Below are 461,373 nucleotides of genomic sequence, written 5' to 3' on the forward strand. Positions count from 1 at the left end.
AGGCAAGCCAATGTGAGAGCCACACCAACGACGACGGTGGGCAGCCGAATGAGAGAGCACCCCCACCGGGCACCTGAACCGAATCCTGGCCGGGATCCGATCTACACACCAGTCTCTAACTAGCCGATGAGCGTGCGTCAGACCGATCGGAGACGGCCCACAGCGCTGCTGGGTGGTCATGTCGTCGGACTGGTCGCTGGCGCCCCACGCCCTGGGCTCTGCGTGGTGAACGGATGTGACTTGCAAAGCCAGCATTTGTCACCAGCTGCGGCACCCGTACCGGTCACTCCAGCTGGAATTGGATCGTGGCAGCCTGCGCGAGGATGGGTAGGAAGCATTCCTCGGCGATGGCTTGGTGTGCTGGGTGGTCGCGGTAGGCGAGGTAGGACTGTTGGTTGGCAAAGTCTTGGACGATGGCGAAGTCGTAGTTCGGTGGGGGTGCGTGCCTGCGTGGACCACTGCGGTTGGGAGTCGATACCGGGCATCGGGACCGAATTCGATGTTTTTGATCTCCGGGATGAACTGGGGCATCTGGGGTCAGTCGCTCGCCGACGAGCTGGATCTGCTCCTGTGTGGTGCCCGGTTTCCAGGTGCACAGCATGACTTGACGAAGGGTGCTCATGTGTTCCTCCTCGGGTTGTTGATCACCGGGCGGGTCAGGCATTGAGCGGCTGTGTCCGTGGGTTGGGCGGGGGCCCGAGGCTGCGGATCGTGGGCTTCGAGTAACGGTGCGGCTCAGCGGGTTTCGATCTTCATGCCGCCCAAGATGCGGCTGCGGGCCAGCTTCTGGTGGGGATAGCCGAGGTCGATCGCGCTGGCGTCGTTCAGGCGGGCCAGCTGGGCGGGGGCGAATTCAACGTCGAGGGCGCCCAGATTGTCCTCCAGCTGAGCCGGGGTGCGGGCGCCGATGATCGGTGCCGTCACGCCGGGGTTCTGCAGGGTCCAGGCGAGCGCGACCTGCGCGGGCGTTCTACCCATGTCGGTCGCAATGTCTTTCACGACGTCCGCGATCGCCAGTCCGCGCTCGGTGAGCGTGCCCTGGGTGCGGGCGACGTTCTTCCGCGAGGCCTCGCGTGAGCCGACGCCCTGCTCGGCCAGGTCGGCGCGACTGTATTTGCCGGTGAGCACTCCGCTGCCCAGTGGCGACCACGGGATCACACCGAGCCCCATCGTGCGCGCCATCGGAATCATGTCGCGTTCGCCGGTTCGTTCGATCAGGCTGTACTCGATCTGCAGCGCCACCAGCGGCGACCACCCACGCAGCTCGGCAATGGCCTGCATGTACGAGACCTCCCAGGCCGGCGCGTTCGAGATCCCCACGTACAGAACCTTGCCCTGACGGACCAGATCGTCCATACCGCGCAGAATCTCCTCCGCCGGGGTCGTAAAGTCCCACACGTGCAGGTAGAACAGGTCGATGTAATCGGTATTCATCCGCCGCAGACTCGATTCCACCGACGCGACCATGCTCTTGCGATGATTGCCACCAGAATTCGGATCGCCCGGTCGCCGCAACTGCGTGTACTTCGTGGCCAGCACCAGGCTTTCGCGATTGTTCCGGGTGAACTCGCCCAGCAGACGCTCGGAGCTGCCGTTGGTGTACCCGCTGGCCGTGTCGACGAAGTTGCCGCCACGCTCGACATAGAGGTCGAACAGCTTGCGCGCGTCGGCGGTGTCGGCGCCCCAGCCCCAATCGGCGCCGAAGGTCATAGCGCCCAGCGCCAGCGGCGAGACCCGCAGCCCGGAGCGGCCCAGCAGCCGGTACGTGTCGAGTGCCAGAGCCATCGTGTCCTCCTGTGTCGTGATCCGTGTGTCGGGAAATCGGTCTGGATCGGAAAGCGACGAGTGCACAGTGGATGCGCCCCTCTGCGTGCGAGGATCTCCTGTCAGGGAGCGACCCCGGAGAACAGGACCGAACCCTGGCCCCTCAGCTGCCAGATACTGGCTATCGGCGCTGTCCAGGTGAGTGCCGTGGTCCGACGCGCAAGCACCGGCGGATCTCTGCGACACTGGCGCCAAACTCCTCCCTCAGTGTCCACCCGAGCCGTACTCCACATACCGATAACCAGTATGTTGCCGCACTCAGGTCCTGGGGAAGGGAGAGTTTTTCCTGGTAACGCCAGTCCCATCCTTGCCGTATGACCAGAGAAATGACGAGCGGCACGATGGGCGCGACCCAGGAATTCGCCGCGCTCCTGCGGGCCCGTCGCGAATATCGCAAATACGGGTGGTCTTGCGTCAATGCCTTGGCGGCATGTCGAAGGCCCGTAACCTGGATGCCAGACTGGCTGCTCGGCCACGGCTCGGTGCGACGCGCGGTAATGCCGCATACCGCGCGATCCGAAGCGGCCATCGCGGACTGTGGACGATCTACGAACAGCGGGAGGCACGGGCCCGACCGGGTAGTTTCGGCGAACGTGGACGCTGAACAGCAGGTCGAACCAGTCCGGTGAGTGCAGTTCGCAAGTGAGGTCCTCGCCGGAGTGTCAGTGCTTCATGGCGCCTGCGGCACAACCACTTCCGACACGCCGCAAACGAACCACAACGACGTGAGACGCCGTCTCAGAGCGTGCCTCGCGGCACAATTTGCAGTCCATTGACGAAGGTATCGAAATCGGATTGATAGGTGTCCCGTTCGGCGGCGGGGGCCTGGGCGGACATCATGATCGGGTAGTTCATTTCGCCTATATCGTAAGAAAACCCGAGAAGCTCCTTGTGAAGGTCCCCATCCGAGGCGGGGGAAATCCCGGTAGTCCTGTAGGCCTCCAGACCGCACACCGAAATGGTCTCAGATCCCGACTCGCGCCATCCGTCGCCCATACTGACACTCATAATGGATGTGGTCCCGCGATCGCGAGCGGGGAGTACGCGGACGGTGACGGTCGCATTGCCTTTACCCAGGGCGATACGTAACACCGAATCGCCGCCTTCTACTGGCGTCTGCTGCCAGGCCGGCAGTTGCGGAACCTGGATTGTGAACGGCACATCAGGGCGCTGTTCGGTGGCGAGCACAGTCCCGGTTGGGGCGCTGGCGTTGCAGGCTGGGTGCGTCGGTGAGTCCGGCTCCGCTCCACCGCAGGCGGTCACACTCGTTGCCACGACGATGGCTAGAACTAGATGCCGAATCTCGATCACGGTTGGCCAGCCTATCCAGTTGAAACCTGGGGCCACACTCACCTGCTGCAAGAGGCTCGCGAAAGCGAACACGTGAAAATGCCCTGAAGGAGTTCCGCCAACCTGCGGCTCGACTCCGGCAGTTCAAGAAGTAATGACATGTCCGCTCATGCCGCCGGTCGGGCGTTCGGGAAGGCGGCATCCGCCAATCAGAAGCACGGGTGTGGGCGGAGTTCTACTTCAAGCTCGAACACGGTTGCATCGCACCGGTATTCACCACATCAGAAAGATCGCCGCTTGACCCACGACGTAGCCGATGACCACCGCGGCCACACCACCGAGCACCACTACCGGCCAGGACTTGCCGCGCCACCGAAGTGTCACCACGACGAGGGTGGTGAGCACGAGAATTCCGACGAGCAAAGCTATGGCAGGTGCGTAATTGGACTCCACGATGGTCGAATCGGCTCGTCGCGAGTCGATGTTTCACCGAGGTTTCGGCTGCCATGAGCATGGGTTCTGGCGCACAAGCGTGATCATTTCGCCGGGGTTTGCAGGTCGACGGCCGAGATCGCCGCCGTGCGACCGGATATCGTCACCGACCCTGCCCACGTGGACACCCTCGCCGCCACCATCGTCCGACTGGTGCAGTCACTGATACTCACTCCCGACGCACCCCCGGTCCTGCCCACCGATGACCAACTCCACGACTACGCCCGCTGGCTGCTACGAACCCTCGCCGCAAACCAATCCTGAACACCACCCACACCCACCGGCCGATGCCTTCGAACGCCCGCTCATGCTGCCTATCGCGTGTTTCGAGTGGGTTGCTGGGGATTGCCATGCCATCGCCGCTCGTGGTCCCGCCCTCGGTCATACCGCCCTCCTCATTTCTGGTATCAGTATCGACATCCGCCCCGTCGGGCTGCGATGAGCCGTCGAGGCCAAGGGAATCCACAGCCTCGATACCGGCCGATCGCGATCAGCTTCCCCATTCGGCGGCCAGTGCGAGCGCCGCCGCTTCCGGGGTATCGAAGTAAGGGCCTCGCGTGCGGCCGGTGCGCGCGCTGACCTTGCGCCACCCATATTCCAGCCGCGCCACGTGCCCGCACGGCCACCCGTTCATCCGCACCTCGCACCAGCGGCCCGCCGACGCCCATGTCGACAACCTCGACCGTGACACGAATATCGGCAGCGGGCTTCTCGTCGCCGGATTCACTCGTGCACATCAGGATTCGTCTCCAGGTAGCGGGTCAGCGCGGCGACGGCGGCCAGTCGAGCCATCACCCGGTCGTAGCTGACCCACCAGTCGGCGGCGGCGATGTGCGGCCACCAGCGGTCGGCGGGCCGCTGCGCCGACCCGTCCGCGTCTCCGGCTGTGCGGTACGCGCCGCCGGTGCGTCCGAGGGCGACCAGCAGCTTGCGGGCGGTCGAGCCCCCGATCCCGGCGCTGGCGGCCAGCTCCTTCGACGTCGTCCCGGGCGCTTGCTGCAGAGCCGCCCACAGCTTGTCGGCGGTCGAGGTCGTCATGGTGGCCGTGTCGGTCATGGTGTCTCCTGCTGCGAGTTCGGTTGGTAGCGCCCCCTTCCGGGGCGTAGCCCCCGGTGTGCTACCGGCGTTTTCGGCTACGACACCATGGACGCTCTTGCGGCCCATGAAGTCAAGCCGAAGGAAACACCAACATCGTTGTGAGAAAACCATTTCCAGTCAGTAGTCGGGTTGACTGTCCGGCTAATCCGAGGGTTCATGGTGTGGCCCAACGCAATCCAGAAACGGAGACGCGATGACCACCAACGACCACACCCACGATCAGCCGCGCGAGAAGGCCCACCCGCGCATGCCTCGAATACCGCAGGGCACCACGCGGATCGACATCGACTAGGGCCCCTGCTACGACCGTGAACGCTACTACGACGCCCATGGGCATTTGATCGAGTCCCGCTACATCGATCCCGAAACCGGCGAACTCGCCGTCTGGAACATCCAGCACGGCAGGTAGTCCGCTGCCGAACGGATCGGCGGACCGGTGGCCGCCCAGCAACTTCCTTCGGTTTGCAAACCAATACGACTCGCAGGTGCCTACCATGTGCGGTACCCAGCTGCCGACGGGCGAGAGCCCGGAAGAAGTGCTCGATGACCAGTTTTGCGGAGGCGACCGCGGCCCGGCGAATCGGCCCGGGACTCTACGGTGTCTCGGTGGACACCGACTACGTTCTCGAGGTGTCGCAGTCTGCTCACGGCGGTTACCTGTTGGCCATCCTGTTGCGCGCCGCACTCGACGCCGTGCCCTTCCCTCACCCGGTGGCGACCAGCGCGCATTTCCTGCGTCCCGGGGTCGCCGGACCGGCACAGGTGCGGGTGGAGACGGTCCGCCAGGGACGGTCCTCGGCCACCCTGCGGGCCGCGTTGATCCAGGCGGACCAGACGATCGTCGAGGCACTGGTCACGACAGCCGCGCTGCCTGCCGACGCGCAGGCCGCATGGACGGTCAGGCCGCCTCGGCTGCCGCCACCGGACGAATGCGTTCCCTTCGATCCGGGTCATCGGCTCAGCCCGGGCCGACGAGTCATGGAGAAACTGGATGCGCGTTTCGACCCCACGACGGTCGGCTGGCTCGACGGAGGGCCGCCGGGAACGCCGGAGATTCGCGCCTACTTCCGGCTCCGAGAGGACTACCCGCCGGACGCGTGCATGATGGCGCTGGCTGTCGACGCCAAGCCCCCCGTAGCGCTGGGCGTGGGGCTCTACGGGCTCATGGTGACCGTCGAACTGACTCTGCATGTCCGGGGCACTCCCGCCCCGGGTTGGCTCACCCTGCGGGCCAGGGGGCAGCAGATCAGCAATCAGTGGTTCGACGAAGACGTGGAGCTGTGGGACTCCACCGATACCCTGGTAGCGCAGAGCCGTCAGCTCATCCGCTTCAAGGGCACCGCGGTGCCACTCAGCCAGTCCTCCTCGCCCTGATACCGGAGGCGGCCAGCGTCCGCCTGGTGGGCCGGATCGGCGGAGAGGGGCCCGCCTCGCTGGCACCGTGCGTCCGGGGGTGTACCGATCTCTCCCCTCCTACAGTTCAGATCGGTACACCCCCGGACATGCTGTGCCGCCCCAGGAGCCCTGTCCGGCGCTCGCACCGGCCGAGCACTGCATGCCACAGCCGTCGACCCCCGGCCCGGAACGACCCCTCGTCACTCGTCCCGTCACCAACGACCGCCCGCCCCTGAACCAAGTCCTCCCGGACTCTGCTCCGCACGGCGGTCCCGCGCGCCCCACCCAGCCTTCACGAAGGAGCACCATTCAGTCGATTGTCTTCACAAGCGTGAACGTTCACGGGTGTGAAGTGTAGCGCCTGAAGTGTTCTTGTGTGCAAATGAGCCGTAGGATCGGTATCACAGCGCACCCGGCCCGGCCAGGATCGGTGGCGCTGAGCACGTCGTGGGTGGTGGGGTTGGGGTAGGGGACGTGGACCAGAAAGGCTCTGAGGATGAGCGAGGGCAAGCAGCCCGCGACCGGCGAGGCGAGGCAGGAGATCACGTTCGCGCAGAAGCTCAACAAGCTTCTGGAGGTGTTGGCCCGCGAAGACGGCCGGGCGATGTCGGCGGCCCGGTTCCTGGAGGACTTCACCGCCAAGACCGGGATGAAGCTCAGCGCCGGGTATCTGTCCGAGTTGCGCAACGGCCGGGTGACGGCGCCGCGCATGGATCTGATCGAGGCGCTGGCGTCGTACTTCCGGGTCAATCCCGCCTACTTCTTCCCCGGCCCGACCGACGAGGAGAATCAGGCGCGGCTGGACCTGCTGGCGTCGATGCGCGACAACCAGGCACAGAACCTGGCCATCCGCGCGTCCGGACTCAGTGCGCCGACGCTGCGGCGGCTGGCAACGATCATCGAGAGCGCGCGGGTCCTGGAGAACCTTCCGGCCACTCCCGGTGGCGAAGAGTTCGGAGAACCCTCGTGAGAGCGGCCCGGCGCGCCCGCAAGCTCTACCGGCAGCTCGTCCGCGAGGACGTGATTCCGCAGCCGTGGGATCTGGACGAGTTCCGCCGCCGGGTCGACGAGTACCGGGGCCGGAGGGTGCAGATCATCGGCCAGCCCGCGGACTTCTGGGTCGACGACGCCGGGTGCGCCGGGGTGTACGCGATGACCTTCGCCGTCGGCGACACCGACATCATGATCGTCCGCGACGACGGGCCAGCGGAGTGGACGGCCCAATGCATCGGCCACGAATACGCTCACCTGCTGCTGAACCACGACCCGCGCGGCGTGATCAGCGTCGAGGAGATCTCACGGCTGTTCGGTGACGATCTGTTCACCGATCCCGAGCACATCCGCAGCCTGCTCGGTGCCCATAAGCGCGCGGACTTGTCCATTCCTATCGAACGAGAAGCCGAGGCGTTCGCCGAACTACTCGCCTTCAGCCCCGCCTACTCTCCCGGTGACCGGCGCACACTCGCGCGGATGCGCTACGGGCTCACCCCACCCCCGGCCCCCCATCAGCGGCCGACAGACTAATCGGGTCGGCGGCCCACCACGGTCACGATCACCTGCGGCACGTCATACACATCCCGATCCGCACACAGCGCGAAGAACCTGTCGAGCGTGCCCGCATCCAGGCCGGCACCGACGAGATCATCGGCCACCCGGCGAATGAGCGGATCCCACCGATCGACGCCAGGACCGCCACCCAACCGGCCCGCGGACGTCCGCACATCCACCACCCGCGCACCGCTCTGCTGCATCACGGCGGGCACGCGCCGCGCCCAGGACAGGTCGAACCCTGTTGTCTGGCAATAGTGTTCGTAGGCACCCAAGACCTCGTTGACCGCCGGATACAGGCTGCAAGTTCCCAACGAGAAGGGCTCGGTGACCACGAAGTAGCCGCCCGGGCGCAGCCATTGCACCACCGTGGCGCAGATGCGGTCGCGGTCGGCCAGATGCGACAGCACGAACCTCGCGTGAACGAGGTCGAAAGTATCAGGGTCACACGCGTATTCGGCGATGTCGGCACGGACGACAGCGCAGTTGCCCGGCAGCGGTTCGGCCTCCAGCAATGTCGTATCGGTATCCAGCGCGACGACCTGCCCGCCGGGAAAGGCGTCAGCAGCCATCCACCAGGCGACAGACCCGTTCCCTGCGCCGATATCGAGCACCCTCGACGCGGTCGGCAGTTCCAGGGCGCTGATCACCGCCCGCGTCGGCTGATCGGCGGCACCGCTGATCACGCGCAGACGCGCCGCGTCGTCCACCCCGCCTGCGCTCAATTTCGAATTCGGCATTCTCACTTCTCTCCGGATCGGCTGATCGCATGATCGGCCTGAGCAACTCGAACGCGATACGCGGCCTTGGCGGGCGACAGATACCAGCCCCGCAACGACTGCGCCCACAACTCCTGCCGCTCGGCCTGCGACCATCCCCGTGCCGCGAGGCCTCGGTAGGCGCGCCAGAACTCCACCACCGCACGACCGTAATGCATCGCCCGTCCACCCACGATCCACCAGACAGCCCCGGTGAGAGTCATCACCGTGGCCGGAAACCAGCCACCGTTGGCCACGGTGGTCAACACCGGGTAGCGGCGTTCGGTCACCAGCACCCCCACGAGTGTGAGCCAATACGCGCCCGACGCGGAGAATCCCACCACGTACCACCACACACCGATCCGCTCCCACCGCGCGGTGGAAGGAACCATCGACAGGTCACGAAACACCGCGACCAGCACCGTAGCGTGCGCGATCAGATGCCAGCTGATCAGCACCCACCAGTACACCGAGGTCGCGGGCACATCGAGCGAGGTCACGCAGCCAGCCGGAGACGGCACGAACGTGACCGCCATCCACCACACCCCCGACGCGACGACAATCCCCACTGCCGCCGCGCTCGCGGCCGACCGGACCCCACGCGGAGCCGCCACCGCGAAGATCATCAGCCCCGAGGTGACCACGTTCCACACATTCAGGAAGACGTTGCACGGCCGGTCCGAACCGATCAGCTCAGCGACCCGGACCGCGACCGGGGGCAGGAACAGGGTGGCGACCAGGGCATAGGCAGCCGTCGCGAACAACACCTCCCGATGCGGCTCACCACGGCGCACCACCAACTGGATCACGATCCCGATCCACAACAGGACCGCGGAGACCACCGTCGCCGACACCACCGCCGACTGCATCAACCGCACCTTCCACTTCCCGAACACCCCCATATGCCGCAACATCCGAACACGACCCTCCCCAGCCTCGCAACGCGAGCGTGACCGGCCCGCCAACAACCCCTATCCCCCACGATCACCACTCGACCAGCCAGGGAACGAGCCCGGGTGCCCACCACAACGCCCAGCCCCCGGAGACCTGGCGACACCTACCGGTTGCCCGGTGCCGCCTCCGTCGCCCTCACAGTGCCGGGCGCTCGCTGCGCCTCGCCGCGCGCCGAACCGCCCGCGCCTCCACCAGATTCCAGCGCGGTGCACCCGCATCCCGCCCGTGCCGCGCTCGCAACAGCCAGAGCCCACGCCAACTCCGCCTTTTCCACCCACGGGGGAGCACCCGAAAACCGGGCAAACCGCCCGCGGTCAACACGCGGTCAACAAATATGCCGATCGGCACGAAACGAAAAACCGCTGGTAGAAGCCCATATCCGGGCACCACCAGCGGTTTTGGCCGCGGAGGATAGGGGATTTGAACCCCTGAGGGCGTTAACCCAACCCGCGTTCCAGGCGAGCGCCATAGGCCACTAGGCGAATCCTCCGCCGAGCAGCATACAGTCTGCTGGGTACCGGTGTAAAAACGGCCCCCAACCTGCGGCTCTGCACAGCTGTCGTGACTCACGCCACTACACCTCGCAGCGCCGTCGTCGAGTCATCTTGGTCTACAGTCAATGCGTCACCGACCATTCAGCTCGCGCTAGTAGCTCATCGAAGGTCAGCACCTCTGGATCGACTTGGTTGCGGCGATACAGTTCGAACGATCGGATCTTGTCTCTGTGATGTCCTCCGTCCTTGCCCAGAAACTCGTCGAGCTGCCCAATGACCAGGTACGAGCGGGGACGCAGCAGGTAGGTGTAGTCTCCAGGGATTTCGCTCCCGTCAGATGCATTGCTTTGCAGGCGCTCGTCAATCTTGTTCACCGCCAAGTGAACTGTGCTCACCGCCTGAGCTACACCGCGCGACAGGTCGGTGGACGGCGGCCAGCATCCTGACCTGTACTCCTTTGACAGAAGGTTCGCCTTGTGAGTCTTGATTTCGGCGAACACCAGCGACCTGATTCGCCCAGATGTCCGGAGCAGCGCGTCGGTTCGTTTGCCGACCCCAGAGATCGATGCTCCGGTGACCACCTGTTCCAATTTCTCGTCGCTCCAGGAGGTTAGCAGCTGTCCAGCTAGCGATACGCCGAAGATCCAGGGGTTGTCTTCGAAGAAGCGTTGCCATACTCGCTCCGGCCCACAGCCACCTACTCTGGCCTCCTCCTCGTCGAAGTAGTCGTCGTCGGCCAACAAGCGCCGGAATCGTTCGACCTGACGTCTGCGATGTGCCATCGCAACAACATCGCGTGCAGCCTCATCGTCAGCAATAAGTTGACGAAACCGCTCCGGATCGGCCCTATAAGCGGCAACCAGCCGATCTTCCTCATCAGTGGTCATACCCACCGCATGTTCCGCCGAAGAGCCGGTGCCCGTTGGATCCTCGATCTTGTCGTACTCGTCGCTGTCCCTGGCATGCTCGGTTGTTGAACGGAGGGCCAGATGGATTCGCGGAGCAGAGTCGAACGGATCGGGCTCCCCGGCGAACAGGCGTATTCCGTTCAATTGACGTAGCCGCAGCACCGGGACGGTCTGGTTTTGAGTTCTCGCCGTGTCAGGGTGTGGTTCGACATCTGGGACAACTGGCTTACGACGGAGCCTGTCCCGCGCGGTATGGCCAATTTTCCTTGTGCCAGCCCTGGCCAATCGATCGACAGGTTTGCCCTGGTCCACGGCAAATTCACCTATATAAAGGCAGTCGCTCTCACGGAGCTCAAAGACACGCAGCGGTAGCCCTCTGTTGATGTGGCCGATAAGAGCGTGATTCTCGTGAGCGATTCCATACCCCTCATCGGCGGGATGGCCAGGCACAAGGAGAGTCTCGTCGACCCAGGTGGGTGTGAGATAAGCGAACTCACCAATTCTCTTGATGAACAGGAAGATGTTGGGGGTTCGAGCGCATACGGCGATTGGCCCCGGCGTGCCGCCGTAGACGCGATGCAACTCGGACCGTCCGAGGACCGTGCCCGGAGCGATGTCCCACGCAAGCGGCCATTCGGAAGGCGGCTGCGAACCTTCAGCTAACCGCTTGAGTGTGAGCCATCGGTCGTCTGTAAGTTCCAGCGCATCAATAGAAGAACCGTATCGACGGGCAAGAGCCCGCGCTTGCTTGACCAACCCGGACAGGGATGCGGTCCGTAACGTCTCCTCCAACAGTGGTTTTCCGAGGAGTAGCACGTCGAAATTGACTCTGATGTTGGACCTGTCCGGCTTCGGCGCGGGCTCAGTACTGCTTCCTGACGCACCTGACCGTGATGGCAGTGCCTCCCAGACCGCCGCTTTCAACGGCTCAACCGCTGGTGTCGCCATCGTGATACGACCGATGGCGGCGATCCCGCTCGCGGTAGCTTTTCCACTTCGCCATAGGATTACGTCATCGCCCACCGCAGCGGACAGCGGGGCCGTAAGTGAAGAACAGTGTGCGTCATCCCAGTTGCCGGATGCGTCACTGACATAGCTTCCGACCTTATCGCTCGCTATCACCAGCCATCGATTCGTCATCCGCGCCCCTCATCCCAACCCGACAAAAGGGACTGGACTGTCGTTGCACTGGCGGTCGGTGCTGTGCCTGCACGCGCTGCGGTCTGAGTGGTCATGGCCACCCGGAGCACCGACAGCTGGAACATCTCGCCGGCCTTCAACGCGAGGGTAGTCACACTGATTGAGCTGCATCGTATTCCTGAACAGTCGAGAGCTGACTCTGCCATGAGGATTACACCTAATGATGCAGAAGGGTACCGACAAGTTCGCCGTTCCCGCCCCACTCGCGCCGCCGTCGTTGCTTTGCTGTCGACCGTCAGGTTTCTTGCGACGCAAACAATCCGACCGGTCGTGCGATTTCAGCGGTCTGAAAGCCGTTGACAGAAAGGCTTTTGTCGGTGCCCGATGCCACCATGCAGTGGTGCCGCATCAGGTGGCTCAACGACGGGGGTGCGGCTGATCGCCGAAACGTCTTGATAGCAAAGGAGTTTATTACCATGGGTTACATCTATTGCTTCCGTATGGGGCCGTGGCGATCTGTTCAAGATCGGAAAACAGTGAACGGCCTCGACCTACGACGCGGACAATTGCAGGTTGGCTGCCCTAAGACGCTCACCCTGTTCGATCATATCGAGACCAAGTATGCCCTTGAGGGGGAGCAATTCATCAAGCGTCGGTACGCAGCCAGACTGGTGCGTCCCCGCAGTGAGATCTTCCGGCTCACCCAGGACGAGGCGCGAGACGTGATGGCAGCGGCGCGGCTGTACCTCAAAAGCGAGTTGCCCAGGCGGCGCGATGAGGACACGCGCGTGTCCGAATCGGCGTCTGCTGGAGTTGGCTGCAGAGAAGGCGCGGCTCGAAGGGCAGGTCAAGGATCTCGATGCTCAGATCGCGCGATCGGAAGCAACGGTGAAGATCGCTATCGGCACCGCACAGGGAATTGCTGGCATCGCCACATGGACGATGGGCGAGGGGCGAGGGGCGACGACGATTCAACGCCGAACTGGTCAAGGCCGCCGATCCGGACTGTACGACAGTTATGTGGAACCGCAATTCGACGCCGGGAAATTCAAAGCCGATCGTGGCGCCAAAGAGTACAACCTCTATATGGAATCCGAGATTATCCGCAAATTCCAGCTGATCGACGACACTAATCAGGAGAACTAACGGCCGGTGGCCGTGGGCTCCCCCGCGGCCACCCCATACCTACCCGGACAACACCGACTTCACGGTCTGTCAGTAGGACGGAATCCGGTGCTCGCCTGAGTCTTCGGCATCACCAGATCAGCGACCTCCGGCTCGTCGACCTCGCGCACGTCCAGGTGTCGGGTACACCAGTTGCAAACGTTCCGCTGGTGGTTTGTTCAGATAGTCCGCCCACCGGCACCCGGACACGTGCAGACAGGAATCCACGCCGTTATTACAGCGTCGACAGAGCAATCCACGAACAAACCCCGTCTGGTGATCGTGGTCGACGACCATCGCCGGGGCGTAGCGGCACGCGTGGCAGGTCCGGCCGAACTCGTTGCTCAGCTGCCGGAATAGCTGTCCGATCGGGCCGGACGGGTCCTTGTGCTCCGGCCACCACACTCGTGACTCCGCGGTCGAGCATCGCTGTACCCACGGCACGTCCCCAGGCCGGCAGACCGTCGTGGTCAGCTCCACCGGCCAGTCGTAGCACTCCCACCACTGCACCTTGTCGTGGTCATACGTACCATCCGGTAGCCGAGGTGCCCATTCCTGGAAGCGGGTGCCATCGGTCCACCAGTGGTAGTCCTCCCGGTGTGTGGTCAGGCCCGTGATAGCCGGTTCGTCGCGACCTCGCACATATCGTTCGGCGCAGACGAGTCGTTCACCGAGCCGAAGGTGATACCGGCCATCGGTACCCAAAACCGCTTCAAGCTCCTGATCGGTCGTGGTGACATGCCACCAGGCACATGTCTTTTCGGCCATGGCCACGACAAAATCCTGCACCGTCGTGTAGCGGGCCGGAATCGACGCCCTATTGGCCAACGTCGCCAGCCAGTGAACCTGTCTATGGGATGGAAGATCATTGAGGCTCTTCGGTTTGACGGGATTGCCATCGGAGATCTGAGGCGTTGTGCGACGGAGCATTTCGTCGATGATCTGGTTTCGGGCGGTACGGATGAGGTAGTCGCGCCGCCGCTGCGCCGCTTCACGCAGGGGTTGCTCGGCTGCCTCAATAGTCCGATGAACAGGGACGACCACCTGTCCGTCGGCGGGTATAGGCCGATCGGGGCGGCTGACAATCCGCTTGAGATGCCACTCCTCCCCGACGTACTCACCCACATACCGCCGCTCGAACATCGCCCAGGTCCTGGTGCCCCATTCCTTTCCCTGACGACTGTGGATCCGTCCGTCCGGCCCCACGACATACGGATGAGTACAACCGCTGGGGTCCACCAGCAACTCCTTGTGGATTCGCGCGAGTTCCTGCTCCAGCCACCGGTCGGGCTCATCCGACACGCAGATCCAGTCTCGTTGAGCAGCCTCCATTCCCATGCGACGCAGTATGCCCCAGGGCACTGACAACGAGAGCTACGTCGCGGGGCGTCCCTATCCGAAGCCCGGGACAGGCGAGGTCATTTAGGCAGCAGGGGAGCAGAAGATGTAGCGAGAAGCCAAGAGATCCCACTCCGAACCACCTCACCTGAAGGTGTTGACCAAGTCAACACCTCGCCTAACGTTTGTGTCGCCCATCGCGCCGAATGGTCGTGAAGTGCTGCGAAAACAACAAAAGTGATGTTTCACCTGCGGTTGAACAGGGGTTCAAATCCCCTATCCTCCGCCACGGCAAACGCCTCTGACCTGAGCCTAGCGGCCTGGTCAGAGGCGTTTTTCGCATCGCGGGACAACCCGTCCGCGTCATGCGGGTGTGGCCGTGGCTTGTTCGGTGATTTCGAGTACGGCGCAGGTGAAGCGGAAGCCCAGGCCCGTGCCGAAAACCAGAATGGAGTCTCCGGGCCGAAGTGACTGTTCGCGGATGACGTGGTCGAGTCCGAGTAGCTGGTCGCAGGAACCGACGTGGCCGAGCTGACGTTGCAGTGACCATGTGGTCCGGTCGACCGGGATGCCCAACGGTTCCAGAACGAGCGCGGACAGCGGAGCGAGCCCCAATCCCGTGATGACAACGCGGGTCAGATCTTCGGGTTTGATTTCGGCTGCTTTCAGGGCTCGGGAAATGATGTCCTGCATTGCCCCTCCGAGAGTTTCCTGGTGGGGTTCGAGATTTTCCTCCATGACAAGTATCGGCCCGCTCGACTTGCCGTGTTTGGTTACGGTAGCCAGGTTTTCGAGTTCGGGAACCGAACGGTGGACGGTAGAAATGAGACGGGCAAATCCGCCATCTTTGGTTAGAACAACGGCTGCGGCGCCATCGGCAAGGAACAAGCCCATGGCGGGACATACTGCCTATCCACCAAAGTCCGGTGGGCCGATCAGTGCGCGAGGTCGATGCCCGAGCCCGGTGCGTTGATGCCGGGGATGTCGGCACCCAGGGACATGATTTGGTCGAGTGGATTGGCGAACTGTGTTACGCGGGCGATTTTGCCGTGGTGGAAGTGGATTTCTCCGCGAAATCGGGCGCGGTAGGGGCGGCCGCTCAGGCGGGCCGAAAGATCACCCTCGGCGTCGGCGAGCCAGGTGTGCGGGGTGGCGAGCGGGCGAATTCTGATGTGCGCCAGCCCGCCCGGGCTCCACAGTTCGGCGAAGCCGTTCAATGCCCGGGCGCGCAGCTCGTCTCGGCCGGCGATCCGATCGGGTAGGCCGGGCATATGGCAGGGCCAGCTGTATTCGACGTCGTTGGTGACCATATCCAGCATCGAGGCGTGATCGTGGGCGAACAACAGATCGTAGTAGCGTTCGACCGCATCGTGCTCCCACCTCGTATCGTCGATATCGTCGGGCGATATCCAGTCGTACGACGCGAGCTGGACCAGCGGATTGTGCAGCACGGTGAGGTGGGCTATTTTGCCGTCTTCCATGCGGAAATTGGCGAGGTACCGGTTTCGATAGGTGCGCTGCGTCGCGCGCACCACCATGCAACCTTCGAGGTGCGCCAGCCATCTGCCGTGCTGCGGCAGCTTTTTCACGGTGTCGACGCGCATGGAGAACGGCGCGGGTTCATAGATCGCCAAGAGCGCCAAAGCTTCTCGGATCTGCGCACGCCCGACCATCGCGGTTGGGAAGCCCGGCGGCTGAAAGGGAACCACCACGGCCGAGTCCTCGGCGAACAGCGCCATGACGCCCTCGACGTCGCGGCCCGACAGCCGTGCGGCGAACTCATCGATGACGGCACTGTCCTCGAGCGGGAACACCGATGAATCAGCCATGCCCGCTTCCTTCCTTCGAAGCATTGAGGTTGAAGCCATAATGCAATGGCAAATCAACAGCAAACAATGCTTCGAGATCTCCGTCACATGTTCGGGCGTCGCGGCCTACACCTCGATTCCGACTCGCGGATAGCGGTCGGTGTTCAAGGGCTGGCCGGGCTCGAGGTCCGGGACGTGGTCCTGGTATCCGGAGCCCTGCCTGGGGCGGAAGACGGCGTCGGCGTCCATGTAGACCGATGTCAGGGAGATGCGGTCGACGTCGGTCTCATTGGTACCGGCCAGATGGATGAGGCGGGCATGGTGGAACGTGCAGTCACCCGCCCGCAGCGGGACCGTGACCCGCGGTCGCCACCGCAGCCCCGGACGCCGCTCGAACGGGTCGTCGAAGGTCGGTTCCTCGCCGTCGGGCCAGTGGTGGGAGCCGGGGATGAAGGTCAGGCAGCCGCGCTCCACCGGGACATCCACCAGGGCGACCCACGCCGTCAGGGTCACCGGCGCCCCGCCGATCGGAAAGGCCGGCTCATCGAGGTGCAACGGCGTCGGCGCCCCGCCGGTGCGGCGCTTGCGCAGCAGTTCGGACTTGAACATGCGCAGCGGCCGCCCGGCCAGCCGTTCCGCGATCCCGGTGATGCCCGGATGCAGCGCGAGCCGCCGCATGAGTTCACTCTTGCGTTCCGGCTCGACCACCCAATCCATCACCTTCCCACCGTCGGGATGGTCCCAGTACGCGTTGTCGTTCGCCCGGTCGAGCTGTTCGCGGGCGTCGGCCAGGAATTCCCCCACCTCCTCCTCGGTCAACACATTCTGAACGTGCAGATACCCCTCCGTGCGGTACCGCGCCACGGCCTCATCGGAAAACGTCTGGACCGTAATGGTTTCGGTGGTCGTAGCCGACACCGAATGCTCTCGCATCTCATTCACGCCACCCACGGTAGGCACCGGTTGGGCCACTTGGTGTCCTAAGCCACGACTACTCCCGCAGTCGCTCCACGACCTCGGTGAGAGAAGCGTCGAGTAAGGCGGCGTAATGGTCCGGGTCGGGGACGACCGCTGGGTCGGCATGTACCGAGACCGTGATCGTGTGGCCCAGGCCGTGGATGCCGTGGGTCAGGTGCATGACGGTGCCGAGGGCGGGAAAACCGGCGGTGAAGCGAACCGGGCCGTCGGCGAAGGTGAGGTCGGCGGGGCCGCGGTTGACGCTGGAGACGACCGTGTGGCCGGTGAGGGTCGTCGGCGGCCGATCGAGGGGGTAGGTCGCGACATCGCGCCGCAGCAGTGGGGCCGGGAGGGTCGCGGTGACGCGGTCCTGGGCGGACAGGAGCGGGTGGTGGGCGCGGGTGCGGCGGGCGGCGAGGGTGGCCGCGATGTGGTCGGCGCGGCGGCGGTGGTCCGGCTCCGCGGTGTGCAGTTCGACGGCGAGATCACGATAATTGTTGCGGGCGTGGCCATCCGGGTTCGGCCGCGCCATGGAGACCTGAGCCGCGAGGTCTGCGCTCGGCGCCGCGCGGGATTCGAGATAGCGCGACAGGGCCGCACCGATCGCCGTCAATGCCACGACGGTGATCGTGTATCCGGGCACTCGGAGATCGTCACGAACCAGCATTCGGACCGCGTGCGCCCGCGGTGGCGGCCCGAGGTTGAGCAGGGTCGCGGCCACCTCCGGCGCCGGTGCCGGTACCTCTCCGCGAGAGGTACTCTCGGCCAAGGCCCTTCGCGCTCGTTCCGCAGCTAGGCCACGAACCACCGTGTGTCCCAACTTCAATGGAAACCGGGCCAGAGCGATAGCCTCTGCCGCGGTGTCTTCCAGCGCAGTGCGAACCCCGGCACGAGTACCGGCCACCCGATCGCCCGGATCGGAGTCGGTGAACAAGCTGCGCGCAATCGCGGCCGCATGCCGGCCATCGGCAAGGGCATGCGAAAGCTGAAGCACAGCGACGAGTGCGTCTCCCTCACCAGCGGGCGCGCCGGTGACATGGCGAAACAAATGCAATCGCCACGCACGGTCCTCGGCGGCCAGTGAATCTCCCAGCAAGTCCCCCAGCGCGGCAACGATATTCGGCCATACCGGATTCGATACGGCATGCTCGACCACCTGATCCTCGGCGAATTCACAAGGCACCCAGTCGGGATAGGCGAAGCGCCGCTCCCGCACCCGCACCCGCAGATCCGGAATGCGCGCACTGCGAGCGGCCACCAGGGCGCGCAATCGTTCGGTCGATCGCTCCGACTCCTCGAAGCAGTACAGCAGGAACAGATCATTACCGGACCGGCGGGACAGCCAGTACCTGGTCGCATCCTGCGGAGTCAGCGCGGGCATCGCACGACCCTATCCGCCCCGACCCCGGGCGCCACCGCTAACCCATAGCGAATCTCGGAAGCCGCTGCCGCCCAAGGAAATCGATCTTGTATCCGCCGACCGGGACGATAACGAGAAGATCTCGAAACCATCGTTCGACCGGGGCCGCGGTGCTACCGTCTGTAGTAGAAGATCGACCAGTCCTCAACCCGGGCGGGGTGACTGCCATGGCAGCTCGAGACGGTGTGAGAAGCCGCAAACTGGCGGAGCGGGCCGATGCGGCCGACGCCCGATATCAGGCCGCGGGGTTCCTCAAAAGGTCCATCAACAAGGTCTTTCCGACCCACTGGTCGTTCCTGCTCGGCGAGATCGCCCTGTTCAGCTTCGTCGTGTTGCTGCTGTCGGGGGTCTATCTGACCCTGTTCTTCGACCCGTCCATGACCGAGGTCGCCTACAACGGCGTCTACCAGCCGCTGCGCGGCGTGACCATGTCGCGCGCCTACGAGTCGGCGCTGGAGATCAGCTTCGAAGTGCGGGGCGGCCTGTTCGTACGGCAGGTACACCATTGGGCCGCATTGCTTTTCGCCGCCTCGATCATCGTGCACCTGTGCCGGGTCTTCTTCACCGGCGCGTTTCGCCGCCCGCGCGAGGCGAACTGGGTGATCGGCTCGATCCTGCTGATCCTCGCGATGTTCGAGGGCTTCTTCGGTTACTCGCTGCCCGACGACCTGCTGTCGGGTACCGGCCTGCGGGCCGCGTTCTCCGGAATCACCTTGGGCATGCCGGTGATCGGCACCTGGCTGCACTGGCTGATGTTCGACGGCGACTTCCCCGGCAATATCATCATCCCGCGCCTGTACATCGCCCACGTGCTGTTGCTTCCGGGCATCATGCTGGCACTGATCGGCGCGCACATCGCCCTGGTCTGGTACCAGAAGCACACCCAGTTCCCCGGCCCGGCACGCACCGAGCGCAATGTGATCGGCGACCGGATCGTGCCGGTGTTCTCCATCGACCAGACCGCGTTCTTCATGTTCACACTGGGCGTGCTGGCGATCATGGGCGGGGTGTTGCAGATCAATCCCATCTGGAACCTCGGTCCCTACAACCCGGCACAGGTTTCGGCGGGCACCCAGCCCGACTTCTACATGATGTGGACCGATGGTTGGCTACGCCTGTTCCCGCCCTGGGAAGGCTATGTATTCGGGCACACCATTCCGGGCTCGGTCTCGGTCGCGATCATGATGCCGATCATCTTCGCGCTGCTGATCGCCTACCCCTGGATCGAGAGACGGCTCACCAAGGACGACGCGCATCACAACCTGCTGCAACGGCCCCGGGATGTGCCGGTGCGGACCGCGATCGGCGCCATGTCGCTGACGTTCTACGTGGTGCTGACGCTGGCCTGCGTCAACGACATCATCGCGTTCAAGTTCGACATCTCGCTCAACGCGACGACCTGGGCCTTCCGCATCGCCCTGCTGCTCGCGCCGCCGCTGGCCTACTTCCTCGCCTACCGGCTGTGCATCGCTTTGCAGCGCAGCGATCGCGCGGTGCTGGAGCACGGTATCGAAACCGGCATCGTGCGCCGGCTGCCGCACGGGGAATACATCGAGATCCACCAGCCGCTGGGGCCGGTCGACAGCCACGGTCACCCGATCCCGCTCGAATACCAGGGCGCCGCGATTCCGAAGAAATTGAACCAGCTGGGCCTGTCCGGCAAACCGGGCACCGGCAGTTTCCTGCGCCCTGATCCGCCCGCCGAGAACGAACAGTTGCGTGCCATCGAACGCGCGCAGGAGCACGAACAGCTGGCTGTGTTGCGGAATTACCAGCGTACCGACGAGTAGTTTCTCACCGAATCGCGAAGGCCCCGAGTCGCTTCGACTCGGGGCCCGATTTGCCTGACTCGCGCGACCGATCAGGCCCGCCCGAGTCCCCCTCGAGTCACCCCCGAGACGAACGCATCCCACTCCCCTGGGGTGAATGCCAACACCGGACCGGTTCCACGGTCCTTGGTATCGCGTACTGCGACATTGCCGTCCCCGAGAAACGCCACCTCCACGCAGTTCCCGTCGGGACCGCTGTGTCTACTCTTACGCCACACGGCACCGCTGTAATCAATCTTCACGGCACTAGCTCCTTTGCTGCGTCGAGAGCGAGATATTCCTGGCATGGTTGGTACTGGCGATGAGATGGACGAAGAGCGTCCAATCTCGCAATGCGCCCGTTGCTCCTGCGCACTGTGCATTCGCTGTGCACGTCCACTTAGTGCACTTGGTGGGGGTTTGTCCCCGATCTGCACACTAGCAGGTTTCCGCAATCGGGCGCTGTGATGTTTTCGTTTTCAATCATGCGAATCCCATAAGTCCCGTAACGGACAATTGTTTGCGGAACTATTGCGGACCGCAAGTACCGGTACGGCGGCAAACTGTTTCGCGCGAAACAATTGCGTACGGTCGTACTACCCCACCGGATCCGGCATTTCACCTCTCCCGGCGGACAGGGATCATGGTGTCGTGGTCGAACGTGATCGAGACGAGGCCGGACGCGCCCGAAATGCCCGACCCAGGGACCGCCTGGGACGCCCGCTTCCGCCAGGAAGCGCGGGCGTCGAGCGGATTCCCGAGGATCTGGACCTGCCGCCGGAGCAGACCCTGGACTACGCCCAGCGGCTGCTCGACGACGGCCTCGCCTTCCATGCCCACGAGGTGCTCGAGGCGGCATGGAAGAACGGGCCGTTCGCCGAAAGGATGCTGTGGCAGGGGCTGGCGCAGTATGCCGTCGGCCTCACGCATGTGCAGCGCGGTAATCCGAAGGGGGCCCGCATCCTGCTGGAACGCGCGGCAGGCCGCCTCAGCGCCGCCGGTCCGACCCCGTACGGCATTGATGGCCCAGGTCTGGTGGCACATGCGGAGAAGCTGCTGGACGATCTCGCCGCCGGGCACGACATTCCGGAGGAGCGGCTACGGCCACGTCTACGGGGCTGAACAGGATGATCCGTACGATGGGCGGATATGCCTCACGATGTTGCCCCGAAACAGCCACCGGTGCGTCCGGTCGGCGCGGGTCGCTTCGCCCCCAGCCCCTCGGGTGATCTGCATCTGGGTAATCTGCGCACCGCCCTGCTGGCGTGGCTGTTCGCCCGCTCGACCGGACGCGCCTTCCTGATGCGGATCGAGGACCTCGACCGGGTCCGCGCAGGGGCCGCGGAACGGCAGCTGGCCGATCTGGCCGCGATCGGCCTGGACTGGGACGGCCCGGTCGCGCGGCAATCGGAGCGCCAGGCCCTGCATCATGCCGCCATCGACCGGCTGACCGCGGCCGGCGCGACCTACGAGTGCTATTGCACTCGAAGGGAAATTCAGCAGGCCGCGACGGCGCCGCACGGACCGATGGGCGCCTACCCGGGCACGTGTCGCGATCTCACCGACGCCGAGCGTGCCGCCCGCCGCGCCGAGGGACGGCCCGCCGCGCTGCGATTACGGTCGCAGACAACCGAATTCGAGATCGTCGACGAACTCCACGGGCGCTATCGGGGCGTGGTGGACGATTTCGTGCTGCGCCGCGGCGACGGCATTCCCGCCTACAACCTCGCGGTCGTGGTCGACGACGCCGATCAGGGCATCGACCAGGTGGTCCGCGGTGACGACCTGCTGCCGTCCACACCGCGGCAGGCCTATCTGGCGACCTTGCTCGGCCTGCCGGCGCCGCGATACGCGCACGTCCCCCTTGTGCTCAACCGGGAGAACAAGCGGCTGGCCAAGCGGGACGGCGCCGTCACCCTCGCCGATCGGCTGGCCATGGGCGAGGCGCCGCGGCAGGTGTTCGCGATGCTGGCCGGATCGCTAGGCTACACCGCGACCGATCCCGCCGAGCTGCTGGCCGAGTTCCGGCCGGAGGATCTGCCGCGCGAGCCCTGGATCTTCGATGCCGTCGACGTGGTGCAATTCACCGGAAATCCGTAAGGTACGCAGGCGTCGCGACACCTACGAGCATTTCACGAGGACAGTAGATGACCAGTGGTGGGTACGACCCCAACCAGTATCCGCAGGGCGGGCAAACATACGGCCAGCCGTATCCGCAAGGCGGCCAGCCGTATCCGGGCCCGGGGCAGTACGCCCAGCAGCCCTACGGACAGCAACCATACGGGCAGCAGTACCCACCCGGCGGACAGCCCTACGGCCAGCAGACCGCCTACGGGCAGCAGCCTGGATACGGCCAGCAACCGTACGGGCAACCGCAGGACGCCTACGGACAGCAGCAATTCGGGCAGCAGCAGTACGGACAGCCTTACGGGCAGCCGCACTTCGGGCAGCCGAACGTTCCGCCCGGCACCGCGCCGGGTGATCTGGGCAGCCGGTTCGGGGCGCGCCTGATCGACGGCCTCATCGTGAGCGTTCCGATGATGATCGTGATCATGATCCTCACCGTGGTCTTCGGCGGCAGCTTCTGGTTCTTCTACGGCATCGCGATGCCGCTGCTGGGCCTGGCCTACGCCGGGTACTTCGTGGCGATGGAGACCTCCCGGGGAACGACCATCGGGAAGAAGATGGTCGGTCTGCGCGTGGTCGCGCCGGGCGGGGCGGCGAAGCTGACCCCCGAGGTCTCGCTGCGGCGCAATCTGTATGCGGCCCTGTACATCATCCCGTGCCTCGGTCCGGTCGCCGGATTCGTCATGGCAATCGTCAACGGCGTCACCATCTCCCAAGACCCGAACAAGCAGGGCTGGCACGACAAGTTCGCGGGCGGCACCCAGGTCGTCAAGATGTGATCCCGGCCAAGAACAGGCCGGGATGACGGGTAGTGGGGGCTGCCGGGATGACGGGTAGCGGGGCTGCCGGGATGACGGGTAGCGGGGCTGCCGGGACGGCGGGGTGCGAAATGTCGGGATGGTCAGGGGCGCACTCGGATGGAGTGCGCCCCTTGCTGTTTGTCCGGGTCAGCTGGTGGTGGTGCCGATGGCGAGCATGACGATGAACCAGAGGATGGACAGGCCGATGGCGATGGCGCTGATCCAGATGCCGGCGAGGGCCATGCCGCGGCCGTCCTGGCCGGTCTGCTTGATCTGGTTCAACGCGATCGGTCCGAGGATGAGCGCGACGACCATGCCGGCGCCGCAGGTGAAGAAGCCCGCCACGGCCGCGATCAGCGCGCCGATCGCAAGGCCGTTGGTGCCCTGTTGCTGGGGGTAGCCGTACGGCTGATACGGCGTCGCACCGGGATACGGGTACGCCGGTTGGCCGTAGGGCTGGGCCGGTGGCTGCGGATAGCCCGGATACTGCTGCTGCGGAGGCGGCGTGACCGGCTGCGCCTGATAGTTCGGCGTGGAGGAGTAGCCCGCGGGCGGCGCCGACGGCGGCGGGGGCGGTACCGACGCGTGGCCGCCGGACTCGGAGGACACCCCTTCACCGCCGTATTGCTTCCACCACTCGTCGGAATCGCCGGGATTCGTCATTGCCTCAGCCTATTCCACATCGGGCGGGTGCCGGTATCGTCCAGACCTCGTGAGTAAGACCAAGCAATCGGCACGGTCCGGGGAGTCTGGGCGCCCCGCGGCCGAACATGCAGCATTCGCACGGGCCGCGGGGGGACCGTTCACCTTGATCGTGACGTTGTTCACGGCCACCCTGATGATTTCCAACATCTGCGCCACCAAGGGCGTTCAATTTTTCCGCGGCGAGCACCTCTCGCTCGGACCGATCGACATCCTGCCGATCACCACGGACGGCGCATTCTTCCTATTCCCCCTCGCCTATGTCATCGGCGATGTGTTGAGCGAGGTTTACGGCTTCCGCGCGGCCCGGCGCACCATCTACTACGGCTTCGGCATGCTGGCATTGATGGTGGTCTGTTTCTGGATCGCCATCGAACTGCCGGCCGCCGACTTCTATGAAAATCAGGCCGCCTTCCGCACGGTGGTCGGCACCACCCCGCAGCTGGTGGCCGCCGGGCTCGCCGGGTACGTCATCGGCCAGTTCCTCAATTCCATGACCCTGGTGCTGATCAAGGAACGCACCAAGGAGAAGCACCTGTGGGCCCGCCTGCTCGGCTCGACCGTCGCCGGGGAATTCGGTGACACCCTGGTGTTCTGTTCGATCGCGGCGACCGCCATCGGGATCGACACCTGGGGCGCGTTCATCAACTACGTGATCGTGGGCTTCCTCTGGAAGACCCTGGTCGAGGTCTTCGTCCTGCCGATCAGCTACCGGGTGATCGGGTACCTGAAGAAGCGCGAGACCAGCTACGCACCGCTGGACCGGCCGGCGATCTACAGCTGATTCCGGCCGAAAGCACGCCGGAAAAGAAGGAGATGCTCAGGGGCTCTGGATGCGTCCCTTCCACCTGCCGAGGAATTCGGCCTTGAACTCGTCGAAGTAGCCGCCCTCGATGCTGGCGCGGATGTCGTCGACCAGGCGGACGGTGAAACGCTCGTTGTGGATGGTGCACAGGGTGGAGGCGAGCATCTCCTTGGCCTTGAACAGGTGGTGGATGTAGGCGCGGGTGTAGTGGGCGCAGGTGTAGCAGTCGCAGGTCTCGTCGATCGGGGTGAAGTCGCGGCGGAAGCGGCTGGTGTTGATGTTGAACCGGCCCTCGGCCACATAGATGGCGGCGTTGCGGGCGACCCGCGACGGGTTGACGCAGTCGAAAGTGTCCGCGCCGTTCTCCACCGCGACGAACATGTCCTCGGGTTCGCTGATGCCCAGCAGATGCCGCGGCTTGTCCTCGGGCAGCTCATCGCAGCACCAGCCGACGATGGTGCCCAGGTTGTGCTTCTCGAGGGCACCGCCGATGCCGTATCCGTCGAATCCCGTTCCGCCGCGCCCGCGCATCGCGTCCAGGTCGCGACATGCCTTGCGGCGCAGGTCCTCGTACTGGGCGCCCTGGATCACCGCGAACAGCGCCTGATACGGGCGGTGCGCGCGCTCGCCGGTCAGCCGCTCGTGCTCGTCGATGCAGCGCTGCGCCCACTCGTGCGTGCGCTGCAACGATTTCTCCTGGTAGCCACGGGTGTTCAGCAGGGTGGTCAGCTCGTCGAAGGCGAACATGATGTCGGCGCCCAGCCGATGCTGGATGCCCATCGACACCTCCGGAGTGAACCGGTGCGGAGAACCGTCGAGGTGGGACCGGAAGGTGACACCGTCGTCGTCGACGACGGCCAGGCGCTCCTTACCCTTGGCGATCACGTCGTCGCTCTGCACGCCGACGGCCTCCATTGCCAGCACCTTCTTGAAGCCGACGCCCAGCGACATCACCTGGAAGCCGCCGCTGTCGGTGAAGGTCGGGCCCGGCCAGTTCATGAACCTGCCCAGGCCACCCGCCTCGTCCACGATGTCGGGCCCCGGCTGCAGATACAGGTGATAGGCATTGGCCAGCAGCGCCTGCGCACCGAGTTCGGCCATCGTTTCGGGCAGCACCGCCTTGACCGTCGCCTTGGTGCCGACGGGGATGAATGCGGGGGTCTCGATGATGCCGTGCGGGGTGGTGATCACCCCTGATCGACCGTGCCGTCCTTCGAGGCGGGTGGTGACTTCGAACTGGAACGACGACGGATCAGGCACCCCGCAATATTGCCAGGCCAGGGCTACACCGCGTCGACCGGTTCCTCGTCGACCAGGTCCTGGTCCACGGCCGCTCCGGCGAATTGGGACCGGTAGAGGCGGTGGTAGGGGCCGTGGGCGGCTAGGAGTTGGTCGTGGGTGCCGGTTTCCACGATGTGGCCGGATTCCATGACCACGATCAGGTCGGCGTCGCGGATCGTCGAGAGACGGTGGGCGATGACGAAACTGGTGCGGTCGCGGCGCAGGGCGGCCATGGCCTGTTGGACCAGCAGTTCGGTGCGGGTGTCGACCGAGCTGGTGGCCTCGTCGAGAATCAGGATCGACGGCTTGGCCAGGAACGCTCGGGCAATGGTGATCAGCTGCTTCTCACCGGCGCTGACCCCGGCGCCCTCCTCGTCGATGACCGTGTCGTAGCCGTGCGGCAGCGCGTGCACGAACCGGTCGACGTAGGCGGCGCGGGCCGCGGCCACGATCTCCTCCTCGGAGGCGTTCGGGTCGCCGTAGGCGATGTTGTCGCGGATGGTGCCGCCGAACAGCCAGGTGTCCTGCAGCACCATGCCGATGCGGGACCGCAGGTGGTCGCGGGAGATGCGGGTGATGTCGACACCATCGATGCTGATACGCCCGGAATCCAGCTCGTAGAACCGTTCCAGCAGATTCACCAGCGTGGTCTTGCCCGCACCGGTCGGCCCGACGATCGCCACCACATGACCGGGCTCGGCGACCAGCGACAGCTCCTCGATCACCGGCTTGTCCGGCTCGTAGCGGAACGACACAGAGTCGAATTCGACCCGGCCCCGATCGACCGGCCGCGAATCCTCCACCTCCGGATCGGGCAGTTGCTCCTCGGCGTCGAGGATCTCGAAGATCCGCTCGGCCGAGGCGACGCCGGACTGCAGCAGATTGATCATCGAGCCGACCTGGGTCAGCGGCTGGGTGAACTGGCGCGAGTACTGGATGAACGCCTGCACCTCGCCCAGCGACAGATTGCCCGAGGCCACCCGCACACCGCCGACCACCGCGATCAGCACGTAGTTCAGGTTCCCGACGAACATGATCACCGGCATGATCAACCCGGAGATGAACTGCGCCCGGAAGCCGGCCTCGTAGAGCCGATCGTTGCGCTTGTCGAATTCGCGGCCCACCTCGCGGTTGCGGCCGAACGCGGTGATCACCTCGTGGCCGGTGCAGGCCTCCTCCACCTGGGCATTGACCAGGCCGGTGTACTTCCACTGATCGACGAAGTGCGGTTTGGACCGCGTGGCGATGACCGCGGTCATGACCACCACCACCGGAACCGTGAGCAGTGCGATGATCGCCAGCAGCCACGAGATCCAGAACATCATGACCAGGATGCCGACCACGGTCAGCACCGATACCACCAGCTGACTCAGCGTCTGCTGCATGGTCTGGGCCACGTTGTCGACATCATTGGTGACGCGCGAGAGCACATCGCCGCGTGGTGTGGAGTCGAAATAGCTCAGCGGCAGCCGGTGGATCTTGTCCTCGATCTCGCCGCGCAGCCGCTTCATCGCGCGGTTGATGACCGAGATCAGCAGATACCCCTGCAGCCAGCTGAACAGCGCCGCACACAGATACAGCACCAGCGCGAGCACCAGCACCCGCCCGACGGCGGCGAAATCCACACCCACGCCGGGGATGACATGCATCCCGCCGAGCATGTCGGCCAGCCGGTCCTGCCCCTGCTCCCGCAGCGCCGCGACGGCCTGGTCCTTGGTCACGCCCGGGGGGAGCTGCTTGCCGACGACACCGTCGAAGATCAGGTTGGTGGCCCTGCCGAGGATCTGCGGGCCCAGCACGGTCAGCACGACGGACGTGACGGCGAGCACGAAAATCGCTATGAGATAGGGCTTTTCGGGCGCGAATCGGCGCAGCAGCCGCTTCAGTGAGGGTCCGAACGACTTGGCCTTGGTGCCGGGCGCACCCGCCGGCGGCATACCCTGTGTCATCGGGCCGCCTCCTCGGGGCTGAACTGGGATTCCACGATCTCCCGATACTCGGTGCAGTCGCGCAGCAGTTGCTCGTGAGTGCCGAGGCCGACCATCTCCCCGTCCTCGAGCACGACGATCTGATCGGCATCGCGAATCGTCGAAATCCGCTGTGCCACCGTGATCACCGAGGCTTGTGCGACTTCCGGGCGCAATGCCTCGCGTACCCGGGCGTCGGTGGCGACGTCGAGTGCGGAGAAGCAGTCGTCGAACAGGTAGATCTTGGGCTTGCGCACCAGGGCCCGCGCAATGGCCAAGCGCTGGCGCTGACCGCCCGACACCGTCGTACCGCCCTGTGCCACTTCGGTATCCAATCCGTTCGGCATATCCCGCACGAAGTCGGCGGCCTGGGCGATCTCGAGGCAGCGCCACAATTCCTCGTCGGTGGCCTCCGGATTGCCGTAGCGCAGGTTGGAGGCGACCGTGCCCGAGAACAGATACGCCTTCTGCGGTACCAGGCCGATCTGGTTGCGCAGCAGTTCCAGATCGAGATGGCGCACATTGGTGCCGCCGACATACACCGCGCCGTCGGTGGCATCGATCAGCCGCGGGATCAAATTGATCAGGGTGGTCTTACCCGACCCGGTGGAACCGACGATCGCGGTGGTCGTGCCCGGTTCGGCACGGAACCGAATCCCCCGCAGCACCGGCTTTTCCGCGCCCGGAAATTTGAACTCGGCGAAGGCCACCTCCACCTCGCCGGGATCGGATTCGAACGGCTGCGGCAGCGGCGGCGGAGTCACCGACGATTCGGTCGCCAGCACATCGCCGATGCGCTCGGCCGACACCGCCGCGCGCGGCGCCAGCATGGCCAGCATCGAGGCCATCATGACGGCCATCAGGATCTGCATGATGTAGGCCAGCAGCGCGGTCAGCGAGCCGATCTGCATCGAGCCGTCGTCGATGGCGTGGCCACCGAACCAGATCACCGCCACGGTGGTGAGGTTGCTGATCAACATGACCGCGGGCAGCATCAGGACCGTCAGTCGCCACACATACAGCGACGCCTCGGTGAGTTCGGAGTTGGCGACGCCGAAGCGCCAGGTCTCCTGCCGTTCCCGCACGAACGCCCGGACCACTCGGATACCGGTGATCTGTTCGCGCAGCACCCGGTTCACCGCGTCGATGCGCTCCTGCATGCGGCGGAATCCGGGCACCATCCGGGAGATGATCACTCCCATGGCCAGCGCCAGCACCGGCACCGCGATCAGCAGGATCCACGACAATCCGGCATGCTCCCGCAACGCCATGACGACGCCGCCGATACACATGATCGGCGCCATGACCAGGATGGTCACGCTCATCACCACCAGCATCTGCACCTGTTGCACATCGTTGGTGTTGCGCGTGATCAGCGAGGGCGCCCCGAAGATGCCCACCTCGCGAGCGGAGAAGGTGCCGACGCGATGCAGCAGGGCCGCGCGCATATCGCGGCCCGCACCCATTGCCGCCTGGGCGCCGAGATACACCGAGAAGAACGACGCGAGGATCTGGACACCGGACACCAGCAGCATCCACCCACCGGTAGCCCAGATGTAGCCGACATCGCCCTTGGTCACGCCGTTGTCGATGATGTCGGCATTCAGGCTCGGTAGGTACAGCATCGCGATGACCGAGATCAGCTGTAGCACAACCACGCCCGCCAGCTGAGTGCGATAGGGGGCGAGAAAGGTTCGCAGCAGTCGGATCAGCATGATGCGTGCAGGCTACCGGCTAACCGTGACGGGCGCCGCCACCATTTCCGTCGGCCTGTCGCGATCAGGAGCCGTCGGGAGCCGGTCGTCGGGCCCACGCACCCGGGTCGGTGGTCAACGCCTCGACGAATTCCGGCAGCTCGTCCGCGGCGATATCGGCGATCGACACCTGCTCGAGGACCGAGCGGATATTGACCCGCAGCGCGATCCACACCCGCTGCAGCGGCTGCGCCGCGCCCGCGTAGGTCACGTCCTCGGGCCGCTGTCCCCGCACCGACGCCAGCGGCCCCTCCACCGCGCGGATCACGTCGGCCACGCTGATCGCGGCGGCCGGTCGGGCCAGCCGGTAGCCGCCGTCGGGTCCGCGACGGCTGGTCACCAGGCCCGCGCGGCGCAGTTCGGCCGCCGCCGATTCCAGGATCTTGGGCGGGATGGCCTGCGCGGTGGCGATGGTGTCGGCCTTCACCGAATTCGGTTCCGCGCGCGCGATTTCCAGCAGAATCCGGACCGCGTAATCGACCTTAGCCGTGATGTGCACAGCCGCTCCCCGCCGCCAGTTCGGCGCCACCGCCGATGGCCAGCACACCGAGCGCGGTGTCCAGCAGCACCCGCTCGATCAGCTCGTCATCGGCGGCGGGCACGATTTCGTTCGACCACAGCACGGTGCCCAGCACTTCGACGGCGGCACTGGCGCGCAGCAGCGCCTCGTACGAAGCGTCCGGACCGGCCAGCCAGTGGCACAGCCGCCGATGCATATCGCTGATGTCCGGATAGCGGCTGTTGCCGATGGCGTTGACGATGGCCACGGCGTCGCGCACGCACATCGCACCGGCGGTGCGGTGCCGCAGCAGGACCCGCAGCTGGCCGGTGAGCACCTCCCGGGCGGTGTCGGGTCCGTAGGTCCTCTGCTCGGCGTCGTGGACCACGGCCTGCAGATCGTCGAAGATCGGCTCGATGATCGCCAGCAGCAGATCCAGTTTCGAGGCGTAGTGATAGTAGAGCGAGGCTTTTGTGATTCCGACCGCATCTGCGACCTCGCGCAGGCTCGTCTGATCGAATCCTTTACTGGAAAATAACCGAACCGCAGCCTCCCGGATCGCCTCCTTGGTGCCTCCACCTGCGGCAACGGTTCCGGAAGTACTTCGGACGCTCATTCGACGATCCTCTCATCACCCTGCGGCCGGGCCGCCGAGGGCCCGAGAACAGAGGTTGTTCCTCCGCTTACCCGTCGGTAGTCTACCTACCGCACGGTAGGCAGAAAGCGTGATGTGGAGGCGGTTCGCGTGCAGGGCGGCCGCAAAGTGCTGTCTCCGAGGCCTGAATTCAGCACACGAACCAGCTATCGCTAGGAGATCCCCTCGTGTCCGTATACCTCTACCGGTGGGGCAAATTCGCCTTCCGCCGGAAATGGATAGTGCTACCGGTCTGGTTGTTGATATTCCTGGTGGTCGGCGGGCTCGGCGTCAGCATGAAGAAGCCGACAACCGACGACTTCTCGATGCCCAACCTGCCGTCGCAGCGGGCCACCGACATCCTCGACAAGCAGTTCCCGGGCGCCTCGGCCGCCTTCAAATTCGACGCCGTCACCGGCACCTACGTGATCGGCGCGCCCGCCGGGCAGAAGCTCACCGATCCGGGGAACAAGGCCGCCGTCGACGCTCTGGTCCAGAAGCTGAATTCCCTCGATATCGTCGACCACAGCAAGCCGCCGGTGGTGAGCCCGATCGATGCGACGGTCCAGATGGGCTGCCTCACCGGCGATCGCAACGATCCCGGCTTCCCCGCGCGCTGCAGCCTTGCGCCGCTGAACGTGCTCGGTAAGGGCACCGCCCCGGCGGATACCGTGGCATTCGTCCAGGTGCCGTTCAAGATCGCGAAATTCACCGACGTCACCGACGCCGATCGCGACCTCGCCCACAACGTCGCCGACGATGCGCGCAAGGCCGGACTGACGGTCGAGCTGAGCGGCACCATCGCCATGCAGCAGATGGCCTCGAGCGGTAAGGCCGAGATGATCGGCTACATCGTCGCGTTCATCGTCATGATGATCGCCTTCGGCGCGCTCATCGCCGCCTTCGTGCCCATCCTCACCGGCATCGTCGGCGTGGGCTCGGCGTCGGCGCTGATCATGATGGGCACCGCGGCCATCGATATCCCGAGCTTCACCATGATTCTGGCGTCGATGATCGGCATCGCGCTGTCCATCGACTACGCGCTGTTCATCGTCTCGCGGTACAAACACGAACTGGCCGTGCAGGATTCGCCCGAGGAGGCGGCCGGTATCGCCATCGGCACCGCCGGGTCGGCGGTGGTGTTCGCGGGCATGACCGTGATCATCGCGCTGTGCGGCCTGAGCATCGTGCGCATCAACTTCCTCACCTGGATGGGTCTGGGCGGCGCGATCGCCGCGGCCTTCGCCATCCTGGTGGCGCTGACGCTGCTGCCCGCGCTGATGGGCGCCTTCGGCCGGTTCCTGTTCAAGCCGAAGCTGCCGCTGGTGGCCAAGCACGATCCCGAGGATCCGAAGTCGGTCACGGGCGGCATGCGGTTCGGCCGCCTGATCGGCCGGTTCCCCGCGGTGACGCTGGTGCTGAGCATCCTGGTGCTCGGCGTGCTCGCCGCGCCGGCGGCCAAACTGTCGCTCGGCCTGCCCGGCGACGACAGCCAGCCCACGACCTCGACCATCCGCAAGGCCTACGACCTGCGCACGGCCGGGTTCGGTGAGGGCAGCAACGGCATCCTGACCGTCGTCGCCGACCTCACCAATGTGCCCGCCAAACAGCGCCAGGCCGCGGTCACCGAACTGCGCGACAAGCTGGGCTCCTACGACGGCATGGACTACGTCACCGCGGCACTGACCAACGTCGTGGACCCGCAGACCCACGCCGACGATTTCGAGCACAGCACCGGCGCGCGGCTGATGGCGGTGCCCAAATCGGGTCCGAACAACACCGCGACCCAGGACCTGGTGCAGCACGCCCGCGACGCCGAGGGCGAGTTCAAGGCCAAATACGGCATGGAGTACGGCATCACCGGCACCACCGCCATCTACGCCGACGTCTCCCATGCGCTGCTGAGCAAGATCGCTCCGTATATGGCGATCGTGGCGGCGGCCGCCTTCATCCTGCTGGTGCTGGTGTTCCGCTCGATTCTGGTGCCGCTGACGGCGGCGCTGGGCTTCCTGCTGTCCATGGCGGCGACCTTCGGCGCCACCGTGCTGATCTTCCAGCAGGGCAAGCTCGGCCTGATCCAGGATCCGCATCCGCTGGTCAGCTTCCTGCCGATCATGTTGATCGGCCTGGTGTTCGGCCTGGCCATGGACTACCAGGTGTTCCTGGTGACCCGCATGCGCGAGGAGTACATGCACGGCAAGTCGCCGACCGAGGCGGTGGTCAGCGGCTACCACCACGGCGCCCGCGTGGTCACCTCCGCCGCGATCATCATGATCTCGGTCTTCGGCGGCTTCATCCTGGAAACCGATGTCACCGCGAAGTCGATGGGCTTCGCGCTGGCGGCCGGTGTGCTGCTGGATGCCTTCGTGGTCCGGATGGTGCTGATTCCGTCGCTGCTGGTGCTGATGGGCAAGTGGTCGTGGTGGATCCCGAAGTGGCTCGACCGCATCCTGCCCGATATCGACGTCGAGGGCAGCAAGCTGCGCGAGCTGCAGCAACGCGACCGCGACGCGGCCGCGGACAAGGACCCGATGCCCGTCGGCTAATTCCGTTCGGAACGAAAATGCTGGACCCCACCCGTTCTCGGGTGGGGTCCAGCCCGTTTTCGGTCGGTCCGTGGCATGACCTCTTGATCTTGTAGCAACTAGACAGCAGACTCGAAGTGTTGCTCTCCAGGCTCGATCCCGCGACCGCTAGGAGATGCTCGTGTCCGTCTATCTGTACAGGTGGGGGAAGTTCGCCTTTCGCCGGAAGTGGATCGTCCTGCCCGTGTGGATCGTGCTGTTCCTGGTGCTCGGCGGCCTCGGGGCCCAGCTGAAGAAGCCGATGACCAACGACTTCTCCATCCCGAACCTGCCGTCGCAGCGGGCCACCGACATCCTCGACCGGCACTTCCCGGGCATGTCCCAGTCACTGCAGTTCGGCGCGGTCACCGGCACCTACGTGATCGCCGCGCCCGCCGGGCAGCGGCTGACCGACCCGGCGAACCATGCGGCGATCCAGGGGCTGATCGGCAAACTGGACGGGCTGGGGATCGTCGACCACGGCAAGCCGCTGGCCGACCCGATCGCCGCGACCGAACAGCTGGGCTGCCTGGCACCGGATCGCACCGCGAGCGAGTTCGTCTCCCGTTGCAGCAACGCACCATTGAACGTGCTGAACAAGACCGAGCCGGATACGGTTGCGGTGCTGACGGTTCCGTTCACGATCAAGGAGATCACCGACGTCACCGCCGACGATCGCAAGGCCGCCTACGACGTCGCCGACGAGGCCCGCCACGCCGGACTCACCGTCGAGGTGAGCGGCACCATCGCCATGGAACAGCAGCAGCCCAGCGGTAAGGCCGAGATGATCGGCATGGGCGTGGCGCTGGTGGTGATGATCGTGGCGTTCGGCGCGATCGTGGCCGCCTTCGTGCCGATCATCACCGCGCTGTTCGGGCTGAGCGCGGCGATGTCGGTGATCTTCCTGGGCACCTCGTTCCTGTCGGTGCCCAGCTTCACGACCTTCCTCGCCTCGATGATCGGTATCGCGCTGTCCATCGACTACGCGCTGTTCATCGTCTCGCGGTACAAACACGAACTGGCCGTGCAGGATTCACCCGAGGAGGCGGCCGGAACCGCACTGGGGACCGCGGGTTCGGCCGTCGTCTTCGCCGGGGCCACCGTGATCATCGCACTGGTGGGGCTGGCGATCGTGAATATTCGCTTCCTCACCTTCATGGGCCTGGGCGGTGCCATTGCGGCGGCATTCGCGGTGCTGACGGCGATCACGCTGATGCCCGCGCTGCTCGGCGCGTTCGGGCGGTGGCTGTTCAAGCCGAAGCTTCCGGTGATCGCGCAGCACGATCCGGAGGACGACAACTCGGTCACCAACGGCATGCGGGTGGCGCGGGTGATCGGCCGGGTGCCGGTGTTGACGCTGGTGTTGAGCATCGTGGTGCTCGGGCTGCTCGCCGCGCCCGCGCTGCATCTGCACCTGGGGCTGCCGGGCGAGGACAGTCAGCCGAAGTCGACCACGATCCGCAAGGCCTACGACCTGCAGACCGCGGGCTTCGGCGAGGGTTTCAACGGCAAGTTGCAGGTGGTTGCCGACCTCACGAAAGTGGATCCGTCTCAGCGGCAGGCCGCGATGACAACGCTGCACGACAAGCTGGCCGGATATTCGGGCATGGATTACGTGACCGCACCGCAGTTCAGCCAGGACGGGGAGGGTGCGCTGCTGATCGCGGTGCCCAAGACCGGGCCGAACGACCAGGCCACCAAGGATCTGGTCCGCAATGCTCGCGACGCTGAGAGCGGACTGCGGCAGCAATTCGGAATGACCTACGGCATCACGGGTCTCACCGCGATCTATGCCGATGTCGATCATGCGTTGCTCAGCAAGATCCTGCCGTATCTGGCGATCGTGGCGGGTGCGGCCTTCCTGCTGTTGATCGCGGTGTTCCGGTCGGTGCTGGTGCCGCTGACCGCGGCGCTGGGCTTCCTGCTCTCGATGGCGGCCACCTTCGGCGCGACCGTGCTGATCTTCCAGGAGGGCAAGTTCGGGCTCGTGGACGAGCCGCGCCCGATCGTCAGCTTCCTGCCGATCATGTTGATCGGCTTGGTCTTCGGGCTCGCCATGGACTACCAGGTGTTCCTGGTGACCCGCATGCGGGAGGAGTTCGTGCACGGCGAGCCGCCGACCGAGGCCATGATCAAGGGCTACCACCACGGTGCCCGCGTGGTCACCTCCGCGGCGATCATCATGATCTCGGTGTTCGGCTCGTTCCTGCTGGAATCCGACGTCACCGCCAAATCCATGGGCTTCGCGCTGGCCGCCGGTGTGCTGTTCGACGCCTTCCTCGTGCGCATGGTGCTGATCCCGTCGCTGCTGGTCCTGATGGGCAGGGCGGCGTGGTGGATTCCGGGATGGCTGAGCAGGATCGTGCCCGATATCGACGTGGAGGGGGCCAGGCTGCGGGAGCTCCGGGAGGAGCGTCGGCAGGAACCGGTGTCGGTCGGGTGATTCCGGCGAAAGCAGCCGGAATGACGACGCGCTCACCGCTCGTCATCCCGGCGCGCTCACCGCTCGTCATCCCGGCGCGCTCGCCCTCGTCATCCCGGCGCCCTCGCCCTCGTCATCCCGGCGCCCTCGCCCTCGTCATCCCGGCGCGCTTTTTGCGCCGGGATCACCCCAGCTTCGGCGCAACCTCCGCCGCGACCAGTTCCAGGTGATCCAGGTCGGCCAGGTCCAGGACCTGCAGGTACAGGCGGGTGATGCCGGTCTCCTCGCGGTAGCGGCCGATCTTGTCGACGACCTCGGCGGGGGTACCGGCCAAGCCGTTCTGCTTCAGCTCGTCGACCTCGCGGCCGATGGCGGCGGCGCGGCGGGCCACCTCGGCATCGTCGCGGCCCACGCACAGCACCTGGGCGGCCGAACGGATGATCTCGTTCGGGTCGCGGCCGATCTCCCGGGCGGCCGCGGCGACCCGCTCGAATTGTGCTGCGGCGGTGGCGGGATCGACGAACGGCAGGTTGAACTCCTGGGCGAAGCGGGCGGCCAGCGCGGGCGTGCGCTTCTTCCCGGCACCGCCGATGATCACCGGCGGCCGGGGGCTCTGGGCAGGCTTGGGCAGGGCGGGTGAGTCGGTCAGCCTGTAGTGCTTACCCGCGAAGTCGAAGGTCTCGCCCTCCTTCGTCTCCCACAGGCCGGTGATGATCTCCAACTGCTCGGCGTAACGGTCGAACCGCTCCTTCACCTCCGGCAGCGGAATGCCATAGGCGGTGTGTTCGTCGTCGTACCAGCCCGCGCCGAAGCCGAAGTCGACCCGGCCGCCGGACATCTGATCCACCTGCGCCACCGAGATGGCCAGCACCGACGGGTGCCGGAAGGTGGCGGCGGTGACCAGCGTGCCCAGCCGGATCCGAGAGGTCTCCCGGGCCAGACCGGCCAGGGTGATCCAGGCGTCGGTGGGGCCGGGCAGGCCGGACACCCCGCCCATCTTCAGATAGTGGTCGGAACGGAAGAACGCGTCGAAGCCCGCGTCCTCGGTCGTCTTCGCGACCCGCAGGAGGTCGTCGTAGGTTGCGCCTTGCTGAGGTTCGGTGAAGATCCTTAGTTCCACAAAAGACCACGGTAGACGGGTCAGCCGATGTCGAAGAGGTTGGGCTGGCCCGCACGGTGGCGAGCGGCGTCCATTTGGCGGAACGGTTCCAGGGCGGCGATCGTCTCGCGCTTGAACAACTGCGCGCGCTGGGCCGGGGAACCGGAGGCATCCAGGATGGCGTTGACGGCGCGGCGGCCCGCCTCGTTGGCGCCCTCCATCGTGGCCAGGTCGAAGTCGGTCTGCACGTAGTCGGCAGCCAGGAAGAAGTTGGGGATCCGGGTGGTCGCGGTCGGCCGCTTGTCCCAGGAACCGATGGTGTTGACCAGTAGCGGCTCGTCATTGTGGTTCCGGCCGCCGGACCAGGTGATCCCGGGGTCGAGCATCCACTTCGCCACGATGCCGTCGGGGAGCTGGGTGGCGCCGTCGTCGTTGAGCGCCGCGGTCAGCTGCGCCCAGGTCTCCTGGTAGATCTCGTCGCGAGTGCAGTATTTGGCGGGCTTGCCGAACAGGATGCCGGGGGTATCCCAATCGGACAGATCGATGGTCAGCCCGTCGACGATCGTGCCGTCGCCGTATGTGGACCGGTAATCGCCGGGCCAGAAGGCCTTCTGCGTATAGGAGGTCAGCCGCCACGGCGAATCGAGGTAGATGTTGTAGCCGTTGCCCAGGTTCAGCTCCTGGGTGACGAACATCTGCAGGCCGCTCATCCAGTCCATGTACAGACCGTCCATCGCGGCCAGGGCGGGGTCCTGCTGTCGCATCTGTTCCGACCACAGTCCCCGCGCCCGATCGGTCGGCACCGCGCACACATACCAGTCCGCCTCGACCGTGGCGACCGAACCGTTCGGCCGCCGTATCCGCGCGCCGGTGATCCGGCCGCCCTCGAGGTCGAAACCCTGCACCTCGTGCCCGGTATGGAACTGCACGCCGAGGTTGCGCAACAGGGCGACCCAATGATCGAGCCACACCTCGTTGGTGGGGCCGTTGAGCACCTCGTACACCTTCGGTCCGCCGGTGGCCTCGCCGAGCAGCGCGATCAGGAACGCCTCGGCCATATTGCCGATCGTCCGCGTACTGGCGACGGTCTCCTTGGCGGCCACCAGTGCCCGGGTCAGGCCGGTGGCCGCCAGGCTGCGGTACTCGGCCGACCGGGTCTCGGCACCGACGAAGTCCCACCAGGCCATGTGCTCCCACTGGCCGAAACGCCGCTCCTCGCACGAGGTCAGGTAGGCGACGAACCGGCCGGCCAGATACATGGCCTCGGGTATCGGCACGGCATGGTTCTTGGTGAACATCTCGACCAGCACGCGCTGCCAGCCCTGCGGGGTGAGCAGTTCCTTGGGGTCGAAGTAGAACCCGAACATGAGCGGGAATCCGTCGGGCAGATTGTGGGCGCGCGGATAGCGCGGATCGCCGACCGAGAACGGCACCAGATTGTCGTAGACGCCATTGGCGTTGCCCGGCACCGGGATTCGGCGCATGGTGTCGTGCACGTGGTGGTAGAAGGCGGTGAAGCCGCGGGCGCCGTGCTCACCCGGCAGAGGGGCGCGCCCGCCGGTGGCACTGCCGGGCAGTCCGATGGTTCGGGACTTGCCGCCCAGCTCCTTGCGATCGAAAACGGTGACCTCGAAACCGCGTTCGGCCAATTCGTGGGCGGTGGTCAGGCCACCGATGCCCGCGCCCAGCACGGCGACCTTGTTGCGAGCCGGTCCGCTGCGTCGCCGCCCGCCCGACAGCGGGGTGGCCTGTGCCACGGAACCGCCTGCGCCACTTGCCAAACCGATAGCTCCGGCAGCCGCCGCGCCGCGCAGCAGTGTGCGCCGTGACAGCGGTTGTCCCCCATGCTCGTTCGTCACCCCGACAGCCCTCTCGCAAATCTGACGATTACGATCGTCATATTTACCAGAGGTAAGCATTCGCCGCGCGATAATGGGAAACCTGCTGGACACCAACGTGACCGAACGGAGGATCGGGTGCCCGAACCCACAGGCGAGGGCGGTGCGCGGCGTCGGCCGAGCCGCCGCTACGGCGGCATCGACGCCGACAGCCGTGTCGCCGCGCGGCGCGAGCAATTGCTGCGGGCCGGGTATGAACTGCTCGGCACCAAGGGTTTCGCAGCCACCGGAGTCAAGGACATCTGCCGGGAGGCCAGGCTCACCGACCGCTACTTCTACGAATCCTTCGGCGGCACTCGGGAATTGTTCGTATCGGTCTTCGATGCGGTGGTCGAGGAGTTGTTCGATGCGGTCGCGGCGGCGGTGGCGGCGGAACCGCCCGCGGGTGACCGGAAACTGCGGGCCGGGATCGGCACCTTCCTGGAGGCGCTGGCCGACGATCGCCGCAAGCTCCGCATCGTCTTCGCCGAACCCGCCAGCGCGGGACCACAGGCCGAACAGCGCATGCAGGAGACACTGCGCCGATTCGCCGCGCTGGTCGCCGACACCGCCCGACGCGCGCGGCCGGCCGCGGTGCCCGACAACGTCATCGAGGTTTACGCGCACTCCGTGGTCGGCATGCTGCAGCGGGTCATCACCGAAAAACAGGAGGGCCACCTCCGCTTGCCGATGACCGATCTCATCGACCTCTGCACCACCCTGGCGGCCGCCGGCCTGCGCGCTCTCTACCTCGCCGACACTCGCGAGTGATTCGGCTCGCGTTGCGCCGCATGGGCGTTCCCGCACTGGGTATCCGGCGGGCGTATATCCCCCATAGGAGGTGTCTTCAATGACTAGTTGGCTTACTCGCTTTGCGGTGTCCGCGGTCGTGGCCGGAGCGGCAGCGGTTGCCTCGGCAGGGCAGGCGGCAGCGGGGCCGGGCAGCGTGTGGATCAACGGCAATATGCAGGTGCTGGGCATGAATGTCCTGCACGTCGAGGCGCAGGGAACGGGGGACGGCCCGGCCACAGGCACTTATATGGCCAACGCCCAACTCGGGAATATGCCGCTGCCGGTGCGGGTCACCGGTCCGGTCACCTGCCTGCGGATCCAGGGCAACACGGTGTCACTGGTCTACCCGATCACCACCGCCCAGCCGATCATGGTGTTCGCACCCGACTCGATGGCCATCCAGATCACCGTCCGCAAGGGTCAGGCCGGTCAGCCGAACATGATCGGTTACGGCGTGCCCATGCCGACGAACATGTTCCGAGACTGCATGCCGGGTCCGACGCCGATGGTGTTCGATGGGACTATCAACATCAGCTAGCCGAAATACTCGAACTGATGTTCGAATTCCGGTAACGTCGGTGCATGCCTCTCGACCACCACATCCAGTTCGCACAACTGTGGCTGGAGCAGGTGCGCGACCGCCTCGCCGCCGCAGCAGCCACCAGCGACCCCCTCGGCCCGGAACAACTCAACATCCTCTCCGGCAAGGTAGCCGAGGGCCTCCGCATCTTCACCGAACTCACCCGCGAAACCAGGCAGGACGAAACAGCAGCCTGACCGACTGCCTCCGGATATGAAAAAGCCCCTGACCATCGGTCAGGGGCTGAGGCGGTGGCGGAGGGATTTGAACCCTATCCGCCACCCCAGGTCAGGGGCGGAAATTCCGCCTGAGCTGCAAAATCACAGCACTGTCATTCACACTCGATCACCCCCGATCTGGGGCCGTTGTTGGGAAATCGTTAGGAATGAACGGCAAGGTTCCCGCAGGTCAAACCGCACGACAATCGGTCAGTGCGCACGCCCAGAATCAGGCGTGATCCGACCCGCCTTCGCGCGTCATCTACCTGCGCCTCGTCTTCAGCCAAACACTCGATCACGCTGAAACCGTGCCGCAAAGCGTGCACAGATCCGACCGGATTACCGACGCTGACCAGCCCCGACGACGTTGACCCGAGGTCACTGACGCAGCAACCGCTTAGCGCGCCAGGACCTTCGGGTGTACGTAGGGCCGATTCGGTCGTAGCCTCGGGTATATGGGCGATATCCCGCCGAACGAGGTAGGTCGCAGGTTGCGCGAGATCCGGGCGTGGCGTGGGCTCACCCTGGAAGCGGCAGCGGGACTTGCGGGCCTCTCCTTCGGCTATCTCGGCCGCCTCGAACGCGGCGAGCAGGCGCTGACGAACCGTCGCACCCTCGAGGCGCTGGCCCACGCCTTGCGCGTGGCACCTTCGGAGTTCACCGGTCGTCCGTGGGAAACGCCGGACGGTCCCGGAACGGAAGCTTATGCAGGCGTCATCGCGATAGAAAACGCGCTCGACGTGTGCCAGCTCGGAGACGATCCCGGTACGCCGGTTCGGGAGTGGGCGGAAGTGCGTGCCGATCTCGCTCGGCTGGAAAGCGTGCGTGCGGCGGCCGACTACCAGGCGGTTGGCGACCAGTCCCCCGGGCTCCTAATGGAGCTGCACGCCCTGTACGTCCGGCGGCCGGAACTACGCAAAGAGATCCTTGTCGGAATGATCGGCTGCTACTTCGCAATGATGATGACCGCGAAGCGCCTAGGTGTTCGCGGGCTCCCGCTGCTGGCGGCCAGTTACGCCCAAAACTGCGCGGAGGAACTCGATTCCCCCGCGTGGCGAGGGGCAACGACATGGATGCGCGGCAACGTCGCTGGCTCGCTGTCGCGGCCTCAGCAATACCGTCGCGCAGTCACCTTGGCGGATGAGCTGACCGACAGCTTGAATGACCCCAACGTTGTTCAGGCGTATGGAATGCTGCACCTCTCGGCAGCATTCGCGTCCGCCGTGCAGGCCGATCGGGACACCGCCGAGACCCACCTTAACGAAGCGGCGGCCATAGCTGGGCGTATGGATACGGACGTGGGAAAGTTCGGGCGCATGTGGTTCGGCAGGGTCAACGTAGCCTTGTGGCGAGCAACTATTGGCATGGAACTTGGCGACGGACCGAAAGCCGTCGAAGCTACACGCGGGATCGCTATCGAGTCCATACCCTCCACTGCTCGTCTCGCCAGCTTCTACGCCGATTCCGGGCGCGTGATGCTCGCGGAACCGAAAACGCGGGACCAGGGATTGGCGACGCTACTGAAGGCCGAACAGCTTGCACCGCAACGGGTTCGGAGTGACTTCTTCGTCCGTGAGGCAGTGGCCGATCAGTTGCGTGCTGCACGCCGGGATGCGGGCGGGCGGGAGCTGCGCGGCCTGGCCTGGCGGCTGGGTATCGCGCCGGAACCCGGCTCACGACCGAACTGAGAGTCGCCTCTGTCCTTTCAGGACAAACCTGAGGTGGTCTCGGTCATAGCGTTGGTTCTGGGCCTCGACGCCGGGATGAATGCGACCGTATGAGACCCCCGGTTCCGGCCACACCTTAGCGTCGAGTGCCCTTCCAACGATCGGGAGGGCGGTGCGATGGGCGAGAACGGCGGGCTTCCGCAACGGGTGGTGCGCGTCGATGTCGGCGGGGGGAGATATCCCACGCTGATGTACATGGCACCGCCTGATGTCATTGTGCGATTCCTTACCGCGCTGCGGCTGTGGAATCCCGGCTACGAGGTGGAGATCGAACCCCTCGAGGATGACGAGCATGTGCCGCCGTGGCCGGTGTGGTGCTTGCGCGCGTGGGAGAACTGACCGTGAGCACCGGTGAGGTTGTCCATCTCGGTCCGATCCGGCCCGAGCACGTCAGCGACGGGTGGCGACTCGAGGGCGACGAGAGCGGCGGGTGGTGGCTGTCCAAGCGGCTCGGTGACAGGGTGGCCACGATCAGGGGAACGACGCCGACAACGTGCGCGTGGAGCGTCTACCGGGCAGGCGGCCGGTTACTGCGTGAAGCGTCGTCCTATGACGTGGAGGAAGCGAAAGCGCTGGCCGACGAGTGGATTCGGGAGTACCGGTGACCGGCTGCCAGCTGCTCGGCCTGACGATGGCGGTCGGCCTGCCGCTGGCGGTGCTCGTCGGCGCGCTGTTCTGGCCGCAACGGATACCGAAGGACAAGACCGTGGAGGCGATCCGGCGACGCATCGAAGACGAAGACGAGTGGGACACCTACGGCGAATAGTGGATGTCATTGCGCCCGTTTCCGGTACCGGTTGAGGACGTAGGTTTCGGCGAGTGACCAGCCGGTGAACGCGCTGCTGAACTGGCGGGTGAACGGTCCGACAGTGTCGGTGTGCTGAAGTTGTTCGGGATTGGCGGCGGTTCGCGCGGTTGCGGTGATGAGCACCGCAGCAAGGTCGTCGGCAACGTCGATTCCGCCGAGTGGCGGTGTCGGCTGCACGGCAGCGAATCCTCTGTTGCGGGTGTAGGCGCGCGCCAGCGCGGCGACGACGGTCAGGTGTTTGCCGCACAGGGTGACGAATGCCGCGTCCCCCGACTTGCCGAGGAACGCGGCGATGTCGGCACCTTCGACGATCACGGCACGTCCGTGAGGACGATGACCCCTTGGGGGTGCAGCAGGCCGAGGTCGTATCGGGTGACCACGCGGATGGCTTGTTCGTCGTACTCGGCGTAGCGCTCGGACAGCAGTGTCACGCTGGGGGCGAGGTCGCGGGCAACGGCTACCTGGGACATGTCGATCAGCACGGCCTTGCCGACGGAGAGCTTGTTGGTCACGGTGACCGGGATGCCGAATAGCCGGTAGGTCACGTCCTTGGTGATGTCGCTTTCGAGGATGTAGCGGCCGGTGGTGTCTTTGAGCTTGCGGAGCGCGATGAAGTCTTGGCCGTTGAGGAACCACCTGTTCGGGGTGACTTCGGCGGCGGAGGCGAGCGCGATGGCGTCCAGCAGCGAGTTCGGGTTGGCCACGTCCAGGACACCGGTTTGGACGCCGGTCTGGTTGATGATGCCCTTGACGGTGTTCGCGGCCCCGTCACCGATCAGCAGCGCAGTGTCGAGCTTGTTGCCCACATCCTTGACCAGTCGGGCCTTCAGCGTGGCGTCCAGGCCGATAACCGACTGTCGCACAAGCTCATTGGAGAATCGGATCAACGTCTTGATGCTCTTGAGCGTCGAGGGCAGCAGGGTGACTTCACCGAACTGAACGTCCGCCTCGGGGATCAGGCCGGACTCGGCCACCCAACCAGGGTTGCTACCGGCGGTCAGCTTCGGGATGCGCAGGGTGCTGTTGGTGTCGAAGATCCTCGGTCCGGCGGCCAGTACGACGCTGGCCGCTTCGAGCGGCTGCACGAGTAGTCCGGCGATTTGGGATTGAAGCAATGTGGGGTTGGCGGCGGTCGTTTCGACCATGGGAATGTCCTTACAGGCGTAGGGGTTTCGGGCTCCCACTGCCACCAGGACAAGCGAAGGGGCCGCGCGCCAGGCGCGACCCCTTCACCATACCGGACAGACCATTTTGCGCGATCCCGCAAAATTCGCAGCATGAGGGACTAGTCATCCTCGGCCCACGGGTGCCCTCGCGGAGTCACCTTCGGTGCAGGAGCGGCGGCGACGACGAGCGCGTAGGCGCGGGCCAGTGATTCGAGGCTGGGTGTATTGGCCGAAGCTGCGTTGTCCTTGATCGCGGTCAGCAGTGCCTCGGCGGTCTGTGCCTTCAGGTCGTCCATGGTGTTCACCGTGCCCGTTCCCGCAACAGGCTCGCGAGGTCGACTGTAGAGGTCGACGGGGCCGCGCCCTGCCCGATGTCGCCGACCGGTGTGCGGGTGGCCAGGTGGGGTTTTCTCGCCAGCAGCGCGTCTATCGCGGTGGTCATCTTCTCCGTGTCGGTCAGGTGGTCCGGATCGAACGGGAGGTCTGTCGGATCGGCCAGTCTTCCGGTGGCGCGGACTAGTTCGGCGTGGAGACGCTGTGCGTATTCGTCGGCTCGCCCGGCGCGCTGACGATACTTGGCGTTCTCGTCGCGGAGCTTCTCCACGTACGAGCGCGGGAACATGTCCGTAGGCACGGTGTCGTCGGTCGGCGCGGTGTCGGCGGTCTCGGTCGTGTCGGAGGGGGTGGAGGCGTCGTTGTCGTCAGGCATGGGTGGGCTCCGTTCTGGTGTCGAGGATTTCGGTGCGGCGGGCGTGTTGGATGGCGGTGATTTCGTCGTCGGTGTAGCCGAGGCGGGACAGCGCGGTGGAGGCGGGCAGCAGTCCGGCACCGTAGAGCTTTACGATGGCGTCGGCTTGTTGGGCGACAGATCGGGTTGCGGCGTCGGCCCAGCCGATTCGCACGTCGACCTGTTGCGGGTCGGCACCATCGCGGACGGCGACGATGAGCCGGGCCACGTCTTCCCATGAGCGGCCGAACATGGCTTGGCGTGCTTCGGCGCGGGCGGTCAGGCTCGCCTCCGACGCGCGCAATGCGTCGGCGCTGGCGGGGTTGTCGGTGAACACGCCGACGTAGTGGGCGGGCAGCGCGGACACGGCCATGATCTGACCGAGCAGCACCCGCACCGACGCCTCGTACCCGGCAAGGTCCGCTGACGGGAGCTGTCCGAACTTGCTGTCCGGCGATTCGCTGATCATCGCCCGGTCCCCTTCGGGGATCGGGTTCACCGCGTTGCCGACATCGTCTTCTTCGAGTTCGATCCCGGTGGCCCAGCGGCGCGGCCGGCCGACGTACTCGGAAGTGACCATCATGTCGGCCAGCGACTTGTTCAGCGCGTCCACCAACGGTTTCAGGTCCTCGATCTCCGAGACCCCGTCCTCGAGGAGGCGGTCACCGTTGCGCAGCTGGACCACGGGCACCACACCGAGCGGGTTGGCCAGTTCTTCCACGGTCGTGAATCCCTGTGTGGTTGCGCCGGTCTGGGGAGCGCGCAGGCGCACGATCCGGTCGGGCAGGTACATCACCGCTTCGGTCGTGGTGTCGGTTTCCCAGCGTTTGACCGCCGCCGTGATGTGGCGGGTGCCGGGATCGGTGAGCACGGCAACCTGTTTCGCCGATTCCACGGTCACCTTTGGTCGTCCGTATCGGTCGGCCCACACGATGACATACGCGCTACCCAGCAACAGGGCTTCCCGGTGTGCGATGGCGCTGGTCTGGTCCAGGTCGTTGCGTAGCCAGTCGGCCCACACGTCGGCACCGGTGAATCCGGTGACCCGTAGCCGTTCCGCGAGAGCGGTCACCGCGAGGCGGGGAATGTTGGAGGCCATGCGCCCGAACCGGTTGCCGAGCGCGGTCTTCGCTTCCGGCGACAGGAAGGCGAGGGGTTGCCGACCGGTGTAGTAACGGTCCAGTTCGGCGTAGCGGGCGGCCGGTTCATCCAGCCGCTGTAACAGCGTGGTCAGTAGCTCGGTCACGCAAAACTCCTCACTCGTTTTCTCGTGGATTTCGTGGAATGCCATGCGGCCCTGTCGAATGCGACGATCGCCGCGACAGCGGCGTCGATCTTGCGGGGTGACCCGCGCTTGTCCTTGGACACCAGGTCACCCATCGGGGTTCGTTTCGCAACGCAGTGCGCGACGTGCGCGGCGAGACGCGGGTCTCCGTCGTGGGTCACGGTGTTCGTGACGACGGCCTGATACAAGCGGTCGGTGGCCGGGGCCATCCGCGCGGCGTGCGCGGTGTTCCATTCCAGCACGCGCCGCTCACCGTGCCGTTTCGCCCATGCCTCGATCTCGCTGCGCCACCCCCACGGATCACACGCCAGCTCGAGCACGTCGTAGGTGTCGAACGCGACCGCGACGGCGTTGTCGACGTTCTCGCGCGGCACCCGCCAACGGGGATCGTTCGGGTTCTCCCACAGCCCCTCGACCCACAGGTGCCCGTCGAGAGTGCAGCCGATCAACGCGGTCGAGTCACCCGACGCCGAACCGTCGAACGCGAGCACCACCCGTGTCTTGTCGGTGCGCACGGTGTTCAACTCCATGCACGCCTCCCACGCACCCCACGGCAACCACGACTCCGCACCGGTCACCCACTGCCCAAGACGGAGTTGGCGGAACACCGGTTCGCGGATCGTGCGCCGTGCCGCCTCGATACCGTCCTCGAACAGGAACGGATCACGGCACGCCAGCGCCGGATTCGCGACCCGCCACGCGGCGCGGTCGGCGGTGTTGCAGCCCTCGGGCGCGCGGAACTCGCGCAGGAAGAACGCCGGATCGTCCCCAGCGCGTCCGTGCTCCACCAGCCGCCACATCACGCTGTCCGGGGACGCGGCCGGAGTACTGATCGCCAGCGTCAGCGATTCCGGGCGCTTGCCCGCCACCGAGGTGACCGCCTCCCACACGCCTTCGGTCACCACGTGCAACTCGTCCACGATCTGAAGCGACGGATCATGCCCGTGCAACGCGCCCGCTTCGGCGGGCAGCGGCAGCAAGGTCGCGTCGTTCTCCGGCACATACAACCGGTCCGCGAACACCTGCACCCGTTCGGCCAGAACAGGATTCAACTCCACCATGCGCTTGGCGTAGCGCAGCGTGATGTTGGCCTGCCGCTGATCACTTGCGACCACCAGCGCCTCCGCCGAGGGCGGGCCCACGAACAACTCCGCCACCGCCAGCGCGGCGGCCAACATCGTCTTCCCATTCGCCCGCGGGATCGACACCAACGCCGTACGGATATCTGCCGCGTACGCGCCGCGCACGATATCGACCTGAAACTCGCGTAGCCGCAACGGCTTTCCTGCACCATGCCCACGCGGAGTCACGATGTATTCACGAATGAAACGCTCCCGCCGACGCGCCCGGTCACGTGGCCACCCCGTGAACGACAATGGCGGGACCTTGATCTGCCCCTTCGGCCCCGCCTTCACCGGTAGCCCCCGGAGTGAATCTCGAACTCTGCCTCACCGTGGGGCGGAAGACCACCCCGACCGGGGGCTATCCCCCTGCCGCCCTTGCGACTGTTACACCGCCCGCACAGCACCTGAAGGTTGTTCACCTCGTACGCCAGGTCGGGCCGCTCACTGACGGGCGTGATGTGGTCGACGGTCAGCCGGTCCGTGGCACCGCACGACGAACACCACGGTTGCATCCGCCGCAGCCGCGCCGACAGCCGCTTCCACCGCGCACCGTTCCAATGCACATGGTTCCGGTCACGAACACGGTCATCCTTCCGCGCGTGCTCGGGGCAACGGGCGGCGTCGCTCGGTTCGCCACAGTCCAGGCACGGACGCAAGGTCATGGTCACTCTCCTCCTATGCGGTGTTGCTGTCGTCGATGAAGACGCGGCGACGAGACGACGGGAGCTTCGGCCTCGACTTCTGCCGTCCACGCAAGATCTCCCAACGCACGCTCGTGTAGTGGGTGCCCGCATCGAGCAGCTCCCGGGCCTTCGCCCGTTCCCCGCACAGGAACCCGGTAGGCAGCGAATTATCAAGCCACGCAAGTGGATTCATCAAAGGGTCCGGCGCTATCTCAGCAACCGGACACACCTCGACCGGGGCGCTGACGACCGGCGCGGTAGCGCCTCGGTCGAAGGCCAGGTCGAGGCCCAGCGCCTCCGCCAGTTCGATGTAGGTCTCGGGGGGTGGCTCTTCCCCCTCCTCGCGCGCGCCCGCGTCACCCAACGCAACGGGGGCCGCCCCCTGGTGGAATGCATTGATAGAAGGACTTGGTTCTATGACCTGGTGGGGGGCAACTGGCTTACCCCCTTCACCGGGTGCCGATTTACCCCCTTCCGAAACTGAGCTACCCCCTTGCGAAAATGGCTTACCCCCTTGCGAACTCGAAGGGGGCAAGCCATTTGCCCCCTTCGGCACGGTCAGCGAATACACGTTCGCCTTGCCCTTCCAATACTGGTTTCCACCCCGCTCGACCAGCACCACCCACCCCTTCTCGGTCAGACTCCGCAGCGCCTTCTTCAGCGTCGGCATCGACACCCCCGCCGCCTCGGCCAGCGCCTCCTTCCCCGGATACGCATTGGTCAGGTCGCCGTTAGCCCACGTACTCAGATTCACCGCGACGCGATACTCGGCGTGCGTTAGATCCACACCCCGCAGCGCCTCGAGCCACGCGAACTTGTTCAACGGCCGACCCGCCACCGTCAGACCCCTGTCGGCTCGTCGGTGCGCTGCTTGGTCCGCGAATCCACCCACGCCTCGATGTCTTCCCAGCGGTAGCGCACCTGCCGACCGGTGACCTTGACGAACCTCGGCCCAGTGCCCAGATAGCGGAGCTGGGCGCTCTGCCCGCGCGTGAGCCCGGTGTACTCACAGAACTCGGCATCCGTGGCCAGCGCCCGCCGCACCGTGCTGTCCTTCATCAGCATCTCCCGTCTTCCGCGCTCGCCGTGATTGAGCGCGACTTACTAGAAGTGTGGGTAGTTTTGTGGGAAGCTGTCCACTATGCAGGCCGGTACGGAGGAAGAAGTTCGCAAACGTGTTCGATACGGCGACGACTCGGAGATGTCCTCGGAAGGGGTCACGATCCGCCTATCCGGTGAAGCCGAAATCATGGCGGACGGCCACGGCGGGCTCCTGTACATGCCGACCTGGCTCGAACTCCGGTTGCACGGCTACGACGAGCCGGACACTTTCGCCAGGGTCGAACTCCGCGACGGCATACCGCGACTGGTAGAACTCAGCTGGAAGGCAGGCAGCGGACAAAGCGAGGTCCGGCAGAAGCATCTGCGCGAGACCGACGTGTCCATCGTCGTGGAAGACCTATACCCAGGGTTCGTGTTCTACGTGGACCCCGAAGCACAGACCGTCTACTCTCCAGCGCCTCCGCCCGACGGCGGGGAATCGCTGGTCTACCTCGTCAATCGCAAGCTCATCGAACAGCGACGCACCGGAAACAGGCGCATCACTACCGCGCTGCTAGAGCAGGTTGCCGAGGTTTATCGCAGCAACATCGACCACGCACCGACAGCGGCCGTCGCCCGCGTATTCGGGGTGAAATCCAGCATGGCCTCGAGATACGTGGCGGAAGCCCGCAAACGCGGATTTCTCCCCCCGACCAAACAAGGCAAGAAGAACGCATGATCCAAGTGACCCCCGCCGGGAGTCCCGTAGTTGGCGCTGCGGGCGACGGGGGCCACGACGCCACTACCCCAACCCTCCAAGGAAGGAAATAGCAGCATGAACAAGCGTAGCTACAGAGGCGGGGGTCGGTAGACGTGACGACGGCCCGACCGAAGTACAACAAGACCAAGCATCCCGGAATCTTCTGGTACGACACGAAGACCAAGGGTCGCCGGTACGTCGTCATGCACCGAGCACCCGGTAAGCCTCACCCCGGCCCGAGTAAGCCGTTCGCCACCTTGCGGGACGCGAAGGCGTTCCAGCACAACCTGGAAGTCCAGAAACTCAAGGGCGAGTACGTAAATCCAGCGTTGGGGCGCATTCCGATCTCCGAGCTTGCCGCTGGCCCAGATGAAGATCCGGCGTCCGCAGGCTGGCTGAGGCGGAAGAAGGCGGAGACCGCCCCATCGCATTACCGAACTCTCGAAACGGCGTGGCGGGTACACGTGAAGCCTCGGTGGGGGAACACCCAGATCGGCGACCAGGCCGCCCTCAACGTCGACACCGTGGAGACCTGGATAGCCGAACTGGTCGAGAAGGGATACAGCGCGACCGTGGTCATCCGGGCATATGGCGTCCTCGCGGGAATCCTCGATTCAGCAGTGAAGGCGAAGCGGCTGAGAACCAACCCCGTACGGGGCGTGGAGAACCTACCGAAGAAGACCGGGAAACGGCACGTGTACCTCACGAGCGCGGACGTGGTGCGGCTGGCGAAGGAATCCAAGCGTCATCGTGTTCTCGTCCTGGTGCTGGCCTACTGCGGCCTGCGCTGGGGTGAGGCCATCGCCTTGCGGGTTCGGGATATCGAGTTCCTACGGCGGCGTCTGACCGTTGCCGACAACGCCGTACAGCTGGGCTCCGATCACGCGGTGGGCGAGACGAAGGGGAAGCGAGTCCGCTCGGTGCCGGTACCTCAATTCGTACTGAATGAGCTGTCGGCGCTCTGTAAGGGCAGAGACCGTGACGATCTGGTGTTTCCGCATCCGGACGATCCGGAGAAGTTCTTACCGCGCCCCAAGTCCGAGGACGGGTGGTTCACCAACGCTGTGAAGCGCGCGAAGGTTCAGGACATCACTCCGCACGATCTTCGGCACACCTGCGCGTCGCTAGCGATCTCGGCAGGCGTCAACGTGCTGGCGTTGGCCAGGATGCTCGGACACACCGATCCGGCGGTCACCCTGCGCGTGTACGCCGACCTGTTCGATACCGATCTCGACAAGGCCGCATCGCTCATGCACGACGCCTACGCGGCATGATCACAATGTTGGGAATTCGTTGGGAAAACCGGCTCTGACGAGCCGTTGGGGGAATGAAAAAGCCCCTGACCTGCGCTCGCAGGCCAAGGGCTCTGGCGGTGGCGGAGGGATTTGAACCCTCGGTGGGGGGTTACCCCACACACGCTTTCGAGGCGTGCTCCTTAGGCCGCTCGGACACGCCACCGCAGGTGACTTTACCGGACCACCCCGGGGATCTCGAAATCGGCTGCCCGCGGGTGGTCAGGGGCGGTGGAAGCGGAAGAAGGCGTCCAGGGTTGCGGCGCAGGTGGATTCGAGGACGCCGCCGCGGACCTGGGGGCGGTGGTTGAGACGTCGGTCACGGACCACGTCCCAGAGGGAGCCGACGGCGCCGGTCTTCGGTTCCCACGCGCCGAAGACCAGGCGCTCGACCCGGGCCAGGACCAGGGCGCCCGCGCACATCGTGCAGGGCTCCAAGGTGACGGCGAGGGTCGTGCCTTCCAGGCGCCAGCCGTCGCCGACCACCTCGGCGGCGCGACGCAGGGCCAGGATCTCCGCGTGGGCGGTGGGATCGCCGGTGGCCTCGCGGGCGTTGGCCGCGCGTGCCAGTTCGCGGCCGGTGGCATCGATCACCACCGCGCCCACGGGGACATCGCGCGGATCGGCGGCCGCGGCCGCGGCCAGGGCCGCGCGGATCAGGTCCTCGTCGGTCGGCACCGGTCAGCGCGGGAGTTTGTCCAGCACCGCGGAGAATTCGTTGGCGAAGCCGAGTCGCTGGGCGATCATGCCGAGCTGCTCGTCCGGATACAGGTCGGTTTCGGCGAGGATCACGCTCAGCACCGGTTCGGGCAGGCCCAGGTCGGCCAGGACGCCGAGATCGCCTTCCTCCCACGGCTCGATGTCGTCGAGTTCGTCGGGATCGATATCGGGGATCTCGACGTTCAACGCCTCGAGCACCTCGGCGGCGATCTCGTAATCGATCGCGGCGGTGGCGTCCGAAAGCAGCATGCGGCTACCGGTCGGGGCCGGGCGCAGCACGATGAAGAATTCGTCGTCCACATCGAGCAGCCCGAACACCGCCCCGGTGCTGCGCAGCGCGCGCAGCTCGTGTTCGGCCGCCGAGAGACTGGTCAGGGCGGCGTTACTGAGCGGGGAGCATCGCCATTTACTTTCTTCGCGGACAACCGCCACGGCGAACCCTTCCACGTCGTCGTAATCATCCGACGCCGCCCTGTTGGTGCTCGAGCGCTGTGCCATGGCCGCAACGGTAGTCCGCTTGGGCGGAAATGTTGAAGTCGTATGCCAATCTGGTCCGGTGACGGGTCATCGGAAATCGACGGTGTGCGTGCTGGGGACGGGTTTGATCGGTGGGTCGGTGCTGCGTGCGGCCACCGCGGCGGGATATGAAGCCTGGGGATACAACCGTTCGGCGGCCGGTGCCGACGCCGCACGTGCCGATGGATTCGATGTCGGCGACAGCATCGAAGGGGCGCTCACCCGGGCGGCGGCGGCCGATGCGCTGATCGTGCTCGCCGTGCCGATGCCCGCCATCGATGCGGTGCTGTCCGCCGTCGAGGAGTTCGCGCCCGAATGCCCGCTCACCGACGTGGTGAGCGTGAAGGCGCCGGTGGCCGAGGCGGTGCGCAAACATGAACTGGGCGCCCGGTACGTGGGCGGGCATCCGATGGCCGGCACCGCCGAATCGGGCTGGGCGGCATCCCATCCGGACCTGTTCCGCGATGCCGTGTGGACGGTGGGTGTGGACCCCGGCACCCGGGTCGAGCCGTGGACCCGGGTGGTCCGGCTGGCGCTGGACTGCGGTGCGGTCGTGGTCCCGGTCGTCTCCGCCGAGCACGACCGCGCGGTGGCCCGCATCTCGCATCTGCCGCATGTGTTCGCCGAGGCTCTGGCGGTCGTCGGCGCGGGCGGCGGCGATCTGGCGCTCGGCCTGGCGGCCGGGTCGTTCCGGGACGGCACGCGGGTCGCGGCCACCGCACCCGATCTGGTCCGGGCCATCTGTGAGCCGAACGCCACGGCCCTGCTGGACGCCCTCGACGACGCGCTGCGCCTGCTCGGCGACGCCCGCGACCACCTGGCCGACAACGGCACCCTCGGCGAGCTGATCGACGCCGGATACAGCGAACGCGACCGCTACGACACCCTGCGGCGCTGGGACATCACCGATATCCGCCCCGGCGACCACGACTGGCTGGAGAAGCTGCGCGAGGCCGGACAGCGCGGCGGGGTGATCCGCAGCCTGGACGGTTAGCGCTCAGATGCGTTCGGCCAGGCCGGGGTAGTCCAGGATGAAGCCGTCCGGGTCGACCTTCACGGTGGCGGTGGATACCGGGGACAGGACGTGGATGCCGTCGGGGCCGCTCGAATAGGTGAGGGTGGCTTCCTGGACCAGGAGGTCGGGGAGGCGGACGTAGACGACGGGAACCTGCGCGTCCTCGGTGGCGTGGGCGAGGCCGTAGCGCCGGATCGGCAGGGTGTTGAAGAACGGGCTCAGCACCACGTCGACATCCAGGGCGCCGCCGAAGGTGGAGCGCACGTGGGTGCCGCCGGCGTCGATCAGCCAGTAGTTCTCCTGGTCACGTGCGATCGAGGCGTGCCGCTCGCCCGCGGCGACCGTGCTGCGCACCGACAGCCGCTTGGTCACCCCGGTCTCGTCGGTGACCAGATCGTAGGAGGCGCTGAAGGCCGGGTGGTCCTCGCATTCACCGGCGATGATCCGGCCGGAGGCACGAATCCGGTTGCCGGTGAGGGTCACTCGCACCGATTCCATGCGGGAGGCGTTGTGCGCCCGCCAGGTGAGAATCGCGGGCCAGCGCGACGCCTCCGGTGCCGTGTCCACGCCTCCGCCGCTGTCCTGGGCGGCCGCCGAATTGCCCTGGGCTGGATTGCTCACCCCTCTACCGTAAGTGACGCGGGGCCTCGCTTCGGCGTGCCGGTTGCGGCGACATACCCGGTGACCGCCCCGACCGCCGACTCGCGGCCGCCGCCAGCAAACGTTCCGAACACGCGCCGCGGACCCGAACGCCGCCCGCCGCCCGCGGCGGCCGATGCCCTGTCCGGCTGCTCGCCCCGGCTCCGGCGGAAACGGGCACGCGTGCACGGACACCGGCACGACTCGATCGCCCACTGTGTGCGGGGCGCACCATCGCGGTGTGCACGACGTCACGACGAGCCGCGGGCCGCGGGTTGCTCACAGTTGCCTATACGAGCGATTCCCGCCAAGCCGTATGCAGCGTGGCGAAACGGCCGGTGGCCGCGATCAATTCGGCCGGGCTGCCGTCCTCGACGATGCGTCCCGCCTCGAGCACCAGGACGCGATCGGCGATGGCGACGGTCGAGAGCCGGTGGGCGATGATCACCGCCGTGCGTTCGCGCAGCACCGTCTCCAAGGCGTGCTGCACCTGCCGCTCGCCCGGGATATCGAGGCTGGAGGTGGCCTCGTCCAGCACGATCACCGCCGGATCGGCCAGGAATACCCGGGCGAAGGCGACCAGTTGCCGCTGACCGGCCGACAGCCGCCCGCCGCGTCTGCGCACATCGGTTTCGAAACCCTCCGGCAGCGACATCGCGAAGTCGTAGAGCCCGACCGCCCGGGCCGCGGCGTGGATCTCGGCGTCGGTCGCATCGGGTTTGCCGAGCCGGATATTGTCGGCCACCGAACCGGAGAACAGATAGGCCTCCTGCGTCACCATGGCGATATTGCGGCGCAGTTCCACATCGGAAATATCGCGCAGGTCGACACCGTCGAGACGGACCGCCCCACCGGACGGATCGTAGAAACGCGCGATCAGCTTGGCCAGCGTCGATTTGCCCGCACCGGTCGCACCGACCAGCGCGACCACCTGCCCGGCCGGAATCGTCAGCGAAAACTCCGGTAGCACCGGCGCTTTCCCGCGATTGTCCGCTATTTCGCCGTCGCCCTGACCTTTCCGCGACGGATATTCGAAATACACATTCTCCAGCCGCAGTTCACCGCGAGCCCGGCCCACCCGACGCGGCGCGGCCGGCTCGGCCACCGTCGGCTCCTCCTCCAGCACCCCGGAGATCCGCTCCAGGGCCGCGGCGGCGGACTGGTAGGAGTTGAATACCTGCGCGAGTTCGTCCAACGGCCCGTAGAACTGCCGCATATACAGCAGGAACGCCGCCAGCACACCGATCTCGGTGTGGCCGTGGATGACTCGCCACGCACCGACCACCAGGATGACCACGGTGGTGGCGTTATTGATCAGCCGGACCAGCCCGATGTAGGTGGCCATGCCGCGCAGAGCGGCGGTATTGGCGGCACGGTATTCGGAGTCCTCGTCGGCCAGGATGGTCTCGTTGCGACTCTCGCGGCGGAAGGCCTGCACCGCCCGGATACCGCCCATGGTCTCCACGAAGTGCACGACCACCTTCGCGATCGCGCCGCGGGTGCGCCGGTATCCGGCCCGCTGCCGCCGCTGCGCCCAGCGGGTGACATAGACCAGCGGCACGAAGCCCGCCAGCACCACCAGCGCCAGCGGAATGTCCAGCCACAGCAGGATGATCGCGATCGTGCCCACCGACAGCACCGCGCTCAGGGCGTCGTTGAGCGCACGGTCGAGCAGATCCTCGAGCGACTCCAGATCGCTGGTGAGCCGGGCGACGATCTTGCCGGAGGTGTAGTTCTCGTGGAAGGCCACCGACAGCCGCTGCACATGGGTGAACACGCGCATCCGCAGGTCGAACAGCACATTCTGGCTCAGTCGCCCGGCGACGCGCACGAACAGGTACGTGGTGACCCCGCCCAGCAGCGTGCAGCCGGTGATCCCCGCGATCGCGACGATCAGCGGCATCCAGTCACCGGCCATGGCCCGTCCCACACCGGAATCGAGGCCGTGCGCGACGAACAGCGGTGTCGCGACCATGGTGGCGTTATCGATCACGATCAGCACGAGGGCGGTGAGCGCCGACAGCCGATACGGGCGAACCAGCGACCACAGCAGCCGTCGTGACCGTGCCGCCAGGGCGAGGTTCACCGCCTCGGTGGCCTCGGTCTCCTCGGCCGCAACGCCCCGCCAGCCATCGTCGGTATCGGGGGCCGCGGGACCGCCGGTCGTTGGATGTTGTTGTGTAGCCGTGGTTTCCGTCATCGAACTCACCTCCTTTCCATCGGTGTCCGCGCCGCGCGCCGGGCCGTCGGGTCAGTGCGTCGAAGCGGGCGCATCGACGTCACCTCCCATCAGTTCGCGGTAGCGGGGGCAGGTTTCCAGCAGCTGCTCGTGCGGGCCGTCGGCGATGATGCGGCCGCCGTCCAGCACGGCGACCCGATCGGCCCAGGCGGCCGTGGAGGGTCGGTGTGCGACCAGCAGGACGGTGGCCCCGGCGAGGGCGGCGTGCAGGCGGGTCTGGACCTGTTCCTCGGTGTCCACGTCCAGTGCCGACAGCGGGTCGTCCAGGATGACGATGTGGCCGCCCGGATGCTTCTGGCGGGCCAGCACCGCACGGGCCAGGGCCAATCGCTGGCGCTGCCCGCCGGACAGGCTGAGGCCCTGTTCACCGATCCGGGTACGCAAACCCCATGGCAGGTCGTCGACGAATTCGGTGGCGCGGGCGACGTCCAGGGCGGCGCGGATCTGCTCGGTCGCGGCGTCGGGATAGCCGAGGGTGATGTTCTCGCGCACGCTGGCGGAGAACAGCACCGGATCCTCGAAGGCCACCGACACGATGGAGCGCAGGTCCGCCAGCCGCAGCGTGCGAATGTCGACGCCGTCGATGGTCACCGTGCCCGCGGACACGTCGTAGAGCCGCGGCACCAGACCCAGCAGCGCGGATTTGCCGCTTCCGGTGGCGCCGACCACCGCGACCGTCTCGCCGGGACGAATGCGCAGCGAAATATCGTGCAGCAGATCGCGTTCGGCATCCGGGAAGCGGAAACGCACGCTGTCGAACAGCAATTCGCCCCGTACCGAGGTCGGCAGCGAGGCGGGCCGCTCGGAATCGGTGATGGTCACCGGGGTGTCGATGATCTCCCAGTAGCGTTCGGCGGCGGTGCGTGCTTGGTTCAGTTCCGCCAGCAGGAATCCGAAGCCCATGATCGGCCACTGCAGGAAGGTCGCGAGGGTGATCCCGGCGACCAGGGTGCCCAGCGTCATCGCGTCGTGGACGAGCAGATATCCGCCGATGGCCAGCGCCGCCGCAATGCCGAGACCGGACAGGGTGTTCAGCGCCGTCCACAGGCGAGCGGCCAACCGGACCTTATCCATTTCGAGGGCCTGCAGCTCACGGGACTGCCGCCGGAATCGGCGGCCGAACCACGGCCCGCGCCCGAACGCCTTGAGCACCCGGATGCCCTGCGCCGATTCCTCGACCGTGGTGGCCAGGTCGCCGGACTGGTCCTGGGCGCGACGGGAGGCGCGGCCGTACTCCTGCTCGAAGCGCAAACTCGACAGCACCAACGGAATCGCGATCAGCAGCTGTACCAGGCCGATCTGCCAGCTGAAGACGAACAGGACGGCCACACCGACCGCCAGCCCGGTGGTGAGCGACAGCAGCGACGGCGCGACGAAGGCGAAAAACCTTCGCAGCGTGGCCATGTCGGTGATTGCGCGGGAGGTGAGCTGGCCGGATTCCATGCCGTCGTGCGCACCCACCGACAGAATCTGCAGCCGCTGGAACAGGGTGGCGCGCAACGTCACCTCGAGCTCGCTGGCCGGGCGGGCGATGATCCACCGGCGGGACCAGGCCGTGCATGTGCTGATCACGCTCAGCCCGATCACCAGCAGCACCGGATGCCAGATGGCGTCGAAATCGTGGCGCGCCACCGGACCGTCCACGATCCGGGCGGTCATCACCGGCAACAGGATGTCGCACAGCATGCCCACGAGGGACAGCACCGCGCTGCCGAACAGCGGAATGCGGTACCAGCGGATATCAGGCCACAGCCGACGTAACGGGCTCGAGCGCGCGGCGGCGCCGGGTTCCGCCGATTTCGTACTGTCGGCCTCCGCATCGGCCGAGGCTCCCGCTAGGGCGACGGACAAGACGGTTCCCCCTTCGTCGTTCGCAGGATGAGGTCCCAGCCACCGCACAGAACACGGTCGTGCAGCTCACACCGGGGGTACGAACTTCCAGGCTGCCAGCTCTTCGCGCTCGGGCCAACCGATTTTCCGCCGCCGCGACCGGCCCCGGCCTAGAGTGCGAGGCGTGTTGATCGTCGCCGGTTATCTCCGGGTCACCGATCGTGACCGTTATCTCGATGCCTGCCGCAAGGTGGTCGTCGCGGCCCGCGCCGCCGACGGCTGCCTCGACTACAGCCTCGGCGCCGACCTGGTCGAGCCCGACCGGGTCAACGTCTACGAGCGCTGGACCACCCGCGCGGCCGTCGAAGCCTTCCGCGGCGAGGGGCCGGGCGAAGACCTGTCGGACCGGATCGTCGACGCCGACGTCCGCGAGTTCACCTGCGACACCGAGCAGCAGTTGTAGTCGTCCCGCTCCGCGGTGGGGGCCGTCACAGCCACGCGGGCAGCGTGGGCAGGTCGCCGATGAGATCCGAGCCGTCGGAGCGCCCGATCAGCCAGGCCACGACGCTGTGTGCCGAGCCGGTGACAGTAGTGGTCGGAGTGGAACCGATCGTGGTGGTGTAGCCGGTGTCGGTGGTTTCGATCGTGAAGCTCGGCGGGGGCGGCTGGGACGGGTCGGAGGTCATGGGTTTGGCGTCGGCGGGACGATTGGTGGCCGCCGCACGGTCCAGGCCCGCCACCACCTCCGGAAGCAGGCGGGCGACGAACTCGGCGGGCCAATCCGAGGGCTGGTAGCCGACTTTCAGATCGACATGGTGAATCTCGATCTCGCGCAACCGAAGCCACGGCACCACCGTCGCGGGCAGCTCCTTGCCGGTGCGCGTGCGGATCAGCCGCGGCCAGCGGTCGGCGGGCATGGTGCGCGCCAACGCCAGCCAGCGATCGGAGGCGGCGCGCAGATCGATCAGCTGCTCGGCGATCGGGCGCGGGGCACCGGCCTCGATATCGGAGTCACGCAGGAATTGGCTTGCGTACTGCGGGGTTTCGATGCCGGTGCGGGCCCACAGCAACAGATTCAGCAGACCGTCGGCATTGCGGGCGAGGTGCGCCAGCACATGCCCGCGCGTCCAGCCCGGCAGCAGGGAGGGCTCGGGCACATCGCTGTCGCGCAGTTCGGCCACGGCGCCGAGGAGGCGCTGAGTAGCCTCGTCGACGGTATCGAGCAGGGACAGGTGCTCGGTGAGCTCCGGCGCGTCGCTGGTCACGATTCTCGAGATTACTCACCGCGACGCCCGAACGCCTCCCCCGATTCTCAGGTTTTCCTGATATTGCGCACGGACCCCTTACAGGCGGCGCTGCCACGGTGGAAGCATGAGCATCGTTATCGAAGCAATAGTCGTGGCCATGGGCCTGGCCGTCTTCACCGCCATGGCCGCCTCCGGGGCGCTCGCCTCCTCGGCTCCGCGGTCACTGGTGGCCGTGCGGGCCCGTCGTCGCTGACCGTGCGACCGGCCACCCAGATCTGGACCGCCAGCATCACCAGCCACAGCGACATCGCGCCGACCTGGATGCGCTGGGCGATGCCGAGCGCATAGTTGCCGGGCAGGTTGTCGGCGATCAGCATCCAGGCCGTCACGGCCGCCCCGAGAACGAGAATCCACAGGCCGGAATGCCGCAGGATCGGCCAGCGCCGATAGCGGAACGCGGCCGCACTGAATGCGATCATCGCCACGAATATCGAGGTCACCGCCAACGTGCTGGTCAGCGCGTGAACCTGATGCAGTTGCGGGAACAGCCCACCGCAGGTTCGAGATGTGCACGGCCGTATCGGCCACTGGGCGTCGGCGATGGTCGCGGCCCCGAAACAGCCCAGCGCCACCCAGCCGACGGTCGAGAGCGGGCGCCGCGGGAATGCGAACAGCCCCGCCACCGCGGCGATCAATGCCAGCGTGCCGGTCACGGTGTCGGCGGTGGAGAACACCCAGCCGTACGGGCGGCCCTCGGCATCGAGTTCGCTGAGGAAGGACGTGACCGGGTTCAGGCCGACCGGCAACACGAACTCCAGCACCCAGGACGAATAGCAGAGACCGGCGACGGCGATAACCGTCGCGATACACCAGCGCAGGGCCCTGAAACGCCTGCGCCCGGGCGGCGTCGGCGGTTCGAGCACGGCCACCGCCTCGGGGGTGGGTTCGGTCGGCGTCATCGCCCTTCCGTCTCGGGAAATCGGTCGGCTGGTCGCCTCGGTCCCCCTCCATCATGAACTATGGGCCCGACAACGCGGCCTGCACGCGATCGGCCGCGTCGGCCGCGCTCTCGTGCTCCCAGACCCGCACGACCTGCCATCCGGCCGCGATCAACCGGGCGTCGGTGTCGCGGTCGCGGGCCACGTTCCCGGCCAGCTTGTCCGCCCACCACTGGGCGTTGTTCTTCGGATAGGTGGCGTGTTGCGGGCAGCAGTGCCAGAAACAGCCGTCCACGTAGACGGCCACCTTGCGCCGTGGAAATACCAGATCGGCGCGCCTGCGCAGACCGGGCAGCGGGGCGCGATCGACGAAGAACCGGCAACCGCGCCTGTGTAATTCCTTGCGCAGCGCGGTCTCGGGTGCGGTGCCGGCACGGCGTTGGCGTGCCATCCGAGCACTGGTCACCGCATCGGTGCCGGGTCGTTCAGTCACGCTGCCTCCTGGGGAAAGCCTCCCATTCGGGCCAGATGGTTCTCCATATCCTGCAGAAATCCGGGCGGGAATCGCAGGCTGCCGCGGCCCGCGCGGCGGAGGAATCCGGCGGTGGCGCGGGCCGACAGCAGCCGCGCGTCCTCGAGGAACCAGCGCAGATCCTCATACGGCTCGTGCACCGGCCAGGTCGACACCGGCATGCGGTAGGCCACTCCGGCACGGCCCCAGGCCGCCGTGGGCCAGCGATGACCGCTCAGCGGAACCTCGTCCGGCAGGCACTCCGCGCTCGGCGCGGTCAACCGGGCACCCACCCAGGAGGCCATCCGCACGCTCACCGCGTTGCCGACCAGCTTCCAGCGATGGCCCTGGCGCACGTCGGGCGCGGTCAGCGCCGGGGCCGTCCAATTGCGGGAGAATCCTTGCAGCCGTTCGGCATCGGTGATGCCCGGCGTGACGATCTCACCCGACGGCAGACGCACCGCCGGGGGGCTGGCGATGCCCAGGCCCGACCCGCCCTTGAGGGTGGGCACGGCGTTGACCGCCCAGCCCAGTCCGCGCACGCCCTCGGTCCAGTAGAAGCCGCAGGGGTCGGTGGCCGGATCGCCGATGATGCGTGGCCCGGCGTCGGTGCCGAACAGCACCGGCCGCGGATCCTCGGTGCGTGAGGCCAGCATCAGCACGCGCTGGCGGCGCTGTGGCAGCCCGAAGGCGCGCGCATCCACCACCCGGTACGCCCAGGTGTAGCCGAGCTCCTCCAGGGCGGTGGTGATGTGGCGCATCGCCTGCCCGCGGCCCAGCTGCAGCATGAACGGGACATTCTCGATCAGCAGCCAGCGCGGGCCGCGCCGGCGCCGCACCAGCCGGAACACCTCGTCCACCAATCCCGAACGGGCGCCGGTGATTCCGGCGGTCCGCCCGGCCTGCGACAGGTCCTGGCAGGGAAATCCGGCGGCAACCAGATCGGTGCCGGACGGCAGGGCCCGCAGCCGCGTCACATCCGCATGCAGTTCGACCTCGGGGAAACGCGCGGACAGCACCGCCCGCGCCCCATGGTCGATCTCACACAGCAGCTCGGTCTGCCATCCGTGCGCGCCGAGCCCGAGCTCGAGTCCGCCGATACCGGCGAACAGCCCGACCATCCGCGCGCCCGTCACACCTGTCCTTTCGCCCGAGTACCGTGCGGGCACCGCCGACCAGCGCACCGGGCCCGGGCAAGCACGTTACTCGAGCCATTCGGCGCAGTCAGCGATCGACACCGCGACACCCGCGCGAAAGCAACTGTCCCCCATCGGTTTCAACCGATGGGGGACAGTTTTTCGAGCGCGCCCGGAGAGACTCGAACTCCCAACCTTCTGATCCGTAGTCAGATGCTCTATCCGTTGAGCTACGGGCGCAGGGGTCTTGCGTATTCAGTTGTGCAGCCCGGCTTGCCGGGCTTGGCGGAGGCGAGAGGATTTGAACCTCCGGTCCCCGTGAAGGGACAACTCATTAGCAGTGAGTCCCATTCGGCCGCTCTGGCACGCCTCCTGGAGCCTTCTCGTCGAGGGCCCGGTCCTTTCGAACCGCCGAGAGGCAAGAGTACAGATCGTCCGCTCTGGACGCAAAACGGCTGGTCAGCGCAGGTGGCTGTCGAACCAGTCGAAGATGCGGGTCTGCGCGTCGACCACCGTCTCCGGATCCTCGACGGTGGGGTCGAAGCCGGGATGGTCGGCGCGGTGATGCAGGCCGGGATAGGTGACGAGCAGGGTGGCGACGGCGGCGTGGGCGGCGGCCTCGCGGAGCTGCTCGACCTCCTCGGCCGGGGTGACCGGATCGTCGGCGCCGTAGAGGCCCAGCCACGGCGCCTGTAGTCGGGGTGCGGCGTGGACGAGCGCGTCCGCGCGTTCGGCGATCGGTTCGGTGATGCCGGGGGCCGCCACGCTGATCGCGGCACCGATCCGCCGATTGGTGGCGACCAGCAGAGCGGCCGTCCCGGCGGAGTCGAAGCCGAGTACGCCGATGCAGTCGGCATGCACCCCGCGCTCGAGCAGCCAGGCGAAGCAGGCATCGGAATCGGTGAACAGGTCGTCGCCGAACACCGTCTCCTCGCTGGCACCATTGCGATGGAACAGGTTGGGCGCCACGACGATCCAGCCCTCCCCCGCCAGCGATTTCATGAACTCCAGCAGGGAATCGGCGAACTCGCGTGATTCGTGCAGCACGACGATCCCGCCGCGGGCGTTGCCCTCGGGTTCGATCACGGTGATGGGCACCCGGACCCGCACCACCGGCTGCTGCTGATCTTCCGCCGCCGGATCGGTCGCGCGCAGCAGTGCGTGATCTCGATAGACGCCCGACATGCGACTAGGGTAGTTCGCCTCGAGAAAGTTCGGGAGAACCCGCACGTAGGGGGCCGTCGACCAGAAATTTTCCGGCCGCGGCGACACTCGAGATCACGATCGTCCGGCACGTTCTAGGGTGGTTGATGTGACCGCTCGCATTCGCCCGGACCTGGAGTCCATCCCCGCTTACGTCCCCGGCCGCAGCCATCCGGGTGCGGTGAAGCTGGCCAGTAACGAGACCACCCTCGGCCCGCTGCCGACCGTCGCCAAGGCCATCGCCGAGGCGGCCGAGCTCGCCCACCGGTATCCGGACAATATGGCCGGCGAGCTGCGCGCGGCCATTGCGGAGTTCCACGGCATCGAGGTGGAGCACGTGGCCGTCGGCTGCGGCAGCGTCGCGCTGTGCCAGGAACTGGTCCAGATCACCTGCGGCGCACCGACGGACGAGGTGCTGTTCGCCTGGCGGTCGTTCGAGGCGTATCCGATCGTCACGCAGGTGGGTAAGGCGCGGGCCGTGCAGGTGCCGCTGACCGCGGACCACGCGCACGATTTCGAGGCGATGGCCGCCGCGATCACCGACAACACCAAGCTGATCTTCGTCTGCAACCCGAACAACCCGACCGGAACCGCCTACGGGCGTGCCGACCTGATCCGCTTCCTCGACGCGGTGCCCGAGCACATCCTGGTGGTGCTCGACGAGGCCTATTACGAATACGTGCGGCTCGCGGATCGTCCCAACGGTGTGGAGATCGGGCGGGATCGGCCGAATGTGGTGGTGCTGCGCACCTTCTCGAAGGCCTACGGGCTGGCGGGGCTGCGGGTCGGCTACGCCGTCGGCGATCCGGAGGTGATCACGGCGCTGTCGAAGGTGCACATCCCGTTCAGCGTGAACCGGGTCGCGCAGGCGGCCGCCATCGCCTCGCTGGATGCCCGCGACGAATTGCTGGAGCGCACCGACCGCGTGATCGCCGAGCGGGACCGGATGCGCGCGGCGCTGATCGCCGCGGGCTACCCCGTGCCGCCGAGCGAGGCGAATTTCGTCTGGCTGCCGCTGGGCGAGCGCAGCGCCGCCTGCGGCGATGCCAGCGCCGACGCCGGCGTGCTGGTGCGGCCGTACGGCACCGACGGCGTGCGGGTGACCGTCGGCGATCCGCACGAGAACGACCAGTTCCTGGCCTTCGCAACCGATCCGGAGGTCGTCGAGCGGTTCCTCGGCTGAGGCGTCCGGCTCAGCGGACGCCCAGCGCCGCCGCGAGGGTGGGCCATGCGCGCGGCAGTTCGTCGGCCCAGTACGGCCACGAGTGCGTGCCGACCGGGCGCAGGTCCACCGTCGCGGGGATCTGCATCCGCTCCAGCCGGTCCTCCAATGCCAGGGTGCAGGCGTAGGCGGCGGCCTCCAGCGGGCCGCCGAAGACGACCGAACTGGTCGAATCGGGATTGCCCGGACCGTCGAAGGGGCCGGGCAGTCCCGTGGCCGCGGACAGGAAGATCGCCGTGCCCCGCAGGTCGTCGGCGTGGGCCATCACATCGTGGGCGAGCCAGTCGGGGTCGTCCGGTTTGCCGAACATGTTGTCCGGGTCGCCGCCGTAGGTCCGCACGACCGCACGCGCCTGCGCCTGGCCCACATCCGAGCCCATGGCGTAGCAGCCGCTGTGCGCGGCGAGCGCGCGATAGGTCCCCGGGTTGCGCATCACCAGCATTGCCGCCGCCTCGGCGCCCATCGAGGTGCCTTCGACGGCGTTGCGGCCGTTGCCCTCGAACTTCGCATCGATGAGCGGGGGCAGTTCCCGGGCGAGGAAGGTCTCCCATTTGTTGGTGCCCAGCACCGGATCCGGCCGCTGCCAGTCGGTGTAGTACCCGGCCGGGCCGCCGACGGTGAGGACCACGTTGACGTTCTTGTCGGCGAAGAACTCGACGGCGCCGCCCTTCTCGGCCCAGTTGTTGCTGTCCTTGGGGGCACTGCGGCCGTCGAGCATGTACAGGGTGGGGCGCGGACGGCTGCGGTCGGCAGGCAGCAGCACCTGCACCTCCACGGTGCGATGCATCGCCGGGGATTTCACGAACACACGCAGCCAGCGGTCGGTGATCGGCTCGATGTGGTCGATGGATGCCAGCTCCGGGCGCTGATCGTCCACCGCCGGGGGCGGACCGTCGGCGCTGCCGGAGTTGAACTGTGGGGGCGGGGCGGCGCTGATCGGCGGTGCGGCATACCACGCCGCACCGAGCAGCAGTGCGGCACAGGCGAAGGCGCCGGACAGCCGACGCCGCAACCGGCGACGAACCATGGCCGCCATCCTGCCAGAGGCCATCGACAACGGTGGTGGGGCGCATCTACAAGTCGCGGCGAAAGTGATCCGCGACACATGCCGGAATGACGGATGGCTCAGTCCGACAGGTACTGCCCGCCCCACCGCCGCTCGACACCGGCGAACCTCCAGACCGCCGCGGCCACCGCCCATGTCGCCGCGAACAGTCCGACGATGATGAATCCGAGAGCACCGAGATCGAGATTGCCGACCCAGCCGACGACCCCGGTTTCGACGCCGAGCTTCTCGGCCACCAGCGACACCAATTCCTGGCCGCCGACCAGCAGTGCCACCGCGACCGACAGTCCGGTGACCACCAGGTTGTAGTAGATCTTGCGGATCGGCCGGACGAACGCCCAGCCGTAGGCATGGCTCATGAACGAACCGTCCAGCGAGTCGAACAGCGACATACCGGCCGAGAACAACACGGGCAGTACGAGAATCGCGTACCACGGCAGGCCGGTCGCGGCCGCGCCACCGGCAATCACCAGCAGGCCCACCTCGGTGACGGTGTCGAAACCGAGCCCGAACAACAGCCCCACCGGATACATGTGCCAGGGCCGGCGCACCATTCGCATGGCCGGGCGCAGTGCCCGCGCGAGTACACCGCGGGGTTCGAGCGCGCGTTCCAGCTCGCTCTCGGCGACGGCACCGTGACGCATGCGGCGGAATACCTGCCAGATCCCGATCAGCGAGGCCAGATTCAGCAGTCCGATCAGGATCAGGAACAGACCCGAGACGCTGGTGCCCCACAGTCCGGTCCAGCGTTGCAGCGCCGAATCGTCGTCCTGCAGGTTGGCCGCCAGCGCCCGCACGCCCAGCGCGAGCAGGCCCACCAGAATGAAGACCACCGACGAGTGGCCCAGGGAGAACCAGAACCCGACCGACTGCGATTTCGCTTTCCCGTTCTCGGCCACCAATTTTCGGGTGATGTTATCGATGGCGACGATATGGTCGGCATCGAAGGCGTGCCGCATCCCCAGGGTGTAGGCGGTCACGCCCAACCCGACCCCGTACACCGCCCCGTTCACCAGATGATGTTCGGGCACCACCACCAACAGCAGCGTCGCCCACCCGACTACATGCAAGACCACGACGGCGACCGCCATACCGACCACGCTGCGCACTGCGAAACCCCGTTTCCCGATCCGAGCCGGTCAATCGTACAACTCCGCCCCGCCCGCCCCACCGATTGCGCACATCCCCCACCCCGCCACTAGGCTGGGAGCGCTCCGGCACACGGAGCAGGGTGGGTTGCCCGAGCGGCCTAAGGGAACGGTCTTGAAAACCGTCGTGGTTCACGCCACCGTGGGTTCAAATCCCACACCCACCGCTAGCGTGACCTGCACCTATCCGGCAGGATGGGATCGGCCGTCAACGCGCGGTCAACATTTGGGCATCTGAGGGGATGTCGGCAACCACGCCAGTAGTTGCTCCCTGGGAGGGAGCCCTCGATGTCGAGTGTCAGAGTCAGTTTCGCTCAGGGTACGGTCAGCGGGTTTCGATCTCTAGATCGCCGAGAACGTTGTACGCGGCCAGGAACTCGTGGGGGAAGCCGAGGTCGATGGCGCTGGCCTCGTTCAGGTGGGCGAGGTGGGCGGTGTCGAATTCGACGTCGAGAGCGCCGAGGTTGTCCTCCAGCTGGGCCGGGGTCCGCGCGCCGATGATCGGTGCCGTCACGTCGGGGTTCTGCAGGGTCCAGGCGAGCGCGACCTGTGAGGGCGTCTTACCCAGTTCGGCCGCAACCTGTTTCACCACCTCGGCGATCGCCAACTTGCGCTCGGTGAGGCTGCCGCGCGCGAGGAGCACGTTCTTGCGGGTGTCCTCGCCCGAGGCGGCGGGCTGCCCGCCCTGCCCGGCCAGGTCGGCGCGGCTGTATTTGCCGGTGAGGATCCCGGCGGCCAGTGGCGACCACGGGATCACGCCCAGCCCCATCTTGCGTGCCATCGGAATCAGGTCGCGCTCGCCCGTGCGTTCGATCAGGCTGTATTCGATCTGCAGCGCCACCAGGGGTGACCACCCGCGCAGGTCGGCGATGGTCTGCAGGTGCGCGACCTGCCAGGCAGGGGTATCCGAGATCGCTACATACAGCACTTTGCCCTGGCGGACTAAATCGTCCAGGCCGCGCAGAATCTCCTCGGCCGGGGTCAGAAAGTCCCAGATATGCAGGTAGAACAGGTCGATGTAATCGGTATTCAGGTGTCGCAGGCTTGCTTCCAGCGACGCGAACATGCTCTTGCGTTGGTTACCAGCGGCGTTCGGGTCACCCGGTCGGCGCGGTTGGGTGTATTTGGTTGCCAGCACCAGGCTTTCGCGGTTGTCGCGGGTGAACTCGCCCAGCAGCTTTTCGGAGCTGCCGTTGGTGTACATGCTGGCGGTGTCGATGAAGTTGCCGCCGCGTTCGACGTAGGTGTCGAACAGCTTGCGGGCCTCGGCGGTGTCGGCGCCCCAGCCCCAGTCTGCGCCGAAGGTCATCGCTCCCAGCGCCAGCGGCGAGACCCGCAGCCCGGAGCGCCCGAGCAGCCGGTAGGTGTCGAGAGTGAGCGACATCGTGTCCTCCTGCGTCGTACTCCTCCTGATTCGTACACCGTGTCCGCCACCAGCTTGCTGCGGCGCCGAGCCGGGGGGAAGGGACAGTTCTTCCTGGGAACGCCAGTACTACCTCCACCGGATGATCAGAGAAATTGCGAGCGACATGCGCAACCGTGCTGGTCACTGCTTGGATCAGGCAAAGAAAAGCGCGGCTGCCGGTCGACCATGGCTGACAAGGCCCGGCGCTCATGCGAAGGTCCCATGATTATGATCCATGTCATAGTTTGAGTAAGCGATCAGTTCGCTCTCCGGCTCCATGTGCTACCAGGTGGTGTGTTGGGGCGTGACCTCCCAGTGCTGGAGTTCGCGGTCGAGATGGGGGCCGAGTGGGGTTTTCCAGCGGGGTGTGAGCTGGAAGGTGAGGTAGGTGGTTTCCGGGCTGTGGACGGCGTAAACCAGAATGGCTTCATCCTCGGCGCCAACGATGCCGAGGAACGGCGGCGGGATGACAGCGCGGGCGGCGAATGCCCGGGCGGACCCGACCGCGTCGATGACCTCGGGGGAGACGAGTCCGACGTTGGAGATCAGGACGTCGAAACGCTGGCCCGCGGTTCCCGACGGTATCTCCGCTGCGGCGTAGGCGGCTTTGCTGCGGCGGCGGATCTCTGCGAGGTCGGTGTAGCGCGTGCCCGCGGGCAGGTCGAGCTCGTAGTCGGCTCTCGCGGCTTGGTTGTCGGCAGAGGTGTCGCCGGCTTCGCGGAGGCTGACCGGCACCATGATTCGCAGCGTCCGGACGCGGTAGTCGTTGACGGAGTGAGCGACGTTGACGGCGATCGCGGTGATCAGCCCGGTCATGGTGCCACCGTGCGCCGCGGCGACGTCACGGAGCTGATCAGTGCTGATCCCGACGACCACCGGCAGCGGACCCGCATCTCCGGCGCCTCTGCCGGTCCCCGATACGAGTTTGCTCAGTATCAGCGAATTTTTGGTCGCCTGTGCGCGGACCAGGGCGGTGGGGAGTGCGGCCCGCAGATATGCGCGCGCACCCACGGTGAACGCATCGACCAGATCATCGCGCAGCGTGGGTCGTTGGTGATCCGGCAGCGCCTGGGACAGGTCGGCGCGGGCAGCCAAATCGAGGGCGGCCAGGCCACCCTGACCGTCGGTGATGGCGTGCGAGACGACGGCAGAGACGATGGAGCCGCCGTCGTCGAGATTCGCCGCGGACAGCGCCCATCCACGCCCGGCTCTCACGTCCAAGGATGCCGCGGCGACCTGGTGGTCGGCCCACCGCATCGCCTCGGTGGCGGGCACCGGGTCCGGGTCGATGGTGACCGGATAGCTGTAGGTGCTGCGTGTCCAATACGGGCGAGCCAGCGGTATCCGCGCCGGGACCAGGCTGCGGGAAAGGGGACCGTTGATCAGGCTGTGCCGCAAGTCATTCAGCCGCGAGACGTCGACCGGATTATCCACCCACCACAACAGCTGCATCATCGGTGCGTGCTTGCGGAGGATGACCGCTGCGACGTCGTCGACACTGATGCGTTCAGCCTTACCGGGAGCCGTGGGGTGCGTCGGCAGGGTACCCGTTTCCATCGAGTCGATCACCTTTCCTTGCGGGTGCTGCTGGAATTCGGCGGCAACCACAGGTCGTGGAGCAGACTCGGTTTCGAGCGAGGAAGCCGAGATCGTTGGCCGGTCTCGGCGGCGCCGAAGGTCGCGGTACCCAGCGCCAGCGGTGAGACCCGCAGCCCGGAGCGACCCAGCATCCGGTAGGTGTCGACGGTGAGAGCCATCGTGTCCTCCTGTGTCGTGACCGTGTCGGGACATCCGTCTGCGGCGGTGAGGATCCGGGGGGAGGAAAGGCCCCTGACAACGCCGGTCCACCTCACCGCAGGATCGGAAAGCGACGAGTAGCACAGTGGATGCGGCACGAAACTCCTCCCTCAGTGTCCACCCGATCTCTACTCCACATACCGATAACCAGAATGTTGCCACGCCCGGGCCAGGGGAAGGGAGAGCTTTTCCTGGGAACGCCAGTCCCACCCTCGTCCTATGACCAGAAAAATGACAAGCGGCCCGATGGGCGCGACCCACGAATTCGCCGCGCTCCTGCGGGCACGTCGCGAATGACACAATACGATTGATCTTGCGTCAAGGCCCTTGGCAGCATGTCGAGGTCCGCAACCCGGATGCCGAACTGGCGGCCCGACCACGGCTCAGTGCGACGCGCGGTAATAGCTGCATATCGCGTGTTCTGCAGGGGGTGCTGAGGGTTGCTCGACTGTGGTCTGCCGACATGGTCACGGATGGGCGAGATCGGATCTGTCCGCTCCAACGCGGGCATCGAATACCTCATCGGCGCGTACATTGCCTGCAACCACAATGGGTCCGATCAGAAGCCGAACCTTGGGGCGGGCCCGGCGGTTTCGACTCCGGATCGGTGTTGATCGCGTCAACACCTGGCCCTAGTGTGTTGGTTGCAAACCAGCCGAAATCACCTGAGATGCACCGAATTACGCTGGTCGCGCGGTCGGCCTGGGAGAAGCGACAGGTTCAAATCCCACACCCACCGCAGGGGAGCAGGCGAAGGCTGGTCACGCACCGACGGCTTGCGCGCAGACCCGTTGCATCACCGAGAATCCCAGGGTGACGTCCTGGTTGTCGTTGAGTACCTCGCCGTACAGCTCCGTCCACGAGTGGAATGAGTAGCGGGGGTTGGTGCAGATGCGCGCCCGCGCCACGATGACCTCGGCCGGCAGGCCGATGGCCGAGAGATAGGTTCCCAGCGACAGGGAACGGGGCAGGCACGGCCCGTTGGGGTGTACCACTCGCAGGACCAGCTGACTGAACAAAATCTCGCGGCGGGCAAGCCGGATCGCCACCGGCGGTTCCAGCTCGGCGGGCATCCGCCAGCCAGGTCCGGGACGCAGATCCAGCAGGTAGCCGTGTGCGGGGCCCCAGCCCTGCTCGCCGAGCAGGCGCAGTGCCGTCCAGGTGCATCGCAGCGCGTAACCGCGGAGCCGGTAGGGCAGGCGGGGCGGTGGTGGTACGCCGTCGATATCGGACAGCATGGATTCGAGTTGGTGTGCCAGATCGGTCATCGTGGCGCATCCGTTCGTGCGAGGAGCCGGTGTCGGTCGAGTTGGTCGATCAGCTTGCCCAGACCGGTGCGCAGCGTCTCCGGGCTCGCATGGATGCGTTGCTCGAGCTCTCGCACCGCTTCCTCGACGGTCTCGGAGCTCATCGCGGCCTGCACCATCAGCGTGGCCACGGGATTCAGTTCGAAGTAGACACCCTGCCGGGAGTCCATAATGATGCCGACACCATCGGTGGTGTCCAGGACGGCGTCGGCGCCGAGTTGCAACAGTGACATACCGATCAGCTCCTCACCGGGTGCGATGTCCGGCTTTCCAGACTGCGGAGGAAAAGCTCCGTCATGGCCGCGTAGATCAGGCTTTGCGCGTTACGGCGGATCGACAGCGAGTGACCGAGCACGGCGGTCAACCGCTGCGGGTCCACGATGTTCATTCGCGCCAGCAGGGAGTCGGGCCCGAGCAGTTCGGCGAGCTGCTGCGGGTGATTCAGGCAGAAGTTCTCGTGCGGAGAGCTCAACCACAGCCGACCATGCCGGCGCCAGATCATCGGTGGCAGCCGATCTTCGAGCATCAACCGCAGTACCGGCTTGTTGATGATGCGTCCGCCATAGGGAATGCAGCGGTAGGCCACCGGCATGCCGGTCATCAGCTCATACAGTTCTCGATTGGCCATCGGAGAGCAGAACTGGAGGCCGTGCGGCCAGGCGAGGGCGAGATCGGTGGTCTGTTCCTCGGGAAAGAATTCCAGATCGGGCAACTCGAGCGGCACGCCCGGCATCGGGACGAGAAAGTCGGGGTGCCGCATGCTGTCGTCGACCACTGCGGCCTCCGTCGCCAGTGGGTACGACCGACGGACGCTCTTGCGCAAGTCGTTCAGCCCCCAGCGCGAGCAGAGCAGGCCCCGCAGCATCAGGCGTTTCTCCGGCCAACTCAGCCGACCCCACAGCACATGGTGCAGGCCGTAGTCGGGGGCGGGGCTGAACAGCAGGTCACCGTCTCGACCCCAGGTGAGCAGCGCCACGCCGTCCTGCCGGAGACGCCGCACGGTCTGCTCCAACCAGCGATATCCGGTGTGGTTGTAGGGGTGGGAGAACCGCCAATCCTTGTTCACATGCCCAGCACCGATGTCGGTCATGATCGGTACGAAGGGGATGGACAGATGCCGACACACCTCGCGGGCGTAGCCGGACTCATCGGCCAGCGGATCGTCGGTGCCCAGGTGATAGGCGGTGACCTCAGCACCGTTGGCCGCCAGCGCGGCGGCTACGGCGGAGGAATCCAGGCCGCCGCTCAGCAGCAGGCCGATGCGACCCCCATGAGCGTACGGCCGAGTCGCGGCCAGGAGAAGTTCCCAGGCCCGGTCCGCATAATCGCGCGGCGTGCTACCCCGCGGCAGCGGCTTCGGCTCGATCCGGTCGTACTGGACGACCCTGGTCGACAGGCCGTCGAACACCATCAGGTGGCCCGGGCGGAGCAACGCCAATTCGGGATAGGCGACGATGCTGTCGCCACGGCAGATTCGCCAGATGGTCTTCCGGTCCAGACGGTCGAGGGCGTCGGGGACGAGGTCGGCGGGATCGCTGGACCATTCGACCGTGGCACCGGACTGCTTGTAGAACAAGGTGTTTCGGGCGAACATGCTGCGAAACAGGAAGACCCGATCGTCGGCGACCAGGCAGCCGACGAGATCGCCCGGCAGCCCGGCCAGATCCGGATAACGTCCGCTTCGGAGCGTCGCGGTGATCCGGACGACGAGGGCATCGTCCAGGGATCCGACGAGGGTGCCGCCCAGTGCGAGATGGGCTCGCTCGACCGGACGCGCGGGCTGGACAGCCCGGACCATCCCCGGTCTGGTCCACTGCCGCAGAAACTCCGGGCTCGCGGGGGCGGTACGTTCGGGGAAGGCTGTGAAGGGAACGCACGCGTAATCGACGGGAGCCCCGTCGCGTGGCAAGGTCACTCGGCCGGCGCAACCGAGGTAGTCCACGGTAAGTGGAGAATGGTCCATGATGGACGGAACCTCTCATCCGCCAAGAACTTTGGCTGAGGTGGCCCCCTCCCCCGGCGGATTCCCAGTCACGAACCGACGGGAGGGGACCACGGATCGATCACTTCATACGGCTAGAGAATGTTGCCGTGGCTGAGAAGATCGGGCACGCCCTTGAACACAAGAGCGGTGAGCTCCTCGACCGTACCCAGGCGGATCACCTCGGGCTCGCTGTAGGAAATCTTCGTCATTTGTTGTCACCTCCTTTCTCCAATTTCGTTCTACCGTGGACGAAACCGTGGTCGCCCACGCCTACGATCCGGTCTGCAGCACGTGATGCAGACCGGCACACGGCCTTTACCAGGCCGCATTCCAGGAAATTCCAGTGGTAACGAGATCAGATGGCGCCCGGGGGGGCGAATCATTCGTACCGATCCGGCGCGGTATTACAATCCATGCCGGGTGGTCTCCAATTCGCAAGGGAGACAATTTCTTGCAGAGACCGGGGAGATTGGGCAAGTTGTAGCATGATGCCCACCTAATGCGGAGGTGATCGGAAAACATGCAGCGGACTCCGCTGTACCGCAATGCATCTCGGCATCGAGACAGATCCGACCCGATGTCTGGTAAGGAATAACCGTAGCCTCCCCAGGCCTTTTCGTCGACCCCTACCGATCACCTAAATCTGGCCAATAATCGTTAGCATGCCGAGCGAATCATATTGCTTGCGCCGACGTTACTTCCAAGTGCGAAATTTGTCGCCGCACAATTTACATGCAGATGGAGGTTTTCGATCAGCTTTCCGACCGCCACGGAAGCCCGGACTCGTCCGAACGTTGAGAAAAGATGATCCGGAAATCAACTATGAACGGTTGGTGATTTCCTTGTCGACGCGTTCGAAGACCTCGCCGATGGTGGCGAGTTGGTCGGGGGTCAGCAGGTCGATGAAGTCGCGGCGGACGGCTTCCACATGGCCGGGGGCGGCGGCGCGCAGTCGGCGGATGCCCTCGTCGGTCAGGTGGGCGCGGACGCCGCGGCCGTCCTCTTCACAGCTGGTGCGGCGGACCATGCCCTGGGCTTCCATGCGGCGGATCTGATGGGTGAGGCGGCTGCGCGAGGACAGGACGCCGTCGGCGAGGTCGCTCATGCGCAGGGACAGGTCCGGTGATTCCGACAGCAGCACCAGGATGCGGTATTCGGCCAGGCTCAGGTCGCTGTCGCGCTGCAACTGCCGGTTCAGCTCCGACATCAGGCGCTGATGACCGTCCATGTAGGCGCGCCAGGCACGCTGCTGGGCCGAACTGAGCCACCTCGGCTCCGGTGCCGTGCGACCGCTCGGTTCGTAAGCCATAAAATCATTCTATTGGTTGCAAAAAGGTCACAGCACGCACTGGTCAGCGAGCCGTCGACAACAGCGCGCGATTCAGGTCGGCCACCGTGGCACAGCCCGAAAGCCCCATGGTGGCATCGAGATCGGCCAGCAGCAACCGCAACGCATGCCGCACCCCGTCGGCCCCCGCGAGGCCCAGCCCGTAGGCCCACGGGCGCCCGTACAGTACGGCCTTCGCACCCATCGACAGCGCGACCATCACGTCGGAGCCGGTACGCACCCCGGAATCGAACAGCACGTCGGCGCGGTCACCGATGGTGGCGACCACCGCCGGCAGCGCGTCGAGTGCGGCAATGGCGCCGTCGACCTGGCGTCCGCCGTGATTGCTCACCACCACCCCGTCCGCACCGGCGTCGACCACCTGCCGGGCGTCGTCGGGATGCAGGATGCCCTTCACCGCGATCGGCAGATCCGTCCACTCCCGCAGCCGGGCGATATCGGCCGGGCGCAGGCCGTGATTGCTGAACAGCCCGGCCCAGGTGAGGATCGCGGTCTGCAGCGCCTCCTGGCTCTGTTCGGGCGGGGCGGCCAGTTTCGCGCGAAAGACCGGATCGGACAGGTAGTTTGCGATGCCCTTGCCCTGCAGGAACGGCAGGTGCGCCAATTCCAGATCGCGCGGGCGCCAGCCGATCGCCGGCGTATCGGCGGTGACCACGATCGCCCGGGCACCCGCCTTCACCGCGCGGTCGACCAGCGAGCGGGCCAGCTCGTGATCACCCGGCCAGTACAGCTGATACCACCACGACCCGGCCACGGCGCCGACATCCTCGATTCTCGACGAGGCAGCCGTCGACAGCACCATGCCGACACCCAGCTCGCGGGTGACCTCGGCGACCACGATTTCGCCGTGCTCGTGCAGCAGTTCCAGGACGCCGATCGGTGCGGTCAGCACCGGCACGGCGAGCGTGGTGCCCAGCACCTCGACCGACAGGTCGCGAGCATCGGGTCCGCTGGCGCCGCGCCACATCCGCGGGATCAGCCGATGCCGCTCGAAGGCGGCGAGATTGGCCGCCGCGGTGCGTTCGGCCGAGGCGCTGCCCGCCACGTAGGCGAAGGCCGCCGGTTCCAGGACCTCCCGGGCGCGCTGCTCCAATCCCTGCGCCGTCATCGGCAATTCGGGCCGGGCACCGCTGAGTCCGGCCAGGTAGATCTCGTTCTGGAAGTCGGCGAAACTGCTCACCCGGCACACGCTAGTACCCGAATTTCGACCATGGGCACGAATTCCGCTGCCGCCGAATGTGCTCGCATCCACCGGGTAACCGGAACGCGGCAGGTATCGGACGAGCAGACGCGGAAGGAGGTGCATCATGGCCGAGCAGGACACGCTGACCGAGCTGCGCCGCCGTGGCCACGAGGCCGGGATCCAGGGCAGCTCCAAGATGAGCGAGGACCAGCTGCGCGAGGCCCTGTCCAAGGTGGACAGGGGGGAAGACCCGATTCAGGCCAAGCGCGAAGCCAAAGGCTGGCAATGATTTTCACGCGCGCCCGGAGATTTCGGCTCCGGGCGCGATCGTGTCGCCGGGCGTGGTGGTCGGCGGTCGGTGGGAGCCGCGTCGTAAGGTCGCGGTATGCATGCGGTGACGCTCGACGAGTTCGGTGGGCCCGAGGTGATGCGATGGGCGCAGGTGCCCGATGTGGGGGCGCCCGGGCCCGGTGAGGTGTCGATCGATGTCACGGCCGCCGGGGTGAATCGGGCGGATCTGCTGCAGCGGCAAGGGCTTTACCCACCGCCGCCCGGGGCGAGCGACATTCTCGGACTGGAATGTTCCGGCGTGATCGCCGAGGTCGGATCCGGCGTCCAGGAGTGGCAGCCGGGGGACCGGGTCTGCGCGCTGCTGTCCGGGGGCGGATACGCCGAGCGGGTCGTGGTGCCCGCGACCCAGGTGCTGCCCGTGCCGGAGGCATTGGACCCGGCCGCCGCGGCGGCGCTGCCGGAGGTGGCCGCCACGGTCTGGTCGAATCTGGTCATGCGGGCGGGGCTGCACGCCGGACAACTGCTGCTGATTCACGGCGGCGGCAGCGGCATCGGCACCCACGCCATCCAGGTGGCGGTGAGCCGGGGCGCGCGCGTGGCGGTCACCGCCGGATCGCAGTACAAACTGGACCGCTGCGAGGAACTCGGTGCGAGCATCCTGATCAACTATCGCGACCAGGATTTCGTCGCGGTGCTGGGCGAATCGGGCGGCGCCGACATCATTCTCGACAATATGGGCGCGGCCTATCTGACCCGCAATGTGGAGGCGCTCGCCGAGGACGGCCAACTGTGCATCATCGGCATGCAGGGCGGGGTCCGCGGCGAGCTGAATCTGTCGGCGCTGCTCGGCAAGCGCGGCACCGTGCACGCCACCAACCTGCGCCGTCGTCCCGCCACCGGCCGCTCGAGTAAGGGCGAGATCATCGCCGACCTGCGCCGCCACCTCTGGCCGCTGATCGCCGACGGCACGGTCGTGCCCGTCGTCCACGCCGAACTACCGATCACCGAGGTCGCCGAGGCTCACCGCCTCTTGGATTCGTCCGACACGGTCGGCAAGGTCATTCTGCGAGTGCGCTGACCCGGAGTTCAGTCCAGCGCGGCCAGGGCCCGCCCCAGCTGGTCGATCTCGAATTTGGTTGTGTACGGGGCCAAACCGATGGTCACCGCGCCGCCCTCGTCGTTGACGCCGAGGGCGTCGAGCAGGCGGCTGCCGCCGTGCACGCCGCTGAGCGTGCCGATGCGGTGGTCGGCCAGGCGCGCGGACACCTTCTCGGCCTGCATCCCGGCGATGGTGAAACTTACGGTGGGGATTCGCGTGGAGGCGCGGCCGATCACCGTCAGATTCGGAATGCGGTCCAGCACCTCCATCAGGTGCTCGAACAGGTGGTCGTGATAGTCCTGCAGCGAGGTGATCGAGATTTCCAACCGCTCCCGGCGGGTGCCCGCGGCCTGCTCGTCGAGCCCGGCGAGATAGTCGATGGAGGTGGTCAGCCCGGCCAGCAGGGCATATTGATGGCCGCCGACCTCGAGCCGCTCGGCGCCCTTGGCATAGGGATTCAACGACATCGAGGGAATGCGATCGAGGAAGGCGGGATCGCGGAACACCAGCGCGCCGATCTGCGGGCCGCCCCACGCCGGGGCCGACAGCGCCACCACGTCGGCATTGAGCTCATCGATATCGATCAGCGCATAGGGCGCGGCACCGAAGCAGTCGGCGACCAGCAAACCGCCCACCTCGTGCACGCGATCGGCGGCCACCCGCACGGCGGGCGCGGATCCCACGATCGGCGAGGCGGCCGTCAAGGCGACCAGACGCGCAGTGGGACCGATCAACTCCTCGAATTGCCACGCCGGCATTTCACATGTCTCGATTTCCACCTCGGCCCAACGCACGTGCGCCCCATATCGGTTGGCGATGCGCAGCCACGGCGCCACATTCGCCTCGTCGTCCAGGCGCGACAGCACGATCCCGGTGCCCAGCCCCAGCCGCGAACTCAACGACTCGGCCAGCCAGGCCAGCAGCACCGCCCGATCCGGGCCGAGCACCACACCCGCCGGGTCGCCGCCGACCAGATCCGCGACCGCCTCCCGGGCCGCGTCCAGAATGGCGGCGCTGCGCCGGGCGGCGCCGTGCCGATTCGAATGGGAAAATGCGGAGGTACGGAAACCTGTTGATACGGCGCGAGATACCGAATCCGGGACCAGCATGCCCGCCTGCGGATCGAGGTGGATCCAGCCGTCGCCCAGGGACGGTATCAGGCCCCGAACCCTCGCGACGTCGTAAGTCATGTTGGCCACTCTAAGGGCAGCGGGCAAGTCGGCGTAACCGTGTCGCCGGCAACTGTCCGGTTGTCGGTACCTGCGCGCCGGGCGGACGATCCGCTACCGCGCGGGCAACCGGGTGTGACATCACGCAGCATGGCAACCGACTTTCAGCGAAACCGAACCACGAGGCGGACAAGACCGCAACAGGATACTTGCGGTCACGAACGCCCATACCCCCGATGGGCACCCCCGCCCCCACTTAGCGCGCATCGACCGGACGCGACATGATGGGGATCATGACGCAATCGGACGGAGCACCGGATTCCATTGTGGTGATCGGACCCGAGGGCCGCCCGCTGGTCATTCCGGCGGGGGCCCAGGGTGACGCGCCCGTCACCGGTCAGGTCGTCGGCGAGAATGCCGAAGGGGCGGATTCCGACGGCAAGGACGAATCGCTGGCCGACATGGTCGAACAGCCGGCCAAGGTGATGCGCATCGGCACCATGATCAAACAGCTGCTCGAGGAGGTGCGGGCCGCGCCCCTCGACGAAGCCAGCCGCAATCGCCTGAAGGAGATCCACAAGACCTCCATCCGCGAGCTGGAACAGGGCCTGTCGCCGGATCTGCGCGACGAGCTGGAGCGGCTGGCGCTGCCGTTCAACGAGGACTCCGTTCCCTCCGACGCGGAGCTGCGGATCGCCCAGGCCCAGCTGGTCGGCTGGCTCGAGGGCCTGTTCCACGGCATCCAGACGGCGCTGTTCGCCCAGCAGATGGCGGCCCGGGCGCAGTTGGAGCAGATGCGCCACGCGCTGCCGCCGGGCGCGCAGGTGCAGCGTGAGGGCGGTCAGCACGGCGGGTCGTCCCCCGGCCAGTATCTGTAGGGCCGGGCAGTCGCTGTATGCAGGCGTAGCGCTGCTCAGCCGTCGGTTCCGCTACAGTCGAGCACTGTGCCTGCAGCAGCTCCAGCCGAGTCGGCAACCGCCGAACAGAGCCCGGTCGACGCCCCGGTACCGCTAGTGTCGGATTCACAGTCTTTCGGACGTGCGTTCAAGGACCTGCGCGGTGGATTCGCGCAGCGTGAGCTGTGGCTGTCGCTGGGGTGGCAGGACATCAAGCAGCGGTATCGGCGGTCGGTGCTGGGGCCGTTCTGGATCACCATCTCGACCGCCGTGCAGGCCGCTGCGATCGGGCTGCTCTACGCCACCCTGCTCGGCCAGCCGCTGTCGAAGTACCTGCCGTACGTGACGGTCGGCATCATCGTCTGGAACGTGATCGAGGCCAGCATTCTCGAGGGCTCGGACGTCTTCATCGCCAACGAGGGCCTGATCAAACAGCTGCCATCGGCGTTGAGCGTGCACGTGTACCGGCTGGTGTGGCGGCAGTTCCTGTTCTTCGCGCACAACCTGGTCATCTACGCGGTGATGCTGGGCGCGTTCAGCATCTGGCGCGATCTGCGCTGGACCGTGCTGCTGTCGATTCCGGCGATCGTGCTGATATTCCTCAACGCCATGTGGGTGTCGATCGCGTTCGGCATCTTCAGCACCCGCTACCGGGACATCGGCCCGATCCTGGGCAGCCTCACCCGCATGCTGTTCGTGCTGACTCCGGTCATGTGGTCGACGAACGTCCTGCACGATCAGGGTGGTTCGGTGAGTGAGCGGGCCCGATTGGTCGAGCTCGTCCCGACCTATCACTACCTCGAGATCGTGCGCGCCCCGCTGCTCGGCGAGCCGATCGTGCTCCGGCACTGGATCGTCGTCGGAGTGTTCACCGTGGTGGGCTGGGTGGCGGCGATATTGGCCATAAAGCGATTCCGTTCCCGTGTCCCCTACTGGGTGTGAAGGCTCAATGACCGACCACGTGAGTATCGAAACCCGCAATGCCTGGGTCGAATTCCCGATCTTCGACGCCAAGTCGCGGTCGCTGAAAAAGGCCTTTCTAGGGAAAGCGGGCGGCTCGATCGGGCGCAATCAGTCCGATGTGGTGGTCGTCGAGGCGCTGCGCGACATCACGCTGTCGCTGAAGGAGGGCGACCGGATCGGTCTGGTCGGCCACAATGGCGCGGGCAAATCGACGCTGCTGCGCCTGCTGTCGGGTATCTACGAGCCCACCCGAGGCAGCGCGCGCATTCGCGGACGGGTGGCGCCGGTATTCGATCTCGGCGTCGGCATGGATCCGGAGATCTCGGGCTACGAGAACATCATCATCCGCGGCCTGTTCCTCGGGCAGACCCGCAAGCAGATGCTGGCCAAGGTCGACGAGATCGCCGAATTCACCGAATTGGGCGAGTATCTGAACATGCCGCTGCGCACCTATTCGACCGGTATGCGGGTGCGCCTGGCGATGGGCGTGGTGACCTCGATCGACCCGGAGATCCTGCTGCTGGACGAGGGCATCGGCGCGGTGGATGCGGAATTCATGAAGAAGGCGCGGCACCGGCTGCGCGACCTGGTCGCCCGCTCCGGCATTCTCGTGTTCTGCAGTCACTCCAACGAATTCCTCGCGCAACTGTGTGACACTGCAATCTGGATCGACCACGGACAGATGAAGATGCAGGGTGACATCGTGGACGTGGTGCGGGCCTACGAGGGTCCGGAGGCCGGCGACCACGTCGCCCAGATTCAGCGCGAGCTGGAAAAAGAACGGGAACTGGAGCGTAATTCCGCATGATCGATCAGGCGGCTTCGCCCGCACCCGGCGGTTCGGCCCGCATCATTGCGGTGGTCGTCACGCACAAGCGGCGGGAACTGCTGGCCGAATCGCTGAAGGTGATCTGCGCGCAGACGCGCCCGGTCGATCATCTCATCGTGGTCGACAACGCCAACGAGCCCGAGGTGGGTGAGCTGGTGCGGCAGCAGCCGGTGGAGTCGACCTATCTGGGATCGGAGCATAATCTCGGCGGCGCGGGCGGTTTCGCGCTCGGCATCCTGCATGCGCTGACGCTCGGCGCGGGCTGGGTGTGGCTGGCCGACGACGACGGCCGCCCCGAGGGCCCGGAAGTACTGGAGACGCTGGCGAATTGTGCTCAGCGGCACGGGCTTTCGGAGGTGTCGCCGGTCGTGGCCGATATCGACGATCCGAACCGGCTGGCCTTCCCGCTGCGGCGCGGGGTGGTGTGGCGGCGGCTGCGCTCCGAACTGGGCGAGGAGGACTTCCTGCCCGGGATCGCCTCACTGTTCAACGGCGCCTTGATCTCCGCCGAGGCGATCGACGTGATCGGGGTTCCGGATCTGCGGCTGTTCGTGCGCGGCGACGAGGTGGAGGTCCATCGCCGGCTGGTGCGCTCGGGCCTGCCGTTCGGCACCTGCCTGCAGACGGCCTATCTGCATCCCAACGGGTCGGCCGAATTCAAGCCGATCCTGGGCGGGCGCATGCACACCCAGTACCCGGACGATCCGGTCAAGCGCTACTTCACCTATCGCAATCGCGGCTATCTGATGGCCCAGCCCGGCATGCGCAAACTGCTGCCGCAGGAGTGGGCCCGGTTCTCCTGGTTCTTCCTGGTGCAGCAGCGCGATCCGGCCGGGCTGCGGGAGTGGTTGCGGCTGCGGCGCCTGGGTCGGCGCGAGCAGTTCCACAAGCCCGACCAGCCCTCGAAATAAATGGATTGCGGCCCACCGGGCCGTGCTGTCATCGTTGTACCCACACAGACGAGAACTCGTCGGAAGGCGAAGGAGGTGGAATACGTGAAAGCGAACGTTCGGGTTGTCGCGCGCGTGCAGCGGCTCGGAGACGAAAGCCGCGCTGCCGCACGTACTTCCGCCCTCTGCCTGATTCACTGAGCCCGGCGTCGGGCTCGGTGCCCGACGAAGGATGACTCCTCATCATGGTCGATTACGACCTTCTCGTACCTTACGGCTGGACTGCAGCCGTTTCCGCTGCGTACGCAGGGCTGCTCGACACCGGCTGGGTCCCGGCCCGCGTAATCCGGATGGACCGCAGCGAATGCGACGTCGCGATGCCGACCGGCCTCGCACGCGCTCGCTGCCCGCGGGCGGATACCAACGTCAACGGCCTGTGTACCGGCGATTGGGTGGCATTGGATGCCGACCTCACCGTGCGACGGATGTTGCCGCGGCGCTCCGCCATCGTGCGCGCCGCGGTCTCCGGACGCTCGGAGGCACAGGTATTGGCCGCGAATGTCGATACCGTCCTGGTGTGCACCGCCGCCGACGGCGATGTCGACCTGGGCCGCATCGAGCGAATGTTGGCGCTGGCCTGGGAATCCGGTGCGCAACCGGTGGTGGTGTTGACGAAAGCCGATCTGGCCGTGGACATTCCGGTCGACGAGGTGCGCGCGATCGCGCCCGGCGCCACGACGCTGGCGGTCAGTGCGACCACCGGCTGGGGTATGGACGTGCTCGCCGCCGTGCTCGATGGCACCGTCGTGCTGCTCGGACCGTCCGGCGCGGGCAAGTCGACGCTGGCCAACGCCCTGCTCGGCGAGGAAGTGTTCGCCACCGACGAGGTGCGCGCCGCGGATAAGCGCGGCCGGCACACCACGGTGCATCGCGAGCTACGGCCGCTGCCCGCCGGCGGCACTCTCATCGATACGCCCGGCCTGCGGTCGGTGGGTCTGTGGGACGCCACCGAGGGATTGAGCCGGACGTTCAGCGATATCGAAACCCTTGCCGCCGAATGCCGTTTCGCCGATTGCGCGCATCAATCCGAACCGGGCTGTGCGGTACTCGCCGCGCTCGAATCCGGCGAACTGCCGCAGCGCCGCTTCGACAGCTACCGCAAACTGCAGCGCGAGAACGAATGGCTCGCCGCCCGCACCGACGCCCGCCTGCGCGCCGAGCGCCTGCGGGTGTGGAAGAACATCGAGAAGTCCCAGCGGTCGGTGTACCGAGAGAGGCAGTCGCGGCGGCGATAGATCCCGAGATCCCGGCAACCTCCGCGGCTATGCAACTTGTTGCATAGCCGCGGAGGTTTAGCCTAGGGTGCGAATCGGGCGGATATGACGCCGGGAGGCCGTCGGCTCGGGATCATCGAGTCGGGGGCTGTCGCACGAGATGGGAGCGAGCTATGACGGAAGCAGGCAGGGCGCTGGCGGGCCGGACCATGATCATGTCGGGTGGTAGCCGGGGTATCGGGCTCGAGATCGCCAAGCGTGCGGCGGCCGACGGGGCCAACATCACGCTGATCGCCAAGACCGACCAGCCGCATCCGAAATTGCCCGGCACCATCCACACCGCCGCGGCCGAACTCGAGCAGGCCGGTGGCACCGTCCACAAATTCGTCGGCGATGTGCGCGACGACGAGGCGGTGGCGACGGCGGTGCGGGAGACCGTGGAGCGGTTCGGCGGGATCGACATCGTCGTGAACAACGCCTCGGCGATCGATCTGTCGCCCACCGAGCTGCTGCCCATGAAGAAGTACGACCTGATGCAGGACATCAACTGCCGCGGCAGCTTCCTGCTGTCCAAGCTGTGCATCCCCGCGCTGAAGGATTCCGCCCAGGCCGGCCGCAACCCGCACATCCTGACCCTGTCGCCGCCGCTGAACCTGGACCCGAAATGGGCCGGGCAGTCCCTCGGCTACACCATCGCCAAATACGGCATGTCGCTGACCACGCTCGGACTTGCCGAGGAGCTGCGCAAGTACGGCATCGGGGTGAACTCGCTGTGGCCGCGCACGACCATCGCCACCGCCGCGGTGCGCAATCTGCTCGGCGGCGAGGAGATGGTCTCCACCTCCCGCACGCCCGACATCTATGCCGACGCCGCCTATCTGGTGATCACCTCTCCGGCCAAGGACACCACCGGGAACTTCTTCATCGACGAGGATGTCCTTGCGGCTCACGGTATTACGGATCTGGACAAGTACCGCGTGACTCCCGGCGACGGCCCACTCACCACAGATCTGTTCCTCTGACCATCGCCGAGACCCGGCGCAAGACACGATAATTCGGGGCTCACTCAACCGTAACGAGACCTGTTGGTCGGACGACCAATTATTGGCATATCTGTGTGCGCAACAGCGAAATGTGTTGCCGCACAGTGGTACTCGTGCTAACACGCATGACTGACATCACGTACCGACCGTCCGTTTCGCCGGTAGCGTGGATTTCGGGTCGGGGCTACGGATTAGGAGTGATAAAGATGGGTCAGCGGTTGAAGTTCGGCCTCGGCACCGCCGCCGTGCTGGCGGCCACGGTCGGCGTGCTCGCACCGCAGGCGACCGCCGAGGAGTTGGCACCCGGCCTGTCCTGCGAGAAGAACACCTGCCGCAACGACACCGATGACATGTACCGGGTGGAGGTCGCGGTGACGTGCTGGAACGGCACGTATACGACCACCCGTTACGTCGCGGAGCACAGCACTCGATTCCTGGACGACTTCGGGTGCGCCCCCCGCCAGGAGCCGGGCCACTGGGAACATCGGCCGGACCGGATGGGACCCGACGGCAAGTGGGAACATCAGCCGTCCGAATTCGAACCGGGCCGGTTCATCCCACAGCACCCTACGAAGATCGAGTATCTCAGCGCGGTCGTCGACAACGACCCGCAACCGGCGCCGTCGTCGGGTTCGGCCGGATCCTGATCCGAGCACACCGATGCGGGACAATGCCTGAGGCGTTGTCCCGCAGCCGTTTTCAATCACGAACCGATGTTCCAGCGGATTCCCGCGCCTCGCGTTCGGCCAGTTCCTTCAAGGTCAGCAACTGCTTGCGCATCATGATGAAATCGCCGAACACCAGCGGTGCGAGCAGCAATGGGCGGCCACGGAAACGCACCCGGACATGCAACCTGCTGCCGGCGCCGTCCGGGTGCACGGCATAGGTCACCTCGACTATCGGCGAATGGAGCGTGACGTGCCGCGGCGAAGCGAACGAGACGAGCCGGAACTGGCCCATGAAATCTTGTCCCACAGCGAGATTCGTCAGCTCGGGCGAGCGCTGCCGGGGACTGCGGCGGCCGAAATTGTCCAGCAGATCATAGCTGTACGGCGCGGCCCGCAGCTGGCACACCCAGGCGAAGACCAGCTCCGGTGGGGCGGCTATCGAGATCGCACGGTCACAGACCGTCACCGGGCCGGAAAATTCGCTGTCACAGGGTAATTCGGCGGCGATCTCGTCCGGCCTGGTACCCCATACCTGGCCCGGAACGACACCGCGGCGCCCTTCGACCCCGGCCGCAAGACGCCACAGAATGCCGCGCATGATCGTGGCGTGCCCGCCGCTCCCGATGACCAGCGCCCGATAGATTCGTCCCGGCAGACCCGGAAATTCGGCCCTCGTCTCGGCGGCGAGGCGGGTCCGTCCGGGTGACAGCTCGTCGAGGGTGAGTATCAGCGCATACCGCGAGAATCGGTGGGACCCCTCCAGCACCAATCGCCGGGGCGGGTCCTGCTCGGTCGGGGCGAAGGTGCTCGACCTGGGCCGCCCCGCGGAATCCTCGCCCATGGAGCGCCACAGCGCGTCCCATACTCGTTCCGGATCCGCTGCGATTACTCTGGTATGCCGGTCAATATAGGGCAAGCGCTCCATATAGAAGGAACGTACTAGTATATGGCTCCGCCTCGCAAGCACGACACCGATGTGATCCTCGACGCCGCGCGCACGCTGGTGCTGCGCGACGGCCCCCGCGCGGCCGGCGTCGCCGCCATCGCCGCCGCGAGCGGCGCCCCGGTCGGCACGCTGTATCACCGCTTCGGCAACCGAAACGGCGTCCTCGTCGCCACCTGGATCCGCGCCCTCGAGCGATTCCAACAGCGGGCAATGACGGCCGGCGACCACACCGACCCCATGGAGGCCGCCGTAGCCATGGCCGTCGCCACCATCGAGTTCGCCCGAGACCTCCCCGACGACGCCAGCTTGCTCCTCCAACTGCGCCCCCGCGACCTCCTCGACGGCGAACCCGACACCGACCTCCGCGAACGCCTGGACCGCATGAACGCCCCCTTGATAGAGCGCCTCCACGTCCTGACCGAACAGCTCTACGGCACCGACGACGAACGCACCATCAACCACCTGGCCCTAGCCGTAGTAGACCTCCCCTACGCCGCCCTCCGCCGCCACGCCCGCACCGGCGTCCCCCCCTGGCTCCCCACCGAAATAGCCGAAGCCACCCGCACCCTCCTCACCAACCACCCCTGATTCCGAGACGTACCGGGGTCAGATGCCGTAGAGGCGTTCCCAGTTTTCTCGGCTGGTGAGGGTGGGCATGGCGGAGCGGTATTGGTGGGTGAGGGTGGGGAGGTCGCGGCGGAGGCGACGGAGGGCGCGGTAGGTGCGCAGGAGGAGGGCGCGGGCCCTGGCCTTGTCGCGCTTGCGGATTCGGACGCCGGATTGGGAGGCGTCGGTGACGACGACGTGGTCGAACAGGGAGACGTGCCACCAGTAGGCGTCCTCGCGGGTGACCGCGACCGTGCCGGGCTGGACGCGGCCGGTCCACTGCTGGATCGCGCGCTTGATCAGCACCAGCAGCGGACGGCTGGGCTCACCGCTGGCGCGGCGCACCTGCACCTCGGCATTGGTGATCGGCGCGGTCGCGGCCGGATGTTTGATCGTCTCCGGATAGTCGGCCCGGGTGGACCGGGCGGCCGCGAGCGCCGCCACACCACCGTCCTGTAGCACCTGCGGACCCTTCAGGAAGTCTTCGATGCCCTGCAGCGTGGTGTGGGCCAGGCCGTACTGCATGGCGACCAGCATCTCGCTGATCTCCCGGAACAGCTGGCGGGTAACCTTTTTCGGATCCAGCTCGGTGTGCAGAGCGGAGACGATGAGCGAATTGCGCGAGGAGAAGTAGCGCGCCCAGTCGTCGTAATCCTTCCAGTAGAAGTCGGCATGCCACACCGCCGCATTCGGCAGGGTCACGGTGACGAAGCCGTGTTCGCGGGCGCGCAAGCCGAATTCGACATCGTCCCACTGGAAGAACAGCGGAATCGGCAGCCCGATTCGCGCCACCACCTCGGCGGGGATGAGACACGTCCACCACGCGTTGTAGCCGGCGTCGACCCGCCGCTCCTGATGCTTCTTGAGCATGCTGGTGTTGCGCAACGCCTTCGACACCTTCTGGCCGTGCCGCAGGATCGCCAGATTCGTCTCCTCGGCACCGACATTCAGATAGTCGGGGTTGAGCAGGAACAGCATCTGCGCGCCGACCAGGGTCGGCTCCACCGTCATATTCGCGAAGGCGTTGAGCCGCACGACGGTTTCCGGCTCACACAGAATGTCGTCGTCCATCAGGATCACATCGGCATGCTCGTTGGCCGCCGACACCTCGTACAGTCCGCGCGTGAAACCGCCCGCACCACCGAGATTGGGCTGGCGCAGATACCGCAGCTTGTCACCGAACTTCGGCGCGGTCTCCCGATACAGCGGCCGGTTCTCGACCAGATCGGTGCCCTGGTCGACGACGTACACCGCATCGATCGCGGCCAGCACGGTCGGATCCGAGGCCAGCGCCGCCACGGTGTGCGCACAATCCTCGGCGCGGTTGAAGGTGCAGATCGCAATGGCAACGGGGCGAACATGATCCGGCGCGGTCGCGGTCCAGGTCAGTTCGCCGATCGCGAGTTCGCCGCCGACGGCATCGAATTCCAGCCACAGCGCGCCACCGTCGACGTACTGATCCAGCGGCGCCCGCAGCACCACGCGACCGTCGGCATGCACATCCGCGCTATCGATGATGCGGCGATGCCCGGCGATATCGGAGGCGGCCAGCCGAACTCGGGCCCGATCGCCCACCTCGAGGGTCATACCGACCTCGACCTCGGTCACCGTCGTCCAGCGCTGCCAGTAGCTGGCCGCGAACCGGCCGAAGTAGGTGTTGGTGTGCAGCCGACCGCCCTTGTCCAGCCGCAACGCCAGCCGCTCCCGGTGCGCCTTGCCCTTGACCACGGCGTACAGCTCGTCGCTGATCTTCGGTGAGGGCCCGGTGAAGACGCCGCGCTGCAGCACGAGCCGGTCGGGAGCCTGGTGGTCGGCCCGCAGAGCCGCGGGCGCGGGGTCGGCGATTCGCCGGTCGTTCTCTGTTGCGGTCACGGCCTGGCCAGCCGACTGGTCCATATGGATTTCCCTCGACATCCTCGACGTTCGAAAGCCCGACATTTCTGGACGCACCGGTCACGGGCGCGGCGGGCTGAAGAATATCAATCTGCTCTCAGACCGGCATTGCGAGAGGTGCGCAACTCACTCGACCACCACGGCCCGCTTCGAGGCCCCGGTGAACACGAACTTGTCGTAGGCCCAGTAGCGGAACAGCACGGCCACGATCTGGCCGATCAGCGTGCCCGAGATGTTGTCCGACAGCGGCGACGACAGCTCCAGCACATAGCGGGAGAACCCCAGGCAGCCCAGCTGCAGGCCGATGGCGATCACATTGAACAGCGCGTAGAGCAGGTATTCGCGGGCGGGGCTGCCGCCCTTCTTGTGCGCGAAGGTCCACCATTTGTTGCCGAAGTAGGTGACCACCGTGGCCACCCCGATCGCAATGATCTTGGCCGGGAGCGGCGCGTGATACAGCACCCCTTCCCCACCGGCGAAGACCAGCAGGTTGTAGGTCCCGGCATCGACCAGGAAACCGACCGCGCCGACGACCAGGAAAGCCCCGCCTTTGCGGATCGCGGCCGCCACCTCGGCGAGCGGGGACACGCCGGTCGACTCCCCCTGCTCGGTCACGATCTCACCTCTCGACACCCGGCCGACGGTACCGCATGGGCAGGACGGGTATCTCAATACAGTGAGGGTTACCGGGCGGGCCCAGGCGACTGCCCTGTACCCTCCCGGTGTTCGTATTTCACCGTCCGGTTTCGAAATCAATGAGGGATTGACGGGGTGGACCCCACCGAGCTTCGTATCGCCGCAGTGGTGCCCTGCCACAACGAGGAGGCCGCGGTCGCCAAGGTCGTCACGGACCTCAAGGCCGCCGTGCCGGGCATCGTCGTGTATGTCTACGACAACCTCAGTACCGACGCGACCGCCGAGCGGGCCCGCGAGGCCGGGGCGATCGTGCGCACCGAAACCACCAAGGGCAAGGGCAATGTGGTGCGCCGGGCCTTCGCCGACATCGAGGCCGACGTCTATCTGATGATCGATGGCGACGACACCTACGACGCGTTCGCGGCGCCGCTGATGATCAAGACCCTGCTGGAGGGTCCCTACGACCACGTGCTGGGCGTGCGCAAACAGGACGAGGGCGCGCAGGCCTACCGGACCGGCCACGAAACCGGCAACAAGGTGCTCAACGGCGTGGTCGGCAAGGTGTTCGGCGAGAACGTCGAGGACATGCTGTCGGGCTACCGGGTGTTCTCCCGCCGATTCGTCAAGAGCTTCCCGGCGGTGTCGCGCGAATTCGAGATCGAGACCGAGCTGACCGTGCATTCGCTGCACCTGCGGGTGCCGCAGACCCAGGTGCCGGTCGGTTTCCGGGATCGCCCGGCGGGCAGCGAGAGCAAGCTGCGCACCTATCACGACGGTTTCAAGATTCTGGCGCTGATCATCGGACTGGCCCGGCACGAGCGACCGGTCGCGTTCTACGGCCTGTTCGGCACGCTGGCCTGGCTGCTGTCGGTGATCCTGATCGTGCCGATCGTCGTGGAGTTCTACCAGATTCACGAGGTGCCGCGGTTCCCGACGCTGTTCCTCGGCTTCACCCTGCTGCTGCTGGGCAGCCTGGCGTGGACGGCGGGCCTGATCCTCGACGGCATCCGCCGGTCCCGGCACGAGGCCGCGCGCCTGATGTATCTGCGCTATGCCGCGGTCGGCGCCCAGGCGCCGGACCACGCGGAACAGGCCCCCCGATGACCACCCAGGCCGAGCGGGAAACGACGAGCGACCCGACGCCTGTTCTCGATCAGCGACCCACCGCACCGGCCTCCGCCACGGCGGTACTGAGCCGGGCGGTGCACTGGGTGCAGCGGCACATCGGCCTGGGCGCGGCCGCGTTCGTCGTCGTGGCCGCTGCCTTCGGCGTGATCTTCTCCGTCGTCACCCCGCCGTTCTGGGGCCACGACGAGATCACCCAGTTCGGCCGGGCCTACCAGGTGGCGCACGGCGGTTTCACGCCGCATCGGATCGCCGACGACCGCGGTGTCGCCTACGGCGGCGATATCCCGGCGAGCATCGACGGCCTGATGAGCTACGCCTTCGACGACTACAACCACAATCCGGGCGAGCCGGATCCGATGGTCGCCGACCCCGTCGCCTACGACCTGCTCGGTTCGGGACCGGTGACCACCACGGTGGCCACGCCGGTCTGGTTCACCAATACCGCCGCATACTCCCCCGTCCCGTATGTGCCTGCGGCGGTGGGCATTCGGCTGGCGCAGGCCCTCGACCTGAGCGTGGGCGCGACGGTGGAGCTGACCCGGTTGGCCGGGCTGGTCGCCTATCTGGCCGTCGTCGCCTTCGCGCTGCGCGCCCTGCGCGGCTATCGGGTGCAGTGGCTGGCGTTCACCGTCGCCGTGCTGCCGATCGCGCTGTTCCAGGCCGGGACGGTCACGGCGGACACCCTGACCAACGCACTGGCGATCCTGGTGTCGTGCCTGCTGGTGAAGGGCCTGTTCCTGCGGGCGGAGCTGACGCGGTGGGAGACCGCCGCGGCGCTGGCCGCGACGATCGCCCTGCCGCTGAGCAAGCCGACCTATGTCCTGCTGGCCATGCTCGTGGTGTTGATTCCGGCCCGGCAGTACCGATTCGGGAACTGGTTGCGCTGGCTGCCGTGGTGCGGTGCGGCACTGGGCGCCGCACTGTTCGCGGTGTGGATGAAGATCGCCGCGCCCACGACCGACGGCATGGGCCTGATGCGGCCACCGGCGCAATGGCATTCGGTGCGCCCGAGTGATCAGCTGGACGGAATCTTCAGCCACCCCGGGCATTTCCTGAGCACCTTCGTCGACAGCGTCTGGTATCGGGATCAGCGCTGGTTCACCCAGTTCTTCGGGGAACTCGGCTTCGCCTACATCGATGTTCCGGCCTTGACGATCCTGGCCTGCCTGCTGGCCTTCGCGGTGAGTGTCGGGATCGCCGAGCGGTTCTCGGCGCCGCGGCTGCGGACGGTGATCGTGGCGCTCACGGTGGCGGCCAGTGTCGCGATGATCTACGTGACGTTGTACATGTCGTTCTCGCCCGTCGACTACTACCTGGTCGATGGGGTGCAGGGGCGGTACTTCGTGCCGTTGGCCGTCGCGGGCGTCGCGGTGTTGCTGCAGTGGATTCCGTTGCGGCTGACCAATGCTCGCGGGGTGACGCCGATGCGTGGGCCCGCGATCACGATCGTGGTGGCGACGGTCGTCGCGTTGATCGCGGCGGTGCTGAAGTACAACTTCCTCGTCTGGGGATAAGGTCTACAGCACCTTTTCGCCCGCGGCGGCGTAGGCGCGTTCGGTGGCTTCCTTCTGCGGGCGCCACCAGGCCTCGTTCTCGCGATACCAGGCGATGGTCGCGGCCAGGCCCGAGCGGAAATCGGGATACCGTGGCTCCCAGCCGAGTTCGCTGCGCAGCAGGCTCGCATCGATGGCGTAGCGCTGATCATGGCCGCGCCGGTCGGTGACGTGGTCGAAATCGTCGGGGTCGCGGCCGAATTCGGCCAGGAGCAGTTGCACCACGGACTTGTTGTCGAGTTCGCCGTCCGCACCGATCAGGTACGTCTGCCCGATGCGCCCGCGCTCCAGGATCAGCCAGACCGCGCGGTTGTGGTCGTCGACGTGGATCCAATCGCGCACCTGATGTCCGGCACCGTACAGCCGCGGCCGCACCCCGTCGATCAGGTTGGTGATCTGGCGCGGAATGAACTTCTCCACGTGTTGATAGGGCCCGTAGTTGTTGCTGCAGTTGGAGATGGTCGCCCGCACTCCGAACGAGCGCACCCATGCGCGCACCAGCAGATCACTGGACGCCTTCGTCGCCGAATACGGACTGGACGGGTTGTACGGGGTGGTCTCGTCGAAGGCGGGATCGTCGGCGTCGAGGTCGCCGTACACCTCGTCGGTGGAGATGTGGTGGTAGCGCACGTCGTGGCGGCGCACCGCCTCGAGCAGCGAATAGGTGCCGACGATGTTGGTCTGCACGAACGGCCACGGCCGGGCCAGCGAGTTGTCGTTGTGCGATTCGGCGGCGAAATGCACCACCGCGTCCACACCGGAGACGAGTCTGTCGACCAGCTCCAGATCGGCGATATCGCCCTGGACGAACTCGATCCGGTCGGCGATGGGCGCGAGCGAGGCCCGGTTACCGGCATAGGTGAGGGCGTCGAGCACCACCACCTCGGTGCCGGGCCGTTCCGCGACGGTCTGATGGACGAAGTTGGCGCCGATGAACCCCGCGCCCCCGGTTACGAGCAGTCGCACGATCGTCAACCTTAACGTGTCCGTCGGGGCCGCCACGACAGCCCGGAGGGGCGAAAACCCGGACGGGCAAAAGCAGAAATTATCACCAGTTGGAAGTAATTTCTCCAGATATCTCACTATCGGTATTCGCTATCGACAGAAGCGAGATCATTTTCGATCGGCAATAATCGGCCAACTTGTGACCTTCGCCACTGATCCCCTAGTGGCTCTTACGGACTCACGGCCGGTGGCAGCGCCCCAACCCCCTACGCGTACTGGATGTTTCGCGCGGCTAACCGGCCGCAAGGAGCCAATGGTGAACAAAATTTGAATGTGCGGACACAGTGGGTTCACCGCGCGTTAGCTGAGCTGGATTTCGATTCTCATGTCCCCCTGAACCACTCTCTACCGAGGTTCCAACAAAATGCTGATGAGGAAATTCGCCGCGACGTCGGCCATGCTGATCGCCGCGCTGGGCGTCGCCGCAGGCACCGTCCACGCCGCGCCGGCGCAGAAGGCCCCCGCGGGCGTCAACGTCTCCTACAAGATCGATGAGCAGAAGAAGAGCATCTCCCTGACCGCCGATGCCGGTTCGGTGGCCGTGGAGGACCACGCGCTGAAGATCAAGGCCGCCGACGGCACCGTGATGGCCGGAACTCCGCTCGAGTTCCGCGTCGACGACTATGTCTTCCCGGTGGCGGCCGAGATCAAGGACAAGACCGCCACCCTGACCCCGAAGCTCGATGTCGAGCACGCGGTCTACAAGCCGGTCGCGCTGCCGTTCGAAGACCAGGCCCAGTGGAAGACCCCCTACGACCGTGAGAAGGATGCCTTCAACCGGATGAAGGACACCATCGGTCTGGGTGCCACCGCCTCGTCGATCATCTCCGGCGTCATCGGCGGCATCATCGGCTGTGGTCTCGGCGCCATCGCCGGCACCGCCCTCACCGGCCCGCTGGCCACCCTGCTGGGCGCGGGCCCGCTCGCCGGCTGCCTCATCGGCGGCGCCGCCCTGGCCGGTGCCTTCGCACTGGTCGGCACCATCCTGATCACCACCCCGGTCGCCATCGCCGCGGTGATCCAGTACTTCACCACCATCAACCAGCCGTTCACTCCCCCGGCCAAGTAATTCCATCCCGGCAACGGCCCCCTGCCCGGACTTCGTCCGGGCAGGGGATTCGTCGTTGGCGCCGTGCGGGACTCGTTGGTCTCCCCGTAGAGGATTCGCCCATTCGCCACGTGGGATTCGCCGCCACATGGGGATCATCGTTCGCCACGCGGGATCATCGTTTGCGATGTGGGGTTCGCCGTTGCATGCAGCGCAGGGGGATTCGTAGTTCTGGCAGAGCAGCACCCCCGCCCAGCATCCGCTGCACGGGGGTGCTTCATTCAGGCTGCGGGGTCAGGCTGTGCGGGCTATGGGGGTGGGCTCGATGCGGGCCCGGACGAAGCGGGCTGCTCGGGCCAGGGCGGCCCGGCTTTCCGGGAGGTTCGGGAGGATGCTCATGAAGGCGTGGACCTGGCCGCGCCACAGTTCGAGGGAGTGCGGCACGCCCGCCGCGGTGAGGCGTTCGGACATCAGTTCGCAGTCGTAGCGGAGCAATTCGTCCTCGCCGACGATCAGCAGCGCGGGCGGCAGCCCGGACAGGGCGCCGTTCACCGGCGACAGCATCGGGTCCACCCGGCCGTCCACCTCGGCGCCGTACCGAATCATCCGCCGCACCGCCGACATCGGAATGTAGGCGTCGCGAGCGACATTCACATAGCCCCGCTTGGCCTTGTGGTCCAGATCCAGCAGCGGCGAGAGCCCCACCAGACCCGCCGGTGCCGGTAATCCGGCCTCGATCGCCCGCAGCGCCGTGGCAAAGGTCAGGTAGCCACCGGCCGAATCACCGGCGAATACGATCCGCGCCGGATCGACACCGCGGCGCAGTAACCAGCGGTAGGCGGTCAGGCAGTCCTCGATGGACCCGGCGATGGAGGTGGCGGGCACCTGGCGATATTCGACGTTCACGACCGGAAGTCCGGTGCGCCGGGCCAGACTCGCCGCGATCGGGCGATGCGAATCCAGGCCGCACAGGAAGAAGCCGCCGCCGTGCATGTACATCACCACGCCGTCCCGCAGTGCCCGGCGCGCTCCACCCGGCCGGATGATCTCCATCCGGAATCCGCGCAGCCGCACCTGTTCCCGTTCCACCCCGCGCGGCTGCGGCCGCAGCACCGACAGCCGGTCGATCAGCTGACGAGCCAGCGGCATGGTGTGCGGATAGATGGGATAGCGGCGCACGACCGGACCGACCACACCGCGGCAGGCCAGCAGCAACGCCTGCGAGTGCAGGCTGATTCGATCCGGATTCACCACCACGCCGGGACCGGTCTCACGCACCGCTTCACCGATCGGGATCGCCACCATCGTGCACCTACCTCGTTCCCGGCGCGCCGATCACCGGCAGCCGGAATCCCGGCGGTGCTGTCGGCGCTGACGCAAAGTGACCTACCTAACATTTATCGTCCGATCCGCGGCCGCACAAACCTTCGTGATCGTTTCGCGGTCGAGTCGGAACCTCGTCGAGCCCCACCGCGGCGCGGCTGGCAGACTTGCGTGACATGCGCGGAATCATCCTGGCCGGAGGCACCGGATCCCGGTTACACCCGATCACGCGCGGGGTGAGCAAACAGCTGGTCCCGGTCTACGACAAGCCGATGGTGTACTACCCGCTGTCGACTCTCATGCTGGCCGACATCCGGGACATCCTGGTGATCACCACCCCGGAGGACGCGGAGTCGTTCCGGCGGCTGCTGGGCGACGGATCGCAGTACGGCGTGGCGCTCAGCTACGTCGTGCAGCCCGAACCGGACGGGTTGGCCCGGGCGTTCGTGCTGGGCGCGGACCACATCGGCACCGACTCCGCCGCACTCGTGCTGGGCGACAATATCTTTCACGGGCCAGGACTGGGCACCCGGTTGCGCCGGTTCCAGGGGCTGGACGGCGGCGCGGTGTTCGCCTACTGGGTCTCGGACCCCAGTGCCTACGGCGTGGTCGAATTCTCCGGCGGTAAGGCCATTTCCATCGAGGAGAAACCGAAGCTGCCGCGCTCCAACTACGCCATTCCGGGGCTGTATTTCTACGACAACGACGTGGTCGAGATCGCGCGCGGCCTGCAACCCTCGGCGCGGGGCGAATACGAGATCACCGATATCAACCGCACCTACCTGGAGCAGGGCCGACTGCAGGTCGATGTATTGGCTCGCGGCACCGCCTGGCTGGACACCGGCACCTTCGATTCGCTGCTGGACGCGTCCAACTACGTGCGGACCATCGAGGAGCGGCAGGGCCTGAAGATCGGGGTGCCCGAGGAGGTCGCCTGGCGGATGGGCTTCATCGACGACGAACAGCTCTGCCGGCTGGCCGAACCGCTCGTCCGGTCCGGTTACGGCAGCTATCTGCTCGGATTGCTGGAACGTGGACGGGATTGGTGAGTATGCAGATTCGGGAACTCGCGGTACCGGGTGCGTGGGAGTTCACCCCGACCCTGCGCGGCGACGAGCGCGGCATCTTCGCCGAGACGTTCAAGGCCTCGGAATTCGAGAAGGTGGTCGGCCGCCCGTTCGACCTGTTGCAGGTCAACACCTCCACCTCGGCCGCGGGCGTCCTGCGCGGCATCCACTACACCGAGGATCCCCCCGGACAGGCCAAGTACGTGACCTGCCCGCGCGGAGCATTCGTGGACGTCGTAGTGGACCTGCGCCCCGGCTCACCAACCTTCGGCGCCTGGGACAGCGTGGTGATCGACGACGTCCACCGCCGCTCCGTATTCCTGTCCGAGGGCCTGGGCCATGCCCTGCTGTCCCTCGAGGACGAGTCCACGGTCATCTACCTGTGCTCACTCGAGTACTCCCCCGAATTCGACCACGACCTCGACGCTTTCGATCCGGATCTGGGTATCGACTGGCCGACCATCGGGCGTGGCGGCCAACCCCTGACCTTCATCCGCTCCGCGAAGGATGCCGCCGCACCTCCACTGAGGGCTCTGTTTCCGGACAAGGAGCCGGAATAACGCGCTGTCTCGCCACAGCCCCACCACTTTCACCCGTATCAGCGCTTTTCTTCAACCAAACGTTCGTTGAGCGCGCGGCTCAGCTGTCACTGCAACAGGTCGGCGATGTCGACTGCGGCAGTCATCAGGACCAATATCGGAACGACTTTGGATGCGGGTATGTGATAGGTGCCGCGGCCGTGCTGTTCGACGATCTTTGCCGACGATAGCGCGCGCATGTGGTGATAGAGCTGGCCGGTGGAGGTGAGGCCGACGGCTTCCGCCAGCTCGGTACTCGTGCGCGGACCGTCTAGGAGCGTCTGGACCAGTGCCTGCCGGACTGGATGTCCGAGCGCGGCGAGCACTTCGACCCGAGCGTTGGCGGGCAGTTGGAGTACCGATGCCGCGCTGTAGCGGATGGTCCAGTCGAGTTCGCCGTTGAAGTCGACGCTGCCGTGGTATTCGATGAATCCGCGCGCGGAGTCGTCGGTGCGGGGGCGCCCCTCCAGGGCTTCAATCCGCGCCTCCAACTCGGCGAGCTTGGCCTCGACATCGGTCATACGGCACACGTTAACCGGAACAACATATCCGGCTCTGCCATGGCGCGGATGAGCAGTTCCTGCCAGCTGTAACTTTCCAGCGCGGTGAAATACTCGGTCTCCGACATATGGCGATTGAGCAGAACCGCGGTCGCGACGGTGCCGTCAGCGCGGCGCAGGTAGAACGCATCGGTCAGGATGCCGGGATACGAACCGCCCTTGAAGCCCATCGCAACGAACCCGTCCGGCGCCGGTTGCCATTCCAGTTGTGCGCGCGCGATATCCGCGCCGGGACCGAAGCTGCCGGTGGCGATCGCACGGTGCATCGACGCAAGTTGGCGTGCCGATCCTGTCGGTGTCGTGTGGGCCCACGACGCTAAATAATCGTAGGACGGCGGCAGTGGTTTCGATTGCATCGCAGCGCGATACGCCTGGTCGTTGGCATAGCGTCGCGCCGCGGTCCACGCGTCGCCGACCCCTGGCTCGAGCAAGCGAATCACGTCGCCGAGTTTCGAGGACGGCAGGTAATCGTGCCACCCGCCCGCGTCGGCGGCGTCGATCAGCGCACGGTCGCCGAGGCGGTCGCGCAGGTAATCCGGAACAGCGTTGTCACTTTCGCGGATCATCGCGCTGACCATCTGGTCGAGGGTGACCGTGTCTCCGGGCAGCCGGGTCCGTGCGTGTTCGTGCGCCGCCCCGTCGGTGCCCGGGAAGTACCAGCGCTCCCATTCGGTGACGGGGATGCGTTCCTGCGGGTCGAGTGTTCCCGCCGCGACCGCGCGGGCGTAGGCCGCCAGCGGGACGACCTTCACAGCCGAGGCGATGGGCTGCTGGTCGTCGACGCGACGTCCTACGGTGCGACCGTGCCCGTCGTCGACGGCGATCGAGATGTTGTCCGGATCCTGGTGGATCTGGCCCAGCCACCCCTCGGCCGAGGTCACGCCCGCGGCCGGGATCGGTGCGCACGCCTTGTCCGTGGTCGGATGGTTCGAGCACCCCGCGAGCGTGGGCAGCGACGCGGCGACGACGATTGCGAGCTTGCGCAGCATTCCCACTCCCGTAAATCCGTAATTCCGTAATAGCGGACAATCAGACGGTAGTCGTCGCAACGGTCGATGTCGAGGCGTCTCAGGGGTATCGGTTCGTAGACGAAAGCCGCGGTAGGCGAATCTGGTTCGCGTACCGCGGCTTTCGCGTTTCGTTACTCAGGCGGCTGCCAGTTCTGGCTCCTCCTCGGGGGTGAGCACCGACCCGGGGGCCTTGCGCTTGGGGAGGAAGTGGGTCAGGGCTACCAGGGCGCCGATGATGCTGACTGCGCCTGCGAACAGGAGGCCCGGCTTGTAGGTGTCGAGCATTGCGGACGGGGAGGTGTCGGTGTGGGTGCCCGAGGTGACGATCGCGGTGCTGATCGCCAGCACGATGGCGGCGCCGACCTGCATCGAGGTCTGCAGCACACCGGCGGCCAGGCCCTGCTCGTCGTCATCGATACCGTTGGTGGCCTGGATGTTGATGGCCGGGAAGCCGATCCAGCCGATGCCGATCAGCAGCACCGCGGGCAGGATGATCGTGAGGTAGGAGGGCTCGGTGTTCAGTCGCAGGAACAGCAGGTAGCCGATGCTCATCACGACCGTGGTGACCGCGATGATCGGGCCGGTGCCGAACCGGTCGACCAGCTTGTCGGAGAAGACCGAGGACAGCGCCACCAGCAGACCCACCGGCAGCAGCGCCATGGCCAGCTTCAGCGGCGACCAGCCCAGGGTGTCCTGCATGAACAGGGTCACGATGAACTGCCAGCTGAAGTAGGAGCCCGCCACGGCGATGATCACCAGGCTGGCCCGCACCAGCGACGCCTTGCGCAGGATGCCGAGGCGAATCAGCGGATGCCGCACCCGATTCTCGACCGCGACGAAGGCCACGAACAGCGCGATCACCGCGGCGAACGAACCGACCGTTCGAGCCGAACCCCAGCCGGCCTCCGGCGCGGAGACGACGGTGTAGACCAGCAGCAGCATGGCGGCGGTGGAGAACAGCGCACCCAGCAGATCGTGTCCACCCTCCTCGGCGGGCTTGTCCTTGGGGACGAGGAATGCGGCGGCGACCAAGGCGGCCAAGGCGATCGGCACGGGGAGCAGGAAGGTCCAGCGCCAGCCGAGTCCGGTCATCAGACCGCCGAACACCAGGCCCATCGAATAGCCGCCCGCACCGAACACGGTGTAGATGGACAGGGCCTTGTTGCGCGCCGGGCCCTCGGCGAAGTTGGTGGTGATGATCGACAGGCCGGTCGGGGCGGTGAACGCCGCGGCCAGGCCCTTGATGAAGCGGGTCAGGATCAGCAGCGGGCCGGAGCTGACCAGACCGCCGGCCAGCGAGGCCACCGCGAACACCGCGAGCGCGATCAGGAAGACCTTGCGGCGGCCGAGCAGATCGGCGGTGCGGCCGCCGAGCAGCAGGAGGCCGCCGTACCCCAGGACGTAGCCGCTGACCAGCCACTGCAGGGTCGAGGTGCCCAGGCCGAGTTCGCCGCCGATGGACGGCAGGGCGACGCCGACCATCGACACGTCGAGGCCGTCGAGGAACAGAACGATGCACAGGGTGATCAATAGGCCCCAGAGTCGGGCCGGCCACCGGGTGGCGGCCGCGGCGGCGGCCTGAAGTGTTGCCGTAGAAGTCACGAGCGGGAACGTTACATGCACGTGCATTAAATGCGCAAGCATTAAATGCGGTTGCATAGGACTGCTGTGGCCACTAAGATGGCCGCATGCCCAAGCCGTCGACAGCGTCCGTCGACCGGCCCGGAACCGCCGAACAGGCTGCTCATTCCGGACTGGTGAGTGAGTGGCGCGATCTCTTGGCCAAGCACGCCGCCGTCACGTGCGCCCTGGAGAAGGAGCTGCAGAGCCGGCACCACATCGGGCTCAGCGAATTCGAAACCCTGGACCGCTTGGTGGACGCCTCCTGCGAGACCTACCGCATGAGCGAATTGGCCTGCGATATCTATCTGAGCCAGAGCGCGCTCTCGCGCGCGGTCGGCCGGCTGGAACGCGAGGGCCTGGTCGACCGCACGATGTGCACCGACGACCGCCGCTCCATCTATGTCTGCCTCACCGACAAGGGGCGGGCGCTCCATGCCGCGGCAGCCCCCACCCATCGGCAGGTGCTCGCGCGCACGCTGGGGTGACGGTCAGAGGGTGGTCAAGGCGCGATCTATCGCCTCGCGCGCGTCGACGGCCACCGACTTGATGCTGGCGAAAGCCGCACGGTAGCGGTCGATTTCGTGTTCCTTGTCGAAATAGGCCGAGCCGGTGAAGGTTTCGACGTAGACCACGGGGGGTTCCGGGAGATCGCCTGCCTCGGTATCGAATTCGAGCAGGACGAACCGGCCCGAATTCAGCCCGTCGTGATACCCGGAATCGTCGGGCACCAACCGGATTTCGACCGTGGGCAGATCGCACATGCGGCGCAGATGCTCGAGCTGGCCGATGGTGACCTCGCGGTCGCCGATCCGCCGGCGCAGCATCGATTCGGTGATCACGGCGTCCAACCGCACCGGCGCCTCGGCGCGGGCGAGCAGGGCCTGACGCGCGACACGGACCGCGATGCGACGGTCCATTTCGGTCGCCGACATGTCCGGCCGCGCGGCGGACAACATTGCCCGCGTATAGGACTCGGTCTGCAGCAGACCCGGCACCAGCTCGTTTTCATAGGTGCACAGCCGGCTCGCCGCCTCCTCCAGCCCGATGTACACCTCGAAACCTTCCGCGATCACATCGCCGTATTCGGCCCACCAGCCGCGCGCCTTGGTTTCGCGGGCCAATGCGGTCAGCGGCTCCACCACATCGGCCGGGGCGCCGTAGATCTTGCACATGGCCTCGACGTCGAGGCCGCGCAGGGAGGTCTGTCCCGTCTCGATGCGCCAGATCTTGGCCTCCGACCATTCCAGCCGCTGCGCCGCCACCCGCGTCGTCATGCGGGCGCGATTGCGCAGGTCACGGAGGCGGCGGCCCAACTGCCGCCGCGGCATCGTCGAACCGGTGATCCCCTGAGATACAGCCATATTTCCCCCTGCGTCCGTGCGCCGATCGTACTCGCTCGCACAGCCCGCCGAACGGCAAAAACCTTACGCCGTACCCGGATTCGATCATCCGGATACGCGAACGGATTGTCGCACAACAACAATGCCCGCCGGACGCTGTCGACCGGACACCGGACGCGATGGCACATGTGCGCCAAAAAGTTTTACTTACGGGTGGAGCGCTTGCGGAACCGCCAGAACTGGACCGCCCGCACATCCTCGGAGAGTTGGTTGACCGGCTCGGCCACATCCGACAGCGCCTGGAACAGATCGTCGGCGAGGGCATTGATGTGCTCCACCCGATTCGCCAGTCGTGAGGCGTTGACCAGGAATTCCAGGGCCAGCCGCACCGACGCCGCGATGGTCAGCCCCAGCGGCACCGCCACCACCACCGCGAAGACGAGGCCGAGCAGCATCGACACCTGCCACAGCAACGCGATCGACACGATCGGCACGGCGAAGGCGAAGGCCAGACCGAGAATGTAGGCCAGCGGCAGCAGGGTGCGCGTCGCGGGACGGCGGAACTGGATATCGAACAGGGCGCGCACGGCCGCCAGCACCCACGCGCCGAAGGCGCCAGGACTGCGGAACGGCTCGGCGGGCCTGTCCTGCTCGTCCTCTTCCACTTGCCGCGACAACCGCCGCGTCGCCGACTCCCGCCACGCGATGCCGAGTCCGATTTCGTCGCGGGCGGGGCCCTCCGTGGATACGCGGGCTGCCGCCTCCGGGCCTGACCTCCCGCGCCGACGGGGCTCGGCCTCGTAGTCGCCCTCATCCGGCACCGGTGCGGCGGGCTCATCAGTCATATGCCAAATCCTCTCCCGGTCACGCGGGACCGGCAACGCCGGCCGCTCCCGGACTGCCCCGGGCTTCCGAGGGGAAACTTTCAGCGACAACGCATTTGATTCACAGGTCCGAAGCCGACCGTGGTTGTCGTGCAAAGTTCACAAACCACCCATCCCCGAGTCATAGCCGGGGCGAATCAATTTGGCGATCTTGTGACGAATGCGACGTTGAGCAAGAAAGTTTCGTGAACCTGTAACACCGCCGATGGCCGGGGTCGATTAGTCCCATGAACACCGAAGCAGGACCTGATTTATCCGGGGAATGGAGAAGACAGTGCGTACGACGTTTCCGACTTCCGTCCCGGCGGCTGCCCTGGCCGCCAGCGCGCAGGACTACATCCGGCGCGGCTGGACGGTCGCCGAAACGGCCAACGGCGTCTGCCTCATCACCGACGAGAACGTAGCGGGCATCGAGGTCACCGGCGAACTCGCCGCCACCGCGCGCCGCTTCCTGCGGGCCAACACCCTGTCCGGGCCGGTGATCGAGATTCCGGGGCCGGAGCGCCGCGAGATCCACCTGGTCACCGGTGTCGGCAAGGCCGCGATGGCGCTGGAGGCGCTGCGCAAGGCCGGCATCACCGTCTACACCGACGGCGACGGCATCCCGCTGCCCCCGACCCAGCTGTCCGCCGGCTCTGCGTGCTGGGGCGTGGCCCCGAACGAGGCCCGCTGGGTGCCGCCGGTGGTCGCCGTCGCCGCCGCGGTGCGTGCAGCCGTTTCCGGCCGTAAGCCCCAACTGGCCTCCATCGCCAGCTGAGGGATCAGCCGCACAGAACCGAACAGCCGGGAGGCCGTGGACCGCGGGGTCCGCGGTCTCCTCGGTGTTTGCGGAGATTTCCGTTTCACATCTCGGCAAACCGGTAGATGATTGGTGCTATGACGAGCGTCACGGACGGCACCCGGACAATGCTGCGTACCTGCCCGCTGTGTGAGGCGGTCTGCGGGCTGCAGATCAGCCTCGACGCGCACGGTCATGTGGTGGGGGTGCGCGGAGATCGGGAGGATCCGTTCAGCCGGGGGTTCATCTGCCCGAAGGGCGCCAGCCTGGGGCGGTTGGACGAGGATCCGGATCGGCTGAGCGAGCCGATGATTCGTGACCGGGCCACCGACACCTGGCGCACGGCCTCCTGGGAGGAGGCGTTCGACCTGATCGCCGAGCGGTTCCCGGCGGTGGTCACCGAACACGGGAGGCAGGCCGGGGCGCTGTATGTGGGCAATCCCAATGCCCACACCATCGCGGGCGCGATGTACCTGCCGGTGCTGATCCGCGCGCTGAGCACCCGCAACTTCTATTCCGCCAGCACCGCCGATCAGATGCCCAAGCAGGTGGCCGCGGGACTGATGTTCGGTGATCCGCTCACCGTCCCGGTCCCGGATCTGGACCGTACCGACTATCTGCTGATGCTCGGCGCCAATCCGGTGGAGTCCAACGGCTCGCTGTGCACCGCACCCGATTTCCCGGGGCGGCTGAAGGCGCTGCGCGCGCGTGGCGGCCGGCTCGTGGTGGTGGACCCACGGCGCACCCGGACGGCGAAACTGGCCGACGAGCATCTGTTCATCCGGCCCGGCAGCGATGCCTATCTGCTGTTCGGCATCGTGCACACGCTGTTCGCCGAGAATCTCACCGACGTGCGGATCGAGGCGAACGGCATCGACGAGATTCGCGCGGCAGCACGAGAATTCACCCCGGACGCGGTCGCCGAACGGACCGGGATACCGGCCGAGACCGTCGTGCGGCTGGCCCGCGAACTGGCCGCCGCACCGACCGCGGCCGTCTACGCCCGCATCGGCACCTGCACCGCCGAATTCGGCACCCTGACCCAGTGGCTGGTGGACGTGATCAACGTGCTCACCGGCAATCTCGACCGGCCGGGCGGCGCCATGTTCGCCACCGCCGCCGCGCTCGGCATCGTCCGCACTCGCCCGTTCCGCACCGGGCGCTGGACCAGCCGGGTGCGCGGATTGCCCGAGGCCATGGGCGAATTCCCGGTCGCGACGCTGGCCGATGAGATCCTGACGCCCGGCGAGGGCCAGGTGCGGGCGTTGATCACGGTCGCGGGCAATCCGGTGCTGTCGGCGCCCAGCGGTGCGCGGCTGGATGTGGCCCTGGCCGAATTGGACTTCATGGTCAGTGTCGACCGCTATCTCAACGAGACCACCCGGCATGCCGATGTCATTCTGCCGCCGCCGCGCACGCTGCAGTCGCCGCACTACGACTTCGCCCTGCTGCAGTTCGCGGTGCACAACTACGCCCGATATTCACGGCCGCTACTGCCCCCGGGCGACGGCCCCTCGGAGCCGGAGATTCTGGCGCGGCTGGCGGTCGCGATATCGGGACAGGCTCCGGAACCCGATCGCGATCCGCTGGAATCGGTCGACGAGCTGATCATCGCGGGCACCCTGCACAAGGCGGGGCTGCTGGATCGGCGCGGCGAACTGCTGGGCGACAACAGCACCGAACAGCGCATCGACATGATGCTGCGGCTCGGCCCGTATGGGGAGTGGAATGGCGGCACGCTGAATTTGCAGGTGTTGCTGGACAATCCGCACGGTATCGATCTCGGCCCCCTGCAGCCGCGACTGCCCGGTGTGCTGCTGACGGCCTCGAAGAAGGTGGAGCTCGCCCCGCAACAGCTGCTCGACGATGTCGCCCGGCTGCGCGACAAACTCGCCGAGACGGCACCGCCGGTGGTGCTGATCGGCCGACGGCAGTTGCGCTCCAACAACAGCTGGATGCACAACGTGTCCACACTGGTCGGCGGGTCCAACACCTGCACCCTGCACATCCATCCGGACGATATTTCCCGGCTGGGCCTCGGCGAGCAGGCGGTGATCAAATCCGCGGCGGGCAGTCTCACCGTGCCGCTGGAGCCGACCGAGGAGATCATGCCCGGCGTGGTGAGCCTGCCACACGGGTGGGGCCACGCCGACAGCGCGCAGACGGTGGCGCGGGAGCATGCGGGCGTGAACGCCAATGTGCTCACCGACGATTCGATGGTCGACGTGCCGTCGGGGAATGCGGTGTTCAACGGGGTTCCGGTGACGTTGACCCCCGCCTAGGAGCATGGCGGGACCGATAGGCAACCGATATTGCCGACCGGTCTGCATGTGTAAGGGGGATGACGGACCGGTCGGCCTGGACAAGATCGGGCAAACCGCGCAACCAAGACAATGCAGGATTGCGAAAATCCCACTATTCCAATCGAACTCGGCCTCGCGACTGCTTCGTGAGCGTTAGCATCTACTCGGCAACTCGCAAAACAAGCTCTTGCCGCGGCTCTCGCGGCAGGGCATCCTCACTCGAACAACGTTCGGTCCTACAGGATTTCGCATGCGTGCGGAGCCTTGCGCGCGCGGATCCCGGCTACCCGAGGGGACGTGAAATGCCCGGTACGAGATGTGGCAGCGACGGCGAGCGGGAACTCCAGGAGCGCTTCGGGACCCAGGACCGGGCCGAACGTTTCTATGCGGAACAGGTGCTGGATCGGTTGAACCCGCAGATGATCGACTTCGTTCGACAGATGGATATGGCCTTCATCGCCACCTCCGACAAGCACGGCGAATGCGATGCGAGCTTCCGGGCCGGCAAACCCGGCTTCCTCCATATCATCGACGAACGCACTCTTGCGTATCCAGAGTATCGGGGCAACGGGGTGATGGCGAGCCTCGGCAACATTCTGGAGAACCCGCATGTCGGCATCCTGATGGTCGATTTCGTGCGCGATCTGATCGGCCTGCACATCAACGGCTCGGCCCGCATCGTCGACGACAACGCGCTGCGCCGCTGCGTCCCCGACCTGCCGCCCGCCGAGCGCGGCCGCATCCCCGACCGCTGGGTGGTGGTCGATGTCGAGGAGGCCTACATCCACTGCCGCAAGCACATCCCGCACCTGGTTCCCGCCGCCCGGGAGGAGCGGCAGTGGGGTACGGACAACGTCCGCGCCAAGGGAGGCGATTTCTTCGGGGCGAAGGGCGAGTCGCGGGTTCCGGCGGAAACCATGCCGGGATGACGGACGGCGCTAGTTGATCTTGAAGATCACGGCGCGCTGGACGATGAAGTTGATCACGGTGGCGGTGCCCTGGGCGATGACGAAGGCCAGCGGCTTGTGCCACCAGGAGTCGGGCAGCGCGTAGAACAGGACCTGGTTGATGCCCACCTGGACCGCGAAAGTGACCGCATACAGCGCGACGACGGCCAGGAAGCGCTTGCGGCTCGGGGCGGCCTGGAACGTCCAGCGCCGGTTGATCAGGTAGGCGGTCGTCGTCCCCGCGATGAAGCTGATCGACTTGGCGACCGCCACCGGGAACCCGACCGCCTCCAGCAGCAGCATGTACAGGCCGAAGTCGATGATCGCCGAGAAACCGCCGGACAGCACGAAGCGGATGATCTGCGTCTTCAGGTCTACGTCCGTGCCGCCCGGCTCATCGACCAGGGGCAGCTCGGGCGGCAGAGGAAGATGGGGTTCCGCAGTCACGGGCACGAGCCTAACGGCGTGCCCTGGTCACTGCCGCCTCTGGAGTGACGCTTGCGACAAACGGCCCAAGATTCAGCCATACCTGTAGCCTCTATGCCGATGTCCACGAAAGCTCAGACCTCCACCGCCGCGGGTTCTGCCGAAAAGGCGGCAGATGGCGCGTACGCGCTTCCGACGCGCACCCGCAGGCTGACCGGATGGGGTCGCACCGCACCAACCTCCGCCGAAGTGCTTTCGACCAGCGATCCGGAGCTGATCGTCAAAGCCGTCACCATGGTCGCGGAGGACAACGAATCCAAGCCGGCGCACCTGTGCCGCGGTGTCATCGCCCGCGGGCTGGGCCGCTCCTACGGGGACCATGCGCAGAATGCGGGCGGGCTCGTCATCGATATGACGGCGCTCAACCGCATCCATCGCATCGATGCCGATACCCGGGTCGTCGATGTCGACGGCGGCGTGAGCCTGGACCAGCTGATGAAGGCCGCCCTGCCGTTCGGGCTGTGGGTACCGGTGCTGCCCGGCACCCGGCAGGTGACCATCGGCGGCGCGATCGCCTCCGATATCCACGGCAAGAACCATCACAGCGAGGGCAGCTTCGGCAACCATGTGCGCTCGATCGATCTGCTCACCGCGGATGGTCAGGTGCAGCACATCAGCCCCAAGCGCAATGCCAAGCTGTTCTGGGCGACCGTGGGCGGTAACGGCCTGACCGGCATCATCCTGCGCGCGCAGATCGAGATGACGCCGACCGAGACGGCGTATTTCATCAACGACGGCGTCAAGACGCACAGCCTCGACGAGACCATCGCCGCGCACAGCGACGGCAGCGAGGCGAACTACACGTACTCGAGTGCGTGGTTCGACGTGATGAATCCGCCGCCGAAACTGGGGCGTGCCACCATCACCCGCGGTCGGCTGGCGAAGGTGGACGAACTGCCCAAGCGGCTGCGCAAGCATCCGCTGAAATTCGATGCGCCACAGTTGATGACGGTCCCCAACATCTTCCCGAGCTGGACCGCAAACAAGCTCACCCTGGGTGCGGTCGGCGAGGCGTACTACGCGCTCGGCGGCAACTACACCGGCAAGGTCCAGAACCTCACGCAGTTCTACCACCCGCTCGACATGATTGCGGAGTGGAACCGTGCGTACGGTCCGGCCGGATTCCTGCAGTACCAGTTCGTGGTTCCGCCCGAGGCCGTCGACGAGTTCAAGAAGATCATCATCGACATCCAGGCCAGCGGGCACTATTCGGCGCTGAACGTTTTCAAGCTGTTCGGGCCGGGTAATCAAGCGCCGCTGAGCTTCCCGATGCCGGGGTGGAACATCTGCTGCGACTTCCCGATCCGGCCGGGCCTGGGCCGGCTCGTCACCGAACTCGACCGGCGCGTCATGGAATTCGGCGGGCGGCTCTACACCGCGAAGGACTCCCGTACCACCGCGGAGACCTTCCACAAGATGTATCCGCGGATCGACGAGTGGATCAAGGTCCGCCGAAGTGTCGATCCCACAGGTGTTTTCATGTCCGATATGGCGAGAAGGCTGGAGCTGCACTAGTGATCAACGCGGTAGGGAACCCGCAGGCGATTCTGCTCCTGGGTGGCACCTCGGAGATCGGTCTCGCGATCTGCGCCGAGTACCTGAAGAAGGGCCCGGCCCGCATCGTTCTCGCGGCGCTGCCCAACGATCCGCTGCGCGCGGATGCCGTGGCGAAGATGGAGGCCGCCGGGGCGTCGAAGGTCGAGGTGATCGACTTCGACGCGCTGGATGCCGAGAGCCATCCCAAGGTGATCGAGGCCGCCTGGGCCGACGGTGACATCGACGTCGCGATCGTGGCCTTCGCCCTCGACGGCGATCCGGAAGAGCTGTGGCAGAACCAGCAGAAGGCGGTTCGCGTCGCCGAGATCAACTACACCGCATCGGTTTCCGTCGGTGTGCTGCTCGGGGAGAAGATGAAGGCGCAGGGCTTCGGCCGCATCATCGTGATGTCGTCGGTGGCCGGTGAGCGAGTGCGCCGCTCGAATTTCGTCTACGGCTCGACCAAGGCCGGCCTGGACGGCTTCTACCTCGGCCTCGGTGAGGCGCTGCGCCCGTACGGCCCGCGCGTCACCGTGATCCGCCCCGGCATGGTCCGCACCCGCTTCTCGGCCCACGTCGACGAGGCCCCCCTCACCGTCGACAAGGAAGACGTGGCGGCCCTCGCCGTCACCGCCTCGGACAAGGGCAAGGAAATCGCCTGGGCCCCCGGCACCTTCCGCTGGGTAATGATGATCCTCCGCCACATCCCCCGCCCCCTCTTCCGCCGCCTCCCCATCTAGGCCTCACAAGAACCCCGCGCCGGCGCCCTAGTGGGCGCCGGCGCGGGTTATGTGAGGGGACCGGGGCGTTCGTTTGTTCCTTGGCCTACAGATGTCAGGAAGCACCCACCTCTGCCGAAATAGCGACCCCTCCTGGGCGCGACGGCAGCATCGCCCACCCTGCAAGACGGCGACTCACCCCTGAGCGCGACGACAGCATCGCCCACCCGCAAGACGACGACTCACCCCTGAGCGCGACAGCACACATTGCCCGCCCCAGTGAGACGGCGGGCCGTTCTCAGGTGCAACGGCAGCATCGCCCACCCTGCAACACGACGGCCAGCCCTCGGGCGCAACGGCAGCATCGCCCGCCCTGCAAGGCGGCGACTCGCTCCTGGGTGCGGCGGCATACCTTGCCTGCACCTGTGAGACGGCGGCTCAATTCCTGGGGGTGGTGGCTACACATTCCCCCGCTTCGGCGCCCTCTGGGGCGCCGGAGCGGGGGTTGCGGGTCTGGGTGGGGTGGCGTGGTTAGGCTGGCGCTCGGCTGATCGCGGGCGAGACGGGAATTCGGAGGCGGCGTGCGGGCACTTGGGCGGCAGGTGGGTAGTGGGCTGGGGGAGGCCGTGCTTGCGGGGGTGGTTGCGGTTGTGGTGGGGGGTGTGGGGTTGTATGCGTTTTCGACCGTGCAGTGGCCTGCGTTCAATTCGTCCAATGTGACGCGGGCCTTGACCACCGTGGGGCAGGTGGGGGCTGCGGTGGTGTTGGTTGCCTCGGTGGTGTTGATTCGGGTGCGGCGGTGGCCGTGGGTGGCGAAAGTGCTGTCCTGGGTGGGGGTTTCGGGGTTCGTGACCGTGACTCTCGGGATGCCGTTGGCGGCCACCAAGTTGTATCTGCTGGGTATTTCGGTGGATCAGGAGTTCCGTACCGAATATCTGACTCGGCTGACCGACAGTGCGGCGCTGCACGATATGACCTATGCGGACCTGCCGCCGTTCTATCCGGCCGGGTGGTTCTGGATCGGCGGGCGGGTGGCGAATCTGCTCGGGTTGTCGGGGTGGGAGACCTTCAAGCCGTATGCGATCGTCTCGCTGGCCGTGGCGTCGGTGCTGGCAACGGTATTGTGGTCCAAGCTGATTCGCGCCGATTGGGCCGTAGCCGTGGGCGCGGCGACCACGGCCGTGATGGTGGCGTTCGCCTCCCCGGAGGCATACAGCGCGGTGTTGGTGATCCTGTTCGCACCCGCGATGGTGCTGGCGTGGGGTGCGCTGCACCGGCCTGCCGAGTATTCGAGCGATGACCACAGCGCGACCGCGCACGGCTGGGGGGCGGTGCTCGGCACCGGACTGTTCCTCGGCGTGTCAGCGATGTTCTACACGCTGTTCTTCGCGATCGCGGTGTTCACGGTGGTGCTGATGGCCGTGGTGGCCTGGGGTGCGCTGCTCTGGCAGCGTCGTGCCGCTGCCATCCACCGCCACGACGTGCCACGGGCCGGGGCGCTGCGGCTGCTGTGGCCGATTCTGGCCCGACTGGTCGTCGTGGGTGTGATCGCCGGGGTGCTGGCGCTGATCACCTGGGGGCCCTATCTGCTGAAGATGGTGACGGAGCGGCCGTCGATGTCCGGCGGGACGGCGTTCCACTATCTCCCCGATTCCGGGGCACGGCTGGCCTTCCCGATGGCCGACTTCTCCCATCCGCTGCTCGCGGCGCTGTGCCTGCTCGGCACGGTCTGGCTGGTGCTGCGGGCGGGGAGTTCGCGACGGGCGCAGGCGCTGGGGATCTCGGTGGTCGCGATCTACCTGTGGTGGCTGGCGTCTATGGCGGTGACGGCGGCCGGGACGACGCTGCTGGCGTTCCGGCTCGAGCCCATCCTGCAGGTGCTGCTGGCCGCGGCCGGTGTCTTCGGATTCGCGGAGGGGGCGCGGGCGATCTTCCAGGCCGTCAACGAGCCGCCGCGGTTCCGCAGCGTGGCTGCCGCAGTCGCGGTGCTGGGTGCGCTGGCCTTCACCCAGGGCATCCCGACCGTCCTGGCCACCGAGATCACCACCGCCTACACCGACACCGACGGCAACGGGGAACGCGCCGATCAGCGCAATCCGTCCGCGGTCTCCTACTACCGGGAGATCGACGCCGCCCTCACCGCGCAGACCGGGCGGCCGCGGCACGACACCGTGGTCCTGACCGCCGACACCAGCTTCCTGTCCTACTACCCGTACTACGGCTTCCAGGCGCTCACCTCGCACTACGCCAATCCGCTGGCCGACTTCGCCGGGCGCGCCGCCGAGATCAAGCGCTGGAGCGAGCTGAAGTCGCCCGGCGAACTGCGCGAGGCGCTGAACCACAGCCCGTGGCGGGCCCCCGACGCCTTCCTGTTCCGAAGCAGCGGCGACGAGTACACCCTGCGCCTCGCGCAGGACGTCTACCCGAACGATCCCAATGTGCGCCGCTACACGGTCACCTTCCCCAAGGCGCTGTTCGAGGACCCGCACTTCCAGGTCACCGTCATCGGGCCGTTCACTCTGGTGGTGCGGCGATAGCCCGGTGTGGTGTTGTGCACAACCGATCCCTCCTGTGCATAACACTGTGGAGAACAGCATTTTCTTGTGGATAACTCCGGCTTCGGTCAGCGGGCTCACAGTAAGTCGAGGTAGCGTGGGCCGCTGATCGTTCGTCAGGAGGAGTTTCACCAGTGGTATCGGGGCGGGAAGCTGACCCAATCGCACAGGCGGAAACGGACGGCCCGATCGCGGTCGCCGAGCGGCCGACGGCCGGGCCGAAAGAACGCTGGGACTCCGAGAAGGCAGCGAGACCCTGGGGAGCCGAGAGGGCGAGTCGAGGGCGGGATCGCTTTCGTCCGGTAACCGCCCGGCTCCGCGCGGCCCGCCCCGACCTGCTCGTCGGCAGCATCTATATGGCCTTGGCCGTATTCGTGCTGTCGGGTCAGTGGCGCGACACCGAACACGGCTACCTGTTCAAGAGCGGTCAGGACCAGACCATGTGGGAATGGTTCTTCGCCGAGACCGCGCATGCCGTCGCGCATCTGGACAATCCGCTGGGCACCCGGCTGCAGAACTTCCCCGACGGCGTGAACATGATGGCCAATACCGCCATGTTCGGCGTCGGGGTGCCGCTCACGCCCGTCACGCTGCTGTTCGGGCCGACCGTCACCTTCGTGCTGGTCCTCACCGTCGGCCTGGCCGCGACGGCCTTCGCCTGGTATTGGCTGTTCTCCCGCGAACTGGTGCGCTCCCGTTTCGCCGCGGCCGTCGGCGGCCTGTTCTGCGGCTTCGCTCCCGCGATGATCTCGCACGCCAACGCGCACCCGAACTTCGTCCTGCTGGCCGCGCTCCCGGTGATCGCCGGGCTGCTGATCCGGATGGGGCGCCGGGTGACGGAGGGGGCTCCGACACGGCGGGTGCGCGATGCGACGGTGCTGGGCGTACTGGTGGCGCTGCAAATCGCGCTGGGTGAAGAGCCGCTGCTGATCTTCGCGCTGGCCTTCGGTGTGTTCGCAGTCGTCTACTACCTGCATCGGCCGCGCACCGGGCTGGCCGTCGCGCGCGGCCTGGCGCCGACGGTCGGGCTGGCCGCGCTGATCACCCTGGGGCTCACCGAGATTCCGCTGTATTGGCAGTTCTTCGGCCCGCAGAGCTATCGCTCCATCGATCACGGCCCGATGGGGAACGATCTGAAAGCCCTGGTGCAGTTCCCGTCGGAATCGCTGGGCGGGCTGTTCGCGCCGGGTCAGTATGTGGCGATCAATCCCACCGAGGAGAACGCCTATTTCGGTTGGCCGCTGCTGGTGCTGGTGGCCGTGACGACCGTCCTGCTCTGGCGCAACAACGGCGGAGCACGCAGCCCGCATCGGATCGTGAGGGCGGCGGCGAGCGTGATCGTGGTGTTCGGGGTGCTGTCACTGGGTCAGATGGCCACCCTCGGCAAGCAGCCGCTCGGGGTGAGCCTGCCCTGGAAGTGGTTGGACCGAGTGCCGCTGCTGAATACGGTTCTCGAGACCCGCTTCAGCATGGCCGCCATCCCCGCTATCGCCATCATCCTCGCGTTGGCCACCGAGCGCGCCCTCGGCTACTGGAACCTCTCGCTCACCGACTGGCGCCCGCTGGCCTGGTTCGCCGCGTTGGTGCTGGCCCTGGCGCCGCTGACGCCGACCGTGCTGCCCGTGATCCACCGCGAGTCCACCCCCGGGTTCTTCACCGACGGCACGGTGAACCGGTACGTGCGCGACGGTTCGGTGGTGATCGCGCCGCCGCCGATGCGCCTGGACGCCCGCGCGTTGCGCTGGCAGGTCGACGCGAACTTCGAATTCCCGCTCGCCGGTGGCTATTTCGTCGGTCCCACGGCGGGCAAGAAGGGCCGCTACGGTCCCGATGATCGACCGACAGCCGCGCTGCTGATGGCGGCCCGGGATACGGGGCAGGTCCCGGCCATCGACGACGCCGTGCGCGACCAGGCCCTCGCCGACCTGCGCTACTGGCAGGCCGATGTCGTGGTGCTGCCGCCCACGATCCACGGCGACGTCCTGCACACCATCCTCGACCAGCTGTTCGGCTTCCCCGGGCAGTACGTGGAGGGCATGTGGGTCTGGGACGTGCGCGAGTTGCGCTGACCCCGAGCCAGGGCCGCCGCACGACTCGGCGGTGAACTGCGCGGCACGATTCGGCGGTGGCCCGGGGATGTCGGACGGCATCTCGCGTGACGGTGGCTAGCATCGTCGATCGTGCGCGCAGACTCTCCAGCGTTGTCCCGTATTCGGCTGATCGCCCTCGTGTCGGGGGTGCTCGCGATCCTGGCGGCGGTGGTGACACCACTGCTGCCGGTGCGGCAGGACCGCGCCGCGCTGGATTGGCCGCAGCCGCAGTCGGTGAACGTCGACGCGCCGCTGGTGTCGTATGTGCCGCTGGATGTGAACCTGTCGCTGCCGTGCACGGCGATCCGGGATCTGCCCAGCGGCACCCTGATCTCGACGGTGCCGACGCAGGCGTCCGGGGCGACGTCGAAGGGCCTGGTGGCCAGGGTGACCGACGACCCCGGCGCCGGGCCGACGCTGTCGGTGCTGCTGCGCGATATCCCGCTGCTGTCCGCGCCGATCGCCGAGATCGGTGACTGCGGTGCGTTCACCGTCGCGTCGACCGCGACGGCCACCACCGCCGAGCTCAGCGGTGTTCTCCGCGCGGACGGCACGCCGTTCCGGTCGACGGTCACCGGTGACGTGCGGCCCCAGATCGTCGGCGTGTTCACCGATCTGGATCGGGCGCAGCTCGGCGGGGCGCACCTGCACGCGAATATCGACTCGCGGTTCTCCTCCAGCCCGTCGTGGCTGAAGCTGAGCGCCATCGTCGCCGCCGTGGTGTTCACGATCATCTCGCTGATCTGCCTGCACCTCATCGATACCGTCGACGGCCGGCGCCCGCGCCGGTTCCTGCCCGCGCACTGGTGGCGGTTCACCGTTACCGATGCCGTCGTGCTCGGCACGCTGGTGGTGTGGCACATCATCGGCGCCAACACCTCCGACGACGGCTACATCCTGAATATGGCTCGGGCGTCGAAACATTCGGGCTACATGTCCAACTACTACCGCTGGTTCGGGGTGGCCGAGGCCCCGTTCGGCTGGCCCTACGAGGTGCTGGCCTGGATGACCCGGGTCAGTGACTCCAGCCCGTGGATGCGGTTGCCCGCGCTGCTGGCCGGGGTGCTGTGCTGGCTGGTGATCAGCCGGGAAGTCCTGCCGCGCTTGGGCGCTCGCGTGCGCAGGGACGGAATCGTGCGCTGGACAGCGGGATTGGTGTTCCTCGTCGCCTGGCTGCCCTACGACAACGGCCTGCGGCCGGAGCCGCTGATCGCCCTGGGTGCGCTGCTCACCTGGTGCTCCATCGAGCGCGCCATCGCGACCGGCCGCCTGCTGCCCGCCGCGATCGGGGTGCTCATCGCGGCGTTCTCGCTGGCCGCGGGGCCGACGGGGCTGATCTGCGTTGCCGCGCTGATCGCGGGGTCGCGGCCGGTGCTGATGCACGTCATCAAGCGGGCGCGCTTGGGTTCCGGCGGAAACCTCCTGCGGTACGGGGCTCTGCTGGCGCCCGGTGCCGCCGCCGGGACCTTGGTGCTGGTGGTGGTTTTCGCGGATCAGACGCTGGCGTCGGTGCTGGAGGCCACTCGGGTGCGCAAGATCATCGGGCCCAATGTGGCCTGGTTCGACGAACGCACCCGGTGGGATTCGCTGCTCATGCTGTCGCCCGACGGGTCGCTGGCCCGCCGCTTCGGCATCCTGGGCATGCTGCTGTGCCTGGGTGTCTGTGTCCTGGTGATGCTGCGCAAGGGCGGCCGGGTGCCGGGCACCTCGCGGGGGCCGTCGGCGCGCATTCTCGGCATCGTATTCATGGCACTGCTGTTGATGATGTTCACGCCCACCAAGTGGACCCATCATTTCGGTGTCTACGCCGGGCTGGCCGGATCGTTGGCCGCACTGACCGCGGTTGCGGTGGGCGTCAACGGAATTCGCGCGCCGTACAACCGGTCGCTGTTCGCGGCGGCCGTATTCTTCCTGCTGGCGATCACCTTCACCGGATCCAACGGCTGGTGGTACGTGTCCAGCTACGGCGTGCCCTGGTGGGACAAGGCGCCGATGATCGCCGGGAAGGGGTTCTCCACACTGTTCCTCGGGCTGGCCGTGCTGTGCCTACTGCTGGCGGCCTGGCAGTACTATCGCGAGCCTTACCGAAAGGGCCAGCCCCGCAAGCGTTTCGACAAATTCGCCATCGAACCGCTCACCATCGCCGCCGCGGCCATGGTGCTGTTCGAGGTGGCGTCGCTGGTTAAGGCCGCCGCCACGCAGTACCCGGCATATTCGATCGCCGAGTCGAATCTGCGTGCGCTGGGCGGTAATTCGTGTGCCCTCGCCGAGGAGGTGCTGGCCGAGACCGATACCGCGGACTCGTTGCTGCAGCCCTACACCGGATCCGCGGCCGACGGCCTCGCCGCCGAGAATGCCGGATTCACCCCGAACGGCGTCGCGAGCGATCTCACCGCCGATGCGGAGGAAACCGTCAGCGGCGGCGCCAATTCGGTGGACTCCGATTCCGAGAACAAGACCACCCGCACGACCCAGGCGGGCACGGGCGGCGGCACCACCGCACAGCCCGGCATCAACGGCAGCACCGTCGCGCTGCCGTTCGGCCTGGACCCGGCCCGCACTCCCGTGATGGGCAGCTACACCACCGGCGACAAGCAGCAGGCGCACCTCACGTCGCAGTGGTACCGGCTCGACCTCGCGGGCGCCCGCACCGATCCCGCCTACCAGGTGCTGGTGGTCACCGCGGCGGGCCGGATCAAATCGGTGAACAAGGACGGCGTCGTGACCTACGGGCAGGATCTTCGCGTCGAATTCGGTCACCGCGGCGACGACGGCACCGTAGAGTCGCTCGGATCGTTCGTGCCCTTGGATATCGGCGGCGCCCCGTCCTGGCGCAATATGCGGGTGCCGCTGGACCGGATGCCGGAGCAGACCAATGCGGTTCGCATCGTCGCCGTCGCTAACGACCTCACCCCGCGGCAGTGGCTGGCGGTGACACCCCCGCGCCTGCCGAAGCTCGCCACGCTGAACTCCGTGGTCGGGCGCACCGCCCCGGTTCTGGAGGACTGGCACGTGGGCCTGGCGTTCCCGTGCCAGCGCCCGTTCGACCACAAGGACGGCGTGGCCGAGGTCCCGGCCTGGCGCATCCTCCCCGACCGGGTCGGCTCGGATGCCTCCAACGCCTGGCAGGACGATATCGGCGGCGGCCCCCTCGGCTGGACCGGCCTGCTGCTCGAGGCCCGGACCGTGCCCGCCTACCTCGACCACGACTGGGGCCGCGACTGGGGATCGCTGGAAAAGTTCACCCCGTACGTCCCCACGGCCCAACCGGCCACCATCGGCGTCACGGTCGAAAGTCATTGGGGCTGGGCCAAGGATGTGCCGATCAAGGCACGGTAGTGAAGGGACGGACAGCGAAGTGGGCGCGGGCGCGGGTGTGAGTTTCGAGTGAACAGCGTCACTCGGGGCGCGGGCAGATAACATCTGCATCCGTGCCCGACGCCGCTACTGCTGTCTTGACCGAACCTACGGCCGCCGCTCCCGCGGCGACGCCGCGCGATTTCCGCACCGCCCGATTGATCGCGATGGTCGCGGGCCTGTTGGGGGCGCTGTTCGCGCTCGCCACGCCGTTTCTGCCGGTCGAGCAGACCACGGCGGAGGTGAACTGGCCGCAGGGTGGGAGTATCGGCAATGTCGAGGCGCCGCTGATGTCGCAGGTGCCGGTGGACCTGCGGGCGAGCATTCCGTGTTCGCTGGTCGACCAGCTGCCGCAGGGCGGCATTCTGCTCAATACGGCTCCGCAGCAAGGCGATCGGGCGGCGTTGGAGGGCATGTTCGTCCGCGTCACACCGGATTCGGTGGACGTCATGGACCGCAATGCCATCGTGGCATCGGCGAAGCGGTCGCAGCTCGGCGAGTGCACCTCGATCACCATCACCTCCGACATCAATCGCACCTACGCCAAGTTCGAGGGGATGTCCACCCAGGTCGAGCGGCCGGTGCCGGGCGGCCCGGCGGGCGCGACCGAGACGGTCACGGTGCCGGTCGAGGGCACGCTGAACGGCGATCTACGGCCGCAGGTGGTCGGCATCTTCTCCGATCTGCAGGGCCCCGCCCCGGCCGGCCTGTCGTTCCACATGACCGTCGACACCCGATTCACCTCCACACCCACGTGGATCAAGCTGGTGGCGATGATCGCGGCCGTGCTGTGCACGCTGATCGCGCTGGCCGCGCTGGGACGGCTGGACACCGGCGACGGCCGCGGCCACCGGCGCATCCTGCCCGCGAACTGGCTGAAGCCGACCTGGGCCGACGGCGCCATCGTCGGCACCCTGCTGGTGTGGCACTTCCTCGGCGCCAACACCTCCGACGACGGCTACATCCTGGGCATGGTGCGGGTGGCCCCGCACGCCAGCTATATGGCCAACTACTTCCGCTGGTACGGCGTGCCCGAGGCGCCGTTCGGCTGGTACTACTACGTGATCCAGGCCTTCGCGCAGATCTCCACGGCCAGCGTGTGGGTCCGAATTCCCGCGCTGCTGTGCGGAATTCTGTGCTGGATGGTGATCAGCCGCGAGGTGGTCCCCCGGCTGGGCCGGGGCGTGCGCACCTCCAAGGTGGCGCTGTGGACCGGTGGGCTGGTGTTCCTGGCCTTCTGGCTGCCCTACGACAACGGCCTGCGCTCCGAGCCCATCGTGGCGCTGGGCGCGCTGCTGACCTGGGTCTCGATCGAACGTGCCATCGCCACCGGGCGGCTGCTGCCCGCCGCGGTCGCGGTCCTGATCGCGGCGTTCACCCTGGCCGCCGCGCCGACCGGTCTGATGTGTGTGGCCGCCCTGCTGGCCGGTATCCGGCCGCTGGTGCGGATCGTGGTGCGCAGGCATAGGGAGCTGGCCGCCCGCAGCGGAAAGGGCTTCGGCGCCACCCTCTGGGGTTCGACGCTGCCCCTGCTGGCACCCGTCGCGGCGGCCGGATTCCTGGTGCTCACCGTCGTCTACAGCGATCAGACCTTCGCCGCCATCCAGGAGGCCGACCGGGTACGCAAGGTCACCGGGCCGAATCTGGCCTGGTACGAGGACTATCTGCGCTACTACTACCTGTTCGTGCAGACCGTCGACGGCTCGCTGTCGCGTCGGTTCGCCTTCCTCGTGATGATCCTGTGCCTGGTCACCACCGCGCTGGTGCTGCTGCGGCGGCGCCGGGTGCCGGGCATCTCCAGCGGCCCGACGTGGCGGTTGATCGGCGTGGTGTTCGGGACGATCTTCTTCATGATGTTCAACCCGACGAAGTGGACCCACCACTTCGGCGCCTATGCGGGCATTGCGGGTTCGCTGGCCGCGGTGACCGCGGTGGCGGTATCGGCGACGGCGCTGCGCTCGCGCAAGAACCGCACCGTGTTCCTGGCCGCGCTGCTGTTCATGCTGGCTGTGACGTTCTCGGGCATCAACGGCTACTGGTATGTGTCCAGCTTCGGAGTGCCGTGGTTCGACAAGACCGTCTCCCTGCAGGGCCACCAGTCCAACACCCTGGTACTGATCCTGTTCGGGCTGGCGCTGGCGCTGGTCGGCTGGCAGGCGTTGCGGGAGGACTACACCAAACCTCCGGCGAGCCCGAAGACCGCGCGCGGCAGGCGCATTCGCAAGTTCGCCGCGATTCCGCTGACCGTCGTGGCGGCGCTGATGGTGGCCTTCGAGGTGCTGTCGCTGGTGAAGGGTGCGGCGGCGCAGTATCCGGCGTACTCGCTGGCACGCGCGAATTTCGATGCAATACGCGGCAATTCGTGCGGCCTGGCCAATGACGTTCTGGTGGAGTCGAATCCGAATGCCGGGCGGTTGAATCCGATCATCGATCCGGCCAACCCGCCGAAGAACGACGATCCGCTGGCCGGTGCCGATCCGACCGGCTTCGATCCCAATGGCGTGCCGACCGATCTGAAGGCCGATTCGGTCGAGGTGAAGCCGGGTACCGGCAACACCTCCAACCAGTCGGTGGGCGCCAACTTCGCGGAGGGCCAGAACGCGGGCACCGGCGGCGGCCGCATCGCCGAGCCGGGTATCAACGGCAGCACCGTGGCGCTGCCGTTCGGTCTGGACCCGAAGACCACGCCGGTGATGGGCAGCTACCAGCAGGGCATGCAGCAGACCGCGCACCTGACCTCCAGCTGGTACGAGCTGCCGCCGCGGTCGGACGATTCGCCGCTGGTGGTCATCACCGCCGCCGGGCGCATCCTGTCGTTCGATCAGACCGGGTCGCTGCAGTACGGGCAGGATCTGCAACTGGAGTACGGCAAGCGCCAGCCCGACGGCAGCGTGCTGGCCGAGGGTAAATACGTGCCGCGTGATATCGGCCCGGCCCCGTCGTGGCGCAACCTGCGGGTGCCGCTGTCGGAGATCTCGCCCGATGCCGATGCGGTGCGCATCGTCGCCAACCGGAACGTGCTGATCGGCGATCAGTGGCTGGCATTCACGCCGCCGCGTGTGCCGAAGCTGCAGACGCTCAACACCTTCCTCGGCTCGAAGCAGCCGATCCTGGAGGACTGGGCGGTGGGCCTGCAGTTCCCGTGCCAGCAGCCGTTCCTGCATCGCAACGGGGTCGCCGATATGCCGAACTACCGGATCAAGCCGGACCGGCCGCTGGCGGTGAGCTCCACCGACACCTGGCAGGCCGAGGAGTTCGGCGGGCCGCTCGGTTTCGCGAATATGCTGGCCGGGGCCACCACGATCCCGACCTATCTGAAGGACGACTGGGCCCGCGACTGGGGTTCGCTCGAGCGCTACGACCGGTACTACACCGACGCCCGGCCCGCCGAGGTCGTCACCGGCACCGCGACCCGCTCCGGCTTCTGGTCGCCGGGGCAGATGCGGGTGTTCTGATTTCCGGCAGGATGACTGCATGACTTATGTACGGCTCGGTGCGGTGAATACGTGGTACGACGTGTACGGGGAGGGCGAGCCGCTGCTGCTGTTGCACGGAGGGTTTGCCGATTCGCGGTCGTTCGAACCGGCGATCCCCCTGCTCACCAAGCATTTTCGGGTATTCACCGTGGATCGGCGCGGGCACGGGCGCACACCGGACGTCGACGGGCCGTTCAGCTACGAGATCATGGCCCAGGACATGATCGCGTTCCTGGAGCAGGTGGTCGGCGGTCCCGCGCATCTGGTCGGCTACAGCGACGGAGCCAACGTGGCGCTGCTGATGGCCCTGAAACGGCCGGATCTGGTGCGGAAATATGTGTCGGTCAGCGGCAACTTCCATCACAACGGACTGGTGCCCGGGTCGATGGACTTCGACGATGCCGTCCTCGCACGGTTCGCACCCCACTACGGCGAGGCGTCACCGGACGGTATCGAGCACTTTCCGGTCGTGGCCCGCAAGGGACTCGAGATGGGAAAGACCCAGCCGGAACTCACCGCGGCCGACCTGGCGGGGGTGTCGGCGCGCACGCTCGTGCTGGCCTCGGACGACGATATGGTCACGCTGGAGCACACGATCGAGTTCTACCGGGCGATTCCGGATTCCGAGTTGGCTATCGTGCCCGGCACCTCCCACGTCCTGATACTCGAGAAGCCGACCCAGGTCTACAACACGGTTCTGGACTTCCTGACCTCGGATCCGGTGCGGCCCCTGTTTCCGCTCCGGCGGGCACAGCGCGAACCCGGCGGGCAGGATGCTTGACCGCCGGGCGACGGACGGATGGCCTCACCGTTCGATACGTTCGCACCACTCGTAGACCGGGAGGCTGCCCTCGGCGGTGTCCTGCCAGCGCGGCGTCACCTTGAAACGCTCGTAGCCGCCGTTGAACTGCACCCGCAGTTCCACACCCGGAGGTGTGATCGGCACAATCCGTTGTGGCAGGTCGGCAGGCCCGCCCTCTAGTACGGCCTTCGGTGAGCTACCCATAGCTGAAGGCTCTCATACCCGGGCGGATCGACCGACCGATTCCGAGAAAGACACGCCTTGTGTGGTGGGAGGTCCCGGCCAAAAGCACGCCGGGACACGAAGAGCGGGAATGCCGGGACACGTAGAGCGGGAATGCCGGGACACGAAGAGCGGGATGCCGGGCCCCGGTGTGTGGGCGATGACGGGCCCCCGCTCGGCGACCTCTGGGCGCGCAGTCCTCTCCTGGTATGGGGCCGATACCGCGACGCGGAGGGCGGCACCGACCCCTCGTTGTTCCGGCGTGCTTTTCGCCGGAACTACAGCGGGAGGAGGTGGTGTTTGCGGGGGTTGCGGTTGAGTTTCTTGTCGCGCAGCAGGTGTAGGGCTCGGCGGATCTCTAGTCGGGTGGTGGCCGGTTCGATGACGGCGTCGATGTAGCCGCGTTCGGCGGCGACCCAGGGGGTGGCGACCGTGGCGTTGTAGAAGTCGATCATCTGCTTGCGGATCGCGGCGCGCTGCTCCTCCGGCGCGGCCTCGATCTGCTTGCGGCCCACCACGCTGACCGCGCTCTCCGCGCCCATGACCGCGATCCGCGCGGTCGGCCAGGCCAGATTCACGTCGGCGCCGAGCTGCTTGGAGCCCATCACCGCGTAGCCACCGCCGTAGGACTTGCGGATGACCACGGTCACCTTCGGCACGGTGGCCTCGACGAACGAGAACAGGAAGCGGCCGCCGCGCTTGATGACGCCGATCTTCTCCTGCTCCACACCCGGGAGGAAGCCCGGCGTGTCCACCACGAACACCAGCGGCACTTCGAAGGCATCGCACATGCGCACGAAATGCGCCGCCTTGTCCGAGGCACGGGCATCCAGCGCACCCGCGTACACCATCGGCTGGTTGGCGACCACGCCGACGCTGCGGCCGTCGACCCGCGCGAATCCGGTGATGATGTTCTGCCCCGACTGGGCGCCGATCTCGTGGAAGTCGCCGTCGTCGAAGATGCGCAGCAGGATCTCGTGCATGTCGTATCCGGCGTTGTCGGAATCCGGCACGATCGAGTTCAGTTCCCGGTCGCTGTCGGTCATCTCGGGCTCCATGCCCGGATTCACGATGGGCGCCTGCTCCTGGCAGCTGGACGGCAGGTAGCTCAGGTACTGCCGCACCCACTCGAAGGCCGCCTTCTCGTCCTTGGCGACATGGTGGATATTGCCGTACTCGGCCTGACTGTAGGCCCCGCCCAGTTCTTCCAGGCTGACGTCCTCGCCGGTGACCTCGCGAATCACCTTGGGACCGGTGACGAACATGTACGCCTCTTCGGTGGCCACCACGACGTCGGTGTTGATCGGCGCGTACACCGCACCACCGGCACAGCTGCCCAGAATCATCGAGATCTGCGGCACCATGCCCGACAGCGGCTCCTGGCGACGGCCCATCTCCGCGTACCACGCCAGCGAGGTGACCGCCTCCTGGACGCGGGCGCCGCCGGAGTCGTTGATACCCACCACCGGACAGCCGACCTTGCCCGCGAATTCCATGACCGCGGCCACCTTGCGACCGAACATCTCACCGACCGAACCGCCGTACACGGTCTGATCGTGCGAGAACACCGCCACGGGGCGGCCGTCGACCATGCCGTGCCCGGTGACCACGCCGTCGCCGTAGAGAGCGTTCTTGTCGCCCGGATTGCGCACGAGCGCACCGATTTCCACGAAGGTGCCCGGATCCAGCAGCATATTGATCCGGTCGCGGGCCGAGGGGATACCCTTGCGGGCCCGCTTGGCCACCCCCGCTTCACCCGCCGGCTCCTGCGCGAGTTCTAGCTTTTTTCGCAGGTCGGCAAGCTTCTCGGCGGTCGTGCTCACTGGTCTCCCTTCGCAATAGCGGCCAGTTTCTTGGTGAGGTCGGCACCGATCGTGGCGATGCGCGGCTCGTCGACGATCTGGAGGTGGTCGCCCGGGATGTGGATGATCTCGAGGTTGGGGATGTACTCGTCCCAGCCGCCGTTGGGTCGGCGTTCGGCGTAGCGCGGCTCCAGCTCGATGGCGCCGTCGTGGTACCGATCCGCAAGGTAGAGAACGACATCGCCGTCGTAGCGGGACGGCTGCACCTTCGCCAGCTCGCGGTGCTCGATCCACGAGGTCCGCTGGTGTTCGAGCACCCCGCCGGGGATCTTCGCACCGGAGAACTTGACCAATTCGAGGACGATCTGCAACTGCTCTTCGTCGCTCGCGGCCGCCAGCTCCTCCAGCTGCTCCCGATCGAGTTCACCCTGGATGTTGAAGGTCTTCTTCGCGAATGCCTGGTACCGCTCGATGCGGCGTACCCGCGCCTCGGGGCTGTCGTCCTCCGGCTCGGCCGGAATCGCCAGATCGAGCAGGCCGATCCAGCGCACATCCGCGCCCTCCTCGCGCAGCAACTGGCCGACCTGCAGGGCCAGCACCGCACCCAGCGACCAGCCGTACAGCACGTACGGCCCTTCCGGCTGGATCTTGCGGATCTCCGGAAGGTACTGGCGCGCACGCTCTTCGATCGATCCCTCGACCCGTTCGAAGCCGTACATCGGGGTGTCCGCGGGAAGTCGCTTCAGCAGCGGCTCGTACACCAGTGTGTTGCCGCCCGCCGGGTGGAATACGAGAACCGGCACCGCATCCGAGCCCTCCGGCCGCGGGCGCAGGGTACGCACGAAGCCATCGATGGCCAGGGCATCGTCCTGATGCCGGCGCACGATATCCGACAGCTGCTCGATCGTCTCGCAGTCGAGCACTTCCTCGACGTCGATCTCCGCACCCACCCTCTCGGACAACCGTTCCGCAAGCTTCTGCGAGGTCTCCTGGTCCAGGATCGGCAGGGTGTTGAAGATGCCGCCCGCCGACTTGCCCGTCACCATGGCCCAGGTGCCGAAGGTCAGGCGCTCGGCCGCATCGCGCGGCGGCACGTTGTCCTCGGTCGGAGCGACCGCCGAATCCTCCTGTGCGACAGCGGCTTGCGCGGGCGCAGCCGGTTCGGCCGCGGCCTCGGGCTTCTCGGCGGCAGCGGGGGCTTGCGTGCCGAGCTTGTCCCGCAGCAGGGCAACCGGATCCTGTCCCGACTCGACGGCGGCGCGGGCCGCCTCGACGAAGTTCTCGTCGATCGTCAGCTGCCCGCCCGCGGCGGCCTGCTGCTGGGCCATTTCGTCGATCAGCTCGCGATGCTCGACCGCGTAGCGCAGGACCTTGGAGATCTCGTGCAGGCTGGCGTCACGCACCGCCTGGACCTGCAGCTGCGGGATGTCGAATTCGTATTCGACCCGGTTCTTGATGCGCATGGCCATCAGCGAGTCCAGGCCCAGCTCCATGAGCGGGATCTCCATGGGCAGATCCTCGACCGCATAGCCCATGGACTCGGCGACGATGATCGCCAGCCGCTCCTCGACGGTCTGGCTGCTGTTGGGATCCCAACGCTCACCGAAGGATTCGACCACGGCGACATCCGTCGACGGCTCTGCCGCCGGCTGCTCGGCCGGGACAGGCTGCGCCACCGCGGATTCCGGCAACGGCGCACCGGAGGTCACCACCGCGTCGAACAGCAGGCGGAACGCACCGCCCTCCTTGACGTGCACCTGCACCGACGCACCACCCGGATGCGGGGTGAGCGTAGTGGTCAGCGTGCCGGAGGCGGGCACCGGCGAATGTGCGATCGACGCACCCAGCGAGACGTCCGAAAGCACCTGGGCCGCAGCGGCATTCACCAGGGCGGCGAGATCGGTGACGGCACCCGCCGACACCTCCCAGGCGTGGCGGCCGTCGGGCAGCGCCACATGCGAACCGGGCACCCGGCCGCTGCCGGAACCGGCGGCGATGCCGACCTTGGGCCAATACTCCTTGCGCAGGAACGCGGTTCGTGGAACGTCGGCGTAGTCACCCTCGGGCAGCAGCGACGACAGGTTCACCGGATGACCCTGCACGTAGAGCTGCGCCAGCGCGGAGATGACGTTCGCGGAGTCGTCCTCCTTGCGCTTGAGCGTCGGAATCAGCGCCGCATCGTGCACACCCGCCGCGAATGTGGTGCCCAGCACCTGCATCAGCGCAACCGAATGCGGTGCGATCTCCAGGTAGGTGGTGATGCCGTTGTCCACCGCCGCCCGGATCGCGTAGCTGAAGCACACCGGCTGGCGCATATTCGCGACCCAGTAGTCGACATCGTGCACCGGATCCGAACCCGCGCGGTACACCGCAGATTTGCGCACGGTCGAGTAAAGATCGACCTTCGGGCGGCTCGGCTCGATACCGGCCAGCTCCGCGGCCAATTCGCCCAGCAGCGGATCCATCTGGGAGGTGTGCCCCGCGCCGCGGGTCTGCAGCACGCGCGCGAACTTGCCCTCCGCCTCGGCCCGCGCGACGACAGCCTGCACCTGATCCGGCGGACCGCCGATCACCGTGTTGGTCGGCGCGGCATACACCGCCACCTCGAGATCGGGATAGTCCGCGATGACCTTCTCGATGTCCTCGGCGCTGTACTCCACCAGCGCCATATTGCGGACCTCGTCGTCGGGGATCATCTGCTCGCCCTCGCCCATGAGACGCGAGCGCGCGCAGATCACCCGGACGGCATCCTCGAGGTTCATGCCGCCACAGACATAGGACGCCGCGGCCTCACCCTGCGAATGTCCCACCACGGCCTCGGGATTCGCACCGTGCGCCCGCAGCAGTGCTGCCAGACCGACCTGAATGGTGAACACGCCGACCTGCGAGGTGCCCACATCCCAATCCTGGGCGTCGTCGAGGATCATCTCCTTGACCGAATACCCGGCCTCGTCCTGGACCAGCTCGTCGACCTGGTCGACGGTGCGGGCGAAGATCGAATTCTCCAGGTAGAGCTTCTTACCCATCTTGCGGTGATGCGAACCGAAGCCGCCGAAAACCCACATCGGGCCGCGGGCGGCCGGGGCATCCGCGGTGAACACGCCCTGGCCGGGCTTACCGGCGGCAATGGCGCGCAGACCGGTGATCGCCTCCTCGTGCGTGGTGGCCAGCACCACGCCCCGCGACCGACCGTGGTTGCGCTTGGCCAGCGACCGCGCCACATCCTCCAGTGGAGTCGCCTGTCCCGCTTCGGATTCCAGCCAGTCGGCCAGATCGGCGGCGGCGCGGCGGCGGCGCGAGGGCAGATACGCCGAGACCGGCAGGATCACCGGCAGCGGCTCGGTGCGGGCATCGGTCCACTCCGCCACCGGCGCTTCGGTTTCCGCGAGAATCGCCTCGGCATCGGCGACCGCATCGGTGGTTTCGTCGTCCAGATTTGCTTCGGTGGTCCCGGCATTCGCCGGGGAGACGGAAGAGGGATCGGTGGGGACGTATTCCTGGATGACCAGGTGGGCGTTGGTGCCGCCGAAACCGAATCCGGAGACACCGATGGTGGCCTTACCGCTGTAGCGGGGGAACTCGGTCGGCTCGTCGACGACCTTCAGATGGGCCTGATCGAACGGAATGTACGGGCTCGGACCCGCATAGTTGATATTCGGCGGAATGACGTTGTGCTGCAACGACATGATCACCTTGGCGAGGCTGGCCGCACCGGCGCCCGACTCCAAGTGACCGAAATTGGTCTTCGCCGAACCCAGCAGCGCGGGCTTGTCGGCATCGCGCCCGCGGCCGACGATGCGACCGAGCGCGTTGGCCTCGATCGGGTCACCGATCGGGGTGCCGGTGCCGTGCGCCTCGATGTAGTCGACCGAAGACGGATGAATTCCGGCGTCGCGGTAGGCGCGGCGCAGCACGTCGGCCTGCGCATCCGGATTCGGAGCCAGCAGACCGTTCGACCGGCCGTCGTTGTTGACCGCGGAACCCTTGATGACGGCCAGGATCCGGTCGCCGTCACGCTCGGCGTCGGCCAGGCGCTTGAGCACCACCATGCCGCCACCCTCGGAGCGGACCATGCCGTCCGCGTCGGAGGAGAACGCCTTGATGTGGCCGTCCTTCGCGACCCCGCCGCCCCCGTCGAAACCGAGGGTCGTGAACGGGGCCAGCAGCATGTTCACGCCACCGGCGAGGGCGACATCGGCATTGCCGCTGCGCAGCGCCTGCACCCCCTCGTGCACCGCGACCAGGGTCGACGAGCATGCGGTGTCGACGGAGACCGACGGGCCGCGGAAGTCGAAGAAGTAGGACACCCGGTTGGGAATGATGGACGAGGCACTGCCCATGATTCCGTACGCCGCGGCCGTCGCCGGTGTGTTCTCATCGCGTTGCGTACCCGCCGCCATGGCGGCGAGAAACATGAAGTCATTGCCCGAGGAGCCGATGAAAACTCCGACCGGCCGGCCCTTCAGGTCGCTGGCAGGAATGCGGGCATGCTCCAGCGCTTCCCAGGTCAGCTCCATCATCAGCCGCTGCTGCGGGTCGACCCGCTCCACCTCGATCGGAGACATGGCGAAGAACTCCGCGTCGAAGCCCCTGACCACCTCCTCATCGAGGTAACCACCCAGGGTGTTCGCCTTCTCGACGACCTCGGCCATCTGGGGTTCGGCGAGGAACTCCGCCCATCGCCCTTCGGGCCGCTCCCGAATGCCGTCCCCGCGCTTGATCAGGAACTCCCACGTCGACTCCGGCGTATCCCCCGCACCCGGCAGTCGCGTCGACAGACCCACGATCGCGATATCGTGCGCCTCCCCCGGCTGGAATCCGGCCGTGTAGAACTCGTCGTCAACGGATTCCTCCGGAACGTCCGGCTCCCCGTTGATGATTCGCTCCGCCAGCGAGGCGATGGTCGGATGCTGATACACGATGGTGGCGTTCAGCATCACGCCGGTGAGCTCTTCGATATCCCCGCCGAGGGCGATGGCGTCGCGCGAGGCCAGGCCGAACTCCTCCATCGGCCGGTCCACGGTGATCTGTTCGATCGGCTGGCCGGTCGCGTCGGCGACCCAGCGCCGCAACCATTCCCGCAGCTCGGCCACGGACATGTCGGTGCCCGGTGTCACCTCGGCCGATGCTGCGGCCGGAACCTGCGCGGCGTCGGTGACCGCGGCGTCGCCGGCGGTCTCTGTCGTCTGGGTGCCCTCGTTGTCAGCCATCAATTCCTCAAGCTACCTGGGTGCGGGGGTTGAGCGGCGGGGATTGACAGCCAGTGTCCCCGTGTGCCTCACTCTTCGTTGGGTGCATCCGGGAAGGCCTGCTGCTGATAACCACCGCGCAGCGTGCCTTCCAGATATGCGGCCTTGCAGGCGCGGCGGGCGATCTTGCCGCTGGAGGTGCGTGGGATCGAGCCGGCCGGCACCAGCAGCACATCGCGCGCCGTCACACCGTGACGCTGCGAGATGGCCGCGCGCACCGCGTCGGCGATCGGTCCCGGATCGGCCTTGTGGGCGCCGGGCCCACGTTCGGCCACGATCACCAGCTGTTCGGAGGAGTCGTCCGGGTCGAACTTCAGGCCCGAATGGCTGTCCTGGGCGAACACCTCGGCCGGCAGCTGGTTGGCCGGGACCGAGAAGGCGGCGATGAAGCCGGCGCGCAGCAGCTTGCTGGCCTCCTGCGCCGAGTATTCGAGGTCCTGCGGGTAGTGGTTGCGGCCGTCCACAATGACCAGGTCCTTCACCCGGCCGGTGATGTACAGCTCACCGTCGACGTACACACCGTAGTCGCCGGTGCGCATCCAGACGGCGTCGGCGTCGGTGCCCTCGGCCTTGCTGTCGGTGGGCAGCCGGCGCACCAGCCTGTTCTTGAAGGTCTTGTGGGTCTCCTCGTCGCGACCCCAGTACCCGATGCCGATGTTGTTGCCGTGCAACCAGATCTCGCCGACCTGGTTCTCGGGCAGCTCGCGCGGGCCCTCCGGGCTGTCGATGGTGTCGGGATCGACGATCGCGGCCCACTGCGACAGCGCCACGTAACCGCAGCTGACCTGGGCGATGGAGTTAGGCGTGCCCTGCTCGACCTTGACCACGCGCCCGGCATTGAGCTCGTTGCGGTCGACGTAGATGACCTTCGCCTCGTCCTCGTGCCGGGTCGCCGACACGAACAGGGTCGCCTCGGCCATGCCGTAGCAGGGCTTGATGGCGGTCTTGGGCAGCCCGTACGGGGCGAAGGCCTCGTTGAACTTCTTCATCGAGGAGGTGGTCACCGGCTCCGAACCGTTGATCAGGCCGATGACATTGGATAGGTCCAGCGTCTCGCCGTTCTTCGGCAGGCCGCGGGCGGCCGCGTGCTCGAAGGCGAAATTCGGCGCCGCGGCGAAGGTTCCGGCGCCGTCGGAGACCGCGGCCAGCTCCTTGATCCAGCGGTAGGGCCGTCGCACGAAGGCACTGGGCGACATGATGGTGATGTATTTGCCACCGATCGCGGGCAGGATCACACACAGCAGGCCCATGTCGTGGAACAGCGGTAGCCAGGTGACGCCGCGGGAGTTCCAGTCCAGATTGATGGCGTGCACCATCTGCAGCAGGTTGGTGCCGACGGCGCGGTGGGTGATCTCCACACCGGCGGGCGTGCGGGTAGAACCCGAGGTGTACTGCAGGTAGGCGATGTCGTCGACGGTGATCTCCGGATAGACCCAGGCGTCGCCGAGGGTGTCCGGCACGGCGTCGACGGCGATGATGCGCGGACGCTGGGCGGCGGGCAGGGGACGGAAGAACTGGCGCACGCCCGCGGCGGAGGAGCTCGCCGTGAGAATGGCCGAGGGCTTGCAGTCGCCGAGCACCGCGTGCAACCGGTCGGTGTGGCCGGGCTCGTCGGGGTCGAACAGCGGCACCGCGATGGTGCCCGCGTAGATGGCGGCGAAGAAGGAGACCACGTAGTCCAGGCCCTGGGGAGCGAGAATCGCCACTCGGTCCCCGGGCTTGGTCACCTGCTGGAGGCGAGCGGCCACCGCGCGCAGCCGAATGCCGAATTCCTTCCAGGTCAGGTCCTGGTACTCCCCGTCGCGCTCGCGGGAGTAGTCGATGTAGCGGTAGGCCAGCGTGTTGGCGTCGTTGCGGGTGTGCTTCTCGACGTAATCGACCAGGGTCCGCCCCTCGGGAATTCTGATGTTCCCGGTTTCGTCCAGGTAATCGTCGAAAGTCTCGTCCGTCATTCCTTCTCCTCCGAGGCACACGCAGCACGGCGACATGGCCGCTGTTACCTGTGAGGCCCCGACTCGCTATCGCCCGCGGGCGCTCTGTGGTGCAAGAGCATGCCTGCAGCTTTTCCGGCGGTCTGCGCGGTGACCACCTATCGGCTAGATGTACTCAAACCAGAGACATGTTACAGAGCAGGCCCCGAAGCAGTCTCCGGAGCGCGGCCTACATGTCCCTGTTACTTCTACTTCTCCCGCAACAACGGGATCACCGGCGCGAAGGCGTCCATCTGGGTCGGAAACACTCCGACATAGGACATCGAGGTCAGTGCTCGCACGTTACGGATCTGCTCGGCGATCTCCTCGAATGTGCCGATCGCCACATAGGGGGACGCCAGAATGTCGTCCACCGTGAGCCGGACGTCGACCTCGAGATCGGGGTGCAGGCCCTTATCGATCGCGGACAGTGCCATCTCCGCCGTGCGCTCGCGGTCGTCGGTGATCAGAATTGCGGTAATTGTCCAGTTCAGCTCGATGTCGGCGAAACGATCACCGGCCGCCTCCTTGATCAGATTCACTTTCTCGATGGTCTTGTCGAGGGTGATTCCCGACAGCAGCCCTTTACCGTTTCGGGTGGTCTGCGGGACTACGGAGATGATGTCGGCGTGCTTGGCGGCCAGGCGCAGCATCCTCGGACCGCCGCCGCCGGTCACCAGCGGCGGGCGCGGGCCCTGCCGCGGCCGGGGCGTCCCCTTGATGCCGCGCACCTGGTAGTGCTTGCCCTCGAAGTGACATTCCTGACCGCGCAGCAGCACATCCAGGATGGTCAACGCCTCGTCCAGCTTCTCCAGGCGCACCCCGGGTGACTCATAAGGGATGCCCGCGGCCTCGAACTCCCCCTTGATCCAGCCCGCCCCGATGCCCAGCTCCAGCCGCCCCCTCGACAGCACATCGATGGTGGCGGCGTCCTTGGCCAGCACGACCGGATGGCGAAACCCGTTGGCCAGCACGGAGGTTCCGATGCGGATCCGCTCGGTCGCCACCGCCAGCGCACCCAGGGCGGCGATCGGGCCGACCTGCGGGCCCAGGTGATCGGGCACCGCGAACGAGTCGTAGCCCAACTCCTCGGCCTGCTGTGCGAGCTTGACGAACTTGCGCGCGCCGCCTTCCTGCTGATTGCCCTCGCCCGCCGCAGCGAAGCGGAACGGCCGCAGCGGGGTGCCCAGCGCCGACAACGCCGGTGCGGCGGCTTCTGTCATGAACACATGCTCCCTGGCTGTCGGAAATCGCGGCGACGCCGGATCGGTCCGGTGGACCGGCTCCGGCGTCGCAGTCATCGCAGCACTTTACAGCCTGCAGAAGAAACCGACGGGTCTTGGCCGGGATCAGGAGTGCGGCGGATGTGGAGCGTTGTTGATAAGGCCCGCCGCCCAATTCACCGTCCAGTCGACGGCGCTGGTGCCGTTGTCGTCGATCGTGTTGGAGGCGTAGAGAGCGTGCACGGGATTGCCGACCGCGCGGACCAGCGTGGTCAGGCTCGGGAGGATGTTGACCGGGTTCAGGGCCTTGGGCGGGGCGTCGCAGATGAGATCACCGGGGGCGCAGATGGTGAAGGTGCGGTCGGCGAGCGTGCCGAAGCCGCCCGGCCGCGGGCCGGTCATGGTGATGCCGGGGACGCTCAGGCCACGCAGCGCCACCTCGGCGCCGACACCCGGTGTGTCCGAGCCGATCACGATGCCCTGCCCGGGCCCGTGGTCGCGGCGGCCGTCGGCGATCACGGTCACACCCAGGACCTTGTCCGCCGGGACCGGTCCCTTGCCCGCGCCGATCTGCGCGGCAACATCCCCCGCGATCACCGCGCCCTGGGAGAATCCGGCGATCACATAGGTGGTGAGCGGACACTGCTTGTGCATCGAGGTCAACTCGTCGACCGCCCGCTTGGTGCCCTCCGAACGGCTGTTGTTATAGGACTGCTGGCCGTCCGGCGGCAGCGCGATGGGGTTGGAGAACTGCGCGACGTACGGGACGGTGTAGACGTCCAACCGGTCCTGCGGGAACTGCTGGCGCACCTGATCGGTGATGTGCAGCATGAGCGAGTTCGGATTGGCCGTCGGGTTGTGCGGATCGTCGTTGCTGGCCGACTCCCACGTGCCCGGAATCGACAGCAACTGCACGTCCGGGCAGCTGGCCGGCTGCGAGGTGGGCGGGCCCGGCTTGGGCAGTGTCGGCTTGGGTATCCGCAGCACCCCCGCCAGCAGGTACCACAGCAGCAGCACCAGCACGACGACCGCCGCGATGATCGCGAGGATCAGCAGACAGCCCGGTCGGCGGCGCCTGCCGGCGCCGCCCCGAAGTCCCGTCCGTCGTGAGGTCACTTGCAGTAGGTCGCGGTCGCGACGTCGATGTAGATCTTGCCGGCCTGCTCGACCGGCATCTTGTTCGGATCGAAGGCCGGGTCGGAACCGGCCATCGCGTTGACGTAGGTCGAGATCTCCTGGTCGGAGGCGCCCGCCGACTTACCCTGACAGACGTAGTTGGCCGCCGTGAGCGCGATATCCGGGCTGGACGGGGTGACGCCGCGCTTGCGCAGCTCGTCCAGGAATGCCTGATCCTTACCCGACAGCGGCGGGGTATTGGCCCCGGTCGTCGGCTCGACCGGCTGCGGCCGCTCCGGCGCGACGGTGGTGGTCGGGGCGGGCTGCTCCGGCGCGGGCTCCTCGCTGTCGGGGGGTACCTGGACCGAGGGAAGCGTGACGGTCGGGGAGGCGGTCGTGGTCGAGGTCTTCAGCGTGGGCGTGCTCGACGCCGTCGAATCGTTGTTGCCGCAGGCGGCGAGCAAACCGGTGGCCGCGATCGCGACAACCACACCGGCCACCTTTCCACGGGTCCGAAGCATGTATTCGTTTCCTCGATCTTGTTCACAAGGGTCAGCGGTCGCCGTCCAGGCTAATGGCTACCCCCGCGTCCGGGGGATACGCACAACAAACCTCATGCAACTCTCAAGGACGGCCTTAAATACCGTGCACCTCGGGTTTGCCGTCCTTGATCACGATGAAGCCGGTCTGGAAGTTCTGCTGGACTCCGCCGGGAACGGGGAACTCGTCGCTGATCGGGTAGCCGAGCTTGCCGTTCTCGAAGCCCTGCTGACCCCAGGCGTCCATGATCGGGCCGTTGCGGACCGCCCAGGCGCCCGACAGCGGACTCCAGTAGATATTGCCGCCCTCGAACGTCGAATACCGCCCGGCGTCGCGCAGCGGCTGCTCCTCGGTGAGGGGGAAGCCGAGCGGGCTGTTCTCGAAACCGAGCTGTGCGTACTTGCCCAGGATCATCCCCTGCACCCGATGCGCGCCGGTCTTGGTGCTGAAGTACAGGGGCCCGTTCTCGAAGCCCTGCACCACACCGTCCCGGTTCGGCGTCTTCTGCTCCGGCGCGGTCGGATACCCGGCGGGCCCGCGCTCGTAGCCCTGCCGGGCCCATTCAGCGAGGATCGCGCCCCGCACCACCTGGGCGCCGGTCTGCGGCGTCCAGTAGACCGAGCCGTCCTGGAAGGTCTGGTATCGGCCGCGCCCGTCCGGCAGCGGCCGTTCGTCGCCGGTCGGCATGCCCAGCGGTCCTGCCGGGCCCATGGCCCCCGCGTAGGTGCCGCCGATCATGCCGCCCACCGGATGCGCTCCGGTGCCCGGTGACCACACCACCCGCCCGCCGCGGAAGTCCTGTGCGGCGCCGTCGGTCACCTGGTACTCGCCGGTGACGCAGCCGCCCAGCCACGGATTCGCCTGTGCCGCAGCGGCGATCGCGCCGCCCACCGTGCACTCCGGCGCGGTCGGCTCGACCCCGAGCGCGGCCGCGGCCTGCGGCCAGGACTGACGCATCTCGAAATCCCAGTACGGCCAGGAGTGGGTGCCGGAGGGCCGGAAGTTCACGGTGACGGGGATCGCCAGCTTGTTCAGCTTGTTCACGAAGTTCTGGCTGGTCAGCCGGGCCAGGATTTCCAGCCCCATCCCGGCGTAGTTGGTGCTGATGCCGGGGATGTCGGAGGGCCTGTCGTAGGCGCCGGTGGTGCCGCTACCGGCCGAGACGTACAGGCTGACGCCCTTGAGCTTGTCGGCCAGCGCATACGGGTCGTGCGCCTCCCACTCCGGGCTCGTCGGCGGTCCCCACATGGCATTGGCGTCGAAACCGCCCGCATCGCGCATGGCGAACATGATGGCCTGCGGCATGCCCAGGCTCGTGGTGCTGAGCGCCCCCGAATACGAGGCCGCGAACCTCACCCAGCCCGGATTGCGCCCGGCCAGGAACATCGCGGCCGTCCCACCCATCGACAGCCCCTCCACGCCGCGCACCTCGGTGGCGCGCCACTGGTTCTGCAGCAGCGGGGGCAGTTCCTTGGTCAGGAAGGTCTCCCACTTGTAGTTCTTGCCGTTGTTCGGCTGCAGCCAGTCGGCATAGAAGCTGGACTGGCCGCCGATCGGCAGCACCACGGTGACGTTCTTGTCGGCGTAGAAGTCCACCGCGCCGGCGTCCTTGGTCCAGCCGCTCTCGTCGTCCTGGGCGCGCAGGCCGTCGAGCATGAACAGCAGCGGAAACCGGGCCTCGGGGCGGGTGTTCCAGTCGCGCGCCAGTAGCAACTGGACCTGCACGGGCGAGCCCATACTCGGCGAATTCACCCACAGCGCGACGCGGCGGTCGGTCAGCCACACCACCTTCTGCACGGTGGCACCGACGGCCGCGGCCGGGGTGGCGACCGGCTGGGCGGCGGCGGGTGCGATGGTGGCAGATCCTGCGGCGAGCGGTAGCACGACGACCGCGGCCACCGCCGCCAGTCGCCCACGAGCCGTACGAGCGCGGCGCGCTCTCCCCCATCTGACGGTTGCCTCACCTACCACAGAAGTTTTCTACCGCGCTGCGGGGCATAAGCCGGGGAGGACGCGCGGACAGCAAACGACCTGTCTCACAGCAAAAGTGACGAGTACCCCCGAATCGGGCGCCTGAAACACCCGACGCCGTGCAGAGTGCTGCACGGCGTCGGGCAATGTGCTCGAGAACTACCCGGCGTTCAGCGCCGCCAGGATGCCCGGGCGGGCCTTACCGAGCTCTTCCTCCCAGTACTTCCAGGAGTGTGTGCCGTTGATCGGGAAGTCGTACTGGGCCGGGATGCCCAGCGAGGACAGCCGCGCCTGGAACGACTTGGTGCTGATGAACGAGATCGCCTCGATACCCATCGCGTTGGCGGTGTTGAACACGCCGACCGCGGAGTTCGGGTGGTCGTGCGGGCCCGGGATGCCGTTGGCCGAGGAGATGAACATCGGCAGGCCGCGCAGCTGGGGCGCGAACACCATCGGATCCGACCGCAGCCACTGCGGGCTCCACGGCGCGGCCATCGAGTCCACGTTGAACCGACCCGCGTCGAGCATCATCACGCGGATGGCCTCACGCATGCCCGGGGCGTTCCAGTTCATCGGGCCGGAGAACGAGGCCGCGTACTTGAACTGGTCGCGGTGGAAGGCGGCCAGCCGCAGGGCGGCCGGGCCGCTCATGGACAGGCCCGCCACGCCGTAGTTGTTGCGCGCGACGCCGTAGTTGGCGAGGAAGTCCGGCAGCTCCTTGGTCAGGAAGGTCTCCCACTTGTAGGTGAACTTCTGACCGTTGGTGTTGCTCGGGGCCTGCCAGTCCGCATACCAGCTGGACTGACCGCCGACCGGCATCACGAGGGTGACGTTGTCATTGGCGAACATGCCCTGCGCGTTGGTCTCGAACGACCAGGCGTTGCGGTCATCGCGCGCCCGCAGGCCGTCGAGCAGGATCAGCGCCGCATTACCTCCGCCCCGGGCCCACTGCACCTGAACCTTCACCGGACCCATGGAGGACGGGACCATCAGCTCCTCGTAACCGCCCGCTGGGGTGTGGTGCACCGGAGCACTGAGGGGGGACGCCAGCGCGACCGTCGGGGTCGCCACACCCGCCGCGATCGGGAGGGCCAGTGCGGCTGCGCTCACAGCGAGAAGGCGTGTGCGCCAACCGAGCTTTGCATTTCGCCGTCCTGACTGGATTCCCTCCGGCGCGGCGGACCTGCCGAAACGCATTGATACTGCTCTCTTTCTGCTGCTGTAGTCTGCTGTTGTAGCCATGCCGCGCGACGGTGTGTCGCCGTCACCGGCACGATCAGCACTCACTCCGGACCCCGACTTCCGAGGTGAGTGGCTGCGCGTCTACGAACTGGTCACACTTGCGCTCGCTGGACGATATGCGACCGCCCTTTCGTTAGCAAGATGGGACGAACCATGTGACCGAAATCCGCCCGTGCAGCTTTCGTAATCGTGCGGTGACCCTATCGCGTCCGGCCGGTGATGTCGCGCGAACCCGAAATCTCTTCCGAGATCCCGGCTTTCGCCGGGAACAGGAAGAACGCCCGGATGCCCGGAAGGGAACGGGAAGAACGCCCGGATGCCCGGAAGGGAACGGGAAGAACGCCCGGGATGTGGCTGTCTAGCCGAGATTCGCGCTCAGATCGGGCAGCATCTTGTGGACCTGGTCGATCCAGTAACGCCAGAAGTGAACGCCTATCGGCGTGTAATCGAACGTCGCGTTACCACCGCCGAGACTGTTCCAGCGGGCCTGGAATGCCCGGGTATTGCCCAGCGCGATCGACTCCAGCACCGCGGCATTGGTCAGGTGATACGCGTCGACGGGACCGCGCAGCGGATCGCGCGGGCCGGGTATGCCGTTGCCGGAGGAGATCCACAGCCGCGTGCCGTGCTCGTGCAACAGCTTGGCGGCGAGGGTCGGATCGTGGCGCTGCCAGCGCGGATCCCCCGGCAGACCCCACATGGAGTCGATGTTGTAGCCGCCGGCATCCATCATCGCCGCCCGCAACGCCTCCGGCATCCCGGGGGCGGTCGGATTCAGATATCCCGAATAGGATGCGGCATAACGGAATTGATCGGGATGATAAGCCGCCAGGGTGAGGGCGGCCCCGCCGCCCATGGACAATCCGAATACCCCGTTGCCATTCGGATTGAAGCCGAGCCGATCGCGCAGCGCATTGCGCAGATCCCGGGTCAGGAATGTCTCCCATTCGTAGCGGTAGCTCTTACCCGGACCGCCCGACAGCGCCTGCGTCCCACCCGATCCTGAGGCCAGACCGACTGGCGAGCCTATCGGTGGCAACCCCAGGAACGAGCTGGGCGAGACCCAGTCGGAGTAGAAGCTGGACTGGCCGCCGATCGGCATGACCACATTGATGTTCCACTGGGTCAGCGTGCGCGAGATGTCGGTGTCGATCTCCCAGCCGGACAGGTCGTTGCGGGCGCGCAGCCCGTCCAGCGCGTACACAACACGCTGGGTATTGCCGTCGGCGGCGCGGAAGACCCGGGTTTTGACCGGACCCATGCCCGAGTCGACCCAGAAGTCGAAACCCGCCGGATCGTACGACGCGGCGGCCGGACCGGCCGCACCGACGGTGGCCGTCAGCGGCACCGAGAGGGCCACCGCCAGTCCGGCAATCGTGCGGCGCAACCGGCCCACGGGGCCGCCACCGGCGCCGCTCCGGCACCTACTGCCTTGCCTAGCAACCTTCTCGCACACCACATCCGACCGCATCGACTCGACCTTTCGCCTGTGCAATCACCGTTGACCGCATTACGAGCGCCCGCCGATCGGCACTCGGATGCCGAACGCCCGCGCGTCCGAGTGCGCGTTCGGCATTATTTCCGCCTCTTCTATAGGCGGACAGACGAAATGAAACCCACGGGAAAACACCCGCGAGACCGAATCGTGATAGAACGCGGTCAGCCGATATTGGCCGACATGTCCGGAATCATCCGATATGCCTCGGCCTGCCAGTTGAACCAGTCGTGCACACCGACGGCAGGGAATGAATACACCGCATTCTGCGCGCCCAGGGTCATCATGCGCACCTGGAAGGCACGGGTATTGGCCAGCGCCAAGGCCTCCAGGGGCGCGCCGCGAATGATGTGATCGGCGGCGGCCAACGGTGGCAGCCCCAGATCCTCCGGTGCGGGGACGCCGCTGCCGGCGGCTATCCACAGCCGCGTGTTGTTCGCGATCAGCCGGGGCGCGAAGACGAACGGGTCCATCCGCAACCACTGCGGGCCCCAGGGCGGCGCCATCGAATCGACGTTGTAGCCGCCCGCGTCGACCATGGCCGCGCGGATGGCCTCGCGCATACCGGGTGCGGAGATGTTGAGGTAACCGGAGAACGATCCGGCGAAGCTGAACTGGTCCGGGTGGTAGGCCGCCAGCGTCAGCGCCGCGCTGCCGCCCATGGACAGGCCGAACACCCCGTTGCGATCGACGCGAAAGCCCAGCCGGTCGCGCAGGGCGTCGCGCAGCTGGACGGTCAGGAAGGTTTCCCAGTCGTAGCGGTAGCTCTTGCCCGGCCCGCCCAGGAATGTCTCCGTCGCCCCGGAACCGGAGACCGAGCCGAAGCCGGTCGGTCCGATGCCGAAGTACGAGCTCGGCGCGTTCCAGTCGGCGTAGAAGCTGGACTCACCCCCGATCGGCATCACCGCATTGATATTCCAGCTGGCCAGCACCTCGGCGACATTGGTCTCGTGCTCCCAGCCACTGATGTCCTCGGTGGCCCGCATACCGTCGAGCACATAGGCGACGCGGTCGGTGTTGCCGTCGGCGGCGCGCAGGATGCGGGTCTTGATCGGGCCCATGACCGGGGAGTCGACCCAGAAGTCGAAGGCGGCGGGGTTGAAGGCGGCATGTGCCGGTGCGCCGCCGAGAACCGAGACCGTCAGGGGCAGCGTCAGCGTTATCGCCACCACCAGCATCGCTCGTCGTAGCCACGAGTCCTCGGTGGGACCCTCCTTACCGCGCGCACCTCGCATCGATTCGACCTTTCGCCCGGCGACCGGCGCGCATACCGCTCATTGCACGGTCGGCCGCTCGATCCGGATACCCAGATGAAGTTCTGCCACTCCGTGGTACTGCAGCTTCTCGCTCGACACGAGTATTACGGATGTCCGGTTGGTTCGCGGCAAGGCAGACCGGAATAAAACCGAAAAGTGATCTAGGACATTGGCAATCCGGCAGCGAAAAGCCCGTGACGGCGGCCCTGGGGGCCGCCGTCACGGGCATGAGAAGTGGGGGCCCCGGCCGCCGTCACGGGCATGAGAAGTGGGGGCCCCGGCCGCCGTCACGGGCATGAGAAGCGGGGGGACAGAGCCTGGGGCTGCCCTGGTCAGCCGATGTTGGCGGACAGGTCGGGGAGCATGCGGTAGAGCTCGCTCTCCCAGTAGCGCCAGTTGTGGACGCCTACGTTGGGGAAGTCGTAGGTGACGTTGTTGGCGCCGAGGGACATCATGCGGACCTGGAAGGCGCGGGTGTTGATCATCGCCAGGGTTTCCAGGCCCATCGCGTTGAGGGTGTTGAAGTTCGGGCCGTCGACCGGGCCGGGCAGGCCGCTGCCGGAGGAGATCCACAACCGGGTGTTGTTGGCCTTGAGCCGCGGCGCGAAGACGAACGGGTCCATCCGCAACCACTGCGGGCCCCACGGCGGAGCCATCGAGTCGATGTTGTACCCACCGGCATCAATCATCGCGACGCGCAGCGCCTCACGCATACCCGGCGCGGACACGTTCAGGTAGCCCGAGTAGGAACCGGCGTAGCTGAACTGGTCCGGGTGGTAGGCGGCCAGCGTCAGCGCGGCGCTGCCGCCCATGGACAGGCCGAACACGCCGTTGCGGGTCGGGTTGAAGCCCAGCCGGTCGCGCAGCGCGTTGCGCAGGTCGCGGGTCAGGAAGGTTTCCCAGTCGTAGCGGTAGCTCTTACCCGGGCCGGCGGCCAGCACCATGGTCGCGCCCGAGCCCGAGGCGGATCCCGACGACGAGCCGGAGATCGGCGGCAGGCCGAAGAAGGAGCTCGGCGCATTCCAGTCGGCGTAGAAGCTGGACTGCCCGCCGATCGGCATCACCACATTGATATTGGCCTTGGTGAGCGCATCGGCGATGTTGGTGTCGTGCTCCCAGCCGCTGATGTCCTGGGTGGCGCGCATGCCGTCGAGGGCGTAGACGACCCGGCTGGTGTTGCCGTCGGCGGCGCGGAAGATCCGCGACTTGATCGGGCCCATGACGGGCGAATCGACCCAGAAGTCCATGCCACTGGGATTGAATGCGGCCGAGGCGGTCCCGGCCCCGACCGCTGTCGCGCCGAACGGCACCAGCGTCGCCAGCGCCACGCCGAGCACCGACCGCTTGAGCCAGCCGGCCCGGCGATGTCTTCTCTGCGCCCCTCGCACAGTCACGCCTCGCATATTCTGTTCGGCCTTTCCTTTGTGCGGCCGGGCTCGGCCGCTTCTTGCGGGTGATCGCCACAACGCATGGCCACAACGCATGACGGCATGCGCCCCCGACGGACGTACTCATGGGAGCTTATCGCGTCGGCGATGGCCCAGCGTTACCGAATCGAGACAAAGTGGCGAAGAACGCAAGAGCACAGCACTAATTCGGAGCCACCGGCGCGGTCGGATCGACCAGGTGGCACCGCTGGATCTCGTACTTTGGCACCCGGTCGATGCGGTACTTCGCGAAGTGGAAGGCCTGGACGATGTTGTGCCGGAACCGGTCCCAGGTCAGCGGGGCCCGCGAGGAGGCCAGCAGGTCCTGGGTGGCCGGGCAGCTCAGCGCCGTGCGGGCCTGGTTCACCCACTTCTCGTCGAGGAACCACGGCATCCACGGATGCCGATCGACCATGCCGGCGTCCACCAGCACCCAGTCCGGGTACAGGTTCTTGTCGTGGCCGATCCGGCCGTCGGCGAGCCGGTCGGTGTGCGCGGCCAGCGGATAGGCCAGGCCCTCCTGATCGATGACCCGCACGTTCAGGGGAACGTTCATGCTGGTCATGCCCAGATTCAGGAAGTAGACGGTATGGCCGTACCCACCCTCCGGAATCGGCAGCGGGGGCGGGGCGACGAACCACATCATGTACGACGGCGAACTGAGCAGCAGACCGCCGTTGGGGTTGTGCTCGATATCGCGCACCATGGCCCGCATGCGCGGATAGTCCAGATAGTCCTCGGCCAGCACCGGATGGTCGTGCCCGCTGTTGAGGACGTAGTAGATGCGCTCGTCGACGATCCCGGTGTCGCTGATGGAGGCACCCGAGGTGTTGGCGGTGGTGTTCGCCGCGAACAGCGCCCACCCGATCGCCCCTGCCCAGACGACCAAGGGCAGGACGAGATCCCGGCCGAAAGCACGCCGGGATGAGGAGGAGGGGGCGGCCTGCCGGGATGAGGCGGAAGGGGCGGCCTGCCGGGATGACGAGCGGTCGGGCAGGCGCACCGGAATCACCGCGACCGGCAGCAGCAGGATGAACAGCTGCGGGAGCAGCATCCGGCCGTGCATGAAGTCGCCGCCGACGCGGATGTTGAAGACGACGAGCAGCAGCCCGGCGAGGAGCATCATGGCGACGACCGCGCTCGGCGAATGCAGCCGCGTCCGCAGCCGGAACCACTTCGTGATTCCGGCACGCTCTCCGCCGGAGACCTCGGTGTCCGTCGCGGCGGCGGTACGACGCGAACGCGTCATGAGAACCAGCCCGGCCACGACGAGCAGCAGCAGCGGCACCCAGAGGTAATACGGGCCGACCAGATCCCACAGGTAGGTGAAGCCCTGCTTCCACTTGGCGCCGCCCGCCTCCTTGGCGACCGCGGTGTTCGGATAGGGCAGGCCGTAGTAGCCCATGCGCCAGATCTGATAGCCGACCGGAACCAGCCCGGCGACCGCGACGATCATCGCGCGCAGGACGATCGGCCGCACCCGCGTCCGCGGCATCGGGGCGCAGAAGACCAGCAGCAGGGCCAGACCGCCGACGACGGTCATCTCCGGCCGGATCACCCAGCACAGCCCGGCCCAGAACACCAGGCCGAAAAGGCTTGGCAGGCGGACCCTCTCGGCCTGGCTCCAGCGCATGAGCAGCCACCACAGCACGCCCAGCCAGAAGATGACCAGGCAGTTCTCCAGTCCGGAGGTGGCATAGTCGCGGGCGGGCGGCACCGCGATGTAGACCAGCGCGCCCGCGGGCAGCAACAACTGCCCGGCGCTACCGCCCCACAACCGTGCGGAGCCGAGCATCGCGAATACGACGGCCAGCAGCGACAGCGTCAACGCCACCGCCAACGCCACGTACTCCAGCCGCACCTGGGTGAGCCATCCGAAGAACCAGATGACGTAGGTCCACGCCGCACTGGTGTTGGTCTCCACCCGCTCACCCGCGTTGAAGACCGGTCCGTTCCCGGCCAGCAGATTGCGCACGGTGCGCAACACGATCAGGCCGTCGTCGGCGATCCAGCGCCGCTCCCAGGCGCCGGCCCCGAACAGGACCACGGTGAGCGTCATCCCACCGACGAATGTGGCGCGGGTGAGTAGCGAGAAGCGCCGCTCGGCTAGCGCCCGACGCAGCGCAGCACCGACCGGCAGTGCCGTCGTCGGTGCATCGTCTTCCCGCTTGTCTCCCGCTACCACCATCTCGTCAGGTGAGATAGACAGCGACAACTACCGCTCCGATCCACGCTATGGCCAGGAGTTGCAGAACACGATCCCCCAGCGCGATCTCTTCGGGTTCACCGGCCTCGCCACCATCGACGTCGACCGCGTAGCGCAGGATCGCGATCGTAATAGGAATCATCGAGATCGCGAACCACGGGCTGTTCTTGTGATCAGCTTCGAACGCCCACAGTCCGTAGAAGACGACTACGGCAGTGCCGGACAGAGTCCAGATGAAACGCAGATAGGTGGGCGTGTAGTACTGCAGCGACTTGCGAATCTTCGCGCCGGTGTCGAGCGCGATCTTGAGCTCGGCATAGCGCTTGCCCGCGGCCATGAACAGCGAGCCGAAGGCCATGATCAGCAGGAACCATTGCGACAGATGGATATCGGCGGCCGCGCCACCGGCAACCGCACGCAGCAGGAAGCCCGACGACACGATACAGACGTCGAGCACCGCCTGATGCTTGAGCCCGAAACAGTAGGCGAGCTGGATGCCGATGTAGATCGCCATCACCACGGCCAGCTGCCACGCCGCCGCGAACGAGAGCAGGATCGAGCCGATGAGCAGCACTACCGACAGCGAATAGGCCAGATTCACCGGCACCACACCGGCGGCGATCGGCCGGAAGCGCTTGGTCGGATGCGCCCGATCGGCCTCCACGTCCAGAGCGTCATTGATCAGGTAGATGCCGGAGGCGGCCATGCAGAAGACCACGAAGGCGATCGCGATGTGCCAGTCCCGGGTGAAGTCCGCCAGGTAGTAGGTGTCGGTGCCGGGAATCTTGCCCGCCACCATCGGTGCGGCCAGCACCAGGACGTTCTTCACCCACTGCCGCGGCCGCACGGCCTTGAGCACGCCGCCGACCAGGGTCTTGGGCGGACCCTTGATAACGGCCTCGTCCAGATCGACGCTGGTCGGCTCTTCACTCATATCAACGAGGGTTCTTTCCTGTGCGGTCACTGGCGAATCTCTTTTCGGCGGCAAGCACTGCTGCTGCGGACGCGGCGCCCAGCGCGGAGCCGGCCAGCACGTCGGAGGGGTAGTGCACCCCGAGAACGACCCGGGAGAGCAGCATCGGCGGTACGAGTACCGCAGGCAAGGGTAGCCCGGTCAGTCGGCCGAGCAACACGGCCGCCGCCGTCGTCGAGGTCGCATGCGAGGACGGGAAGCTCAGCTTGCTCGGTGTCGACACGTTGACCTGCACCGACGGATCGTTCGGGCGGGGACGGCGCACGACGCGCTTGATCACCACCGAGGCGGCATGAGCACCGAAGGCGCCCACCGCCACTCCCGCCCACTGCCGGCGGCGCGGCTTGTCGACCAGGGCACCCAGCGCGCCGATGCCCATCCATCCGAGCGCATGCTCGCCGAAGTGCGACATGCCGCGAGCGGCCTTGATCACCTGCGGATTTCGGCCGATGGTGCCCTGCACCGCGTTGATGATCTTGACCTCGGCGGGTGCCGGTGCCGCAGGCTCGGGCACAACGTGCAGATGCGGCGAATCGGCCGATTCCGCTGCGGTGGCGGTCATTTGCTCTTCCCCTCACTCCCGAGCTGCCCGCCACCCGTGTGGATGCCGAAGGCATTCTCCCAAGCGGCCGTGCTGGTCAAATACGGATGTGTGGCACGATACTGCTCGCGGATTTCACCGAACCGGGCGGCCAGTTCCTTGCGCAGCCGCATGGCCTCCTTGAACAGCGCCAACGCCTGTCGCGGATCGCGCTTACGGTAGACGACCCCGCGGCCGTCGGCCGTGGTGACGGTGACGCCGTCGACCTGTGACAGCAGGAACCAGCGGGCGTCCAGGGTCGGCACGTTGAGCTGCGGGCGCTCATGGTGTTCGGACTTGGCCGGGCGCAGATTGTGCAGCACGCCCTTGCCGAGCCGGGCGATCTTGGCGATCGGATTCGGCGGTTCGCCCACCGCGCCCACATCCGCACCACTGGCCAGCGGCAGTTCCGTCGACGACGGCAGGACCACCGCATCCGGGAATTCCTTGCGCATCCGCGCCACCGAGCCCAGCGCCGTGGGCAGCAGCTGGAACAGCCGGTCCGGGCCGGCCATGAAGTCGCGGATCGCCTGATTCTGGATGGCGACCGTCGAATACTCCAGGCACAGCAGATGTTTCAGCGTCGCCTTGATCGTGTTGATGACCATCGGGCGACCGTCGTTCGGCAGGTGCAGCGCGGCGACGACCAAGCGGTTGCGCAGGTGGAAGTACGCCTGCCAGTCGATGGCGTCGTCCTTGTCGCTCCACGCCATATGCCAGACCGCCGCGCCCGGCAGGGTCACCGTCGAATAGCCGTGCTGCTTGGCGCGCAGACCGTATTCGACGTCGTCCCACTTCAGGAACAGCGGCAGCGGCTGGCCGATCTCCTCGGCCACCACCCGCGGGATCACGCAGGTCCACCAGCCGTTGAAGTCCACGTCGATGCGCCGGTGCAGCAGCTTGGAATTGTCCCTGTCGCGCAACGGATACTTCGAGAAGTCGTGGTCGTACTCCACATTCGGCGCGGCGGTCCACATCCAGATGCCGCGGTCGACCACCTCGCCCATGGTGTGCAGATGCGAGCGCTCCTGCAGATTCAGCATCTGCCCACCGACCAGGGTGGGCGTGCGGGCGAATCGAGCGAAGGCCAGCGCACGCAGAATGCAGTCCGGCTCGATCTCGATATCGTCGTCCATGTACACGATGTACTGGGCGTCGGTGGTTTTCAGCGCCTCGTACATGACGCGGCTGTAGCCGCCGGAGCCACCGAGATTCGGCTGATCGTGAATGGCCAGGCGGTCTCCGAGCACGGCCGCGGCCTCGCCGAAACCGGGCTCGTCGCGCACCTTGCGGGTGCCCTGGTCCGGGATGATGACGGCCTTGATCTTCTCCAGCACCAGCGGGTCCGACCCCAGTGCCGCAAGGGTTTTCACGCAGTCGGTGGGGCGGTTGAAGGTGGGCATGCCCACCGCGATGCTGCCCTCACCGGGCGCCTCGATCGGCGCATACCAGCCGCCGCTGCGCAATTCGACCTGCGAGTCGGTGGTGATGTCGAACCAGATCCACCCGCCGTCCTCGAAGGGGCCGAGGTCGACCTCGAATTCGACGGTGATTCCGTCCGGGCTGCTGAATTCCTGTCCCTGCACATGGATTCGCGACCCGTCGGCCTTCGACCGGTAGACGTCGACTCGGCCGTGTCCGGACAGATCCAGGCGCAGCACAACGGATTTCAGAACCGTCCAGCGCCGCCAGTAGCTGGCGGGAACGGCATTGAAATAGGTGCAGAACGACACCTCGGATTCGGCGCCGATCGAGAGCGAGGTGCGGGAGGTGGCATGGGCGCGACGGGCGTTGGTCGCCGACTCCTCCAGATAGAGGGTGCGCACGTCCAACGGCTCGCCCGGGCGGGGCAGGATGATCCGCTGCAGAAGCGCTTTCGCGCGGGTGTGGGTGGTCATCTCTTCCAGCGTCGCTCGCGTTGTCATTCGTTGTCGTCCCGATCCACCAGCGGTGCACCGGATTCCAGATGGGGTCGCAGTACGTTGTCGAACATGCTCAGCGCGCTGCCGATCGCCATATGCATGTCGAGGTACTTGTAGGTACCGAGGCGGCCACCGAAAAGCACCTTGGCCGCAGCGGTTTCGGCCTTGGCGCGCTCGCGGTAGGCGAGCAGCTTGGCCCGGTCCTCAGGGGTGTTGATCGGGTAGTACGGTTCGTCGCCGGTCTGGGCGAAACGCGAGAATTCGCGCTGGATCACCGTCTTGTCGTTCGGATACCAGTCCCGCTCCGGGTGGAAGTGGCGCGGTTCGATGATGCGGGTGAAGGGCACGTCCGCATCGTTGTAGTTCATCACCGAGGTGCCCTGGAAGTCGCCGGTCGGCAGCACCTCGGTCTCGAAATCGATGGTGCGCCAGCCCAATTCACCTTCGGCGTAGTCGAAGTAGCGGTCCAGCGGGCCGGTGTAGACGACGGGGGCGTCCGGATTCTGGGCGCGGATCTCCTCGCGCACCTGGAACCAGTCGGTGTTCAGCCGGACCTCGATCAGATCGGATTCGGCCATCTTCGACAGCCACGCGGTGTAGCCGTCGCGAGGCAGGCCCTCGTAGGTGTCGTTGAAGTACCGGTTGTCGAAGGTGAAACGCATCGGCAGACGGGTGATGTTGCCCGCGGGCAGTTCCTTCGGGTCGGTCTGCCACTGCTTGGCGGTGTAGTCGCGGAAAAACGCCTCGTACAGCGGGCGACCCATCAACGAGATCGCCTTCTCCTCGAAGTTGGCGGCATTCTTGCCGTCGACCTCGGCGGACTGCTCGGCGATCAGCTTGCGGGCCTCGTCGGGGGTGAAGTAGCGCCCGAAGAACTGTGACAACAGCCCCAGGCCCAACGGCAGCGGATACGCCTGCCCCTTGTGCATCCCGAACACCCGGTGCTGATACCCGGTGAATTCGGTGAACTGGTTCACATAGTCCCAAACCCGCTTGTTCGAGGTGTGGAACAGGTGCGCCCCATATTTGTGCACCTCGATGCCGGTCTCCGGATCCGCCTCCGAATATGCGTTGCCGCCCAGGTGGTGGCGGCGCTCGATCACCAGGACCCGCTTGCCGAGCAGGTTTGCGGTGCGTTCTGCGATGGTCAGCCCGTAGAAGCCGGAGCCGACGACGATGAGATCGAAGGGGGATGCGACGGTCACGGATGCCCAGCGTAGCGGGACCGCCTCTCCGCGTCTTCAGGCCATTGCAATCCACCCGCCGCCCCACTGTGCCGTAGATCACATCCACTGGCCGTCACGCCGCCCGAGGGCGCCTCGTCCGAAGGGCATATCAGCGTTTCCGGCCCGACAGGAGGCATCCGATGAATCGCTTCGTCACAATCGCCACGCTCATCGCGGCGGCATCAATGGTGGGTATCGGCGCCTGGTGCCGCATCGATCCCGGCAACTTCGCCCGGTGGGCCAACTGGACCGACCACGAACATTTCCTGCACGACGCCGGGGTCTTCCAGATCGGCATCGGCCTGATGATGATCGCGGCGCTGCTGTGGCGCGATGTCGTCGCCGTCGTGCTGGGCGGATTCCTGATCGCCAACACCCTGCACGCGTTCAACCACGCGGTCGATCACGGCGGCGGGCACAGCTCCGATCCCTGGTCGCTGCTGGCGTTCTCCGTCCTGGCCGCCCTCGCCCTCGTCGTCCGTCTGCGCGTCCTGCGCCGCCGGACCGCTCCCGCCGCCGTCCCGGAGGCCTGACAGTCATGCGCATCCTGCTCGCCGGTGCCACCGGCACCATCGGCTCGGCCCTTGTCCCCCAACTGCTTTCGGCCGGTCACAGCGTGCTCGGCCTGACCCGCAATCCCGCCGGGGCCGAACGTCTCGCCGGACTCGGCGTGCGGCCGGTGATCGCGGACATGATGAACGCCGATGCCCTGCTCGCCGCCGTCGCCGGGCTGCGCGCGGACGCGGTGGTGCATCAGGCCACCGCCCTGACCCGCACCCCTACCCGGCACCGCGACCTGTACGCCACCGATGCGCTGCGCGACGAAGGCACCCGTAATCTGCTGCGGGCGGCGCGGATCGTCGGCGCCGAACGGTTCGTGACGCAGTCGTTCTTCCTCGGCTACGGCTGGAAGGACCACGGCTCGACCCCGCTCACCGAGGACCGGCCGTTCGCGCAGCTCGGTCGGGGCCCGTATGACCGGCATCTGCGGTCGCTGCGGTCCAATGAGGATCAGGTGCTCGGCTTCGGCGGCATCGCCCTGCGCTACGGGCTGTTCTACGGACCCGAACAGTCGACCTTCGGACTGATGGACAGCCTCCGGCGCCGGAAGCTTCCGGTGCCGCGCCACGCGTCGAACCTGCATCCCATCCACATCGCCGACGCCGCGGCCGCCACCGTCGCGGCACTGGAGCGCGGACGCCCGGGGCAGGCGTACAACATCGCCGACGACGAGCCCGTCGATATGGGGGACTACCTCGACGCCCTCGCCGCCATCGCGGGCGCGCCCGCCCCGCGCCGGGTGCCCGGCTGGCTGTTGCGCGCGACCCCCTACCTGCACGGCCTGCTGGTCGGCACGCACATCCGCCTCGACACGACCGAGGCCAGGCGAGAACTCGGCTGGACCCCGCAGTATCCGACCTACCGGGACGGCTTCGCCGCGCTGGACACCACCTCGGCGCCCGCGCACCGAACTCAGTAATACGGGTATTGCAACTGCTGCCGAGCCGCTATCCACCGGCCGGTGGACCGGGCCGCGGCCAGACAGAGGGTGATGACGTGAAAGGTGAATCCGATCGTCAGGAAAACGGCCATGAAGGCCACATCGGATTTCTCGAACGGTTCGGTCGCGGCGACGAACACCGCCCATCCGGCCAGCCCGAGCATGACCAGCACGGCGGCCATGATCACCAGGACGCGGCCCACGCCGCGCCGGGCCAGCAGCAGAACCGACCCCGACAGGAACAGCGCGGCCACCACGCCGAGCAGGATGAGCAGGACGAAGTCGATGACGAGGTGGCCCGCCCCGCTCCGCACATCACTGCGCGTCCCGAATGCTCCGCCGACGGCCGCGGCACTCCACAGCAGGCCCTGCAGCAGAGCCAGGATTCCCCCCGTGATCGCGGTGCCGCCACCGGCCTTCGGCGGGGCGGGGTAGCCGTAGACGGGATAGCCCGGCGGGCCGTACGGATAGTTCATTCGGGTTCTCCCCCTTACTTACTCGGGCGCGAACTCTACCGCGCGAGGGGTCGGCTCGCCGCCCGCCTCGAGGGGGTATGACGCGAGGGTGCCCCGCTGCATCCGGCGGGGCACCGTCTCTCGTTGTGTTCGGCCGGGACCGAATCTCGGCTACTGCAGCCGGGTTTCGGCATAGACCCGCATGGCGTCGCGCACGAGTTCGGCCGTGCCGGTGCCGTACTTGTCGTAGTTCTGGCCGTAACGCGGGTCGGCAACGTACATTTCGCCGAGACCGGTGAAGGCTTCGGCCGTCGGGCGCCTGCCCTGCCAGCCCACCACGATCCAGTCGTAGTGGCGCCGCGTGATGGCCTGCACCTCGTCGCTGTCGGGCGAGAGACCTTCGTTGAAGGCCCGGCCGTAGTCCGCGGCGATATCGAGGGCGGTCTGGCCGAACTGTTGCTTCTCCTCCTCGCTCAGCGAACGCCACCAGCGGTCGCCGCTCTCGTAGGCCTCGCGGCCCCAGCGCTCGATCACCTCGTCCTTGTACTGGGTGTGGTCGAATCCGTCGAATACTTCGTCAGCCATGAGTGGCTCACCTGCTTCCGTCTTGCGCAATGTGGTGTGCACCGACGCGATCTGGCGAGCGATCCGATCCTGTTCCTGCCGAAGCAGATTCAGATGTGTGCGCAGCGCGGCCGCCGCATCCTGTTCGCCCGCGAGCACTTCGGCGATGACCGGCAGGCCGAGGCCGAGTTCCCGCAGCAGCAGGATGCGTTGTAACCGCACGAGGGAGTCCTGGTCGTAGTACCGGTACCCGTTGGCGCCGATCCGGCTCGGCGGTAACAATCCGAGCTGGCCGTAGTGGCGCAGGGTGCGGCTGGTGGTCCCGGCCGCCTTGGCCAGCTCCTGGATGGACCATTCGGTCGGGGATTTCACCACCGTTCACTCCTCTCGTCGCGTCGACACATCCAGCGTGCAAGTTGACGCTACGTCAACGTCAATCCTTATTTTCAGTATCCGACGGTGAACCGGGTCCGGTGGTGTTTCGGCCGTTCCGCCTCGTCGAGCAGGGCGACGGCCAGATCCTCCATCGAGAGGAACGAGGCACCCTCGTCGTCGACGAGCAGTTCGTCGGTGCCGACCCGATAGACGCCCCGGCGTCGGCCCGGCTCGAGCAGCGGGGGCGGGCTCACATAGGCCCAGTCGACGGGCCCGCCGTCGGCGACGGTGCGGAACAACTCCAGTTGCGCACGGCAGGCCAGGGCGATCGGGAGCAAGTCGGCCGGGAAGTCGGGCAGCTCGGCCACGGTCCGGCCGTCGGCCCCGGGCACGGTCAGCGTGCCCGCACCGCCGACGACCAGCAGCCGCACCTCGGTGCGGGCCAGACCGGACAGCAGCCCCTCGGCGACGACGGCGAGTTCGTACTCCCGGCCCGGCGCCGGGCGGGTCGCGCTGATGACCAGATCCCGGCCCGTGCTCAGCTCGGCGACCTGGTCGGGATCGGTGGCGTCACCGGTGCGGACCTCGACCTCGGCGGGCAGATCTCGCAGACGGTCGAGGCTGCGCGAGACGGCCGTGACCCGATGACCCCGCGACAGCGCCTCGGTCACCACCCGGCGACCGACCGCGCCTGCTGCTCCGAAAACGGTGATATGCATGATGTTCGAACTCCTTGTGACGGAAGGGCAAGGGGGCGAGAGGTTCCGCGCCGAGGACGATCAGGCGGCGCGAGCGGCGACCGGAGTCACCGGCATGCTGTGTGGCGCAACGTCGTTCGGCTGCGGTTCGGACTGCTTCCGGAGACCTCCCACCTGCCCCAGAAGCGTGCCGCCCAGGGCGATGGCCATGCCCAGCACCTGCAGCGGAGACAGCGCCTGACCGAGCCACGCCCACCCCAGCACGGCGGCGGCCAGCGGGCTGAGCAGGCTGAGGAACGACACCGAGGTCGCGGGCATCCGGCCCAATCCGCGGAACCAGACGAAGTAGGCGGCGGCAGTGCCGAGCAGACCGATGTAGAGGTAACCGCCGAGCGCCCGGCCGTCCAGAGCCGGCGGTGCGCCCTCGGCGAGCAGGGCCAGCGGCAGCAGCACCAGCCCACCGGCGGCCAGCTGCCATCCGGTGAACGCGAGCGGACCCACACCGTCGGGGCGACCCCAGCGGCCGACCAGCACGGTCCCCGCGGCTATCGACGCCGCCCCACCCAGACCGGCCACCACGCCGACCGCATCGAGTGCGGCATTGGCGCGCAGCACAACCAGTGCCACACCGAAGATTCCGATGACTCCCGCGAGCAGCTTGCGGGCCGCCGGCCGTTCGCGCAGCAGCAGGGCGGCGAATCCGAGAGCGAACATGGGCGCGGCGGCGCCGAGGACCGCCGCGACACCACCCGGCAGCCGATAGGCGGCCAGGAACAACAGCGGGAAGAAGGCGCCGATATTCAGCACGCCGAGCACGCCCGCGCGCCAGATCCATTGGCCGCGAGGCAACACCCGAGTGACGACCAGCAGCACCAGACCGGCGGGAAGGGCGCGCATGAGGGCGGTGAACATCGGCCGTTCCGGCGGCAGGAATTCCGAGGTGACGGCGTAGGTGGTGCCCCAGACCAGGGGCGCAAGTCCGGTGAGAGCCAGGGTTGCGACCCGCGAACTCGCCACGGCGGAGGTGGTTGTCATGTCGGTCTCTCCTGATTGATAATCTCAATGTTGAGATAACACACCAGAACTCATCTTCATGTCAAGTATCTGAATGTTGAGATTCATACTCCTGAGAGGACAGCATGAGCGACGCGGTGGATCAGGCCATAGCCGACTGGGGCAAGGTGCGACCGGACCTCGACGTCTGGCCGATGCACGTGACCGGCCGGATCAAACGCCTGGGGCCGCTGCTCGACCGTGAGATGAAGAAGGTCTTCTCCCAATTCGGCCTGGAGTACTGGGAATTCGACGTGCTCACCACGCTGCGCCGATCCGGCGGTCCCGACGGGCTCACCGCGGGTGGGCTGATCAAGGCCACGATGGTCACCTCGGGTGCCATCACCAACCGCATCGACCGCTTGGAGGCCAAGGGGCTGGTTCGGCGCACCCAGGATCCGAAGGACCGCCGCACGGTCCGCATCCAGCTCACCGAGGCGGGCCGCGCACTGGTCGACGAAATCATGCCCGTGCATGTCGACAACCAGGTCCGGTTCCTCGGCGGTCTGGAGCGCAAGGAACTGGCTCAGCTGAGCGATCTGCTGCGTGCCCTGGCGGAATGCCTGGGCGACACCTCGCTGGACTGAGCCCGGCTCACTCGCCGACGGATTCGATGATCATCGGCTCCACTGCACCCGGCGGTGCGGGCGGAGAGCTCACCGCAGGCTCACCGGATTCGGCGGGCGCATCCGAGGGAGCATCGGCTTCGGGTCCGGCGGCGCTCGGAACGGGTGCCGGCAGAGGTGGCGCCGGCAGGGGGAGAGGCTTTGTGGTCCAAGGATCTTCCGGCAGGTACTGCGGCAGCGGCGGCGGTGTGGGTGTCGCCGCGGTGCCGGGCTGAATCGTGCCGCCCGGTCGCGCCGCGAGGGCGCGGGGGGCGATGCGCAGCAGGGTGGCGACGTCGACGACGCGGGCGCCGAGTCCGGGAGTGGCAACGATAGCCCCGCCCTGGAATAGCCGGAATGTTCCGGCCCGGCCGGGCAGTGGCGACTCCTGTCCGAGCGGCTCACCGAGTGGCCCGGCGGGACCTCCGGTCACGGCGTATGTCGCGGCGACAGCGCTCGTGACATCCGGTGCCGCGGGTGGCCGGGCGGGAGAGGGCGCGAGTTCGGCGAGGGTGGGGCCGACCTCGAGGGTGTCGATATCGATCGGGCTGCCGCCGCCGGGCGCCGACGAATATTCGGTCCGCAGGATGCGGCCGTTGCGCAGCAGCACCTGCCCGGTCGTGGTGCGCACTGCCGAGGTTGCCCGGGGGTCTTCCTTTTCCGTGCCCGGATAGACCTGACAGTCGGTGGTGTCGCAGGTCTGGGCATAGGCGTAGCGGTGTTCGGCCAGCGCATAGGACCGGGCGGCGACGGCCTGGGCGCGCAGTGCCTCGGCCCCGCCGCGGTCGGCCCAGTTGGCCTGCATCTCTGCCGGGACCACACCGAGCAGATAGTCCTCGACATCGAGTTCGTTCACGGTGCGGGCCGCGCCGTTCTCGAGCACGACACCGAGCACACCCCGGAACGTGCCGCCGTCGCACACCTTCAGATGTTCGGTGGCGGGACGGTCGGGCCCCGGATCGACCGGGTATGCCCGGGGGTCGTCGGTGCTCCCCCGCCACAGCACCTCGCCCGTACAGCCGGAGGTCACCGTGACGTCGGCGCCCTCGGGCGTCGGCGTCAGATGGGCCACTTGGCCCCGGACGACACGGCGACCCGCGACTGCCAGACCGGCATCGGAGTACACGTCGAGAGTCTGTCCGTCGTACACGGTCAGCCGGACCCGCACGGTGGCCGGGCCGACGGTGGCCGAGACGGCTCCCGGGTAGTAGGTGCCGAGAATGCGCTCGGCCGTCGCACCCGATGCCGCCTGCTCGAGGGCTCCGAACTGGCTCATCCCCCGGCCGTGCCCGGTGGAGAGGGGCCGGTACGCGGCATCGGTCCGGGGCGGCAGGGGCCCGTTCACCGCGATCACGATGGAGCCACCGGCCACGGTGGCCGTGACCAGTCCCGCGGCGAGGGCCCGGCGTCGTCGCCGACGCCCGCGTAGCTCGCCCGTTTTCCCCTGCCGGTTCATGCCTGCCATGTCGACTCCCAGGGATCTCGCGGATCGGCGGCCCGGTCCGTTTCCGAACGCCGTGCCGATCGACCAATACCGACCGGCATGTCCTCCCAAATGGACGGCTATCGGAAAGTTACATTTCAGCTATCGATAGTCTTAGCCTCAACCAAAGCTTTAGATTTTGTGACATTTGTGACTAGTGTGACTATTGATCCGTCAGGAATCAACCCGCATCGCTGCTGACGGTCGACGGTTCTACCGAATGGGAGATGCTCGTGCCGTACCGCAGACCACCACGTTCCTATCTGCTCCCGGTCGTCACGACCCTGGCGGTCGCCGCCCCGCTGGCGACCTGCGCTCTGTACCACTCGGCAAACTATCGAACGGCCACCGACAGCAATCCGGCCGCGATACCCGCGCAACTGGCCGAGGTGGCGCTCGCCTCGGCCCCGGACGTGATACTCCCGCTCCGCGAGCTGACCGGCCTGGATCTACCCGACCTACACCTGTCCGACCTACGCAAACTGCCCCTTCCCCGCGCGATCCAAGTCCCACCCGGCCTGCCGACACCGCCCGGCGTGCAGCTGCCCAGCGAGATCCCCCTCCCCCAGTTCTCCGCGGCGCCGAAGACCACCCCGCTGGCAACCACCCCGCCCGCACCCGCGGCTCCCGCGTTCCAGTTCGCCGCGGATGATTCGGCGCCCGTGCCCGGCGCGAATCCCGACACCCCTGCTCTGGCGCCGGGCGCGGTGGCTCCTGAACTCGCCGATCAGGTCGGCGCCGAGGTCAAGGAACTCTCCCGCGACACCCCGTTCAGCATGGTCGCGCTCACCGCGAAGGATCTCGCCGGCACCAAGGCGCTGGTGCGAGCCCGCGGCTCCGACGGCACCTGGGGTCCCTGGTTCGATACCGAACAGGTCGACACCCGCCGCAACGATCACACCCGCGCCGACCGGACCGGCACCGAACCGATCTACGTGGGCACCACCAAATCGGTGCAGGTGCTGGTGACACATAAGGCGGGACAACAGGTTCCGCACGCCGCCAGGTCCGACGATCCCGCGCAGCTGGCGGCGGAGAGCTTGGCGGCGATCCTGATCGATCCGGGCCGGGGTGCGGCGGATATGAATCTGTCGGCGGTGGCGGCGCCGCTGCCCGGCGGCGGGCCGAAGGTGATCAGCCGCGCCCAGTGGGGCGCCGACGAGTCGCTGCGCTGCGAGGAACCGACCTACGACGACGGCCTCGGCGGAGTCACCGTGCACCACACCGCCGGTCGCAACGACTACAGCCCCGAGGATTCGGCGGGCATCGTCCGCGCGATCTACGCCTACCACGCCAAAACGCTCGGCTGGTGCGATATCGGCTACAACGCCCTGGTCGACAAGTACGGGCAGATCTTCGAGGGCCGCTTCGGCGGGCTGGACAAGCCGGTCCAGGGCGCACACGCGGGCGGCTTCAACGAGAACACCTCCGGCGTGGCCATCATGGGCGACTTCCAGTCCGAACCGCCCACCGATGCCGCGATCCAGGCGGCCGGGCAGTTCATCGGGTGGCGCACCAAGATCGCGGGGCTGGACCCGAAGGGGCAGACGACCATGTGGTCCGAAGGCACCGAATTCACCCCGTATGCGCTGGGCGAGGCGGTGCAGCTGCCGATCGTGTTCGCCCACCGCGACGTCGGCAACACCACCTGCCCCGGCGACGCCGCCTACGCGCTCATGGACCGCATCCGCGATATCGCCGCCTCCTCCGCCGCCCCGTCGTCGAACAGCAACGACGTGCGTGCCGATGCGGGCGATCCCGCGCAGCGGACGCGGCAGAGCCAACGCAGCCAAACCGATCTGGCGGCCCTGGCGACCTTGACCACGAAACTGCTGAACATGATCGACCGGAACCTGATCGCCAAATACTGGTCGGCACAGGGCGGTCCGAACGGCCGCCTCGGCGCGGCGGCGTCCGAACCGGTGCCCACCAGGGACGGCGGGCAGTACGTGAAATTCGTCAACGGCTACGTCTACGCCGGACAGGACGGCAGCATCATCGAGTTGGCCGGCCGGATCCTGGACCGCTTCGTCCAACTCGGCGCCGAGAGCGGCATCCTCGGCCTGCCGCTGAAGAATGCCTATCCGGTGCCGGACGGCATGCGTGCCGACTTCCAGTACGGGTCGTTGATCATGAATACGGCGACCGGCCTCGTCACCACCTTGCTGAAGGCCTACAGCGACAACCGCAATCCCGCCGAGGCACCCGCGCCCCCGGCCCCCGAGGCCGCCGCCCGGCCGGCACCGAGTGGCCCCGGCTCCGACCATCCGGCCGCACCGATTCCCGCAGCGCCGGATCAGGCGGCACCCGCACCCGACACACCTGCACCCGCACCCGAAGCTCCCGCGCCCGTCGCCGAGGCACCCGCCCCGGCTGTACCGGCCGAACCGGATCCCGCAGCAGCCACGCCGTAACCAGGGCGTCGCACCGAATGCGGCCTAGGCCCACCAGCGTTCGAGCACCTGGGCCACGCCGTCGGCGGTGTTGGCGGCGGTGATCTCGTCGGCGGCGGCCTGGGCCTCGGGGTGGCCGTTGGCCATGGCGACGCCGTGCCCGGCCATGCGCAGCATCGGCACATCGTTGGGCATATCGCCGAAGGCGAGGATCGTCGCATGCTGCACGCCGAGGCGTTCGGCGACGACGGTCAGGCCCGCCGCCTTCGTGATGCCCGGCGCGGACAGCTCGATGAGGCCGTTGTTGGTGGAGTAGGTGATATCGGCGCGCCCCTGCAGCTTCGGCTCGAGCGCGGCCCGCATATCCGCACTGGCGGCGCCGCGCAACCGGATCAGCATCTTGATGGCCGGCGCCGCGATCACCTCCCGACGCGCCACCTGCGTGTCGTCCGGATTGAGCCAGGCGTGCTCGTATTCGGGCGAGCTCACGAACTGCGGTGTCGCCGCGTCGTGCGCGGTGGCCCCGACCCGCTCGGCGGCCAGGCCACAGCCGGGCAGCACGCGTTCGGCGAGGTCGGCGATCCAGGCCAGGCTCGCCACATCGAGGGAGCTGGTATGCAGGATGCGGTCGGCCGCGGCGTCGTAGATCACCGCACCGTTGCCGCACACGCTCAACGGCGCATGTCCGAGATCGTCGACCACGGGCGCGATCCAGCGTGGCGGGCGACCGGTGGCGAGCACGAACGGCACCCCGTCGGCCACCAGCGCGGCGACCGCGGCCCGGGTGCGGGGAGTCACCCGCTCCTGCTCGTCGATCAGCGTGCCGTCGACGTCGGTGGCCACCATCTTCGGTTTCGGCAGGTGCAGACGTGTCACCCATTCCATCCTGCCGGAAACGGCAGCCGGACCGTAATCACGATTCGGGTCCGTGCCAGGGCTGATCGTAGGTGGTAGGGGGTGCGGACCGCGGCGGGAAGGACTGCCCCTGCGGCGGGTAGTAGGGCGCGGGCTGATACGGCACACCCGATCCCGGCGTGTGGTTCAGCCAGCGCGAGGTGGCCGGCAGCAGCGTGAACACCATGGTCAGAATCGGAAATGCCATGTTCAGCGGCCCGCTCACAGCGCCGAGGAACGCGTCCGAACCACCCGCCGCGCTCAGGACCACCCACCCCGCCACGCTGACACCGATCGCCATGCCGCACCCGGTGACGATCAACAATCGACCGATCGGTCTGCGACGGAACAGGGCGACCGAGCCCGGCCCGAGCAGAGCCGCGAGCACCAGTGCCAGCACCCCCGTCGCCACCAGATACGCCGGCCACCAGCTCCGTGACGTCACGCCGGTGACCTCGAGATCGAGGCCGAAGCCCGTGGCGCCCAGGACGATATTCACCACTCCACCGACGAACTGGGCGACCGCGCCCAGCGCCGCCAGCACACCTGCAGTTATTGCCGTCCCATTACCGGGCGCCGGACCCATCGCCGAGGGATACGGGTAGTAGTCACCCGAGTAGTGCGGTTGGGTCATCATCCATCCCCCTGATCTTCTGCGCCGATCCCGTCGCGGTAACGCTCGGCCTAATGCACGATATCTCCGATTCGTGCAAGTCACTCGCCGTGCATGACACGCTTCGAACCCCACCTGTCCCTATGATCAGGGGCTAGTAAACCGACCCGAGGGGACCGATGACCGGCTTTCTGCTGCGACGTGCGCTCAACTATGTCGTGCTGCTGGTGCTGGCGACGTTCCTGGCGTTCACCTTGGCAGCGTTCAACTTCCATCCGCTGGACAGCCTGGAACAACGCAATCCCCGGCCCCCGCAGTCGGTGATCGACGCCAAGGCCCACGAGTTGCATCTGGACCAGCCCGTGCCGCAGCGCTATCTGACGTGGGCGAGCGGTGTGGTGCACGGCGACTTCGGCAAGACGTTGGCCGGGCAACCGGTCAGCCAGGAACTGCCCCGCCGCGTCGGCGTCAGCCTGCGCCTGGTGATCATCGGCTCGATCGTCGGGACCGTGCTCGGCGTGCTGATCGGCGCCGCGGGGGCCATCCGCCAATATCGGTTCAGCGATTACTTCACAACGGTAATTTCTCTGATCGTTTTGAGCACCCCGATCTTCCTCATCGCCACCCTGCTGAAATTCGGGGCCCTGCAGATCAATACGGCAACCGGGCAGCAGATCTTCCTCTACACCGGTGAGACATCGGCGACGGCGGTGCACGGCCTGTGGAATCAGATCGTCGACCGCGCCCAGCACATGGTGCTGCCCACCCTGACCCTGGCCCTCAGCTCGCTGGCCAGCTACAGCCGCTATCAGCGCAATGCCATGTTGGACGTCCTCCAGAGCGATTTCATCCGCACCGCCCGCGCCAAAGGCCTGACCCGGCGGCGGGCACTGTACAAACACGGACTGCGCACGGCGCTCATCCCCATGGCGACCCTGTTCGCCTACGGATTCGGCGCGCTGGTCACCGGTGCGGTGTTCACCGAGAAGGTGTTCGGCTGGCACGGCATGGGTGAATGGCTGGTGGATTCCATCAACGCACAGGATGTGTACGTGGTGGTGACCATCACCGGATTCTCCGGGCTGGTCGTCCTGATATCCGGGCTGCTGTCCGACATCGTCTATGCCGTTCTCGACCCCCGGGTGCGTATCTGATGACCGAGATGGAAATCATCAACCAGGGCGCGCCGGAGCCGGCGGCGTCCGGTCGGCGCAAGCTGGTGTGGCGCCGATTCCTGCGCAACAAGCCCGCCGTCATCGCCGTCTTCGTGTTGATCGCGCTGGCCCTGGCCGCCTACGTGCTGCCCGACTTCCTGCCCTACACCTACCTGGACACCGATCCGCCGAAGTACCTGCAGCCGCCCAGCCCGCAACATCCGTTCGGCACCGACCAGAACGCCGCGGACGTGCTGGCGCTCACCCTGCGCGGCATGCAGAAATCGCTGCTCATCGGCTTCTGCGTCGCGATTTTGAGCACGATCGTCGCCGCCCTCGCCGGTTCGGTGGCCGGACTGCTCGGCGGCTGGACCGATCGCGCGATCATGTGGGTGGTCGATCTGCTGCTGGTCGTGCCGAGCTTCATCATGCTGATGCTGTTCGCGCCGCGGACCAAGGGCAGCGGCTCGATCCTGCTGCTGATCCTGCTGCTGGCCGGATTCGGCTGGATGATCAGCGCCCGCGTGGTCCGCGGCCTCACCCTCAGCCTGCGCGAGCGCGAATTCCTGCGGGCCGCCAAATATATGGGCGCCTCGACCTGGCGGACCATCATCACCCACGTGGTACCGAATGTGGCCTCGTATCTGATCATCGACACCGCCTTGGCGGTCGGTGCGGCGATCATGGCCGAAACCAGCCTGAGCTTCCTCGGCTTCGGCATCCAGCCGCCCGAGGTCTCCCTCGGCACGCTCATCCAGTTCGGTGCGGGGCAGGCCACGGCCTTCCCCTGGACGTTCCTGCCCGCCGGCGGCGTGCTGATCGCGATCGTGCTGTGCGCCAACCTGATCGGCGACGGACTGCGCGACGCCTTCGATCCGAGTTCCGCCCGGGCGCGCGGACGACGCAAGAAGAAGTCGGCACAGGACGGCTCCGCCGCCGACGCCGCAGGAAAGGCCGCGGTATGACGGACAGGACCGCCACCGACGTGGAGGAGCAGACCCGCCGGGCCACCACCGCGCCGCTGCTCGAGGTTTCGGACCTGCACGTGTCGTTCCCCGGCGAGGAGGGCCGCATCGATGCGGTGCGCGGGGTGAACTACACCGTCTCCGACGGCGAGGTGCTGGCCATCGTCGGCGAATCCGGATCGGGCAAGTCGGTGTCCTCGCTGGCGGTCATCGGACTGCTGCCCGAACAGGCCCGGGTGCGCGGCTCGATTCGCCTGCGCGGCAGGGAACTTCTCGGCATGGGCGACAAACAGCTCTCGGCGCTGCGCGGCACCCGCATCAGCATGGTCTTCCAGGACCCACTGTCGGCGCTGACGCCGGTGTACCGGGTCGGTGATCAGATCGCCGAGGCCCTGCTGGCGCACAAGAAGATGACCAAGGAGCAGGCCGCCGAGCGGGCTGTCGAACTGCTGGATCTGGTCGGCATCCCCGATCCGGCCGTGCGCGCCAAGGCCTTTCCGCACGAGTTCTCCGGCGGGATGCGCCAGCGCGTGGTGATCGCGATGGCGATCGCCAACGATCCGGAACTGATCATCTGCGACGAGCCGACCACCGCGCTGGATGTGACGGTGCAGAAACAGATTCTGGGCCTGCTGCGCAAGGCGCGCGACATCACCGGCGCGGGCGTCGTCATGATCACCCATGACATGGGTATCGCCGCCACGCTGGCCGATCGCGTCGCGGTCATGTACGCGGGCCGTATCGTCGAAACGGCCGGAACGGCAGAGCTGTTCAACTCCCCGCGCATGCCGTACACCGTCGGCCTGCTCGGCTCCATCCCGCGGATGGACGGCCCGGCCCGCACGCCGCTGATCCCGATCGTCGGCGCACCGCCCGCCATGCACGATCTGCCGCCGGGCTGCCCGTTCGCGCCGCGCTGCCCGGTCTCGATCGACGACTGCCGGGCCGCCGAACCTCCGCTGCAGGATACGAATCCCGGGCACCGGGCCGCGTGCATCCGCACCGCCGAGGTCGATACCGACGCGCTGTTCACCGCCTTCCGCAAGGACGTGACCGTCCCGTCGGTCGAGCAGGACACCGATGCCCATGTGGTGCTTCGTGTTTCGGAGCTGACCAAGACCTTCCCGATCACCTCGGGGGTGGTGTTCAAGCGCCGCAAGGGTGAGGTGCGCGCGGTCGACGGCATCAGCTTCGAGGTGCGCGCCGGGCGGACGTTGGCGCTGGTCGGCGAGTCCGGCTCGGGCAAATCGACCACGCTCACCCAGATCATGGAGCTGGCCCGTCCGGAGGGTGGCACCATCGAGGTGCTCGGCAACGACGTGGCCGCCCTGACCAAGGCGCGCCGCCGGGAATTGCGCCGGAAGATGCAGATCGTCTTCCAGGACCCCTCGGCCTCTCTGGATCCGCGGCTGCCGATCTCCGACGCCCTGGCCGAACCGCTGCAGATCGATGGCCGGTCCAAAGAGGAGATCCGCAGGCGCGTACCGGAACTGCTGAAGCAGGTCGGCCTGCGCCCCGAACATGCCGACCGCTACCCGGCCGACTTCTCCGGTGGCCAGAAGCAGCGCATCAATATCGCCCGGGCGCTGGCGCTGGATCCGGAGCTGCTGATCCTCGACGAACCGGTCTCCTCCCTGGACGTCTCGATCCAGGCCGGCGTGCTGAATCTGCTGCGCAATCTGCAGATCGAGCGGGGGCTGTCGTATCTGTTCGTCTCCCACGACCTTTCGGTGGTGCGCAACCTGGCCCACGACATCGCGGTGATGTACCGCGGCAAGATCGTCGAATCCGGGCCCGCCGAACAGATTCTGGAGAATCCGCAACACGAGTACACCCGCGCCCTCATCGACGCGGTCCCCGTTCCGGTCGTCGCACGATAGGAGAAGGTCGTGGGAATTCGTTCGGCACCCCTGCGTTTGGCCGCCGTCGCGGTGGCGGCCGGTCTAGGACTGGCGGGATGCGCGAGCGGTGGCGAGACACCGCACGGTCCCGCGGCGCTGGGCACCAGTAACGACATCAATGCCAAGCCGCGCGAGGAGGTTCGCGACGGCGGCAATCTCCGGCTGGCCGTCACGGCGTTTCCGTCGAATTGGAATACGTTGTCCGCCGACGGTAACAACGGGGAGATCGCCGGGATCGAGTTCCCGATGATGCCACGGGCGTTCACGCTCGATGCCGCCGGGAATCCGACCGTCGACAAGAACTATTTCACCGATGTCCGGATGACCGGCACCGAACCGCAGCGCGTCGTCTACACCATCAATCCGAAGGCGGTGTGGAGCGACGGCTCGCCGATCACCTGGGAGGACATCGCCTCGCAAGCCCATGCGATGAGCGGTGCCGACAAACGGTTCCTGGTCGCGTGGAACAACGGTTTCGACCGGGTGGACAAGGTCGAACGCGGCGTCGACGACCGCCAGGCCGTCATCACCTTCAAACAGCACTTCGCGGACTGGAAGGGCCAGTTCGCCGGCAATTCCATGCTGTACCCGAAGTCGGTGACCTCGGATCCGGAGACGTTCAACAAGGGTCTCGTCGACCGGATGGGCCTGACCGCCGGACCGTTCCAGGTGCAGTCGATCGACCGCACGCAGGGGCGGATCGTGTTGGCGCGCAGTCCGAAATGGTGGGGCGACAAGCCCAAGCTGGACACCATCACCTTCAGTGTGCTCGATCGCTCGGCATGGGTGCCCGCGCTGCAGAACAACGAACTCGATGCTGCGATTCTGGCCACGCTCAGCGATCTCCGGAGCGTCCAGGGAATCCAGGGGCTCGAGATCCGGCACACCCCCGGAAATCGCTGGCGCCATATCACCTTCAATGGCGCTCCCGGATCCATCCTGGCCGATCAGGCTGTGCGAGTGGCGATTTCGAAGGCGATCGACAGGCAGGGCATTGCGGCGGCCGTCATGAACGGGCTGGTGCCCGATCCGCATCCGCTGAACAATCACGTCTTCCTCGAGGGTCAGCAGGGCTACCAGGACAACAGCCTGCCCTACGATCCGGATGCGGCGGCGCGCGAACTCGACGCCGCGGGCTGGACATTGCAGGGAGATGTGCGGGTCAAGGACGGCCGCCCACTGGAGATCCGCGACGTCATGTACAACGACGAGACCTGGATCTCGATCGCGAAGATCGTCCAGCAGAATCTCGCCAAGATCGGCGTCAAGCTGATCATCGATGCCAAGCCGGGGCAGAACTACTTCACCAACTGGATCATCCCGGGCGACTTCGACATCGCCCAGTTCGTCTACGTCGGCGACGCCTTCCCGCTCGCCAGCATTCCCCAGACCTACGGCTATCGGGCGGGCGACGTGCAGAACAACTTCGGCCGCATCGGCTCGTCGGAGCTGAACGACCTGATCGATCGGACGCTGTCGGAACTGGATCCGAAGAAGACGATCGAGCTGGCGAATCAGGTGGACCGCAAGGTCTTCGAAGAGGGCCATTCGCTGCCGCTGACCCAGGATCCGGGCAATTGGGCCGTGCGCTCGAATATCGCGAATTACGGCGCGCCCGGGCTGGCCTCCTACGACTACACCAAGATCGGCTTCGTGAAGTAGCCGACATCCCGACGAAAGGAAGCGATCCATGCGGATTCGTTCGACCCTGTGCCGCATCGCGATCCCCGCGGTCGCCTTCGGGCTGATTGTGTCGGGATGTGGTTCCGGCGCCGATACCGGCGGCACCGCCGATATCGGGACCACCAACGACATCAATCCGAAGGATCCCAGTGAGCTGCGGGACGGTGGCAACCTGCGGTTGGAGTTGACCTCATTCCCGGCCAACTTCAACCAACTGCATGTCGACGGAAACGTCCAGGACGTCGACTATGTCGTCACACCCCTGATGCCCAGGGCCTTCGTCAGCGACGCCGCCGGTGAATTGTCGATAGACCACAACTACTTCACCGACATTCAACTCACCAATACCAACCCGCAGACGGTCGTCTACACCATCAACCCCAAGGCGGTGTGGTCCGACGGCACCCCGATCACCTGGGAGGATCTGCGGTCCCAGGCGGAGGCGCTGGGTCACCCGGAGAGGGGCTTCCAGATCGCCGGATCGGGCGGGTTCGATCGGGTCGCGAAGGTCGAACGCGGTGTGGACGACCGGCAGGCCATCGTCACCTTCGACAAGCACTATGCGGAATGGAAGGGTCAGTTCACTCCCCTCTATCCGAAGTCCGTGACCGAATCGCCCGAGGCCTTCGACAATGCGAACCGCGACGGGATCACGCTGAGCGCGGGCCCGTTCATCATCACGAATATCGACCGCACTCAGAACCGCATCACGCTCGGCCGTAATCCGAAGTGGTGGGGGCCGACGCCGAAGCTGGACACCATCACCTACAGCGTGCTCGACAACAGTGCGGTGCTGGGCGCTGTCCAGAACGACGAGATCGACTGGGCATATATGTCGGGCCTGGCGAATGTGACGGGGGCGCGCAACACTCCCGGCGTGGTGGTTCGCCGTGCCGCCGAGCCGACGTTCAACGTCATCACGTTCAACGGTGCGCCGGGATCCATCCTGTCCGATCCGAAACTCCGGGTCGCGATTTCGAAGGCGATCGACCGGCAGGCGATCGTCGATCAGAGCCAACACGGCATCGTGGACAAGCCCAAGGTGCTGAACAACCATATCTTCGTGGCGGGTCAGAAAGGCTACCAGGACAATTCCGCGCCGGTGGCATTCGATCCCGACGCGGCCGCGCGCGAACTCGACGCGCTCGGCTGGAAGCTCAACGGCGACGTCCGTGAGAAGGACGGCCGCAGGCTCGAACTGCGCGATGTGATGTACCAGCAGGATCAGTGGGTGGACACCGCCAAGATCGTCCAGCAGAATCTCGCCCGCGTCGGCGTGAAGCTGAACATCCAAACCGTGCCCGGTACCGCCCTGTTCACCGACTACATCAACCCGGGCAATTTCGATCTCGCGCAGAGCGGCTGGGTCGGCAGCTCCCTGCCACTCGTGGCCCTCCCGCAGATCTACTACTACGACCCGAATAATCCGCAGGGCAACCACGGCCGAATCGGTTCGCCGGAATTGAATGCCCTGATCGAACAGACCATTTCTGAACTCGACCCGCAGAAGGCGATCGAACTCGCCAACCAATGCGACAAGATGATCTGGGAGTCGGGTTTCTCGCTGCCGCTGAACCAGGCCTCCGGCACTTACGCGGTGCGCGCGAATCTGGCGAATATCGGCGCATTCGGACTGGCCGACCCGGACTGGACGAAGGTCGGCTTCCTGAAGTGATCCCCGGTGCGGGCCACCCCCTGGCCTACCCGGTCCTGACGACGATCGGCGCCCTGGCGGTCTGCCTCGCCTGGGCGCCGTTCGTCGATCTGGACCAGTTGAGCGTCCTGGCCACCGTGGCCTTGGTCGTGCTGTGCTACACCGCCTTTCGTCTAGCGGTGGCGTTCGGCGTGCTACGAGTGCGCACGGTGCGCCCCGGCACCGCCGAATGCAAGCGGGTCCGCCAGCAATACCGGCTGCTCAGCCGGTCCTGGCTGGAGCTCACCGATGGCGGCCGAACCCGTTGGCTGCCGGTGTATTTCGACTCCATCCTGGTCACCCTCGTGGAATCGACGGCCGAATCAGGCCGGGGGACGGTCCATCTCGGGGGTCACCGCCTCTACCCCGCGGGCCCACTGCGCGATTCCGAGCCGATCGGCCGCCTCGTCGACAACCCGACGCGCCCGGATCCGGACGGCCCCGCCCATGCCGCCCATGCGTCCCGGCTGCGCCGCCGCCTGCTGCTGGACGCCCAATACGCCGTGGCCGCACCGTTCGTCGCCCTGTTCTGGGTCTACGTGGTCGGCGGCGGCCTTCCCGCATTCCTCTGCGCCATCACGGTCGCCGCGGTGGTCGCGATCTGGTTCGCGGCGATTCGCGGCTCCGATCCCAGCTGATTCACACCAGCGGCTGCTGCTGGGTCGAGCAGTGGATTCCACCGCCGCCCTCGGCGACCGCGTTGTACTCCACACGGACCACGTCCCGGCCCGGGAACAGGTCGGCGAGAATGCCCGCCGCCCGGTCGTCGCCGCGGCGGTCGCCGTAGGCGGGCAGGTAGACGGCGTCGTTGCCGACGTAGAAGTTGACGTAGGAGTAGAGGAACTCGGAGCCGCGCGTGCCCGGCATCGCGGCCGGATCCGGCTGGGGGAGTTCGACGATGTCGAAGCGGCGACCGGCGGCGTCGGTGGCCTCCATCAGGATGGCGCGGGCCTGGGCGGCGGCGCGGACGAAGACATCGGCCGGATCCGGGTCGACCGGCCAATCCAGCAGCACCACACCGGGTTCGGCGAAACGGGCCACGGCGTCGACATGACAGTCGGTCACATCCTCGTCCGCGACGCCCTGCAGCCACACCACCTTCGTGATGCCGAGCAGGTCGGCCATGGCCTTCTCGATATCGTCGTGCCCCAGCCCCGGATTGCGGTTGGGGTTGATCAGCGAGCTCTCCGTCGCCAGCAGCGTGCCCGCGCCGTCGACCTCCAGGGCGCCGGCCTCGGCGACGATCGGGGCGATCACCCGCGGAATCCCGACCAGTTCCAACACCTTTCGCGCCACCTTGGCGTCGAGATGACATTCGGCCTTCTGACCCCAGCCGTTGAAGTTGAAGTCGATCCCGGCGAGCGTGCCGTCGGGTGCGGTCACGAACACCGGTCCGGTATCGCGCATCCAGAGGTCGTCCAGCGGTGCCGCGACCACCTCCACGGCCGGGCCGCACGCCCGCTGTGCCTCCTCGACGTGCTCGCGCCGGGCGGCCATCGTCACCGGCTCGTGCTCGGCGATCGCCCGCGCCAGCCCCGCCACCTCCGCGCGCACCCGCGGTAGCAGCTCCTCCCACACCGACTCCTTGGCCGGCCACGCCAGCCAGGTCCGGGCATGCGGGGCGGACTCCGCCGGCATCACATAGCGCGTCATGATTCCGAACGGTATCGAGGCTGCGGCCCGGATGTCAGCAGGTCGGCGTGTCGTACGGCCGAGCCTGGCGCGCCGACCCGCGTGTCGCCGAAAACGGTCGTATGACCAGATAATTCAGCGTTTCTCACACGGTCCCAGCACTCCATCGAGCAGTCGTCGCAGCGACCACTCGAACTCCGCGGCCGGATCGGCGGCGAGCAGGTGGGGACGGGCGGCGGTGAGGGCCGGGTAAGCGGCGGGATCTATCTCGAAGCCCGGGTGGCCGAGCGGGTGTTCGTTCACGACCTGGCCGATGAGCAGATGCCAGGCGGCGCGGTAGGTGCGGGCGGCGGTCGCGGCATCCAGACCCGCCTCGAGCAGCGCCGACATGGCCGATTCGGTGAAGGGCAGGGCCGTCGGGGTGACCGAGGCGGCGTCGATGACGACCCTGGCCGCCCATGGATGCTCCAGCAGAATCCGATGCGCCGCGCACCACTGCCGGATCAGCCGCTCGCGCGCGGATCCGTTGTGCGCCACCGGGAACGAGCGGGCGAGGTCGTCGTTGAGCAGGGCCAGCAGTTCGCGGCGGTCGGCGATGTGCCGGTACAGCGACGCCTGGCCGGTATCCAGTTCCTGTGCCACGCGCCGCAGGGTGAGCGCGGCCAGACCCTCCGCGTCGGCGATGCGCCGGGCGGCGGCGACGATCGCGTCGCGGCTCAGCGGTTGTGCGCGCACGTGTCTCCCTTCTGCCGTGGCGTACCGAGCCTAATCAATCCCGTTCCGGCCTCTTGCGAACATCGTTCGCACCAAGTTAGGGTCGCCTAATGCGAACGGTGTTCGCAGGAGTAGAGGAGGGTTCATGACCACCGCAATCCCGCCCGCTCGCCGGATCGGGGCGATGACCGCCCTGGCGCTCGGCGTGCTGTCCTACGGCCTGATGCAAACCATGCTGGTCCCGGCCATCGGTGTGCTGCAGCAGGCCATGCACACCGGCGCGACCGGTGCGGCATGGGCGGTGCTGAGCGCGCCGCTGCTGGCCAGCGCGATCCTCACCCCGCTGGTGGGACGGCTCGGCGACCACTACGGCCGCCGCCGCATGCTGCTGGTGGTGCTGACGCTGTATCTGGGCGCCACCCTCGTGGCGCTGGCCGCCCCGAATATCGGCGTGCTCATCGCGGCCCGGGCCGGGCAGGGCATCAGCCTGGCGGTGCTGCCGCTGGCCTTCGGTTCGGTGCCGAATGTCCTGCCGCACGATCGCGTGCATGCGGGGCTGGGACTGCTGTCCGGGCTGGTCGGCGGGGCGGCCGGGATCGCGCTGGTCTGCGGCGGGCTGATCGTCGATCACGCCTCGTGGCGGTGGTTGTTCGTGGCCGGGGCCGGATTGATCGCCGTCACACTGGTTCTCACCTATGTGTTCGTGCCCGAGGGGCCCGCGCGCGCCACGGGCGGTTTCGATCCTGCCGGTACCGTGCTGCTGGCCGGTGGGCTGTCGGGAATCTTGCTGGCACTGACCCTGGGACCGGGCAGCGGGTGGTTCTCGGTGCCGGTGCTCGCGACGGCCGCGGCCGGTGTGGCCATGCTCGCCGGATTCCTGGGGATCGAACGACGATTGCGCTACCCGCTGATCGATATGGATCTGGTCCTGCACCCGCGGGTCGGCACGGCGCATCTGGCGATCTTCGTGTTGGGCACGATCCAGTTCCTGTACTACGTGCTGGTGCCGAAACTGGCCGAACTCCCGAGTGCGGCGGGTGGTTTCGGCGCCTCGGTCACCACCGCGGGGCTGGTCATGCTGCCCGCGACAGTGGTGATCCTGCCCGCCGGAACCCTCGCGGGGCGCCTGACCACGCGGCACGGACCGCAGCTGCCGCTCATCTCGGGACTACTGGTGACGGCCTCCGGCGCGGCCCTGCTGGCACTCGCCCATGATCACCTGTGGCAGTTGGCCGTCTGCGCCCTCCCGATCGGAATCGGCACCGGGTTGGTGATGACCGCCGCCCCCGCCCAACTCCACCGCACGGTCGACACGGCCCATGCCGCCACGGCCAACGGCATCAACACCGTCGCCCGCACGGTGGGCGGCGCGCTCGGCAGCCAACTCGCCGCGGCCCTCATCGTCGCCTCGGTCCCCACCGGCTTCCCCACCGCCTTCTGGACCGCCACGGTCATCGGAATCGTGGGCGCCGCAGTCACCTTCGCCGGTTCCCGGCCGCAAAGCAAAGCCGCCTCCGATCCCACCCCGACCTCGACGGCCAAGGCGCCCGCCCTCTCGGAGTGACGCACCAGCGGTGACTCACCCGCCCGACCGCCCATCAAGATTCCGGCGCACTTTTGGCCGGAGTCTCGCGAGGGAACACCGGGGACGACAGTTACTCGTTGGCAGCGCGGCGGTGTTCACGTGCGGCGCGGCGTTGGGCGGCGGCGCGGCGGCGGGCGAGTTCTTCCTTTTCGATGACGGCGGCTTGTTCGAGGGTGGGGGCGGTGCCGCCGAGGCGGGCGGGGACCCAGCGGGCGCCCGGGGGCATCTCGTAGCCCTGCTGGGCGCGGGCGAGCAAATGCTCCATCCGGGAACGTAATTCGGCGGTCAGCGCCTCGGCGGGCTCATGCGGCGGAAGCGGTTCGCCGATCCGGATGTTGATCGGGAAGTTGTGCCGGCCCAATTGTTTCGGGATGTCCTTGGTCCACACCCGCTGGGCGCCCCAGATGATCATGGGGACGATCGGGACCCCGGACGCGATCGACATCCGGGCGGCGCCGGATTTGAATTCCTTCAGTTCGAAACTGCGGCTGATGGTGGCCTCCGGATAGACCACCACGATCTCCCCGTCGCGCAGGGCGGTCACGGCGCGCTGGAAGGATTCGGCTCCGGCGGTGCGATCCACGCCGATCGCCTTGCAGTGCTTCATCAGCCAGCCCACGATGCCGTGCTCGAGTTCGGCCTTCATCATGTAGCGGACGTTGCGGCCCGACTTGCGGCCCACCAGGCCCACTTCCATGAAATCCAGGTAGGCGGTGTGGTTCACGGCGAGTACGGCCCCACCGGCGCGCGGAATGTGTTCCTGTCCTTCGATATCGATCCGCAATCCCTGCGCCCAGAACAGCGTCCGGACCAATCCGGTGAGGACGTCGAAAACGGGTTCTCGCGCCATGCTCTCGAAACTCCTGTACTACCCGCCGAACTACTCGCCCGCGTCCGACTTCCGCTTCGCCGCCTTGGCCTCGGCCTCGGCGGCATCCATCGCGTCGGCCTCCTCCAGTGTCGGGGCACTACCGCCCAACCGGGCGGGAACCCAGTATGCGCCGGGCTCGTGAACATAGTCCTTCTGCAACTCCAACAGCAGGTCCTGCATGGTGGAGCGCAGCCGGCGGGTCAGTTCGGCCGCCGGTTCGGCAATAGTGCCGTCGGTGACCGCGGGCGGCGCGATGGGCTCGCCGACAGCGATCGAGATGGGCGTGTTGGTGCGCCCCAATCGCTTCGGATATCCCTTCGTCCACACCCGCTGCGCGCCCCAGATCACCATCGGAATGATCGGCACCCCGGCCTCGATGGCCATCCGTGCCGCGCCCGACTTGAATTCCTTGATCTCGAAGCTGCGGCTGATGGTGGCCTCCGGATACACGCCCACCAGCTCGCCCCGGCGCAGATATTCCACCGCCGCCTGGTACGAGTCGGCGCCCGCCGACCGATCCACCGGGATGTGCTTGAGCGCCCGCATGATCGGCCCGGAGATCTTGTCGTCGAAAACCTCCTTCTTGGCCATGAACCGGATATAGCGCTTCGGCGTCCGGGCAGGCAGCCCGGCATAGGTGAAGTCCATATATCCGGTGTGGTTGATGGCGATGACCGCGCCACCTTCGGCAGGGATGTTCTCATCCCCCTTGACGTCGAACTTCAGGCCCTGGACAAAGAAGACGGTCCGGGCCAGGCCGATGATCGTCCGGTAGACGGGTTCCACAATTCCGCTAGCGTAGTCGCTGTCACACCCGGTACCGAGTACTGCATACGAAAGAGGTTGACAGCAGTGGGACGTCCCCGACCAGCAGCGCGGGAATCTGATCGGCGCAGTACAGGATTCGCGATCCGCGGGGCCCTGCTGGGGGGCATCGCCCTGCTGGCAGCCGGTCTCGTCACCGCCTGCGACTCGCGGGTCGGGATCGAGGGGACCGATTACGACACCGGGAGCACGTCTTCGGCGGTGCCCAGGACCGCCTCCTCCATCGCGGCGCCGCTGCTTCCGCCGGAGACGTCGGCCGGGGAGGTCGGCGTGACCGTCTCGTTGGCCTCGCCGGATCCGAAGGCCGCGGATGCGCTCACGCGCTGGGCGAGGGATCTGCAGCAACTGCCGTTGGCCGCGGTCGAGCGGCGCTGCTGGACCATGGCGCCGCGCAATGTCGAGGCCATGTACTCCGACAAGCAGGCCATTCTGGATGCGCTGGCGCAGCCGGGGGTCGACAACGGGTCGGCGATCGTGTGGAAGAACCAGCGCGACGGGGTCACCGTCGCCGCCCAGCGTGCCGAGATCGCCACCGGGTACGCCTGCCCGCGCGTCTTCCCCACCGGCTCCGACACGGGCTTCAACGACGCCGACGCCCGCCACACGGTGCGCCGCTATCTAGCTCGGCTGACCGGCAACCCGCTGGATCCGGCCGATACCGACAGCGCCTTCCCGCTCGTCTGCGCGGCACGCCCGGCCGCCTGGGATCCCACCGGCACCGGACGGTCGGCCCCGGCACCCCTGGCCACGACCCCGGGCAAGCTGTCGGGGGTCAAGTCCTTCGTCGACGATTCGATCACCTCCCAGCCGCTGCGCGGCGACTACCTCACGGTGTCGGTTCCGGTCACCGGCGCGGCCGGGGTCCAGCAGGAGCGGACGTTCACCCTGAAGGCCGGTGAGCGGGGTTACTGCATCGGCGACGTTTCCTCGTAGCGGCTACCCTGGGTGGCTGGCAAACGGTTCAGGAGGGACTTCTTCGTGCAGATCACCAGCGTCGGACACGCCGGTTTCCACATCCGCACCGCGGCCGGGACGATCCTCTGCGATCCGTGGGTCAACCCGGCGTACTTCGGCTCGTGGTTCCCGTTTCCGGACAACACCCGGCTGGACTGGGACGAGCTGGGCAACTGCGACTTCCTCTACGTCTCGCACCTGCACCGCGACCACTTCGACGCGAAGAACCTCGCCGAGCACGTCAACAAGGACGCCACCGTCCTGCTGCCCGACTACCCGGTGCCGGACCTGAAGCGGGAGCTGGAGAAGCTCGGCTTCCACAAATTCTTCGAGACCGAGGATTCGGTCAAGCACACCGTCACCGGGCCCGGCGGTGATCTGGACATCATGATCATCGCCCTGCGGGCCCCGGCCGACGGCCCGATCGGCGACTCCGGACTGGTCGTCTCCGACGGCGAGACCGTCTGCTTCAACATGAACGACGCGCGGCCGGTCGATATGGACGTGCTGCACGAGGCGTTCGGCCACGTCGACATCCACCTGCTGCAGTATTCGGGCGCCATCTGGTACCCGATGGTCTACGACATCCCCTCCCGGACGAAGGCCAACTTCGGCAAGCAGAAGCGGCAGCGCGGCATGGACCGGGCGCGCAGCTACATCGATCAGGTCGGGGCGACCTGGGTAGTGCCCTCGGCCGGGCCGCCGGTCTTCCTGGATCCGGAGCTGCGCTACCTCAACGACACCGGTGACGGCGCCGAGACCGGCAACATCTTCCCGGACCAGATGGTGTTCCTGGAGGAGATGCGCAAGAACGGCCACGACGGCGGCGTGCTGATGATCCCGGGTTCGGTCGCCGATGTCCGCGGACGCGAACTCGACCTCACCCATCCCTTCGATCCGGCCGAGATCTGGAACGACAAGGCGGGCTACATCGAGCGGATGGCCGAGCGCATGGCGCCGGTGCTGGCCGCGGAGAAAGCGTCCTGGGCCACCGGCGAGGGACCGCTGCTGCCGCAGCTGAAGGAGCTGTTCGAGCCGATCATGGTGCAGAGCGATCTGATCTGCGACGGCATCGGCTATCCGGTCGGCCTGGTGCTGGGCGAGGAGACCGTGGTCCTGGACTTCCCCAAGCGGGTGGTGCGCGGGCCGATCGATGGAGAAGGCAAGTACCGCTACGGTTTCCGCATCGATCCCCAGCTGGTGCGCACGGTCTTGCGCGACAACGAACCCGACTGGGTCAACACCATCTTCCTGTCCACCCGCTTCCAGGCGTGGCGCATCGGCGGTTACAACGAATTCCTCTACACGTTCTTCAAATGCCTGACCGATGAGCGCATCGCCTATGCCGACGGCTGGTTCGCCGAGGCACACGACGATTCGGCCTCCACCGAAATCGCGGGCTGGGAAGTACAGCGGCGCTGTCCGCACCTGAAGGCCGATCTATCGAAATTCGGTGTGGTGGAAGGAACTACTCTCACCTGCAATCTGCACGGCTGGCAATGGGATCTGGAATCCGGGCGATGCAAGACCTCCAAGGGACACGAACTGCGGGCGCGCAAGCTTTGATCCCGGCATTCGCCGGGAAGCGGGATGGTTTCAGGCGGTGAGTTCCCTGGTCAGTCTGGATGACCAGGGGCACCAGAAGCAGCCCGGGAGGAAGGCGCCGCAGGCCTCGTCGAGGTGGTCCTCGGTGTAGGTGATACTGGCGTCGCAGACCTCGATGGCCACGGTGAAGAACGTGATCGTGTCGGGGTCCAGATGGAAACTCCACCCCGGGTTGTATTCGACCTGCTGTTTGCGGATGCGGCCCATGACGTGGACCGACATGGTCTCTTCCCCGGACAGAATGCGGCGGGCCTCGGCGATGCGTTGCTCGTTGGTCAACCGGATCACGAATTCCTTGCCGGAGTAATCGGTGAATGCGAAGTCCGCCATGATATTCCACCTCGATAGTTGATTTCGGCGGGAAGAACTCTTGCCCATCGATTTTACGGCGGCCCGACCCGGCAAACCGGTGAATCGATTGCGTGGCAATATATTTGAAGGACCGGGCTGTATCTGTGTCGTAAACACGGTCGTCCGGTGGGCAATCGCGTCCCATCCGTACCGACGCCCCGAACTGCCGCGTGATTACTGCCGGGCAACAGCTTTCGCCCGGCCGATCAGATCCCGGATGGCCATCGCGCCGCGCGCCACCGGTGCGGCGATCCGGCCGTCGGCGCCGATCAGGACCCCCGACGGAGTGCCGCGCACCCGGTACCGCAACGCCGCCTCGTTACCCTGCTGGACCAGCACCGGGATATCGCCCAGCCCTTGGTCGCGGCCCCAGGCCGCATGTTCATCGACGTCACCGTTGCCGATCACCGCGATGCTGAGGGCATCGGCGGTCCGGGCCCGCCAGCGCGGCAGTTCCCGAGCCAGTGCCGCGCACAGCTCGCACGCCGGATGCACGAAGACCAACAGCACCTGGCGCCCGCCCCGCTGTAACGCCTCGAGACCGGCCCGCCCACCCCGGGTGTCCAGCAACTCGAATTCCGGCGCCACCGCGCCGACGGGCAACCCCTCCGCCCCGAGGGACGACAGGGCCTGCTCGTCCACCCGCCGCCGCAGCGCCCGAACGGCACCGATCAGCCAGATCAGCACTGCCACCAGGACCGCGACCACCGTCGTACCCACGATCCGATCGACCGAAAGTCCCAGCGGCACACGCGGATACACGAACGAGCCGACCGCCGCACCGACCGCCACCAGTATCAACACGCCGTTGCGCGCCACCGTGCGCCACCCGATAGGAGTCGTGCTCATCGCCCCGAAGCACGAACAGACCGGCCGCTTTCCGCGCCTCAGCAACCGGACCACCGCGACGGTGAACGCCATCAGCACGACCACTGCCGCCGAGGCCGCCACCGCCGCCGTCCACGGTGGCAATACGCCGACTGCGATCACCACCTCCACTACCGGCAGCGCCCCCGCGACTACAGGCGCCCATCGCAACGGAATCCCGAAGTCGGTCACCGCCTGTTGCGCCGAGTTCCGATCCACCCACTTCCCCCACGCCGACAGCCCGAACACCACGGCCACCGCCAATCGCGCCACCCACACCCCGTATTCGATCAGCATGACCGCACGATGACATATCCGCGTGTAACCGAAAGCCCTATCACAGGAACCTGTTTCGCGATCGCTACCCCCGCGCCCCGGCCCGAGAGTCGGGACGTCAGCTGGGCTGGGCTCGCTTGCGTGCCAGCTCGAGGATTTGCAGGGTCGCCACGGCGTCTGTGGGATCGACCGGTACCGGGGTGCCGTCCAGGAGGGTATCGGCCATGGCGGCGTAGAAGGCCGGGTAGTTGCCGGGTTCGCTGGGGATTGGGCGGATGTCGCCTTCGGCGCCGAGTAGGCCCCAGCGGTCAGGATCGACTGTGCCCCAGGGTTTTCCGTCATCGGGGCGGCTACCGGAACGGAGGGCGTCCTCCTGCGGGTCCAGACCGTATGAGACGTAACCGCTTTCGGAACCGAGCACTCGGAACCGCGGGCCGAGTTGCGGTGCGACAGCGCTCATCCACAGGTGCGAGCGAACACCGCAGGCGTGGGTGAGGGCCACGAAGGCGTCGTCGTCGGCCTGCACGTCGGCGCGGCGCGAGTCCAGCTCGCAGTAGACGTCGGCGACCGGGCCGAACAGGTGCAGCGCCTGGTCGACGAGATGGCTGCCCAGGTCGTAGAGGATGCCCGCACCGTCGTCGACGCCGCCGACCTCGCGCCAGCCGCCCTTGCTCACCGGGCGCCACCGTTCGAAGCGGGACTCGAAGCGCCGGATCTCACCGAGACTGCCGTCGGAGATCAGGCGGCGGATCGTGCGGAAGTCGCTGTCCCAGCGCCGGTTCTGGAACACGCTCAACGCCAGACCGGCCCGCTCGGCGGCGGCGATCACCTCCTCGCCCTCGGCGGCGGTCAAGGCGAACGGTTTGTCCACCACCACGGGCAGTCCCGCCGCGAGCGCCTGCCGGGCCAGGGGTGCGTGCGTCCGGTTCGGCGTCGCGATCACCGCCAGGTCGATTCCGGCGGTGTCGGCGAATAGCTCCTCGACCGCGCCGACGACGCGGACACCCGGATGTTCGCGCCGGGCCTGTTCGGCTCGCTCCGCCGAGGAGGTCACGACCGCCGCCACCCGCATTCGTGGTTCGGCGGCGATCAGCGGTGCATGGAAGACCGATCCGGCCAGCCCGTAACCCACGACGGCGACGTTGAGTGTCTGCATGAGGTCATTGTGATCCGGCAGGATTCGTGCGCGTCGCCACCCCGACCGCGACGAGAGTCAGGGCACACCCGATGACCGCCGTCGCCGACAGCCCGGCACCGGTGGGCGCCACGATATCCAGGACGACGGCGGCGATCAGCTGCCCGGCCACCGAGGTGAGACCGAGCAGCAGCACCCCGATCCAGCGGACCACCAGCGCGGCCAGCGCAATGAACAGCACTCCGATGGCCCCGCCGAGGTAGAGCCCCGGCTCACTGGGGAACCGCGACGGCCAACCGACCTTCGCGACCACGGCGGCCTCCACCAGCAGCAGCGCCACGGTCCCGGCGGCGAAGTTCACCAGGGTCGCGGGGACCGGTCCCCCGATCGCGCCGACACGACCGTTGACGGCCTGCTGCCAGGCCAATCCGATACCCGCGAGTGCGGGCAGCAGAACCAGCACGGTCACGGGCACGCCGCGCAGCGTCATCACCGAGGTGCCGTGCCCGGCCGCCGAACCGTGCAGGGCCGACACCGCCACCGCGATCAGGGCCAATACCGCCCCGACGATCCGCAGGCCGGTCACCGGTGTCCGCCCGCCCGGACCCAACCCCAGTCGATCCACCACCAGGCTGCTCACCAACTGCCCGGCCACCACGGCCACCGTGAACGCCGCCACGCCCACCACAGCCACCGTAAGCCCTTGGCTTGCAACGAAGAACGCCCCGCACAACCCCCCGAACAACTCCCACCACCGCAACTTCCCTGCCCACACGGCCCCGCGGACCTGCCCCACCCCCTCCCGCAACCGACCACTCACCGCAACCGCGGCGACGAGCAGCACCAACCCCGACCCGAAACTCACCACCGCCGCCGCCACCCCGTCCTGCAGCCGCTCCCCCAACGCCCCGTTGATCCGCGCCTGCACCGCCACCCCACCCCCGATACAGAACCCGAACGCCACACCCAACCGCCGCCACCTCGTCACCCGCCCGATTCTGCGCCCCCACCTTCCACCCCGACCACCCGGTCTGTCCGTCGCACCCCTTACCGGGCTTTCCGCCCTCCACGACCGGCCACAGGCGATGGAAAGTGCCACCAGCGTGCGCCGTTCCCGACACTTGTGTGGCCGAGCCGTCGCCCCTCTCGGTGGCGTCATAGGCGGCGCCCCGACCACCCCGCCTGGCGTCCGACGCACCCTTTGCCACACTTCACACCCTCCACGGCTAGCCGCAGTCCGTGCGAAACGCCGCGAGGGATGCGTCCCCCCGCAACCCTGTGCGGCCGAGCCGTCGGCCCTCTCGGTGGCGTTGTAGGGGGTGCCCCGACCATTCGGCCTGGCGTCCGACGCACCCTTTGCCACACTTCGCCCCCGCGACTGGACGCAGGCGGTGCGAAGCGCCGCTTGGGGTGCATCTCGCGCGACCGGTGCGGCCGAGCCGTTCAGCGGCCGGTGTCGTAGGGGGTGTCGAGGGGGATCCAGCCGTTGGCGGCGAAATCGCGGTCGGGGGCTCCCGCGCCGACCAGGCCGCGGCGGTCGTTCAGGTCGCTGATCAGTTCGGAGACGGGGTGGGAGTCGCTGTAGTGGTAGCCCTGGGCGAGGGCGAAGCCGAGTTCGGTGAGGACGGCTGCCTGATATTCGGTCTCCACGCCCTCGGCGATGACCTGCAGGTCCAGTGATTTGCTCAGGGCCGCAATGACTCCCAGCAGTGGTGGCGCAGGGGAATCGGAGCGGATGGCGGCGACGAAGGACTGGTCGACCTTGAGGATGTCGCTGGGGATGGTCGCCAGGCGGCTCAGCGAGGAATAACCGGTGCCGAAATCGTCGATGGCGATGCGGACGCCGCGCTCGCGTAGTTTGTGCAGATTCCCGATGGCCGTCTGGGATTCGGCCGCCAGCTCGCTCTCGGTCACCTCCAGCACCAATTGCTCGGCGGGCCAGCCGGTATCGGCGAGGATGCCGGAAACCCGGTCGGCGTACTCGGATTCGGCCAGTTCCAGCCCGCTCACATTGACATTCAGGGTGAGATCGAGCTGGGCGAAGGTCTCCTGCAGCCGGGCGGCGTCGGCGCAGGCGCGGCGCAGCACCAGCTCGTCCAGATCGGAGATGAGGTCGTACTCCTCGGCAACCCGGATCAGGCCCTCGGTCGTGACATCCGGCTGCGCGCTCGACGACCACCGCAGCAGTGCCTCCACCCCGACGGCCTTGCTGCCGCCCTCGGTCAGGCTCACGATCGGCTGGTAGTGCACGTCCAAGGCGCCCTTATCGATCGCCTCGCGCAGCTCCACGGCCAGCGGCAGCTGCCGCGACGACTCCAGCACCGTCCGATTGCGTCCGGCCTGCTTGGCCCGGTACAGCCCGACGTCCGCGCGGCTGACCAGCAGCGAGCCGGACTCCCCCGGCTGCCAGGAGGTGACGCCCGCCGAACATCCGGTGGTGACCGCGGCCCGCAGCTGCTCGGTGAGCAGAATCGCCGCCTGTTCGGTGGTGTTCGGCAGCAGCAGCGCGAAGGCGTCGCCGCCGTAGCGGGCCAGCCGTTGGCCGGGTGCGAGCAGCTTCTGCCAGGTGTCGGCCACCCGCTGCAGTACCGCGTCGCCGGCGCGATGGCCGAGGTGATCGTTGATCTTCTGGAAGCGGTCCAGATCCACCAGCACCAGCGCCAGTCCCTGTCCGGTCCGGGTGGCATGGGCGATGGCGCCGTTGAGGGCCCGGTCGAAACCGCGCCGATTCAGCAGACCGGTCAGCACATCGATATCGGCATCCGATGCCATCCGGGTGAGGATCCCGACCACGATGCCCACGCCGACGGTCACCCCGGCCGGAATCATGCCCGACCACCACGGCAACCCGCGCGAGGGCACCACCCACAGGCACAGCAGCACCGCGAAAACCACATGTGCCGCAACCCATTGCCAGGCAAAGAAGATCGCGGCGTCGCAGGCGATGAACACGTAGAAGGCCGCCAGGCTGATCGCGCCGACGGTATTCGGGAACCAGTGCACCGCAACGGTCACCAGCACCGTGGCGACCGCGACGTACCCGTGGTGAATCGAATGCGGCAGCCGGGGACCCCAGATCAGCAAACTGATGCCGAGTGCCAGGGCGGTCGCGGCCGCCACGCCCACCACGACGCGATTGCCCTCGCTCCCCGGAGCGACGGCAGTGATGAGCAGGCCCAGTACACCACCCATGACGTAGAACGCCCCGGTGGTTCGTGCCATGACCATGGCCGTCGCCAGCGCCGACGCCGCCCGCACACGCGTGCGGGTATCGCCGCGAGATCCGAATCCTCGCACGGTGCATAGCCTAGAGCCAACCGACCTGAGCAGTAGTCACATCGGCAGGAATCGACGGGCAAAGTCCTCGATTCGCGAGCTCGGCAGCACATCGGCCGCCACCTGGTCGCTATGTCCGTAACGGTGGGATTGCGCGCGAATTGTCAGCTAACGCAACGGTTCCAGCACTTCACGGCCCACGAACGGCACCAGCGCCGCGGGCACCCGCACCGAGCCGTCGGCCTGCTGATGGTTCTCCCACAGCGCCACCAGCCAGCGAGTGGTCGCCAAGGTGCCGTTGAGAGTCGCCGCGATCTGCGGCTTACCGTTCTCGTCGCGATAGCGCACCGACAACCGGCGGGCCTGGAAGGTGGTGCAGTTGGAGGTCGAGGTGAGCTCGCGATAGGTCTGCTGACTGGGCACCCAGGCCTCGCAGTCGAATTTGCGTGCGGCCGAACTGCCCAGGTCACCGGCCGCGGTGTCGATCACCCGATAGGGCACCTCGATCGCGGCGAGCATGTCCTTCTCCCAGGCGAGCAACCGACGATGCTCGGCATCGGCGTCCTCCGGTTTGCAGAAAACGAACATCTCGACCTTGTCGAACTGGTGCACGCGGATGATGCCGCGAGTGTCCTTGCCGTAGCTGCCCGCCTCGCGGCGGAAGCAGGACGACCAGCCCGCATAACGCTTGGGACCGGCGCTCAGATCGAGGATCTCGTTCGCGTGATATCCGGCCATCGGCACCTCGGAGGTGCCGACCAGATACAGCTCGTCCTCCTCGAGGTGATAGACCTCGGCGGCGTGCTGGCCCAGGAATCCGGTGCCCGCCATGATCTCCGGGCGCACCAGCACCGGCGGAATCATCATGGTGAATCCGTTGGCGGTCGCGCGCTGCGCCGCCAGCTGCAGCAGCGCCAGCTGCAGCAGCGCGCCGTAGCCGGTGAGGAAGTAGAACCGCGCGCCCGACACCTTGGCGCCGCGCTCCATGTCGAGCAGGCCGAGGGATTCGGCCAGTTCCAGATGGTCCTTGGGTTCGAAGTCGAATTCCGGTGGTGTTCCGATCGTTTCGAGCACGACGTAATCGTCCTCGCCGCCGGCGGGCACACCCTCCTGCACCACGTTGGGGATAGCGCGATGGGCCGCATCGAATTCGGCGTCGGCGGCGCGCTCGGCCGCCTCGGCCTCCTTGACCTTCGCCGACAGCTCCTGGGCCTGCGACAGCAGCGCGGGCCGCTCCTCCGGCGACGCCTTGCCGACCTTCTTGCCCAGCGCCTTCTGCTCGGCGCGCAGATTGTCGGCCGTCGCCACCGCGGACCGGCGCGCGGCATCGGCCTCGAGCAGGGCGTCCACCAGCGCCGGGTCCTCACCCCGGGCCCGCTGGGAGGCGCGCACGGTGTCCGGGTTCTCGCGCAGGAATCGCAGGTCGATCACGAGCAGCCAGCCTAGTAGCCGCTGTCTGAACAGCCGTCCTGAGCCCTGCACACGGCCGCGGCGGAGCCGAAGATGCGCCCGTCACCCGGCCTCCGGCATGCCGATCCGAGTCCGATCGTGGCGGCGCCTCGCGGGCGCTGCCATCATGGAGCGCGATGTCCTCCCACGATGAGCCGCCCCAGGAGCCCGAGCCCGGCACCGAGCCGCCGGCCGCGTCCGGCCGTCCGGCGTCCACACCGACCGCGCGCAGCACGGCCGGGCGGATCCATCTGCCGGCACACAAGCTGCGCTGGGGTCTGCTGGCGGTCGCGGTCGGCGCGGTCGTCGCCGCACTGGTGACCCTGTTCATCTCCGGATTCCGCAGCTCGAACGGGCTGGAGGCGCACGACCCGGCGAAACCGCAGCCGACCGGGCGCGCCAACGCCGCCTTCGGCACGGCGAAATCGGGCGACTGCCTGACCTGGTCCAATCCCAAGACCCTCGATCTGGCCAAGGTGAACTGTGCGGACAAGCACCTGTTCGAGGTCACCGCGGACATCGACCTGAGCAAATATCCGGGCCGCGAATTCGACCGCGGCTCGCGCTTCCCGGATTCGCTGCGCTTCGCCGAACTGCGCGACGAGCACTGCACCTCGGCGGCGGCCGACTACCTCGGCGGGAAGCTGGACCCGCGCGGGCGCTTCGTGGTCGGCATGATCAACCCGGGCGAGAGCGCCTGGCGCAACGGCGACCGCACCATCCGCTGCGGGCTCCAACTGATCAGCGCGACCGGTAACGCCACCCAGCAGACCGTGGGCCGGGTGCGCGACAGCGATCAGTCCCGCATCTTCGATCCCGGCACGTGCATCGGCATCAATCAGAGCCTGCCCACCAACGAGCCGGTCGACTGCGCCAAGCCGCACGCCTACGAGGTGATGTCGGTCGTCGATCTGGGCGGCCACTTCGACGGCGGCCCGCCGAACAATGCCGACCAGGACAAGTTCATGCAGGACGAATGCGCCCGCGTGGCCGCCGACTATCTGGGCGGGCAGGACGCGCTGATCAACAAGACGCTCACCATCTTCTGGGACAACCTGGACGCGCGCAGCTGGCTGATCGGCAGCCGGAAGCTGAACTGCCTGGTCGGCAAGGGTTCTCAGGACGGCTTCTCGACCATCACCGGTTCGGCCAAGGGCGACATCCTCATCGACGGCCAGGCCCCGGTTCCGCCGCCGAGCTCCGGGCGCTCGACCCCGCAGCCGCTGCCGGGTGCCGCGCCCGCACCGGTTCCGCCGCCACGGTGATCGGGGAGTCGCCGCATGTCCGTCTCGATGCCGGAGGATCGGTTCGAGGAATTGGTCGCCGATGCGCTGGACCTGATTCCGCCGGAGTTGACGCGCGCCATCGATAACGTGGTGGTCCTGATCGAGCCGCGCAACCCCGAGGATCCGCACCTGCTCGGGCTCTATCACGGCATCGCGCTGACCGAACGCATCGACAGCCACTACGGCGGAGCCCTGCCGGATACGGTCACCATCTACCGCGACGCGATCCTCGAAATGTGCGACAACGAGGAGGAGGTGGTCGAGGAGGTGGCGATCACCGTGATCCACGAGATTGCTCACTATTTCGGCATTGACGAAGACCGCCTGCATCAGCTGGGATGGGGCTAGTCTTGATCCGCGAAGCGGGTCAAGCCGGAGGAAACTATGGACTCGAGGGGAACCGGAGCGGGGGCCGTCGCGTCCAATCAACTCGTAGGGGGAATTCTCGTGGTTCCACCGAAGGCCCGACATATGTCGGGCCTACAGAGCTTCAGCCGCCACCAGAAGGAGTGCGAGTAATGGTTGGCTTCGTCAATGTCACGCCCGAAGTCGTCCTCGCGGCCGCCGCGGAACTCGATCTACTTGCCGAACGTCTCGCTGCCGTCTCGGCGCTGAGCGGTCCGGCGACGCATGTGATCCCGTCCGGTGCCGAGGAGGTGTCGTTCCTGGCCGCCAATCACTTCAACCAGGCGGCGCTCAGCCACGACCGCGCGGTGGCCCAAGGCATCCTCGAGCTGCACCACGCCGCCGCGGTGCTGCGCCAGAATCTGGCCCAGCACATCGCCGAGGATGCGGTGAACGCCGCCGGTCTCGGCTCCATCCAGGTATAAAGCCGGACACCACCATTCGTTCAGGGGAGTAACAAATGACCGCAGGGATCACCGGGGTGTTCTGGCTGCCCCGCATGGCCGAGGCCAACTCGATCTCGCTCAATGCCGGTGCGCACGCGATTCCGATCTCGGCCGCCGCCACCGCCTGGGGAGCGCTGACCGCCGCGTGGGTGGACGCGACAGCCACCGTCACCCGTGTGATGGCCGAACTCGGTGTCGGTCTGCAGGGTTTGAACGGTGTCGCCGCCCTGACCCGCCTCACCGGATTCACCGGCTGGGCCGAGCAGCAGGGCGTGCTGGCCGCGTCGATGGGCGCCAAGGCCGCATCGAATGCCACCGCCTACACCGTGGCGTCGCTGGCGATGCCCAGCCTGCCCGAGATCGCGGCCGTCGAGGCGGCCCGCGTCGCGGCCCATTCGACCGGCGGCGCCCTGAACGGCAGCGCCGAACTCGCCGAAGCGGCCAAGGCGGCGATGGATATTCGCGCCGCGCTGGTGATGGAGACCTACGAGGCGGCGACCACCGCGATCGTCACCACGCCGAACCAGTTCGCGATGCCGCCGGCCATCGCCAACGGCGCCGGATCGGCCGAGGGCTCCCAGAACGCCGAAACCGCCTTCCAGGGCGCGGGTGGCGATCCGGTCCAGACCGCGGTCGCGGCCGCCCAGGCCTTCGCCTCCAATCCGGGCGTCGTCAGCGCCGCCACCCAGGCCGCGCAGTTCGCCGGTTCGGTGGCCACCTCCGGCGTCACCACCGCCGGGAACGTGGCCAGTGGGGCGATCGCGGCGGCCACCCAGGCGGCGGCCCCGGCCTCGATGGGTGCGACGCCGATGATGGCGGGCGTCGGCGCCGCGGCGGCCGGTGGCGGTGCCGCGGTGGCCACCCGGGCGGTCTCCGTCGGCGGTTCGGTCCCGATCGGCAACGGTGGCGGCAGCCTGAAGGTCCCCGAAGGCTGGGGTGCCGGGAATGTGCTCGGCGGCAACAACGCCTCCGCGACCACTGCGATCGTGCAGAACGCGTCGACCGGCCCGGTCGGCGCGCCGGTGCGCCCCGCCACCGCGACGGGCAATCCGCTTCTCGGACACCAGGTTCGCCACGACGACGAGGACGAGGCCGAGCACAAGAGCAACGACTATCTGCGCGGCGACCACTTCGCCGACGGCCGGGTCATCGCGTCGGGCGTCATCGGGGCCGAGCCGACCGTGGAGAGCGCTAAGTGACGGTTCTCGGCGCCGGCCGCGGGCCGTCCATGCTCGAGGCGGTCGCGTTGTCGCTCGACGAAATGCAGTTTCTGCTCGAGAAACTGGAGATCGACGAGGTGCCCGTCGTACTGGATGCGATGGGCCGCTACGACAACGTGGTCGACCACGATGCGGCGATGGCCGCGGCCGCCGAATCGCTCACCGCCCGTGAGCTGCTCGCCGACGACGTCGTCCACCACGATCTCGAGGTTCGGCTGCGGGCGCTGTACCGCCCGCACTGGGTCCTCGCGATGCGGTGGTACGTCGCCGACCGAGTGAACCGCTTCTGCATCGCCAAGGGCGACGACCTGGAGGTCGTCGTCCTGCGCGGGCCGGATTCGTATGTCGTCGACGAGGCGGGTCACGATCTGCCCGGTACGGTGATGGCCGCCCTCGGCCCGGCCGACCCGCTCGAGTTGAGCGGAATGAACGCCCTCACCGAGGAACTCGAGCCGATCTTCAACGACGCCGGCGATGCGGCAGCCACCGCCGAGCGGCTCAACCGGGTCGGCAAACCGGCGCGCGACGCTCCCGTCCTGGCCTCGGCCATGGTCGAAATCCATTCCTACGCCTCGATCGTGGGCGTGGTGTACGGCGACGGCACGCGCGATATCGCCGACGGCATGATCGCGGTCTACGACACCCGCAACGGCCGCTTCCTCGCCACCACCACCCGCTCCGACGAGGATGTGCAATGGACCTCGCTGGCCAGTGGCACGCCGACCCGATTGCGGCAGGCGTTGAAGGATCTGATCGACAAGCTGCCGCTGCGCGAGGATTTCAAGCCGAGCCCGCCCGCGGTCTGAGCGCGGCCTATCCCATCGGATCGTCGGCGGTGGGCTCCACGACGTAGCCGAACGGCGGCGTGTAGCGGCCCCACCGCGTGCAGTCCCAGCCGCCGTCGGCACGGGGCACCAATTCGATCGTCTCGGTGTTGTCGAGATGGTTGTTGGTCGTGAACGGCGGTGCCACGCCGCCGATTGCCCGCGCCGCCAACCGCATTGCCGCGCCGTGGCTGATGAGCAGGATGTCGCCGGGTTCGTCGTCCGTGGTCAGATAGGTGGCCCGCAGTTCGTCCAGCACCGGCAGATAGCGATCCAGTACTTCCCGGCCCGATTCACCGCCGGGCACCCGCTCGTCCAGTTCGCCGAGGTGCCAGGCGCGGTAGATGCGCTGGAATTCGCGATGCACCGCCTCCGAGGTCTCGCCCTCGAAATCACCGACCTGCACCTCGTGGACGCCGTCGACCACCTGGGCGGGCACGCCGGTTACCGCTTCGATGTGGGCGGCGGTCTGGCGGGCCCGCAGTGCGGCCGAGCAGAACAGCCGCCGCGGCGGCGCCGTCAGACCGGCGGCGAACGCCTTCGCCTGTGCCGCACCGCGTTCGGTGAGCGGCAGGCCCGGAACCCGGGTATCGAGAATCTTCGCGACGTTGCCCTCGGTTTCGCCGTGCCGCACCAGGATCAATCTGTTCACAGGTCGGCCACCCCCTTCTTCAGGTCGGCCAGCCAGGCCGCGGCGGGTTCGTCGGACGGCGGCGCGGTGCCGCTGGGCGAACTCGCGGGCCAGGAACCCAGGTACCGGATTCGGCCGGCGGTGCGATGCAATGCCTTGAGCGCCTCGGCGACCGCGGTGTCCTCGATATGACCGACACAGTCGAGGTAGAAGCGGTAGGTGCCCATGCCGGTGCGGGTGGGCCGGGATTCGATTCGCGTGAGATCGACCCCGCGGGTGGCGAATTCGGCGAACACCCGCATCAGCGAGCCGGGTTCGTTCGGCAATTCGAGGATCACCAGCGAGGTCCGGTCGGCCCCGGTGCGCGGCGGTGCCGTGCGCGGGCGGGTGACCAGGACGAATCGGGTGATCGCCTGATCGTGATCGGCCACACCCGAGGCCAGCACCGCCAGGCCCAGCCGCTGCCCGGCCAGCGCGGTGGAGACGGCGGCATCGGCGTGACCGCCCGCCACATCCTCGGCCGCGGCGGCATTGGAGGCCGAGGTGTACAGCTGTGCCTGTGGCATTCGGTGCGCCAACCACATTCGCACCTGCGCCGCCGCGACCGGATAGGCCGCGACGGTCCGCACCTGCGACAGTTCGACGCCCGGGCGCGCCACGATCGTGAACGCGACATCCAGTTCGGTCTCGGCCACGATCTGCAATCGGGGACCGACCGCGAGGGAATCCAGCGTGGCCGAGATCGAGCCCTCGATCGAGCTCTCGATCGGCACCACCGCCCCGTCCACGTCACCGGACCGGATCAGCTCCAGCGCGTCACCCTGACTGGGCGCGGCGACGCGTTCGACCGGACCGTCGAAGACATTCGAGGACTCGAGCTTGGCGAGGGCCATCTCGGTGAAGGTTCCCGACGGCCCGAAATAGGCGATACGCGGCACGGATACGACATTACTGGGCGGTCGCGAACAGTCCGGAAGTTTGCGGGTTGTCAGGGCGCGAGGACGGCGAGGCCGCGGGTCAGCGCGTCGGGCGAATCCGACTCGACAGCCAGCAGTACCTCGCGCAGGGCCGCGATCGCGGGCGGTGGCAGGCCCCGCAGAAAATCGACGTCGGGGCTGGTCAGGGCGGTGCGGATATCGTCGCCGCACAGGGCGGCCGCGGTCGCCGCGACGATGGCCAGGGCGCGTTCGGCCGAATCGGTGCGGGCCACGAATCCGGTGTCGGCATGGGCGATGCCGGCGAGGAATGCGGCGATGTCGGCATCCGGTCGGTCCAGCTCCAGCAGCGGCACCGTCACCGTCGCCGACACCGGCCGTACCAGGCCGTCCATCAGGTCGGCCCGCGTCGGCACGGGCAGACCCAACGACAAGGGCACCGGATCGGAAACGGACGGGGAATCGTGCGGCACGTTTCCACCGTAGCGATCGAAACGCTTGCGCAACCCCGCCCGGTCACTTAGCTTAGGTTTACCTAATTCCCAGTGCACCTTTCGGAGGTACTGCATGCGCCGCACGACAACGACCGTCGCACCGTCGACCGCCGAACGCGTCCGCAGCGCATGCGCCCACGCCGATCAGGCGATGCTGGCCCTACCGGGCATCGACCCGGTCCCGATCGCGCTCCATCATCTGCGGGACTGCGGCGATGCCGTCGTGACCGTCGCGCTCGGTTCGCCCGCGGTGCGTGCGGCCGGTGACATCGCCGGTTCCCCGGCGGTGCTGGAACTCACCGATCACGCCCCGCTGACCCTGCGCGAGCCCGTGCGCGCCCTGGTGTGGCTGCGCGGGCGGCTGCACACGGTGCCCGACTACGCCCAGCGCGCGCTCGCCACCGAGGTCGCCAAGGAATACGCGCACCCCGCGCTGCTGGATGTCGGGCACACCACCACCCTGCTGCGGCTGGTCCTCGACTCCGCGGTGGTGGCCGACTCCAGCGGTGCCGCGGCCACCTGCCCGGAGCAGCTGCGCGCGGCCCGGCCCGACCCGTTCTGGGAACTCGAATCGGCCTGGCTGCAGCACATGGACGCCGACCACGCCGACGTGATCGCCCGCCTGTCCCGCCACCTACCGGTCCGCCTGCGCGGCGGCGCCGTCCGCCCCTTGGCCATCGACCGCTACGGCGTCACCCTGCGTGTGGAAAGCCCCGACGGCGACCACGACGTCCGCCTCCCCTTCGAATCCCCCGTCGACGACATCCAATCCCTCAGCCGCGCCGTCCGAATCCTGGCCGGCTGCCCCTTCCTCCACGGCATGCACCGCGGCTGATCCCGGCCGAAGCACGCCGGCGTCAGCGAAAGACGACACACCGGGACCAACGAAAGACGACACACCGGGACCAGCAGGGACGCGGTGCGCTGGGCTGTGCCGTTCAACGTTGCCTGCCCGCCGCGTGCACATCCCCCTTTCGCGTGCCTTCGGCCGGAATCTCACGCGAGGCCCCAGCCGAAAACACGCCGGGACCGACGAGAAGGGGAGGGAACCAGACGCCGCGCAGAGGCCGAGCACCGCGTGAAGGAAGGAGCAAGCCGGGCGCCGCGTCGAGGGAGAGCAAGCCGAGAGCCGCGTGGAGGAAGGAGCAAGCCAGGCGGTGCGTGGGGAAGTGCGAACCGGGGCGAGCGAACCGGAGCGCCACGTGGAGGGAGAACGAACCGGGCGTTGGTAGGAGGAGCGAACGGCGTGGGCGTGGGGAGATCCCTGCGGGAGGGGGTGGGGTGGGCGCATAGATTGGCGGGCATGGTTTCTGCTGGGGGTTCCGCGTTTACGTGGCCTGTGCCCGCGTCCGATCGGGCGCGGTTTGCGCTGCGGGTGGAGATCGTCGTGGTGCTGGTCGTCACGTTCGGGTTGAGCGGGGCGAGTGCGGCGTTGTCGCTCATCGAGAGCGCGCTGTCTCCCGGTGGGGTGGGTGGGCAGACGGTGGCGCTGAATCCGTCGCGCGCGGCGCAGTCGACGATCGATCTGCTGTTTCAGCTGTTGAGTGTGTTGCGGCTGGTGGGGTGGGGGGCGTTGGGCCTGTATCTGTTGTGGCGCAGCGGGATCGGGCCGCGGGTGGTAGGGCTGGCACGAATTCGGGTGCGCGGTGACGTGGTTCCGGCGCTGGTCCTGGCGGCGGTGATCGGACTGCCCGGGCTGGGGCTGTATCTCCTCGCCCACGCGCTCGGGATCAGCGTGACGATCGTGCCGAGTTCCTTGGGCGACCATTGGTGGCGGCTTCCGGTGCTGATCCTGTCGGCACTGGCCAATGCCGTGGCGGAGGAGGTTCTGGTGGTGGGCTATCTGCTCACCCGGCTGCGCGCGCTGGGCTGGACGGCCAATCGCTCCCTGCTGGCCTCGGCGGTGCTGCGTGGCAGTTATCACCTGTATCAGGGCCTAGGGGGTGGGCTGGGCAATCTGGTGATGGGTGTGGTGTTCGGACGGTTCTGGCAGCGCACCGGCCGACTGTGGCCGCTGGTATTGGCGCACGCGACGATCGACACCGTCGCTTATATCGGCTACACGGTGCTGCACGGACACGTTTCCTGGCTGCCGTGAGAAGCGCTATCGAATCGAGATGAACCCGGACGCCGCCGGGATCAGTAGCATCACGGTGATGAACGGCGACGACCCCCAGCAGTTTGCGCGGACGCGCCGGGTGCCGCCGCCGCAGGCCGGACCCGGCCCGCGCCGCACCCCGCCGCCCCCGAATCGGCGCCCGCCCGACGGCGAACCCGCGCGGGTCGAGCCGACCCAGGTCATCCGGCGCGACGGGACCCAGGGCCCGGCACTGGCCTGGTCCCAGGTTCCGCCGACCCGCAACCCGGCCCCGCCCCAGCGACCGCCCGGTCGCGCCGGTGCGCCGCCCCCGCATGCCCCGACGCAGCGACCCGTCCCGTACCGGGAACCACCGCCGCCACCCCCTCCCGCACCACCGCGCCGCCGGGATCGGCCACCGCGCGAACCCCGGATGCGGCGCAAACGGCACTGGGGACGCTGGCTGCTCGCACTGCTGCTGATCCTGATCGTCGCACCGGTCGCGGCCCTGATCTACCTGGACGGCTCGTTGAACCGGATCGCGGTCCTCGGTGACTACCCGGGCCGGGTCGCACAGACCTCCGGCACGAACTGGCTGCTGGCCGGATCCGACAGCCGGGAGGGTCTGACGACCGATCAGGAGCGCGAACTGTCGACCGGCGACCAGAACGACGCCGGTGGCGAACGCAGCGACACGATGATGCTGGTCCACATCCCGAAGTCGGGCCCGGCCACGATCGTCAGCCTCCCGCGCGACTCCTTCGTGCCCATCCCCGGCGTCGGCCGGGACAAACTCAACGCCGCATTCTCGATCGGCGGACCACGGCTGCTGGTGCAGACCGTGGAAACCGCGACCGGGCTGCGGATCGACCACTTCGCGAAGATCGGCTTCGGCGGCTTCGCGAGCATGGTCGACGCCCTGGGCGGCATCGATATGTGCCTGCCGACCGCGATCGACGATCCGCTGGCCGGTATCGACCTGCCCGCCGGCTGCCAGCATCTGAACGGGGCGCAGGCGCTGGGCTTCGTCCGCACCCGGGCCACCGCGCGCGCCGACCTGGACCGCATGAACAACCAGCGGCTGTTCCTGTCCGCGCTGCTGCACAAGGCGACCAGCGCGGGAACGCTGGCCAACCCGTTCAAGACCTGGCCGCTGGCCCAGGGCCTCACCCGCTCCCTGCAGGTCGACAACGGCGACCACATCTGGGATCTGGCCCGGCTGGGCTGGGCGCTGCGCGGCGACGCGATCACGACCACCGTCCCGATCGGCGGCTTCGCCGACACCGGCAGCGGCAACGTGGTGCAGTGGGACCGGGAGAAGGCGGGCCGCTTCTTCGACGCCCTCGCCTCGGACAGACCGGTCCCCGAGGACCTGCTGACGCGGTAACGTCGATCACATGTTCAAACGGACCCGGTCCTTCGCCGACCTGCTGCGTGAACAGATCCGGCACGAGTTCACCGCCGCCCAGCAGTATCTGGCGGGTGCGGTGTATTTCGACGCCCTACGACTGCCCCGCCTGGCCCGTGTCTGCTATGACGGTGCCGAGGACAAGCGTGCCCATGCGCTGCGCATGGTGCAGTACCTGCTCGATCGGGACCTCGAGGTCCAGGTCGGCGGCCTCGACGAGGTGGTGCCGACCTTCGAGAGTCCGCGCGCGGCACTGGAATTCCTGCTCGACCGCGAGCGTGCGCTGACCGAGCAGATCACCGCTCTCACCCGCACCGCCCGCGAATCCGACGACTATCTGGGTGAGCAGTTCACCCAGTGGTTCCTCGAGGACCAGGTCACCGAGGTGGCCCGGATGTCGACATTGCTGGCGGTGTGCGAGCGCGCCGACGGCAATCTGTTCGATGTCGAGCAGTTCGTGGCGCGCGAACTTCGGGTACCGCCGAAACCGGATACCTCGGCTCCGAAAATGGCCGGCGCCAGCACTAATTCGATAAGGTAATACTTACTCGAATAACTTAGGCTGGAATAACTTAGGTTCGTATAACTTAGGCTATACTTGCCTCAATAAGGGTGCACTTGGATGACAGCCTCCATTTGCGCGATTATTGTCATGTCCATGTCCAGCCACCCAGAACCCCCACGCAGCAAGTTCCACTCCCTGCTTCACGATCAGATCCGGCACGAATTCAATGCCGAACACCAGTACATCGCGATCGCAGTGTGGTTCGACAATGCCGATCTGCCGGTGCTGGCGAAGCATTTCTACAAGCAGGCCATCGAGGAACGCAATCACGCGATGATGATCGTGCAGTACTTCCTCGATCGGGATATGAGTGTGGAACTGACGAGCGTCGACGCCGCCAAGTCGAAATTCGAGAACGCCCGCGAGCCGATCGCGCTGGCACTGCAGCAGGAGAAGACGGTCACCGATCAGATCGTCCAGCTGGCCAGCACCGCCCGCGAGGAGGGCGACTATCTCGGCGAGCAGTTCATGCAGTGGTTCCTCAAGGAACAGGTCGAGGAGGTGGCGCGGATGACGACCCTGCTGACCGTCGCCGACCGGGCCGGCTCGAACCTGTTCGATCTGGAGAATTTCGTCTCCCGCGAGATGAGCAGCCCGAGCGACGCCTCGGGCGCCCCGTCCGCGGCCGGCGGATCCGTCTGACCGTGCCATGAACGAAGCTCGGCTCCGAACCCCGGAGCCGAGCCTTCCTAGCGTTTACCCCCGCTGAGGAATGGGGATTTTTCAGAAATGTTCCCGGCAAAATGCATGCCGGGAACAGATGAAGGGCGCACGCGGGAACAGATGAAGGGCGCACGCGGGAACTGACGAGGGCGCACGCGGGAACGGTCGGGATCGCTCGAGATTGCTCGAGAACTGTTGCCGCCGCGCAGAAACCAGTGCCCCCGCGCGGAAACCACTTGGCCCGCGCGGGAATTGACTGGGCGTCAGCGCAATGTCACCTGGCGGGAACGCAGGCCGTCGCGGGAGCGACGTTCGTCCGAGGTGAGCGGGGCGTCGGTGGCCAGGGCCTGGGACAGGCGCGCGCCGAATTCGGTTGCGGGGGCGACCCATTCGCTGGGGTGTCGCTCGCGGTCCAGGTCGAAGACCGGCACCAGCAGCCCGTGGGTGCGGAAGGAGCCGGCGAAGCGCGAGCCCTCGCCCAGATGCAGACCGCCCGCGGCGTGCACGCGGGCCAGGGCCAGCATCAGCGCGTCCTCGTCCTCGGGGCGAACCCAGCGCAGATGCGCCTTCTCCCCGGCATCCACCCACCAGGCCGCGCCGACCGTATCGGCGCCCAGCTCGAGCCGATCCGAGGGCATGATCGCCTCGTTGGCCTGCTCGATCGTGGCGGCCACCTGCGGGTCGGGCTGCACGCCCTCGGGCACCCACCAGTTGAAGTCCTGATGCACGGTCAGATCCAGACCTGCGGCGGGATCGATCACCTCGCCCAGGGCCGGGGCCGAGCCCTCGGCGTCGGCCGCGACAGCCAGCGACTCACCGGGTTCGGCCGCCTGCGTCCACAGAATGGCCGCGGCGAGATCGGCGGCGGGATCCTCGGACTGGAATTGCACCTGGGCGCCGACGAATCCGGCCGGTTCCGCCCCTGCCCGCACCAGCGCGGCCACCGCACCGGGCAGTACGGTGGCGAGGGTGACGGACCGCTCGGCAGCGACGCCGGGCGCCAGTTTCACCGTCGCGGTCGCCGACGGCACGAACTCCCGTAGCGCGACGAGATCGCATTCGGCGGCCAGCCCGGCGAACGGGCGCGTCACGGCCTGCGCGGCCTGCTGCTGCGCGGCTCGGCGCTCGGCGAGGCGCTGGGCTCGGTTACTACCGGGCTTGGGACTGTTGCGCTTGCTCTTACCCACGAACGGTGAACCTACAGTGTCGGGGCGCCCGGCGGACGCAGGGGCACGCTCATGTCACCGCCGTCAGACGGTGGCGAGAACCGCCTTGGTGCGCCCCGGGTGATTGGTGGCGATCCAGCTGACTCCGAGTTCGGCACACAGCTTCACATCCTCCGGATCGTCGACGGTCCAGCAGTAGGTCGCGCGCCCCGCCGCGGCCGCCTTGTCGACCAGATCCGGATGGTCGCGCAAGGTGCGCACCGACGGACCGACCGCGGTGGCCCCCACCGTCGTGGCCGCGCTCCCGCCGAGGTAGCGCGACGATTCGCCGAGCAGCACCGTCGGCAGCAGCGGAGCCGCCCGCCGGATCCGCCAGACCGCGGTCGCCGCGAACGACATCACCACGGCGCGGGAGTGATCGGCCGAGGCCGGGGTGGCGATACCGAAGCGCTGTAGCTCGGCCAGCACCTTGGCCTCCACCAGTGCGCCGTAGCGCACCGGATGTTTGGTCTCGATGAACAGCTTCGTCGGCCGGCTGCGCCAGTCCAGCACGAGGGAGATCAGCTCGCTCAGCGTGAGCACCGAGGCCGGTGCGCCGTCGGCGCCGAAGTCCAACTGCCGCAACTCGTCCAGGCTCATTTCGCTGACCAGCCCCGTCCCCGACGAGGTCCGATCCACCGTGCGATCGTGCACGCACACCAGATGCCCGTCGCGGGTCAGGCGCACATCGCACTCCACCCCGTCGGCACCCTCCTGCAGCGCCAACTCGTAGGCGGCCAGTGTGTGCTCCGGGCGCGTCCCCGATGCGCCTCGGTGCGCGACCACGAACGGTGCGCGACTACCCCGGCTCACTTCGCCATGACCTCCTCGTGCTCGGACGCCGCATCCTTCGCCGATTCCGCATCCGTTCCGACATCATTCCCGACGGCGGATTCGGATGCGCGTTCAGCGCTCTCGTCGGCCGGCTCCACCGGTTCGATCACCTGCACGATCGGACCCACCGCGGGCACCCACCGCTTCGGCTCGCGGACCCGGCCACGCAGGTCACGGCCCTCGCACAGGCGCACCACCCACAGCGACAGCGCGGCGACCGCGGCGGCCACCAGATCGGTGTAGACGGTGAATATCACACCGTCGGCCTCCGCCTGCAGCGATCCGGCGGTGTGCCAGCCCAGGGCCGCAACCACCATCGCGCCGTTGAGAATCCAGGCGCACCACCAGATTCGCACCGCACGCAACGCCCGGAGATCGCCGCCGCGCCGAGTGATCAGCTCGGTCAGGAAGACTCCCGGCCACAGCAGATTCACCCCGGGAATCAGGCAGCCGCACAACAACATCGGCAGCGAGCGGGGATCTCGCTGTCCGGCCCCCGCATAGGCGGCGACCCGGCTGCGGCGCAACCAGCCGACCGCCGCTATCGCCGTCGCCAAGGCGGCGGCCAGCGCCAGCGCAGAGGTCAGGTAGACCGAGATGTCGGAGATCAGCAGCACCGCCGGATGAATCAGCCGAGTGCGATTGCGCAGCAGGACGAGATAGCGGCCGAGTTCGGCGATCGCGGCCACCGCGAACAGCACCGACGTGAGGATCAGCAGTCCGGTGATCCGTTCGGTGAGCCAGGCCAGCGGATCGCGGCGACCGGCGACCGTGGCCGCGGGCGGCACATCCCGCAGGCCCCATCGCGGAATCTCGGTGTAGCGCGGCGTCGCCCGGCCGGGGCGCGCGGCCGGGCGGGCCGATCGACCGTCGCGCGGACGTCGGCCGGGTGGCCGCGCCACCCAGCGATAGTTCCGGCGTTCCGGGGGCGCGTCGACCGGGGCCGGGGACAACAGGACGCCGCGGCAGCGCGGGCACCAGTGCATCGGGTTGCCCCGCACCGCCCAGCGGGCGCCGCAGCGGGCACAGGGCTGTACGACCGTACTCACCGGGCGCCTTCCCCCTTCCATCAGTAGATCTTCGCCTCGTGGTCACCCTCGCCGGTCAGCGGCCGGCCGGACTTCTGCCAGGCCACCATTCCGCCCGTGACCTGGATGGCGTCGAAGCCGACGTGGGTCAGGTACTGCACGACCTGCAGGGACCGGCCGCCCTGGCGACAGACGACGTAGATCTGCGAGTCGTAGTCCAGCTCGTCGACTCGGGCGGGGACGTCTGCCATGGGAATGTGCAGGGCGCCGGGCGCGTGCCCGAGCTGCCATTCGTCGTCCTCGCGAACGTCGAGCAGCATGGCGGGCGGCGTCGTCGATTCGTGGCCCGCCGCGGCGCCGAACGGCTCGGCGGCATCGAATTCGGCGGGCACGGCATCGACCGGCACCGACGGAATCTGGGGGCTCGTCACGGTTTCGATCCTGCCACGGGCATCGGATGGGCGGGGAGTTCCCCGCGCTGGCGGACTCGAGGTCGGTTTCGGCGGGACTGTACCTGACATCCCCCTGGGGGCGGCCCCACCTGTGCCGATTGCGATCCGAGTTATCCACATAATCCACAACCTGATCCACAGGGACGGCAAGCAGACCATTCGGTCGTCTGTCAATCTCGGCAACGATCCGGACACGAAACAGGCGGATGACCGATCCGGGACTCCCCTCCTCATCCCGGAGCGATCATCCGCCCGACACCTAGTTGGACGGCGCCTGTCCCCGTTCGGTTCCCATCGGTTCCGGAAAAAACGACAAGTTCTCCTGAGAAACCGAAATCCCTGGCTCTTCCAGGCCGGATGGGTAGCCTGATCTCATGGACGCGCGCAGGGGGTTAGTCGACGGATTGGACATCACAGGCCTGAACACCGCACTCGCCGAGGCGACCTGCCTCGGCGTGACGGCCGATGCGGCCGCCGCGCGGATTCGACTCGAACTGGAGGTGCTGACCCTTCCCACAGATGGCCCGCCGCCCGAGGACCGCCGGGTCGTGCTGACCCTCACCGGTGTCAGCCGGGTGGCCGCCTCGCTGCGCATGCAGCGCTGGGACGAAATCGAGCCTCAGGTCTTCCCGCTCACCCTGGACGGGCTGAGCGAGGCGATCGCCGGCTTCGGCGGCAGTGCATTGCACGGCTGGGAATTCATCGACGTCGACGACAGCGGCTGGGCATTGTGGCGGGAGCTGCTCAGCTTCGACACCACGGTCAGCGACAGCCCGCCGGTGCACGTGCTCGAGTTCTCCCAGCAGGAGGGCGTCGACCCCCGCGAACTCGATGTCCGGGTGTGGTTCGAGGACATCGAACTGGAAACCGCGGACGGCCGCCCGATTCCGTTGGCCGAGTTCATCGCCGGCGGTCAACGCTGGTGGAAGGCCCACGACGCCTGCGACCCGCGGACCATGCTCCCGGACGTCGCCCCGCCTATGTAGCCCTTACGCACCCGAACCGACCGGGCAGCTCACCCCGGTCGCATGCACCGGGCAGTAGCCGCCCGGGTTCTTGGCCAGGTACTGCTGGTGGTAGGCCTCGGCATAAAAGAATCCGGGCGGCACCGAACCCGGATAGGGCACCGCGGGCGCGGGCACCACGCTGATCTCGGTGGTGATCTCGCCGTACCCGGCTGCGGTCAGTCGCTCCTGATACGCGGCCGCCGTCGTCCGCGCCACGTGCAGTTGGTGCTCGTCGAGGGCGAAGATCGCCGAACGATATTGGGTGCCACGGTCGTTGCCCTGTCGCATGCCCTGCGTCGGGTCGTGGTCCTCCCAGAAATGCCTGAGCACGCCCGCGTAGTCGATCACCTGCGGGTCGAAGACCACCAGCACCGATTCGGTATGTCCGGTGCGGCCGGTGCAGACCTCCTCGTAGGTGGGATTGGGCGTGTATCCACCCATATAGCCGACAGCGGTGGTGTACACGCCGTCCAGCTCCCAGAAGTCCTTCTCCGCACCCCAGAAACACCCCATCGCCACGACGGCGAGTCGCAGGTGCTCCGGGAACGGCGGACGCAGGGGATGCCCGTTCACGTAGTGGGTCGCCGGAACCGAAAGAGGATCGCGCCGCCCGGGCAGCGCCTGCTCGCGGGACACCATGGCCGGCGCCGGCAGTCGGAGCCGCCCGGCGAGTTCGTCCAACCAGGACATGCCTCGATCCTACGCGGATTCCATAACCGACCGTTTGGTGTCCACGCAGTGGGAAACCCGCCGAGTGTTGGAATCCGGGGGGATGGAACCCGGTTGCATCCAAGCGGGTGTACGAATGATGGTTGGGTGCACTCGGACACGGGTGCACACGGCCCGACATCATGAGGAAGGGACATCGTGGCTGAGTACACGCTGCCAGATCTGGATTACGACTACGGCGCCCTGGAGCCGCACATCTCCGGGCAGATCAACGAGCTTCACCACTCCAAGCACCATGCCACCTACGTCGCCGGTGCCAACACTGCGCTCGAGAAGCTCGAGGCTGCCCGCGAGTCCGGTGACCACGGCGCGATCTTCCTGCACGAGAAGAACCTGGCCTTCCACCTGGGTGGGCACGTCAACCACTCGATCTGGTGGAAGAACCTGTCCCCCAACGGCGGCGACAAGCCGACCGGGGAGCTGGCCGCCGCCATCGACGACCAGTTCGGCTCGTTCGACAAGTTCCGTGCCCAGTTCACCGCGGCGGCCAACGGCCTGCAGGGCTCCGGCTGGGCGGTGCTGGGTTACGACACGCTGGGACAGAAGCTGCTGACGTTCCAGCTGTACGACCAGCAGGCCAATGTGCCGCTGGGCATCATCCCGCTGCTGCAGGTCGATATGTGGGAGCACGCCTTCTACCTGCAGTACAAGAACGTCAAGGCCGACTACGTGAAGGCGTTCTGGAACGTCGTCAACTGGGCCGACGTGCAGGAGCGTTTCGCCCGCGCGGTCGCGCAGGGTAAGGGCCTGATCTTCGGCTGAGACCTTCGGCGAAGACCGTCGCTCTCGGGCCCGGGAACCATGCAGGTTCCCGGGCCCGTTCGTGTTTCGGCGCGGTTACCTGCGGCTTAGCACTCTCTGGTACTTGTGTGCCAGACATTGTTTGCGTCATTCTCGGGTACTCACAGGGCACAGACGGGCTCTTGGAGGCACCCGATGCGCAGCAACGATCAAGTAGGCGTCACGCCGTTCCAGTCCCGCGGGTCGCTCCGGGGTTTCCTCATCTCCGGGCGCTGGCCCGATACCACCAAGGAATGGGCCCAGCTGCTGGCGCTGGCGGTGCGGGTGGCCAGCCTGCCCGGTCTGTTGGCCACCTCGACGGTCTTCGGTGCCCGCGAGGAACTTCCCGACGACCCCGAGCCCGGCACGGTCGGTCTGGTCCTCGCCGAGGGGCCCGTGCTCGGCGACGAGGCGGTCGAACCCGGCCGGTTTGCCGACCATGTGCCGCCGGCCCTGATGATGTTGCATCCACCGTCGGAGACCCGGCCGTCGCTACCGGAATGCACGGGCGCCGCGTCGGGATGCGTGCTGCTGCCGGGTGTTCCGCATCTGGGCCTGGAGCATCGTGCGGCGTGGGTGGAGGCCGAATTGGACGGCACCGTGACCTCCATGGTCAGCCGGGTCGGGGTGGACCCGATCAGCGATCCCGACACCGCGGTTCTGGCCATGCTGCTGGCCGCGTGACGGGTCGGCTGCCACCGCTGTGAGGGTGACCGAAACCTTCGGCGTGGATCGCCAAACTTATTGCGCGCATTGCGATTTCGACGATATCGACTTTGCGCCCACGCGATGCCCCGGGTAGGCTGGGCGACAGCGAAGGGGAGTAGCCCCCAATCGTGTGGTCGACATACTGATCCGTGTCCCGGGTCCGGCCACGCGAACCGGCGCCGCGGTCCGGTGGGTGAGACCTTCGGCCGACGACACACCAACCGATAGTTCGGATGAGTGTCGGCCGAAGGCACCTGTCTTCGGTCGGCAGGCCGAAGACCTGGGAGCCGATTCATGATCGCCACGATATTGCTGAGCTTCGGCGTGCTCTTCGCCGCCGAGCTCGGCGACAAGTCACAGCTGATGGCGCTGACCTTCGCGCTGCGCTATCGGTGGCCGATTGTGCTCGGCGGCATCGCCGCCGCCAGTGTGGCGGTGAATCTGATCGCCGTGGCCGTCGGACATTTCCTCGGGGCCGCCTTGCCGACCGATCTGATCGCGGTCTGCACCGGCGTCATCCTGCTCGCGGTGGGCCTGTGGACCCTGCGCGACGCCCGCGACTCGGAGGCGGACGACTCCCCGGCGGCCACGCCCCCGGCGACGTCGGGCAAGGCCCTGTTCGTCGTCCTGTCGGCCTTCCTGCTCGCCGAACTCGGCGACCGGACCATGTTCGCCACCATCGCCCTCGCCTCGAGTCACGGCTGGCTCGGCGTCTGGCTGGGCTCGGTCGCGGGCATGGTGGCCGCGGGTGGTCTGGCCATCGCCGTCGGCATCACGGTCGGGCGCCACATCCCCGAACGCGCCATTGCGATCGGTTCCGGGCTGCTGTTCCTCTATATCGGCGCCGCCACCCTGCTGTCGGCCCTGGACGCGGGCCGACCGGCGGAGATGCTGGGTGCGGCGGTGGCGCCGGTGTTGGGGGGTGCCGCACTGTGGCTGCGGGCGCGCCGAGCGGCCCGACGGGAGGCGATCGAACCGCAGCGGGTCGAGGTCCGCGGCTGAGGGTCCCGAGAATCAGCGCTTGATGTTGTCTCCGTAGAGTTCGCCGCCGCGGCGGACCATCTCGACGATCGGCTCGCGCAGCGCGCGCAGGCCGTCGAGGTCCTCTTCGGCGATGCGGGCGGTGACCATCGCGCTGATCGCGGCCACCAGTGTCCGAACCGCGAAGCGCTGTTCCTCGGTATGCGCATCGAGGATCTCGGCGAGCAGGTTCACGAACGTCTGCTGCAGCATGGCCCGCCGGGTGATGGCCCTCGGGCCGACCGCGTAGACCTCGACCAGATACAGCCGGGCATAGGCGGGTTGGACCGCCACCCCCTCCAGATAGGCGTGCAGGACGCGATCGAGCCGCTGCTCCCGATCCACCGGCTCCCGATCCACCGACGAGTCCTGTTGTGCGTCGGTCATTTTCGACATGTTGGCGATCAGCAGCTCCACCGCCCGCTCGTAGGCGGCCTCGAAACAGTCCTCCTTCGAACGAAATTGCTCGTAGAAGGTTTCCCGGGACACCCGCGCCCGTTTGATGATGGTGGCGACAGACGTTTTCACATAACCGTTTTCGGCCATCACCTCGGCCATTGCGCTGAGGATGCGTTCGCGCTGGGTGGCAACGACCGTCTCGCGCGGCAGTCCGTGGCGACCGCGAGGCAGCTGACGGGCGGTGATGACCGGCTCTGGCATGCGGCAACTCCGTTGTTAACGATCGGAACTACGTCGGCCGCTTCATTCTGCGCCCAACCGCCATCCCCTGACCGAACTGCCCGGAACGCCGGTTAGGGTGCGTATTGACGGAAGGCCAGCGAAGGGCCGTCACGAACGAGAGGACCATAACACCGTGGAGATTTCGGGCTCCGCCGCAATCATCACCGGCGCTGCGTCCGGTCTGGGCGCCGCGACCGCCAAGCGCTTCGCCGACCTGGGGGCGACCGTCTTCGGACTCGACCTGGAGCAGTCGATCGAGCGAGCCGGTGACAGCGTCCCCGCCGGTGTCACCCTGCTGCCCACCGACGTCACCAGCAACGACGAGGTGGCCGCCGCGGTCGCCAAGGTGGTCGAGTCGGGCGTGCCGCCGCGCATCGTCGTCAACTGCGCAGGCGTCGGCTGGGCCGGGCGCATCCTGTCCAAGAACGGCCCGCACGATCTCGAGCTGTTCCGCACGGTCATCACCGTGAACCTGCTCGGCACCTTCAACGTCATGCGGCTGGCCGCCGACGCCATCGCCAAGACCGATCCGGTCGACGAATACGGCCAGCGCGGCGTCGTCATCAACACCGCCTCGGTCGCGGCGTTCGAGGGTCAGATCGGCCAGATCGCCTATTCGGCGTCCAAGGGCGGCGTCGCCGGTATGACCATTCCGGCCGCGCGTGACCTGGCGCAGTTCGGCATCCGGGTCAACACCATCGCCCCCGGCATCATCGACACCCCGATGCTGGCCGGCGTCACCGAGGAGTACCGCAAGGGCCTGGAGGCCGGGGTGCCGTTCCCGTCGCGCCTGGGCCGCCCCGACGAGTACGCCCAGCTCTCGCAGTACATCGTCGAGCACGACTACCTCAACGGCGAGACCATCCGCATGGACGGTGCCCTGCGCATGGCGCCGCGCTGACATCGGCTCACAGGGTCCGCATCGGTATGCCGGTGCGGACCCTTGTCGTTGCGGCATCGCGGTTATGCGGGGTCGGAGGTGGCCGGGCGCAGCCAGGTGAGCGAGCGGCGGAAGCTGGTGACCGCGGCCTCGACCACGGCCTTGGTGACGAAGTGGCCGAGCGCGGTGACGACGAACAGAACCGCGATGGCGGCCGGCGCCCACGACCAGCTCAGGGCCAGGAGGATGCGGTCGAAGGTGCCGCGGGGCTGGACCACCGGCTCCCAGCTGTTGAGGCGGACCCAGCGGCCGAGGAAGACCCCGATCGCGCAGAGCAGGTGCAGAACGAGCGTGGCGGGTATCCGCCAGCGCGTGCGGCCGATGCCGTCCAGGAATCGCCCGACCTCGGCCAGGGCCAGGTAGTAGGCGAGGAAGCCGGAGCCGATGAAGGCCGCGTACACCGGCAGCACCGTGGTAACCACCGGGCCGTCGCCCATGAAGTGGATGTCGTAGCGCAGATGCACCAGATCGGTCACCACATACGGGGCATTGGGCAGGAACAGCACGAACAGCACCGCACCCGCCCACCACAGCGGCGACAACGGTATCGACCGATGGCCGCGGCGAAAGATCAACAGCGCGAGCGCGACGGGAATCCACGCCAGCACCGTATTCCAGGTCATCCAGAAGTAATTTCGGCGCAACAGGCCCACCAGGCTCGGCGCCACCGCATCGACCACGTCCATGGATCCATCATGCGGGCGTGGACGGGGCGATACCTCTGAAGGATGCCTAAGAAAAATGCCCGCACCGGACACCGGTGCGGGCAGTTCTCGTGTGTCGTCCCTTAGCGGGCGCGCACGCTGGAGGCCTGCGGGCCCTTCTTGCCCTGGGTGATCTCGAAGGTCACCTGCTGGCCCTCTTCCAGGCCGCGGTAGCCGGTGCCCTCGATCTCGGAGTAGTGCACGAACACATCCGGGCCGCCCTCATGCGAGATGAAGCCGTAGCCCTTCTCCGAGTTGAACCACTTCACGGTTCCCTGAACCATCTTTGTCGTCTCCTGACGGGTCGAAATCGGTCGCCACGGGTTCGTGAGGACCGCGGTCGCATCAGACGGCGACTTGCAACTTGCCCGGCAAGAGAAGCGACGCCCGCACAATGTTCCGCGCGAGCGTGTATGTACACGAACACACTAAAACTGCGACCTCCCTGTATAACGTACGCGCGCGGAAAGGGTTCCCGCAGGGGCGCGTACCCATGACCGATGTCACACACAGGCCATGGGTGCGGCACCGGCTAGGCCAGGGTTTTGGTGAGGCGGTCGGCCAGGATCTGGGCGAAGTGCGCGGGATCCTTCAGCTCTCCGCCCTCGGCGAGAATCGCGGTGCCGTACAGCAGTTCGGCGGTCGCGGTCAGATCCTCGGCCTTCCCCGCGTCGGCGGCCTCCTTGTCCTTCGCGTAGGCGTCGCGCAGGCCGGTGACCAGCGGATGGGTCGGGTTGAGTTCCAGGATCCGCTTGGTCTGGGGCACCGGCTGACCCGAGGCGCGGTACATACGCTCGAGCTGCGGGGTGAAGTCGAAGACATCGCCGACGATGCAGGCCGGTGAGGTGGTCAGCCGAGAGCTCAGCCGCACCTCCTTGACGCTGTCCTCGAGCGCCTTCTCCAGCCACTTCAGCACGTCGCCGAACTCCTTGTTCTGCTGTTCGCGCAGCTGTTCGGCGGCCTTGCGCTCCTCCTCGGTCTCCAGGTCGACCTCGCCCTTGGCGATGGACTGGAACTGCTTGCCGTCGAATTCCGGCACCGAGCCGACCCACATCTCGTCGACCGGGTCGGTGAGGATCAGCACCTCGAGATCCTTGGCCTTGAACGCCTCCATATGCGGCGAGTTCTCGATCTGCTGCCGGGACTCGCCGGTCATGTAGTAGATCTTGTCCTGGCCGTCCTTCATGCGTTCGACGTACTCGGCCAGCGTGGTCGGCTGGTCCTCCGAATGCGTCGACGCGAACGACGAGACCTGCAGGATGGTTTCGCGGTTGTCGAAGTCCGACAGCAGGCCCTCCTTGAGGACGCGACCGAACTCCTTCCAGAAGGTCTCGTACTTCGACTTGTCCTCGGCCCCTTGCAGGTCCTTGATCGTCGAGAGCACCTTGCGCACCAGCCGCTTGCGGATCATCTGGATCTGCCGATCCTGCTGCAGGATTTCGCGGGAGACGTTGAGCGACAGGTCCTGCGCGTCCACCACACCCTTGACGAAGCGCAGATACTCCGGCATCAGCTCCTCGCAGTTGTCCATGATGAACACCCGCCGGACATACAGCTGCACGCCGCGCTTGTGCTCGCGCATGAACAGGTCGAAGGGCGCATGCGTCGGAATGAACAGCAGCGCCTGATATTCGAAGGTGCCCTCGGCCTTGAGCGGGATGATCTCCAGCGGATCGTCCCAGGCATGGCTGACGTGCTTGTAGAACTCCTTGTACTCCTCCTCGGAGACCTCACTGCGCGGGCGCGTCCACAGCGCCTTCTGCGAGTTGAGGGTCTGCTCCTCGAGGATCGTCTTCTCCTGCTTCTCCTCGCCTTCGCCCTCGGTGACGGTGCGTTCCACCGGCATCCGGATCGGCCAGGCGATGAAGTCGGAGTACTTCTTGACGATCTCGCGGAGCTTCCACTCCTGGGTGTAGTCGAAGAGGTGGTCCTCCTCGTCGGCGGGCTCGAGATGCACCGACACCGCCGTGCCCTGCGGGGCGTCGTCGAGGGTTTCGATGGTGTAGGTCGAGCTGCCCGCTGCCGACTCCCAGCGGGTGCCGGTGGTCTCGCCCGCTTTGCGGGTGGTCAGCGTGACCTTGTCACCCACCATGAATGTCGAATAGAAGCCGATGCCGAACTGGCCGATCAGCTCCTCGGCCGCTGCCTCGGTTTTCGCCTCCTTCGCCTCCAACAGCTGTTTGCGCAGCTGGGCCGTGCCCGATTTGGCCAGGGTGCCGATCAGATCGACGACCTCGGCGCGCGACATGCCGATGCCGTTGTCGCGGACGGTCAGGATCCGGTTGTCCTTGTCGACCTCCAGCTCGATGTGCAGATCGGAGGTGTCGACATCGAGATCCTTGTCGCGGAACGACTCGAGGCGCAGCTTGTCCAGGGCGTCGGAGGCGTTCGAGATCAGTTCCCGCAGGAAGATGTCCTTGTTCGAATAGACCGAGTGGATCATCAGTTCCAGGAGCTGATGGGTCTCGGCCTGAAACTCGAGTTGTTCAACGTGCTCAGTCACGTCCAGATACTACGAAACCCGGACCTCGAAAGTCCGCCATACCCGGGACCTCGGTATCGGCGCTGGGGGCTCCCGGCCGCGACGGGACCATCCACTCGCGCAGCACCTTGGTCGCGCGCACGTCGTCCTCGTTGTACTCCAGCAGCCGGGTGCGCTGGGTCAGGTCCGGTTCCCCGTCGTAGCCGACCGCCTCTCGATACCAGCTCATCGACGCCTCGCCCCCGGCCTCCGGATCGCGCCAGCTGAATCCGGCCACCGGGGCGATCTTCTTCAGGCCCTTACCGCCCGGGCAGATGAACTGATCGGACACCGCCTGGAACATATCCACCCACTGCGGGCCGTCGACGAATTCGCGCACCTGCTCCTCGGTGGGCACACCGGGCAGACCGGCGAACCGGCGCGCCGACTCGTAGAGCCACTTGTCCTCGGCCGTGCGGGAATAGCAGTAGGCGGCAAAGGTTTTCCCGGCCGCGGCCGCCTCGGCCCGCACACCCATCAGCCAGGTCCAGAATTCGGCGAACGAGCGGGCCTCGTCCGGCGTCGGCAGCGGGTCCCAGGTGACGAACGGGCGGTACACGCCGTCCAGCAGCGTCCCCCACAGGTAGGCGCCGTATTCCTGGAAACTCTCCAGGTCCACATCCACCTCGACATCGGCGCGCTGCACCCGGACGTGGTCGACGCGGCGCACCAGCGGGGCACCGGAGATCCAGGCGCGGGCGGTGACCACCGCCTCGATGAACGGCTCGTACTGCCAGTCGTCGGGATCGTCGCCGATCCATCCGGCCAGATCCTCGACGGTGTCCACGCCGTGGCGGCGCAGCAGTTCCGCCCGCGAACCGGGCGCGACGAGGCTCACGTCGCGGTGCTCGACGAGCCAGCGCTCGCAGCTGGGGGCCTCGGGCGTCGCCGAGCGCGACCACCACGGGCACTGGCGGCATTCGGGCACCTTCGACGGCACCGTCGGCAGTTCGCCGCGCACCACCGCGATGCGGTCGGCGTAGCGGCGATCGTATTCGTCGAGCAGCGGGCCCAGTTCGTGCACGAGGATGCGGTCGAAGTGGTAGCCGATCGCGCCGCCGAGCAGGGCCGGACTCGCCAGGCCGTGCCGCTGCAACATCCGGTACAGGTGGGCCAGGCGCTGCTGGTCGCGCGGCTGGGTGCGGACGCGAACGTGGCGGTCCGGCTGGGGTTTCCACCGATACAGATCCGAGGTGAGCGGATGGAAGTCGGCCGGGTCGGGCTGGCGCGGATCGGTGACCTTGTGATTGACCACGATCACCGGGATGTACCCGCCGCGGTCCAGATCGCGCAGCAGAGTCTCGCAGCCGCCGCGGCGGCCGGTATCGGGTTCCTGCGGCAGCAGTGCGCCCCAGATGCGATGCACGCCCTCCGCACAGGCCCGCATGGTGGCCTCGGCGCGTGCGCTCGCCGGCAGGGTCGGATCGATGATCACCCAGTGCGCCGGATCCGCGGCCACCAGCGTGTCGCGCACCCGCTCCCGGTGCGCGGTGGCGGCCTCGCGCCGCTGTTTGACCCCCGCGTCCTCGGCCACCCCCATCAGCACCTCGGGATGGGTGGCCTCCAGGTGCAGCCGATGTCGGCAGCCGATCAGCGCCCGCGCATCGATGTAGGCGACCCGCTCCTGTTCGACATCGATTGCCGCAGCAGGCTTTTCCACGCCGTTGAGCGGCGCGACCGCGCGCAGATTCGGCGCGTCGCCGGGCACGGCCGCAGCGGAGACGGCGGCCGCCTGCCGCCGAACCCCACCAACGTCACCTTCGCAACCGTCCCGGTCACCGCTGCCCGAATACACGCTATGCAGTATGGCCCCCACCCCCGACAACCCGTCGAACGGCGTCTGGTCGCGCCGTGGGTGAGTACGACCCGCTCGCGCTTCGGGTGCGCATGCGTGTGCCCTCGCAGGAGGTCCATCCCACCCGCTAGGGTTGGGCGCAAACCGTGTGGCACGTGGGTTCACAGCGGTTGGTTGCTGCTGTCCACGGCGAATCAGCATGACGGAGGCCTTCGATGGGGTTGTTCACCAAGCGCAAGCGGCGGGCGGACCGCAAAGCCGAGGCGAAAGCCCTCAAGCACAAGGCGGCGATGGAGGCCAAACTCAGCGCCCGCAACGAGCGCAAGCGCCACCGCGCCGAGGTCCGCACCCAGCGGCAGGTGGCCAAACAGCAGATCGCCACGCTGAAGGCGGAGGAGAAGGCCGCGCTGAAGGCCGCCGAGAAGGCCGAGCGGGATCTGCTCTCCGCCGGGCAGGTGAAGAAGTATCTGGGCGTGGCCCGGGTCCTGGTGCCGGTGCTGGCCCCGCTGGCCTACCGGGCGGCGACGTTCGTACGCGGGCAGATCGATACCCGCCGGGCACACCGCCTGGGAATCGGCATCGAACAGCTCGGCGACTTCTCCGGCCACGGCGCCAAACTGCAGGCCCGCATCGCCGGCGCCGAATCGACGCTGAACGAACTCGACAACCGGGCGGGTAAGGACGGGTCGGAGACCAAGAAGTTCGTCACCGCCACCCGCGACCGCCTCGAGGGCCTGACCGCGGCCGTCCGCACCGCCGAACAGATGCCCGCTCCCCGCCGCCGCGCCGTCCACGCCTCCATCTCCAACGAACTGTCCGGCATCGAGGCCGACCTGCTCGCCCGCCTCGGCGTGCGCTGACCCCATGCGCCACCGCGGCGAACCCCCTGTCGGGCCCGCAAGGCCCGGCTCGACCGGCCGCCGTCTCGCTCTGCACGGCAACCACAAGCGCTGGACCGCTGCACGGGGCGTATATCCGGTCGGTTCTGCGCGGTCCGAGGGGCTGGGCCTGCCCAGTCATAGTGTCGCCGGATGCGGGGGCCGCAGGGGTGGGACCGCCGCGGTGCGGGGGTATCTGGTCGGTGGTGTGGTTGCGGCGTTGGCGGTGGCGGCGCACGGGGCCGCGGGGGGTGGTTTTCCAGGGTCGACGGCGCTGACGCTGCTCGTGCTCGCGGCGGCGGGTATCGGGGCGGTGGCCGGGATGTTGCCGAGCGGCGACGAGAAGGCATGTCGTGCGGTGCTTTTCGCGGCCCTGGCCGGGGGGCAGCTGGTGGGTCACGAGGCGCTGGCCGGGATGGTCGGGCACAGCCATGAATCGCCGGACCCAGCAAGCGGTTTCGGGGAGGCTCAGCTGCCGACGGGTGCGATGCCCCTGGCGCATACGCTTGCCACGATCGCCTGCGGGATCCTCATTGTTGTTGCGGAGCGGCTGTATGCCGTTGTCTCGCAGGTTTTTCGCGATGTCGTCAACCGGCCGGGTGTGCTCACGCCGCCGGCCGGTTCGATGCGCTGGCCCGCGACCGACTCCCGCACCTATCGCTTTCTCCGCAGCGGAGCGAACGGCTCGCGCGCGCCGCCGGTCGCGGCCTGACCACAGCCGACATTCGAATCCTCGACAGAGAAAGCACTCATCCATGCCCACCGTGATTTCGCGCGCCCTCGTTGCCGCGGGCGCCACCGCCGGTCTGGCGGTCCTGGCCACCGGCACCGCCGCCGCCCACGTCACCGCCGATGCGCCCGGCGCCACCCAGGGCGGCTACGCCGTCGTCACCTTCCGGGTGCCGACCGAATCGGAGACCGCCGCTACCACCAAACTCGCCGTCCAGCTGCCGGGGGTGTCCTCGGCCCGCACCGAACCCCTGCCGGGCTGGACCGCCAAGGTGGACCGCAACGACAAGAATCAAGTCACCGCCGTCACCTGGACCGCCGACCCGGGCAACCCGGGTGTGGGACCCGGCCAGTTCCAGCGCTTCGTGCTGTCGGTCGGCCCGCTGCCGAAACAGGACACGGTGAGCCTGCCCGCCACCCAGACCTACAGCGACGGCAAGGTCGTGGCCTGGGACCAGCAGACCTCCCCGGGTGCCGAAGAACCCGAGCACCCCGCGCCCACTCTCACCCTCGCGGCGAGCAAGGGTGGCGACCACGACGCGGCCGCCGCCTCCACCTCCACCAGCGACGACAAGGGCAACGACGAGACCGCGCGCTGGCTCGGCGGCGTCGGCCTGGTGCTGGGAGCGCTGGGCGCGGCACTGGGTCTGGGCAGCCTGATCCGGAGCCGCCGGTCATGACCAGGCGACTGCTCACCGGACTGATCACCGCGCTGCTCGCGGGCGGATTCGCGCTGCTGGGGGCGGGGCCCGCGGCCGCCCACTCCACCCCGGTCGCCAGCGATCCGGCCGCCGGTGCCGAGATCGGCACCGGCCCGGCGCGGGTCAGCGTCACCTTCAACGAGAATCTGCAGCCCAGTTTCCCGTCGCTGACCGTGGTCGGGCCGGACGGGAACCGCTGGGACAAGGGGCAACCGGCGGTCGACGGGCCGACGGTCAGCGTCCCGGTCGGCGACCTCGGCCCCGCGGGCAAATACACCATCGCCTTCCGGGTGACCTCCGCCGACGGCCACCCGGTCAGCGGCACCCGCACCTTCACCCTCACCCAACCGGGCAAGGGCACCCCCGGCCCGAAGGCGGGCGCGTCGAGCAACTCCGGCGACGACGGGGGCTCCGGCGGCGTCCCGGTGTGGGTGTTCATCGTGGGCGCGGTCGTGCTGTTCGGCGGCGGCCTGGCCGTCGCGCTGCTGGGCGGCAAGAAGAGCCGCAAGAAGCCGTGAACAAGGCGACGACCGGCGGTAGTGCGACCGCTCTGCGTTCGGCACTGCTGCTGGTCGTTCCGGCCGCCCTGCTGGGTGTGGCGCTCGCGTGGGCGTTGGCCGCGCCGGATCCGGTGCAGTCGGAGGCGCCGGTTCGGGTGCTCGCCGACTGCGCCGGGGCCACCGTTCTGGGCCTGGCCGCACTCCCGCGACTGCACGAACGGCAGCGCCCGGCCTGGCGGCTGCTCGCCGCGCTCGCGGGCCTGTGGACCGCAACGGAATTCGCGGTGCTGGCCTGCGAGGCGGCGCAGGTGGTGGGCGTGCCGGTGACACGGCTGCGGGGCGGACAGTTCGGCACCTATCTGATCCGGATCAGCGGCGGCCAGATCGGTATCGCGATTCTGATCGGGACCCTTGCCGTGACGGTCTATTGCGCGCTGGCCTTCCGGCGACCGGACCGGGCGGCGCCCGATCTGGTGCTGGTGTTCGCGGCGGTGGCGCTGGTGCTGCGGCCCATTACCGGGCATATGTCACAGCAGCCGCTCGGTTCGGTCCTGGCCGCGGTGCATGCCTTGGCCGCCGCGGTGTGGTTCGGGGTGTTGCTGGCGCTGGCCCTCGTGGTGCGCACCCGCGGCGAATGGGCGGTACTGCTGCCTCGGTACTCGGCCTGGGCGTTCCCTGCGGTGGCGGTGCTGGCGGTGACCGGGATCTGCAACGGCCTGGTGCGGGTGCGCGGGCTGACCCCGCTGATCGACACCGGATACGGGCGCATCCTGCTGGCCAAGACGGTTCTCATGGCCGCCCTGCTGGCCCTGGGCTGGTGGTGGCGGCGGACCTGGGTGTCGCTGGTCGCCGAACACCGGATGACGGCCGAATCCTCGCTGCGCCGAGCCGTTTTCGAGGTGGTGGCGATGGCCTCGGTCTTCGGGCTGGCGGCGACGCTGGCCGTGACGGCTTGATCTGCGCTTTGTGATGCAACAAGTTACAGTGACCGCCATGACCGAAGTGAAGATCGTGGCCGACTGTGCCGCATCGGCCGAGACCGCGTTCGCGTATGTCAACGATTACCGGAATCTGCCGAAATTCATCACCGAGGTCGACGCGTTCACACCGATCACCGAGCAGGTGGAGGGTGTGGGAGCCACCTTCGACGGCACCATCAAACTCGGGCCCGCGCAGTTGCATTCGCGCATCCGGATCGTGCGCTGGGAGGAGAATGCCGCCATCGCGGTGAAATCCATCAAGGGTTTCGAGGTCGAGTCGACCTTCCTGTTCCACGCCGAGGACGACGACAGCTGCACGGTGGACGCGATCGTCGACTACCGAGTCCCCGGCGGCATCGCCGGCAAGGTCCTGGGCAAGACCATCGAGCCGTTCGTGAAGATCGCCGTGAAGCACGCGACGCACAACCTGACCGCCCAGATCGCGGAGTACCACCTCGTGCGCCTGGCGTGAGGAGGGCGCGCGGGCGGTCTCGGAAAGCGCTCGTGGTGATCATGGCAAGCTTGCACGCGTGACCGAATCAGCTAATGCAGTCGCCACGGCCGACCTGGCCGATGAGATCGGGCCCGAGATTCGCAGCTGCGATATCCAGTTCACGCAGTTCGGCGGGCGGGAGGTATTCGCCGGCCGGATCGTGACCATCCGCTGTTTCCAGGACAATCTGCTGGTCAAGCAGACGCTCGGCGAACCCGGCGAGGGCCGGGTGCTGGTCGTCGACGGCGGCGCCAGCGTGCACACCGCCCTGGTCGGCGACATCATCGCCGGTCGCGGTGTCGACAACGGCTGGGCCGGTGTCGTGGTCCACGGCGCGGTGCGCGATTCGGCGATCCTGCGCACCCTCGACATCGGCATCAAGGCGTTGGGCACCAACCCGCGCAAGAGCACCCAGACCGGGTCCGGCGAACGCGACGTTCCGGTCGAGTTCGGCGGTGTCACCTTCGTGCCCGGCGAGATGCTCTACAGCGACCAGGACGGCATCGTCGTCCGCGCCGAGTAGGGAGTGGAGCTACCCGTCGTTGACGACTCTGGCCTTGTGACTGGCCAGCGTGACCACGTCTCCGGCGTGGAGCTGCCGACCGCGGCGTAGCTCGACTTCGTCATTGACACGAACCAACCCGGCGGCGATTACCGTCTTGGCCTCCGAACCGGTTTCGATGAGGTTGGCCAGCTTCAAGAACTGACCGAGCCGAATGACATCGTCATCGATCGGCACATCGACTGGATCCGACATGGGGTACATCTTTACTTCCGCGACCGCGGGGACGAACGCCACCCCCGGAACCGGCCCGGCCGCCGCCCGCCGAAAGGATCGAACCTGATGGCGCCGCAACCGAACTCGACACAGACCCCGGACGCGCCCGGCGGCGTTCGGCGTTCCGGCGGCGCGAGCACGCACACTGGTTCGGTGACTTCCACGCACGACCGGCACGACCACCGCAGTTCACGCAGACCTGAGGTGCCGCATCGCGGCCATGGGCGATTGACCGAGGTCCCCCATATCGTCGGTCTCGTCCTGGGCGTGTTCTCCGGGCTGTGCGCACTGTGGAGCATCTCCCCCGGCCTGCGGTACATCACCACCGTCCCGCGTCGCTACATCGACGCCTACTACTTCGACGCGCCCGACACCAGCCTGGTGACCGCCCTGATGGTGGGCCTGCTGGCGGGCGCGATCGCCACCCGCAAACGCATCGCCTGGTGGCTGCTGGTCATCTATCTCGGCATGTTCGTGGTCGCGAACACCTTCGACGTGGTCTACGAGCGCGATCCGCACGCGCTGGTGGCGCTGGTGCTGCATGTCGCGGTGATCGGGCTGCTGATCGCCGCCTGGCCGGAGTTCTATACCCAGGTGCGCCGCGGTGCGCTCTGGAAGGCGCTGGGCGTCCTGGCCGGCGGTCTCGCCGTCGGCTGGCTGCTCGGCTGGGGGCTGGTGGAACTGTTCCCGGGCAGCCTGCCGCGCGGGTACGAGCGGCCGTTGTGGGCTGCGGCCCGGGTGATCCCGGCGATCCTGTTCGGCGTCGACTTCGACGGCCACCCGCCGCATTTCGTCAACCTGCTCCTCGGTCTGCTCGGTGCGATGGCGCTGTTGGGTGCGGCGATCGTGCTGTTCCGTTCGCAACGCGCCTCGAATGCGCTGACCGGCCTGGACGAGTCGGCGCTGCGGGGCCTGCTGGAGCGGTCCGATGTCGAGGATTCGCTGGGCTATTTCGCGACCCGGCGCGACAAGGCGGTGGTCTTCGCACCCAGCGGCAAGGCCGCGGTCACCTATCGCGTCGAGCTGGGCGTGTGCCTGGCCTCCGGCGATCCGATCGGCATGAAGGAGTCCTGGCCGCAGGCGATCGATGCGTGGCTGCGCCTGGCCGATCAGTACGGGTGGGCCCCGGCGGTGATGGGCGCGAGCGAACTCGGTGCGACCGCCTATCGGCGCGCCGGGCTGTCGGCGCTGCGGCTGGGTGACGAGGCGATCCTCGACACCCGCTCGTTCTCGCTGGCCGGGCCGGAGATGAAACAGGTCCGCCAGGCCGCCAACCGGCTGCGCAAACAGGGCGTCACGGTGCGCATTCGCCGCCACAGCGAGCTGTCACCCGAGGAAATGCAACAGGTGATCGGGCGCGCCGAGGCCTGGCGCGACACCGAGACCGAGCGCGGATTCTCGATGGCGCTGGGCCGGTTGGGCGACCCGCTCGACGGCGACTGCCTACTGGTCGAGGCGGTCGAGGACGGCCGAGTCTGGGGCATGCTGTCGCTGGTGCCGTGGGGCCGCACCGGAGTCTCGCTGGATCTGATGCGCCGTGATCCCAAGGGACCCAACGGGATCATGGAGCTGATGATCTCCCAGCTCGCGCTCACCTCCGAGCAGTACGGCATCACCAAGGTGTCGTTGAACTTCGCGGTGTTCCGAGCGGTGTTCGAGGAGGGCGGCCGCATCGGCGCGGGCCCGGTGCTGCGGCTGTGGCGCAGTGTGCTGATGTTCTTCTCGCGCTGGTGGCAGCTGGAGGCGCTGTACCGGTCGAATGTGAAGTACCAGCCGGTGTGGGTGCCGCGGTTCTCCCTGTTCGAGGATCGGCGCCAGCTGCCGCGGGTGGCGATCGCCAGCGCGCTGGCCGAGGGCTATCTGCCGCGCTTCGGGAAGCGGCCGGATGCCCGGGCGCACACGGGTATTCACTCCGCCGTCCCGTCGACCATGACCGGGCTGCACGCCGACGGCAGCCCGCCGGAGATGCCGCCGGAGGAACTGGAGTCCGCGCAGCCGCGGCGCCCCGAGCAGGTGCGGGTGCGCATGGACAAGTTGGAGCGGCTGGAGGCGGCCGGAGTGGACGCCTATCCGGTGGCCTATCCCCCGACCCACACCGTCGCCGCGGCCCGCCGCTCACCCAAGGGCACGACGGTGCGGGTGTGCGGGCGGCTGTTGCGGATTCGCGATTACGGCGGGGTGATCTTCGCGGTGCTACGCGACTGGTCCGACGACATCCAGCTGGTCATCGACCGCGGCCGGGTGGGGGCCGATCGGGCCGGTGAATTCGACGAATTCTTCGATCTCGGGGATCTGATCGAGGTCAGCGGCCAGATCGGGCGCAGCCGCCGCGGCGAGCTGTCGCTGCTGGCCCAGGACTGGCGGATGATCGGCAAATGCCTGCATCCGCTGCCGGACAAGTGGAAGGGTCTGGCCGATCCGGAGGCTCGGGTCCGCCAGCGCTACCTGGACATGGTGATCAACGCCGATGCCCGCGAGGTGCTCGCCAAGCGCAGCGCGGTGGTGCGGTCGCTGCGGGACACCTTGAACGGCTGGGGATTTCTCGAGGTCGAGACGCCGGTGCTGCAGCAGGTGCACGGCGGCGCGAACGCCGCGCCGTTCACCACCCACATCAACGCCTACGACCTGGATCTGTATCTGCGCATCGCACCCGAGCTGTATCTGAAGCGGCTGTGCGTGGGCGGCATGGAGAAGGTGTTCGAACTGGGCCGGGTGTTCCGCAACGAGGGCGTGGACTACAGCCACAATCCGGAGTTCACGATCCTGGAAGCCTATGAGGCGCACAGCGATTACGAGCGGATGCGGCACGCCTGCCGCCAGCTCATCCAGGAGGCCGCTGTCGCCGCGAACGGGCGATGCGTTGCGCTGCGTCCGAAACCGGACGGCTCGTTGATCGAGGTGGACATCTCCGGGGAGTGGCCGGTGAAGACCGTGCACGGCGCGATCTCGCAGGCGCTGGGCGAGACGATCACCCCCGAGACCGAGGTGGAACGGCTGCGCGACCTGTGCGACAAGGCGGGCGTGCCGTTCCAGGTGGGCTGGGATGCCGGGCAGATCGTGCTGGAGATGTACGAGCATCTGGTCGAGTCCCGCACCGAGGAACCGACCTTCTACATCGACTTCCCCACCTCGGTCTCGCCGCTGACCCGGGCCCATCGCAGCATCGCGGGCGTGGCCGAGCGCTGGGATCTGGTGGCCTGGGGGGTGGAGCTGGGCACCGCCTACAGCGAGCTCACCAACCCCGTCGAGCAGCGCCGCCGCCTCACCGAACAGTCCCTGCTCGCCGCGGGCGGCGATCCGGAGGCCATGGAACTCGACGAGGATTTCCTGCAGGCCCTCGAATTCGCCATGCCCCCCACCGGCGGCCTCGGCATCGGCGTCGACCGCGTCGTCATGCTGATCACGGGCCGCAGCATCCGCGAAACCCTCCCCTTCCCCTTGGTGAAACCCCGCTGAGCCGTACGGCAGAGTGGAGGCGTGCAGCTGGTACTCGTACGTCATGCTCAACCGCAGCGGGCCTTCACCACCTCCGGTCCCGCCGATCCCGAACTGACCGATCTGGGGGTCGAACAGGCGGCACGCGTCCCGGCCGTGCTGGCCCGGCTGGAGGGCGGCGGGCATCGGATCGCCCGGGTGCTGAGCAGCCCGCAGCGCCGGGCCCGGGAGACCGCGGCGCCGACCGCCGACAAACTCGGCCTCCCGGTCGAGGTGCTCGACGGGCTGGCCGAATACGACCGCGATCTGCCCGCCTACGTCCCGATCGAGGCCGCCCGCGGGTGGGCCGAATCGCAGGGCGCGGGTTCGGTGCCGACCTCGCAGGCCCTGTCCGAGTCGGTGATCGACGAATTTCGTGCCACGTACGAGCGGATCAAGGCCGGGTACCTGCCCGAGCAGATCGACGGCCCCGCCTTCGTCGCCCGCGTCGTCGAGACCGTCACCGAGATCGTCTCGACGGCAGCTCATTCCGACACCGTGGTCGCCTTCGCCCACGGCGGGGTGATCAACGTGCTGCTCCAGGACGTGCTGGGACTGGCTCGCCCGCTCACCTTCCCGATCGACTACTGCTCGATCACCCGAATCCTGTACTCGCGCAGCGGCCGCCGCACCACGGCCACAATCAACGAGAACGGCCACGTGTGGGACCTGTTGCCGCGCAACCTCGCGGCGGGGCAGGGCGCGAGCTGATGCGACGAGGGCCGCTCCCACTGCGGGAGCGGCCCTCGATCCAGGCTTTACCGGTGGTCCGAGAACCTCACGCCATACCGGAGATCCAGTTGTGCATCCAGGTGATGGCGGTCTGGCCGCCGCCGACCGAGTATTTGCCGTAGGAGGTGTGGGTCCCCGAGCCGTAGAACTGCTCGAGCTGCTTGACCCGCTCCTGGTTGGCGCCCTCGGTGAGCTGGGCCTGCAGGGTCGGGATGCCGCCGTGCGCCATCAGATCGTTGATGATGGACCCGGCCTCCAGTTGGTAGCGCCACAGGTTGGCCATGGTCGCCCCCGACGCCTGCGCCAGGAATCCGGCGAATCGGGTGACGTAGTCCTGATCGTCGGTCGAGCAGTACAGGTCACCGTTCGCGCAGATGGTGCGCACCCGATCGCTCAGGAAACCGAAGCCGCCCGGCCGCGGACCGCCCGCACCGGCCCCGGCAACCGCCGGGCCGACCTGAACGTCGAGGGGCGAGCGCCGCGGATCGGAGATCAGGCCGACACCCGCGACCCGGTCCGGCGGCACGACGCCCAGCCCCGTGCCGATCTCGGCGGCGAGGTCACCGGCCGCGTCGGCACCCTGGCTGTATCCGACGATCGCGTAGCGGGTACCCCCGCAGCGCGCCGCCATCGCGCCGATCAGGCCGCGCGCATTATCGATGGCCTGCTTCTTGGACGCGCCGTACACATCGCCTTCCCACGGGAAGGCGGTGGCGGCGTAGTCCACGTAGTCGACCTGGGTCCCGCGTGGCAGACCGCGCGTGACCCCGCCGAGCATGCCCGGCCCGGTCATATCCTCATGGCGGTTGGCGCCGGTCTCCCAGGTACCGGGAATCGCCACCACATACAGGCTCGGGCAACCGGGATCCGCAGCGGCGGAACCGGTTCCGAGTGCGAGCCCGGACAGCACCGCTGCTGCGGCGCTCGCAACCGCGACAAACTTTTTCAACCGCATAATGCTCCAGTTCAAGCCTGCCCCGGCATAGGGCATCCCGGTTCATCTCTGCTGACATGGTGGGGTCGCCGGATTGCGGTTCTGTTAACTCGCGGCGAATCACAGTTGTTCGCTTATGAGCTGAACAGACCGCACGCCTGGTTCGGCGACATACCGGTCCTTAGAATAAAGGCCCCTTGCCTGCTCTGCCAGGCGACTCTTCGAAGACGTCCAAATTCCGTTCGCGTGCACGGGCATTCCACGCGTTTTTGGGCGGAGTTCACAGAAGAGACACGCCGCGATGACGGACGACGACGCGCCGGAGGACGGCCACGGCGGGCCGGGACGACGTGGATCGTGCGCCGGAGGACGGGCGACGGCAGGCCGAGACAGCGCCGAGCAATACGACAGCGCCCGCGGACACGCGGTCCGCGGGCGCTGTCGACAATCGCTTCCTAGCGCTGGGCGACCGCCGTCGGCACGATCGGTGCCGGCAGCGCCGTGTCGCCCTCGAGGAACTTGTCCACCGCGGACGCGCAGGCGCGGCCCTCGGCGATAGCCCACACGATCAGCGACTGGCCGCGGCCCATGTCACCGGCGACGAAGACGCCGGGCACGGTGGTCTGCCAGTCGTTGTCGCGCTTGACGTTGCCCCGCTGGTCGTAGCCGACGCCGAGATCCTCGAGCAGGCCCTGCTTCTGCGGCCCGGTGAAGCCCATGGCCAGCAGCACCAGATCGGCCTCGAGGGTGAAGTCGGTGCCCTCGACCTTCTCGAAGCGGCCGTTGACCATCGTCACCTCGTGCGCCTGCAGCGCGGTGACCTTGCCGTCCTCGCCCACGAAGCGCTCGGTGTTGACCGAGAACACCCGCTCGCCGCCCTCCTCGTGCGCCGAGGACACCCGGTACATCAGCGGGTAGGTCGGCCACGGGGTGGAGTCGGCCCGCGCCTCCGGCGGGCGCGGCATGATCTCGAACTGGTGCACGCTGGCCGCGCCCTGGCGGTGCGCGGTGCCCAGGCAGTCGGCGCCGGTGTCACCGCCACCGATGATGACGACCTTCTTGCCGCGCGCGTGGATCGGCGGCAGGCCCTGCTCGTCGGTGATCGGATCGCCGAGCTGTACACGGTTGGACAGCGGCAGGTACTCCATCGCCTGATGCACACCGTCCAGCTCCCGGCCGGGGACCGGCAGATCGCGGGCGATGGTGGCACCACCGGCCAGCACGACCGCGTCGAACTGCTCGCGCAGCTGCGCGGCGGTGATGTCCACGCCCACGTTCACGCCGGTCTTGAAGATGGTGCCCTCGGCCTCCATCTGCGCCAGGCGGCGATCGATGAAGCGCTTCTCCATCTTGAATTCCGGAATGCCGTAGCGCAGCAGGCCGCCGATGCGGTCGTCGCGCTCGAACACCGTGACGGTGTGTCCGGCCCGGGTGAGCTGCTGGGCCGCGGCCAGACCGGCCGGACCCGAACCCACCACGGCCACCTTCCTACCGGTCAGCCGGGTCGGATAGACCGGGGTCACCCAGCCCTCGTCGAAGGCGTTCTCGATGAGCTCGACTTCGACCTGCTTGATGGTCACCGGATCCTGATTGATGCCGAGCACGCAGGACGCCTCGCAGGGCGCGGGGCACAGCCGCCCGGTGAACTCCGGGAAGTTGTTGGTGGCGTGCAGCCGCTCGATGCCCTCGCGCCACGCGCCCTTGTACACCAGATCGTTCCACTCGGGGATCAGGTTCCCCAGCGGACAGCCGTTGTGGCAGAACGGAATACCGCAGTCCATGCAGCGGCTGGCCTGGGTCTGCAGGGTCTCGTGCGGGAAACCCTGCTCGTAGACCTCTTTCCAGTCCATCAACCGCAGCGGAACCGGCCGCCGCTTCGGCAGCTCGCGGCTCGTGTGCTTCAGAAAGCCTTGTGCGTCACCCATTTTCGGCTCCCGCCTTACGCGCCAGCTCGGCGCACCCAACAAATCCGGTGCGTCTCACGTCAGCCACGGGCGGCCTTGAATGGTTACAGCGCCTCGTCCCCGTCGCCGATCCTGCGAACTCAGCCACGAGCCGCCTCCATGATCGCCTCATCCACGTCCCGCCCCGCCTTCTCCGCCTCGGAGATGGCGAGCAGAACCTTCTTGTAATCGCGCGGCATGACCTTCACGAAGTGGTTCACCTGCTGCGACCAGTCGCTCAGGATGCGTTCGGCCACGGCCGAACCCGTCTCGTCCCGGTGGCGGGCGACGATGTCGCGCAGCCAGGTGAAGTCGTCACCGGACAGCGGCTCGATCGCATCGGCCTGCTCGCTCGAGATGTTCTTCTCGAAGGTGCCGTTCGGGTTGTACACGTAGGCGATGCCGCCGGACATGCCCGCGCCGAAGTTGCGCCCGGTCTCGCCGAGGATCACCACGCGGCCACCGGTCATGTACTCGCAGCCGTGATCGCCCACGCCCTCGACCACCGCGACCGCACCCGAATTGCGCACGGCGAAGCGCTCGCCGACCACACCGCGGATGTAGGCCTCACCGTTGGTGGCGCCGAACAGGATCACGTTGCCCGCGATGATGTTCTCCTCCGCCGCGAACTTCGCCGGGGCGTTGAGCGACGGACGCACGACCAGCCGACCGCCCGAAAGGCCCTTGCCCACGTAGTCGTTGGCGTCACCGAGCACGCGCAGGGTGATACCCGCCGGGACGAAGGCGCCGAAGCTGTTGCCCGCCGAACCGGTGAAGGTGATGTCGATCGTGTCGTCGGGCAGGCCCGCGCCGCCGTACAGCTTGGTCACCTCGTGACCGAGCATGGTGCCGACCGTCCGGTTCACGTTCGTGATCTTGGTTTCGAACTTGACCGGCTTGCCGCGCTCGAGGGCATCGGCGGACTGGGCGATGAGCTGGTTGTCCAGCGCCTTGTCCAGGCCGTGGTCCTGCGGCTTGGTGCAGCGCCGGTCCTGGTACATGAACGCCGTCTCGGCGTCGGTCAGGATCGGCGACAGGTCCAGCTTGCTGGCCTTCCAGTGCTCCTTGGCCTTGGTGGTGTCGAGCAGGTCGACCCGGCCGATGGCCTCGTCGAGCGAGCGCAGGCCCAGCGAGGCCAGCAGCTCGCGCACCTCCTCGGCGATGAACAGCATGAAGTTCTCGACGAACTCCGGCTTACCCGTGAAGCGCTCGCGCAGCACCGGATTCTGCGTCGCCACGCCCACCGGGCAGGTGTCGAGGTGGCACACGCGCATCATGATGCAGCCCGACACCACCAGCGGCGCGGTGGCGAAGCCGTACTCCTCGGCACCGAGCAGCGCGGCGATCATGACGTCGCGGCCGGTCTTCATCTGGCCGTCGACCTGCACCACGATGCGGTCGCGCAGGCCGTTGAGCAGCAGCGTCTGCTGGGTCTCGGCCAGGCCGAGCTCCCAGGGGCCGCCCGCATGCTTGAGCGAGGTCAGCGGCGAGGCGCCGGTGCCGCCGTCGTGGCCGGAGATCAGCACGACATCGGCGTGGGCCTTGGAGACACCCGCGGCGACGGTGCCGACGCCCGGCTCCGCGACCAGCTTCACGTGAATGCGCGCCTGCGGATTCGCGTTCTTCAGGTCGTGGATCAGCTGCGCCAGATCCTCGATCGAGTAGATGTCGTGGTGCGGCGGCGGCGAGATCAGGCCGACACCCGGCGTCGAGTGCCGCACCTCGGCCACCCACGGGTACACCTTGTGCGCCGGAAGCTGGCCGCCCTCACCGGGTTTCGCGCCCTGGGCCATCTTGATCTGGATATCGGTGCAGTTGGTCAGGTAGTGCGCGGTCACGCCGAAGCGACCCGAGGCCACCTGCTTGATCGCGCTGCGCCGCCAGTCGCCGTTCTCCTCGACCTCGAAGCGGGCCGGATGTTCGCCACCCTCACCGGAATTCGACCGGCCGCCGAGGCGGTTCATGGCGATGGCGAGGGTCTCGTGCGCCTCGGCGGAGATCGAGCCGTAGCTCATCGCGCCGGTGGAGAACCGCTTCACGATCTCGCTCGCGGGCTCGACTTCCTCGATCGGAATCGGGTTGCGGCCGTGCGACTTGAACTTGAACAGACCGCGCAGCGAGGCCAGCCGCTCGGACTGGTCGTCGACCAGCCTGGTGTACTCCTTGAAGATCTTGTACTGGCCGGTGCGGGTGGCGTGCTGGAGCTTGAAGACCGTGTCCGGGTTGAACAGGTGGTATTCGCCCTCGCGCCGCCACTGGTACTCACCGCCCACCTCGAGCTCGCGGTGCGCGCGCTCGTTGTGGTTCTCCAGGAACGCGATCCGATGCCGGGCCGCGACCTCGGCGGCGATGTCGTCGAGGCCGATGCCGTTCAGCGGGGAGGTCAGGCCGGTGAAGTACTTGTCGCACAGCTCCTGCGACAGGCCCACGACCTGGAACAGCTGCGCGCCGCGGTAGGAGGCGATGGTGGAGATGCCCATCTTGGACATCACCTTCAGCACGCCCTTACCGGCCGCCTTGTTGTAGTTCGCGACCGCCTTGCGGTAGTCGGCCGCCAGATCGCCGGTGCTGCCGGGCATCTGCAGCGCGCCGCGCTCGAGCATGTCCTCGATCGACTCGAAGGCCATGTACGGGTTGATCGCGGCCGCGCCGAAGCCGACCAGCATGGCCATGTGGTGCACCTCGCGGGCGTCACCGGCCTCCACGACCAGGCCGACCTTGGTGCGGGTGCGCTCGCGCACGAGATGGTGATGCACCGAGGAGGTCAGCAGCAGCGACGGGATCGGCGCCAGCTTCTCGTTCGATTCGCGGTCGGACAGGATGATGATCCGCGCGCCGCCGTCGATGGCCGCCGACACCTGCTCGTTGATGGCGTCCAGGGCCTTGCGCAGGCCCTTGCCGCCCTTCTTCACCGGGTACAGGCCGTGCACGACCACCGAGCGCAGCTCCGGATGCGAGCCGTCGTCGTTGATGTGCACGAGCTTGGCCAGCTCGTCGTTGTCCAGGATCGGCTGGGTCAGCGTGATCTGGCGACAGGACTCCGGGGTCGGGTGCAGCAGGTCGGCCTCCGGGCCGATCATGCTGCGCAGGCTGGTGACGACCTCCTCGCGGATGGCGTCCAGCGGCGGGTTGGTGACCTGCGCGAACAGCTGTGAGAAGTAGTCGAACAGCAGCCGCGGCCGCGACGACAGCACCGCGATCGGGGTGTCGGTACCCATCGAGCCCAGCGCCTCGGCGCCGGTGGTGGCCATCGGGGAGATCAGCAGGCTCAGTTCCTCGGTGGTGTATCCGAAGATCTGCTGCCGGATCTTCACCCGGTCGTGGACCATGTGCACGTGCGGGCGGTCGGGCAGATCGCTCAGCTTGGTCGGGCCGTTGTCCAGCCACTCCTGGTACGGGTACTCCGAGGCCAGCTGCGCCTTGATCTCGTCGTCGCGGATGATCCGGCCCTGCGAGGTGTCGACCAGGAACATGCGGCCCGGCTGCAGGCGGGCCTTCTTGATCACCTTGGACGGATCGATGTCGAGCACACCGACCTCGGAGGCCATGACGACCAGGCCGTCGTCGGTCACCCAGACGCGCGAGGGCCGCAGGCCGTTGCGGTCGAGCACGGCGCCGATGATCGTGCCGTCGGTGAAGCACACCGAGGCCGGTCCGTCCCACGGCTCCATGAGGAACGAGTGGTAGCGGTAGAAGGCGCGCTGGGCCGGGTCCATCGACTCGTGTCGCTCCCACGCCTCCGGAATCATCATCAGCACCGCATGCGGCAGGCTGCGCCCGCCCAGGTGCAGCAGTTCCAGCACCTCGTCGAAGCGCGCGGTGTCCGAGGCGCCCGGGGTGCAGACCGGGAAGATCTTCTCCAGCCGGTTGTTGCCCTCGTGGTCGATGCCGAAGACATCGGAGTTCAGCAGCGCCTCGCGGGCCCGCATCCAGTTCTCGTTGCCGGTGACGGTGTTGATCTCACCGTTGTGCGCGACGCGGCGGAACGGATGGGCCAGCGGCCAGGACGGGAAGGTGTTGGTGGAGAAGCGCGAATGCACGATGCCCAGCGCCGACTCCACCCGGTCGTCCTGCAGGTCCAGGTAGAACGCCCGCAGCTGCGGGGTGGTGAACATGCCCTTGTAGACGAAGGTCTGACCGGACAGGCTCGGGAAGTACACGGTCTCCTTGCCGACCGCCCCCTCACCCGGTCCCAGTCGGCCCAGTTCGTGTTCGACGCGCTTGCGCACGACGTAGGCGCGGCGCTCGAGGTCCATGCCGGTCAGCTGCTCGGCCGAATCCTTCGGCGAGGCCAGGAAGATCTGCCGGAAGGTCGGCATGGCGTCGCGGGAGAGCGCGCCCAGGGAGGACTCGTCGATCGGCACCTCGCGCCAGCCCAGCACCTCGAGGCCTTCTTCGCGGACGATCTTCTCGACGTGATAGCAGGCGCGGGCGGCCTCGCGGCGGGCCTGGGGCAGGAAGGCGATACCGGTGGCGTAGGAGCCCTCGGGCGGCAACTCGAAGTCGACGATCGCCCGGAAGAATTTGTCCGGGACCTGGATCAGGATGCCGGCGCCGTCACCGGAGTTCGGTTCCGCACCGGCGGCGCCGCGGTGCTCCAGGTTCAGCAATGCCGTAATAGCCTTGTCGACGATGTCGCGGCTGCGGCGGCCGTGCATGTCGACGACGAATGCGACGCCGCAGGCGTCGTGCTCGTTCGCCGGGTCGTAGAGACCGATGGGTCCAGGGGACCTGTGGCCAGGAAGTTGCGTCATGCCTCTGCCTTCAAAAAAATCAGGCCTTCGAAGAAATCGGGCCTTCGTCGAACGCCTCCGTCTAGACTGCGCCCGGACGTCTTGGAGACCAGCGGCGCTGATGGTCATCCCGTGCAGTCAACTCTCCAGTTGTCCACCCGCTTCGGATGTCTTAGTCGGGTGCTCGGCGGTTGCGGAACTTACGAGTTCCTTACGCGCCGCGCCGTTTGTCGCCCGGTAGGCTGTACGCCACTGGCTCGTGGCCGAATCGGGCGGTGTAGCCGGACATTTCGTGTCCGGCGTCAAGAGCAAACGATAAGTCAGGACCTGAGCCCAACCAACTTAGGTTGTGCTAATAATGGCGTCTACCTGGGCTTCTTCATCGGTCCTCCACTACCTGCGCGTTCTCCAGTGTAAAGCAGGCAACGCGGATACTTGAGTCGGATTCGCCACTGCATTCCATAGCCGAGCGACATCGCGTCCGGAACCGGGCCGAGAGTTCCGGAACAGCCTCTCACCTGCATCGCAACAGAATTCCCACCGCGAGTCACAGACAAACCGGAATGTAAGGCGGCTAACTTATCCGACATCTCAACGAGACATTCTGGATACCAGAACGACGAGCTACGCTAACGTTCAGACCGTACGGCATGCTTTGCCGCTGTGGCCTGCAGCACAACTTCAGCAAACGCTGGCTGTGCAATATGTCACATCACGCCGGACCGCACAGGGCGGCGGTGGCGCGCACCAGCGCCGCCTGATGCAGCGAATCCGCCCGTCCGGACGTCAGCATGGGAAAAACGCTGCTCGCGAGGCGTACGACGCAGTGTGAACCGGACAGTTCGGCCCGATGCGCGGCCAACTCCCGCAGGATCTCGCCGTTCACGCGGTCGATCACGGGCCGGACGGCGGCCAGATTCGGCGGCGTGGTCGGCACGGTGGCCGGATCGAAGCGCCACCGGGCTATGAGTCCGTGCTGGACCATCTTGCTGGCCTCGATCTGCCCGAGGAACACCTGCCGCACCCAACCCCCCGGCAGTCCCAGCTCGGCACCGGCACGCGCCATCGAGTCGTAGACCTCCGCCTCCCGCGCGGGATCGTCGATCACCGGCTCGCTCCCGCTCGCCTGCGCGGTCGCCCATTTGGCCGCGGCCACCGCATCCCCGGTTTCCAGCCGCTGCAACACCAGACCCACCAGTCGATCCAGACCCTCGGCCACCCGGCCCGGCTCACCGGCCTCGGCGCGGGCGACGGGAGCCAGCCGGTCGGAGGTCATGGGCAGCACCTCAACGGAGGTCACCCCGAAAGACACCGCGACCGCCAACAGCAGCGCTCGGACGCGCATGACCCACCCTCCTGTCGTCGGGCCTCGAATACCGGCCGACCTGCACCGCCCGGAAAGCATTCACCCTCCGAGAGTAGGTATCTGCCATCACCGCGGATACGGCGCCCACCCCCGGGTTGTGAGGCTGACCACATACCCGCCGCCACACTCGGCCGAACCCGCGCCTGCCTGTCACGCTGGGTCACGAATCGTCCGTGCATGCGAAAATCACTGGGACTTAGAGGATGTGAGATCCCATGACCGCCCCCCACGTCCCCGAACCATCCACTGCACCGACCTCCGGCGGCCCTTCTTCTCCCCGACTTTCCCGCACCGCGGCGGTCGGGCTGCTGACCTGGCTCGGCGGTGCCGGTCCGGAGGTCACCGACCGGCACGAGCGGGCCGGTTATGCCATGTCCGGCACGGTGGTTGCGCTGTTCGCCGCCCTCTGCGGCGTCGTCGTGACGCTGGCCGGGTCGGCCGCGCGCTGGCCGCTGCTGGTGACCGTCGTCGCGGCGCTGCTCGCGGTGCTGGTGTTCGGTGCCGTCTCGCGGGCCGTGGCGACGGCATCGCTGTCCGGTCGCAGCGATTCGCAGCCGCGCCGGCGCGGTGAGCTGCTCGGGAGGATCGCGGTGGCGGCGGTGGCCGGTGTGCTGATCGCCGAACTCGCGAGCACCGTGCTGCTCGGCGGGACGGTGGATCGGGCGCTGGACGAAAGGTCCAGGCGCGATGCGGAATCCGCGCCCGCCGTGGTCACCGCCCGCACCCAGCTCGACCAGGCCCGGGCCGATCGCGCCGCACTGGACCAGGCGATCGCCAAGGCGCAGACCGATGTCGACCAGGCGCTGGTCATCGCCCGCTGCGAATACAACCCGACGCCGCAGTGCCCGCAGACGAAGATCACCGGGGTGCCCGGGCGCGGACCGGAGACGCAGGTCGGCAACGCGATGCTCGACGAGGCGCGCGGCCGGCTGACCGCCGCGCAGAACGGGATTCAGCCGCTGGACACCCGCATCGCCGAGCGGCAGCAGGCCCTCGACCAGGCCCGCACCGCGGCCTTCCACACCGGTGATCGCGGGCTCGGCGCGCGCTGGCTGGCCATGCACGACTACACGGTCGGGCACGGCGGCGCGCTGCTGCTGCGGCTGGCGACCATCGTGGTGGGCGTGCTGCTGGCCCTGCTGCCGCTGGTGCTGCGGTGGTGGCGCGGCGAAACCTCCTTCGATCGCCGGATCGCCGCCCGGACCGTGACCGAACGCGCCGAGCAGGCCGCCGCCACCGCCACCGCCGTGCGACGCGCCGAGATCCAGGCCGAGACCGAAAAGGTGCGCGCGGAACAGGAATTGGCCGCCGCCCGGCTGGCCGCCCACGCCGACACCGCCATCGATCGGGAGCGCCAGCGCAAGCGGATCATCGCCGCCATCGGCAATATCGAGATCGGCGTCACCGAGCCGCAGCGCCGCGCGGTGGCCGAATTCGAGGCACTCGCCCACCTTCCGGCCGGTGGCCCGGCCGGGGACCGAAAGGACAGTTCCGTGCCCGAGGAGGGGAATGTGACCCAGCCGCCCAACCTGCCCGCCCGGATCGGCTCCGGGGCGATCGCCCCGGCGGGTGCCGCGGGCGCGCTGGCCCCGGCCGGTCCCGGACCGCATCCCGCCGCGAAAAAGGGTGGCGGCCTGGAACTTCCGGTGATCGGCACGGTGCCCTTCACCGATACCGCGGCGCGCTGGATCCGGCCGCTGGTCCCGTCCTTCGTCGCCAATGCCCTCGATACCGCCGCCCAGCCGCTGCGGAGGGTGCAGCAGGCGTTCGAGGAGGCCGAGGAGATCACCTTCACCCTGCGCCGCACCCGCAAGGTCACGGTGAATTCCGAGGATTCGGGAGCGCCGTATCAGGTGCAGGCCGGGCAGCCCGGCTACGCCGAGCAGGTCGCCGCTCAGGTCGTCGACGCTCCCTATCACCGGACGTCTCACGACCCGCGCTATTCGGCCCTCCCCCAGGGCGGGACCGAGCACGGTTTGCCGACGCCGGAGCAGCGCGACGCAGTGGCGGGGCGCCGGAACCCGGAACTGGAATACCGCGGTCCCCGCGAACTCCCACCCGGAACGGGCCAGGAGTAACCTGCGACACATTCGAAACGGGTTGGACACCAACTTGTTTCACGTTGAACATCGAAAAGGCCAGGTACCACGCCTTTTCGTGACACGCTCCGCAGTGTCGAAGCACGCGCCGACCCGAACCGTCATAGCCGACACCCATGGCTCCCGCCACGGTCGGCGCGTGACCATCCGGCGATGCGCTTGACTGTGCGAGTGATCGCTCATGAGGTAGTCAGCGTCTTCTGTGGACCCGACTGGGGGTTCGGCAATGAGCTCGGCGTGGTCCGCGACGGCAGCGCCCCGGCCACCGATGCCGAGCGACTGTCCGTGGCCCGCACCCTCGGATTCAGCGAGACGGTCTTCGTGGACGATCCCGCGGCCGGGGTCATCGATATCTGGACGCCGTCGGGGCGTCTCCCCTTCGCCGGGCACCCCTGCGTCGGCACGGCCTGGTTGCTGAAGAAGACGGAACTCGTCACGCGCGCAGGCCGCGTCGAGACACGACAGGACGGCGATCGCACCTGGATCACCGCCCGCCCCGAATGGGCACCGGCACGCACCCTGCGGCACTACGACTCCGCCGCCGCCGTGGACGCACTGGACGTCCCACCTGCAGGAGAGTGGATCTACGCGTGGGCGTGGCAGAACGAAGCCACCGGTCACGTCCGAGCCCGCGGATTCCCCGGCCGCGGCGACGGCATCGACGAGGACGAGGCGACCGGCGCCGCCGCGCTCCTGCTGACCGCCGAACTCGCCCGCCCGCTCACCATCACCCAGGGCCGCGGCTCACAACTGTTCACCCATCCCCATCCCGACGGTTCGATCGAGATAGGAGGCCGGGTGCGCCGCGCCGAAGTCTGAGCCCGCCACACGCAGAGGGGCGCGGGCCGCTATGCGGTGACCGAAAGCACCTCCACTCCCCGGATCGCGAATTCCGGGCGTTGCCTCGGTTCTGCGGCGAGCTCGAGGGACGGCAGCTGCCGAACCAGTTCCGTCAAGGCCGCGGCCACCTCGACTCGTGCCAGGGACGATCCCAGGCAGTAGTGGATTCCGGCGCCGAATCCGAGATGCGGGTTGGGTGTGCGGCCGATGTCGAGCCGGTCCGGGTCCGCGAAGACGCGCGGATCGCGGCCCGCGGCACCGAGCAGAGCGGCGATCTTGTCACCCGGCGCCAGGCGGTGACCGGCGATCACGGCATCGCCGGTCGCCGTGCGTTCGAACAACACTGTAAATCGACGCCGGCGAACCGATCCGTGAAAATCCCCGTGACCTCGAGCTGGTCGGTTACAACGCGACCCTCGGCCGATCGGACGAGTCGGCGGCGGGCTCGCGCGCCGGGCTCGCCGTCGCGGTTCCCGAGCGGATGGCGGCGATGCCGACCACCAGCAGGATCAGGGCGGTGGCTAGCGCGGCGACGTGGACGCCCGAGACGAACGCCTCGTGGGCCGAGTTCAGCAGGGTCGCGGCGGCATGCTCGGGGAGATGGCGAGCGGTTTCGGCGGCGCCCCCGAGGGATTCGCGGGCCGCCGTCAGCCGATCCTGTGGCACCGCCGACACGTCCAGGCCGTGGCGGAACACCGCCATGACCACGCTGCCGAGCACGGCCACGCCGAGCGCCACACCGGCCTCGTAGGCGGTTTCGGAGACCGCGGCGGCGGCACCGGCGCGCTCGGCCGGGGCGGAGCCGACCACCAGATCCGACGAAATCGTCAGCGCCACACCGACACCCGCACCGACCAGGAAGAAGCCCGCGACGAACGGGAACACTCCGCCGGTCGGATCGGCCGTCAGCCACAGGAACAGCGACGCACCGACCGCCGCGACGACGAGCGCGGCGCCGAGGACCAGGCCCGGCCGCCACAGCCGCACCAGCCACGCCGAGGCCAGCGCCGCCACCATGCTGGCCAGCATGCCCGGCAGCAGGAGCAGACCCGCGTCCAGCGGCGAGCGACCGAGCACCAGCTGTAGATACTGCGAACCGAAGAACAGCACACCGGCCAGCGCGAACACCGACAACAGATTGGTCAGCACGGCCATGCGGAAGCGGGGCAGCGCGAACAGCCGCAGATCCAGCATGGGATCGGCCAGGCTGCGCTGACGCCGGACGAACAGCACACCGGCGACCACGCCGACGGCCGCGATGCCGAGCGTCGTGAAATCCACACCGTGCGCGGCGATCTCCTTGACCGCGTACACCACCGGCACCAGTGCCAGCATCGAGAGCCCCGCACCGAGCAGATCGAAACGGCCCGGATTCGGATCGCGCGATTCCGGCACCAGGATCGGTCCCAGCGCCACCAACGCCAGCATCACCGGCAGGTTGACCAGGAACACCGATCCCCACCAGTAATGCTCGAGCAGCCAGCCGCCGAGCAGCGGGCCCAGCGCCGCACCACCACCGGCCATCGCGCTCCACACCGCGATCGCGATCGTGCGCTGGCGCGGATCGGTGAACATGGCCCGGATCAGGCCGAGGGTGGCGGGCATGAGGGTCGCACCCGCGACGCCCTGCAGCACCCGGGCGGCGATGAGCATCTCCGGACTCACCGACCAGGCGGCCACGGCCGAGGCCAGGCCGAATCCGGCCGCACCCACCAGCAGCAGCCGACGGCGGCCGATGCGGTCGCCGAGGGCGCCCATCGTCACCAGCAATCCGGCCAGGACGAACGAGTAGACGTCGATGATCCACAGCAGCTGTGGCGTGGTCGGGGCCAGGTGGGCGCTGATCGCGGGGACCGCGATATCCAGCACCGTCGCGTCCACGGAGATGAGCAGCAGCGCGAGCACCAGGACGCCGAGCCCGGCCCAGTCGCGGGCGGTGGCCCGGCGCGGGGTCGCGATGGCGTGGTCGGTGGTCATTGTCTTCTCGACTTTCGTGCAAATCTTCTAACCGTCCAGACGGTACAGTAACAGAATTACCGTCCGGACGGTACAGTTGCGAGTCGTGACGACAACCACCCGCGATCGGATCCTCGACGCCCTCGAGACGCTGCTGCTGGACAAGGGCATGTCCCAGGTCACGCTGGAGAATGTGGCCGCCACCGCCGGCGTCTCCAAGGGCGGACTGCTCTACCACTTCAAGAGCAAGGACGCGCTGCTGGCCGGGCTCGTGCGCAGACTCGGCGAACGGGCCACCGCGCAGCTGGACCATGCCGTGGCACAGGGCAAGTCGGTGGCGGAGTGGTATCTGCAGACCCCCAACCCGGACAACGACTCCGACGCGCTGGAGCTGGCGCTGTACCGGTCGATGGTGGCGGCCATGCGCACGGTCGAGGGCCCCCACGATCAGCACGACGACGAGGTCCAGCGCGCCCTCGCCGACGTCATGACGTCCTGGAAGGACGGCCTGGACGCCGAGGTGGACGATCCCGTCCGAGCCGAGATCATCCGGCTGGTCGGCGACGGCGTCTACCTGCACGCCCTGCTCGGCCTGCCCCCAGTCGATCCGGTCCGCTACCGCGCCGTGGTGGATCGCCTGCTCAACCGCTGATCGCGACCGGACCCGTCGTATCGCGCCCGCTCATTGCCGACGGTCATCGCGGGGATTCGCGGCGCCCGCGTTGCCGACCACCCAGTGCACGCGAACCCTCCGGGAGTGCAGGTGCCCGGATAGACTCGGGCGCGTGTGTCCCGCCGCCGTCGACCGGGCCGGTCTGTCGTCCAGTCCGGCGGTTTTCGATGCGGCGTCCGCGCGTCCCGCCGATTCGGGGCCGGAGGTGGGCGAACCGATTCCGATCCGGCCCCTGAACATTCGGGAGCTGCTGGATCTTCCGTTCGCGTTGATTCAGGCGCACATTCGACTGCTGGCCGGACTGGTGGGAGCTGCCTTCGTCCCCGCCGCGGTCCTCGCGGTCGCGCTCACCGGCGCAGGATCGGTGGCGACCGACGGCTCCGATGCCGGAACGGCCTGGTCGGCAATCGGTTCCACGGCCGTCTTGGCTTGGCTGCTGCGCCTTTTCGTGCGCGGGGTGGTCACTCCGATCGGACTGGCAGAGGTTCATCGGCGGCCGATCGGTCGGCGAGAGGTGTTCACCCACCTGCGGGCACATGTCCGGCCTTTGGTGGCGTTCCACCTGCTCTACACACTGATCGGCGTGGGTGTCCTGGCGCTGGGTGCGCCGCTGCTGATCACGCTGCTGCCCGCGGCGGTCTGGCTCGGGTGGCTGCGGGCGCGCCGTTTCGTCGTCGTGCCGGTGCTGTTCGCCGAATCCGTCCCGCTCGGGACGGCGGCGGCCCGGTCGAAAGTCCTTGCCGGGGGCGGGGAATGGCAGCTGGCCTGGGTGTGGCTGTACCTGCGCCTGCTGCCGGTGGTGCTGTTGGTGCCGCTGCTGGGTGTGCTGCTGTTCATCTCGGACTACTCCGGCACCCACCGATGGGCGGTGATCGCGCTCGCGACGTCGGCGACGCTGTTGATCGGCGCCTTCGCCGAGGTGGTCGATTCCGCCACCCGCGTGGTGAGCTACGTGGACCGGCGCTGCCGCCGCGAGGCATGGGACGTGCGGATTCCGGCCACCCCCGGCTCCACTGGGCCAGGATCATGAGCGACACCGAAGAACCACATACCGAACGCGTCGCCCCGGCACCACCGTCGCTCGGACCGGCCGGCACGCACCGCACCGCCGCGGAACAGGCCGCCGCACGGCACGATTACGACACCGCGCTGCGGGAACGGTTCCGCGCGGTGGTGCGCGGCCTGGAGCAGGGCGGCGTGCTCGAGGTGCGGCGCTCGCGCACGGCTCGCGAGAGCGCCGATGCCGCCGTCGCCACCGTGCCCGACCAGGCCGTCGAACTACCGGGCGCCGCACGCAGTTTCGACGAGGTGGTCTACGGCGGACGCACCGCCACCGAGGACGAATATCAGCGGCTGGCCCGCGCCGACCACTTCTCCCTCGCACCGCCACCGCCGCCCGAACCGGTCGAGACCACCGCGCGCCGGACCCGATCGCTGCGCTGGCGCCCACCACCCCTGCCACAGCTGCTGCGCAGTCCGACATTCTGGGCCGTCGTCGCCGCCGTGCTCTTACTCCTGCTGATCGCGTACCTGCTGTGGCATCTGGCCTCCGCACCGACCGCGCCACCACCACAGCGCGTTCCCCCGCCCGACGGCCGACCCGAACTGCCACGGCCGGAGATCGGTGCAGGCGACGACTCCATCTTCGGGCGGTGGCCCAGCTGGCTGGCCTACGGTTTCGTGCAGTGGGTGATCTGCGCCGCGCTCGTGGTGTGGTGGCGTGCCCGTCGCCGCGGCGCGCTGGTCGGCGAGCCGCGTCCGGTCGAGGTGGCGGCGAACGAACTGCTCGATGGGCAGGCCGCGCTGTACCGGAAATCCGCGGACCGCGATCATGTCGCGGCGAAACTGCGAACGGCGACGCTGCGGCGGATCCGTCCGCAGCTGGGTCTGACGCCCGAGGCGCCGCCGGATCGGGTCGTCGCCGCGATCGCCGGGCGACTGCGCGCGGACCCGAACCTGATCGGCGCCGCATTGTTCGGCCCCGTACCCGACGACGCTGCCCTGCACCACGTTGCCGCCCAATTGACCTGGATCGAATCGGAGATCGGATGACCACGGTGGACACCGACCACACCCCGACCGCCGAGGACGCCCATCGGGCGTTCGGCGCACTGCGCGTCGAGATCGGCAAGGCCGTCGTGGGTAACGACCGCGCCGTCATGTTCCTGGTGCTGGCGCTGCTGTGCCGCGGCCACGTATTGCTGGAAGGCGTTCCGGGGGTGGCGAAGACGCTGTTGGTGCGGGCGCTGGCCACGGCGCTGGATCTGGAGCACACCCGTGTTCAGTTCACCCCCGATCTGATGCCCGGGGACGTGACCGGTTCGCAGATATACGATCCGCATTCGGCCGAGTTCACCTTCCGCCGGGGACCGGTGTTCACCAATCTGCTGCTGGCCGACGAGATCAACCGCACGCCGCCGAAAACCCAGTCGGCCCTGCTGGAATCGATGGAGGAGCGGCAGGTGTCGGTCGACGGCAAACCGCAGCCGCTGCCGGAGCCGTTCGTCGTGGTCGCCACCCAGAATCCGATCGAGCAGGAGGGCACCTATCCGCTGCCGGAGGCGCAGCTGGACCGCTTCCTGTTCAAGGTGGACATCCAATTGCCCGGCCGCGACGACGAATTCCGCATTCTGCAGCGGCATGCCGCGGGCTTCGACCCTCGCGATCTGGTCGCGGCGGGCCTGCGGCCGGTCGCCACACCGGCGCATATCGCCGCCGCGCGGGCCGCGGTCGCGCAGGTGACCGTGGGCCCGGAGGTGCTCGCCTACATCGTGGATCTGTGCCGGGCCACCCGCACCTCGCCCGCGGTGCGGCACGGCGCCTCCACCCGCGGCGCGACGGCGCTGATGGCGGCCGCGCGGGCCCTGGCCTGGCTGGGCGGGCGGGGCTATGTCACTCCCGACGATGTGAAAACCGTTGCGGTGGCGGTGCTTCGCCATCGCCTGCAACTGCGCCCGGAGGCGGAACTGGACGGGGCCACGACCCAGGGCGTGCTGTCGTCGCTGCTGCTGTCCGTCCCGGTTCCGGTGTAGCGCGATGATCGTCACCGGTCGGCTGGCCGCCGTGGCCGCGGGCGCGGCGTTGATCGTCATGTTCGCACTGCCGTCGTGGCCCGGCGTCGTGCTGATGACCGGCCTGCTCGTGATGCTCGCCGGTGTCGAGACGGCCGCCGCGGGGCGCGGTAACGGACTGGAATTGTCGCGAGAGCCGTTGACCACGGTGCGCCTGGGCGGCAGCGCGGAGGTCGAACTGACGGTGGTGAACACCGGTGACCGCACGGTACGGGCGCTGCTGTGGGACGACTGGCCCGACAGCGCCGGCGCCACGCACCGCACCCACCGGTTGACGCTGCCGCCCAACAGCAAGGTCCGGCTGACCACCGCACTGACTCCGGCCCGGCGCGGTGACCGTGTGGCCGGTCCGCTCACCCTGCGCCTGATCGGACCGCTCGGCCTGGCGGGACGTCAGATCCGGCGCGAGGTACCGGCCCGGATCCGGGCGCTGCCGCCGTTTCGCAGCGAACGCATCCTCGCCTCGAAGGTGAGGCAGCTGCAGCACCTCGAGGGCCGCAACCTGACCAACGCCCGGGGACAGGGCTCGGAATTCGATTCGTTTCGCGAATACGTGGCCGGGGACGATGTGCGCGCGATCGACTGGCGGGCCACCGCCCGCGCCACCGACGTCCTCGTCCGGACCTGGCGGCCGGAACGCAACCGGCACGTGCTGATCCTGCTCGACACCGGCCGGGTCGCCGCGGGCCGCGTCGGCGGCGGCACCCGCCTGGATGTGAGTATCGAGGCCGCCCTGCTGCTGGGCGGGCTGGCCGCGGCGGCCGGGGACACCGTCGATCTGCTCGCCTACGACCGCGCGATCCGAGCGGAGGTGCGCGGTAGCAGCGGAAAAGGGCTGCCGCCCAAGCTGATGCACGCCCTCGCCGGTGTCGTCCCCCGGCCCGTCGACACCGACACCCCCGGCCTGGTCCGCACCGCCCTGCGGTACGCCCGCCGCCGCAGCCTGGTGGTCTGGTTCACCAGCCTGGACGGCGCGGTGGTGGAGGAGAACCTGATTCCGGTGCTCCCGGTCCTGACGCAGCGCCACCGCGTACTCCTGGTTTCGGTCACCGACCCCGACGTAGCAGCGGCCGCGACGAACCGCACCACCCCCGCTGCCGTCTACACCGCCGCCGCCGCGGAGACCCTGCTGGCCGAGCGCGCGGTGGTCCAGGAATCGTTGCGCCGCAAGGGTATCGGCGTAGTTGCCGCCGCACCCCACCACCTCCCCGAGGCCCTCGCCGACGAATACCTCGAACTCAAGCAATCCGGTGCCATATAAGCGCCCCGCTCAGGGGTGGTGGAGGGTGGTCACGCGGGGCGCTGCCAGGCGGGGTCGGGAGATGGGGCGACGATCGGCTGTGGGGTTGGCGCGGGCAGAAGTGGGGAGAGGGTGCGGCGTTGGCGCTCGGCGATGACCGCGCCCAGGATGTGCAGCGGAGGGTAGCCGGGTGGCGGGGTGGTGCGCAGTCGGGTGCAGACGGCGGTTACCAGTGTGTGACCCAGGGTGGTCTGGACTTCGGGGGTGAGGGTGCGGAAGCGGGTCAGGTACTGACGCACCGGTAGGGCGAGATCCTCCGAGAGACCGGACAGGTCCAGTTGCTGGGCCCAGTCCAGCAGCCAGGGCGGGGCGGCGGCCAAGGCGGGCAGCGGAATTCGGGCACGGTCGTGCACGACCACCGTGCCCGCGAGGATGTCACCGACCCGTCGCGCCCGCGGCGAGCACAGCGAGGTGACGACGGCGACGGCCCCCAACCCGCCCAGCATCCAGAAGTCGACTATCGCACCCGCCAGCCCCCGGGTGATCGCGTGCCGGAAGTCGATGGGCCCACCGTCCCCGCGCACCACGCGCAGACCGAGCGCCAGCTTTCCGAGGGTTCGTCCACGCAGCAGCGTCTCGCAGACGGTCGGGTATCCGACCAGCACCGTGACGACGGTGACCACCATCGCGGCCTCGAGCCATGCCAGGTCGGGCTCCAGCCGGGCCACCAGGGTCAGCACACCCACCAGCAGCATCCAGCCCAGCACGAGCTGTATCACCACATCGATGAGGAATGCCGCAGCCCGCGTGGGTATTCGCGCGATCGGCAGTTCGAGGGCGACGGCCTCGCCGGTGGTGAAGACGGCCATGGTCCCTTCAGCCTAGGGTCTTCGGATACGGGCTCGCGCACGATCGAGGCCAGCAGATCCGCACAGGAGGTCACCGATGGATGTGGACGCCTACGCCTATGCGCAGCGGCCCTCCTGGGACCGGCTCGACCGATTGAGCCGGCAGCGGCGGCTGTCCGGTGCGGAGGTCGACGAATTGGTGGCCCTCTACCGCCGCACCTCCCAGCAGTTGGCGCGGCTGCAGTCGCACTCCCCCGACCCCGAGCTGATCGGCGGGCTCAGCGCCCTGCTGGCCCGGGCCCGCGGCCGGGTGCTCGGCACACGAACCGACGCGTGGCTCGAGGTGGGCCGGTTCTTCACCCACCGGTTCCCGGCCGCGGTGTACCGGGCCTGGCCGTGGTGGGCGGCGGTGACCGTGGCATTCCTCGCCCTGTCGACCGCATCCGCCGTCTGGACCTCCGGATCCGGCACCGCGCGCAAGGTCCTCGGCCTGCCTGCCGACACCGAGGTTCTCGCCCGGCCCGGCGGCCCCTTCGAGGCCTACTACTCCGAACATCCGCACGATGCGTTCGCCGTGCAGGTGTGGACCCACAATGCCTGGCTGGCGGCGATCGCGTTGTTCACCGGGGTGTTGATCGTGCCTGCGGTGTTCGCCCTCGTCGCGAACGCCACCCACGTGGGCGGGGTCGCGGGCCTGATGGCCGACGCCGGTCGGCTCGACGCCTTCTTCGGATTCATCCTGCCGCACGGAATGCTGGAGCTGACAGCACTTTTCGTGGCCGGCGGGGCGGGCCTGAAGCTGGGCTGGACGCTGGTCGATCCCGGCCGGGCGAGCCGGGCCCGGGCCCTGGCACGGCAGGGCCGGGCGACGGCGACGGTCGCCCTGGGCCTGGTGGTCGTGCTGTTGGTGTCGGGTCTGATCGAGGGTTTCGTGACGCCGAGCGGCTGGCCCGCGCCGGTGCGGCTCGGTATCGGTCTCCTGGCCGAAATCGGCTTCCTCGCCTATGTGTTCGGGGCCGGTCGGCGTGCGGCGCTCGAGTCGGCAGTTACCGATCGGCGCATCATCGGCTAACCGAGCGCTCGGTCACCGCGATCGCGGTGCGGCGGGGGGATTTCGAACCGGGCCGAGGGCCCCGGATTTGAGGACCACTGGCCGCAGCGAGTCCAGCTCAGCTGCGGCCAGCGTTGGCGACAACTCTACACAATCGTTATCCCGATGCAACCTCCCACGCGGGGGCGCGGCGTATACGTGACCGGCCCGAAACCGACCGTCGGGCAGGGCGGCTCGGACCCTCTCGCAAATTCGTAGCGTCCGTTGTACGGAGGCTCGGAACGCCCTTCGATGCGATTGCGCCCGATGGCTCCGGTTCATCCGATTCACCCCTCGGAGATTCGCGAGGATGATCATGATTCACATTTGCCATAATCCGACCGATAGCCGTTTCGCACTGCAGCTACCCCTTCCTAACTGGCCGTTCTCCGGTTGGACACCTAGTGTCCGGAAGGTTGCCAACGAGAAAACATACTCAAAGTTTGTTATTTCGGGTCTATACGAGACATGAGATTGGCAATGCGCTCAGTTCGCTGATGTCCACTTCTTTTATGACGGTGGAATAACGATCCGGGTGCGTATAACTGTTCGCCCGCAACCCTTCTCGTGCCGCGCTCGACCCCGCCGGGCGCGATCCGGATGCGACGAAGATCACACCTCGGCCCGGTTTCAGCCCAGTGCCAGGATGCCGCTGATCGTGCCCTGCAGAATCCGGCGGTCGCGGGTGACCAGCGGTGCGGTCTGCAGCGGGTCCTCGACGATCGTGCCGGGTAGCGGGCTGCGCGACCGCACCTCGCCGGTCTCGGGATCGACCACGGTGAAGTCGAATCCGTCGAGCGGTGTGGCGGTGTCGGGACCGTGCCGCGCCACCGTGTACACCAGCCCGTCTGCGGCCGAGAGGATAGGCACCGCGGAACTGCGCACGGTGTTGTCCCACACGGTGTGGCAGCCGGCGGCATCGATGTCCACCCGCGTCATGCCGCCGGCGAACGGCGCACTCGGCGGCGTCGCGGGACCGGCGCCCTCGGGCAGAGCCGGATACGGGTAACCGTAGGTGCTGGCCACGACCACCGAACGCCCCAATCCGATCGGGGCGTTCTCACTGCCCGCTCCACCCCGGGTGAGCACGGGCTGCGCGCACACCGGCTGCCCGGTGCCGGACCGGAACACCAGCAGGTGCACCGGGCCCGCGGCATTGTCGACGATGGCCACATAATCGGCCCCGGTCCCCGGCCCGAAATAGACCGGCGTGGATCCGGTGCCCCAGCTGAGCTGCCCCGGCTTGCGCCCGGGTCCGCGGTCGTAGGGTGCGCGCCACAGGATCCGCGGCCGCCCCGCCTCGTCGGTGTTCAACTCGTAGAGCGCGAATGTCGTTGCGACCGCGACCCTCCCGTTCGGCGTGGCCGAAATGCTGTTGGCCACCTGCTCCCCCTCCGGCAGCATCAGGCGGGTCACCCGGCCGGCCGCGTCCACCCGGCCGACGACGGCCCGCGCGGTGGCGAACCACACCGCGCCGAACGAGTCGGGCACCAGGCCGACGACGCTGTCACCCTCCGGCACCGCATCCGTCAGATCGATGGATTCCTCGATCCGCAGGCGCCAGGCCCCGCCCGCATCGCGGTCGTGCCCGATACGCAGCAGCCGCCGATGGCCGTCGACCACCACCAGCCGATCGTGCTGATCGAGGTAGGCGTACACCCCGCCGAGCAGTCCGCCCTTGGCCAGCGGCAGGCTCGCCAGCGACGTCGCGAAACCGCCCGGCCCGGACGCGGCCGGATCGATCAGATGCACCGTCGGCACCTGCCCTGCGATCGCGGTACACAGCGCGACCACCAACCCGTCCGATCCCTGTAGCAACGTCGGGCAGGCCGACGCCAAGGGATAGACGGTGGCCGAACCCCCGCGGGCACCGGGGCCGGGCAGGGGTGTGGCGTCGGAGTTCCCGGCGTCGCCGTGCATGGTGGCCGAACCCTGCGGTCCCAGATAGGGATTGGGTGCGGCGAACGGGCCCCACGGCGTTCCCGCACCGGCTGCCGGTGTGACCGATGCCATTGCGCCCGCGATCAATACGGCCAGCACACCGACGGCGCGGGTCCGGCGAGGATGGAGCTGGACAGTTGATCGAAACACCCCAGCGATCCTGCCCTGCCGAATACGAATGCGCACCAACTCCATTCGTATCGATCATCACGCCCCCAACCGTCCCCCATTTTTCCGCCAACCCCTGCGACGCCGAGCCCGAAAAGCGAAGATATCCGCGTGCGGACGAAATTCTCCTCCGAGCTCGCGGCGTTGACCCGTGAGCTGGCCGCGCTGGCGAGCCTCGCCCACGAGGCCACCGACCGCCTGGCCGTGGCGGTGGCCGAGGCCGATCTCACCGCCGCCTACGAGGTTTTCGCCCTCGACGAGCAATTGCAGGAGAAATACGGTGCCTGCGAGAACCGCGCGGTGATCCTGCTCGCCCTGGAGGCCCCGGTCGCCCGGGATCTGCGACAAGTGCTGAGCGCCAGCCGAATTGCCGACGACCTGTCCCAGATGGGCCGGCTCACCGCTGGCATCTCCGACTACGTGGTGCGCAGTTATCCGCATCCGGTGGCCCCGCCCGATATCCTCGCCCCGCTGACCGAAATCGGCCGTGCCACAACCGTACTCGCGGCCGCCGTCGTCGACGCGATTGCCGCGAGTAATCCGCCCGGCCCGGTTCCGGTCGCTCCCGACGACACACTCGGCGAGACCCGCCGGCACGTGCTGCACCTTCTGTCCGCCCCGGGCTGGTCGCACGGCAGCGCGCTGGCGGTCGATCTGGCACTGCTGGTCCATCACTACGAACGCTGCGCCGAACACTGTGTCCGGATCGGACGGCTCATCCGCTTCTTCCACACCGGCATTCCGCCGTCCGCCGAGCCGGCCGAGCCCTGAACCCGATGCGGCACATCCGCTTCTGATTGCCAAAAAATTGCTACCATTCGGATGCTTGGCTGATTGACCACGTGGTTCGCCCAACCATCGGGAGGTCGCATGCGAGTCGTTCATGTGCCAGGACTTCTTCTCTCCACCGTTGCCCTTGCCGGTGCGGCGGCATGCGGCGACCCCTCCGGCAATCCGCTCGGGCTCACACCCACGACCGCGGCGGCCGCATCCTCGAAACCCGGACCGAACGAGGCACTGCGGACCGCGCCGGTCGATTGCGGCAGAGACGACTCCGGTTATCACGTCTTCGCCCTCACCACGACGGGAGATGCGGCCTGTGGGACGGCCCATGCGGCGCTGGCCGCCTACGACTCCCGGGCGCGCGGGGCGGACGACCTGCTCGTCCATGTGGGCGAGACGCCATGGACCTGTCGGTCCTACGAAGCCGAGGTGCCCTCGTACCGGGAATGCGTGAACACGTTGTCGCCCACCGAGAAAGCCCAGCGCCGCTCCCCCCGCGTCCCGGTCGGGACTCCGGCACCCGGACAACCGCAGAGCTTCGACATCTTCTGCGGCACGGGCGCCGACGGGCTGGCGGTGCATGCCATCACCACCCAGGACGACGCGGCCTGCCGATCGGCGGTCGCGGTGACCGACGCCTACGCCGAGCAGGCCCGGCGCACGGGATGGAACGGCGGCCGGGCCGTCTCGGTGACGGTCAACGGGGTGACGTGGGAATGCCGACAGCAGAAGGGAAATCCCAACCCGTACCAGGAATGTGTGAACGGCGCGACACCCACCGAGAAGGCCACGCTGACCTCATGAACGACGAACGCCGCAGATCGAATTCGATCTGCGGCGTCATGCCTACTGTGGGCGAAGGGGGACTTGAACCCCCACGTCCCGAAGGACACTGGCACCTGAAGCCAGCGCGTCTGCCATTCCGCCACTCGCCCGAGCGACTCCGAGACATTATCACGCACTCGAGGCCGAAATGAAATCGCCTGGTCAAGGGGTCGATCAACGCGCGGGAACTCCACGGGCCCGCCGAGAGTTACAGGTGTGGACGATCGTGGATATCATGCAATCACCGTGTCCATTCGCCGACACGCCCATTTGGCGTGTCGCGGAATGGTGACAGTCGACCGAAGCGCACCGAAGGGAGGCCGAATGGGCATCGTGTCGCGCTTCGAGCGCCGCCTGCAGGGTGCCGTCGGTGACGCCTTCGCCCGCGTCTTCGGCGGCAGCGTCGTGCCACAGGAAGTCGAGGCGGCGCTGCAGCGCGAGGCCGCCGATCAGGTCAGCGAGCTCGAGGGTGGGCATCTGCTGGCTCCGAACAGCTACGTGATCACCATCAACCCGTCGGACCTGCAGCAACTGGATGCCGATCACGAACTCACGACGCGTGCCTTCGCCAAACATCTGCAGGACTACATCCGCGATCAGGGGTGGCAGACCTACGGCGAAGTACACGTCGAATTCGAGGCATCCCCTACGCTGCACACCGGACAGTTCAGGACGCGCGGCCGGGTGGACCCGGACGTGGGCCGCGGGAACCCCCCGGTGCCCAGCCAACCGAACGACCGACCTGGACGACCCCCACAACGAACCGCACACCCGCAACCAGGAGCTGGCCCCATGACGCAGAACTCAGGCTACGACCCCAGCCGTGAGCCCGCGGAGTCCGATCCACGCAACCGCGGGTACGCACCCCCGCCCGCGGGCCGTCCGGGTCCGCAGGGCTATCGCGACGAGTACGGGCGCGGCGGGCAGTACCCGGGTGCAGCGGACTATGCCGCGCCGGAGTCTCCCGGCTACGACTATCAGAACGGCTACGACTACCAGCAGGGTGGCGCGGGTTACGGGCAGCAGGCCTACGACCAGGGCGGCTACGGCCAGCAGGGCTACGCCGACCAGGGCTACGGCCAGCAGGCCTACGACCAGGGCTATGCCGACCAGGGTTACGGCCAGCAGGCCTATGACCAGAGCGGCTACGGCCAGCAGGGCTACGCCGACCAGGGTTACGCCGACCAGGGCTACGGCCAGCAGGGCTATTCCCAGGCGCCGGGGTACGAGCAGGGCTACCAGGGCCAGGGTTACGCCCAAGCGGCGCCCGGCTACGAGCAGGGCTACGCCGAGCAGGCCGGTTACGACCAGGGCTATGCCGATCCCGGTTACGCCCAGCAGGGCTACGGCCAGCAGGCCGGGTATGCCCCGGCCCCGCAGGCGGCCGCGCGCAGCGGATCGGGCTACTCGGCGACCCTGCAACTCGACGACGGCAGCGGGCGCACCTACCAACTGCGCGAGGGCAGCAACATCATCGGCCGCGGCCAGGACGCGCATTTCCGCCTGCCCGATACGGGGGTTTCCCGCCGCCACATCGAGGTGCGCTGGGACGGTCAGGTCGCGATGCTGTCCGATCTCGGATCGACCAACGGGACGCTGGTCAACGGCTCTCCGGTGCAGGATTGGCAGCTCGCCGACGGCGATGTCATCCGCGCCGGACATTCGGAGATCCTGATCCGGATCGTCTGATCCCGTAAGCTCGCCGGTGCAGGTCACGATGCGGCCCGAATTCACAGGCCGTATCGTGCTCGCAACCGGTCGTCGGTCCTATGATGCTGCCAACACTCGCTCGGCAGCCGGGCCGTGCTGACCAGCACGCCGGTTGGGGGTCGAACCGTACCTACGGCACCGGTCGAACAGGAGGTGGAGCGCCGTGCAGGGACTGATCCTGCAATTGACCCGTGCGGGGTTCCTGCTGCTGTTGTGGCTGTTCGTGTGGGCGGTGCTCCGCACCCTGCGCAGCGACATCTACGCGGCATCCGGCATCCGGATACAGCCCCGGGCCGCGCGCGGTTCCGCGGTGCTGCCATCCTTCAGCCGTGGCCAGAAGGGCGCCAAATATCTAGTGGTGACTCAGGGTTCACTCGCCGGCACTCGCATCACGCTCGGTACCCAGCCGGTGCTCATCGGGCGTGCGGACGATTCCACGCTGGTACTCACCGATGACTACGCCTCGACCAGGCATGCGCGGCTGTCCCCGCGCGGCGACGATTGGTATGTCGAGGATCTAGGCTCCACCAACGGGACCTACCTCGATCGAGCGAAGGTCACCACTCCGGTCCGAGTTCCACTCGGCACCCCAGTCCGTGTCGGCAAGACAGTGATCGAGCTGCGATCGTGACACTTGTTCTCCGCTACGCAGCGCGCAGCGACCGCGGTCTCGTCCGGGCGAACAACGAGGACTCCGTCTACGCCGGCGCACGCCTGCTCGCACTCGCCGACGGCATGGGTGGCCATGCCGCCGGCGAGGTGGCGTCGCAGCTGATGATCGCCGCGCTCGCGCATCTCGACGACGACGAGCCCGGCGACGACCTGCTCGGCAAGCTGGATCGCGCGGTGCGCGAGGGCAATGCCGCCATCGCCGATCAGGTCGAGGAGGAGCCCGAACTGGACGGGATGGGCACCACGCTCACCGCGATCCTGTTCGCCGGTAAGAAACTCGGCCTCGCCCATATCGGCGACTCGCGCGCATATCTGCTCAGAAACGCCGAACTCACCCAGATCACCCGCGACGACACCTTCGTGCAATCGCTGGTCGACGAGGGCCGCATCACGCCCGAGCAGGCGCACACCCATCCGCAGCGCTCGCTCATCATGCGGGCGCTGACCGGCAACGAGATCGAGCCCACCCTCACCATGCGGGAGGCGAAGGCCGGCGACCGCTACCTGCTGTGCTCGGACGGCCTGTCGGATGTGGTCAGCGACGAGACCATCGCGAATACGTTGCGCGAGGGCAGCACCGACGAGGCCGCCGATCGGCTGATCGAACTCGCCCTGCGCAGCGGCGGCCCGGACAATGTGACCGTCGTCGTCGCCGACGTCATCGATCTGGACTACGGCCAGAGCCACCCGATCGTGGCCGGGGCCGCCTCCGGCGAGGACGAGGACAACCCGCCGCCCAACACCGCCGCCGGGCGGGCCGCGGCCATGCGTCCGCCGCGTGCGGCGCCGCGCCGCGCCGCGGTCACGCCGGAACCGCCCGAGCCCCGCAAGGGCCACAAACTACGCTGGATCGTGCTGTCGCTGTCGCTGGTCGCGGCCGTGGTGGTCGGACTCCTGGTCGGCTACAAGATGATTCGCAGCAACTACTACGTCGGCGCCGACAACGGCAACGTGGTGGTCATGCGCGGCCTGCCCGGCTCGGTGCTCGGCTATTCGATCCGCGATGTGGACCAGTTGGCGTGCGTGGACCGCGACGGCCGCCTCGGCCTCATGCGGCCGGGCGCCGGATTCCCCAGCGGCTGTAAGCAACTGCAGGTCGCCGATCTCACCCCGGCCGGCCGGGACAAGGTGAGCAACGGCCTGCCGCCGGGCACCTTCGACGACGCCAAGGGACAGCTGGAGAAGCTGGCCTCCAGGGAACTGCTGCCCGCCTGCGCGAAGCCCGTGACGCCGCCGGCCGCGCCGCCCGCCTCCGCACCGAACGAGACGCCGACGACCGGTGCCGCGCCGACGTCCGCACCGGCACCGGCCGATCCGGGCGCCACCAACAACCCCGCCCAGACCCAGCAGCCGGCCCCGCCGGCAACCACCTCGCCGGCGCCGCAGACTCCGGGGGAGAACTGCAGGAAGGCGGACTGATGTCCGCACCGGCACCGCCGTCCGCTGGGGCCTTTCCCAGTCCACCGGGCGGGTTCGCGCCCGCGCCGCCACCCTCGACCCGGCGCAATGTCGAGGTGGTGCTGTTGGCGTTCGCGGTCATCATCACCATGGCCGCACTGGTGCTGGTGGAGGCCAGCCAGGATCAGCAGATCTCCTGGAGACTCGCCGAATTGGGCGTGACCTATCTGGCGCTGCTGGCCGTCGCGCACCTGGCGATCCGGCGGTTCGCGCCGTTCGCCGACCCGCTGCTGTTACCGATCGTCGCGGTGCTCAACGGGCTGGGCCTGGTGCTGATCCATCGTCTGGACCTGGCGGCCGAACAGACCGCCGTCTACAACTCCTGGCCGATTCCCGCTCCCGACGCCAACGACCAGGTCCTGTGGACCGCACTGGGTATCACGCTGTTCGTCGGGGTGCTGGTGTTCCTGCGCGACTACCGCACCCTGGCGCGCTACGGCTACACGCTGGGGCTGCTCGGACTGGTGGCGCTCGTGGTGCCGGCCGTCCTGCCCAGCAGGTATTCGGAGACCAACGGCGCGAAGATCTGGATCCGCCTGCCCGGATTCAGCGTGCAGCCCGGTGAATTCGCGAAAATCCTGCTCATCGTGTTCTTCGCCTCGGTGCTGGTGGCCAAGCGGGATCTGTTCACCGCGGCCGGCAAACACATCTTCGGACTGGAGCTGCCGCGCGCTCGCGACCTCGGCCCGATCATCGTGGCCTGGATCGTCTGCATCGGCGTGCTGGTGTTCGAGAAGGATCTCGGCACCTCGCTGCTGATCTTCGCGACCGTGCTGGCGATGCTCTACATCGCCACCGAACGGGTGGGCTGGCTGGTCGTCGGCGGTGTGCTGCTGGCGATCGGATTCGTCTTCGCCTACAACGCCTTCGGCCATGTGCGGGTGCGGGTGTCGACCTGGTTACATCCGTTCGCCGACTACAACAACACCGGCTATCAGATCGCGCAGTCGCTGTTCGGCTTGGCGACCGGTGGGCTGGCGGGCACCGGGCTCGGTAGCGGGCGGCCCTCGCAGGTGCCGTTCGCCAAGACCGACTTCGTCATCGCGTCCATCGGCGAGGAACTCGGGCTGATCGGGCTCACCGCGGTGCTGATGCTGTTCACGATTCTGGTGCTGCGCGGCCTGCGCACCGCCCTCGCCGTCCGCGACAGCTTCGGCAAGCTGCTGGCCGCCGGGCTGTCGTTCACCATCGCGATCCAGGTGTTCGTGGTCGTCGGCGGCGTCACCAAGCTGATCCCGCTGACCGGCCTCACCACCCCGTTCGTGTCCTACGGCGGCTCGTCACTGCTGGCCAACTACGCCCTGCTGGCGGTGCTGGTCAAAGTTTCCGATGCCGCCCGGGCACCGGCCCCATCACGCAAGAAGGAGCAGGCACCCATCGCGGACGCACCGACGGAAATGATCCGCCCGGCGAAGGGGGAGATGGCATGAACACACCACTGCGCCGCGTCGCCATGGCCGTGATGCTCATGATCGTCGCGCTGTTGCTCAACGCCACCTACGTACAGGTCATCAAGGCCGACGACCTGCGCAACGATCCACGCAATTCGCGTGTGCTGCTGGACGAATACTCCCGCCAGCGGGGACAGATCTCCGCGGGCGGCACGGTGCTGGCCAGTTCGGTCGCCACCGACGACCGCTACAAGTATCTGCGGACCTATCCGACCGATCCGGCGGCCTACGCGCCGGTGACCGGCTTCTACTCCATGCAGTACCGAACCACCGGCCTGGAGAAGGCCGAGGATTCGGTGCTCAACGGCTCGGACAGCCAGCTGTTCGGGCGACGGTTGATCGACATGATCTCCGGCCGCGACCCGCGCGGCGGCAATGTGGTCACCACGATCAATCCGGCGATGCAGAAGGTGGCCTACGACCAGTTGACCAGTAAGGGCTACACCGGTTCGGTCGTCGCCATCGAGCCGAGCACCGGCCGCATCCTGACCATGGTGTCCACGCCGAGCTACGACCCCAACCGGCTGTCCGGCCACGACGGCGCCAAGGGCACCCAGGCCTGGGAGCAGCTCAACGCCGATCCGAGCAAGCCGATGCTCAATCGCGCGGTGTCGCAGACCTATCCGCCCGGTTCGACGTTCAAGGTGGTGGTGGCCGCGGCCGCGCTGTCGCAGGGCATCAAGCCGGACGATCAGTTCACCGCGGCGCCCAACATCACCCTGCCGGGCACCTCCACCACGCTGGAGAACTACAACGGCACCCCGTGCGGCGGCGGTGCGACGGCGACGATGACCGAGGCCTTCCGGCTCTCGTGTAACACAGCTTTCGCCGAGATCGGTATGAAGGTGGGTGCCGCCAAGCTGAAGGATCAGGCCGCCCAGTTCGGAATCGGAGCCCATTCGGGTATTCCGATTCCCGTGGCCGACAGCACCGTCGGGACCATTCCCGACACGGCGGCACTGGCACAGAGCAGCATCGGTCAGCGCGACGTCGCGTTGACCCCGCTCGACGATGCGGTCATCGCGGCCACCATCGCCAACGGCGGCGTGCGGATGGAACCGCATCTGGTGGACCAGCTGCAGGGTCCCGATCTGAGCGAACTGTCGCGCACGAAACCGGTTTCGGTGGGACAGGCGGTCAGCCAGCCGGTGGCCCAGCAGATCACCAACATGATGATCGAATCGGAGAAGCACACCACCGGAGGAACCGCCCCACGCCCTTACCAGATCGCATCCAAGACCGGCACCGCCGAGCACGGCAGCGATCCGCGCAACACCCCGCCGCACGGCTGGTACATCGCCTTCGCGCCGGCGCAGAACCCGAAGATCGCGATCGCGGTCATCGTGGAGAACGGCGGCGACCGTGGCACCGCGGCCACGGGAGCGTCGGTGGCCGCGCCCATCGCCCGGGCGGTGCTCGACGCCGGGATGCAGGGGGGCTGAACGACATGAACTCGCTGGAAACCCTACGGGGGCTGCAATGCTGAACAACGGTGCGTTGATCGCGGACCGGTACCGACTGCAACGACTGATCGCCACCGGCGGCATGGGCCAGGTGTGGGAGGCGCTCGACACCCGGCTGGACCGCCGGGTCGCGGTGAAGGTGCTCAAGGCCGAGTTCTCGGCCGATCCGACGTTCCGGCACAGATTCCGGACCGAGGCCAAGACCACCGCGCAGCTCAACCATCCCGGTATCGCGGGGATCTACGACTACGGCGAGACCATGGACCCGCAGGGCGGTGAAACCGCCTACCTGGTCATGGAACTGGTCCAGGGCGAGCCGCTCAACGCCGTACTCAACCGGCTCGGGCGCCTGTCGGTGGCGCAGGGTCTGGACATGCTGGAGCAGACCGGCCGGGCGCTGGAGGTGGCGCATGCGGCCGGTGTGGTGCACCGCGACGTCAAACCCGGCAACATCCTGGTGACGCCGACCGGTCAGGTGAAGATCACCGACTTCGGCATCGCCAAGGCGGTCGATGCGTCGCCGGTGACCAAGACCGGCATGGTGATGGGCACCGCCCAGTACATCGCGCCCGAGCAGGCCACCGGCGAGGACGCCACCTCGGCCAGTGACGTGTACTCCCTCGGCGTGGTCGGCTATGAGGCGCTGGCCGGGCATCGGCCGTTCAGCGGCGACGGCGCGCTGACCGTGGCGATGAAACATGTGCGCGAGGCACCGCCGCCCATGCCGGCCGATCTGCCGCCGAATGTGCGCGAACTCATCGACATCACGATGACCAAGGACCCGAACCGCCGCTACCGCAGCGGCGGTGAATTCGCCGATGCCGTGGCCGCGGTGCGGTCCGGGCGCCGCCCACCGCCGCCGCGCGGGGTCGCCGGACCGGGCGCGACAACGACCGGTGCCGCCAGGGTGCTGCCGCCCGCCGCCGGGCCCACGGCCGTGCTGCCGCGCGGCGAGTACGAGAACGCCACGATGCGCTACGCCACCCCCAACCACGGTGGACCGCAGACTCAGTCGGCCGGATCGACCGCGATGTTGGGTGGACCGCATACGCCGCCGCCGCGCGAGAACGAATCGCGATTCGGCAATATGCAGAAGGCGCTGGCCGGGCTGGGTGTGGGTGCGCTCGTCCTGGGTGGCCTGGCCGCGTGGGTGTTGTTGAGCGGTAAGCCGCCCGAGTCGACGACGCCCAACCCGGTGCAGTCGTCGACCGCGGTGGTCACGACGACCACGACAGCCCCACCGACCACCACGACGGAACCGCCGACCACCACCAGGCCGATCCCGCCGCCGATCACGACCACCACACCGCCGCCGGAGACGACGACCACCACGCCACCGCCGACGTCGTCGACGACGACTACCACCGCGCCGGAGACGACGACGACCGCACCGACTCGCACCCGGACAACGACTACCGGTCGGTATCCCATTCCGACCCTTCCCCGTATCCCCGGGGCCGGCGGTACGGTCAACGACAGCAGTACTACAGCCACCTCCCCGCAAGGACTGCCATGACGACCCCGAAGAATCTGTCTTCTCGCTACGAGCTTGGCGAGATCATCGGATTCGGTGGTATGTCCGAGGTGCACAAGGCTCGTGACCTGCGGCTGGGGCGGGATGTGGCGATCAAGGTGCTGCGCGCGGACTTGGCCCGCGACCCCACGTTCTATTTGCGGTTCAAGCGCGAGGCGCAGAATGCGGCCGCGCTGAATCATCCGGCAATCGTCGCGGTGTACGACACGGGCGAGGCGGAGGTCGACGGGGGCCCGCTGCCCTACATCGTGATGGAGTACGTCGACGGCGAGACCCTGCGCGATATCGTGCGCGGCAAGGGCCCGCTGCCGCCGCGGCGCGCGATGGAGATCATCGCCGACGTCTGTGCCGCGCTGGACTTCAGCCACAAGAACGGCATCGTCCACCGGGATATGAAGCCCGCCAACATCATGATCAACCGCCAGGGCGCGGTGAAGGTCATGGATTTCGGCATCGCCCGCGCCATCGCCGACAGCTCCAATCCGATGACGCAGACCGCCGCGGTGATCGGCACCGCCCAGTACCTGTCCCCCGAACAGGCCCGCGGTGAACAGGTCGACGCCCGCTCCGACGTCTATTCCGTCGGCTGCGTCCTCTACGAAATCCTCACCGGCGAACCCCCTTTCACCGGTGACTCCCCGGTCGCGGTGGCCTACCAGCACGTCCGCGAGGACCCCCGGCTGCCCTCCCACGTCCACCCGGGCGTCCCGCGCGAACTGGATTCGGTCGTCCTCAAGGCGATGAGCAAGAACCCGGCCAACCGCTACCAGACCGCCGGGGAGATGCGCGCCGATCTGATCCGCGTCCTCGGCGGCCAGAAGCCGACGGCCCCGATGGTGATGACCGACGAGGACCGCACCACCATCCTCGGCAGCATGGACGCGGGCCCGCGCAGCTACCGAACCATCGAGCGCGACGACGACGTCGACCACGATCCGCCGGAACCGGGCGGCCAGCGCCGCACGGCCCTGCTGGCCATTTCGGGCGCGGCCGTGGCCGCGGTCGTGGTCGCGCTGTTCTGGTTTCTGGTCGGCCCCGGCAGCAGCCCGGACCAGGTGAGCATTCCGGAACTGGCGAACAAGCCGGCCGCCCAAGCCCAGGACGAACTGCAGAAGGCCGGTTTCACCGTCGCCATTCAGCAGAAGTCCGACCCCAAGGTGGCCAACGGCAATGTCATCTCCACCCAGCCGCTGGGTGGCTCCCGCGCGCCGAAGGGCAGCACGGTGACGATGCAGGTCTCCATGGGCCCCATGCCGGTACCCGTCCCGATCCTGGCCCAGCTCACCCAGCAGCAGGCCGAGCAGAAGTTGAAGGCCGAAGGGCTGCAGCTGAATCCGAAGATCGAGCGGGACTGGTCCAGCGTCGAGGACAAGGACAAGGTGATCCGCACGAACCCGGATCCGGGCGTGAAGGTGGACGCGGGCAGCCAGATCACCATCACCCTCGGCAAGGGTCCGGAGCAGGTCTCGGTCCCCTTCGTCGTCGGCCAGCAGATCGACGTCGCCAAGCCGAATCTGGAGAAATCCTCCGGATTCAAGGTCGACATCCAGAACGTGCCCTCGTCCCGCCCCAGTGGCGAAGTTCTCGCCACCGATCCGCCCGGCGGTACGGAGGCCGACAGAGGCTCGACCATCACCGTCCAGGTAGCCACCAGCGACAAGTTCCCCATGCCCGACCTGCGTGGCAAGACCGCCACCGAGGCGGTGGATCAACTGCGCAACCAGGGGTGGACGGGCAGCATGGCCCAGATCAACCAGAGCAACCAGGTCACCTTGGACGCCAACAATGTCGGCAGGGTCCTGAACCAGCAACCGTCTCCCGGCATGCAGGTCCCCAAGAACGCCACCATCAACATCTGGGTGGGCGTCCTCCCCCTCGGCCCGCCGTGATCCAGGGCGGCGATCGCCGCCTCAGGACAACTCGAGATGCCGGTTCATCGACATGGCCTCCTCGGCCATGTCGGCGAGTTCGATCACCTCGATGCCGTGTTCGCGGAGTTTCTCTACGCCCACGCAGTTTTCGACGAACAGGGCCGGTTCCCGCCAGGCGATGACCACGCGCGGAATGCCCGCCGCGAGAATGCGATCCGTGCAGGGGCGGCGGTCCTGGGAGGCGCGGTGGGAGCAGGGCTCGAGGGTGCTGTAGAGGGTGGCGTGGGCCAGGCGGGGGTCGGTGCCGAGTTTGTTCAGCGCCGACTCCTCCGCATGCACCTTCTCGTCGGTTTCGCGGGAAAAGCCATGGGCCAGTTCGATATTGTCGGCGCCGACGATGACCGCGCCCACCGAGTAGGCGGTGGGGCTGCGCGGGCACAGGCGGGCCAGGCCGATGGCGTGGTGCATCCAGAATCGGTGGGACCCGGGGGGTTGTGTCCCGAGGTCGGTGAAACGTGCGCTCACTGTGGGGTTTCCATTCCTTGCCGCCTCCCGTCGGCCGACGCATCGGACCGTTCGATCAGGTAGCGCAGCAGCGCGATATCTCCGATGCGGGTGACGTCGTCCAATGCCATTCTGCGCCGGGATCCGCCCGGGAAGGCGGCAGGATGCAGAAAACGCGGCGCGGCCGGGTCGCCGACCAGGACCGGAGCCACGGCCATGAGCAGTTCGTCGGCCAGGCCCCCCGACAGGAATTCGGTATGGATCAGGCCACCGCCCTCCACCATCAACCGGCCCACCCCGCGACCGCCGAGATCGTCGAGCAGCGCGCCGAAATCCAGTGCGGTGCCGAGCGGAACCACCTCGGCCAGACCCGCCAGCCGCGGTCGGAGACGCTCGGCCCCGAGATCGGTGGTGTAGACGAGTTTCGCTCCGCCGTGATGCCAGAACCGCAGCCCGGGATCGAGGTTGCCGGTCGCGGTGATGGTGATCTTGAGCGGATACTCCGGCTTCCCCGCGGCCACCCGCGCCGCCCGTCGTTCGGCGCTGTAGACCAGCAGCCGCGGATTGTCGCGCCGCAGTGTTTCCGCCCCGATCAGAACGGCGTCGGAGTCGGCGCGCACCGCATCGACCCGGTCGAAATCCTCCGGATTGGACAGCAGCAGCCGCTCGGGAGTGGCGTCGTCGAGGTAGCCGTCGATGCTGACCGCCACCGACAGCAGCACATACGGTCGGCTCGCGCCACGCTGGTTCATGCGTCGATCACATCACGACGACTTCACACCAGCGCGGCAACCTCCGCCTCCAACCGCTGGACCAGGCCCTCGGCCGGGCGCTCACCGCATACCTCCAGCCAGTTGGCCAGCATCCGGTGCCCACCCTGGGTGAGCACCGACTCGGGATGGAACTGCACACCGTGAATGGGCAGGTCGCGGTGCCGCATCGCCATGACGATGCCGCTCTCGGTACGACCGATGACCTCGATCTCCGCGGGCAGGGTCTCCTCCAACACCGTGAGCGAGTGATAGCGGGTCGCGGTGAACGGATCCGGCAGGCCCGCGAGCACACCGGCGTCGCTGTGGAAGACCGAGCTGGTCTTGCCGTGCAACAGTTCCGGCGCGCGGGTCACGGTGGCGCCGAATGCCTCACCGATCGCCTGATGACCCAGGCACACGCCCAGCAGCGGGGTGCGCTGCCGAACGCAGGCATGCACCAGATCGATACTGGCTCCCGCCCGATCCGGCGTCCCGGGTCCCGGACTGATCAACAGGCCGTCGAATTCGGACAAGACGGAGTCCATAGCGGCATCTTTGTCGCGGCCCGGCGCGGTGAGATTCGGGTCGTCGTTGCGCCAGACAGTGGCCTCGGCGCCCAGCTGGCCCAGGTACTGGACCAGGTTGAACACGAAGCTGTCGTAATTGTCGACGACCAGAACACGCATGGTCCGAGCCTACGTGGCGACCCGGCACGCCGTCGCGGGGAATATCCCACGGTCGACCCGACAACGGTCCGGGCCCCACACGTCTACGCAGCTGGGATAGCCTTTACACAGACCGGCAGGCGCGAGTGTGGCCCAGGGCCTCGACCTGCCACGCCCCCGCCGGTACGACCTGTACGCCGATTACGAGGACGTCATGCCCAAGTCGAAGGTCCGCAAGAAGACCGATTACACGATCAACCCGACCAGCCGCACACCGGTGAAGGTGAAGGGCGGCCCCTCACCGGTCTGGTATGTCGCCATCATGCTCGGCTTCATGCTGGCCGGGCTGGTGTGGCTGCTGGTCTACTACCTCGCCAACGACAAGATCAGCTGGATGGCCGACCTCAACGCCTGGAACTTCCTCATCGGATTCGGCCTGATGGTCATCGGTCTCATCATGACGATGCGGTGGCGCTGACCTGGGTGAACACGCCCGACTGCGGGGTATTACACCCATGTCATTCATTCACACCTGTGGATGACCCTGTGGACAACTCGAGGAGTGATTGGGGACCGTGACGGCAGCCGAATCCGAGTCCCGGCTCGAATGGTCCACGCCCCCGGCCGCCCTCGCCGCCGCGGCCGCCGGTGGTGTGGCGCTGGCCGTGGCCGCCGCGCTCGCGAACGACGGGCCCAGCCGGCTGTTGATCGGGCTGGCGGCCGCGCTGCTGTTCGGGCTCGCAGGCCTGGGCTGGCGGCAGCGGCCGAGAATCACCGTCGTGCCCGGCAATCCACCGCGGCTGATCGTGCGCGGCCTGTTCGGGCCCGCGGAGTACCCGCCGGAGAAGATTCTGCGGGCCCGGGTGGTGAACTTCCGGCGGCTGGGCCGCAAGGTGCCGAATCTGGAACTCGATGTCGACCACGACGGCAACGATCGACTGCTGATCTTCGGCCGCTGGGATCTGGGCTCCCATCCCCAGGACGTTCTCGACGCCCTCGTGGAACAGGGCCTGGCACGGAACTGATCAGGACGCGAGGGTGACCGCCGCGGCGGCGATGAGCAACACCGTCAACAGGACGACACCCGTCACCGCCACCCAGCCGACCCTGCTCGCCGATTCCCGCGTGGTCACCCGCATCCATTGCGGCAGGAACAGGATGCCCCCGGCGGCCAGGGTTCCGGCGGCGAGACCGCCGAGGTGGCCCCACAGCGAGATACCCGGCAGCGCCACGCTGATCAGCAGGTTGATGGCGATCAGCACCAGCATCTGGGTCGGGCTCTGCCGCAGTCGCAGCAGGATCACCGTCATGGCGCCGAACAGTCCGTAGATCGCCCCCGAGGCACCCGCGGTCGCCGAATCCTGGGCCAGCCACATCACCGCGGCCGAACCGCCCAGCAACGAGGCCAGATACACCGCGATATACCGCCCGCGCCCGAGCACCATTTCGGTGTCGCGGCCCAGGATGTACAGCGCGAACATGTTGACCGCCAGGTGCAGCGGACCGTAATGCAGGAATCCGGCCCCGATCACCCGCCCCCATTCGCCGTGCGCGACCAGGGGAGGTACCAGCATCCAGTCGAAGAACAGCCTCGACAGCTGGTTGTCGGCCACACTGCGCGCCTGCGCCGCGGTGAACGCGAAGACCGCGACGTTGATCGCGATGAGCGCATAGGTGACATACGGCGTCGGCCGGGTCGCGACCTGCGCGCCGGCCACCGTCTGCACCGGGCGCACGTCGGCACTGCCCTGCCGCAGGCAATCCACGCAATGCTGGCCTACCGCGGCCGGGCGTAAGCATTCGGGGCAGGCCGCGCGCCCGCACCTCGTGCATGCCAAGCCGGTGACTCGGTCGGGATGGCGGAAGCAGGTCGGTGCGGGCTGCGGGTTCACGATGCTCCGTTACGAACTGATGGTGATGCTGGAGATGACGACCGGATCCTTCGGTCGATCGTTGCGGTCGGTCGGCGTGGCGGCGATCGCGTCGACCACCTTGCGCGAATCCGGGTCCACCACTTCGCCGAAGATGGTGTGGCGCCGGTTCAGATGCGGCTGCGGGCCGACGGTGATGAAGAACTGCGAGCCGTTGGTGCCCGGACCGGCGTTGGCCATGCCGAGCAGATAGGGCCGATCGAAGCGCAGCTCCGGATGGAACTCGTCGCCGAATTCGTAACCGGGACCGCCGCGTCCGGTGCCGGTCGGATCACCGGTCTGAATCATGAAGCCATCGATCACGCGGTGGAAGGTGACCCCGTCGTAGAACGGGCCGGAGCTGCCACCGGCGGCATTCTGCGTGGTGTACGGGGCCGAACCGTCGGCGAGACCGATGAAGTTCCGCACCGTTTTCGGGGCGTGGTTACCGAAGAGCGAGATCTCGATGTCGCCGTGGGTGGTGTGCAAGGTTGCCACGGCCGTCTGATTCGGTGAGGTCACCGCAACATCGTGCCATGCGCTCCCTTGCCGCCCCCGCTACGGCACCTGGACCGCGCCCTGCGGCGCGGAACCGTTGGTGGAGTAGCCGAGCCGGGGCGGTTCGGCCGCCGGTTGCGGCAGCTGCGGGCGGCGGTTGGTCACCAGCCAGGCGGCACCGCCGGCGAGGGCGACGAGGACGGCGACGATGAGCCGGTTGCGCAGCCGGCCGGATTCGCGAGAACTCCCCAACAGCATGCGACCACTGTGACACAGCCCCGCGATTCGTGCAGTAAGCCCAGGTCCCCGGCATCCATCGCCTTACCGGTTCACCGTCCGTTTGAACTGACGCAGCGACAGCGGAACGAACACGATCAGGATCACCACCACCCAGATCAGCGTCGTGGCCACCGGATGCCGCATCGACCACACGTCCGGGGGCGGCATGTGCGGGCTGACATTGCCGAACAGATCGCGAATCGCCTGCGTCACCGCCGACACCGGATTCCACTCGGCGAAGATCCGCAGCGGGGTGGGCAGTGACTGGCTGGGCACGAAGGTGTTGGCGATGAAAGTGAGCGGGAAGATCACCATGAAGCTGGCGTTGTTGAACACCTCGGGCGCCCGTACCAGAAGCCCGACGACGGCCATCATCCACGAGATCGCATAGGCGAACAGCAACAGCAGCACGTAGCCCAGTACCGCGTCCAGCAGCGAGCCCCGGATCCGCCAGCCGACGATCAAGCCGGTCAGCGACATGACGACCAGGCTGACGACATTGATCACCACATCGGCGACGGTGCGACCGACCAGCACCGCCGACGGCGCCATCGGAAGCGAACGGAAGCGGTCGATGATGCCCTTCTGCATATCCTCGGCCAGGCTCGACCCGGTGAAGGTGGCGCCGAAAACCGCGGTCTGCGCGAAGATTCCGGCGATCAGGAACTCCCGGTAGGACGTGCCCTCCAGTTTGATCGCCGAGCCGAAGATGTAGGCGAACAGCAGCACGAACATGATCGGCGACAGCGTCGAGAAGATCAGGACGTCGGGCACCCGCTTGATCTTGATGACATTGCGTTTGGTGACGGTCAGGCTGTCGGCCGCGGTTATGGCGATCCGCTCGAGCACCGACGGGCGGTCGTTCACCAGCGTCGCGGTACTCATCGGGCCCGTCCCTCCGTCGCTCGTTCCAGTTCGGCTGCGGCGTCCGCGGTCAGCTCCTCGGCCTCATGTCCGGTGAGGGTGAGGAAGACGGCGTCCAGCGAGGGGCGCCGCAGGCCGACGTCGTGGATCCGGACGCGGTGATTGTTCAATTGCTCGATGGCGGCCACCAGCGCCTGCGAGCCGTCGTCCACCGGAATCGTGATCCGCCGCAGTCCCGGCTCCAGATGGATCTCGCCCACGGCCAGGCCGGCCAGGGCCTGCTGGGCCACTGTGAGGCTGTCGACGTGGTCGACGGTGAGTTCGATGCGGTCGCCGCCGACCATCGTCTTGAGTTCGTCGGCGGTGCCGCGGGCGATGACCGCGCCGTGGTCGATGACCGCGATCGCGTCGGCCAGCCGGTCGGCCTCCTCCATGTACTGCGTGGTCAGCAGGAGGGTGGTGCCGCCGGCCACCAGCTCCTCGATGACGTCCCACAGATCCAGCCGCGCGCGGGGATCCAGGCCGGTGGTCGGCTCGTCGAGGAACAGCACCGGCGGGTTGGCGACCAGCGCACCGGCCAGGTCCAGCCGTCGGCGCATGCCGCCGGAGTAGCCCTTGACCGGCCGGTCCGCGGCATCGCTGAGCCGGAACCGGTCGAGAAGTTCGCGGGCACGCTTCTTACTGCGCCGCACGCCCAGGTGGTACAGACGCCCCACCATCTCGAGATTCTCGAAACCGGTGAGATATTCGTCCACGGCCGCGTACTGGCCGGAGGTGCCGATATGAGCCCGCAGCCGCTGCGGTTCGCGCAGGACATCGATTCCGGCCACGACGGCTCGGCCCTCGTCGGGGGTGAGCAGGGTCGTCAGCACCCGGACCGTGGTGGTCTTGCCGGCCCCGTTGGAGCCCAACAGCGCGGTGACCGTGCCCTCGGGCACCGTGAGGTCGAGACCGTCGAGGGCGACCAGCCGACCGTATTTCTTGACCAGTCCCTCAGCGATGATGGCATCGGGCATATGGATTCCTGCCATTCGGAATGGTGAGGGGCCCTACCTGGGCCGATACTGCAGAACAGTATTGCGGAGGGCACCGACAAGTTCATCGCAATAACTCGCCGCGGACGACAGGAGGCCGCATCCCGGGGATCCGGCGGTGCTCGGGGGTGCCGGCGGGATGCGGCCGATTACATGATTGCCCACCGCGGCCACCCGAATCCCGAGTAGTGCGCTACCTGTCTCTCGGCGGCGCGGTACTCGTCCCGCATCCGGACGTCACCCGCCGACACGCCCGAGATTCGGGCGAGCGCGGAGCGTCTCGACCGATCAGCATCCACCCGGCGACCGCCGCCGCGTCCGGAGACGGGCCGCATCACCGCCGTCGCGGCCTTACGGAATCCATGAAAAGTACAGTACTCCAACGGATTTCATGGGCCGGACGACGAGTCCGCACCGTTCGGTAGATAGACCGGGACAGCGTCGCGCAAGGCTTGCCGGAAAAAACTTCGGAAAGTGGCGTCCCTCATACACACACAATCGCCGATCGTCGCGTAGGATCGTTCACGTCGGCCCCTCCCCCCCGGGCCGACCTTACGCGGGCCTCGGCTAACTCCCCCCCTTCGCCGAGGCCCGCTCCTATTTCCGGGGTCGGTCAACCTCCACCTTCGCTGCGGCCATACGCAGCCAGGGCCTCGCAGAGCAGACGATCAGCGCCCGTTGCGGCGCAGCACATGCGAGCGCAACCGGCTGATTCCCCGCACCCGCACGCTGCGCAGATGCCGCAGCGTGAATTCCGGTTCGCCCTCCAGGCGCGCCGCGGCGCCGTCGTCGATCAGCACCGTGCCGGGCCGGGCCACACCGGTCAGCCGCGCCGCCGTATTCACCACCGACCCGTAGAGATCACCGAAACGCTGCAGCACCTCGCCGTAAGCCAGGCCCACCCGCAGCTCCGGAGTGGTACCGGCACGCAGCGTGGCCTCCTGGATTGCCAGGGCGATGCGGGCGCCGTCGACCGCGTTCTCGGCGGCGAACATGACCTCGTCACCGACATTCTTGATGGCCCAGCCGCCGTTGGCGCTGATCGCGTCGGTGGTGATGGTCTCGAACGTCTCGAGCAGCTCCGACAGCTCCTCCGGATCGAGGTGGCGGGTCAGCCTCGTGTAGCCGACCATATCGGCGAAACCCACCGCCAGCTCCCGCACCGTATCCCCGGTCGCGGCGCCGCCGTCGAGGGAGCGGGCCAGTGCGGCGGCCAGGTGCCGGCGCCACGCGTAGGCCTGCAGTTCTTGCAGTGCCGTCACCACCTCCTCGGTGGCGGCCCGGGCCACCTCGACCTCGTCGGCATCCGGATCGGCCGCCGTGATGGCTCGGATGCGGCCGGTGATCTCCTCGGCCACCAGATCCACCTGCCACTCCGCGAGCCGGGCCATCGACTGCCCGAGGGTGCGCGCGGCCGCCGACTGCCGCCGCAGATCGGCCGAGGCCAGCACGTCGAGACTTTCGAAGTTGCGCACCGCCGCCACATCGGCGTCGGTGTACTCGACGGCGGTATCGTCCGGATTGGCGGGCAGGCCGAGCGAAACCCACAGCCGCCGCGACAGTTCCGACGGCACTCCCGAGCGCTGCGCCACCTGATCCCGGTTGTAGCGGCGCGGTCCGTCCAGCAGATACGGCTCCACCACCGACTGCACCAGCTTCGACATCTCCGGGGAGGCCATGCCGTCGACCTTACGGGCCGATCTCCGGCCGAACCGGCGGGTGGTGATTTGTCACAGACCGTGTCACCGTCCGTAAGCGCATTCCTTCGCTATTGGACGCCGGCGTATGTGAATGCGCGTCTGGGCCATGTTCCGTCCAGGCCCACGCCGATGTACTGAGTACATGACCACGAACAACACAGTCCTCGTCCTCGGCGGCACCGGTAAGACCGGCAGCCGCGTGGCGGCCCGCCTGGAGGAGCGGTCCGTGCCGGTGCGCGTCGGATCCCGTTCCGCGCACATCCCTTTCGATTGGACCGATCGCACCACTTGGAGCCCGGCCCTGACCGGTGTCGCCGCGGTGTACATCGCCTATCAACCCGATCTGGCCGCACCCGGCGCCCCGGAGGCGATCCACGCTCTCGTCGCCGCGGCCCGGCGGCACGGGGTGGGCAGGCTGGTTCTGCTGTCCGGCCGGGGTGAACCCGAGGCGGCGGACTGCGAACGGATCGTGCGGGAGTCGGGACTCGCCTGGACGATCCTGCGCTGCAGCTGGTTCGCCCAGAACTTCAGCGAGGGCGCATTCGTCGACTACATCCGCGCTGGCGAGGTCGCACTGCCCGCCGGTGCGGTGCCCGAACCGTTCATCGATGTGGAGGACATCGCCGATGTCGCGACGGCCGCACTCGTCGACGACCGGCACACCGGGCAGTTGTACGAACTCACCGGACCGCGGGCGCTCACCTTCGGCGAGGCCGTCGCCGACATCGCCCGCGCAACCGGCCGCGATATCGCCTATCACCCGATCACTCGCACGGATTTCGTTGCCGCACTGACCTCCTACGGCGTGCCGGGTGACGAGATCGGCCTGCTCGACTACCTGTTCGGCACCGTCCTCGACGGCCGCAACGCCGCACCTTCCGACGGGGTGCAGCGGGCGCTCGGTCGCCGGCCCCGCGATTTCACCGACTATGTGCGTGAAGCCGCGGCGACCGGAGTTTGGGCGGCGGAACCCGTACCCGAGTAGAGCGTCGCAAACCCTGGTACCGAAGCGGTAGTGCGAGCGGTGGCGGCGAAATACTTCCCGGCACCTTGGAAAACAACCGGATGAAGGGGTGCCGATGTGTTGCCGTGAAAGCAGTTGTGTAGCCTACTGATTCCCCGCGCCTCTCGGATCGATGGTTATGCGGGCGAAGAGATCGGTCTGCTCGCGGCCGTGTGCGGGAAACGAAAAACGAAGCAAGACCTTGGCTTATCACCTCGCGTTCGTCGGTTACCATCCCTGCGAAGTACAGCACCTGACATTCGATCGAACTAAAGAAGGGTGGATTCATGAGGATGCTCAACGCCCGGTACGGGATCGCCACGCTCGCCATCGGCGGGTTTGCCGCGGGCACTGCGTTGTTCGGATCGGGAAGCGCCACCGCCGCGGGTCTGATCGAGGACAGCAGCCCATTGCTGACCTCGACCTGTTCATTTGCCCAAGTCGATGCCGCGATGCATGATGTGGCACCCGATGCGGCGGCGAAGTTCGATGCCGCGCCCATGCAGAAAGCCATGTTGCAAGTGATGCTTACTCAGCCGGTCGACCTGCGACAGAAGGTGATGCAACAGCTCAGTAGCCAGCAAATCGTGGGTAACATGCTCGACATCGGCGAGTACAAACCGGATCTCGGACCTACTCTGCGGCGCGTGGCCGAGGTCTGCCACAAGTACTGAACAGCGCCGACCACGGGTCAGCGAAACCGCTGACATGCTCGGACATTGGTCTCGGACACCGGCTGGTTGATTCTTTTCGTAGCTGTCGGAGAGGGTCGGCGTGGCAGGCAAATCTGCGCACCGATCGAGAAAGACTCAGTGAACTTCCCCGACACGCCGCATCAGTTCAACGCCAGCAACGTGACAGTTGGCATGATCACATCTGCTAGACACAGCGAACCGACAATCAGGAGGAATCATGCTTCTGCCCGTGGTTGGTAGTGTTCTGGGTCTCGGTGTGGCGTTGTTGGTGTCCTTTGTCGGTGTCCTGCTGGGCACCGTCGTTTCGATCCTCTGACGCCAGCACATATATTCGGGTCGGACGCCTGCAGGAGGGGCGTCCGGCCCGAGTGTGTGGAACAGCCATAAGCCCGCTTCAATCCGCAGGACAGTCGCAAACCGCCGGGTACTCGCCAACCATCTGGATCGGGTTGGCATGTCTTCGACCGGCGGTCTTCTTCACGTAATTCGGTTTCAGTGCTGGCTGAACACCTACACGAATCAACAATCAGGAGGAAATATGCTGCTGCCCCTCGTAGGTAGCGTTCTCGGGCTCGGCGTAGCGTTGCTCGTCAGCTTCGTCGGCGTTCTGCTGGGTGCCATCGTCGCAATCCTCTGACGAGACGGATTACGGGTCGGACGCCTGCAAGTCGGGCGTCCGACCCAAATACGTGAACCAGCATCGCAACAGTTTCGTAGTGCTGCACGGATTCCGGTATCACCGGTTCCATTCGAACAGATTCCCGAACCCACAATCAGGAGGAAACATGCTTCTGCCCGTCGTCGGTAGCGTTCTCGGCGTGGCCGTGACCCTGCTCGTCACCTTCCTCGGCATCATGCTGGGCGCCATCGTCGCGGTAATCTAGCGCGCTACCTGTCGGGGTAGACCCCGGGCCGGACGCCTGCAGGAGGGGCGTCCGGCCCGAGTGTTTCCGCCGAATCACTTGTCCGAGAATGCATGAAGGCCGGGGTGGCAACCATCTGCCACACCCGGCCCTCGTTCAGGCCGACCGTCGAGGTAGGACGTTACAAACCCAGGCCCCGGGCGAGGACAGGCCAAGAATGCTTGAGGTTGTCTTCCCAGTAACCCCAGGAGTGGGTGCCGGCGGTGAAGTTGAATGTCGCCGGGATGCCGAGCTCCGCGAGCTTGTCACGCATGTTCTGCGAGCAGTAGTGGGTGGCAGCCTCGATCGCACCGCCGACGATGATCTGCCGTTCCAGGCCACCGCGCGGCCCGGGAATGATGTACGGGTCGTTCATCACGTCGTGCTTCCCGGGCATACCGTTGCCCGAGGAGATGTACAGCTCGACGCCACGCAGCTTCTCGGCCTGCACGTAGGGATCGTTCGCCTCCCATTCGGGCGATCCGACCGGACCCCACATGTTTTCGACGCTTCCTTTCCCCCACTGGTTGACGACAGCACGCACGAACTGTGATCCGATCGGATCGCTGGTCTGCGCGCAGCCGCTGTAGGCGGCCGCCGCCTTGTACAGCCCGGGCTTGGCGATCGGCAGCGCCAGCACGGACGTCGCGGAGGTGGACAGTCCCGCGATGGCATTGACCCCGTTGGCACCGAGCGCCGCATCGATCAGAGGCGGAAGCTCCTCGGTGAGATAGGTTTTCCACTTGTTGCGACCGAGAACAGGATCGTCCTTGATCCAGTCGGTGTAGTAGCTGAGCTTGCCGCCGATCGGCATGATCACGTTGACGTTCTTGTCCGACAAGAACTCCAGAGCGTGGGTTTGTTCCTTCCACGATGCGGCATCCATTCCACCACCGGCACCGTTCAACAGATACAGGCTCGGCCGCGGCTGCGATCTATCTGCGGGAAGCTGGATCTCGACCGGAAAGGTCTCGTCCATCGCTGCGGAGTACACCTGAAGCCGGACGTTCCGCGCGTCGATGTGCTCGACACCGGTGATACGCGAGCCGTCGGCGGCCACGGCGTCGCTGCCTATCCGGCCGATCGGAGCGGCGGAAGCCGTCGACGCACCTACCGCCGCCAACAGTGCGACGACAATCCCCGCCACCGCGGCGCTCGCCACGAAACGTCCACAGCGAGATTCCTGAACTTCCACACTCACCGTCCTTTTCATAGAGTTACACGCCCATTCCGCGAGCCAGGACCGGCCAGGACCGTTTGAGTTCCTCCTGCCAGTAACCCCACGAATGGGTGCCTGCGGTGAAGTTGAACGTCGCCGGGATCCCCAGCGACGCGAACCTGTTCTGCAGGTTGTGCGTGCAGTAGTTGGTGGCGGCCTCGATGGCCCCGCCGATGAGGAGCTGATTCGCCAATCCGTCCGGACCCGGCAGGGCACGCGGACCGTTGAGGACGTCGTACTTTCCGGGCAGGCCGTTGCCCGACGAGATGTACAGCTCTACGCCACGCAGCTTCTCGGCCTGCATATAGGGGTCGTTCGCGGCCCAGTCGGGTGATCCGACGGGCCCCCACATGTTGTCGACGTTGCCGCCGCCGATCCCGTTGATGAGCGCCTTGATGAACGACGAACCGAGACGGTCACTGGTCTGCGCGCAGCCGCTGTAGGCGGCCGCCGCCTTGTACAGCCCGGGCTTGGCGATCGGCAGCGCCAGCACGGACGTTCCGGAGGTCGAAATGCCGGCAATGGCATTGACCCCGTTGGCACCGAGCGCCGCATCGATCAGAGGCGGAAGCTCCTCGGTGAGATAGGTTTTCCACTTGTTGCGACCGAGAACAGGATCGTCCTTCTTCCAGTCGGTGTAGTAACTGAACTTGCCGCCGATCGGCAGGACCAGATTGATGTTTTTGTCCGACATGAACTGACGGACGTCGGTCTGGTCCTGCCAGGAGGCCGCATTCGTGCCGCCGTCGACCCCGCTCAACAAGTACAGGGTCGGCGCGGGCCGGGAGGTGTCCGCGGGCCGCTGCACCTCGACCGGAAACGTGTTGTCCATGGACGCCGAGTACACCTGCAGCCGAATGTTGCGATCGTCCATCCGCTCGACCGCGGTAATTCGCGATCCGTCCGGGGACGTGATATTGGCGGCCAACCGTTCCGGCCGCGCGACCGGCTCCGCCGAAGCGGCCGACACACCGACTGCCGTCAGAACACCGGCAACCATCCCGGCCACCGCGACATTCGCCACGGAACGCACACAGCGAGACGCAAGTGTTTCTGCGCTTACGGTCCAATTCATGGCCCCAAGCTTCCAGCACAAGATTTCCCCACCCCGGCAACGACACACCCCACATCGAACCAATTACCCCCAAGTCCGTTGCGCATCCACCATTTTCACCCCACCAAGACGGATCCACGGCATTTGCCCAGTTTCAGACCAACCCATGCCTAATATGCCCGATTCCCAATCCCCAAGCACAAACATCGGTTCGATGACCCCGCCGCCCGGCCTGGCGGCCGGTCGGCGGGGATTCTGGAGGACACGCCCATCGAACAAGAAGCAAGTCCATCCAAATCCACCTACACCCGAGAATTCTCCAAAGGCAAGCACCCCCACACCCAAGGAGTCTTCCTAGAGGTTCAATCCGCCCACCCCCGAGGAGTCTCCGTATACAACCAAAACCACCCACACCCCGGGGTTGCTCAACCCAAAAGGGGGGTCCGGGGGGCGAAGCCCCTCCGGGCCGGGGTGTGGGGCTGCGCCCCCACAAAACACGCGAAACAAGCAACGGTGCGCGCTCTCCGCGCACAGGAGTGGGCAAGCTTGTGGAGCCTAGGGGAATCGAACCCCAATCCCCCGCTTGCAAGTTTGCTGGTCGGAGGTCCAGAGCCCTATTTCCCCACGTCAACCGAGCGGCTACATGAATCTCGATGAATCTCGGCGCGGTTGGAAGCCCGAGCATAGCCCGTCAATGTGGACCGCGTCCACATTCTTGATTCTCGACGGGGGATGACAGCGGAGCTCCCCCGATGTGTACGGGGAAAGCCAAGCGGCGCTGACTGTGACGGGTGGGATGGTGGTTTGGTTGTGGAGCCTACGAGAATCGAACTCGTAACCCCTGCCTTGCAAAGGCAGTGCTCTGCCAATTGAGCTAAGGCCCCCGGACGAAAGTCCCCGCAGCTGACCTCACCCGAGGCGCAGCTCGGCTCGCTTCGATGCCTGAGAGTAGCGCGGAACCGTCAGCCCAGTCCACACGGCTGTTGTTGGCCACCGTCGTGGGACCACTACGTTGTCGGTCGTGGGACCACCGACGGCAGTGCGGAAGTGGAACAAGTTATCGTACTTTCGATTGGCGGAGGCTTCGTTCCCGAACGCGCCACCAGCGGCAATATCGGATGTTCGGCCGGGGATCGGGTGTCTGTCGGGCAGTCGCTCAGCGTCCGGCTCGGGGCGGCTAGCTACCGCGTCATGAGCGGATCCGTGCCCGTGTCCGGGGGACAGGCTCGATGGGCGTGCGCGATACTTGGGCGGTGACGGAGAGAGCGGCGTCCGAGGGGTCACCGGCCGGTAACGGTGATGGGGGCAATGGCGATCAGGCTGTGGGTAGCTTCAGGTTCTGGTTCGCTACCAAGGTCTGGGAATGGTCGGAGCAGGTGTACCGGATGTACGGCTACCAGCCCGGTGAGGTCGAACCGACGACCGAATTGATGCTCGAGCACAAGCATCCCGAGGACCGCGATTATGTGGCGCAAATGATCGCACGATCGATCGCACGCGGCGAGCCGTTTTCCAGCCGGCATCGCATCATCGACACGGTCGGTACCGAGCACATGGTGCTGGTGGTTGCCGACCGCATACTCGACGACACCGGCAAACCGGTGGGCACCTGCGGCTACTACATCGACCTGAACACCGCCATGGACGAGGCTAAACGCCTCACCTTGGATGAAACGCTTCCCGACCTGGTCGAAGCCCGCGCAGTGATCGAACAGGCCAAAGGCGTGCTGATGCGGGTATACCGGATCAACGCCGAGCAAGCGTTCAAGATTCTGGTCTGGCGGTCACAAGAAACCAACACTCGGCTGCGGGCCCTCGCCGCCCAGCTGATCCACGACCTGTCCCTCGCACTGCCAGCGGCACCGGAGGTTGTGTCGGACTTCGACCACCTGCTGCTGACCGCGCATGAACGCATACCACCGGAGTGAGCGCCGCAGCACGAAGGGCACTTTCTCACAGCACATTTCGGTCCGGCAACCGCCCGCACGGCGGCATGTCCGCGTTCCGATGGGCATCGCTGTGCGCACGCGCGATCAGCGCCCATTCCGTTGCCGAGTGGCCGATGGTGGGCAGTTTCCGCTTTTGGTTCTCCACCCGCCGCTGGGAGTGGTCGCCCGAGGTGTACAGGATGTGCGGCTGCGAACCCGGCGAGATCGAACCCACTTTTCGCGCTCCCCGAGCGTGAACGGCCCCACAATCGATCCCTCCTTCGGCGCGTTCCGCCCGTCGTCCTTAGATTCGGGAGAGTTGGCGACACGCTGGCTTCAGCCCATTAGCGTCCGTTCGTCGGTGAACTCCGCTGTGTCGCAAGTGTAGTCGGCCCCGCTCACGTCGGCGTTTGCCGCGGACGCAGGCAGGGACAGCGACATCGCCGCCGCGAAGCAGCCAACGGACAGAGCAACAAGCCGCAGCAAACCAGTACTCGCTGGTCGAAGTGCGCAAGCTCGACCTCGGTCCGACCGAGTTCCCGGCCAGCCGACCGTCCGCACCCAGCGCGCGATGCGATACCCTATTCTCATGAGAGAGACTCTCTCGTAGTAAGAGACTCTATCTCCGAGGAGAGTCATGTTTCGGGTTGTCCAGTGGGCCACCGGCGGGGTGGGCAAGGCAGCGGTCGAAGCGGTGCGGGCTCATCCCGAGCTGGATCTGGTCGGTTGTTATGTCCATTCCGAGGCCAAGCGAGGCAAGGATGTCGGTGACATCCTCGGCACGCAGCAGGTGGGGATCATCACCACCGACGACGTCGAGGAGATCCTGGCGTTGGACGCGGACGTGGTGGTGTATGCGCCGCTGATCCCGAATGCAGGTGAGGTGGCGCGCATTCTCCGGTCCGGCAAGAACGTGGTCACCCCGGTCGGCTGGTTCTATCCGAGTGAGCGTGATGCCGAACTGGCGCGGGCGTGCATCGACGGTGGCGTCACCTTGCACGGTGTCGGCATCAATCCCGGCGGGACGACCGATCTGCATCCGCTGGTGCTCTCGGCGATGTCGTCGAAGGTGACGTTCGTGCGGGCCGAGGAGTTCTCCGACATGCGCACCTACGACGCCCCCGACGTGTTGCGGTGGGTGATGGGCTTCGGCGACACCCCCGAGCAGGCGCGCGAATCCCCGATGCTCGGTCTGCTGACCGGCGGGTTCACCCAGTCGGTGCGCATGTGTTTGGACACACTGGGATTCGCCGACGCCCCGATCCAGACCTCGCACGAGATCGCCGTGGCCGCTGCACCGATCGAGTCGCCGATGGGGATCATCGAGCCGGGCCAGGTCGCGGGGCAGCGCTTCGCGTGGGAGGCGATGGTCGGCGATCAGCCGGTCGTCCGGATCGCGGTCAACTGGCTGATGGGAGAGCAGAACCTGGAGCCGGCCTGGGAATTCGGGCCCGAGGGGGAACGCTACGAGATCGAGATCAAGGGAGACCCCGACACTTTCGTGACCATTCGGGGTTGGCAGCCCGCGACCATCGCGGAAGGGCTGAAACGCAATCCCGGCATCGTGGCGACCGCGAACCACTGCGTCAACTCCATCCCGTACGTGTGCGCGGCCGCACCCGGGATCAAATCCAGCCTGGACCTGCCCGTCGTCGCGGGGCGCGCACATCCGGATCTGGGCGGCGCGCGTGGCTGAATCGTTGCGGGACCGGCAGAAGGCACAGATCCGTGGAGACATTCAACGGGCAGCGGTGCGACTGTTCGCCGAGCGCGGTTTCGACGCGGTGACCACCGAGGAGATCGCGGCGGCCGCAGGTATCGGGCACAGCACCTACTTCCGGTATGTGACCAACAAAGAGGACCTGCTGCTGGGCATTCTTCGCCGGGCCGGTGCGGTCATCGTCGACAACCTGCAGGCACGGCCGGGCAGCGAGTCGGCCGAAGAAGCGCTGTGCCAGGCGAGCTTGCGGTGGAGCCGAGCATTTGTCGCCGAGGAGGAGGCATTGGGCAACTGGCGCACCGCGATTCGAGCCGCACCGCAGGTACTCGACCGAGTCGCAGTGGTCGGCCAGTTCGAGCGCGCGCAGCTGACCAAACTCGTCGGCGACCGCATGGGTGCGCAACCCGACGAGGATATCCGGCCCGGCCTGCTCGTCCACACCCTGCTCGCTGCCGCCGAGTTCGCCTTCCTGCGCTGGCTCGAAAACGACGATCCCCGCGACCCCACCCTGCATCAGCTCACCGAACAAGCCCTCGAAGGAACCAGGACCCAATGTTGGAAGTAACCGAACCCGCAGCGGCACACCCTGCGCGCAGCGCCGGAATTCTCCGTGTCTGGATGGTGGTGGCCGCCTTCGTCGTGGTCGGTGCCGCGGTACCGATCGCCCTGCATATCGCACGATACGGCGTCAACGTCGGGCAGCTCACTCTGGTGGCGTTCACCTGGATCAATGTGATGATCGCACTGTGGGAGATCTGCCTGAATCTGCGCATCTCACTGATCGAGCGCCAGCACACGCAGTTCGTCGCGGACTACCGCGGACGCGAACTCGACCGGGTGATCGACTTCTTCACCGCCCCCATCCGACTCCGTGAGATCGTGTTGCCCAGTACCTGGGCGGAGGTCTGGTCGTCGTACTCGCTGTTCGATCCCGCCTATGCCAACCGTCGGTCGTTCGGGTTCTGGGTCGACTCCGGCAACGGGTACGTGACGCTGATCCCGTCGCTGCTGTTCATCTACGGTGTCACCTTCGACATCATGCCGGCGCGCACGTTGGGGATCATGGGCCTGGTCATCTTCTGGATGATGTTCTACGGCACGGTCATCTACTACGTCGCCTACTTCTTCAACAAGGAGCACGTCGGGCACACCAAACGCAACCTCGCGATCTTCATCGGCGGGACGAACAGCCTGTGGATCTTCGCACCGGCATGGGGCATGGCCGCCAGCATTATCCTGATCAACACCGACTCCTTCGGGTTCCTCCGATAAGTTCTGCGCTCGCTCATCGGCATTTGCGGTCGTTCAGCTGTCGTCGCCATGATCGGTCCGCACAGCGGATCTGGAACATGTTCACTCAGTGGATCACCGGCTGTCGGTGGTCCTACGACTGGCAACGCGGTGGTCCCACAACGGTGGCGAACGACAACACGGCGTCCAGTGCGAAACGCCTAGGATGGGATACATGAGGATTCTGGTGACGTTGGGTCTCGTGGCTGCGGTCGTCTTCGCTGTCAGCAAGTTCCGTCAGCGCAACGAGGCGGACCTGTGGCATGAGGTAACCGCCCGCTGAGCGCCTGCTCGCCGGAGTGTTCTCGCGGCGCGAACTCCGTTGCTGACGCCGGTGAACGACTGCTCAGGCTGTGCCGGCGGAATCGGCGAGCTTCCTCCACCTCTTCGCACGGCTCGGTGCGCCCGCCCAGGGCTGCGTTTCTCCAGGCGGGCACACCCGATCTTCGACGTCGTCCATGCATGTCCGGACAAGGAAGGCAGAACGCCGGACCGGGTCACGCTAACACCGCCCACTCAGATTTCCGGGCAGGTTAGCGCGCACCGCGGTCGTGGCGGTGCACGGGATCGGCGGCACACATCAATCGACGATAAGTTGGTCGCCCCGACCCTTCTGGTACCCCGCCGACTCGACGGCCGCTCCGAATATCGGATGGTGCATGACCGTCCTTGGGAGGGTTCGGCCGCGCGCTGTCTCGGATACAGCTGGCACCGGCGGGCGGATGCACAGAGCCGCTTCGACCCGCCGGTGCCGGCACCGCAATTCCCGTATCCGCCACGCATCATTCGCCGGACCTCGGGCCGACGTTTAAGGTCTAACCGTTGGGCTACGCCGTGCTCGCAGGTGTAGGTCTCCGCGGGCTTGGAGGTTGACGGTGAGTGGTGTCGGCCGCAGTGTCATCGCGTCTCGGCTGGTGGCCGAGGACGGGCAGACGGTCGCAATCGAGGTGGACAAGCCCCGGCCCATCGACAGTGACGGCGCCGAATGTGTATTCCGGATCGACGGCCACGAACGCACCGCGCACGGGACAGATGATCTGACCGCGCTGTATGGTGCGCTCGTCCAGATCGGTGAGTTGCTGGCGGAGGCGAACCACGACGCGCACCGCGCCCGGTTTGTCATTCCCGCCGAACTCGGTTTCCCGAACCAGGCTGCCGATCATGCATCCGCTCCCGCCGAGATGAGCGAGGTGGTGGCGACCCGGTCGATCACGAAGGTTGGCCATCGCCACCTGGTCAGGATCGGTCGGCCGTTCCAGGCTGACGGCAATCAGCTGGCGTTGTGTCCGTTTCATGTCGACGACCGGCCGCTTGCGGTGGCGGGAGGCTGGGACGGAATGCAGGCATTGTTGACCGCCGTACGAATGATCGGTGCCTTGTTGCAACTTCCGCCGGACTGGCCGGTGCGCACCGCGCCGTGACGCTGCCGGGCGGAAGCCAGCCACCCGGGATCTGAAGCTGCCGGTGCCGCTGCGCTCGCCTTCCTGACCGTCCCACACAGCGATCAGACGGTCGCAAGAACCGAGCACCGCCTCGTTCGCGGCTTCATAGGCGTCGGCGTTCGCTTCGTCGAAATCCAGTCACAGCACCAGATACAGCGGCGGCCGGAAATTGTCCGGCCGTCGTCGGCCCAGCAGTTCGCGCAACGCCACCGTGGCGGCCGGGTCGATGGCGGATACCAGCTCGGCGGCTCGGCGCACGGTGAGCGCGTCGACGTCGCGGGCGGCAGCCTGGTCGACGTACCGGTCGATGACGTCCAAGGTGTCCAGGGACGGGATCCGCACTTCGGCGTGTTCGCCTGCGGCTCTGCGGCGTTCGACATCCAGTTCGCTGCGGCCGCCGCGGCGGTCTCGCAACAACTGTTCCGCCTGATCAAGGCTGGTCGTGCCGAGGAGGGGCGCTGCCAGCGACGAATCGAGCAGCGTCCGAGCGTCTATCTCGTAGACGATGGTCGCGGCGGCGTTGAGATCCAGGAGCGCGTTCCGCTGCGTCTCTACCGCGCCGCGCCACCCGCCTGCGGCAGCAGCCAACAGCGCGTTGGCTTCCGACGGATGCCAGGACCAGATGTCGTTGAAGGGTTCAACGTCCTTCGGGGTGAGTTCGGCGACCGGCTGCGCTTGGAGTTTGTCGAGCCGGACCCTCAATTCGGGGCTCGATAGCTCCCCGTCCATGCCGATCCCGGCCACCAGCACGCGAGTGGGAATCCCGGATTGCACGGCCGCGGCGAGGGCGAGCGAGTCGGCCAGCGGAGTCCGCAGGCTCGCCTCATGGCCTTCGCCGAGGATGTCGCCGCCGACGTCAACCACGACCACCTCGTCCGCGTCGAACACTGCCGCCGCGCGGCCAATTAGCTCGGCCAACCCGGTGGCGCCTGCGTCCGCCTCCAGCAACAGCAGTGGGTGACTAATACAGCCAGCCAATCGCGGCAGCGTCGATCGGCCTTTCCGCAGCGCGGCCGTCTCCACGATCTCCGCGACACCCCCACGGTCAACCAGCCCATGGAAGTCCTCACGCACGCGAGGACCGGGGGAAGGGTCGATCATGAACCGGTCCCACGAATAGCTCATGATCGCCGTTACCCCCAGTTCCGGCATAACTGAGGCGAGCATGGCGGCGGAAACCGCATCTCCTCCCCCACCAGCGGCAATCGCTATCGCCTTGGTGGGGTGACGACCGATCTCTTCGTACACGAGCGGCACCGTGTCCACCGTGATGTACATATGCCCGGTCACACCGATGCGCACTACTACCGATCCTCCTTTGGCAGCGGTGAATCCGCTCACCTGGACGTATCGAACGCTTCTGCCCGCGCTGTAGGCCCGAAGCTTAATGTGGCGACTATGACAAAGGCGAGAGTTTGGACGGTCACCTCGACGACCCCGACTGAGAAGGACGCGCGAACTATAGCGAGAGCCGTGGTTGGCGAACGTCTCGCGGCTGGAGCCGAGATCACCGGTCCGGCCGTCTCGGTGTTCTGGCACCTCGGGGAACTTGGCGAAGGCAATGAGTGGCGTGTCAGCCTGCGCACGTCCGCCACTACTCGAGATCGTCTTGCTGCTCGCGTGGCTGAGCTTCATCCGTGGGACAGTCCGGAAGTCACGGCTACCCCTGTGGAATGGTGCCTTGAGACCTACGCCGAATGGATAGAGCGCACTACAGCCGAGCGGGAATAGGCGCGCAGGCCGATCCTGTGCGACGCGCAAAGTCGGTCGCACCAACGATGCCCATCGTGGCGCAACGTTGCGCGACTTCTCGTACTCGGGCTAGTGGTCGCGCTGATGCGATTGTGACTGAGAGGTCGAACGCCTTCTTCGCAATTGAGAGGGCCTCTACGTCGTCCCCCGCGTCGAGGTAGGCGTCGGCCAACCAGGTTAGGTAGAGCGCTTTGTCACGAGCCCACTGGTCGGGGTACGTGGCGAGAGCGCTCCTCAATGGCGCGATTGCCTTATCCGGTTGGTGGAGGACTGACCAGACTCGGCCTGTCATGATGTCGAGTTCTGCGTGGTTGACCCATGCGCACCAGGCTGCCTTGGTTCCGTCGTCGTTCTGCAGTGCGTCTCGGGCGGTGTCGAGCGCGCGGGCAGCTCCGTCGCAGTCGCCGGAGATCGCCAGCGACCACGCCCGGCGCGACTCCAGTAGCGCTCGCGCTTTCGGCGGCGCACTGAGACCTATTGCAAGACAGGCCGAGTCAGCTGCTTGCACCGCATCCTCGGTACCGCTGGCGTAGGCGATGTGGATGTATGCGTTTGCTGCAAGTTCTGGGCTATTGGCTTCTTCGGCTGCACGGTGGCTGTATTTGAAGAGATCGATTGCCTTGTCTTTGAACCCAGCGTCGAACGCTGCCCATCCGGACTGCTGCGCTTGTTCGGCAGCTAGCTCTGTGAGGCTTCTCCTTGCGGCGGGAGAGCAGCACGACCGGCTTAGCGTCTGCTCGGTGCGCTCCAACTCCACGTAGTAGGTCCGGAAAGTGTCAGCGCCGCCCAAGTAGCTGTCGATTCCGACGAGTCGCGCAAACTTCTGGCGCATCTCCTCAACGTCAACGGTGCCGACTCGGCGCGGCGTCTCGGCCAGACCGGCTGCGCTGAAACCGGCCAGAGCCAGGAAGGCTCGGCGTTTCGTGGCTTCCTCCCTTTCGGCGTCACGTTGGGTCCGTTTCGGATACAGACCGAGGTCATCCGGTGATCCGACTTCCAACAGTGCCACGAGAGCTTGCCGAGTCGCACCTCGTGGCCAAGAAACCTCGCCGCACTCGATCCGGCTGATCGCCTGTGCGTCGACCGCCGACCGGTGCCCGGTTGTCCGCTCGACATGCTGGCACACCAATTCGGCCAGCTCGGCCTGAGTCCACCCCCGAGCCAACCTCAGCGACTTGAACCGCTCGTTCGTCCCCACGTCTTTCGCCGGTCGGTAGCCGTTGTTTGCCCATAGTTTTGCGCTGTTCCGGGCTGTGTACAACCGGAATTCTGAAATCAAGCCCCGCCGCCGGGTTGACGCCTCAGCCTTCAGCCCCTCGGCACGTCGACCGACCCATACCGACGCCACCCCGGTCGGCGGCGCATCCCTGGCGGTGGGTGCCTCAACCGTTCACCTTGACACGGAGCGCAGGCACATGAAGGCAAACCGATTTCTGGTCGAAGAGCTCTCTGGAAACGCCCGGCGCCAGCTGCGGGACGACACCCGCCATAGCGAGTTCGATCTGGCCCGTACCACGCGGCAGGTCAACAACCCAATCCAGCGTTTGCTCGACGCTCCGACGGACGCCGACGAGGTCTCGGCTGTTGTCGTCGAGATCCTTTGCTGCACAAAGCTATACGAGTGCAGCGCTGATCCGAGTATCAGCGACCCGATACAGGCTCAGCGCCTTCTCGAACGGCACGTGAACCACGGAGCGGGAATGTGCCCGCCCTACCTGGCCGCGACGGCGTATTTCACTGCGGGACAAGGGGAGTACGAATGACTCCGGAGTACCTGCGATGACCGGTCATGCGCCGTTCGACGACCCTCGCAGCGCCCTGGCGGACGAGGATACAGCCAAGAAGCTGCTGGCCACGGAGCACGCCGACTGCATCGCCGGGTACTTCGACACGCCCGAGTCATGCAGTGTGGTGCGGCAGATCATCCTCGCCTATCAGTGCAACCGCTGGACGTTCCCTACACCCGCGTCTTGGGCGTCGTGGTTGGTATGAGCGGAATCCCAACCGCGGGGTGGTGGGACGTAGTGACGTCGCCCGCGTTCTGGACCGTCGCAATCGTGGTGTTCTGCATCGTGCTGGTTGGCGTGGTTGTCGGCAGCGACATCACCTACCCGCGCGATGAGTTGCCTCGCTCGCAGCACAATCACCGCGCAACGCGGAAAGACGCCCGGAAACGGCGGAATTGGCAACAGGTTAGGCCGCCTGAGCCATGGACACACGCTGCACCGCCGAGGCCCTTCACGGTGGCCGAAGCGCATCGCGTGATGCAACAGCATCTCGACTGCGACACGGATACATGTCAGCGCAAGGCTGCGGCATGGCAAACGTTGGTCGAGGCCGGTGTGGTCAAGCCGGACCCCAAACGGGGAGCGAGACGTTCCGCACTGCCACTCACGCGCAGTCGAGGAAACGGCGGTGCGGTGCGGGAAGGAATTCGAACGGCACCGGAAGGGGGTGAGACATGATCGGTTCGCTCATCACACTGTCTCATAACTGAATACAAAGCACGCGGTCATATGACCGGTTGTGCGGTCAATTCCGGGCAGCGCCCCGGTCGGCCGGAACATGTGATGCCATCCGCGTCCGGCCGGAAGCGCTGCCCTTAATCCTCACTTGCAAATCGAACGACGAGAGAGATTATGAGTAGCGAACAGTCGCAGCAGATTCCCAACGATGGCCCGTGGATCAAGTTGTCTATGTGTGGAGTTGGCTCGTTCAACGGGAAGACCGGTGAATTGGTCAAGGTTATGTGCCCGTCCCGATTCTGCCTCGCGATGGCTCCACTGATTGACGGCAAGATCGGCGAGCACGACGCTGCACTGCCGGTAGGCCCTGGACGATGCCCGTGGCTCGGCGTCCGCGTCGTAAACGACGAAGCCGACTTCATCGGCAACAACGCGCCTCAAAAGCGTCCGATTGACCAGTAGGTAAGTGAGTTCTGTTGTACCGCAGTGACTTTCTGTCTTCAGCCGGGCAGGCCTCGAACCGGTCTATTGTCGAGCCATTCGGCCCGATCCGCCCGCATCACGCCACCGCCGGTTGGAACCTGGAAGGTGATGAACGCGAATGGTGGTTGTCCAAAGCTCTCGGCGCAGATCAGGCGTGCGTGAAGGCCACCACAGCGACGACGTGCGTTTGGAGGGTCGTCCGTTCCTACGGACCCGTGTTGCAGGAATCGCGCGCCCACAACGATGTGGAAGACGCGAAGGCGCAAGCTGACTGCTGGATCGCGTGGACGTACCTTCCTTGATCGGTCACACTGGCATGCTCGGCTGGAATAGGAGAGGGGTAGGCGCAGTGGAGGGCGACAGGCCAGGCAACGAGATCCAGCTAGAGCAGCGAAGACGCGAACATCTTGGCACGAAATGGCTGTATGCCAGCCCAGCTCGATACGATCCGACAGAATCAACGGTGTTGACGTCTGCGAGGGGTGTGCGGAATTGGTGATTGACGAACGAATTAATCCCGGCTGGTTCGATGAGGGCGCCCAGCGCGATCCGGCATGGTTGGCATGGAAGGACCCGGACCGCATCAACGGCCAGATCGAGAAACTGTTCACCGAAACCTTGCCGTCCATCCCGACCAGCGGACCGGACCGGTGGCGCAAATGGAACGGCGATTTCCTGCCATCCCTCCCGACCAACGTGGACCGCTACGACCTTGATTTCATGGAAGAGTGGATTCCGGAAGCCCTCGACTACTTCTTTCCCACTGTCGATGATGCGTACGAGCCACGCAACTGGGATGCGGTCGACCAATTCACCTGCTATCTCGGCAACTACTTCGTCACCCGCTGCGGTGGTATGTGGTTCAACGGCGACGACGGACCGAACCCCATGTACGACGAACAGCCGGTGAACCCGAGAGTCGGCTACGAGTGGGCGTATGACACCGAACATGAGGGAACAGTTGACGATCCAGTTGACCTGCTGTTCCAGGCGTTGACACCGGTGGACGACGACGGCAATCCCGACGACGAAGGGAATCGTGACTTCTCCGTGGTCACGACCGAAATGCACGACCGCGCAATGCAGTACCGGATTAGTGTGCAAGACCGGACTTGATCCAGCTAGGGGGCGATGGTGGAAGACGGCGACGACGAACACCGTCGTCGCGGACATCGACGTGAAGGTCACACTCCCCAGGATCGGGGGCGGCAAATCCATCGGGGGATGGCTCAGCAACGCGGCGAGACACGCGAAAACGGTTGGCGCAATGAACAAACCGTGAAAACGGAACTATCGGAACGTCGGCACGACACGGCCCGGATCAACGAAAAGGGCGGCCGGGACTTCACCGAATACAAGTTCGGCAACCGGGTCGGCGGACCGAAAACGGCCCGGCAGATCGACAAAGACCGCAACGTCCTGGCCCGAGACCCGAACGCAACCGGGACATGGGTCGTGAAACACGGAGCTCTCGACAAAGCCACTAGAGACAAGCTCGTACAGCTGGTGCGGGACTTCCCGGGCCGGTTCCAGGTGGTGGAGTTGAGCCGCGCCGAAGCCGAGCAGGCGCGCAGGGAAGGCAAGGCGCTCGAGGCGCGGGAACGGTCGCGGCAGCTGGAACTGAACGTGAACGTGAAAGCCCTGATGCGGGCGCAGCGGGTACGGGAAGCAGCCCGCAAAGACCGAGACCGAGCACGAACACAAGAAGCGGCACAGCGGGCTATTGACGCACGTAACCGGTTGCAGCAGCAGCGAGCGGCGAGAGCAAAGCAGAAGGAGGCCAAGGGAAAAGAGGAACGGGACAAGCCGGAACGGGAACCGATCACCAAGGAAGAACGCGCCAGAGTGGAACGCGAGGCCGCCGAACGGGTGGCCCGCGAGATGCCGCCACCCAAGGTGGAGGCCCGCGGGCGGGACGAACCTGACGCGGTTGAGAAAGGCGGGCGTGACACACCGGAACCGGGCGATCGGACCCGTCAACCAGAAAGAGACCCTGTCGCCGAATTGGGCCGTCAGCAGCAGCGGGAGGCAGCGGATCGGCTGGCGGCGGTGGCACGGGAGGAGCGGGAAGCGGCATCCATGGGGAAGGTTCGCGACATGTCCCGCGAGGTGGCGGATTTGCTGATGGTCGCGCGTCCCACGCCGGGCATTGAATCGCCGTTTCGGGAGCCGCCGTCGGCAGGGTCGACCCGTGGCTTCCTGTTAGAACGGGAAAGGGAACGCCTCCGTAACGAGAAGCTGCGGCGACCGGGCGATAACACTCTTCCGGGTGGTTGAGGATGTGGGAGATCCGGCAACGTCCGTGCGAGGGTAACGGGGCCGGGCCGCGACCGTATGTACCGTGCGACGATTACCCCAGGGGGTTTACATGAGGATATTCGCGGTCGTGCTGTCCGTCGGAGCCGCTGTCGTACTCGCGGGCTGCAACTCGGGCAACGGCCCACAGGCACCCACGTTGAGTCCCATTCCGACACAACAGAGCACGACGAGTTCGGCGGCACCGCCAAAGTCGCAGCGCAACAACATCGTTAAGCACATCGGTGAGGAGTCCGGGATCGGCAAGCCTGGGCAGGCTCCGGTGGTGCGGTGGACCATCACGGACCTTACTGTTGATGCGCCGTGCACATCGCCGTTTGCGAAGCCGCCTGAGAAGGGGCACTTCGTCGTCGCCACCGTGGAAGCCGAAACGACGCCGGATTTCGAGATTGCCGCGCTGCCAGGTGGCTTCCTTCCCAGGAACAACTGGGCGATCGTGGACGCGAACGGGATCACGCAGCCGCAAGCCGACAGCATTAGTGCGCAACAGTGTCGCGACTACGACGTGCCCGAGTCTCTTGTGCCTGGGTCCAAGTACAGCTTCCACCTGGTTTTCGATTCGCGCACGCAAACAGGTGTGCTCACCTTCGTTCCGTTGGGGCGTAGCGGCGGCTGGGAGTGGTCGTTCTGATCCGAAGAGAAAACCGCCCCAGCTGGATTCGGCTAGGGCGGCTTCTTGTGCCGTCGTGCACGGCACAGATGATGGTACGGCGCAGCGGTGGTGTCATGGAATGACCGCGCCGACTGCGTCGGCAAGGCGGATATGACCCATCCAGGAGGGGTGGATGGTGTCGCAGGTGTAGGTCGGCCAGAGCGCGCTGGTGGAGGTGCCGCGGGTGGCGGCGTCGAGGTCGATGACACCGGCGATGCCGGTGGGCTGCTCGCAGAGCCAGGAGTTGTAGTCGAGCCGCACCGATTCGCGCGTGTCCGGGCTGCCCGGGAATGAGCGAGAGATCACCGTGGTGAGGTAGATGGGTTTGTTCGCGCCGATGATCGTGCGGACGTTGGCGATCACGGTGAGGATGTCGCTCTGCACCTGTGTGAGGGTGCGGCTGGCGCTGATGTCGTTGCTGCCCAGGGCGATCACGGCGCCGTCGTAACCAGCGTTGGCGTGGTCTTGTCGGGTCCACAGGCCCGCGGAGGGGTTGGCGAAATAGGCGGCGGTGATACCAGCGAGGCTGAGATTGGTCACGAGGGCGTTGTGGCGGGCGGCCCATTGCCACGGGTAGTTGCGCCATAGCGCGGTCGGGGTCTGGCCGCTCGTACCGCGCGGTCCGGCGATGCCCTCGCAGATGGAATCGCCGACGAACAGGTACGCCGTGCGGCGTGAGGTGCATTCGTATTCGATCAGCCAGTCCAGCGGGATCCATGTCGTCTGGTTGGTCGCGGCTGATCCAGCGATGGCCGGATCGACCCCGGTGGCGGGGTCGGTCCAGTACCAGGCCCGGCCCGCGCCGGACTGTACCGACAATGAGCTGGATGCGGTCGCGGCGATACCGATCAGGTGCTCGCGGTTCGCGTCAAATTGGTCGTCCGCGGAGGTGACCCACGGTGAGGTGTACCAGGAGCCGTCGCCGGGGACTACGAAGTCCGAGCCGACGATCACGCTGGCGGTGTTGCCGACGAAACTGCCTGTCTCGCCTGCTGTTCCTGCGCCGCTGGTGCGGTTGTGGTCGCCGTGGATGATCTTCTTGCCGGTGAGCGTGGTCTTGGTTGCCTGGGCGGGGGTGTCGTAGTTGCGGAGCTTGATCCGCCACCGGGTGGTGGTCGCGGGCAGTTTGACGACGAATCGCCAGCTTGCTGCCGTGCCGGAGTTCCATGGGTTGCCGGTCGGGGTGACCGAGCCGCCGAGGCCGCCGTTGCTGTAGCTGAGCGTGCGCGTGATCAGCTGCCCGTAGAGGTCGTCGATGCCGTTTTCGAGCCGGTTGAGCGCTGCTGCGCTGATCGGGGTGGCCGTCGACGGCGAGTTCTGCCAAACCTGTTTGGTGAACGGCATTTATGGCGCTCCTGGATACAACGTTGGTGATGGGTAGAGGGTCTGCGACGGGTACGGGATTGGGACGACGACAGCCGCGGCGAAGACGCCCGTGCCCGCGAACGCGGCAGAGGCCACAGCGATCGTGACGATCGTGGTGGCGAAGACGCCGGATCCGGCTAACAGAGCAGTGACTTGGTTGCCGCCGATGATGGTGGCGGTGGGCGTGCCGACTCCGGCGAATGCGGCGGTGGTCGGCACGGCGATGGGACCGGTGCCCGATCCGGTCCCAGCGAATCCCGCGTCGATGATGCCGACCGCGGTCACGGCTGCGGATAGTGTTCCGGAACTCGTGGATGCGGCTGTACGGGCCGCGCCGTGCCGCGCGGTGGCGGTCAGGGCACCAACCCCGGAGAACCGTGCAGGGTGCGCCGCTGTGGCGGCCGAGGCGCCGGCGCCGCCGAACCGCGCGGTCAGGGTGATCTTCGGGCGTATCGCGGCACGCAGTTGCCCGCGGCCGGAGAAGCGCGGGAACAGACCAGGTTTCGTCAGTATTGCCCCGGTTGTTGCGCCGATTCCGGTGAAGTTCGCGACTATGCCATCGGGGACGGGTGGGATCCACGCGGCGGGTGCGGTTGCCACGGTTACGGTGGGGGCGTTGGCGATCCAGCGGGAGCTGGGGATGTCGGCCTGTAGTTGTCCGGGCCGCGGTGGGTCGGCGGCGAAGGTCACGGCTCAGCTCTGGGTGAAGCTCGGGGTCACCAGGATCTGACCTTGGTCACCCAGGGTGGTCGGGGTGATGGCCACCTTGTCGACGAAGTCGGTCGCCCCTCCGTTCGCGGTTTTCCAGAGCCCGGCATAGGTGTAGGTGCCGGCCGGGACGTCGAAGGCGACCTGCAAGCCGTTGATGATGCCGCCGGTCGAGCTGGTCCATGTGGTTTGCTGGCGGGCGTAGGGTGGTGTGCCGCCGCGGGCTTCGTGATCGCCGGTCGCCCCGGGATCGCCGGTGTGCAGGCTGATCCAGCTGCCGAGGTTCTTGTAGGCGTCGGCGAGGGTCTGCCGGGTGGCGGGAACAGCGATGGGCATGGTTGATCTCCTCAGATGACGAAGCCCAGCGACCAGGGCCGATGGGTGGTTGTGGCGGGGTGATGGTGTTTCAGCGCCGGTAGCGTCGGACGACCGGGCCGTAGAACCAGTCGTGGCTGGTGGCCGGTGCGGTGGGCATGACGACCGACAGGACGTAGAAGGCACCGCCGGGGATCGTGTCGGCGGTTGCTGGTGGCACGCGCCAGTCCACCGACAACGGGGTCACCGTTGCAGGCCAGCTGTCCAGCAGCGTGGTCTCGGTGCTGTCGTAGATGTCGATCTGCGCTGTCATCCCTGCCGGGAAGCTGGTGGTCTCCGGCGTGATGCGGTGAACGAAGTTCCTGCCGCGCGACAGGATCAGCGGTTTCGCGATTCCGTCACGACCCAAAGAGGAAGTCATGCCGTCTCGCTGTCGGTCGGCTCGTCGACCGGCTTATCGGCGGGCGGTTCGGGTTCGGTGATCTGGTAGCCGCCGAGCAGCTGCAGCGCCGTCCAGTACGCGCCGTCGATGCGGTCGGGTGTGTCGGGTTCGTGGTGGAGTACGAACGAGCCGGGCCGCCGCGTCAGTGACAGTTCGGCGCAGGCGCCGGTTTCGGTGCCGAGGAACACCTGCGCTTCGGGCCGGACGATGTCGCCGTAGCTCGGGGTCAGGCAGACGGTGACGTAGGTGTGGTTGTCGAAGGGCGGATCGATGCGGAAGCACCGTGCGGTCCCGGCGTAGCCGTCTACAGATTCGATATGCACTGTGGCAGTTGGCATTACATCTCCTTAATCGAACAGGTACTCGATGACGGTGACGCAGCCATTGGCGCCGCTGGCACTGGCTCCACCACCGCCTGCGGGGAATCCGCCTGTCTGGCCGCTGTTCCCCCCGCCGCCGGACTGGCACGCCTGCCACAGTGGGGGGTTGGAAGTTCCGGCTGTGACGAGCCCGGACTTGCCGCCAGCTGCGCCGGGGCCGCCGCCTCCGCCGCCACCGGCGAGTAGGCGCACGACACCGGAGGTGACCGACTCGCCTGGTTGACCGCTGCCGTTTCCACCGTGGCCGCCCCGCATGAACGACGCGCCGCCGGTGCCGCCGCTGGCAGCGCCCGTGCCACCCGGGGCGGTGAAGATGTCGCCGAAGGAACTGTCACCTCCATCACGGCCGCTCGAGCCGCCGGTACCCACTGTCACAAGAACCATTGCCGGGAGCTGGAAGTCGGCGATGCGCTCTTTGTTGTCGACTGCGCTGCCGCCTCCACCTCCGGCGCTGGTGTTACCGGCGCCGCCCGCGCCGCGGAGGATCACGTCGAGAGCGAACAGCCCGGCGGGTTTCGTCCACACCGCGTTCGAGGTGTAGACGCGCATGACGGTCTGCATCAGCTGGACCGTTCGATGACGAACACGATCCCGTTGCCGCCGTTGCCGCCGTTGCCTGAACTGGAGATGCCGCCTCCTCCGCCCCCGCCGCCGCCTGCGGGAAACGCTCCATGGCCGCCGTTGGAGCTGGCGTTGATGGAGCCTCCCCCACCTCCGCCGCCGGTGGCCACGATGCGGGACGGGGGTTGCCCGTTCTGGCCTGGGTTTCCCGGGTTGCCTCCGGGTGAGATGCCGCCCGCGCCACCGGCTGAGCCGTTCCAGATGGGGGTGCCGCCGCCCCCACCGCCGCCGCCTCCGCCGTTCAGGTCGTAGGAGGACACCGAGCCACCACCGGCCGTCGAGCTGGTGGCACCGTTGCCTGCCGCGCCGCGACCGCCTGCACCGCCGGGGATCATGCCGACACCACCGGTACCGCCGGGTGAACCTGATGTGCTGGGTAGCGAGGTGCCGCCGACGCCGCCGCCCGCAGAGATCTGATAGCTACCGGTGCCGAACATGGTGTTACCGCCGCCGGTGCCCGGCGCTTCGGATCCGGTGCCGCCGGGTCCGCCTGCGCCGACGGTGATGGGTATCGGGGCGAAACTGCCGTCCGGGTTCTTCGGTAGCAGGTTGGCCGGGACCTTGACGTGGACCTCACCGCCACCGCCGCCGCCCCCGCCGCCGGATCGTTTGTCCGCCAGCACGTCCCACCGGCCGGACCCGCCTCCGGCGCCCGCGCCGATGGCGATGATGTCCATGCTGAGAATCCCGGCCGACGGCGTGTAGGTGTTGTTCGAGGTGAACACGATGGCGTTGCCTTGCAGGACCAGCTGATTGAACTGCTGGCGCAACGTGGTGATCGACTTGGAATGGTCGGTGATCGTCGGCAGCTGAGCAATGTACTCGTCGGTGACGTTGCCAAAAATCGCGTCGACCACGCTGTTGAACCCGCCGAGGATCGCGGAGACCACGCCGCCGATCAGCGACAGGATCATTCCGATCAGCATGCCGCCCAACCCGCCCCAGTTCGATGCCTTGACATCGGCGGCCAAGGCGTCGGTGATGTTGGCCTGGGTGCGGTTGGCCATGCCGGGGATGGATCCGTTGGCCGATAGCCCCCAGTCTCCGGCGTTCCAGCCGCCGCTGCCGACAGGGAAGGTCATAGGGCATCCAACGGAGGCGGCGGTGGAACCTCGAGTCCTACGGCGCGCAGGCTTTCGCGGACTTCGTTGTCCCACACGGTGTGGCGGGCCGCGGCGACTCGGTGGCGCTGCTTGTGCTCCTCGAATGCGTGTGTCACCTCGGCCAGCTGGTTGCGCAGCGGCTCGACAAGGTCAGCGGCAGCCTTGGTGAGTACCTGGACGGCGTCAGCGCGCTGCTTGCGGCGGCCGAGTAGACCGGTCACAAAGGCTGTGCCGAGGCTGCCGACACCCAGGCCGCCGAGGACGGCGCCCACATCTGCGATCACGTCGCTCTCCATGCTCGTGCGGACCGGAACAACCACCGGGCTCACCCCGCCGCGTAGTCGTCGCCGTCGAGGCGGTCGATGATCGGTTCGGCGCGCTGCAGGAACACCAGCACCGGCGTCAGGAACAGGGCAGCGGTCGCCGCCCACTTCCCCACTACTGCCAGATCACCGGTGGCGAAGGTCGAAGCGGTCACGCCAAGCAAACCGACGATGCAGGTCAATCCAGCGATAAGGGCCTTTGCGATCTGGGACGGCTTGTAGCGCAGCGGGTTCAGCGATGTCATCGCTTCGCCTCCTTCGGGTCACAGCATCCGGAGACGCCGAGCTTGGCGCCGATCGCACCCAGCGCCTCGGCGATGGTGCGGTCGCCGAGGAAGTCCCAGCCGGGGAAGTCGGCGCCGCGGCGGGTGCCGGGCCCGCCGAGCTGGTCGAGGATGAGGCCAGCGTGGCGGTCGATGTATTTGATTTCGTCTTCCCGGCTGACGGTGTCCCCGTCGAGGTTCTTGATCAGTTCGCCCCAGGACATGGCGGTACCTCCTTGTGGTGTCGTGAGTTTGCGGTCGATGGCGGCTTGTACGTCGGCGCGGAAGCGGTCCATGTCCATGCCGCCCGGATCCCACTTCCCCTGGGCCGCGCCGGCCCACTCTTTGTGGCCGATGACGTGGGAAGCGTCGTGGCCGAGGTGGCGCAGGATCGCGGCGACACCGCGGACATAGGCGTCGTATTGGCGCGGCGACCAGCCCTCGCGACCGTTGTTTTCGGCCTCGATACCGATCGTGCGGCGGTTCGCGTCGTTGATCGGCAGGCCGGGCCAACTGCCTTCGCCTGCGTGCCAGGCAATTCCGGCGCCGCAGACGGTGTAGACGCCGTCTCGGGACAGGTGCAGTTGGGAGCACAGGCCCAGCTGTGGATGGTTGGCGATGTAGCCGGGGTTGTTGGTGGGCGGGTTGTTGCCGGTGTGATGGGCGATCACGCCCCAGATGGCGCCGAAATCACCGTGCCCGCGGTCGCGCCAACCGGAGTACTCGATAACCGAAAGCCCCTCGGCTCGAAGGACTTCTGGTAGCCATACCGGATCAGCCATTACTCGTCTCCTCCCTCAAGGTGTCGCCGCCGTCCTTGCTGTTGGCCTGCTGCATGTGCCAGAACTGGCGGCCGAGTTGTTGCAGCTGTTCGATTGCCTCGGGTACGAGCGGTGCCTGCGCGGCGCGGGCGGCGCGGCGCTCGTCGTCGGTCATGGCGTCGATGCGGGCGGCCAGCTTCGGGTCGAGGGCCTGCAGCATCTGGCACATCTGCTCGCGGTGCTGCTCGGATGAGGATGCCGTTGGGGCCTGCTGCTGGGCGAATTCGCTGCGCGGCACCCATGCCGACGGGTTCAGCCATGCGGCTTCCGGGTGGTCACCGGCCGACACCGGTAGTTCTTCCATCAGCTCCGGGTGCACACGGACTCCGCGGCGGTACAGCACTTCGGCCCACGGTCCGCGGGCTTTCGGGTGGATCGGCACCAGCACGCCGTCGCGCTGGCCCGGGAAGGCGTCGAGCAGCGCGATGAGCATGACGAGCTGGTCGGCACCGTCATGGAACACCGGATGCTCGGGTGGTTCAGGCAATGTCGTTGTCTCCCTTACGAGATGAGGTGGACGCCGAGGTTCTGCAGCGTCTGCAGCGCCTTGTTGATCAGGCGCGCGGAGCGTTCGGCCTGGGACATGGCGGCTTTCGCGTTGCCGACGGTGACGTCCCAGCTGTAGGTCCGACCGGCCTCGAAGTCCCAAGCCAGTTCCATCTGCTCGACCTGGTCGACGAACAGGCGGTCGGTGACGTGCGCGGCGGTCGAGGCGATGCGGTGGCCGATGTCGAAGTGCAGGCCGGGCAGGTATTCACCGCCGAACCGCATCGTGAACTGGTGGGCGGTCTCGCTGCGACTGGACAGAAATCCCGCGCGCAGCGCGGCGACCGCCGACAGCGACCACGAGTTGTTTTCCGCGCCCTGCTGGTAGACCTCCCACAGGTGAACCCAGCCGAGGTTGTGGGCGCGGGTGTGGTTGGTCCACTGCAGCCAGGCGAGGATGGTTCCGACCAGGAACGGCATCACGATGTCGGCGATGATCGCGCCGAGGCCGGAGAATCCTCCGAGCAGGAAATAGCCGATCAACGCCGCAATGGACTCGATCGTCAGCCGGGCGAGCTGATCGGCGAGCGGGTTGTCGCCGCCGACGATGACCGATACCGCGGTGGCGGGCGCCCAGGTGAGCTGTCCGGTGTCCATCTGGCTGTAGGGGCTGTCTCGCACCACGACCCAGGGCCGCGACGGCACCGTGCCGAACCAGTGGCCCTGGTAGTACTCGTCGGGCCAGATCGTCTGATCGTCGTCGAGGAGAACGCGGGTGTCTTCGACGAATCCGTCGAGGAACCGCGCGATCGTGCGCTGCAGGCCAAAGGCGATCCCGCCGCCGGTGCCGGTGCCCGCGGTGCCGTAGTAGCCGGAGTTGTCGATCACCTCGAATACGAGTGCGCCGTTGGCGATGTCGGGCACGCCGTCGATCGGCGAGGTCTCGCCGTCGACGGTGAGAATTCTGCGGTAGGTCATCGTCAGCTGCGCGTCATCGAGCGCGTCCGCGATCACCTGATCCATGCGGTTCATGCGGGTCGCCAGGATCGTCCACAGCGAGGAGTCGTCGAGATCGAACGGGCGGGCCTTGATGAAGACCTGCCAATCCGACCAGTCGAACAGGTCGTCCCAGGACTCGACATTGAACGGGTCGTCCGGCAGCGTCCACGGGTGCCCGTTCAGCCTGATCAGATTGATCAGGATCATCATCGAGATCGCCCACTTCGCAGGCCCGAAAATCGGCAGCACGCGCGGGAATTGGAAGATCGGGATCGGCAGTGCCGGGTTCGGTGGGCCGAGCATGAACTGCAGGAACTGCAGGTCATCCACGAAGTTCACTTCGAGGTAGTGGATGCGGTTCTTGGTGACGACATTCCAGTTCTTCAGCAGCCCCGACCACCGTTTCGCCCCACCCATGTGATCCACGGTGATCACCACGTTCTTCCGCGCCTGCGGATCCTCCGGGATAGAGATCAGCCAGCGGGCGAGGTGATGATCCAGCCGCAGCCGCAGCATGCCCGGCTGCGCCTGGTTCTCCCGCCAAGGAAACTTGCCAGCGACGGTTTCGGTGATCCGCCCCCGCAGCACCAAGCCGGGAGCACCGTCGGGCCTGTTCATCCACAACCGGATCAGCGGCGGTGTGCGGCGCAACTGGTGGTGCCAGTCGCGGATCTGGTCTGTTTGCTGTTTCAGCCGCGGGATGTCGGCGAGCGTGGTGGTCACACCATCACTCCCCACGGCCGCGAGTATCGGCGCGGCAGCCAGATCGTGATGGCCGCACCGGGATTCGCGTTGGTGACCTCCACGGTGACCTGGGTCGGCAGCAGGTGTGCGCGCAGCGGATACAGCAACCCGTTGGAGTTCCAGCGAGCTTGCACCGGTGCACCGTTGGCGGCGACGAGAGTCGCCTCGTCGGGGTCGGTATCGACCGAGCAGTCCTCACCGGCCACCAGCTCCGGCAGCCACACCATCCGATCGGCATCGAGCAGCCCCCGGTGATACGGCGGTGTGGGGATCGCGTAGAGCTTCTGACCCCAACTCCGGTCGGGCAGACGCCATTTCCCGGGAGCGGTCACGAAGTACCGCGGCCACACCACCACGTCACCGCGGTTTTCGAACTCGAACCTCGTCGACCCGCTCGTGCCCGAGCCCAGCGCCCACGACATCTCGATCGGGTCGGCCTCCCAGAACGGCATCCCGCACGCCGCGCTGATCCCCAGCGTCGAATCGTGGGTCAACCACGGGTCCTTGCCCTCGTAATCAGCATTCGCGTAGGCCACCGGATCGGTGAGCAGCCGCATCTTCAGCCGCCGCACCCCATAGGACGTGTGCGCTTCGAGCTCGAACTCCTCGTCGTACATGCCCAGCGCCATCCGGAAGCGGGAATCGATGTCGGCCCAGATGTCGGGGTTCTCGTGATGGATCTGCACCGAGAACACCGGGTCGCGCCGCTCGAACCGCATGCCCTGGTAGTGGCTGCCGGTCGAGGTCTCCAGCCAGAACGTCTTCGCAGGTGCGTCGATGATCTTCTGCGGACCCGGACGCAGCATCACGCCCTCGGTGGCGTCGGTGAGGTTCCAGCGAGAGCCATCGGCGCCGTTCAGGTACAGGGTGAGATAGCGGCTCATCAGTACGTCACCAGCGCTCCCTGCGCCTGTAACGCAGCCCACCGATCCTGTTCACGCACAAGGTGGTCCATGTCCATCACCTGCACCGGGCCGTGGAAGTTCACGGAATGATCCCGCGCCACCGGAAGGCCACCCGCATCGCTGCCGCGCACAGTGAAGCCCTGCGGCAGCGCGGCGGGCGCGGCGAGCGCGGTGTTGATCGACTCCAGTAGCGGCAGCGAGGACTCGAACACCTCGGTCTGCCGCGGGGACAAGACGCGTTCGGGTTTGATTGTCTGCTTCAGCAGCACTCCGATCCCGTTGGCCATGCCGCCGAGGTCGTAGCCGTGCCCCTGCCCCCACACGCCTTCGGGGCCGCCGTAGCGGGTGACCGTGTACCGCAGTGCTGCAGCGATGTTCGCGCTCGGATGCCAGATGTCGTTCGGGTAGATCGCTGACCGATACGCGGCGAAGGTCGGGTCGATCACCTGCATGAGCCCCTTCGACGGGGTGCCCTTCTGCGCGTTGGAATCGGTCAGGTTGATCGCGTGCGGGTTGCCGCCGGATTCGGTGCGCATCTGCGCCAGGCCGAGATCTAGCCACCCGGCAGGCATGCCCAGCGCGCGCAGCACCGAGGCGAACGTGCCGCGCCACTGTGCCACTCCACTACTCGGGTCGTAGGACTGTCCGCCCAAGCTGGTCGACCCTGCCCCGGCGCCGTTTCCGTCGGTGCCCGATCCGCCGCGGTGGCTCGCGCTGTTGGCTGGGGTGCTGGCCGATTTGTCTTCGACAGCAAGGTTCTTCGGTTCGTAGGTGTACGCCTCGCCTGGGTCTTCCTGCTCGGCCTTGTTCTTCTTGTCGTAGAAGTCGAGGATCGACGAGATGCCCTTGTTGTAGACATTCGTGTCGGACAGGATCGAGTTCTCGAGGCCGAAGAACGACAGGATTCCACGGCCGATGATCGTGCCCGCGTTGGCGAGTATCCCGGGCAGGCTGTACTGCGTCGGCAGCTCCTGCTCGCCGGTTATCTTCTGCGCCGACTCCAGCGAGTTCTGCGCCGACAGATATGCGTTGTCGGCCTGCAGCTTCTCCTGTGGGGTGGCGGTCGGGTCGTTGTAGACCTGGTTGCGTTTGGTGTTGGCCTCATCGACAGCGATCTGCGCGTTTTCGATCCGGATCTGCTGCTCGGTCTTGCGGCCGGGCAGCTCCGCTTGGGGCAGCACGGTGGTCTCGGGCCGGTCGCCGGTGGCCTTGCGTTGCTGCAGCTCGGCGACTTTCGCCTTGGCGTCGTCGATCTTCTGACCGGCGGCGCGCTTGTCGAGGTCGGTGGCGTTGGTGTCGAAATCGAGCTTGTGGCGCTGTTGCTCGGCTTGCTGTTCGGCGAGGATCGCTTGCTGCAGCGTCCGCTCGTCGTCCTCGCTCCATCCAACTGCGCCGCCGCGGGCCATGCCCCGCACGAGTCCAGCCTTCAGCGCTGCCCGAAACCGGAAAACACCCGCCTGCCCCCCGAGCGCGTCGACGTCCGCGGTATCGAGCACGTGCTCGCCGGGCATCGCCAGCAGCGGCACCGAGTCTTGGCCCGGGATGCCGCCTGTGATCGGGCCGCCGTGGGCGTAGTGGACGTATCCGCTTTCCGCCGAATACGGTTTGGCGTTCTGCCGAACGTCGGGGTTGTCGATACCGGCTTGGACGCGGTTGTAGATCTCCTGAACGGTGACCGTCTTCGTCTCCGGCTTGACGATCTCCTGGATGCCGCGGCGCGCTTCCTCATCGTTGAGAACGATCTTCACGCTGCCGTCGGGCAGGGTCTCGGTGATGTGCCCGAGTTCGACGAGTTTCGCTTTTTGTTCGTCGGTGGGGGTGTTGATGGTGACGGTTTTGCCGTCATGGACCAGCACGTTGTCGATCGCGATACCGAGGGCTTCGAAGTTCTTGCGCCCCTGCTCGGTCAACTCGAAGGTTCCCCGGGCTGCGGCCTGCTGCTGGACCAGTTCCTTGCCCATCTTCGCGATCTCGGAGCTGGTGTTGTTCATCTCGCCGCCCAGGCTGGCCGCGGACTCGCCGATGTCGTTGAGGGCTTCCTTCAGGTCGTGTAGATCGGCGAGCGCCTTCCGGTCCCCGACTTGCACCGCGGCTTGTTGAGCCGCGGGCAGGGCGTCGGTGTACTTCTGCACCGCCTCCGGTACCCCCTGCAGGGCTTGGGCGATGTCTTGGTCGGATAGGCCGCTGTAGCTCTGTACGCGACGCCAGGTGTCGCCTGCGCTGCCGCGCTGTTCGAGGATGATTTGCGTCAGTCGGTCGTTGATCTGCTGACGTGCGTTCTGGTCGATACCCAAACCGGCGCGGACGAACTGTTTGGTGTCGATGCCGAGTGTCTCGGCGCGGGTGAGGAAGCCTTGTTCGCCGAGCTGAGCGGCGGCCTGGTCGATCGTGTCCTGGGTGGCCTTGCCGGTCTGCTTGTCCAGCGTGGCGCCCAGTGCCTCCAGCTTGGCGCGCTGCTGTTCAGCCGCTGCAGCGGCTTCCTGATGCTTTGCAGCGAGAACGCCGAGCCCGGCGGTGGCGGCGCCGATCGCGAGGCCCCACGGGCCGCCGAGTGCTGCGCCGCCGATCAGTGCGCCAACCCCGCCCATGGCTCGGCCCAGCTTTCCGGCGCCGTTCTCACCGGCGTCGGCTGCGCCGGTCTTGAACGTCGTCAGCGCGCCGCCTGCGCTGTTGATGCTGGCCTTCAGCAGATCGAACACCGGTGACACGGTTTTGAACGCGAGGTAGGCGGTGACGACGTTGGCGATGAGCGTCGGGTGGTCGCCGAGCAGCTGCGCGGCGGCGCGCAGGAACGGCATGGTGATGCTCGACCAGGCGCTCACGCCGTCGTACACCGAATGCAGGAGGCCGGGCAGTTCCTGCAGGATCGGCTGCCAGCTGGCGAGCTGTTCACGGCCTTGGCGGAAGAACTCTGTCATCTCCGCCTGGCCCTCGGCGGATTTCGCCCAGTCCGCCAGACGTTCGGTGAGTCCGTCGACCGTCTTCAACAGTCCGTCGCCGTCGCTGCGTGCCGCACGCAGAACCGAGGCCAGCAGCGACCCCAGGTTTCCGAGGATCGACCCGAGCTCTTTCGTCGAATCAATGCCGTCGCGCATCCACCGCGCCAGGTCGCCGGACTGGTCGGCGCGCTGAATGAACGCGTCGAACCTCACGGTGAGGTTGGTGAAGCCTTGGGCGAGTTCGGGCAGGAACGTCGAGCCCGCCGCGCCGAGGGTGCGCAGCGACGAAATGACCGGAACGATAGCGCTGTTCAACCGGCTGGCGGCCTCAGCGCTGTTGCCGAAGACCGCCGACAGCGCGGTCTGCGATTGGGCATTGCCGAGCTCGGTGAGCGCGGTCTTGATTCCGGTGTTGTACTGGCGCGCGATAGCGGCCATGCCGCGTTCGACACCTGGCAGCTGGTTGTCGATCAGCTGCTGCAGAGGCCCGGCCACGCCGTCGAAGGTGATGCCCTGCACGACCTTCCGGACGCGCTCCAGCTCGGGCGCGAAACTCTTGGTGGTATCGACGATCTCGCGGGCGCTGACGGCCATGTCCTGATAGGCGGCCATCGCCTTCTCCGGCGAATCGGAGAAGACGTCCTTCAACCCCTGCATACCGACGACGAGGGTGGCGACACCGGCGGAGGCGCCGGCGAAGATGCCGGGCAGCAGCGCCCCCAGGCCGGAGATGCGTTGCACCTCGGTGCCGACGCTGGCCAGAGCGGTCGCGACCGCGGGGAGGTTCCCGACGGCGGTGGCGCCGAGATCGAGCTTGACGCCGGTGACCGCGTCCTTCAGCGCCGACGACAGCGAGGCGCGGTCGATGTCGGCCTTGACACCTACCTGGATGTCTCGACCGGCTGTGCGGCGGAACGTTTCCATCTGTGTCGACGCTTCGCCGGTGTCGAGATCGACACCGACAGCCAGGGGTTCGGTCGCGGTCTGCCGGAACCGTTCGAGGTCTACAGCCGCGCGGGTGGTGTCGGCGCCGATGTCGACGTCGAGGGTGGCGTCGACGCGCTCGAGGTGCGCCCGCAGCTTCGTCACGAAGTCGTCGAAATTGGGGCCGATGTCGACATACGCCGACCCGGCCGAGAAGCTATGGGTCACCGTCACCCCTTTTCGGGATCAGCTGCCGTTCGAGGTCGCGCAGGTCCTCGCGGCGGGCGTGTTCACGCAGGTGGATATGCGGGTATTGCGGCCGGGCTGCAGTCGGTGCGGCCGTGGAGTCGACACGGGCCACGGCGTAGATGAGCTGGATGAGCCGGTCCTCGATATTGGCCAGCCGCGCTTCGATGGGTCCGAATCCTTCGATCGGAACAGTGTTGCTGTCGTCGTCTTCCTGAGCGGCCAGCGCCGCGACGACCTCCGGATCTTGCAGCAGCGCAGCTTGGTAGGCCGAGCCTGCGCGGTTGCGTAGGCGGTCGCGGAACTCCCACAGCTCTCGCCAGTCCCGGGCACCTCGGAGCCAGTCGTCGAGGTCGAGGTGCAGGATTGTGCGCACGTCCCAGCGGAGCTGTGCCCCGTATCCGCCGATGACGTCTACGAGGCCGGAGTACCCCCCGGCACATCACCGGCGCCCGGCCCGAAAAAGTGTTCCATGATCCGCAGGTACAGGCCGACCAGCAGCCGCTCGCCGTCGGCGAACCGCGAGAACGCGGCCACCACACGCATCAGGTCGCGGTCGCCGAGTAGCAGCTGCAGGAACGGCACGATGTTGCCGACGCGGGCGGTGGCTTCGAGCCCGATCTTCGTGGGCAGATCCTGCGGCCACTCGACCACGAGCGGTGGATCGAACCCGTCTTCGGGCCCGAGCCGGAACGGGTCATCGCTGGCCGGGGTGAGCACTTGCAGCGTCGAGCCGCGGGCGCGATCGCGTAGCGCATCGAACGCGGCGATCTTCTCCGCCACCGGGTTCGGCTCCGGGGCCTTGCCCGCTGCTTTGCGCGGGACGGCCTTCTTCGGTGTGCTCGCAGCCATCGAATCCTCCTGTGTCCCTGGTGGTCCTGGTGAGAAGCCGCCCCCGCACCGCACCAGGAATCAATGCGGGGACGGCGCTCAGAGGGTCAGGAAACGGTGACCGCGCAGGTGTCGGTCAGGGCGCCGAGCGTGGCGGTGACCGTGGACGTGCCGGTCGCTACCGCGGTGACCCGGCCCGACGAGTCGGCGGTGGCCTTCGACGTCGCCGACGAACCCCAGGTGCATTCGGCGGTGCGGTTGTAGCCGTTGCTGTCGTACACCGACAGCTGCGCGATCTCGCCCGCCGCGAGGGTGATGGTCGCGGGAGTGACGTTGATCGACGCTGGCGCGCTCAAAAACCCGGCGTCGAGCGCGATGGCGTCGAAACCGGGGCCGCTGCACCCGAAGTCGTACAGCCCACCCTCGCCACCACCGCCGTACCCGGCGTCGTCGAAGATCGCCAGAGTCAACGGCAACGGCAGTTCCTTGCCCGACTGGCCCGCCATCGCGCCGCGCTTGGACACGGCGACCTTGGGCAGTTTGAACCAGGTGTAGATGTCGCCTGCCTGGTTGCGGTCGCGGGCCACCAGCAGCGCGGAATAGTAGAAGATGTTCAGCGCGCTGGTCTTGCTCTGCCTGAAGCCCTTGCCGGGAACCGCAGAGGTGGCCGCCATCTCGACGTTGTGCCACATCGACAGGTTGATCTTCCGCCATTCCTGCGCCACATAATCCACCGTCAGGTTCTCCGCAGTCGGCACCACGCGGCGGGGGCCGGACGAGCCATAGCCTTCGATGGGGCTGGTCTGCAGATCCGGTGCGATACTGACCGCGGCCTGCTTCTGGATCTCACCGGAGGTCTGCCACCCGGCCGGCAGGGTCTGCAGCACTCCGGAACTGTCGCACAGATCGACCGGCATATACGGCGCCCCGGGTGTCCAGGAGTGCAGCATCACCAGCCAGTCCAGCGCGGTGATGACGAGCGGATCGTTCTTGCCCTTCAGAGCGAGAAAACTGGTAGCGGGCATGGCCAGCTCCTTTCGAACAGTGGCAACCGCGGCGCTCTGCGGAACGCCTGGCTAGAAGTCGAAATGTTCTACAGGGGAAGGGATTCGCGGATGAGCGCGTAATCCGGCACGTCGGATGGCAGCTTGCATTCGACGTTGAAGGTCGCCGGGACCAGCCGGTGATCGGGATTCAGCTCGGGCAGTTGCTGCGGGCCGCCAGTCTCCTCGATGCAGGCAACTTCGGTGATCGACCCATCAGCACGTCGCACGGGCCCGCCGTGGGAGTAGCTGAGCATCATCTGCCGCAGGTACTCCATGACCGCCCATGAGTCGGCGCGAGTCTTCGAGATCACGCCGAGCTGCACGGCCGCCGGATCCCATTGCCCCACAGCGTTCAGGCCACCGCGGTACACGCGGACCACGGTGACCCCGCTGTCGATGAGCGCAAAGTGCTCGTCGAGCAACCAGGTCACGGCGAGACCCCGCGGCGTCACCAGGTCGAGGTACGTCTGTACCAGGTCGAGCACGACGAGTTCCCGGTCGGGCCAGCCGCCGCGATACCAGGCTGGAAACTGCACGGTCACAGCAGCCCGCCCATCGAGTTCAGCACGACGTTCAGATCGTGGGCCCCGGCGCGGATACCCTCGTCACCGTCGTCCGTGCCGAACTCGTGCGAAGCGGCGTACCGTTCGCCGACGATCAACCGGGAGTACCAGCGGTCATTGCGACGGCCGCCGATGAACGTCTCAACCCGCGCCGAACGCGCCAGGCGCCCAGTGCGTTTCGCAACAATCTCCCGATAGAGAGCCTGTGCGAGCTCGCCACGCTCGGCCATCAGTGACCGCATCCGCGGGGAGACGAGCAGCGCTGTGACCGCCGGATTGTCGTAGGCGGGGATGTCGTGGCGCATCAGCTGACCCCCTTGATTCGGATGAGCTTGTAGCCGGGGTTCCACCCCGTCATCGGATGCAACTGATCCCAGTGCGCGCCACCGACAGCCAGCCACAGCTGCGCGGTACCGGCACGCCGGAAATGATCGGTCGCCAGCGCCTCGGCCTCGCTCGGGACAGCGAGGTTGCCGTACGCCGTCGAGGCGGTGCGGCGGTCGTTGTCACCAGTGATCGACTCCAGCCAGAACACGCACTGGTCGATCGTGTGGTGCACGGTCAGGGCCTGGTCGCCGACTCGATCTCGGCCGCCGCGCAGCACTTCCCACGTTTCACCGTGGACGATGGCGATCGGGTTCACAGTCCGGCCGCCGTCATCGAGACCGCGCCCGACACGTTGATGCCGAGCAGGGACAAGACCGCGTCACGTTCAGACTCGTACACGAACAGGTTGCCGTCGGGGTTACGGAACGCGATCTGCGTATTGAACGGCCCCATGGTCTGCTGCACCTGCGTGGCGCCCTCGACAACGGTCCCCGGCAATGCGCGGCGAACCATGTTGCAGGACAGGATTTTCAAGCCTTCGGCGAGCAGCTCGTCCTCGACCGCCAGGGCCTCGATGTCGCCGTACGGCTTGAACCAGACCTTGAGCCACCATGCCGCGTCGTCGAGGAGCACGGTGGCGCGGGCCTGCTCCGCCGGGGACAGGGCGCGCCAGCGGGCAGCGACGTCGGTGGGGGTGGCGAAAGCCATGGCTCAGGGCTCCTTGCGGGCGATGGTCCGCCGCTTGGTCGCGGGCTTCTCGCCGGTCGAATCGCCCTCGGCCGGTCGGGATTCGGTCAGTTTGGATTCGGCGGTCGCCGGGGCGGGCTCCTGGCCCTGCACCACGTTGATCCGGTCGAACCGGGCGAGGAAGTCCGGATGCACCTCGACGGTGTCCCCGGCGTAGGCGAGCCGGTAGCGGCCGTCGGGGCGCTGATAGGTCATCAGTCCGACGCGGACGCTGCGGGTGGTGGCGTTCATGCCGCCAGTCCCGTCACTTTCAGCACCGAGTACGGCTGGGTGATCGCGAATACCGGCCGGATCGAGGTCTGCACCCAGGTCGATTCGGTGCCCTCGTCGCGGTAGGTGACCGTCCGCAGTTCCTGCTCGAACCGCATCTGGCCGACCCTGCGCTCCTCCACAACGTACGCGGTACCGGCGGGGACCTGGTTGGACGAGATCATGTCGACCCCGTTGTTGGTCAGAACGTCCCGCCAGCGGTCGCCGTAGGTGACCTGGAAATTGGACATCTCCTGCGGATTGACGATCCACAGGTTGTAGGTGCCGCCGAGCTCGAACGTCTCGGCCTTCAGCGCGGCCTTGGCGAAGTCCGCGGCCGGTTGCACGTTGTTCGCCGTGGTCGTCAGGGTCAGCCCGGCGGCGTCGGCCCACGACACCCCGGTGATCTGCACAGCCGAGCCTATTGCGGTGATGCTGGCCTCGAGTTCGGCGATCGCGCGGCGGTGCAGGTCACGCTGCACGGTGTTGCCGAGCTTGGCGCCCTCGTTCTGAATCACGCTCAGGTCGTTGCGATCGCGCGCCTCATCGGTGACGCGGAACTTGCCGCCGATCTTCTTCACCGTCGCCACCTTCGGCTCGGGCCGATCGAAGGTCAGTTCCGGGAACTCGGCGCCTGGTGCGACTTCTTGCACCGACCGGGTCGCGTACAGGTCGTTCGCCAGCAGCTGCGTGTACAGCAGCGCACCGCCGGACACGCCTCCAGGGGTGGAGAAGATGCGGTCGGCGAAGAACTTCTGCAGCGCGATGTCGCTGATGTAGGTGTTGATCCGCGTCGGTTCGCGCAGCATCAGATCGACGGTGATGTTGTTGCCGGAGACGCTGGGCGTGCCGAGCGGGTACTCCTGGCTGTAGGGAGTCGGTGCCATGATCGGTACCTCCTAATCTCAGGCGCCCGGCAGGGCGACGAAAATCGTGTCGCCATTGGCGGCCGCGGAACTACATGCCTTGCCGACGGCCTTGCCGGAGGCGAGGGTGATGGCGCGGCCGGACGCGTTGACCTCCACCTCGGCACCGGCGGTGATCGCGGCTCCGGCCGTCACCTCGACGACACCGCCGCGCAGAACCGCGACGGTATTGCCGCTGGCGGCGTCGAACGCGGCGACACCGAGGGCCCTGGCTCCGGCAACTGCGGTGGCGACCTTGAGGATGCCGGTGGTGGCGTCGGGGGCGGCCGAGATGTCGACGAACGTCTTGCCCGTCACGTTCGCGGTCGTGAGCGCGGTGATGTCCTTGCCCGGCCGGAACAGGGGGCGGCACTCATTCGCCATGAGCTAGCTCCTTTCCGTTGTGCGTGCCCGCGGCATCCAATCCGCGGGATAGGTGTTGTCCACCGCGGGCGGTGGCGTGGGCGAGGCACCGGGCCTCAGCGACTCCAGCGGCCGATCACTCGGCGGCGGTGGCGTCTTCTCCTTAGTGCCGAACCCCTTGGCCGCCAGGCGGGCGGCGCGGGTGTCCAGCTCCTCCGGGGTGCCGGACCCCAGCAAGTCGATGTCCTCTTCACCGATGCCGTGCTTGTACGCGGCGCGCAGCACGGCGAGTTCGGTCTCGCGGTCGGCGAGGTCCTTCGCCAGCTGGGTGGCCCGGTCGGTGGCGCGCTGGATTTCGGTCTTCTGCGCTTCCTGGGCCTCGTTGTGCGCCTTGACGATCGGCTCGGCCTCGCGGAACTTCGTGCGCCACCCAGCGGCTTCGCGACGCAGCTTCGCGATCTCCGCTTCGTAGTCCTCCGGCGCCCGAGTCGCGGACGGTGTCGCCGGATCCTCCTGCGGCGCCGCTGGTTCCGCTGTCGGGTCGGCGGGCGGTGTCACGGCCGCCGGTGCCGGATCCGCGGGCGCGGTGGTCACAGGTTCATTCACTGGGCCCTCCTGGGGCGTAGGGCCGCCACCAGGGCGGCGGGTGGGTTGTTCCGGACGGCGGCAGCGAAAGCACGGCGGGCGTCGTCACCGGACAAGCCGACAGCCGAGTCACGCCAGATCCGTTCGAGTTGCGGGGCAAGGTCTTTGTGGCGGGCGTAGGCGCGGCGGAACACCTTCCGCGTCGGCTCGCCCTCGGCGACGGTGTCGGCCGCGATCCACAACCGCTCCAGCTGCTCGTACTGCTCGCGGCCTTCCCAGTCGCGACCGCGACGCACCAGCACCACATCGCAGTCACAGTGGTCGTGGAACTGTTCGCCGAGGTCTCGCGAACCGCGGGGCTGGCCGTTGCGGCCGACGACGCGGCTCGCCGACTTGTCCGACCGGTAGACCGGGCCGCGGCTGGCGAGCATCGCGCAGAACGCGCAGTTCTCGCTGCCGGACAGCACACGCGCCCAGCCGATCTCGTCACCGGCACCATTCGCGGTGTCGATCACCGCGTCCCGCCCGGCCTGCCGGGCATGGCGGGCCAGCCTTGCTCCGGCACGAGCAGCGACCACGCGGGTGACCGCCGGATCGGTACGCGTCTGCTCCCGGATCTCCACTCGCACACGCGATGTCCGGCGTGACCGCGGGTCCAGGTCCTCTACCGGCACCTTCACCGGCGGGGTGTCCCGGCCGCCCACGGTGGCGAGCACCGCCTCGATCGCGGCAGCGTCATACGGCCGGATGGCCGCGGGCGTGATGCCGGGCATCTGCTCGTTGATCCGCTGCACCGAGGCGGCGTACGCGCGGCGGCGGTGCCGCTGCACGATCGGCAGCAACCGCGGGGCCAGCGCCTGGCGCTCGCTGTCGGTCAGCGGGACGCCGCCGGACAGTAGCCGCCATACCACGCGCGTGAGCGTCCGGATCAGAGCGAGCACCGGCTACTCCTGCGGCGGAACATCTTGTGTCGGTCGCGGTTCCGGTGGCTCGCCGGGTAGCGGCGGTTGCTCGTCGCCGAGGGTGTCTTGCTCGGCGCGGGCCCGCTTGGCGCGTTCGACCTTCTCGCGCGTCCAGCCGGGGATGTCCTCCCACAGCACTTCGTCGGGGATGCCGAGCATCTGGGCGAGTTTGCCGAGGGCATCGACGGTCTGCGCGTACGAGCGGGCGGTCTTGTCGCGCCAGACGACTTCGCTGGCGAAGTCCTGCGCCGAGTCGGCGTCTCCTGCGATGTGGGCGCACGCTCGCAGCATCTGCTCGTGCGATTCGCCGAGGCTGGTCTCGATCTCGTCGGCCTTGCGGTCTTTGCCAGCCTCCAGCCCCGCCAGGGTGGCCTCGCTGATGTTGCTGATCCCTTCGATGCCGAGGTTCTGGGCGGGCACCTGGCCGATCGCGGCCAGGTCCCGCACCGCGTCGCCCTTCGCCCCGGTGTAGTTCTTCAGGTCGGTGGCCTCGAACTGGCCTACCTTCACGTTCGGGTCCTTGAAAAACCAGGTGTCCGACACTGCCTGGCGCAGCCCCTCGGCTTGATCCTTGGGCATCCAGCCCATGACGTAGCGCTGCCGGAACGCCGAGTAGTACTGGGCGACCAGACCTTCGAACACGGTCTCGTCGATGCGTTCCTGGATGACCATGAGCGGCTCGATAATTCCGAACACCTCTTCCCCGTCGAGCAGCATCCGATCCTGGTAACGCACGATCGGGCACACACCGACGCCGTGCGTGCGGCCCTCGATGTACTCGAAGTTGCTGGCCCGCAGATACGCCGCATCGCGCCAGCCCAGTGCCGACTGCGGCACCGACTTCACGCCGATGAAGTGGACGTTCTGCTCGTCGTAGAGCCGGATCATCGGCCCCTTCATCTCCATGGCCACGATCGGCCAGTCGTCGTCGACCGGGCCGCCACCGCGCGGATCCCATTCCAGCGGCTCGCCATACAGCGCCGTCATCTGGCGAGGGCTCACCCCGCGCAGGTACACGCCATCGGCCGGGTCGGTAGAGCGCAGCGACGGCAGCACCGTCACATACGACACCCCGTACTGCAGCGCAGTCCGGTGCACGCCGGTCTGGCGGGCATCGAACTTGTTGCGCTGCCACCACTCCCACGGCGGCGCAGTGTCCTGCCCGTTGCCGGACAGATAATTGTCCACCTTCATGCTCTGGCTGAACGTGTCCAAGATCAGCGGCAGGAAATTCGTCTGCGCCTTGCGTGCCAGCCCGGCCAGCGGCGCCAGCGGGCCCTGGATCTGCGTGCTGGTCAGCCCGCGAATCTCCAAGCACCGCAACGCTTGCTCGGCGGTCCACGGACGCATGGCGGCGTCGATCTTGTCCAGCCGCTCGAGCTCGAACGGCCGCGGCCCGGACAGAATGTCCCGCACCGCGTCGACGGCCTGCGCCTTGTTCATTCCACCGCCTCACACGAACATCGCTTCGTAGGTCATCTCCTGCCGCGGCACCGACAACCACATCTGCCGCATCAACCGCGCACCCACCGACGCCACCGCAGCGTCAACCTTGCGCAGCGACTCACGGTGTTCCTTGCCGAGCCCGACACCGAACTTGTTCGGCCGGCGCTTCGCGTTGTAGACGTGCTGGGCGTGCAGCTTGTGCGCGTCGTGCCGGAACGCCTTGTCGGCGACATCGGTGGTGAACCGCTCGGCGGCCTCGGTGTGCAGCTTCAGCCACCGCGGATTGCGCATATCCCAGATCACCGGGTGCCGGAAATCGCCGGTCACCACTGCGGGCAACTGCCAGTCCTGGATCTGCGCCCAGTCGTCGCAGAACGGCTCCCAGAACCGTTCGCCGGTCTCGTCGTCGCGGGCATCGGACGGGTCGAACCAGAACCCGAGCACATCCCACACCGCGCACGCGTCCCGGACGCGGCGGTCGACGTCGGCGCGGTCGACGATCCACCGCTGCTTGCTGCTCCAGCCCGCAGGACGCTGCCAGATGCCGACGTAGAACAGATTGCCCGTGTCGAGGTGGCATCCGATCACCGCGGTCGCGTCGTCGGACTTCGACCCGTCGCCGAACAGGAACGCCCGCTCGCCGCAGGCCGGACGGCAGTCCGGATCCCCCAGCGCGTCCCACTGCTGCCGCGTCAGCCACGCATCCGCGGCCGCGAGCCGCTGGTTGTACCACTTGCGCCGGCTCTCCGACGGCGGGTTCGCGGTGTTGAGGATCGACTTGACGATGCGGCCGTTGGGGCGCGTGTCCAGCCAGTACGAGTCGCCCTTGATCGCCTCCAGCACCGCGGGCGCGGCCTCCGCCGTCAGCGGCGCCTCAGGCGGGGCCTCGAGCGAGTCGTACATCAGGCCGAAGTCCCTCGCCGTCGGGCTCTCGCCCACCGTGGAGTCGTAGGCGTCGCGCATCCGCTCGCCGACCGAGTCCTCCCCGTCGCGGCAGGCGTTGCAGATGTCGAGCATCCGCGCCGGGGCGTCGACCTCCGACTTGGCGGCGTTGCCCTCCAGCGCACCGGCCATATCGTGACCGCTGTTCGACGAGTTCCAGTTCTGCGTCTCGGCCCGGATCACCAGCGTCGGCCGACCGCCCTCCACCGTGAGCGGATTGCTCGTCACCGCCTCGATGTGGCGGGTGTCGCCGAGCCCCCACACATTGAGCTTCCCGATCTGGATGCCGTAGTGGTCACGTGTCTCCCGTGGCACCAGCCCGGGGAACAGCTTCATCGTGTTCTTGGTCTGTGCTTCGGCGACAGCGATGATCTGCACCCAGGCATTCGGCTCGTCGCGGCCGACCGGGCGGCCGCCCTCCCAGTGGTCGAACGTCACCTCGGCGAAGCACGCGGCCATCGCCAGACACGCGGCGATCGGGTCCTTACCCCAGCCCTTCAGCCGCTGCAGCACCGCGGAGTGGTAGAGGAAATCGCCGTGCTCGTCGATCGCGTAGAACCACAGCACGAACCGGGCCTGCTCCGGCGTGAACTGCCACGGCTGACCCTTCTTGTCCCGCAACCACTTCCCGCACCACGCCAACACCCGCCAGCCGAGCGTCAGCTCAGGCAGATGCCAGCCGGTGTTCGGATCCCACTGCCATGTCGGTCCCACCTTGACCGGTTCCCACTCCAGATCGACCGGCGGGACGGTGGTGGCGAGCTGATTCTCGTACCACGCGATGATCTCGGCGAACTCGGACTCGGGCGTCGAGATCAGCGCCGGGCCGGAATCACGCGCTACGGCCACGGGTCGCCCACCGGGCGTTCGCCGCGGCCCGGGCCTGCGTACTGCGGGCCTCCGAGGTGTCGTTCGCGTCCGGCAACTTCAGCTGCCGCAGCAGCGCCGCCAGCGTCGTACGATGCTGCCGCAGCTCGGGTACGAGCGGGTTGATCACCGGCTGCCCCTGCGAACCTGTGACGATCAGCTCCTCGGCCGGCATCTGCTCCTCAAGCCGCGCCAGCAGATCGGTTTCGCGGCACGCGGATTCGAGCACGCGCAGCTCATCGGCACGCAATTTGTACGCGCTGGTGACGTCCTTCCACAACTTCCGGCCGGACGCGTCCAGCCCCTTCGGTGCGGGTGTCGTCGCCATGGCGAACCTCCAGGGTCCTCGCCGCCACCTGGGCGGGCTGGCTGAAAACGTGGAAACGGCAACGGGATTGGCAGGCGTCCGGAAGACTGTTGGCCGTGCCGCGCCCCACACCAGCACTTGCCGCTGCCGTGATGGCTGCGTGTGCTGTAGCGGCTCAGGTTCTTGCAGATTTCGACGGCATGCCCACGCCGTTCCAGATCGAATGCTTGCTGCTGACGACGATCTTCGGCGGGTCTGCTGCGTGGCTTGCGGCCCGTTTGCCGAGCTCAGCATCGGGGTGTCACCAAAAAATCCGATAAGTTGACTTAGACCCAAGAATTCGGACGTCAAGGCAGATCTGGCAAGAACCTGGTTCTGGCAAAACCCGGGGAAGCCGCACGCATGATCCGGGGTGCTATGACACCCGCCAGCTGACCGTTCCCGATCCGGGGTCATCCCCCAGGGGATAGGCGGCCGGGATGCGGCTCGGCGGGGCGGTGTCTGCTGCGGCGCGCGATGCCTTGCGCCGCTTCGCTCTTGGTCTTTGCGGCGTGGCAGCTGTCACAGAGCACCCACAGGTTCTCGTCGTCGTTCGTGCCGCCACGAGCGACGTTGGTTTTGTGGTCGACCTGGTAGCCGGGCGCTCCGCAATTCTGACATGTGCGATTGTCGCGCAGGCGGATTCGTTCAGCCTGCGCGCGAGGGACACCGCGGTACCGGTCAGGAGCGCGCGACCACATGGTCGATAAACCAGCGAGCGAGCCTCGCTGCGCGTGTGTAGGGATCACACTCGGGTACACCGAGTGTCCGGTACAGGTCGAGTAGGTGTGCGGCCGTGAGGATGACGGCAACGGACCAGCCGATCGGATACCGGCGGTGCAGCCGACGCGCAGCGTCGGTGAGCTGCTGATCCTGCGCGGCCAAGCCGTCACAGACCACCCATGCCACAGTGAACGCGGCGAATGCCGCACCGCCGGTCACTCTCATGATCAGGCCAGCACACCGACGATCTCGGCTAGGGCCTTGATCACGATGACCGCGATCCTGCCGAAGACCAGCAGGGTGTCCATGTCGACGCTGCCCATGATGTTTCTCCTACTCGGTTGTGGCCGAATCGGTCTCGACCGGGAGTTGGGGTGCAGCGCGCAGCAACACCACCCGCGTGTGCTCGGACGGGTTTGTGGAGCCGCGGGGCGTGGCTCGTTGGGTGCGCTTGCCGGGCACAAATCCCGGTTTGACGCGCTGCACGGTTGTGGGTGCCGGGCCGGATTCGAACCGGCGACCTCCAGCGAATTGGGCTGGCGAGCTACCGCTGCTCTACCCGGCTACGTCGATGTGTTGCTGTGCAATCGCTCGGTTGCGATCTGGGCGTAGCCAGCGGTGGCCTCGATGCCGAGGAACTGCCGGCCTTCAACATAGGCGGCGACACCGGTAGTGCCGCTGCCTGCAAAGGGGTCGAGGATCCGGCCACCGGGCGGCACGGTGCGCACGAGGTGTTGCATGAGCTCGACGGGCTTGGCCGTGATGTGCTGGCGCTGTCTGCCTCTCGGGCTGGCGATGGTGTAGACGCCGGGAAGGCACGGCGGGCGATGGTCACTGGGCAGCTGGCCGTGCGAGGCCCACAGAATGTACTCGCACTCGTTGCGGAATCCGGCCTGCGGGCGTGCTGAGGTCTTGGCCCACACCACGATTCCGCGCCACCGCCAGCCCGCGCACTGCAGCGCATCGGACAGGGCGGGCAACTGCCGCCAATCGGTGAACACGAGCGCCTGCCCGCCGGGGCGGACGAGGCGAAGGACTTCAGTGAGCCAGAACGTGCACCACAGGGTGAACGACCGCTGGTCACGCTGATCGGGAAAGTCGGGCATCGCCCGCGCGGACGATCCTGAGTCGGTGTATTTCTCGTGCGCGGTGCGGCTGGTGCGGTCCGGGGTGCTCGTGCCGCCGCTGCAGTATGGCGGATCGGTGATCAGGGCATCGAACGATGCGGTGGGCAGATCTCGCATGGTGGCGAGCGCTTCGCCGCAGATGATTTCGCCGGTGAGTAACGAGGCGTTGTCGGACATGGGATGCTTCCTGTCGTGCAGGCCCCGCTCGACTGATCCGGGCATGAAAATGGAGTGGCCAGCTGATTGCCGATCCACTCCTTGCCCACTCTAAGCATCACTGGGGGGACAACAGATGTCAAGCCATCCGGCACGCCACATCCGCAGTCCGTCATCTGGAGGGCACCACGGTGAGCCGTGGTCGCTGTGCTGATCCAAGGGATGCGCCAGCGCCGTCTCCCGCATGTTGGGTGATGGTGAGCCCGAACAGGTACTCGGTCAGTCCGTCCGACGGCAGCCCGAATTCGGCGGCAATCTTCCGGATTGTGAACCCCTGGCCGCGGAGGGCTGCCAGGACCTTCCCCATTACCTGCGAAGACTCGTGGGCCAGCTTCGATCCCGGCTCAGCGGAACGGAATCCACGTTTGCTGAGTTCGACGAGCGCTGAGCGGTATGTCCAGTCAGTCATGAGCCCCAGGCTGTGTAGGCGCCCCGCCAAGGCCGTCGCCGAGACCCGCCAGCGCGATTTCGCCCGAATGATCTCCCGGACGCTCGGGTTATGCAGTCCAAGTGCCAGCACGTCTCGACGGGGCATGAGGAGAGCGGCGGCGAACTGATTCGCTGCTGTTTCGGCTTCCCGGCCGTGGGGAACCGCGTGCTCACCGTGTAGGCATAGATGCCCGAGTTCGTGGGCGGCATCGAATCGCAGGCGTTCAGCGGTCTTGCTGGTGTCGAGGAATACGAACGGGGTGCCGCGGTGGTAGAAGCTGAAGGCATCGACATCGCGGAAGTCGGAGGCGATGCTCATCACGCGGACGCCGTGCAGTTCCATCACGGGCAGCAACTGCTTGATCGGGCCTGTGCCGAGATCCCAGCGGGCGCGTAGCGTATCGGCGGCCAGCTCAGGATCCCAGTCGGTCAGCGCGGGAATGTTGTTGGCAGGCAAAGTGAATCGTCGTTCGACCCATTCCATGATCTCCACACCTTGCTTGCCAGCCGATATCGCACGGTCGCGCTCGCGTGCGGTCATCTTGCTCAGAGCGCGGAAGCTGACGCCGTCGACAGCTAACGGGTCGATCTCGTCGAGGCTGAAGAACTCCGGCAAAACACGGAGGGTGCGAGCGAGTTCGATTCGTCGTTCGAGGGAGGGCTCGTCATCCCCTGTTTCCCATCGTTGGACCGTCTTCTCGGCGACATCGAGCGCCGAGGCCAGGTGGGTGCGCGCCAACCCAGCTCGTCGTCGTGCGAAGACGAGCCGAGAGGGCACGAACCGTGTTGAAGCTGTCGTCATTTGGGAGGGACCGGGACATCTACATTGCCCTGGTCGTCGTCTTCGTCGTCGGGGCCGGGATCGATATCGACGGTGGGGGTCAGATCGAGCGGATCGAGAATGATGCGTTCCCGCCAGCCACGCGGATACTTGCTCTTGTCGAGATAGGTTGGCGCGCTAAGTTCTATACGAATCTCATCGGCGTCCGGGCGGTGCAGCAGATACCAGACATCCCATAGCCCCACAGCGGTATCCGAAGCCGGGAAGTCAGGGTCGATAGCATCGAACCCGTCGGCAACACACCGAGTCTTCGCCAACGCGCAGTGGCCCTTGGGCCACTTGGTTGTCAACTCGTCATCAGTTCCGGCCAGTCCCGTGAACTCGTTGCCGGCAGCGACAACGATTGCCAACCCGCGCTCGGGGTTGACAGTGCGGGCGACGCCGTCGTTCTGATCGATCTTCCAGTCGCGAGGGATCAGGAGTTCGCGCAGGAACGCGACAGCGGCCTGATGCATCCGTTGCCCCGGGGTACCCGGTGGGGACAGTGGGTTGGCGTTCTCGGCGTCGTGTACTGCAGGCCGGATGATGCGGTCGTGGACTTCCGCCTGGGTCAGGTTGAACCGCTGCAGCGGATTGGGCTGAGGTTGGGGAACATGTTTCCTGTACAGGACTGCCACGTCACCCGCCTTTCGTGTGTAGGACCCCGCTTAACGTCCAGAAAATTTACCACAGATGAGGTCGGAAATCCGGACATGACATGATCATGGTCGGTGTCCTCGCTGTAGATTACGGCACGCCGCCGATCAAGCCGATCACGTAACCGATCCTCCGCCCCTTCGCCGCCGCGCATGCTTTAAATGCGCGACCAGCACGTCACCTAGCCGGTAGAACTTCGTCACGCCGTCGACCGCCGCGGCGTGCAGCCCCTTCTTGGCGAGATACCGCACCCTGTCACGGTTGAGACCGATGCCGATGTCGCCGAGCCGGTGCGCGATCTTCTCCACTTGGTCGGCCGTCAGCACGGTGTTGTTCGCCGCCCGTAACCGTGCCTCGTCGATGAACACCTCGTCCTCGGGCGGCAGATCCACCACGCGCTGACATTCGTCGACCGTGGCCTTGATATCGCCGAGCGCGGTCTCGGCGCCGGGCGTCATGGCCAGCGCGTACACGTGCCGGTCCAGCCACCGCGCCGCACTGATCAGGTCATCGACCGCGGGAACGGCGACCGCACGCTGCTCGCACACCAGCCGCACCCAGCCGGACAGCTCATTGCGCAACTGCTCGGCCGCTTCGAACGCGCCCAGGTGCATCGGCAGCTGCGCGCCGACGCGACACGATCGGCGCGGTGCCGCCAGACCGACTTTGCTGACGTTTGCCTGGCGGGTCTCGGTGACCGCGAGATCCTCGGCAAGCGAAGGGATTCGGCTCAGCAGCTCGACCAATTGCTGAATCTCGGGCCGAGACAGGTACAGATGATCGGTGTCGGCTACAGCCACGGAATGCTCCAGTACAGCAACCCGTTTGCGGTGTCGAAGATGCGGCGCAGCAGCTTCCGCCACTTCGGGGCGTCCGGCGGCAGTGGCGGGTGGTACCCGAATGGTCCGACGGTCATCTCATGCCTCCTCGGGCCGGGTGCCGGTGGTGAGCGCGACGAAATCCCGGAGCGTCATGAGCACGTACTGCTCGCCGGGGTCGCTGACGCCACGCCGCTTGGCGACGATCGCAGCGGCGATAGCGTCGTCGTTGCCTCTCTCGACCTCGGCCTCGGTGAGCCACTGACCGGGTAACAGTCGGCCACCGTAGTCCTTGCATTCCAAGACGACTCGACGCCCGCCGGCGGTGCGTAGGCCGGATATGTCGCCGCGGTCCTTGGCACCGTTGCGGGTGCGACGTTCGATCCGGTCGTCGACCTCGACCGCCAGGTATCCGCAATGCGGGTTTCGAAGGCGGTGCCAGCTTTTCGGGCGCTCGCGCGCGAGCGGGTTCGGCGCGGTAGTTCGTTGGTGCGGTCACGCATTGGCGACCGCCTTGTCGTCGGCGATCTTGCGCACTAGGCGCATCACTTCGGCACGCCGGTCTTCGGACGCGGGCGGGGCGGGGAGGGCTGCGAGGTGGGCCTTTTCACGCTCGGCACGGTCGCGACGAAGCTCGCGGGCGTGGTGGATCAGGTGTTTGGGCATGGCGCGGTCGGCGGATTCGCAATAGTGCCGGGTAACGGCCTCGAGCAGATCAGCAAGCGCGAGATCGTAGCGAGTAAACGCCTCGGCCCAGCCGTGGGCGAGGGCGATGTCGGGCTTGGAGAATGTCGGATCGAAGGCGGCGCACTTGGCGAGTACCTGCGACGCTTCGGCGGGTGTGGTCATTGAATCGCTCTCTGCTCATGCGGGTTCGGGCCGAGGTGGCCAGCGGAGGGCGGACCGTGGTCGAGTTGTGCGCCGAGTTCGAGCCAGCCTCGGGCCTTGCTGGTGGCCGCGCCTTCGGCCGATGCGGTGGGGGACCGGGTGCGCACGCGCACCACCTCGGACACCAGCGACGGCAGCACGCCAGGGCCGAGTTTCGGCTTGTCCAGCCACAGCGAGAGGGCTTGCCGCACATCGGCCTCGGCGGTGCCGGTCTTCAGCAGGGCACCGGCGCGGATGGCGAGATCGGTGCGCACCGCGTGAGGGTGGTCGTCAGGGATCACTTGGCGGACGAGCTTCCAGCCGTGCCCGTCGACGGCGGGGCCGTGGGGCGTGGCGTCGTCGTCGCGCGGGTTGGTTTCGTAAGTGCCGTTAGGTAGGTGACCAGAGTTCTCTATCTCTATCTCTGAGTCTGGTTCGATTCCGTTGCCGTTTTGCTTCGGCGTTTGCTTCGCTTCGCCCGAAGCATTTGCTTCCCGGTAGGTTCCGGGTTTGCTTCGTGTTCGGCGGGTCTCGCCGGACTTCTGTCCGCCCTTGCGGCCCGCCTCGGCGCGAGCGGTGCGGCGCTGGTCGAGTTCGTCGGCGCTAGGTTGGTGTTCGAGCCAGTCGTGTACGACTGCGGCGTCGTCGTCGAGGTACACGAGTCCGGTGTCGATGAGTTCTTTGCGGGCCTTGGCCTTCCAGCGCCGTGTCCAGACCTGCAAGGGGATGCGACCGTCGTTGCGGCTGCGGCGGCACAGGCACCATGCCTCGACCAGAGCGCGGAAGGCGCTGTCGGACAGCGGTTCCACCTTCGGGTGTTCGGGCATCCCACTGTGCACCCGGACGAACTCGCGCGGATCCAGGGTGCGCGCCATCAGGCCACCTCGACCGTGCGCAGGGGCATCCCGGAGCGACATCCATAGGGCGAGCAGCCGTCCGGGTCGCCGTGCTCGGCCAATTCGTCAAAGATGTCGAGCTGTCGGTCGGCCCATTCGCGCCGGGTGACATGGTCGATCGGCGCGAGTTCCAGCGGCACACGGGCACGGTGCAAGAACGCCTCTCCGTCGAGCTGCGCAGCACCGGTGCGGGTGCCGCCCTTGCGGATCCGCCGGTCGAAATCGACGACGTCGGCCCATTCATCGGGGTAGTGGTCGCGCATCTCGCGCCATTGACGATTCCCGTGATATGGGCATCCGATACACGCGGACTTGGCGACCGCACCCCATCCGGCCGCGCGCAGCCAGCGCTCGCAGTCCTTGCGGGACATACCGAGCTCAAGCAGCGGATACCGCTTGCGGGTGTAGCGGTTCTCAGGGCGATCGTTGACACGGTGCACCTCGTCGGTCGAGAACCCGATCCACTGTTCGGCGACCCGACCGCGCGGCACCGTGCGGTAGCCGGGCGGAGTCGCGCCGAGCAGCATCCGCACGGCACGGTTGATCGGTTTGAGCTTGTACTCGTAGGTGCATTGCCGCCGCCCCATGCCTTCGCGCTCGGCGCGGGTCGCGGGCCGTGGGTCGCTGTAGCCGACGATTACCGGGTGCCCGTGGTTGTCGTGCTCGGTGATCTCGTCGCGGACCATCGTGCCCTCGGGGGCGAGGGTGTAGTACGGGATGGACACGAACCGCGCGTTCGGGTCGAGGGTGTCGGCGCGAAGGTTGCCCTTGCTCACTCGGTAGAGGGGAATTCCGGCGCGGGCGAGTTCGGCGGCGAGTCGGTCGAGATGCTCGTACACCCGGCGCGGCTCCCACCCCGTATCGGCGAAGATTGCGCCGTCGACGCGCATCGAATCGCCGTTCGGCAGGACTTCGCCGCGGCAGGCCATGAGTGCCAGCGTGGTTGATTGGACACCGGCGCCCAGACTTAGAAGTTGCAGCCGCGCATCGAGTTTGGTCGAGGCTAGCTCGCCTGTTCGGAGCATCAACCGCCCTCCAAGCCGTTGAGGTCCAACATCGGCGTTGCGACGCTGCGGGCGGTGCGGCAATCGACACACAGCCGATCGCGGGGCACTTCGATGTCGGGGTGGAATGGTCGGCGGCACTCCCGGCAGTCCATGAGGACGACCGGGCCGTGCTTGCCGACCTTGTAGCGGTGCGGGATCGGCCGCCGGAGTTGGCGCCCGGGCGGCCTCTCTTGGCCGTGGCTCCCGGGCCACGGCCCGATCAGGACCTCGCTCATGCGCCCCCGCCAGGAGCAGGGTCGCCGAGTTCGGGGAGTGCGCGTTGTCCGGTCTGGTCGCCCTCAGCCGCGGGTGGGTCTCCCCCGTCGGTCTTGCGTCGGCGGCCTGTCTTCGTGATCTCTTCGGCGGTTACGTGCTTGGGTGGTGCGGGGGCGAATTCATCGTCGACGGCGACCTCGCCGCGTTTGATGGACTGGAAGATGGTCGACAGCTGGCCGACGTCGTGACCGGTCCAGTCGTTCGAGGCGCGGCCGATCTTGTCCTCAAGCTGTGCGACGGTGACGCCGACGGACTCGAATGCCTTGATGGCGTTAGCGATTCGCTGTGTGAGCGGTTGGCCGCCGCCGTCCTCGAGGGTCTGGTCGCAGTTGGCTTTCGCCTCCTCGACGAACCAGGACGGCAGTACCGCGTAGATCTGCTCGCGCAGACGGCGGGCACCGGCGTTGGCGTTGTTCTCGTAGATGTCGCGGGTTTCGGTGAGCTTCTTCGCGCCAGCTTTGGTGTCGCGGACGTGCGGCACGATGAACGTCGTCGATGCCCGGGCGTTGGTTTGCATATCCCAGGCGTGGGCGAGCATTTCCGACTCGCCCTTGGTGTCGTCACGGCGCAGCTCCTTGAGCCCGTAGTCGATGTTGCCCCAGCAACGCGCGAGCTCCTTCGCAAGATGGATCGATGCGCCGGTGACCTGTTCACCGCCGCGGCGATAGCGGTAATACGCCTTCTCGGCGACCGCCATTTGCGCGGTGGCGTCGCGCATCTCCTCGACCGCGGCGGCCTTGTTCCTCGGACGCTGCTGGGCGACCAGCACGGCGGCGTGGACCTCAGCCACGGCGCGGGACTGCTCGACCGCGGTCGCCTGACTCACCTCCGCGCGGGCGGTCGGGGCGGCAGCGAGCGGCTGGTAACGGGCGGGGGCGCTCACGGGCGGTTCTCCTCTTGGTAGTAGGCCCAGTTCGGCAGGCCGACCAGGTGCACGTCGGTGCCCCAGCCGGGCCAGGTGTCGGTTTCCACGCAGCGCGCATAGGTGTCGATGGCGCGGCGGTTACGGGAGTGGCCGTAGGCGAGCGCGTCGGTGTCCAACTCGACCACCGACACCAGATGCGGCGGCCTTTTACTGACGACGATGAACACGAACGCCGGATCGGGGTCCAGGCCGAGAGTGATGGCCACCTGCCGGTACCAGTCGGCTTGCTCGGCGTAGCCGTAGCGGGCGGCCGACGCCGAAAACGTTGCGGGGCATGCGGTGTCGGCGCTTTTGAGGTCGACCATGATCAGGCGTGTGGCCGTGTTTTCGGGCAACCAGTCCGGACGGGCCCGCAGCATCACCCCTGTGGCGTGGTCGCGGCAATACAGCGACAGCTCGGCCGTGCCGCCCTCGAGCAGCACCGCAGCCAACTCGTTGCCGCGCACGGCGTCGGCCATTGCCGTGACCGTGGCGTACTGCTTGGTCAACAGCGGTGTCCGTCCGGTCTGCCACGCCTGGATCTGCTGGCGCTGGGCGTCCTTGCTGCGCCACGAGTCCGCGTCGACCACCATGATTTCCGGGCCGTCGCCGAGAGTCAGGGTGTGGAACGCGGTGCCGATATCGAAGTGGTCGGCCGAATCGGTGCGCGGGTTGTCGCGCTCATACCGAAATTGCGCTGGGCAGGTCTCTAGCAGCCGCCGCACACCGGACGAGGACAGCGACGCCGTATCGGCGTGATAGACGGTGTTCGGGATACCCGCGTACACACCGGGCTCCGTCGGCGCGACCGGCTCAGCCGCGTTGCGGCAGTGGGGGCAGATCTCACGGTCGAGATCCGATACAGAGCAGATGTCGTTCACACCGCCCCCGTTCGCGGGTTGCTGAATCCCCACCGGAACAGGCTGCGCTCGGTCACCCCATAGGCGTCCATCAGCCAGGCCAGGGCGCGAGTATGGCTGTATCCCAGAATTGTTCGCGCGAACTCGTACTCCTCGTGGGCGATATCGGCCGGGGTGACGGCCTTACGCCGCTTCACCTTCCGACCCGCCACCACGACCAGACGAGACCGGCCCTCACCGACAGGTTCGGCCACCTGGGCCAACCACCCGCCGTCCCCGGACGGGAACGCCGCGGCATGCATGCCGGGGGCGAGCGTGCCGACCGTCGTGCGGATCTCTCCGCGAACGATCACCTGTACCGATCCGGTCATCGGTCCTCACCCCCGTACCGGTGTCCGTGGAATGCGGTCTCCCAGATCCAGGCCGGGTACGAATTCACCTCGCCATACAGGTGGTGCGGAACCTTCACCGGGTCGATTCCGTGTTCCTTGGCGATCATGCTCGCTTGGCGTCCGACCTTGTTCAGGAACTGTGTCGAGGTGTTGCCGATGCCGTTGAGCCGCGCGTACCCGAGCGCGGAATACCAGTCGTGGCGGCCCTCGATCGCGTCGAGTCGAGCCTCGGTGTTGGCGGCGATGGCCTTGGCCTCCTCCGCGGTGCGGTGCACGGACTCGAGCTGGTCGATCTGTGCACGCAAGACGTCGAAGGTGGACAACACCGCAGACGACCCGGTCGGGGCGGTCTCGGCCACGCGGGTCTGGATCGCGAAGTACGCCTGCGCCGCAGCAACTTCCGGCTTGTTCGGGTCGCCGTTCATGGCGACCAGATAGGCGGCGAACCGCGACAGCTCGAAATCCACAGCCGGTTTGGTCTCCGACATTCTCTGGGATCGCAGAAAATTGCTGGTCACGTCGTGGTTTTGATTCTCGGCCGCTTTCATCGCCCGCCGCAGGGGCACCAGGAAGTTCTCCCAGCGGGCATAGCCCATCAACGGCATCAACTCCCGCGCCGACCAGTACTCGGCCCCGTCGGGACGGGAGCGCTTGATCGAATCGAACGGTGACCCTTCGGCCGCCGGGATCAGATCTGTGCTCATCGGGTCACCGCCACGGCGGCATAACCCAGGCGGGCAAGGATGGCTTGGACACGGTCGGCGAACTCGGCCTGCCCAGCCCAGCGCAGGTCCTCCTCCAAGCGAGCCAGACCAGCCGCGACTGTGAGGTCTGCGGCGTGTGCGTGATTTTCCGACAGGATGGGGTGCATACCCATTCGCTACGATTCCTCTCGTCATCGCGAAATGCGCTCGCCGAGCCGCGAACTCGGTCGAGCGCGCTGAGCTAACGGTTTGGCAGGACGTCCGGCACGGGGTCATCTCCACCCGTGCCGGGCGTCGAGGTCCCCTGTTCGGTGCCAGGCGACGACTCGAGCGGAGTCAGCGACAACGAGATCTGCGCCGCTTCCTCGGCGATGGACACCAGACGGAACAGGTCGACCGCGCCGCCGCTGAATGCCGCGTGAATGCACAGGGTCACGAGGCGGTCGGCCACGGTCGCCAACTGGTTTCGGGCATCGGCCCGGGGGTCGCGAGTGGTGGCAGGGTTCATGCCGCGCTCGCTTTCCGCCGGTGGACCGTGGCGAGCAGGTCAGCGTGGCCTCGTTTTCGAGCTTGCGCTGGCGGCGGTGCCGTTCGGCCTCGCCGATGATGCGCTCCATCTCGCGGGCGCTGGTGAAACCGAAGGCGCTGGCAATCAGTTCGGCCTCGGCGGGGGTGACAGGTGCGCCGTTCTTGTATTGGCACGGGATGCGGTGGCCGCCGGTGGCTTTGGTCGGCATTCATTCTCCTGTTCGGCGGTGGTGGGGCGCGTCCCGGAGAGCTGGGTGTGAGGGGGTCACCCGGCGGTCCCTCTCCGGGACGCGGGCCCTCGGTGCGGTGTCGGCGCACACCGCACCGAGGGAGGTCTCAGTGGGTGCGGCGGCGTTCGAGGCGTCGGCGGCTGGCAGGGGTGAGTCCGGTGGAGTCGGTCGTGACCGGTCGGCTCGGGCCGGTCGCCATGTACTCGACGAGGGCGGCCATGTCGCTGAGTGTCATGCGCCACTCGCGGCCCGCGCGGCGGCCAGGGATCTGTCGAGCGTTGAGCCGTCGCCGGAGCCAGTCTTCGGACGGAACACCGGTCTTCTCGACCACAAAGGCCAAGGGAAAAGTCTCGACCTCGTCCGGTGTCATGGCCTCGCTCATACCGGGGTCCTCGCGGTGCCGGGAACGATCGGTCGCGTCGCGAGATTGGTCACGCCACCCCCTACCCCACCACTAAGGTCAGATTGACCATAATTACTGGTCGATTCAGGTAAAAAAAGATCTTCGACCGATACCTGCAAACGTCGAGCGATGCGTGCGGCAGGCTCGTCACCGAGACCGTCCACCTCACCTCGGAGCAGTCGGCCGATGTAGGAATGTGCCCTGTAGCCCGCCGCCTGAGCGAGGTCGCGCTGGGATACCTCCTCGATCGCCATGAGCCGCGCCAGTTTCTTCCGGTCTTTGAGGATCATCGCCACCTCTCGGTCCACCCGGGTCCGACCCCGGGTACTCGGCCAAGCTATCAATACATGGCCAGTATGTCCAGAAAAAATGGTCTTCCAGTTATCATCTGGTGTCCAGTCGTCTTACCAACCCTCTCGCGGTTGTGAGACCTACCAGGGGAAAGAGTTGGGAAAACGTGCGATAGTTAGGTGTCCTGCGATGGAGAGGAACACCACAATCGTGGTGTCCTCGCCCGCAGGCTCGTGCCAACAGAGCAGAGGGGAAACTCGTGGCATCACGTGAACAGACCCATCTCGGCGCGCTGATCGAGCAGCAGAAGAAGATCAACGGTCTGTCCGATGCACAGGTCGTCCAGCGTGCGGTAGAGCGTGGGGAGAAACTCGGGAAGTCCAACCTCGGCCGAGTCGCCACCGGCGACAACCCGGCGCTGAGCCGGGCGACGATCTTCGGCTTGGCTGCCGGACTCGGCGTCACTCCGGCAACTGTGGTCAGAGCGGTGGTGGCCGACATGGGGATCATCCTCGCCGAAGCCGAGGCCGACTCCGAGACGGCCATCCGGACCGATCCGACGCTGTCGGAGGACAACCGCCGGATCCTGTTGGCCATGCTCAGAGAGATGCGTCTCGGTCGCACCCGCGGCCCCGATGCCGTCCCTGTGGTCGAGTCCGGGAAGGCTTATCGCAGCCCGCACCCGTTGCGTCGCGAGCGCGAGCACTCACCACACCGGTCTTGACAAGACCGGTCATCGGGTGATCGTCGGGAAGCACCGAGAAGACCCAGCACCTCCACACGCTACCGGCGTAGTGCCAGCCATCCTTCCTCCGCGGCGGCGTCCACACCGCGGCTTCGGCCAGGCCGACCAGCTCGGCCTCCTGCTCGATCGTCAGACCCCACCGCGGTGAGGCGACGATACCGGTACGGCGCACGGCCACGGTGCCGATCTCGGCGACGGCATTGCCCGCCGCATCCAGGTCGTAGTCGACCGCACCGAACGGGGGGTCGATGACGATGCCGAGCGCCGCCAGTTCCTCTTTCGTGGCGACCAGGCGGGCCGTCCCGTAACCGGGCATACCCGCCAGCAGCGCACCATCCGTCATCGTGGGAGTCCTCCCCTTGTAGCGGTCCAACCGCGGCAACCCACCGGGCCGCCGCCACGCCGACCAGCCCCACCTAAAGCACTACAAGAAAAACAACAACTCAATCGATTTCAGACGATGATTTTCAGGCTTATCGGCGCAGGCTCAGTGTAGGGGATGAGACCGACGCGCTCGGGCACCCTAGGAGCGCGTCCACCACATGACTTCCGGGTAAGTTTACTGGCCGCACCGAACTCGTGTGGATGGTCGGGTAAAGTCCATTTCCCAACGCCTACTACAGGGCGACGTAGACACTGATAGGGTATCTACCTGGGGAATCTCCGGAACACCGGTCCGAGTCTTTCATTTCGAAACAGGCAAGTTCACCTATCACGTACCGATAACGACAAGGATCTCACAAAGCCAACCGATCTATCCCCAGATCGCTCGTGGTTATCCACAGATATCGGCGGACATTTCCACAGGGAACCCACCCCGAGATCCGGCAAAATATTTGCCATGCTATTGCCATGACTGTGACGAGCGTCACTGCAATAAGTGGACGATGGGCGTGTCGCGCCCTCCACGACCAATGTCATGCGGCTCTATCCGCACCCCGGAAGGCCCGCGATCGTCGAGAACGTAGCCGTGCCGCCCGCCCGCGGGCACCTGTCGCGTGGCTGCTCATCGGTAACGGCCGGACGGTGCTCCACCGGTCGAGCGACCACTGAATGACCGCGCGCACCGCGGCCAGTTCGTCATGGTGACGCGTCTGCGCTGTTTCCAGCGCAGCGCGCAGCTTCTCGGCGGCGTCGACCGCGGCATCACGCTCGGCCTCGGCCTGATCACGCTCGGCGTGCACCGTGCTGATCTCGGCGTCGGCCACCGCCGCCACCCGGGCGACCTCCTGCTCGCAGTCCGCGCGCATCCGTGACACGGCCTCGACCGCCGCGTCACGGGTCGCGATCGCCTCCTCGGCCGCCTCGAGCGCGACTCGCTGCAGCTCGAGGGCCTCGTCACGCGCGCGGCGAGCCTGCAATGCGTCATGCTCGGCGGCGGCCTGCGCGGCGCGGGCTTGGTCGACGCGCGCGGCGGCCTCGCGCTGGACCTGCTCCAGCTCGAGCGCGACCAGTTGCGGGTCGACCAGGTCGGCGGCCAGCTGCTCGGTGTCGGCCAGCTCGGCGAGCAGCTCGGCCTTGAGCTCCTCGATCCGGGCGAGCGCGCCGACGAGGCTCTGCGCGCGCTCGGTGACCGGGCGCTGCGGACCGGTGTCGGCCGCCGCCGTAGCGGCCCGGTCCCGGTAGCGCCGATCGGCCCGTAACCGGTTGACCGCGTTGTGTTTCGGGTCGTCACAGTACGTGCGGGGGCGGCCGGGTCCGGATCGCTGCGCGACGGTCCGGCCGCAGACCTTGTCGGGTCCGGTCGGGAAGGGGCAGAGTCCGGAAACGCTGGTGGTGGTCATAGGATTTGGTTTCGTTTCACGACGGCAAGGAAATGTAATCGCTGGCTCAGGCGGCGATCGGATCGCCGGCCTCGTAGTGGGCGACGTGGTCGACCGCGGCGTCGTAGGAGGTGAAGACCTGGGATTGGACCTCGCCGTGGGGGTCCATCCAGATCGCCTCGAATCCCCCGGCCACCGCGGTGATTTCGCCGAGCCGCCCGGTGCGGGCGAGCCGCCGACGGCGCACGAGCTCGAGATCGACGACCTCGCTGCGCAGGCGCGGCAGGCGGTTGGCCACGGTTTGCGCGGCGGCGGCGCTGGCGGTCTGGCCGATGTGCCCGTAGCGCTTGTCGGTGGTGTTGATGCTCTCGTGGCCCGCGTCCCGGGAGACGACCCAGATCGGCACCCCGTCCTGCAGGCGCCAGGAAATCCCGGTGTGCCGCAACGTGTACGGGGTGATCCGCTTGGCCAGCAGCCGCGCAATCACCGGCGCGTACCGGGCGAGCAGCACCTCCGGCGCCTCGCCTTCCCAATGCGCACGGCGGGAGAACGGCCCGAAATCGCCCGCAGCCAGAGCCCGTAGCCGCTTGAGAGCGGGCACGAAACACTTCTTGTACCAATAGGTCACGGTGATCGGGCCGCCGGTACTGGTGGTGAACAGCAGCTCCTCCGGGCGGCGCCCTGCCAGGGGCAGGCGGGCGACGGTCTCGAGGGGCACGTAGGCGGTGCGGACGCCGCGGCGGGTCTTGGGCTTGCCGAGCTTGGTCCTGCCGTTGGCGTACTTGTATGCCTTGGTGATCGACACCGCCCCGGTGGCGGGGTCGATGTCGCCGACGGTGAGCGCGGCGATCTCCGACGGCCGCGCCATCGACAGCACGCACAGTTCCAGTTGCGGACGCCAGCGCGGGGCGACGAGCGCCTCGAGCAGTTCGTACTCGTCCTCGTCCAGCCAGTCCAGCTCGGGTCCGTCCACGGGCGGCAGGCGGGTGTCGGCGCACGGGTTGTATGGGATCAGCGGTTCGGGCCGCTGGCGGGCCGCCGCCGCGCACGCGGCCGAGAGAAACCCGTGCTTGTTCGCGATCGTTTTGGCACCGTTGCCGACCTCCTGTTCGAGCCACACCACCCACGCGGCGTCCATGTCCTGGGAGAACGCGTCGATCGGCAGGTACTCGGTGAAGTAGGGCGCGATGTCGCGGTCGATGAACCGGTGGTAGCGCTGCCGCGTCGCCTCTTCGATGCCGGTCAGCCGGTCGGCGTAGCGGCGGCACCACCCGACCAGGGTCACGACCTCGACCGTTGCGAGGAGCTGGGCGGCGAGGATCCGCTCGGCCTCGACGGCGCCGAACTGATGCAGCAGATTCGCCCATCGGACCGCCGCGACGGGGTCGTCGAAACTCTTCGAGGTCTCCACGATGTCCCCGTCGCGCGGGATGCGGTAGCGGATCTGGTAGTAGATCGACCCGTCCGCGCGGCGGCGCGGCCGCGGAGTCGGCGGCTTGCGAGTACGGCACCGGCGGGAACGGGAAGCGACAAGAGCGGGCATGCCCCGACAGCCTTTCGTCGGGCGCCGAATCCCCTCAGATTCGTGATGTGGACCGCTCTGTGGACGCAGACCTGGTCAAGATCACCGATCTTGCCGTTGACCTGCGCCGACAGTTGTGGAGCGTAGGGGAATCGAACCCCTAACCCCTGCCTTGCAAAGGCAGTGCTCTGCCAATTGAGCTAACGCCCCGCGGCCGCAGCGTGCGGCGCCGTGAAACGGTACCGCCTGCCCTCGGCCATGGTCAAAACACGAGACAGTATACCGAACGTATGTTCGGCCCCTACTCGTGAGGTCATGCGACCGCGGGTCCGTTTTCGGCATGGTGTGGATATGGATGTTGTGCGTGACTACGCCTTGCTGGCGCTGCGAATCGACCGGCTCGTGGCCGAAAGCCCCAGTGGGAATTGGATACTGGATTATCGGGGGCCCGAACGGTACCGCGCGGAGGTCGTCGCCGAGCCGTTGCCGAATCCGGCACAGCTGATCGCCGCCGCCGAGGAGCTCGCGGCCGCCGTCGACGACGTCGCGCTGGCCGAACAGATCGGCGCTCTGCACACCATGGCCCGGCTGTTGGCCGGAGAACGGCTGTCGCTGCGGGACCAGGTGCGCGGCATGCTCGGAATCGAGGTCGACTGGATTCCCGACGCGGCATTCGACGAGGCATATGAGCTGCTCGATCGAGGTCTGCCGCAGACCGGGGGCACGCTCGCCGAACGGATGGAAGCCTGGCGCACGAGTCACACCCTCCCGACCGGAGACACCGCGCGACTGGCCGAACTGGTGCTGCACACGGTCGACGAAAGCCGCAGGCGCAGCGAGGAATTTCTGCCATTGCCCGAGAAGATCGATATCACCTGCGAATTCGCGCCCGGCCCGTTCCGCGGTCTGTATCGCGGCGGTCCGAACGGAACCGTCTTCGTGGATCCGCAGCTGCCGTTCAACCTGGCCGACCTGTGCTACGTCGTCACCCACGAAGCCTTTCCCGGCCATATCTGCGAGTTCATGATGAAACAGGACCGGCTGGCCGACCGGCCGGACATTCAGGTCCGCGTGATGCCCTCGCCCGCCTTCGTCGTATCCGAAGGAATCGGGCTGCACGCCGAGCACCTGATCTTCCCCGGCGACCAGGCCCAACGGTGGCTCGTCGACACCGTCGACGAACTCCAGCCCGACTCGAGCGATTACGCCGCGATCCATCACGCCGAGAACATGCTGTTCGGCGCGTACTGCAATGCGGCCTTCCTGGTCGCGGACGGAGCGCCATGGCCGCACGTCCGAGACTATCTGGGGAGGACCGCACTGCTGCCCGACCTCGAATTGGCATTCCTGGAAGGCTTTTTCGACGATCCGTTCCTACGGCCCTACATCTTCGCCTACTACCACGGCTGGCGTCTGCTGCAACCACGCGCGTCCGACCGGACCTTCATGCGCAAGGTGCTCACCGAGCAGATTGCGGTGTCATCACTGTGAGTGAGAAGGAAAAGTGTGGGCCTAGGAGGACTTGAACCTCCGACCTCTTCGTTATCAGCGAAGCGCTCTAACCGCCTGAGCTATAGGCCCTCATCCGCTCGGGAGTATCACCCGAACCGAGGCACGAGATTACCGTACCCCACCCCGGATAACCAAAACGGCCGGTCCCAGCCCTGCGGGCGGGAACCGACCGTGAGTGGCCGACGGGAACCGGCCGGGCTCGGCCTCAGTCCGGGTCGGCCAGGGTGACCTGGATACCACCGACCAGATCGGTGCACTGGTTGTAGATGAACACACCGACCGTGGACAGGGCGGTGAGCAACACCACATTGATGAGGCCGATCACGGCGGCATAGCCGAACACCGAGCCGGCATCGATCAGCGCCGTCGAGGTCGAGCCGTTGTCGGACACCATGTCGGTGAAGGTGCTGTTGAGCCGGTCCCACACACCCATGCCGGACAGCACGATGTAGAGGAAGCCGACGGCCAGCATCCACACGAAGAACATGGCCACGCTGATCACCAGCGACACCTTCAGCGTCGACCAGGGGTCGATGTGGCGGACCTGCACGGTGGCCCGCAGCGGCTCGCCCGTGGTGACCGACTGCGCGACCGCCACCTGAGCGGCGGGTGAGACCTGCTGCGGACCGGCGGCCTCGGTCGGCGGCAGCGGATGCCGCAGCTCCGACAGATCGGGCATGTCCTTGACCAGCTCCGGCCGGGCGATGCTGCGGGTGGGCCCGTCGATGCCGACGGACTTCACCATCGCGGCCTCCTTGCGGGCCGCCTTCGCCGCCAGGTCGGTGGTGGTGCGGGCATTGGTCACCCCGGTGTTGAGGCCGACCGGATTGACCGGCGGGCGGCCCGGCACCGGCGCCTGACCCGGGCGGTTCAGGTTGGACTGCGGCTCCCGCTGCGGCAGCTGCGACCACCCGTCCTCGAACCGCGAGGCACCCTGCCCCTCGCCGCCCGCCTCGGCGGGCTCCGGCGCCGAATCCGCCGGAGCCTCCTGCCCCTTGGGATCGCCTGGCTTGTCGGACATTTCGGGCGCCTTGCCCGATCCGTTCTCACCCGACGCCCCGGGCCGCGGAATGGGCCGCGGCGGAATCGGGGACGGCGCGATCCGCTCGGTCACACCGTTGGCGTGGTGCCGCTCGTCATTCGGCTGGTTCGGAGTGGTCAATTGGGGATCCTTCAATCCGTCGTGCCGCCGCTGCCTGTGGAGAAATTACTGCTTCTCGGAACCGCTGGTGTCGTCTTCGCCGGAAACCTGATCGGGCTCATCGGCGTTCCGTGCGATCGCAAGCAAAGTATCGCCCTCGCCGAGGTTCATCAATCGCACGCCCTTGGTCTGCCGACCCGCCTTGCGCACCTGATTTGCCGCCGTCCGGATGACACCGCCGCCGGAGGTGATGGCGTACAGCTCATCGTCGTCGTCGACGATCAGCGCGCCCACCAGACTGCCACGTTTCACGTCGTACTGGATAGTCAATACGCCTTTACCGCCGCGGCCCTGCGCGGTGTACTCCTCGATCGCGGTCCGCTTGGCGTAGCCGCCGGCGGTCGCGACCAGCAGATAGGTGTTGTCCCGCACCACATTGAGCGACAGCAGCTCGTCGTCGGTGTTGAACCGCATGCCCTGAACGCCCGAGGTGGCGCGGCCCATGGGACGCAGCACCTCGTCGTTGGCGGCGAAGCGGATCGACTGCCCGTGCGCCGACACCAGCAGCAGGTCGTCGTCGGCCGAACACAGTGCGGCGCCGACCAATTCGTCACCATCGCGCAGATTCACCGCGACGATGCCGCCGGAGCGGTTGGAGTCGAAATCGGTCAGCCTGGACTTCTTCACCAGGCCGTTCTTGGTGGCCAGCACCAGATAGGGAGCGTCGTTGTAGGTCTTGATCTGGATGACCTGGGCGATCTTCTCATCCGGCTGGAACGCCAGCAGGTTGGCGACGTGCTGGCCGCGCGCGGTGCGGTTGGCCTCGGGCAGTTCGTAGGCCTTGACCCGGTACACCCGGCCGAGGTTGGTGAAGAACAGCAGCCAGTCGTGGGTCGAGGTGATGAAGAAGTGCTTGACCAGGTCGTCCTGCTTGAGACCCGCGCCCTGCACGCCCTTGCCGCCGCGCTTCTGGCTGCGGTACAGGTCGGTCTTGGTGCGCTTGGCGTAGCCGGTCTCGGTGATGGTGACCACCACGTCCTCGCGGGCGATCAGATCCTCGTCGCTGACGTCGCCGTCCGCGGCAATGATCTTGGTACGCCGGTCGTCACCGTGCTTGTCGACGATCTCGGCCAGCTCGTCGCGTACGATCGCGCGCTGCCGCTCCGGCTTCTCCAGGATGTCCTTGTAGTCGGCGATCTCGAGCTCGATCTTGGCCAACTCGTCGACGATCTTCTGCCGTTCCAGGGCGGACAGGCGGCGCAGCTGCATGTCCAGAATCGCGGTCGCCTGGATCTCGTCGATCTCGAGCAGCTGCATCAGGCCGGTGCGCGCGGTCTCGGTATCGGCCGAACGCCGGATCAGGGCGATGACCTCGTCGAGCGCGTCCAGCGCCTTGACCAGACCACGCAGGATGTGGGCGCGTTCCTCGGCCTTGCGCAACCGGTAGCGGGTGCGCCGGACGATGACATCCAACTGGTGTGTGACGTAGAGCCGGATCATCTGGTCCAGCCGCAGCGTGCGCGGCACGCCGTCGACGATGGACAGCATGTTGGCGCCGAAGCTGGTCTGCAGCTGGGTGTGCTTGTACAGGTTGTTCAGCACGACCTTGGCGATCGCGTCCCGCTTGATGGTGATGACGATGCGCAGGCCCGCGCGGTCGGAGGATTCGTCGTGGATGTCGGCGACGCCCGCGATCTTGCCGTCCTTGACCTGCTCGGCAATCGAATTGATGAAGTTGTCGGTGTTGACCTGGTAGGGCAGCTCGGTGATGACGATCGTGGTGCGACCGCGGTTGTCCTCCTCGATCTCCACCACACCGCGCATGCGGATCGCGCCGCGACCGGTCCGGTAGGCATCCTGGATGCCCTGGGTGCCGACGATCAGGCCGTGCGTCGGGAAGTCCGGTCCTTTGATCCGCTCCATGCATGCCTCGAGGGTGGTCTCCTCATCGGCATCGTGATTCTCGAGCGCCCAGAAGATCGCCTCGGCCACCTCGCGCAGGTTGTGCGGCGGGATATTGGTGGCCATGCCGACGGCGATACCGCCGGAGCCGTTCATCAACAGCTGCGGGACACGGCTGGGGAGAACCACCGGCTCCTGCGAGCGGCCGTCGTAGTTCGCCTGGAAATCGACTGTCTCCTCGTCGATTTCGCGCAACATCTCCATCGCCAGCGGCGTGAGGCGGCACTCCGTGTACCGCATGGCCGCCGGGCCGTCGTTGCCGCGAGATCCGAAGTTGCCCTGGGGATCGATGAGGGGATAGCGCAACGACCACGGCTGCGCCATGCGGACCAGGGTGTCGTAGATCGCCGCGTCGCCGTGCGGGTGGTAGTTACCCATGGTCTCGGCGACCGGGCGGGCCGACTTCACATAACCGCGATCGGGCCGATACCCGTTGTCGTACATCGCATACAGGATCCGGCGATGCACGGGCTTGAGGCCGTCGCGCACCTCGGGCAGCGCGCGACCCACGATCACGCTCATCGCGTAATCGATGTAGCTGTTCTGCATCTCGTGCTGGATGTCGACCGGCTCGATGCGGTCGCCACCGTTGGGCGGCAGGGTGGTCTCGGTCATGTAGTCGTCTCCGTGGGAAGTCTTGTCAGGTGATCCTCGGTGGGGCGGCGCGCGTCATCGAGTCGATGGCGCCGGTCCCCGTCACAGGTCGAGGAAGCGGACGTCCTTGGCGTTGCGGGTGATGAAGCTGCGTCGTGCCTCGACGTCCTCACCCATCAGAATGCTGAACAGCTCGTCGGCCGCGGCGGCGTCGTCCAGGGTGACCAGGCGCAGCAGGCGGGTGCTGGGGTCCATGGTGGTCTCCCACAGTTCCTTCGGGTTCATCTCACCCAGACCCTTGTAGCGCTGGACCCCGTCGTCCTTGTTGATCTTCTTGCCGGCGGCCTGGCCCCGCTCCAGCAGGGCGTCGCGCTCGCGGTCGGAGTAGGCGAACTCCGGCTCGCTGCGCTGCCACTTGAGCTTGTAGAGCGGCGGGCAGGACAGATACACGTGGCCGTGCTCGACCAGCGGACGCATGAAGCGGAACAGCAGCGTCAACAGCAGGGTGGTGATGTGCTGACCGTCGACGTCGGCGTCGGCCATCAGGATGATCTTGTGGTACCGCAGCTTCGAGATGTCGAACTCGTCGTGGATGCCGGTGCCGAACGCGGTGATGATCGACTGGACCTCGTTGTTCTTGAGGACCCTGTCGATGCGCGCCTTCTCGACGTTGATGATCTTGCCTCGGATCGGCAGGATCGCCTGGTACATCGAGTCGCGGCCGGACTTTGCCGAGCCACCGGCGGAGTCACCCTCCACGATGTAGATCTCGGAGCGGCTCGGATCCTTGGAGCGGCAGTCGGCCAGCTTGCCGGGCAGGCCGCCGAGGTCGGTCGCGCTCTTGCGGCGCACCAGCTCGCGCGCCTTGCGCGCGGCGATGCGGGCCTGCGCCGACGAGACCGCCTTCTGCACAATGGTCTTCGCATCGGCCGGATTGGCCTCGAACCAGTGCGCCAGGTGCTCGTTGCAGGTGCGCTGCACGAAGGATTTGACCTCGGTGTTGCCGAGCTTGGTCTTGGTCTGGCCCTCGAACTGCGGGTCGGCGATCTTCACGCTCACGATGGCGGTCAGGCCCTCGCGGATGTCGTCGCCGGTGAGGTTGCCGTCCTTTTCCTTGAGGAGCTTCTTGTCCTTGGCGTACTTGTTCACCACCGAGGTGAGCGCCGCGCGGAAGCCCTCCTCGTGGGTGCCGCCCTCATGGGTGTTGATGGTGTTGGCGAAGGTGTGGACCGATTCGGAGTAACCCGAGTTCCACTGCATCGCGACCTCGACCTCGTGGCCGGTGCCCTTGCCGGTGAACGACACGATCGAATTGTGGATCGACTGCTTGGACCGGTTGATGTGCTTGACGAAGTCCTCGAGGCCGCCCGGGTAGTGATAGGTGCGGGTCTTGACCTTGTGCTCGACCGGCGCACCCGCGGTATCGGCCTTGGGCGCCTCGGCGATATCGCTGACCACCTCGTCGGTGATTTCGGCGTCGCTCACGCGCTGATCGGTGAGGGTGATGGTCAGTCCCTTGTTCAGGAACGCCATCTCCTGCAGGCGGCGGGCGACCGTCTCGAAATTGAAGGTCGTGCTCTCGAAGATCTCGGGATCCGGCCAGAACCGGATGGTGGTACCGGTGCGCTTGGTCGCCTCGCCCTGGACCAGCTTGCCGGGCTTGGAATCCTTGTACTCCTGTGTCCAGTGGAAGCCGCCGTAGTCCACATCGGCCTGCAGACGGGTGGACAGCGCGTTCACCACCGAGATGCCGACGCCGTGCAGACCGCCGGAGACGGCGTAGGCATCGGAGTCGAACTTGCCGCCGGCGTGCAGCTGGGTCATGACCACCTCGATGGTGGGGATGCCCTGCGCGTGCATGGTGGTCGGAATGCCTCGGCCGTCGTCGACGACCTCGACTCCGCCATCGGCCAGCAAGGTGACGTCGACACGCGTGGCGTACCCGGCCATCGCCTCGTCGACCGAGTTGTCCACAACCTCCCAGATCAGGTGGTGCAGACCGCGCTCGCCGGTGGAACCGATGTACATACCGGGGCGCTTGCGGACCGCCTCGAGACCCTCGAGCACGGTGATGGAGTCGGCACCGTAGTCCTTGGACGAGCCGCTTGCGTTGGAGTCGTTGGCAGCCACTGCTCGGTAGCTCTCCTTACTTGCTGATCCCTCGGCACAGCGCGAACAGCACACACAGCGGACCCAGGTCGGTAGGCTCGAGATGACGAACTGCTCGAGAATTACGGGTCCTCGCGCGGGCTTCGCGAAACGCGCCGAAGGTATCGCCGCTAGTTACTCCCCCATCCTACTGGTACACCCGGCTCAGGATGCACCTATGACACCCCTGAGAGCGCCGTGAGTGCGTGAAATCGATCGCCGCCGGGTCCGGTTGTAGGTCTCCGGCGAGAGAGCAGCCTCAGCGCCCCGTCGAGTGTCGGGCGGAAGAGTTTGCGGAATGGTTGAGCGATCTTCGCCGGAGTTCCACGTGAAACGTCTTCGCGTCAGCCGTAGGTATCGCGGGGGCCGCGGCCCTTGATGTGCCGTTCGCCCTTGCGCCAACTCGGGGCCGCCGGGCCGCTGATCTTGACAGAGGTGACCACGCCCTGGCCCACCGCCGCGGTGATCTTCGCCAGGATCTGGGCCTGCAACATGCGCAACTGGGTCGCCCAGGCCGTGGATTCGGCTTGAATGCTCAAGACACCGTCGGTGAGGGAGACGGGGTTGGCGTGGGCGGCGATGTCCTCACCGACCACGCTGGCCCAGCGGCCGAACACCATGCCCTCGGCGACCTTGCCGGACCAGCCCCGGCTGCGGGCCAGCGCACCCGCCAGAGAGGACAGCAGCTGGGGATCGCGCTCGTCGGGCCGCGCCCCGGACCACCCGCGGCGGCGCAGCGCCCGCACCCCGCCCTTGCGCGGCGAGGCCCTGCCCTGGCCGACCGCCTTTCCGCTGGCTCGCGCGGCCGCGCGGGCCTCTTCGAGGGCGCGGCGGGCCAGATCGATACCGCGCAATTCGGCTTCGGCGCCGGATGCGGCGGAATGGCCGCCGTCGGTATTCGCGCCGTCCGTCATCGCCACCTCCTGCACCTCGAACGCCGAATGCTGCAGGACAGGCTAGCCGCTGGCAACCGCGACACCCAGCGCCGGGAGCTGTGTCACGCGGCCCAGTTGTGACACCTGGGTGGCGTATTCAGGCCTCGGTCACCGACGCCGCAGACGAGGTGGCGGAGATGCCGACGATATGGGAAATGCGGTGGTCGGCCTCGCCGGTCGTTTCCACTCGTAGCGGGGTGGCCTCGAGTTCGGCCGGCACGTCCTCGGCGACCGCGGCGGTGATGAGGACCTGTTCTGCGGTGGTGGCGACGGCGGCCAGGGCGGCCCGGCGGCGACGGTCGAGTTCGGCGAACACATCGTCGAGCAGCAGGACCGGATCGGTGCCGATGCTACGCAGCAGCTCGAACGCGGCCAGGCGCAGCGCCAGCGCGAACGACCACGATTCGCCGTGGCTGGCAAAGCCTTTCGCGGGGGCCGAGCCCAGCATCAGCTCCAGGTCGTCGCGGTGCGGGCCGACCAGGCAGACGCCGCGCTCGAGTTCCTTGGGGCGAGCTGTGCACAACTCGCGCAGCATGATCGACTCCAGCACCTCGGCGTCGTCGGGTTGCGGTGCCCGCTCGGGATCCAGGAATTCCGGCGGCAGATAACCGCTGCGATAGCGGATCGAGGCGGTCCGCGACTCCGGGGCGATCGAGCGGTAGGCCTGCTCCAGGTACGGATGTAACTCGTGCACCAGCCGCAGACGCTGGGCCAGCAGTTCGGACCCGTGCTCGGCAAGATGTCCGTCCCACGCATCGAGCGTGCTCAGTTCGGACGCCGCACCGGCGCGCGAACGCGCCTGCCGTCCCGCGGTTTTCAACAAGGCCGAGCGCTGGCGCAGCACCCTGTCGTAGTCCGCGCGCACACCGGCCAATCGCGGCAGCCGGGCCGTGCACAGCTCGTCGAGGAAGCGGCGGCGCTCCGACGGGTCACCGCGCACCAGCGCCAGATCCTCCGGCGCGAACAGCACCGTCTGCAGGATGCCGAGAATCTCGCGCGGCCGCCGCACCGGCGAGCGGTTGATCTGCGCACGATTGGCCGAGCCCTGATTCAGCTCCAGATCGATGCGCAGCTCCCGTCCGGAGTTGACCACCGTCGCCCCGATCCGGGATCGCTGCGCGCCCAGGCGGATCAGCGGGGCATCGGTGGCCACCCGGTGGGAGCCGAGGGTGGACAGATAGCCGACGGCCTCCACCAGATTGGTTTTGCCGTTGCCGTTGGCGCCCAGGAAAACCGTTCGGCCCGCGGGCAATTCGAGATCGACCCCGGCCCAGGAGCGAAAGTCCCGCAGAGTCAGTGCCCGCACGTACATCGCTCAGTCCACCGCCTCTGCCGTTGATGCTGTGGAGAACTCGCAGGCGGCTGCCGAAACCGACGGCCGCCCAGAGTTTTTCACAGAGTTATCAACATTGTTCACAGATGTGGGACTCAGCCCGGCAGGCGGACCGGCATCAGCAGGTAGATGTAGTTGCTGTCCAACGCGGCGAACGCACCGGAATCGAGGACCGCGGGCTCCTGTTCGCCGGTCGGGCACAGCACCGCCGGCCGGCTGGGCGTGGTGAATCCGAAGGTCACGCGGTCCGAATGCAGGGCGGACAGGCCGTCGTTGAGATAGCCCGGGTTGAACGCGATGGTCAGCGGCTCGCCGCGGAATTCGGCCTCGAGCCATTCCTCGGCGCGGCCCGCGTCGTCGCCACCGGCCGACAGCTGCAGACCCTGTTCGGAGAATTCCAGCCGCACCTGGGCACCGCGCTCGGCCACCAGCGCGACCCGCTTGATGGCGTCGATCAGCGTACTCACCTGCAGCGTGGCGATCGAGGTGTGCTCCTTGGGGAGCAGCTGGCGGAACTTGGGGAATTCCGCATCGAGCAGCCGCGTGGTGGTGCGGCGGCCGCCGTTGACGATGCCGAGCAGGCCGTCGGTGCCGGTGCCGAAGGCCAATTGCACCGGGGCATCGGACGGGCCGAGGGTCTTGGCGGCCTCGGACAGGGTGCGGGCCGGAACCAGCACCGCGGTCTCCACATCCGCGCGACCGGGCTGCCATTCCAGGTGCCGGACGGCCAGCCGGAAGCGGTCGGTGGCGGCGAGCACGACCTTGGGCCCCTCGATCTCCACCCGGATACCGGTGAGCATCGGCAGGGTGTCGTCGCGGCCGGCGGCGACGGCCACCTGGCCGACCGCCTCGGAGAACAGGTCGACGCCGAGTTCACCGGTCTGCGGCGGCAATTCGGGCAGTTGGGGATAGTCCTCGACCGGCATGGTGGGCAGCGAGAACTTGGCGCTGCCGCAGGCGATCAGGACGCGTGTGCCGTCGACGGAGACGTCGACCGGCTTGTTGGACAGCGCCTTGGTGATATCGGCCAGCAGTCGGCCGGAGACGAGGACCTGTCCGGGCCCGGCCACCTCGGCCGCCACGCGCATCTGCGCGGACACCTCGTAGTCGAAGCCGGAGACGGTCAGTCCGTCCTCATCGGCCACGAGCAGGACGCCGCCGAGCACCGGCACCGGCGGACGAGACGGCAGACTACGGGCCACCCAGGCGACGGATTCGGCGAAATCCTCGCGAGCGACCCGAAACTTCATGCTTGCAAGCTCCATCGCCCGGTATGTCCTCTCCCAGTCTCGATCGGTCGTGATCCGTTCGGCTCAGCGCCGCTTCATGCAGGGGTACTGGATCGGCCGCCCCTCTTCCGAAGTCTGGCACAGGCGACCGACATCAAACCGTACCCGCGTGCGTGCGTGATCACCACGCCGCCCCCTTCTCGGTGCGTCGCTCGCATGCGCTCGGCCCTTGTCTGCTCTGTGCATCCCTGCGATGAGTGAGCGGGCACCGTTCGGGTAGTTCCGTCCCGAGCCGAGTTTCCACACACCTTCTTTCAAAGAGATTTCTCTGAGAAGAAGAACTGAAGCAGTAGTAGGCGCTGTGGATTCTGTGGACTCCGGGCGAATCGGCTGCTCGCGGGGCGTGGCGCGGTGGGGATGTCCGGCGGGTGACTCGAGGATGAACGGCAGGCCGCTGTGGAGGTTACGAATCTGTCCCATCGATGTCCTCGAGCCATCCTCGAGTTCTTCCATGGTCATGCCGGGTTTGTGCACACCTGTGCGCCAATGCGGGGACAACTCGAGGATTCCTCGAGGACCTGACAAGGACTCCTCGAGGAATCCACAGGCATCAACAGCGATCTGCGCAGGTCACTGCCGGTGGATGAATGAGCCTGTGCGGACTGTGTACTAGTGGGTGTTAGCGGCGGCGTCAACTCCCCTGCCGCCGAACTGTGGGCGAACCGGTGGAGAACGCCGGGATTCCTCGAGGACTCCACAGGGATTCCTCGAGGACTCCACAACACGAAAAAGCCGATCCACCCAGGTCATTCGGATGGATCGGCTTGTGGAGCGAATCAGCGGGAGCGCTGTTTGATTCGGGCTGTGAGTTCCTGAACCTGGTCGTACACCCGGCGCCGCTCGGTCATCTCCTTGCGGACCTTTTTCTCGGCGTACATCACCGTCGTGTGGTCGCGACCGAACGCCTGGCCGATCTTCGGCAGCGACAGATCGGTGAGTTCGCGGCACAGATACATCGCGATCTGCCGCGCCTGCGCCAGCGGCCGTGCCTTACCCGGCCCGGTCAGCTCCTCGAGCGTGGTGTTGAAGTACTCCGCGGTGACGGCCATGATCGTCGAGGCGGTGATCTCGATCGTGTTGGTGTCGGGCATCAGGTCGCGCAGCACCACCTCGGCGAGCGACAGATCCAGCGGCTGGCCGTTGAGCGAGGCGAAGGCCGTCACCCGGATGAGCGCGCCCTCCAGTTCGCGGATGTTGCGCTCGACCCGGCTCGCGATCAACTCCAGCACGTCGTGCGGGACGTCGAGGCGATCCATGCGCGCCTTCTTGCGCAGGATCGCGATGCGGGTCTCCAGCTCCGGCGGTTGCACATCGGTGATCAGGCCCCACTCGAACCGGGTGCGCAGTCGCTCCTCGAGCGTGGCCAGCTGCTTGGGGGGCCGGTCGGAGGAGACCACGATCTGCTTGTTGGCGTTGTGCAGGGTGTTGAAGGTGTGGAAGAACTCCTCCTGGATGCCTTCCTTGCCCTCGATGAACTGGATGTCGTCGACCAGCAGGATGTCGGTCTCGCGGTAGCGCCGCTTGAAGGCCACCTTGCGGTCGTCGCGCAGGCTGTTGATGAAGTCGTTGGTGAACTCTTCGGTCGACACGTACTTCACCCGCATGCCGGGGAACAGGCGCTGGGCGTAGTGGCCGGCCGCGTGCAGCAGGTGCGTCTTGCCCAAACCCGAAGCGCCCCAGACGAACAGCGGATTGTAGGCGCGGGCCGGTGCCTCGGCGATCGCCACCGCGGCCGCGTGCGCGAAGCGGTTGGAGGCACCGATGACGAATGTCTCGAAGGTGTATTTGGAATTCAGGCTCGCCGACGAGGACGCCGGTGCCGGTGCGGCCGGTTCGGGCGACTTGGTGAAGTAGGTCGGCCAGGAGTTGCGGACATTGACGACCGGTTCGTCGTCGGCCTGCTCCTCCGGCAGCGGCCGGCGCGCGGAGTCGTGTTCGGAGTCGGTGGAGAACAGCGACTCCTGCCCCGGCGGGTTGGCGGCACCCCGCGCCTGGGGCGGCTCCATCTCGCGCCGGGTCGAGGTCGGCTGTTCCGCTTCGGACGGATCCGGCAATTCTCCGGCCACCGGTGCGGCGGCGAATTCTGCCTGGGGATAGTCGCCTCGGCCTGGGTAGTCGGCTGGGGAGAGATAGCGCGGTGCGGCGTATTCGGGCGCGGCCGGGTAGTCCTGCTGCGGTGGATATCCCACGGGTTCGCGCGGCGCCTCGCGCACCCGTTCCGGGCGCGAGGTGAGCCGGGCGTGCCGGGGCGGACCGGCCGGACGATCGGCGGGCGGGGTGGTGGGCGCGGCGATGCGGACACCGAGTCCCTCGACCTGCGGGCCCAGCCGGCGGGCCAGCGAGCGCAGGATCGGCTCCCGCAGATCGCGTTCGATCGCCTCCTGGGCGAGCGAAGAGGGTACCGAGAGCAGCGCGAATCCCTGTGCCACCGTCAGGGGCTTGACCAGGCCCAACCATGCTTTCTGCGCGTTGGTCACCGGCGGGATGGCGCCGTCGGCGGAGCCGGTGGTCAGCTCGGCGACCACCTCTGGCCAGACGGCGGTCAACACGTTCTGCTCGTCGTCCACGTACGTTATCCTCCCCGGAGTAGGTCGATAGGAGCAGACGGTCTCAGATCCGCCCGCATCCCCCTCAGCGCGAGCGTTCGGCGTGGCCGTCGGCCATACGAATATGCCACTCCAGGGGTCTTTCCACACAATTATCCACAGATGTGGAGAACCACAAGGATGTGAGTCGTGCTGCGATGAGCCCCCGCTGAGCGCCTGGACCTGCGCTTCTGCAGCAATCTTCTGGCTATGCAGCATAGCGGCTGGCGTGTCGCGCCGCCAAGCCGGGTTCACGCCCCGCGCGCGGCTCGCAGGGGGACCCCGAGTTTGACCCTGTTCGGGCGCATCAGTACCCTCGTACAGTCACCCATTGATGCGGTGGCGGCTGTCTGCTGCCCGTGCCGCGATGGGCGGTGCGCCGACGATGACCGTGTCACTCGTCGTGCGCACACACCAGTTTCACCGACAAGCTTCGGGCGCCACCGGGCGCTCACCAACTCGAGGAGTGTTGACCGTGGCCAAGGGCAAGCGGACGTTCCAGCCGAACAACCGTCGTCGGGCGCGGGTCCACGGGTTCCGTCTGCGGATGCGCACCCGTGCGGGCCGCGCCATCGTGTCGGCGCGCCGTCGCAAGGGCCGCGCCCAGTTGACGGCCTGATCCCCCGGCACCGGTATCGGCGTCATGCCCCGTTCGCCGTTCGGTCCGCTCCGACCCACCGCCCGTTACGCGCTCGGACACTCGGGTGTTGCCTGAGCCGTATCGGCTGCATCATCGTGCCGATTTCTCCCGGACGGTGCGGCGGGGCCGGCGAATCGGGAGACCGGATCTCGTCGTGCACGTGCTGTTGTCCAGCGAGACGGGCGAGGAGGGGCCGCGGCCGACCGTTCGCATCGGCGGGCCGCGTTTCGGTTTGATCGTCAGCAAGGCGGTGGGTTCCGCGGTGATACGTCATCGCGTGGCCCGCCGCCTGCGTCATATGTGCGCCCCACTCGTGGCCGAGCTGCCCGAGGAGGCGGATATCGTGATTCGGGCTCTGCCCGGCGCGGCCCAGGCCACCTCCGCCGAGCTCGATCGGCAGGTGCGCGGTGCGCTGCGCAAACTTCTCCCGGAGAGCGGCGTGGCCTCATGATCCGCCTGCGGTCCCTGACCCGGTTACCGGCCCGGGCGTTGATCTTCCTCATCGAGCTGTACCGGACCTACGTCTCCCCCACCCGCATGCCGGTGTGCCGCTTCACCCCGACCTGTAGTGAGTACGCGGTCACGGCGCTGCGCACCCGAGGACTGCTCACCGGCCTCGGGCTGACGGTCGTACGCCTCGCCAAGTGCGCACCCTGGCACCCTGGTGGGTGGGACCCCGTCCCGGAGCCCCGGCGAAAAGCATGCCGGGGCCATGTGGAGGGGTCGCTCCGTGAACGTGACGGCACGGCCGAACACAAGCCTTTGGAAGGGTCGCCGCGTGCGGTGACCGGCGATACGACCGACGGGAGTACATAGAGCCGTGCTCGATTTCATCTACTATCCGGTGTCCTGGATCTTGTGGTTCTGGCACCGGATCTTCGGGTTCGCGCTGGGCAAGGACAATGGCCTGGCCTGGGCGCTGGCCGTGGTGTTCCTGGTGTTCACGCTGCGTTTGGTGCTGTACAAGCCGTTCGTGAAGCAGGTCCGCACGACCCGGCAGATGCAGGAACTGCAGCCACAGATCAAGGAACTGCAGCGCAAATACAAGAACGATCGCCAGAAGATGGCGCTCGAGATGCAGAAGCTGCAGAAGGAGCACGGCTTCAACCCGCTCATGGGCTGTCTGCCCGTGCTGGCGCAGGTGCCGGTCTTCATCGGTCTGTATCACGTGCTGCGATCGTTCAACCGCGTCGGCAGCGGCGGACTGGGCGGATTCGGCCACAGCGGCGGCATGACGGCGCTGCAGAATGCCAACACTCCGAACTACGTCTTCAACGCCGACGATGTGCAGTCGTTCCTGCGCGCCCGCATCTTCGGCGCCCCGATCTCGGCGGCGATTACGACCCCCAAGGCACAGCTGGAGGCCTTCGCCGATTACGGCGGCATTCCGCACGTGGCGAGCATCGCCGCCGTCTCCATCCCGTTGATGATCATCGCGGGCCTGGCCACCCACTTCAACGCGCGTGCGTCGGTGGCGCGCCAGAGCGCGGAGGCCGCGGCCAATCCCCAGGCCGCGCTGATGAACAAGTTGGCGCTGTGGGTGTTCCCGCTGGGCGTGATCGTCGGTGGTCCGTTCCTGCCGATCGCCATCCTGATCTACTGGGTGTCGAACAACATCTGGACCTACGGGCAGCAGCATCTGGTGTTCGGCCTCATGGCGAAGGAAGAGGACAAGAAGAAGCAGGAGGCGCAGGAGCGCCGCACCCAGAACGCACCCAAGCCCGGTGCCAAGCCGGTCGATCCGAGGAAGAAGACTCCCGCGGTCACCGACGCGCCCGCGACCGATGGTGATGCGACCGCGACGCCGCCGTCGAAGAACGGAACGGGATCGACACCCAAATCGTCGGGTAAGGCCGGCGCGTCGTCGGGTAAATCCGGTGGGCAGGGCAATCGGAAGCGATCCGGCAATCGTGGCCGCCCGAACCAGAAGCGACGCCGCTAGACGACCGATGATGCAGATCGAAGGAAACCACACATGACTGTTGAGACCGACGGAGGGGACGCCACTGTGGCGACAACGATGGCGGACGCCCCGGCGAGCCGTGAGATCGATGCCGAACCGGACGCGGTGGACGACGATGTGAGCGATACCGAGGAGGCGCTGATCGAGGAGGGCGAGATCGCCGGTGACTACCTCGAGCAGCTACTCGATGTTCTGGACTTCGACGGCGATATCGACCTCGACGTCGAGGGCGACCGGGCGGTGGTGAGCATCGACGGTGGCCGCGATCTGTCGAAGCTGGTGGGCCGGCGCGGTGAGGTCCTGGACGCGCTGCAGGAGCTGACCCGGCTGGCCGTGCAGCAGGCGACCGGCGTGCGCAGCCGGCTGATGCTGGATGTGGCGGGCTGGCGGGCCAAGCGTCGAGCGGAGTTGAGCACCCTCGGCACCGAGACCGCTCGCCGCGTGCTGGAGTCGGGTAAGCCGGAGGCGCTGTCGCCGATGACCCCGTTCGAGCGCAAGATCGTGCATGATGCGGTGGCCGCCGTCGACGGGGTCACCAGTGAGAGCGAGGGTGTGGAGCCGAACCGGCACGTGGTCGTGCTGCCGGCCTGACCGTCGCCGGAATGTGAACGAGGGCCCCCGGTTTGTGTGATCCGGGGGCCCTACCCTTGTCCGGAGGTTGCCGCACGGCGGGCGTGCATCTCCCTGAGTCCGGAAGGATGTTTCACGTGGAACGAGGCACCGGTGCCACCAATGCAGACCCCTCCCCCGAGTCGTCCTCGGGTGTGGCCGTCGTGCCGCAGTCACCCGCGGTGGCGGCGGACGTATTCGGTGATCGGCTCCCGTTGGCGCAGCAGTACTGTGCCGTCCTGGCGACCGCGGGCGTCGAGCGCGGACTGATCGGGCCGCGCGAGGTGCCGCGGCTCTGGGAGCGCCACATCCTCAACTGCGCGGTGCTGGGTGAGCTCATCCCCTCGGGGGCCGCCGTGGTCGATATCGGCAGCGGCGCGGGGCTGCCCGGAATCCCTCTCGCCATCGCGCGGCCGGATCTCCGGATCACCCTCGTCGAGCCGCTGCTGCGCCGGACCATCTTCCTGGCCGAGTTCGTCGAGGCGGCCGGTCTCGAGGTGACGGTGGTGCGGGGGCGCGCGGAGCAGCCGGACGTTCGGAAGGAGGCGGGCGGCGCGGATGTCGTGACCTCGCGGGCCGTCGCCCCGCTGGGCAAGTTGGCGAAGTGGTCGCTGCCGCTCGTGCGGGACCACGGTCGGATGCTCGCCCTCAAAGGGTCGAGTGCCGCAGAGGAATTGGAACGCGATCGCGCCGAGCTGTCCCGGGCGGGCGGCGGCAATGCGGAGGTGCTCGAGTGCGGCGTCGGGATCGTGTCGCCGCCGACGGTCGTCCTGAGCGTCGAGCGGCTCCCCCGCTCGAGCGTCCGGGGCGCAGGACGGTCCGGCGAAATCGCAAGGCGTGAGCGGCTGGTCGCGATGTTTCACATGAAACAAGGAGGGTGAGGCGCGCCCGAAATCTCGTGTTTCATGTGAAACATCGCCCGCCGCAGGTGAACTTTTCGCGTGTCGCAGAAGGATTGCCGCGGTTCAACTTCCGAATTGTGGCGCGTGCTGGCAAGCTAGGTGTCGTCGAGCGTGAGCGCAGAATCGCGGTGCCCGACAGGCTCGCCAGGACAGCAATCGCGCTCCGCTTGCTCGAGCCATGCGGCGTTGATGCTGCCTGGGCACGTGTCTGAAGTTCTCGGGTTAGGAGCCTGTATGTCGAACGGTCCGGCGAATGTTTCACGGGAAACAACGTCGCGGGTACCCGGAATGCTGGACGGGAGTGGACTTGAACTGGACGAGTTCGGTCGCACTCCGTTCGGGAACATCTCCCCCGCCGAGACGCCCATAGCAGCCGAGGCGCAGCGCGCCAGCCAGGTGTTGCACCCTGGTTCGATGACCATCCCCAAGCCCCGCGAACAACGAATCATCACCATCGCCAATCAGAAGGGCGGGGTCGGCAAGACCACGACCGCCGTGAATCTGGCCGCCGCCCTGGCGCTGCAAGGTATGACGGTGCTCGTGATCGATCTCGATCCGCAGGGCAATGCCAGCACCGCGCTCGGCGTGGAACACCACTCCGGCGTGCCCTCCAGCTACGAACTGCTCATCGGCGAAGTCTCCGTGCAGGATGCGATCCAGCAGAGTCCGCACAACGAGCGCCTGCTATGCATCCCGGCGACCATCGACCTGGCCGGCGCCGAAATCGAATTGGTCTCCATGGTGGCCCGTGAAGGTCGACTCAAGGCCGCCATCCAGGAGGCGAACCTCGCCGGCTACGACATCGACTATGTGATGATCGACTGCCCGCCCTCGCTCGGTCTGCTCACCGTCAACGCTCTGGTGGCGGCCAAAGAGGTGCTGATTCCGATTCAGTGCGAGTACTACGCCCTGGAGGGCGTGGGTCAGTTGCTGCGCAACATCGGACTGGTGCAGGCGCATCTGAATCCCGAACTGCACGTCTCCACCGTGATCCTCACGATGTACGACGGGCGTACCAAGCTGGCCGATCAGGTCGCCGAGGAGGTGCGCGGGCACTTCGGCGATGTGGTGTTGCGATCGGTGATCCCGCGCAGTGTGAAGGTGTCCGAGGCGCCGGGCTACGGCATGACCGTGCTCGATTACGATCCGGGCTCCCGGGGTGCGATGAGCTACCTCGATGCCGGACGGGAGATTGCGGCTCGCACCGCGCCGCTACGCGCGGCGCGAGCCGCGGCCGGTGCCGCGAGTGGTGTGAACGAGGAAAGGGGTCGGTAGGCCGATGAGTCAGGCGAAGAAGGGTGGATTGGGGCGCGGGCTGGCCGCGTTGATCCCGACCGGGCCGACCGACGTCCAGGGGCTCGGTAGCGCCGCGGCAAATGCCGTCATCGGTCTCGATCCGGTCGGTCCGCACCGGGCCTCGGACTATCTGCATCGGGTCCCCGACCCGAGCGGTGGGCCCGATGCCGGGGCGGTATACCGGGAGATTCCGCCGGACCAGATCGAGCGCAATCCGAAGCAGCCGCGCCAGGTCTTCGATCAGGAGCCGCTGGACGAACTGATCCACTCGATCCGCGAATTCGGCCTCATGCAGCCGATCGTGGTTCGCCAGCTCGAGTCCTCCCCCACCCCGCGCTATCAACTCGTCATGGGCGAGCGGCGGTGGCGGGCCTCGCAGGAGGCCGGGCTGGAGGCCATCCCGGCGATCGTCCGGGAGACCTCCGACGAGTCGATGCTGCGTGACGCCCTGCTGGAGAACATCCACCGGGTACAGCTCAATCCTCTCGAAGAGGCGGCCGCCTATCAGCAGCTGCTCGAAGAGTTCGGCGTGACCCACGAGGAACTCGCCGCCCGTATCGGCCGATCCCGGCCGGTGGTCACCAATATGATCCGCCTGCTGAAGTTGCCGATTCCGGTGCAGCGGCGCGTCGCGGCCGGTGTCCTCTCGGCCGGACATGCGCGGGCCCTGCTGGGGCTCGAGGGCGGGGCCGAGGTACAGGAAAAGCTGGCGGAACGGATTGTCGCCGAAGGCCTATCGGTGCGGGCCACCGAGGAGGCCGTCACCCTGGCCAACCGGTATCCGGAGCAGGAGCAGGAGCGCCGCCCCGCCGAACGTAAACCCGTCTACGCGCCGGGGCTGGATCGTCTGGCCGAACGGCTGGCGGATTCCTTCGATACCCGGGTCACGGTGAGCATGGGTAAGAAGAAGGGCAAGATCGTCGTCGAATTCGGCGACCTCGCCGATCTCGAACGTATCGTCACGTTGATGGAGCAGCAGCGGTAGTTCTGCCTGGCGCATACGGCTCGAAAATGCCGGTGCACGGGGTCGATCATTGCCCTGGCTCCGAAACGTCACTGTGACGGTGACGTTTCGTGATCGACGAAGAACAGCACAGCGGTGCGGGTCACGGGCCCGTCGCAGATGGGAAATGAGGCAGTTCGCATTGATCGCTTATTCTTGCTTGCGAGTAGATTTTGATGCGGCGTGAGTGTGGACGAATCGGAAAGCTGGAGGCTGAGCAGAGCGGTGTCGACCAGCGTGACCGCACTTACCCTCGACGGGCTCGACAAACTCCCCGCACACGCCCGCAGATGCGTGTTCTGGGAGATCGACCCCGCCGTGGCGGAGGATTCTCGCGAATTCAGCGATCCGGTCTTCGAGAAGGAAGCCTGGCTGTCGACGGTCATGCTCGAATGGGGATCGTGCGGTCAGATCGCCATGGCACATGATCAGCCGGTCGGCTGTGCCCTGTATGCGCCACCGAGCGCCGTGCCGCGCGCCGGGCTCTTCCCTACGTCACCGGTGAGCCCGGACGCCGTCCTGCTGACCACGCTGCGCGTCGAATTCGCCTACGAGGACACCGATACTGCCCACCGGCTTATTCAAGCCGTGGTGAGCGATTTGGTGCGCCGCGGTGTGCGGGCCATCGAGGCATTCGGCATCCGCAAGGATCCCGCGGCGACGGTGCTGTCGACCCGCGCGGTCAGTTCGATGATGCTCATGGAACGGATCGACACCCCGGCCTTCGGTATTCCGGCGACGGGTGGTTCGGCGGCGCCGCGCGGGTCGGATTCCTGCTCCCCCGAAAGCTGCATGATCGACGCGGACTTCCTCGAGGATGTCGGCTTCAAGGTGGTGGCGGCGCATCAGCGCTTCCCGCGGCTGCGGCTGGAACTCGACAGCGACCATCTGTGGAAAGAAGACGTCGAGCGGGCGCTGGACCAGCTGTTGGCGGCGGCGTCCTTGAGCGAGCCTACGCGGGTGGGGTGCTAGCCCGCTCGGGTCGCGTACAGGTCCTGCGTCATATGCGGGGCCGGGTTCTGGGCGTACCCGACGAGTTACCCATGTACTAACGAAATCAGTTGTTGCATTGTGAGGAATTACATTCGGTCGGCGGCGGCGAGTTCTTCGGCGAGTAGTTCGGCGAAAGTGTATGTGCCCGTGGGCTGGTCGTCCTGGCCGAGCAGGTACAGGCGCTTCACCGAGATCAGGATCGCCTCCGCGATGACGTCGCGCATGCGCGGGTTGGTCAGGACCGAGGCGTCGTATTCGTTTGTGAGATAACCGATATCGACCTGAACGGTCGGCATTTTGGTGAGCCGCAACAGATCCCAGGTGCGGGCGTGAGTCCTGCAGTCCTGCAACGAGGTTCGCGCCACGATCTCGCGCTGGATGAATCCGGCCAGCACTTGGCCGATCATCGAGACCGAGCCGTGCGAATTGCCGAAGTGGAAGCTCGCGACGCCGCTGGCCAGCGGGCTGGGGTTGGTGGCGCAGCGCAGCGAGATCATCAGATCCGCATCGAAGGTGTTGGAGGTCTCGGCCCGCTCGGCATCGGTCGGATTGGCACCCCACGGCCGGGACAGGAAGGTCTCCATCCCGGTCGCGGCCATGCGGCCCTCGAGGCGGCTGGCCAGGTCCCACAGGATCTCCGACTCGTAGACGTCGCCGAATTCGGTCGGCACCGCGAAACCCTTGTCGGGCCCGCCCAGGCCCGGATCGATGACGATTCGCTTGCCGGTCAGCTGCGGCCCGGCCCGGTGCACGACCTCCTCTTCCGCGATCCGGTGCGGGTTGCCGCCGGTGACGCGCGCACCCAGCAACTCCAGCGAGCGCAGCGTGTCCGGACCGCAGATTCCGTCGGCGGACAGGCCGATCTCGCGCTGGAACGTGGTGAGCGCATCGTGGGTGTGCGGGCCGAAGTAGCCGTCGACGCGATGCACGTAATACCCCAGGTCCTGCAGGCGGCGCTGCAGCGTGGCGACGTCGTCACCGTAGAGCGGAGCCGACAACTGATAGATCAGCGTGCGCGCGCCCAGCCGGTAGGAGGCCTCCTTGAGGGCACGGTAGGTGGCCGGGCCGACGACGCCGTCCACCAGCAGGCCGCGCTGCTGCTGGAAGGCGCGCACGGCCGAATCGAGATCGTGATCGAAGACGGCGTCGGAATCCTTCCAATATGCGCCGTTCCCGTCGGACCGATCGGCCCCGTTGGGATGAATGTGCAGGAACCCGAGGCTTGCCAGGGTGCTCCGAACCTCTGCGACGGCTGGACCGGTATCGCCGTGACGAAGTCGGTGCATGCGTGAGAGCCCTTTCCTTCCGCCAACCCGGGTACCCACTCATACGATGGTTCACACCCTCGCACGACCGGAGCGTCGGTCGATTGTCTCAGACCCGGACCGAATTTCGGCAATTCTGCGAGTGCACGCAGATCGTACCCTCGATGCCGGCGTCGGGCCCCCGAGGTGGTGGTTTGCTGCCATCGCAGCAACCGCTCAGTGCCCGGCCGGCGCCGAAATACTACCCACCCGCCGCCGGCGTCCGGGATCGGTGTGCCGTCGTCAGAGGACGCCTTCCAGTTCACGCAGCAGGGCGGCCTTACCCTTGGCGCCGACGATCCGCTTGGTCTCCTTGCCGCCGGAGAACAGGATCATCGTCGGCAGGGACAACACGCCGAAGTCGCGCGACGTGGTCGGGTTGGCGTCGGCGTCCAGCTTCGCCACCGTCAACTTGTCGGCATATGCGGCCGCGATCTCCTCCAGCACGGGAGCGACCATCTTGCACGGGCCGCACCAGTCCGCCCAGAAATCGACGAGGACGGGCTTGGCACTGGCCAGCACGTCCTGGGCGAAGGTGGCGTCGGTGACGGTCTTGGTGGCGGAATCGGGCATGGGTGTACTCCTCGAACTGCGTGGGCACCGGGGTAGTGCGATGAATCAGTTGGCGGTGACTTCCACCGGCTTACCGGCGTGGTCCAGGGTGTTGCTGGTGATATCGCCCTTCTCGGCCAGCCACCGCTCGGCGTCGATGGCCGCCCGGCACCCGGTCCCGGCGGCGGTGATGGCCTGACGGTAGGTGTGGTCGACCAGGTCACCGGCGGCGAATACGCCCTCCACGGAGGTGGCGGTGGTCGGCTCCTGCACCAGCACGTAACCCTCGGGGTCCAGGTCGAGCTGGCCGCGGACCAGGTCGCTGCGCGGATCGTGGCCGATCGCGACGAACAGGCCCGTCGCGGCCAGCTCGGAGGTCTCACCGGTGCGGGTGTCGCGCAGCGTCAGGCTCGTCACGCTGTTCTCGCCGTGCACCTCGACGACCTCGGCATTGGTGATGAAGCGGATCTTCTCGTTGGCCTTGGCCCGCTCCAGCATGATGCGCGAGGCCCGGAACTCCTCACGGCGGTGCACGATGGTGACGCTGGCGGCGAATTTGGTGAGGAAGGTCGCCTCCTCCATGGCCGAGTCGCCGCCGCCGACGACCACGATGTCCTGACCCTTGAAGAAGAAGCCGTCACAGGTCGCGCAGGCGCTCACACCGCGGCCGAGCAGCCGCTGCTCCCCCGGGACGTTGAGGTAGCGGGCGGCCGAACCCATGGCGAGGATGATCGCGTAGGCCTGATAGGTCTCCCCGCCCACCGTGACGGACTTGACCGGACCGGACAGATCGATGGCCTCGACGTCCTCGGTGCGGATATCCGTGCCGAACCGCTTGGCCTGTTCGCGCATCTCCTCCATGAGGTCGGGGCCCATGATGCCGTCGCGGAAGCCGGGGAAGTTCTCCACCTCGGTCGTCGTCATCAGGGCGCCGCCGAACTGGGTGCCCTCGAACAGCAGCGGCTCGAGTTCGGCACGGGCGGCATATACCGCGGCGGTGTAGCCGGCGGGGCCGGAGCCGACGATGATCAGATCGCGAACAGGCGTACTCATGGGGCCCTTCCGAGGGTGTTTGTCATCAGGCTTGTCAATCAACAACAGGGTAAACGCTGTTGTTCCCCGCTCACGGCGCGCGCTGTGTTGTCGGCTCGCAAGCTCGCGGCTGCATCCCTGGTGGCCGCTTGGCTACCCAATATCGCGCTCGGTGATCTTCTGTGGGTCGTCGGCGCTGCATCCGGTGCCGACGACCACCGCGGTGATCTTCGGCGGCCGAGGGCCGGTGAGCAGGATCAGCACCGCGGGTTTGCCGCGAAAGGTGACGTTCATCGAGCCGAGCACCGTCCGGCCTGGCACCGCCGCGGCCGCGCAGCTGTTCAACGCGCCCGGACGCGACAGCGGCCCCGTCACATCGTTGCGGCCCATGGCGCCCAGGATTGTTCCGGTGGAGAGATCGTCATCGAGTGGGATGGCACCGGTTTCGGTGGTGGGCAGGGCATTCGGAGGCGGGGTGTCACGGCCTCGCACGGCGTCCACGGCGACCAGGGATCCGGCAATGACCGCGACGGCCGCGGCCGCGGCGGTGATCCAGCGCAGGCGGCGCGAGCGGCGCTCGTCGAGGGAGATCGGGGCGCTCGGTTCGGCGGGTTCGGCGGGTTCGACGACCGGCATCGGGCGCGTCGAGGGTGCGTTGCCGCCGGCGTCGGGCGGCGGCGCGACCGGAAGGTGATGGACGGTGGCGACCCGATCGTCCTGGCCGTCGCCGCCGGACAGTTGGTCGAGCAAATGGTCGAGGCGGGCGGCCACCTGGGACGGCATGGGGTGGAGGACGTGGGGGTCGTTGCTCAGCGCGCGCAGCTCGGAGGTGACGTCGTCGAGGGAGCTCAGGAAGCGCAGCGCCTCCGGATCCTCGCGGACCTGCGGCCACAGCTGTGCGGAGAGATCGGGCGGCACATTGTCGGCGTGCAGATCGGCGAGCAGATCGGTCGAGAAGGGCGGCTGCGGCACCGAGCGGGCTGCCATCGCACCTCCTGAGTCCTGTTCGCTCTGTTCGCCATCCCGCGCCCCGGGCCGGCGCCGCCGTGCGGTGGCTTCGCCCTTGTCGTCCATCGCCTCTCCGGGTCGGGCCTCGTGCTTGCGGTACCCGCAACGTCCCATCGGCGATGGGGCCTACGCGTACGGCGCGTGTTTTCGTCCGTCTCTAGTAATGACGCATCGCGATCAACTCCGGTTCCCCGGGTTCCGCAGGAACCGCAACTCCTGTTGCAGTCGTTTGCGACCGCGGGCGCACCGGCTCTTGATCGTCCCCTCGGCGACGCCCAGCAACTGCGCCGCCTCCGCTACCGTATACCCCTCCATGTCGATGGCAACCAATGCCGCTCGCTGATCGTCGGGCAGCGCGAACAATGCGGCATCGACGACCATCGACACCTCCCGATGGGCGATATCGTCGCGTTCGTCGGCCGGTTCGGCCACCGTCTCGTCCGACAGCGAGACACTCGGACGGGCCTTGTTGCGTCGGATCCGGTCCAGACAGGCATTGACCACGATGCGATGCAGCCAGCTGCGCACCTCGGCCTCGCCACGGAACGAGGCGGCATTGCGATGCGCCGACAGCAGCGCCTCCTGCAGTGAGTCGGCGGCGTCCTCGGCCGTATAGGAGGTGCGCAGCGCCAGCTGCCACAGGTGGTCGTAGTGGCGCCGGAACAGGACGGCGAAAGCGTGGCGATGGCCCGCGGCATGCGCGGTGAGCAGTTCGAGATCGGTGGCCTCGGCGAGTTCGACCGAGCGGCGCCGGGCAGCGGGCGACTCGGAGGACCCCCTGCGGGATCGCTCGACCGCTTCAAACGACAACACAAACCCCTAGGATCAGCGCTCACGGCGGCACCGGGCCCAAAAGTGGGACATCGCCGCATCTTTCGCGTCATCCAGGACCGAAGCACCAGATCCCAGGAAGCTCCCCTGCTGAGAGCGCGGTGTGAATCATATCGGCCGGAACGAATCGGTAGCAACCAGACCGAGCGGATCGTGCCCCGGAAAATCGGGGCGGGTACGCGACGACCCGGCGGGCGGTCAGGGTGCGGCTTCGAAGCGAATGTCGCCGATCTGCGACTGGAACTGGCCGCCGTCGTTGGCCAGGGAGGTGATCCAGACGAGCACGTAGCGGGCCGGTTGATCGGCCCGCACGGCGATGTCGGTGTTGCCGTCGGACAGGGTGGCCTGTCCGATCAGCTGGGTCTGGTCGAGCGTGGGCGAGGCCGTGGGCGAGGTGCGGACCTCCACCACGGTGCCCGGACTGGGCGAGCTGATGGTCACCTTCGTCAACTTGCTGGGACTGCCGAGGGTGGTCAGGACCCCCACCCCCTTCTTGAGGGCGGGGAACTGCTGGAAGTACTGGTCGGTGCGCCAGGCCGTGCTCGGGTTGCCGTCCAGCACGGCGTTCACGCCGCCGACGTTGTCGGGCGTGCCCTCCGGGGAGAACACCGATGCGCCGGTGACCGGCACCGGGGCGCTGCCGACGGTCGCCGGTGCCGACGCGGAGGCCGACGTCGGGTCCTGCGGGGCCACGCTGGCCGTGGTCAGGCCCAGCTTGCGCTGCTCGTCCAGCGGCTTGTCCGCCGAACTGGGCCCGAAGACATTCATCACCAGCCACCAGATGATCACGCCGATGGCCAGGGCGGTGAGCACGCCGAGGCCGACGAGCACCCACATCATCCGTTGCGAGCGTTCACGTTCGGCGGCCAGCAGCTCCGGATCGGCCAGCGATTCGTCCGGCGCCGACGGCGCCCGCTGTCCCAGCCGCAGCACCGGGATGAAATCGGTCTTCTGATCGACCACCGAGGCCTGTTCCAGCACGTGCTGCACGGTCGCGGCGGTGCGGACGCCCTTGTTCGACTCCAGGGAGCGGACCGCGACCGCGGAGATCTCGAACGGCACCTCGGGCCGGATCTGGCGCGGCTCGACCGGCGTTCCGTCGGGACCGAAGTCGGCCGGGCGCAGCCCGCCGACCGTGGCCGCCGAACCCGTCACGCCGCCCGGGCGGATGGGCCAGCGCGCGGTGATCAGCGCGTACAGCATCGCGCCGAGCCCGCGCACGTCGGACTGCGCGTCGGAGTCGGCCAGGGTGCCCGGGAAGGCCAGCACCGCATCGCCGGAGGCGCTGATGCGGATCCGGTCGGGATGATCGATCGACAGCGACCCACCGCCGCGGTGTGCGAGTTCGGCGGCGGCGGCCAGGGCGCGGATCGCGCGGGCCGCACCGATCGGCGACGGCACGGTCTCGGCCATCTCCCGCAGCGACCGGCCGGGCGTCCACTCGGCCACGACGATGCCGCCGGAACTGCCGCGCACCACATCCAGCACGCGGGCCAAACCCGGCGAGTTGATGCGGCCCAGCCGCAGCGTGCGCGACAGGATCGCCTGCGGGCCGTCGTGCCCGGCATTGTCGGAGGCCTTCTGATCGGCGTCGACGAAGGTCAGCGCGACCTCACGGTCCAGCTTCACATCCAGCGCCTGCCAGAACTTCAGCCCGCGCGAACCACCGTGGCTGGCCAGCAGGCGGTAGCGCCCACCGGCCACCGATGCGCCCGGGATCAGCTTGGGCCCGCGCGGCTGGCGCCGCGACGGCGGCTCCACCCGCATGGGCGGCATCTCCGGGGATGCGACCGGCAGCATGCCGGTGTCGTAGCTCTGATCGCGCGGCGCCGATCGGCCCTCGTCGGCGGACGGGGCGGATTCGGCCTGCTGCGGGGCAGCCACATGCTGATCGACGTCACCCGTCTCGGGGTCCTCGGCGTGTGCGGCCGGTGGAACCTTCCCGGGCGGGACGTCGTCGGTGCGAACTGCACCTGCCGCCTCGGCGGCAGCATCGGCGGCCGGGACGTCCCCCGCCGCGTCGTCGCTCACCCTCGTTCCTCCTTCGCCCTGGTGTGTCGAGGTCCGATATACCGGCGCGGCACCGGGTCCGTCGCCGGTCCGGCTGATGTTCGGCTCCGCGCCGGTGCCGGAATCGGCATTTGCGTTTCTCTGCCGAACAGGGTACGGGAACTCGGTCATACCGGTGCGGTCAACCGCATTAGGCCGGATAACCGGCAAGACCATGGTCTGCTGGCTGTCCATATACGGGTCGTACCGGTAGTAGTAGGGCGTATCGAGCTCCGGACGCGGCAGCACCGTGGTGGCTTCCGCATCCGCGCCGGCGCCCCCGAGACCCAGATCCGGTGCCGGCGGGGTGAGTCCGAGCCGCCGGGAGATCGAGACGGTGATGGCCACGATTTCCGGAATACCGACCAGGCGCATCAGCCCGAACGCGACGCCGAACATCACGACGGCGTCGATGGCGACGCGGAAGATCGAACCGACCCCGCTCCCCAGGCGTGACAGTCCCAGGATCTGCTCGACGATCAGCGTCACCGCCGCGCCCGCGACAGAGGCCAGCACCACGCGCGTCACGGTTCGCCCGACGTTGGACATGCGCAGATCGCCGAGGCTGCGGTGCAGCAGCCAGCCGCCGATGAAGGCACCGGCGGCGAACCCGAGACCATTGGCGACACCGAGCGCGATCACCACGTGCTCGTCGTCGAAGATCACCGGCGCCAGCGCCGACAGCACGATCTTGACCGTGGTGATGCCGAGAATGATCCAGGTCGGCGTCCATGCCTGTTCGCGGGCATAGAACACCCGCAGATGGATCAGCACCAGCGCGTAGGGGATGAGCGTGAAGGCCGACCAGCTGACCGCCTCACCCAGACGACCCGCATCGGTGCCGCCGAAATTCCCGTACGAGAACAGCGCATGGCCGACCTGAGGACCGGCGATGGTCAGGAACATGACCACGGGAACGAGCGCGATCATCGTCAGGCGGGTGGCAGCGGAGAGATCGTCGACGACGGCGGGAGTGTCATCGTCGGCGGCATTGCGGCTCAGCCGCGGCATGATCGCGGTCAGCACGGTGACACCGAGTACGCCGTAGGGCAGCATCAGAAGCAGCCAAGCCACGTTGTAGATCGCCGGGCCCGCGACGTCGGCGTGGGAGGAGACCCGGGTACCGAAGACGAACCCGGCCTGGCTGATCACGACGTAGAGGATCACGGCGGCGCCCATGCCACCGAACTGCTTCAGGCGGTCGTCGACACCCCACAGCGGACGCAGATCGATCCCGGCCCGCCGGATGGGCGGCAGCAGGCTGGCCGCCTGGGTGAACACGCCCAGGGTCACGCCCAGGCCCAAGAGCAACAGCTTGGGCTGGCCCATGCGGACCGGGTCCAGCGAGATCTCGCCCGGTGTCACGGCATAGAGGCCGAGCACGACCAGCACGACCATGTTGTTGAGCACCGGCGCCCACGCACCCGGTTTGAAGATCTCGTGGGTGTTGAGGATCGCCATCAGCAGCGATGACATTCCGTAGAGCAGGATGGCCGGGAGCAGCAAGTAGGCCAGCGCGGTGGTCAGGCCGGTGCTGACTTTGCCGCTGTCGGACAGGAAGACGTGTTTGATCAGCAGCGGCGCCGCGGCGGTGCACAGCAGTGCGGCCGTCGCCAGCACGACGAAGGCCATCGTGACCAGACGGCGGATGAATGCCGCTCCCCCGTCCGCGTCCTCCTTCTCGGCACGGACCAGGGTCGGCACCACGAATGCGGTCAGCACGGCACCCAGGACCAGCTGTTCCACCATGGTCGGAATCTGGCTGGCCACGGTGAACGCACTGGCGATCGCCGGACCGAGCACGGTCAGCAGCAGCAATTGCTTGCCGAAACCGGTGATCCGGCTGATCAGGGTGGCGATCGCGATCGAGCCGGTGGAACGCAGCAGTCGCGAGTTCGAATTCTGCTCGGCCTCGGCCGGTTTCACCGCGACCTGCTGAGCCGTTCGGGCCGGAGCGGATCGCTCACCCCGCGCTCGCCCCGGCTCGGCCGGGGGTGCGTGACGAGGCAGCGGACGAGGCTCGGGCCGTGGTCCCGTGCGCGGCGGGCGCCCCGGAACCTGCTGGTTCGGAACCTGTTGAGTGGGCCCGCTCGGCGGTCCGGGCGGATACGGTCGCCGTTCCGGCGGAGGGCCGGGCGGCGGCGGTCTGTGCCCCGCGGGCTGCACTCCCCGCGGCGGTTGCGGCGGGCGAGGAGGGGTGACCGCGGGCCGTGGCGGTCGGCCGGAATACGGCTCAGGGCTGCCCGGCCGTCCGGCAGGAGGCACCCGGCGAATCGGCCCACTCGGCGGCATGTGGTCCGGTCGGCCCGGGCGTATGTGGTCCGGTCGGCCCGGTGGCATCTCGTCCGGTCGGCCCGGCGGTAGATGGCCGGGTCTGTTCGGCGGTAGCTGCTCGGGACCGTCCGATGGAGCCTGGCTATGTCTGCCGGGTCCGCTGGAGGGCCGCTGATCGGGACCGGGCGGTGCGGGCGGCACCTGGCGCATGGGCCCGCTCGGCGGTGCGGGACGCACGGGTGGCACGCGCCGCATCGGCCCGCTGGGCGGCGGCGTCTGGGGTCTGGGTGCGCCGGGCGAAACCTGAGGGATCGGTCCGCTCAGCGGTACCGGGCGCAGCGGGCGGGGAGCCGGTCCTCTCGGCTCGCTCGGTGGTTCGTCGGGCTGCTGCGGCGGTGCGGGTCGTCGCGCCCCGCGCTCCCAGGGAGCGGCGGGTGCGCGCCGCGGTCTTTCCTCGCCCGGCCCGGGGGACCGGGGACCGTCGTATTCGTTCACCGCGCCCCCCGTGCCGACCCGGTCGGCAGGGGCGCGGGAACAGCGATGTGCACGAGCCCGCTCGCCCGCTGCGACGGGCTGCGCCCAGCGGTGCCGGCCGAACACGCGCCGTGATCGCCGCTCATGGTGCCTCCTGTCGCTGCAGGACCCGGCGCCGCGCCCGCAGGTACCGATTCACCCTGCGGCGCGTCCCCGGGTCCAACCCCTCGTCGGCCGGATCGGGCTGCCCCCGGAACCGGCGCCACAGGCGGCGACCGGCGAGCAGGAGCAGCAGTGCACCGGCACATGCGGTAATTATCGCCAACGCTTGACCGTAAGCGTTGGACCGCACCGACACCGACGCGACATTGCCGAGCGGGATTCCGTCCGGTGTGGTAATGGAGATCGGAATCGCCAGGTTGCGGCTGGCGGTGACCTCCGTCGGGATCTGGAACGAGCGGGTGCCCTCGGCAGGCAGCACTTGGTCGCCGATATCGGTGATGTTCGTCTCGGGGGGTGCGTCGACCTTGAACCGGATCCGGATCGCCACCGGCAGATTGTTGCGGGCCACCAATAGCAGCGGGCTCTTCTCCGAGGCCAGCGTGTAGACCCCACCCGGCGGCAGCACGGTGACCTTGCGATACAGCGTGTCGAGGGTCTGAGTGGTCTGATTGAGCCGGCGCTGTGCCACGGTGTCGGCCTGGGTTCCGGTGCTGGTGCGATCGGACAGCGTGAGCACTCTCACCAGATCGTCGCGCAACGGCTCGAGGTACGACCGCGGCGTCGGTTCCTGCTGTGGGACCTCGACCAGCGCCTGCATCAGGTCGGCGATGCGCCGCTGCTGGTCGCGGATGGGCGCGAAGAAATGGTCGGGCACCGCGGTATCGGCCGTATCCGAGCGGTAGTTCACGTCGAACGGGCGCGGATCCGGCGGCACCGCGAGCAGATCCGCGAATGGGCGCGGGGTCGCCAGGCCGTTGCGGATCAGCAGCTCGAGCTGGCTCAGCAGCGCTGTCGCCTCGTCGCGGTTGGCGCTCCACCGCTGCGGCGGCATCAGCAGCATCGAGCGCGGCTGATTCGACTGCGGATTCAGCGCCGTCCAGGAGATCGCGCCGAGCGCGTCCTGCAACCGGGCCGCCCGGGAGTCGTTGGTCACCTCGTACCGGACCCGGTCGGGGGTGAACGACGGTGTCGGCGGATTCGAGCCGACCGCCGCGAGTGCGGTGGCCGACCAGATGTCGAAGGTCGCGACCTTCAATCCGGCATCGGGCTGGGGCAGGGCGGGCGGCTTCACCGGCGCGGTGATGCCCGGCAGCCGCACCATTTCCGGAGTGGCCGAATCGGTCCCGGTGGCCACGGCCGCGCTCGCGCGCACGGTGCCACCGCCGGTGCGTGCGGATCCGGTTGCCGCGCTGAGCGAATCGGTGGGAGCGACGGCGTTGTCGGCGAGCACCGCGGTGGTATAGCCGTGCCCGGCCAGCAGGGATGCGCCGTCGATATCGATCCCGCCGGAATCGGGCAGGGCGACCCCGCGCACCGATTTGATGGACAGGATCGAGTCCACGATGTCGGCGGGCGCGTCGATCGCGCGGGCGGTCAGTTCCGGATCGTGGACGGCGGCCAGTGCGGAGACGTCGACCTGCGCGAACGGTAAGGCCACGGTGCAGACCGACGGTGCCAGCGTGCGCAGCCGGTCCAGCCACGCCTTGGCGGCGTGGACACCGGCTCCATCGCGGGTCGCGCCGTCCGGATCCGAGGGGCTGGCCAGCACCTTGTAGCCCTGGGTCATCTCCGACACCGTGAGCAGCAGATCCGGATCGATGGCCAGGCAGACCGAACCGGCCAGTGCGGTGCGGGTGGGCTCCCGTCCGGTATCCGGGCGGACCACCGACTCCAGGGCCGCGAGCAGTTGGTCGAGCCGGCCGCCGGTGGCCAGCTCACCGGCCAGCTCGTCGTCGGTCAGCAGCGCCTGACCGGCCAGCGGCCCGGTCGTCCCGGCCGCCAAACGGGGGCGGTCGGCCAGCGGCCAGATCGTCGTGACGGCCACCGGTGCCTCGGGGGACGCCGGAACCGGCTGCGTCTCGGCGCTTCTGGATTCCGATCCAGAGGACGAACCGGGCAGGCCGAGCACCGGCAGCAGGAATCGGGCGTCGTCGAGGCGGGCCTGTTTGCCGTAGGCGGGTTCGCCGTTGACGTTCAGCAACAGCGGATAGACGCCGGGATCGGTGATGCCGAGCGAGGACGTGACGGTCGTCGTGCCGCTGGTGTGGGTGCCGGGCCGGATGCCGATGCGCAGCGTGAACTGCTGGCGCTGGCCGGGCGAGAGCCGCTCGGCGACGTTCTGGAAAGGTCCCGTGACGTCGTAGTTGACCTGGTCCAGCAGCAGCGTCGAGCGCAGCCCGCTCGGATCGGCGATGGCCGCCGCGCGCTGGATGCGCACGCTGATGTCCTCGACGGGCCGGTCGCCGATATTGGTGACGGTGCCGGCGACGACCAGCACCGGATCGCTGGTGGTGGTCACCGTATTCGGCGTCACGGAGTCGAGGGTGAGCTTGAGGAAGGTGGGTGACGACGGCGAGTCGTTGGTGTCCGTGGGCTGCGCGGTGGCCGGAACGGCGGCCAGCGCCCACGGTCCGGACAGCACGGCCAGTGCGAATGCGATGAGCATCCGCACCCAGTGCTGCCGATCGCGTGTCCGGCGGGACACCCGCACCCTCCGCCCCGCACGCGTCATTGTCTGCCGTTCTCCATCCGGTCGATCAGGCGATTGGCGACCTCGGCGAGCCTGCGTTCGTCGGCGTAGGCCAGGCGCGAATCCAGTTCGCTCAGCGGCACCCAGGCGACCTTGGTCACCTCGACGTCGGCATCGGACAGTTCCCCGCCCACCGAGCGCATCAGATAGTGATGCACGGTCTTGTGTACCCGGCGGCCGTCGGTGACGAACCAGTAATCGATACTGCCCAGTTCGGCCACGACCAGGCCGTGGATACCGGTTTCCTCGGCGACCTCGCGGACGGCCGTCTGTTCGGCCGTCTCACCGTCTTCGATATGCCCCTTCGGCAGCGACCACAGCAGCCGTCCCCGGCGGTCGGTGCGCCCGATCAGGGCGGCGCACCGCTTCTCGCGCGGGCCGTCGAGCCCGTCGACGACCAGACCGCCCGCGGAGGTCTCGCGCACCGTGCGCATGCGTGGTTTGCTCTTGTTCTTGGGGCTGCCACCCTTGTTTTCGAGGCTGCCAGCCGGGCTCCCGGCCGAACCGCGGCGCCGGGGCTGGCGGCGTCGACTGTTCGCGCGATCGGCCGGAGACACTGCGTCAGTTTAGCTGTGTTGCAGGGCACGGCTTCCCGACCAGGCTCCGGCGCGGCGCAACCACCCACCCGTGACCCACTAAGCTGCATGTCCGTGGTTGCGCCGAAGTCCGAGGATGTAGCAGTGTCCGATTCCCACCTGCTTCCGGCCGCGGACCGCCGTACCCGCTTGCTGGCCGCCGCGCAGATCACGCTGGGGCGGCTGTCCGATGTGTTGACCCCGCTCGGTGAGCTGTTCGCCGCCCGGGGGCACGAGTTGTACCTGGTGGGCGGCAGTGTGCGCGATGCGGTGCTGGGCCGGCTCGGGACGGATCTGGACTTCACCACCGATGCGCGCCCCGAGCAGGTGCAGCAGATCCTGCGCGGCTGGGTCGACAATCTCTGGGACACCGGGGGCTTGGCCTTCGGCACGGTCAGCGCCTCGAAGGCCGGGTGGCAGCTGGAGATCACCACCTTCCGCAGCGACACCTACGACCGGGTCTCGCGGAATCCGGAGGTGACCTTCGGCGACAACCTCGACGGCGATCTGGTCCGGCGCGATTTCACGGTCAACGCCATGGCCGTGCGCGTAGGCGCCGACGGTTCGCTCGAATTCGTCGACCCGCTGCACGGGATGGACGCACTGCTGGCGGGCGTGCTGGATACGCCTGCGGCGCCGGAGGATTCGTTCAACGACGATCCGTTGCGCATGCTGCGCGCCGCGCGTTTCGTCTCGCAGCTGGGCTTCGGGCTGGCGCCGCGGGTACGCGCGGCGATCGTGGCCATGGCCGACGAGATCACTCGGATCACCGCCGAGCGGGTCCGGACCGAGCTGGACAAGCTCATCGCCGGTGAGCATCCGACCGAGGGCATCGACATCATGTGCGACACCGGCCTGGCCGAACGGGTGCTGCCGGAGGTCCCGGCGATGAAATTGGAGATCGACGAGCATCATCAGCACAAGGACGTCTATCAGCATTCGCTGACCGTGTTGCGGCAGGCCATCGATCAGGAGGAGGGCGACCCGGATCTGGTGTTGCGCTGGGCGGCGCTGCTGCACGACATCGGCAAGCCGCCGACCAAGCGCAACGAGCCCGGCGGCGGGGTGAGCTTCCACCACCACGAGGTCGTCGGCGCCAAGATGGTGCGAAAGCGCATGCGCGCCTTGAAGTATCCGAAGCAGTTCACCGAGGACGTGGCCCGGCTGGTGTATCTGCACCTGCGCTTCCACGGCTACGGGAAAGGCCAGTGGACCGATTCCGCGGTTCGCCGCTATGTCACCGACGCCGGTGACCTGCTGCCGCGACTGCACAAACTGGTCCGCGCCGACTGCACCACCCGCAACAAGCGCCGCGCCGCCCAACTGCAGTCCACCTACGACGACCTGGAAGCCCGCATCGCCCGGATCCAGGAGCAGGAGGACCTCGCCCGCGTCCGCCCCGACCTGGACGGCAACGCCATCATGGAACTCCTGGGCCTCGAGCCCGGCCCCCAGGTCGGCCGCGCCTGGCGCTACCTCAAGGAACTACGCCTGGACCGCGGCCCCCTCACCCGCGAAGAAGCCGAAGCCGCCCTCCTGGAATGGTGGAACGCCGGCGCCCCGTAGATCAAAAGACGATCAAAGTGGTGCCCGCGACGATGGCGGAGCGGATTTGGGCGAGGTCGATCGAACCCGTGATCTCGGGGATGGAGATGCGGAAGTGGATTCGGTCGCCGTGGCGGTCGGCGCGCTCGATGCGGGTGTTCTTCGGTAGGTCGGTCAGCGGGATCGGGGGGACTCGGACCCAGCGGCGGGGCAGGGGGATTTTCGACCAGCTGGCCCGGTGGACCGCGACGGTGACCAGGTTGTCCCCGATGGCCGCGTCCACCAGGGCGCCGAGTCTTCGGCGGCGGTGCCGGGCCTCGATCAGCCCGCTGTCGTCGACTCCGAGGCGCCAGTCGAGCTGCCAGTCGTTCAGCCAGCCGCACACGGCCGAGGTGGTGACCGTGCCGGTGATGTCGAGGTTGGCGGTGCGCACCTTCGTCGGCACACCCGGAATCAGCCGCACGCCGTGCGCGACGACGGTCATCTCCTCGATCGGGTGACCGTTCCACAGCAGGTCGGTCAGCACCGTTTCGGTCTGGAAGTGGGCGCCGCGCCGACGGACCTTCAGCGAGGTCAGTGTGGCCGTCATGGCATGGCCGAGCAGCGTCGCATTCACCTGTCGACCGCCGAACTGGCTCAGAATCCCCTCACTGAGCAGCGTCATCAGCACATCCGGCAGCAGCGCGGTGACGGTGCCCGCACCCAGATCGGCCACCGGATCCAGCCATGCGGTGGTGAAGGTGCTCCACTTCCCGAAGTCGACCGCACGCAACGGCGACCAGGACTTGGGGTCGAAGTAGGTGGCCATGATTGTTTCGAGCGTACTGGCCGGTGCCGGACTTTCCAGCCGGTAATTGGGGGGTTCTACGGATCGGACCGGCGATACTGCCGCAGATTCGGAGGTTCCGACGTTGTCGATCCGATAATGCGGTCCTATGCTCTGGCCGTGCCCAGCTTGCGGATACGTGATGCCGCCGAACTGCTCGGTGTCAGCGACGACACGGTGCGGCGGTGGATCGATACCGGCGCCCTCGCGGCGCACAAGGATGCGGCGGGACGGCTGGTCATCGACGGCGGCGACCTCGCCGCGCTGGCCGCCGACCACGCGCGTACCCCGCAGACCCGGCTGGGCAGTGCCAGTTCGGCACGCAATCGGTTTCCCGGGCTGGTCACCCGCGTGGTGGTCGACGGGGTGATGGCACAGGTGGAGATGCAATGCGGGCCGTTCACGGTGGTGTCGTTGATGAGCAGCGAATCGGTACGGGCGCTCGGGTTGGAGCCGGGCAGCGTGGCGGTCGCGAGCGTGAAGGCGACCACCGTGGTCGTCGAGACCGCCGCGCCATGACTCGCCTCGCACGCCGAGCCGCCGTGCTGGCCGGCGCGGCGATGGTGGCCGCGGCGGGCTGCGGCTCCTCCGATTCCGGTGACACCACTCTCACCGTCTTCGCAGCGGCCTCGCTCAATCATGTCTTCGCCGACCTCGGCACCAAGTTCGAATCGGCCCATCCCGGCACCAAGGTCGCCTTCTCCTTCGCCGGTTCGTCGGATCTGGCCGCGCAACTGAACCAGGGCGCACCGGCCGATGTCTTCGCCTCGGCCGACACCGTCAATATGGACAAGGCCGTCGAGGGCGGCCGGATCACCGAGCGGCCGGAGAACTTCGCCACCAATGTCCTCACCATCGTCACCCCGCCCGGCAATCCGAATCACGTTGCGACGCTGGCGGATCTGACCCGGCCCGGATTGCGGTTGGTGGTGTGTGCGCCGCAGGTGCCGTGCGGTGCGGCGACCAAGAAGGTGGCCACTGCCGCGCACGTGTCGATCACACCCGTGAGCGAGGAATCCGCGGTGACCGATGTCCTGACGAAGGTGATCTCCGGCGAAGCGGATGCCGGTCTGGTCTATGTGACCGATGCGGCGGGCGCCGGTGACAAGGTCACCACCGTCGCCTTCCCCGAGTCGGCGGGTGCGGTCAACACCTATCCCATTGCGACCGTGGCCGATTCGAAGCACGCCGATCTGGCCCACGAATTCGAGGCCATGGTCATCGGTCCCGACGGCCGCGCGGCGCTGTCGAAGGCAGGATTCGGCGCGCCGTGACGACCGGTGTCGCACGCACCGATGACCGTGGGCGGAGACCGGTCCACCCGACTGGGCCGGAAATCGGCCCGCCCGAATCGAATTCAGTGATCCGAGGGCTCCGTGCGCTGATACGGGGACCTGGGCTAGCGGTGCCGCCGTGGCTGCTCCTGCCCGCGGCGGCCGGGTTCGCATTCGTGGCGGGACCGCTGCTGGCCTTGACCGGAGCGGTGGATTGGTCGCACTTCTTTGCGTTGGTCACCACGCAGGCGTCGCGGGATGCGTTGTCGCTGAGTCTGCGCACCGCGCTGGCGAGCACGGTGTTGTGCGTGCTGCTGGGGGTGCCGATGGCGGTGGTTCTCGCGCGGGTGCGGTGGCGGGTGCTGCCGCTGTTGCGGGCAATGGTGTTGCTGCCCTTGGTATTACCACCCGTGGTGGGTGGTCTGGCGCTGTTGTATCTGTTCGGGCGCTACGGTCTGGTGGGACGGCAGCTGGAGGCGGCCGGTATCCGGATCGCGTTCAGTACCACCGCCGTCGTGCTCGCCCAGGCCTTCGTGGCACTGCCGTTCCTGGTGATCACTCTCGAGGGTGCGATGCGCACCGCCGGCGATCGTTACGAACGCATCGCGGCCACCCTCGGCGCCGCGCCCACGACGGTGTGGTGGCGAATCACCGTGCCGCTGTTGCGTCCCGCCCTGGTTTCCGGGGCCGTGTTGTCGTTCGCCCGCGCGCTGGGCGAATTCGGCGCCACCCTCACCTTCGCGGGCAGCCTGCAGGGCCGCACCCGAACCCTGCCGCTGGAGATCTACCTGCAGCGCGAGAACGATCCCGCCGCGGCGGTGGCCCTGTCGCTGCTGCTGGTCCTGATCGCGGTGCTGATCGTGCTGGTCGCCTATCGCCGCGTCGGCGTCGCCGAGGGCCGCGAATGGGCCGGTGGCCTCTGGCGCTGGGGCGGGGCCAGCCGGATTCGGCGGGCTGCGGAGCCGGGAGAACTCGGATGAGCACAGCGCGGCTGAAGGCAGGGCTGGAGATTTCGGCCAGGGTGGCCGAGCGGGGGCTCGACGTCGAGCTGACGGTCGCACCCGGTGAGGTGCTGGCCGTGCTCGGGCCCAACGGGGCGGGCAAGTCGACCCTGTTGGAGATCGTCGCGGGATTGCTCCGCCCGGACGACGGGTGGGTGCGTTCGGGCGGTCGCACGCTCACCCATGTCGCGCGGGGCGTGGCCGTACCGCCACATCGGCGCGGCGTCTCGATGCTGGCGCAGGATCCGCTGTTGTTCCCGCATCTGTCGGTGGCGGCGAATGTGGCGTTCGGACCGCGGAGTCGAGGCGTGCGCGGTCGTCACGCGGCTGCCGTTGCGGACCAGTGGTTGCGGGCGGTGGATGCGGTCGCGCTGGCCGATCGCCGGCCCGCCGAACTGTCGGGCGGGCAGGCGCAGCGGGTGGCGTTGGCCCGCGCCTTGGCTGTCGAACCGGAGGTGGTGCTGCTGGACGAGCCGATGGCCGCCCTCGACGTGGCGACGGCACCGGCGATGCGAACCCTGCTGCGCCGGGTACTGCGAGCACCGGATCGAAACCCCCCCGGCCCCAGCGCCATTCTCATCACCCACGACATCGTCGACGCCCTCACCCTGGCCGACCGAGTGATAGTCCTGGAATCGGGCCACATCGTGGAACAGGGCCCGGTGGCCGCGGTCCTGTCCCGCCCCCGCAGTACCTTCTCCGCCCGCATCGCCGGAGTAAACCTGCTGATCGGCACCTCCGTCGCCCCCGTCCCGTCGCCCCACCCATCCCCCGAAACCAGCAATGACATAGAGCAACCGGCGGCAACCGGATGCCCCCCGATGGTTATGGGGGCCGTGCGGTGCGGGGGCGATGTGGTGCACGGGCGATGTGAGGGGGATTGGGTGGAGGGGGTGCGGGCGGCTGCGGTCTTTTCGCCCGCTGCTGTCGCGGTGTATCGGGATCACCCGGTGGGGAGTCCACGCAATGTGTTTCGTGTGCGGATCGCTGAACTTACCGACCGCGGTGGGGTGATTCGGGTGCAAGGGGTGGATCGGGCGGACGGTGCGTCGGGGGTGGTGGCGGATCTGACTGCCGCGGCGGTGGCCGAACTCGGGTTGGCGGCGGGGATGGATGTGTACTTCTCGGTGAAGGCCACCGAGGTGCAGGTGTATCCCTGCTGACAACGAGGAGGAACCTGGCCGGCGGCGGCTGCGTCGAATCGGTATGGCCATCGAGTACGTCTTCGGTATCGGGGACGGGAGTACCTGCACCTGGTCGTCGCCTGGGGATCTGGACCTGTCGGGGCGCGGCACGAACGATGCGGTCGGACTCGATTTCGACGGGGACTGGCTGGCCGACGACGCCCTGTGGGATTGCGACGGCGACGGCACCGCCGACGTGGCCGCGCTCGACCTCGACGACGACGGGATCCTCGACCACTACTTCACCGATCCCCACGGCCTGGGCGTGTGGAACGCGCCGCTGGGGGAACCGGTCAGCGAGTGACGATGCGGCGCCGGGTGTTGGCCGCGACGGCCATGATCCCCAGTCCGTAGATTCCGGCACCGGCGAGCACCACCGGCAGCGAGCGGCCGTCGATGGGAATCACCATCGCCGTCGCCGCGATCGCCAGCACGAAGGTGATGTTGAAGACGGTGTCCTGCAGGGCGAACACCTGACCGCGCCGGGAATCGTCGATATCGATCTGCATGGTGGCGTCACCGGTCAGCTTGATGGTCTGCCCGGCCAATCCGATCAGGAAGGCACCGATCAGCAACAGGTGATGGGCGCGTCGCTCGGCCTCGCCGGTCGCCACGGTGATCGGCGAGACCAGCACCAACTGCACCGCGATCGCGGTCAGCAGACCCACGACCACCGTGCGCGGCCGCCCCAGCCGCGGAATCAGCAGCGGTGCGACGACGGCCGCGGCCAGCATTCCGGATGCGACCGCCGTGATCGCCACCCCGAATCCGATCAGCCCGCTGCTCAGCGACACACCGTCGGCCGGACCGCGCCGCAACACCAGCACCATCAGCAGGGTATTGGCGCCGAAGACGATGCGATGCACCCCGATACCGATCATGGCGGTGGTGCATTCCCGCGAGGCCCACACCGCGCGGGCACCCGTGCGCAGGCCGGAGAGGATGGCACGCAGCGAACTCACCGCCGACGCCTCACCCGGCTCCGGCCCGAGCCGCCGGGCGGCGAACCGTGTCGCGGCCAGCGCCCCGATCACCGATCCGGAGGCACTGGCGGCCACCGCCACGGCCGAGGCGAGATCGCCGGATCCGATCGCGCCGATGATGGCCACCGCGATCGCGGCACCCGCCCCGGCACATCCGGAGGCCACCGTCGCCAGCACCGAATTCATCGGCACCAGCCATGCCTGCTTCAGCACCCGCGGCAGCGACGCCGACACCCCGGCCAGCACGAATCGGCTGATCCCGACGACGGCCAACGCCAGCAACAGCAGCGGGGTGTCCTCGATCCCGCCCAGCAGCCCCGCGGCGGTCGTCGCGATGAGCACCGCGCGCAGCAGATTGGCGACCAGGAGTACGGTCCGCCGGTCCCAGCGGTCCAGCAGCGCCCCGGCATACGGGCCGATCACCGAGTACGGCAACAACAGCACGGTGAACCCGCCCGCGATGGCGAGCGGGTCGGTGGCCCGTTCGGGATTGAACAGAATCGCGCCCGAGAGCGCGGCCTGGAACATGCCGTCGCCGAATTGACCGGCGAACCGCACCAGCGCCAGCCGCAGCAGGTCCGGGCTGCGCACGACGGCCACCAGGGCCGCGCGCCGGGTGGCGCGCCCTCCGTGGGCCATATCAGTGCTCTGACTTCGCGGTCACCAGCGCGTATACCGTCTCCCGCATATCGGGCGCCATGGGCAGCTCCGCCAGCGTCTCGGCGTCTATCCAGCGGAACTCGTCGTGCTCCCCCGGCGCCAGCGAGACCTCACCCGGCTCCACCTCCACGATGAAACTGTATTTGCGCACCCGCGACTTGGTGCGGGTGGCGTAGTCGAAGCCGCCCACCACGTCGAGGATGCGCCGCACCCGCAGTCCCGTCTCCTCGAACAGCTCCCGCTCGACGCAGTCGGCGAACGACTCACCGGATTCCACACCGCCGCCGGGAAGTTCGTACAGGCCGCCGCCCCAGTCCTCGGCGACACGCCGCACCACCAGCAGTTTACGGTTTCGGAACACGGCGACGCCCACCACGAAGTGATCGATACCCTCGCTGCCCGCCTGCTGCCGGAGTTTACGCTCGATGCCCGCGAGCACTTCGGGTCGCATCAGCGGTTCACCTCCGATTTCGGTTGCGGCACATCATGTTACGGTCGGCGCGTCCGCGCGGCGTGTCGCGCCGTACGCGGGCGGGTCCGAGTCGAGCGCCGAGCATTTGCCACCGTCGCTCGGGCGACCCGGAGCCCATCGCGGGCGCGACCGCGGTCACCGCGCCCGGAGTCGGTATCGCTCCACGCTAGAATTTACTAGGAATTCAGGGTGTGGTGCGGGAAGGACTCCTACCCTGAAAGGTGATCGGTGCTCGCCCCGAGAGGAGGACCACGGTGTCCACACTCACGACACCTCACATCGATGTTCATCGTGGCGGCGACCGCATGAAAACCCGTGTGGCGTGGCTGGATTCGAAGCATTCGTTCTCGTTCGGCGAGCACTACGATCCCGAAAACACCCATCACGGCCTGTTGCTCGTGAATAACGAGGACATTGTCTCTCCCGGTCAGGGTTTCGACACCCATCCCCATCGCGATATGGAGATTGTCACCTGGGTGCTGAGCGGTTCGCTGGTACATCAGGATTCGCTGGGGCACAGCGGTGTCATCTATCCCGGCCTGGCCCAGCGGATGAGTGCGGGCACCGGAATTCTGCACTCGGAAAAGAACGATTCCTGGCGTTTGACGCCGGAACAGGGCGGTACTACCGAACACACCGAGCCGGTGCATTTCGTGCAGATGTGGGTGGTCCCCGACGAGCCCGGCCTGACCCCGGGCTATCAGCAGCTCGAGGTCGACGACGAATTGGCCGGTGGCGGGCTGATCACGGTGGCCTCGGGCCTGCCGCGCTATCGCGACCGGACCGCGATCACCATCAACAGCAGCCACTCCGCCCTGCACGTGGCCCGGATGCCGGGCGCGGGCGCGCCGGTGGAACTGCCCGAGGCGCTCTTCCTGCACCTGTTCGTCGCCCGCGGCGAGGTCGAGATGGAAGGGGTGGGAACCCTGTACGAGGGCGATGCCGTCCGGCTGACCCGCAGCGGCGGCCAGCGGATCCGGGCCGAACTGCCCTCGGAAATTTTGGTGTGGGAGATGCACGCACGGCTCGGCGCGCAATAACATTCACAAGCGTACCGAACCCGGCATATCGACCCCGGGGCGAACGAGAGGACAGCCATGACGGAGAACCCGCCTCCCGGCCAGTATCCCCCGCCCGGTCAGTACCCACCCCCGCCGCCGGGTGCATACCCGCCCCCGCCCGGCGAGCCGCAGTGGCAGCAGCCCAAGGGCAAGGGCCTGGCCATCACCGCTCTGGTGCTGGGCATCCTCGCGCTGCTGAGCTTCTGGACGATCATCGGCGGCATCCTCTTGGGCCTGGCGGGCTTGGTCTTCGGCATCATCGCCACGGTCAAGGTCCGCAAGGGCACGGCCGGCGGCGGCGGAATGGCGATCGCCGGTCTGGTGCTGAGCGTGGTCGGTCTGATCGCCTCGATCGTGATCACGGTGATCGGCGTGAACATCTTCGTCAACAGCGGTGGCAAGGATTTCGTCGACTGCGTGAACAAGGCGGGCGGCGACCAGGCGAAGATCGATCAGTGCGAGCGGGACTGGAACCAGAGGCTCGACAACAACGGCACTGTCACCGTCAGCCCCGGCGCGACGGGCTAGGACGGTTCGACCGGACCGATCGACAGGCCCGGGTGACGGTGACGACCTCACCGAACTCGGGCCGGAAGTCGCCCTCGGGCGAATCGATCCACACCCGGTAGCCGGTGCGTTCGTCGGCCGGTGACGGCAGCACGATCCGGGTGCCCGGCAGGGCGAGCGTGGCCCCCAGCTGGATCAGCTCCGCGACCACCGTCATGTCCTGCAGCGCCTGGTCGGGGTGGCCGGTGAGGAAGGTCCATCGGGACGAGCGAGGATGCCCGATGATCGGACCGCGCCGCCCGACGGCCGCCAGGTGGTCGCGGACGCGCCCGCCCAGCGCGGTGGGCATGGTCACCGCGCCTACCGGCCCGACCTCCAACATGATCCGGCCGAGCCTGGGCTCGACGACGCCGTAGAGTGCGTTCTCCTTGCGATATCGGCGGCAGCGTTCGAGCGCCTCCTGGGTGGCGGCGTACGACGCCGCAGTATCCATGTCCAGACCGTATCGCCGGGCAATCAGGATGACAATAGTCACACGCCGGGGAATGTCGCGGGGTAGCATGACGGTGCATGGCACCTCTGTCGCCGACGGTCGCCCGCTGGGAATTGGTTCTGCGCCTGCGTGAATTGCGCGAGCAACGGGGCTTCGATTCGGCGACGTTCGCCAAACGGGTGGGCTTCACTCCGGCCAATTGGTCGCATGTGGAGAAGGGCCGCCGGGTGCTCACTCTCAACAGCATCGGGCCGGTTCTGGACCTGCTGGATGTTCCCGACGAGGAACGCGCGGAACTGCTGGGTCTGCTCTCGGCGAGCAAGGAGCGCGGTTGGTGGGCCGCATCGTCGGCCCTGATCGGGCCGGAATTGCAGCGGTACTACGGGATGGAGTACGGGGCGGAGAGTATTCGCAGCTACGACAGCCTCGTCATCCCCGGCCTGCTGCAGACCGAGGATTATGCGCGGGCGCTGATCAGCGCGGACGTGATGATCCGGCCGGTGCAGGTGGAACAGTTGGTAGCGGTGCGGATGCGACGCCAAGCCCGGTTGCGCGGTCCGGATCGGGTGGATTTCACCGCGGTGGTGGGCGAGGCCACGCTGCTGCAGCAGATCGGCGGGCCGAAGGTGTTGCGCGGACAGCTGGAATATCTGGCCGATCTGATCGAGGAACTCGACACGGTGGAGGTGCGGGTGATCCCCTTCACCGCCTCCGCGGGCGCAATACTCGGTGGTGCGAGCTTCCACCTGCTGGATTTCGCCACCCAGAACCTGCCGACCTTCGCCTGGGTCGAGAGCGCGGTCTTCGGGGGCGCGGTCGACAATTCGGAGCAGGTTCGCGATCTGGCATTCGCGTATGTGCGTGCACTCGACCAATCCCTCAGTCGCACTGAATCATTGGCGCTGATCCGCAAGTACGCCCGCGTGTAAAATCTGCCCATGCCAACCACCGCCAGATACCGGCCGGAGGTTACCGGCTGGTTCACGTCGACCCGCACCAACAACGGCAACCAATGTGTCGAGGTCCGGTTCGACGGCGATGCGGTGCTCATCCGTGACAGCAAGTTCCGTCGCAACCCGGCTCACCGCCCCGAAGACGAGCCCGTCATCACCGTCACCGCGAACGAATGGATGTCCTTCCTCGCTGCCGTGCTGGACGGCGCCGTAGCGTCTACCCCGCTCACGGCGTACACCTCGACCGACGGCAGCACGATCCTGCAGCACAACGATGTGATGCTCACCTACACCCCCGCCGAATGGGCGGCCTTCCTCGCCGGTGCTCGCGACGGCGAGTTCGACCGCATGCTGTTGCCCGCATAGCACCTCCTCCCCTCCCGCGCCCCGAGGCCTGCCGCCCCGGGGCCGGTTCGCCGACCGGCATCTGCCCAGCATGTCGAATCCGTCGGCATACTGGACAGCGTGACTTCCGATGTGACGACTCCCTCCGGTATCGAACTGACCTATCGTGACGACGCCGTGCGGGTGCAGGACGACCTGTTCGCGCACGTCAACGGCAAATGGTTGGACAGTTACGAGATACCGGCGGACCGTGCGGTCGACGGTGCCTTCCGGAAGCTGTACGACCAGGCGGAGCTGGACGTCAAGACGATCATCCAGGAGGCCGCGGCCGCCGATGCGGCACCGGGGAGCGACGAGCGCAAGATCGGCGATCTGTACGCCAGCTTCATGGACGAGGCGGCCGTGGAGGCCGCGGGGCTCGCCCCGATCGCGGAGGAATTGGCGGCGGTGCGGGCGGTGCGCGACCGCGGCGAGTTCGCGGCGCTGCTGGGGCGGCTGCAGCGCGTCGGCATCGGCGGGGCGCTCGCGGTCTACGTCGACACCGACGACAAGAATTCCCAGCGGTATCTGGTGAACGCCACCCAGTCCGGTATCGGCCTGCCCGACGAATCCTATTACCGCAGCGAGGATTACGCCGAAGTCCGCGACAAGTACGTCGAACATATGCGCCGGATGTTCGCGCTGGCCGATATCGACTACGACCCGCAGCGGGTGTTCGAGCTCGAGCGCAAGCTGGCGGCCGGGCACTGGGATGTGGTGCGCCGCCGGGATGCCGAATTGAGCTACAACCTCACCACTTTCGCCGAGCTGGCCGAGCAGAATCCCGAATTCGATTGGACCGCCTGGACCTCCGCCCTCGCCGACGGCGTGGAGCGGGCGGGTGCGGAACTGTTCGCCGAAATCGTGGTCCGGCAGCCGGATTACGTGCGGACCTTCGCGCAGGTGTGGGCGTCGGAATCGCTCGAGGACTGGCAGGCCTGGGCCACCTGGCGGGTACTGCGTTCGCGCGCACCGTATCTGACCGCCGCGCTGGTCGAGGAGCATTTCGACTTCTACGGCCGCACCCTCACCGGTGCGCAGGAGAATCGGGAGCGCTGGAAGCGCGGTGTGTCGCTGGTGCAGGATCTGCTCGGCGAGGCGGTCGGCAAACTGTATGTGGCGCGGCATTTCCCGCCCGCGGCCAAGGAGCGGATGCAGCAGCTGGTGGCCAATCTGACCGAGGCCTACCGCCGCAACATCAGTGATCTGGACTGGATGGGCCCCCAGACCCGGCAGGCCGCGCTGGCGAAGCTGGAGAAGTTCACGCCGAAGATCGGCTATCCCGACACCTGGCGCGACTACTCGGCGGTCGAGATCGACCGGGGAGATCTGGTCGGCAACTATCGCCGCGGCTATGCCGCCGAGCACGATCGGGACCTGCGCAAACTGGGCGGCCCGGTCGATCGCGGCGAATGGTTCATGACCCCGCAGACGGTCAACGCCTACTACAACCCGGGGATGAACGAGATCGTATTTCCCGCGGCCATTCTGCAGCCGCCGTTCTTCGATATGAATGCCGACGACGCGGCCAACTACGGCGGCATCGGCGCGGTGATCGGCCACGAGATCGGCCACGGCTTCGACGATCAGGGCGCCAAGTACGACGGCGACGGCAATATGGTCGACTGGTGGACCGATTCCGATCGCGCCGAATTCGGTAAGCGCACCAAGGCCCTGATCGAGCAGTACAACCAGTTCTCGCCGAAGGATCTGCCCGACAACCACACGGTGAACGGCGAATTCACCATCGGTGAGAACATCGGCGACCTCGGCGGGCTCTCGATCGCGCTGGAGGCCTACAAGATCGCCCTCGACGGCGCCGAACCGCCGGTGATCGACGGCCTCACCGGCCTGCAGCGGGTGTTCTTCGGCTGGGCGCAGGTCTGGCGCACCAAGGCCCGCAAGGAGGAGGCCATCCGCCGCCTGGCCGTCGACCCGCACTCCCCGCCGGAATTTCGCTGCAACGGCGTGGTCCGCAACCTGGACACCTTCCACGAGGCCTTCGGTGTCGAGCCGGGCGATGGGCTGTACCTGGATCCCTCGGAGCGGGTGCGGATCTGGTGACCTACCGCAGACGAGCCTCCGTTTCCGCGTCGAAGAAGTACACCTCGTCGGTTTTCGGGGTGAGTAGGAGCCGGTCGCCGAGGGCCACCCGGAAGCGGCGGTCGACGCGGGCGACGATCCTGCCGGAGCGGCTGGACCAGTGGTCGGTGATGCCGTGGGTGTAGACGAAGGATTCGGCGCCGAGTTCCTCGAGCAGCTCCACCTCGACCGGGAGGGCATTGCCCGGATCCGTGGTGGCCTCCCAGGATTCGGGGCGGATGCCGACGACGACGCGGTCGCGGCCGGAGTGGGTGCGCGGTAGCGGGATGCGCAGCTCACTCAGCACGGCCGCGCCGTCGCGGACCGGGGCCGCGAGCAGGTTCATGGCCGGGGAGCCGATGAATCCGGCGACGAAGATGTTCACCGGGTCGTCGTACAGTTCCCGAGGCCCGGCGATCTGCTGCAGCGTGCCGTCGCGCAGCACAGCCACCCGGTCACCCATGGTCATCGCCTCCACCTGGTCGTGGGTGACGTAGACCGTGGTGGTGCCCAGGCGTTTCTGCAGGGCGGCGATCTGGGCGCGGGTGCTCACCCGCAGCTTCGCGTCCAGATTCGACAGCGGCTCGTCCATGCAGAACACCTGGGGTCGGCGGACTATCGCGCGCCCCATCGCCACCCGCTGGCGTTGTCCGCCGGACAGTTTCGCCGGTTTGCGGTCGAGCAGCTGCTCGAGTTCGAGCATCTGCGCCGCCGCCCGCACGCGGGCCATGGTGTCGGCCTTGTTCATTCCCGCATTGCGCAGCGCGAAGCCCATATTCTGGGCCACCGTCATATTCGGGTACAGCGCATAGCTCTGGAACACCATCGCCACGTCCCGCGCACGCGGCGGCAGCCCCGTCACATCCCGGCCGCCGATCAGAATGCGGCCCTGTTCAACCGATTCCAGTCCGGCCAGCATGCGCAGGCTCGTCGACTTGCCACAGCCCGACGGACCGACGAGCACCAGAAACTCGCCGTCGGCTATCTCGATATCCAGATCGTCGACCGCCGGTGTGGGTGCACCTGGGTACAGGTGCGTCGCGTTCTCGAATTGCACCGTCGCCATGCGGCCGGTCCTCCTTCGTTCGGCCGGCTACTTCGGCAGCCTGGGGGCGATCTGGCGGTCGTAGATCGCCTGCAGCTGACCGGTCACATCGGCGTACACCGACGCGACATCCTTGTTCTGCAAACCGATCTGCTCGAGCCCGGTGCCGATGATCTGGTCCGCACCCGGCAGGAACACCCGCGCGTAGTCCTGCGGCTTGGTCAGCGGGAGCTGGTCGAGTGCGGTCTTGAAGTTCGGGTTCTCGGCCAGGAACTTCTTCTCGCTGGCATCCTCGGCCGCCGACTTGCGTACCGGGATGTAGCCGGTGGCCTGGGTGAAGTACGCGGTATTGGCCGGGTTGGTGATGAACTCGATGAACTTCAGCGCATTGGTCTTGCGCTCATCGGAGATGCGCGCCGGAATCGCCAGTCCCGCGCCGCCCGTGGTGCAGCCCGGGCCGTGCGGATGCGGCAGGAAGGCCGTGCCGAAGTCGAGTTTGCCGCCGGCATTGGCCTTGACACCCTTGAGATCTCCGGTGGACGCGATGGCCGAGGCCACGACGCCGGTGCCGAAGTCCACGGCGACCTGCGGGCGAATGCTCGCGTACCGCTTGGCGTTGATCGACTCGCGCAGGTAGTTGCCCGCGGCGATGGTGGCCGGATCGGTGAACCGCAGCTTCCACTGATCGGAGTAGGCGCCGCCGAAGGTCCAGGTCGGTCCCTGGAAGGTCCACGCCAGATAGTTCTTGGCGTCGCCCCATCCGTGCGCCCATTTACCCTCGCCGACCACGCTCTGGATCTTCGGGCCCCACTCGTCGAACTCCTGCCAGCTCTCCGGCCCGCGGTCCGGCAGCCCGGCCTTGGCCCACACATCCTTGTTGTAGTAGAAGATCTGCGTCGAGCGGGAGTACGGCAGCGCCCAAATCTTGCCGTTGAACTTGTAGTCGTCGACGAAGGAGTCGACATAGTCGCCGACCCGCACGCCCTGGCTGGACAGGTGATCGTTGAGCGGTTCGATCGAGCCGTTCAGGGCGTAGTTGAACCACCAGACATCCGACAGCACAACGACGTCCGGGAGCTCGCCGCCGGACAGTGCCGCATTGAACTTCTGCGCCACCTCCTCGTAGTTGCGTCCGGCATCGATGAGGTTGACCTTCAGGCCCGGATGCTGGGCCTGGAACCGGTTGATCAGTTCGGTCTCCTGATCCTTGGAGGTGCCCGGGTGATTGGACCAGAAGGTGAGGGTGTTCGCGTCGCCGGACTGCTTCGAACCGCCTCCGGTGCCCGCACAGGCGGTCAGCGCGAGGCCTGCCGCGGCGGCACCGGTGAGACCGAGAAACCCGCGTCGCGACAGCGACGGGAAACGAGCATCGGACACAGGAGTCTCCTTATCGGGGTCAACCTTTGACCGCACCGGAGGTGAGGCCCTTGATCATGTGGCGCTGCAGGAGCAGGAACACCACCAGGATCGGCAGCATGGTGAGCAGGGTTCCGGCCATCACCGGTCCCCAGTTGGTGACGCTGGGGTTCTCGGTGTTCTGCAACAGGGTCAGGCCCACCGGCAGCGGTGCGACCCGCGAGTCGTCGGCCATCAGGAACGGCCACAGATATTCGTTCCATTCGTTGACCAGCGTGACGACCGCGAAGGCGACCATCGTCGGCCCGGACATGGGCAGCACCACCCGGGTCAGCAGCCGCCACCAGTTGGCGCCGTCAATCCGCGCCGCCTCGATCACCTCGACCGGCAGCGACAGGAAGTGATTGCGCATCAGGAAGGTGCCGAAGGCGACGCCGCACAGCGGAACGATGATGCCCTGGAAGGTGTTTCGCCAGCCCAGCTGGGCGATCAGCGCGTAGTTCGAGATGACGGTGATCTGATTGGGCACCATCAGCGCCGCGATGATGACCAGGAAGATGATCGTCTTCCCGGGAAAGCGCAGGAACACCAGCCCGTAGGCGCTGAACACGCCGAGGATGAACTTCACCGTGGCGACGACCGCGGTGATGATCAGCGAATTGCGCAGGAACTGCCAGAACGGCAGCGTGGTTGTGGCGTGGTGGTAGTTCTCCGGATGCCAGCTGTGCGGCCACCACACGGCGGGCTGGGTGTAGATGTCCGGCCGATCCTTGAACGAGGTGATGAGGATCCAGAACAGCGGCACCCCGACGATGATCAGCACGCACACCATGGCGGCGTAGCCGAGCAGGGTGGCCGCGCGCTGTGTGGTCATCGGTCACCTCGATCCATGACGCGGACCTGCACCAGCGTGACGATCAGCAGCACCAGGAACATGATGGTCGCGACCGTAGCGCCGTAACCCGCGCGGAAGTTGCGGAAGGATTCGAGATAGACCTGGTAGACCATGGTCGTGGTGCCGGTGCCCAGCGGCCCGCCGCGCGTCATCACGTTGATGATGTCGAAGACCTGCAGCGAGTTCAGCATCACCGTGATCGACAGGAAGAACGTCGTGGGCCGCAGCTGGGGTAGCAGCACCCGGGTGAAGGTGGTCCAGCGGCTCGCGCCGTCGATCTCGGCGGCCTCGAGCAGCTCGTGCCGAACCCCTTGCAGCGCGGCCAGATAGATGACGAAGGCGTAGCCGAGGTTCTTCCAGATGTAGGTGACCGTCACCATGACCAGCGCCCAGTGCGGATTCTGGTAGAAATCCGGCACATTCGCGACGCCGAGCCGATGCAGCACGTCCTGCACCAGACCGAAGCTGGGATCGAAGATGAACTGGAAGGCCACCCCGATGGCGGCTCCGGAGATCACGAACGGGGCGAAGACCGACGAGCGAACCACATTGCGGCCGAACAGCTTCCGATCCAGCAGCAGCGCCAGCGCGAGCCCCAGCACCATGCTGCCGACGACGGCCGCCAGGGTGAAGACGACGGTATTGCCGACGACCTGCCAGGAGTCGCTGCGGCTCCACCACTCCTTGTAGTTCTCGACGCCGATGTAGCTCGCCACCGGCTCGGAGATGTTCCAGTCGGTGAACGACAGCCGGATGTTGTCCACCAGCGGCCGATACACGAACACCCCGAGCAGCACCAGATTCGGCACCACCAGCACCAGGAACAGCGCGTAATCGCTCCAGGGCCGCCCCTTCAGCCCCCGCACCGGGGGCTGGGGCAATACTCGTTCGGGCCGCGCTCGCACCGCGGCAGTTTGTCTGTTTCGGGCAAAGATACGGTTAATCCGCGACGCCCACCCGTTGAACTGTCCGTGCGCATCGGCCCGCGCGGCGGCACCATCGACGGGCAAATCGGACATGCGCCGAATATTAGGGCGATCAGGAGGGATTCGGCGCCGAAACGAGAGAGGCCACGCCCCATCCGTTGGTCAGAGGGAGGGGGCGTGGCCTCTACTTGTTCTAGTTCCAGTCGCCCATGCCGTCGCTGGTGCTGAAGGTGCCCGTGGAGTTCTGGACGACCACCGGGTCGCCCTTCTGGGAGTTCTCGAAGAACCACTTGGCGTTCTCGGGGCTGAGGTTCAGGCAGCCGTGGCTGGTGTTCGAAACGCCTTGCTGGGCAACGGACCACGGGGCGGAGTGAACGAAGATGCCGCTGTTGGACAGGCGGGTGGCGTACTCCACCTCGAGCTTGTAGCCCTCCTTGTCGGTGATCGGCACACCGTAGGTGGAGGAGTCCATGATCATCTTCCGGTTCTTCTCACCCACGTAGTAGGTGCCGTTGGGCGTCTCGTGCTTGGGCTTGCCCATGGAGGTCGGCATCGTCTTGATCACCTCGCCGTTGCGGGTGACGGTGATGGTGTGGGTGTCGTCGTCGGCGGTGGCGATCACCTCGTCGCCGATCTTGTAGGCCACCTTGGTGCCGCCCGCCTCGACGGTGATATCGGAGTTGGCGGGCCAGAACTCCTCGGGCCGCCAGCGCACCTGCTTGTCGCCGCGCCAATAGAAGTGGCCGTGCGTCGGGTTGCTGGAGGTGATCCGGATGGCCTTCTCCGCGGCCTCGTGGTCGGTGACCGGATCCTTGAAGTTGATGATGATCGGCTGCGCGACCCCGACGACGTCACCGTCGGACGGGCTGATGCTGGGCGCGGCGAAGTTGGCCTGCGGCAGCGGCGGCGGGTTCTTCACCGGCGCCGCGCCCGGCTCGGGCTGTGGGGCCTGCACCACGGCGGGTGCGCCGGGCACATCGGGACCGCCCGGCCACAGTGGGGCCGCCGAGGCGGGGGCTGCGGCAATTGCCGCGGCGGCAATCACCGCCAGCGAGGTCGCGGCCAGATTCCGACAGGTGGTGGTGCGCACAGCCGTTTGTCCTCTCCATCCTCTTTTCGCACGCAGGCGGCGTGCGGGAAGGTCTCGCGCGTGACTCACGCCGCGCTGTATATAGGCCCCGACCCGGAATCCATTACTACATCCCGCACGGACATGCGCCAATTGCCTTCTGGCAGTTATGAAGACCGACTCCCCGGTGTGCGACATGTCACGGGTGCCGCGAGGGGGTATCGGCTCGGGGTGAAAGTGCCGTTCGCATCGGCGAGTCGGGATAGCAGACCGTGCAACCGGTCGGCAACGCCGGCGATGCGCCGCCAAACCTTATTGTGATGCAAATCACTAATTGCGGGATCGGACGAAAACGACATCGAAGGTGATCCCGGCATGCGGGCCGGTGGCGATGTTGTGCGGCACCGACGGCGGTATCCGGCCACGGGCATAGCGCAGCGTCAGGGCCAGATGCGCCCGATTCAGGATGGTGCCCAGCGCGATGCGCAACTCGTAGTCCGCCAGCGCCGCGCCCGGGCAGCGCCGGTGCCCGCCCCCGTACGGGGCGAATTCGAACGGACTGTAGCGGCGTTCGAGGAAGCGGTGCGGGGCGAACGCCGCCGGGACGGACCACACCTGCGGATCGGAATGCAGCAGCGGTGTGGCGACCCCCATCGTGTCTCCGGCCGCCAGTTCGACCCCGCACAGCGTGAACGGCCCGGTCAGCCGGCGCAGCACGATCGGCACCGGCGGATGCAGCCGCAGGGTTTCCTGGCTGACGGCATCCAGATACGGCAGCCGGACCAGCTCGTCCGGTGCGACGCCGGGACCGGCCGCGGTCAGCTCCGCCCGCAGCCGGTGCAGCGTTGCGGGGTGACGGTGCAGTCGATACAGCGCCCACACCAGGCTGGTGGCGGTGGTCTCGTGCCCCGCGACCAGCAGGGTGCGCAGCTGTTCCCGCAGTTCGTCGTCGGAGACGGTGGTGCCGTCGTCGTCGTCGTATCGGGCGGTCAGCAGCGCGCCGAGGATGTCCGTACCGGTCGTTCCGGTTGCGCGCCGATCCGTGATCTCCTCGGTGATCAATGCGTCGAGCCGCTCGCGGGCGGCGAGGAAACGGTCCCACGGCGCATACCCGAAAGCGCTGCGCCGCAACATCGGAACCAGCATGAGCGGTCCGCTGAAGGCATTCAGGAACTCCACCACCGCGGCGGAATAGGCCGATCTGCGATCGTGGTCGTCGATCCCGAACACCGCCTGCAGGATCACCCGCAGGGTGATCGCCCGCGCCGCGGCGCGGGCATCGACCTCCGCCCCGATCCGCCACGGCTGTCCCGTGCCGAGGCCATCCAGCTCTTCGTGCACCGCATCGCGAATTATCGTGCCGTAACGACGAATTCGATCCCGATGAAATGCGGGCACCAGCAACGACCGGTCACGCCGATGTCGCCCCGCCCGCGCCAGAATCAACGAGGACGAACCGACCAGCGGCTCAATGGGATTCGGCAGCGGTGGTTCCAGCAGCTCTACGGGCGCCCGAAACAGTTCCTTTGCGCCCGAACACGTTCCGGTGAACAATGCCGCTCCGAATGCGGGAAATCGCACGAAGAACGGATCACCCTCGCGCTGTCTTCGCCACCGGAAATACCGTTCGAAATTGATTCCGGCCCACAACGCATGGACCACCGCCGGCCGCGGCATCCGTGGCCCACCCGCCGTTCGCGTCCCCACCCTCATATGCGCAGATACGAATTACACAGCCGCGCGGTTCGAAATCCGCTCTGCTATCCCCGGTCGCGCAGGACCACCGAGCGGGCGTGGGCGCCCAGGCGGGCAAGGCGGCCGTCGCCGATGGTGTTGAGCCTGTTGCCGAGGCGATTGGTGACGAAGGCGACCGACATGCCCAGCTCGGGGTCGGCGAAGGCGCCGGAGCCGCCGACGCCGTAGTGGCCGAAGGCCCTTCGGGCGGGGCGGCGGGTGGCCAGCGGCGGACGGTGGTAGCCGAGAGTGAACGGGACCTGGACCCCGAGGACGTAATCGCGCCGCGGGGCGCGTTGCACCCGATTGATCACGGCGATCGTTTCCGGCCGCAGCAGTTGCACATCGTCGATCCGGCCGTCGTTGGCGAGGGCCCCGTACATGCGGGCCAGCGCGCGGGCCGAGAACACACCGTTGAAGCCGGGCATGACCGCGTCGTGCACGCGCGGATCGTTGATCAGCACATCGAACCCCAGCGGCATCCCGGCCTCGGCGACCCCGGCGAGCGCCCGGTTGCGGGCGATCACCGCCGAGGCGGTGTCCCAGCGCAGGATCGGCACCCGCAGGCGCGGGAAGGTGCGCGCGATGCGATGGCGCTCGGATTCCGGAACCCGGAACCAGAACTCCTCGGTCCGCAGCGGTTCGGCGATCTCGCGGCGCAGCACCTCGGTGAAGCCCTCGCCGGTCACCCGCTGCACGATCTCGGCGACCAACCAACCGAAGGTGACGGCGTGATAGCCGGAGGCCTGCAGCCGGCGCGGGTCCGGTTCGGCGTCGGCCAGGGCCGCCACCATGGCGTCGTAGTCGAGAATTCCGTCGGAGGTGGCGGCCAGGCCGCGCACCCGGTGCAGTCCGGACCGGTGGGCCAGCACCTCGCGGACGGTGATGGTGTCCTTGCCGTGCGCGGCGAATTCCGGCCAGTACCGCGCCACCGGCGCCTCGTAGTCGATCAGTCCCCGCTCGGCCAGCCGGTGCAGCACGGTCGCGGCGACACCCTTGCCGGTGGAGAAGCTCAGGGCCACCGTGTCCTCGCGCCACCGCCGGTCCGGCGCGGCCCATCCGGCCCACACGTCGACCACCGGCTCACCGTGCAGATACACCGCGAAGGCCCCGCCACCGCGAATGGGCCGATCGAACATCCGGAAGAAGCGGTGGACGACGGGCACGAAACGCGGATCGATCACCATCTGTCGTGTCGCGCCGGTCGGCGATTCGGACATGGTCTGTGATTCGGGAACATGCCTTGCCGCACTCATGTGCCGCACCTCCTGCCGCCGCTGCGCCGCGGCCCAGCTCTGCATATCGGCCCGCCCGGGTGTGCGCGGGCAGGGGTCCCGAAGATCAGGGTAACGCGGCGGGCGGGGTACGCCAGATCCCCACCGGGGTGGCCAGGCATGTGGCACCGGTGCGGGAATCCCACGCCAACGCCACCGTACCCAGGCAGGCGGCCGAGCGGTCGGCGGAAATCACCTGTGCCGCAGAGCCGCTCATCGCCACCGAGAGCCCGACGCGACCGGCACCCGCCGCGTCGTCGAGCGAGGTGAGGGCGACGGCGTTCGGCCCGAGGCCGATCGCGACCGGAACCCCGGTCGTGCCCTCGCTGGCACCGATACCCCCTGATGCACCGACACCCAACGCCATCGCCCCCGCGGTTGCCTTGGCGTAACCCACCCCGTCGAAGCCGACCGCCCGAGCATGGCCGGAATCGGCGACGGTGGCCCGGCAGGCGGTGGCACCGGCGACGATCGTGATATCCCCCCCGTCGTCGGAATCGCAATGCACACCGGTTGCCGAAGCCGTTGTCGTCGCCCCCACACAGGCACCTGCCGCGGCGGCCGAACACAGGATCGCGCTGAATACCTTCACCGTCTGCTCCCTTCGGGCCGGGCTCTTCTCACCATAACCGGATGAGTTGCCGCAAGATCGAATTCGGCTCCCGGCCACGTCGCCGACGGACCGGTCCGTGTCGAATCCGTGACCGGTGCCGGGTGGAGCCGTAGCGTGATGCGGGTGAGCACCATGGAGTTGCCTCGTCTGCGCTCGGCCACCGGGCGCTGGATCGTGCTGGCCACCGTGCTGGGCTCCTCGGTGGCGGCGCTGGATGCGACGGTGGTCAACATCGCGCTCCCGCGCATCGGCGAGTCGCTGCACACCGGGGTGGCCGGATTGCAGTGGACGCTCAGCGGCTACACCCTCACCCTGGCGTCGTTCATCCTGCTGGGCGGATCGCTCGGTGACCGGCTCGGCCGCCGCAAGGTATTCGTCTGGGGGACAATCGCTTTCGCGTTGGCCTCGGTGCTGTGCGGTGCCGCGGTGAATATCCAGATGCTGGTGCTGGCCCGGATCGTGCAGGGCGTGGCCGGTGCCATGCTCACCCCCGGCAGTCTCGCGTTGATCTCGGCCTCCATCGATGAGCGCGATCAGGGCGCGGCGATCGGCCTGTGGTCGGGTTTCGGCGGCATCGCCGGGGCGCTGGGGCCGTTCGTGGGCGGCTGGCTGATCGAGGTGGCCGGTTGGCGTTCCATCTTTCTGATCAATCTGCCGCTGGCGGCGGTCGTCGTGGCGGTAGCGATGCGTCATGTCCCGGAGAGCCGGGATCCGGATGCGCCGTCGCGGCTGGACGTGCCCGGCGCGGTGGTGGTGGCGCTGGGGTTGGGTGCGCTCACCTTCGGATTGATCGAGCAGTTGGCGCTGCCCGCGGTCGCGGGGCTGGTGCTGTTGGCGGCCTTCGTCGTGATCGAGGTGCGCAGCGATCATCCGCTGGTGCCGCCGGCGCTGTTCACCGGCTCGCGGGCGCCCACCGCGAGCCTCGATTCCGCGCCTGCCCAGCCGCGCGTCTTCACGGCGGCCAATCTGGTGACGCTGGCGGTGTACGCGGCCCTGGGCGGGGTGTTCTTCCTGCTGGTTCTGCAGTTGCAGCAGGTCGCGGGCTTCTCACCGCTGTCGTCGGGGGTGGCGACACTGCCGATCACCCTGCTCATGCTGGTGTTGTCGGCCCCGGCGGGCCGGTGGGCCCAGCAGCACGGGGCGCGACTGCCGATGACGATCGGGCCGCTGCTGGCCGCGGCCGGGGTGCTGTTGCTGCTGCGGATCGGGCCCGGCTCGACCGGCGTATCCGGATACCTGTTCGATGTGCTGCCCGGCGTGCTGGTGTTCGGGCTCGGATTGTCGGCCCTGGTCGCGCCGCTGACCGGGGCGGTGCTGGGGGCGGTGCCGTCCGGTGAGGCCGGAATCGCCTCGGGCGTCAACAATGCGGTGGCCCGCACCGCGCAGCTGCTGGCGGTGGCCGCGCTCCCCGGAATCGCCGGAATCTCCGGCTCGATCGGGGACGCCGCCGCGATCGATCACGGATTCACCGTGGCGATGGTGATCTGCGCGGGCCTGCTGGTCTTCGGCGCCGTGCTGGCGGGCGCCCTGCTGGCCGCGCCCAGGCAACCTCGCCGCCCGGTCACCCCGGAACGGCCCACCGTCGACTGCCTGCCGCAGTGTGGCGTGGCCGGCCCTGCGGTACAACCGAATCGGCCCGAACACACCGCGGGGCGGTAACTCCACCTGGAGTCACCGCCCCGCAAGCAGGGGTTGGCAAGATTAGATTGGGCGGAAGCCCGCTCCGACGTCACCGCGCGCGTTCACATCGTCCATGATCGCGGTCATATTGGTGCCGACCTCCGGGCCGAAGCACGCCACGGCCAGGTACGCGTTGACCATGCCGACCAGGGTCGTGCCGATCACCACGGGCGCGCCGGAATCGCCCTCGACCACGCACATCAGCGCCCAGGTCTCGTCGGTCTGGAAGACGTCACCGAAGGCGAGGCCGCAGGTGTTGCCGGTGGTGCGGCCCTCCTTGCAGATGATCATCGGGAACTGCGCGGGCGCGCCCAGGCCGGTGATCGTCACCCCGCCGACCCGGTTGACCGGAATGATGCGGCCCTCGTCGAACTGGATGACGGCGTAGTCCAGATCGTGGTTGGAGTAGACGAAGTGCCCGATCACCCCGGCGCCGCGGTTCTGTTCGGCCCAGACCTGGGCGCCGCCGTCGCCGCAGTGACCCGCAGTGAGACCGACCAACCGCCCGGCTCCGTCGCGGCCGACGGTGGTCACCGTGCATTCGAACTCGTTGTTGACGATGATGCCGGAGCCACCGCCGATGACCGCCGGTGCGGGATCGGCGTGCGCGACTCCCGCGCCCGTCGCGAGCAGCGCCGCGCCCAGAGCGACGGCGAAGGCGGCTCGAGCCGCCCTGGCGAGTTTTGTGAACATGTCCCTCCAGACGTCGGAAGTCGCACGATATCAAGCCATGTAGTTACTACATCCTGTCAGTATTCGGGCGCGGGCGCGTCCCGTAGCAGCGGGATGTTTGCTGGATCGATGCAGACGATCCAGACGTTACGGACCGGGGGTGTGGGCGTCCGATTTCCGGTGCGGATCGGCGCGTCGCGGGCGCGACACCGGGTGTTGCAGCGGCCCGATGGGCATCCGACTCGATAGGCTCGACGCAGCATTCCGGAGCGAGTCGCGAATTTCGATAAAACCGTTCCGTGAAATTCTCCGACTAGTGGAAGAAGTTGGGCAACAGTACAAAGAAGTGGAACTTGTTCCAGATTTTTGTCTCGATCTTTGTGGTTGTTACCAACTTCATGTCGCCGATCACAGCAGGTTGCAGAACGTGATCTGGGTCTATGACTGCAACCACACTTTGTGGTGTGTTTTTCCTAACTCCGTAGTAAGGTGCCTCAAGCAAACAGTCGTCGGGGCGGGCAACCGACGTCGAGAGGGGTTAGTCAGTGCAGTTCACCAACAGTCCACCCACGAGATCCCGAATGAGTGGGGCGGCCGACTGGACGAAGGCGTACTGGCAGGACCATCCCAAACGGTCACTCGAGACCTTCGGGCGTCAGGTCACGATGGGGATCGCGGCCGTCGCCGAACTGTTCGTCAGCATCGTCCGGCGCCGCTTCCCCTTCGGGGAGTTCGTCCGGCAGTGCGCCTTCATGGCCAGCGTCGCCGCCGCGCCCACGTTGCTGGTGGCCATCCCGATCGGCGTCATCGTTTCCATCCAGGTCGGTTCGATAGCCAGCCAGGTCGGTGCGACCTCGTTCATTGGCGCCGCCAACGGCCTGGCCGTGATCCAGCAGGGTGCCCCCGTGGTCACCTCGCTGATGATCGCCGGCGCGGTCGGCTCGGCCATCTGCGCCGACCTGGGCTCGCGCACCATCCGCGAGGAGATCGACGCCATGAAGGTGATGGGTGTCGATCCGTTGCGGCGCCTGGTGGCACCCCGGCTCGGCGCCGCCATGCTGGTATCGGTATTGCTCTGCGGCTTCGTGGTTTTCGTCGGCTTCCTGACCGGCTACGTTTTCAACGTGTTCGCCCAGAACGGCACTGCGGGCTCCTACGTCGGCACCTTCTCCTCGTTCGCCGTGGTCCCCGACTTGCTTGTGGCCCTGCTGAAATCGCTGATCTTCGGACTGCTCGCGGCGATCATCGCCTGCGATTCCGGACTGAACACCCGCGGCGGTCCGGGCGGCGTCGCGAACTCGGTGAACACCGCCGTCGTGCTGTCCGCGGTCATGCTGTTCGGTGTGAATCTGATCATCACGCAGATTTACAACACCCTGTTCCCTCCCCAGGTGGTCTGAGCCGGTGTCGTCAACCTATGTACCGCCGCTGCTGCGGCCGTTCCAGCGGATCCGGTCGTCCGCGTCAGCCCCGCGCGACTGGCTGGCGCGCATCGGCCACCAGGTGTTCTTCTTCCTGCGGTCGATCGGCTCGATGCCGTTGGCGTTCAAGCACTATCCGAAGGAAGTGTGGCGCCTGCTCTCGGATGTCACCTGGGGCAACGGCAATCTGATAGTTGGTGGCGGCACCATCGGGGTGGTGCTCATCCTCAGCGCATTCGGCGGCACGACGGTCGGCCTCCAGGGCTACAACTCGCTCAACCTGCTGGGACTGGGCCCGATCACCGGCGGCGTATCAGCCTTCGCCACTACGCGGGAGCTAGGTCCCATCTTCGCCACGGTCGCCTTCGCCGCGCAGGCCGGTTGCCGGTTCACCGCACAGCTGGGCGCCATGCGCATCTCCGAGGAGATCGACGCGCTCGAGGCACAGGCGATCCGCCCGCTGCCGTATCTCGTCAGCACCCGGATGATCGCGGCGATGATTGCGATCGTGCCCCTCTACTGCCTGGCGCTGTCGGTCGCCTACATCTCCTGCGCGCTGACCGTGCAGCTGATCGGCGGCACCGCGACCGGCACCTTCCAGCACTACTTCTATCAGTTCCTGGTCCCGACCGATGTGCTGTGGTCGCTGGGGAAAGCCATTGTGTTCGTGGCGATCACGACATTCATCCAGTGCTACTACGGGTTCTTCGCCTCCGGCGGCCCGGAGGGCGTGGGTATGGCGGCCGGGCGTGCCATCAAGCTGTGCATCATCGCGGTCGTGTTCGCCGATCTGTTCGTGACCTTGGCGGTGTGGGGTATTGATCCCGGCATCAGGATCTCCGGGTAGGGGGCGCGGCAATGATCATCGATCCGAGTGGACGCGGACCGACGATGCGGCAGCTGCTCGTCGCCGGAACCGCCGGGCTGGTGGTGTTCGTGCTCGTGCTGGTCTTCCTGATGGCCCGCTACCAAGGCGCGATCATGCATCCGAAGGTCGACGTCACCGCGAATATGACCACCACCGGTGACGGCCTGCCCGAGAAGGCCGACGTGAAGTTCCGCGGCGTGCTGGTCGGCACCGTCAAGGACGTGTCGGTGGCGGCCAAGGGTGAACTGCAGCAGGTGCACATCGAGATGAAGCCGGAGTACGTCGGTGACATCCCGGCCAATGTCACCGCGCGGGTGGTGCCGAGCAACCTGTTCGCGGTCACCTCGGTCGAACTGGTCTACAACGGGCCGGATTCCGCGGCGCTGCGCGCCGGTTCGACGATCGCGGAGGACCGCAGCGAGGGCACCATCGCGCTGCAGGACACGCTGACCACGGTCCGCAGCATCCTCAACAAGATCGACCCGGTGCAGCTGGGCCGGGTGCTGAGCACCCTGTCCTATGCCCTCGACGGCAGCGGCCGGGTGCCGGGCTCCACCGTGGAGCGGCTGGACAACTGGCTGACCCAGGTGCGCGCGGCGGTGCCGAACGTGGATCAGACCCTCGACGACTTCTCCGCCTCGTTCCATGCGCTGAACTCCTCGGCCCCGGATCTGATGCAGGTGCTGGCCGATTCGGTGAAGACCGCACAGACCATCTCCGATAAGCGTGCCGAACTGGCGGGGCTGCTCACCGGCACGGCCGGGACGGTGGACAAGGTCAATGCGCTGTTCGCCCGCAACCCGGATGTGGGTAAGGAGGTCACCAGCGGGACCAGCGCGATGTTCGGCGCGCTGTCGGACAACCCCGACGCGATCCCGCAGGCGATCGCCAACCTGAACAACTCGATTCGCGCGCTGAGCACCACCTTCCACTGGGGTCCGGGCAAGATCATGGTCTGGAACGCCGGGCTCACCCTCACCCCGTTCAAGCCGTACGACCGGTCCGACTGCCCGCGCTACGGCGATCTGCCCGCACCCAGCTGCGCCACCGCGCCGCTGGAGGCGACGCTCCCGCCGCTGCCGGATTCGATGAAGCCGCGCGCGTTGGATTCGGCCAAGGGACTGCCCCCGGCGATCCCGATGCCGGGCCTGCCCGCCGTCCCGGGCTTCACCGCCCCGGACACGCAGGCCGCGGCGCCGCAGGATCCGACCAAACCGCCCAACCCGCTGGCGGGAACCCCGCTGGAGGGCCTGTTCCCGATGCTCGGATTGCCCGTTCCGGGGCAGCCCGCCCCCGCGCCGGCCGCCCCGCCGCCCCCTCCCGGCAGCACTCCGGCGGCCAAGCCGATCGCCTACACCGGTGATGCCGCCATCACGGCGTTGCTCGGCCGCAACCCCACCACTGCCGAATACCTGCTGTTGCGCTCGATCCTGAGGGGTGGAACCTTGCAAGTCACCGAAAGCGGTGCAGGCCGATGAGCATTCGCAAACCGCTGATCGGGTTCAGCATCTTCGCCATCGTCTCGATCCTGGTCACCGTGGTGGTCTGGAATACCTTGGCGCGCACCGTCGGCGGCCCCACCAACACCTACAGCGCCACCTTCACCGATGTGCTCGGCCTGCGCGAGGGCGACGATGTCCGGATGGCCGGTGTCCGGGTCGGCAAGGTCGAGAAGATCGAGGTGCAGCGCACGCCCGAGACGAAGAGCCATGTCGCCAAGGTCACCTTCGTGGTGCAGCGCAACCAGACCCTCTACAACAACACCAAAGCCCTTGTCCGCTACCAGAACCTGATCGGTCAGCGGTACGTGGCGCTGGCCCCGGGGAACAAGGGCGACAACACGCCGCTGAAGAATCACGGCTCGATCCCGGTGGACCGAACCGAGCCGTCGTTCGATATCTCCGGTCTGCTCAACGGTTTCCAGCCGCTGTTCCAGGTGTTGCAGCCCGAGCAGGTCAACAACCTGTCCAACACCTTCATCCAGGCGTTGCAGGGTGACGGAGTCTCGTTGAGCGCGTTCATCACCCAGGCCGCGGCGGTGGCCGGTGACTTCCAGCGCCGCGACGCCATCCTGTCCGACGTGATCACCAACCTGTCGGCCGTGATGCAGGGACTGGCCAAACGAGGCGACGAATTGGAGACGCTGGTGACCCAGACCCGGGCACTGATCGGCGGACTGTACGACCAGGGTCAGTCGCTGCAGTCCTCGACGGTGCAGATCGCCACCGCCACCACCTCGCTGGTGGACATGATCAACCAGGTGCAACCCAAGATCAACGCGGCGCAAACCTCCACCCGTGACGCGCTGACCCTGCTGATCGCCAACGGCGCCAAGCTCGACCAGGCGGCCGTGGACGTGCCGGATCTGCTCTCGAATCTCGGCCGGATGACCTCCGAAGGCACCTACGCCAACGCCTACGTCTGCAGCTTGGACGTCTCGCTCTACGGTGTTCTGCTCCCGCGCGGTCTGGCGACCCAGATCGGCGGCAACTCCCACTCGGCGGTGTGCCGGCCATGATGACCACGATCAGGAAACGTTTCAACGCCAACCGCTACTTCTGGCTCGGCATCATCGGCGTGGTGGTGATCGTCGTGCTGTTGATCGCCTCCAGTAGCTACAAGAAGCTGGGCGTCGGAACCAGCGACATCAAGGCCGAATTCGCGCAGACCGCCGGTGTGAAGGTCGGCGACAAGGTCGACGTCGCCGGTGTGCAGGTCGGCCAGGTCTCGGGCGCCGAACTCGAGGGCGACCACGTGCTGCTCACGTTGCAGGTCAGCAACGATGTGAAACTCGGCCCGGACGCCAAGGCGTCGATCAAGATGGCGACGCTGCTCGGTGCCCGCTACGTCGACCTGGAACCGGGCGACGGATCGGGTCTGAAGGGCAACCGTATTCCCAAGAACAACACGGCCGTTCCGTACAACCTGGCCGATGTGGTGCAGATCGGCACGCCGAAGTTCGAGGCCCTCGACACCAAGAAGCTGACCGAATCGCTCGAGGTGCTCGGCGATCAGATCAACGGCTCGCCACAGCTCACCGCGCAGGCGCTCGACAGCGTCGGCGCACTGGCCAAGACCATCAACGACCGCCGCGATCAGGTCGATTCGCTGCTGAAGGACCTGGACCGGGTCACCAAGATCCTCGGCGACAACCGCAACAGCGTGCTGCTGGTGATCACCCAGGGCGAGGCCATCGCCAACCGGGTCATGGAGCGGCAGGCGCTGCTGCGCCAGCTGCTCGACAATGTGGCGGCGCTGACCCAGAAGCTGCAGGAGATCGGTGCGGAGAACGACAACCAGTTCGGCCCCACCATCGAGCAGCTCAACACCATCTCCGAGGGTTTGCAGAAGAACAGGGACAATCTGGAGCGGTTGCTGCAGATCATGCCGGTGTCGTTGCGCTACTTCAACAATGCCCTCGGCAACGGCCCGTACGGTGAGGTCGGTCTGCCGTGGCTGTTCCCGGACAACTGGTTGTGCTTTGCCCGCGTCGTCGAGGGGTGCCAGGGATGAGGCCAGGGATGAAACTGATTCGTGCCGTCGAGGCGTTCGTGATCGGTGCCGCCGCGCTCGCCGTGGGCAGCTGCTCGATCATGCCGACCGAGGTGCAGGACGCCGTGGGCACCACCACGCACATCACCGCCGACTTCCGCAATATCGCGGGCATGTTCGAGGGCAACCCGATCACTGTGCTGGGCCTCGAGGTCGGCAAGGTGGACAAGATCGTGCCCAAGGGTCAGTTCGCCGAGGTCCACATGGTCATCAACGGCGATGTGAAGATTCCGAAAGATGTGACGGCGGCGCTGATTTCGCCGTCGATCGTCACCGACCGCCACATCGAGCTGACGCCGCGATACACCGGCGGCCCCACCCTGCCCGACAAGTCGCATCTGACCGTCGAGCAGACCCGCACGCCGGTCGAACTGGACACGATGATCAAGACCATCGATCAGTTCGCCGCCGCCCTGAAGCCCGCGCCGGGCAACAATGTCGGGCCGCTGTCGGGCACGCTGCTCTACGACATGGTCAACGGCCAGGGTGAGAAGATCCGCGACACCCTGAATGCGCTGTCCGGCGCGCTGAAGGTCGGCGTGGACAACAAGGACGCGGTGTCGACCATCATCGTGAAGCTCAACGAGCTGACCACCATGCTGTCCGAGAACGACCAGTCGGTGCGCGATTTCAGCAATCGGACCACCCAGCTGTCGCAGCTGCTGGCCGAACAGGCGCCCGGCCTGCAGGCCACCCTGGACCAGCTCAACGGCTTCCTGGCCAACACCAGCGGTGCATTCGGGCAGTATCAGGATCAGCTGGCCACCAGCCTCACCGGCCTGACCGCGGTCACCGATCAGCTGCGTCGCAACGCCGCCGGCGTCACCGAGGTCGTCGATGTGGCCCCGCTGTTCCTGCAGAACCTGGACCGCTCGGTCAACCGGCAGCACGGGTACATCCGGCTGCACGCGGTCGTGGGCACGGCACTGTCCGGTGAGATCGTGAGCCTGTTCTGCGAACGCATCCAGATGAGGTCGGACGGCTGCCGGACCGGCAGGATCGAAGATTTCGGACCCGATCTCGGGTTGACTGCGGCACTGTTGGGATTGACCAAATGACGGGATCGACTGCACGAGCGCGGTTTTCGGTGCGCACGCGGCGGGCGCTGGTGGCGCTGGCGGCCTCGGTCGGGGTGGCCACGGCGGCGTCGGGCTGCGGCCTGACCGTGGAGAAGCTGCCGCTGCCCAAGCCGGGCGTGACCGGTGACACCTACACCGTGCACGCGGTCTTCGCCAATGCGCTGAACCTGCCCGATCAGGCAAAGGTCAAGATCGGTGGTTCGGACGTCGGGGTGGTCACCCACATCGAAACCAAGAATTTCCAGGCCATCGTGGATCTGACCATCCGCAAGGACATCGAACTGCCGGAGGGGTCCACCGCGGAACTGCGCCAGGCCACCCCGCTCGGTGACGTTTTCGTCGCGGTGTCCAAACCGAAGACCGAACCGGGCACGCAGCTGTTGAAGAGCGGTGACACCATCGGCATCGATAAGACCTCGGCCGGCGCCACGGTCGAGGAGCTGCTGCTGTCGATCTCCATGCTGTTCAACGGCGGCGGCGTCGCGGCCCTGGGCAAGTTGACCTCGGAGCTGGATTCGGTGGTGGGCGGCCGTCCCGACCAGCTGGCCAACCTGATCCGCCAGATGACCAGCGTGACCACCACCCTGCACAGCAACAGCGAGCGAATCGACAGCACGCTCAACGGGTTCAGCGCGCTGGCCCACACCATCGAGGCGCGGCACAACGAACTGGGCCAGGTGGCCGACACGCTGCCGGGCATGATCGGCACCATTTCCGAGAACAATAAGCAGATCGGCGATCTGCTGACCAAGGTGTCGACCACCAGTGCCGCCCTCGGCGACTACTCCACCACCACCGGCTCGCAGCTGGCCGACCTGCTCGACAACGTGCACAAGCTGATGGACGCGCTGTCGCGCACCGAGAACGATCTCGGCCCCCTGCTGGACGCGTTCCACGAGATCCGGCCGAAGATCGATAACACGTTCAAGGGCAACTCCCTGGCCAATGCGCTCATCGTCACTTCGCTCAACTCGAGCCTGCTCAGCGATCCCCCGCAGGGCAAATTCTTCGACCTGCGCGATCTGCACGACATGCAGGGCAGCCTGATCCAAGTGCTGCAGATCGTGTACGCCCGGGTGACGGGAGGCCACCGGTGAGCTGGCTGACGCGGCACAAGCTGCTGCTGTCGAATCTGGGCCTGGTGCTCGCGCTGGTCCTCGGCGCGACCTACCTCGCGATCACCGTGATGCGGATCAATCCGCTGCGCGAGTCCTATACCGTCACTGTGAATCTCGATCGTTCCGGCGGTCTGCAGCCGGGCAACGACGTGACCCTGCGCGGCTATCGGGTGGGCAAGGTGAACTCGATCAGGCTGGCCGATCGGGGCGCCTCGATCGCGGCCGAGGCCGAAATCGACAGCCGCTACCGGATTCCCGTCGACACCACCGTCGCCGTGCAGGCGCTGTCCGGTGCGGGCGAGCAGTACATCGACTTCCGTCCGCTGACCGACAGCGGTCCGTATCTGGCCGACGGTGCGGTGATCACCTTCGATCCGCAGAAGGTGCGCACGCCCACTCCGGTGTGGTCGGTGCTGGACAATTCCAGCGCGTTCTTCGCCCAGATCGATCCGGATCGGTTCAATGTCATCCTGACCGAGTTGGACACCGCGCTCAGCGGTGGGCCGGATCAGTTGCGGGACATGATCAATGCGCTGAGTCTGGTGACCGCAGGCCTGGACAACCTGTTGCCGCAGACCGCCAACCTGCTGGCGAATCTGCGGACGATCGCCTCGACCACCTCCAACGCGCAGCCGGATCTGGGCACCTTGACCCAGAATTCGGGATCGTTGTTGACCCAGTTCAACAATGCCAACGAGGAGTTGAAGCGGGTGCTCGACAAGGCGCCGGGCCAGATGGAACAGTTGGGTGCGGTGCTGGACAAGACCGCCGACCCGATCACCAGCCTGGCCGCCAATTTCGCGGCCATGACCAGGGCGGCGCAGCTGCGCCAGCCCGCGCTGCGTGCGCTGTTCCCGGCCCTGGTGGTGGGCAGTTCGGCGGCCGGTGTGCCGGCACACGACAACGAGTTCCACACTCTTGCCGACATCTGGCCGCGTCCGTTCTGCCAGTACGCCTCCAAGCCTGTCGCGCCCTACGTGGTCCAGGACGGTACGTTGCCGAGGTGGAACTACTGCATCAACCCGCCTCCGGACCAGCAGATCCGCGGTTCGGCGAATGCGCCTCGGCCCGATGTGCCCAATAATGGCGCCCAAATGCCGGCAGGGGTCGATCCGAACGAACGAACCCTGCCCCCGGTGCGGTGAGAACGTGCCCGTCCGGTGGAAACACCATCGGAACGGGCATACTCGCCGAGAGAACCCGTCCGATCCGGGATGCCCCGGACCTATCCGGCTACACGGTGTGCCTCGCGGCGCGCCGGGAAGGTGACAGATCGCTTCATGTCCGATGACGACGCTGCCAAGGACAATCCGAATACCGACGCCGCGGCGACCGCGAAAGGCGATCGGCCGCAAGACAGCACCGCCGCGGACGTGACGGCCAAATTCGACTCCGAGCAGCCCACGGCGGATGCAGACAAGGCGGATGCAGCCAAGACCGAGGCGGTAAAGCCTGCCGACGAGACGGTGAAGCTCGAGACTGCCTCTCCGACGCAGACGGCTCCGCCGATCGCCGAGACGAACAGTGCCGAGCGGCCTTCCAAGGGTGGCTCGGGGACGCCCTGGGTGCCGATCGCGGCCGCGTTCGTCGCCGGGGTGCTGCTGGTCGCGGCGGTGACCGCGATCGTGGTGTTCTGGAAACAGGCCGACGATCGCGGGAACGAGCTCGATGCCCGGGATTCGGCGACCCGTGCTGCCTGCGATTTCGGCAGGGCCGTCGGCACTTACGACTCGAAGAATCTCGACCCCTACTTCAAGCAGGTCAACGACCTGTCTACCGGTGAGTGGGGCCAGTTCTTCAAGGACGCCACCGACACGCTCAAGCAGGCCATGACCAGCGTGCAGGCCCGTTCCAAGCTCGACGAGATCCACTGTGCGTGGGAGTCGGGCAACGAGAACGAGGCCAATGTGGTGGTGATCCTCACCCAGGAGCAGACCAATGCCGCGGTACCGCAGCCGGACAAGCTGACCCTCCCGGGTGTCGTCCACCTGGAGAAGAAGGACGGCAAGTGGCTGGTGTCGAAGTTCGACTCCCCGGTCTCCAAGGGCGGCCCGGCCGGACCGATCCCCGGCGGCGAGGGCCAGCAGCCGGCCCCGGGCACCAACCCCCAGTCCGGCCAGCCCGAGCCCAGCGCCCCCGCCCCGCCCGGCACCACCCAGCCCGGCCGCTGAGGTGCTCCCGGCGAAGAACACGCCGGGAATGATGAGGTGGGCACACAGCCCAGGAGCAGCGAGTTGGGCAGCCCGGCCGGGGACAACAAGTTGGGTGCGCAGGCCGGGAACAACGAGTTGGGCAGCCCGGCCGGGAACGACGAGGTGGGTATGCAGGCCGGGAGCGACGAGTAGGTCGTTCCCGGCCTCAGAACAGCGTGAGGGTGTCGGACGTGTCGGGCTTCGCGCGGACTGTCTTGGGCTTTGCCGTGGCCTCTTTCGCTACGGGTGTCACGACTTCGAGGACCGGTGCTGCGGTGTCGACAGTCGGTAGGGGTGGCAGGTCGGCGGTTCCGGTGGGGAGTGGGTCCGCGTCCGCCGCGGCGGCGCGGGCGGCCTCACCCGCCAGTTTGTCGGCCTGTTCGTTGAAGTAGTTGCCGACGTGGCCGCGCACCCAGCGGAACCGGACAGGGCCGGGCCGGGTGGCGATGGCGTGATCGATGTGCTGGACGAGTTCGACGTTCTTCACCGGGCTGCCGGTGGAGGTGCGCCAGCCGTTGAGCCGCCAGCCGGACAGCCATTCCGAGGCGCATTTGATCGCATAGAGCGAATCGCTCTCGATGAGCAGCGGTTCCTGATCCGGATGCGCGACGATCGCCTCGAGCACCGCACGCAGCTCGGCGATCTGGTTGGTGCCCACCGCGGCTCCCCCACTTGCCGAGGTGCCCTGATGATTCACCCACGCCCACCCGATGGCGCCGCCGGGATTTCGAAGGCAGGATCCGTCGGTGCTCACGATGATCATGGTCGCCTACCCTACGCAATCCGGCCGACAAGGTCGGTGCCGTGAAAATCCTCGATCTCTCTGCGCAATTGCGATTCGCTGCGCCGCACCACGGAGGTGACCGCCGCGTCGATCACCGTGCCGCCCATCCGGCCCAGCCATCCGCGCGGCGGGCGGAAATCGACCTCGGCGGTCAGCACCGACCGCGCGTAGCCCAGCGGATCGAAGCGCAGCGTGAGGATGCCGAGCGTGGCGGGCGGCGGCTCGGAATGCGCAGGCGCCACCTTCCCCGGCCGGCGCCTGCGCAGCGTGTATCCGATGACCGCATTGCGGCGGTACTCGGTGATCTCACACTCGACCGTGGTGTGCCACAACCCGAGCCGGACGCTGGCGGCATATACCGCACCCGGCCCGTGGTCGGCGTCGCCGACCGGGTCGAATGCTGTGATGCCGACCATCCAGTCCGGCACGAACAGGTGGTTGTCCGTGTACGTGAACGCGATCTCCACCGGAGCCCCGACGTCGCTCGCGTACCTGATGTGGCCCATAGGCTTACTCCCTGTTCCACGGCTCCGACAAAAGTACTACAGAAATCCTCTTTATTGAACGGTTTACCTGCGAATAACTCGAGGACTTCGGCGCGTTGTGCGCATACCGGACGAACAGGGCAAATGGGTCAGTCGTCCAATTGGGCGACGATATGCTCGGCGATCGGCAGTGCGGAGGTGGCCGCCGGGGAGGGTGCGTTGAGAACGTGAATCGAGCGGTCGGTGCGCTCGATCAGGAAGTCGTGCGCCAGCGTTCCATCGGGCAGCACCGCCTGCGCGCGGATGCCCGCCTCGCGCGGCAACAGGTCGGCAAGCGTCAAATCCGGGCAGTACTTGCGGCATTCGGCCAGATATCCGCGCTTGAACAACGAATTGCGCAGCTCGCGCAGGCCGGTGCGGACATTGGCCGCGGCAACGCGGTGAAAACCGCGGTAACCCAACACCTCTCGGGCATCCCGCAGATCGACACTGCCCTTGCGGTAGCCCTCCCGCGCCAGTCCCAGCACCGCATTGGGCCCGACGGTGAGCTCCCCGTCGATGGTGGGGCTCAGGTGCACGCCCAGAAACGGAAGTTCCGGATCCGGAATGGGATAGATGAGCGTGGACACCAACCCTTTGCGCGCGGGCGGCAACTGGTAGTACTCACCCCGAAAGGGGACGATACGCAGCCCGACTCGCAGCCCCGCCAACCGCGCAACCCGATCGGCCTGCAACCCCGCGCACGCGACGAGTCGTCGTGCCCTCCACGACCCCGTGGGACCGGAGACCGTGACCGCATCGGAGGCCTCGTCGACGGCGGCGACGGGCGCGCCGAGCACGATCTCACCCCCGCCCGCGCGCACCAGGTCGGCCAGGGCCTCGGTGATGCGGGTGTAGTCGACGATGCCGGTGTCGGGAACGAACAGCGCACCCACACCGGTGACATTCGATTCGCGGCGGGCCAGTTCGGCGGCGTCGAGCAATTCGACATCGACACCGTTGGTGACCGACCGTTCGTGCAGCGCCAGCATGCGCTCGTACTCCGCGGCATCCGTGGCCACCAGCAGCTTTCCGCACACCTCGTACGGAATGCCGTGCGCCGCGGCGAATTCCTTGGTCCACCGGGCGCCCCGGCGGCACATCCGCGCCTTGAGGCTGCCCGGGGCATAGTAGATCCCGGAGTGGATCACGCCGCTGTTGTGCCCGGTCTGATGTACGGCCAACCGCTCGGCCTTCTCCAGCAGCACCAGGCTCGCCCCGGGCCGGGTCTGCAGGATCCGGTGCGCGGTGGCCACACCCACGATGCCGCCGCCGATCACGCAGTAGTCGTACACGCCTGGCAGTCTCACACACCGGCGACAGCGCCGGGCGCTACACCGAGATACCGTCCGCCCGCGTCCGGTCGTCCTGCACCGCACCGGTGGGGCGGCTCAGGTGCATCGACTGGTTGCCCAGCATCGGATCGGAGACCGCCACGGTGATTTCGCCGTTGCGGGTGTCGATATCGGTGCGCAGTTGGCTGACACCGCTCGATCGGGTGGCGGGGTCCGGTTGTTCACCCAGTTGTTCCGACAGGGCGGTCGCGACGGTTGTGAACACATTCGTATCCACCGACATCGAGATCGAATTCGGCTGGTCCCGAACGACATTCGCGCCGACGTAGGTGTCTCCCGGCAGGCGCAGCCGCAGTGCCGAGGTGTTCGTCTGCGGCACTCCGGTCACGGATGCGGTGGCCGGAGCCGGTCGAGCGAGCGGCGGGTCCGGAGCCTCGGGGCGGCGGTCGACGACGGTGACGGGTAGCGCCCGGGTCTCGGCCACCAGACCCACGGCGCCGGTAACGGGTGCGGCACCGGGCAATTCGTGATCACCAGGCTCGCGGGCGGGCGCGGGGACGTCGGGTGCGAGACCGGGCAGCGCGAAATCGGTGCCGGGCACATGGCCGGTCTCGGCCATCTGGTTCACGATGTAGGTGCCGGCGGCGACGGTGAGCCCGATACTGGCCATTCCGGCGAGAACGATGGCGGTGTGCTGGAGGATCTGGGCAGGCCGTCGGGTCGTGCGGCGCTGTGTCGCGGGGTGGTGCGACATCACGGTGCGTTCCTTTCCCTCTCCCCTGGTCCCCCTGCCACGCCGACTCGCACCGTTGAAAGCCGCGTATCCAGGTTACTGTGTCGCGCGGTACTCGGTCGAAACGCTGGGATCAAGATCACAAGGGCGGCCGCCGCCCGGTGAGATAGTCCGCGGAGTTTCACAGACAATTGTCAGAAGCAGATGCCACGAATTTCTTTGTGCGTCAGGTGTTTCCGGCGCGGAACAGGTGGGTAAACAGTCATTTAGCTGGCGAGCGTCTGCTTCGACTGCCATCTCCAAGACCTCCGGCCAACGGCGTCCGGTCGGCACAAGGCACGGCGCACCCAAAGTCGGCGCTCGCCCGCTCTCGTTCTACCGCCCGGACGCCGCGGTCGACCGGGCCGTCCCAGTTGTGTCACTGCGGCACTTCGAGGACGGCGCGGTCGGAGGCGGATCAGGCGAATTGTCCTGCCGCACGGCCCGTTCCGCTCGGCCCCGCGAAAGCCTGTGCGATATCCAGCCATTCGGTGGCATCGCCACCCGTGGCCGTCACGGCCAGATCGTCGCGGTGGCGGCGCTGGGTGACCAGCAGGCAGAAATCGAGCGCGGGCCCCGTGATTCGCTGCGCGGCATCCTCCGGTCCCCAGGTCCACAGGTCACCGTCCGGTGCGGTCAGCTCGATGCGAAACTCCTCGGCCGGTGCGGTGCGGCCGTGCACCTGATAGGCGAAATTGCGGGTCCGGACGCCGAGATGGGCGATATGGCGCAGCCGGGTCGTCGGCGTGCGGGTGACGTCGAGGGTGTCGGCGACGTCCTGGCCGTGGGCCCAGGTCTCCATCATCCGCGCGCTGACCATCGAGGCCGCGCTCATCGGCGGGCCGAACCACGGCAGCTTCGTTCCGGCGGGGACCGCGAGCAGGGCCTGGGCCAAGGCCTTCCGGCCGCGCCGCCAGCGCTCGAGCAACTCGGGTGCGGGCGTCGTCGCGGCCAGCTCGGCGGCCTCGTCGACGAATGTCAGTGCGCGGGGCATGGCGTCGCGGACCAGATCGCCGAAGGCAGCGGCGTCGGTCGCGGCCAGGGTGGCGACCTCGTCGGTCCAGGTGAGATGCCCGATCTGATGGGCGAGGGTCCAGCCCGGTGCGGGCGTCTGCCGCGCCCATTCCGCTGCCGGGAGCGGTGCGACCAGCGCATCCAAGTCGGAGCATTCCGCCTCGAAGTCGGCGAGCATCGCCTGCAGATCAACCATGTCATCCCTACCGTGCCGATCGGTACCAGGGCACCATCGGCTTCAGCATCGCAACGGGGTAGGAAAAATGCAAGCACGCGTGCTTGTATTTACCAGCCGAACAGCACCAGGTGCACCGCGCCCACCGCCAGGCCCAGCGCGGCACCGTGCAGATACAACAGCCAGGCGTCCTGCTCGACCGAGGCGTAGAACATCTCCATGAACTCGCCCGGGGTGAGCTGCTGCAGTTTGCGGGTGGCGAACTCATCGATCTTCTTGGCCTGCTCCAGGGCGAACTCCTCGTCCTCGACCAGGCTCGGGGCCAGCCCGACGGCGGCGCCTGCCGCGCCCACCTTGAGGTTGTCGAACTGGCGCCGGCCGAACGCCGCCCGCACCATCGAGGTGGTCGGGCCCAGCTGGCGATGGATCTCGTCGGAGATCAGATGTTCGATGAGCTGGCGGGTCTTGTCGCCGTTGGGGCCCTCGAGCAGTTCCCTCGCCAGGTTGGGCAGGGTCAGCACCTGATAGGCCAGGATGTGGCCGAGGTCGGCGGCCGCCTGCGGCTGTCGCTTGGCCAGCAGCGCCTGCCGCCACAGGTACTTGTAGCGCGGTTGTGGGTCGCCCGGCTCGAACACCATCTTGATCGCGATGACGTTGACGATGACGCCGATCAACGCGGCGGCGGCCAGTACCACCAGCCAGCCCGGCAGCCAGCCGACCACCGGAATGCCATGGTGCACCTGCATATACAGCGCCAGCAGGAAACCGAAGGGCGCACCCAGCAGGCCGATACGCACCATGAAGCGCAGCTCCGGCGCGGCGATGGTGGTGGTGAGGTCCTTGAGGATGTACGGGTTGGCGCGCAGATAGCGGATGACGAAGCTCTTGATGTCGATGAGCTGATCGACGTTGTCGCCGAGATGTTCGAACGCCCGCCGCGTCAGCGTCGGCAGCTCTCGTTCGACGCGCAGGTAGAGGATCTGGCGGGCCGGGCGCGGGACGGCCCGCCACAGCTCCGGATTCTCCCGCATCATGATCTCGTCGACGATCGACTGCACCTGTTTGCGGGCGACCTCGGCGATGTAATCGGCGACGCCCTCCAGGTCGAGTTCGTGGATGAAATCCTTGGGGCTGCCGATCCGCATGATCGCCATATCCACGCAGATGCTGGCCATCTTCTCGGCGCGCGCGGGGATGAACCCCTGGAAACCGAGCCGCTTGCCGTCCCCGGAGAAGGTCGGTAGCACCTGCACCCGGCGGGGAAAGTAGGGGTAGAGAACCTGCAGCCCCGGAATCCGGATGCCGCGGAAGAACACGGGCCAGAACAGCATCAGCACACCGGTCCAGTTGGTGAGCCAGCCCGCCAGGGCGCTGAAGATCGGAAAGGTGACCAGGTCGACGACGAGCTTGGACTGGCCGGTGAGGTGTTCCCAGTCGATGAACACCCCGCCGGCGAGTGTCGTCATGTGGGGTCCCCCTCGGTCCGAACCAGTTGTGAGATGTCGGGATGCCAACATTCTCACCGGTTTCGATCGAGTGTCAATCTTGGGTGGACTTCACCGGATGTTCGTCGTGCCGCCAACGAGTTTCGTGAATTCGGTAGCGCCGTCGCGAATACTGGTCAATCGACCAGTCGTTTCTGTGCGAGAGGATCACGAGATGGACGACAGGACGGGCGTGGGCCGCCGCGGTTTTCTGGCGGGCGCGGCGGCGGTGGCGGGCCTCGCGGCCGTCGCGGGCACGGCGGTGGCCGAACCGGCGAAGCTACCCCTACCGACCGAGGAGAACCCGCGCATCCTGCTCACCGGCGATGCGGGAACCGGGGCGCGGCCGCAGTGGCTGGTGGCCGACGCGATGCGGGAGTTCCATCGTCGCGAACCGTTCTCGCTGGCGCTCGGCCTGGGTGACAACATCTACGAGAACGGCCCGTGGACCGACGATGATCAGCAGTTCGCCGACAAATTCGAAAAACCCAATCACGGGCTGGATTTCCCGTGGTTGATGGTGCTCGGCAACCACGACAACAGCTCGGTCCTGCCCGGTGACGCCGGTTGGCTGCGGCGCGGCGATCACGAGGTGGCCTATCACCGGCGCTCGTCGCGCTGGTACATGCCCGCCCGCTACTACTCGGTGCGCGTTCCGCAGCAGCGTCCGGTGGTGGAATTCTTCGTGCTGGACCTGAATCCGGCCGCCTCGTATCTGCCGCAGGTGCTCGACCCCTACTGGGCGCCGCAGGGGCCGTTCATGTCCGAGCAGGCGGCGTGGCTGGACCGTGCGGTCGCGGGATCACCGGCGAAGTGGAAGATCGCCTGCACCCACCATCCGTATCTGAACAACGGGCCGCACGGTGACGCCGGGAACTATGAAGGCGTCACCGTCGAACCGTTGGACGGGCGGCATGTGAAGCGGTTCTTCGACGAGCATGTGGTGGGCCGGTTCCAGTTCCTGCTGTCCGGCCACGATCACTCGCTGCAGGTGCTGGAGCCGACCACGCAGACCAAGGGCATGCGCCAGATCATCTGCGGCGCAGCCGCGAAATCCGTCCACGACGAACCCCTCCGCGGCCCGAACCCCCGCCACCCCAACCTCTTCCAAACCTTCACCGACCTCGGCTTCATGACCATGGACCTGACCCGCAACACCGTCCGCCTCCGCACGATCACGGTCGACGCCGGTTCGGGCGCAGCCACGGTCGCCTCCGACCTCCAACTGACCTGACCCGAACGCCCAAGTCCCACATACCCTGAGGGCGCCCCGGCCGCATGCCGGGGCGCCCATCCCTCGCATGCCCCGGCGCACGGCGTCCTTCGCATGCCCTGACGCACGGCGTCCTTCACATGCCCTGACGCACCGCGTCCTTCACATGCCCTGAGTCACGAAGTGGCTCAGGGCTTCAGCACGATTCGAATCGGGTTGCCCTGCTTGGCTTCCAGGGCGTGGACGGCCTTCTCGGCGTCGGCGAGCGGGACCACGGCGCTGACCGAGCGGGAGAACTCGATGCGGTGCAGGCGCTGCAGCTGCACAAGCTGGGCCACGTCGCCGGGCGAGGAGCCGTAGTGCCCGCGCACCTGCTGCTTGAAGAAGCTGAACATGGTGCTGTTGGTGATGGTGATCGGCTTGTCGGTGAGTCCGACCAGTACCAGCCGCCCTTCGAAGCCCAGACAGACAGCGGCCTGTTCCCGCACCGCCGCCACCCCGGCGAAGTCGAACGCCGCGGCCAGTCCGGTGCCGCCGGTAGCGGCGAAGATCTTGCGGCGCAGATCGGGCTCGCCCGCATCGAAGGCGAAGTCGGCGCCGAAGTCCAGGGCTCGCTGCCGCGCGGCCGGTAGCGGGTCGACGGCGACGATCGGCGCCGCGCCGATCATCCGCAGCAGCTGCACAGCGTGCGCGCCCAGGCCGCCGATTCCCCAGACGCCGACCGCCTCACCGGGCCGGACCTCTGCGGTCCCCGTGATCGCGCCCCACGGCGTCGACACCGCATCGGGGATGAAGCAGGCCTGTTCGAAGGGCAGCTCGTCGGGCAGCGGTACCAGGGTGTCGACCCGGGCCAGGGTGTATTCCGCCCAGCCGCCGTCGTAGTCCACGCCGCGCGTGAAGAGCTTGTCGCGGCGCAGCTCGCCCGCCTGCAGCACCACGCGGTCGCCCACCTTCGCCGCGGTGACCCCCGGCCCCAGCGCATGCACGGTCCCTGCCACCTCGTGCCCGAGTGTGACGGCCTCACCCTTCAGATACAGCGGCGACAAGGTGCCATCGATCAGATGCACATCCGACAGGCACACTCCCGCGGCTTCCACCTTGATCAGCACCTGATCGGGCCCCGGTTCCGGGACCGGCACCTCCTCCACCTGTAGTCGTCGTTCGGGTCCCAGGTGAAGGCGGGCGGCCAGCATCGTCGTCTACTCCTTGCAGCTCGAATCCTGTGCGGCCCGTCCCGATCGAAATCGGTGGCCACAGCACAAAATTCGGCCCGGCCGCCTCCCCGAGTATTGCACCACTGCCGATTCCGCGGGCGAGCTCAGCTCGTCTGCAGGAAGTACACGACCTCCCACAGATGTCCGTCCGGGTCGGCGAAGTATCCGGCGTAGATGCCCCAGGGACGTTCCAGCGGCGCGCGCACGACGGTGCCGCCCGCCGCTCGGACCCGTTCCAGCACCCCATCGACGTCCGCGCGGCTCTCGACGAACCACCCGAGACTGATCGGCGTGCCGGTCGTCGCCTCCGCGGCGACGCCCGCGTCCAGCGCAAGATCGGTCCGCTCGTACACCGACAGGATCAGCCCGCTGTCGAGGGTGAACATCGCGACCGCCCCGCCCGGACGATCCGCCTGCCGCACGAACTCGGTCCCGATGATCCCCGGCGTCGACAACCCGAGCCCGTCCCGATAGAAGGCCACGGCCCGCTCGAGATCGTCCACTCCGAGGGTGATGTCATTGATGTGCGCTTTCATGCCGCCAGTCAATCCCCCACAGTCCACCGCGGTCTTGAACGAATCGGGCGCTACCGGCGATCATCGGGGCCGACCAGCCGGTTCTCCGGTTTCGCTGCAGGTGAACAGCGGGGCGGAACAACCGAGGGGGGTCTCAGGTTGAGTAGGTAACGCTCAACCTTGGAGGAGAAGTACTCCGGGGCATGCTTTGGAAGGGGCTGAAACTGTGAGTACCCCACAACGTCTACCGGTGCTGTTCCTGACCGATCCGATCGTGCTGCCGGGCATGGTCGTGCCGATCGAGCTCGACGAGTCGGCGCAGGCCGCCATCGATGCCGCGCGGGCGGCGAGCCTGGATGCCGTGCTGCTCGCGCCCCGCCTGGCCGAGGGCTACGCCTCCTACGGCGTGGTCGCCACCATCGAGCAGGTCGGCCGGATGCGCGGCGGCGCCCCGGCGGCGGTGCTGCGTGCCGAGCGGCGCGCCAAGATCGGGCACGGGGTGACCGGGCCCGGTGCCGCGCTGTGGGTCGAGGCCGAGCCGGTCGAGGCGCCCGCGCCGGACGGCCGCACGAAGGAACTGGCCGCCGAATACAAGAAGCTGGTCGTGTCGGTGTTGCAGCGCCGCGAGGCCTGGCAGGTAATCGACATGGTCAACCAGATGTCCGATCCCTCGGCACTGGCCGACACCGCCGGTTACGCTCCGTACCTGTCCGACGAGCAGAAGCGCGAACTGCTCGAAACCCCGGATGTCGCAGCGCGCTTGACGAAGCTGATCGGCTGGGTGCGCGACCACATCGCCGAGATGGAGGTCACCGAGAAGATCAGCGAGGACGTGCGCGAGGGCATGGAGAAGTCCCAGCGCGAATTCCTGCTGCGCCAGCAGCTCAACGCGATTCGCAAGGAGCTGGGCGAGAACGAGCCCGACGGCGCCGAGGACTACCGCACCAGCGTCGAGAACGCCGACCTGCCGCAGGCCGTGCGCGAGGCGGCGCTGCGCGAGGTCGACCGGCTCGAGCGCGGCAGCGATCAGAGCCCGGAGGCGGGCTGGATCCGCACCTGGCTCGACACCGTGCTGGATCTGCCGTGGACGGTGAAAACCACGGATTCGACCGATGTTTCGGCCGCCCGCGAGGTGCTCGACGCCGACCACCACGGCCTGGACGAGGTGAAGGACCGCATGGTCGAGTACCTGGCCGTGCGGGCCAGGCGTGCCGCTCGCGGCCTGGAGGTCGTCGGCGGTCGCGGTTCCGGTGCGGTGCTGGTGCTGGTCGGTCCGCCCGGCGTGGGTAAGACCTCGCTGGGTGAGAGCGTGGCACGGGCACTGGGGCGCAAGTTCGTTCGCGTCGCCCTGGGTGGCGTGCGCGACGAGGCCGAGATCCGCGGTCACCGGCGCACCTACGTCGGGGCCCTGCCGGGCCGCATCGTGCGCGCGCTCGAGGAGGCGGGCTCGATGAATCCCGTCGTCCTGCTGGACGAGATCGACAAGGTTGGCTCCGACTTCCGCGGCGATCCCGCGGCGGCGCTGCTCGAGGTCCTGGATCCGGCGCAGAACCACACCTTCCGCGACCACTACCTGGACCTGGATCTGGACCTGTCCGACGTGCTGTTCATCGCGACGGCCAACGTGATGGAGACGATCCCGGGGGCGCTGCTGGACCGCATGGAGCTGATCACCGTCGACGGCTACACCGAGGACGACAAGGTGGCCATCGCCCGCGACTTCCTGGTGCCGCGGCAGCTGGAACGCAATGCGCTGACCGCCGAGGAGGTGACCGTCACCGAGGAGGCGCTGCGCGAGATCGCCGCGAACTACACCCGAGAGGCCGGTGTGCGCCAGCTGGAGCGGTTGATCGCGAAGGCGTTGCGCAAGGCCGCGACTCGGCTGTCCGAGGACGATCCCGCGTCCTCCGAGCCGGTGGTCATCGGCCTGGACAACCTGAAGGACTACCTGGGTCGTCCGCGCTTCACCCCGGATTCGGTGGAGCGCACCGCGGTTCCGGGTGTGGCGACCGGATTGGCGGTGACCGGCGCCGGTGGCGATGTCCTCTACATCGAGGCCAATGCCGCCGAGGGCGAACGCTCCCTGACCCTCACCGGGCAGCTGGGCGACGTGATGAAGGAATCGGCGCAGATCGCGCTGACCTACGTCCGTTCGCATCTGGAGGAGATCGGCATCGAGCCGACGGTGCTCGATCGCAATATCCACATCCACTTCCCCGCGGGTGCCGTGCCCAAGGACGGACCGTCGGCGGGCGTCACCATGGTCACCGCCCTGGTGTCGCTGGCGCTGGGCCGGCAGGTGCGGGCGGATGTCGGCATGACCGGTGAGGTCACGCTGAACGGCCGGGTGCTGCCGGTCGGCGGGGTCAAGCAGAAGCTGCTGGCCGCCCAGCGCGCGGGCCTGAAGACGGTGTTCATCCCGGCCCGCAACGAGCCGGATCTGGACGACGTCCCGGCCGAGGTGCTCGACGCCCTGGACGTCCGCCCCGTCGGCGATGTGGCCGAGATCCTGGCCTATGCGATCGAGCCGGTCACCGAACCGGCCTACGGGGCCGCCGCCCTCGCATCGGCCTGACCGGACGGCGCCTCACCGGACGACAATGGCCGGGCATCACGCGCAGTGGTGTCCGGCCCTTTCCGTAGGTCCCGCAGCAAGGCGCCACCCGCTACGGCCAATACGCAGAGATAGATGAGCACGTAGAAGTTCATCAGGATCGGCGCGATCGGCCACCACGGCGGGAACATGCAGAATCCGACGACCACCCAGTCCGGCGTCCACTCGTAGGTCCAGGACCCGATACACGGATACACCACGGCCGCGGCCGCCCACCACAGCGGCCGGGCCTGCGCCCGGTGCACCAGATAGACCAGCAGCGGCACGAACCACACCCAGTGGTGGCTCCACGAGAACGGCGATACCGCACAGGCGGTCATCCCGGCGAGGGTGATCGACAGCAGCCGGTCCCCGCGCCGATGCAACGCGGCCGTGACGGTCAGACCGGCGATGGCGACCACCCCCGCCAGCGGCGCCCACAGCCACACCGGCGCCGGATGTCCCATCAGATGGGCGAACGCTCCGCGCAGCGACTGGTTGGCCGGATGAGTGTCCAGCGCGATCCGCTCGGAGTGGAAGAACGTCGAGGTCCAGTACTGCCGGGAGTCGCTGGGCAGTACCAGCCACGACACCGCGATCGTGGCCACGAAGGCCGCCGCGGCGGTCCCGGCGGCACGCCATTTCCGCAGCACCAAATACTGCACGACGAAATACAGCGGTACCAGCTTGATACCCGCCGCCAAGCCGACACCCCAGCCGCGCAGCCGACTGCGGTCACCGAGCGAGAAGTCCCACAGCACCAAGCCCATGAGCATGAGATTGATCTGCCCGTAGTACAGCGTGGTGCGCACCGGCTCGACGAAGACACAGCTCAGGGCCAGCAGCGCGCTGATCGCGGTGAGCCAGCGGTCGAGCCGGTACCCCAGGATGCGCCAGCACAGCAGGACACACCCGAACAGCACGCCCAGGTTCACCAGCAGCCAGGTATTGGTGACCCACCCCCACGGCCACAGCGCGAGGGGGATGAACATCAGCGTCGAAAAGGGCGTGTAGGTGTACAGCAGGCCGTACACGCTGGATTCGGTGTAGAGCGGATGACCGTGCAGGATCTTCCACGCACCGTCGCGATAGACGTGCGCATCCAGCCCGCCGACCAGGATGCCCGCCTTGTCCAACCAGGGATCGACCAGCGTGAACACCAGCACCACCGCCAGCACCGCCGTCGCGGCAAGCACGAAAAGTGTTGCGCGCGTACGAGGAATCGTCAGGGGCGGGGATGGGCGCACGGAACCTTAACCTAGGTAAGCATCGACGTCGGCGTCATGCCCCGAAGATCGGGGTAGTTCGGGCCCTCGGATAGTACGGTGTCTCGTTTGCGCTCGTCGAACCCGCAGGCAGCTCAGCCCCCGTTGCCTGCGAGTTCGCGCTCGACCGCCCGAGTCGTCCCCTGCGCGACGGCGCACAGCACCGATTCCCCGTCCTCGCCCTCGGCGTAGACCTCGCAGTGGCAGACCGCCTGGCGCCGGGTGGCACCGGTGACGCGGGCCTCGGCACGCAACCGGGCCCCGGATGCCGGGCGCAGATACGTGATGCTGAAGCCGCCGGTCAGCACGTTCGGGCCGAGAACCGATCCGCCCGCATAGGTGAGGGCGTTGTCGGCGGCATAGGCGAGAACACCGCCGTGCACATAGCCGAACTGCTGACCCAACTCCGGGCGGATGGGGATCACCAGGGTGGCGGCGCCGTCGCCGTAGGCGGTGATCTCGGCGCCGATCAGTGTGCTGAAGGGTTGCGCGGCGAGTACTTTGCGGGCGATATCGAGGGTTTGGGTCATCGGTCTGCTCCGGGGTCGTCGGATTCGGGTGTGCGCAGGGCCTGCCAGGCGGCCGCGGCCAGTTCCGGTGCGACATCGGCGGGGGCGGTCCGGATTTCGCCGCCCAGCCAATGCCGCGAGTACTCCTGGGCCGGGCCCAGCCACAGCGCGTACATCAGGTCGAACGGGAGGTCGCGGACGGCGCCGTAGCCGACGTGGGTGCGCCACCAGCGCCAGACATTGCGCATGAATTCGCGATTGGTGTCGCTCTCGCGCACGCCCGGCGGCCGTGCGGAGGTGAGCACCTTAGCCCGGTACGGGTTGGCGGTCACCCAGCGCAGATGTTCGATCACGCCGCCGGTGATGCCCGTGCGGGCGTCGGTACTGTCGCCGACCGCCTGCCAGAAGTGGTGCTGATAGTCGGCCAGGGCATGGGCCCACACCTGCCGGTACAGCTCGGCCTTGTCCGGGAAGTGGTGATACAGCGCGCCGACGCTGGCCCCGGCGGCATCGCGGATCTGGCCGAGGGTGGCCTCCAGCGTCCCGTGCTCGGCGAACTGCCGCTCGGCCGCCAACAGCAACCGATCTCGAATCTTCACAACCAGAATATAATTCTGTTCTGCTCGGCGATGCAATGGAAAGGGCAATTCGGCCTGCATGTCAGGGGTGTGCGGTATGACAGGAATGTGCCCCGGTGGCTGTTGCACGTGGATCTCGACCAGTTCCAGGCGGCGGTGGAGTTCCGCCGTCATCCGGAACTGCGGGGTCGGCCGGTCATCGTGGGCGGCAACGGCGATCCGACCGAACCGCGCAAGGTGGTGACCTGCGCGTCCTATCCGGCCCGCGCCTTCGGTGTGCGGGCCGGGATGCCACTGCGCACCGCGGCCCGTAAATGTCCCGAGGGTGTGTTCCTGCCCTTGGACATGGCGACCTACGAGGAGGCGTCCGAGGAGGTCATGGATCTGCTGCGCGGCTTTCCGGTGCGGGTGGAGGTGCTCGGCTGGGACGAGGCCTTCCTCGCTGCCGACACCGACGATCCGGCCGGGCTGGCCCGGCAGATCCGCAGTGCCATCGAGGAATTGGATCTGACGTGTTCGATCGGCATCGGCGACAACAAACTTCGCGCCAAGCTGGCCACCGGATTCGCCAAATCCGTCGGTAAGGGCGACGCCGAGCCGGGCGCGGGCGCCGAATACGAACGCGCCGAGGGGCCGGGGATTTTTCGGCTCACCGCGGACAATTGGACCGAGCTGATGGCGCATCGTCCGACGAACGCGCTCTGGGGTATCGGCGCGCGTATCGCACAACGCATGGCCGACTTGGGAATCGAGACGGTTGCCCAGCTGGCGGCGGCCGATCGTAGCGTGCTCGCGGCCGAATTCGGTCCCAATACCGGTCCCTATCTGTGGGTGCTGGGCCACGGTATCGGCGATACGGATGTGGTGACGGAGCCGCGAGTCCCGGTCGGCCGCAGCAAGTCCGAGACCTTTCCCCACGATCTTGTCGACCGTGCCGAGATCGAGGCCCAGGTGGCCCGGCTGGCCACCGAGGTGGCCGAGGAGATGGCCGCCGCGGGCCGCATCACTCAGCGGGTCGGGGTGACGGTGCGTACCAAGACCTTCTACACCCGGACCAAACAGCGCAAACTCGCCGCCCCGACCACCGATGTCGACGAGATCGCGCAGGCCGCGCTGCAGGTCCTCGGTCGTTTCGAACTCGATCGCCCGGTCCGCCTGCTCGGCGTTCGCCTCGAACTGGTGCCGGAGTGAGATCGGCCACCGGCGCGGGATGACCGGTTCGAGTGGGTATTTGACATGCTGTGCGGGCAGACTCGACGGGAAGGCAGACGGCATGACCGAGTACGAGACGATCCGATTCGAGCGGACGGGTGCCATCGCCCGGCTCACCCTGAATCGGCCCACGGCGGCCAACGGGATCGACCGGGCCATGGGCCGGGAGCTGGCCGAGATCGCGGGCCGGTGCGCCGACGATCCGACGCTGAAGGTGGTCACGCTCACCGGCGCCGGAAAGTTCTTCTCCGCCGGCGGCGACCTCAAGGCGATGGGGGCGCAGGACGGGGGTGCCGGTGAGTATGTGAAACATCTGGCCGACGATCTGCACCAGGCGATGTCGTCGTTCGCCCGGATGGATGCGCTGCTGCTGGTGGCCGTCAACGGTGTGGCGGCCGGGGCCGGGTTCAGCCTCGCCATTGCCGCGGATCTGGTGGTAGCGGGCGAATCCGCGTCCTTCACCATGGCCTACACGCGGGCGGGCCTGAGCCCCGACGGCGGCGCCTCCTACTACCTGCCCCGCCTGATCGGCCTGCGCCGCACCCAGGAACTCATGTTGACCAACCGCACCCTCTCGGCGGCCGAGGCGCTGGAGTGGGGCCTGCTGCACCGCGTGGTCCCCGACGCCGAACTCGCCGCCACGGTCGACGGCCTGGCCGCCCAGTTCGCCGCGGGCCCCCGCCACGCCAACGCCAATGTCAAGAAGCTCCTCCTGGTCAGCTCCAGCCACACGCTGGAGGAACAGCTGGCCCGCGAGGCCGCCTTCATCTCCGCGTGCGCCGGCTCCGAGGACGGTAAGGAGGGCATCGCCGCCTTCCTCGCCAAACGCGCCCCCACCTTCCACTGACCCCTCTCCCCAACCGGAGCCGTGTCCGCCCGAAGATGGGAGTTCCTGTCCGGATCGGTGGTTGGCCGCGCTCGGTTGTCGGGTTGTGCCTGCATCGCGTCGGTGGCGGCGGGTGAACGGGTGTGGGGGTGGCGGGGCTAGTGTGGGGTGCCATGTGCGTCGCGCCGACTGCTGCATTGGATGCGGTGGTGGCGCGGCGGGTGGGGGTGGAGGCACGGGGGCGTGCGTTGTGGGGGAATGGTGTGGTGGCTGTTGCTGCCGTGTTGGTTGTGGTGCAGCTCGTGGTTCGGGGGTGGGTGGCCGGGAGGGGATTCTTCTACTGGGACGACCTCATTCTGGTGGGGCGGGCGGGGGCCTACCCGGTGTTGTCGTCGGATTTGTTGCTGTACAACCACGATGGGCATTTCATGCCTCTCGCGTTCGTGACGGCCTGGGTCGTCACGCACGTCGCTCCGCTGGTGTGGGCCGGGCCGGTGGTGTCGCTGCTGATGTTGCAGGCGGCGGCCTCGGTGGCGGTGTTGCGCATGCTGCTGGTGTTGGTTCCGGCGGCCCGCGCGCGGTGGGTTGTGCTGGTTCCGTTCGTCTTCTACCTGTTCTGTCCTTTGACGTTGCCCGCGTACGCGTGGTGGGCGGCGGGTCTGAATGCGCTGCCGTTGCAGTTCGCGCTGGCGTGGGTCATCGCCGACGCGGTCCTGCTCGTCCGGACCGGGCGGCGCCGGTACGCCGTGTCCGGGATCGTCGTCGTGGCGGTGGCGTTGCTGTTCTTCGAGAAGTCGGTGGTGGTGCCCTTCGTGGCGTTCGCCGTCGCCGCACTCGTCCGGTGTGTCGACGGACGCGGTGCTGCGGTCCGCGTCGTCTTGCGGCACGGCGCGGCGCTGTGGGCCGGGTCGGGACTGGTGCTGTTGTGCTGGCTGGCCGTGTACTGCTCGGTGGCGGCCGCGGCCGTCCACGAGCGTGCCGGGCTGCGCGGCCTGCTGAACGGCGCGACCTCGCTGGGCATCGTGCCGGCGCTGCTCGGCGGGCCCTGGGTGTGGGAGCGCTGGCTGCCGTCGACACCGTGGGCGGCGCCGCCGGGCTGGGCCGTCGTCGCTGCCTGGGTCGCACTGGGAATCGTGGTGGCGCTGACGATTCGAGCCCGGCTGCGCGTGATTCCGGTGTGGGTGGCGGCCGTGGGCTATGTGGTGGCCGCCCAGATTCCGGTGGTCCTCGTCCGAGGCGGCCCCGATACCGCGGCCGAACTCACGCAATCGCTGCGCTACCTCGCCGATGTGGCCGTGGTGCTCACCGCCCTGGGCGCCCTGCTGCTGCATGCCCGCCCGAGCGGCCGGATCCGATTGCCCTGTTCTGTTGTCGTGGCACTGACGGCGGCCTTCGTCGCGAGCAGCCTGTGGTCCACCGGCACCTTTGCGCGGTCCTGGTCGGTGAGCCCGACCCGGACCTATCTCACGAATGCGAAATCCGCGCTCGCCGCCCACGGCAACGCGCCCCTACTGGACCAGGAGGTCCCGTGGGATGTGCTGAGCCCGTTGACCTCTCCGCAGAATCAGGTCAGCCGCGTCCTGTCCGCAACGGCACCCGCCGGGACGTTCGCGAACTCGACGCCGCGCCTGCGCATGTTCACCGATACCGGCGAGCTCGTCGACGGACAGGTCTGGTGGAACCGCGCCATCCGCCCCGGACCCGAGCCCGGCTGCGGATATCGCATCGATGACGCGCAGCCGGTCGATATCGCCCTCGACGGCCCCATGCTCGAGCGCGGCTGGACGGCCCAGCTCAACTATTTCGCCGACCGGGACGGCCGGATCACCGTCGCCTTCGAACACGGCCGGGCAGTCGTGGCCCCGGTGCAAGCCGGCCTGCACACGGTCTTCGTCCGCCTGGTCGGCAGCGGTGAGATCTTGCGAATCGGTTCTCGCACACCGGGCTTGGACCTGTGCCTCGGCACCGGACCCGTCGGCGTGGCGTCCTTCGACCCCTGAGGCGGCGCCCCGCCGTGCATTCCCTCCCCCGACCGTCGGTCCTGATGCGCTGCTCGCGCGGGGGTGCGCACCTATGCTCGAACCATGTTCTGGGCGATGGTGGCGCACGAGACGGACAGCGGTGTGGTGTTGCGGCGCGAAGAGGTCGGCGACGATTTCCTCGGACCCGGCACGGTGACGATCAAGGTGCACTATACGAGTGCCAACTTCAAGGATGGGCTGGCCATCACGCCGGGCGGCGGGGTGGTGCGCACCTATCCGATCATTCCCGGCATCGACATCGTCGGTGAGGTGGCCGCCTCGGAGGATCCGCACTTCGCCCCCGGCGATGCGGTCGTCGCCCACGGCTACGAGATCGGGGTCTCGCACAACGGCGGCTTCGCCGAATACGCCCGGGTGCCCGCGGAATGGGTGGTGAAACTCGACGGCCTGACCACCCGGGAGGCCGCCGCGCTCGGCACCGCCGGATTCACCGCGGCCATGAGCGTGCAGGCGCTGCTGGACCGCGGCCTCACGCCCGATGCGGGTCCGGTCCTGGTCACCGGCGCCACCGGCGGGGTCGGCAGCGTCGCCGTGGACATCCTCGCGGGTCTCGGCTTCGAGGTCGTGGCCTCGACCGGCAAGACCGATGCGGGCGAACTGCTGTCGGCCCTCGGCGCCAAGTCGGTGATCGGGCGACTGCCGGAGGACCCGGACGCGAAACCGCGCCCGCTCGGCAAGGCCCGGTGGGCGGGTGCGGTGGACAGCGTCGGCGGCAAATCCCTGGCCTACGTGCTCAGCACGATCCAGTACGGCGGTGCGGCGGCGATCAGCGGCCTGACCGGCGGCGCCGAACTGCCCACCACCGTCATGCCGTTCATCCTGCGCGGCGTGGCACTGCTCGGCATCGATTCGGCCCACTTCCCGATCGACCAGCGCCGCGCCCTGTGGACTCGCCTGGGCAAAGACCTGAAACCCCAACACCTTTCCCGACTGGAGAACTACGCGCCCATCACCCGCGCCGAGGAGGTCCTGCACGCCATCCGAGCGGGCCACCACTCCGGCCGCACCATCCTGGGAGTCGCCGGGGAGTTCTGACAGGTTTTGGATCAATCAATCCAAAACGTGTTACGGTGGGCGCATGCCACGGCCGAAACAGTTCGACGAGGACCGCGCGGTGGACGCGGCCATGCGCGCGTTCTGGACCGCCGGTTACGACGGGACCTCGACGCAGGACCTCTGTGCCGCAACAGGGTTGGGACGCAGCAGCATCTACAACACCTTCGCCAGCAAGCACGACCTGTTTCAGCGGGCGCTACGCCGCTATATGGAGTCCAAGAACGCGGGGACCTTCGCGATTCTCGACGGCCCGGGTACGGCCAAGGACAAGGTGCGCACTCTGCTGCGGCAGGTCATCGAGTCCCCGGACAGCGATCCGCTCGGCTGCCTGGTCGTCAATTCGATCGTGGAGCTGGGTCCGCGTGATACCGAGGTGGCCGATGTGTTGCGCGCCGATCTGGACCGGCGACTGTCCGCCCTGTCGGCCACCATCGCGGCCGGGCAGCGCGCCGGTGAGATCGAGAAGGGCCGCAAGGCAACCGATCTCGCGCATTTCGTGATCTCCACCATCAGCGGTATGCGGGTGGCCGCGCGGGGCGGCGCGGATCGAAAAACGTTGGAGGCCATTGCGAACGTCGCATTGAGCTGTCTGTAGTCCGCCCCCGAGGCGGGACCTGTTGTCGTGGGCCGACTTTCGCGTGCCCTCATTTTGAATCGAACGGTCTAAAACTAGAAGGGTTATCCGATGCCGTTGGCGGTCTACATCCTGGGCTTGTCCATCTTCGCCCAGGGCACTTCCGAACTGATGTTGGCGGGCCTGCTCACCGAGGTCTCCGGCGATCTGGGTGTTTCGGTGCCACAGGCGGGCCTGCTGACATCCGCCTTCGCGGTCGGCATGTTCCTGGGCGCGCCGATCCTTGCCGTCGCCACCGTGCGCTGGTCGCGTCGTAGGGCGCTGCTCGCGTTCCTGGCGGCGTTCATCCTGGCGCATGGGGTGGCCGCAGTGACCTCGGAGTACTGGGTCCTGTTCGCGACCCGCGTGATCTCGGCGTTCGTCTATGCCGGGTTCTGGTCGGTGGGTTCGGCCGCCGCGGTGGGTCTGGTCGCGGACGATGCCCGGGGCCGGGCAATGAGTATCTTCGCGGGCGGACTCACCGTGGCCACCATCGTCGGGCTTCCCGCGGGCACCTTCATCGGCCAGCATCTGGGCTGGCGGGCCGCGTTCTGGACCGTCGCGGTGCTGTCGGCGATTGTGATGGTCGGAGTGCTCCTGCGGGTGCCCGACAGCCGTCCGACCGAGATGCCCCGGGTGCGGGATGAGCTGCGTGCCTTGGCCACCGCACCGGTCGCCCTGCTCTACGGCACCACCGGGCTGGCCACCGCCGCTCTGATCGGCACCTTCACCTACCTCGGCGCGCTGCTGACCGGCACGACCGGGGTGGCCGATGGCTGGGTCCCCGTCCTGCTCGGTGTCTACGGCGCCGGTGCCTTGCTCGGTATCGCCATCGGTGGCCGCACCGCCGACCGCTACCCCGCCCGCACCTTCACCGTCGGTATCGCCGGACTGGCGGTGACCTCCGCCCTACTGGCCTCGACCGCGCACCATGTGGCGCCGGTGGCCGTTCTCGTATTCTTCTTGGGCGCCTTCGGTTTCGGCATCAACCCCGTCTCCAACAGCCGCGTCTTCAGCCTCGCCCCCGGCGCCGCCACCCTGGGCGCCGCAGGCAATGTCATGTCCTTCAACATCGGCATCACGCTGGGCCCGTGGCTGGGCGGCCTCGCCATCGGCGCCGGTATGGGTTACCCGTCCGTGGCCTGGATCGGCACGGCACTGGGTCTCGCCGCCCTAGGGATGGTCGCCTGGTCCCAGGCCTCGCGTCACCGCCCGGTTCCGTCGAATATTCCGGCCGAACCTCAACTGGCCCAAGCCAATAACTGAGTTCGGGAATGGCGAAATGGTCATCACGGTTTTCCGTCACCAGCTCACCGGCAGCTCCTTCGGTCCCCGCACCAGGAGCCCGGTCTTCCATGGGACGTCTTCGGCGGGGATCGCGAGGTGCAGGGTCGGGAAGCGGCGTAGCAGCGAGCCGAGGGCGACCTGCAGTTCCAGCCGGGCCAGCTGTGCGCCGAGACAGTGGTGCGCGCCGTATCCGAAGGCGACGTGCGGATTGTGCCGCCGCGCAAAATCCAAATCCTCGGGGTGATCGAAGATGGCCTCGTCCCGATTGGCGGACTGCATGTTGACGAATACCGCCTCCCCCGCGCGCACGATCACCCCGGCCAGTTCGACATCTTCGGTCGCCACTCGCGGTGAGCTGCCGCCGGAACCGAGTTGTACGTACCGCAGCAGTTCCTCGACCGCGCCGGGCACCAGCGCCGGTTCGGCCCGCAGCCGATCCCAGTGCTCCGGGTGGGTCAGCAATATATAGGTGAAGTTGGCGATCTGGTTGGCGGTGGTCTCATGGCCCGCGATGAGCAGACCGACGCCGAGGTTGACCAGTTCCGGTTCGCTGAGCCGGTCCTCGTCATCGCGCGCCGCGACCAGGGCGCCGAGCAGATCGTCGGTCGGCCGGGCCCGGCGCTGGGCGACCAGTTCGGCCAGGTATTCCTCGAGCGCTGCTCGCGCGGCATCGATCTGCTCACGGGTGTAGGCGGTGGTGGACAGCACGGCGTCGGAGAATTCCCGGAACCGGTGCTGGTCTTGTGTCGGTACGCCGAGCATTTCGCAGATCACGGTGACCGGCAGCGGCAGCGCCAGGCGCGGTACGAGGTCGGCGGGCGCGCCGGAGCGCTCGATCTCGTCGAGCAGCGCGTCCACGATCTGCTGCACGTGCGAGCGCAGCTGCTCGATGCGACGACTCGTGAACGCCTTGGCGACCAGCTTGCGCAGCCTGCTGTGCTCCGGCGGATCCATGCTCAGCAGCGAATTGGCGCGCGGTGGAGCCGGAGTCGTTCTCGGCATGTCCTCCCGCTCGACGGTCACGGCACGACTGAACCGGGGGTCGGCGAGGACCAGTTTGACGTCCTCGTAGCGGGTGACCAGCCAGCCCTCGCCGCCGTAGGGCAGCCGGATTCGCGAGATCGGTTCGTCCCGGCGCAGTTTCGCATAGAGCGGGTGGATGTCGAGCCGGACGGGTTCGCCGAAGGGGTACTGGCGCACTTCGGATTTCACGGTCATGGGGTCTCCTTCCCCGACGCCGACACGGGGGCGCATCAGCGATGTAAGCAGTCGCTTACAAAATAATGTTAGGGAGGTCACACCGCTACGTCAATGAATGAATGTCCTTAGGACGGTGGGAATTTCGGGTCGATGTCGGCCAGCAGGACCTGCGCCGCGCGCAGCACGTGCCGGGCGATCACCGCATTGTCGGCACCGGCCAGGGGTTCCCGTCGGTGCACCGACCGCATCAAGGCAATGCCGAGCAGCCAGGCCAGCAGCAGGTCGGCGCGCAGCTCGCCGTCGGGCTCGTCGGTGAGTGCGGACAGCGCCCGCACGTATTCATCGCCCAGCTCCCGGCGAATCGCCTCGGCGCCTTCATCGTGCCCACTGGACCGCAGCGCCGCATGCAGCCAATGTCCCGGCGTCGCCGGATCGGTCGGCTCGAGCACCCGCGCCAACAGCCGCCCCAACAGCCCGTCGGCCGGCCCCTCCTCGAGCACCCGCCGCCCCCGATCCGCAATGGCCGCCCGAAACAGCTCGTCCTTACTCCCGAAGTACCGAAACAACAACGCCTGATTGACCCCCGCCCGCCCCGCAATATCCCGCACCGTCGCCCGCTCGAACCCCCTCTCCGCAAACAACTCCTGTGCCGCCCCCAAAATCGCAGCCCGCGTGGCCCCCGAATCCCGCTTCCGCCCACCCACCCCGCTCATAGACCCTCCTCGCCGAACACTGGAACAGCAGCGTAGGTGCCGCGAGGAAGAGGACAAAGCGTCGGCTTGTGCGAGGGGGCGATCTCGTCGCCGCGAGGTTATTTCGATGCCTGGTCGCCTAGGGCGGCGAGCACGGCGAGTTGGCGGCGGTCGCGGCCCGAGGGTGCCTGCGCCGGTCGCGGCGACCGTCGACTCACTGGTGGCGGCAGCAGTACGGACGCCGTTGCTCCGGCGACTGTTCGGGTGAGGGTGGGGCCCGCCCCTCGGTTCGGCCGAGTGTGATGCTCGGCCGAACCGAGCGGATCACCACTCGGGCTGGGCGCCCGATTCGAAGGCGCGGCGAGCCTCGGCGACACAGTCGGACCAGGGGCGATCACCCAGTTCGGTGACGCCCGAGTCGCCGATGAAGGCGCTGGAGACGATGACATCGGGGGTCAGGGTCGCCAGCGTGTCCAGGGCGGTGAGCAAGGTGTCCCGGTCGCTGTGGCCCTCGATGTAACCGGCCCACCACTCGCCCTTCCGGCCGCGGACGAGGGTATCGCCGGTGAACAGGTAGCGGCGGCCGGAGATGGGAACGAGGTAGGCGGCGCTGCCGGGGGTGTGGCCCGGAATCGGGATCACCTCGAGACCCGCGAACCCGATGTGCCGGGTTTCGAAAGGATCGTCGACGGTGGTCTGGGTGACCAGGTCGGCGTCCGCCTTGTGGATATGCAATTTCGCGCCGAAGCGGGTGCGGATGGTGGCCAGCGTCGGGGTGATCTCGTCGCGGTGGCTCAGGTACTGGTGGGCCACGCCGCCCAGTTCGGCCATCTTGTCCAGATCTTCGGCGTGCGTCGTGTTGTAGAACAACACATTTCCCTCGGGGCTGGTCCACAGATAGGCGTGGGTGGTCAGTCCGGGGAAGGGATTTTCGGTCTCGGTCTCCCAGAGAGCGGGGGCGATCTGCTTCATGATTCTCTCCTTTCACCCATAAGGCGCGAGATCCGGTCTAGCGCCGCTGGATCCGCGGCCCGGATTACAGCGCCCAGCGCATCGCGCGGTGCGGGTGATAGCGGCAGACCAGGCCGAGCGAAATATTCGCCCGCAGATGTTCGGCCAGTTCCGGATGCTGCCGATCCAGTCGGCGCAGGGTGTCGCGGACCCGCGCCGACACCGTCTTGCGGGCTCGCTCGGCCTCGTCGCCGAGCTTGCGGGTGCGGCCGGCCAATCCCGTGGCGCTGCGCAGCTCCGATAACAAGGCCGCACGTTCGCGATCCAGTTCTGCGGCACGATCGTCGGCGCCGAGCGCGGTGGCGCGGTCGATCTGCTCGTCGAGAGCGGTCAATCGCTGTCGGTACGCCTTCTTGGCCGTCTCGTCCAGCACCGGTTCGGCACCGAACGATCTCGCCGCCCGGACCGTCGGCTCGCCCGGCCCGCCGACCAGCTCGAGCGCCGGGATGTCGTGGCCCGGGTGGGACAGCAGCAGATGCAGATCGCGGAGCCCTTTGGCGTCGGGCAGGTGAGCCGTGCGGTCGGCGAAACGCACGGTCCACACCGCGCCGTCCCGGCGAAAGGCATTGTCGGGTACCGAGACCGCCGCTTCGGGAGCGATGGGCGGCGGGTGTACGTGGCCGAGTAGACGGAGGTGGTGTTCGGCCGCGTCGACCCAGGGCCGGGCACGCAGCCGGCGGGCCGCTTCGGCGGCTGAACGCAGTTCCGCGGCGGCGAGCCCATGCTCACCGGCCGCGGCGGCCAAGCGCCCGAGCCAGTACGCATAGGGCCCGTACACCGCGCCACCGCCTGCCACCACCGCCCAGTAGTCGCGCAGCGGAAGGAGCTTGGCGCGCACCGAATCTCGCAGCGCCGGATCGTCCAGAGCCAGTGCGGCCTGCGCCTGCGCCACCAGTATGCCCGGCTGGAAATGGCGGGGGTACGTCTCGTACAGCCGCTGACTATCGCTGAACCGCAACCGAACTCGCTCGACATCGCCGCGCAGGACGGCGGTAACCAGATCCGGCACCGCCGTATATTCCCCGGCCATCGTGTAATAACGGTCCACGAAGGCCGCGGCCTCGTCCGCATCCCCGGTCAGTACGGCCAGCGCCCACCGCTGTTCCAGCCACAGGGGATTCCTATCGACCTCCCCCAACCGTTCTCCGAGCGTGTACGCGCCGTCGATGGCCGCTCTCGCCTCGGCGAACTGACCGGTGAGCATGGCCAGCGCACCCACCCGCGACAGCGCCACGAACCGGAACCTCGGCAGTCGAGACCGGTCGGCCAGCATCGTGAAGGCGGCCAATTCGGCATGGGCACGGGGATCACCGAGTTCGAGCAGAGCCGCATACCGCAACAGCCCGCCCTGCAGATGGATCTCCTCGCGCCGCGAGCGCTGTCCCACCGCCACCAATTCGTTGGCCAGCGCCAGCCGATCCGCCGCGGTGCCCGGCCACCAGATCATGTCGTGGCGGGCCAGCAGAGCCGCGGCCATGGCGGTATCGTCGCCCGACTTCCTGGCCAGCTCCACGATCTCCGCGTCGTCGCCGCCCGGATCCGGTGTGCGAGAACGGCCGGTGTGGACGCGCACACGTTGCGCGGCCGCCAGTAGGCGGACGGCGAGCGGGTCGGTCTCCGGACGAGAGGTGAGCAGTAGGCGGTGCGCCCGATCCATGAGCGCGATCTCGCGATCGGCGTCGAATTCCGGATCGGGTGTGCCGAGTTCATGGAGGCCGAGTGCGGCCTCGGCGAACAGGTCGGCGCGGCCGGTTCGCTCGGCATCGCCGAGTGTGGCCTCGAAAGCCTCTCGGGCGTCGGCGAGTTCGCCGGTGTCGGTCAGCGTCACCGCCAAGGCGAGGGTGACCTCCGCATGCTGGTCGTCGTGGTCGCCGAGAAGTTCCAGCGCGCGGCGATAGTGCTGAGCCGCCTCGTTCGCGGCCAATCGGGCGCGGGCATCGCGAGCCGCCGTCAGCAGCAGGTGGATACGCTGCCTCGCATCGATCTCACCGTGGGCGAGGTAGGCGTGATGAGCGATATCGCCGGGACTGCCGCGCGCGTCGAGGAGCGCGGTGGCGAGGGCGGCGTGGCGTTGTCGGGCCTCGCGGGGACCGATCCGGTTGGTCAGCGCCTCGCGGATCAGATCGTGCACGAAGCGGTAGCGGTCGGGTGTCACCGGGCCGACCAGGCGCGCGCGGACGGCCGTGGCCAGATCGACCGGGGCCGCCGCGACGGATTCGAGGACCGCACTGTCGAATTCGCCGCCCAGCAGCGCGGCCGTGGTGAGGACCTCCACGACGGCCGTCGGCAGCATCGTCAATCGCGCGTCGAGGATGTGGCGGACGCCGGAATCCAGTGAATCCAGCGCATCGCCCGCGCCCCAGAGCCGTGCCGCCTGTTCGGCGACGAAGGGGTTACCGCCGGTGATCGCATGCAGTGTTTCGAGCACCTCGCCGGGAAGCCGCTGACCCGTTGCCGCCCAGGCTATTTCGCCTAGGGCGTCGACGCCGAGCCCGGTCAGCTCGAGGACGCGGGCACCGTCGCGCACCTGTGCGAACGCCTCGGCCAGCGGATGCTGCGGCGTGGCGACCTCGCCGTCTCGGACGGCGGCCACGATCGCCAGCCGTTCGAACCAGGTGTGCCGGGCGACGAAGGCCAGCAGCCGGACCGAGGCCGGATCGGCCCGGTGCAGATCATCGATCACCACGATCACCGGGCGCACCGCGCACGCCGCGACGAGGGCCTCGGTGACGGCATCGCCGATCCGGAACAGGTTCGCGTCGTCCTCGCGGGCAGGTGCCTCCCCGATCAGTACCGACAGCGCATTGCCCGCGGCATCGTCGAGCGCCGCCCACCCGCGGGGACCCGCGGCGCGCCGCAGCCCGCGCAGCACCTGAACCCACGGCCAGAACCCCGGGGTCCCCTCGCCATTCCATGCCGTCGCGGTGAGCACCAGCGCCGTATCGGCGTCCATCTCACCGACGACCTCGGTGATCAGCGTGGTCTTGCCGATACCCGCCTCACCGCAGACCAGCACCAGACCACCGTGGCTGGTGACGGTGCGGCGCAACGTATCCCGCAGTTGCCGAGCCGCATGATCTCGACCGATCACCTATCTCACCGCCCCCCGCGTCGTCGTTCGGTGGTGGCCATGCCGGACTCTACGGGACGCTCGGCTCAGGCGGCCACGGGCTCGTCGTCGGCGAACTGGGTGCGATACAGCTCGGCGTAGCGGCCGCCGGTGGCGAGCAGCTCAGTGTGCGTGCCGCGTTCGACGATGCGCCCGTCCTCGACCACCAGGATCTGGTCGGCATTGCGAATGGTGGACAGCCGGTGGGCGATCACCAGAGCCGTTCTGCCGTCGAGGGCCTCGGCCAGCGCCTCCTGCACGGCGGCCTCGGAGGTGGAGTCCAGGGATGCGGTGGCCTCGTCGAGGATGACCACGCGCGGCTGCTTGAGCAGCAGACGGGCAATCGTCAGGCGTTGGCGTTCGCCGCCGGACAGGCGGTAGCCCCGTTCGCCGACCATGGTGTCCAAGCCGTCCGGCAGGGACGAGACCAGATCGCGTAACCGGGCGCGGCGCAGCGCATCCCACAGCTCGTCGTCCGTGGCCTCGGGGCGGGCCAGCAGCAGGTTCGCGCGGATGGTGTCGTGGAACAGGTGCCCGTCCTGCGTGACCAGGCCGACGGTGTCCTGGATGGACCGGCCGGTCAGCTCGCGGACGTCGACGCCGTTGAGGCGCACCGCACCCGAATCCACGTCGTACAGGCGCGACACCAGCTGGGCGATGGTGGATTTCCCGGCTCCCGAGGAGCCCACCAGCGCGATCATCTGGCCGGGTTCGGCGTGTAGCGAAACCCCGTGCAGCACCTCGACTCCGCCGCGGGTGTCGAGGGTGGCGACATCCTCGAGCGAGGCCAGCGACACCTTGTCGGCCGACGGGTAGGCGAAGTGCACCTTGTCGAACTCCACCGAAACCGGCCCCGCCGGAACCTTTTTCGCATTCGGCGCGTCCTGGATCAGCGGCTTCAGATCCAGGATCTCGAAGACGCGCTCGAAGCTCACCAGGGCTGACATGATGTCCACCCGGGCGGTCGCGAGCGCGGTGAGCGGAGTGTACAGGCGGGTCAACAGCAGCGACAGCGAGACCACCGCGCCCGCGTCGAGCTGTCCGCGCAGGGCGTACCAGCCGCCGAGCCCGTACACCAGCGCCACCGCCAGCGCCGAGACCAGCGTCAGCGCGGTCACGAACGCGGTCTGCAGCATGGCGGTGCGCACGCCGATGTCGCGCACGCGACTGGCGCGCACGGCGAATTCGGCGGATTCCTGGGTCGGGCGGCCGAACAGTTTCACCAGCGTGGCGCCCGGCGCGGAGAAGCGCTCGGTCATCTGCGTGCTCATGGCGGCGTTGAGTTGCGCGGCCTCGCGTTGGATCCCGGCGACGCGGCGGCCCATACGGCGGGCGGGCAGCATGAACACCGGCAACAACAGCAGGGCGAGCAGAGTGATCTGCCAGGACAGGCGGACCATCACCGCGAGGGTGAGCACCAGGGTGACGATGTTGGTGACCACCCCGGACAGAGTGGTGCTGAAGGCGCGTTGCGCCCCGATCACGTCGCTGTTGAGACGGCTCACGAGCGCCCCGGTGCGGGTGCGGGTGAAGAAGGCGATGGGCATCTTCTGTACATGGTCGAAGACCGCGGTGCGCAGGTCGAGGATCAGGCCCTCGCCGATCCGCGAGGACAGCCACCGGATCACGATGCCGAGGGCGGCGTCGAGCACGGCCACCAGCCCGATGACGAGGGCCAGGACGACCACCGAACGTGGCGCGGCGTGTCCGACAATGTCGTTGACCACCCGTCCGGCCAGCACGGGATTGGCCACGGCCAGCAGCGCCGAGACGATACTGAACAGGAGGAACCCGATCAGCGCCCGTCGATGCGGCCGGGCGAACCGCAGGATGCGCGCGGCCGTGGCCCGGGTGACTTTGCGCTGCTCCTGCGGCGCGTGCGCCTCCCGGTACAGCTGGCTCCACGCCACCGACTCGATACTCATCCACCGCTCCTTCCGCTCCCGGGTCCATCGAACCCCGGGACACCGACACTAAGACCTCAACAATGGTTGAGAGCAAGCCTTCCCGGACGCGGGCGGCGTTCGCGTTCGGCGTAATCGGGCCGCGAGGCTCTAGAGTCGATCCGGTGAAGGCGATTCAGTACGAGCGTTTCGGCGGCCCCGAGGTGTTGGAACTGGTCGACGTGCCGGTGCCGGAGCCGACCGGTGCACAGGTCCGGCTGGCGGTGCGCGCGGCGGGTGTGAATCCGGCCGACTGGAAGCGCCGCAACGGCGCGTTCGGGCCGCTGGAGTTTCCGGCCCGCGCCGGTTTCGAGATCGCCGGTGTGGTCGACGCGGCCGGACCGGAGGCCGCATGGCAGGTGGGCGACGAAGTGATCGGGTGGACCGCGACGGGTGGTTACGCCGAATTCGCGCTGGCCACTCAATTGGCGGCCAAGCCTGCGCAGCTGTCGTTCGAGGATGCGGTGGCGATCCCCGTCGCGGCCAATACGGGCAGCGGCGGGCTCGAGGCACTGGGTCTGAAGTCCGGGGAGACGCTGCTGGTCAACGGGGCGTCCGGGGCCGTCGGGTCGATGGTGGTGCAGCTCGCGCGGGCGGCGGGCGCGCAGGTGATCGGCACCGCGTCGGCCCGCAATCAGGACGTCGTCCGCGGTTTCGGGGCGACGCCGACCACCTATGGCGACGGCGTCGTGGAACGGGTGCGCGCGCTGGCACCGGACGGCATCGACGCGATCTTCGACTGTGCCGGGCACGGATTCCTGGATGCCGCGATCGAGCTGCGCGGCGGCACCGACCGCATAATCACCATTGCCGACGGCGCCGCGGCCGAGAAGGGCATCGCCTTCTACGCCCGCGCCGGCGCCCCGGTCCTCGATATCGTCGAGCGAGTGGCACGGTCGGTTGCCGACGGAGATTTCCGGCTGCCCGGCCCGGCGCGGATCTATCCGCTCGCCGAGGCCGCCGCCGCACAGCGCGAAAGCGAGACCGGCCACGGGCTGGGCAAGATCGTTCTCGCGGTCGGCTGACCACCCGGCCGCGGGGCGAGGCCGACATCTCGGACGACCGGGCCGCACCCGCGAATAGTGTGGCGGTATGACCGACTCGTGGGTGCGGGCACTGCGCGACAGGATCGACGGCGAGGTGGAGGCCGACGAGCGACGGCGCGCGGAGTTTTCGTCCGACGCCTCGAACTATCGGGTGCTCCCGGCCGCGGTGGTGTTTCCGCGCAGCGCCGAGGACGTCGCGGCGGCCCTCGAGTCGGCGCGATCCGAAGGCCTGCCGGTCACCGCACGCGGCGCCGGAACGTCGGTGGCGGGCAATGCGATCGGGCCCGGCCTGGTCCTCGATTTCAGCCGTCATCTGAATGCGGTGCTCGAGGTGGATCCCGAAAAGCGCAGGGCGCGAGTGCAACCCGGCGTGGTACTGGCCCAATTGCAGCGGCATGCGGCACCCCACGGGCTGCGCTTCGGCCCGGATCCGTCCACTCAGAACCGGTGCACCCTGGGCGGAATGATCGGCAACAATGCCTGCGGGCCGCGCGCGGTGGCTTGGGGGCGGACCTCCGACACCGTGCGTGACCTGCGCATCCTGGACGGGACCGGTACCGAGCGCACCCTGGGCGACGGATTGTCCGCGGTGGCCGGACTACCCGAGTTCACCCGGCGACATCTCGCGCTGATCCGCACCGATCTGGGCCGCTTCGACCGCCAGGCCTCGGGATACGGGCTGGAACATCTACTCCCCGAACGCGGTTCGTCGGTGGCCAAGGCCTTCGTCGGCACCGAGGGCACCTGCGGGCTGCTGTTGGAGGCGACGGTCGATCTGGTCCCGCTCCCCCGGGCCACGGCGCTGGTGGTGCTCGGCTATCCCGATATGCCCACTGCGGCAGACGATGTCGCGGCCGTCATGGCCGCCGGGCCGATCGCCGTGGAAGGCATCGACGCCCGCCTGGTCGATGTCGTGCGTGCCCACCGCCGCGCGGTTCCCGAACTCCCCGCGGGCGGCGGATGGCTGTTCGTGGAACTGGCCGCGGACTCCGCGGGCCAGGTGCACGATCGGGCCGTCACCCTGTGCCGCACGGCGCATGCGCTCGACAGCCGGATCGTCACCGATCCCGCGGCGGCGGCGCGGCTGTGGCGAATTCGCGCCGACGGCGCCGGTCTGGCGGGGCGTACCCCCACCGGACAGCCCGCCTGGCCGGGCTGGGAGGACGCCGCCGTACCGCCGGAGCACCTCGGTGCTTATCTGCGAGATTTCGACGAACTGATGCGCATGCACGGGGTCGACGGGCTGCTCTACGGCCATGTCGGCGACGGCTGCATCCACGTGCGCCTGGATCTGCCGATCGCCGATGCGCCGCAACGGTTTCGCGCCTTTCTCGAAGATGCCACCGATCTGGTCGTCCGCCACGGCGGTTCGCTGTCGGGTGAACACGGGGACGGCCGGGCGCGCTCGGAACTGTTGTCGCGCATGTACTCTCCGGCCGTTCTGACCGCCTTCGCCGAATTCAAGGGCCTGTTCGATCCCGACGACGTGCTCAATCCGGGCGTCCTGGTGCGTCCCCGGCCGATCGACGCCGATCTGCGGCTCGCGGGCCTGCGGCCCACCCCCGCGGCGGGCGGCTTCGCCTTCCCGGACGACGGCGATATCGGGGCGGCCGTGCATCGCTGTGTCGGAATCGGCAAGTGCCGCGCCGATACTCGCGGTGTCGGCGGCTTCATGTGTCCGTCCTATCTGGCCACCGCGGACGAGAAGGACAGCACTCGTGGGCGCGCCCGCGTCCTGCAGGAGGTGGTGCGCGGCGCCCTGGACTGGCGTTCGGAGGCCGTCGCGGAATCGTTGGATCTGTGCCTGTCCTGCAAGGCCTGCAGTTCGGACTGCCCCGCGGGTGTCGATATGGCCACCTACAAAGCCGAAACCCTCCATCGCCGCTACCGGCACCGCCCGCGGCCGCTCGACCACTATGCGCTCGGCCAATTGCCGCGCTGGCTGGCCGGGGCGAGCCGGATGCCGCGGGTGTTCAACTCACTCATGCAGGTGGCCTCGCTGCGCCGTGTCGGATTGCGTGCCGCCGGTATGGACCCGCGCCGCGAGGTCCCGGCCTTGGCGGACCGAAGTTTCCGGCGGGCATGGGCACAGCGCCGTCCCTCGGATTCGCCGGGCGCCGGACATCGGCAAGAGACGGCGGGCCGATCGGACACCCGGGTGATGCTTTGGGTCGACAGTTTCACCGACGCGTTCGATCCCGAGATCGCCTGGGCTGCGGTGGAACTCATCGAATCGCTCGGCTACCGCGTGCGCATCCCGGAGCGCCGGGTGTGCTGCGGTCTCACCTGGATCAGCACGGGTCAGCTCGACGGCGCACGGAAACGGTTGCGCGCGACGCTGGCCGCGCTCGACGAGCACGTGCGGGCCGGGGGCGTGGTCGTCGGGTTGGAACCGTCGTGCACGGCGGTCCTGCGGTCGGATCTGGTCGAACTGCTACCGGACGATCCGCGGGCCGCGCGGACGGCGGCGGCCGTGCAGACCTTCGCCGAATTCCTGGCCGCCGACCCGGCGTGGCAGGCCCCTGACCGGACCGGCGAGACCGTGCTCGTCCAGCCGCACTGTCATCAGCACTCCGTCATGGGATTCGAGGCCGATCGCCGAATTCTCGAACAAACGGGGGCGAATGTGACTGAGGTCACTGGATGCTGTGGACTTGCTGGAAATTTCGGCATGCAGTCCGGGCATTACGACATTTCTGTCGCGGTGGCCGAGAACGGATTACTGCCCGCGCTGCGGGAGGGTGGGGCCGGGGCGGCGTTCGTGGCCGACGGCTTCTCCTGTCGCACCCAGGCGGCGCAGCTCGCCGGTCGCGGCGGACGTCATCTGGCCCAATTTCTCCTGGGCCGGTAGGCCTTCCGACACGGGCGCCCGCCGCGGGGGCGCGGCGGGCGTGCGGAGGGCGGCGGCTCAGCTGCCGAACGGCAGGGTGCCGGGCGGGATCTGGTAGCCGGAGCTGCCGGCGAAGACGTTGCCCCAGGCATTGAGTAGCCAATTCAAAAAGTTGGTAAGCATTCGAAACCTCCGTCGCGGCGGATGCCCATTGATTGCCGGTATGGCCGATCGAAGAGGGAATCGCCCTATGTGATAGTTCCGTTACACGCTAACGGCACCGGTACGGCGGCCGCTATTTCCAGTTGCCTTTCTCACGAAACCGATTGTGGCGCACGTCACCGCGAGAACTGGGGTTCGTGCGTGGCCCGAACCGGGCTCGGGGCACAATGTCCCGGTGACAACCAGGATCGGCGGCGCGGAGCGCACGGTGAGCGCCGAGCGTCCGATCGATCTCGCCCACACCGTCGCGCCGCTGCGCCGCGGCCACGGCGATCCGTGCCATCGGGTCACGCCGGACGGTGCGCATTGGCGGGCATCCCGGATGCCGACCGGCCCGGTGACCTACCGCCTGACCCAGGCGGGCCCGTGCGGGGTGGCTGCCCGGGCCTGGGGTCCGGGCGCCGAGGAATTCCTCGACCAGCTTCCGCACATGCTCTGCCTGGACGAGGACGTCGCCGACTTCGCCCCCACCCACCCGAAGATCGCCGAGGCCCACCGCCGCTTCCCCGGCCTGCGCATGCTGCGTACCGGCCGGGTGTTCGAGACGTTGGTGCCGACCGTTCTGGAACAGCGGGTGCACATGATCTCGGCCCGCGCGTCGTGGCGAAAACTGGTGTGGCAGTTCGGCGAGCCCGCTCCAGGACCGGTTCCCGCGCCCATGCGGGTGCCGCCGGACGCCGAGACCTGGCGATACATCCCGTCGTGGACCTACCACCGCGCCAATGTCGATCCGCAGCGCTCCCGGACGATCGTGCTGGCCGCCCGGATGGCCGACAAACTCGAGCAGGCCGCGACCATGGACCACGCCGAGGCGGCCCGCCGACTGCGCACCGTCCCGGGCATCGGAGTGTGGACGGTCGCGGAGATCGCGCAGCGCGCCCTCGGCGACCCGGATGCCCTGTCGGTCGGCGACTTCCACCTCGCTGCCGTCGTCGGCTGGACTCTGCTGGGCCACCCGATCGACGACGACACCATGGTCGACTACCTCGAACCCCTCCGCCCCCACCGCTACCGCGCCGTCCGCCTCCTGGAAGTCTCCGGCCAAGCCCGCAAACCCAAATTCGGCCCCCGCACCCCGCTGGTCGACCACAGCCGCATTTGAGTCGGCGGGCGGATTACTGGTCGGCGACGGCGTTTTCGGCGGCGGAGCGGGCACGGGTGAGGGCCTCGGGGACGGGGAGGCGGCCGAGGAACATTTCGGCAAGGATCGGGTCGATGGCTTTCAAGGCTGCCGGGAAGCCGGGGCCGCCGCCGGAGCCGATACGAGGTCCGCGCAGGACGTCGAAGAAGGCGGAGACGTCGATTCCCTTGTGTGCCCAATAATCTCGATAGACGTGCTGCTCGGAGACGGCCGCCGGGATGGTCATGCCGTCTCGGCCGAGGTAGCGGTTACCCTCGGCGCTGCCCAGCCAGGCCAGCACGCGGCGGACCGCATCGGGGTGGTGGGTGGCGGCGTTGGCGGCGATACCGATCGTGTTGTCGGTGCTCACCCGTCCGGACGGGCCTTGGGGGATCATCGCGACACCCCACTGGAATCGGGCCTGCTGTGCGATATCGGCCAGGTTGTAGGTGCCCGACTGGAACAGCGCCAGCCTTCCTTGGAGGAACGCGTTTTTGGCGAAGGAGCTGTCGGCGTTGGTATCGGCCGCCGAGGGGGCGAGACCGTCGGCGATCAGTCGCGCCAGATAGGTGAACGCCGTGACACCCTGCGGACCGTCGAAGACGAACCGATCCCCGTCCTGGAACTGCCCACCGGCCGAACCCAGATACGGCAGTTCGATGGACTGGAAATCGTTGCCTGCGTTATACGCCCACGGCGCGACCGTGGCCAGCCGGCGCAGCAAGGGCCGGAAGGTGTCGTCATCGCCGGGGCTCCAGCGCAGCGTGGCGAGTTCGGCCGGATCGACCCCTGCGGCCGACAGGAGGTCGCGGTTGTAGTACACCGCGGTGCCGCCGTCGCTGAATTGCGGTACCGCCCACAGAGTTCCGTTGCGGGTGTACTGTGCCACCGCGGCCGGATCCCATGCCCGAACCGCGACGGGACCGAGCACCCGGCCGATATCGAGCAGCCGCCCCGCGTCGGCGTAGTCCTCGTAGAGATTGACCCAGAACAGATCATCCGCCGTGCCCCCGGCCACATCCAGCCGCAGCTTCTGCGGGTACGACGCCCAGGGCACCACCGTGATCCGCACCTCCACATCCGGATTCGCCTGTTGAAACGCATCGAGCGAAGCGCGGTAGGTGGACAGGAAACTCTGGTCCCAGATCCGCAGGCGCACCACGGTTCGACCCGAACCGTCGTCGGCGCGCCCGAGCCACAGCGCTGCCGCGATCAATACGACGGCGCTGAGCACGATTGCGAGGACCGCCCGGGTAGAGGTTTTCATTTCAGCCCCGTCCAGGAGATCGATCGCAGCACCTGCCGCTGGAACAGCACGAACAACAGCACCAGCGGGGCGATCGCCAGCGTCGTCGCGGCCATGACCAGCGTCCACCGAGCGTTGTACTCGGTCTGCAGATTCGCCGTCGCCACCGTCAGCACCTGCCAGGTGCGTCCGCTACTCGCGACCAGCGGCCACATGAAGTTGTTCCACTGCGACACGATCGTGATGATCGTCAGCGTGGCCAGCACCGGCCGGCTCATCGGCACCACCACGTGCACGATGATGTCGAGCGTGGTGGCGCCGTCCAGCCGTGCGGCACCGATCAATTCCTCCGGAATGGAGCGAAAGTACTGGCGCAGCAGAAAGATCGCATACGGCGAGCCGAACACGAACGGCAGCACCAGGGCCCAGAAGGTATTCAGCCACTCCAGTTTCGCGAACATCAGATACAGCGGAATCAGCGTGACCATGGGCGGCACCATCATGGTCGCCAGGTACACCCAGAACAGCGCGTCCCGCCCGGGGAAGTCGGTGCGCGCGAAGGCATAGGCGGCCAGGATCGAGAACACCAGCTGACCGAGGGTGATACAAGCGGTCATCAGCGCCGTCACCAGGACCGCGCGGCCGAGGCCCTCATCCACGACGGTGTGAAAGTTGGTCCACGTCACCGGCGTCGGCAACGCGAGCGGCGGATCGGTCGCGAACTGCGCCGGTGTCTTCAGCGCGGTGAGGGCACTGAGCACCAGCGGAGCCACCGTCACCAGGCCACCCAGCACCAGCACGAGGTACGCGGCGCCGCTGCGCACTGCGCGCTCAGGACTCATAGCTGGTCCGATTCCGGAAGAACCGATGCTGTGCCACCGTGACCGCGAAGATCACCACGAACACCACCAGCGCCATGACCGCCGCCCGCCCGGGCCGCGCGGCATCGAAGGCCTCCGAGAACATCCGCATCGCAACGACATCCGTGCGCCCGCCCGGACCGCCCTTGGTGAGGGCGTACACGGTGTCGAAGGTCTGGAACGCCGCCAGCACGCCGGTGACGAGCACGAAGAACATGGTGGGCCGCAGCAACGGCAGCGTCAGCCAGCGGATGCGCCGCCATCCGGTCGCACCGTCGAGCGCCCCGGCGTCGAAGATCTCCCGCGGTATCGCCCGGATACCGGCGACGAAGAACAGGGCCACATATCCGAAGTTGGTCCAGACGCTCACCGCCGCCACGGACGGCAGCGCCAGGGCGGGCTCGGACAGCCATTCGATCCGCCTGCCCAGCACCGCATTCAGCGCGCCCTCGGTCGGCGCGAACATCCACTGCCACACCACCCCGACAGCGACGGGGGCACACATCCACGGCAACGCGTACACCACCCGCAACGCCGACCCACCGCGGCGCCGTGCCAGCAGGACGGCGACCGCGAACCCCAGCACGGTCTGCACCGGCACCACGATCGCCGTCAGCCCCAGCGTGACCAGCAGCGCATGCCCGAACTCCCGATCACCCAGCACCGACCGCCAATTCCGCAGCCCGGTGAACTCGATGCCGCCCAACAGATTCCAGCTGTGCAGGCTCAGCCACCCCACCACCGCGATCGGCACCAGCAGAAATCCGCCGACCCCGATCAGGCTCGGGCCCAGGAGCAGATAGCTCGTCACCGCACGACGCGCCGCACGTCGATCCATGATCAGCGACGCTACCGCCGATCATTCCCACCGGCGCGCCACGCGGCACCGGGTGTCCGCGGCGACGCGCGCCGCACCGGCGGTCCGGGGCTCAGTCGCGCGGGCCACCGGCCACGTAGATGACCTGTCCGGACACAAATCCCGCACCCTCACTGACCAGGAACGAGGCCGTGTGGGCGATATCCTCCGGCTTGCCGACCCGCTGCACCGGAATCTGCGTGGCGGCGGCCTTCTGGAACTCGTCGAAGGAGACGCCGACACGTTCGGCGGTGGCGGCGGTCATATCGGTGACGATGAAACCGGGAGCGATGGCATTGGCGGTGATGCCGAATTTGCCCAGTTCCAGCGCGAGGGTCTTGGTGAAGCCCTGCATGCCCGCCTTGGCCGCGGAGTAGTTGACCTGGCCGCGGTTGCCCAGTGCGGAGGTGCTCGACATGTTGACGATACGGCCCCATTTCGCCGCGACCATGTACTTTTGCACGGCCCGGGTGAGCAGGAACGCGCCGCGCAGGTGGACGTTCAGCACCGCGTCCCAGTCGTCGACGCTCATCTTGAACAGCAGGTTGTCGCGCAGGATCCCCGCATTGTTGACCACCACGGTCGGCTCACCGAGTTCACGTTCGAGCTGTTCGACGGCCGTGGTCACCGACGCCTCATCGGAGACGTCCGCGCCGAGCGCGACCGCGCGACCACCGGCGTCGGCAATGGCCTGCACGGTTTCGGCACAGTTGTTCGCGTCCAGGTCGAGCACGCCGACCGAGAGACCATCTGCCGCCAAGCGCTTGGCGATCGCCGCCCCGATCCCCCGGGCGGCTCCCGACACTACGGCTACTCGATCAGCCATTGATCACACGTCCTCTCTCCGATGGCCGCATCGCGGCCGACCTGCTGCCCGCGAGACCGGGCGTGCACCGAGGGTAATCACCCGGGAAGGGAAAGGATCGGGCTATTCCACCCACAGTGCCCAGGTGTTGCGTTCACAGACCAGCGCATGCCCGTCCGCGGTGCGCGCGGTCTTGTCCGTGGCCGGATTGCATTTCGCGCCGCCCTCCGAGACCGCGGTGGACACGGTGTAGGGACCGGTCCAGCGGTAGCCACCACCGCCGCGCAGGCACAGCAGGGTGCTGCCGTCGGTGGTGGTGCCGATCAGCCCGGCCTGGGCCTGCGTGCACACCTCACCCTTGGCGACCGTGGCGGGCGCGGTGGCCGAAACGGTCGGCGGTGCCGCCGGTGTGGTGGTGGCCGCGGCCTGGGTGGTGGTCGGCGGTGGGGTGACGGTCACGACGGTGGTGGCCACGGTCGTCGGCTCGCTGCGCAGGCTGGTGCTCGGCAATGTCACCCCGGTGAGCACGATGTATCCCGCGATCGCCACCACCTCGGCGATGCCGATCATCAGCGCGAACAGCGCCATCACCCGGCCGCGGGGGTGGCTGAACGAGATGAAGCCGAACACGATCGCCACCGGGAACAACCCCAGCAGCGCCGCCACCAGCGCCACGATCGAGTAGGGATTGACGATCGGCGGCACCTCCACCCGCAGCCGGCCCGTGCGCCGTCTGCTGGGCGTCTCCCACCTCTCGTCGTCGGGCTCGACCGGCGGGCGGCGGCGATTCTGCGGCGGGTCCCAGCGGTCGTCCTCCGGTTCCGCCATCATCCGGCGCCGGCTCTGGGCCGCCTCCCACCGATCCTCGTCCGGTTCGGCCACGGGCCACCGCTCGTCTTCGGAAACCTCCGGCCAGCCCTCGGTCTCCGAATACGGTTTCCTGGCCATACGGTTCCTTCCACTCACCACTCGTGCAGGAACCTTCGAGAAACGGACCCCGCCCCGATACCGAAGAAGAATAGGGGTCCCAGCCGCGCCCGCAACCCCACCGGTCCGCCCCACGATAAGTGATCTTGTTTTCGGGCGGGTGAATATTCGCCAACCGTATCGGCGCTTTTTCGGCGCGCTGTGTCGAATTACCGCGTGCTCACAGTGTTTTCGCCGACCAGAGCGATCCGGAGCCGAAGCAGACATCCGACTGCCCACATCATTATCCGATCGTAGCGGTCGGGCGCAGCGTGGGCGCGACGGGCGGCCGGGCGGGCGGCGGCCGCGTGGCGTCGTGTCCCGGTGCGCACGAGGGTCAGCTGTGGCGGGCGCTCGGCCGGTGACCAGGTTCGGGCGGTGGCGAGGCGATGGCGGGCGGCGTGCCGGGCGGAGCCACGAGGTGCGAACAGCTGCACCACCTTCCGTCCGTCGGCGGCCGGGGTGGTCACGGCAGGGCCCGTTCGTCGAGGACGCAGCGGCCTTCCTCCACCAGCACGGCCCGAGCGCGGCGGCGCACCTTGCAGGTGTCGACCGTGCAGTCCAGGTGCAACTGCATTGCCGCATGGGCCTGCTCGACGGTCATGATGCCGGGATCGGCACCACAGCGCAGCAGCCCGGCAACGGGCATATGCAGGTTGGTCAGCTGCATTTCGTCACCTCCGGCATCCGTCGATGGAGCGGTGGCATAACCTCGGCAACACGTAGAGCCATGACTCCTCGTTCCTGCGTGCGGTTTCTGAAGGCGCCCGGAGGATTCGACAAGTGCTAGTGGAGCGAGCGGCGTCCTACTCCGGGCACACTCCTAGCATCCCTCAGCCTAAGGCCGGACGGGCCCGTTTCCCGATATCCGCGGCGAATTCGCGCAAATTTTCAGCAGCGAATCGGAATACTCCCGGACGGAACAGAATCGACGAGTGCTGCCTCGACTTCCGCAGTGCGGGGTGACAACTGGAGGCAGGTGACCGCAGCAGCGGCGTGACCGCGATGATCACGAATCGACACCTGTTTCACAACGAATGGATGTTTGCCACGGCTAAGGACGGGTACTCCTAGTTTCGTGGACCGTGGGCTCAAAAACACCTCTCCCCGGTACCGCAAGCTGCTGCCTGGCGATTGGGTGGAACGACTGATCGTAGGAATGCTGTTCGCGGTATCCGCGGCAGGTGTGTACGTATTGACCGGGGCCATGCTGTCGTCGTTGCTGGTCGGCATGCTGGTCGCGGCGGTCGCCATCGGAGTGGTGACCCTGCTGTAGTCCACCCGTGGTTCCGGCGGAAACCGGGACAGTGGCGCCTCCATCGGATATCGCCTCGGTCCCGGCCTGCGCCGAGATGATGGGTGTGGCGTAGTTCCTGATCGGATCGTGCTGTTGCCAGAGGTTTACCGGCGGAACAGTTTGTTGCCCAGCCAGACGATCGGGTCGTACTTTCGATCGACCACGCGCTCCTTCAGCGGAATCAGGGCATTGTCGGTGATCTTGATATGTTCCGGGCAAACCTCGGTGCAGCACTTGGTGATATTGCAGTAGCCGAGCCCGAATTCCTCCTGCGCCATCTCGCGGCGATCGGCCGCGTCCAGCGGATGCATTTCCAGCTCCGCGATCCGCATGAGATATCGCGGCCCGGCGAAGGCGTTCTTGTTGTCCTCGTGGTCGCGCACGACATGACAGGTGTCCTGGCACAGGAAGCATTCGATGCACTTGCGGAACTCCTGCGAGCGCGCGACGTCCTGCTGCTTCATCCGGTACTCGCCGGGCTTCAGATCGGCGGGCGGGGCGAAGGACGGGATCTCCCGGGCCTTCTCGTAGTTGAACGACACATCGGTCACCAGATCCCGCACCACGGGGAAGGTGCGCATGGGCGTCACCGTGACGACCTCGTCGGGATCGAAGGTCGACATCCGGGTCATGCACATCAGCCGCGGCCGACCGTTGACCTCCGCCGAACACGAACCGCATTTACCGGCCTTGCAGTTCCAACGCACGGCCAGATCGGGCGCCTGGGTGGCCTGCAGGCGATGAATGATGTCGAGTACGACCTCGCCCTCGTTCACCTCGACGGTGAAATCCTGCAGGGCGCCACCCTCGGCGTCACCGCGCCACACTCGGAATCGGGCGTCGTAACCCATTGCTACGCATCCCCTTTCGCATCGGCGCCGGCAGACGCCGGATGGGTGGCGAGTTCTGCTGGGGTGTAATACTTTTCCAGTTCGCTCAGCTCGAACAGTGCGAGCAGATCGGTGCGCATAGGCGTCTGGTCCTGCGGGGTGACCGTCACCGCGGGGACGGTCTGACCGACCTCGTCCGGATCGACCCGGCACACCAGCAGCTTGTTGCGCCACTGGGGATCCATCTGCGGGTGGTCGTCGCGGGTGTGCCCGCCGCGGCTCTCGGTGCGCAGCAGCGCCGCCTGCGCCACACATTCGCTGACCAGCAGCATATTGCGCAGATCGATGGCCAGATGCCAGCCCGGATTGAACTGCCGGTGCCCCTCCACGGTGACGTTGTCGTAGCGTTCGCGCAGTTCGGCCAGGCGTTCGATGGCCTGCTTCAGTTCGTGTTCCTTGCGGATGATGCCGACCAGGTCGTTCATCGTCTGCTGCAGGTCGGTGTGCAGGGTGTAGGGGTTCTCCCCCGGCCCGTTCGACGGCGGATCGAACGGAGCCAGCGCGGTTTTCGCGGCCGCTGCCAGCTCGGTGTCGGTCACCGCGGGCCGCCGGTCGCCGAGCTGTTCGACGTAGGACGCCGCGCCCAGCCCCGCCCGGCGACCGAAGACCAGCAGATCCGACAGCGAATTGCCGCCGAGGCGGTTGGAACCGTGCATACCGCCGGAACACTCGCCTGCCGCGAACAATCCGGGCACGGTCGCCGCGCCGGTATCGGGATCGACCTCGATGCCGCCCATCACGTAGTGACAGGTCGGGCCGACCTCCATCGGCTCCTTGGTGATGTCCACATCGGCGAGCTCTTTGAACTGATGGTGCATCGACGGCAGCCGCCGCATGATCTCCGCGGCGGGCAGCCGGGAGGCGATATCCAGGTACACGCCGCCGTGCGGGGTGCCGCGCCCGGCCTTGACCTCTTCGTTGATGGCACGGGCCACCTCGTCGCGCGGCAGCAGATCCGGGGTGCGGCGCGCGGAATCGTTGTCGCGCAACCATTGATCGGCCTCCGCCTCGGTCTCGGCGTACTGGCCCTTGAACACCGCGGGGATGTAGTCGAACATGAACCGCTTGCCCTCGGAGTTCTTCAGCACGCCGCCGTCGCCGCGCACACCCTCGGTGACGAGGATGCCCTTCACACTCGGCGGCCAGACCATGCCGGTCGGATGGAACTGCAGGAACTCCATATTGATCAGCGTGGCCCCGGCCCGCAGTGCCAGCGCATGTCCGTCGCCGGTGTACTCCCAGGAATTGGAGGTCACCTTGTAGGACTTGCCGATTCCGCCGGTGGCCAGCACCACCGCGGGCGCCTCGAACAGGATGAACCGGCCCGACTCCCGCCAGTACCCGAATGCCCCGGCGATGCGGCCCTCGGCGGTGAGCAGGTCGGTCACGGTGCATTCGTGAAAGACCTTGATGCGCGCCTCGTAGTCACCGGTGGCGGCGTAGTCCTCCTGCTGCAGCGAGACGATCTTCTGCTGCATGGTGCGGATGATCTCGAGGCCGGTGCGGTCACCGACGTGCGCCAGGCGCGGATAGGTGTGGCCGCCGAAGTTGCGCTGGCTGATCCGTCCGTCGGCGGTGCGGTCGAACAGCGCGCCATAGGTTTCCAACTCCCACACCCGGTCCGGGGCCTCCTGCGCGTGCAGTTCGGCCATCCGCCAGTTGTTGAGGAATTTGCCGCCGCGCATCGTGTCCTTGAAATGGGTTTGCCAATTGTCCTTTTCGTTGGCGTTACCCATCGAGGCCGCGCAGCCGCCCTCGGCCATCACGGTGTGCGCCTTGCCGAACAGCGATTTGCACACCACCGCAACCGAGTGGCCCTGTTCGCGGGCCTCGATCACCGCGCGCAGGCCGGCGCCACCGGCACCGATCACGACGACGTCGTACTTGTGCCGCTCGACTTCAGGCATGGAACCGAATACTCCTGGCAGACTGGGGAATTGGGGTTGCGAATGTCCGTGCGCCGCACATCAGTCGACGAACCTCAGATCGGAGATGGTGCCGCTGGCCACCAACATGACGTAGAAGTCGGTGAGCGCCAGCGTGCCGAGCGTGATCCAGGCCAGCGCCATGTGCCGGGTGTTCAGCTTCGAGACCTGGGTCCAGAACCAGTAGCGGACCGGATGCGCCGAGAAGTGCTTGAGCCGCCCGCCCGCGATATGGCGGCAGGAGTGGCACGACAGCGTGTAGGCCCACAGCAGGATCACGTTCGCCAGCAGCACGATGTTGCCGAGTCCGAAACCGAAGCCGCCGGACTTGCCGTGGAAGGCGACGATCGCGTCGTAGGTGTTGATCACCGACACGATCAGTGCCACGTAGAAGAAGTAGCGGTGCGCGTTCTGGATGATCAGCGGAAGCCGGGTCTCCCCGGTGTATTTCGCGTGCGGTTCCGCCACCGCGCAGGCGGGCGGCGAGAACCACACCGACCGGTAGTAGGCCTTGCGGTAGTAGTAGCAGGTCAACCGGAACAGCAGCAGGAACGGCAACACCACGAAACCCAGCGGCAGCCACACCGGCAGCGCTCCGAACGGCGTGCCGAAATGGCTGGACCCCTCGACGCACGACGTGCTGAGGCACGGTGAATAGAACGGCGTCAGATAGTGGTACTCGGGCACCCAATATGCCGTGCGCACATACGATCTGATCACGGCGTAGGTGAGCCAGGCGGCCAGCCCCACCACCGTGATCAGCGGCGGCAGCCACCACCGGTCGGTCCGCAGCGTCCGTGCCGAGATGGCCGCGCGTCCGGTGCCGAAAACTCCCGTGCCCGACTCCGGGGCCCGTGCTGGTGCGCTCACAAGCTCACTCACTGCAGGATGCCTCGCTGATCTACCCCGTGGAACGTCATCGTTACCTCCGGCATCGAATGTGATGCCCAGCACCATACGGCACCCCGGCTATGACTCGTGCCCGGTCTCGGGAATATCGACCCGCCTTGATTCCTATGATTTGCGCCACATTTTCTGATCTTCGTTCGAGGCGGCCGGGACAGTGAACCGTAAGCAAACCTCACGAACTGCACTGGACTACACAGCGATTCGGGCCACCCCGGCAAGTGCGGCATTTCGGGCCGCGCCCGAGGCGGTCGCGGTGTCACACACCAGCAACAACTCTGTGGTGCGCTGTGCTGCGGGCAGGACCGGACCCTACGGGGGAAGGAGCGGTGATGAGAAGAGCAGCGATCGTGGCCCCGGTGCGCACGCCCGGTGGGCCGGCCGGTAGCGGGCTGTCGGCCATGACGGCACAGCGCCTGGCCGCCACCGCCGTTGCCGCCGCCGTGGAACGGGCCGGACTCGATGGTGCCCGGGTCGACGACGTGGTGCTGTCGGGTGCGGTGACGGGCGATCCGCGGCTGGCCCGGCTGACCGCCCGCGCGGCCGGGCTGTCCGGTGCCACCCCGGGCTTCGATCTGGAGCGGCGGTGCGGCAGCGGGCTGTATGCGCTGATCACCGCGGCGATGATGGTGCAGACAGGCGCGGCGGATGTGGTGGCCGCGGCCGGAGTGGACCGCGGGGCGGTGGCGGAGGATGCGGCGATACCCGCCGATCTGGCGACGGTGGAGCAGTTGGCCCACCGGTTCGGTATCACCCGCGCCGATGCCGACGAATTCGCCCTGCGGAGCCATCGCAAGGCGGCCCGGGCCTGGCGGCAGGGTGCGTTCGGCACCGAGGTGGTCGCGGTGAAGGTGATCGCCGCAGATAATTTGCGTTACGAAATCGACGGCGCCGCACCGCGTTTGGTGGATCGAGACGAATGCGTGCGCGAGGACGTGACGACGCGCGGCTTGACGGTGCTGACGCCGCTTCGGCCCGACGGCGTGCTCACGCCGGGCGCGGTGAGCATGCACGGCGCCGGTGCGGCGGCGTGCCTGGTGGTGGCCGAGGACCGGCTGACCGACCTCGGCCTGGAACCGATTGCCTACCTGACGGATTGGGCCAGCGCCGGCTGTGCAATCCCCGATGTCGCGCCCACCGCGGCGGCCGCCGTGGACAAGCTGCTGTCGCGCGCCGGACTGGTCACCGAGGACCTGGATCTGGTGGAAATCGACGAGAAGACCGCCGTCGATGTGCTCGCCCTGATCCGGCACTGGGGCTGGGCGGACCTGGACCGGGTGAACGTGAACGGCGGCGCCATCGCCCTCGGCGACCCGGTCGGCGCGGCGGGCCTGCGCATCACGACCACCCTGCTCCACGAATTGGCCCGCCGCGAGGGCGGCTACGGCCTGGCCGTCACCCCGCTGGCCCCCGACGCCGCCGTGGCGGTCCTGTTCGAATCGGCGCGCTCAACCCCCATGTCCGTGGCCCCCCGCGGCGCCCGCTTCCACGGCGTCCGCGGCCGGCGGCCGGGACGCCATCGCGCCTGAATCGCTACTTGGTGCGGGGACGGGAGTGGAAGCCGAGGCCCTCGTCCTGGGCGCCCATCCAGGCGGCCTCGTCGGACTTGGCGTCCGGGACGTAGATGACCTCCTGCTCGCGGCGCTGGCTGACCTCGGGCGGGGGCGACTGTTCGAACTCGTCGGCGTCGATGGCGAGCCGCTCGAGGTCGTTCTCCAGGCGCCGCACGGAGTTGGAGTCCCCGTAGTGGGACCGCAGTGCGCCGATGCACTGCCGGAGCTGGCCGACCGCGAAGCGCAGTTCAGCAATTTCGCTGCGGGTCATGGTTACCTCCTCGAGCCATGTGATCGACCACACATCGTGATCTACAACACAGTACGCGAAGATCGTCGATCTGGCTCGTCATCCGGCCGCGGCGAGCGTGGATTCCGGGCCGCTCACGGCCGCCAGCGCCCGGTCCACCAGGGCCACCAGTGCCGCCGCCACCTCCTTGGCCCGCTCCAGGATCACGCTGTGACCGGCGCCGTCGAGCCGGACCAGTTCGGCCTCCGACAGCTGTGAGGCCAGCACCACCGAATGCGCGAACGGGATCATGATGTCGGCGGAACCGGCGAGGACCAGGGCGGGCAGATCGGCCAGCAGGCGCAGCGTCGCGGTCTCGTCGAAGCGGATCAGCGAGTCCAGGAAGCACGCCATCGTCAGCAGGGGGGTGTCGTTGAGCATGGTCGTGGCCACCGCGATCACGCGCGGGTTCACCTTGCGGGTGCCGAAGGTCGCCTCGCGCACGATCGGTTCGAAGATGCGGCGGCTCAACTGCTTCGACGCCTGCATCATGCGCGGGGCGCGCCGCACGGCGACCTGCAGCGAGCCGACCGTGCGCCGATTCAGGAAGCGGGCCAGGCCGACGGACGTGATTCCCCCGGCCGCACCGGCGATCAGCGCGATGCCGATGACGCGGGTGCCGATCGCCTCCGGAAACAGCCGGGCGAAGGCGAGCACCACCATGGCACCCATCGAATGCCCCACCAGCACAACGGGTCCCAGGGGCACCACGGCGCGCAGGACCGCGTCCAGATCGTGACCGAGCTGGTCGATGGTGTAGGTGGACGGATCGGCCGAGCCGGATTCGCCGTGGCCGCGGTGGTCGTAGAACACCATGCGGACGTCCGAACCCCATTGGTGCTGCAGCTGATTGCGCAGGAACGTCCAGGATTCGGTGCGCAGGCAGTGCCCGTGCACGAACACCACGGTCAGTGGCGCGGTGGACGATCCGACGGCGAGCACGGCGAGTGGCGTGCCGTCGTCGGCGCTGACGGTGACACGATGGCCGTCGTAATCGGCGGCGCGGAGGGCGATCGTGGACATTACGTGCTCCTGAAGAGTCCGCATCTTGCCCGGTTGTCGATAGAGATTTCCGGCGCGTTAACCGCCTGAACCTGCCGTTACGGAGGTGTAGCCCAACCGGTGCTGGCGATAGACAAGTGTCCGGCCGGGAGTGGTCTCTGCCGCCATCTAGCGTTTGTAGCGGCATTCCTAGATCTGCTTAGAGAGTGCTCGACGGTTGCATAGGAAAATCTAGGCCTTCCGAGTGCTCTTGCTAGAGAGTCATAGATTCCGCAACAGACGTCGGCGGCGTAGGCCCCGTGATCAAAATCTAAAGAAATCTACCTTTGATCGTAGATACAAGTAGAAAGCTATATGGATAAAGGTTGGATGCACCTTGCTATCTAGGACCGGAACTGTCCTACACGGCTCCTACTGTTCTTCTCATGAGCACAGAGATTCGTCCCTTCCGCATCGAGATTCCGCAGGCCGAGATCGAGAACCTGCGGCGCAGGCTGGCCGAGACCCGCTGGGCCGCACAGCTGCCGGGTGGCCGACAGCGGGGCGTGCCCGTCGAAGAGGTCCGCGAGTGGGCTCGGTACTGGGGTACCGAATTCGTCTGGCGCGCACAGGAGGCGCGGCTCAACGAGTTCCCGCAGTACGTCACCGAGATCGACGGGCTGGACGTGCATTTCCTGCATGTGCGCTCCCCGGAACCCGATGCGCTGCCGTTGGTGCTCAACCACGGCTGGCCGAATTCGTTCGTGGAGTTCGTCGAGCTGATCGACAAGCTGGCCGATCCGCGGTCCCATGGCGGTGATCCGCGACGGGCATTCCATGTCGTGGTGCCGTCGGTGCCGGGATTCGGCTACTCCGCGCCGCCTCGGGAGACCGGGTGGAGTGTCGAGCGGGTCGCTCGCATGTGGGTCGACCTGATGGCCCGCCTCGGCTACGAGCGCTACGGCGTGCAGGGCGGCGATCTCGGTTCCTACGTCGCCACCGCGATGGCCGAGGCCGCGCCCGAACGCGTTGTCGGCCTGTACATCACGGCCGGCCTGGGCTTCCCGACCCAGGACGACGTGCCGCAGCTGACCGAGGACGAGCGCGCGGGCTACGAGGCGCTGATGTCGGCGGACTGGATGCACGGTGTGGACCATCACGCGCTGTTGCGTTCGGCCCCACAGACATTCGCCTACGGCTGGAACGATTCTCCGGCCGCGGCGCTGGCCTGGATGTTGCAGAAGTTCCACGACTTCAGCGGCACCGGACCGCTGGAGGATGCGATCGCCCGCGATGCGCTGCTGACGAACCTGAGCGTGTACTGGTTCACCGAAACGTTCGGCACCTCGGCATGGTCCTACTACGAAACCAGCGGCATCGCCTGGCCGACCGGCTCCTCGACGGTCCCCACCGGCGTCTACAGCGGCGCACCCGGCATCCGCCGCCTCGCCGAACGCACCGCGAAGATCGTGCACTGGCCCGACCACAACCCGGGCGGCCACCACTTCATCGCCATGGACCAGTCCGCGGCCTACGCCAGCGACCTCCGCACCTTCTTCACGAGCCTCACCTGACCTTATCGCCGGAACCATCCGCCGCCCGAAGGACGGCGGATGGCATTTCCGGGTTCGGCGTCCGGAGCTCTTACGTTGCCGCGATGGTGGTTCGGGTGGACGGTATGAACGGGGACAGGAGGTTTTGTTCCGTCGATGCGCCGAACTGCCATTCGGCGATCCACGGGCCGGTGCCCTCGCTCGGGTCGAGTACGCCGTCCTCGAGCCAGCGGTAGCGGCCGTCCAGCACGCCGCGGGCCAGGTCCGTATCGGCGTCGTCGGTGTTGTCCCACAGGGCCTCGAACAGCTGCTCGACCCGCAGCCTGGACTGCTGGCAGAAGGTGTCGGCCAGCTGTTCGGCCGCCTTGCCCTCCGGGCTGTCCGCCACACGCAGCGCCTGAGCCCGCACACACGCCGCCGACATCGCGAACAGCTCCGCACCGATATCCACGATGCGTCCCAGGAAGCCCTGGCGATACTCGAGTTTGGCCTGCCAGCGCCCCATCGCGTACATCAACGCCCGGGCCTGCTTGCGCGACATCCGCTCGACGAAGCGCAGATGCTTTGCCAGCGGCCCGAATTCGGTGAAGCTGCCCGGCACCGTGCCCCGGCCGACCGCCAGCTGCGGGAACCACTTGGCGTAGAAGCCGCTCGCCCCCACCGCGGCCTTGGCCTTGTCCTTGAATTCGGCATGGCGGTCCACCAGCGCACCGGCCGCGGCCATATGCGCATCGGCCATCTCGCGGGCGATCAGCAGCCGCATGATCTCGCTGGCCCCCTCGAAGATCCGGTTGATCCGCAGATCGCGCACCAACTGCTCGGCCCCGACCGCCCGTTCGCCGCGCGCCCGCAGCGAGGCCGCCGTCTCATAGCCGCGCCCGCCGCGAATCTGCACCAACTCGTCGGCGATCAGGCAGCTCATCTCCGATGCCCACAGTTTGGCCAGCGCGGCCTCGATGCGGATGTCGTTGCGGTCCTCGTCGCACATGGCCCCGGACAGGTCCAGCGCGGCCTCGAGCGCGAAGGTGGTGGCGGCGATGAACGACAGCTTCGTGCCGACCGCGGCATGCTCGCCGACCGGCCTACCCCACTGCACCCGGGCCGTACACCATTCTCGGCCGATCTTGAGCGACCATTTCGCCGCCGCCGTGCACATCGCCGGAATCGCGAGCCGCCCGGCATTGAGGGTGGTGAGCGCGATCTTCAGCCCGTCGCCCTCCCGGCCGATCAGATTGCGCTTGGGCACCCGCACGTTGTGCATGCGGGTGACCCCGTTCTCGATTCCGCGCAGGCCCATGAAGGCGTTGCGGCGCTCGACGGTGATCCCGGGCGAATCGGCCTCCACCACGAATGCGGAGATGCCGCCGCGGTGACCCTCGCTCTTGGGGACGCGCGCCATCACGACCAGCAGTTCGGCGACCACGCCATTGGTGGTCCACAGTTTCACCCCGTTGAGTACGTAGGCCTCCCCGTCCGGGGTCGGCGTGGCGGTCGAGGCCATGCGCGCCGGGTCGGAGCCGACATCGGGCTCGGTCAGCAGGAACGCGCTGATCGCCCCTTTCGCGCAGCGCGGCAGGAACTCCCGCTTCTGCTCGGGGGTCCCGGCCAGCTTGAGAGGTTCGGGCACGCCGATGGACTGATGGGCCGACAGCAGCACCCCGAGGCTGGGATGCGCGGAGCCGACCAGCATCAGCGCCTTGTTGTAGCCGATCTGCGAAAGCCCTTGTCCGCCATATTCTTCGGGGATCTTCAGCCCGAAGCAGCCGAGTTCGGCCAGGCCCTGCACGTACTCGGCCGGAACCTTCGAGGTCTGCTCGATGAGCTCGCCGTCGATGGTCGCCACATAGGCGCGCAGCCGCTCCAGATACGCCTCGGTCTTGGCCGCATCCTCGGCGGAGGGCCGTGGATAGGGATGGATCAGGTCGAGCCGGAACCGCCCGAGGAACATCTCCTTCGCGAAGGATGGCTTGGCCCAGGTGGTTTCACGGGATTCCTCGACTAGTGCGCGGGCCTGTTCTTCGGTGGCGTCGACTTTCGCGGTAGTCGCCATGACTGTCCTCCATCGGACGTGATCAGAATCACATCCGAGTGTAGGTGGGTTTGTTACTCGCCGGTAGATCTGTGGGGCGACAGATTCGCACCGATCTCGAATGATCTTGTGGGACAGCGGCCCCGAGTTGCGGCCCCGGCTTGACACGACCGACCCGTCTGTGGGGTGCTGGCGGTAGGGTTGCGGAAAGGCCCGGGAATGACGAGTGGGTACCGGCACGCTGTCGGCCGGGACCTCGTTCGGTTCGGGAGACCGGAGATGTTGTTGCGGCCAGGGCACGTGTTCGCGGGGTATTCGATCGTTCGTCTGCTCGGCAAGGGCGGGATGGGCGCGGTGTATCTCGCCGAGGATCCCGAGCTGCCGCGGCAGGTGGCACTGAAGGTGCTCGACGAGCGGCTCGGCGCGAATCCGCGCTATCGCGCCCTGTTCCGGCGCGAGGCGGAGGTGGTGTGCCGTCTCGACCACCCGAATGTGGTGTCGGTGTACAACCGGGGCGCCGAGGGCGACTGCCTGTGGATAGCCATGCAGTACGTGCCAGGCGTCGACGCCGCGGAGCTGATCCGGCGCGAGCCGGGCGGCCTGCCGCCGGGCCGGGCGGCCCATATCGTCTGCGCGGCCGCCCTCGGACTGCAGCACGCCCATGACCAGAATCTGCTGCATCGGGATGTGAAACCGTCGAATCTGCTGGTGGCCGAGGGTGACAGCGGAGAGCGGGTGCTGGTCGTCGACTTCGGGCTGGCTCGTCCGGTGGAGGGCACCACCACCGTGACCGCGTCGGGCTGGCGCGACTGCACGCCCGCCTACGCCGCACCGGAGGTGCTCACCGGGCAGTCGGTCGATCACCGGGCCGATGTCTATTCGCTCGGGGCCACCCTGCTGGCCCTGCTCATCGGCGCGAATCCGGACCCGTGGACACCGCGTTCGAATGGCGAGACGACGCGGCCGAGTTCGAATGGCGAGACGACGCAGCCGAGTTCGAATGGTGCGCATACCCGGGTGCCTCCGCGGGTTCCTCCGGCGTTCGACGAGGTGATCGGCCGCGCCATGGCGACCGATCCGGACGACCGGTTCCCCAGCTGTGCCGAATTCGCACGCGCGGTGGAGGCGGCGTCCACCGGCGAGACCGGCGTGCGGGCGCCGCGTCGGCTCGTTCCTGCCGCGGTTCGGGCACACGGAATCCGGTACGCCGCCCTCGGCGGTGCGCTCCTTCTCGCCGCGGTGGCGGGTGCCGTCGGGGTGTACGTGATGAACTCCGACCGGCCACAGTCTTCCCTACCGGCGGCCCAGCCGAGCCCACCGCCGGTGTCCAAACACTGCCACTCCAGCATCCGAATCCCGATCGGCCCCGGCGAATACACCGAACTGCCCAGCGGCGCAGGCGATCGCGACGATCCGCACTGCATAATCAACTCCGGCGACCGCGGCGATTCCGTGGCGGCCGTGCAGGCTGCGCTGACTCTGTGCCACCAGATTCCCCTCACCCCGAACCAGCTGTACGACGACGTCACCAGGGGGTCGGTCCGCCGCCTGCAGGCCGAGAGCGGGGCCCTGGTCGACGGAATCTACGGTCCGGAAACCCGGATGAAGGCGCTGCGGTGGCCGGTGTTCCGGCTGTCCGACAACCAATTCGCCGGGCGCTGCATCCCCGTGCCCTGACCTCAGCTGACGCTGCGCAGATAGCGGCCGAAGTGCGGCACGGTGAATCCGATCGTGCCCCGCTCGGCCGAGTAGATCAGGCCCTTCTTGATCAGGCCGTCGCGGGCCGGGGACAGCGAGGCGGGTTTGCGCCCCAGCTCCTTGGCCACCGCCGCGGTCGCCACCGGGCCGTCGTCGCCGGACAGATCGGCCATGGCGCGCATGTACTCTCGCTCGGCCGGAGTGGCGCGCTCGTAGCGGGATCCGAAGAAGCCGACCGCCAGTTCCTCCTCGGCGGCCGGTGCGGCCAGTTCGACGTCCTCCGCGCCGATCGGGCTCTGGGCCGCCACATCCCAGGTGGCCTTGCCGTAGGCCTGCACGAAATACGGGTAGCCGTCGGCCTTGCGGTACAGCGCATCCAGGGCGCCCTCGGTGAACTTCACCTGTTCGCGCTCGGCGGGTGCGATCAGCGCGAGGTCGGCCGATTCGCGATCGAGCCGGTCGATCTTGTGATAGCCGAACAGCCTCTCGGAGTAGCTCTTCGAGGCCGACAGCACCGCGGGCAGATGCGGCAGCCCGGCGCCCACCACGATCAGCGGCGCGGCCTCCTGGCTCAGTTCGTGGCAGGCCCCGCAGATGGCCGAGACGTCGGCCGGGCCCAGATCCTGCATCTCGTCGATGAATACGGCGATGCCGACGCCGATATCGCGGGCCAGCTGCGCCGCCTCCATCAGCAGCTCCACCAGATCGATCTCGATATCGCCGGAGTCGGCGCGGCCGGTGACCGCCGGTACGTCGATACCGGGCTGCCAGCGCTCGCGCATACCCTTGTCGGCGGTGGCGCGCAGCGCGAATGCCTTGAGAATGCCCAGGAAGTCGTCGACCATCTCCGGATTGCGGTGCGCGACAGCGATCTGCCGCACGGCCATGTGCAGGGCCGAGGCGAGCGGCCGACGCAACTCCTGGTCGGGTCGCGCCTCCAATTTGCCCGTGCCCCAACCGCGGGACCGGGCGGCCGACCGAAGCTGATTGAGCAGCACCGTCTTTCCGACCCCGCGCAGCCCGGTGAGCATCACGCTGCGCTCCGGACGGCCGCGCGAGACGCGTTCGAGCACGATGTCGAAGGCGTCGAGCTGTTTGGCGCGCCCTGCCAGTTCGGGCGGTCGCTGGCCGGCGCCGGGGGCGTACGGGTTCCGCACGGGGTCCATGCCCGTACACCGTAGCGCCTGCCGAGGAGAATCTGGCGATGTCTACGGTATGTCCTAGAATCAGCAATTGGCTGGCATACCGGCGCGAGATCCGTTGGCAGGATTGCGCTCGCCCGATTGCACCATCGGCCCGCGCCGACTATCTAGGCTGGTGACTGTTCGCGAACCGGGTTCCCAGCGCAGGGAGGGTCATGTCCGAGGAGTCCATTCCCACCGTGGCCGAGGTGGTCGAATCCTGGAACGTACCGGCCGAAGCCCCGGTGGCCGCGCGCATTCGCAAGAACATTCTGGTGGCGATCGAACGCGGCTACGACGATCCGCAATTGGTGGCCGATCTGGCGGTCGGCCCGTTGGTGATGGCGCTGGGGCAGCTCGAGGTCGGGCTCGCCGATGCCCGTCGCCGGATCGAGGAGCTCGAGCGCGCCCTGGATGAGCGCGGCCCTTCGGAGAACTGACGTTCGCCGACCGATCCGTGTCCACCCCCGTAACGCCGCTGCCTCTCGGTTCGATAACACCGATGACGCGACGACATCGGGTCGTTACCCACCGCCTGACGTCGCGAAATCGCAGGCAGCGCCGGGGATCTGTTAGCCCGGCCTAAACACCGTTGTCCCACCGGTGGACAAGCGAGCGGTGTAGCCGTAATCTTCTCGTGACTTCACGGAGTCTGTCGCTTCATCGGAGAGGCGGCCCGTAAAGTCACCCGCCTAATCGGTGGTCGAGTGGGCAGTTCGATCATCGAGCCGGGGACCCAAGTGAGTTGGGGTGAATCCCCTTCGGCCGCAAGGTCGATGGGGTAGGACCGATCTTCCCGGTCCGAACCCGTCAGCTAACCCGGTCGGCGGTGTGGGCAGGAAGAAACAGGAGACTCAGCTCGGTGGGTAAACACAGCTTGCAACGGGATTCTCGGCTACCGAATTCCGTGAAGGGTGCTCTGGTTTTCGGCGCAGTGGCCGCCACAACCGGTGCAATTCCGGCAGTTCCGGCAATGGCCGCAACCATCAACGTTCCCGGCGTCGGTAATTTCGATGTTCCGGTGGGCCCGGAGTTCGACCAGCAGGTCGGCCAGGTCAACCAGGCACTCGCCGACCACGCCGATCAGATCAAGCAGGTGCAGCAGCAGCTGGCCCCGCAGGCCATCGCGCCCGGCCAGCCCGCGCCCGGTGTCCCGGGTTTCGCCCCGGTGATGCCCGGTGTCTTCGACCATCAGCAGAACGGCCCCGGTTTCGTCGCGCTCGACGCGGCGAAGAGCAAGGTCGGCGCGCAGTATGTCTGGGGCGCGACCGGCCCGTCCAACTTCGACTGCTCCGGCCTGGTCAAGTGGGCCTACAAGCAGGCCGGAATCGACTTGCCGCGCACCAGCTTCGAGCAGTCCCACGTCGGCAAGCCGGTCGCCCTGCATGACCTGCAGCCCGGTGACATCATCATCTCGGAAGGCGGCGGCCACGCGGCCCTGTACGCCGGCGACGGCAAGATCCTGCAGGCGTCGCAGTCCGGTGAGCCCGTCGACTACGCGCACCTGAACCCCGACTCGATCGTCACCGCACGCCGAGTCGCCTGAGTTCGCCTCGTGCCCGGTCGCCGCGCTCGGCCGGGCACGAGGAGCGAATCTGGAAGCGTCACAAACAGTCTCAGCCCGGGTCGGCTCCTGGACCTGGGCTGTCCGGCTGTCCCAACCCGCTCTGCGGCCGCTACGGCCTGTCGCGGTGGTCATGTGCGGGCCAACGGTGTCGCGGTCCAACCCGCTCATCAGCTGAATCCCGAGTAGGCGCCGCCATCGCGGCGCAGTGCCTGATCGATACGAGCCTGCCACCTCCCGCCGAAGAAATTCTCGCGTCGATGCCCCGGCGCGATCACGGCTCGGAATGACCCACCAAACGTGAACGGCGCGAAACGGATCGGCTACTCGGGCGCTCGTGCGTCTGAACCCGGCGGAAGTCGACCATCCGAAACCGTTGTCCTACAGTGCGTCCGGCCCGTCACTCGGCCCTACGCGCCCGCTAATTCGGCGAGGTACGCGGCGGCGGGCTCGGCCTCCGGTGCGCGGAGGCGCCGGTAGATCTCGACGGCGGCATCCAGATCGGTCACGGCGGCGGCGATATCGCCGAGAACGGCTCGGGAGCGGGCAGTACCTTCGAGGGCTCGGGCCTGTTCGAGGTGACTGCCAACCTCGCGGGCAAGCCCGAGAGCGTCGGTGAACGCTGTCAACGCCTTGCCCGGTTCGCCGGTGGCCAGCAATACTCGCCCGATGCCGTTGAGTTCCTCGGCTTCGCCGTGGCGACTGCCGATATCCCGATAGATGGTCAGGGCCTGCCGGTGCAAGTCGGCGGCCTGCTTGTGGTCCCCGGTTCTCTCGTGCAGAGTGCCGAGGTTACCGAGGGCGTCGGCTTGATTGTGGCGGTTGCCGATATCCCGGTGCAGAGCCAAAGCCTGCTGGAACAGGTCGGCGGCCTGCTCGTAGTACCCGGTTTCCCGCCGCACTTGACCGAGGTAGGCGAGGGCGTCGGCCTCACCGAGACGGTCGCCGAGGTCGCGGAAGCGAGCCAGGGCCTGCTGGAACAGATCCCCGGCCTCCCCGTAATCCCCGGTAGCCAGGCGCGTGATGCCGAGGTCGTCGAGGGCCACGGCTTCCCCGCGGCGGTCGCCGAGGTCGCGGTAGTGAGCCAGGGCCTGCTGGAACAGATCCCCGGCCTCCCCGTAATCCCCGGTTGCCCAGCGCGCGAACCCGAGGCTGTCGAGGCTGTTGGCTTCCCCGCGGCGGTCGCCGAGGTTGCGGTAGTGAGCCAGGGCCTGCTGGAACAGATCCCCGGCCCGCCCGTAATCTCCGGTAGCCCGGCGTTCGAGGCCGAGGTTGTTGAGGGCGTTGGCTTCTCCGCGGCGGTCGCCGAGGTCGCGGTAGCGGGTCAGAGCCTGATTGCTCAGGGCGGCGGCTCGGCCGTAGTCCCCGGTGAGATAGCACACGACGCCGAGGTTGTTGAGGGCGTTGGCTTCTCCCCGGCGGTCGCCGAGGTCGCGGTAGCGGGTCAGGGCCCGCTCGTACAGGTCGGCGGCCCGTTCGTAGTCTGCCGTGAGCTGGCACAGGTGGCCGAGGTTGTTGAGGGCGTTGGCTTGTCCGAGGCGGTGACCGAGGCGGCCGGCGGTCTCGGCGGCGCGGTGGTGCAGTCGCTTGGCCAGCGGCCATGGCCCGTCTCGGTTCAGCAGTCCGGTGATCACATCGGTCAACCCGATCATTCGTGCGGGATCGTGATCGGCGGTGTATTCCAGGCAGCCCAGCAAGTTGGCCCGCTCGGCGCGCAGCCATGCCGACGCCCGCATCTGGTCGCCGAACTCCCGCACCGCGACACCACCACCCGGCCCAGCGGGGGATGTGGTGCGGTCGTCGGCGGGCCGGGTGTAGCGGGCCAGCCATTGGTCCGCATTCGCGGCGGTGTGCTGGTAGTAGTCCAGCAGGCGAACCACTGCCGCAGCGTTGTCGGCAGTCGGGGCGGACGCGGCGAGGGTGCGGGCGAATTCACGAAGCAGGTCGTGCAGTCGGTAGCGGCCGGGTCTGGTTTCCTCGACGAGGTGGTCGGTGTAGAGGGCCTCCAAGTGCCGCCGCGCGATCTCGAGCGGGATGTCGGCCAGCGCCGCGACCGCCCACAGGTCGAATTCGGTGCCGGGGTGCAAACCCAATAACCGGAACACAACCTGCTGCTCGACCGGGAGATCCCGGAAGGACAACTCGAACGCGGCCTGCACTGCCCGATCCGTGGTCTCGAGTTCGGCCAACCGGTCGGCCGTGTCGGTGAACATCTCGGCCAGATCGGTGATGCTCCAGGCGTTGCGATGGGCCAGCCGTCCGGCCAGCAGCACGATCGCCAAAGGCAGATAGCCGCACAGTTCGACAATGCGCTCGGCCGCCGCCCGCTCCGCGGCGGCCTGCTCGGTATCGCCGGTGATACTGCGATGTGCGAGGGTGGCGAACAAGCTCACGGCGGAGTCGGGGTCCAGCACATCGAGAGCCAGTGGCATGGCTCCGTCGAGGGCCACGAGGCGGCGGCGACTGGTCACGATCGTCGCACTCCCGCTGCCGGTAGGCAGCAGCGGTTCGATCTGAGCGGGGCCGTGGGCGTCGTCGAGTACCAGCAGGATCCGCTTGCCCGCCAGTCGATCCCGCCACAGGTTCCGGCGCCCCTCCAGCGTGTCGGGCAGGCTGCGGGGGTCGATACCCAGACCGGTCAGCAGCCCGGCCAACACCTCCGACGGGTCCGCGACCGGTTGCCCCGGTGTATGGGCATGCAGTTCGACGAAGTACTGCCCATCGGGAAACCGCGATACCAGCTCATGGGCGGCGCGGATCGCCAGTGCGGTCTTGCCGACCCCCGGCATCCCGTCGATCGCATGGATCGACACCACCCGCCCGGATTCCGTCTCTTGCACGATGCGCCGCAACTGTTCCTCGCGGCCCATCAGTGTGTCCACGTCGCGGGGCAATGTCCGGGCCGCCACCGGTGGCGGGCGGCGCGTCCCCGCCGCGGGCTCGGCGACCGCCGAGGTCCACAGCTGCTTCCATGCCCGTTGATCAACCAGATCCCTGGGAAGTCGACCCTGCCGGGCCTTGGCCAAAGTGAACAGCGTTGTCAGCAGCGGCGCTACCGACTCGAACGTGCGGGGCAGGTTGCGGCCGGCGCGCCAATCACTGATCCGCTGCGTTGTCAGGGTCTCCTTGCCCCGCCCTCGCGCGATCTGTGTTCGCTGCGCGGTTGTCCGCACCACGTGCTCCAGGGTTGGCTCCCCAGCCGCCTGGAACAGTTCGCCCAGCTTGTCAGCGAACACCCTTCGCGCCGAAATCGATCTGCCACCGCCCTGGGGAGGTGTCCGCTCCATGACTTCCCGTCCTACGAAACAAGCTGAATGCCACGCGTCGAAACCACCGTAGCGGGAACGCAGGTGCGACAGCGGCCGGTGCCTCTTCCTCCGGAACGGATATCCGGAGACAGCTTCTGACATGCTGTTTTGTCCAATGGCGGCCATTTGCGCTGGCTGCACGCCACGGCTGGCGATGATGATGGGCGACGCATCGCTGGTCGCGGGGCCATGTGCAATGAAGCGCCGGCCCGGGCTCGAGTTGATGTGAGAAGCGCCGCGGGTGGAGGGGACCAGCGGCTCTTCTCCTGACGCGGTCGTCACCGCTCGTCGCGTCGCCTGACCGGCGAGGAATATCGGTTGCCGCGCTCGGTAACCTTCTGTTTGTGACGGAATCAGGTACAGCCCGGGTCGACTCCTGGGTCTGGGCTGTGCGTCTGTTCAAGACCCGATCCGCGGCCGCGACCGCGTGCCGCGGTGGGCATGTGCGGGTCAATGGTGTCGCGGTCAAACCCGCGCATCAGATCAAGCCGGGTGACGAGGTTCGGGTCCGCGTCGGCGGGCGGGAACGCATCGTCGTGGTGGAGCGGGTCGTCGCCAAGCGCGTCGGCGCGGCCATCGCCGCCCAGTGCCTGATCGACAAGAGCCCGCCCCCACCCCCGCCGGAGATCCTCGCGTCCATGCCCCGGCGCGACCGCGGTTCCGGACGGCCCACCAAACGCGAACGGCGGGAGACGGATCGGCTACTGGGCCGACCTTCCCTCTGACCCGGCGGCCCCTCTGCCCCGTCGCGCCGCGAGAGCGGAGCCGAGGGCGGCCGCGGCAATGGTGACCAGCGCACCGAGCACCATGGCCGATGACTCCCCGGGCACCAGCACGTGCAGCTGGGTGCCGACGGCGGGTGCGGGTCGCCAGCGCCACCAACCCGAACAGCAGGGCGAGGCTGACGCGCAGTTCGAGTGCGAACCCGCGCTGCTCGGACCGCTCGTGTGCGCGCTTGCGCAACGGATCCTCGGGTTTCAACACCCCGAACCCCTTGGTGCCGAACAGAATTCCCGCAATCAGCTCCCCTACGATCACCGGAACATGCCAGGATGCACGCCACGCCAGCAGCGGGCCCGCCAGACCTAGAGCCAGTACCAGCGCCAGCGTCGAGAATGTCATCGCTCGTTCGGCCGGGATCGGAGGGGTGTCATCGGGAAATCATCCGTCCGGCGCGCAGGGGCGGACGGAGGACACGCTCGGCAGGTATTACGGGGATGCGGCGGGGTCGCCGACCCGAGCCAGCGCGCCGTTGCGGTAGCGGGTGCGGCATTCGCTGCGCCGGCGGGGCGCGTCGGTGGTCTTGGGCAGCTGGCCGCGCGGCACCAGGACCACGTCGGTGGGTGTGATGTCGTGCGCGGCCGCGACCGCGGCGTGGATGCGGCGGACCACGTCGGCGGGATCGGCCAGCTGATCGTCGATTTCGGCGACTACGACGAGCGATTCGTGCTCACCGTCGTCGATGCCGAAGGCGGCGATGCGATCGCCGCGCACGTCCGGCGACGAATCGGCGGCGGTGGCCTCGATATCCGCTGGGTAGTGGCTGTGGTCGCCGATGACGATCATGTCCTTCAGCCGGCCCGCCACATAGAGCTGCCCGTTGTGGAAGAACCCCAGATCCCCTGTGCGTAGCCATGCTTCGGCCGAGCGGGGGAGGGCGGCACGAAAGGCGGCGCTGCGGGGGCGCCGGAAATGGCCCGCGCACACCGTGGGTCCCGCCACCCAGATCTCGCCGACCCGGCCCGCGCCGAGTGCGCAGTGCCGAATCGGGTCGACCACCCGCACCGACTGCCCCAGCGAGGTGCCGTACCCGGTCAGGGCAACACCGTCGGGAGCCGGAACGGCCCGACCGGCGGCCAATTCGAGGCGATCGAACTCCTCGGAGACCGGTTCGTCGTCCGGTTCGGTGCAGGTGACCGCACGCGTGGCTGTGAGCGGCCCGTAGCACGGGGTGTGGGCGCGGTGCCGAAAACCATAGGGCGCAAAGCTTCTCGTGAAGGCGGACAGTGCCTCGGCACGACTCGGTTCGGCGCCGCCCAGTAGTAGCTCGAGTTCGGAGAGGTCCAGGTCGGCGCGCTCGTCGGCGGTGGTCGCCGACACCGCGAGGGTCAGACCGGAATTGGGGCTGGCGGTGGTGCCCGCGCGGTAGTCGCCGCAGGCGCGGAGCCAGCGGATCGGGCGTTCGATGAATTCCGTCGGTGGCAGGGTGATCGCCGCGACGCCGGAGTACAGCGGAAGCGCGAGCGTGACCACCAGGCCCAGGTCGTGATGGTACGGCAGCCAGCCCACCACCGGCTTGCGGCCGACGACGGGTAGGCGGGTGCGCAACTGCTCGAGGGCCGCGGCGAGATTGGCGTGGGTGACCATCGTGCCCTCGGCCCCACCGCTGTACTGCAGGTAGGCCGGATGGTCGGCCACCGGATCGATGACGACCTCGTCGGGCCGGTCGTGAATCGAAACCGTGAGTGTTCGATCGAACGCGAGATCCCCTTCTATAGACGGTCTTTCGGCCCCCGCCGATGTCAAGAGCAGGGTGGGTGCGGCATCGCGCAGCGCCGAGGCCAGACGACCGGCGTTGCGCTGCGACATCGGGTACAGCGGTACAGCCACCCGGTTGCTGTACAGGCAGGCGAGGAAAGCCACCACATAGTCGGTCCCGTGCCGGCACAGGATGGCGACACGATCGTCGGGTGCTGTCAGGCTGCGGATTCTCTCAGCGAGCGCTCCGGCGGCGCTGTGCAATTCGCGGTAGGTGAGCGCGGTGGGAGAACGGTCGCGGCCGGTATGGGTCAATGCGATACAGGCCGGTGTGTCGGGACGGTCGCTTGCCCACCGGGCAACGGCAGCGGCGAGCTCATCGACGGTGCTGTTCACGGCGACTCCTCGCAGAGGTGAGCGGTACTGGTCCGGGTGAGCGGCATCTCGCCCGAGACCGGAAGCAGGCTGCGCAGCCGATTCGACAGCACGGACTCGTCGGCGATCGGCGTGTAGTCGAGCGCGAGTAAGGCCGGTTCTCGATAGCCGAGGGCGGCCGACAAGACCGCCGTGCCGCGGGCGGTATCGAACGGGACGATCCCGGCTCTGCGCGACAGGGAGGCGTTGCTGCTCGCGGCGACGGGCCCGGATTCCCAACTGCCCCAGCCGATGCTGACGATCCGCCGATCGGTATGGGTGCGGGCACGGGCGACGGCGTCGAGGGCGGCATCGGCGGCGGCCCCGGCCGCTCCGCCGGGCAGGCCGAGGGTGCCGGTGGCGCAGGAGAACAGCAGCGCGAAATCGATCGGGTCGGCGGCGGTGAGTTCGAGCAGTGCCTCGGCGGCGGTCACTTTCGGCGTGAACGTTGCAGCCGCTGTCGTGCAACGGATTTCTGTGTCCGCGGGGACTCCGGCCGCGTGTACCAACCCGCGGATGGTCGAACCGCAGCCGCGAATGTCGTCGAGCGCATTGGACAGGTCCACCCGATCGGCGACATCACAGCGGACCACCACGATTCGATCCTCCGACCCGTCCAGAAGCGGTGGCAGCGGACGAGGTCTGCGGGTCAGCACCACCACATCGCGTGCGCCCGCACGAAGCAGCCAGCGGACGGCCACGGCTCCGAGCGTGCCGAGGCCACCGGTCACCACATAGGTGCCGTCGGGAACGATCTCGATCGATCTGCCGGTCGGGTGCGCGGGCAGGAATCGGCGCGCGTGGACGGCCGAACCGTCGAGCAGCACCTCCTCCGGCGCGGCGGAATGCACCGCCAGCTCGGCGGCATCCCGCGGGGTCGCACCGGCGAGCCAGACCAGCCGGATCGGCCGCACCGATTCCTGCCGCAGGGCCCGGACCAGCCCGGCGACAGCGTGCTGAAGCACCGATGCGCGATCGTCCAGCACCACGGTGACGGCCGAGACGGCGGCACTGTCACACAGGTGGTGCAGCAGCACCAGCGCCGCGGCGACCTCGGCCACGACCGACCCGGCAGCAACCGCCCCGGGCCACACCACGACCACGGCGGCCGGTTCGCGCCGTCGGGACAGCGCGGCGGTCAGGGATGCGCAATCGCGCGCAACCCGCGCGGTCGGCAGCCGCTTGCCCAGCGCCGCGGCCAGCGCAACCGCGAACGGCGAGGCACCGATCAGCACCGCCCGCCGAGCCACCGAGCTCGGTGCGGCGTCCGGCACGGCGACCGGAACCCAGCTTTCGGTGCGCAGAATCGAGGCGGCCCACTCGACCGCCGTGGCCACGGTGGCGTCATAGGCCGGTGCCACCAGCCATTCGTAACCCGTTGTCGCGCAGGGCTCGAATTCATGGTCGACCCGCGAGTCGTTCTCCTCCGCGAGCAACGAAACGGGTCCCGTGTTCGCGCCCGACGTGCTGGAGCCGTTGGAGTCGCGCGTATTGCGGCTGACTGTCGGCGCATGCGCCGCCCCGTCGGCGGGCGAGAACTCGACACCGAGCAGGGTGATGGCGGGAGCACCGTGTTGATCGGTGGCGATGACGTCGCAGACCGGGCCGGTGGGTGCTTTGTCGCGAACGAAAGCGTGCGCTTCGGTCAGCAGGAGGTCGGGTGCGTCGGAAAGCCAGACCGAGGCTATCGAGACCGGCAGCGAGGGCACGGTGTCGGGGAGGAGGTCCATGGTCGCGGCGGCGACCACCTGCAGACAGCCGTCGAGGGCCGCGGTGTCGAGCGGGATGTGGCCGAACAGGCCGATGGCGCTGCGCTTCCCGACGGCCAGGCGGCGCAGCGGCCGGGGACCGTAGTCGAGATGTCGGCGGCGCAGGGCCTCGTAGAAGGCCTCGGGATCGATCGCCTGCAACTGATGGTGAGTGGCGCGATGGGCGTCGACGGTGCGCATCCAGCCGACGATCTCGGCGGGTGTCGGATCGCCGTCGATGCGGCGGTGGGCCCGGATATCGGCCAGGCCGTGGACGGCGGGCGAACTGCCTGTACGCCAACGGCGTTCACCGATCGGTCCGGCGAAGCTGCCCTGGGCGGACCAGTCGATCCATCGCCCTCCGACGTACAGCTCGGCCAGGCCGTGCAGGAACGCTTCCGCCTCGTTCTCCTGCTCGGCGACGGTGTAGGTCGAGGCACGGAACTCCCGATACCGCCGGACGGCGGGGGTGAGCACCGGATTCGGGCCCACCTCGATGACCGTCGACATCCCCTCCGCGGCCGCCGATGCCAAGCAGGATGCCAAATCGACCGTGCCGCAAAAATTCTCGGCCCAGTATTCGGAATCGGGTGCGGTAGTGAGCAGTCCTCCCCTGCGACTGGACGAAAAGAACGGCACCTCGGCAATCTTGGGCGCCAAGCCCTGAAGTTGTGCCACCGAATCCAACGGCATCCGGCGAATCCGGTGACCGTCCGCGGCCCACTCGGCCGCCACCAACCGGGCCGCCATCTCGCGCCGCCGCGCCCGCCGCACCACGGCCTCGACGTAGCGGGGCGTTCCGGAGAGCACCAGCGCACGCGGGCCGAGAATTGCCGCGATCTCGACCTCGCCGCGCATCGGCTCGATCAGCCGCGCCGCCTCCTCCGCCGTTGCCGCCAGCGTCGCCGAGGCCGCGCGCTCGCCGCATCGGGCTACCGCACGGCCACGGGCGACCGCGATGCGCGCCCCGTCGGCCGTCGACACCGCCCCGCCGACCACCGCCGCCGCAACCTCGCCGAGCCCGTAGCCGCCGACGCCATCGGCCCGAATCCCCCACGACAACAACAGTTTCGACAGCGCCAGCTGAAAGGCGAAGATCGCGGGCTGCACCGCCTCGGCGACGGCGAGCCCCTGCCCGAATCCGTGCCGCGGTGTCCACACCCGCGGCCCACCGGCACCGACGATCGCCTCCGCGGCCTCGGCCACGGCGTCGGCGAAGACCGGAAACCGCGCCGCCAGCGCCCGTCCCATCCGAGCGTGCTGCCCACCCGGCCCGGAGAACAGGAACAGCACTCCGCCCCGGGGTTGCGCCACGGACGGTCCGAGCACACGGTCCCGCCTGCCTGCCCCCTCGCCGGGAATCGATGTCTCCTGCGCCCGGGCGAGGGCACGCAACCGCGAGACGGCGTCGGCGTGGTTGTGTACCACCACGGCACCGTGCGCGGCTTCGGGCAGCAATCGCCCTGCGGCAGCGGCGAAGTCGCCCAGCGATGGATGCTTGTCGACCAGCAGGTTCGCCCAGCTTCCGGCGCGTTCTCGGACCTCGTCCGAATCACGGCCGGTGAGTGGGATCAGCAGCGGCGGCTCGACCCCACGGCTCCGCGCCGGTGTAGCCACTCCGCGCAGGACGACAGCAGCACCGCCGGACCCGGAGGGGCCGATCTCGGCATGGATCCGATTGCCCTCCCGACGCGCGTCCGCGGTGCGCTGCAGCACCAGTGCCGTGCACCCCCCGTGACAACCGTCGCGGCAGGCGTCCGAGGCGGATAGTTCCCCCGGCTCCGGAGGTTCGGGCAGCCGCACCGACAGTGGCGGATGTATCCCCCCGACGATCGCGAATGCCACGGCATCGTCGGCGAGCAATCGCACGGCCAGGTCCACCGCGACCATCGGCGACGACGACCCGCTGTCGAGCATGAGGCTCGGACCGCGCAGATCCAGAGCCGTGGACAGCCGTTTCGCGACCCCCGTCGACGCCGGGCCCGCACCACAACCACACGCACGGAATATCACCGCACCCTGCGCCCCGCGCACCCGATAACCGATCCCGGCATCGTCGATGGCCTCGACCGCCACCGTCAGACCCAACCGCTGGCGCGGGTCCAGCAGCGCCGCATCCCGTTCGGAGAGGGCGAACCAGTCGTTGTCGAAGCCGTCGAGGTCCGCGCCCGCCGCCCGATACCCGATACCGACGATCGATACCGGCTGCGGGGCGGGCCCGGCCTCTGTCATAGCGGTGCGGTCGAATCGTCGAACGGGACTGCGACGGCCGTGACGACGGCGGCCGCGCGCCGGATGCGCGTGGCCGCGACGATCTGCGGACTCAGCCCCACCCTGCTTCTCCCTCCCTGCCTCCGGCGGGAGCCGCCGACCGTCAGGTACCCCCGCGATTATGCCGAGAAGTGGCCGCGCGGAGAAGAGCTTTCGGTGCGCCACCACATCGCTTACGGTGTCGCAGTGACCTCGAAACGGACAGATGTGACCGAGGGGCGCCCGGGCACGCTGATCACCCTCGCTCGCTGTTGCTCCGCCGTCGCCGCGACACCTCGGCGACTGCTGCGCCCGCGTCGGCCCGATCCGGCGTTCCTGGCGAATCTTCCGATGGCCCCGCTTCCTCAGGCGCGCAACACCGTTCGGTTCACCGCCCTGATGCAGGGCAGGCTGTCCGCTCCCACCGTGATCGTCGCCGAGGGCGTGCGGAGCCTGCGCGAGCTGCCGATGGCCATGGGCGCCTTCCTCGTCGAACATCCGCGGGCGCGCTTCCTGGTCGACCCGGCGTTGTGCGCGGGTGTGCACGATCGGGTCCTGCCCGGAGTGCCGTTCCCGCTGCGATTGCTGGTCTCGCCGGACAAGCCGGTGCTGGGCCTGGCGGATGCGCTGGCCGCGCGCGATCTGTCCGGCGCCGACATCGACTTCACCCTCGCCACCCACCTGCACTGGGATCACGTCTCGGGTCTGCTCGAATTGCCGGATTCGGTCGAAATGCGTGTTCCCGGAATCGAATACGAATGGGCGATGGCCGGTGCGGAGGCACCCTACGGCGTGGTCCGAGCGCCGCTGCGCGAGCGCGCCATCGGACGGGTGGAGCTCGACGGCCCGCCCGTGCTCACCTTCACCCGCAGCCACGACCTGTTCGGCGACGGCGCGGTCGTGCTGGTCGATCTCCCGGGGCATACCCCGGGCAGCGTCGGTGTCCTGCTCGCCGTCGACGACGGCACCCGGGTGCTGCTGGCCGGTGATGCGATCTGGAACACCCTGCAGATCGAGCTGATTCGCGAGAAGGCTCCGATGCCGGGCCAGCTCTTCGACGCCGATCGCGACCGGGCCTTCGAAACCATCCAGCGCCTGCACTCGCTGCCCGCGGGTATCGAGGTCATCGCCAGCCACGACTTCGCCGCCGTCGCCGCCCGCGCCTGAATTCGACTGGCGGGGCCGGTCGGTCCGCGATTACTGTCGAGGACAGCACGCGGTTGCGTATAGGGTTCCGCGCGCAGATCGCCTGACCGGCAACCACAATCAGATCTGCGCGGACCGGACCGAGCTACGCCACGGCAGTCCGGCAGCCGGCCGGATGCGTCGACACCTTACGGGATAAAAGCCCTGAGGGCTCCTATCAGCCTGTCCTGAGGAGCCTTCGATGGGTATCTCCCCTGCCGTCCTGGCGGCCACCCTGCTCGCGGCGCTGTTGCATGCGAGCTGGAATGCGATCGCGCACTGGATTCCGGACAAGACCGCCTCTTTCACGATCGTGAATCTCGGCGGCCTGGTGTGCGCGGTCCCCCTGCTGTTCCTCGCCGCGATACCGGACCTGCGCTCCTGGCCGTATCTCCTCGGGTCGGTGGCCCTGCACGTGACCTACAACTGCCTGCTGATGATGTCGTACCGGCTCGGCGATCTGAGCCAGACCTATCCGCTGGCCCGCGGCACCTCCCCGCTGGTGGTGACCGTCCTGGCCGCCGTGCTGCTCGGCGAGACCTCGCGGCCCGGACAGCTCGCCGGTGTACTGCTGATCTCGGCGGGCCTGGCATGCCTGGTGTTCTGGGGCCACCGAACCAATCCGAGCCGGCCCGCGGCCGTCGTCGCCGCGGTCGCCACCGGCATCATGATCGCCGGATACACCACGGTGGACGGTGTCGGGGTGCGGCTGTCGGGCAGCACGCTGGGCTATATCGCCTGGCTCATGACCCTCGAGCAGATCGCCGTTCCGGCGGCCGCCTTCGCGTGGCGCGGACGGAAGTTGTGGGACGAGATCCGCCCGGTCTGGCATATCGGCCTGCTCGGCGGTGTGCTGAGCGTATTCGCCTACGGATTGATCCTGTGGGCCCAAACCCGCGGCGCCCTGGCGGATGTCGCGGCGCTGCGGGAATCGAGCATCATCGCCGGAGCACTCATCGGAACCGTGTTGTTCAAGGAGAGCTTCGGCGCCGCGCGGATCGCGGCCACCTGCGCGGTGACGGGTGGGATCGCGGTCATGTACCTCGTCTGATCGGCTCGGATCACGATTGCGGTGACTTGACCAGGATGGCGCGGGTGTACAGCAGGTGGAAGCCGCTGCGCTGCACATTCTGCTGCGACTTGGAGCCCGGCTGGGTGACGACGACCGCGAGATCGCAACCCGCGTCGGCCGCGTCCGCGAGCCGAGCCGACAGCAAGGCGCTCTGTACCCCGTGCCGACGGTGCGCGGGGGCGGTCGCGGCGCCGTTGAGCTGGGCTATACCGTCGGCCAGGCGCATACTCGCGCCCCCGGCCACGGTGCCGTCGCGCCGTGCGAGGTAGCGGCGCACACCGCCCGCCTCGGTCATATCCCGTACGGCATTGGCGAGGATCTCCCGCGGGAATTCCTCGTGGGAGGGCAGGCCTTCCGTATCCGGATGGGCGAAGCCCTCGGTCACCACGTCGAGCCAGGACCCGAATTCGTCCTCGGTGCTGATCGAGACCTCGACCCCGGGCGGTGTGATCCGGTCGCGGCCCGTGCGCAACGCCAGGCCGAGCACATTCTCGAACGAGATGAGCCGGTACCCGTGGCCGGTGAGTCGTGCGGCGATCTCGGGATCGGCCAGATGTGCCAATTCGACTTGCACCGGCGTATCCCGCTCGGCGAAGGCCCGTTCGACATCGTCCAGATCCGCGGCCGACGGCACGCCGCCGAAGCCGAGCCCCACCACCTTGTTCAGCGGTGAGCCGGCCTCGGCGTAGCAGGCCGCGCCACCGGCGAGCGGCCGGACGAAACCCGCGACGTCCGGCCGCCGCCGCAGTGCGGCCTCGGCGGCCTTGGTGATGAGCCCGATCTCGGCGCGCTCGATGCGCGCGGCCAAGGCGGTGTCACAGAACAGGGGTTCGTCGCGGTTGCTCACCCCTCGAGTATTGCGGTGCTGTCGACCGAATTTCCGCGCGAATCAGGCGACGAAGGAGGCGAGGCGGTCGTTGATGAGCGATTCGGCCTCGGCGACCATCCGCGAGATCAGCTCGGCGCAGGTCGGAATGTCATCGATCAGGCCCTGCACCTGTCCGGCGGACCAGATGCCCGCGTCCAGATCCCCCTCCTCGAAGACCCGGCGGCCCCGCGCGCCCGCGACGAGATCACGCACGTCCTCGAAAGCGCCGCCGGCCTTTTCGATCTCGACCACCTTGCGGCTCACCTCGTTGTCGGCGACCCGGGCGGTGTTGTGCATGGTGCGGAAGATGAGCTGGGTGTTGCGCTCGGTGTGCGCGACGATCTGCTCCTTGACCTTCTGATGGACGCCCGATTCCTGGGTGCACATGAAGCGGGTGCCCATGTTGACACCGTCCGCGCCCAGCGCCAGCGCCGCCACCAGGCCGCGCGCGTCGGCGATACCGCCCGAGGCGATGATCGGGATGTCCAAGGCCTTCGCGGCGGCGGGGATCAGGATCAGGCCCGGCACGTCGTCCTCGCCCGGGTGCCCGGCGCATTCGAAACCGTCGATGCTGACGCCGTCGACGCCGATCTTCTGCGCCTTGAGCGCGTGCCGGACGCTGGTGCACTTGTGCAGCACCTTGATCCCGGCCTCCTTGTAGGCGGGCAGGAACGGTTCCGGATTCGCGCCGGCGGTCTCGACGATCTTGACGCCGGATTCGATGATCACGCGGCTGTACTCCTCGTACGGCGGCGGGTTGATCGAGGGCAGGATGGTCAGGTTCACGCCGAACGGCTTGTCGGTGAGCTCACGGGTGCGCGCGATCTCGCGGCGCAGATCGTCGGGCGTGGGCTGGGTGAGGGCCGTGATGAAGCCGAGGCCACCGGCGTTGGCAACGGCCGCGACGAGTTCGGCCCGGCCGACCCACATCATGCCGCCCTGCACGATCGGATGCTCGATCCCGAACTGCTCGGTGAACCTGGTCCGCAACATCTGGTTGTCCTCCTGCCTGCGCGTACGCATATGCACCCGGTTGCAGTGATAGTGGCATGGGCCCGGCCGCGGGGACAACCTGGATGTAAGTCACAGTTTGCTCCTAGCCTCAAGTTTGGCGGAAATCAGCCATCTCATAGCCGGGTGTTTGTGTACTCCAGAAGGCCTTCTGAACTGGCGAATGATCAGATGAGAAGAACTTTCCCGATTCTTCTCTGTAACCCTTGTCACGATAAAAAGTTAGTTGGTATTCTCGCCTCTCGTTCGAGAGGAGTTCATATGCGCGGTCAGGCGCTCGACGAGCCGATCCGGTCCCGGCGCAATCACTGGAACAACCAGATCGCGACGCATGCGGTGATGCGCCCCGACGCCGTGGCGATCCGGTTCCGGGGGCGGGACACCACCTGGAAGCAGCTGCACGAGCGCTCACAGCGGTTCGCCGATGCGCTCGCCCGTCGAGGGGTCGGGTTCGGTGACCGGGTGCTGATCCTCGCGCTGAACTACCCCGAATATCTGGAGGCGGTCGTCGGCATCAATGCGCTCGGCGCCATCGCGGTGCCGGTGAACTTCCGGCTGACGCCTCCGGAGGTGGCCTATATCGTGGCCGACTCCGGCGCCAAGGCCATCGTCACCGATACGGTGCTGCGGCCTTTGGCCACCGGTGTGATGGCACAGGCCCCGGCGCTCGGGACCTGCGTCGTGATCGGCGGCTCGACCGCCGACGACGTCCTGGGCTACGACGATCTGCTGGCCGAACCGGGCGAACCGCATGAGCCGCTGGACATTCCGGAGGACACGCCCTGCCTGATCATGTACACCTCGGGCACCACCGGCAGTCCCAAGGGCGCGATCCTGTCCCACGGCAATATGAGTGCCCAGGCGCTGACCTGTATCCGGGCCCTGAATCTGACCCCCGATTCGATCGGCTTCTGTACCTCGCCGCTGTTCCACATCGCCGGATTGGGCAGTCTGGCACCGTATTTCCTGCTCGGCGCGAAGACCGTGCTGCATCCGCTGGGCGCGTTCGATCCCACCGAATTCCTCGACGCCGTGGAGGCCGAACAGGCCACCGCCGCATTCTGCGTGCCCGCCCAATGGCAGATGATCTGCGAGGAGCCGACGGTCAAACAGCGCAAGCTGGCGTTGCGGATGCTCAGCTGGGGCGCCGCGCCCGCCTCCGACACCGTGCTGCGGGCGATGGCGGACTGTTTCCCGCAGGCCCAGAACGTGGCGGTGTTCGGGCAGACGGAGATGTCGCCGATCACCTGCGTGCTCGAGGGGAAGGACGCGCTGCGCAAGCTCGGCTCGGTGGGCAAGCCCATCCCGACCGTTCAGGCGCGCATCGTCGACGACGAGATGAACGACGTCGCACCCGGTGAGGTCGGCGAAATCGTCTATCGCGGACCCACTCTCATGCAGGGGTACTGGAACAAGCCCGAGGCCACCGCGGAGGCCTTCGCCGGTGGCTGGTTCCACTCCGGTGATCTGGTGCGCCAGGACGAGGAGGGCTTCATCTGGGTGGTGGACCGCAAGAAGGACATGATCATCTCCGGCGGCGAGAACATCTACTGCGCGGAGGTGGAGAACGTCCTGTTCGCCCATCCCAAGGTGCGCGAGGCCGCCGTCATCGGCCGGGCGCACGAGAAGTGGGGTGAGGTGCCCGTCGCCGTCGTGGCGCCGGTGAATCCGGACGAGCCCCTCACTCTCGCGGACCTCGAGCCCTTCCTCAACGAGAACCTCGCCCGCTACAAACACCCGAAGGACCTGGTGGTCGTGCCCGAACTCCCGCGCAATGCCAGCGGTAAGGTCGTGAAAGTTCAGCTACGCAAGGAGTATTCGGCGTAGTTGACTCGAGGCAGTATGGAACCCATGCCTCTCGATCGCACTCGTACCGCTGTCCTGGCCCTGCACTGGCAGATCAACGTCATCAAGCCGGACGGGTTCTTCGGGCCGGTATTCGCCGAGCCGGTCGCCGCGAGCGGCGTGGTCGAGCGTGCCACGCAGCTGCACGCCGCCGCGCAGTCCGCCGGGGTTGCGGTGGTGTTCACCCGGTTCACCATTCCCGTCGGCGAGGGCGGGCTCGTGCGCAACACCGGATTCATGCGCTCGGTGGGCGCGGCGCAGACCGAGTTCCGGCCGGATTCGCCGGGCTCGCAGATCATTCCGGAGATGCGGGACCAGGCCGAGCAGGGGGCGGTGTTCGACAATCAGAAACTGTCCGGGCTGGCGGGTAACCAACTGCCGGACTGGCTGTCCGCACGCGGGGTCGACACCCTGCTGATCACCGGCGTGGCAACGAACATCACCGTGGAGCAGACCGCCCGCCACGGCACCGACCTCGGCTTCACGGTCCATCCCATCGCCGACTGCGTCGCCGCCGTCACCCCCGAGATGCACTCGGCTTCGCTGGCCAACCTCGACTTGACCACGGCCGGATGCCTTTCCGCGGACGAGGCCCTGACCGAACTGGGTGTGGTGCGGCCCCGCGCCTGAGCCGCCCGCTCGTCGCAACGAATCCCGCCTGTTCCCAAGGCATTTCGTGTCCGGTCCGGACACGATTGTTGGACAGGGAACGCGCGTCCCGGTTACGATCAAGATCGTTATTGCACTGCGCGGCGGCGCGTTGCGCAGTATTCATCGGGAGGGGAATCCATGTTGTTGCGTCGTTTCGTCTACGGTGCCGTCACGGTGGCGGGGCTGGCATTCGCGGCCGCGCCCAGCGCGTTCGCCGCGCCGATCGAGCAGGGCTTCCGGGCCGCCGATGGCGCACCCTGCGGGCAGTCCACGTACTCCTACTCGGGATATGACTTCACGAGGTGGAACAACTGCTCCGACCAGGGGGTGAAGCTGGGGGTGAGCGTTCGGGGCATGGGCACGATCGAACGCTGCATCGGGCCCTGGACGACCGAAGACATCGGCGGCGCGGGAAGTGGGACCGGGACTGTCGAGAGTGTCGAGGTTCGCGGCACCTGCTGAGCCGTTCGCTACCGGGGCACCCGCGCACCGGGTGCCCCGGCTCTGTTTCGGTGCGGGGTCCGAGGTCAGATCATGTCGTTACGTGCGAGCCAGCGCATGATCCACCAGCCCAGGAACACCGGTAGCCAGCAGGTCAGCACTCGATAGAGCAGGACAGCGGGCACCGCGATGGCCTGCGCGACGCCGAAGGCGACGGAAAGGCCACCGATGAGGGCGGCCTCCACCGCGCCGACACCGCCCGGCGTCGGCGCCGCGGCGGCGAGCGTGCCGCCGATCATGGTGACGATCGTGACCGCGACGAAAGTGGTATTACCGCCGAACGATTCGATGCTGGCCCACAGTGCCCCGGCCGCGCCGAGAATGATCGCCGCGGAACCGCCCACGATCATCAGCAGGCGCTTCGGGGCGTGCGAGAGATCGCGCAACTCCTGTACCACCTCGGCCAGCTGTGGCCGGACCTCGGTGCGCAGCCACCGCCGCACCTTCGGCACGAACATGGCGGCGCCGAGCAGACCCAGCAGCGCACCGGCGATCAGGTAGAGCACGGTGGGACTGGGCACGATATGCGACAGGTCCGCAGACACCCCGGCGGCCACGCTGAACCCGATCAGCAAGCCGACGTGGGTGATCACCTGCACGGCCTGCTGCAGTGCCACGGCCGCCGTCGCACGCACCGCGCCGAGCCCATTCTTCTGCAGGAACCGCACGTCCAGGGCGAGACCGCCGACACCGGCCGGGGTCGTGGTGGCGGCGAAGGTCTTGGCCACCTGGGTGAGGGCGAGATTGCGGAAGTTCACCGATTCCGAGGCACAGCCCCACAGCGCCATGGCCGCACCGAGGTAGGTGACGGCCGCGAAGACCAATCCCACCAGCGCCCACCACCAATTGGCCGTGCGCAATTCGGTGAAGAAGGTCGGCACCTGGCTCATCGACGGATAGGCGAAATACACCAGGCCGATCAACAGCACCAGCTGGATGATCTGATTGCGGGAGAAGCGGGTGATGCGCGCGGCCTCGATGCGGTCGGCGTCGGTCTGGTGCAGGACCTCCTCGCGGATCGCCTTCATCAGGTCACCGGCGTGCGGGACCGATTTGCGCACCGAGGCCGACATGGCCGAGTTCGTGAGTCGTCGCGAGGCGTTGACCACGGCCTGTTCACCGAGCGCCTCGATCGCCGTGCGCACCGCCGTTTTCGCGCCGTACAGCCCGCCCGTGGTCAACAGCAGCTGCGCCACGTCGGCGGAGAAGCGCGATTCGTAGGCGCCGAATTCGGCCCACATGAAGCCGCCGAACAGGATGCGCCCGTCGACGATGCGGATCTCCTCGGCCCGCAGATCACCGTGCGAGATCTGGGCGCGGTGCATCTGCTGCAGCGCCCGCCACACGTTGGTGAGCACCACCTCGTCGTCGGTCGCCGACAGCGCCGCGCCCCGGGGCATGGTCTGTGCGTAGAGCGTCCAGCCGCGGTGAAGGGCGGCCACCGTGAGCGGCTTGTTACAGGCGAGGCCGAGATCGCCGATGGCGATGCCCATGAGCGCGCGATGTTCGACCGCGCGCCGCATGGAGGCGAAGGCTGCGGGCCGCTCGCTGCTGCGGAAGGTCAGCCAGCGCCGCAGCTGCCGCAGCATGCCCCAGCTGCGCTGATTCTGCCCGTACATCTCCACCATGAGCCGGTGGTGCGGCCCGGTTTCGGCCGTCAGCACCAGCGGCCCCGGCCCTGCTGGGCGGAGCACGGTGAAGGCCGTGACCGTATATCCCCGGGCCGCCAGCACCCGCACCGCGGCATCCAGCGGCACCTCCAGCGCGGGTGTGCCCACGACCAGCACGATCACCGCACCCACGAACCAGCCGACGGCCAGCCCGAACATCGCCCGCGACGGCACCACCAGACTCACGAACAGATGCAGCGGCACGAACGCCCCGAGCAGCGCCCACCACCAGCGCCGCCACGAGGCGGGCAGCCACGGACTGGCCACCGTCAGCACCGCGGCCAGCATGGCGATCCAGCGCGGATCGTCGAGGAACTGGGACAGGAAGGTGTCCAGCTGCTTGGGTACGGCCAGATGCCACTGCGGCGCGGAGATCCCGGTGCCGGTGACCGACAGCGCCAGCACCGCGATGAGGCCCGCGGCCAGATATCCGCCCAGCAGCTTCCACTGCCAGCGGAAGATCAGCCGGATCAGGATCGCGAACGGCAGCGCGCAGATGGCGATGCCGTAGATCAGATACACCAGGTTCGACTGCTCGGGGGAGAGGATGCCGACGATATCGGAGACCGAACGCTCCAGCGCCTCCCAGCGCGGCCGGGTGATCAGCGAGCCCGCGACGACCAGCGCCACCAGCAGAGCCGACAGCACCACGCGCAGGATGTCGCTGGTGCGCCGGATCCGTGGTTGCAGCAGGCTGCCGGAGACGGGAATCTCCCGCCCGTCGACTCGCATGTCGTATCGGAACTTTCGGATCGAGGGAGCGGCGTCGGTCCCGGGGTCGGCTCCGGTGTGAGTATGCAGGAGGCGTTCGTCCGGCCCGACGGCAACACGCCGTCGCGGCCGGTCGCGCGGCGGTGCGGCGTTCACCCGTCGACCAGGCCGCGCGGCTGCATGCGCACATACGCGGCGGTTTCCATCCGTGCTCCCTCCCGAACCGATCAGGGAGATCTTATTGCAACGCTATTTGCCGGAAGCAGAACGGACCGGTAGCGACGGTTTCATGGTGAAAACTTCGTTGAGCATGCAACTATCACACGGTGACCCGAGATGTCCGTATCTGTTTCGTCGGCGATTCGCTCATGGCCGGTCTGGGAGACCGCCAATGCCTGGGGTGGGCGGGTCGCCTCGCGGCACGTGCGATCGGGGCCGGGCGACCGGTGACCTACTACAACCTCGGGGTGCGCGGGCAGACCTCCGCGGATATCGCGGCGCGATGGGAGGCCGAATGCGAACAACGGCTGCCCGAGGGGATCGATGCGCGGGTGGTGTTCTCCTTCGGCGTCAACGACACGCTGCTCGAGGACGGCCGGATCCGGGTGCCGACCGAGGACTCGGTGTCGTATCTGAGCACGATGCTGCGGCGCGCCCGCGCCCGGCAGTGGGAAACCCTGGTCGTGGCGCCGCCACCGGTGGGCGACGACGAACACAACGGGCGTATCGAGAAATTGGATTCGCACTTCACCGAGACCTGTGAGGCCGAGGATGTTCCGTACGTCCGCATCCACCAACCCCTACGGCACAGCGATGTGTGGATGCGCGAGCTCAGCGCCGGGGACGGTTTTCATCCCAGTGCCGCCGGTTACGAGGAGTTCGCCTCGCTGATCGTGCCG

Annotated in this window: 427 protein-coding genes, 10 tRNA genes, 1 pseudogene and 1 riboswitch (1 of these 439 only partly in view); of the genes and pseudogenes, 179 read left to right on the forward strand and 259 right to left on the reverse strand. The window is 67.4% G+C overall.

Annotated features, from left to right (window positions below):
• Positions 1-283: 283 nt before the first annotated feature.
• From IU452_RS08005 to IU452_RS08020, 4 genes are all read right to left on the reverse strand, one after another.
• Positions 284-622 (reverse strand): Dabb family protein, encoded by a 339-nt coding sequence (locus tag IU452_RS08005; RefSeq protein ID WP_195108325.1) that lies wholly within the window; start codon positions 620-622, stop codon positions 284-286.
• Positions 623-735: 113 nt separating this feature from the next.
• Entirely contained in the window at positions 736-1,785 is a 1,050-nt protein-coding gene (locus IU452_RS08010; protein WP_195108326.1) for an aldo/keto reductase, read from the reverse strand.
• A gap of 777 nt (positions 1,786-2,562) precedes the next feature.
• A complete protein-coding gene (locus tag IU452_RS08015) occupies positions 2,563-3,135 on the reverse strand; it encodes a hypothetical protein (RefSeq protein ID WP_195108327.1) in 573 nt (190 codons plus the stop codon).
• A gap of 252 nt (positions 3,136-3,387) precedes the next feature.
• Positions 3,388-3,567 carry a hypothetical protein gene (locus IU452_RS08020; protein WP_195108328.1) on the reverse strand — a complete coding sequence of 60 codons (180 nt, stop codon included), beginning with the start codon at positions 3,565-3,567 and terminating at the stop codon, positions 3,388-3,390.
• A gap of 159 nt (positions 3,568-3,726) precedes the next feature.
• Between IU452_RS08020 and IU452_RS08025 the strand changes: the two genes are divergently transcribed.
• A complete protein-coding gene (locus IU452_RS08025) occupies positions 3,727-3,870 on the forward strand; it encodes a hypothetical protein (RefSeq protein ID WP_228817041.1) in 144 nt (47 codons plus the stop codon).
• Between the two features lie 226 nt (positions 3,871-4,096).
• Here the strand turns inward: IU452_RS08025 and IU452_RS08030 are convergent, their stop codons facing one another.
• On the reverse strand, positions 4,097-4,240 hold the full coding sequence (locus IU452_RS08030) for a hypothetical protein (protein WP_195108330.1): 144 nt from the start codon (positions 4,238-4,240) through the stop codon (positions 4,097-4,099).
• A gap of 89 nt (positions 4,241-4,329) precedes the next feature.
• On the reverse strand, positions 4,330-4,662 hold the full coding sequence (locus IU452_RS08035) for a hypothetical protein (RefSeq protein ID WP_195108331.1): 333 nt from the start codon (positions 4,660-4,662) through the stop codon (positions 4,330-4,332).
• 585 nt (positions 4,663-5,247) lie between these two features.
• On the opposite strand from IU452_RS08035, the gene IU452_RS08040 reads away from it, so the two are divergent.
• The 3 genes from IU452_RS08040 (at position 5,248) to IU452_RS08050 (ending at position 7,623) form a co-directional block, all read left to right on the forward strand.
• Positions 5,248-6,078: a thioesterase family protein gene (locus tag IU452_RS08040; RefSeq protein WP_195108332.1), complete on the forward strand. Its 831-nt coding sequence runs from the start codon at positions 5,248-5,250 to the stop codon at positions 6,076-6,078.
• A gap of 517 nt (positions 6,079-6,595) precedes the next feature.
• Positions 6,596-7,069 carry a transcriptional regulator gene (locus tag IU452_RS08045; protein WP_195108333.1) on the forward strand — a complete coding sequence of 158 codons (474 nt, stop codon included), beginning with the start codon at positions 6,596-6,598 and terminating at the stop codon, positions 7,067-7,069.
• On the forward strand, positions 7,066-7,623 hold the full coding sequence (locus IU452_RS08050; protein WP_195108334.1) for a hypothetical protein: 558 nt from the start codon (positions 7,066-7,068) through the stop codon (positions 7,621-7,623). Before IU452_RS08045 ends, IU452_RS08050 begins: the two co-directional genes overlap by 4 nt.
• Here IU452_RS08050 and IU452_RS08055 read toward each other — a convergent pair.
• The 4 genes from IU452_RS08055 to IU452_RS38005 all read right to left on the reverse strand — a co-directional run bounded on the left by IU452_RS08055 (position 7,620) and on the right by IU452_RS38005 (position 11,901).
• Positions 7,620-8,387, reverse strand: coding sequence for a class I SAM-dependent methyltransferase (locus tag IU452_RS08055; RefSeq protein WP_195108335.1), 768 nt, complete (start codon positions 8,385-8,387; stop codon positions 7,620-7,622). The two genes, IU452_RS08050 and IU452_RS08055, sit on opposite strands and share 4 nt — an antisense overlap.
• 2 nt (positions 8,388-8,389) lie before the next feature.
• Positions 8,390-9,307, reverse strand: coding sequence for a hypothetical protein (locus IU452_RS08060; protein ID WP_195108336.1), 918 nt, complete (start codon positions 9,305-9,307; stop codon positions 8,390-8,392).
• Between the two features lie 457 nt (positions 9,308-9,764).
• A tRNA-Ser gene (locus IU452_RS08065) sits at positions 9,765-9,849 on the reverse strand.
• A gap of 126 nt (positions 9,850-9,975) precedes the next feature.
• Positions 9,976-11,901 carry a Shedu immune nuclease family protein gene (locus IU452_RS38005; protein WP_228817043.1) on the reverse strand — a complete coding sequence of 642 codons (1,926 nt, stop codon included), beginning with the start codon at positions 11,899-11,901 and terminating at the stop codon, positions 9,976-9,978.
• A gap of 774 nt (positions 11,902-12,675) precedes the next feature.
• Between IU452_RS38005 and IU452_RS08075 the strand changes: the two genes are divergently transcribed.
• Positions 12,676-13,047, forward strand: coding sequence for a hypothetical protein (locus IU452_RS08075; RefSeq protein WP_195108337.1), 372 nt, complete (start codon positions 12,676-12,678; stop codon positions 13,045-13,047).
• A 117-nt stretch (positions 13,048-13,164) separates the two neighbouring features.
• Here IU452_RS08075 and IU452_RS38010 read toward each other — a convergent pair whose 3' ends face one another.
• From IU452_RS38010 to IU452_RS08100, 5 genes are all read right to left on the reverse strand, one after another.
• Positions 13,165-14,403 carry an endonuclease domain-containing protein gene (locus tag IU452_RS38010; RefSeq protein ID WP_228817045.1) on the reverse strand — a complete coding sequence of 413 codons (1,239 nt, stop codon included), beginning with the start codon at positions 14,401-14,403 and terminating at the stop codon, positions 13,165-13,167.
• 363 nt (positions 14,404-14,766) lie between these two features.
• The gene (locus tag IU452_RS08085; protein ID WP_195108338.1) at positions 14,767-15,297 is read right to left on the reverse strand and encodes a 3-oxoacyl-[acyl-carrier-protein] synthase III C-terminal domain-containing protein; all 531 of its coding nucleotides are present in this window, start codon (positions 15,295-15,297) and stop codon (positions 14,767-14,769) included.
• Positions 15,298-15,338: 41 nt separating this feature from the next.
• On the reverse strand, positions 15,339-16,319 hold the full coding sequence (locus IU452_RS08090) for a nuclear transport factor 2 family protein (protein WP_195108339.1): 981 nt from the start codon (positions 16,317-16,319) through the stop codon (positions 15,339-15,341).
• A gap of 18 nt (positions 16,320-16,337) precedes the next feature.
• Positions 16,338-17,144 (reverse strand): phytanoyl-CoA dioxygenase family protein, encoded by an 807-nt coding sequence (locus tag IU452_RS08095; RefSeq protein ID WP_195108951.1) that lies wholly within the window; start codon positions 17,142-17,144, stop codon positions 16,338-16,340.
• Between the two features lie 58 nt (positions 17,145-17,202).
• Positions 17,203-18,549: a WS/DGAT domain-containing protein gene (locus IU452_RS08100; RefSeq protein WP_195108340.1), complete on the reverse strand. Its 1,347-nt coding sequence runs from the start codon at positions 18,547-18,549 to the stop codon at positions 17,203-17,205.
• Positions 18,550-18,755: 206 nt separating this feature from the next.
• On the opposite strand from IU452_RS08100, the gene IU452_RS08105 reads away from it, so the two are divergent.
• A complete protein-coding gene (locus tag IU452_RS08105; RefSeq protein WP_195108341.1) occupies positions 18,756-20,378 on the forward strand; it encodes a cytochrome b in 1,623 nt (540 codons plus the stop codon).
• Positions 20,379-20,449: 71 nt separating this feature from the next.
• Here IU452_RS08105 and IU452_RS08110 read toward each other — a convergent pair whose 3' ends face one another.
• Positions 20,450-20,659, reverse strand: a complete 210-nt coding sequence (locus IU452_RS08110; RefSeq protein ID WP_324192497.1) for a DUF397 domain-containing protein — start codon at positions 20,657-20,659, stop codon at positions 20,450-20,452.
• 388 nt (positions 20,660-21,047) lie between these two features.
• Between IU452_RS08110 and IU452_RS08115 the strand changes: the two genes are divergently transcribed.
• The 3 genes from IU452_RS08115 to IU452_RS08125 are packed head-to-tail and all read left to right on the forward strand — an operon-like array spanning position 21,048 to position 23,302.
• Positions 21,048-21,518, forward strand: a complete 471-nt coding sequence (locus tag IU452_RS08115) for a DUF309 domain-containing protein (RefSeq protein ID WP_195108343.1) — start codon at positions 21,048-21,050, stop codon at positions 21,516-21,518.
• Positions 21,519-21,545: 27 nt separating this feature from the next.
• Positions 21,546-22,496, forward strand: coding sequence for a tRNA glutamyl-Q(34) synthetase GluQRS (gene gluQRS / locus IU452_RS08120; RefSeq protein ID WP_195108344.1), 951 nt, complete (start codon positions 21,546-21,548; stop codon positions 22,494-22,496).
• A gap of 47 nt (positions 22,497-22,543) precedes the next feature.
• Positions 22,544-23,302, forward strand: a complete 759-nt coding sequence (locus tag IU452_RS08125) for an RDD family protein (protein ID WP_195108345.1) — start codon at positions 22,544-22,546, stop codon at positions 23,300-23,302.
• Between the two features lie 168 nt (positions 23,303-23,470).
• On the opposite strand, the gene IU452_RS08130 is transcribed toward IU452_RS08125, so the two are convergent.
• Positions 23,471-23,986, reverse strand: coding sequence for a DUF4190 domain-containing protein (locus IU452_RS08130; RefSeq protein WP_195108346.1), 516 nt, complete (start codon positions 23,984-23,986; stop codon positions 23,471-23,473).
• A 49-nt stretch (positions 23,987-24,035) separates the two neighbouring features.
• On the opposite strand from IU452_RS08130, the gene IU452_RS08135 reads away from it, so the two are divergent.
• On the forward strand, positions 24,036-24,809 hold the full coding sequence (locus IU452_RS08135; protein ID WP_195108347.1) for a queuosine precursor transporter: 774 nt from the start codon (positions 24,036-24,038) through the stop codon (positions 24,807-24,809).
• A 36-nt stretch (positions 24,810-24,845) separates the two neighbouring features.
• On the opposite strand, the gene tgt is transcribed toward IU452_RS08135, so the two are convergent.
• The 5 genes from tgt to IU452_RS08160 all read right to left on the reverse strand — a co-directional run bounded on the left by tgt (position 24,846) and on the right by IU452_RS08160 (position 30,947).
• Positions 24,846-26,090 carry a tRNA guanosine(34) transglycosylase Tgt gene (tgt, locus tag IU452_RS08140; protein ID WP_195108348.1) on the reverse strand — a complete coding sequence of 415 codons (1,245 nt, stop codon included), beginning with the start codon at positions 26,088-26,090 and terminating at the stop codon, positions 24,846-24,848.
• Between the two features lie 23 nt (positions 26,091-26,113).
• Positions 26,114-28,060, reverse strand: coding sequence for an ABC transporter ATP-binding protein (locus IU452_RS08145; protein WP_228817047.1), 1,947 nt, complete (start codon positions 28,058-28,060; stop codon positions 26,114-26,116).
• The gene (locus IU452_RS08150; protein ID WP_195108349.1) at positions 28,057-29,793 is read right to left on the reverse strand and encodes an ABC transporter ATP-binding protein; all 1,737 of its coding nucleotides are present in this window, start codon (positions 29,791-29,793) and stop codon (positions 28,057-28,059) included. The genes IU452_RS08145 and IU452_RS08150 overlap by 4 nt, the downstream gene beginning before the upstream one ends.
• 64 nt (positions 29,794-29,857) lie before the next feature.
• Positions 29,858-30,331 (reverse strand): RrF2 family transcriptional regulator, encoded by a 474-nt coding sequence (locus IU452_RS08155; protein WP_195108350.1) that lies wholly within the window; start codon positions 30,329-30,331, stop codon positions 29,858-29,860.
• Positions 30,315-30,947, reverse strand: a complete 633-nt coding sequence (locus tag IU452_RS08160; RefSeq protein WP_195108351.1) for a TetR/AcrR family transcriptional regulator — start codon at positions 30,945-30,947, stop codon at positions 30,315-30,317. The genes IU452_RS08155 and IU452_RS08160 overlap by 17 nt, the downstream gene beginning before the upstream one ends.
• 206 nt (positions 30,948-31,153) lie before the next feature.
• Here IU452_RS08160 and IU452_RS08165 point away from each other — a divergent pair, with 206 nt between their 5' ends.
• Together IU452_RS08165 and IU452_RS08170 are read left to right on the forward strand one after the other, a co-directional pair.
• Complete coding sequence (locus IU452_RS08165; RefSeq protein ID WP_195108352.1) at positions 31,154-33,511, forward strand: MMPL family transporter; 2,358 nt, start codon at positions 31,154-31,156, stop codon at positions 33,509-33,511.
• Between the two features lie 160 nt (positions 33,512-33,671).
• Positions 33,672-35,972, forward strand: a complete 2,301-nt coding sequence (locus tag IU452_RS08170) for an MMPL family transporter (protein ID WP_195108353.1) — start codon at positions 33,672-33,674, stop codon at positions 35,970-35,972.
• 163 nt (positions 35,973-36,135) lie between these two features.
• Here IU452_RS08170 and IU452_RS08175 read toward each other — a convergent pair whose 3' ends face one another.
• Both IU452_RS08175 and IU452_RS08180 read right to left on the reverse strand, forming a co-directional pair.
• Complete coding sequence (locus IU452_RS08175) at positions 36,136-37,071, reverse strand: LLM class F420-dependent oxidoreductase (protein ID WP_195108354.1); 936 nt, start codon at positions 37,069-37,071, stop codon at positions 36,136-36,138.
• 20 nt (positions 37,072-37,091) lie between these two features.
• Complete coding sequence (locus IU452_RS08180; RefSeq protein WP_324192498.1) at positions 37,092-38,807, reverse strand: hydroxysqualene dehydroxylase; 1,716 nt, start codon at positions 38,805-38,807, stop codon at positions 37,092-37,094.
• A 219-nt stretch (positions 38,808-39,026) separates the two neighbouring features.
• Here IU452_RS08180 and IU452_RS08185 point away from each other — a divergent pair, with 219 nt between their 5' ends.
• The 7 genes from IU452_RS08185 to IU452_RS08215 all read left to right on the forward strand — a co-directional run bounded on the left by IU452_RS08185 (position 39,027) and on the right by IU452_RS08215 (position 43,010).
• Positions 39,027-39,698, forward strand: coding sequence for a TetR/AcrR family transcriptional regulator (locus IU452_RS08185; RefSeq protein WP_324192499.1), 672 nt, complete (start codon positions 39,027-39,029; stop codon positions 39,696-39,698).
• Between the two features lie 79 nt (positions 39,699-39,777).
• Entirely contained in the window at positions 39,778-40,257 is a 480-nt protein-coding gene (locus IU452_RS08190; RefSeq protein ID WP_228817051.1) for a hypothetical protein, read from the forward strand.
• A gap of 44 nt (positions 40,258-40,301) precedes the next feature.
• Positions 40,302-40,496 carry a DUF6374 family protein gene (locus IU452_RS08195; RefSeq protein WP_195108357.1) on the forward strand — a complete coding sequence of 65 codons (195 nt, stop codon included), beginning with the start codon at positions 40,302-40,304 and terminating at the stop codon, positions 40,494-40,496.
• A gap of 476 nt (positions 40,497-40,972) precedes the next feature.
• Positions 40,973-42,205: a helix-turn-helix domain-containing protein gene (locus IU452_RS08200; RefSeq protein ID WP_195108358.1), complete on the forward strand. Its 1,233-nt coding sequence runs from the start codon at positions 40,973-40,975 to the stop codon at positions 42,203-42,205.
• Between the two features lie 156 nt (positions 42,206-42,361).
• Positions 42,362-42,583 carry a hypothetical protein gene (locus tag IU452_RS08205; RefSeq protein ID WP_195108359.1) on the forward strand — a complete coding sequence of 74 codons (222 nt, stop codon included), beginning with the start codon at positions 42,362-42,364 and terminating at the stop codon, positions 42,581-42,583.
• 2 nt (positions 42,584-42,585) lie between these two features.
• Positions 42,586-42,849, forward strand: a complete 264-nt coding sequence (locus tag IU452_RS08210; RefSeq protein WP_195108360.1) for a hypothetical protein — start codon at positions 42,586-42,588, stop codon at positions 42,847-42,849.
• Positions 42,846-43,010 carry a hypothetical protein gene (locus IU452_RS08215; RefSeq protein WP_195108361.1) on the forward strand — a complete coding sequence of 55 codons (165 nt, stop codon included), beginning with the start codon at positions 42,846-42,848 and terminating at the stop codon, positions 43,008-43,010. The genes IU452_RS08210 and IU452_RS08215 overlap by 4 nt, the downstream gene beginning before the upstream one ends.
• Positions 43,011-43,016: 6 nt before the next feature.
• Here the strand turns inward: IU452_RS08215 and IU452_RS08220 are convergent, their stop codons facing one another.
• The 9 genes from IU452_RS08220 to IU452_RS08260 form a co-directional block, all read right to left on the reverse strand.
• A complete protein-coding gene (locus IU452_RS08220) occupies positions 43,017-43,367 on the reverse strand; it encodes a hypothetical protein (protein ID WP_228817053.1) in 351 nt (116 codons plus the stop codon).
• Entirely contained in the window at positions 43,364-44,197 is an 834-nt protein-coding gene (locus IU452_RS08225; RefSeq protein ID WP_195108362.1) for a phage major capsid protein, read from the reverse strand. The genes IU452_RS08220 and IU452_RS08225 overlap by 4 nt, the downstream gene beginning before the upstream one ends.
• Positions 44,198-44,337: 140 nt before the next feature.
• Positions 44,338-44,514, reverse strand: a complete 177-nt coding sequence (locus IU452_RS08230; protein WP_195108363.1) for a hypothetical protein — start codon at positions 44,512-44,514, stop codon at positions 44,338-44,340.
• A gap of 5 nt (positions 44,515-44,519) precedes the next feature.
• Positions 44,520-44,927 (reverse strand): hypothetical protein, encoded by a 408-nt coding sequence (locus IU452_RS08235; protein WP_195108364.1) that lies wholly within the window; start codon positions 44,925-44,927, stop codon positions 44,520-44,522.
• Positions 44,920-46,236, reverse strand: a complete 1,317-nt coding sequence (locus IU452_RS08240) for a phage portal protein (RefSeq protein ID WP_228817055.1) — start codon at positions 46,234-46,236, stop codon at positions 44,920-44,922. Before IU452_RS08240 ends, IU452_RS08235 begins: the two co-directional genes overlap by 8 nt.
• Positions 46,188-47,507, reverse strand: coding sequence for a terminase large subunit domain-containing protein (locus IU452_RS08245; protein WP_228817058.1), 1,320 nt, complete (start codon positions 47,505-47,507; stop codon positions 46,188-46,190). Before IU452_RS08245 ends, IU452_RS08240 begins: the two co-directional genes overlap by 49 nt.
• A gap of 134 nt (positions 47,508-47,641) precedes the next feature.
• Positions 47,642-48,148, reverse strand: coding sequence for an HNH endonuclease (locus IU452_RS39455; protein ID WP_416382289.1), 507 nt, complete (start codon positions 48,146-48,148; stop codon positions 47,642-47,644).
• Positions 48,030-48,860 carry a GntR family transcriptional regulator gene (locus IU452_RS08255; RefSeq protein ID WP_195108368.1) on the reverse strand — a complete coding sequence of 277 codons (831 nt, stop codon included), beginning with the start codon at positions 48,858-48,860 and terminating at the stop codon, positions 48,030-48,032. The genes IU452_RS39455 and IU452_RS08255 overlap by 119 nt, the downstream gene beginning before the upstream one ends.
• A 17-nt stretch (positions 48,861-48,877) precedes the next feature.
• The gene (locus IU452_RS08260; RefSeq protein ID WP_195108369.1) at positions 48,878-49,096 is read right to left on the reverse strand and encodes a helix-turn-helix transcriptional regulator; all 219 of its coding nucleotides are present in this window, start codon (positions 49,094-49,096) and stop codon (positions 48,878-48,880) included.
• An 82-nt stretch (positions 49,097-49,178) separates the two neighbouring features.
• On the opposite strand from IU452_RS08260, the gene IU452_RS08265 reads away from it, so the two are divergent.
• Together IU452_RS08265 and IU452_RS08270 are read left to right on the forward strand one after the other, a co-directional pair.
• Complete coding sequence (locus IU452_RS08265; RefSeq protein ID WP_195108370.1) at positions 49,179-49,817, forward strand: hypothetical protein; 639 nt, start codon at positions 49,179-49,181, stop codon at positions 49,815-49,817.
• A 224-nt stretch (positions 49,818-50,041) separates the two neighbouring features.
• The gene (locus IU452_RS08270) at positions 50,042-51,112 is read left to right on the forward strand and encodes a tyrosine-type recombinase/integrase (RefSeq protein WP_195108955.1); all 1,071 of its coding nucleotides are present in this window, start codon (positions 50,042-50,044) and stop codon (positions 51,110-51,112) included.
• 93 nt (positions 51,113-51,205) lie between these two features.
• Here IU452_RS08270 and IU452_RS08275 read toward each other — a convergent pair.
• The 3 genes from IU452_RS08275 to IU452_RS08285 all read right to left on the reverse strand — a co-directional run bounded on the left by IU452_RS08275 (position 51,206) and on the right by IU452_RS08285 (position 52,348).
• Positions 51,206-51,296, reverse strand: a tRNA-Ser gene (locus IU452_RS08275).
• A 56-nt stretch (positions 51,297-51,352) separates the two neighbouring features.
• A complete protein-coding gene (locus IU452_RS08280; protein ID WP_195108371.1) occupies positions 51,353-51,808 on the reverse strand; it encodes a nucleoside deaminase in 456 nt (151 codons plus the stop codon).
• A gap of 3 nt (positions 51,809-51,811) precedes the next feature.
• Positions 51,812-52,348 carry a tRNA adenosine deaminase-associated protein gene (locus tag IU452_RS08285; protein ID WP_195108372.1) on the reverse strand — a complete coding sequence of 179 codons (537 nt, stop codon included), beginning with the start codon at positions 52,346-52,348 and terminating at the stop codon, positions 51,812-51,814.
• A gap of 58 nt (positions 52,349-52,406) precedes the next feature.
• Between IU452_RS08285 and IU452_RS08290 the strand changes: the two genes are divergently transcribed.
• Positions 52,407-53,360, forward strand: coding sequence for a prephenate dehydrogenase (locus tag IU452_RS08290; RefSeq protein ID WP_324192500.1), 954 nt, complete (start codon positions 52,407-52,409; stop codon positions 53,358-53,360).
• A 3-nt stretch (positions 53,361-53,363) separates the two neighbouring features.
• On the opposite strand, the gene IU452_RS08295 is transcribed toward IU452_RS08290, so the two are convergent.
• The 3 genes from IU452_RS08295 to IU452_RS08305 all read right to left on the reverse strand — a co-directional run bounded on the left by IU452_RS08295 (position 53,364) and on the right by IU452_RS08305 (position 58,110).
• Positions 53,364-53,948: a putative glycolipid-binding domain-containing protein gene (locus tag IU452_RS08295; protein ID WP_324192552.1), complete on the reverse strand. Its 585-nt coding sequence runs from the start codon at positions 53,946-53,948 to the stop codon at positions 53,364-53,366.
• A 361-nt stretch (positions 53,949-54,309) separates the two neighbouring features.
• A complete protein-coding gene (locus IU452_RS08300; protein ID WP_195108375.1) occupies positions 54,310-56,220 on the reverse strand; it encodes an ABC transporter ATP-binding protein in 1,911 nt (636 codons plus the stop codon).
• Positions 56,221-56,271: 51 nt separating this feature from the next.
• A complete protein-coding gene (locus tag IU452_RS08305) occupies positions 56,272-58,110 on the reverse strand; it encodes an ABC transporter ATP-binding protein (RefSeq protein ID WP_195108376.1) in 1,839 nt (612 codons plus the stop codon).
• A gap of 163 nt (positions 58,111-58,273) precedes the next feature.
• Here IU452_RS08305 and IU452_RS08310 point away from each other — a divergent pair, with 163 nt between their 5' ends.
• Positions 58,274-58,552 carry a putative quinol monooxygenase gene (locus tag IU452_RS08310; RefSeq protein ID WP_195108377.1) on the forward strand — a complete coding sequence of 93 codons (279 nt, stop codon included), beginning with the start codon at positions 58,274-58,276 and terminating at the stop codon, positions 58,550-58,552.
• 25 nt (positions 58,553-58,577) lie between these two features.
• Here IU452_RS08310 and IU452_RS08315 read toward each other — a convergent pair whose 3' ends face one another.
• The 7 genes from IU452_RS08315 to IU452_RS08345 form a co-directional block, all read right to left on the reverse strand.
• On the reverse strand, positions 58,578-59,354 hold the full coding sequence (locus tag IU452_RS08315; RefSeq protein WP_195108378.1) for a maleylpyruvate isomerase family mycothiol-dependent enzyme: 777 nt from the start codon (positions 59,352-59,354) through the stop codon (positions 58,578-58,580).
• 155 nt (positions 59,355-59,509) lie between these two features.
• The gene (locus IU452_RS08320; RefSeq protein ID WP_195108379.1) at positions 59,510-60,295 is read right to left on the reverse strand and encodes a DUF998 domain-containing protein; all 786 of its coding nucleotides are present in this window, start codon (positions 60,293-60,295) and stop codon (positions 59,510-59,512) included.
• A 58-nt stretch (positions 60,296-60,353) separates the two neighbouring features.
• The gene (locus tag IU452_RS08325; RefSeq protein ID WP_324192501.1) at positions 60,354-60,767 is read right to left on the reverse strand and encodes a very short patch repair endonuclease; all 414 of its coding nucleotides are present in this window, start codon (positions 60,765-60,767) and stop codon (positions 60,354-60,356) included.
• Positions 60,764-61,906 carry a DNA cytosine methyltransferase gene (locus IU452_RS08330; protein WP_195108956.1) on the reverse strand — a complete coding sequence of 381 codons (1,143 nt, stop codon included), beginning with the start codon at positions 61,904-61,906 and terminating at the stop codon, positions 60,764-60,766. The genes IU452_RS08325 and IU452_RS08330 overlap by 4 nt, the downstream gene beginning before the upstream one ends.
• A 182-nt stretch (positions 61,907-62,088) precedes the next feature.
• Positions 62,089-62,161 (reverse strand) — tRNA-Arg (locus IU452_RS08335).
• A gap of 43 nt (positions 62,162-62,204) precedes the next feature.
• Positions 62,205-62,294: transfer RNA gene (locus IU452_RS08340), tRNA-Ser, on the reverse strand.
• Positions 62,295-62,380: 86 nt separating this feature from the next.
• Positions 62,381-63,106 (reverse strand): dienelactone hydrolase family protein, encoded by a 726-nt coding sequence (locus tag IU452_RS08345; RefSeq protein WP_195108380.1) that lies wholly within the window; start codon positions 63,104-63,106, stop codon positions 62,381-62,383.
• A gap of 127 nt (positions 63,107-63,233) precedes the next feature.
• Here IU452_RS08345 and hisC point away from each other — a divergent pair, with 127 nt between their 5' ends.
• Complete coding sequence (gene hisC / locus IU452_RS08350; RefSeq protein WP_195108381.1) at positions 63,234-64,307, forward strand: histidinol-phosphate transaminase; 1,074 nt, start codon at positions 63,234-63,236, stop codon at positions 64,305-64,307.
• A gap of 10 nt (positions 64,308-64,317) precedes the next feature.
• On the opposite strand, the gene IU452_RS08355 is transcribed toward hisC, so the two are convergent.
• Positions 64,318-65,373, reverse strand: a complete 1,056-nt coding sequence (locus tag IU452_RS08355; protein WP_195108382.1) for an alpha/beta hydrolase — start codon at positions 65,371-65,373, stop codon at positions 64,318-64,320.
• Between the two features lie 98 nt (positions 65,374-65,471).
• Positions 65,472-66,503, reverse strand: a complete 1,032-nt coding sequence (locus IU452_RS08360; protein WP_195108383.1) for a HoxN/HupN/NixA family nickel/cobalt transporter — start codon at positions 66,501-66,503, stop codon at positions 65,472-65,474.
• A gap of 139 nt (positions 66,504-66,642) precedes the next feature.
• Here IU452_RS08360 and IU452_RS08365 point away from each other — a divergent pair.
• A tRNA-Ser gene (locus tag IU452_RS08365) sits at positions 66,643-66,727 on the forward strand.
• 158 nt (positions 66,728-66,885) lie between these two features.
• Here IU452_RS08365 and IU452_RS08370 read toward each other — a convergent pair.
• The 8 genes from IU452_RS08370 to IU452_RS08405 all read right to left on the reverse strand — a co-directional run bounded on the left by IU452_RS08370 (position 66,886) and on the right by IU452_RS08405 (position 75,581).
• Positions 66,886-67,944 (reverse strand): aldo/keto reductase, encoded by a 1,059-nt coding sequence (locus IU452_RS08370; RefSeq protein WP_195108384.1) that lies wholly within the window; start codon positions 67,942-67,944, stop codon positions 66,886-66,888.
• Between the two features lie 303 nt (positions 67,945-68,247).
• Positions 68,248-69,522, reverse strand: a complete 1,275-nt coding sequence (locus tag IU452_RS08375) for a hypothetical protein (RefSeq protein WP_195108385.1) — start codon at positions 69,520-69,522, stop codon at positions 68,248-68,250.
• A gap of 8 nt (positions 69,523-69,530) precedes the next feature.
• Positions 69,531-69,722, reverse strand: coding sequence for a hypothetical protein (locus IU452_RS08380; RefSeq protein WP_195109034.1), 192 nt, complete (start codon positions 69,720-69,722; stop codon positions 69,531-69,533).
• An 801-nt stretch (positions 69,723-70,523) separates the two neighbouring features.
• Positions 70,524-71,030, reverse strand: coding sequence for a lasso peptide biosynthesis protein (locus tag IU452_RS08385; protein ID WP_195108386.1), 507 nt, complete (start codon positions 71,028-71,030; stop codon positions 70,524-70,526).
• Positions 71,027-71,302 (reverse strand): PqqD family protein, encoded by a 276-nt coding sequence (locus IU452_RS08390; RefSeq protein WP_195108387.1) that lies wholly within the window; start codon positions 71,300-71,302, stop codon positions 71,027-71,029. The genes IU452_RS08385 and IU452_RS08390 overlap by 4 nt, the downstream gene beginning before the upstream one ends.
• Positions 71,303-71,307: 5 nt before the next feature.
• Positions 71,308-72,867, reverse strand: a complete 1,560-nt coding sequence (locus IU452_RS08395; RefSeq protein ID WP_228817060.1) for an asparagine synthase-related protein — start codon at positions 72,865-72,867, stop codon at positions 71,308-71,310.
• 1,006 nt (positions 72,868-73,873) lie between these two features.
• On the reverse strand, positions 73,874-74,362 hold the full coding sequence (locus tag IU452_RS08400) for a MarR family winged helix-turn-helix transcriptional regulator (RefSeq protein WP_228817062.1): 489 nt from the start codon (positions 74,360-74,362) through the stop codon (positions 73,874-73,876).
• 43 nt (positions 74,363-74,405) lie between these two features.
• On the reverse strand, positions 74,406-75,581 hold the full coding sequence (locus IU452_RS08405; RefSeq protein ID WP_324192502.1) for an alpha-hydroxy-acid oxidizing protein: 1,176 nt from the start codon (positions 75,579-75,581) through the stop codon (positions 74,406-74,408).
• Positions 75,582-75,708: 127 nt separating this feature from the next.
• On the opposite strand from IU452_RS08405, the gene IU452_RS08410 reads away from it, so the two are divergent.
• Positions 75,709-75,873 carry a hypothetical protein gene (locus IU452_RS08410; protein WP_195108389.1) on the forward strand — a complete coding sequence of 55 codons (165 nt, stop codon included), beginning with the start codon at positions 75,709-75,711 and terminating at the stop codon, positions 75,871-75,873.
• A 96-nt stretch (positions 75,874-75,969) separates the two neighbouring features.
• The gene (locus IU452_RS08415; protein ID WP_195108390.1) at positions 75,970-76,953 is read left to right on the forward strand and encodes an NAD(P)H-quinone oxidoreductase; all 984 of its coding nucleotides are present in this window, start codon (positions 75,970-75,972) and stop codon (positions 76,951-76,953) included.
• Positions 76,954-76,961: 8 nt separating this feature from the next.
• Here IU452_RS08415 and IU452_RS08420 read toward each other — a convergent pair whose 3' ends face one another.
• Positions 76,962-78,164, reverse strand: a complete 1,203-nt coding sequence (locus IU452_RS08420; protein WP_195108391.1) for a cysteine desulfurase-like protein — start codon at positions 78,162-78,164, stop codon at positions 76,962-76,964.
• Positions 78,165-78,436: 272 nt separating this feature from the next.
• Between IU452_RS08420 and IU452_RS08425 the strand changes: the two genes are divergently transcribed.
• The 7 genes from IU452_RS08425 to IU452_RS08455 all read left to right on the forward strand — a co-directional run bounded on the left by IU452_RS08425 (position 78,437) and on the right by IU452_RS08455 (position 84,685).
• Positions 78,437-79,021, forward strand: a complete 585-nt coding sequence (locus tag IU452_RS08425; protein ID WP_195108392.1) for a bacterial proteasome activator family protein — start codon at positions 78,437-78,439, stop codon at positions 79,019-79,021.
• A gap of 135 nt (positions 79,022-79,156) precedes the next feature.
• Positions 79,157-79,981 (forward strand): ABC transporter permease, encoded by an 825-nt coding sequence (locus IU452_RS08430; RefSeq protein WP_324192553.1) that lies wholly within the window; start codon positions 79,157-79,159, stop codon positions 79,979-79,981.
• Between the two features lie 7 nt (positions 79,982-79,988).
• Positions 79,989-80,810 carry an ABC transporter ATP-binding protein gene (locus IU452_RS08435; RefSeq protein ID WP_195108394.1) on the forward strand — a complete coding sequence of 274 codons (822 nt, stop codon included), beginning with the start codon at positions 79,989-79,991 and terminating at the stop codon, positions 80,808-80,810.
• Positions 80,807-81,742: a glycosyltransferase gene (locus tag IU452_RS08440; protein WP_195108395.1), complete on the forward strand. Its 936-nt coding sequence runs from the start codon at positions 80,807-80,809 to the stop codon at positions 81,740-81,742. Before IU452_RS08435 ends, IU452_RS08440 begins: the two co-directional genes overlap by 4 nt.
• Positions 81,743-81,966: 224 nt before the next feature.
• Positions 81,967-83,016, forward strand: a complete 1,050-nt coding sequence (rsgA, locus tag IU452_RS08445) for a ribosome small subunit-dependent GTPase A (RefSeq protein WP_195108396.1) — start codon at positions 81,967-81,969, stop codon at positions 83,014-83,016.
• 152 nt (positions 83,017-83,168) lie between these two features.
• Positions 83,169-84,017 (forward strand): SDR family oxidoreductase, encoded by an 849-nt coding sequence (locus tag IU452_RS08450; RefSeq protein WP_195108397.1) that lies wholly within the window; start codon positions 83,169-83,171, stop codon positions 84,015-84,017.
• Positions 84,018-84,244: 227 nt separating this feature from the next.
• On the forward strand, positions 84,245-84,685 hold the full coding sequence (locus IU452_RS08455) for a hypothetical protein (RefSeq protein WP_195108398.1): 441 nt from the start codon (positions 84,245-84,247) through the stop codon (positions 84,683-84,685).
• A 52-nt stretch (positions 84,686-84,737) separates the two neighbouring features.
• Here IU452_RS08455 and IU452_RS38015 read toward each other — a convergent pair whose 3' ends face one another.
• Entirely contained in the window at positions 84,738-85,631 is an 894-nt protein-coding gene (locus IU452_RS38015) for a hypothetical protein (protein ID WP_228817064.1), read from the reverse strand.
• Positions 85,632-85,652: 21 nt separating this feature from the next.
• Between IU452_RS38015 and IU452_RS08465 the strand changes: the two genes are divergently transcribed.
• Positions 85,653-86,240, forward strand: a complete 588-nt coding sequence (locus IU452_RS08465; protein ID WP_195108399.1) for a TetR/AcrR family transcriptional regulator — start codon at positions 85,653-85,655, stop codon at positions 86,238-86,240.
• An 18-nt stretch (positions 86,241-86,258) separates the two neighbouring features.
• Here IU452_RS08465 and IU452_RS08470 read toward each other — a convergent pair whose 3' ends face one another.
• Both IU452_RS08470 and IU452_RS08475 read right to left on the reverse strand, forming a co-directional pair.
• Complete coding sequence (locus IU452_RS08470; RefSeq protein WP_195108400.1) at positions 86,259-88,154, reverse strand: glycosyltransferase; 1,896 nt, start codon at positions 88,152-88,154, stop codon at positions 86,259-86,261.
• Positions 88,155-88,277: 123 nt separating this feature from the next.
• Complete coding sequence (locus IU452_RS08475) at positions 88,278-88,766, reverse strand: GtrA family protein (protein WP_324192503.1); 489 nt, start codon at positions 88,764-88,766, stop codon at positions 88,278-88,280.
• 156 nt (positions 88,767-88,922) lie between these two features.
• Here IU452_RS08475 and IU452_RS08480 point away from each other — a divergent pair, with 156 nt between their 5' ends.
• On the forward strand, positions 88,923-89,891 hold the full coding sequence (locus IU452_RS08480) for a glycosyltransferase (protein ID WP_195108402.1): 969 nt from the start codon (positions 88,923-88,925) through the stop codon (positions 89,889-89,891).
• Entirely contained in the window at positions 89,888-91,429 is a 1,542-nt protein-coding gene (locus tag IU452_RS08485) for a DUF2142 domain-containing protein (RefSeq protein WP_195108403.1), read from the forward strand. The genes IU452_RS08480 and IU452_RS08485 overlap by 4 nt, the downstream gene beginning before the upstream one ends.
• 3 nt (positions 91,430-91,432) lie before the next feature.
• Here the strand turns inward: IU452_RS08485 and rfbB are convergent, their stop codons facing one another.
• Complete coding sequence (gene rfbB / locus IU452_RS08490) at positions 91,433-92,434, reverse strand: dTDP-glucose 4,6-dehydratase (protein WP_195108404.1); 1,002 nt, start codon at positions 92,432-92,434, stop codon at positions 91,433-91,435.
• A gap of 403 nt (positions 92,435-92,837) precedes the next feature.
• Between rfbB and IU452_RS08495 the strand changes: the two genes are divergently transcribed.
• Entirely contained in the window at positions 92,838-93,542 is a 705-nt protein-coding gene (locus IU452_RS08495) for a hypothetical protein (protein ID WP_195108405.1), read from the forward strand.
• A 273-nt stretch (positions 93,543-93,815) separates the two neighbouring features.
• On the opposite strand, the gene IU452_RS08500 is transcribed toward IU452_RS08495, so the two are convergent.
• Positions 93,816-94,823 (reverse strand): alpha/beta hydrolase, encoded by a 1,008-nt coding sequence (locus tag IU452_RS08500; RefSeq protein ID WP_324192504.1) that lies wholly within the window; start codon positions 94,821-94,823, stop codon positions 93,816-93,818.
• 197 nt (positions 94,824-95,020) lie between these two features.
• On the opposite strand from IU452_RS08500, the gene rfbA reads away from it, so the two are divergent.
• Both rfbA and IU452_RS08510 read left to right on the forward strand, forming a co-directional pair.
• A complete protein-coding gene (gene rfbA, locus IU452_RS08505) occupies positions 95,021-95,893 on the forward strand; it encodes a glucose-1-phosphate thymidylyltransferase RfbA (RefSeq protein ID WP_195108407.1) in 873 nt (290 codons plus the stop codon).
• Between the two features lie 2 nt (positions 95,894-95,895).
• The gene (locus tag IU452_RS08510; RefSeq protein WP_195108961.1) at positions 95,896-96,471 is read left to right on the forward strand and encodes a dTDP-4-dehydrorhamnose 3,5-epimerase family protein; all 576 of its coding nucleotides are present in this window, start codon (positions 95,896-95,898) and stop codon (positions 96,469-96,471) included.
• Between the two features lie 86 nt (positions 96,472-96,557).
• Here IU452_RS08510 and IU452_RS08515 read toward each other — a convergent pair whose 3' ends face one another.
• The 3 genes from IU452_RS08515 to IU452_RS08525 form a co-directional block, all read right to left on the reverse strand.
• Complete coding sequence (locus IU452_RS08515) at positions 96,558-97,010, reverse strand: ArsR/SmtB family transcription factor (RefSeq protein ID WP_195108408.1); 453 nt, start codon at positions 97,008-97,010, stop codon at positions 96,558-96,560.
• Positions 97,007-98,038 (reverse strand): serine hydrolase, encoded by a 1,032-nt coding sequence (locus IU452_RS08520; protein ID WP_195108409.1) that lies wholly within the window; start codon positions 98,036-98,038, stop codon positions 97,007-97,009. The genes IU452_RS08515 and IU452_RS08520 overlap by 4 nt, the downstream gene beginning before the upstream one ends.
• A 156-nt stretch (positions 98,039-98,194) precedes the next feature.
• On the reverse strand, positions 98,195-99,661 hold the full coding sequence (locus IU452_RS08525) for an MFS transporter (protein WP_324192505.1): 1,467 nt from the start codon (positions 99,659-99,661) through the stop codon (positions 98,195-98,197).
• A gap of 86 nt (positions 99,662-99,747) precedes the next feature.
• Between IU452_RS08525 and IU452_RS08530 the strand changes: the two genes are divergently transcribed.
• Entirely contained in the window at positions 99,748-100,167 is a 420-nt protein-coding gene (locus tag IU452_RS08530; RefSeq protein ID WP_195108411.1) for a MarR family winged helix-turn-helix transcriptional regulator, read from the forward strand.
• A 3-nt stretch (positions 100,168-100,170) separates the two neighbouring features.
• On the opposite strand, the gene IU452_RS08535 is transcribed toward IU452_RS08530, so the two are convergent.
• On the reverse strand, positions 100,171-101,043 hold the full coding sequence (locus IU452_RS08535) for a helix-turn-helix domain-containing protein (RefSeq protein WP_195108412.1): 873 nt from the start codon (positions 101,041-101,043) through the stop codon (positions 100,171-100,173).
• Positions 101,044-101,225: 182 nt separating this feature from the next.
• A complete protein-coding gene (locus IU452_RS08540) occupies positions 101,226-101,867 on the reverse strand; it encodes a DUF4282 domain-containing protein (RefSeq protein WP_195108413.1) in 642 nt (213 codons plus the stop codon).
• Between the two features lie 313 nt (positions 101,868-102,180).
• Between IU452_RS08540 and IU452_RS08545 the strand changes: the two genes are divergently transcribed.
• The 3 genes from IU452_RS08545 (at position 102,181) to IU452_RS08555 (ending at position 105,916) form a co-directional block, all read left to right on the forward strand.
• Positions 102,181-102,663 (forward strand): hypothetical protein, encoded by a 483-nt coding sequence (locus IU452_RS08545; RefSeq protein WP_324192506.1) that lies wholly within the window; start codon positions 102,181-102,183, stop codon positions 102,661-102,663.
• 119 nt (positions 102,664-102,782) lie between these two features.
• Entirely contained in the window at positions 102,783-104,966 is a 2,184-nt protein-coding gene (locus IU452_RS08550; protein WP_195108415.1) for a molybdopterin-dependent oxidoreductase, read from the forward strand.
• Between the two features lie 323 nt (positions 104,967-105,289).
• Complete coding sequence (locus tag IU452_RS08555) at positions 105,290-105,916, forward strand: pyridoxamine 5'-phosphate oxidase family protein (RefSeq protein ID WP_195108416.1); 627 nt, start codon at positions 105,290-105,292, stop codon at positions 105,914-105,916.
• 9 nt (positions 105,917-105,925) lie between these two features.
• Here IU452_RS08555 and IU452_RS08560 read toward each other — a convergent pair whose 3' ends face one another.
• Positions 105,926-106,387, reverse strand: coding sequence for a GtrA family protein (locus IU452_RS08560; protein ID WP_324192507.1), 462 nt, complete (start codon positions 106,385-106,387; stop codon positions 105,926-105,928).
• 93 nt (positions 106,388-106,480) lie between these two features.
• On the opposite strand from IU452_RS08560, the gene IU452_RS08565 reads away from it, so the two are divergent.
• The 7 genes from IU452_RS08565 (at position 106,481) to IU452_RS08595 (ending at position 120,934) form a co-directional block, all read left to right on the forward strand.
• Complete coding sequence (locus IU452_RS08565; RefSeq protein ID WP_195108417.1) at positions 106,481-107,935, forward strand: FAD-binding oxidoreductase; 1,455 nt, start codon at positions 106,481-106,483, stop codon at positions 107,933-107,935.
• Positions 107,935-108,696, forward strand: a complete 762-nt coding sequence (locus tag IU452_RS08570; RefSeq protein ID WP_195108418.1) for a decaprenylphospho-beta-D-erythro-pentofuranosid-2-ulose 2-reductase — start codon at positions 107,935-107,937, stop codon at positions 108,694-108,696. The genes IU452_RS08565 and IU452_RS08570 overlap by 1 nt, the downstream gene beginning before the upstream one ends.
• 560 nt (positions 108,697-109,256) lie before the next feature.
• The gene (locus tag IU452_RS08575) at positions 109,257-111,212 is read left to right on the forward strand and encodes a galactan 5-O-arabinofuranosyltransferase (RefSeq protein ID WP_195108419.1); all 1,956 of its coding nucleotides are present in this window, start codon (positions 109,257-109,259) and stop codon (positions 111,210-111,212) included.
• A 374-nt stretch (positions 111,213-111,586) separates the two neighbouring features.
• Positions 111,587-113,299, forward strand: coding sequence for a glycosyl transferase (locus IU452_RS08580; protein WP_228817068.1), 1,713 nt, complete (start codon positions 111,587-111,589; stop codon positions 113,297-113,299).
• A 111-nt stretch (positions 113,300-113,410) separates the two neighbouring features.
• Positions 113,411-116,659 (forward strand): arabinosyltransferase domain-containing protein, encoded by a 3,249-nt coding sequence (locus tag IU452_RS08585; RefSeq protein ID WP_324192508.1) that lies wholly within the window; start codon positions 113,411-113,413, stop codon positions 116,657-116,659.
• Positions 116,660-116,751: 92 nt separating this feature from the next.
• Entirely contained in the window at positions 116,752-120,132 is a 3,381-nt protein-coding gene (locus IU452_RS08590) for an arabinosyltransferase domain-containing protein (protein WP_195108421.1), read from the forward strand.
• A 19-nt stretch (positions 120,133-120,151) separates the two neighbouring features.
• Entirely contained in the window at positions 120,152-120,934 is a 783-nt protein-coding gene (locus IU452_RS08595) for an alpha/beta fold hydrolase (protein WP_195108422.1), read from the forward strand.
• 24 nt (positions 120,935-120,958) lie between these two features.
• On the opposite strand, the gene IU452_RS08600 is transcribed toward IU452_RS08595, so the two are convergent.
• The 17 genes from IU452_RS08600 to glf form a co-directional block, all read right to left on the reverse strand.
• Positions 120,959-121,159, reverse strand: a complete 201-nt coding sequence (locus IU452_RS08600) for a DUF5988 family protein (RefSeq protein ID WP_195108423.1) — start codon at positions 121,157-121,159, stop codon at positions 120,959-120,961.
• Between the two features lie 296 nt (positions 121,160-121,455).
• Complete coding sequence (locus tag IU452_RS08605; protein ID WP_195108424.1) at positions 121,456-123,000, reverse strand: acyl-CoA carboxylase subunit beta; 1,545 nt, start codon at positions 122,998-123,000, stop codon at positions 121,456-121,458.
• Positions 122,997-128,189, reverse strand: a complete 5,193-nt coding sequence (gene pks13 / locus IU452_RS08610; RefSeq protein WP_195108425.1) for a polyketide synthase Pks13 — start codon at positions 128,187-128,189, stop codon at positions 122,997-122,999. The genes IU452_RS08605 and pks13 overlap by 4 nt, the downstream gene beginning before the upstream one ends.
• 68 nt (positions 128,190-128,257) lie before the next feature.
• Positions 128,258-130,180, reverse strand: a complete 1,923-nt coding sequence (gene fadD32 / locus IU452_RS08615) for a long-chain-fatty-acid--AMP ligase FadD32 (protein WP_195108426.1) — start codon at positions 130,178-130,180, stop codon at positions 128,258-128,260.
• A gap of 227 nt (positions 130,181-130,407) precedes the next feature.
• Positions 130,408-131,421, reverse strand: coding sequence for an LLM class F420-dependent oxidoreductase (locus tag IU452_RS08620; protein ID WP_195108427.1), 1,014 nt, complete (start codon positions 131,419-131,421; stop codon positions 130,408-130,410).
• A 126-nt stretch (positions 131,422-131,547) separates the two neighbouring features.
• Positions 131,548-132,537: a cutinase family protein gene (locus IU452_RS08625; protein ID WP_195108428.1), complete on the reverse strand. Its 990-nt coding sequence runs from the start codon at positions 132,535-132,537 to the stop codon at positions 131,548-131,550.
• Positions 132,534-133,058 carry a DUF732 domain-containing protein gene (locus IU452_RS08630; RefSeq protein WP_195108429.1) on the reverse strand — a complete coding sequence of 175 codons (525 nt, stop codon included), beginning with the start codon at positions 133,056-133,058 and terminating at the stop codon, positions 132,534-132,536. The genes IU452_RS08625 and IU452_RS08630 overlap by 4 nt, the downstream gene beginning before the upstream one ends.
• Positions 133,059-133,173: 115 nt before the next feature.
• Complete coding sequence (locus IU452_RS08635) at positions 133,174-134,976, reverse strand: alpha/beta hydrolase-fold protein (protein ID WP_324192509.1); 1,803 nt, start codon at positions 134,974-134,976, stop codon at positions 133,174-133,176.
• Between the two features lie 231 nt (positions 134,977-135,207).
• Positions 135,208-136,245: an alpha/beta hydrolase gene (locus tag IU452_RS08640; protein WP_195108431.1), complete on the reverse strand. Its 1,038-nt coding sequence runs from the start codon at positions 136,243-136,245 to the stop codon at positions 135,208-135,210.
• A 403-nt stretch (positions 136,246-136,648) separates the two neighbouring features.
• Positions 136,649-137,761 carry an alpha/beta hydrolase gene (locus tag IU452_RS08645; protein ID WP_195108432.1) on the reverse strand — a complete coding sequence of 371 codons (1,113 nt, stop codon included), beginning with the start codon at positions 137,759-137,761 and terminating at the stop codon, positions 136,649-136,651.
• A 188-nt stretch (positions 137,762-137,949) separates the two neighbouring features.
• Positions 137,950-139,020, reverse strand: coding sequence for an alpha/beta hydrolase (locus tag IU452_RS08650; protein WP_195108433.1), 1,071 nt, complete (start codon positions 139,018-139,020; stop codon positions 137,950-137,952).
• 353 nt (positions 139,021-139,373) lie between these two features.
• Positions 139,374-140,435: an alpha/beta hydrolase gene (locus IU452_RS08655; protein WP_416382290.1), complete on the reverse strand. Its 1,062-nt coding sequence runs from the start codon at positions 140,433-140,435 to the stop codon at positions 139,374-139,376.
• Between the two features lie 196 nt (positions 140,436-140,631).
• Complete coding sequence (gene zomB / locus IU452_RS08660) at positions 140,632-142,656, reverse strand: flagellar motor control protein ZomB (RefSeq protein WP_324192511.1); 2,025 nt, start codon at positions 142,654-142,656, stop codon at positions 140,632-140,634.
• Positions 142,657-142,660: 4 nt separating this feature from the next.
• A complete protein-coding gene (locus IU452_RS08665; RefSeq protein WP_195108435.1) occupies positions 142,661-143,608 on the reverse strand; it encodes a decaprenyl-phosphate phosphoribosyltransferase in 948 nt (315 codons plus the stop codon).
• A 1-nt stretch (position 143,609) separates the two neighbouring features.
• Positions 143,610-144,209 (reverse strand): phosphatase PAP2 family protein, encoded by a 600-nt coding sequence (locus tag IU452_RS08670; protein WP_228817070.1) that lies wholly within the window; start codon positions 144,207-144,209, stop codon positions 143,610-143,612.
• Positions 144,206-146,152, reverse strand: a complete 1,947-nt coding sequence (locus tag IU452_RS08675) for a glycosyltransferase (RefSeq protein ID WP_195108436.1) — start codon at positions 146,150-146,152, stop codon at positions 144,206-144,208. Before IU452_RS08675 ends, IU452_RS08670 begins: the two co-directional genes overlap by 4 nt.
• A complete protein-coding gene (glf, locus tag IU452_RS08680; RefSeq protein WP_195108437.1) occupies positions 146,149-147,354 on the reverse strand; it encodes a UDP-galactopyranose mutase in 1,206 nt (401 codons plus the stop codon). The genes IU452_RS08675 and glf overlap by 4 nt, the downstream gene beginning before the upstream one ends.
• 161 nt (positions 147,355-147,515) lie before the next feature.
• Between glf and IU452_RS08685 the strand changes: the two genes are divergently transcribed.
• Positions 147,516-147,908, forward strand: coding sequence for a hypothetical protein (locus tag IU452_RS08685; protein ID WP_195108438.1), 393 nt, complete (start codon positions 147,516-147,518; stop codon positions 147,906-147,908).
• 5 nt (positions 147,909-147,913) lie between these two features.
• Positions 147,914-148,855, forward strand: coding sequence for an NAD-dependent epimerase/dehydratase family protein (locus IU452_RS08690; protein ID WP_195108439.1), 942 nt, complete (start codon positions 147,914-147,916; stop codon positions 148,853-148,855).
• On the opposite strand, the gene IU452_RS08695 is transcribed toward IU452_RS08690, so the two are convergent.
• The 4 genes from IU452_RS08695 to IU452_RS08710 form a co-directional block, all read right to left on the reverse strand.
• A complete protein-coding gene (locus IU452_RS08695; RefSeq protein ID WP_195108440.1) occupies positions 148,849-149,352 on the reverse strand; it encodes a hypothetical protein in 504 nt (167 codons plus the stop codon). The two genes, IU452_RS08690 and IU452_RS08695, sit on opposite strands and share 7 nt — an antisense overlap.
• A gap of 150 nt (positions 149,353-149,502) precedes the next feature.
• On the reverse strand, positions 149,503-150,267 hold the full coding sequence (locus tag IU452_RS08700; RefSeq protein ID WP_195108966.1) for a MerR family transcriptional regulator: 765 nt from the start codon (positions 150,265-150,267) through the stop codon (positions 149,503-149,505).
• Positions 150,268-150,341: 74 nt separating this feature from the next.
• Positions 150,342-150,989 (reverse strand): NAD(P)-dependent oxidoreductase, encoded by a 648-nt coding sequence (locus IU452_RS08705; protein ID WP_195108441.1) that lies wholly within the window; start codon positions 150,987-150,989, stop codon positions 150,342-150,344.
• Positions 150,990-151,049: 60 nt separating this feature from the next.
• Entirely contained in the window at positions 151,050-152,003 is a 954-nt protein-coding gene (locus IU452_RS08710) for an EamA family transporter (RefSeq protein WP_195108442.1), read from the reverse strand.
• Positions 152,004-152,107: 104 nt separating this feature from the next.
• Here IU452_RS08710 and IU452_RS08715 point away from each other — a divergent pair, with 104 nt between their 5' ends.
• The gene (locus IU452_RS08715; protein ID WP_195108443.1) at positions 152,108-152,608 is read left to right on the forward strand and encodes a MarR family winged helix-turn-helix transcriptional regulator; all 501 of its coding nucleotides are present in this window, start codon (positions 152,108-152,110) and stop codon (positions 152,606-152,608) included.
• A 7-nt stretch (positions 152,609-152,615) separates the two neighbouring features.
• Here the strand turns inward: IU452_RS08715 and IU452_RS08720 are convergent, their stop codons facing one another.
• A complete protein-coding gene (locus IU452_RS08720) occupies positions 152,616-154,091 on the reverse strand; it encodes a SpoIID/LytB domain-containing protein (RefSeq protein ID WP_228817072.1) in 1,476 nt (491 codons plus the stop codon).
• Positions 154,092-154,336: 245 nt separating this feature from the next.
• On the opposite strand from IU452_RS08720, the gene IU452_RS08725 reads away from it, so the two are divergent.
• The gene (locus IU452_RS08725; protein WP_195108444.1) at positions 154,337-156,523 is read left to right on the forward strand and encodes an N-acetylmuramoyl-L-alanine amidase; all 2,187 of its coding nucleotides are present in this window, start codon (positions 154,337-154,339) and stop codon (positions 156,521-156,523) included.
• A gap of 24 nt (positions 156,524-156,547) precedes the next feature.
• Here IU452_RS08725 and IU452_RS08730 read toward each other — a convergent pair whose 3' ends face one another.
• Both IU452_RS08730 and IU452_RS08735 read right to left on the reverse strand, forming a co-directional pair.
• Complete coding sequence (locus IU452_RS08730; RefSeq protein ID WP_195108445.1) at positions 156,548-157,387, reverse strand: HAD family hydrolase; 840 nt, start codon at positions 157,385-157,387, stop codon at positions 156,548-156,550.
• A gap of 28 nt (positions 157,388-157,415) precedes the next feature.
• Positions 157,416-158,030, reverse strand: coding sequence for a hypothetical protein (locus IU452_RS08735; RefSeq protein ID WP_195108446.1), 615 nt, complete (start codon positions 158,028-158,030; stop codon positions 157,416-157,418).
• Between the two features lie 158 nt (positions 158,031-158,188).
• Between IU452_RS08735 and IU452_RS08740 the strand changes: the two genes are divergently transcribed.
• From IU452_RS08740 to IU452_RS08765, 6 genes are read left to right on the forward strand one after another with little or no spacing between them, the layout of a single operon-like run.
• Positions 158,189-159,163, forward strand: a complete 975-nt coding sequence (locus IU452_RS08740; protein ID WP_195108447.1) for an ABC transporter permease — start codon at positions 158,189-158,191, stop codon at positions 159,161-159,163.
• The gene (locus tag IU452_RS08745; RefSeq protein WP_195108448.1) at positions 159,163-160,128 is read left to right on the forward strand and encodes an ABC transporter permease; all 966 of its coding nucleotides are present in this window, start codon (positions 159,163-159,165) and stop codon (positions 160,126-160,128) included. The genes IU452_RS08740 and IU452_RS08745 overlap by 1 nt, the downstream gene beginning before the upstream one ends.
• Positions 160,125-162,008, forward strand: a complete 1,884-nt coding sequence (locus IU452_RS08750; RefSeq protein WP_195108449.1) for an ABC transporter ATP-binding protein — start codon at positions 160,125-160,127, stop codon at positions 162,006-162,008. The genes IU452_RS08745 and IU452_RS08750 overlap by 4 nt, the downstream gene beginning before the upstream one ends.
• Before the next feature lie 9 nt (positions 162,009-162,017).
• A complete protein-coding gene (locus tag IU452_RS08755; protein ID WP_195108450.1) occupies positions 162,018-163,691 on the forward strand; it encodes an ABC transporter family substrate-binding protein in 1,674 nt (557 codons plus the stop codon).
• Positions 163,692-163,719: 28 nt separating this feature from the next.
• Complete coding sequence (locus IU452_RS08760; RefSeq protein ID WP_195108451.1) at positions 163,720-165,387, forward strand: ABC transporter family substrate-binding protein; 1,668 nt, start codon at positions 163,720-163,722, stop codon at positions 165,385-165,387.
• Positions 165,384-166,043 (forward strand): hypothetical protein, encoded by a 660-nt coding sequence (locus IU452_RS08765; RefSeq protein WP_324192513.1) that lies wholly within the window; start codon positions 165,384-165,386, stop codon positions 166,041-166,043. The genes IU452_RS08760 and IU452_RS08765 overlap by 4 nt, the downstream gene beginning before the upstream one ends.
• 1 nt (position 166,044) lies before the next feature.
• Here the strand turns inward: IU452_RS08765 and IU452_RS08770 are convergent, their stop codons facing one another.
• Together IU452_RS08770 and IU452_RS08775 are read right to left on the reverse strand one after the other, a co-directional pair.
• Positions 166,045-167,058 carry an agmatine deiminase family protein gene (locus tag IU452_RS08770; RefSeq protein ID WP_195108452.1) on the reverse strand — a complete coding sequence of 338 codons (1,014 nt, stop codon included), beginning with the start codon at positions 167,056-167,058 and terminating at the stop codon, positions 166,045-166,047.
• A gap of 114 nt (positions 167,059-167,172) precedes the next feature.
• Positions 167,173-167,772, reverse strand: a complete 600-nt coding sequence (locus IU452_RS08775) for a TetR/AcrR family transcriptional regulator C-terminal domain-containing protein (RefSeq protein WP_195108453.1) — start codon at positions 167,770-167,772, stop codon at positions 167,173-167,175.
• Positions 167,773-167,896: 124 nt separating this feature from the next.
• Between IU452_RS08775 and IU452_RS08780 the strand changes: the two genes are divergently transcribed.
• Positions 167,897-169,315, forward strand: coding sequence for an MFS transporter (locus IU452_RS08780; RefSeq protein ID WP_195108454.1), 1,419 nt, complete (start codon positions 167,897-167,899; stop codon positions 169,313-169,315).
• A 91-nt stretch (positions 169,316-169,406) separates the two neighbouring features.
• On the opposite strand, the gene IU452_RS08785 is transcribed toward IU452_RS08780, so the two are convergent.
• Positions 169,407-170,186 carry a lysophospholipid acyltransferase family protein gene (locus IU452_RS08785; protein WP_195108455.1) on the reverse strand — a complete coding sequence of 260 codons (780 nt, stop codon included), beginning with the start codon at positions 170,184-170,186 and terminating at the stop codon, positions 169,407-169,409.
• Between the two features lie 30 nt (positions 170,187-170,216).
• The gene (locus IU452_RS08790; protein WP_195108456.1) at positions 170,217-170,993 is read right to left on the reverse strand and encodes a lysophospholipid acyltransferase family protein; all 777 of its coding nucleotides are present in this window, start codon (positions 170,991-170,993) and stop codon (positions 170,217-170,219) included.
• A 66-nt stretch (positions 170,994-171,059) separates the two neighbouring features.
• Here IU452_RS08790 and IU452_RS08795 point away from each other — a divergent pair, with 66 nt between their 5' ends.
• Entirely contained in the window at positions 171,060-171,965 is a 906-nt protein-coding gene (locus IU452_RS08795) for a hypothetical protein (protein WP_324192514.1), read from the forward strand.
• Between the two features lie 45 nt (positions 171,966-172,010).
• The gene (locus IU452_RS08800) at positions 172,011-173,552 is read left to right on the forward strand and encodes a Rieske 2Fe-2S domain-containing protein (RefSeq protein ID WP_195108457.1); all 1,542 of its coding nucleotides are present in this window, start codon (positions 172,011-172,013) and stop codon (positions 173,550-173,552) included.
• 30 nt (positions 173,553-173,582) lie between these two features.
• Here the strand turns inward: IU452_RS08800 and IU452_RS08805 are convergent, their stop codons facing one another.
• The 6 genes from IU452_RS08805 to serS form a co-directional block, all read right to left on the reverse strand.
• Entirely contained in the window at positions 173,583-173,921 is a 339-nt protein-coding gene (locus tag IU452_RS08805; protein WP_195108458.1) for a calmodulin, read from the reverse strand.
• 195 nt (positions 173,922-174,116) lie between these two features.
• Positions 174,117-175,106 (reverse strand): MauE/DoxX family redox-associated membrane protein, encoded by a 990-nt coding sequence (locus IU452_RS08810; RefSeq protein WP_195108459.1) that lies wholly within the window; start codon positions 175,104-175,106, stop codon positions 174,117-174,119.
• A gap of 97 nt (positions 175,107-175,203) precedes the next feature.
• Entirely contained in the window at positions 175,204-176,241 is a 1,038-nt protein-coding gene (locus tag IU452_RS08815) for a Gfo/Idh/MocA family oxidoreductase (RefSeq protein ID WP_195108460.1), read from the reverse strand.
• Between the two features lie 4 nt (positions 176,242-176,245).
• Positions 176,246-177,208: a DMT family transporter gene (locus tag IU452_RS08820; protein WP_324192515.1), complete on the reverse strand. Its 963-nt coding sequence runs from the start codon at positions 177,206-177,208 to the stop codon at positions 176,246-176,248.
• Positions 177,209-177,663: 455 nt separating this feature from the next.
• Positions 177,664-179,517, reverse strand: a complete 1,854-nt coding sequence (locus tag IU452_RS08825; RefSeq protein WP_324192516.1) for a putative bifunctional diguanylate cyclase/phosphodiesterase — start codon at positions 179,515-179,517, stop codon at positions 177,664-177,666.
• Positions 179,518-179,664: 147 nt separating this feature from the next.
• On the reverse strand, positions 179,665-180,927 hold the full coding sequence (serS, locus tag IU452_RS08830) for a serine--tRNA ligase (protein ID WP_195108462.1): 1,263 nt from the start codon (positions 180,925-180,927) through the stop codon (positions 179,665-179,667).
• A gap of 155 nt (positions 180,928-181,082) precedes the next feature.
• Between serS and IU452_RS08835 the strand changes: the two genes are divergently transcribed.
• The 5 genes from IU452_RS08835 (at position 181,083) to IU452_RS08855 (ending at position 185,108) form a co-directional block, all read left to right on the forward strand.
• Positions 181,083-182,210 (forward strand): septum formation family protein, encoded by a 1,128-nt coding sequence (locus tag IU452_RS08835; RefSeq protein ID WP_195108463.1) that lies wholly within the window; start codon positions 181,083-181,085, stop codon positions 182,208-182,210.
• Between the two features lie 15 nt (positions 182,211-182,225).
• Entirely contained in the window at positions 182,226-182,579 is a 354-nt protein-coding gene (locus IU452_RS08840) for a metallopeptidase family protein (protein WP_195108464.1), read from the forward strand.
• A 170-nt stretch (positions 182,580-182,749) separates the two neighbouring features.
• The gene (locus IU452_RS08845) at positions 182,750-183,061 is read left to right on the forward strand and encodes a PE family protein (RefSeq protein WP_195108465.1); all 312 of its coding nucleotides are present in this window, start codon (positions 182,750-182,752) and stop codon (positions 183,059-183,061) included.
• 35 nt (positions 183,062-183,096) lie between these two features.
• Positions 183,097-184,281, forward strand: a complete 1,185-nt coding sequence (locus IU452_RS08850) for a PPE domain-containing protein (RefSeq protein ID WP_195108466.1) — start codon at positions 183,097-183,099, stop codon at positions 184,279-184,281.
• A complete protein-coding gene (locus IU452_RS08855; protein ID WP_195108467.1) occupies positions 184,278-185,108 on the forward strand; it encodes an ESX secretion-associated protein EspG in 831 nt (276 codons plus the stop codon). The genes IU452_RS08850 and IU452_RS08855 overlap by 4 nt, the downstream gene beginning before the upstream one ends.
• Before the next feature lie 7 nt (positions 185,109-185,115).
• Here IU452_RS08855 and IU452_RS08860 read toward each other — a convergent pair whose 3' ends face one another.
• From IU452_RS08860 to IU452_RS08870, 3 genes are read right to left on the reverse strand one after another with little or no spacing between them, the layout of a single operon-like run.
• The gene (locus tag IU452_RS08860) at positions 185,116-185,778 is read right to left on the reverse strand and encodes a histidine phosphatase family protein (protein ID WP_195108468.1); all 663 of its coding nucleotides are present in this window, start codon (positions 185,776-185,778) and stop codon (positions 185,116-185,118) included.
• Positions 185,775-186,695, reverse strand: a complete 921-nt coding sequence (gene pheA / locus IU452_RS08865) for a prephenate dehydratase (protein ID WP_195108469.1) — start codon at positions 186,693-186,695, stop codon at positions 185,775-185,777. The genes IU452_RS08860 and pheA overlap by 4 nt, the downstream gene beginning before the upstream one ends.
• 50 nt (positions 186,696-186,745) lie before the next feature.
• Positions 186,746-187,165, reverse strand: coding sequence for a hypothetical protein (locus IU452_RS08870; protein WP_195108470.1), 420 nt, complete (start codon positions 187,163-187,165; stop codon positions 186,746-186,748).
• Between the two features lie 94 nt (positions 187,166-187,259).
• Here IU452_RS08870 and IU452_RS08875 point away from each other — a divergent pair, with 94 nt between their 5' ends.
• The 5 genes from IU452_RS08875 to IU452_RS08895 all read left to right on the forward strand — a co-directional run bounded on the left by IU452_RS08875 (position 187,260) and on the right by IU452_RS08895 (position 191,878).
• Positions 187,260-188,021, forward strand: coding sequence for a DUF2470 domain-containing protein (locus IU452_RS08875; RefSeq protein WP_195108471.1), 762 nt, complete (start codon positions 187,260-187,262; stop codon positions 188,019-188,021).
• 468 nt (positions 188,022-188,489) lie between these two features.
• Positions 188,490-189,284 carry a CPBP family intramembrane glutamic endopeptidase gene (locus IU452_RS08880; protein ID WP_195108472.1) on the forward strand — a complete coding sequence of 265 codons (795 nt, stop codon included), beginning with the start codon at positions 188,490-188,492 and terminating at the stop codon, positions 189,282-189,284.
• A 58-nt stretch (positions 189,285-189,342) separates the two neighbouring features.
• Positions 189,343-190,650: an LCP family protein gene (locus IU452_RS08885; protein ID WP_195108473.1), complete on the forward strand. Its 1,308-nt coding sequence runs from the start codon at positions 189,343-189,345 to the stop codon at positions 190,648-190,650.
• A gap of 10 nt (positions 190,651-190,660) precedes the next feature.
• Positions 190,661-191,212: a ferritin gene (locus IU452_RS08890; protein WP_195108474.1), complete on the forward strand. Its 552-nt coding sequence runs from the start codon at positions 190,661-190,663 to the stop codon at positions 191,210-191,212.
• A gap of 117 nt (positions 191,213-191,329) precedes the next feature.
• Positions 191,330-191,878, forward strand: a complete 549-nt coding sequence (locus IU452_RS08895) for a ferritin (protein ID WP_195108475.1) — start codon at positions 191,330-191,332, stop codon at positions 191,876-191,878.
• Between the two features lie 284 nt (positions 191,879-192,162).
• Here IU452_RS08895 and IU452_RS08900 read toward each other — a convergent pair whose 3' ends face one another.
• The 4 genes from IU452_RS08900 to IU452_RS38020 form a co-directional block, all read right to left on the reverse strand.
• On the reverse strand, positions 192,163-193,086 hold the full coding sequence (locus IU452_RS08900) for a DUF5926 family protein (protein ID WP_195108476.1): 924 nt from the start codon (positions 193,084-193,086) through the stop codon (positions 192,163-192,165).
• A 63-nt stretch (positions 193,087-193,149) separates the two neighbouring features.
• Complete coding sequence (locus IU452_RS08905; RefSeq protein WP_195108477.1) at positions 193,150-193,917, reverse strand: glycerophosphodiester phosphodiesterase; 768 nt, start codon at positions 193,915-193,917, stop codon at positions 193,150-193,152.
• Positions 193,914-194,987 carry a DUF4328 domain-containing protein gene (locus tag IU452_RS08910; RefSeq protein ID WP_195108478.1) on the reverse strand — a complete coding sequence of 358 codons (1,074 nt, stop codon included), beginning with the start codon at positions 194,985-194,987 and terminating at the stop codon, positions 193,914-193,916. The genes IU452_RS08905 and IU452_RS08910 overlap by 4 nt, the downstream gene beginning before the upstream one ends.
• A gap of 20 nt (positions 194,988-195,007) precedes the next feature.
• Positions 195,008-195,397, reverse strand: a complete 390-nt coding sequence (locus IU452_RS38020) for a rhodanese-like domain-containing protein (protein WP_416382291.1) — start codon at positions 195,395-195,397, stop codon at positions 195,008-195,010.
• 395 nt (positions 195,398-195,792) lie between these two features.
• On the opposite strand from IU452_RS38020, the gene IU452_RS08920 reads away from it, so the two are divergent.
• On the forward strand, positions 195,793-196,404 hold the full coding sequence (locus tag IU452_RS08920) for a hypothetical protein (protein WP_195108480.1): 612 nt from the start codon (positions 195,793-195,795) through the stop codon (positions 196,402-196,404).
• Positions 196,405-196,407: 3 nt separating this feature from the next.
• Here the strand turns inward: IU452_RS08920 and msrA are convergent, their stop codons facing one another.
• Positions 196,408-197,115: a peptide-methionine (S)-S-oxide reductase MsrA gene (gene msrA / locus IU452_RS08925; RefSeq protein WP_195108481.1), complete on the reverse strand. Its 708-nt coding sequence runs from the start codon at positions 197,113-197,115 to the stop codon at positions 196,408-196,410.
• A gap of 177 nt (positions 197,116-197,292) precedes the next feature.
• On the opposite strand from msrA, the gene IU452_RS08930 reads away from it, so the two are divergent.
• The 3 genes from IU452_RS08930 (at position 197,293) to IU452_RS08940 (ending at position 199,644) form a co-directional block, all read left to right on the forward strand.
• Entirely contained in the window at positions 197,293-197,916 is a 624-nt protein-coding gene (locus IU452_RS08930; protein ID WP_195108482.1) for a superoxide dismutase, read from the forward strand.
• A 174-nt stretch (positions 197,917-198,090) separates the two neighbouring features.
• Positions 198,091-198,618, forward strand: coding sequence for a peptidase (locus IU452_RS08935; protein WP_195108483.1), 528 nt, complete (start codon positions 198,091-198,093; stop codon positions 198,616-198,618).
• Between the two features lie 318 nt (positions 198,619-198,936).
• The gene (locus IU452_RS08940) at positions 198,937-199,644 is read left to right on the forward strand and encodes a TMEM165/GDT1 family protein (protein ID WP_195108484.1); all 708 of its coding nucleotides are present in this window, start codon (positions 198,937-198,939) and stop codon (positions 199,642-199,644) included.
• Positions 199,645-199,656: 12 nt separating this feature from the next.
• Here the strand turns inward: IU452_RS08940 and IU452_RS08945 are convergent, their stop codons facing one another.
• On the reverse strand, positions 199,657-200,322 hold the full coding sequence (locus tag IU452_RS08945; RefSeq protein WP_195108485.1) for a TetR/AcrR family transcriptional regulator: 666 nt from the start codon (positions 200,320-200,322) through the stop codon (positions 199,657-199,659).
• A gap of 154 nt (positions 200,323-200,476) precedes the next feature.
• Between IU452_RS08945 and IU452_RS08950 the strand changes: the two genes are divergently transcribed.
• A complete protein-coding gene (locus tag IU452_RS08950) occupies positions 200,477-201,244 on the forward strand; it encodes an SDR family NAD(P)-dependent oxidoreductase (RefSeq protein WP_195108486.1) in 768 nt (255 codons plus the stop codon).
• Positions 201,245-201,306: 62 nt separating this feature from the next.
• Here IU452_RS08950 and IU452_RS08955 read toward each other — a convergent pair whose 3' ends face one another.
• The 4 genes from IU452_RS08955 to IU452_RS08970 all read right to left on the reverse strand — a co-directional run bounded on the left by IU452_RS08955 (position 201,307) and on the right by IU452_RS08970 (position 206,147).
• A complete protein-coding gene (locus IU452_RS08955) occupies positions 201,307-201,969 on the reverse strand; it encodes a DUF1361 domain-containing protein (RefSeq protein ID WP_195108487.1) in 663 nt (220 codons plus the stop codon).
• Between the two features lie 101 nt (positions 201,970-202,070).
• The gene (locus IU452_RS08960; RefSeq protein WP_195108488.1) at positions 202,071-202,271 is read right to left on the reverse strand and encodes a cold-shock protein; all 201 of its coding nucleotides are present in this window, start codon (positions 202,269-202,271) and stop codon (positions 202,071-202,073) included.
• Between the two features lie 248 nt (positions 202,272-202,519).
• Complete coding sequence (gene htpG, locus IU452_RS08965; protein ID WP_195108489.1) at positions 202,520-204,490, reverse strand: molecular chaperone HtpG; 1,971 nt, start codon at positions 204,488-204,490, stop codon at positions 202,520-202,522.
• Positions 204,483-206,147, reverse strand: a complete 1,665-nt coding sequence (locus IU452_RS08970) for a TM0106 family RecB-like putative nuclease (protein WP_195108971.1) — start codon at positions 206,145-206,147, stop codon at positions 204,483-204,485. The genes htpG and IU452_RS08970 overlap by 8 nt, the downstream gene beginning before the upstream one ends.
• Before the next feature lie 371 nt (positions 206,148-206,518).
• Between IU452_RS08970 and IU452_RS08975 the strand changes: the two genes are divergently transcribed.
• Genes IU452_RS08975 through rraA form a run of 7 tightly spaced genes read left to right on the forward strand, consistent with a single transcriptional unit; the run spans position 206,519 to position 211,107 of the window.
• Positions 206,519-207,163, forward strand: coding sequence for a DUF6474 family protein (locus IU452_RS08975; protein WP_195108490.1), 645 nt, complete (start codon positions 206,519-206,521; stop codon positions 207,161-207,163).
• Positions 207,164-207,167: 4 nt separating this feature from the next.
• Entirely contained in the window at positions 207,168-207,893 is a 726-nt protein-coding gene (locus IU452_RS08980; protein WP_195108491.1) for a hypothetical protein, read from the forward strand.
• Between the two features lie 43 nt (positions 207,894-207,936).
• A complete protein-coding gene (locus tag IU452_RS08985; protein WP_195108492.1) occupies positions 207,937-208,590 on the forward strand; it encodes a YcnI family protein in 654 nt (217 codons plus the stop codon).
• Entirely contained in the window at positions 208,587-209,129 is a 543-nt protein-coding gene (locus IU452_RS08990) for a copper resistance CopC family protein (protein ID WP_195108493.1), read from the forward strand. The genes IU452_RS08985 and IU452_RS08990 overlap by 4 nt, the downstream gene beginning before the upstream one ends.
• Positions 209,126-210,067 (forward strand): copper resistance D family protein, encoded by a 942-nt coding sequence (locus IU452_RS08995; RefSeq protein ID WP_195108494.1) that lies wholly within the window; start codon positions 209,126-209,128, stop codon positions 210,065-210,067. Before IU452_RS08990 ends, IU452_RS08995 begins: the two co-directional genes overlap by 4 nt.
• Before the next feature lie 37 nt (positions 210,068-210,104).
• Complete coding sequence (locus tag IU452_RS09000) at positions 210,105-210,563, forward strand: SRPBCC family protein (RefSeq protein ID WP_195108495.1); 459 nt, start codon at positions 210,105-210,107, stop codon at positions 210,561-210,563.
• Between the two features lie 58 nt (positions 210,564-210,621).
• Complete coding sequence (rraA, locus tag IU452_RS09005) at positions 210,622-211,107, forward strand: ribonuclease E activity regulator RraA (protein ID WP_195108496.1); 486 nt, start codon at positions 210,622-210,624, stop codon at positions 211,105-211,107.
• Between the two features lie 9 nt (positions 211,108-211,116).
• Here the strand turns inward: rraA and IU452_RS09010 are convergent, their stop codons facing one another.
• Positions 211,117-211,341, reverse strand: a complete 225-nt coding sequence (locus tag IU452_RS09010; protein ID WP_195108497.1) for an RNA-binding S4 domain-containing protein — start codon at positions 211,339-211,341, stop codon at positions 211,117-211,119.
• A 174-nt stretch (positions 211,342-211,515) separates the two neighbouring features.
• Here IU452_RS09010 and lysX point away from each other — a divergent pair, with 174 nt between their 5' ends.
• Positions 211,516-214,818, forward strand: coding sequence for a bifunctional lysylphosphatidylglycerol synthetase/lysine--tRNA ligase LysX (gene lysX / locus IU452_RS09015; RefSeq protein WP_416382292.1), 3,303 nt, complete (start codon positions 211,516-211,518; stop codon positions 214,816-214,818).
• 21 nt (positions 214,819-214,839) lie between these two features.
• The gene (locus IU452_RS09020; protein WP_195108499.1) at positions 214,840-215,547 is read left to right on the forward strand and encodes a histidine phosphatase family protein; all 708 of its coding nucleotides are present in this window, start codon (positions 214,840-214,842) and stop codon (positions 215,545-215,547) included.
• A gap of 67 nt (positions 215,548-215,614) precedes the next feature.
• Here IU452_RS09020 and IU452_RS09025 read toward each other — a convergent pair whose 3' ends face one another.
• The 4 genes from IU452_RS09025 to aroQ form a co-directional block, all read right to left on the reverse strand.
• A complete protein-coding gene (locus IU452_RS09025) occupies positions 215,615-216,523 on the reverse strand; it encodes a cutinase family protein (RefSeq protein ID WP_195108500.1) in 909 nt (302 codons plus the stop codon).
• A gap of 434 nt (positions 216,524-216,957) precedes the next feature.
• Positions 216,958-218,427, reverse strand: a complete 1,470-nt coding sequence (locus IU452_RS09030; RefSeq protein ID WP_195108501.1) for a glutamate synthase subunit beta — start codon at positions 218,425-218,427, stop codon at positions 216,958-216,960.
• Positions 218,428-218,546: 119 nt separating this feature from the next.
• Positions 218,547-223,199: a glutamate synthase large subunit gene (gltB, locus tag IU452_RS09035; RefSeq protein WP_195108502.1), complete on the reverse strand. Its 4,653-nt coding sequence runs from the start codon at positions 223,197-223,199 to the stop codon at positions 218,547-218,549.
• Between the two features lie 691 nt (positions 223,200-223,890).
• Positions 223,891-224,523 (reverse strand): gamma subclass chorismate mutase AroQ, encoded by a 633-nt coding sequence (aroQ, locus tag IU452_RS09040; RefSeq protein WP_195108503.1) that lies wholly within the window; start codon positions 224,521-224,523, stop codon positions 223,891-223,893.
• Positions 224,524-224,759: 236 nt separating this feature from the next.
• Here aroQ and IU452_RS09045 point away from each other — a divergent pair, with 236 nt between their 5' ends.
• Both IU452_RS09045 and IU452_RS09050 read left to right on the forward strand, forming a co-directional pair.
• Positions 224,760-226,622, forward strand: a complete 1,863-nt coding sequence (locus tag IU452_RS09045) for a DUF4407 domain-containing protein (protein ID WP_195108504.1) — start codon at positions 224,760-224,762, stop codon at positions 226,620-226,622.
• A gap of 174 nt (positions 226,623-226,796) precedes the next feature.
• The gene (locus IU452_RS09050; protein WP_228817075.1) at positions 226,797-227,462 is read left to right on the forward strand and encodes a PhzF family phenazine biosynthesis protein; all 666 of its coding nucleotides are present in this window, start codon (positions 226,797-226,799) and stop codon (positions 227,460-227,462) included.
• A 29-nt stretch (positions 227,463-227,491) separates the two neighbouring features.
• Here the strand turns inward: IU452_RS09050 and IU452_RS38840 are convergent, their stop codons facing one another.
• Together IU452_RS38840 and IU452_RS09060 are read right to left on the reverse strand one after the other, a co-directional pair.
• Entirely contained in the window at positions 227,492-227,827 is a 336-nt protein-coding gene (locus tag IU452_RS38840) for a cytochrome P450 (RefSeq protein ID WP_324192519.1), read from the reverse strand.
• A 58-nt stretch (positions 227,828-227,885) separates the two neighbouring features.
• A complete protein-coding gene (locus IU452_RS09060) occupies positions 227,886-229,460 on the reverse strand; it encodes an MFS transporter (protein WP_195108505.1) in 1,575 nt (524 codons plus the stop codon).
• 85 nt (positions 229,461-229,545) lie between these two features.
• Between IU452_RS09060 and IU452_RS09065 the strand changes: the two genes are divergently transcribed.
• The 5 genes from IU452_RS09065 (at position 229,546) to IU452_RS09085 (ending at position 234,444) form a co-directional block, all read left to right on the forward strand.
• Positions 229,546-230,091, forward strand: a complete 546-nt coding sequence (locus tag IU452_RS09065; protein WP_195108506.1) for a TetR/AcrR family transcriptional regulator — start codon at positions 229,546-229,548, stop codon at positions 230,089-230,091.
• 133 nt (positions 230,092-230,224) lie between these two features.
• The gene (locus IU452_RS09070) at positions 230,225-231,142 is read left to right on the forward strand and encodes a hypothetical protein (protein ID WP_324192520.1); all 918 of its coding nucleotides are present in this window, start codon (positions 230,225-230,227) and stop codon (positions 231,140-231,142) included.
• On the forward strand, positions 231,139-232,164 hold the full coding sequence (locus tag IU452_RS09075) for a DUF4129 domain-containing protein (protein ID WP_195108507.1): 1,026 nt from the start codon (positions 231,139-231,141) through the stop codon (positions 232,162-232,164). Before IU452_RS09070 ends, IU452_RS09075 begins: the two co-directional genes overlap by 4 nt.
• Positions 232,161-233,144 carry an AAA family ATPase gene (locus tag IU452_RS09080; protein ID WP_195108508.1) on the forward strand — a complete coding sequence of 328 codons (984 nt, stop codon included), beginning with the start codon at positions 232,161-232,163 and terminating at the stop codon, positions 233,142-233,144. The genes IU452_RS09075 and IU452_RS09080 overlap by 4 nt, the downstream gene beginning before the upstream one ends.
• A 4-nt stretch (positions 233,145-233,148) precedes the next feature.
• Positions 233,149-234,444: a DUF58 domain-containing protein gene (locus tag IU452_RS09085; protein WP_195108509.1), complete on the forward strand. Its 1,296-nt coding sequence runs from the start codon at positions 233,149-233,151 to the stop codon at positions 234,442-234,444.
• Positions 234,445-234,473: 29 nt separating this feature from the next.
• Here the strand turns inward: IU452_RS09085 and IU452_RS09090 are convergent, their stop codons facing one another.
• Positions 234,474-235,292: an RDD family protein gene (locus IU452_RS09090; protein WP_195108510.1), complete on the reverse strand. Its 819-nt coding sequence runs from the start codon at positions 235,290-235,292 to the stop codon at positions 234,474-234,476.
• Between the two features lie 76 nt (positions 235,293-235,368).
• Between IU452_RS09090 and IU452_RS09095 the strand changes: the two genes are divergently transcribed.
• Positions 235,369-236,343 carry a stage II sporulation protein M gene (locus IU452_RS09095; RefSeq protein ID WP_195108511.1) on the forward strand — a complete coding sequence of 325 codons (975 nt, stop codon included), beginning with the start codon at positions 235,369-235,371 and terminating at the stop codon, positions 236,341-236,343.
• Between the two features lie 648 nt (positions 236,344-236,991).
• Here the strand turns inward: IU452_RS09095 and IU452_RS09100 are convergent.
• The gene (locus tag IU452_RS09100; protein WP_228817260.1) at positions 236,992-238,374 is read right to left on the reverse strand and encodes a hypothetical protein; all 1,383 of its coding nucleotides are present in this window, start codon (positions 238,372-238,374) and stop codon (positions 236,992-236,994) included.
• A gap of 207 nt (positions 238,375-238,581) precedes the next feature.
• Between IU452_RS09100 and IU452_RS09105 the strand changes: the two genes are divergently transcribed.
• Positions 238,582-239,241, forward strand: a complete 660-nt coding sequence (locus tag IU452_RS09105; protein ID WP_195108513.1) for a phosphate signaling complex PhoU family protein — start codon at positions 238,582-238,584, stop codon at positions 239,239-239,241.
• Between the two features lie 99 nt (positions 239,242-239,340).
• Positions 239,341-240,057, forward strand: a complete 717-nt coding sequence (locus tag IU452_RS09110) for a hypothetical protein (protein WP_195109035.1) — start codon at positions 239,341-239,343, stop codon at positions 240,055-240,057.
• Between the two features lie 48 nt (positions 240,058-240,105).
• On the opposite strand, the gene IU452_RS09115 is transcribed toward IU452_RS09110, so the two are convergent.
• Positions 240,106-240,188 (reverse strand) — tRNA-Leu (locus IU452_RS09115).
• A 214-nt stretch (positions 240,189-240,402) separates the two neighbouring features.
• Between IU452_RS09115 and IU452_RS09120 the strand changes: the two genes are divergently transcribed.
• The 7 genes from IU452_RS09120 to pknB all read left to right on the forward strand — a co-directional run bounded on the left by IU452_RS09120 (position 240,403) and on the right by pknB (position 250,255).
• Complete coding sequence (locus IU452_RS09120) at positions 240,403-241,767, forward strand: DUF3662 and FHA domain-containing protein (protein WP_195108514.1); 1,365 nt, start codon at positions 240,403-240,405, stop codon at positions 241,765-241,767.
• 184 nt (positions 241,768-241,951) lie between these two features.
• On the forward strand, positions 241,952-242,419 hold the full coding sequence (locus IU452_RS09125; protein ID WP_195108515.1) for an FHA domain-containing protein FhaB/FipA: 468 nt from the start codon (positions 241,952-241,954) through the stop codon (positions 242,417-242,419).
• On the forward strand, positions 242,416-243,879 hold the full coding sequence (locus IU452_RS09130; protein WP_195108516.1) for a PP2C family protein-serine/threonine phosphatase: 1,464 nt from the start codon (positions 242,416-242,418) through the stop codon (positions 243,877-243,879). The genes IU452_RS09125 and IU452_RS09130 overlap by 4 nt, the downstream gene beginning before the upstream one ends.
• Positions 243,879-245,348 carry an FtsW/RodA/SpoVE family cell cycle protein gene (locus IU452_RS09135; protein ID WP_195108517.1) on the forward strand — a complete coding sequence of 490 codons (1,470 nt, stop codon included), beginning with the start codon at positions 243,879-243,881 and terminating at the stop codon, positions 245,346-245,348. The genes IU452_RS09130 and IU452_RS09135 overlap by 1 nt, the downstream gene beginning before the upstream one ends.
• Positions 245,345-246,811 carry a peptidoglycan D,D-transpeptidase FtsI family protein gene (locus IU452_RS09140; RefSeq protein ID WP_195108518.1) on the forward strand — a complete coding sequence of 489 codons (1,467 nt, stop codon included), beginning with the start codon at positions 245,345-245,347 and terminating at the stop codon, positions 246,809-246,811. The genes IU452_RS09135 and IU452_RS09140 overlap by 4 nt, the downstream gene beginning before the upstream one ends.
• A 37-nt stretch (positions 246,812-246,848) precedes the next feature.
• Complete coding sequence (locus tag IU452_RS09145; RefSeq protein WP_195108519.1) at positions 246,849-248,348, forward strand: protein kinase domain-containing protein; 1,500 nt, start codon at positions 246,849-246,851, stop codon at positions 248,346-248,348.
• Positions 248,345-250,255: a Stk1 family PASTA domain-containing Ser/Thr kinase gene (pknB, locus tag IU452_RS09150; RefSeq protein WP_195108520.1), complete on the forward strand. Its 1,911-nt coding sequence runs from the start codon at positions 248,345-248,347 to the stop codon at positions 250,253-250,255. Before IU452_RS09145 ends, pknB begins: the two co-directional genes overlap by 4 nt.
• A 21-nt stretch (positions 250,256-250,276) precedes the next feature.
• Here pknB and IU452_RS09155 read toward each other — a convergent pair whose 3' ends face one another.
• Genes IU452_RS09155 through IU452_RS09165 form a run of 3 tightly spaced genes read right to left on the reverse strand, consistent with a single transcriptional unit; the run spans position 250,277 to position 252,179 of the window.
• On the reverse strand, positions 250,277-250,705 hold the full coding sequence (locus tag IU452_RS09155) for a dCMP deaminase (protein WP_195108521.1): 429 nt from the start codon (positions 250,703-250,705) through the stop codon (positions 250,277-250,279).
• Between the two features lie 53 nt (positions 250,706-250,758).
• Positions 250,759-251,493, reverse strand: coding sequence for a RibD family protein (locus tag IU452_RS09160; RefSeq protein ID WP_195108522.1), 735 nt, complete (start codon positions 251,491-251,493; stop codon positions 250,759-250,761).
• 23 nt (positions 251,494-251,516) lie between these two features.
• Entirely contained in the window at positions 251,517-252,179 is a 663-nt protein-coding gene (locus tag IU452_RS09165) for an aminodeoxychorismate/anthranilate synthase component II (RefSeq protein WP_195108523.1), read from the reverse strand.
• 193 nt (positions 252,180-252,372) lie between these two features.
• Between IU452_RS09165 and crgA the strand changes: the two genes are divergently transcribed.
• Both crgA and IU452_RS09175 read left to right on the forward strand, forming a co-directional pair.
• Complete coding sequence (gene crgA / locus IU452_RS09170) at positions 252,373-252,636, forward strand: cell division protein CrgA (protein ID WP_195108975.1); 264 nt, start codon at positions 252,373-252,375, stop codon at positions 252,634-252,636.
• 97 nt (positions 252,637-252,733) lie between these two features.
• Positions 252,734-253,183 carry a PH domain-containing protein gene (locus tag IU452_RS09175; protein ID WP_195108524.1) on the forward strand — a complete coding sequence of 150 codons (450 nt, stop codon included), beginning with the start codon at positions 252,734-252,736 and terminating at the stop codon, positions 253,181-253,183.
• On the opposite strand, the gene IU452_RS09180 is transcribed toward IU452_RS09175, so the two are convergent.
• The 6 genes from IU452_RS09180 to IU452_RS09205 all read right to left on the reverse strand — a co-directional run bounded on the left by IU452_RS09180 (position 253,184) and on the right by IU452_RS09205 (position 258,422).
• Positions 253,184-254,050, reverse strand: a complete 867-nt coding sequence (locus IU452_RS09180; RefSeq protein WP_195108525.1) for a rhomboid family intramembrane serine protease — start codon at positions 254,048-254,050, stop codon at positions 253,184-253,186.
• Positions 254,051-254,059: 9 nt separating this feature from the next.
• A complete protein-coding gene (locus IU452_RS09185) occupies positions 254,060-254,590 on the reverse strand; it encodes a peptidylprolyl isomerase (RefSeq protein ID WP_195108526.1) in 531 nt (176 codons plus the stop codon).
• Positions 254,591-254,626: 36 nt separating this feature from the next.
• The gene (locus IU452_RS09190) at positions 254,627-254,824 is read right to left on the reverse strand and encodes a hypothetical protein (protein WP_195108527.1); all 198 of its coding nucleotides are present in this window, start codon (positions 254,822-254,824) and stop codon (positions 254,627-254,629) included.
• A 63-nt stretch (positions 254,825-254,887) separates the two neighbouring features.
• A complete protein-coding gene (locus IU452_RS09195; protein ID WP_195108528.1) occupies positions 254,888-255,730 on the reverse strand; it encodes an ABC transporter permease in 843 nt (280 codons plus the stop codon).
• Positions 255,727-256,725 carry an ATP-binding cassette domain-containing protein gene (locus IU452_RS09200; protein WP_195108529.1) on the reverse strand — a complete coding sequence of 333 codons (999 nt, stop codon included), beginning with the start codon at positions 256,723-256,725 and terminating at the stop codon, positions 255,727-255,729. Before IU452_RS09200 ends, IU452_RS09195 begins: the two co-directional genes overlap by 4 nt.
• A gap of 686 nt (positions 256,726-257,411) precedes the next feature.
• On the reverse strand, positions 257,412-258,422 hold the full coding sequence (locus IU452_RS09205; protein WP_195108530.1) for an adenylate/guanylate cyclase domain-containing protein: 1,011 nt from the start codon (positions 258,420-258,422) through the stop codon (positions 257,412-257,414).
• A gap of 163 nt (positions 258,423-258,585) precedes the next feature.
• Between IU452_RS09205 and IU452_RS09210 the strand changes: the two genes are divergently transcribed.
• Complete coding sequence (locus IU452_RS09210) at positions 258,586-259,428, forward strand: NAD(P)H-binding protein (RefSeq protein WP_195108531.1); 843 nt, start codon at positions 258,586-258,588, stop codon at positions 259,426-259,428.
• 305 nt (positions 259,429-259,733) lie between these two features.
• Positions 259,734-260,120, forward strand: a complete 387-nt coding sequence (locus IU452_RS09215) for a hemophore-related protein (protein ID WP_195108532.1) — start codon at positions 259,734-259,736, stop codon at positions 260,118-260,120.
• A 1,065-nt stretch (positions 260,121-261,185) separates the two neighbouring features.
• On the opposite strand, the gene IU452_RS09220 is transcribed toward IU452_RS09215, so the two are convergent.
• From IU452_RS09220 to IU452_RS09230, 3 genes are all read right to left on the reverse strand, one after another.
• Positions 261,186-262,205 (reverse strand): alpha/beta hydrolase, encoded by a 1,020-nt coding sequence (locus tag IU452_RS09220; protein ID WP_416382303.1) that lies wholly within the window; start codon positions 262,203-262,205, stop codon positions 261,186-261,188.
• A gap of 55 nt (positions 262,206-262,260) precedes the next feature.
• Positions 262,261-263,262, reverse strand: a complete 1,002-nt coding sequence (locus IU452_RS09225; protein ID WP_195108976.1) for an alpha/beta hydrolase — start codon at positions 263,260-263,262, stop codon at positions 262,261-262,263.
• Positions 263,263-264,127: 865 nt separating this feature from the next.
• Positions 264,128-264,200, reverse strand: a tRNA-Ala gene (locus IU452_RS09230).
• Positions 264,201-264,545: 345 nt separating this feature from the next.
• On the opposite strand from IU452_RS09230, the gene IU452_RS09235 reads away from it, so the two are divergent.
• Positions 264,546-265,244 carry a PAS and ANTAR domain-containing protein gene (locus IU452_RS09235; protein ID WP_195108534.1) on the forward strand — a complete coding sequence of 233 codons (699 nt, stop codon included), beginning with the start codon at positions 264,546-264,548 and terminating at the stop codon, positions 265,242-265,244.
• 25 nt (positions 265,245-265,269) lie between these two features.
• Here the strand turns inward: IU452_RS09235 and IU452_RS39145 are convergent, their stop codons facing one another.
• Complete coding sequence (locus tag IU452_RS39145; protein WP_195108535.1) at positions 265,270-265,479, reverse strand: hypothetical protein; 210 nt, start codon at positions 265,477-265,479, stop codon at positions 265,270-265,272.
• A gap of 402 nt (positions 265,480-265,881) precedes the next feature.
• Here IU452_RS39145 and IU452_RS09245 point away from each other — a divergent pair, with 402 nt between their 5' ends.
• The 5 genes from IU452_RS09245 to IU452_RS09260 all read left to right on the forward strand — a co-directional run bounded on the left by IU452_RS09245 (position 265,882) and on the right by IU452_RS09260 (position 269,675).
• A complete protein-coding gene (locus IU452_RS09245) occupies positions 265,882-266,940 on the forward strand; it encodes a dihydrodipicolinate reductase (RefSeq protein WP_195108536.1) in 1,059 nt (352 codons plus the stop codon).
• Complete coding sequence (locus IU452_RS09250) at positions 266,933-267,529, forward strand: TetR family transcriptional regulator (protein WP_195108537.1); 597 nt, start codon at positions 266,933-266,935, stop codon at positions 267,527-267,529. Before IU452_RS09245 ends, IU452_RS09250 begins: the two co-directional genes overlap by 8 nt.
• Entirely contained in the window at positions 267,517-268,236 is a 720-nt protein-coding gene (locus IU452_RS09255) for a hypothetical protein (protein WP_195108538.1), read from the forward strand. Before IU452_RS09250 ends, IU452_RS09255 begins: the two co-directional genes overlap by 13 nt.
• Before the next feature lie 193 nt (positions 268,237-268,429).
• A complete protein-coding gene (locus tag IU452_RS38035) occupies positions 268,430-268,537 on the forward strand; it encodes a DLW-39 family protein (protein WP_228817081.1) in 108 nt (35 codons plus the stop codon).
• Positions 268,538-269,168: 631 nt separating this feature from the next.
• Positions 269,169-269,675 carry a DUF6968 family protein gene (locus tag IU452_RS09260; protein WP_195108539.1) on the forward strand — a complete coding sequence of 169 codons (507 nt, stop codon included), beginning with the start codon at positions 269,169-269,171 and terminating at the stop codon, positions 269,673-269,675.
• A gap of 159 nt (positions 269,676-269,834) precedes the next feature.
• On the opposite strand, the gene IU452_RS09265 is transcribed toward IU452_RS09260, so the two are convergent.
• On the reverse strand, positions 269,835-270,974 hold the full coding sequence (locus IU452_RS09265; protein ID WP_416382304.1) for a DUF1152 domain-containing protein: 1,140 nt from the start codon (positions 270,972-270,974) through the stop codon (positions 269,835-269,837).
• Positions 270,975-271,094: 120 nt separating this feature from the next.
• On the opposite strand from IU452_RS09265, the gene cutA reads away from it, so the two are divergent.
• On the forward strand, positions 271,095-271,427 hold the full coding sequence (gene cutA, locus IU452_RS39460) for a divalent-cation tolerance protein CutA (RefSeq protein ID WP_195108541.1): 333 nt from the start codon (positions 271,095-271,097) through the stop codon (positions 271,425-271,427).
• Here the strand turns inward: cutA and IU452_RS09275 are convergent.
• Positions 271,408-272,646 carry a helix-turn-helix domain-containing protein gene (locus IU452_RS09275; protein WP_195108542.1) on the reverse strand — a complete coding sequence of 413 codons (1,239 nt, stop codon included), beginning with the start codon at positions 272,644-272,646 and terminating at the stop codon, positions 271,408-271,410. The genes cutA and IU452_RS09275 overlap by 20 nt on opposite strands.
• Before the next feature lie 217 nt (positions 272,647-272,863).
• On the opposite strand from IU452_RS09275, the gene IU452_RS09280 reads away from it, so the two are divergent.
• The 6 genes from IU452_RS09280 (at position 272,864) to IU452_RS09305 (ending at position 277,343) form a co-directional block, all read left to right on the forward strand.
• A complete protein-coding gene (locus IU452_RS09280) occupies positions 272,864-273,211 on the forward strand; it encodes a hypothetical protein (protein ID WP_195108543.1) in 348 nt (115 codons plus the stop codon).
• Between the two features lie 16 nt (positions 273,212-273,227).
• Complete coding sequence (locus IU452_RS09285) at positions 273,228-273,440, forward strand: hypothetical protein (protein WP_195108544.1); 213 nt, start codon at positions 273,228-273,230, stop codon at positions 273,438-273,440.
• Between the two features lie 647 nt (positions 273,441-274,087).
• A complete protein-coding gene (locus IU452_RS09290; protein WP_195108545.1) occupies positions 274,088-274,375 on the forward strand; it encodes a hypothetical protein in 288 nt (95 codons plus the stop codon).
• Between the two features lie 516 nt (positions 274,376-274,891).
• Positions 274,892-275,512 (forward strand): hypothetical protein, encoded by a 621-nt coding sequence (locus IU452_RS09295; RefSeq protein WP_195108546.1) that lies wholly within the window; start codon positions 274,892-274,894, stop codon positions 275,510-275,512.
• Between the two features lie 108 nt (positions 275,513-275,620).
• A complete protein-coding gene (locus IU452_RS09300; RefSeq protein ID WP_195108547.1) occupies positions 275,621-276,673 on the forward strand; it encodes a hypothetical protein in 1,053 nt (350 codons plus the stop codon).
• Positions 276,674-276,764: 91 nt separating this feature from the next.
• Entirely contained in the window at positions 276,765-277,343 is a 579-nt protein-coding gene (locus tag IU452_RS09305) for a hypothetical protein (RefSeq protein ID WP_195108548.1), read from the forward strand.
• A 93-nt stretch (positions 277,344-277,436) separates the two neighbouring features.
• Here IU452_RS09305 and IU452_RS09310 read toward each other — a convergent pair whose 3' ends face one another.
• The 48 genes from IU452_RS09310 to IU452_RS09540 all read right to left on the reverse strand — a co-directional run bounded on the left by IU452_RS09310 (position 277,437) and on the right by IU452_RS09540 (position 312,370).
• Positions 277,437-278,708, reverse strand: coding sequence for an SGNH/GDSL hydrolase family protein (locus IU452_RS09310; protein WP_195108549.1), 1,272 nt, complete (start codon positions 278,706-278,708; stop codon positions 277,437-277,439).
• Positions 278,709-279,419: a hypothetical protein gene (locus IU452_RS09315; RefSeq protein ID WP_195108550.1), complete on the reverse strand. Its 711-nt coding sequence runs from the start codon at positions 279,417-279,419 to the stop codon at positions 278,709-278,711.
• A 3-nt stretch (positions 279,420-279,422) separates the two neighbouring features.
• Positions 279,423-279,773 (reverse strand): hypothetical protein, encoded by a 351-nt coding sequence (locus IU452_RS09320; RefSeq protein ID WP_195108551.1) that lies wholly within the window; start codon positions 279,771-279,773, stop codon positions 279,423-279,425.
• A 70-nt stretch (positions 279,774-279,843) separates the two neighbouring features.
• Positions 279,844-280,173: a DUF7264 domain-containing protein gene (locus IU452_RS09325; RefSeq protein WP_195108552.1), complete on the reverse strand. Its 330-nt coding sequence runs from the start codon at positions 280,171-280,173 to the stop codon at positions 279,844-279,846.
• Positions 280,170-280,532: a hypothetical protein gene (locus tag IU452_RS09330; protein ID WP_195108553.1), complete on the reverse strand. Its 363-nt coding sequence runs from the start codon at positions 280,530-280,532 to the stop codon at positions 280,170-280,172. The genes IU452_RS09325 and IU452_RS09330 overlap by 4 nt, the downstream gene beginning before the upstream one ends.
• Positions 280,533-280,541: 9 nt before the next feature.
• Positions 280,542-281,135, reverse strand: coding sequence for a hypothetical protein (locus IU452_RS09335; protein ID WP_195108554.1), 594 nt, complete (start codon positions 281,133-281,135; stop codon positions 280,542-280,544).
• Positions 281,135-282,277: a glycine-rich domain-containing protein gene (locus tag IU452_RS38845; RefSeq protein WP_195108555.1), complete on the reverse strand. Its 1,143-nt coding sequence runs from the start codon at positions 282,275-282,277 to the stop codon at positions 281,135-281,137. Before IU452_RS38845 ends, IU452_RS09335 begins: the two co-directional genes overlap by 1 nt.
• Entirely contained in the window at positions 282,274-282,582 is a 309-nt protein-coding gene (locus IU452_RS09345) for a hypothetical protein (protein WP_195108556.1), read from the reverse strand. The genes IU452_RS38845 and IU452_RS09345 overlap by 4 nt, the downstream gene beginning before the upstream one ends.
• Before the next feature lie 41 nt (positions 282,583-282,623).
• The gene (locus IU452_RS09350) at positions 282,624-282,866 is read right to left on the reverse strand and encodes a hypothetical protein (protein ID WP_195108557.1); all 243 of its coding nucleotides are present in this window, start codon (positions 282,864-282,866) and stop codon (positions 282,624-282,626) included.
• Positions 282,863-283,666, reverse strand: a complete 804-nt coding sequence (locus IU452_RS09355; protein ID WP_195108558.1) for an N-acetylmuramoyl-L-alanine amidase — start codon at positions 283,664-283,666, stop codon at positions 282,863-282,865. The genes IU452_RS09350 and IU452_RS09355 overlap by 4 nt, the downstream gene beginning before the upstream one ends.
• Complete coding sequence (locus tag IU452_RS09360) at positions 283,659-284,192, reverse strand: hypothetical protein (RefSeq protein WP_195108559.1); 534 nt, start codon at positions 284,190-284,192, stop codon at positions 283,659-283,661. Before IU452_RS09360 ends, IU452_RS09355 begins: the two co-directional genes overlap by 8 nt.
• A 14-nt stretch (positions 284,193-284,206) precedes the next feature.
• A complete protein-coding gene (locus tag IU452_RS09365; RefSeq protein WP_195108560.1) occupies positions 284,207-285,913 on the reverse strand; it encodes a hypothetical protein in 1,707 nt (568 codons plus the stop codon).
• Positions 285,910-286,818 carry a hypothetical protein gene (locus IU452_RS09370; RefSeq protein WP_195108561.1) on the reverse strand — a complete coding sequence of 303 codons (909 nt, stop codon included), beginning with the start codon at positions 286,816-286,818 and terminating at the stop codon, positions 285,910-285,912. The genes IU452_RS09365 and IU452_RS09370 overlap by 4 nt, the downstream gene beginning before the upstream one ends.
• Positions 286,818-290,930, reverse strand: coding sequence for a transglycosylase SLT domain-containing protein (locus tag IU452_RS39150; RefSeq protein WP_324192521.1), 4,113 nt, complete (start codon positions 290,928-290,930; stop codon positions 286,818-286,820). Before IU452_RS39150 ends, IU452_RS09370 begins: the two co-directional genes overlap by 1 nt.
• Positions 290,920-291,324, reverse strand: a complete 405-nt coding sequence (locus tag IU452_RS09380) for a hypothetical protein (protein ID WP_195108562.1) — start codon at positions 291,322-291,324, stop codon at positions 290,920-290,922. Before IU452_RS09380 ends, IU452_RS39150 begins: the two co-directional genes overlap by 11 nt.
• A gap of 38 nt (positions 291,325-291,362) precedes the next feature.
• The gene (locus IU452_RS09385; protein ID WP_195108563.1) at positions 291,363-291,800 is read right to left on the reverse strand and encodes a hypothetical protein; all 438 of its coding nucleotides are present in this window, start codon (positions 291,798-291,800) and stop codon (positions 291,363-291,365) included.
• Between the two features lie 86 nt (positions 291,801-291,886).
• Complete coding sequence (locus IU452_RS38055; RefSeq protein ID WP_228817088.1) at positions 291,887-292,804, reverse strand: Ig-like domain-containing protein; 918 nt, start codon at positions 292,802-292,804, stop codon at positions 291,887-291,889.
• Between the two features lie 68 nt (positions 292,805-292,872).
• Positions 292,873-293,367: a hypothetical protein gene (locus tag IU452_RS09395; protein ID WP_195108564.1), complete on the reverse strand. Its 495-nt coding sequence runs from the start codon at positions 293,365-293,367 to the stop codon at positions 292,873-292,875.
• Entirely contained in the window at positions 293,364-293,693 is a 330-nt protein-coding gene (locus IU452_RS09400; RefSeq protein ID WP_195108565.1) for a hypothetical protein, read from the reverse strand. The genes IU452_RS09395 and IU452_RS09400 overlap by 4 nt, the downstream gene beginning before the upstream one ends.
• Positions 293,693-294,031, reverse strand: a complete 339-nt coding sequence (locus tag IU452_RS09405) for a hypothetical protein (protein WP_195108566.1) — start codon at positions 294,029-294,031, stop codon at positions 293,693-293,695. The genes IU452_RS09400 and IU452_RS09405 overlap by 1 nt, the downstream gene beginning before the upstream one ends.
• Positions 294,028-294,423 (reverse strand): Gp19/Gp15/Gp42 family protein, encoded by a 396-nt coding sequence (locus IU452_RS09410; protein WP_195108567.1) that lies wholly within the window; start codon positions 294,421-294,423, stop codon positions 294,028-294,030. Before IU452_RS09410 ends, IU452_RS09405 begins: the two co-directional genes overlap by 4 nt.
• A 3-nt stretch (positions 294,424-294,426) precedes the next feature.
• Positions 294,427-294,693, reverse strand: a complete 267-nt coding sequence (locus tag IU452_RS09415) for a hypothetical protein (protein ID WP_195108568.1) — start codon at positions 294,691-294,693, stop codon at positions 294,427-294,429.
• Positions 294,690-295,598 carry a major capsid protein gene (locus IU452_RS09420; RefSeq protein WP_195108569.1) on the reverse strand — a complete coding sequence of 303 codons (909 nt, stop codon included), beginning with the start codon at positions 295,596-295,598 and terminating at the stop codon, positions 294,690-294,692. The genes IU452_RS09415 and IU452_RS09420 overlap by 4 nt, the downstream gene beginning before the upstream one ends.
• Positions 295,599-295,616: 18 nt before the next feature.
• Positions 295,617-296,000, reverse strand: a complete 384-nt coding sequence (locus IU452_RS09425; protein WP_195108570.1) for a capsid cement protein — start codon at positions 295,998-296,000, stop codon at positions 295,617-295,619.
• Between the two features lie 3 nt (positions 296,001-296,003).
• Positions 296,004-296,585 (reverse strand): hypothetical protein, encoded by a 582-nt coding sequence (locus IU452_RS09430; RefSeq protein ID WP_195108571.1) that lies wholly within the window; start codon positions 296,583-296,585, stop codon positions 296,004-296,006.
• The gene (locus tag IU452_RS09435) at positions 296,582-297,505 is read right to left on the reverse strand and encodes a hypothetical protein (RefSeq protein ID WP_195108572.1); all 924 of its coding nucleotides are present in this window, start codon (positions 297,503-297,505) and stop codon (positions 296,582-296,584) included. The genes IU452_RS09430 and IU452_RS09435 overlap by 4 nt, the downstream gene beginning before the upstream one ends.
• Before the next feature lie 3 nt (positions 297,506-297,508).
• Positions 297,509-298,969: a phage portal protein gene (locus IU452_RS09440; protein ID WP_195108573.1), complete on the reverse strand. Its 1,461-nt coding sequence runs from the start codon at positions 298,967-298,969 to the stop codon at positions 297,509-297,511.
• Between the two features lie 9 nt (positions 298,970-298,978).
• The gene (locus tag IU452_RS09445) at positions 298,979-300,763 is read right to left on the reverse strand and encodes a terminase (protein WP_195108574.1); all 1,785 of its coding nucleotides are present in this window, start codon (positions 300,761-300,763) and stop codon (positions 298,979-298,981) included.
• Positions 300,747-301,109: a hypothetical protein gene (locus IU452_RS09450; RefSeq protein ID WP_195108575.1), complete on the reverse strand. Its 363-nt coding sequence runs from the start codon at positions 301,107-301,109 to the stop codon at positions 300,747-300,749. Before IU452_RS09450 ends, IU452_RS09445 begins: the two co-directional genes overlap by 17 nt.
• A gap of 431 nt (positions 301,110-301,540) precedes the next feature.
• On the reverse strand, positions 301,541-301,828 hold the full coding sequence (locus IU452_RS39465; RefSeq protein WP_195108576.1) for an HNH endonuclease signature motif containing protein: 288 nt from the start codon (positions 301,826-301,828) through the stop codon (positions 301,541-301,543).
• Positions 301,809-302,075, reverse strand: coding sequence for a DUF7427 family protein (locus tag IU452_RS09460; protein ID WP_195108577.1), 267 nt, complete (start codon positions 302,073-302,075; stop codon positions 301,809-301,811). The genes IU452_RS39465 and IU452_RS09460 overlap by 20 nt, the downstream gene beginning before the upstream one ends.
• A 266-nt stretch (positions 302,076-302,341) precedes the next feature.
• Positions 302,342-302,416 (reverse strand) — tRNA-Ile (locus IU452_RS09465).
• Positions 302,414-303,154, reverse strand: coding sequence for a DNA-methyltransferase (locus tag IU452_RS09470; protein WP_195108578.1), 741 nt, complete (start codon positions 303,152-303,154; stop codon positions 302,414-302,416). The genes IU452_RS09465 and IU452_RS09470 overlap by 3 nt, the downstream gene beginning before the upstream one ends.
• A 151-nt stretch (positions 303,155-303,305) precedes the next feature.
• Positions 303,306-304,424 (reverse strand): XRE family transcriptional regulator, encoded by a 1,119-nt coding sequence (locus tag IU452_RS09475; RefSeq protein ID WP_267467515.1) that lies wholly within the window; start codon positions 304,422-304,424, stop codon positions 303,306-303,308.
• The gene (locus IU452_RS09480; RefSeq protein WP_195108580.1) at positions 304,421-305,080 is read right to left on the reverse strand and encodes a hypothetical protein; all 660 of its coding nucleotides are present in this window, start codon (positions 305,078-305,080) and stop codon (positions 304,421-304,423) included. The genes IU452_RS09475 and IU452_RS09480 overlap by 4 nt, the downstream gene beginning before the upstream one ends.
• A gap of 135 nt (positions 305,081-305,215) precedes the next feature.
• Positions 305,216-305,899 (reverse strand): hypothetical protein, encoded by a 684-nt coding sequence (locus tag IU452_RS38060; protein ID WP_324192522.1) that lies wholly within the window; start codon positions 305,897-305,899, stop codon positions 305,216-305,218.
• Positions 305,890-306,015: a hypothetical protein gene (locus IU452_RS38850; protein ID WP_267467516.1), complete on the reverse strand. Its 126-nt coding sequence runs from the start codon at positions 306,013-306,015 to the stop codon at positions 305,890-305,892. The genes IU452_RS38060 and IU452_RS38850 overlap by 10 nt, the downstream gene beginning before the upstream one ends.
• Before the next feature lies 1 nt (position 306,016).
• Positions 306,017-306,220 (reverse strand): hypothetical protein, encoded by a 204-nt coding sequence (locus IU452_RS39155; protein WP_324192523.1) that lies wholly within the window; start codon positions 306,218-306,220, stop codon positions 306,017-306,019.
• 192 nt (positions 306,221-306,412) lie between these two features.
• Entirely contained in the window at positions 306,413-306,766 is a 354-nt protein-coding gene (locus tag IU452_RS09495; RefSeq protein WP_195108581.1) for a hypothetical protein, read from the reverse strand.
• Positions 306,763-307,659: a hypothetical protein gene (locus tag IU452_RS09500; RefSeq protein ID WP_195108582.1), complete on the reverse strand. Its 897-nt coding sequence runs from the start codon at positions 307,657-307,659 to the stop codon at positions 306,763-306,765. Before IU452_RS09500 ends, IU452_RS09495 begins: the two co-directional genes overlap by 4 nt.
• The gene (locus IU452_RS09505; RefSeq protein ID WP_195108583.1) at positions 307,659-308,705 is read right to left on the reverse strand and encodes a hypothetical protein; all 1,047 of its coding nucleotides are present in this window, start codon (positions 308,703-308,705) and stop codon (positions 307,659-307,661) included. Before IU452_RS09505 ends, IU452_RS09500 begins: the two co-directional genes overlap by 1 nt.
• Positions 308,705-308,962: a hypothetical protein gene (locus IU452_RS09510; protein ID WP_195108584.1), complete on the reverse strand. Its 258-nt coding sequence runs from the start codon at positions 308,960-308,962 to the stop codon at positions 308,705-308,707. Before IU452_RS09510 ends, IU452_RS09505 begins: the two co-directional genes overlap by 1 nt.
• Entirely contained in the window at positions 308,959-309,885 is a 927-nt protein-coding gene (locus IU452_RS09515) for a hypothetical protein (RefSeq protein ID WP_195108585.1), read from the reverse strand. The genes IU452_RS09510 and IU452_RS09515 overlap by 4 nt, the downstream gene beginning before the upstream one ends.
• On the reverse strand, positions 309,882-310,694 hold the full coding sequence (locus tag IU452_RS09520) for a PD-(D/E)XK nuclease-like domain-containing protein (protein WP_195108586.1): 813 nt from the start codon (positions 310,692-310,694) through the stop codon (positions 309,882-309,884). Before IU452_RS09520 ends, IU452_RS09515 begins: the two co-directional genes overlap by 4 nt.
• Positions 310,695-310,783: 89 nt before the next feature.
• Complete coding sequence (locus tag IU452_RS09525) at positions 310,784-311,137, reverse strand: hypothetical protein (RefSeq protein WP_195108587.1); 354 nt, start codon at positions 311,135-311,137, stop codon at positions 310,784-310,786.
• Positions 311,134-311,862, reverse strand: a complete 729-nt coding sequence (locus tag IU452_RS09530) for a hypothetical protein (protein WP_195108588.1) — start codon at positions 311,860-311,862, stop codon at positions 311,134-311,136. Before IU452_RS09530 ends, IU452_RS09525 begins: the two co-directional genes overlap by 4 nt.
• Entirely contained in the window at positions 311,859-312,035 is a 177-nt protein-coding gene (locus tag IU452_RS09535; RefSeq protein ID WP_195108589.1) for a hypothetical protein, read from the reverse strand. Before IU452_RS09535 ends, IU452_RS09530 begins: the two co-directional genes overlap by 4 nt.
• A 68-nt stretch (positions 312,036-312,103) precedes the next feature.
• Positions 312,104-312,370 carry a hypothetical protein gene (locus IU452_RS09540; protein WP_195108590.1) on the reverse strand — a complete coding sequence of 89 codons (267 nt, stop codon included), beginning with the start codon at positions 312,368-312,370 and terminating at the stop codon, positions 312,104-312,106.
• On the opposite strand from IU452_RS09540, the gene IU452_RS09545 reads away from it, so the two are divergent.
• Entirely contained in the window at positions 312,369-312,650 is a 282-nt protein-coding gene (locus IU452_RS09545) for a hypothetical protein (RefSeq protein ID WP_195108591.1), read from the forward strand. The genes IU452_RS09540 and IU452_RS09545 overlap by 2 nt on opposite strands.
• A gap of 76 nt (positions 312,651-312,726) precedes the next feature.
• Here IU452_RS09545 and IU452_RS09550 read toward each other — a convergent pair whose 3' ends face one another.
• The 6 genes from IU452_RS09550 to IU452_RS09575 form a co-directional block, all read right to left on the reverse strand.
• On the reverse strand, positions 312,727-313,002 hold the full coding sequence (locus IU452_RS09550) for a hypothetical protein (protein WP_195108592.1): 276 nt from the start codon (positions 313,000-313,002) through the stop codon (positions 312,727-312,729).
• A complete protein-coding gene (locus IU452_RS09555) occupies positions 312,999-313,313 on the reverse strand; it encodes a helix-turn-helix domain-containing protein (RefSeq protein WP_195108593.1) in 315 nt (104 codons plus the stop codon). The genes IU452_RS09550 and IU452_RS09555 overlap by 4 nt, the downstream gene beginning before the upstream one ends.
• A 600-nt stretch (positions 313,314-313,913) precedes the next feature.
• A complete protein-coding gene (locus IU452_RS09560; protein ID WP_195108594.1) occupies positions 313,914-314,402 on the reverse strand; it encodes a hypothetical protein in 489 nt (162 codons plus the stop codon).
• Positions 314,403-314,976: 574 nt separating this feature from the next.
• Complete coding sequence (locus IU452_RS09565; protein WP_195108595.1) at positions 314,977-315,843, reverse strand: hypothetical protein; 867 nt, start codon at positions 315,841-315,843, stop codon at positions 314,977-314,979.
• A gap of 46 nt (positions 315,844-315,889) precedes the next feature.
• The gene (locus IU452_RS09570) at positions 315,890-317,365 is read right to left on the reverse strand and encodes a tyrosine-type recombinase/integrase (protein ID WP_195108596.1); all 1,476 of its coding nucleotides are present in this window, start codon (positions 317,363-317,365) and stop codon (positions 315,890-315,892) included.
• A 116-nt stretch (positions 317,366-317,481) separates the two neighbouring features.
• Positions 317,482-317,554, reverse strand: a tRNA-Ala gene (locus tag IU452_RS09575).
• A gap of 141 nt (positions 317,555-317,695) precedes the next feature.
• Here IU452_RS09575 and IU452_RS09580 point away from each other — a divergent pair.
• Positions 317,696-318,835, forward strand: coding sequence for a hypothetical protein (locus IU452_RS09580; protein WP_195108597.1), 1,140 nt, complete (start codon positions 317,696-317,698; stop codon positions 318,833-318,835).
• A gap of 16 nt (positions 318,836-318,851) precedes the next feature.
• On the opposite strand, the gene IU452_RS09585 is transcribed toward IU452_RS09580, so the two are convergent.
• The 8 genes from IU452_RS09585 to dnaA form a co-directional block, all read right to left on the reverse strand.
• Positions 318,852-318,925 (reverse strand) — tRNA-Ile (locus IU452_RS09585).
• A gap of 136 nt (positions 318,926-319,061) precedes the next feature.
• Entirely contained in the window at positions 319,062-320,018 is a 957-nt protein-coding gene (locus tag IU452_RS09590; RefSeq protein WP_195108598.1) for a DUF3566 domain-containing protein, read from the reverse strand.
• A 45-nt stretch (positions 320,019-320,063) separates the two neighbouring features.
• A complete protein-coding gene (gyrA, locus tag IU452_RS09595) occupies positions 320,064-322,574 on the reverse strand; it encodes a DNA gyrase subunit A (protein ID WP_195108599.1) in 2,511 nt (836 codons plus the stop codon).
• 81 nt (positions 322,575-322,655) lie between these two features.
• Positions 322,656-324,683 carry a DNA topoisomerase (ATP-hydrolyzing) subunit B gene (gene gyrB / locus IU452_RS09600; RefSeq protein WP_195108600.1) on the reverse strand — a complete coding sequence of 676 codons (2,028 nt, stop codon included), beginning with the start codon at positions 324,681-324,683 and terminating at the stop codon, positions 322,656-322,658.
• 362 nt (positions 324,684-325,045) lie between these two features.
• A complete protein-coding gene (locus IU452_RS09605) occupies positions 325,046-325,615 on the reverse strand; it encodes a DUF721 family protein (protein WP_195108601.1) in 570 nt (189 codons plus the stop codon).
• A 118-nt stretch (positions 325,616-325,733) separates the two neighbouring features.
• Positions 325,734-326,948, reverse strand: coding sequence for a DNA replication/repair protein RecF (gene recF / locus IU452_RS09610; RefSeq protein ID WP_195108602.1), 1,215 nt, complete (start codon positions 326,946-326,948; stop codon positions 325,734-325,736).
• Between the two features lie 116 nt (positions 326,949-327,064).
• A complete protein-coding gene (gene dnaN / locus IU452_RS09615; protein ID WP_195108603.1) occupies positions 327,065-328,234 on the reverse strand; it encodes a DNA polymerase III subunit beta in 1,170 nt (389 codons plus the stop codon).
• 800 nt (positions 328,235-329,034) lie between these two features.
• Positions 329,035-330,825, reverse strand: a complete 1,791-nt coding sequence (dnaA, locus tag IU452_RS09620) for a chromosomal replication initiator protein DnaA (protein ID WP_195108604.1) — start codon at positions 330,823-330,825, stop codon at positions 329,035-329,037.
• A 493-nt stretch (positions 330,826-331,318) separates the two neighbouring features.
• Here dnaA and rpmH point away from each other — a divergent pair, with 493 nt between their 5' ends.
• The 9 genes from rpmH (at position 331,319) to IU452_RS09665 (ending at position 338,228) form a co-directional block, all read left to right on the forward strand.
• Positions 331,319-331,462, forward strand: coding sequence for a 50S ribosomal protein L34 (gene rpmH, locus IU452_RS09625; protein ID WP_195108980.1), 144 nt, complete (start codon positions 331,319-331,321; stop codon positions 331,460-331,462).
• A gap of 85 nt (positions 331,463-331,547) precedes the next feature.
• Positions 331,548-331,934, forward strand: a complete 387-nt coding sequence (rnpA, locus tag IU452_RS09630) for a ribonuclease P protein component (protein ID WP_195108605.1) — start codon at positions 331,548-331,550, stop codon at positions 331,932-331,934.
• Positions 331,931-332,299: a membrane protein insertion efficiency factor YidD gene (yidD, locus tag IU452_RS09635; RefSeq protein ID WP_195108606.1), complete on the forward strand. Its 369-nt coding sequence runs from the start codon at positions 331,931-331,933 to the stop codon at positions 332,297-332,299. The genes rnpA and yidD overlap by 4 nt, the downstream gene beginning before the upstream one ends.
• Before the next feature lie 4 nt (positions 332,300-332,303).
• Positions 332,304-333,425, forward strand: coding sequence for a membrane protein insertase YidC (yidC, locus tag IU452_RS09640; RefSeq protein ID WP_195108607.1), 1,122 nt, complete (start codon positions 332,304-332,306; stop codon positions 333,423-333,425).
• A gap of 78 nt (positions 333,426-333,503) precedes the next feature.
• Positions 333,504-334,037: a protein jag gene (locus tag IU452_RS09645; RefSeq protein ID WP_195108981.1), complete on the forward strand. Its 534-nt coding sequence runs from the start codon at positions 333,504-333,506 to the stop codon at positions 334,035-334,037.
• Positions 334,038-334,144: 107 nt separating this feature from the next.
• Positions 334,145-334,936, forward strand: coding sequence for a 16S rRNA (guanine(527)-N(7))-methyltransferase RsmG (gene rsmG / locus IU452_RS09650; protein ID WP_195108608.1), 792 nt, complete (start codon positions 334,145-334,147; stop codon positions 334,934-334,936).
• Positions 334,937-335,245: 309 nt separating this feature from the next.
• Positions 335,246-336,232: a ParA family protein gene (locus tag IU452_RS09655; protein ID WP_195108609.1), complete on the forward strand. Its 987-nt coding sequence runs from the start codon at positions 335,246-335,248 to the stop codon at positions 336,230-336,232.
• A gap of 4 nt (positions 336,233-336,236) precedes the next feature.
• Positions 336,237-337,238, forward strand: a complete 1,002-nt coding sequence (locus IU452_RS09660; RefSeq protein WP_195108610.1) for a ParB/RepB/Spo0J family partition protein — start codon at positions 336,237-336,239, stop codon at positions 337,236-337,238.
• 243 nt (positions 337,239-337,481) lie between these two features.
• The gene (locus IU452_RS09665; protein WP_195108611.1) at positions 337,482-338,228 is read left to right on the forward strand and encodes a GNAT family N-acetyltransferase; all 747 of its coding nucleotides are present in this window, start codon (positions 337,482-337,484) and stop codon (positions 338,226-338,228) included.
• Between the two features lie 107 nt (positions 338,229-338,335).
• Here IU452_RS09665 and IU452_RS09670 read toward each other — a convergent pair whose 3' ends face one another.
• From IU452_RS09670 to IU452_RS09705, 8 genes are all read right to left on the reverse strand, one after another.
• Positions 338,336-339,535, reverse strand: coding sequence for an N-acetylmuramoyl-L-alanine amidase (locus IU452_RS09670; protein ID WP_195108612.1), 1,200 nt, complete (start codon positions 339,533-339,535; stop codon positions 338,336-338,338).
• Between the two features lie 261 nt (positions 339,536-339,796).
• Positions 339,797-340,126, reverse strand: coding sequence for a thioredoxin (trxA, locus tag IU452_RS09675; RefSeq protein ID WP_195108613.1), 330 nt, complete (start codon positions 340,124-340,126; stop codon positions 339,797-339,799).
• A gap of 45 nt (positions 340,127-340,171) precedes the next feature.
• Positions 340,172-341,158, reverse strand: a complete 987-nt coding sequence (trxB, locus tag IU452_RS09680) for a thioredoxin-disulfide reductase (RefSeq protein ID WP_195108614.1) — start codon at positions 341,156-341,158, stop codon at positions 340,172-340,174.
• Between the two features lie 132 nt (positions 341,159-341,290).
• Entirely contained in the window at positions 341,291-342,124 is an 834-nt protein-coding gene (locus IU452_RS09685; RefSeq protein ID WP_195108615.1) for a hypothetical protein, read from the reverse strand.
• A 198-nt stretch (positions 342,125-342,322) separates the two neighbouring features.
• Entirely contained in the window at positions 342,323-342,955 is a 633-nt protein-coding gene (sigM, locus tag IU452_RS09690; protein ID WP_195108616.1) for an RNA polymerase sigma factor SigM, read from the reverse strand.
• A gap of 219 nt (positions 342,956-343,174) precedes the next feature.
• The gene (locus IU452_RS09695) at positions 343,175-346,951 is read right to left on the reverse strand and encodes a lipid II flippase MurJ (protein WP_416382293.1); all 3,777 of its coding nucleotides are present in this window, start codon (positions 346,949-346,951) and stop codon (positions 343,175-343,177) included.
• A gap of 964 nt (positions 346,952-347,915) precedes the next feature.
• Positions 347,916-350,441, reverse strand: coding sequence for a DUF6049 family protein (locus IU452_RS09700; RefSeq protein WP_195108982.1), 2,526 nt, complete (start codon positions 350,439-350,441; stop codon positions 347,916-347,918).
• Between the two features lie 62 nt (positions 350,442-350,503).
• Complete coding sequence (locus IU452_RS09705; protein ID WP_195108618.1) at positions 350,504-351,082, reverse strand: NUDIX hydrolase; 579 nt, start codon at positions 351,080-351,082, stop codon at positions 350,504-350,506.
• Positions 351,083-351,205: 123 nt separating this feature from the next.
• Here IU452_RS09705 and IU452_RS09710 point away from each other — a divergent pair, with 123 nt between their 5' ends.
• Positions 351,206-352,666 carry a CCA tRNA nucleotidyltransferase gene (locus tag IU452_RS09710; protein ID WP_324192526.1) on the forward strand — a complete coding sequence of 487 codons (1,461 nt, stop codon included), beginning with the start codon at positions 351,206-351,208 and terminating at the stop codon, positions 352,664-352,666.
• Between the two features lies 1 nt (position 352,667).
• On the opposite strand, the gene IU452_RS09715 is transcribed toward IU452_RS09710, so the two are convergent.
• Positions 352,668-353,453 (reverse strand): hypothetical protein, encoded by a 786-nt coding sequence (locus IU452_RS09715; protein ID WP_195108620.1) that lies wholly within the window; start codon positions 353,451-353,453, stop codon positions 352,668-352,670.
• 138 nt (positions 353,454-353,591) lie between these two features.
• Here IU452_RS09715 and IU452_RS09720 point away from each other — a divergent pair, with 138 nt between their 5' ends.
• The 5 genes from IU452_RS09720 to IU452_RS09740 all read left to right on the forward strand — a co-directional run bounded on the left by IU452_RS09720 (position 353,592) and on the right by IU452_RS09740 (position 357,234).
• Complete coding sequence (locus IU452_RS09720) at positions 353,592-353,990, forward strand: TOBE domain-containing protein (protein ID WP_195108621.1); 399 nt, start codon at positions 353,592-353,594, stop codon at positions 353,988-353,990.
• The gene (gene modA, locus IU452_RS09725) at positions 353,987-354,745 is read left to right on the forward strand and encodes a molybdate ABC transporter substrate-binding protein (RefSeq protein WP_195108622.1); all 759 of its coding nucleotides are present in this window, start codon (positions 353,987-353,989) and stop codon (positions 354,743-354,745) included. The genes IU452_RS09720 and modA overlap by 4 nt, the downstream gene beginning before the upstream one ends.
• Positions 354,746-354,831: 86 nt before the next feature.
• Positions 354,832-355,725: an ABC transporter permease gene (locus tag IU452_RS09730; RefSeq protein ID WP_195108623.1), complete on the forward strand. Its 894-nt coding sequence runs from the start codon at positions 354,832-354,834 to the stop codon at positions 355,723-355,725.
• A complete protein-coding gene (locus IU452_RS09735) occupies positions 355,722-356,909 on the forward strand; it encodes a sulfate/molybdate ABC transporter ATP-binding protein (RefSeq protein ID WP_195108624.1) in 1,188 nt (395 codons plus the stop codon). Before IU452_RS09730 ends, IU452_RS09735 begins: the two co-directional genes overlap by 4 nt.
• Before the next feature lie 43 nt (positions 356,910-356,952).
• Complete coding sequence (locus tag IU452_RS09740) at positions 356,953-357,234, forward strand: hypothetical protein (protein WP_195108625.1); 282 nt, start codon at positions 356,953-356,955, stop codon at positions 357,232-357,234.
• On the opposite strand, the gene IU452_RS09745 is transcribed toward IU452_RS09740, so the two are convergent.
• Positions 357,224-358,552, reverse strand: a complete 1,329-nt coding sequence (locus IU452_RS09745) for an MFS transporter (protein WP_195108626.1) — start codon at positions 358,550-358,552, stop codon at positions 357,224-357,226. The genes IU452_RS09740 and IU452_RS09745 overlap by 11 nt on opposite strands.
• Position 358,553: 1 nt before the next feature.
• On the reverse strand, positions 358,554-359,024 hold the full coding sequence (locus IU452_RS09750; protein WP_195108627.1) for an NUDIX hydrolase: 471 nt from the start codon (positions 359,022-359,024) through the stop codon (positions 358,554-358,556).
• 275 nt (positions 359,025-359,299) lie between these two features.
• Here IU452_RS09750 and IU452_RS09755 point away from each other — a divergent pair, with 275 nt between their 5' ends.
• Both IU452_RS09755 and IU452_RS09760 read left to right on the forward strand, forming a co-directional pair.
• A complete protein-coding gene (locus IU452_RS09755; protein WP_195108628.1) occupies positions 359,300-360,085 on the forward strand; it encodes a pirin family protein in 786 nt (261 codons plus the stop codon).
• Positions 360,086-360,142: 57 nt separating this feature from the next.
• Complete coding sequence (locus IU452_RS09760) at positions 360,143-360,634, forward strand: DUF4190 domain-containing protein (RefSeq protein WP_195108629.1); 492 nt, start codon at positions 360,143-360,145, stop codon at positions 360,632-360,634.
• On the opposite strand, the gene IU452_RS09765 is transcribed toward IU452_RS09760, so the two are convergent.
• Positions 360,612-361,106, reverse strand: a complete 495-nt coding sequence (locus tag IU452_RS09765) for a hypothetical protein (RefSeq protein WP_195108630.1) — start codon at positions 361,104-361,106, stop codon at positions 360,612-360,614. The genes IU452_RS09760 and IU452_RS09765 overlap by 23 nt on opposite strands.
• A 77-nt stretch (positions 361,107-361,183) precedes the next feature.
• Between IU452_RS09765 and IU452_RS09770 the strand changes: the two genes are divergently transcribed.
• The 3 genes from IU452_RS09770 (at position 361,184) to IU452_RS09780 (ending at position 364,507) form a co-directional block, all read left to right on the forward strand.
• On the forward strand, positions 361,184-362,035 hold the full coding sequence (locus IU452_RS09770) for a helix-turn-helix domain-containing protein (protein ID WP_195108631.1): 852 nt from the start codon (positions 361,184-361,186) through the stop codon (positions 362,033-362,035).
• A 9-nt stretch (positions 362,036-362,044) separates the two neighbouring features.
• On the forward strand, positions 362,045-362,425 hold the full coding sequence (locus IU452_RS09775) for a DUF397 domain-containing protein (protein WP_195108632.1): 381 nt from the start codon (positions 362,045-362,047) through the stop codon (positions 362,423-362,425).
• A 99-nt stretch (positions 362,426-362,524) separates the two neighbouring features.
• A complete protein-coding gene (locus IU452_RS09780; RefSeq protein ID WP_416382294.1) occupies positions 362,525-364,507 on the forward strand; it encodes a M13 family metallopeptidase in 1,983 nt (660 codons plus the stop codon).
• Between the two features lies 1 nt (position 364,508).
• On the opposite strand, the gene IU452_RS09785 is transcribed toward IU452_RS09780, so the two are convergent.
• From IU452_RS09785 to IU452_RS09820, 8 genes are all read right to left on the reverse strand, one after another.
• The gene (locus tag IU452_RS09785; protein WP_195108633.1) at positions 364,509-365,591 is read right to left on the reverse strand and encodes an ABC transporter ATP-binding protein; all 1,083 of its coding nucleotides are present in this window, start codon (positions 365,589-365,591) and stop codon (positions 364,509-364,511) included.
• Positions 365,592-365,618: 27 nt separating this feature from the next.
• Positions 365,619-366,947, reverse strand: coding sequence for an ABC transporter substrate-binding protein (locus IU452_RS09790; RefSeq protein WP_195108634.1), 1,329 nt, complete (start codon positions 366,945-366,947; stop codon positions 365,619-365,621).
• A 19-nt stretch (positions 366,948-366,966) separates the two neighbouring features.
• Positions 366,967-367,800: a carbohydrate ABC transporter permease gene (locus IU452_RS09795; RefSeq protein ID WP_195108635.1), complete on the reverse strand. Its 834-nt coding sequence runs from the start codon at positions 367,798-367,800 to the stop codon at positions 366,967-366,969.
• On the reverse strand, positions 367,797-368,726 hold the full coding sequence (locus tag IU452_RS09800; protein WP_195108984.1) for a carbohydrate ABC transporter permease: 930 nt from the start codon (positions 368,724-368,726) through the stop codon (positions 367,797-367,799). Before IU452_RS09800 ends, IU452_RS09795 begins: the two co-directional genes overlap by 4 nt.
• Before the next feature lie 214 nt (positions 368,727-368,940).
• On the reverse strand, positions 368,941-369,837 hold the full coding sequence (locus IU452_RS09805) for a L,D-transpeptidase (RefSeq protein WP_324192527.1): 897 nt from the start codon (positions 369,835-369,837) through the stop codon (positions 368,941-368,943).
• A 309-nt stretch (positions 369,838-370,146) separates the two neighbouring features.
• The gene (locus IU452_RS09810) at positions 370,147-371,493 is read right to left on the reverse strand and encodes a cytochrome P450 (protein WP_228817096.1); all 1,347 of its coding nucleotides are present in this window, start codon (positions 371,491-371,493) and stop codon (positions 370,147-370,149) included.
• 83 nt (positions 371,494-371,576) lie between these two features.
• Entirely contained in the window at positions 371,577-372,806 is a 1,230-nt protein-coding gene (locus IU452_RS09815; protein ID WP_416382295.1) for a serine hydrolase domain-containing protein, read from the reverse strand.
• Between the two features lie 85 nt (positions 372,807-372,891).
• Entirely contained in the window at positions 372,892-373,416 is a 525-nt protein-coding gene (locus tag IU452_RS09820; protein WP_195108637.1) for a DUF6764 family protein, read from the reverse strand.
• Between the two features lie 138 nt (positions 373,417-373,554).
• Between IU452_RS09820 and IU452_RS09825 the strand changes: the two genes are divergently transcribed.
• Positions 373,555-375,096, forward strand: coding sequence for an MFS transporter (locus IU452_RS09825; protein WP_416382305.1), 1,542 nt, complete (start codon positions 373,555-373,557; stop codon positions 375,094-375,096).
• 42 nt (positions 375,097-375,138) lie between these two features.
• Here IU452_RS09825 and IU452_RS09830 read toward each other — a convergent pair whose 3' ends face one another.
• On the reverse strand, positions 375,139-375,810 hold the full coding sequence (locus tag IU452_RS09830; RefSeq protein WP_195108638.1) for a S1 family peptidase: 672 nt from the start codon (positions 375,808-375,810) through the stop codon (positions 375,139-375,141).
• Between the two features lie 560 nt (positions 375,811-376,370).
• Between IU452_RS09830 and IU452_RS09835 the strand changes: the two genes are divergently transcribed.
• The 9 genes from IU452_RS09835 to IU452_RS09875 all read left to right on the forward strand — a co-directional run bounded on the left by IU452_RS09835 (position 376,371) and on the right by IU452_RS09875 (position 385,998).
• A complete protein-coding gene (locus IU452_RS09835; protein WP_195108639.1) occupies positions 376,371-377,189 on the forward strand; it encodes an MlaE family ABC transporter permease in 819 nt (272 codons plus the stop codon).
• A 4-nt stretch (positions 377,190-377,193) separates the two neighbouring features.
• Positions 377,194-378,057, forward strand: coding sequence for an ABC transporter permease (locus IU452_RS09840; protein ID WP_195108640.1), 864 nt, complete (start codon positions 377,194-377,196; stop codon positions 378,055-378,057).
• An 11-nt stretch (positions 378,058-378,068) separates the two neighbouring features.
• Positions 378,069-379,556, forward strand: coding sequence for an MlaD family protein (locus IU452_RS09845; protein WP_195108641.1), 1,488 nt, complete (start codon positions 378,069-378,071; stop codon positions 379,554-379,556).
• Positions 379,553-380,596 carry an MCE family protein gene (locus IU452_RS09850; protein ID WP_195108642.1) on the forward strand — a complete coding sequence of 348 codons (1,044 nt, stop codon included), beginning with the start codon at positions 379,553-379,555 and terminating at the stop codon, positions 380,594-380,596. Before IU452_RS09845 ends, IU452_RS09850 begins: the two co-directional genes overlap by 4 nt.
• Positions 380,596-381,591, forward strand: coding sequence for an MCE family protein (locus IU452_RS09855; protein WP_195108643.1), 996 nt, complete (start codon positions 380,596-380,598; stop codon positions 381,589-381,591). Before IU452_RS09850 ends, IU452_RS09855 begins: the two co-directional genes overlap by 1 nt.
• An 8-nt stretch (positions 381,592-381,599) precedes the next feature.
• Positions 381,600-382,688, forward strand: coding sequence for an MCE family protein (locus IU452_RS09860; protein WP_228817099.1), 1,089 nt, complete (start codon positions 381,600-381,602; stop codon positions 382,686-382,688).
• Entirely contained in the window at positions 382,685-383,806 is a 1,122-nt protein-coding gene (locus tag IU452_RS09865) for an MCE family protein (protein ID WP_195108645.1), read from the forward strand. Before IU452_RS09860 ends, IU452_RS09865 begins: the two co-directional genes overlap by 4 nt.
• Positions 383,803-384,972, forward strand: a complete 1,170-nt coding sequence (locus IU452_RS09870; protein WP_195108646.1) for an MlaD family protein — start codon at positions 383,803-383,805, stop codon at positions 384,970-384,972. The genes IU452_RS09865 and IU452_RS09870 overlap by 4 nt, the downstream gene beginning before the upstream one ends.
• A gap of 135 nt (positions 384,973-385,107) precedes the next feature.
• Positions 385,108-385,998: a hypothetical protein gene (locus IU452_RS09875; protein WP_195108647.1), complete on the forward strand. Its 891-nt coding sequence runs from the start codon at positions 385,108-385,110 to the stop codon at positions 385,996-385,998.
• A gap of 187 nt (positions 385,999-386,185) precedes the next feature.
• On the opposite strand, the gene IU452_RS09880 is transcribed toward IU452_RS09875, so the two are convergent.
• The 6 genes from IU452_RS09880 to IU452_RS09905 all read right to left on the reverse strand — a co-directional run bounded on the left by IU452_RS09880 (position 386,186) and on the right by IU452_RS09905 (position 392,049).
• Positions 386,186-386,782, reverse strand: a complete 597-nt coding sequence (locus IU452_RS09880; protein ID WP_195108648.1) for a ribonuclease H family protein — start codon at positions 386,780-386,782, stop codon at positions 386,186-386,188.
• A gap of 11 nt (positions 386,783-386,793) precedes the next feature.
• Positions 386,794-387,309, reverse strand: a complete 516-nt coding sequence (locus IU452_RS09885) for an SRPBCC family protein (RefSeq protein ID WP_195108649.1) — start codon at positions 387,307-387,309, stop codon at positions 386,794-386,796.
• Positions 387,310-387,437: 128 nt separating this feature from the next.
• A complete protein-coding gene (lhgO, locus tag IU452_RS09890; RefSeq protein WP_416382296.1) occupies positions 387,438-388,622 on the reverse strand; it encodes an L-2-hydroxyglutarate oxidase in 1,185 nt (394 codons plus the stop codon).
• A 37-nt stretch (positions 388,623-388,659) separates the two neighbouring features.
• Entirely contained in the window at positions 388,660-389,379 is a 720-nt protein-coding gene (locus tag IU452_RS09895) for a hypothetical protein (RefSeq protein ID WP_195108650.1), read from the reverse strand.
• 433 nt (positions 389,380-389,812) lie between these two features.
• Positions 389,813-390,604, reverse strand: a complete 792-nt coding sequence (locus IU452_RS09900) for a TIGR03084 family metal-binding protein (protein ID WP_195108651.1) — start codon at positions 390,602-390,604, stop codon at positions 389,813-389,815.
• An 89-nt stretch (positions 390,605-390,693) separates the two neighbouring features.
• On the reverse strand, positions 390,694-392,049 hold the full coding sequence (locus IU452_RS09905) for a hypothetical protein (protein ID WP_195108652.1): 1,356 nt from the start codon (positions 392,047-392,049) through the stop codon (positions 390,694-390,696).
• A gap of 193 nt (positions 392,050-392,242) precedes the next feature.
• Here IU452_RS09905 and IU452_RS09910 point away from each other — a divergent pair, with 193 nt between their 5' ends.
• Positions 392,243-393,301 (forward strand): metallophosphoesterase, encoded by a 1,059-nt coding sequence (locus IU452_RS09910; RefSeq protein WP_195108653.1) that lies wholly within the window; start codon positions 392,243-392,245, stop codon positions 393,299-393,301.
• Positions 393,302-393,468: 167 nt separating this feature from the next.
• On the opposite strand, the gene IU452_RS09915 is transcribed toward IU452_RS09910, so the two are convergent.
• Both IU452_RS09915 and IU452_RS09920 read right to left on the reverse strand, forming a co-directional pair.
• A complete protein-coding gene (locus IU452_RS09915; protein WP_195108654.1) occupies positions 393,469-394,473 on the reverse strand; it encodes a zinc-binding dehydrogenase in 1,005 nt (334 codons plus the stop codon).
• A gap of 125 nt (positions 394,474-394,598) precedes the next feature.
• On the reverse strand, positions 394,599-395,030 hold the full coding sequence (locus IU452_RS09920) for a VOC family protein (protein ID WP_195108655.1): 432 nt from the start codon (positions 395,028-395,030) through the stop codon (positions 394,599-394,601).
• A gap of 265 nt (positions 395,031-395,295) precedes the next feature.
• Here IU452_RS09920 and lon point away from each other — a divergent pair, with 265 nt between their 5' ends.
• Positions 395,296-397,584, forward strand: coding sequence for an endopeptidase La (gene lon, locus IU452_RS09925; protein ID WP_228817318.1), 2,289 nt, complete (start codon positions 395,296-395,298; stop codon positions 397,582-397,584).
• On the opposite strand, the gene IU452_RS09930 is transcribed toward lon, so the two are convergent.
• From IU452_RS09930 to IU452_RS09940, 3 genes are all read right to left on the reverse strand, one after another.
• Entirely contained in the window at positions 397,554-398,798 is a 1,245-nt protein-coding gene (locus IU452_RS09930; RefSeq protein ID WP_324192529.1) for a glycosyltransferase 87 family protein, read from the reverse strand. The genes lon and IU452_RS09930 overlap by 31 nt on opposite strands.
• A gap of 164 nt (positions 398,799-398,962) precedes the next feature.
• On the reverse strand, positions 398,963-399,397 hold the full coding sequence (locus IU452_RS09935; RefSeq protein ID WP_195108656.1) for a PaaI family thioesterase: 435 nt from the start codon (positions 399,395-399,397) through the stop codon (positions 398,963-398,965).
• Positions 399,394-399,975: a TetR/AcrR family transcriptional regulator gene (locus IU452_RS09940; RefSeq protein ID WP_195108657.1), complete on the reverse strand. Its 582-nt coding sequence runs from the start codon at positions 399,973-399,975 to the stop codon at positions 399,394-399,396. Before IU452_RS09940 ends, IU452_RS09935 begins: the two co-directional genes overlap by 4 nt.
• 87 nt (positions 399,976-400,062) lie before the next feature.
• Here IU452_RS09940 and IU452_RS09945 point away from each other — a divergent pair, with 87 nt between their 5' ends.
• From IU452_RS09945 to IU452_RS09970, 6 genes are all read left to right on the forward strand, one after another.
• Positions 400,063-401,145: a DNA polymerase IV gene (locus tag IU452_RS09945; protein WP_195108658.1), complete on the forward strand. Its 1,083-nt coding sequence runs from the start codon at positions 400,063-400,065 to the stop codon at positions 401,143-401,145.
• Positions 401,146-401,227: 82 nt separating this feature from the next.
• Positions 401,228-402,013 (forward strand): enoyl-CoA hydratase/isomerase family protein, encoded by a 786-nt coding sequence (locus tag IU452_RS09950; protein WP_195108659.1) that lies wholly within the window; start codon positions 401,228-401,230, stop codon positions 402,011-402,013.
• 242 nt (positions 402,014-402,255) lie between these two features.
• On the forward strand, positions 402,256-403,992 hold the full coding sequence (locus IU452_RS09955) for a hypothetical protein (RefSeq protein ID WP_416382306.1): 1,737 nt from the start codon (positions 402,256-402,258) through the stop codon (positions 403,990-403,992).
• 84 nt (positions 403,993-404,076) lie between these two features.
• The gene (locus tag IU452_RS09960) at positions 404,077-405,069 is read left to right on the forward strand and encodes an oxidoreductase (RefSeq protein WP_195108660.1); all 993 of its coding nucleotides are present in this window, start codon (positions 404,077-404,079) and stop codon (positions 405,067-405,069) included.
• Positions 405,070-405,112: 43 nt separating this feature from the next.
• Complete coding sequence (locus IU452_RS09965) at positions 405,113-405,685, forward strand: TetR/AcrR family transcriptional regulator (RefSeq protein WP_195108661.1); 573 nt, start codon at positions 405,113-405,115, stop codon at positions 405,683-405,685.
• A 90-nt stretch (positions 405,686-405,775) separates the two neighbouring features.
• Positions 405,776-406,969, forward strand: coding sequence for a Cmx/CmrA family chloramphenicol efflux MFS transporter (locus IU452_RS09970; protein ID WP_195108662.1), 1,194 nt, complete (start codon positions 405,776-405,778; stop codon positions 406,967-406,969).
• Positions 406,970-407,005: 36 nt separating this feature from the next.
• Here the strand turns inward: IU452_RS09970 and IU452_RS09975 are convergent, their stop codons facing one another.
• The 5 genes from IU452_RS09975 to IU452_RS09995 all read right to left on the reverse strand — a co-directional run bounded on the left by IU452_RS09975 (position 407,006) and on the right by IU452_RS09995 (position 414,927).
• Positions 407,006-408,208, reverse strand: coding sequence for a cytochrome P450 (locus IU452_RS09975; protein WP_195108663.1), 1,203 nt, complete (start codon positions 408,206-408,208; stop codon positions 407,006-407,008).
• Positions 408,209-408,315: 107 nt separating this feature from the next.
• Positions 408,316-408,903 carry a TetR family transcriptional regulator gene (locus IU452_RS09980; protein ID WP_195108664.1) on the reverse strand — a complete coding sequence of 196 codons (588 nt, stop codon included), beginning with the start codon at positions 408,901-408,903 and terminating at the stop codon, positions 408,316-408,318.
• A 303-nt stretch (positions 408,904-409,206) separates the two neighbouring features.
• Positions 409,207-409,854: an MBL fold metallo-hydrolase gene (locus IU452_RS09985; protein ID WP_195108665.1), complete on the reverse strand. Its 648-nt coding sequence runs from the start codon at positions 409,852-409,854 to the stop codon at positions 409,207-409,209.
• Positions 409,855-409,918: 64 nt separating this feature from the next.
• Positions 409,919-412,984: an ATP-binding protein gene (locus IU452_RS09990; protein ID WP_195108666.1), complete on the reverse strand. Its 3,066-nt coding sequence runs from the start codon at positions 412,982-412,984 to the stop codon at positions 409,919-409,921.
• A 65-nt stretch (positions 412,985-413,049) separates the two neighbouring features.
• Complete coding sequence (locus IU452_RS09995) at positions 413,050-414,927, reverse strand: ABC transporter ATP-binding protein (RefSeq protein WP_195108667.1); 1,878 nt, start codon at positions 414,925-414,927, stop codon at positions 413,050-413,052.
• 143 nt (positions 414,928-415,070) lie between these two features.
• Here IU452_RS09995 and IU452_RS10000 point away from each other — a divergent pair, with 143 nt between their 5' ends.
• The 3 genes from IU452_RS10000 (at position 415,071) to IU452_RS10010 (ending at position 420,145) form a co-directional block, all read left to right on the forward strand.
• Positions 415,071-415,970, forward strand: a complete 900-nt coding sequence (locus IU452_RS10000; protein WP_195108668.1) for an NADP-dependent oxidoreductase — start codon at positions 415,071-415,073, stop codon at positions 415,968-415,970.
• Positions 415,971-416,037: 67 nt separating this feature from the next.
• A complete protein-coding gene (locus tag IU452_RS10005) occupies positions 416,038-418,842 on the forward strand; it encodes an FAD-binding and (Fe-S)-binding domain-containing protein (RefSeq protein WP_195108669.1) in 2,805 nt (934 codons plus the stop codon).
• A 376-nt stretch (positions 418,843-419,218) separates the two neighbouring features.
• Positions 419,219-420,145, forward strand: a complete 927-nt coding sequence (locus tag IU452_RS10010; RefSeq protein ID WP_195108670.1) for a DNA-3-methyladenine glycosylase family protein — start codon at positions 419,219-419,221, stop codon at positions 420,143-420,145.
• 13 nt (positions 420,146-420,158) lie between these two features.
• On the opposite strand, the gene IU452_RS10015 is transcribed toward IU452_RS10010, so the two are convergent.
• The 7 genes from IU452_RS10015 to IU452_RS10045 all read right to left on the reverse strand — a co-directional run bounded on the left by IU452_RS10015 (position 420,159) and on the right by IU452_RS10045 (position 425,566).
• Positions 420,159-421,430: an ABC transporter substrate-binding protein gene (locus tag IU452_RS10015; RefSeq protein WP_195108671.1), complete on the reverse strand. Its 1,272-nt coding sequence runs from the start codon at positions 421,428-421,430 to the stop codon at positions 420,159-420,161.
• Complete coding sequence (locus IU452_RS10020) at positions 421,427-422,251, reverse strand: carbohydrate ABC transporter permease (protein WP_195108672.1); 825 nt, start codon at positions 422,249-422,251, stop codon at positions 421,427-421,429. Before IU452_RS10020 ends, IU452_RS10015 begins: the two co-directional genes overlap by 4 nt.
• Positions 422,241-423,107 (reverse strand): carbohydrate ABC transporter permease, encoded by an 867-nt coding sequence (locus IU452_RS10025; RefSeq protein ID WP_195108673.1) that lies wholly within the window; start codon positions 423,105-423,107, stop codon positions 422,241-422,243. Before IU452_RS10025 ends, IU452_RS10020 begins: the two co-directional genes overlap by 11 nt.
• Positions 423,108-423,198: 91 nt before the next feature.
• Positions 423,199-423,951, reverse strand: coding sequence for a 3-oxoacyl-ACP reductase FabG (gene fabG, locus IU452_RS10030; RefSeq protein WP_195108674.1), 753 nt, complete (start codon positions 423,949-423,951; stop codon positions 423,199-423,201).
• Between the two features lie 102 nt (positions 423,952-424,053).
• Entirely contained in the window at positions 424,054-424,878 is an 825-nt protein-coding gene (locus tag IU452_RS10035) for a DUF4190 domain-containing protein (RefSeq protein WP_195108675.1), read from the reverse strand.
• A gap of 188 nt (positions 424,879-425,066) precedes the next feature.
• Positions 425,067-425,366 (reverse strand): hypothetical protein, encoded by a 300-nt coding sequence (locus tag IU452_RS10040; protein WP_195108676.1) that lies wholly within the window; start codon positions 425,364-425,366, stop codon positions 425,067-425,069.
• Positions 425,363-425,566 carry a hypothetical protein gene (locus tag IU452_RS10045; protein ID WP_195108677.1) on the reverse strand — a complete coding sequence of 68 codons (204 nt, stop codon included), beginning with the start codon at positions 425,564-425,566 and terminating at the stop codon, positions 425,363-425,365. The genes IU452_RS10040 and IU452_RS10045 overlap by 4 nt, the downstream gene beginning before the upstream one ends.
• 468 nt (positions 425,567-426,034) lie before the next feature.
• Here IU452_RS10045 and IU452_RS10050 point away from each other — a divergent pair, with 468 nt between their 5' ends.
• Positions 426,035-426,172, forward strand: a complete 138-nt coding sequence (locus IU452_RS10050; protein WP_228817476.1) for a hypothetical protein — start codon at positions 426,035-426,037, stop codon at positions 426,170-426,172.
• A gap of 125 nt (positions 426,173-426,297) precedes the next feature.
• Here IU452_RS10050 and IU452_RS10055 read toward each other — a convergent pair whose 3' ends face one another.
• The 3 genes from IU452_RS10055 to IU452_RS10065 are packed head-to-tail and all read right to left on the reverse strand — an operon-like array spanning position 426,298 to position 429,878.
• Positions 426,298-427,044: a succinate dehydrogenase/fumarate reductase iron-sulfur subunit gene (locus IU452_RS10055; protein WP_195108679.1), complete on the reverse strand. Its 747-nt coding sequence runs from the start codon at positions 427,042-427,044 to the stop codon at positions 426,298-426,300.
• A gap of 2 nt (positions 427,045-427,046) precedes the next feature.
• Positions 427,047-428,990: a fumarate reductase/succinate dehydrogenase flavoprotein subunit gene (locus IU452_RS10060; RefSeq protein ID WP_195108680.1), complete on the reverse strand. Its 1,944-nt coding sequence runs from the start codon at positions 428,988-428,990 to the stop codon at positions 427,047-427,049.
• A 60-nt stretch (positions 428,991-429,050) separates the two neighbouring features.
• Positions 429,051-429,878: a hypothetical protein gene (locus IU452_RS10065; protein ID WP_195108992.1), complete on the reverse strand. Its 828-nt coding sequence runs from the start codon at positions 429,876-429,878 to the stop codon at positions 429,051-429,053.
• Between the two features lie 368 nt (positions 429,879-430,246).
• Here IU452_RS10065 and IU452_RS10070 point away from each other — a divergent pair, with 368 nt between their 5' ends.
• The gene (locus IU452_RS10070) at positions 430,247-431,443 is read left to right on the forward strand and encodes an acetyl-CoA acetyltransferase (RefSeq protein WP_195108681.1); all 1,197 of its coding nucleotides are present in this window, start codon (positions 430,247-430,249) and stop codon (positions 431,441-431,443) included.
• Between the two features lie 4 nt (positions 431,444-431,447).
• On the opposite strand, the gene IU452_RS10075 is transcribed toward IU452_RS10070, so the two are convergent.
• Both IU452_RS10075 and IU452_RS10080 read right to left on the reverse strand, forming a co-directional pair.
• On the reverse strand, positions 431,448-431,738 hold the full coding sequence (locus IU452_RS10075; RefSeq protein ID WP_195108682.1) for a hypothetical protein: 291 nt from the start codon (positions 431,736-431,738) through the stop codon (positions 431,448-431,450).
• 78 nt (positions 431,739-431,816) lie between these two features.
• Positions 431,817-432,779 carry an alpha/beta fold hydrolase gene (locus IU452_RS10080; RefSeq protein WP_195108683.1) on the reverse strand — a complete coding sequence of 321 codons (963 nt, stop codon included), beginning with the start codon at positions 432,777-432,779 and terminating at the stop codon, positions 431,817-431,819.
• A gap of 404 nt (positions 432,780-433,183) precedes the next feature.
• Here IU452_RS10080 and IU452_RS10085 point away from each other — a divergent pair, with 404 nt between their 5' ends.
• A complete protein-coding gene (locus tag IU452_RS10085; RefSeq protein WP_195108684.1) occupies positions 433,184-434,311 on the forward strand; it encodes an epoxide hydrolase family protein in 1,128 nt (375 codons plus the stop codon).
• 70 nt (positions 434,312-434,381) lie between these two features.
• On the opposite strand, the gene IU452_RS10090 is transcribed toward IU452_RS10085, so the two are convergent.
• Positions 434,382-436,340 (reverse strand): acyl-CoA dehydrogenase family protein, encoded by a 1,959-nt coding sequence (locus tag IU452_RS10090; RefSeq protein WP_195108685.1) that lies wholly within the window; start codon positions 436,338-436,340, stop codon positions 434,382-434,384.
• Between the two features lie 258 nt (positions 436,341-436,598).
• On the opposite strand from IU452_RS10090, the gene IU452_RS10095 reads away from it, so the two are divergent.
• Positions 436,599-437,996 carry a serine/threonine-protein kinase gene (locus tag IU452_RS10095; protein WP_195108686.1) on the forward strand — a complete coding sequence of 466 codons (1,398 nt, stop codon included), beginning with the start codon at positions 436,599-436,601 and terminating at the stop codon, positions 437,994-437,996.
• 2 nt (positions 437,997-437,998) lie between these two features.
• On the opposite strand, the gene IU452_RS10100 is transcribed toward IU452_RS10095, so the two are convergent.
• The gene (locus IU452_RS10100; RefSeq protein ID WP_195108687.1) at positions 437,999-439,183 is read right to left on the reverse strand and encodes an AAA family ATPase; all 1,185 of its coding nucleotides are present in this window, start codon (positions 439,181-439,183) and stop codon (positions 437,999-438,001) included.
• 191 nt (positions 439,184-439,374) lie between these two features.
• On the opposite strand from IU452_RS10100, the gene IU452_RS10105 reads away from it, so the two are divergent.
• The 3 genes and pseudogenes from IU452_RS10105 to IU452_RS38065 all read left to right on the forward strand — a co-directional run bounded on the left by IU452_RS10105 (position 439,375) and on the right by IU452_RS38065 (position 441,052).
• Positions 439,375-439,638 carry a hypothetical protein gene (locus IU452_RS10105; RefSeq protein ID WP_195108688.1) on the forward strand — a complete coding sequence of 88 codons (264 nt, stop codon included), beginning with the start codon at positions 439,375-439,377 and terminating at the stop codon, positions 439,636-439,638.
• Between the two features lie 239 nt (positions 439,639-439,877).
• Positions 439,878-440,042, forward strand: a riboswitch (cyclic di-AMP (ydaO/yuaA leader).
• 129 nt (positions 440,043-440,171) lie between these two features.
• Entirely contained in the window at positions 440,172-440,744 is a 573-nt protein-coding gene (locus IU452_RS10110) for a C40 family peptidase (protein WP_195108689.1), read from the forward strand.
• A 49-nt stretch (positions 440,745-440,793) separates the two neighbouring features.
• Positions 440,794-441,052: pseudogene (locus tag IU452_RS38065) on the forward strand (hypothetical protein).
• Between the two features lie 120 nt (positions 441,053-441,172).
• Here IU452_RS38065 and IU452_RS10115 read toward each other — a convergent pair.
• Positions 441,173-443,998, reverse strand: coding sequence for an ATP-binding protein (locus IU452_RS10115; protein WP_195108690.1), 2,826 nt, complete (start codon positions 443,996-443,998; stop codon positions 441,173-441,175).
• A 416-nt stretch (positions 443,999-444,414) separates the two neighbouring features.
• Here IU452_RS10115 and IU452_RS10120 point away from each other — a divergent pair, with 416 nt between their 5' ends.
• Positions 444,415-444,795, forward strand: a complete 381-nt coding sequence (locus tag IU452_RS10120; RefSeq protein WP_195108691.1) for an RNA-binding S4 domain-containing protein — start codon at positions 444,415-444,417, stop codon at positions 444,793-444,795.
• Between the two features lie 484 nt (positions 444,796-445,279).
• On the opposite strand, the gene IU452_RS10125 is transcribed toward IU452_RS10120, so the two are convergent.
• Together IU452_RS10125 and IU452_RS10130 are read right to left on the reverse strand one after the other, a co-directional pair.
• A complete protein-coding gene (locus IU452_RS10125; protein WP_195108692.1) occupies positions 445,280-446,944 on the reverse strand; it encodes an AMP-binding protein in 1,665 nt (554 codons plus the stop codon).
• The gene (locus tag IU452_RS10130) at positions 446,941-450,942 is read right to left on the reverse strand and encodes an SDR family NAD(P)-dependent oxidoreductase (protein ID WP_195108693.1); all 4,002 of its coding nucleotides are present in this window, start codon (positions 450,940-450,942) and stop codon (positions 446,941-446,943) included. The genes IU452_RS10125 and IU452_RS10130 overlap by 4 nt, the downstream gene beginning before the upstream one ends.
• Before the next feature lie 225 nt (positions 450,943-451,167).
• Here IU452_RS10130 and IU452_RS10135 point away from each other — a divergent pair, with 225 nt between their 5' ends.
• Together IU452_RS10135 and IU452_RS10140 are read left to right on the forward strand one after the other, a co-directional pair.
• Positions 451,168-452,127, forward strand: coding sequence for an MBL fold metallo-hydrolase (locus IU452_RS10135; protein ID WP_324192532.1), 960 nt, complete (start codon positions 451,168-451,170; stop codon positions 452,125-452,127).
• Positions 452,128-452,347: 220 nt separating this feature from the next.
• Positions 452,348-453,196, forward strand: coding sequence for a DMT family transporter (locus tag IU452_RS10140; RefSeq protein WP_228817102.1), 849 nt, complete (start codon positions 452,348-452,350; stop codon positions 453,194-453,196).
• 10 nt (positions 453,197-453,206) lie between these two features.
• On the opposite strand, the gene IU452_RS10145 is transcribed toward IU452_RS10140, so the two are convergent.
• Together IU452_RS10145 and IU452_RS10150 are read right to left on the reverse strand one after the other, a co-directional pair.
• On the reverse strand, positions 453,207-454,043 hold the full coding sequence (locus IU452_RS10145) for a GNAT family N-acetyltransferase (protein ID WP_195108995.1): 837 nt from the start codon (positions 454,041-454,043) through the stop codon (positions 453,207-453,209).
• A 63-nt stretch (positions 454,044-454,106) separates the two neighbouring features.
• Positions 454,107-455,078: an NAD(P)H-dependent flavin oxidoreductase gene (locus IU452_RS10150; protein WP_195108694.1), complete on the reverse strand. Its 972-nt coding sequence runs from the start codon at positions 455,076-455,078 to the stop codon at positions 454,107-454,109.
• A gap of 279 nt (positions 455,079-455,357) precedes the next feature.
• Here IU452_RS10150 and fadD5 point away from each other — a divergent pair, with 279 nt between their 5' ends.
• From fadD5 to IU452_RS10165, 3 genes are all read left to right on the forward strand, one after another.
• On the forward strand, positions 455,358-456,923 hold the full coding sequence (gene fadD5 / locus IU452_RS10155) for a fatty-acid--CoA ligase FadD5 (RefSeq protein WP_195108695.1): 1,566 nt from the start codon (positions 455,358-455,360) through the stop codon (positions 456,921-456,923).
• Between the two features lie 24 nt (positions 456,924-456,947).
• Positions 456,948-457,571: a cysteine hydrolase gene (locus IU452_RS10160; protein ID WP_195108696.1), complete on the forward strand. Its 624-nt coding sequence runs from the start codon at positions 456,948-456,950 to the stop codon at positions 457,569-457,571.
• A gap of 159 nt (positions 457,572-457,730) precedes the next feature.
• Positions 457,731-458,054: a hypothetical protein gene (locus IU452_RS10165; RefSeq protein ID WP_195108697.1), complete on the forward strand. Its 324-nt coding sequence runs from the start codon at positions 457,731-457,733 to the stop codon at positions 458,052-458,054.
• A 65-nt stretch (positions 458,055-458,119) separates the two neighbouring features.
• Here the strand turns inward: IU452_RS10165 and IU452_RS10170 are convergent, their stop codons facing one another.
• Positions 458,120-460,495, reverse strand: a complete 2,376-nt coding sequence (locus tag IU452_RS10170; RefSeq protein ID WP_195108996.1) for a lysylphosphatidylglycerol synthase transmembrane domain-containing protein — start codon at positions 460,493-460,495, stop codon at positions 458,120-458,122.
• Between the two features lie 305 nt (positions 460,496-460,800).
• On the opposite strand from IU452_RS10170, the gene IU452_RS10175 reads away from it, so the two are divergent.
• Positions 460,801-461,373 carry the 5' portion of a GDSL-type esterase/lipase family protein gene (locus IU452_RS10175; RefSeq protein WP_195108698.1) on the forward strand. The gene runs 54 nt beyond the window's last position, so only the first 573 of its 627 coding nucleotides appear in the window; the start codon lies at positions 460,801-460,803; the stop codon falls past the right edge of the window.

Origin of the sequence: Nocardia transvalensis (assembly GCF_015477765.1) — a bacterium.
Taxonomy (GTDB): Bacteria; Actinomycetota; Actinomycetes; order Mycobacteriales; family Mycobacteriaceae; genus Nocardia; species Nocardia transvalensis_A.

What these genes read in the sequence shown, in the direction of transcription:
- IU452_RS10035 (WP_195108675.1), bottom strand. Translation starts at nt 424,878, where the DNA reads ATGGCCAGGAAACCGTATTCGGAGACCGAGGGCTGGCCGGAGGTTTCC.
- IU452_RS08565 (WP_195108417.1), top strand. Translation starts at nt 106,481, where the DNA reads ATGTCCACGAAAGCTCAGACCTCCACCGCCGCGGGTTCTGCCGAAAAG.
- IU452_RS08470 (WP_195108400.1), bottom strand. Translation starts at nt 88,154, where the DNA reads ATGGACCAGTCGGCTGGCCAGGCCGTGACCGCAACAGAGAACGACCGG.
- IU452_RS09770 (WP_195108631.1), top strand. Translation starts at nt 361,184, where the DNA reads ATGGCACCTCTGTCGCCGACGGTCGCCCGCTGGGAATTGGTTCTGCGC.
- IU452_RS08735 (WP_195108446.1), bottom strand. Translation starts at nt 158,030, where the DNA reads ATGACCCAACCGCACTACTCGGGTGACTACTACCCGTATCCCTCGGCG.
- rsgA (WP_195108396.1), top strand. Translation starts at nt 81,967, where the DNA reads ATGGTCGATTACGACCTTCTCGTACCTTACGGCTGGACTGCAGCCGTT.
- IU452_RS09845 (WP_195108641.1), top strand. Translation starts at nt 378,069, where the DNA reads ATGATCATCGATCCGAGTGGACGCGGACCGACGATGCGGCAGCTGCTC.
- IU452_RS08945 (WP_195108485.1), bottom strand. Translation starts at nt 200,322, where the DNA reads ATGCCAGAGCCGGTCATCACCGCCCGTCAGCTGCCTCGCGGTCGCCAC.
- IU452_RS09775 (WP_195108632.1), top strand. Translation starts at nt 362,045, where the DNA reads ATGCCAACCACCGCCAGATACCGGCCGGAGGTTACCGGCTGGTTCACG.
- IU452_RS08300 (WP_195108375.1), bottom strand. Translation starts at nt 56,220, where the DNA reads ATGACGGAAACCACGGCTACACAACAACATCCAACGACCGGCGGTCCC.
- IU452_RS08440 (WP_195108395.1), top strand. Translation starts at nt 80,807, where the DNA reads ATGATCGATCAGGCGGCTTCGCCCGCACCCGGCGGTTCGGCCCGCATC.
- IU452_RS09605 (WP_195108601.1), bottom strand. Translation starts at nt 325,615, where the DNA reads ATGACGGACGGCGCGAATACCGACGGCGGCCATTCCGCCGCATCCGGC.
- IU452_RS08330 (WP_195108956.1), bottom strand. Translation starts at nt 61,906, where the DNA reads ATGGTCGGGCTGTTCGCCGGTATCGGCGGACTCGAGCTCGGGCTCGGC.
- IU452_RS08435 (WP_195108394.1), top strand. Translation starts at nt 79,989, where the DNA reads ATGACCGACCACGTGAGTATCGAAACCCGCAATGCCTGGGTCGAATTC.
- IU452_RS08400 (WP_228817062.1), bottom strand. Translation starts at nt 74,362, where the DNA reads ATGGCTTACGAACCGAGCGGTCGCACGGCACCGGAGCCGAGGTGGCTC.
- IU452_RS09950 (WP_195108659.1), top strand. Translation starts at nt 401,228, where the DNA reads ATGACCGAGTACGAGACGATCCGATTCGAGCGGACGGGTGCCATCGCC.
- IU452_RS08845 (WP_195108465.1), top strand. Translation starts at nt 182,750, where the DNA reads ATGGTTGGCTTCGTCAATGTCACGCCCGAAGTCGTCCTCGCGGCCGCC.
- IU452_RS09860 (WP_228817099.1), top strand. Translation starts at nt 381,600, where the DNA reads ATGAAACTGATTCGTGCCGTCGAGGCGTTCGTGATCGGTGCCGCCGCG.
- IU452_RS09970 (WP_195108662.1), top strand. Translation starts at nt 405,776, where the DNA reads ATGCCGTTGGCGGTCTACATCCTGGGCTTGTCCATCTTCGCCCAGGGC.
- IU452_RS08355 (WP_195108382.1), bottom strand. Translation starts at nt 65,373, where the DNA reads ATGGTTCGTCGCCGGTTGCGGCGTCGGCTGTCCGGCGCCTTCGCCTGT.
- IU452_RS09210 (WP_195108531.1), top strand. Translation starts at nt 258,586, where the DNA reads ATGACCACGAACAACACAGTCCTCGTCCTCGGCGGCACCGGTAAGACC.
- IU452_RS08485 (WP_195108403.1), top strand. Translation starts at nt 89,888, where the DNA reads ATGACCACCCAGGCCGAGCGGGAAACGACGAGCGACCCGACGCCTGTT.
- IU452_RS08890 (WP_195108474.1), top strand. Translation starts at nt 190,661, where the DNA reads ATGTTCAAACGGACCCGGTCCTTCGCCGACCTGCTGCGTGAACAGATC.
- IU452_RS09910 (WP_195108653.1), top strand. Translation starts at nt 392,243, where the DNA reads ATGGACGACAGGACGGGCGTGGGCCGCCGCGGTTTTCTGGCGGGCGCG.
- IU452_RS08010 (WP_195108326.1), bottom strand. Translation starts at nt 1,785, where the DNA reads ATGGCTCTGGCACTCGACACGTACCGGCTGCTGGGCCGCTCCGGGCTG.
- IU452_RS08455 (WP_195108398.1), top strand. Translation starts at nt 84,245, where the DNA reads ATGGGTCAGCGGTTGAAGTTCGGCCTCGGCACCGCCGCCGTGCTGGCG.
- IU452_RS08835 (WP_195108463.1), top strand. Translation starts at nt 181,083, where the DNA reads ATGTCCTCCCACGATGAGCCGCCCCAGGAGCCCGAGCCCGGCACCGAG.
- IU452_RS39465 (WP_195108576.1), bottom strand. Translation starts at nt 301,828, where the DNA reads ATGTGGTCGCGCGCTCCTGACCGGTACCGCGGTGTCCCTCGCGCGCAG.
- IU452_RS08145 (WP_228817047.1), bottom strand. Translation starts at nt 28,060, where the DNA reads ATGACACAGGGTATGCCGCCGGCGGGTGCGCCCGGCACCAAGGCCAAG.
- IU452_RS38005 (WP_228817043.1), bottom strand. Translation starts at nt 11,901, where the DNA reads ATGACGAATCGATGGCTGGTGATAGCGAGCGATAAGGTCGGAAGCTAT.
- IU452_RS08390 (WP_195108387.1), bottom strand. Translation starts at nt 71,302, where the DNA reads ATGTCACTGTTGCAACTCGGCGCCGACGCCGTCCTGGACACCACCGAT.
- IU452_RS09965 (WP_195108661.1), top strand. Translation starts at nt 405,113, where the DNA reads ATGCCACGGCCGAAACAGTTCGACGAGGACCGCGCGGTGGACGCGGCC.
- IU452_RS09645 (WP_195108981.1), top strand. Translation starts at nt 333,504, where the DNA reads ATGGCGGACGCCCCGGCGAGCCGTGAGATCGATGCCGAACCGGACGCG.
- IU452_RS09450 (WP_195108575.1), bottom strand. Translation starts at nt 301,109, where the DNA reads ATGGCGACGACACCCGCACCGAAGGGGCTGGACGCGTCCGGCCGGAAG.
- gyrA (WP_195108599.1), bottom strand. Translation starts at nt 322,574, where the DNA reads ATGACCGAGACCACCCTGCCGCCCAACGGTGGCGACCGCATCGAGCCG.
- IU452_RS08100 (WP_195108340.1), bottom strand. Translation starts at nt 18,549, where the DNA reads ATGCCCGCGCTGACTCCGCAGGATGCGACCAGGTACTGGCTGTCCCGC.
- IU452_RS10085 (WP_195108684.1), top strand. Translation starts at nt 433,184, where the DNA reads ATGAGCACAGAGATTCGTCCCTTCCGCATCGAGATTCCGCAGGCCGAG.
- IU452_RS08035 (WP_195108331.1), bottom strand. Translation starts at nt 4,662, where the DNA reads ATGACCGACACGGCCACCATGACGACCTCGACCGCCGACAAGCTGTGG.
- IU452_RS10110 (WP_195108689.1), top strand. Translation starts at nt 440,172, where the DNA reads ATGGCCGCAACCATCAACGTTCCCGGCGTCGGTAATTTCGATGTTCCG.
- lon (WP_228817318.1), top strand. Translation starts at nt 395,296, where the DNA reads ATGGTCGTGCCGATCGAGCTCGACGAGTCGGCGCAGGCCGCCATCGAT.
- IU452_RS09420 (WP_195108569.1), bottom strand. Translation starts at nt 295,598, where the DNA reads ATGGCACCGACTCCCTACAGCCAGGAGTACCCGCTCGGCACGCCCAGC.
- IU452_RS09325 (WP_195108552.1), bottom strand. Translation starts at nt 280,173, where the DNA reads ATGACTTCCTCTTTGGGTCGTGACGGAATCGCGAAACCGCTGATCCTG.
- IU452_RS08785 (WP_195108455.1), bottom strand. Translation starts at nt 170,186, where the DNA reads ATGGCGCGAGAACCCGTTTTCGACGTCCTCACCGGATTGGTCCGGACG.
- IU452_RS08620 (WP_195108427.1), bottom strand. Translation starts at nt 131,421, where the DNA reads ATGACAGAAGCCGCCGCACCGGCGTTGTCGGCGCTGGGCACCCCGCTG.
- IU452_RS08955 (WP_195108487.1), bottom strand. Translation starts at nt 201,969, where the DNA reads ATGGACGTGGTCGATGCGGTGGCGCCGAGCCTGGTGGGCCTGTTGCGC.
- IU452_RS09280 (WP_195108543.1), top strand. Translation starts at nt 272,864, where the DNA reads ATGAAGGCAAACCGATTTCTGGTCGAAGAGCTCTCTGGAAACGCCCGG.
- IU452_RS09495 (WP_195108581.1), bottom strand. Translation starts at nt 306,766, where the DNA reads ATGACCACACCCGCCGAAGCGTCGCAGGTACTCGCCAAGTGCGCCGCC.
- IU452_RS09880 (WP_195108648.1), bottom strand. Translation starts at nt 386,782, where the DNA reads ATGATCATCGTGAGCACCGACGGATCCTGCCTTCGAAATCCCGGCGGC.
- pknB (WP_195108520.1), top strand. Translation starts at nt 248,345, where the DNA reads ATGACGACCCCGAAGAATCTGTCTTCTCGCTACGAGCTTGGCGAGATC.
- IU452_RS09100 (WP_228817260.1), bottom strand. Translation starts at nt 238,374, where the DNA reads ATGGCATCGGTCACACCGGCAGCCGGTGCGGGAACGCCGTGGGGCCCG.
- IU452_RS09060 (WP_195108505.1), bottom strand. Translation starts at nt 229,460, where the DNA reads ATGACCACCGACCACGCCATCGCGACCCCGCGCCGGGCCACCGCCCGC.
- IU452_RS09305 (WP_195108548.1), top strand. Translation starts at nt 276,765, where the DNA reads ATGAGGATATTCGCGGTCGTGCTGTCCGTCGGAGCCGCTGTCGTACTC.
- IU452_RS09085 (WP_195108509.1), top strand. Translation starts at nt 233,149, where the DNA reads ATGATCGTCACCGGTCGGCTGGCCGCCGTGGCCGCGGGCGCGGCGTTG.
- IU452_RS08495 (WP_195108405.1), top strand. Translation starts at nt 92,838, where the DNA reads ATGCTGATGAGGAAATTCGCCGCGACGTCGGCCATGCTGATCGCCGCG.
- IU452_RS08360 (WP_195108383.1), bottom strand. Translation starts at nt 66,503, where the DNA reads ATGGCGGTCGCCGTCGTGGTCTTGCATGTAGTCGGGTGGGCGACGCTG.
- trxA (WP_195108613.1), bottom strand. Translation starts at nt 340,126, where the DNA reads ATGCCCGATTCCGCCACCAAGACCGTCACCGACGCCACCTTCGCCCAG.
- IU452_RS08030 (WP_195108330.1), bottom strand. Translation starts at nt 4,240, where the DNA reads ATGAACGGGTGGCCGTGCGGGCACGTGGCGCGGCTGGAATATGGGTGG.
- IU452_RS09535 (WP_195108589.1), bottom strand. Translation starts at nt 312,035, where the DNA reads ATGGGTATGCACCCCATCCTGTCGGAAAATCACGCACACGCCGCAGAC.
- IU452_RS08555 (WP_195108416.1), top strand. Translation starts at nt 105,290, where the DNA reads ATGCCCGGTACGAGATGTGGCAGCGACGGCGAGCGGGAACTCCAGGAG.
- IU452_RS09510 (WP_195108584.1), bottom strand. Translation starts at nt 308,962, where the DNA reads ATGAGCGAGGTCCTGATCGGGCCGTGGCCCGGGAGCCACGGCCAAGAG.
- IU452_RS09425 (WP_195108570.1), bottom strand. Translation starts at nt 296,000, where the DNA reads ATGGCGAATGAGTGCCGCCCCCTGTTCCGGCCGGGCAAGGACATCACC.
- IU452_RS09205 (WP_195108530.1), bottom strand. Translation starts at nt 258,422, where the DNA reads ATGGCCTCCCCGGAGATGTCGAAGCTGGTGCAGTCGGTGGTGGAGCCG.
- IU452_RS09565 (WP_195108595.1), bottom strand. Translation starts at nt 315,843, where the DNA reads ATGACCACCACCAGCGTTTCCGGACTCTGCCCCTTCCCGACCGGACCC.
- IU452_RS08885 (WP_195108473.1), top strand. Translation starts at nt 189,343, where the DNA reads ATGAACGGCGACGACCCCCAGCAGTTTGCGCGGACGCGCCGGGTGCCG.
- IU452_RS08265 (WP_195108370.1), top strand. Translation starts at nt 49,179, where the DNA reads ATGCAGGCCGGTACGGAGGAAGAAGTTCGCAAACGTGTTCGATACGGC.
- IU452_RS09400 (WP_195108565.1), bottom strand. Translation starts at nt 293,693, where the DNA reads ATGCGCCACGACATCCCCGCCTACGACAATCCGGCGGTCACAGCGCTG.
- IU452_RS08690 (WP_195108439.1), top strand. Translation starts at nt 147,914, where the DNA reads ATGCGCATCCTGCTCGCCGGTGCCACCGGCACCATCGGCTCGGCCCTT.
- IU452_RS09660 (WP_195108610.1), top strand. Translation starts at nt 336,237, where the DNA reads ATGAGTCAGGCGAAGAAGGGTGGATTGGGGCGCGGGCTGGCCGCGTTG.
- gltB (WP_195108502.1), bottom strand. Translation starts at nt 223,199, where the DNA reads ATGACGCAACTTCCTGGCCACAGGTCCCCTGGACCCATCGGTCTCTAC.
- IU452_RS08530 (WP_195108411.1), top strand. Translation starts at nt 99,748, where the DNA reads ATGCCCAAGCCGTCGACAGCGTCCGTCGACCGGCCCGGAACCGCCGAA.
- IU452_RS08465 (WP_195108399.1), top strand. Translation starts at nt 85,653, where the DNA reads ATGGCTCCGCCTCGCAAGCACGACACCGATGTGATCCTCGACGCCGCG.
- IU452_RS08375 (WP_195108385.1), bottom strand. Translation starts at nt 69,522, where the DNA reads ATGGAAACGGGTACCCTGCCGACGCACCCCACGGCTCCCGGTAAGGCT.
- IU452_RS09000 (WP_195108495.1), top strand. Translation starts at nt 210,105, where the DNA reads ATGACCGAAGTGAAGATCGTGGCCGACTGTGCCGCATCGGCCGAGACC.
- IU452_RS09160 (WP_195108522.1), bottom strand. Translation starts at nt 251,493, where the DNA reads ATGAACCAGCGTGGCGCGAGCCGACCGTATGTGCTGCTGTCGGTGGCG.
- IU452_RS09960 (WP_195108660.1), top strand. Translation starts at nt 404,077, where the DNA reads ATGTTCTGGGCGATGGTGGCGCACGAGACGGACAGCGGTGTGGTGTTG.
- IU452_RS09795 (WP_195108635.1), bottom strand. Translation starts at nt 367,800, where the DNA reads ATGACCACACAGCGCGCGGCCACCCTGCTCGGCTACGCCGCCATGGTG.
- IU452_RS08985 (WP_195108492.1), top strand. Translation starts at nt 207,937, where the DNA reads ATGCCCACCGTGATTTCGCGCGCCCTCGTTGCCGCGGGCGCCACCGCC.
- fadD32 (WP_195108426.1), bottom strand. Translation starts at nt 130,180, where the DNA reads ATGACGGACGAGACTTTCGACGATTACCTGGACGAAACCGGGAACATC.
- IU452_RS09300 (WP_195108547.1), top strand. Translation starts at nt 275,621, where the DNA reads ATGGCTCAGCAACGCGGCGAGACACGCGAAAACGGTTGGCGCAATGAA.
- IU452_RS10150 (WP_195108694.1), bottom strand. Translation starts at nt 455,078, where the DNA reads ATGTTGCGGACCAGGTTCACCGAGCAGTTCGGGATCGAGCATCCGATC.
- IU452_RS10170 (WP_195108996.1), bottom strand. Translation starts at nt 460,495, where the DNA reads ATGCGAGTCGACGGGCGGGAGATTCCCGTCTCCGGCAGCCTGCTGCAA.
- IU452_RS10105 (WP_195108688.1), top strand. Translation starts at nt 439,375, where the DNA reads ATGTCCGAGGAGTCCATTCCCACCGTGGCCGAGGTGGTCGAATCCTGG.
- IU452_RS09550 (WP_195108592.1), bottom strand. Translation starts at nt 313,002, where the DNA reads ATGAGCGAGGCCATGACACCGGACGAGGTCGAGACTTTTCCCTTGGCC.
- IU452_RS08515 (WP_195108408.1), bottom strand. Translation starts at nt 97,010, where the DNA reads ATGACCGATGTCGAGGCCAAGCTCGCCGAGTTGGAGGCGCGGATTGAA.
- IU452_RS08235 (WP_195108364.1), bottom strand. Translation starts at nt 44,927, where the DNA reads ATGCCTGACGACAACGACGCCTCCACCCCCTCCGACACGACCGAGACC.
- fadD5 (WP_195108695.1), top strand. Translation starts at nt 455,358, where the DNA reads ATGCGCGGTCAGGCGCTCGACGAGCCGATCCGGTCCCGGCGCAATCAC.
- IU452_RS09540 (WP_195108590.1), bottom strand. Translation starts at nt 312,370, where the DNA reads ATGAACCCTGCCACCACTCGCGACCCCCGGGCCGATGCCCGAAACCAG.
- IU452_RS08895 (WP_195108475.1), top strand. Translation starts at nt 191,330, where the DNA reads ATGTCCAGCCACCCAGAACCCCCACGCAGCAAGTTCCACTCCCTGCTT.
- IU452_RS09030 (WP_195108501.1), bottom strand. Translation starts at nt 218,427, where the DNA reads ATGGGTGACGCACAAGGCTTTCTGAAGCACACGAGCCGCGAGCTGCCG.
- IU452_RS09215 (WP_195108532.1), top strand. Translation starts at nt 259,734, where the DNA reads ATGAGGATGCTCAACGCCCGGTACGGGATCGCCACGCTCGCCATCGGC.
- IU452_RS10160 (WP_195108696.1), top strand. Translation starts at nt 456,948, where the DNA reads ATGCCTCTCGATCGCACTCGTACCGCTGTCCTGGCCCTGCACTGGCAG.
- IU452_RS08745 (WP_195108448.1), top strand. Translation starts at nt 159,163, where the DNA reads ATGACCGAGATGGAAATCATCAACCAGGGCGCGCCGGAGCCGGCGGCG.
- crgA (WP_195108975.1), top strand. Translation starts at nt 252,373, where the DNA reads ATGCCCAAGTCGAAGGTCCGCAAGAAGACCGATTACACGATCAACCCG.
- IU452_RS08975 (WP_195108490.1), top strand. Translation starts at nt 206,519, where the DNA reads ATGGGGTTGTTCACCAAGCGCAAGCGGCGGGCGGACCGCAAAGCCGAG.
- IU452_RS08705 (WP_195108441.1), bottom strand. Translation starts at nt 150,989, where the DNA reads ATGCATATCACCGTTTTCGGAGCAGCAGGCGCGGTCGGTCGCCGGGTG.
- IU452_RS10130 (WP_195108693.1), bottom strand. Translation starts at nt 450,942, where the DNA reads ATGACAGAGGCCGGGCCCGCCCCGCAGCCGGTATCGATCGTCGGTATC.
- IU452_RS09265 (WP_416382304.1), bottom strand. Translation starts at nt 270,974, where the DNA reads ATGTACATCACGGTGGACACGGTGCCGCTCGTGTACGAAGAGATCGGT.
- IU452_RS09555 (WP_195108593.1), bottom strand. Translation starts at nt 313,313, where the DNA reads ATGATCCTCAAAGACCGGAAGAAACTGGCGCGGCTCATGGCGATCGAG.
- IU452_RS09740 (WP_195108625.1), top strand. Translation starts at nt 356,953, where the DNA reads ATGGCCATCGAGTACGTCTTCGGTATCGGGGACGGGAGTACCTGCACC.
- IU452_RS09530 (WP_195108588.1), bottom strand. Translation starts at nt 311,862, where the DNA reads ATGAGCACAGATCTGATCCCGGCGGCCGAAGGGTCACCGTTCGATTCG.
- IU452_RS08415 (WP_195108390.1), top strand. Translation starts at nt 75,970, where the DNA reads ATGCATGCGGTGACGCTCGACGAGTTCGGTGGGCCCGAGGTGATGCGA.
- gluQRS (WP_195108344.1), top strand. Translation starts at nt 21,546, where the DNA reads ATGCCTCACGATGTTGCCCCGAAACAGCCACCGGTGCGTCCGGTCGGC.
- IU452_RS10055 (WP_195108679.1), bottom strand. Translation starts at nt 427,044, where the DNA reads ATGGGTTACGACGCCCGATTCCGAGTGTGGCGCGGTGACGCCGAGGGT.
- IU452_RS38055 (WP_228817088.1), bottom strand. Translation starts at nt 292,804, where the DNA reads ATGCCCGCTACCAGTTTTCTCGCTCTGAAGGGCAAGAACGATCCGCTC.
- IU452_RS09255 (WP_195108538.1), top strand. Translation starts at nt 267,517, where the DNA reads ATGTTGGAAGTAACCGAACCCGCAGCGGCACACCCTGCGCGCAGCGCC.
- IU452_RS10095 (WP_195108686.1), top strand. Translation starts at nt 436,599, where the DNA reads ATGTTGTTGCGGCCAGGGCACGTGTTCGCGGGGTATTCGATCGTTCGT.
- IU452_RS08580 (WP_228817068.1), top strand. Translation starts at nt 111,587, where the DNA reads ATGGCCTTGGCCGTATTCGTGCTGTCGGGTCAGTGGCGCGACACCGAA.
- IU452_RS09920 (WP_195108655.1), bottom strand. Translation starts at nt 395,030, where the DNA reads ATGAAAGCGCACATCAATGACATCACCCTCGGAGTGGACGATCTCGAG.
- cutA (WP_195108541.1), top strand. Translation starts at nt 271,095, where the DNA reads ATGACAAAGGCGAGAGTTTGGACGGTCACCTCGACGACCCCGACTGAG.
- IU452_RS09975 (WP_195108663.1), bottom strand. Translation starts at nt 408,208, where the DNA reads ATGACCGTGAAATCCGAAGTGCGCCAGTACCCCTTCGGCGAACCCGTC.
- IU452_RS08935 (WP_195108483.1), top strand. Translation starts at nt 198,091, where the DNA reads ATGCGCAGCAACGATCAAGTAGGCGTCACGCCGTTCCAGTCCCGCGGG.
- IU452_RS09685 (WP_195108615.1), bottom strand. Translation starts at nt 342,124, where the DNA reads ATGGCAGCCCGCTCGGTGCCGCAGCCGCCCTTCTCGACCGATCTGCTC.
- IU452_RS38010 (WP_228817045.1), bottom strand. Translation starts at nt 14,403, where the DNA reads ATGGGAATGGAGGCTGCTCAACGAGACTGGATCTGCGTGTCGGATGAG.
- IU452_RS09310 (WP_195108549.1), bottom strand. Translation starts at nt 278,708, where the DNA reads ATGCCGTTCACCAAACAGGTTTGGCAGAACTCGCCGTCGACGGCCACC.
- IU452_RS08740 (WP_195108447.1), top strand. Translation starts at nt 158,189, where the DNA reads ATGACCGGCTTTCTGCTGCGACGTGCGCTCAACTATGTCGTGCTGCTG.
- IU452_RS08450 (WP_195108397.1), top strand. Translation starts at nt 83,169, where the DNA reads ATGACGGAAGCAGGCAGGGCGCTGGCGGGCCGGACCATGATCATGTCG.
- IU452_RS09355 (WP_195108558.1), bottom strand. Translation starts at nt 283,666, where the DNA reads ATGGCTGATCCGGTATGGCTACCAGAAGTCCTTCGAGCCGAGGGGCTT.
- IU452_RS09050 (WP_228817075.1), top strand. Translation starts at nt 226,797, where the DNA reads ATGCGCTTGACTGTGCGAGTGATCGCTCATGAGGTAGTCAGCGTCTTC.
- IU452_RS09350 (WP_195108557.1), bottom strand. Translation starts at nt 282,866, where the DNA reads ATGACATCGCTGAACCCGCTGCGCTACAAGCCGTCCCAGATCGCAAAG.
- IU452_RS08960 (WP_195108488.1), bottom strand. Translation starts at nt 202,271, where the DNA reads ATGGTTCAGGGAACCGTGAAGTGGTTCAACTCGGAGAAGGGCTACGGC.
- IU452_RS38845 (WP_195108555.1), bottom strand. Translation starts at nt 282,277, where the DNA reads ATGACCTTCCCTGTCGGCAGCGGCGGCTGGAACGCCGGAGACTGGGGG.
- IU452_RS38850 (WP_267467516.1), bottom strand. Translation starts at nt 306,015, where the DNA reads ATGACCGTCGGACCATTCGGGTACCACCCGCCACTGCCGCCGGACGCC.
- IU452_RS09875 (WP_195108647.1), top strand. Translation starts at nt 385,108, where the DNA reads ATGTCCGATGACGACGCTGCCAAGGACAATCCGAATACCGACGCCGCG.
- pks13 (WP_195108425.1), bottom strand. Translation starts at nt 128,189, where the DNA reads ATGGCTGACAACGAGGGCACCCAGACGACAGAGACCGCCGGCGACGCC.
- IU452_RS09285 (WP_195108544.1), top strand. Translation starts at nt 273,228, where the DNA reads ATGACCGGTCATGCGCCGTTCGACGACCCTCGCAGCGCCCTGGCGGAC.
- IU452_RS09655 (WP_195108609.1), top strand. Translation starts at nt 335,246, where the DNA reads ATGCTGGACGGGAGTGGACTTGAACTGGACGAGTTCGGTCGCACTCCG.
- IU452_RS09570 (WP_195108596.1), bottom strand. Translation starts at nt 317,365, where the DNA reads ATGCCCGCTCTTGTCGCTTCCCGTTCCCGCCGGTGCCGTACTCGCAAG.
- IU452_RS09500 (WP_195108582.1), bottom strand. Translation starts at nt 307,659, where the DNA reads ATGGCGCGCACCCTGGATCCGCGCGAGTTCGTCCGGGTGCACAGTGGG.
- IU452_RS09865 (WP_195108645.1), top strand. Translation starts at nt 382,685, where the DNA reads ATGACGGGATCGACTGCACGAGCGCGGTTTTCGGTGCGCACGCGGCGG.
- IU452_RS08725 (WP_195108444.1), top strand. Translation starts at nt 154,337, where the DNA reads ATGCTCGTGCCGTACCGCAGACCACCACGTTCCTATCTGCTCCCGGTC.
- IU452_RS08085 (WP_195108338.1), bottom strand. Translation starts at nt 15,297, where the DNA reads ATGGGCTTGTTCCTTGCCGATGGCGCCGCAGCCGTTGTTCTAACCAAA.
- IU452_RS09290 (WP_195108545.1), top strand. Translation starts at nt 274,088, where the DNA reads ATGAGTAGCGAACAGTCGCAGCAGATTCCCAACGATGGCCCGTGGATC.
- IU452_RS38035 (WP_228817081.1), top strand. Translation starts at nt 268,430, where the DNA reads ATGAGGATTCTGGTGACGTTGGGTCTCGTGGCTGCGGTCGTCTTCGCT.
- IU452_RS08600 (WP_195108423.1), bottom strand. Translation starts at nt 121,159, where the DNA reads ATGGGTAGCTCACCGAAGGCCGTACTAGAGGGCGGGCCTGCCGACCTG.
- IU452_RS09135 (WP_195108517.1), top strand. Translation starts at nt 243,879, where the DNA reads ATGTCCGCACCGGCACCGCCGTCCGCTGGGGCCTTTCCCAGTCCACCG.
- IU452_RS08040 (WP_195108332.1), top strand. Translation starts at nt 5,248, where the DNA reads ATGACCAGTTTTGCGGAGGCGACCGCGGCCCGGCGAATCGGCCCGGGA.
- zomB (WP_324192511.1), bottom strand. Translation starts at nt 142,656, where the DNA reads ATGGTGGTAGCGGGAGACAAGCGGGAAGACGATGCACCGACGACGGCA.
- IU452_RS09320 (WP_195108551.1), bottom strand. Translation starts at nt 279,773, where the DNA reads ATGCCCATCGCTGTTCCCGCCACCCGGCAGACCCTCGCCGACGCCTAC.
- IU452_RS08710 (WP_195108442.1), bottom strand. Translation starts at nt 152,003, where the DNA reads ATGACAACCACCTCCGCCGTGGCGAGTTCGCGGGTCGCAACCCTGGCT.
- IU452_RS08105 (WP_195108341.1), top strand. Translation starts at nt 18,756, where the DNA reads ATGGCAGCTCGAGACGGTGTGAGAAGCCGCAAACTGGCGGAGCGGGCC.
- IU452_RS08425 (WP_195108392.1), top strand. Translation starts at nt 78,437, where the DNA reads ATGACGCAATCGGACGGAGCACCGGATTCCATTGTGGTGATCGGACCC.
- IU452_RS09830 (WP_195108638.1), bottom strand. Translation starts at nt 375,810, where the DNA reads ATGTTCACAAAACTCGCCAGGGCGGCTCGAGCCGCCTTCGCCGTCGCT.
- IU452_RS09080 (WP_195108508.1), top strand. Translation starts at nt 232,161, where the DNA reads ATGACCACGGTGGACACCGACCACACCCCGACCGCCGAGGACGCCCAT.
- yidD (WP_195108606.1), top strand. Translation starts at nt 331,931, where the DNA reads ATGATCCGCCTGCGGTCCCTGACCCGGTTACCGGCCCGGGCGTTGATC.
- trxB (WP_195108614.1), bottom strand. Translation starts at nt 341,158, where the DNA reads ATGAGTACGCCTGTTCGCGATCTGATCATCGTCGGCTCCGGCCCCGCC.
- IU452_RS10015 (WP_195108671.1), bottom strand. Translation starts at nt 421,430, where the DNA reads ATGAAAACCTCTACCCGGGCGGTCCTCGCAATCGTGCTCAGCGCCGTC.
- dnaN (WP_195108603.1), bottom strand. Translation starts at nt 328,234, where the DNA reads ATGGAGCTTGCAAGCATGAAGTTTCGGGTCGCTCGCGAGGATTTCGCC.
- IU452_RS09440 (WP_195108573.1), bottom strand. Translation starts at nt 298,969, where the DNA reads ATGAACAAGGCGCAGGCCGTCGACGCGGTGCGGGACATTCTGTCCGGG.
- IU452_RS09715 (WP_195108620.1), bottom strand. Translation starts at nt 353,453, where the DNA reads ATGGCCACCTACTTCGACCCCAAGTCCTGGTCGCCGTTGCGTGCGGTC.
- IU452_RS09110 (WP_195109035.1), top strand. Translation starts at nt 239,341, where the DNA reads ATGCGAGTCGTTCATGTGCCAGGACTTCTTCTCTCCACCGTTGCCCTT.
- IU452_RS08420 (WP_195108391.1), bottom strand. Translation starts at nt 78,164, where the DNA reads ATGACTTACGACGTCGCGAGGGTTCGGGGCCTGATACCGTCCCTGGGC.
- IU452_RS08760 (WP_195108451.1), top strand. Translation starts at nt 163,720, where the DNA reads ATGCGGATTCGTTCGACCCTGTGCCGCATCGCGATCCCCGCGGTCGCC.
- recF (WP_195108602.1), bottom strand. Translation starts at nt 326,948, where the DNA reads ATGTACGTGCGGGCACTGACTCTGCGGGACTTTCGCTCCTGGGCCGGG.
- IU452_RS08990 (WP_195108493.1), top strand. Translation starts at nt 208,587, where the DNA reads ATGACCAGGCGACTGCTCACCGGACTGATCACCGCGCTGCTCGCGGGC.
- IU452_RS08715 (WP_195108443.1), top strand. Translation starts at nt 152,108, where the DNA reads ATGAGCGACGCGGTGGATCAGGCCATAGCCGACTGGGGCAAGGTGCGA.
- IU452_RS08095 (WP_195108951.1), bottom strand. Translation starts at nt 17,144, where the DNA reads ATGCGAGAGCATTCGGTGTCGGCTACGACCACCGAAACCATTACGGTC.
- IU452_RS10045 (WP_195108677.1), bottom strand. Translation starts at nt 425,566, where the DNA reads ATGCAGCTGACCAACCTGCATATGCCCGTTGCCGGGCTGCTGCGCTGT.
- IU452_RS39455 (WP_416382289.1), bottom strand. Translation starts at nt 48,148, where the DNA reads ATGCGGGCACCCACTACACGAGCGTGCGTTGGGAGATCTTGCGTGGAC.
- IU452_RS08130 (WP_195108346.1), bottom strand. Translation starts at nt 23,986, where the DNA reads ATGACGAATCCCGGCGATTCCGACGAGTGGTGGAAGCAATACGGCGGT.
- IU452_RS08395 (WP_228817060.1), bottom strand. Translation starts at nt 72,867, where the DNA reads ATGGTCCGGGCTGTCCAGCCCGCGCGTCCGGTCGAGCGAGCCCATCTC.
- IU452_RS09460 (WP_195108577.1), bottom strand. Translation starts at nt 302,075, where the DNA reads ATGAGAGTGACCGGCGGTGCGGCATTCGCCGCGTTCACTGTGGCATGG.
- IU452_RS08650 (WP_195108433.1), bottom strand. Translation starts at nt 139,020, where the DNA reads ATGCGAGGTGCGCGCGGTAAGGAGGGTCCCACCGAGGACTCGTGGCTA.
- IU452_RS10060 (WP_195108680.1), bottom strand. Translation starts at nt 428,990, where the DNA reads ATGCCTGAAGTCGAGCGGCACAAGTACGACGTCGTCGTGATCGGTGCC.
- IU452_RS08230 (WP_195108363.1), bottom strand. Translation starts at nt 44,514, where the DNA reads ATGGACGACCTGAAGGCACAGACCGCCGAGGCACTGCTGACCGCGATC.
- IU452_RS08630 (WP_195108429.1), bottom strand. Translation starts at nt 133,058, where the DNA reads ATGCTTCGGACCCGTGGAAAGGTGGCCGGTGTGGTTGTCGCGATCGCG.
- IU452_RS08880 (WP_195108472.1), top strand. Translation starts at nt 188,490, where the DNA reads ATGGTTTCTGCTGGGGGTTCCGCGTTTACGTGGCCTGTGCCCGCGTCC.
- IU452_RS09095 (WP_195108511.1), top strand. Translation starts at nt 235,369, where the DNA reads ATGGATGTGGACGCCTACGCCTATGCGCAGCGGCCCTCCTGGGACCGG.
- IU452_RS08285 (WP_195108372.1), bottom strand. Translation starts at nt 52,348, where the DNA reads ATGGCACAGCGCTCGAGCACCAACAGGGCGGCGTCGGATGATTACGAC.
- IU452_RS09045 (WP_195108504.1), top strand. Translation starts at nt 224,760, where the DNA reads ATGACCGCCCCCCACGTCCCCGAACCATCCACTGCACCGACCTCCGGC.
- IU452_RS09410 (WP_195108567.1), bottom strand. Translation starts at nt 294,423, where the DNA reads ATGGCTTTCGCCACCCCCACCGACGTCGCTGCCCGCTGGCGCGCCCTG.
- IU452_RS08060 (WP_195108336.1), bottom strand. Translation starts at nt 9,307, where the DNA reads ATGGGGGTGTTCGGGAAGTGGAAGGTGCGGTTGATGCAGTCGGCGGTG.
- IU452_RS08055 (WP_195108335.1), bottom strand. Translation starts at nt 8,387, where the DNA reads ATGCCGAATTCGAAATTGAGCGCAGGCGGGGTGGACGACGCGGCGCGT.
- IU452_RS08695 (WP_195108440.1), bottom strand. Translation starts at nt 149,352, where the DNA reads ATGAACTATCCGTACGGCCCGCCGGGCTATCCCGTCTACGGCTACCCC.
- IU452_RS09470 (WP_195108578.1), bottom strand. Translation starts at nt 303,154, where the DNA reads ATGTCCGACAACGCCTCGTTACTCACCGGCGAAATCATCTGCGGCGAA.
- IU452_RS10025 (WP_195108673.1), bottom strand. Translation starts at nt 423,107, where the DNA reads ATGGATCGACGTGCGGCGCGTCGTGCGGTGACGAGCTATCTGCTCCTG.
- IU452_RS09765 (WP_195108630.1), bottom strand. Translation starts at nt 361,106, where the DNA reads ATGGATACTGCGGCGTCGTACGCCGCCACCCAGGAGGCGCTCGAACGC.
- IU452_RS08045 (WP_195108333.1), top strand. Translation starts at nt 6,596, where the DNA reads ATGAGCGAGGGCAAGCAGCCCGCGACCGGCGAGGCGAGGCAGGAGATC.
- IU452_RS09935 (WP_195108656.1), bottom strand. Translation starts at nt 399,397, where the DNA reads ATGACCCAAACCCTCGATATCGCCCGCAAAGTACTCGCCGCGCAACCC.
- IU452_RS08550 (WP_195108415.1), top strand. Translation starts at nt 102,783, where the DNA reads ATGACGAGCGTCACGGACGGCACCCGGACAATGCTGCGTACCTGCCCG.
- msrA (WP_195108481.1), bottom strand. Translation starts at nt 197,115, where the DNA reads ATGTCCTGGTTGGACGAACTCGCCGGGCGGCTCCGACTGCCGGCGCCG.
- IU452_RS09200 (WP_195108529.1), bottom strand. Translation starts at nt 256,725, where the DNA reads ATGCCCGATGCCATCATCGCTGAGGGACTGGTCAAGAAATACGGTCGG.
- IU452_RS09980 (WP_195108664.1), bottom strand. Translation starts at nt 408,903, where the DNA reads ATGAGCGGGGTGGGTGGGCGGAAGCGGGATTCGGGGGCCACGCGGGCT.
- IU452_RS09745 (WP_195108626.1), bottom strand. Translation starts at nt 358,552, where the DNA reads ATGGCCCACGGAGGGCGCGCCACCCGGCGCGCGGCCCTGGTGGCCGTC.
- IU452_RS08770 (WP_195108452.1), bottom strand. Translation starts at nt 167,058, where the DNA reads ATGACGCGCTATGTGATGCCGGCGGAGTCCGCCCCGCATGCCCGGACC.
- IU452_RS08670 (WP_228817070.1), bottom strand. Translation starts at nt 144,209, where the DNA reads ATGACCGCCACCGCAGCGGAATCGGCCGATTCGCCGCATCTGCACGTT.
- IU452_RS08510 (WP_195108961.1), top strand. Translation starts at nt 95,896, where the DNA reads ATGCAGATTCGGGAACTCGCGGTACCGGGTGCGTGGGAGTTCACCCCG.
- IU452_RS08720 (WP_228817072.1), bottom strand. Translation starts at nt 154,091, where the DNA reads ATGGCAGGCATGAACCGGCAGGGGAAAACGGGCGAGCTACGCGGGCGT.
- IU452_RS08815 (WP_195108460.1), bottom strand. Translation starts at nt 176,241, where the DNA reads ATGCAGACACTCAACGTCGCCGTCGTGGGTTACGGGCTGGCCGGATCG.
- IU452_RS08410 (WP_195108389.1), top strand. Translation starts at nt 75,709, where the DNA reads ATGGCCGAGCAGGACACGCTGACCGAGCTGCGCCGCCGTGGCCACGAG.
- rfbA (WP_195108407.1), top strand. Translation starts at nt 95,021, where the DNA reads ATGCGCGGAATCATCCTGGCCGGAGGCACCGGATCCCGGTTACACCCG.
- IU452_RS08750 (WP_195108449.1), top strand. Translation starts at nt 160,125, where the DNA reads ATGACGGACAGGACCGCCACCGACGTGGAGGAGCAGACCCGCCGGGCC.
- IU452_RS08685 (WP_195108438.1), top strand. Translation starts at nt 147,516, where the DNA reads ATGAATCGCTTCGTCACAATCGCCACGCTCATCGCGGCGGCATCAATG.
- IU452_RS09145 (WP_195108519.1), top strand. Translation starts at nt 246,849, where the DNA reads ATGCTGAACAACGGTGCGTTGATCGCGGACCGGTACCGACTGCAACGA.
- IU452_RS08225 (WP_195108362.1), bottom strand. Translation starts at nt 44,197, where the DNA reads ATGGTCGAAACGACCGCCGCCAACCCCACATTGCTTCAATCCCAAATC.
- IU452_RS08380 (WP_195109034.1), bottom strand. Translation starts at nt 69,722, where the DNA reads ATGGCTCTCACCGTCGACACCTACCGGATGCTGGGTCGCTCCGGGCTG.
- IU452_RS09750 (WP_195108627.1), bottom strand. Translation starts at nt 359,024, where the DNA reads ATGCGACCCGAAGTGCTCGCGGGCATCGAGCGTAAACTCCGGCAGCAG.
- IU452_RS09090 (WP_195108510.1), bottom strand. Translation starts at nt 235,292, where the DNA reads ATGGCCGTCTTCACCACCGGCGAGGCCGTCGCCCTCGAACTGCCGATC.
- IU452_RS09025 (WP_195108500.1), bottom strand. Translation starts at nt 216,523, where the DNA reads ATGCGGTTGAAAAAGTTTGTCGCGGTTGCGAGCGCCGCAGCAGCGGTG.
- IU452_RS09580 (WP_195108597.1), top strand. Translation starts at nt 317,696, where the DNA reads ATGGATGTTGTGCGTGACTACGCCTTGCTGGCGCTGCGAATCGACCGG.
- IU452_RS09885 (WP_195108649.1), bottom strand. Translation starts at nt 387,309, where the DNA reads ATGGGCCACATCAGGTACGCGAGCGACGTCGGGGCTCCGGTGGAGATC.
- IU452_RS08810 (WP_195108459.1), bottom strand. Translation starts at nt 175,106, where the DNA reads ATGCTGATCGAATACGGGGTGTGGGTGGCGCGATTGGCGGTGGCCGTG.
- IU452_RS09810 (WP_228817096.1), bottom strand. Translation starts at nt 371,493, where the DNA reads ATGCCGCGGCCGGCGGTGGTCCATGCGTTGTGGGCCGGAATCAATTTC.
- IU452_RS08535 (WP_195108412.1), bottom strand. Translation starts at nt 101,043, where the DNA reads ATGGCTGTATCTCAGGGGATCACCGGTTCGACGATGCCGCGGCGGCAG.
- IU452_RS38015 (WP_228817064.1), bottom strand. Translation starts at nt 85,631, where the DNA reads ATGGAGCGCTTGCCCTATATTGACCGGCATACCAGAGTAATCGCAGCG.
- IU452_RS09155 (WP_195108521.1), bottom strand. Translation starts at nt 250,705, where the DNA reads ATGCACCACGCCATCGGCCTGGCCCGCCTGTGCCCGCGCAGCCCCACC.
- IU452_RS10090 (WP_195108685.1), bottom strand. Translation starts at nt 436,340, where the DNA reads ATGGCGACTACCGCGAAAGTCGACGCCACCGAAGAACAGGCCCGCGCA.
- IU452_RS08345 (WP_195108380.1), bottom strand. Translation starts at nt 63,106, where the DNA reads ATGTCGGGCGTCTATCGAGATCACGCACTGCTGCGCGCGACCGATCCG.
- IU452_RS08195 (WP_195108357.1), top strand. Translation starts at nt 40,302, where the DNA reads ATGCCTCTCGACCACCACATCCAGTTCGCACAACTGTGGCTGGAGCAG.
- IU452_RS08005 (WP_195108325.1), bottom strand. Translation starts at nt 622, where the DNA reads ATGAGCACCCTTCGTCAAGTCATGCTGTGCACCTGGAAACCGGGCACC.
- IU452_RS09735 (WP_195108624.1), top strand. Translation starts at nt 355,722, where the DNA reads ATGAGCACAGCGCGGCTGAAGGCAGGGCTGGAGATTTCGGCCAGGGTG.
- IU452_RS10080 (WP_195108683.1), bottom strand. Translation starts at nt 432,779, where the DNA reads ATGTCCACGATCGCCCTCCGCGCCGCCGATTACGACGGCCATCGTGTC.
- IU452_RS08875 (WP_195108471.1), top strand. Translation starts at nt 187,260, where the DNA reads ATGCGCCGCACGACAACGACCGTCGCACCGTCGACCGCCGAACGCGTC.
- IU452_RS08190 (WP_228817051.1), top strand. Translation starts at nt 39,778, where the DNA reads ATGACTAGTTGGCTTACTCGCTTTGCGGTGTCCGCGGTCGTGGCCGGA.
- IU452_RS09835 (WP_195108639.1), top strand. Translation starts at nt 376,371, where the DNA reads ATGAGTGGGGCGGCCGACTGGACGAAGGCGTACTGGCAGGACCATCCC.
- IU452_RS08780 (WP_195108454.1), top strand. Translation starts at nt 167,897, where the DNA reads ATGACCACCGCAATCCCGCCCGCTCGCCGGATCGGGGCGATGACCGCC.
- IU452_RS09855 (WP_195108643.1), top strand. Translation starts at nt 380,596, where the DNA reads ATGACCACGATCAGGAAACGTTTCAACGCCAACCGCTACTTCTGGCTC.
- IU452_RS09190 (WP_195108527.1), bottom strand. Translation starts at nt 254,824, where the DNA reads ATGCTGTTGGGGAGTTCTCGCGAATCCGGCCGGCTGCGCAACCGGCTC.
- IU452_RS09900 (WP_195108651.1), bottom strand. Translation starts at nt 390,604, where the DNA reads ATGGTTGATCTGCAGGCGATGCTCGCCGACTTCGAGGCGGAATGCTCC.
- IU452_RS08980 (WP_195108491.1), top strand. Translation starts at nt 207,168, where the DNA reads ATGCGCCACCGCGGCGAACCCCCTGTCGGGCCCGCAAGGCCCGGCTCG.
- IU452_RS09505 (WP_195108583.1), bottom strand. Translation starts at nt 308,705, where the DNA reads ATGCTCCGAACAGGCGAGCTAGCCTCGACCAAACTCGATGCGCGGCTG.
- IU452_RS09815 (WP_416382295.1), bottom strand. Translation starts at nt 372,806, where the DNA reads ATGAGTGCGGCAAGGCATGTTCCCGAATCACAGACCATGTCCGAATCG.
- IU452_RS08665 (WP_195108435.1), bottom strand. Translation starts at nt 143,608, where the DNA reads ATGAGTGAAGAGCCGACCAGCGTCGATCTGGACGAGGCCGTTATCAAG.
- IU452_RS09915 (WP_195108654.1), bottom strand. Translation starts at nt 394,473, where the DNA reads ATGCTGGCCGCCCGCCTTCACCTGGGACCCGAACGACGACTACAGGTG.
- IU452_RS09545 (WP_195108591.1), top strand. Translation starts at nt 312,369, where the DNA reads ATGCCGCGCTCGCTTTCCGCCGGTGGACCGTGGCGAGCAGGTCAGCGT.
- IU452_RS08805 (WP_195108458.1), bottom strand. Translation starts at nt 173,921, where the DNA reads ATGGCGGACTTCGCATTCACCGATTACTCCGGCAAGGAATTCGTGATC.
- IU452_RS09195 (WP_195108528.1), bottom strand. Translation starts at nt 255,730, where the DNA reads ATGAGTACCGCGACGCTGGTGAACGACCGCCCGTCGGTGCTCGAGCGG.
- IU452_RS08125 (WP_195108345.1), top strand. Translation starts at nt 22,544, where the DNA reads ATGACCAGTGGTGGGTACGACCCCAACCAGTATCCGCAGGGCGGGCAA.
- IU452_RS08370 (WP_195108384.1), bottom strand. Translation starts at nt 67,944, where the DNA reads ATGTCGCTCACTCTCGACACCTACCGGCTGCTCGGGCGCTCCGGGCTG.
- IU452_RS10005 (WP_195108669.1), top strand. Translation starts at nt 416,038, where the DNA reads ATGACCGACTCGTGGGTGCGGGCACTGCGCGACAGGATCGACGGCGAG.
- IU452_RS09850 (WP_195108642.1), top strand. Translation starts at nt 379,553, where the DNA reads ATGAGCATTCGCAAACCGCTGATCGGGTTCAGCATCTTCGCCATCGTC.
- IU452_RS09010 (WP_195108497.1), bottom strand. Translation starts at nt 211,341, where the DNA reads ATGTCGGATCCAGTCGATGTGCCGATCGATGACGATGTCATTCGGCTC.
- IU452_RS10140 (WP_228817102.1), top strand. Translation starts at nt 452,348, where the DNA reads ATGGGTATCTCCCCTGCCGTCCTGGCGGCCACCCTGCTCGCGGCGCTG.
- IU452_RS08520 (WP_195108409.1), bottom strand. Translation starts at nt 98,038, where the DNA reads ATGCTGCGCAAGCTCGCAATCGTCGTCGCCGCGTCGCTGCCCACGCTC.
- IU452_RS09245 (WP_195108536.1), top strand. Translation starts at nt 265,882, where the DNA reads ATGTTTCGGGTTGTCCAGTGGGCCACCGGCGGGGTGGGCAAGGCAGCG.
- IU452_RS09335 (WP_195108554.1), bottom strand. Translation starts at nt 281,135, where the DNA reads ATGCAGACCGTCATGCGCGTCTACACCTCGAACGCGGTGTGGACGAAA.
- IU452_RS10100 (WP_195108687.1), bottom strand. Translation starts at nt 439,183, where the DNA reads ATGGACCCCGTGCGGAACCCGTACGCCCCCGGCGCCGGCCAGCGACCG.
- IU452_RS10070 (WP_195108681.1), top strand. Translation starts at nt 430,247, where the DNA reads ATGAGAAGAGCAGCGATCGTGGCCCCGGTGCGCACGCCCGGTGGGCCG.
- IU452_RS09905 (WP_195108652.1), bottom strand. Translation starts at nt 392,049, where the DNA reads ATGACGACACTCGCCGGCGGGGTGTTCATCGACTGGGAACACCTCACC.
- IU452_RS08270 (WP_195108955.1), top strand. Translation starts at nt 50,042, where the DNA reads ATGCACCGAGCACCCGGTAAGCCTCACCCCGGCCCGAGTAAGCCGTTC.
- IU452_RS10165 (WP_195108697.1), top strand. Translation starts at nt 457,731, where the DNA reads ATGTTGTTGCGTCGTTTCGTCTACGGTGCCGTCACGGTGGCGGGGCTG.
- IU452_RS09140 (WP_195108518.1), top strand. Translation starts at nt 245,345, where the DNA reads ATGAACACACCACTGCGCCGCGTCGCCATGGCCGTGATGCTCATGATC.
- IU452_RS08075 (WP_195108337.1), top strand. Translation starts at nt 12,676, where the DNA reads ATGAGGACACGCGCGTGTCCGAATCGGCGTCTGCTGGAGTTGGCTGCA.
- IU452_RS09165 (WP_195108523.1), bottom strand. Translation starts at nt 252,179, where the DNA reads ATGCGTGTTCTGGTCGTCGACAATTACGACAGCTTCGTGTTCAACCTG.
- IU452_RS09760 (WP_195108629.1), top strand. Translation starts at nt 360,143, where the DNA reads ATGACGGAGAACCCGCCTCCCGGCCAGTATCCCCCGCCCGGTCAGTAC.
- IU452_RS09385 (WP_195108563.1), bottom strand. Translation starts at nt 291,800, where the DNA reads ATGGCTGCGAGCACACCGAAGAAGGCCGTCCCGCGCAAAGCAGCGGGC.
- IU452_RS09415 (WP_195108568.1), bottom strand. Translation starts at nt 294,693, where the DNA reads ATGAACGCCACCACCCGCAGCGTCCGCGTCGGACTGATGACCTATCAG.
- IU452_RS09560 (WP_195108594.1), bottom strand. Translation starts at nt 314,402, where the DNA reads ATGACGGATGGTGCGCTGCTGGCGGGTATGCCCGGTTACGGGACGGCC.
- IU452_RS08645 (WP_195108432.1), bottom strand. Translation starts at nt 137,761, where the DNA reads ATGCGGTCGGATGTGGTGTGCGAGAAGGTTGCTAGGCAAGGCAGTAGG.
- IU452_RS10075 (WP_195108682.1), bottom strand. Translation starts at nt 431,738, where the DNA reads ATGACCCGCAGCGAAATTGCTGAACTGCGCTTCGCGGTCGGCCAGCTC.
- IU452_RS08840 (WP_195108464.1), top strand. Translation starts at nt 182,226, where the DNA reads ATGTCCGTCTCGATGCCGGAGGATCGGTTCGAGGAATTGGTCGCCGAT.
- IU452_RS09225 (WP_195108976.1), bottom strand. Translation starts at nt 263,262, where the DNA reads ATGGTTGCCGGTGTTCTGACGGCAGTCGGTGTGTCGGCCGCTTCGGCG.
- IU452_RS08920 (WP_195108480.1), top strand. Translation starts at nt 195,793, where the DNA reads ATGGACGCGCGCAGGGGGTTAGTCGACGGATTGGACATCACAGGCCTG.
- IU452_RS09670 (WP_195108612.1), bottom strand. Translation starts at nt 339,535, where the DNA reads ATGCACCGACTTCGTCACGGCGATACCGGTCCAGCCGTCGCAGAGGTT.
- rsmG (WP_195108608.1), top strand. Translation starts at nt 334,145, where the DNA reads ATGTTTCACGTGGAACGAGGCACCGGTGCCACCAATGCAGACCCCTCC.
- IU452_RS09995 (WP_195108667.1), bottom strand. Translation starts at nt 414,927, where the DNA reads ATGAGTATCGAGTCGGTGGCGTGGAGCCAGCTGTACCGGGAGGCGCAC.
- IU452_RS10020 (WP_195108672.1), bottom strand. Translation starts at nt 422,251, where the DNA reads ATGAGTCCTGAGCGCGCAGTGCGCAGCGGCGCCGCGTACCTCGTGCTG.
- IU452_RS08540 (WP_195108413.1), bottom strand. Translation starts at nt 101,867, where the DNA reads ATGACTGATGAGCCCGCCGCACCGGTGCCGGATGAGGGCGACTACGAG.
- IU452_RS09370 (WP_195108561.1), bottom strand. Translation starts at nt 286,818, where the DNA reads ATGAGCCGCTATCTCACCCTGTACCTGAACGGCGCCGATGGCTCTCGC.
- IU452_RS08595 (WP_195108422.1), top strand. Translation starts at nt 120,152, where the DNA reads ATGACTTATGTACGGCTCGGTGCGGTGAATACGTGGTACGACGTGTAC.
- IU452_RS09330 (WP_195108553.1), bottom strand. Translation starts at nt 280,532, where the DNA reads ATGCCAACTGCCACAGTGCATATCGAATCTGTAGACGGCTACGCCGGG.
- IU452_RS09525 (WP_195108587.1), bottom strand. Translation starts at nt 311,137, where the DNA reads ATGACCGGATCGGTACAGGTGATCGTTCGCGGAGAGATCCGCACGACG.
- IU452_RS09075 (WP_195108507.1), top strand. Translation starts at nt 231,139, where the DNA reads ATGAGCGACACCGAAGAACCACATACCGAACGCGTCGCCCCGGCACCA.
- IU452_RS08200 (WP_195108358.1), top strand. Translation starts at nt 40,973, where the DNA reads ATGGGCGATATCCCGCCGAACGAGGTAGGTCGCAGGTTGCGCGAGATC.
- IU452_RS08160 (WP_195108351.1), bottom strand. Translation starts at nt 30,947, where the DNA reads ATGAGCGTCCGAAGTACTTCCGGAACCGTTGCCGCAGGTGGAGGCACC.
- IU452_RS09475 (WP_267467515.1), bottom strand. Translation starts at nt 304,424, where the DNA reads ATGACGACAGCTTCAACACGGTTCGTGCCCTCTCGGCTCGTCTTCGCA.
- IU452_RS08385 (WP_195108386.1), bottom strand. Translation starts at nt 71,030, where the DNA reads ATGACCGATCTGGCACACCAACTCGAATCCATGCTGTCCGATATCGAC.
- fabG (WP_195108674.1), bottom strand. Translation starts at nt 423,951, where the DNA reads ATGGCTGATCGAGTAGCCGTAGTGTCGGGAGCCGCCCGGGGGATCGGG.
- IU452_RS08240 (WP_228817055.1), bottom strand. Translation starts at nt 46,236, where the DNA reads ATGGCATTCCACGAAATCCACGAGAAAACGAGTGAGGAGTTTTGCGTG.
- IU452_RS08640 (WP_195108431.1), bottom strand. Translation starts at nt 136,245, where the DNA reads ATGCGTTTCGGCAGGTCCGCCGCGCCGGAGGGAATCCAGTCAGGACGG.
- IU452_RS09985 (WP_195108665.1), bottom strand. Translation starts at nt 409,854, where the DNA reads ATGAAGCAGATCGCCCCCGCTCTCTGGGAGACCGAGACCGAAAATCCC.
- IU452_RS08850 (WP_195108466.1), top strand. Translation starts at nt 183,097, where the DNA reads ATGACCGCAGGGATCACCGGGGTGTTCTGGCTGCCCCGCATGGCCGAG.
- aroQ (WP_195108503.1), bottom strand. Translation starts at nt 224,523, where the DNA reads ATGCGCGTCCGAGCGCTGCTGTTGGCGGTCGCGGTGTCTTTCGGGGTG.
- IU452_RS08205 (WP_195108359.1), top strand. Translation starts at nt 42,362, where the DNA reads ATGGGCGAGAACGGCGGGCTTCCGCAACGGGTGGTGCGCGTCGATGTC.
- IU452_RS08260 (WP_195108369.1), bottom strand. Translation starts at nt 49,096, where the DNA reads ATGAAGGACAGCACGGTGCGGCGGGCGCTGGCCACGGATGCCGAGTTC.
- IU452_RS08320 (WP_195108379.1), bottom strand. Translation starts at nt 60,295, where the DNA reads ATGACGCCGACCGAACCCACCCCCGAGGCGGTGGCCGTGCTCGAACCG.
- IU452_RS08150 (WP_195108349.1), bottom strand. Translation starts at nt 29,793, where the DNA reads ATGCTGATCCGACTGCTGCGAACCTTTCTCGCCCCCTATCGCACTCAG.
- IU452_RS08730 (WP_195108445.1), bottom strand. Translation starts at nt 157,387, where the DNA reads ATGGAATGGGTGACACGTCTGCACCTGCCGAAACCGAAGATGGTGGCC.
- IU452_RS09700 (WP_195108982.1), bottom strand. Translation starts at nt 350,441, where the DNA reads ATGCTCATCGCATTCGCACTGGCCGTGCTGTCCGGACCGTGGGCGCTG.
- IU452_RS09825 (WP_416382305.1), top strand. Translation starts at nt 373,555, where the DNA reads ATGCGGGTGAGCACCATGGAGTTGCCTCGTCTGCGCTCGGCCACCGGG.
- IU452_RS09120 (WP_195108514.1), top strand. Translation starts at nt 240,403, where the DNA reads ATGGGCATCGTGTCGCGCTTCGAGCGCCGCCTGCAGGGTGCCGTCGGT.
- IU452_RS08675 (WP_195108436.1), bottom strand. Translation starts at nt 146,152, where the DNA reads ATGACAACGCGAGCGACGCTGGAAGAGATGACCACCCACACCCGCGCG.
- IU452_RS09785 (WP_195108633.1), bottom strand. Translation starts at nt 365,591, where the DNA reads ATGGCGACGGTGCAATTCGAGAACGCGACGCACCTGTACCCAGGTGCA.
- modA (WP_195108622.1), top strand. Translation starts at nt 353,987, where the DNA reads ATGACTCGCCTCGCACGCCGAGCCGCCGTGCTGGCCGGCGCGGCGATG.
- IU452_RS09235 (WP_195108534.1), top strand. Translation starts at nt 264,546, where the DNA reads ATGGGCGTGCGCGATACTTGGGCGGTGACGGAGAGAGCGGCGTCCGAG.
- IU452_RS08940 (WP_195108484.1), top strand. Translation starts at nt 198,937, where the DNA reads ATGATCGCCACGATATTGCTGAGCTTCGGCGTGCTCTTCGCCGCCGAG.